A 453430-nucleotide genomic window follows, 5' to 3' on the forward strand; every position below is an offset into this window, starting at 1 on the left:
AAGGCGCCCCCTTCCTGAAGGAAGAGCACTATCCGGTGTTCGATTGCGCCAATCCCTGCGGCAAGGTCGGCAAGCGTTTCCTCTCGGTCGACAGCCACATTCGCATGATGGCCGCCGCCCAGCCGTTCATTTCCGGCGCGATCTCGAAGACGATCAACATGCCGAATGAAGCAACGGTCGACGATTGCAAGTCCGCCTACATGCTCTCGTGGAAGCTGGCGCTCAAGGCAAACGCACTCTATCGCGACGGTTCCAAGCTTTCGCAGCCGCTCAATTCCTCGCTTATCGCCGATGAGGACGAGGATGAGGACGATGCAGTCGAGGCGCTGATCGAGGCACCAACCGCGGCACGCGCCGTGCAGGTTACCGAAAAGATCGTCGAGCGCATCGTCGAGAAATATATCCATGACCGCGAGAAGCTGCCCAACCGGCGCAAGGGCTACACGCAGAAGGCAGTTGTCGGCGGCCACAAGGTCTACCTGCGCACCGGCGAATTCGACGATGGCCGTCTCGGCGAAATCTTCATCGACATGCACAAGGAAGGCGCCGCCTTCCGTGCAATGATGAACAACTTCGCCATCGCCATCTCGCTCGGCCTGCAATATGGCGTGCCGCTCGAGGAATATGTGGAAGCCTTCACTTTCACCAAGTTCGAGCCGGCTGGCATGGTTCAGGGCAATGATGCGATCAAGAACGCAACATCGATCCTCGATTATGTCTTCCGCGAGCTTGCCGTTTCCTATCTCGACCGTCACGACCTCGCCCATGTCGATCAGTCCGACTTCTCGAACACTTCGCTCGGGCGTGGTATTTCCGAAGGCAAGGCGGAACCGGTATCGAAGGGGCTGACGCGCGGCGCTTCGCTGAAAGTGGTCTCGCCGGGCAAGGCGGACCCAAAGGGTTTTAGCAATGCAGGGGGTCAGGGTGCGGTAAGCGCTCCGAAGGCAGCTGCGTCATCAAATGTCACGACCCTTGCCGCCCGCTCCGCCGTCGCCGTCGCTGCCAAACCGGCCATCGCCGCAGTCAGCGAGGAATCCTCGGCCTTCAAGCGCGATTATGAAGAACGCGCCAAGGGCGAGGCCGAGGCCAGCGCCGCTTCCGCGCTCTTCGAGAACGAGGATGCAGAAGCTGCCGCCGAGGAAGCCAAGGCCGAAGCAAAGAAAATTATGTCGGACCGGCGCATCAAGTCGATGATGCAGGGCTATACAGGCGACAACTGCTCGGAGTGCTCGAACTTCACGATGGTGCGCAACGGCACCTGCCTGAAGTGCGACACATGCGGCGCAACCAGCGGCTGTAGCTGATAAGCGCAGCGCGCATTGTCCGGCACAATCAGCTGGACAATGTTGGACAAGCAAATTCATCTCCGGTCGTTTTCACGGCCGGAGATGAAATTTTCAACTGAACAGGTTCGTGCTACTTCAGAAACGTCTCGCTGTGCGCGTGACACTCCCAACCATTTGATCCGCGAATCCAAACCGAGCTATCTGCGGCCCGCATTTTCTGCGATTTGCCATTCATCGTTACATTCTGCTCGACCGTGTAGGCGATAAGCGCGACATCAGGCGACGGCGTCGAAACCTCGACATCTGCGAATTCATAGGATTCCAGGCTCCAGTTGCCGTCCTCGGTCATCTGGCCCATTTTCTTTTTGCCGATGCGCATCACACCTTGGGCGCCGGTTACAAGTGCCGGATCCGCCGACAGTTCCGCGGTGCGGCCGCCGTCTTTCGCCTTCATCGCATCCCAATAGGATTTTTCGAGAGCTACGATGTCATCCTTCGTTGGCATACTGCGAGCGGTCATGGCCTCGTCCTCCGATGGTGTATCATCGAAAAACGCTCAGTGATGCCCCAGGTTCCCGCTACCGTCGCTCTGCGGGTATTCCGCCTTCTCAGGACAAGACCCGCAGCCCTTGCAGATGACGCGGATATCAGCGCTTTTGGTTGTCCTGCCAAACTTGATACAGTTTACCATCGCCCACGGGCGAATGCGCATATGACAGCCCCGCTTGCTGGTCGATTGGTTTCGCCAACTCTTTTGCTATGACGGCCGTAGAGAGGCCGAACGGTTCTGCCTGTTCATTGGAATAAGCGAACTTGATATCGCCAATACCGGCCATTCGCATCGCTGCAAGGCACATGGGACACGGTTGGCCGCTTGCGTAGACCGAGCAGCCGTCCAGACGTGGGGATTGCAATGCAAGCCCGGCAGCCCGCAGGGCCAGAAGCTCGGCATGTGCTGTTGGATCGTTGTCGGCCTGAATCCGGTTGACGCCGCGCGCGATGACCTTGCCGTCCTTGACGACCACGGCCCCGAAAGGACGGCCGCCGCTTTTTACATTGTCCAGTGCAAGGGCGATCGCTTCTTCGAGAAATTGATTGATGTCCGTCATAGTGCGGTAGCGCCTTCCTTCAATTCGCGCCCTTAGCATAGTCGTTCTGCCGTGTGTCGCAACGGCTTGGCCATCTCCTTGCGGCGTTCGCACACTCTGCGCATGGCAAAGGTCTTGTTCGAATTCTCTGGCATTCGCGTTGTTGCTTGTGCGATGCGCATCGTTAAAACGGAAATGTTAGTTGGCTTGGCCCGGATAATGATTACCTTGGCTTGTTCTACTGGAGAATTTTGTGAGTGACGGATTGATCAACAGCGCGCCGAAGCCTGAGGGCGATCCTCAACGACGCCGGCGGCTGCATTTGCTGCTCGCTTCCGTCACTTGCCTGATGCTTGTAATCCTGCTTGCCATTTGCGGCATGTATTGGAAGTTCACGAGCAATCTGCGGCACTTCGAGGTTGCTGAAGCCGACCTCGGCAATCGCCGCCCGGCCAAGGCATCGCCTGATGCACTCAACATCCTGATCGTGGGTTCGGACCAGCAAACCGTTTCCGTCGCCAACCCCGGCGAGCGCAGCGACATCCTCATGCTTGCGCATCTTTCGGCCGATCGCAGCGAGTTGAATGTCGTGAGCTTCCCGCGCGACCTGCTCGTTCCCCTTCCCGCCTGTTCCGGTCGCGAGGGCCTGCCCGGCCAGCGGGCGCACCTCGGCATGATCAACTCATCGTTCATGTTCGGAGGCATCAGCTGCACCTGGAAGACCGTCGAAACCCTGACGGGCATAAAGATCGATCACGTGATCAAGGTTGATTTTAGCGGATTCAGGCGGATTGTGGAGGCCATCGGCGGCGTCGAATACTGTATTTCCGAACCAATCCACGACAAGCTTGCCGGGCTGGACCTCGCTGCGGGATGCCAGACCCTCAATGGCGAAGAAGCGCTAGGCTACGTGCGCGCCCGCTACAGCATAGGCGACGGCACCGATATCGGACGCATTCATCGTCAGCATGAATTCTTTGGTGCCATGGCTCAAAAATTGCTCGGAGCGCAATTGGCGAACCCTGTGCGGCTCTTCAGCTTTATGGATGCCGCGACGAAATCCGTCATCACCGACCCGGGTTTCAGTCCCGGCGTGATGCGGGAACTCGCCTTCGCCGTCCAGCATCTTTCGTCTGAAAATATTCACTTCATCACCATGCCATGGCACTATTCGACGGCATCCCCCGGACGGGTCGAATGGGTCGAAAAGCCTGCAAAGCGGCTTTTCCGCTCGATAGCCGCCGATAAATCCCTGATGGATACTGAGTTCACGCGGGCCAAGATCGGCGAGCCGCAAGATTCCACGACCAAGCCCTGCGGCGCCAGCCGCGTCGACCACTGCGCCGAAATTTCGCAGGCCGATGGCGTTGCTCGTCCATAACATGGAGGCTCAGCGGACGCGATTGCCCGAGCTGTCGATAACGACCTCACCATCCTCCTTGGAAAACGGGCCCTTCTGCGCATCTGGCAGGATCTCAAGCACAATTTCTGAAGGGCGGCTGAGCCGCACGCCTCTTTCGGTCACGACGAAAGGACGTTCGATGAGGATTGGATTGGCCATCATCGCGTCGAGAAGCGCATCGTCGTCCAACGAAGCATTGTCGAGGCCAAACTCGGCATAGGGCGTACCTTTTTGGCGCAAGGCCTGGCGCACGCTAAGACCAGCCCGGCTGATCATTTCCTTCAGGGTTTCCCGGCTCGGCGGCGTCTTGAGATATTCCACGATCACCGGCTCGATCCCTGCATTGCGGATCATGGCGAGGGTATTACGCGAGGTACCGCATTTCGGGTTGTGGTAAATCGTGACGGTCATCACATGGGCTCCCGGCTATTCGAACGTTCGTCGCACGTGGGGTCTTCAAAGCTCAGCGTGTGACCCACCAGAATCGATATTTACGCGGCCTTCGGCTCTACCTCAACGGTCACATGCGACAACTCATGGATATGTGCGAGTTTGGCACGATAGGACGACGGCGCTTTCGGATCGTCGCTCAAAAGCGAAACAATGGCACCGTGATGCCCCGGGCCAAGCTGCCAGACGTGCAGGTCGGTAATCACGTCGCCCTCCTTTTCGATGGCGCCACGTATTTCATCAGGCAGGTCTTCACCCTGAGGGACATAGTCGAGCAACACGCCGCCCGCGTCGCGGATGAGACCCCATGACCATCTGGCGATAACAAGAGCACCGACTATTCCCATGGCCGGATCGAGCCAAAGCCAGCCGTAAATGCTGCCCGCGAGAAGGGCGATGATGGCGAGGACGGACGTCAGCGCATCGGCAAGAACGTGCAGATAGGCGGCACGCAAATTATGATCGTGACCGTGGTGATGATGGTTATCGCCATGGTGACCGTGGTGATGATGGCTATGGTCGTCGCGCAAGAGCCAGGCACAAACAAGGTTGACGGCAAGGCCAAGCACGGCAACGGAGATCGCCTGCGGAAAACTGATCGAGATCGGGTTGGCAAGGCGTAGGAAACTCTCCCAGCCGATCAGCAGTGCAATAAGCGCGAGGATCACAGCGCTGGCAAAACCTGCGAGATCGCCGAATTTTCCCGTGCCGAAGGTGAAACGCGGATTGCTGGCATTCTTCCTTGCATAGAGATAGGCCAACGCCGCGATCAACATCGCGGCAGCATGTGTCGACATATGCCAGCCATCGGCGACAAGCGCCATCGAGCCGAAAACCGTTCCCGCCACGATCTCCGCAACCATCATCGTCGCGGTCAGCGCGATCACAAACCAGGTGCGTCGTTCGTTGCGCTCGTGATCGTCACCCAGAAACACATGAGCATGCGTGCCTTGAGGCAAATGGATCGCGTGATCGTGGCTCATTTCAGATACATCCTTACAACGTCGATGAGATCCGCGGCGCCCTTGGCGCGTTCGCTGTCCGTCTCGGTGCCGGGATCGACGACGTGCATGCGAATATGATCTTCGATGAGTTCACCCATCAGGCCGTTTACCGCCCCGCGCACCGACGCCACCAGGTTCAAAATGTCGCCGCAAGGCATTTCCGCTTCGAGCGCACGCTCGACGGCCTCCATCTGCCCCTTGAGGCGACGGATCCTTGCGAGGAGTTTTGATTTTTCCTTCGTAGTGTGAGACATAATATAGCCCCCTACCCTATATTTGCGTGAATTTCAAGTCCAGGCTGTGGAGACTTTGAGCAAGGCGTTGTCGGCGGACTACAAAATACCAAAAGGCGTCGCATCAGCCATCTAGCGCTGATGCGACGCCCTTGTTAGAACCGCAATAATTGAGAATCAGCCGAACGAATAGCCGGCGCCACGTACGGTGCGGATCGGATCTATGGAACGTCCGATATTGATCGCCTTGCGCAGGCGACCAACGTGGACGTCAACTGTGCGATCATCGACATAGATGTCCGCACCCCAGACATTATCGAGCAACTGGCCGCGCGAAAAGACTCGTCCGGGTGACTGCATGAGGAATTCGAGCAGCCGAAACTCCGTCGGGCCAAGTTTTAGCTCGCGCTCCTTGCGGAAAACGCGGTGCTGTTCGCGGTCGAGCTTGAGATCGCCGAAGCTCAGCACGTGCGAAAGCAGGCTCGGATTGACGCGGCGGAGCATGGACTTGATGCGCGCCAGGAGTTCAGGCGTCGAAAACGGCTTGACCATGTAATCGTCGGCACCGGTCGAAAGGCCGCGAACGCGTTCGCTCTCCTCGCCGCGGGCGGTGAGCATGATGATTGGCAGGATTTCGGTCTCGCGCCGCGCCCGCAGGCGGCGGCAGAGTTCGATGCCAGACAGGCCGGGCAGCATCCAGTCGAGGATCAGAAGATCCGGAACGTTCTCGCGCAGCGCAATTTCCGCTTCGTCGCCACGTGCGATCGTCTCGACAACATAGCCTTCAGCTTCAAGATTGTACCGGAGGAGGACGCTCAGGGCTTCCTCGTCCTCCACAACGGTGATTTTGGGAGCTATTGCCATATCAAGCCTTCAGTTGAATTAGGACTCGGTCGTTTCATCCACGATAATAGTATGCGTCTGGTCTTCCTTGGGACGTTCCGCCGGCAGTTGCGAACCGGTAACAATGTAATAGACTGTCTCGGCAATATTGGTGGCGTGGTCGCCGATGCGCTCGATATTCTTGGCGCAGAACAAAAGATGCGTGCAGGCTGAAATGTTGCGTGGATCTTCCATCATGTAGGTCAGCAATTCGCGGAACAGCGACGTATAGAGCGCGTCGATCTCGTCGTCGCGTTCGCGCACAATGTTCACCTGCTGTACCGAGCGCGTCGCATAGGCGTCGAGCACGTCCTTCAGCTGCGTCAAGGCAAGTTCGGCGATTGTCTGCAAGCCGCGGTAGACCGAGAGCGTCTGGCGGGTATCGGTCACGGCAACGACGCGCTTGGCAATGTTCTTGCCGAGATCGCCGATACGCTCGAGATCGGAGGAAATGCGGATCGTCCCGATGACTTCACGCAGGTCGATCGCCATCGGCTGGCGCTTGCCGATGATGGTGATGGCCTTTTCATCGATCTCACGCTGACCGGCGTCGAGGATCAGATCGTCCGAAATAACGCGCTGCGCCAGCGCATTGTCGGAATTGACCATGGCGGCGACCGCCTGTTCGACCATGCGTTCGGCATGACCACCCATCTCGGCGATCTTGTGCGTCAGGAACTTCAGTTCGTCATCGTAAGAGCGCACAGTGTGCTGCAACTCGGTCATGTGCTTTGTCCTCGTTCCTGCGTCAGCCGAAGCGTCCGGTGATATAGTCCTGGGTGCGCTTCTCGGTGGGGCTTGTGAACATCATTTCCGTATCGCCGACCTCGACAAGATTGCCGAGATGGAACATGGCCGTGCGCTGCGAAACGCGCGCTGCCTGCTGCATCGAGTGGGTGACGATGACGATGGTGTAGTTTTCGCGCAATTCGTCGATCAGTTCCTCCACCTTTGCGGTGGCGATCGGATCAAGCGCCGAGCACGGCTCGTCCATGAGGATCACTTCCGGACTGACGGCGATGGCGCGGGCAATGCACAGGCGCTGCTGCTGGCCGCCGGAAAGACCCGTGCCAGCCTCATGCAGGCGATCCTTCACCTCATCGAAAAGGCTGGCGCGGCGCAGGCTTTTCTCAACGATTTCATCAAGTTCGTGGCGACCCTTCGCGAGCCCGTGAATGCGCGGACCATAGGCGACGTTCTCGAAGATAGACTTCGGGAACGGATTGGGCTTCTGGAACACCATGCCGACGCGGGCGCGAAGTTCAACGACGTCTATCTTAGGATTGTAGATATCCTCGTCATCGAGCGTGATCTTGCCGCCGATTTTACAACCTTCGATGGTGTCGTTCATGCGGTTGAGACTGCGCAGGAACGTCGACTTACCGCAGCCCGAAGGGCCGATCAGCGCCGTGACCATCTTTTCCGGCACGTCGAGGCTGACACCGAACAAGGCCTGTTTGTCGCCATAGTGAACAGTGACATCCTTGCCTTGCATTTTGATTGCGTTGGGCTGGGCGCTCATCTTGTCGTTTACCGCCTTTTCGAGATTTCGTTCCGTCATAAGGTTCATAACTAGGTCCTCTCTCGAACAGTTACCAGCGGCGCTCGAAGCGGCGACGCAGAAGGATGGCCGTGATGTTCATGACCGCGAGGAAGAGAAGCAGCACGATGATAGCACCGGACGTCCGCTCGACGAAGGCGCGCTCCGCTTCGTTGGCCCACATGTAGATTTGCACGGGCAATGCCGTCGAAGGATCGAGCGGCGTTACCGGATTGTTGGCGACGAAAGCCACCATGCCGATCAAAAGCAGCGGCGCGGTCTCGCCGAGGGCATGCGCCAGGCCAATGATGGTGCCGGTCAAAATGCCGGGTGCGGCGAGCGGCAGGACGTGATGGAAAACCATCTGCGTCTTCGATGCGCCAATACCAAGCGCCGCGGCGCGGATGGACGGGGGTACGGCACGCAGCGCGGCGCGCGTCGCGATAATGATTGTCGGCAGCGTCATCAGCGTCAGCACGAGACCGCCGACCAGCGATGCCGAGCGCGGCATATGCAGGAAGTTGATGAAGACTGCGAGGCCGAGCAGACCGAAGACAATCGACGGGACCGCCGCAAGATTGTTGATGTTGACCTCGATAATATCGGTCAGGCGGTTCTTCTTGGCGTATTCCTCAAGGTAGATCGAGGCGGCAACGCCGATGGGCAGCGAGAGGCCGAGCACAATCAGCATCATGTAGAGCGAACCGATGAGGGCGACGCTGAGACCCGAAGTTTCGGGGCGGCTGGACGCGCCATAGGTGAAGAGACCGGTGTTGAATCGCTGGGCCATGGCGCCGTCGGCCTTCAGCTTGTTCATCCATTCGACCTGCTTGTCCGAAACCTTGCGGCGCGACTGGTCGACGCTGAGATCGATCTGGCCCTTGAACGCGGAGTCGATGTCGGCGCCCGTAAGCACCCAGACATTCTGCGTAGTGCCGATGAGATTAGGATTTGCAACGACGAGCTCACGCAACTGGCCGCGCACGCCATCGGAGAAAAGCTTGCCGAGTTCGCGCAAGCCGGGCTTGTCGGTTTGGGCGACCCCCAGCTTTTCCGCCAGCGCATTGCGGGCGAGAACCGGATAATTGGCGGTCAGAAGCACGTTTGGATCGGTGGCACGCTTATTGTCCGGATCGATGATCTTCGGATCGAGATTGATCGCAAGATTGACCTCGGTCTGCCAGAACGCGGTGTAGCCGTTGGAGAACACGGAGAACAGCAGCGCAATGAGGAAGAAGATGCCGATCGCTATCGCTGCGATGCCATAGAGCTTGAACCTGCGTTCGGCAGCGTAGCGGCGCTTTAATCCAATGTCTCGCCGGGCGGGACGTGCCGATGCAGCAGCGGGATTGAGGGCTATGTCGGTCATTCGTACTGCTCCCGATACTTGCGGACGATGTAGAGCGCGAAAATGTTCATGCCAAGCGTGATGAAAAAGAGCGTGAGACCGAGTGCAAAGGCGACGAGGGTTTGCGGCGAATTGAACTCAAGGTCTCCCGTCAGCTGGTTGACGATCTTGACAGTGATTGTCGTCATCGCCTCGAACGGATTGATGTTGAGATTGGCGGCAACGCCGGCTGCGAGCACGACGATCATCGTTTCGCCGATGGCGCGTGATGCCGTCAGGAGCAGCGCGCCGACAATGCCTGGCAGCGCGGCGGGCAGCACGACACGGCGGATCGTTTCCGAACGGGTCGAGCCGAGCCCGAGCGATCCGTCACGCAGCGACTGCGGTACGGCCGTGATGATGTCGTCGGAAAGCGACGAGACGAACGGGATCAGCATGACGCCCATGACGATGCCGGCGGTGAGCACGCTCTGCGCCTGGATGAAGGCATAGCCGCCGGAAAGCGCCGCGCTGAGGTCGCGCAGGAACGGTCCGACGGTGACGAGCGCGAAGAAGCCGTAGACGATGGTCGGGATGCCGGCGAGCACTTCGAGCAGCGGCTTGACGACCGAGCGCACGCCGCGGCTCGCATATTCAGCCATGTAGATGGCCGAGAAGAGGCCGACCGGGACAGCGAAAAGCATGGCGACGAAGGCGATGTAGAGCGTGCCGGCAAGGAGCGGGATCAGTCCGAACTGGCCTTGCGATCCGCCTGAGCCGGCCGCGGCAAAGCGCGGATCCCATACGGTGCCGAAGAAGAAGCTTGCCGGCGAGACCGACTGGAAAAAGGTGAGCGTCTGGAACAACATCGACAGGATAATGCCGACGGTTGTCAGAATGGCGATGGTGGAGGCAGCGAGCAGAGCACCGAGGATGACGCGCTCGACATTGTTGCGCGCCCTCGCCCGAACATGAACGCCGGACAGGCCATAAAGTGCGCCGCCGACCGCCAGAAGGAGGGCCATGATGCCGCCGATATAATTCGCGCGCTGGGTGTTCTTGTTCCACTCAACGGCGATCGGGATCATATAGTCCTGACCGTCGGGCGCGAGCGCCACACCCTTGGCTGAAAGCAGCGGGCGCAACTCGGCGAAGGTCTGCGGCAGATTTGTCACCTCATCGGCTGTCAGTTTCCCGAGACCGCGGGCAATGCCGCTGACCATGCCGAGTTCGAGGCTTTGGCTGGCGATGACGGTGTCAGCCGTGCGGACCGGCAGTTCGGCAATCGCGGAGCGCTCCAGGTAGATATTGGTCGCGCCGGCCCAAATGACCAGGAACAGGATCGCTGGCAACGCGGAAGCCAGGAATACCCACCATGCATGGTAATGCGGCAAGGAGTGCGGCTTTACGCTTCCGTCATTCTTGCTGACAGCGCGCTGGCGCCCAAGGAAGTATCCGATAACGCCGATCGCAAGGACAATGACAAACACCAATGACGTGGACATCAAGCTTTCCCCGATCTGTCCTGTAATTCAGTTTGAATTCGAAACGGGACAGGGGCGGCTCGCGCCGCCCCTGTACCTCAGGAATTTAGTTCTTCATCGTGGTTCCGGCGGCGAACGCGTCGCGCTGGGCCTTACGTTCTGCTTCCGGAGCCGGTACGAGACCGTATTCGGCAAGCGGGCTGTCTTCGCCGATCATCTGATCGCTGAGGAAGAAGTCGACATATTCCTTCAGGCCCGGAATAACACCGAGATGCGCCTTCTTGACGTAGAAGAACAGCGGACGCGAAACCGGATACTTGCCCGAAGCTATCGTCTCGGTGCTCGGCACAACGTCCGAAACCGTCGCGACTTTCAGCTTGTCGGCATTGTTCTCATAAAAAGCGAGGCCGAATACGCCAACGCCGGTCTTGTTGGCGTCGATGCGGGCAAGCGTCTCAGGATAGTCGCCGTCGATATCGATGGCCTTGCCGTCCTTGCGGATCTTGACGCAGGCAGCAGCCGAAGCTTTTTCGTCGAGGCCGAGCTTCTTGATTGCGTCAGCAGCGCCGGAAGCCTTGCAGCCGCCCGTCATCAGCTTCTCTTCGAAAACTTCACGGGTGCCGTGCTTTTCGCCGGGGATATACGCTGCAATGTCCCAATCCGGAAGGTTCGGGTTGACCTGGTTCCATTTGGTGTTCGGATTGTCTACGAGCTTGCCGTCAACAACGATCTGAGCGGCGAGAGCGGTGTAGATGTCCTTCGGGACGATCTTCCAGTCCGGACCCTTGATGTCGGTGGCGAAAACGATGCCGTCATAGCCGATGCGGATTTCTTCAACGTCCTTGACGCCAGCGTCAACACAGGACTTCAGCTCGGTGTCCTTGATCGGGCGCGAAGAGTTGGCAATGTCGATCATGTCTTCGCCGACGCCCTTGCAGAATTCCTTGATGCCTGCGCCAGAACCACCGGATTCAACAACCGGCGTCTTGAAGTTCGGGAAGGTCTCACCGAACGTTTCGGCAACAATCTTGGCATAGGGCAGCACGGTCGAGGAGCCAGAAACCTGAATCTGGTCGCGGGCAGATGCACCCACCGTCGATGCGGCCACCGCAATTGCAAGCACTGCGGCCGTGGAAATTAGCTTGTTCATAGGAGCAGCTCCTGTTGGTTTAATTCGTGTGACGCCTCTAACGTCGGCTGCGGTCTATAGAAGCTTTATTACAGTCATATGACAGCATTGTAACAGTTATGTTGCAGGGGTTGCGGCGGCCCGCATCAACCACCTGAATCGAAAATCACACTGAAACCAAAACCTTATGAGTCTACTGAATTGGGTGTAGATGGGCGCAATCGAATATGATCAATGATTCCAGCAGCTTCTCCCGATAAAATTGCGACAGGTGGCGACAAGCCGGCCAAGTTCCGTGACAACAGGAACTTAGCCAGCTTAACATGCCCCGTCACGCTCGAAAGTATCGCTAAATTCTCCGGGCCCGCAATAAGGCCGTCACAATCGTGTACGCGCCGCTGAGGGCATCAAAAAGAGTGGGCGAACGTTCTAGCCCGATTTCGCGACAGCATTGGCAAATAGCTCGCGAAACACTCGAAGGTCGGAGGGATTGACGTCGGAAATCGCCCAAAACGTCAGGCCGTCCTCATACCATTTGATCAGATTATACCCTTCGCGCACGCTTTCGCTGCCTGCCGCTGGTGCGGATGGCCACACGAACACGTTGATAACATGGGCGTTGCGTCGGTAGACGAGCGCTGCGACGACCTTGCCGTCAATGTAGTCCATCCGGCCGCCGACGAGGGGAAAGCCATGCGCCGAAAGATCGACCACCGGCGGCGAATAATCGACCTTCCCGTTGAACCACGGCTTTACGGTGTGCTGGTCTGAAGTCAGCACGTCGGTCAGATGGCTGACCATCAGGGAGCGGACATGGCTGGCGAGGATTTGATCCTGCAGCGACGTTTGCGTCTGCGGCAGCGAGAAGACCAAGAAGAGGCTCGCCGCCAGGGCGGCAAAGGAAGGAATATAGCTCCAGCGCTTGGTGAATTGCAGCAACCGCGCAGCCCAGTGGTTGGCTTGCGCGCGCGCCCCGCTTTGCTCCTGCGTAATCGCTGCGAGAATTGTCTCGCGAACCTGCGGCGGCATCGCCCACCGAACATTGTCCCGGGACATCATGTGCTTCAGCGATCGGACGTTGTCGAGTTCCCTTGCACAGTTCGCGCAGGTATGGAGATGCTCTTCGAATGCGAGAGCATGGACTGCATCGAGTTCGTCATCGATATAACCGTGCATCATTACAAACCAGTCCGGGCAGGCGTGAGAGGTCTTGCTCATTTTGCTGCCTCCTCATCGCCGTTCTCGTTGCGCCAGCACCGGCCGAATTCCCGTCGTGCCCGGGCGAGCCGCGACATCACGGTTCCAATCGGCACATCGATGATATCGGCGATCTGGCGGTAGGAAAGCTGTTCGAGTTCGCGCAAAACCAGTATTTCCCGCAGGTCGTCGGCGAGCGCGTTGATGATTGAGCGAACCCGCTTCGATTCGGACGCGCGGATAAGCACGTCTTCCGGCGTATCTTCCTCCGACGCTATGTCGGACGCCTCGGCTCCGGCTTCGTCGGAATGCGCATTTTCGGCAAGAGGCGCCTCGAACCGGCGCTTGCGGCCCCGCTCCTGCTGCCACGCAAAGTAGCAGTTCCTGACGATTGCAAATATCCAGGCGCGGGCATCGCCGCCGAGATAGCCGTCGAAATTGCGATAAGCCCGTAAAAAGGCGTCCTGGACGATATCCTGCGCGGCATCGCTATCGCGGCTGAGATAGCGTGCGAAATTATAGGCCGCGTCCAGTTGCGGAAGCATGAGTTGGTTGAAGCGGGCCGAACGGGCCTCGTCCACGACAGGCGTTCTTGCAGCTGCCGACGAAACCATAAGCAGCGTGGTATTCGCCCGTGGCTTAAAACCACGGTCGCCCGCATTCCTGAAATCGAAAAGCCGGGACAGCCATGTGAAGGCCGGATTTTGCGGCAGCAAAGTCGATGTAAGCGCCATGCGCATGCCTCGTACGGTTGTCATTTTACCTACTGAACATCGGGCGGCAAAAGCCGCATTCATCAGGTAGATCGTTCTGCCGCGTGAAATATTCTCCACATCGATGATTTTTTTGAGACGCCCTCGTTTTTGGGACGGGCCGAAAATGCCAGCGTGACCGTCCTCTTGCGGAAAACCAAATATATTCATTTTAATTCAATGACTTGTTGGATTTTTCGGCTTGGTGCGAGAATAAAATCGCCTTCCATTCAGTCTCCTTGTTCAGCGGATCGAACAGTCGATCGGACAAGTTCTCCGCCCGGAATGAACCATTTTACGAGGAGACGAGCACATGTTTGATATTACACGCCGTACAGTCCTTGGAGCGGCCGCCTCGGCCGCCGCCTTCGGCCTCGCGCGCAAATTGGAAGTCACCCTGCCCGCGCGTGCCGAAGCGCAAGTTGAGCCGGCAACCGGCTTCTACAAATACACGGTCGGATCCATTGAAGTGACCGCCATCTATGACGGCATCTGGCGCAAGCCGCACGATCCGGCATTCATCAAGAACGCTTCCGTCGACGAGACGAAGCAAGCACTGGCGAAGGCCGGGCTAACCACCGATTTCATGCCGATACCGCTCACCGTCGTCGTCCTGAAGGTGGGTGACCGCCTGATCATGATGGATGCAGGCTCGGGCGTCGGCCAGTGGCAGGCCAACGCAACGCATCTGCCGGCAAATATGAAAGCGGCGGGCATCGACTATACCAAGATCGATACGTTGATGATTTCGCACTTCCATCCCGACCACGTCTGGGGACTCATGGAAAAGCAAACCAACGCCCCAATCTTCCCCAATGCCGAAATCATCGTCAATGACGCCGAGTATCAGTGGTGGACGGACCCCGGCCGGGTCGACAAGCTGGCCGAGGGCCGCAAAGCAGCAGGACGGCGCATCGCCTCGGTGTTCCCCACCTGGAAGAACTGGAACCGCGTCGAGAATGGAGCCGAGGTAACCCCCGGCATTCAGATGATCGCCGCACCCGGCCACACGCCCGGACATTCGGTCTTCCTCGTCACCTCGGGCAATGAGCAACTGATGGTGTCGGCCGACACGATGTACGTGCCCGCATTGCTGGCGCCGCATCCGGAGTGGCAGGGGAGCTATGATCAGGACGGTCCCATGGCGATCGCTACCCGGCACAAGCTTATCGACCGCGTCATCGCTGACAACATCAAGATCTGCGGGTCGCACTTCCCGTTTCCGGGATCGGGAACATTCGTAAAGGACGGCAACGCCTATGCCTTTACCCCGACCGTTCAAGCCTGACCAAACAAAGGAGCATGAAATTATGATCAAGCACGTACTTATCGGCCTGCTGACATTCGCCGCCACCACGGCTTTCACGCCGCTCGGTTCGATAACGCAGGCCTACGCGGTCGACAACATCGAGCCCGACCCGACGGTTGACCTTACCTCGGTTCGCTCGAAGATCGATGCGAAGGATTATGCCGGCGCTTTGGCCGAGCTTCGCGATCTGGCCGAGACCGACCAGCAGGCTGATGTCTACAACCTCCTCGGGTTCACCTTGCGCAAGACCGGCGACTTCGACACCGCCCTCACCTATTACGACAAGGCGTTGCAACTAGAACCGGATCATAAGGGCGCCCACGAATATCTCGGCGAGCTCTATGTCGAGACCGGCAAGATGGACAAGGCGCAGGAGCAGCTTGCCTCGCTGACCAAGCTGTGTCCCGCTGGTTGCGAAGAACTGGATGATCTGCGCAACTTCATTGCGTCGAAATGAACCAATGCCGCGGGCGGTTACTTGCCGCCCGCGACGTGCGCCGACAGCATTTTTCGATCGCGATATATGCAACCATTCCTTGCAGTAAATGAGCCGGAAGCCGTTGACATAATTGGCGTTCCGTAGCCGTATATCGTTTGGCAGCGCCAAGTCCGGCAAGAACTCGGAACCCTATCGCGCCACCACTAAAACAAATCGGAGTGAACTCGATGACGGGTAGAATGAGCAAGGTCACGCTCTTGAGCAGTGTGATCAGCCTTTGCATGGCAACGGGCGTGATGGCTGCGACGATAAAGGAACTGCAGGGGGCCTGGACTATGGACGGCACCAAATGCGAGGACACCTTCACCAAGAAGGGCAAGTCGACGGTCTTCAAGGACCGAACGGCGTCAACGTCCACCGGGTTGCTGGTTACGGGAAGCAAGGTCGCAGGGCCCAACGCGATCTGCACAACAAAGAGCGTTCGCAAGCAGAAGGACCGGGTTTCGGCCAATCTCAGCTGCGTCGACTCGATGATCCAGAATGACATGACGGTCACGTTCAAGATCGTCGACGCAAAGACATTCCAGCGTTACGATCCGTTCGGCGACAATATGTATGTCACCTACCAGAAGTGCGACATGTGAATAGACAAGGGCTCGCCGCTATAATGCGGCGAGCCCTTTGACGTTTCCTGATCAGAAATGCAAGACGACGCCGAGGATCGGGCCCTGCTGGACAACGTCGAAAACAAAACCGTCATCACTGTAGTCGACCCCGAGGGCACGATAGCCGGCTACGGCCGATACCTTCTCGTTGAACGAATAGCCGATGCCGCCTGCAACGTCCCAATCAAGGTTTGCCTGGCCGCCACCAACCAGGCCCCAGCCTGTTAGATAGATATTGTTGGTAAGCGAATATTTGCCGCGCACGCCGGCAAGCGCATCAACCCATGTAGCACTGTCGCTTCGATCGACGCCGTCAAGTATGCCGCCGTTGAATGAAATCTCAGTCTTGGCGTACCAGAGACGGGCGGCTGCGACGAGATCCAGATTGCCTCGGTCGTTTTGCAGCACCGAATAGCCGCCGCCGAGCAGGCCGGCGAACGTTTCGGAAGACACACCGACGCTATCCGCCAATATTCCTCGCGGCGTCCCCGATGCGTCTGAAATCTTGCTGTAGATCACGTCGCCAAAAATGCTGTACCGGTCGTAGCGCGCTTCCCCGATTGTCATCGCGGCAAAGTCGAGCTCGTCCCAGATATCGCTGAAACTCATATCCGTGTGTACGGGCGGGAGGCCGAAGACGCCAGTATCGCCGGACATTCCCGCAGCCCAGAAGTAGGGACTGACCGCGAAGGTCCAGCCGTCCTTCTCGACCTGGTTCACTTCCGGCGCCATGGCGGAGTAAATATCAGCGGCGCGTACCGGGCTGGCGGCAAGCAGACCCGCAGCCAGTACGGACACAAGTGCGATAGGATTTTTCATGTCATTCCCCCGAGTTCTGCGCAAAGCACTCAATCCTCGACCGGTTCCCATGACTTGTCAGGATTAAATGACCTTATCTCCTTTGCGCGCTTATCGGTAGCCGGGCCAAGGTCTTTTTCGTAGATGGTGCCATGATGGCTCACAACAAATGTCTTGACGCCCGTTTCGTCATAGACCGCCGGCCAGGCGATCAGCGCGTAACCTGCGATCATGTTGCCATTGATGACGAAATCATACTTGCCGCCGGCGATGTTATCGCCCTGTGACCTGAGTATTCTGTAGCGATAGCCGAAATACCCATGATCCGAGGCAGGAGCGCCCTCGATCTTGCTTGCTTCGCCGAAATTGCCGGCAGGGCTCTCCTCGCCGCCTGCCGATGGCCAATAAAGTCCATCCTGCTTGCCTTTGTCGCTAATGAGCTTTTGGGCAAATTCAAGCACGCCATCGCCGTCGTGATCGCTTTGGGCGTAAAGCACCTGCGCGGCGACGTAATTGCGCATGGTCTTGATAGCTTCGAGTTCGTTTTCACCGATTCTCCGCGCCAGGACCTCTTCGAGGCCGGCAAGCGTATCAAACTGCCAACCGGCATCGTGCTTGACCAGCGGAAATGGGAAGGGCCAGTCGAGATTGCCAAGGATGACGGTCTTCGAGCCATCCTCGCGATCCTTGAGTTCGGCACGCTCCTTCGATGCCTTCTGGAGATCGCTCAGCCGATCGTCAAAATCATCGGATTTCTTCGCAGCCGCTGCGTTGAGGCCCAGAACCTTTGCCAAGGCATCCACGTCCTTTGCATCGAGGTCTTTCTTCAAGGCATCGAGCGCTTCGCCCGGTTCCTTGAACGTTTGCGGCTCAGCGCCGACGAAACGCTGCAAGGAGGGTTCCGCCGCAAATGACGGCGCAGAGGGGGCCGCCAGTGCAATGAAGGCGGAGGCAAGCAGTATTTTGAAAGTTGTCCTGTACATATCGAAATCCCTTCAAGGAATGCGCAATTGGTGTTGATGGCGATCAGCGATGGAAACGGCCACCGCCGCCGTGAAAACCACCACCGCCGCCGTGGAAACCACCGCCACCACCGTGGAACCCGCCGCCACCACCGCCTTGGAAGCGGCCACCACCGCCCTGGAAGCCACCGCCGCCGCCCTGGAAGCGCTGTCCGCCGCCACCGCCGCCGAGGCTTAGATTGCCACGTTGCGAGGCAGAACGCGCGTCGCGACCCGGTCCGTAATTGCCGAGGGCGCTCGGCTGCCTTGGGCGATTGTCGACGCGGCCCGCGGCCTTCTGCGCATTGGCACGCACATTGCCCTTGTTCTGACCAATATTCCTGTTCCCGGCCTGATTTTGCAGCTTGCCTGCGAGATCGCCGCCTCCAGCCTGATTCTGGATCTTTCCAGCAAGATTGCCGCTGCCGGCCTGTCCCTGGAGCTTGCCAGCGAGGTTGCCACCCTGCCCCTGCAGCTTGCCGGCCAGATTGCCGCCGCCCTGCTTCAGCTGATTCTGGACGTCGCGCCGCACATCAGAACTCTGCAGCCGCGATCCGACGCCGGCCAGGCCGCCGCCAGCGCCAAGATTCTGCAAGCCGCCGTTTTTGAGATCGAGACGGTTCGCATTGTTTTCGCGCAGATTGTTCGTGATCGAATCGCGATCGAAATTGAACTTGCTGTTGTCGAAATTGAGATTGTTGATGTTGTTCCTGTCGAAATGGAAATCGTCGCGGTTGAAGTTGTTGACGTTGATGTTGACGTCATTACCTCCCCACGAATGCCAGTTATCCCAATCGACGGCCGCACCGAACGCGACCCCGGTCACGAAGCCGGCCCAATACGGCGCGTAAGGATAATAATAGGACGGATAGGGGTCGCCGTAGACAATGGGCGCGGCCGCGACATAGGTAGGGCTCGTCAGGATGACGGGATCATAGGTCGGAACGTAGGTCACTTCCTTCTTGGCCGGGCGGATGATCACATTGTCATTCTTGGTTTCGACGACGACCTTGTCGTTGGACTTGATCGTGCCATTTGCAACCGCCTTGTCACGCAGATCCTGGATGGCGACGAGCACGTCCTTCTGCTGATTGACGACGGCGGTTTCGAGCTGCTGCGTCCAATCAAGGTCGTCGCTCATCATCTTCAGGACCGTCGGATAGTTGAGAAGCGATACCACGCTTCCATCCCATGCAGCGTCCGGCTTTGCGTTCGGCTTGTTCTGTTCGATAAACCGCTCGGCCTGCACGATCTGCAGCGGGTTGAGGCTGGCCGACAATACCAATGCGACAAGATCGTCGGGATAGAGCGCGATCCGCGCAACGAGGATTTGCAGTTCGTCCGCCGTCATCAGTACCGGCGCTTCAGCGGTGGGCGTTGCAGGCGTTGCGGCTGGCGCCGACGCCGGTGCAGGTGCGGCGGCGGTCTGGGCGAAGGCATAATTTAAATCAGGTCCGGAAAATAAAATGAATGCGACTGATGAAATGAGGGCAATCGTCTTGTAGTGCAATGGCATTCCGGAATCTCCTTGGTGGTTCGCTTTCGCGACAGGCAATTTCATTGCTTGCTTATGGTTACGTAAGAATACTCACATCTTTTCGAGCGACAGCACCTGCCCCGTCTGGTCGATCAGGCAGGTCGAGCGCTGACCCTTGGCCTCGAGTATGATCTGGTATTTCCCGCCGTCGAGCGCGCTCGAACTGACCGGCAGCACCGAAGCGTGATCGGCGCCGAACTTTTGCGTCGCGGCGTTGGCACAGGCGACCTGCAGGTCGGCTGGAGCAGTCTGCTGTGTATTTCTCGCCATGTTTTCTGGCGCAGGCGTATTCGATACGCATCCCCCGAGCGAGAAGGCGCCAGCGGCAAGCGCCATCCAGACAAGCGTTTTCGTGTATTCCCGATCAGACTTCCAAAGCATCGTGTCCCCCTGCTCCAGTTGCTTAAACACCTTTGTAAAGTGAAGCGCCCTGCATGAGCACGATCACCTTGGCGCCGACCTGTATCTGTGAGGCAAGATCGACGATATCGTCATTGTTCATCCTGATGCAGCCCGACGAGACGTTAAGTCCGATCGACCATGGTTCAGGCGTGCCGTGGATGCGGTAGATGGTGTCCTGGTCGCCATCATAGAGATAGAGCGCCCTTGCGCCGAGCGGATTGTCGGGACCGCCGGGCATGCCGCCGGCAAACTTGACGGCGTTCGGATCGCGCGCCACCATTTCTGCGGGCGGAATCCAGGTCGGCCACTCGGCAATGCGACCGACGCGGACGATGCCCGCCCAACCAAACCCGTCACGGCCGACACCGATACCGTAACGAACAGCCTGACCGCCGCCTTTGACCAGATAAAGGAAATGCTGGTTGCCGTCGATGATGATCGTTCCAGGCTTTTCGGCCGTGCGGAACGTGACCATCTGCCGTCGGAACGCTTCCGGCACCTGGCCATTGGCGGCGTAGTATTTGCGCGCCTTGCGGCTGTCGTAGGGTATCCAGGTACGCGTCTTCACATCGTAAATCTGGGTCTTCGGAACTTGCGCGAAACCAAGTCCGAACGGAGCGACCAGAACCAGGCTTGCCACCGCCACCCCGGCAACGAGCTTCGCCCTTAAAGGATTACGCAGGTGCATGGTCATTGCCCTCCCCCCTTTACCCACTTCGCGATACGATCCGGGTTCTTTTCCACCCAGGCCTCGGCGTAGTCTTCCGGTGTCTGGCGGTCGACTTCCACCGCATAGCTCATGTCGGTGATTTCCTCGGGCGTGAAATCGATGCTTTCGAGGAACTTGGTCACCTCGGGCTTGCGCGTCGCCAACGCCTTGGCATAGGCGATGTGAAAATGCGCCTTGTCCCATGCGACGGGCGCGTTCGATTTGGCGAGCCAATCGGGATCGTCGGCGGGAAGGACGACGTGCCACTTGGCGGGGTCGAAGGCCGGCTCGTCGAGCTTGACGATATCATGCAGCTTGAAGACGACGTGCGGGCTGTAGCAGGCGAAGACCACGGGCTTGTCCGCAGCCTCGGCCGCATCCACTGACGCCATGCCCATGTCCTCGGGCATTTGCAGAAGCTGCAGGTCCTTGTCGTAACCATAGCTTTTGGCGCGGATTTGCTCGATGGCCGTCGACGACCAGGTTTCGGCGCCGACCCACATCTCGCCCTTGCCATCGCCGTCAGTATCGAGCGCGGCGGTCTTCTTGGCGTCCAAGAGATCGGTCACCGAGTGAATTCCGGTCTTTTCGACCGTCTGCTTGGTCGTGCAAATTCCCTGCCACGCATCGACGCCAGTATCGGCGAGTTGAACCTTGTCGGCATATCTGGTGACGAGAGAATTGAGGTTCGGCAGCCACACTTCGGGATGCACGTCGACCTCGCCCGACGCAAGGCCGGCAAAGGCGATCATCGTACCCATCTCGCGAACCTCGACGTCGAGGCTCAGTTCCTTTTTCAGGGCGCTCTTGATAATGTTGGCCGTTACCTGGCCCGAAGGCCAGTTCGGCATGGCGACTACAAGATCAGCGGCCGCGGCCAGCCCGGACTGCGCCATTGCCAGCAGCAACGTCAACGCTGCGGTCTGTCCCAGCCGTGCCATCCTCATTCGCATCGGCGGTCTCCCCAAGCCACGCTCATCCACAGATTGTAAATGGCTCCCGAACGATCGTTGACTCATGTGCAGCGCTCCCGCTGTTTTCGTTGCGCGCATTAGCCAACATCGCGCCCGTTACCGGAAGTACGTAACAGTTAATTTTTGCCGCATCGCCGTTTCCAGTGTAGGGGTAAACCGTGCCGGCGAGACGATCGTGGCAGATGAATACGAGGATTGGCATGACACGAATTCTGATCGCGGACGACCATGAGATCGTCAGACAGGGCGTCCGCGCGATCCTGTCGAAGCGCGATCGCTGGGAGGTCGTGGCGGAAGCCGGCGACGGTCGCGACGCCGTCGAACAGGCGCGCCTCAGCGAGCCTGACATCGCCATCCTCGACTATGCCCTGCCTTTCATCAACGGCGTGGAAGCGGCGCGCCAGATCAGGCTGCACAGTCCCAAAACCGAAGTCCTCATCTTCACCCAGCATGACAACGAGGCGTTGCTGCGCAGCATCCTGGAGGCCGGCGTTCGCGGCTACCTCCTGAAATCGGACGCAACGCTCTATCTCGTACAGGCCGTCGAGGCCCTGGAACATCGCCAGCCGTTTTTCACCAAAACCGTCTCGGACATCCTGGTCTCGTCCTATCTCGCCAAGGCGGACGCTTCCCCGAGCGTCCTGACGTCGCGCGAAACCGCAGTGGTGAAGCTCATCGCCGAGGGGCACAGCAACAAGGAGACGGCAGCCATCCTCGGTCTCAGTGAAAAGACGGTGGAAAGCCATAGGGCGGCCTCGATGCGCAAACTCGATGCGAAGTCGACCGCCTCGCTGGTGCGCTACGCGATTCGCAATCGGCTGATCGAAGCTTGACCGGATGGCCGTCGCATGAGCTTTAACAAACTGACATTTTCGTCCACTACTAGCTCAAGCCAGCATGTACACAGTGTCGTCGTTCGGCGCGTATCGTTTTGTCTTAGTTCGGAGCAATCCGCCTGTTTGAAAGCCTGACCATGGTTCGTCAATATTCGAAAGCACGCATGTTCCTGTCCGTCCGCACATTTTCCCCTGCCATTATTGTCCTTGGTTTGGCCCTTGCCGGATGCGCAGGGCACCCCAAAGGCGTGATGGCGCCGGTCATGACTACCGGTGCGACCGGTGGCTCGTCTGTCGACATGCTGGTCGTGACAAGCCGTGTGCCCTCGGACGATCCGGCAACGCTCTTTACCGGCGAGCGTAGTCCAAAACCCTACCTCACCGATATTACAGTCTCGATCCCATCCGACAAGATTCGCAAGCCCGGTACCGTACAGTGGCCGAAGCGGCTACCGCCCAATCCGAAGACCGACTTCGCGGTTACCCACGTGAAGGAATTGAATTCGGTTGCCGAAGGACGCGCCTGGTTCCGCAAACATGTCGTCGGCGGCCATGCGCTGGTCTTCGTGCACGGGTTCAACAATCGCTACGAGGACTCCGTCTTCCGCTTTGCCCAGATCGTCCACGACTCCGGCGCACAGGTGACGCCGATCCTCTTCACCTGGCCTTCGCGCGCTAGCGTCTTCGACTACAATTACGACAAGGAAAGCACGAACTATTCGCGCGTTGCCTTCGAGCAAACCTTGCGCACTCTCGCCAACGATCCCGAAGTCAAGGATATCACGGTCATGGCCCACTCTATGGGCACCTGGCTTGCCATGGAGTCGCTGCGCCAAATGGCAATTCGCGACGGACGCGTAGCGCCGAAGATCGACAATGTAATCCTCGCTTCGCCGGATATCGATGTCGATGTGTTCGCGCGGCAATTCACCGAGATGGGAGAGAAACGCCCGAAGTTCACGATTTTCGTTTCGCAGGACGACCGCGCTCTCGCCGCGTCGCGTTTCATCTCCGGCGATGTGCAGCGGCTTGGAGCCATCAATCCGGCGGAGGAGCCCTACCGCTCCAAGCTGGAACACGCTGGCATCACCGTTATCGACCTTACCAAGGTGAAAGCCGGCGATAGCCTCAACCACGGCAAGTTCGCCGAGAGCCCGCAAGTGGTCCAGCTTATCGGCCAGCGCCTCGTGACCGGGCAGACGCTGACGGACTCCAACGTCTCGCTTGGACAGGGCATCACGGCAGTCGTCGCCGGCTCGGTCAGCACCGTCGGCAATATCGCCGCCAAAACCGTTGCAGCGCCGCTGACCGTGATTGAAGAGCCGAAGCGCATGCCGAAGAAGAGCGACGAACTGGGTTCGACCTTGGGCAGCCCGACACCATCGAAGGAACTGAGCTACTAGGGTGATGCGATGACCGAAGATCACAAGGACGGCCAGCAGTTCCTCATTGCGCGTGGGGGGCCGTTCTATGATCTGCAGCTGCAAGCGAAACTCGTCCGTCGCCAAGACCTTAAGCCCGCACTGCGTGCCGCCCTCTTCGTGGCGCTCAGCTGGGGTGTGCCACTGCTCTTGAGCTTGCTCGCGGGCACTGCTTTCGGGCCGCTTGCCGAGCGGCCTTTTCTGCTCGACCCTGGACCTTGGGCCCGCTTTTGCGTTGCCATCGGCCTGCTGGTGCTTGCCGAAACCCAGATCGAAAATAATCTTCGGCAAGGTGTGCGGAACTTCTTTTCGGGCCCATTGCTTCCCGACGCATCCAGGGCCGCAGCCAGCGCTGCGGTTGCCAAGGCGCTTCGGCGGAGGAACGCGCCGGCCGGTGACTTGGTCAGTCTCTTTCTGGCGATCGTCTCCTCGTTCCTCCTCTACCACAACATGCAGGACCAGCCACTGGCTTCCTGGGCGGCGACCGTCGGGCCGGAAGGTCCGACACCGAGTCTCGCGGCCTGGTGGGCGGTTGCCGTCAGCAACACGCTATTCTGGTTCCTCGCTGCCCGCGCATTCTGGCGCCATATCATCTGGTCGATGCTGCTTGCTGATCTTTCGAAGCTGGAAACGCGACTTGTCGCAACGCACCCGGACGGGCACGCCGGCCTCGGTTTCGTCGGCCAATACCCCAACGCCTATGTGCTCTTTACGGTGGCCGTCAGTTGTGTGATCGCAGCATCGGTGACCCACGAGGTGCTGCATGGCAGCTTTACCGTTACTGCAATCGCGCAGGTCATGGGGCTGTGGCTGGCCCTCATTTTTGCCTATTTCGGCATACCGCTCGCCGGCTTCATATCGCTTCTCGCCAACTTCAAGAAGCGCGCACTGCGTGCGGCGAGCGAGCGCGGGACGGACTTCCAGCGGCAGGTCGAGCGCAAGACGTTCGGTAAGAACCTCGTGGCCGATGATGGCAAGGCGATGGCCGACGATGAACTCGGCGATCCCGGCAAATTCTACGACGCCGCCAAGAAGCTTTCACCCATGCTGGTGACGCGCTCGACCCTGGTACCGGTGTCCGCGGCCGCCTTGCTTCCATTCGTGGCCGTCGCGATAACGCAACTGCCGATCAAGGAACTCGTACCGGTGCTGAAGCGCCTGCTGCTTCTCTAGCCGCCTTTGGCTCCGGCATTGACCGCGTCGGCATGCTCGCCGAGGCGCTCGACGAGCATCGAATAGGCAACGTAATATTTGAAGATGTTGCTGACGTACTGCACCGTCTCCCGCCCTATGATATCGGCCGCCGAATTCTCTACGTTACCGAACCAGATGTTCGGATCGAGCCCCATCTGGGTGGCCCTTTTCCGGAACTTGTTGAGGTTGCCCGGGCCGGCATTATAGGCGGCAAATGCCATCAATTGGCGGTCGCGTTCCTTCATGTCCGGCTCGTTGAGGTAGGTATCGATAAGATAGCGCAAATATTTCGACCCGGCTTCGACGTTGCGGTCCTGGTCCTTGTCGATGCCTTTTATGCCGACCGCCTTGTCTCGCGCCGTGGCGGGCAGCAGTTGCATGATTCCGACGGCGCCCCTCGGGCTGCGTTTCGCCTGATCGAGTTTTGATTCCTGATAACCCTGCGCCATCAGCATCAGATAATCGAACGAATAGGTCTTGCCGTGCTTGCGGAATATCTCGACAAGCTGCTTGAACTTTTCCACGTCTTCGCCCGAATAGGCGCGCTGCAGGATCTTGTCGCTCTTGAAATACTTGCTGCGCAACATGTTGCCGAACGCAGTGCCTACCCGGTGGGCGGCGACGAAAGTGTCGAGTTCCTTCTTGAGTTGCGGGCTGTTTTTGCGGATCGCCCAAGCGATCTCGCCGTCCTTGGCGACTGCAATATCCTCATGCACCTTGATGTCGGTGAAAATCGTCGCCCAGATATCCGCCTTGTACTTGTCGACGACCGTGTACTGCAAAATGCCGGCATTGACCATTTCGAGGATGTCTTCGTCCTCCAGATTGTCGTCCATGATCCTGAGCTTGATCGGTTCCTTGCCGCGCGACTTAAGGTCCTCGTTTACCTTCAAAAGATGCTCGTAATAGCTGCTCGTTTCCCGCACTGCGAGTTCCTTGCCGGAGAGACCGTCAAGGTTGACTACCTCTTCGGAGGCCGGCCCTGTTACCAGCACCTCGCTTGCCTTGTCATAGATAGGGATGGTGAAATCGACCTGCTTGAGGCGGACTGGCGTGATCGTCAGGTTGGCCATGATGATGTCACCAAGCCCTTCGTTCAACGCCGGTATCAGCCGGTCGCGTCCCATCGGGATAAAGGCAACGTGAATGCGATCGACTTCGCGCTTCTTGCCGATGTTGAGGGCTGTCTCAAGCTCCAGCCCGAAGTCCACGGCTGTGCCAAGTTCTCGGCCCTTGTCCAGGAAAAAGATCGTCTTGCTGTAAGGAACGAGGACACGGACCAGACGCCGCTGCTTCATTCCGTCAAGATCATCCAGATGGGACTGGACGAGGGATTTTTTTTCCGCCAGCGCCAGGCCTGCAGGGACGCACAAGAGTGCCAGCGCGAGCGCGACAGCACCGACGAACCACCTCTTATTCATTTGTTTTGGGCCTCCCCGCCCAGCAGCGCCGTGTCGTTATGGTTTCCCAGGTTCTATCCCGGATGAGCAACGGCAGTGCGCTGGTGAGATTTCACCGACACCACCACTCCCTGCAAGTACGTAACTGTTAATTGGTTGCAGGAAGCGGCTGGGCCAACGGAAGACCGGCCTTGGCCAGCCCGGCCTCGAGCCCATCGATCATGGCCGGAGCATAGCGGCGCGCAATCATGTCGGCGCGGAACGTCGTCCAGAAGCGGTCGCGATAGCGGGTCACACGGTCCATGGTTTCCCGGACGCCCGAGGCATCACCCAATTGGCCGAAGGCTGCGAGTTCAAGCACATCGGCCAGATAGTTCCCCGAGTGACCCATCTGCTGAACCTTAAGCACGGCCTTGGTGAAATCGCCCTTGCGATAGGCATCAAGCGCCAGGATCAACTCGGCATCATCCTGCGTGCCGTTGATCTGTTCTGCCCTGGAGGCGAGGTTTGCGCCCTCCGTCCAATTGCCGTTGGCGAAGAACATCGCGCCAAGCTTGGCTGGAATGAAGCTATTGTTGGGATTGAGCGCCATCGCCCGATAGCCCGCAACGAAAGCCGCTTCACTCTGTCCGTTGTGATAGAGCGCCAGCATTTGCGCATAGCCGGCGCGGTCCGACATCGGCGCCAATGCAACGGCCTTATTGGCCAGAAGCAGCGCCTGCGCTGCAGTGCCGTTGACGACTTCCGGCGCCGCGGACTCGATCATGGTGACCGCCATGGCGGCATTGGCATCGGGATTGTTCGGCATGGCTTGCAAAGTGGCGGCGAGACAGTCGCGAACGGCGTCCAGTTCGGCGGCATCTTGCCGCTCGAGCGCCACCCCGGTTCTGAGGATACAGCCATTGCCGAGACTGGGCGCTGCGAGTTCTCGCGTATACTCGATATTGTTGATGACGCCTTGCGGGCCGGCGAAGCGGGTGGCGAGATCGGTGACAAGCTCGCGGCGAACCTCCGTGTCCGGCCGGTCGTCCGGGGTAGCACGCTCCACCCCCGACCGCAGGGCTTCGCCGCTCACCGGATCGACGACCTGCCACCAGACTGCGCGACCATTTATGTCCGGATGGTACTTTAGGACGACATGGTAGGGATTCGCAGCACGCCGGGCGCTACGGAACCAGCTAAGCGCTGGAACCGTCGCCTTTACCGGGGAAGGCATTTCTGCCGCCGCCAGCGTCAAAGTCTGAAATTGCGAAAGCGCCGTCATCAGATAGTCGCGGATGAGGCCGGCTTCAGCATCGGTGCCATCGCCTGCCAGCTTCATCTCGACAGCAACGACCGGCTTGTCGGAAAATACACGGCGGTTGGCCGCAACTGCCACGAGAGAAATCGCTGTGATACACACGACGCCTGCTGCAACGGCAAGATGCCGCTTGGTAATGAAGCTATGGGAAGGCTGCGCCGGGGGCAAGACGGGCTGTTCTTCCGCCTCCTCGCATTCCTCCACGACCTCCGCTTGCGGCGGCGCCTTGGTGAATACGGGTATGTAGCGGCCGCGCGGCAGTTCGATGCGTACGCTGCCTTCCTCGGCCCGGCTCTCATAATATTGCGCCAGGGAGGCCCGAAGCCGGGTTGCTTCGATGCGGACGATGGGATCGGTCGTTGGGTCGAAACTCGAGGGCCGGCCAAAGACGTCGACGGCAATCGTATAGGCTTTTACCGAGGCTGCCCGGCCCTCGAACATCTCCTGGGCGACGAACCTGAGGAAATTCCGGTTACGTTCTGTCGAATGGAATTGTGAGTCCGAAAGTAGCCTGTCGAGCTCCGCCCGCGCCTCTTCTTCGGAAATCCTCTCCGAGTCTGGCATGTCGACATTGAAGTCAACTTCCATGTTCGCGCCCCACCCCAGTTTCACTGGATAGTAGAATTGAACGGAACGCTACGCAACGCCATACGGGAAATCCCCCAGGTTGCGATGGAATTGTCCTGACGCAAGACCAGGTTGAGGAGATCAGCCATCGATAGTGGGGAGGCTCTACGTCAGTAGCTTCTGCCGCGCGTGGCGATGCAGATGTCGATGACTTCACTCTCGATGTCAGCGCAGAGCATTTCATATTCAGCAATCAGCTTGAGATCTTTCGAGCCGTTGCGGCGCAAGCGATCAAGCGTGGAGCTGGCCTCGTCGAAGGCATCGCACAAGCTTTGCAATGTCGTATTCCGCGCACTGAGAACCTGCAGCTGCCCACGCATCGCAGGCAGCCTGAGCATCAATTTCCACAGTCCCCTTTGGGCAGACGCGGTCGACATCGCTTCAATTGCATCCCCTGCTCGTTGTTCCGTCGAGCTCCGGTCGGGCCGCAATCAGAAATTATATCCCCAGGCCCCGCTCGGTCATCAATCATAGGATGATGTCTCGCCTTATGGGAGTACGTAACGGTTAACAGGGGGTCCGTTGCCGCAAATCCGCGAGCCCAAAAAACGAAATGTTTTGCCTTGGATGAATTTGCATTGCCCCCTTTTTTGGTCGTTCTACCCCGGCATGGGCGGAAGGCTGTAAACGTTACAGTTACGAACTTGTCATGGAGGATGGAATCTGGCTCACGTTGGCTTTCAATTAAGGGATGAAGTTCATGAGATATTTAAGTTATTCATTAGATGTATTGATTGTGGCCATCAGCGCGATTTCGTTGGGTACGCTAGCTGCATCAGCACAGGAACACGCAGATGTAAATGCTGCAAACAACCCGCTTACGCCCAAGATCACGCTCAATTTTCATGACTACTACGTTCCCGAACTGAGCGGACTGCCGGGCGACCGCTACGCAAACCAGTTCCTGCTGCGCGGTCTCGTGCCTTCGGACCTTTTCGGCGCACCGCAATGATCCGCTTTACCCTGCCAGTTGCGACCGCACCGGAATTTCCGACAGGATATACGACGGGCCTGGGCGACCTGACGCTGATGGACATTTTCCTCGTGCCCGGCAAGGAGATTTCATTCGGCGCCGGCCCGCTCGTCGTCCTCCCGACCGCGACGGACGATGCCCTTGGCGCCGGCAAATGGCAGGCGGGCGCCGCCGGCGTTGTGGTCGCACCGCAAAGCTGGGGCCTGCTCGGCGGTCTCGTCACCTACCAGACGTCATTTGCCGGCGAAAGCGACCGGGATGATGTTTCACTCGCAACGTTCCAGCCTATCGTCAATTTCAATTTGAGCAAGGGTTTCTACCTCAGGTCATCCGCCATCTGGAACTTCGACCTGGAGAGCGGAAACTACTCGGTTCCGGTCGGTTTTGGCGTCGGCAAGGTGTTTCAGGTCAACGACAAGGTGACGATGAACGGCTTCGTCGAGCCGCAATACACCGTCTTTGATCACGGCAGCGGCAACCCCGAGTGGCAGGTTTTCGTAGGCGTCAACTTTCAGTTTGCGCTCGGCAAATAGACGAGATCATTTGGCCGTAACCTGACTGAACGACATGCCGTCGATCTTGCCTTCGTCGAGCCGATAGACGAGGGCTTGCAGGGTCGTCACGCCATTGCTGTTTGGGCCCTGTTCATTCGAGTAACGGATAATCCCGTCATGAATGCTCATGCCGAAAGCCTTTTGCAGATCCGTCTCGTCATCCTTCAAACCTGGTACGGGCAACATCCACGCCGTCAAGGTTTCAGGACCTTGGGAGCAGCCTGACCGCGCAGTCTCGCTCTCCTCAGCCGATACCATCGTCAGGAGCCGTTTCGAACCCGCTGCTTCACCATTGGAAATAAACCAGAGATTCGACGCATGGCCATCGAGCGCAACCTGGTAGCAGAGCCAGCTGACACCATTGGCGCCCGAACCGCGCGTCCTGATCTCGCCGCCAAACGCCTTCTGGATTGCATCGAGCGTCGTTGCTCCGAACGAAATGTCGAGCATGTCCGCCTTGAGCATATTGTTGAAGGGCTTGGGCATTTGATAGGACGTTGATTTGGCTGTGCCACCCGACAGGATCAGCGATGGAAAGCCCGAAAGCCGTACGTCGTCAGCCTTCGCCTGCGCAGCCCATATCCATGGACCGGTGGCGATGATCATTGCACATAGGGTCCTCACGGTGACCGCCTTCATTCACGTCTCCTGCTGCGTTTTCGCGTCTAACGTGCAGACATCATGAGCGCATCTCATCCGAAGACAAAGTACTTAACTGTTACAGAACGCTCTGCGACATGCATATAAAATTTCGTCCCGTTCCCGGTAAAATCAAGCATTGCGTTACAGTTACGTACTTCCTTCGGAAGCCGAAGCCCGAAAGCATGCAGGTCGTCCAAAAGCCCAATCCAGGGCAGAAACACGCGCAGCGGTTGCAGGGGTCTGATAATGCCTCGGCCCAGACACGAGAGTACAATGCTTCAGCACGAAATTTGCCCCCGTCTCCAGGAGGATACTGATGTCAGTTGAATGGAAGATTGATTTAAGCAGGCTTTGGCAAGCTTGCGTTCCGAGCGGAGCCAAGGCGAGAACCTCCCTGCTCGCTGGCGCGGCCATAGCGACAGGGATTGCTTTTGCGCAATGGCCCGGGGTTCAGGCCGCGCAGGCGCAGGACGCTCCCAAACCCAACATCCTCGTCATTTTCGGCGACGATATCGGCCAGACGAATATCAGCGCCTATACCCGCGGCCTCGTCGGTTACCAGACACCGAATATCGACCGCATCGCCAAGGAAGGCATGATGTTCACGGATTACTATGCCGAGAACAGCTGTACTGCCGGACGCTCTTCCTTCATCACCGGCCAGACGCCGTTGCGCACCGGTCTTTCCAAGGTGGGCGCGCCCGGAGCGCCGGTCGGGCTCCAGGACCGCGACATAACAATCGCCCAGGCCCTTAAGCCGCTTGGCTACAACACCGCCCAATTCGGCAAGAACCACCTTGGCGACAAAGATGAATATCTGCCCGTAAAGCACGGTTTCGACGAGTTTTTCGGCAATCTCTATCACCTCAATGCGGAGGAAGAGCCGGAACGACCCTATTGGCCAAAGGACCCCAATGATCCCTTTGTCAAGAATTTCTCGCCGCGCGGCGTGATTAAGGCAACGGCCGATGGCAAGATCGAGGATTCCGGTCCGTTGACGACGAAGCGGATGGAAACGATCGACGACGAGACCACGGGTGCCGCGATCGACTACATCAAGCAGCACAGCAAGGGCGACAAGCCATTCTTCGTCTGGATGAACACAACCCGCATGCACGTATTTACTCATGTGCGGGAAGAGTATCGCGGCAAGAGCGGCATGCCGGGCAATGAATATGCCGACGGCATGTGGGAACACGATCAGGACGTCGGCAAGCTTCTGAAGACACTCGACGACGAAGGCATCGCCAACAACACGATCGTCGTCTACACGACCGACAACGGGCCCAACATGTTCTCATGGCCGGATGCGGCGATGACGCCGTTCCGCAGCGAAAAGGATTCCAACTGGGAGGGTGCATTCCGCGTCCCGGCGATGATCCGTTGGCCAGGCAAGATCAAACCCGATACCGTCAGCAACGACATGTTCTCGGGCCTCGACTGGTTCCCGACCCTGCTCGCCGCTGCTGGCGACACGGATATCAAGGACCGGCTGCTGAAGGGTACCGATATCGGCGGCAAGAACTTCAAGGTGCATCTCGACGGCTACAATCAGCTGCCCTATCTCGAAGGTCAGCAGCCGAAGAGTGCGCGCAACGAGTTCTACTATTTCGACGACGACGGTAAACTCGTCGCCATGCGTTGGGACAACTGGAAAGCGGTGTTCTGCGAGCAGCGCGCGCCAGGCAACCTCAACATCTGGCAGGAGCCCTTTACCTGCCTGCGTCTTCCCAAGATCTTCAACCTGCGCATGGACCCCTATGAGCGCGCCGACATCACTTCAGACCAGTACAATGACTGGCTGGCGAAGAACGCGTATCTGACGGGTATAGCCACGTTGAAAGCTTCGGAGTTCCTTCAAACCTTCGTCGATTATCCGCCGAGCCAGAAGCCGGCAAGCTTCAGTGTCGACCAGGTGGAGGAAGCCGTTCACAAGAAGATCGACGAGGAACTGGCAAAGCAGAACAAGGCGCAATAACGCCCGTTTGATTTCGATAACCGGCTGGCGCCCAGAAGATGCGCCAGCCGAACAATCCATTGCGGAGCGCATCAGATGAGCGTTGATACGCAACTTTCCAACCAGCCTGCCGGTGCCGAACAGTTTGAGGTTTCCATGCCCCAACGATTGACCCTCACGGCGCCGCCTGCCCTTCTGCTTTTCGCCTCGGGCTTTTCAGCTCTGGTCTTTCAGGTCGTCTGGGTACGGCAACTCTCGCTGATCGTTGGTGTCGACGTCTATGCCGTGACGGCTGGCGTTGCAGCGTTCATGGCAGGGTTGGCGCTCGGCAGTCTGTTGCTCGGGCCCGCAATCGATCGCAGCAATTATCCCTTTCGGTTTTATGCGCTGCTCGAGGCGGGTGTCGCCCTTTGCGGCATTGCAGTTACCGTCGCGCTCGCACATTTTGCGCCGTCCTTTGCAATTATCGAGAATTCCGCTGCACCCGTCGCCTGGTTGATCGTTTTCGCTCTCGTCGGTGTTCCCGCTGTCCTCATGGGCGGCACCCTTCCGGCGGTGGTGCGATCGGTAGCCGCGTCGAACCGCGACATCGGCCGCAAGGGCGGACGCCTATATGCGGCAAATACCGCCGGAGCCATTGCCGGCACCCTCGCCGCTGCATTCCTCCTCATCCCCTATCTCGGTGTCTCCGGCACCGCCTATGCTGCGGCGGCGCTGAGCTTTCTTGCAGCTGCCCTTGCGCTGGTCCTTGCGTCGCCTGCTCAAGCGCAAACCATCTCGCCTGCCAATGTGAATTACCGGAATGTTCGTCTTGCCTTGTTTCTGTATTCTGTGGCGGGCGGCATCGCACTCGGCTACGAGGTCATCTGGACCCAATCCATCGTCCAGTTCATGAGCACACGGACATTTGCCTTCGCCATTGTGCTCGCCACCTACCTCATTGGTTTGGCGGCAGGCTCCGCACTTGCCTCGAGATGGGTCGATCGCGTTCGCGACCACTGGAGCATTTTCGGCCTGCTAATCGCCGGCGCGGGCCTCGTCGGTCTTTGCGGCATCGCGTTCCTCGGCAACTGGATCATCATGCTGCAGTCCATGGCCGAGTACTGGCTGCTTCAGCTGACAGGAAACCAGCTTGCGGGAATGTCGGCACGCTTTGCGGTCGCCGCGATCCTCATCGTGCTTCCAACGACGCTTCTGCTTGGCGCCGCCTTTCCCTTTGCGCTTAAGCTCGTGGTTGAAGATGGCCGGACGGGAAGCGGCGTCGGGCTCGTCAGCGGCTGGAACACGCTCGGCAGCATTGTTGGGACGGTCCTTACGGGCTTTGTCCTCGTTCCCACTTTCGGCTTCGTCGGCTCGTTCGGCATCCTCGCTGTCGCTGCCACCGTCATTGGCCTGATCGCCGTGTTTCGCAACGTCGCAGCTGTACGCCTCCACCGCATTGCCATTGCATCGGTCTGCATCCTGACGCTGGCCCTGGCCTTCCTCGTCCCCTCTGATCGCTTCGCCAGTCTGCTGCCCGGTGCACAGGCCGGAAGGCTGGTCTTCTACGAGGAAGGCCTTGGCGCAACCGTCGCGGTCGTCGAACAGGGCCGCGACCGCAAGTTCCGCCGACTCTATATCCAGGGTGTTTCCAATACGGGAGACTCCCTGCCCTCCCTGCGCTACATGCGGCTCCAGGCGCTCCTTCCCCTGATAACCATGCAAAAGCGGCCGCAGGCGGCGATGGTTGTAGGCCTCGGAACCGGCATAACCGCAGGTGCGCTCCTTACCTATGACGGGCTCAACCAGCGCGTCGCGGCTGAACTCCTGCCAGGCGTACAGCGGGCAGCGAACCTGTTCAACGGCAATTTCAATGCTGCCTCCTCGCCCGACCTCGATATCCGGCTGCGGGATGGCAGGCGGGAACTGCTTGGAAGCGAAGAGTCCTACGATCTCGTAACGCTCGAACCGCCGCCTCCCTCGGCCGCAGGGGTCGCCAATCTCTACTCCACCGATTTCTACAGGCTTGCCGCCGCGCGGCTGCGGCCAGGTGGCATGGTCGCGCAATGGCTCCCGTTGCCGACGCAAAACGATGAGGATACGCGCTCGCTCGTTCGAAGCTTCATCGATGTCTTTCCGCACGCATCCCTATGGACAACCGAACTGCATGAAATGCTCCTCGTCGGCTCGTTCGAACCCATGAACCTCGATGTCGCTCAGATGAGTGCGCGGTTCGAACAACCCGGTGTGAGGCAGGCCTTGCGCGAAGTCGGCGTCAATTCACTTCCTGAATTGATGGCCACATTCGTGATGGATCGCAAGGGACTTGAAACCTATGCCGGAGACGCGGCCCCCGTGACCGACGATATGCCTCGCATCGAATATGCGGCGTGGGTGAGACCCGACACCTTTCCGACAGTCCTGCCGAAACTTCTCGCCCTTGCCAGTGAACCGCCTCTGGTCAATGCCGATGCGGCCTTCATCACATCCACGAAGCAGGAACGGGAAATTCTCCACACGTTCTATAATGCCGGCCTAAGCGCCTATCGCGGTGATCGGGACGCATGGCAGCGCAACGCCGGATTCGTCAGCGACCATGCACCCGACAATGCCTACTATGCCTGGTTTTTAGGGGGGAACACACAATGAGCGCACGTGACGACATTCTCGCATTGGGCAAGCGGGTCGGCCAGTCGATCATCGGCCAGGACACGATGGTCGAGCGGTTGCTGCTTGGCCTTATTGCCAATGGCCATCTGCTGGTGGAAGGCTTGCCCGGCCTTGCGAAGACGCGGGCGATCAAGAGTCTGGCGAAAAATCTCGATGCCGAGCTGTCGCGCGTACAGTTCACGCCGGACCTTTTGCCGGCCGACATCACCGGCTCCGAAATCTACTTCAGCGAGGGCGGCAAGGGTGAGTTCAAATTCCAGCAGGGCCCGATCTTCGCCAACCTGATCCTTGCCGACGAGGTGAATCGTGCGCCGGCGAAGGTGCAATCGGCGCTGCTTGAAGCGATGGAGGAACGCCAGGTGACCGTCGGGGGCAAAAGCTATCCCCTGCCTGACCTTTTCATGGTGATGGCGACGCAAAACCCAATTGAGCAGGAAGGGACGTATCCGCTCCCCGAAGCTCAGCTTGACCGCTTTCTCATGCACGTCGAAGTGGGCTACACAGATGAGCAGTCGGAGGCGGCGATCATGCGGCTCGTTCGCAGCGAGGAGACTGCAACCAAGTCCAAACCCGGCAAATCCGACGACAAGCTGGACCCCAAAGCAGTCTTCGATGCCCGGGCCGAAATATCCGCCATCACCGTGTCCAAGCCGGTCGAGGACTACATGGTGGCACTCGTTTTCGCCACACGCTACCCCGACAAGATCGACGCGGACCTCGCCAAATGGCTGCAAGTCGGTGTCAGCCCGCGCGGCGTCATTGGCCTCGACAAGGTTTCACGCGCCTATGCGTGGCTAAAGGGTCGCGACTATGTCACGCCCGACGATGTCAAGGCGATCGTCCATGATGTTTTCAGGCACCGGCTGATCCTGTCCTATGAGGCACATGCCGCGGATATCGGTCCCGACAAAGTCATCGACCGGATTGTCGAACGCGTAGCGGTGGCCTGAGTGCCATGGCGCCCGCTTCCTCGTCCACGCAAGAAATCTCCGACGGCGTTTATGTCTCAGTCGAACAGCTCGCCGCACTCGAATCGACAGCGCGCGACCTGACATTCATCCAGAGGAACGCGGTACAGCAGCCCCTGACCGGGCGCCACAGTTCCAGGATGCGCGGACGCGGACTGACCTTCGAGGAACTGCGCGAATATCTTCCGGGCGATGATATCCGCACCATCGACTGGCGGGTAACGGCGCGCACCAACAAACCCTTCGTGCGCATCTACGGCGAGGAAAAGGAACGTCCTGCCCTCATCGTCGTCGACCAGCGCACCAATATGTTCTTCGGCAGCCGTCGCGTCATGAAATCGGTCACGGCTGCGGAAGCCGCCATGCTGTGCGCCTGGCGCATTCTCGGCTCGGGCGACCGGGTCGGCGGGCAGGTGTTCAACGATAGCGGCACAACGCAGCTGCGGCCGCATCGCAGCCGAGAGTCCGTCATTGCCTTGGGCGACGGCATTGCCGCCATGAACCAGGCGCTGAATGCGCGCACGCCCGGCGAGCGCGCCACAGGACAGCTGGACACGGTGCTGCGGACCGTGGAGAATGTCGCGCATCACGATCACCTAGTGATCATCGTCAGCGATTTTGACGGACATTCGGCAGAAACGCGCGATCTCCTTTTGCGCCTCAGCGTGCGCAATGACGTGCTCGCCATTCTGGTCTATGACCCGTTCCTGCTCGAATTGCCAACCAAAGGCGAGATAGTCATCAGGGGCGGCTCCATGCAAGCAGAACTCACTTTCCAGCAGGCAAAGGCACGCAACGCGATCGGCGATTTTGCCCGAAGCAGAGGGCGCGAATTGTTGGCCTGGCAGCAGGAACTCGGCCTGCCGATGCTGCCGGTATCGACCGCGCTTGAGACGGCGCCACAATTGCGCCGATTGCTGGCGCAGACCGCCTGGCGGCAAAGGAGGCGATGATGGCCGATACGCCGCTCGATCTCGCAACACAACAGGCGTTGAAATCACTGGCTGATATCGCAACCCCCGCCCCCGTTGCGCTGTTCCCGCAGACCTGGGGTTGGGCCTTGGTGGCAATCCTCCTTCTTGCAGCATTGGCAATGGCTTGCTGGCATTGGTTCAAGAGGCGACGAGCCAATCGTTACCGGCGCGAAGCCTTGCAAATTCTCGATCGGCTCGAGAGCGATGGTGATGCGGATACAATCGCCCGGGAGGTGCCCATTCTGGTCAAGCGCGTTGCATTGGCCGTCTGGCCGCGCAATGAGGTTGCCGCGCAAAGCGGCGGGGCGTGGGTCGCGTTCCTGCAAAACGCCCTGCCGGATCGAAGCCTCGGCGCAGATCTTGTCCATATGCTCGACGACCTGGAATATCACCCCACACGGGAGAGCGATCCTTCAGGTAACCCCAAGCAATTGCTCGCAGCCGCACGCCACTGGATCGAGAAGCACCATGTACCAGCTTGATTTCCCGTGGTTGCTGGTGCTGCTGCCATTGCCGGTCCTCGTCTGGTGGCTCCTGCCGCCATATCGCTCGCAATCTGCTTCGGTACGCATTCCATTCTTCGAAGAAGTCACGCAGGCCGCGGGAATAGCCCCATCGACCGGCTCACTGGTTACGCGTAGAACCTGGCCGGAGCTGATCGTGGGAACGATCTGCTGGCTTCTTGTCCTTATCGCTCTCGCCCGTCCGCAATATGTCGAACCGCCGATCGAGAAGACCGAGCCGCAGCGCGACCTGATGCTGGCGATCGACCTTTCGCAGTCGATGGAGACAAAGGACTTTCGCGATCCCGGCGGCAACCTCATCTCGCGGATAGACGCGGTTCGCAGCGTCGTCAGCGACTTCGTCAAGAAGCGCCCCGCTGATCGCATCGGCCTCATCGCCTTTGGCGACGCACCCTACCCGCTCGTCCCCTTCACCATAGATCATCCCACCGTGCAGACCATGATCGCGGAGGCGCTGCCCGGAATTGCCGGGCCGCGGACGGCACTCGGCGATGCCATCGGGCTGGCGATCAAGATGTTCAAGGACACGAGCGCCCCCGAGAAGGTGCTCATCGTTCTTACTGACGGCAACGATACGGCAAGCAAGATGCCGCTGGCCAAGGCGTCGGACATAGCCAGGGACGCAAAGATCACGATACATACGATCGGCATCGGCAATCCCCAAGCCACCGGTGAAGAGAAGCTCGACACTGCCTCACTCGAAAAAATCGCAGCGACGACGGGCGGACGATATTTCTTCGGCCAGGACCAGACCGGGCTTCAGGACATTTATACGACGCTCGACCGCATCACGCCCATGAACCAGAAAACACTATCCTGGCGCCCGCGCATCGAATTGTTCCACTATCCTCTCGGTGCCGCGCTTTTGCTCCTTATCGCCTATCATCTCCTTGCGCTCCTGTTCGCAAGGCTGCGAAACCGCAGCGGCGCTGCGCTTGAACCGGCAGCCAACCGATGATCGCCGATTTCCACTTCCTCCGGCCATGGTGGCTGCTCGCGATCCTCGCAGCGATCGCGATATTGTGGCTGGCATCGCGCCAGTCCGACATGAGGCTGCGCTGGCGCGATATGATTGCGCCGCAATTGCTTGATCATCTCGTCTCCGACGATCCATCCAAGGGGCGGCTGCGGCCCTATCACCTGACGGCAATTCTCATTGCCCTCGCAGCACTCGCCCTTGCCGGCCCGACATGGCAACGCGAACTCCCGCCTTTCGTTCAGGACGAAGCGCCGCTGGTGATCGCTATCGACCTGTCGCAGACGATGGACGCTATCGACGTCACCCCGTCGCGGCTTGAACGGGCGAAGCTCAAGGTTCACGACATCCTTGCCGCGCGGCCCGCAGCGCGAACCGCCATCATTGCCTATGCGGGCTCGGCGCATCTGGTTCTTCCGTTAACCGACGATGCAGCGCTCGTGCGCACCTATGTCGACTCGCTGGCCACGCGGATTATGCCCGTTGCCGGCAAGAATACTGCTGTCGCATTGGCAGCAGCAGAAAAAACGCTTGAAAGTGCTCAAGCGCCCGGAACGATTCTTCTCATGACCGACGGTGTCGATGCGGCCTCCTTCGATCAAGTGGCGCGGTTCGGCGGCAGCAACAACGTCGTGCTCTTTGCGATTGGCACAGCCGAGGGCGGTCCGGTCAAAACCAGCGGTGGAGGTTTCGCCAGTGATGCTGCCGGAGGTCGCCTCTTCGCCAAGCTTGACGTCGACGAATTGAAACGGTTGCAAGGCGCCGGAAACATCAGCGTTGCAACCTTTACGAGCGACGACAGCGACGTGCGCTGGGTCGTGGAGCGGATCAAGACGCATTTCGCGCAGAAGGCCGCCGAAGCCGAAACGCGCTGGCGCGACTTTGGCTGGTGGTTGACCATACCGATCGTGCTGCTTGCCGCGCTGTCGTTCCGGCGGGGCTGGGTCGTGCGCTGGGCCGGCGCGCTTTTCGCCTTCCATCTCATTTTCAGCCCTCACACTTCATGCGCCGCCGATCTGAGCCTTGCCGATATGTGGCTGACGCCGGACCAGCAAGGACGTCTCGCCTATGAGCGTGGCGATTATCCCGCCGCCGCGGCTGCCTTCAGGGACAATGAATGGCACGGCGTCGCACTCTATCGCGCTGGCAAGTTCAGCGAAGCGGTCGATGCCTTCGCGGCAAGGGATACGCCAGAAGCCTGGTACAACCAGGGCAACGCTTTGCTTCACCTCAATCGGCTGGATCAGGCGGTCGCCGCCTACAAGCGCGCGCTGCAACTTCGAACAGATTGGCCCGAGGCCAAGGCCAATCTCGCCATTGCCGAGAAACTCGTGGCGCTGCAAAAGCAGGAGGAAGAGGAACAGCAGCAGGACCCCAATCTCAAACCTGACCAGGTCCAGTTCGACGCCAAGGGCAAGCAGGGCAAAAAGGGGCAGGTCAACGTTTCTGAACAGACTGCCGATCTGTGGATGAAGAATATCGAGGTCAGTCCGGCCGATCTTCTTGCCCGCAAGTTTGCCATCGAGGCACGAGGAGGCAAGCAATGAGATATTTTGGCTGGCTTGTCGCGCTTGCTCTTCTGTTTGCATCGCCGGTTTATGCTGCCGAGCCATTCGCCGAAACGTCGCTGGCGACACAGGGCAAGATCGTGGTCGGCCAGCAGGTGAGCATAGATGTCGACGTCTACGTTCCGAATTTCTTCACATCGCCGCCGCAGTTTCCATTGCTAGACATCCCGAACGCAATTGTCACGCTTCCCGACGAGCGGGCTCAGAACCTGGTCAAATCCGTCAGCGGCGAAGAATATTCCGGCATTCGCCGCACCTATTTCATTATTCCGCAGATCGCCGGCGAATTTACGCTCCCGACAGCAAGCGTACCGCTCGCCTATGCCAAGGTGCCGGGTCAATCCACCCCAGCAACAGTAAATCTTCCCGCAGTCACCTTTGTCGCCGCGGAATTGCCACCCGGAGCGGAAGCATCAGCGTTTTCCGCCGCGCGTGCCCAGCTCAGCGAGACCATCGATGGAGACCCGGCCAATCTCAAGGTCGGCGACACGCTTGTGCGCAGGGTTACGCTCTTTGCGACAGGGACGCGGGCAATGATGTTGCCGCAATTATCGTTCGACGTGCCGGATGGCGTAAAGCTCTATCGCCAGGCCCCGGCACTGGCGGACAATGTCGATGGCAGTGGCCGTGAGCGAGGGAGCAGCCGCACCGAGCGCGTCACCTACGTGATGGATAGGGAGGGGACGTTCACGCTTCCCGCACTGACCGCCACCTGGTTCGACACGGGAAACATGCAGGCGCAGCGGGCCGAACTGAAGCCCCTCGTCCTCGTCGTAAAGGCAAAGCCAGCGACGGCCAACGCTATTGCGCCCGATCTTCCCCAGGCAAAGGAAGCACCAGACCGCCTTTCCATCCGCGCAATACTTGGCATTGCTATCACCGTCCTCGCCGCCCTTGGCCTGGCTTTCCTCCTCCATCGCCTGTGGCCCCGCATGAAACGCTGGGTTGATGCGCGCAAGCAGGCCCGGGCCCAATCCGAGCCCACGCGCTATCGTGAACTCCTGGCAGCGCTCAACTCGGGCGACGCGAAGCGTGCCTATTCGGCGCTCAACCTCTGGACGAAAGCCATGGGATTTCGAAGCGCAACGGATTGGGCTGAGGCAAGCAATGACCGGTCGGTGCAGGACGCTCTGGCAGGATTTGAACGTGATCTCTTCGGCCCACCACATCCACCGACACAAGGCAGTGCGCGAACTCTTGCGTCCGCCATACTGGCCTGGCGTGTGAAGTATCGCCGCCGCGACCGGCGATCCTTTACAGTTACGCCAGCGCTTCCCCCGCTTAATCCGCCGCTCGGTAACTGGCAACGGCCGGCCAGAAACAACAGTATGTAACTGTAACGTACTTCAGTCGCAGCGAATTCGCGGCAATGCTCGCACAAGTTGACATTCGGAGAGGTAGAATGCCCGCCGCAGCCCAAAGAGATGGCTTCAACGAGCAGTTGAAATCGGAGGACGGCCTCATCTGGATCCCCGGACGAACCTTCATGATGGGGTCGAACAAGCACTATCCGGAGGAGTCCCCTGCGCACCCGGTCGAGGTCGACGGATTCTGGATCCAGGCCACCCCGGTCACAAACCGTCAATTCATGGAATTCGTCAAGGCGACCGGCCATATAACCGTTGCCGAAAAGGCCCCGAATCCAAAGGATTATCCCGGTGCGCTGCCACATATGTTGAAGCCGGGCTCGCTGATGTTCGATCCGCCGACCCGCCCGGTCACAAGCCCCGATATTTCCCAGTGGTGGACTTACAAGTTCGGGGCTGACTGGCGTCACCCCTATGGCCGGCGCAGCGACTTGCGCGGCAAACTCGACCATCCCGTCGTGCATGTGGCATGGCAGGATGCCAAGGCCTACGCGGATTGGGCCGGCAAGGACCTGCCGACGGAAGCCGAGTGGGAACTGGCAGCGCGCGGCGGGCTCGACGAAACCGAGTTTGCCTGGGGTGACGAACTGAACCCCGGCGGCCGGCAGATGGCAAATACCTGGCAAGGCATATTTCCACATCACAACCTTCGCTCCCAAGGCGACGACCGGACCTCGCCCGTCCACAGATTCCCACCGAACGGTTATGGCGTTTACGACATGATCGGAAATGTCTGGGAGTGGACGGGCGATTTCTGGTCCACACGTCATGAGGAGCCCGCGGCAAAGGCTTGCTGCATCCCGCTTAACCCGCGCGGCGGTCCGATCGACGCGAGCTATGATCCGCACACGCCGCAAATCCTTATTCCCCGGCGCGTCCTCAAGGGCGGTTCGCATCTTTGCGCACCGAATTATTGCCGGCGGTACCGTCCGGCCGCGCGGCATGCCGAACCCGAGGACACTTCAACCAGTCACGTTGGTTTTCGCTGCGTCAAGCGTTCGGATCAACGCTCGACTACGACCTGACGCTCAAACACCGCAATCGCGCTGATACAATCGTTGGAGGATCTCGATGGTCTGGCTTCATGAGATTTTTCGTCAATCGCCCGAAATTGCCTTGTTCCTGTCGCTTGCGGGCGGCTATGCCATCGGCAAGGTTCAATTCGGCAAATTCCAGCTCGGCGGCGTTGCCGGATCGCTGCTTGTAGCGGTGCTGATCAGCCAGGTCGGCGTCTCCGTCGACAATGGCGTAAAATCCGTGCTGTTCGCGCTGTTCATCTATGCCGTGGGCTTTGAAAGCGGCCCGCAATTCTTCCGCTCGCTCGGCCGTCAATCGCTGCGCGAAATCGCTATGGCCGTCGTGCTTGCTCTCAGCGGGCTGCTGACCGTCATCGTGCTGGCCCGGATGTTTGGGCTCGACAAGGGCCTCGCCGCCGGTATCGCCGCGGGCGGCCTTACGCAATCGGCCATTATCGGTACGGCCTCCGCCGCCATCGGCAAGCTCGGCCTGGCCGCCGATGAAGTGCAGCGCCTGCAAGGCAACGTCGCCGTTGGCTATGCGGTCACCTACATCTTCGGCTCGTTCGGCGCGATCATCGTTTGCGTCAACATTCTGCCGAAGTTCATGGGCCGCAGCATTCGTGACGACGCGATGAAGGCGGAGGCGGAACTCCTTGCCGGCGCGCAGGTCTTCGGGCCGGGCGAAGTGCCCGCCGCGCCCGATCTCGTCGGCCGCATCTATCGGGTGACGTCCGCAGCCGGAAAGACCATTGCCCAGATAGAAGGGCCGACGACGAGGGACGCGCCGATGACCATCGAACGCGTCAAGCGCGCCGGCGCGCTGATTGGCGTCCAGCCTGACCTCAGGCTTGAATCCGGCGATGTAATCCTGGTTGTCGGCCGGCGTGCGGGCGTGGTGTCTTCAGCACAAGGCATCGGTCCCGAGCTTCAATCGTCGGACGGCATGGACCTTGTCATCGTGACCCGCGATATCACGATCAACAGTCCGGCGCTGGTCGGCAAGACGGTCGCGGAAATCAGGGCGGCGACCGCCGATGACCTGCGCCACGGCATCTATGTCACCGGGATCAAGCGCGCCGACAAGCCGCTGCCGCTATTGCCTGACACGCGCATCGAAACCGGCGACGTGGTCAGCCTTTACGGCACTGACCAGGATTTGCAGAGAGTGGCCAAATCCATTGGCACCGTCATCGTCCCCAGCGACAAGACCGATTTCGTCTTCCACGGCTTTGGCATCGTTGCCGGCCTGCTGATCGGCCTCGCCGTAATCCGGATCGGCTCGATTCCTCTGACGCTTGGAAGCGGCGGGGGCGCCCTGCTCTCCGGTCTTCTGTTCGGCTGGTATCGCAGCCGCAACCTTGCCATCGGCAACATGCCGACCGCGGCGTCGACGCTCCTGCGCGACCTTGGTCTAGCAGGCTTCGTTGCGGTGGTCGGACTTCAATCCGGCCTGCAGGCAGTGCAAACCATCGCCACAAGCGGTCTTTCGATTTTTCTCATCGGCGTGGTCGTGACCATCCTGCCGCTGCTGATCACCATGGTCTTTGGCCGTTATGTCCTCAAATATGACAACACGGCGATCTTTGCCGGTGCGCTGTCCGGTTCGCGCAGTGCCAACCCTGCCTTCGGCGAAATCCTCGACAAGGCAGGCAATACGATACCGACGACCCCCTTCGCCATTACCTATGCCCTTGCCAATGTATTCCTGACCCTGCTCGGCCCTTTGGTCGTGGCATTTGCCTGAGGAGAGTTCCATGCCCCGCACAGACTACAGCCAATATGCCAAGCTTAGCCCGTTCGAACTCAAGGATGCGTTGATCCAGGTTGCCTCCAGCAAGGAAAATCGGCTCATTCTCAATGCCGGACGCGGCAACCCGAACTTTCTCGCCACCCTGCCGCGACGCGCCTTTTTCCGCCTCGGGCTCTTTGCGGTTGCCGAAGCTGAACTCTCATTCTCATATATGGAGAACGGTGTCGGGGGCCTGCCGAAAATCGCCGGAATCGAGGGGCGCTTTGCCCGCTATGTCGACGAACATCGCGATCAGCCCGGGGTAGTGTTTCTTGGGCGGGCTTTGAGCTATGTCCGCGACCAGCTCGGGCTCAATGCATCGGACTTTTTGCATGAAGCTGTCGAGGGGATTCTCGGCTGCAATTATCCCGTACCGCCGCGCATGCTTCGCGTCAGCGAGGAAATCGTGAAGCACTATATCGTCAAGGAGATGATCGGCGGCTTCATCAGTTCGGACGACATCGACCTTTTCGCGGTAGAGGGCGGCACCGCGGCCATGACCTATATCTTCAATTCGCTGAAGCAGAACAAGCTGATATCGGCTGGCGACAAGGTAGCGATCGGCATGCCCGCCTTCACGCCCTACATCGAAATTCCCGAGCTTAAGGAATACGACCTGAAGCAGGTTCATATAAACGCCGATCCTACCCAGGAATGGCAATATCCCGATAAGGAGATCGACAAGCTTCTTGATAAGGACATCAAGATCTTCTTCTGCATCAATCCGAGCAATCCCCCCTCGGTGAAGATGGATGATCGCAGCCTCGAACGCATCACGAAGATGGTCGCGGAGAAGCGGCCGGACCTGATGATCCTTACCGATGACGTCTACGGGACCTTCGCGGACGACTTCAAGTCGCTGTTCGCGACCTGCCCCGCCAATACCCTTCTTGTCTATTCCTTCTCTAAATATTTCGGTGCAACGGGATGGCGGCTCGGCGTCATCGCAACGCAGCGCGAAAATATCTTCGACGCCAAGCTCAAGGGGCTCTCCAAGTCCGACCGCAAGGAACTTGACGAGCGCTATTCGACGCTTGTTCCTGACGTATCGAAGCTGAAATTCCTCGACCGGGTGGTTGCGGACAGCCGGGCGGTTGCCCTGAACCACACGGCCGGGCTTTCCACGCCGCAGCAGGTACAGATGGTGCTGTTTTCGCTGTTTGCCCTGATGGACGAGAGCGACGGCTACAAGGCGGAGCTGAAGAAGCTCATCCGCCGCCGTGAGGCTGCGCTCTACCGCGAACTCGGGCTGCCGCCGGAACACGACGTCAATGCCGTCGATTACTATACGCTGCTTGATCTCGAACATATTGCCCGCAAGCTCTATGGAGATGCATTCGCCGACTGGGTGAAGAAAAATGTGGCGCCCACCGAGCTCCTGTTCCGGATTGCCAGCGACACCGGCATTGTACTGCTGCCCGGCAGCGGCTTCGGTACCCTGCATCCTTCGGGGCGCGCCTCGCTCGCCAATCTCAACGAATTCGAATACGCGAATATCGGGCGGTCGTTGCGCAAATTGGCCGACCAGATTTATGCGAACTACAAAGGCAAGAAGAAGGGTTGAGCTAGCCGGTCCTGTATCAGCATCCTCGGGGCCAATCCCGAGAACTGCAATGAGCTGCGATCAACCCCGTACGCGCACGGAGAGCGTGGTTCCCTTCTTGCCGGTGGATATATCGAGCAGTCCGTTGAAGGGTCGCAGCCGCGCCTCCATTCCGGAGAGTCCGACGCCGATCGTATTGCGATTTCTGCGCTCTATGCCGATGCCGTCATCCTTCACGGTCAAAGACAGCATCGGGTATGCATCGCTGCCCTGGCGCACAAGCCTGATCGTGGCGTGCCTTGCGCGTGCATGGCGGTAGATATTTGTCAGCGCCTCCTGGACAATGCGAAATATCGCAAGCTCCACGCCGGCCGGCGGCCGCTTCGTGCCAATTTCGGGCGCCACTCGCAGCTCGATCTCAAGACCGCTCCGCTCCTCGAAACCGACGACGAGCAGTTCGAGCGCATTGGGCAGCCCGGACTCGTCGAGCATCGGCGGGTGAAGCAGGTAGGACAGCGTTCGCAATTCCTCATTGCTTTGCATGATCAATGCGGCGGCGCGGTGCAATGCCCGCGACGTGTCATCGTCAGTCTCCGAAACGCGGGAACGGGCGCTGTCGAGTTCCATTGCCGCGCCGATCAGGTGCTGGCCGGTTGAATCGTGCAGGTCGCGCGCGATCGAACGGCGCTCCTCATCCTGCGAGACAAGCACGCGCTCGCTGACCTCGCGAAGCGACTCGTTGGAATGAAGCAGCGCTATCGAATTTCGCCGTGCCATCCATGCGGTCGCCATGAATGCTGCAAGGGCGGTCGCGAGAACCGCGCCATAGACGAAAACCGATTGCCACCAGCCGTTCAGCAATTTGCCTTCATCGATGGCGTAGCTCACGTAAAACGGAAACGCCTCAACCTTTCGGTATGCCACCAGCCGGTTCGTCTGGTCACTTGCAGACACGCTGTTGACCACCCCTGCGGCCGGATTGGCTCCCACGGCAGACGCGAACCACAAGGGCGCCTGGTTGCCGCCTTGGGCAAAGGGGACATTGACGATGACCCTGCCATCGTTCCGCAGGAGCTGGGCAACATCGGACGGCGAAGCCGCCCCATTGAACAGGTTGGAAAAATACTCGAGCGGCATGGTGATCAATATCAAGCCGTCGAACAAGCCATCCTGCCGGTGCAGGGCCTTGCTCATGGTCAGCGAGAGTTTGCCATGGACCCTGCCTATGAGCGGCTCGCCAATGAATGTCTCGCTCAAGGGATTATCGTGCAGGTAGCGGTAATAATCGCGATCGGTGACGCTGAACGACTTGGCCGGAAAGCCCTCACTATAGGCGACGAGCGAACCTTCCCTGTTGACGAGGGCAATGACGCCAGAATGCTTCAGGAATTGCTTTTGATCGGCGAGAAGGCTTGCCACTTTCGGCGACGCCACGATGTCGCTCCAGGGCATCGGATCGATTTCAGAAGAAATGTTGCGCAAGACCATTTCATTGGCTTCGAGGATCTTGCTGACATAGGCTTCAAGCAGCGCCGTCTTCTGGCGCAACTGAACCGTCGATTCGGTGATCATCCTGTCCCTGCTCTCACCCACGCCGATAATGAAGACGAGAATGATCGCGGCGACGCTGAGGAAGAGGAGAAGTCCGTAAGGCAGCAGCTCCAGCGGACGCGAATGCGAGCGGACGCTGCCGCTCAGCGCTTTGCCGGCGGGCGCCATCAGGCCAAGGCGGCGCAGGAGTGCAGGAAGTCCCGCAAGCGCCCATCGATCACCACTTCTGCGCAGAATGCTCAACACCAGTCCCCAGTCACCACGTCCGCCACAGCGGATCCGCCCTGTTATACTGCAATTCTATCAAGTAAAAAGGAAAGTAATTACGAATGTAATTGCCCATCATTGTTACACATTTTCCCGCCATACGCATCGGGAATTCTCCTGATCGCCATGCGCAATGCCTGGGTCAGGGGATTTCGGGTTGTCAAAAGCAAAGAATGAAATACGCTGGATGCCATGATCGAGATTGCAGGAGCCCCTTTGACCGGACCAAAGCTACGAGCCCTACCCGTGACGATCTTCCGGCGCTATTCGGTGGCGGAGCTTTGGGCAGATGGCGTTGTGCACGTTCTGGGCACCACTCTCGCCATCGTCGGATCGATCATACTCCTGACGATCGTGCTCGGTCAGTCAGCGATCGGCACCTCGGCCGCGACCGCCATCTATGTCGGAACACTCGTGCTTTCGATGGGCCTGTCAGCCACCTACAACATCTGGCCGGAATCGCCGATCAAATACTTGCTGCGCCGTTTCGATCATTCGGCGATCTATCTCCTGATTGCCGGCACTTATACGCCCTTCATGGCGAAGTCGGGCACATGGTGGCTGCTCGCAGGCGTCTGGGCCACGGCCGTCGTCGGTGTCGTCCTTAAGCTGGTAATGCCAGGACGCTTTGATCGCCTCGCCATCGGGCTCTATCTCTTGCTTGGATGGAGCGGGGTTTCCGCTTATCACCAGCTTGAAGGGGCTTTGTCAGCATCAGTGCTGTGGCTGATCCTCGCTGGCGGCATTGTCTATTCCTGCGGAGTCATCTTTCACGTGCTCGAACGCCTGCCGTTTCACAATGCGATATGGCACAGCTTCGTCCTCACCGCGGCTGGCATCCACTTTGCGGCCGTCTATTCCGTCGTCGTCTGAAAAATTCTACTGCGTATCGACCGTCGGCTGATCCTGCCCGCTTGTTGGTGCGGTGAACGGCATCGTGAACACCTGCCCGCCAATTCCGGCCGCAAGATCGGTGGAAAACGACAATGGCATGCAGGCCTGGATCGCTTCGATTGCTGAACCAACGAACTTTTGACGCGCCTTGTCATCGCCATCGACAGCGATGTTCGTCGGCTTCGGCGGCCCAATCAACGTTCCATCACGCTTGAAGCTGAAGCTGAGCGTTACCGTGCCCTTCCAATCCGAGGCTGGCTTCCAGCAAGCGGCAATCGCCTGGCCGACGTCATCCATCGTCTGCAGCGGTTCGGCGGAGGCCTTGATTGTCCATATGGCAGCCGCGGCGAAGAAAATTGCCGCGGCAATGGCCTGCGTTTTCATGACGGTACCTCCAACAACATGCGGCGCAACAGGTGCGGCCGGGCCAAATCATAGCGCAAAAGGCTGCGATAACAACAAGATGTCGGAGAAATTCGAGCCGCACGTGGACGTGCGGCTCGCCTTGACCAATGCGTTAGAGCCCGTTCGCCTTGAGGATCGCAGGTGCGTTTTCCTTGGTGATCGTTTCCGTTCCAAGCACGATCTTCTTCTCGACCTTTTCGCCCGCGAGAACCTTCAAGGCTTGGCGCAGTCCTTCGGCACCCGGCGTCGGATAGAGGAATGTCGCAGCCAGTTCGCCCTTGTTCACCCATTGGACGCCCTCATTGGGCAACCCGTCGACGCCGAGGAAAAGGATATTCTTCTCACGGCCCGCATCCTTGGCGGCAAGGTAGGCACCATAGGCCATTGGGTCGTTGTGGCCGTAGACCATGGTAATATCTTCATGGTTGCGCAGGGCGGTCGCCATGATGTTGTAGGCCTGATCCTGTTTCCAGTCGCCCGATTGCTTGTCGAGCAAATATTTGATGCCGGGTTCCGCATCCGTATATTTGTGGAAGCCGTCGCTGCGATCATGGCTTGCCTGCGTGCCCAGCCCGCCCCAGATTTCGACGACGGTGCCCTTGGCCTTGCCCTTGCCACCGAGGAGTTCCACGGCATGTTTGCCGGCGGCCTCGCCGATCACAACATTGTCGCCTCCGATCCACTGCGTATATTTTTCGGTATCGACGTTGCGGTCGAGAACAATAACGGGAATGCCTGCCTCCATCGCCTTTTCGACGACGCCGGTAAGGCCGGCGGATTCCTTTGGCGAAATCAGGATGGCGTCGACCTCCTGGCGGATGAAGTTTTCAACGTCGGCGACCTGCTTTTCCGTCTTGTCCTGGCCGTCGGCAACCAGAAGCTCGACATTGGCGTGTTTCTTCGCCTCTGCTTCGAGGTCCTTGTTGAACTGGACACGCCACGGCTCGACGGTGGTCACCTGGCTGAAGCCGATGACGTATTTATCCTTGGCTTCAGCCAGGGATACGTGGAAGGCGACTGGAGCGATCAGGGCCGTCGCGAGGGCCCAGGTGGCAAACTGCCTGCGGGTAATCTTCATTCTCTCTCTCCCTTTGTGGTTATGCGTATTATTCGCCGTGCCGGCCTGTCTCCGTCTGCTGGCTGGACACGGATCTCTCGGGTGCGTCGCGCACCTTGAGCTGAGAAAGGAAGAACATCCAACCACTTGAGCGGCGTTCCTGAAGCAGGACCGCGACAATGATGATGATGCCCTTCAAGACGAGCTGGGTATTACTGTCGATATTGTTAAGCTGGAGGATATTGCTGAGGAAACCGAAGATGAGGACGCCAACGAGCGTGCCGATCATCGATCCGCGGCCGCCCATGAGGCTGGTCCCGCCGATGACAACGGCAGCGATCGCATCGAGCTCGAGACCCATGCCGGCATCGGGTTTGCCCTGGCGGTATTGTGCGACGTAGAGGATGCCTGCCAGCGCTGCAAGATAGCCCGAAATCGCGTAGACGGTGATCTTGACGCGCCAGACCGGGACACCGGCAAGCCGGGCCGCTTCCTCATTGCCGCCGATCGCATAGACATAGCGGCCGAACTTCGTAAATCTGAGAATGATCCAGAAGAGCAGTATGACGCCCGCAAAAATGACGCCGGGTACCGGAACGATGCCGAAGATGAGCGCCCGCAGCGCCTCGAAATCCTCGGTGGCATTGCTTCCCGTATAGACCGGCCAAACGGCCGTGTTCTGGCCAGCAGTCAGCCGGGCAATGCCGAGGCCGGCGACCATCATGGCGAGCGTAACGATGAAGGGTTGTAGCCTGCCGCCGACGATCACGACACCGTTGATTGCCCCGAGCATCAGGCCAACAGCGGGCACGACAAGCAGAACAAGCAGGACGCTGGCCTTGCTTCCGGAACTCGACGCGACCAGGGCGGCGACGACAAACGCGGCGGCCAAGGCGGCAACCAGTGCGATCTTGGAGAGTCCGGGAACCGCTCCGGTTTGCGTTGCGCGCCGCTGCACCTTGACAGCAAACGATACGACGCCGAGGACGACAAGGAAGGCCAGAAGAAACACAGCTGGAACACCGAGCAGATAGGCGGAAGACCAGCCCTCATTGGTCAGGAGCATCGCGCAGACCACGGAGCCGAGTGCAAGCACCGACCCGACCGAAAGGTCGATACCGGCGATAAGGATCACAAGCGTCATGCCGACAGCGGTGATGCCGGTCACGGAAATTTGCCGGAAAACGTCGGAAAGGTTGCCGAAGGACAGGAAGATGTTGTGTCCCTTCGATGAGACGGGCGAGGACAGAACGCCGACTGCAAACAGCAATGCGAGGCCCCAATAGAGCTTCGTCGCCTTTACGATCCCCTTCAGCCATTCCATGGTGTTCGATGATGCCATTGCCCGCTCGCCTGTATCGGTCATGCCGCTGCTCCGGTCAGGGCATTGCCCTGCGGCGTTGCAAGCTCCATGACCCGCTCTTCTGAAAATTCCTGGGCGTCGATGACGCCTGTCGCCCTGCCCTCGCACATGACAAGAATGCGATTCGACAGCGAAAGCAGTTCCGGAAGCTCCGAACTTACCATCACGATGGCAACCCCGGATTCCGCCAGTTTTTTGAGAAGGTCGTAAATCTCCTCCTTCGCGCCGACGTCGATGCCACGCGTCGGCTCGTCGAGCAGCACGACCCGCGGTCGCGTCTCCAGCCATTTGCCGAGTACGATCTTCTGCTGGTTGCCGCCGCTGAGTTCATCGATGCCCTGGTCTGGCCCCTGACAGCGCACGCGCATGGCCGAGATGATGCGACCCGCAACCGTGTCTTCGCGGGCCTTGCTGATCCAGCCAAGCGGCGCAAGCCAGGGCAGCGAAGGGAGCACCGCGTTGGAGCGGATGTCGGCGTGAAGCAGCAGACCCGTCCCTTTGCGGTCTTCGGTCAGGAAAGCGATGCCGTTGCCGACGGAACGGCGCGGGTTTAGCGACTGCGCCGCCTGCCTGATACCGCCGCGTTCTATCGTACCCGAACGTTTTCCAATGGCAGCGCCGAAAATGAGTTCCAGCACTTCGGTACGGCCCGATCCCAGGAGCCCGCCTATCCCGAGTATCTCGCCCTCGTGAAGATCGAAGCTTACATCATTGACAACGCTGTGAATTCGGCCGCGCGAGTTCGGTCTTTCGAGTCCGAGATTGCGCACCGAAAGTACAATCGGCCGCTCCGACACAGAAGCTGCAGCAAGCTGCTTCTTTACGTCCCGGCCAACCATCATGCGGATAACATCGCGCTCGCTGATCTCGCCCGAGCGGCGGGTTGCGATGAAATTGCCGTCGCGCAGGACCGTGATCTTGTCGGCAAGTGCAAAGACCTCGCTCATCCGGTGCGAAATGTAGACAATGGCGACGCCTTGCCGGGCAAGATCGCGCACGAAACTCGCAAGCCTTTGCGCCTCGGCCTCGGACAGGGCCGACGTTGGTTCGTCCAGCACCAGCACATCGGCATTGAGCGAAAGGGCGCGTGCTATCTCGACCAATTGCTGCTCGCCCACCCGCAGGTTCTCGATATCGGCGCGCGGGTCGATATCGATACCGAAGCGCGTCAGGATTTCGGCGCTGCGTCTTTCAATCTCGGCATAGTCGATGAAGAGGCCGGCTTTCAGAGGTTCGCGGCCAAGGAAGATGTTCTCCGAGACGCTTAAAGTGGGGATGAGGTTGAGTTCCTGATGGATGATGGCGATGCCGTTGCGCTCCGCCTCCTTCGGCGTTGCAAAATCGACCGGATCGCCGCGAACTTCCATGTGTCCGCCGCTGCGCCGATGCACGCCGCTCAAAATCTTGACAAGTGTCGACTTGCCCGCACCGTTCTCGCCCATGATTGCATGGATTTCTCCAGCATGGATATCGAGGTCAATACGGCGCAGGGCAACCACGTGAGCGAAGGTCTTGCTGATCCCGCGCAGCGACACAATTGGAGGCTGGCTGTCCAAATGCTCCTCCCAAAACATTCTTCCCCGTTGGTATGTAACATGTTAGATGTTGCGACGGGAGTCAATTGCTGGAACCCCGGGTTTCAGCGAACAATGGGGGAGTTTCGACCGTGCAGATTCGCTCTGCGAGCAGGGACTTCAAGCAACAGAAGGTCGTCGCCGTCACACGCAAGGACCAGGTCTATACGATATTACGGCAGGCGATCATTTCATCGCAGCTCGCGCCGGGTGAAGCTATCCGCAAGGAAGTCGTAGCGGCCCAGCTCGGCGTCTCCCGTACCCCCGTCAGTGATGCGATCAACCGTCTGGCCGATGAAGGACTGGTTGAGATTTATCCGCAGACCGGCACGTTCGTCGCGCGCCTGTGGCTCGAGAAAATCGAAACGGCGCAATTCGTCCGTGTCGCACTCGAAACAGCCGCAATACGCCGGACGACGGAGCAGCTGACGCCGGAAACGCTTGAGTGGATGCAGCAGAACCTCGAGCAACAGCGCCACGCCGCGGCCCACCGGGAATTCGAACACTTCTATGAACTCGATGAGGCGTTGCACGACATGATCAGCGATGCGGCTGGATTGGTGGGCCTGCGCGAGATCGCTTCGCGTGAGCGCAGCCAGATCGACCGGGTGCGACGTCTGCTTCTCCATTACGAAGCGCGGATGGCGGAAACGCTCGTCGAACACGAGGCAATCATTGCGGCGATTGCCGACAGGGATGCCGATCGGGCGGCAAAGACCATGGAAACACATATTTCCCAGATGGGCCGCATGTTGCTGCATCTGCGCGACAAGCGACCGGAATTGTTCAAAAGCTAGAAAAGTCCTGCTCAAACAGGACAGGCTCTAGTCGTGCAGCTTGCGGTCGATGGCAGCACCAAGTTCGAAACCACGGAAACGCGCCGTAAATCCTGCCCGCTCCGGCGAACAGGCCATCATTCCGACCGAGGCGTCGGCATCAGAAAACGGGGCAAGGCGGGCCATCTGCCAAGGCGCATCGTTGACAGAGAATTGCACGCGGACCGCTGATCCGTGCCGGGTCAATTGCACCGCAACCTCATCGTCGGGACCTGCGTAGGGCAAAGGAATGACCGACCAGTCCGACTGGCGATTGGTGACGACGACGCTGAAATGCATCTGCCCGTCCGTAAACTCGATGCCTGTCTTGATCCAGTTTGCCGGATCAATCCGCAGCAGCAGCCCGGCCTGATCATAAAGTTCGCGGTAGTCGCCCTTGAACCTGACCCGCACGGTGAAATCGCCTGCTACCGGTGTCAGGTAAGCATGACCGTTGTCTCGCTTGAAACCATAGAATGTCTCTTGCCAGAAATCGGTCTGCAGATCGGTCGTAAGTTGCAGTTCTGCGGCATCGCCGCGATGCACCGCGGGTTCATTCAGCCAGGTAAATTGCCTGCTCATTCGTCTCTCCGCGCGGGTGATCAGGCGAAGACGTGCGCCTGGCCAATCAAACTGATCTGAACATGGCTGCCCACAGGCGGCAAGTCCAGCCGCGCGCTTTTGACCATCAGCGGCGCTCCGTCTTTCCCCAGCGACAGCGCGATCAAGCTAGACGGACCGTTGAAATCGATCCGCATGATGGTCCCCTGGCAAGGTTGCGCGCCGTTGGACAAGGAGAGGACCACCTGTTCCGGACGCAGCATGATCCGCCCCTTGCCGCGATAGGAACTCGATACCTCGACGCGACCGAGCTCGCACTCGGCCCATCCATCGTCAATCTCCGCCGACAGGATGATCGCATCGCCAAAGAACGAGGCGATGCCGGGATCGGACGGCTTCATGTAGAGGTCGCGCGGCGGTCCCGACTGGAGCAACTTCCCTTCGCGCAAGATCGCCACCTGATCGGCAAATGACAGCGCCTCTGCCTGATCATGCGTAACCAGAATGGCCATGATCTTCTCCGCCCGCAGCAACTCGGCAACGGACATGCGGATGGCCTCGCGCAAGCCCGTGTCCAGCGCCGAAAAAGGTTCGTCAAGCAGCATCAGCTTTGGCTGGCGGGCCAAGGCACGCGCCAGGGCGACACGCTGCTGCTGGCCGCCAGAGAGTTGGTGCGGCCGCCGGTCGCCCATTTCCCGCGCGAGTTCTACCATGTCCATCAGCGCCAATATGCGCCGATCGCGATGGGGCGCCTTTCGGTCCAGCCCGAAACCGATATTGTCCGCAACCGTCAAATGGGGAAACAGCGCTCCATCCTGCGCGACAATGCCGATGCTGCGCTTGTACGGCGGTGTGGCGGCCCTGCCCTCGGCCAGCAACTCTCCATCCAGCACAATCTGGCCCGAATCCGGCACTTCGAAGCCGGCGATCAAGCGCAGCAGCGTTGTCTTGCCCGACCCTGACGGTCCAACGATGGCCGTACGGCTGCCGGCAACGACGTCGATGCTAACATTTTCGAGGGCTGTGACCCGCCCATAGCGTTTGGTGACGGTGTTTACTGAAAGAAAAGTCATTGTCCGGTCATTCGCTTGGATTGTGTGTAGAGCAGCAAAGTCATGGGCAGTGACAACAGAACCATCAACAATGCGTATGGCGCAGCGGCAACGTAGTCAATCTCACTGGTCAGCGACCAGAATTGCGTTGCGAGCGTGCGCGTCCCGTTGGGCGACAGCATCAACGTGGCGGTCAGTTCATTGGTTATGCCCAATGCAACGAGCGCCATGCTGGCGGCAAAACCCGGCGCGGCGAGCCGCATGGTGATCTGCGCCACGGCGTTGATCGGCGTGCGCCCCAGCGCCATCGCCGCCTGTTCGAGTTCGACGGGAACCTGGGCGATGCTGGCGCGCAATCCGACGAGGGATCGCGGCAGGAACAGCAAGGCATAAGCAAGGAGCAGCGTTGCCACCGTCTGGTAGAGCGGCAGAGCGACGCGGACCGTAATCGTGACCAATGCCAGGGCCACAACCACGCCGGGAAGCGATCCCACATAGTAATGGCACGACTCAAGAACGCGCTGGATACTGCCGGGCGCGCGGACCGAGAGCCATGCCATCGGCAAGGTCACCGCCGTCGTCAGGGCTGCACCCGCGAGTGCGAACAGGATCGTTTGCCCAAGAGCGTTGCCGATAAGGTCGAGACGCCAGACGCCGGCGCCGCCAAGGATAAGCCAGCGGCCAAGCGTCGTGAACGGAACGCCGATTGCGAGTGCTGCGGTCAGCGCGCAAAGCAACATTCCCGGCACCGCCATCCAACCGAGCGTCCGCTTGACAGGGATGCGGGCCGCGCCAGAGCCGACGCGGGCATAGCGCTCATTGCCGCGAGCGAGGGCTTCGAGGCCCAGCAGGCCGAAGCAGCAGATGACCAGTACGCCAGCCAGCATGTTCGCGGCAGGACCGTTGAAGGCCGATTGGAACTGGTCGACGATCGCCGTGGTGAAGGTATCAAACCGAATCATTACATAGAGGCCGTACTCGGCAAGAAGATGCAGGCCGATCAGCAGCGACCCGCCGCAGATCGCAAGGCGCAATTGCGGCAGCACGGCAAAGAAGAAAACGCGCAACGGACCATTGCCAAGCGAGGCCGCAGCATCCTCGATCGCCGGATCAAGGCGCCTGATTTGCGCCGAAACCGGAAGGTAGAGGAACGGAAAATAGGCGAGAACCGAAACGAGTACGCCGCCGAACAGGCCCTGCAGCCCGGGGACGAGACTGACCCAGGCGTAGCTGTGGACGAAGGCGGGAACGGCGAGCGGCGCAACCGCCAGCCAGGACCAGAAACGGGCGCCGGGAAGGTCCGTCCGCTCGGTAAGCCATGCGAGCGTCACCGACAGAGCGATCGAGATCGGAATGGTGAGGGCGAGCAGCAGAAGCGTATTGATCAACAATTCGCCGACGCGCGGCCGAAAAATCAATGCCGATACGGTTTCCCAACCGGTCTGAACGGCAATCCAGATGACAAACCCGACCGGTAGCAGCGAAAGCGCCGAAACTGCCGCCGCCGCAGCGAAGACCCACATGCGTGGCAGTCCGCGGCGGCGCACCAGGGGAAATGGGGCTTGCACCAACAACGCGCCTGGCTGGTCTGATTGGCTTGGCGGCAATGGAGACATTGCTTTCTTCGTTATGGCGCAGACGCCTGCGCGCCCGCACGGAAATGAAACAGCACCCCGACATTGATGCCGGGGTGCCAGGACGACGCCTTATGAACGTGACTGACGTTTAGAGCAAGCCAGCCGCAGTCATCAAATCCGTCACCTTCTTGCTGTTCAGCTTCGAAGGTTCAACCTTGGGCGCGTTCAGGTCCGCCAGCGGAACGAGAGCGGCATTCGATGCCTCATCCTTGCCCACGGCGTATTCGAACGAATTGCCGTCGCGCAAGACGGCCTGGCCGCCCTTGCCTGTGACCCACTTCAGGAAGGCCTGCGCCTGATCCTTGTTCTTGCTCGATGCGAGAACACCGCCACCGGAAATGCTGACAAACGCGCCGGGATCTTCGTTCTTGAAGAAGTGCAGGGAGACGTTCTTGCTGTTTTCGCCGGTCTTGGCCTGATCGCCGTAATAATAGTAGTGGTAGATAATCGCGCCATCGACTTCGCCGGCGTTCACACCCTTCATGGCAATGCTGTTGCCCTTATACGGCTTGGCGTTTTCCTTCATGGCCTTGAGCCAGTCTTCCGTGACCTTTTCGCCCTTGAGTTCGAGCAAGGCGCTGACAATGGCCTGGAAATCGGCGCCGGCGGGCGCTGCGCCCCAGCGACCCTTCCAGCTTTCATCGGCAAGATCGACCATCGATTTCGGCAGCTTGTCTTCGGTCAGCTTGTTCTTGTCATAGGCAAAGACGGTGGAACGAGCGGCAACGCCGATCCAATTTCCATTGGCCGGCCGGTAGTTGTCCGGGACCTGCGCGAGGATATCGGCGTTGAGCGGTGCAAAGAGCTTCGAATTGTCGACAAGCGCCATGGCCGGCGAATTCTCGGTCAGGAAAACATCCGCCGGTGAAGCTGCGCCTTCCTGTACGATCTGGTTGGCGAACTCCATGTCCTTGCCGTTGCGGATCGTAACCTTGACACCGGTCTCCTTGGTAAATCCATCGGCCCAGGCCTGGGTAAGGCTCTCGTGCTGAGCATTGTAGACGGTGATCCCGTCCTCGGCGCGCGCCGACGCCATCATGGTCGCGCTTGCGACACCGGCAGCAACGATCAGCGTGCCGGCAAATTGCGAAAATGACATCTTCATGGAAAATCCCCCTATCAAAAGCATCCGGACCCCCGGATGTCCGTTCACTCGATAAACAATTATGATAAAACTCGTCAACTTAGACCAGTGACATTTATGTGAGCGAACGACTCATATTTTCGATTCTCATGCGTGCACAAATATGATTGTCCTCATCGTTTCGGGAGTGGGCTGCGTATGTTAGACGGACGCGTTGAATTCACGAATGGAAGTCGCAATGCGTCGCTTTTTACCTGACAATTTCACACTGATGCTGGTCGGGGCCGTGATCCTGGCCTCGTTCTTTCCGATCAGCGGCGTAGCGGCGGATTATTTCGGCACCGCGACCAAGATAGCGATCGGCATGCTGTTCTTTCTGCATGGCGCCCGCCTTTCACGCGATGTGGTCATCGCCGGCTTCCTGCACTGGAAGCTGCACCTGACGATTCTCGCGGCAACCTTCGTCCTCTTTCCGCTGCTTGGTATTTGCGCCGGCATTCTGGTGCCCACGATACTGCCCCCGGCGCTCTATTCCGGCATTCTTTTCCTGTGCGTGCTACCTTCGACGGTGCAATCGTCGATCGCATTCACCTCGATTGCTGGCGGCAACGTGCCGGCCGCCATCTGTTCCGCCTCTGCTTCGAACATTTTCTGCATGTTCCTAACGCCATTTCTGGTCGGCCTGCTCTTTTCGACAGCGGCCGGCCATGGCGGATTTTCGCTTGATGCGCTGCAGTCTATTCTCCTGCAATTGCTCGCGCCCTTTGTTCTCGGGCAGATCCTCCAGCCATTCATCGGCAATTTCATTCGCAGCCAGCGCAAGCTGCTGATGCCGTTCGATCGAGGGTCGATCCTGATGGTGGTCTACCTGGCGTTCAGCGAATCCGTGACCGAGGGCCTGTGGCATACGATCTCGATTCGTGACCTTGCCGTCGTGATCCTGCTCGACATTGCAATCCTTGCCATCGTCCTTGCGGTCACCATGTTCGGCAGCCGCTGGGCCGGATTTTCACGCGAGGACGAGATTGCAATAACTTTCTGCGGCTCGAAGAAGAGCCTTGCCAGCGGCATTCCCATCGCAACGGTCATTTTTGCCGGGCAAAGCATCGGCAGCATAGTCTTGCCGCTGATGCTGTTTCATCAGATCCAGCTGATGGTGTGCGCTGTCATTGCCCAGAAATATGCGGATGCCGGAAAGCGGGCCCGCGCGAAGGAAGCACATCCAGCCGCGCAGACCTGACGGAAAATCCAAGACTATTTGGGCTGGCGCGCCGCGATCGCCTGCATCAGCTTTGCGGCCAGCATATCGTACTTCTCGTCATAGTGGTGGTCGCCCTGAAGTTCGATTTTCTCGACTGATGCAAGCGATGGATCGTTGCACGCCGTATCGTCTTCCTCGGAACCGTAAACGCATAGAACCTTGTCGAGCGGCAGCTTGGCGACCGCAGGCGCAACCTCGTTGTCGCCGCCGAGCCCGAGCCATGCTCCGACCGACACCTGAAACGGCGTCGTCTCTTCCGTACCGATCAGGCCGATCATCCGCACTCGGTCCTGCAATTGCTGGGGCATGGATGGCCATGAGAAGGGGATGGTGTTGGCACCAAATGAATAGCCGAGGAGAACCACCGGCAGCTTGCCAGATGGATCGGCTTTCGCGACGATCCGGCCGATATCCTTGGCGATGTCCTCGGGCTTACGCAGCGTCCAGAAATAGCGAAGCGAATCCACGCCAACGACATGAACGCCTTCCTTGGCAATGATGTCGCCGACCGACTTGTCGATATCGCGCCAGCCGCCATCGCCCGAGAAAAAGACGGCGAGATATTTAGGATCGCCGTTTGTTGCCGGCACGTCGATGATCGGCAGCGACTCGGCCGAGGCGTCTTCCTTGGCGATTTCGACCGCCGCGTCCGCCGCGATCTGCAGCCGCTCGGGACGCGTTGCGCCGAGCTTTTCCTGCGCGAGGAAAAAGCCAGTGCTGGGCGGGCCTTTGGGGTCGGCATCCGGCTTCTCGCGCACGATCGTTGCCGGATTGGGCAGATCGGCATCGTAGGAGTAGCTGAAGCCGTCATTGCCCACGGCCTCATAATCGGCGCCCTCGCACGACGGAAGCTTGGTCTTGAGCCCGACCGAGGGATCGACAACGACCGCTCCCGCCAGGGTTGCCGCCGGCGTATCGGCCACCGACGCATAGGCCATCACGCCGCCCTCGCCGATGCCAACGACTACCGGATGCATATAGGTATCGACAGCGATCATGCGCTGCGCCTCCTTGGCAATGCCTTCGAGGTCGGAGACGAAATAAGTGCAATCGCCGGTATCCTGATCGAGTTCCTTGCGCCACTTCTCAAGATCGACGGTCAAGACCAGAAAGTTGCGGTCGAGCAGGAGCTTGCTCAGCGCTTCGTCGTCGGCAGCCAAGCCACCTTTTTGCGAAACGACGATAGCGATACCCGACGGCTTGCCATCCGGCTGCAGCAACGGCACGTCCGTGAGCCGTTCGGACGAAACAAGAATGCGCTTGCCTCCGCCGCCAAACCCGAACCGCGGAAGGTAGTGAAGTGCTGCAGAAAGACCGATACTGACGATCAGCAATGCAAGAATGACGAGCAGGGTGCGCCTGCGCATGAATTTCATCTTTTAAAGACCTCAAAGGGGCTGCCGCTCACCAGATTCGTCGCATCAATGAGCGAGCGGGGCGTCGCGAGGCCCGGTGGGCAAATCAGGTAATAGGGTGTCCATTTCGGGCCGAACTTATCCTTGAAAGCGCGCAATCCGTCAAACCGATAAAACTCGGCGCCGCGCCGGTAGATGAAGGAGCCGATCCGGTTCCATCGCGAGGCAAGATGGCTGTCGGACAAGCCCGACAATGGCGCCGCGCCGAGATTGAACCAATGATAGCCCTCGTTCTTTGCCGCCATCAGCAGATTGGCAAAAAGCCCGTCCATGACGACGCTGGAGGCATCCGGTACATGGCGCATCAGGTCGACGGCAATTTCTTCCTTGTTGGCGCCGCGCCACATATTGGCGAATGCGACGATCTTGCCCTCCTTGCGCAGGACACCGACGTCGAAATTGGCAAGGTAGGCGTTTTCGAACGATCCAAGCGAAAACCGCTTCTCCGAACCGGATTTCATCTCGAGCCAGGCGTCCGAGACCTCGCGCAGCTCGTCCATGATGTCCGGCGTATTGTCCCTCGCAATGACCTCGAATGTTATGCCTTCTTTTTCGAGGCGGCGCGCCGCGTAGCGCAGCGGCTGGCGCTTCGAGCCCTCAAGCGAGAAGTCTGTCAGGTCGACGCGTGCAACTTCACCAAGCTTCAGCGCCGTCAGGCCCATATCGAGGAAAAGTGGCAGTCTTTCAGGACCTACGCCATAGAACACCGTGCGTGATCCCGTTCGGTCGGCAAGACCGCGGAATGCCCAGGCGAGATCCGATATGACGGTCCCGTCGTTGCCCACGGGCTCGCCCATCGAGACGAGGCTGCCGCCAGAGCGGGCATACATGACGAAACCCCTGCCCTGCGGATCCATCAGGAAGCGCTTGTCACCGAGCAGTGCCAGCGCATCGGAGGCACGCGGCGACGTGGCGACAACCTCGGGGACCTGATCGGGAATGGGCTGGGCCTTGAGCTTGCTGCGGCCAACGCCATTGATGACCGTGTTGATCGTGACGGCCGCAAGAATGGTGAGGACCAGCACCGTCGCCCGCAAGAACCGCGAGGCCTGGGCATCCCAGGCGAACTCCCACCAGAGTTCGTTGGCATATTCGACATGGTGATAGGCAAAGAATCCGAGCCAGATCACCGCAAAAGCAGTGGTCCCGATGCTGGCGAGCCAGCCCCATGTGAGTGTGAAGCGTTCGTTGAGCGGCCTGCGATAGAAGGAATCGCGGAACAGGAGCAGCGTTCCCGCCATCAAGGTCAATATGAGCGCTTCTTCCCAGGCGAGACTCTTCGTAAGCGCGAAGATGGCGCCAAGGCTGAACAGAATGAGGGCGAGAAACCAGGCGCGCCAGAGCCGCCGTGCCAGGCCGCGAGCAACGATGAGCAACGCGAGGCCAACGAAGCTCGCGCCAAGATGCGACATTTCGAGAAATGGCATGGGCAGGATGTCTGCCAACACTTCGAGGCGGGAGTGCAGGCCGGGAATGACCGCCGAAATCAGGAGAACGATGCCGCCAAGGAACGCGATGCCGGCTGAAAGCGGCGGTATCAGCGGCTCGAACATGCGCGCAGCCATCATCGTCGGCGCGGCGAGCAGATGGCGTTTGCGCAAAATCTCCGAAACGACGAACCCGGCGATCGCGATCAGAAAAGGGATAAGCGTATAAATCAGGCGGTAGGCGACCAGCGCGGCGATAGCGTCGGGATTCTGGCCAAGGCCAAGGCCGGCAATAATCGTCGCTTCGAAAGCGCCGATACCGCCTGGTGCATGGCTGACGATGCCGAGCGCGACTGCGACCACGTATACGAGCGCGAAGGCCGGAATGCTTCCAACCGAGCCCGCAGGCAGGAGAACGTAGAGCGTTGCAGCAGCGGCGGCGACATCGACAAGCCCGGCGATGATCTGCAGCAGCGCGCCCTGCGACGACGGGAGGCGCACCGACATGCGGCCGATCCGCAGCGTACGCTCGCGGCGCGAAAGCCAATAGAGGAGCACCGCGACGGCAATAAGAGTTCCCGTGCCAATCACCTGATCGACGATGGGGCCGAACGAGACCACCCAGGGAATGCGTGTCGGGTCGATAACGAGGGCAACGGCGATGAGAATCGTGAATGCGAACCAGATCGCCAGCCACGACGTGCCGATGATGCGACCGATATCGGCGATATCGATCCCCTCGGCGGCATAGACCCTGTAGCGCAACGCTCCGCCGGTCAGAAGCGAGAATCCGAGTGCGTTGGAAATGGCGTAACCGGCGCCGCCCGCCATGGCGGAAATGTGATAGGGAACGCGTTTCGGCGCAATCGTCTCAACTGCAACAACGTCGTAGAGTGCAACGGCGGCAAAGCTGACGATCGTGAAAACAAGCGCGACCAGTAGCGTGCTTGTCGGAATGGCATGCAGCGACCGCTTCACATCATGCAGCGAAATCTCGCTGGAAAAATGGGCGAGGACGAGCAGGCTGACGATGGCCACGCCGATGCCCAGCGCGGCGAACATCGCCGATCTGGCCTTCTTGCCCCACCAGGGAAGGCGAGACTTCGCGCGGGCCTCCAGCCTTTGCATCTGTTTTTCGTGGTCTGCGACAGCCGTCGTCATGGGTTATTCCAAAATCAGAATGGATCTGAAGGAAGCGAATTGCACCGTTTCAAGGTTGGCGCATTAGCCCTGCAATAATGGCGGGATTGAGCCCAGAATAAAGGCTAAATAATCTTTCATCTTCCGGTGGCCCGGATGACGATATGCGATCAGTTATTACAGTCTTACTGGGAGATCAATCTTGGATCATGCCGCGTCGAGCAATAGTTGCCGATGGCTCCCCGGCGCACGCACGCGGCCGACGGCCTTTCGCGGCGGGTTGAGACCCATTCCCTTGGCAATGGCGGTTGCTACCGAGTTGCTGTTCTGGATCAGGAAAGAGTAGCGCAGATCCGATTGCCGGATACGCTCGGCTACATCGATTGCCGCCCGCCAGCGCGCAGCAATCGTCGCGTAGCTGCCCTCCAGGATCATCGTCGTGCGCGAAGTCGGCCGCACGTAAAATTCCGGGAAATAGACGAGATCGCGCTTGGCATAGTCGGTGACGACAGCAGTCAGCGCGCCGCCAATCGCGCAATAGTTGAAACTTCCGTCCGGATTTGCGGCGCCGCCGTTGATTTCGAACAAAGGACGCCCGGCCTCATCCGTCCAGACCACAAAGTTGTGGCTGGCGATCCCGCCGAATCGCGGGATGGGATAGGAGCCAAAGAGAATGCGGTGTTCCATCAAAATCGGCGCTCTGAGATACGAAATAGAAGTTGATGGATCTCAAATACCTCATTTATTTTCAAACACAAGGCCGCGACTCTTCACGGAAATGCGAGGGGAATTCGCTTAGCCGGCACATATTTGCCTAAGCTGCGCCAATAGCGTGGAAATCCCCGCAACGGCCGGAGAGATTGCGCAAAAAATTATTTTCGCCGTCGCTTTCGATCTCGGAAGAAACAAGTTCGGTTCGCTGGCAAAATTGTGTTGGGTTGCAGGCCGTCCTAGACGACCCGAACCTGAATTTCACCGATTCCATCAACGCCGCCATGCATTTCATCGCCGCGTTGCACGGCGCCGACACCGGAGGGCGTACCGGTAAAGATCAGGTCGCCCGGCTGCAGCGTGAAGAGTGTCGACAGGTAAGAAATCGTCTCCGGAACCTTCCAGATCATCTGGTCGAGGTCGCCGCGCTGGCGTTCGGTCCCGTTCACCTTCAACCAGATGGCGCCGGCGACGGGGTGGCCGATCGCCGCCGCCGGCACAATGGGCGAGCATGGCGCAGATGCCTCGAACGCCTTTCCGACCTCCCAGGGGCGGCCGAGCTTCTTGGCCTCGCCTTGCAAATCACGCCGCGTCATGTCGAGCCCGACGGCATAGCCGTAGACATGATCCAGCGCATATTCGACGCTGATGTCGGAGCCGCCCTTGGCAAGCGCCACAACGAGCTCCATTTCGAAATGAACATCGTTGGTCGCTGTGGGATACGGGAAATCCCGCCCCTCGGTCAGGAGGCTATCAGGGTTCTTCTGGAAGAAGAATGGCGGCTCGCGGCTCGGGTCATGTCCCATTTCGATGGCGTGGTCGGCATAGTTGCGTCCCACACAGTATATCCGGTGAACCGGGAAAAGCGTGTCCAGACCGGCCACGGGCAATGCCGGTTGCGGAAGCGGGTCAAAAACAAAACGGGCTTCAAACATCTCTTCGCCTCTTTCGGGTTTTACCGGTTGCGCCTTCTCACTCGGCGCCATGCGTACTATAGAGTCGAGACGCCCGCCTGATGCAACCCGGCATATGCAGCGGCATAATGCCCTTGGCAAGGATATTGCGCCTCCCATGCATCTTCGATTTGACTCGGCCCCAGCGTTTCATGGCGAGGACAGCGATGAAGCGCTGCTTGAGCGGGTGCAGCGCGCAAGCTTCGGCTATTTCTGGGATGGCGCGCATCCCCATAGCGGTCTTGCCCGCGACAGGTCTGGCCGGACAGCCGATCCGAACAATGACCTCGTCTCGATAAGCGGCTCTGGCTTTGCCTTCATGGCGATAATTGTCGCCCTCGAACGCGGCTGGATCAAACGCCGGGATGCGCTTGCCCGTTTCGATGCAATGGTATCGACCCTCGAGCAAGCGAGGCGCTACCAGGGTGTCTATCCGCATTTCATCAACGGCCGCGACGGCTCGACGGTCCCCTTCTCGCGCCTCGATGACGGCGGCGATCTCGTCGAAACATCATTGCTGTTTCAGGGGCTTCTCTGCGTTCGCCAGTACCTCGCCTCGCAACATTCGGGAAGCTTCAACCTGAGGGCCCGGATCGATCGTCTCTGGCGCGCGGTCAACTGGAGAGCGCACGTAAAGCCCGGAACGAATGCGCTTTACTGGCATCACAGCCCGAAACATGGCTGGGCGCGCAATGTGCCGATTCGCGGCTGGAACGAAGCGCTGATTACCTATGTTCTCGCCGCCGCCTCCCCCGACTACGCGATCGAACCCCGGATTTACCACGAGGGATTTGCTGGCAACGGCGCAATCGCCAACGGGCGCGAGTACTATGGAGTAACGCTGCCGCTGGGTCCGGACTATGGCGGCCCCCTATTCTTTGCCCATTACTCCTTTTGCGGCCTCGACCCGCGCGGCCTTAAGGATCGCTACGCCGATTACTGGGAGCAGAACTGCAATCACACGCGCATCAACTATCTGCACAGCGTGGAAAAAACGCAGTCCGACGACTGCTGGGGGCTGACTGCGAGCCACGCGCCCAAGGGTTACGCCGTCAGTTCACCGGTTTCCGACATGGGTTTGATTGCACCGACAGCGGCCCTGAGCAGCCTTCCCTACACGCCTTACGAGTCGATGCGGGCGCTGCGCCATTTCATGACTTTGCCGCAAGGCCGGATGGCCGGGCGTTTCGGGTTCGTCGATGCCTTTGCACCGGCGCGCAACTGGTATGCCCGTACCTATCTTGCGATCAATCAGGGGCCGATCGTCGCCATGATCGAGAACCACCGCAGCGGGCTGCTTTGGGAACTCTTCATGAGCGCGCCGGAAATCAGGGATGGGCTGCGCAAGCTTGGCTTTGTCAGCCCGCACGTGTCAGAGGTGTAGGCCCATTATGGCCGTCAATGCCCTACGAAAGTCGAGGAACGAAAACACGCCTGAGGGATTGTTTTTAGTGGGGCAATTGACCATCTTCCGCTCACCTCGCCGCGCTTCCCGCTGAACAAGGATCAGACATGAAAGTCCATGCCGTTTTCAACCGCGATGGCGGCACCTTTCGCACGATGGACATGGAGGCATTCGCAGCGACGGCAAAGTCCATCTTCGAAAGCCATGGGCATACGTTCGAAAGCGAGATCATCCCGGGCAAGAAGCTAATCAAAGCGCTTGAACGCGTCTGCGCCGAGCCGGGCGACCATGTGCTCATGGCCGGCGGCGGTGACGGTACGATCTCCGCGGCCGCGGATTTCGCATGGAAGTCGCAAATACCCCTCGCCGTCCTACCAGCCGGCACGATGAACCTCTTCGCCCGGGCGCTGAAGATCCCACTCGACCTCAACGCTGCGCTTGAAAGTCTCGCGACCGGATCGATCGAAGCTGTCGATATTTCAACGGCCAATGACGAAAGTTTCGTCCATCAGTTCTCGATCGGCTTCCAGCCGCAGATGATTCAGGTGCGCAACACGCTGGAATATCGCTCGCGCTGGGGCAAGCGGCTCGCCAGCATGCGCGCCTTCGCCAAGGCCATGGGTCGCCCGCCTAAATTCCTCGTTCGCATGGTCGTCGACGGAACCACCATCGAGCGAACCGTTTCGGCGATTTCCGTCGCCAACAACGCCTATGGCCATGGCGTCCTGCCGGTTCCCGAAGTCGTCAACCGCGGCGAGCTCGGCGTTTATATTGCTGGAAAATTGACGCCGGCCGCTCTTCTCAAGCTGGCTTTCACGGTGCTCACCGGCTCGTGGCGCAGCAACCCGGATGTCGATGAAGTTGTGGCCCGAAAAGTCGAGCTTCACTTCCCGCACCTGCGGCGCGGCGCCAAGGCCACGATCGATGGCGAACTGATCCCGTTGCCACGCGACGTCAAGATTGCCGTTCGCGCCGGCGAACTCAAAGTGCTTGCGCCAAAGCTTCCCTGAAATGAAAACAGCGCGGCGATGGCCGCGCTGCTGAAATTATTAAAGGAAAGACCGCTTAGCTGCTGGTTTTCTTGTTCTTTTTTGCCGGCGTCGCAGCGGGCGCTGCCGGCGGGGCCGGGTTCGTTGCCTTGCGTGCCGCGGCCTCGTCGGCTGCAGCCTGGTCGGCGCTCTTCGGCATGGTGTCGACGATAGAGCGGACCTTGCCCTTGTCGGTTACGGTGCACATGGCATCGCGAATATCCGCCTTCAGGCGCACCTGACTTACGCCACCGCCCATCGATTCCGCTTCAACGGCCTTGATGTTGCTTTCGGAGAGGAAGTATTTGACTGCCGCCGCCTGGATGCAGGGTTCGGCCAGCGCTGAATCCACCGGCGGGCGAACTGGCGCGAAAGTGGGGATCATCGGAACCAGTGGAGGCTGGCCGGTCGTGGAGCATGCTGCCAGGGGAATAAGAACCGCCAAAGGGGCAATTCGGCTCAGTATTTCAGGCAGGCGCATGGGTCTCTCCGCAAAGTCTCATCGCAGTATTGGATATAGGCCGGAAACTATTCGCTTTTCGTCATTTGTCTAGTGGCACAACTGCCACAATGGGACTTTATTGCCACAACACCAGGACACTCAGGGTGCGACCGACAGCATCCAGTTTAACGCGCCGCGCCAGTCCGTCATTCGGATAGGCGTGCCGTGGTTGCCGCTTTCAAACCGGGTAAAGCGCACGGGATAGCCTTTGGCGGAAGCCCGGATCTGCTGATAGAAGGCTTCCTGCTTGTCGATGGCAAAGACCGGGTCACGGCTACCGTGGCCGAAGAAGACCGGTATGCGGCGCTTGAACGAAGCGGAGCCGATGAAGTGATCGTCCCAAAGTGATCCTAGGATCAGCAATCCGGAAATATCCTTTGCCGCCTTTGGATCGTCCGCAAGCCGCCAGCATAACATTCCCCCCATCGATCCGCAGGCAACGAACAGTTTCGCTTGCGGCGACTGCGCCTTGAAATGAGCAATCAAGCCAGCAACCTGCGCTGCACCCTTTTCGCCGAAATCGGTGAAATCCGGCGTGAGGTATAGACCGTTGTTCCGGTCCATAAGGTTCTTCAGCCTATTGAAATTGCCGCCGAACGTGAAATCGTTCATCCCCTGCTGCCGATTTCCGCCTTGCCCGTGCAGGTAGATCGTGATGATGGCCGGGCTGTCGAGATTGCCGACTGCCATGACCTTGACCGACCCGCTGTCGGTCGTGACTACGAGATCCTTTTGCGAGCGTTTCGGCTGCAAGGACACATAGTTCGGCTTGACCCGCCGTTCCGGCACCGTGTCGCGGCCATTGATATCCCGCAGTTCATTATAATCCACAACCACATAGTCGCCGCCATCCGCGCTTTTGAGAAAACCGGGATAGGCAAACAGATCGTCCTTGTACGGATCGAGCTGCACGGCGGAAGCGGGCGCGGCGAGGCACAGCAGAGCGAACGCGGCGAAGAGGATGGATTTCAGCAAGGTTGGTCCTAGGGGTTCGGCAGGGCGATCGTGCCGCCGGCGCGATTGAGCATGTCCGGCGTGTCGACATCAATAGCCGCTGCCTCGCCAAGTTCAACATCGATCAGCGGAAAATCGCCTCGCTCGATCAGATGACGGGCTCCGACATCACCGGCAAGCGTGAAGACTTCGTCAAACAATTGGCGTGGCAAAAGCACGGGGTTGCCGCGCTTACCGTCAAAGGTCGCCCGCACGATCGACTGGCCCCCTGCCTCGCTGAAACGCCTGATCATCGTCTCGATGTGCTCGCTCGAAAGCGCCGGCATGTCGGCAAGCAGCATCAGGACGCCGTCCGCCGAAGCGGGCACATGCCGGATCGCGGTTTGCAGCGAGGATGCCAGGCCGCTCGCGTAATCCTTGTTGAGCGCGATGACGACATTCAGGCCTTCGAGCGCCGCGCTGCATTGCTCGGCCATATGGCCGAGAACGGCAATGACCGGATGTCCGCCGGCTTTGATCGCAGTCAGGGTCGAACGCCGGATCAAAGGCATGCCGGCGAAGGTCGCGAGCAGCTTGTTTGATCCGTTCATGCGTGTCGACTGTCCCGCCGCAAGCACCGCGATCGCCACATCGGCGCGCGACGCGGCGGGTCGCGGATCGCGCGGCTGCGGCCGCGATGTTATCTCCATAAGCAAGCCCCCTACGCCCATGCCGATGACATCTTTCTTCGTGACGGGCACATTTGCCATGAGGCGCTCGAGCACCCAGTCGAAGCCATTTTCCTTTGGACTGCGCGCACAGCCCGGCGCACCGATAACCGGCTTGCCGCCGAGTTCGCCAAGCACCAGGAGATTGCCTGGGTCGACCGGCATGCCGACATGATGCACCACGCCCCCGGCCTGCCTGATGGCCGCCGGCACAACGTCGCCGGCATCGACCACAGCTGATGCGCCGAATGCGATGACAATGTCGTTTGATCGATGCAGCTCGCGAATGGCCTCCGCAAGCGCGCTTTCGGAATGGGTGGTCCGCCGCTCGGCAGTCAGTTCACCGTGATTTCCGGCAATGCGCGCTTCGATAACACGGCGGGTCTTGTCGAGTACGCTTGTCTTCACCGACGGCAAGGTCGTCTGGGCCAGGCCGACGCGAGCGCCGGTAAAGGCATGGACGCCAATCGCCGCTCGCCCGCGCGCCAGCATTGCAATGCGATCAATGACTTGCGCCGGAACTGCGAATGGGATGATCTTGATCGTCGCAACCATCTGGCCGAGTTCAACGCGCTCGAATGGTTTCAAGGTTGCAATCGTTGCGGCCGGATCAACCGCGTTGATGGCATTGACGAGATCGGCATCGACAGCAAAAAGCCCGGCTTTTTCGGCGTAGCAGTTGACGCGGCCCGTCGTTGCGGTCCCCAGCCGGACATTGAATACTTCAAGCGATTTGGTGATTTGCTCGGCGGCGGCATTCTCTTCGAGATCGCCGCTTTCCAGCCGCGCTGCAATGACGTGCCTGACGCCTGCTGCCCGTAGCCCCGTGATATCCGCGGCTGTAAGCACATGCCCCTTTTTCAGTTTGAGCCCGCCCGCATGGGTCGAATGGGCGAGTATCGCGCCGAACGCACCGTCGAGTGGCATTTCACCGAATATCATGCGGTTCGGTCCAATTGCTGCAATGGCTGCAGTTCGCGCGCACGGAATGTCTTGACGACCTCGGCGATGATCGCCACGGCGATCTCCGCGGGACTGGCGGCCCCGATATCAAGCCCTATGGGCGCGCTGATCCGGCTGATCTGTTCGTCAGCAAGCCCCAGCAGCTTGAGCCGCTCCACCCGCTTTGCATGTGTTTTGCGGCTGCCGAGCGCGCCGACGTAAAAGCAGCCGGATGTCAACGCCGCCGCGAGCGCCGGATCGTCGATCTTCGGGTCATGTGTCACTGCGGCCACGCCTGTATAGGGGTCGAGCGGGCGGGCTTCCAGCACGTCTTGCGGCCATTCGGCGTGAAGCACGACATCCGGAAAGCGCTCCTGTGTCGCAAAGGCCGTGCGCGGATCGATGATTTCCATGTCATAGCCGGCAACCTTCGCCATGGGCGCCAATGCTTGGCTGATATGCACCGCTCCGATGACAACGAGGCGTGGCGGCGGCAGATGCACATTCAGAAAAAAGGACCGGCCATCCACATCGGCAATTCCGGACCGGCCCGACAGGAATGCAGTTCGAACCGCGGGGCCCAGCGCACCGGCAATAGGATCGCCCTGACGGATCACCCGGTCCCGGCCATCCCCAATATCAGTCAGGAGGATCGCGGCGCGGCGTGCGCGGCGCTCTTCGTTAAGTTTCTTGAGGCAAAAGGGATCCACGATCAGCCCAGCCGCTCCACATAAACCCTGATGCGTCCGCCACAGGAAAGCCCGACCTGCCATGCCGTTTCATCGGCAACCCCGAACTCGAGCATGCGCGGCTGGCCGCTCTCGATCACCTCCATGGCCTCAGCGATAACCGCGCCTTCGACGCAGCCGCCCGATACCGAACCTTCGAAATTGCCGGAGCGATCGATGACCAGATGGCTGCCGACCGGCCTTGGCGCCGACCCCCACGTCTCGATGACGGTCGCGATGGCGACATCCCGGCCATCGGACATCCAATCCTGCGCGGTCATCAGCGGATCAAGTGTTTGTTGATTGGATACCAGCATCGTCATGCCCTCCAGTAGCCTCAATATGGGTGCGATCCCGGCGCATGGGAAGGGGTCGCCCGGGCAAGCCACCGTTTCGGATCATCGTTGCGCTCGTGCGGCCGACCGAGCGCCTTGCACAGATCGTCCAGCGCTTCAAGGTTATGCACTGCGCGAAAGTCATCGACATAGGGAAGCATTGCCCGAACGCCCCGGGCGCGCGGCTCGAAGCCTTCAAAGCGCAGCAAGGGATTGAGCCAGATCAGACGCCGGCACGATTTCGACAGCCGCTCCATCTCCGCTTCGAGTTCGCTTGTATCCTCCCGCTCAAGACCATCGGTAATGAGCAGGACCACGGCGCCCTGGGTCAGGACGCGGCGCGACCATTGCCTGTTGAATTCATGCAATGTCTCACCGATGCGCGTGCCGCCGGACCAGTCTTTTACAACATCGGTGCACCGCGCAATGGCATCGTCAGGATCGCGGTAGCGCAATGGGCGCGTAATGTTGCTGAGACGCGTGCCGAAGACGAAACAATGGACTCGCCGTCGCCTCTCCATGATCGCATGCATGAAATGCAGAAAGATGCGCGTGTACTGGCTCATCGAGCCGGATATATCCGCAAGTACGACGAGCGGCGGGTGCACGACGCGGCGCGATCGAAACTTTGGCAGGATCAGATCGCCTCCCGTGCGCAGACTTGCCCGCATCATGGCCCGCGGGTCGATGCGCCTCCCACGCGGATCGCTGCGGTAGCGCCTGGTTTCGACCTGGTCGAGCGGCAGGGTGAGTTCGCTCATGGCGCGTCGCGCCTCAACGAGCTCAGCGGCGCTCATCTGCGCAAAATCCTTGGCCCGCAAGACTTCCTTGCCGGAAAATGTAAAGCGGGCGTCGATATCGATCTCTGGCGGCCGTTGACCCGGTTCTGGCTGACCATTTCCCCTGAGCAACGCCTCGGCGACCCGCGCTTCGGCAGCCCTTGACCGTTCACGGTCCTGCGCCATCGCGACCGGGGAGAACATTGCCAGCATCTTTTCGATCAGTTCGCGCGAGCGCCAATAAAGGCGGAACGCCTCGTCAAATGTCGCGTGGTCCTCGCGGCGCGTTACGAAAACACTGTGCAGTGTCCAGTAGAAATCATCCCTCGAGCCGATGCCACCGAAGAGCACCGCCTGGATTGCATCCTGGACCGAGGCTGGACCGACGCGCATGCCTGCCTTGCGCAGGGTCCGGGCGAAATAGACGATATTGTCCGCAAGATGACTGCCCGAACCCGCCGCCTGCGGTGATCGTTCGAGCGCCGCCATGTCAGACGGCATTCAAGCTGGCTTGGCGTATCTCCAACTTGACTTCGTCAAGGATGCGGCGCCCCTCGCCGCCGGCGATGCGGGCAATGTCGTCCTGATATTTCAGGAGCACGCCGATCGTATCGGATACGGCTTCAGGATCGAGGGCGAGCTTGTCCATCTCCGTCAGGGCTCCGGCCCAGTCGATGGTCTCGGCTACGCCCGGCAACTTGAAGAGGTCGACTTCGCGCAGCTTTTGGACATAGCGGACGATCTCGTCCGAGAGGCGCTCATTGGCGGCCGGCACCTTGCGGCGGACGATTTCGAGCTCGCGTTCCGCCGAGGGGTAATCCACCCAGTGGTAGAGGCAGCGCCGCTTCAGCGCGTCATGTATTTCACGTGTACGATTGGTGGTTATGATAACAAGCGGCGGCTCATTCGCCCGAATGGTGCCAAGCTCCGGAATTGTCACCTGATAATCCGACAGCACTTCAAGCAGGAAGGCTTCGAACGCCTCGTCCGTGCGGTCGAGTTCATCAATCAGGAAGACCGGCGCTTTGCCCTGCTCGCCCGAAAGCGCCTGCAGCACCGGCCTCCGGATCAGGAACTTTTCGGAAAACACGTTCCGCTCGATCGCATTCTTGTCGATGACGCCGCTCGCCTCGTCGAGCCGGATCTCGATCATCTGCGCCGCATAGTTCCACTCGTAGACCGCCGAGGATACGTCGAGGCCCTCATAGCACTGCAGCCGGATAAGCGGACGGCCGAGGGTCGTCGCCAGCACCTTGGCGATCTCTGTCTTGCCGACTCCCGCCTCGCCTTCAAGAAACAGGGGGCGCTTCATGCGCAAGCTCAGGAACAAGACGGTCGCCAAGGCCCGGTCCGCAACGTACCCGCCGGATTCGAGCAGGGCCAAGGTGGCCTCGATCGATTGCGGCAGGGACGAAACGGCTTGCTTGCCCATGCTGGTCCTAGTCTCCGGCGGAGTGGTACGATCGGTTGAGATAGATCAGGGATTTGGCCGGATCACCCATGTTGAGCGCCGTCACCTTGCCATAGATCACGTAGTGGGTGGCGACCTCGTGCGTGGCGACGATGCGGCAGTCAAAGCTTGCCAATGCATCGACGAGAACGGGCGCACCTGTCTGCAACGTGTGCCAGTGGCCGAGGGAGAACCTGTCCTGCTGCGCAAGATCGCCCCTGCCGGAAAAGGCTTCGGACAGAGCCTGCTGGCCAAGCGAGAGGGTGTTCAGCGCAAAGACCTGGTTTTCGATGAAGAGATGATTGAGTTCATGCTCGCGGTTGAGGCAGACGAGCATCGTTGCAGGATTGTCGGAAACGGAACAGACAGCCGAAACCGTCACGCCACGACGTCCGGCCGGACCATCGGTCGTGATAATATGCACGGCTTCCGCGAAATGGCTCATCGCATTGCGGAACGCGAGCGGCTCGATCTTCTGATCCTTGGCTATAAGCAAATTTTCAATTCCGTATCTGCAGCATCAGTATCGCAACAATCGCCACAACCAAAGAGTGCGGACAAATTTTTGTTCGATCCTATTATTATATAGACCCCAATTGCGCGGAATGAAGGAAACAGTTACCGAAATAATGTAACTGGTTACCATACAACACGAAATGGCCCGCTCTTGATGAATCGCTTGCTACGCGCCGCAACATTCCTTGGCCTTCTGGTCTCGAGTGTCGCACATGCGGAGGACAGGATTGGCGTTATTGCGCCGCTTTCGGGTCCCTTTGCGCGCCTCGGCATGCAAGTGGTCGATGGCAGCACCGTGGCGGTAAACACTGCCGGAAAAGGCCAGGCGATATCGATCACCACCGCCGACGACAAGTGCGACGCAGCCGGTGGCGAGGCCGCTGCGAGGCAGATGGTACAGGCCAACGTCATGATCGTCGTCGGCTTCCTTTGCGCCGACGCATTGGAAGCGGCTTTGCCTATCCTCAACCAGAAGGGCATTCCGGTCATAAGTCCGGGGGTGCGGTCGCGAACACTGACCGAACGGCGAGCCGAGCAACCTTATGCAGTTTTCCGGCTCGCTCCGTCCGAACAGAGCGAGGTAACGGAAACCGGCGATATTCTTGCGCAGCTATGGCATTCCACACCCTTCGCGATCATTGACGATGGCACCATCTTCGGCCGTGAACTTGCCTCCGGCGTGCGCGCGCGGCTTGAGGAGAAGGGCCTGAAGCCGGTTTTTGCCGATACGTATCGCCCTGGCCTCGACAATCAGAACGCACTGGTCGGCCGGCTCAAGCGCGCGGGCGCCACGCAGGTTTTCGTCGGCGGCGAGCGCGACGACGTTGCTGCCATCGGGCGCAGCGCCGTCGCCCTGTCCTACCCGCTCACCATCGTCAGCGGCGAGGCGCTCGGTACTGTCGGCAACGGGAGCGACCTTGCCGCCGGAACCCTGATGATAGCACCGCGCGACGCGGAAAAGCTCGACAGCGCCCGCAACGCGAAAAACGCTGTCGAGCTTGCCGGGAAAGTCCCGGAAGGCTACGTCATACCGGCCTATGCCGCGACCGAGATCGCCTTGCAGGTTCTTGCCGGTGCGCAGGCGCAGCCGGGTTCCCTCAGCGAACTCCTGCACAAGAATGCTTTTGAGACAGCGCTGGGCTCCGTCCAGTTTGACGCCCTGGGCGAGCGGATCGCGGATACTTACTGGGTGCAGAAGTTCGACGGAACGCAATTCGTCCTGGAGGCCAAGTGATGGCCGGCGTCAAGCCAGGTGCGCGCAACCTCATCACCGATGTGGCTGGCCTGCGTGTCGGCAATGCGAGCGACGAAAAGGTAAAGTCCGGCACGACCGTGATCCTCTGCGATACGCCGGCGACCGCCGCCGTGCAGGTTCTCGGCGGCGCCCCGGGAACGCGTGAAACCGACCTTCTCGAACCGCACAACACGGTTGAATCGATCAACGCGCTTGTACTGTCGGGTGGCTCTGCTTTTGGGCTCGACGCAGCCTCGGGCGTTCAGGCGGCGCTGCGCGAAAAGGGTGTCGGCTTCGAGGTCGGCGGTCACCGCATTCCGATCGTTCCGGCTGCGATCCTCTTCGACATGATGAATGGGGGCGACAAGGATTGGGGACGCTTCCCGCCCTATCGCGAACTTGGCTACGCCGCCGTCCAGTCGGCATCGCCCGCATTCGAAATCGGGACCGCCGGAGCTGGTACCGGCGCGACTGTGGCCGGGTTGAAGGGCGGGCTCGGCTCAGCCTCTTCAATGCTGGCGAGCGGCGCGACCATCGGCGCGCTCGTTGCGGTTAACGCGCTTGGGTCGGTAACACTAGGACAAGGTAAGCATTTCTGGGCCGCGCCTTTTGAAATCGGCGCAGAGTTCGGGGGTCATGGCCTGCCCCATCCGCTTCCCGCCAACACCAGTGAAATAAAAACCAAATTCAGCGAAGCAACGGGCTCGAACACCACTATCGGCGTCATCGCGACCGATCTTGTGCTGACCAAGGCGCAGGCCAAGCGACTGGCCATCGCGGCCCATGACGGATTTGCCCGTGCCATCTGGCCTTCCCATACGCCATTTGACGGCGACCTCATATTCGCACTTGCGACCGGCACGAGCGGCCGCATGCCGGAGGTTGGTGAATTCATCGATCTTTGCGCGGCAGCCGCTTCGACCATGTCACGGGCGATTGCCCGCGGCATATACGCCGCGACGCCAGCCGCGAACGATCCCTATCCGGTGTGGAAATCGCTGATCTAGACCGGTTTCGGTTGTGCCACCGGAACGCGCATGGTAACGGCGCGCAAGTTTTAAACTCCGGAGACTGAACATGAGCCGTCCGCTCGTCATTGCCCCATCCATTCTCGCGTCGGATTTTTCCAAGCTCGGCGCGGAAGTAACGAGCGTCCTCGACGCGGGCGCCGATTGGGTGCACATCGATGTCATGGACGGGCACTTCGTTCCGAACATCACCTTTGGCCCGGAGGTGGTCAAGGCCATCCGCCCGTTGACGGACGCGGTTTTCGATACGCACCTGATGATTGCACCCTGCGATCCATATCTTGAAGCCTTCGCCAAGGCCGGCTCCGATATCCTCACCGTTCATGCCGAAGCCGGCCCGCACCTGCACCGTTCGCTGCAAACGATCCGCGCACTTGGCAAGAAGGCTGGCGTTGCGCTGAACCCCGCAACCCCGGAATCGGCTATTGAGTACGTCCTGGACGATATCGATCTCATCCTGGTCATGACGGTGAACCCCGGCTTCGGCGGCCAGAAATTCATCCACGAGACGCTGGAAAAGATACGCAAAATCAAGGCGATGATCGGTGATAGGCCGATCGATCTTGAAGTCGATGGCGGCGTCACCGCCGAAACAGCTGCGCTTGCCGCGGCGGCCGGCGCAAATGCCCTGGTTGCCGGATCCTCAGTATTCAAGGGCGCATCTTACCGCGGTAACATCGATCTCATTCGCAATGCCTGCGTGAACAGCGCGTGAGCCCGTATCGCCGACTTGCCATCGGTTTGCTGCTCGGTCTGTTTCCAGCGGCAACTGCATCATATGCAGGCGATGCGGCGAAGCTTAATATTCTCGGCTTCTCCAAGGATGGCGGCGTTTTCGCCTTCGAGGAATACGGTATTCAGGACGGTTCCGGCTTTCCCTATGCCAACCGGTTCTACATCGATACCGCAAGCGACAAGTTCCTGCCAAAGACGCCGGTGCGCGTCCGCCTCGACGATGAGCATTCTTCGCTCGAAGAGGCGCGCGATAAGGCTGCGCGGGATGCGCAGGGCCTGACATCGCTCACCGACGTTGAGTTGCGGGCAAACATCGGCTTTACCGTAGCTTCGAATCCGGTAACCGAGCTTTCTGCCGATCCCTTTAAGGTAAGGGTGAACCCCCGGCCGATTTTTCCGGCGCTTGATCCAGCCCTCGCCATCACGCTCGAGGAAATCGCCGCGCCAGCAAGCGAGATGTGCCAGAACATGGGCGATATCAAGGGGTTTCGCCTGACACTTGCCGATGACAAGCCCGGCGCTGCGCCGCAGTTGCTCCATGCCGACGAAACGGTACCGACAAGCCGGGGCTGCCCGCTCGGTTACAGCATCGGCGCCGTGCAAACCTACTATCCTCAAGGCGCATCGCCGGTTGTTGCCGTTCTTGTCGCCATTAGGGCGTTCGGCTTCGAAGGTCCCGATCACCGCTGGATGGCCGTGACCACGCGCCGCTAGCTGCGCCGACCACGAAAACCTGCGTTGAGCGATCGGCAAAGGTCTGATAGACCGCACTCAACTTTTAATTCTTCGCCGACAGGAACACATATGATCCCGCGCTATTCGCGGCCGGAAATGGTCGCCATCTGGTCCCCGGAAACTAAATTCCGCATCTGGTTCGAAATCGAGGCGCATGCCTGCGATGCGCTTGCCGAACTCGGCGTCATCCCCAAGGAAGCGGCGAAAACCATCTGGGAAAAGGGCGGCAAGGCAACGTTCGACATCGACCGCATCGACGATATCGAGCGTGAGACCAAGCACGATGTTATCGCGTTCCTGACCCACCTTGCCGAGATTGTCGGTCCGGATGCGCGCTTCGTCCATCAGGGCATGACGTCCTCGGACGTCCTCGACACCTGCTTCAACGTGCAGCTCATGCGCGCAAGCGATATCCTTCTCGCCGACCTTGACAAGCTTCTCGCCGCCCTGAAGACCCGCGCCTTCGAGCACAAGGATACCGTCACCATCGGGCGCAGCCATGGCATCCATGCCGAGCCGACCACCTTCGGCGTGAAGCTCGCCCAGGCCTATGCCGAGTTCGAACGCTGCCGCAGCCGCCTCGTCGCGGCGCGGGCCGAGATCGCCACCTGCGCCATATCCGGTGCCGTGGGGACATTCGCCAATATCGATCCATACGTTGAAGAACATGTGGCCAAGGCATTGGGAATGCAGCCGGAACGAGTTTCGACACAGGTCATTCCGCGCGACCGCCACGCCATGTACTTTGCCACCCTTGGCGTCATCGCTTCATCGATCGAACGGCTGTCCGTTGAAATCCGCCACCTGCAGCGCACCGAAGTCCTAGAAGCCGAAGAGTATTTCTCTCCGGGCCAGAAGGGTTCTTCGGCCATGCCGCACAAGCGCAATCCCGTCCTCACCGAGAACATGACCGGCCTTGCCCGCATGGTCCGCGCCTTCGCCCTGCCGGCGATGGAAAATGTTGCACTTTGGCACGAACGCGACATCTCGCATTCGTCCGTCGAGCGCATGATCGGTCCGGATGCGACGATCACCCTCGACTTCGCACTGGCCCGTCTCACCGGCGTCATCGAGAAGCTTCTCGTCTACCCGGACAACATGCTCAAGAACATGAACAGGTTCCGGGGCCTCATCCACTCGCAGCGCGTGCTGCTCGCCCTCACCCAGGCCGGCGTGTCGCGTGAGGATTCATACCGGCTGGTGCAGCGAAACGCCATGAAGGTGTGGGAACAGGGCAAGGATTTTCTCGAAGAGCTTCTGGCCGATGCGGACGTGCGTGCGGCCCTCCCCGAAGAGACAATCCGCGAGAAGTTCGACCTCGGCTACCATACCAAGCATGTCGATACGATCTTCAAGCGCGTATTCGGAAACTGATGCAGCAAACGCTCGACCTTAAAGGCCGAGCGTTTGCCAAATGGCGATCAGCCGCGTTTGGCGGGAACGATGCGGATCACATTGCCCCAGGGGTCGACGATTTCGCGTTCGTCATTGGCCGTAGCCGAGCTGAATTCCGCCCAGGCAAGCCCCGAGCGGTCATTGTCCCGCCGCCCCGCGCCGCGGCTTTGCCATGAATTTGCCGCGACGTGGTGGTGATAGCCGCCCGTCGACATGAACACGGCGCTGCCGCCGAAGCCCGCCACGGTTTCGAGACCAAGCTCCTTGTGCCACCATGCCTCCGCGTCCTTGGCATTGCCGACGCGCAAATGCAGGTGTCCAACCATTGTGCCGTATGGAGCCGACGACCAGGGCGTCTCGCTGCCGGGTTCCGCAACCAGGCTGCCTACATTGAGCGCCTCTGTGCCCATTGCCACCGACGAACCGTTCCAGGTCCAGCTCTCATGCGGGCGGTCCGCATATATCTCGATGCCGTTGCCCTCGGGATCGGTCAGGTAGATCGCCTCGCTGACAAGATGATCGGAAGCACCGACGATAGGCGTGCGCTTTTCGATGGCGCGCTTGGCCCAGCGGGCAAGATCAGCGCGGGCCGGTAGAAGGAATGCGGTGTGGTAAAGGCCGGCGCTGTGAGGATCGTCCGCGCGCACCGCATCTGCCTGCTCGATCTCAAGCAAGGGCGTTTCCCCCGTTCCGAGAGTGACCGATTGACCTTTGCGCGAAATCTCGCGCAGGCCCACGACCTCCTGGTAATATTTTGCCAGCGTGTCGGCGTCCTTGGCCTTGATGCCGACCTTCGACACGTGGACCGGCGCCGTTGCCGCAAAAGATGTGTTTTCCATTCTCGTCTCCGCGCGGGCAGTTCCCGCTGTTGCGACGAAAGCAATAGACCCACCAACCAGTTCCCGGCGTGTGATCGCCATGCTTTCCTCGAAAAAATCTCGTTCGCAGTAAGGTCGGATTTATCGGCGCTTGATACAAGCCGAAAGCAGCGAACAGCTTGTTCACAGATAATGAACTTAAAAGGCATGATTGTTTACTAACAATGCGAGCCCGGTGAAGGCGCCCTCATTCCTGCCACTTCCCTGAGCGTGCTACACTTTTGGAATGTTGCGATCCCGAAGTGATTCTCCTAAATACGCCGCATGAAAGTCAAAGACGTCGATATTCTCATCGTTCCCGGTTACACCAATTCCGGCCCCGATCACTGGCAGACCCGCTGGGAAGCCAAGCTATCGACGGCGCGCCGCGTCGAGCAGGCGGAGTGGACGAAACCGGTGCGCGAGGACTGGGTGGCCGCGGTCGTCAAGGCGGTCGATGCGGCGACAAAACCCGTGGTGATCGTCGCCCATTCGCTTGGCGTTCCGACGTTCGTCCATGCAATTCCCGAGATCGGCGACAAGGTGAAGGGCGCGTTTCTCGTCACCCCGCCCGACGTTTCGAACCCGAAGATCAGGCCAAAGCACCTGATGACGTTCGGCCCCTACCCGCGCGAACCTTTCACCTTTCCTTCGATTGTCGTTGCCAGCCGCAACGATCACTATTGCGACTATGCGGTCGCCGAGGACCTTGCCGCCGCCTGGGGATCGCTTTTCATCGATGCAGGCGAATCCGGCCACCTCAACGCCGAATCCGGCCATGGCCCCTGGCCGGAAGGCTCGATGGTCTTCGCGCAGTTCCTGTCGCGGCTTTAGGCTTTCTTCAGCCCATCAAGGATGCTTTGCACGCCGAGTGTCAGGTAGCCCGTATCAACGGCAAGCGCCAGGTAAGTATAGCCGAGCGCACTGAAGCGATTGGCCATGTCGGCGTTCGCCGCATAGATCGCGGCGAACTTGCCAGCGGCCTTGGTTTTGGCGGCAATTTTTGTCAGTGGCTCAATGATTGCGTCCGAAGCTGCATTGACCTCGGCGCCCCTGCTCCAGGCGATGGAAAAATCCGACGGGCCGACGAAAATGCCGTCAATGCCTTCGACGCCCAGAATGTCGTCCAATACCTCGTAGGCGGCGATGGTTTCTATCATTGCAAAGGCCAGCGTCGACTCATTGGACTCGCGCAGATACGCGCCGGAGCCGCCCTCCCCATAGCTCGCGGGCCGACCGCGCAATTGTCCCCATGACCGTTCGCCCAGCGGCGGATATTTCATCGAAGCAGCTAAAAGCCGCGCATCCTCGACGCTATTGATCATGGGCGCCACCACGGCATCGACCCCGATGTCGAGCGCGCGGCTGGCCATGTCGAAACGTCCGACCGGGATACGCACCAATGCCGGCTTCTGGTTTGCGCGCAGGACGCCGGTCAGCGCGACGACGCTCGCCGTGTCGTGGGCGCCGTGCTGCATATCGAGAAGCACCGCATCGAGCGGGGTTCGGCACAGGGCTTCCATGACCAGTGGATCGGTCACGCTCGACCAGCCGGAATAGAGTGTCTCCCCAGCCCTCAGGCGCGACGCAAATGACATGTTTCTCATCCTTCTTCGATTTCGCGGCGGAGTATGGGAAACGCCGCCACGGCGGGTCAAGTCACCGCCATGAAAAAAGCCCGGCGCTGTGGCCGGGCTTTTGGGTTCATAAGGCTCGGATCAGGAACCTTCGATCTGGCGGATCGCCTCGACCATCAGTTCTTCCATGGTGCGGCGGATACGATGGTCGGACGTGTCGATACCCGCCGTGTCGAAATCAGCGCGGATCTTGCGGAAGACATCGTCGTCACCAGCTTCCTGGAAATCCGCCTTGATGACTTCCTTTACATAGGCATCCGCTTCGTCACCGCTCTTGCCAAGCTTTTCGGCCGCCCATTGACCGAGGAGCTTGTTGCGGCGGGCCTCCGCCCTGAAACGCAGTTCTGCGTCATGCGCATACTTGTTTTCAAAGGCGTTTTTGCGATCTTCCATTGTCATCCTCAGTTGCTCCCGCAATATGATCGGTTGGTTCAATGCTTAAACTACATCCGGGCCTTGGGCGTTTTTCAGGCAGTTCCCCAATGTTTTCGCTTCTTGGGTTCATATAGCCATTCTGCACGAAATCGAAAGACCGAAATGAACCGCTGGAATCAATTTGTCGTAGATCGTTCATGGAGCACCTATATTCCACAAATCAGCGCACCTTAACAAAGGATCATTGTAGAATGCTTGCTTTTACGATAGTTAGCGCGCCAACATGACGGCGCTGCTAAGAACCGGGGCCGACCGATAACTCCAATACCGAGATTTGCAATGAACCGTCGCCGCCGTGTCTACGAAGGCAAAGCCAAAATCCTTTATGAAGGACCAGAGCCAGGCACACTCGTCCAGCACTTCAAAGACGACACCACCGTGCTGCATCCCAAGAAATCGGAAGTGATCGACGGCAAGGGCGTCCTCAACAACCGCATTTCCGAGTATATCTTCAGCCAGCTCAACCGCATGGGCATCCCGACGCATTTCATCCGCCGGCTCAACATGCGCGAACAGCTGATCAAGGAAGTCGAGATCATTCCGCTCCAGGTCGTCGTGCGCAATATCGCCGCCGGTTCGCTGGCCAAGCGTCTCGGCATCGAGGAAGGCACCGTACTTCCGCGGTCGATCATCGAGTTCTACTACAAGAATGACGAGCTCGACGATCCTATGGTTTCGGAAGAGCACATCACGGCGTTCGGCTGGGCTGCACCCCAGGAAATTGACGACATCATGGCGCTTGCCATCCGCGTCAATGATTTCCTGAGCGGCCTTTTCCTCGGTGTCGGCATCCAGCTCGTCGATTTCAAGATCGAATGCGGCCGTCTCTACGAAGGCGATCTCATGCGGATCGTTCTCGCCGACGAATTCTCGCCGGATTCGGCACGGCTTTGGGACAGCCAGACCGCTGAGAAACTCGACAAGGACCGGTTCCGCCGCGACATGGGCGGGCTTATCGAAGCCTACCAGGAAGTCGCGCGCCGTCTCGGCATCATGAATGAAAACGAGCCGACCCGCCCCGCGGGACCGGTTCTGGTCAAATAAGCACTCATCCAATCAGCTCGGAGAAGACAAGTCGATGAAGGCACGTGTCACTGTAACCCTGAAGAATGGCGTTCTCGATCCGCAGGGCAAGGCAATTGTCGGCGCATTGGGCAGTCTCGGTTTTGATGGCGTTGGTTCCGTGCGCCAGGGCAAGGTGTTCGACGTCGAACTCAACACGTCCGACCGCGCCGCGGCCGAAGCCAATCTCAAGGCGATGTGCGAGAAGCTCCTCGCAAATACGGTGATCGAAGATTATAGTGTGGCGATTGATTGATCACTTTTGAGGATTCGCCATGGACGCTGCCACGACCGAGAAGATCTATTTGGAATTGCTTGAGCTCGACCGTCGCCTGCAGGAACTCGTTGAAGAAATGCAGGGATTGACCTTTGAAATGCGCGAGACCCGCAAAGTGCTCGCCGAGGGACAAGCCCGCAACGACGCGCTGAAGCAAAAGCTGTTTGGCAATCGTTTCCAAAGCGCCGAGATGGTTGCACATGGCTGACGCAACACAGGATTTCGTGCACGAACTTCTGCGTCGTTTTCATCAGCGGGTCGACAAGGCCGACGCCAGCATTCGGGACTTGCGGCACGAAACAAGCGCTATTCGTCTTCTGACCCAGGCCTGTCAAAGCGACATCAACAATGTCTATACCATGCTTCATCAGCATGAGGACCGTCTCGATCGCATCGAAAACCGTCTCGAACTTCGGGAACTCGCGGAAGCACAAGCAAGGTTTGAACCACACCCATGAAATCAGCAGTCGTTCTTCTCCCCGGCCTCAATCGTGACCGCGACATGATCGCGGCCTTGACCGACGTCTCCGGAGTCGCGCCCGAAACGGTGTGGCAGACGGACACCGAGATCCCCGATGTCGACCTTATCGTCATTCCTGGCGGGTTCTCCTATGGCGATTATCTGCGCTGCGGCGCTATCGCGGCGCGTATGCCGGTCATGCAGGCAATTCGCGAGAAGGCGAACAAGGGCGTCATGGTCATGGGCGTTTGCAACGGCTTCCAGATTCTCGTCGAGGCTGGCCTGCTGCCTGGCGCGCTGATGCGCAATGCGTCGCTGAAATTCGTCTGCCGCCAGGTGAAGCTCGAAGTCACCAATGCCAACACCGCATTTACGCGCGGCTATTCGCAGGGCCAGATCATCCGCACCCCCGTCGCCCATCATGATGGCAACTATTTTGCCGACGCGGAAACGCTTGCCCGTCTCGAAGGCAACGGCCAGGTGGTCTTCCGCTACGCCGAGGGCACCAATCCCAACGGCTCGATCAACGATATTGCCGGGGTCGTCAACGAAGCGGGCAATGTGCTCGGTCTCATGCCCCATCCGGAAAACCTTATCGAAGCTGCGCATGGCGGCACTGACGGACGCGCCCTTTTTGCCGGTATCCTCGGAGTGGCTGCCTAAGAACTTCTGAACAAAGTCATCAGCGTCCAGATTCTGAACGAGTTCACGCATGTCGCCCGCCGCAAGCTGCGCATGGATTGGACAGAAACCGAGGAGGCGCTTTCACTTATACGCCGTCTGTGCCCCACCGTCGTGTCACACTCGACCTACCCACGCACGACGCAGCGATCAGGATTGCGCGTCGTTATAATCTTCAGCTCTTCGATTCCCTCGTTGTCGCTTGCGCCATCAACAGCGGCAGTTCGGTGCTCTGGTCCGAAGATATGGGGGATGGAATGACCATAGATCGCCTGACAATCAGCAATCCGTTTGGTCGTCCTTGATATCGCCCGCCATTTCGTTAGGCTCCTGCAGGAGCCCGGCAAATCATAGAAATAGCCGGCTCAATTGGAGGAAAGTTCAATGAAGCTATATTCCCGGCCGCTATCTCCCTATTCCTCCATCATCCGTTGCATTGCCTATTACAAGCAGGCGCCGATCAAGATCGTTGCACCGCCGCCCGGCTCGCCCATCCCGGAGGAATTTCGCGCGATTTCGCCTTTCAATCGTATCCCGGTCCTGATTACCGGCTCTGGCCTTACGGTGATCGAAGCCACCGTCATTGCCGAGTATCTGGAAGAGCATTTTCCCGAACCGCCACTTTTGCCGGCCGACTCGCGCGACCGCGCTATTGTGCGGATGCTGGCGCGCGCGGCGGAGCTCGAGGTGCTCGTGCCCACCATGGAACTCCTTGAACTGCTGTTCATGAAGTCGAAGGACGAGGCGCGCATCAGCAAATTGTTCAAGCAGTTGGAGATCGGTCTTGCGGAAGTAGAAAACCGGCTCGGCCATGGACCTTATGCGCTCGGTGAAGAGATGACGCTCGCCGATGCATGGCTGACGCCGACCCGATTTGTCATGAACCCCTTCCGCCAATTGGCAGACCGGCCCGACCTGCTCGCTCCCTACCCGAGGTTCGACGCGCTGGAGCAACGGATTGTTCAGGATCCGGTGCTATCGCTCGTCTGGTACGAGATGGTGGACGGCCTGAAAATATTCCTCGGGGAGCTCGAAACCGCCTGATCCCCTTTCCCGCATAATCCCGGTGCCGAACAGTGGCTCCGGATAGCTTATGCATAGATGTCCTCTGCGCCCACGCGAAGTGGCGCAGTCGTGGAGAACGCCGCATGAAGACGCCGACGATCGGTATTGCCCTGATGATTTCGCTCGCTGCACTCGCCGGATGCCAATCCAAGAGCAAGCCTGGACCGGGCAGCCTTGCCTTCAATTCTGAGAAGGCCGCGCTGCCAACGATGGAACGCGTTGCGCTTGCCGCCAATGCCTGCTGGTTCAAATCCGGCGATGCAACATTCAAGCCCTACCGTCTCGCCCCCGAACTCGATTCCTATTCGGGAAGGCCGCGCATCCTCGTCGTACCGGCGAGCAATCCCGGAGGACGGCCTTTGCTCGTCGTTCATGCCGAGGGCAACCCTGCAAAGGTCGAGGCGTTTGGTCCGCTGATGATGCATTCTTCCGGCAATCGCATTGCAGCAGACGTTCGCCGCTGGGCCAGCGGGCAGTCGTCCTGCGCAGCGAGCGGTTAGAGTCGCGATCATCGTTAGCGTTGCCCGGGCCTCCCTCTCCACCGTCGTGCACGCCTCCCTATCCACCGTCATCCTCGGGCCCTTGACCCGAGGACCCATTTTTCCTTTCGACGGTCAACAGCTTCCAGGTGGATTCGGGCCAAGGGCTCGTGGATGACGGAAAGGGCGGTGAATATTCGCCACGAGCGTCTCGTGCCGAGAAACCCTATTCTGGCGACAGGCTCTGCACCACCGATCCTCTCGGCGTTGCACGCGCCTCCTCGCCGCCGTCATGCAGGCGCCCCCTCGCCACCGTCATGCAGGCGCCCCCTCTCCACCGTCATGCAGGCGCCCCCTCTCCACCGTCATCCTCGGGCCCTTGACCCGAGGACCCATTTTTCCTTTCGACGGTCAACAGCTTCCAAGTGGATCCTCGGGCCAAGTCCCCGAGGATGACGCAAAGGGGGTAAAATATACCGCGGAAATGGTTTCCAGGCGGATCCTCGGACCTACAGCCCGAAGATAACGTCGGTAGGACTGATAGCGGGGATTATCCCGAGAAGTAGTTACCGAGATCGGCTTCGAAGTGATCGCGCGTTAGGCCGAGGTCCTTAAGCCCGTCTTCGCCGAGGGAGCCAAGCTCAAGCCGCGACCGCCGCCGGTCGATTGCATTTCCCACCCAGCCAAACAGACGGCCGAAACGGTTGCTCTGCGCATGTACTGCCAAGCCTGGATGAACGGGCCTGGCGGGATCGATATAGGTCGTACCCATTACTGCCTCCAAATGTCATCACTTGCGTAATATCTCGTCATAAGCGTTGCGCCGAACAAGAGCGCGCGGCGCCCGCACGTTGCATCAATCCCAGAAGAAGCGCTTCACCTCGCGTCGCGCTTCGGCAGGTGCAATGCCAATGTCTTCGAGTAGTTCGTTGCTCAGCTCGCTAAGATGCATGCGCGTGCGCCGCTTCAACATTGCGCGACCAAACCAATTGACGAGCGCAACAATTGTCACGGTCCGCGAGGGTGTCGATGACCGACGAATTTCGCTCGTGCCAGCGCGATCCGCGCCTATTGTCTCTATTGTGCTCATAATTGGCTCCTTTAAGCCCATCATTGACTCTTATTGTATGATTGTCTCTATGTATTGACTCAATTGGAAGCGCAATATATTAATTGTCACCATGACAAATTGGCTTCCGAATCTTGAACCTGGCAAAGGCCCGCTTTATTTGCAGTTGGCCGAACGTATTGAATCCGACATCGCCGAGGGCGTGCTTGCCCCCGGCACGAAGCTTCCGCCGCAGCGCAACCTTGCCTTCGATATCGGTGTCACGATTGGCACCGTCGGCCGTGCTTACAATCTCATTCGGGAGCGAGGCCTCGTCAGCGGCGAAGTCGGTCGTGGGACATACGTCACCGAGCGCAGGGAGCCGGCACTTGAACAGCCCTCCCCACGCACCGAGACGTTTGGCGGTACGCGCAACCAGGCGGTCGAACCGGGCAGAATACGGCTCGATAGTACGGCCGCCATCGACGTCGGCCAATCGGAAGCGATGGCAGGGTTGCTGGCTGGCATCACCAAGCAATATCCCTCGGAGGTCGCAAGCTATTGCCGCACCCTGCCCGCCTCTTGGCAGGCAGCAGGCAGCCGCTGGCTTTCAGCAGCGGGATGGGCGCCGGAGCCCGCTTCGATTGTTCCGACCCTTGGTGCTCACTCCGCGATTCTCGCAATCATCGCCGCCGTAACGGTTCCCGGCGACCGCATCGCTTTCGAGGAACTTACCTATTGCTCGGCTGCCCGCAGCGCCAACCTCATGGGACGGCGAAGCATCATCATACATGCTGAGAGCGGCTCGCTCACCCCTGGCGATTTCGAACGGCATTGCGCCCAGCAGCACCCGAAGCTCGTCTTCCTGATGCCTTCGTTGCACAATCCAACGGCCGCCACCATGCCGGAAGACGACCGGCGCGCGATTGTCGATATTGCGCGGCGCTACAATGTCTGGCTCATCGAAGACGAGATCTACGGTTCGCTCACCCGCCACGATCATGTCAATCTTGCCGAACTCGCGCCGGAGCGGACATTTCATATCGGCGGGCTGTCGAAATCCGTGGCCGCCGGCATTCGCAGCGGCTGGGTCGCCTGCCCGCCTCACCTCTCGGCCCGCGTCCTCACGGCCCACAAGATGGTCAGCGGCGGCGTTCCCTTCATGATGATGGAGCTCAGCGCCCAACTGGTCAATACCGGCGAAGCTGACAGCATCCGCAACGAGGTATGCGCGGAAGTGAACGCACGCGAGGCTTTGGCGCGCTCCGTCTTCACCGGTATGGAATTCGCGTCGCAGCCGCATTCTCCATTCCTGTGGATGAAACTGCCTGATCCATGGCTGTCCGGCACGTTCAAGAATGCCGCGCTCAATGAGGGCGTCATGATTGACGACGAGGACGAGTTCAAGGCCGGACGAAGCGAAAAGGTATTTCACCGTGTTCGCGTCGGCCTGACCGTCCCGACGACCCGACAGGAGCTCGGCCAGGGTCTGTCGGTGTTGCGCCGCCTGATGGAGTCCGACAACGCGAGCTACGATAGCTATTCGTGAAGTGAGTAGTGAGCGAGTGAGTAGTTAAGCGAGGGCGTCTTTGGGTAGGTAGGTGGACACCTGTCGGTGCGTGCGTGACTGTATAATCCTCGCCCTTCGAATGATGGGTGCTTTCCGCGCATGACGGCGGTGGTGTGGCGGTCATCCCTCTGGGCATAGCCCGAGGATCCCACCTTCAACCCGCCACCAGCCCGGCAAAATCGAAGATCTTGCGGTCGAGCAGATGGCTCGGCCGGGTGTTGGCGAGGGCGCGGATCATCGTTTCCTTGCGGCCCGGCATGCGCCTTTCGATGTCGGCCAGCATGGCCTTCATGGCGTTACGCTGCAGGCCCTCCTGGCTGCCGCATAGATCGCAAGGAATAATCGGAAACTGCATGGCGCCCGCAAACTTTTCCAGATCATCTTCCGCGCAATAACTCAACGGCCGCAGCACCATCAGGTCGCCTTCGTCGTTGAGAAGCTTTGGCGGCATTGCTGCGAGCCGTCCGCCGTGGAAGAGGTTCATGAAGAAGGTTTCGAGAATGTCCTCGCGGTGATGGCCGAGGACGAGCGCAGCGCAACCCTCTTCCCGGGCGACGCGGTAGAGATGTCCGCGACGCAGGCGCGAGCACAGCGAACAATAGGTCTGGTTTTCGGCGATCTTATCCGTGACCACCGAATAAGTGTCCTGATATTCGATGCGGTGCTCGATACCGTTCGCCTTCAGGAAATCCGGCAGGATATGCTTGGGAAAATTCGGCTGTCCCTGGTCGAGATTGCAGGCGAGGAGTTCGACCGGGAGCAGACCGCGCCATTTTAGGTCGAGCAACAAGGCCAGGAGACCATAGGAGTCCTTGCCGCCCGAAAGTCCGATCAGCCAGCGCTCGCCGGGCTTGACCATGGCGAAATCCTCGAGCGACTGGCGCGTTTGGCGCAGGAGCCGCTTGCGCAACTTGTTGAACTCGACGGAGGACGGCACGCCGAGAAACATCGGATGGCAGCCGCTTGCGTCGGTGAGGTCAAGCTCATGGATGGTCATGGAAATATCCCGCTACGATCCGGTTCGTCGCCTTAATTGCATCGCAGGATCGCCGAAGGCAAGTCCTTCATTGTCCGAAGACGGACCAGCCGGTGCGCTGGGCGAGCAATTCGAGCGCGGCCGACCCGAGCAGCGAGTTGCCGTTCTCGTTCAATCCCGGCGACCAGACCGCAATCGAGGCTTTGCCCGGCGCCACGGCAAGAATCCCGCCGCCAACACCGCTCTTGCCCGGCAGGCCGACGCGATAGGCGAAATCGCCGGAGCCGTCATAATGCCCGCACATCAGCATCAGCGCGTTGATGCGCCGCGCCCGGCCCGGTGAAACGACGCTGCCGCCATTGAGCGGATTGCGGCCGGCCGACGCGAGATAAAGTCCGGCATGGGCAAGCTGGCGGCACGACATGGCGATAGCGCAATGGTGGAAATAGACCCCGAGGACATGCTCGACGGGATGATTGAGATTGCCGAAAGCGCGCATGAAATTGGCAAGCGCAATGTTGCGGTAGCCGGTCTGCGTTTCGGAACGCGCAACGTTCTCGTCGATCGCGATGGTTTCATCATCGGCGACGTGGCGAATGAACTGCACGATTTCGCCGATCGCCTCCCGCGGTTGATGCCCGGCAAGAACCACGTCCGCAACCGCGATAGCGCCCGCATTGATAAAGGGATTGCGCGGCTTCCCCTTCTCCTGCTCCAGCTGGACGATGGAGTTGAAGGCATTGCCGGAAGGCTCACGCCCAACCCTCTTCCACAGCCCGTCGCCGATCTTGCCGAGCGCAAGCGTTAGCGTGAAAACCTTGGAAATGCTCTGTATCGAGAAATTGGTTTCGGCATCGCCCGCGACATGGACTTTCCCGTCAACCGTTATCATGGCGATGCCGAACTGTTTCGGGTCCACCGTCGCGAGTTCCGGAATGTAATCGGCAAGTTTGCCCTCACCGATGCGGCCGGAAAGGTCGCTGTAGACACTGTCGACGATAGCCTGAAGGTCGGTCATGGCCGGACTCCGGTTGAAAAAAAAGCCGCCGAGATTTCTCCGGGCGGCTTTTTCTGAAATTCAGAACTGATTAACGCGAATAGAATTCGACGACCAGGTTCGGTTCCATCTGTACAGCGTATGGCACGTCGGAGAAAGCCGGAACGCGGCTGTACTTGGCAACCATCTTGTTGTGATCGACTTCGAGATACTCGGGAACATCGCGTTCAGCGAGCTGAACCGATTCCAGAACGATCACGAGCTGCTTCGACTTTTCGCGAACTTCAATGACGTCGCCAGCCTTGCAGATATAGGACTGGATGTTCGTGCGGCGGCCGTTGACGTTGACGTGGCCGTGGTTGACGAACTGGCGCGCGGCGAAGATCGTCGGAACGAACTTGGCGCGGTAAACGATCGCGTCAAGACGCGACTCGAGCAAACCGATCAGCTGTTCGCCGGTATCGCCCTTGCGGCGTGCAGCTTCCTCATAGGTCTTGCGGAACTGCTTTTCCGAAATGTCGCCGTAGAAACCCTTCAGCTTCTGCTTGGCGCGCAGCTGCACACCGAAGTCGGAAAGCTTGCTCTTGCGGCGCTGGCCATGCTGGCCCGGGCCGTATTCGCGGCGGTTTACCGGGGACTTCGGACGGCCCCAGATGTTTTCGCCAAGACGGCGGTCAATTTTATACTTGGACGATTCGCGCTTGCTCATCGCATTTCCTTTCAACAAATACGAACCGAAGCTCACGCGCCGGTTCAAGGAAACGCGCCCTCCTCTGCCTCCTTTGTGTGAAGACTGACAGAATGATTCACGCACGCATTGCGAAATCACTCACGGGACACGTCAAATGAAACGCAGAGCCGTTGGGCCCTGCGCTGGGGTGGCTTCTAGTGGGAAGGGCCAGGGATGTCAAGCGGGGGCGCGCCTGTTTCAGCGGCTCACATTATTTGAAACCCATGGCCCGGTTGAGGCGTTAGGTTAGACGCTCAACAGGAGTAGAGCCGATAATGACCCTATTCTCGCAGCATTCTCGCAGGTCCGTACTTCTTTTATCCTTCACCGCCCTTATCGCAAGCACAATGATCATCACGACGTCCGACGACGCCGATGCACGGCGCCGGCGTCCGCCCCGTGCGGTCACAACGGCAGCGCCACTGCCTGTCGTACCGCCAATCCCTGAATCCAATCCCCGGGCGGCACAATCGACCGAAGCGCCTAAACCGGAAGAGAAGCCCAAGGAGGAAATCCAGAAAGCGGATCCCGAAACGCCGGTTCCTTCGCAAAAACCTGCTGCAGGGGAAAGCAAGCCCGAACCAGCGTCGAAGCCCGACGTGAAAGCTGGAGAGCAACTGGGGCCCAATCCGCTGCCAAAACCGGAAGAAACCGGCAAAAACACCGAGAAGGGCGATCAGGAAGAGAGTGTTGAAAAAGTCGATCCCTCCATCTCGCCGGACCGTGTCTACCAGAACGCCTGTCCAGCGTTGATGAACGGGGAAGTCGAGGGCTCACTCATACCGCCATTGTCGGAGGGCATCTGCGGCGAACGTTCGCCTTTGAAGATTACGGCGATCGGCAAGGACAATCCGGTGAAATTTGCGGCCGCCATCACCACCAACTGCGCAATGGCCGGTTCGCTGGCGAATTGGATCATCGAGGTGCAGGCGGAAGCCCAGAAGGATTTCGGAGCGGAAATCGAAAGCATCACCACCGGCTCAGACTATCAGTGCCGCAAGGTAAACAACGGGCATAAGGGCCGTGTTTCGGAGCATGCCTTTGCCAATGCCCTCGATATCGTCGCGTTCAAGTTCAAGAATGGGAAAAAGACGGAACTCGGTACAGGCTGGAAGGGATCGCCCGAGGAACAGACATTCTGGCGCGCCTTGCACAAGGCAAGCTGCGAGCGCTTCATGACCGTCATCGGCCCCGACGGTGATGCCGCACACCAGGGCAATCTGCACCTCGATCAGGGCTGTCACGGAAAGAAGTGCGAGGCGCGCATCTGTCAGTAAGAAACGCGCCTCGATCTATCACTCGCTGGTTTTCTTCTTCGGCAGACCCTTGCGCTTGGTTTCGGCAAATTCTTCCAGCTGCTTTTCGCTCATCGAGTCATACATGCTCTTCGAGGCACCCTGGAGTTCGCTCTTCTTGGTTTCTCCGCGCTTTGCCGAAAGCGCAGCACCAGCGGCCTTTTGCTGGGCTTGGGATTTTGCGGGCATCGGATTTCTCCCTGTGGGTGGTTGCACAAGGAAAGAAACGCAAGCGCTATGGCTCGGTTCCACGTTCACATTTCCGCTGACTTGGAAAGTATGAAGGGGGCACGCTGGCCCCCTTCGTTCACCTCTGGCTAATCGGTTAGCTGCGATGCTTTTGCTTCTTGACCGGCTTGGCTCCTTCCACCGGCTCCAGCGACAGACTGCTGACGCCGACAGCAACGTTGAAACCTTGCGTTCCTTCGGTGCTGAACGGCTGCAGGCCGATATTCTTGTTGGATCCGCCGATAAGGGCATTGGCGCCAAGGCCGAGCCCGACGGAAGCACCCGCCGACACGCCGACATACTTGCCGGCAAGCGCATTGGCACCCGGCTTATTGTCCGCTGTCGTCACAACGGTCCAGCTCAGATACGTTTTTTGCGTTATGCCGAGGTCAAGGCCGAGTTTACCGAGGCGGCCCTTGTAGTTTTCAACCGAACCGTCGCGATGCTTGTAGGCACAGTTGATCGCCTTGTTCGACCCGAAAACCAGCCCGACGCCGCCATCGACCTGGCACGACAGGATTCCGATATGGGTTGCTTTCGCTGGTGTTTCGGCTTTCGTCGTCTTGGCAGTTGCTGCGATGGTGCCACCGGTAAGGGCGGTCGCCGCCACAATGAGCGCCGGAATGAATCGTACCATAATTGTCTTTCTCCGTTGATCTTAATGAAATCACTATCGGCACATGACGCGCCTCAATGAACCATTCCCCGGAAAATCCCGAGGGCTGCCTTAAACGTTCACATGATTGGATGGTTCCGGCGGCCGTGCAACCAATTTCGCAATTGGCGCAGCAATTGCCGTGTGTCAGCCTATTGGCGCCGCGTCGAACACCTTGCGCGCGTCCCTGAGATTGTCACGGTTTTTTACCGCCCATTCGCCAAGCGCCCCGATCGGCACCGCAATCGAATGGCCCATCGGCGTCAGCGCGTAGGTAACTTCCGGCGGCGAGGTTGGCTTGACCGTCCGCAACACAAGCCCTTCGCGCTCGAGCGAACGCAACGTTACCGTCAGCATGCGCTGCGAAATACCCTCGATCATTCGCCGCAGCACATTGAAGCGACGCGGTCCTGCCTGGAGATTGATGATTGTTAGCAGGCTCCACGAATCGCCGATAATATCCAGCACCTCGCGCATCGGACATGAACCGCTGCCGTCCGATTCCATTGCCGCCATGGAAGCGAGAAGCGGCGTCTTGCCTTCGGTTTTCGCGTGAATGCTCATGCGCTCGATGTCCTTGCTGTGGCGGGCGGTTACCTGGATGTGCCCTGAAACGGAAAAAGTGCGTTCTTCCCAATTCATGTTTCCTAGCATAGGTAGTTATCAATCGTAACTACAAAACGATGCGTACCCGCATCAAAGGAGCATCCCATGAAAATCGCATTGATTGGCGCCACCGGTTTCGTCGGCACGCAGATCCTGAAAGAGGCTTCGTCGCGCGGTCATGTCGTGACGGCGCTGGTACGCAACGTCGACAAGGTAGAGAAGCGCGATGGCATCAAGGCTGTGGAAGCGGACGCGCTCAACACCGCCGATCTCGCAGCCAAGCTGAAGGGAAACGACATCGTCATATCAGCCTATAATCCCGGCTGGGACAATCCCGATATCAAGGCCGTCCATATCGCTGGCAGCAAATCGATCACCGAAGCGACGAAACAGGCCGGCATCAAGCGACTGATCGTGGTCGGTGGTGCCGGTAGCCTGCGTGCGCCAGACGGTTCCCAGTTCGTCGATGGCGCGGCGTTCCCGGCAGAGTACAAGGAGGGCGCTTTGGGTGCACGCCAGGCACTCGAGGATCTTCGCAGCGAAACCGCACTTGACTGGACCTTTGTCTCGCCGCCCTTCACGCTTGTTCCCGGCGAGCGGACCGGCAAATACCGCCAAGGCAAGGACGAGCCTGTCTTTGGAGCCGACGGCAAGAGCACGATCAGCACCAGCGACCTGGCGGTGGCAATTCTCGACGAGGCTGAAAAGCCGGCGCACGCGCACGAGCGCTTTACCGTCGGCTATTGACCGCACGCGGCGTGCGTGGCGTTGCTTTCAGGCGCCACGCGCCCCGCCAGTATCCTTTTTGTGCCTCGGACACCGTGATGTGCGTTCTTCACAGAACCACTTTCTGTGCTTACCTGTGCGACAAGGTTTGAACGAGGCGTCAAAAATGGAACTTGGTATTTATACATTTGCCGGGATGAGTCCCGACCCTGCAACCGGCGTCGCCATCAGCGCGCACCAGCGCATGCAGAATCTCCTCGAGGAGATGGAACTGGCCGACCAGGTAGGGCTCGACGTCTTTAGCATCGGCGAACATCATCGGCCGGACTTCGTCATCTCGACACCGGCCGTGGCTCTCGCAGCCGGTGCGGCGCGCACCCGGAACATCCGCCTGACGAGTGCCGTCACGGTGCTGAGTTCCGACGACCCGGTGCGGGTATTTCAGGAGTATGCGACGCTCGATCTGATTTCCTCCGGGCGCGCCGAGATCATGGCCGGCCGGGGCTCCTTCATCGAATCCTTTCCGCTCTTCGGTTATGATCTCAATGACTACGATGAACTCTTTGCGGAGAAACTCGACCTTCTGCTCAAGCTGCGGGGCAGCGAGCGTGTAACTTGGAAGGGCAATTTGCGCGCTTCTCTGAACGATCTCGGCGTCTATCCGCGCCCATTGCAAAATCCCCTGCCCGTGTGGATTGCCGTGGGCGGGACGCCGCAATCGGTGATCCGCGCGGGAACGCTCGGTCTCCCGCTTGCCGTCGCTATCATCGGCGGCGAGCCGCATCGTTTTGCGCCGCTGGTCGAACTCTACCGCGAGGCGGGAGCCAAGGCCGGCCATTCCCCGGACAAACTCAAGGTCAGCATCAACTCGCACGGTTATGTTGCCGCGACATCGCAGGCTGCCTCCGACGAGTACTGGCCGTCCTATGAAGTCGTGATGAACAAGATCGGCCGCGAACGCGGCTGGCCGCCGAGCAATCGCGCCCAGTATGAAGCCGGCCGCACCATGCGCGGTGCCTTGCTTGTCGGCTCGCCTCAGGAAGTGATCGACAAGATCATGCTGCAGCATACCTATTTCAGGCATGACCGCTTCATGCTGCAGATCGATCTCGGCAGCCTGCCACACATAAACACCCTGAAGGCTATCGAACTTTACGGGACCGAAGTCGCACCGGTCATCCGCAAGGAGCTTGGCGGCGCGAAGCCATCTTGAGGAGGTTGCATTAGCGATGCTCGATCGACAGCAGCGTATCAACCGCCCATTGCTTTAAACCGGGGTCGTCCATCAGGATAAAAAGGTAGGTCACACCGTCCCTCGCAACGGCGCAGCCCTCGAGCCATTGATCGGTCTTGCCGTCTTCTTGTTTCTTGTAGTTCCATATGCCGTAAAAGCTGAGCTTGTCCTTGACGACTGAAACATCGAGCTTGCCGGTAAACCCCTCCGGCGGGCGGCGGTCATCATGTTCGATGGTCGTCGCGGCCGGCACGACGATGCAGCCGATACTCTTGAACACATTCTGTTTGAAACGATCGTTCCAGCCCAGAATGAAATGTCCGGGCAGCCTTATCCACCAATTATCGTCAAAGGGTTGCGGTCGTGGATAGCGCAGATAGCCCATGCCGGGCGGCCTCGGCCACGTCTTCGACCGGCTCGCAGTCTCAAATGCGGCGACATTCAACTTCTTGTCTGTCTCGAGGCGTGGTTCTTCCCTTGCGATCTTGATGAGTTCCGAGAGCACTTGAATGAAAAGCGCTTCATACTGGTCGATCGGGCCACGCCAGGGGAACGAGCGCCACAACATCGCCTCCGCCAGTCCAAAAGCAGCCCGCGCGGGCAGGCCGAAATCCCACCAGGGAAAAAAGTTGTCAGCCTCGCCCTTGAAGCCAAAGAAATCCACGTCGCGTGGGCCGCGAACTGTCATGATCCGGTCCTTGAAAACATCAAGCGCTTCGCGTGCTGACAGGGAAAGCGACAGCGGGCCGTGCTTGCTGGCGCTGCTGCGCTCAACGACGACTTTCGAGACCGAGTTGAAATAAACGCTCATGTGGGTCTGGAGGACATCGTAATTTCGGTCCATCCAATACTGGGTGTCGTCGCTGAATTCCTCATCCTGCGTGACAACAAGTTTTTCCTGTTCGACCAATTCGTCCAGCAAGGCCACGAGATAATCATGATAACCCGGGCCGGTTGCCACCGTCGCCGCCGAGAAATTAACCCGGGCGCCGTCTTGGTAGAAATGCACATCCTCGTCCGTCGGCAAGATCGAGCAACTTGACCTCGCCTTGCCGTCATCACCCTCGGCAGTGATGACAGCCAGCGGTCCCAAAGTCGGCTCCTTGCGCGCCAACAGGCAAAACTTGCGGGCGAGATCCTTGGCGCTTGGCCGCTGCTTTGAAGATTTGATCTTTTCTTGGCGAGAGAGGACGAGTCCCAGAATAATGCTCACGAAAGCCCTCGGCGATATTGGAAAGCGTTGTATCTGATCGGCAGTCTCGGCGGCGGGGGCGCGGAGCGCTGTGAAAAAACCCGCCGGCACGCAGGTGCTATGAATATTGCAAATGAAGGATCGGCGCGCAGCGACCGATGGAACTGGAAGGTGTCGCGGAGGGTCATGCCGTCCGGCACGGACTATCGCCACCACTTCCACTTTTATCGCCACCATTTTCAGGCAGAGTGAGAATTGAAGAGGGGCCGCCTCATTGGCAGCCCTGTTTATTCGATGATCTGGATTGGCGAATTGTCCACCGGTTTTGGTGGCTCGGTGGTTTTCCCTTTTTTCTTCGGGGCAACGCTCGGCTCTGCAGTCCGCGCCACGGGGGAGCGGGCATCCATGAACGATTGGATTTCGTTGAGACCGACCGTATCGCCATTGCCTCGGCTGATTTCATCAAAGTGGTCGGCGATGAAGCCCCAACCGGCATCCTTTGCCTGTTGTGCGGTCAAGCGGCCCGAGGGGCCGGCCGCCGCCTCGAACTGCCTCTTCAACCGCTGATCGAGTTCCTTCTGAATGTTCTGCGGCGTCATCGGCGTACGCACCGTGCCAGGCGAATCGGGCGGTGGGAAGCCCAGTTTCTCGCCCGCACTCGCAGGCGAGAAGAATAGGATGCTGGCGGCAATTGCCAACATCATCCCCGATAGAAGTTCGACAGATCGCATAAAATACTCCCAGTCCAATGCAATAGATGGGCGCGGTTATGTTTCGCCCAAATGGTATCACCAATGGCAACTCGATAAACGCGAGCCTAGGAGCGCAGTAACGCCTGGTCAATTATTCGAAAGTTCAACACGCCCGTTTTTTCAACGCCGCGCAACATGGCCTATGCTTTAGGCGAAAGTGGCGGAGTTGCCGTCCGAAACCAATTGCAATCCAAGATTGGTGTCGAGACCGAACCCCTGCATCAGGCGGCGCGTGGAGAAATCTGGATTGCCCGATGTGAACATGGCAAAATCGTCGCCGTGTTCGGGTTCTTCGCCGGTACCGTTGACCTTGAGCAATGAAAGACCACGGCGAGCAATGGCCTCGGCGGGATCGAGCCAGTCGACCGGCCATGGAGCGAGCCGGCGAAAGACGTTTGCGAGGAAAGGATAATGGGTGCAGGCGAGGACGACGATGTCCGTCCGCTTGCCGTCCCGTTCGTAGAAGCAGGGGGCAATCTCCTGCCTGATTTCGGCATCGTCGACGAATTCCCCGCGAATATGGGCTTCCGCCAGGCGGGCCAGGCTCTGGCTGCCAACAAGACGCACGTGGCATTGCGAGGCAAACGACTGGATAAGGTCGCGTGTATAGGCGCGCCGAACCGTTCCGGGTGTTGCAAGGACGCTCACGAGGCCCGACGAAGTCCGCTCGGCGGCTGGCTTGATGGCCGGTACCGTTCCGACAAAGGGGACGCCCGGATAGGCTCTGCGCAGATCGTCGAGCACGAGCGTCGATGCCGTATTGCAGGCGATGATTGCGATTTCGGGGTCGAATTTCGCGATCAGTCCACCGAAGAGTTCAACGATGCGCTCGCATAAGGCCGCCTCCTCCCAATCGCCGTAGGGAAAGCCGGCATCATCCGCGATATAGACAAAGCGCCGGTCTGGCATCAGAACCCTCGCCTCGCGCAGAACGGTGAGGCCGCCAATGCCGCTGTCGAAGACAAGGATCGGTCGGTCGGCGACCCGCTCATTCATCGTCAGTCGGCCTTTCATTAGCCGGCTCATCGATCGGCTTTGCCCGCTTGCGCCCTTCCGGCGCTCCGGCGCCGCGCGGCGTATCGGGGCTGAAGAAGTCGAGAGAGACAAGGACGCCGCGCAGGAGCTTCAGCTCCGAATCCGAAAAACCCGGCCGGGTGAGGACGCCGCGCAGGTTATTGACCATGATCTCCTTGCGGGCCATCGGCCGGAAATATCCCCTCGCCTGCAGCGCTTCTTCCAGATGATTGAAGAAGCCCTGCAACTGATCCTTGGGCGCCGGCGCAAGCTCGGGGCCGCGAAAGGCGGTATCGGTATGTTTCTCGAGGCCGGATTTCATCCATTCATAGGACATGAGCAGGACCGCCTGGGCAATGTTGAGCGACGAGAATGCCGGATTGACCGGAAACGTCACCAATTCATCGGCAAGGCTGACTTCGTCATTATTGAGGCCGATGCGCTCGCGCCCGAAAAGAATTCCGGTTCGCTCGCCGCGGTTGAAGCGCTGGCGCAGCACCACGCCCGCTTCCACCGGCCCCCGCACCTGCTTGAACGCATCACGCTCGCGCGCCGTCGTTGCATAGACGAAATTCAGATCCTTGATGGCAGAAGGCAGATCCTCGAAAACCTGCGCCGCATCGATGATGTGGTCCGCCCTGCTCGCCGCGGAGCGCGCCTTCTCGTTGGGAAATTCCTCGCGCGGCTTGACGAGCCGCAGTTCGGCCAGGCCAAAATTGGCCATGGCGCGCGCCACCATGCCGATGTTCTCGGGCAATTGCGGTTCAACGAGAATAATTGCCGGGCCTTCGGCAATAAGCGTGCGTTGTCTATCTGTACCGGCCATCTCTTGTTCCTGCTGATATTGCCGCCGTCATAACGCGCGATCTTTTGATGGGCAATCCTGACTTAAAATAACGGCATGGCTGGTCGGCAGCTTTGCGTTCGGCGATCCCGATGCTATAGGGGCGCGAACCCTCACTGAAAACCGATGCTGACATTCCCACACCCAGCAAAATAGAGGCTGACTATCCATGGCAAAGATCAAGGTTGCAAATCCGGTCGTCGAGCTTGACGGCGACGAGATGACCCGCATCATCTGGCAATATATCAAGGAAAAGCTGATCCATCCTTACCTGGATATCGATCTGAAATATTACGACCTCGGGATCGAGCACCGCGATGCCACCAATGATCAGGTGACGGTCGATGCGGCCAATGCCATCAAGGAGTATGGTGTCGGCGTCAAGTGCGCGACGATCACGCCGGATGAGCAGCGAGTCGAGGAATTCGGCCTGAAGAAGATGTGGAAATCGCCCAACGGCACGATCCGCAACATTCTCGGCGGCGTCATCTTCCGCGAGCCGATCATTGCCAAGAACGTTCCGCGCCTCGTTCCGGGCTGGACGCAGCCGATCATCGTCGGCCGTCATGCCTTCGGCGACCAGTACCGCGCGACCGACTTCAAGTTCCCGGGCAAGGGCAAGCTGACGATCAAATTTGTCGGCGAAGACGGCCAGACGATCGAGCACGAGGTCTATGACGCGCCCGGCGCCGGTGTTGCGATGGCGATGTACAATCTCGACGAATCGATCCGTGATTTCGCCCACGCTTCGTTCAACTATGCCTATAATCGCGGCGTTCCCTGCTATCTGTCGACCAAGAACACCATCCTCAAGGCCTATGACGGCCGCTTCAAGGACATCTTCCAGGAAGTTTACGAGGCAGAATTCAAGGCGAAGTTTGCCGAAAAGAAGATCTTCTACGAGCATCGCCTGATCGACGACATGGTTGCTTCCGCGCTGAAGTGGTCCGGCGGCTATGTCTGGGCCTGCAAGAACTATGACGGCGACGTGCAGTCCGATATCGTCGCGCAGGGCTTCGGCTCGCTCGGCCTGATGACCTCGGTTCTGATGACGCCGGATGGCAAGACGGTGGAAGCGGAAGCTGCCCACGGCACCGTGACCCGCCACTATCGCCAGCACCAGAAGGGTGAAGAAACATCGACCAACTCGATCGCTTCGATCTTTGCCTGGACCCGCGGCCTTGCGCATCGCGCCAAGCTCGATGGCAATGCCGAGCTCGAGCGCTTCAGCCACACGCTGGAGAAGGTCTGCGTCGACACAGTCGAAGCCGGTTACATGACCAAGGACCTCGCGCTCCTGATCGGTCCGGATCAGCCCTGGCTGTCGACCACCGGCTTCCTCGACAAGATCAATGAAAACCTGTCGAAGGCGATGGCTGCCTAAGCCATCTGAAAGCATCAATGCTAAGAGCTCCGGTGAAAACCGGAGCTCTTTTTGTTTGTGCGCTTCGCGAATGAGCGATGCGAAAATGGCGCGCCAAAAAGCGCTGTTTTGGGTATTATGCGTGATGCTATGATCACCCGAGGGGACCGAAGATGAGCAAGCAGCAGTTCTTTTTCCGCCTGATCCCGCCACGGCCGACCTTTGCGGACGACATGGACGATGACGAGCAAGAGCTGATGCGCCAGCACGCAAGCTATGTGCAGGAATGTTTCAACGAGGGCTTTGTCCTTGCCTATGGCCCGGTGCATGAGCCCGACGGCAGCTTCGGGCTCGCTCTTCTTGAGGTAAATGATCATGCGGAAGCGGTCCGCTTCGGCGACAACGACCCGACCGTACTCGCCGGCCTCAACAGCTATACGATAGCGCCCATGCATATCGCGGCTGCACAGGCGCCGCGCGAGGAGTAAGCACGGCGCTAGCTTTCGTTGCCTGAACCCGCTTCCCCGGTCCCGACCGCGTTTTGCCGAGGTGGACTAGCCGCCGCTGCGGCAGAGTTGGAGCGGCAGTAAAGGTCAAAGCGGCAGCAACCGCAGCGAACCTGCTCTTGTGCTCCAGCACCTTCTGAAAGACCGCTGCGGATATTTTGCATACAATCTTTGAACTCTTTCAAACACGATATGCGCGGCAGACATCTCCAAACCGATGAGGGTAACCGCCCCCATACGCACGTCCTTAACAACGCCCGCCGACTGGCATCCGTTTAGTGCGACAAGCACGGCCGTCAACACAAACGCGACACCCCCGTTTCATAGGGACCCGCCTCAAACCATGTGTCAGACGTAAAGCAACGGTCGACCGTCACAACAAATAATAAAACTTCAATACCGGCCAAGATCGGTCGGCGCTTCCGCAATAGTCACTCGAATTTAGTGTCTATACCAAGCCAAAAACTTAATAATCAAAATACTATTCAAGCATTACATCACGCAACGCTTGAAAGAACAAGTACGTTCCAACGCAGTACTATTTCCAATAAGTATAATACGCATAGCGGCGAGTTGGCCCGGTCATACAGCAGCATGACCGGGTACGCGAATCTAGGCGCCGAGCGCCTGGCGGACGGCCGAAATCGCGTCTTCGGCTTTTCCGCCATCCGGGCCCCCGGCCTGGGCCATGTCGGGACGGCCGCCGCCGCCCGCGCCGCCAAGAGCGGCGGATGCAATGCGGACAAGATCGACGGCGCTGTACTTGCCGATCAAATCCTCGGTGACCCCGACAACCGCACTCGCCTTGCCATCTTCGGAGACGCCGACGAAGGTGACGACCCCCGAGCCGACGCTCTTCTTGGCATCATCGGCGAGCGGCTTCAGGTCGCGCGGATTGACGCCGCTCACCACCTTGCCGATGAAGCCTACACCGTTGACCGTCTCCGGCGCGCCGCCTGCGGCTCCGGAAGAACCGCTTCCAAGAGCCAATTGCTTACGGGCTTCGGTAAGCTCGCGTTCGAGCTTGCGGCGTTCATCGACCAGCGCCGTCACCCGGGCCAGCGCATCAGCCGGCGTCGCCTTCAGAACCGACGCGATCGCCTTGACGCGGTCGTCCTGCTCCTCGAGATAGCGCCGCGCAGCTTCTCCGGTCAGCGCCTCGAGGCGGCGCACGCCAGCAGCGACAGCGCCTTCAGAGACCACGCGAATAAGCCCGATATCACCCGTGGCGCGTACATGCGTGCCGCCGCAAAGCTCGGTGGAGTAGCTTTTTCCGGCCTTGTCGCCTCGCACAGCCGTGCCCATGGAGACGACGCGAACCTCATCGCCGTATTTTTCACCGAAGAGCGCCATAGCGCCTTCGGCAATCGCATCGTCGACCGCCATGAGGCGCGTCGATACCGGCGCGTTCTGCAACACGATCTCATTGGCAATGTCTTCGATTGCCGCGAGTTCCTTGTCGGAAATCGGCTTCGGGTGCGAAAAATCGAAACGCAGCCGGTCGGGGGCAACAAGCGAGCCCTTCTGGGCAACATGGGTTCCGAGCGTTTCGCGCAGCGCCTCATGCAACAGGTGGGTTGCCGAATGGTTGGAGCGGATACGGGTGCGGCGCGCCTTGTCGACGATAAGTTCGACCGGGGCACCGACCTTCGCCGTTCCCTTCATCACCTTGCCGATATGGACGAAGACGCCGTCATTCTTCTTCTGCGTATCGCTGATCTCGATGACAAGGCCGTCGCCGGTGATCGTTCCGGTATCGCCCTGCTGTCCGCCGGATTCGCCATAAAAAGGCGTCTGGTTGACAACGACGGCCACAGCATCGCCTTCGCCCGCCGTTTCGACGCTGGCACCGTTCTCAACGAGCGCGGTTATGACGCCTTCAGCCTGCTCGGTCTCATAACCGAGAAATTCAGTGGCACCGACCTTGTCGCGAACCGAGAACCATACGGTCTCGGTCGCCGCATCCCCGGAACCCGCCCAGCTCGCGCGCGCCTCGGCTTTCTGCCTTTCCATGGCCGCATCGAAGGCTTCCGTGTCGACGCCGATGCCGCGCTGGCGCAGCGCATCCTGCGTCAGGTCGAGCGGGAAACCATAGGTGTCGTAAAGCTTGAACGCGGTCTCGCCATCGAGCTTGTCGCCCTCACCGAGGGATTCGGTCGCTTCGCCGAGGAGGCCGAGCCCGCGATCGAGGGTCTTGCGGAAGCGCTTTTCTTCAAGCTTGAGCGTTTCCGAGATCAATGCTTCGGCACGCACGAGTTCGGGATAGGCTTGGCCCATTTCGCGCACCAGCGCCGGCAACAGCCGCCACATCAGAGGCTCGCGTGCGCCAAGGAGCTGCGCATGACGCATGGCGCGGCGCATGATGCGGCGCAGCACATAGCCGCGACCCTCGTTCGACGGCAACACGCCATCAGCGATAAGAAAGCTTGAGGAGCGCAGGTGATCGGCAATAACCCGGTGGCTGGCGCGGAACTTACCCTCGGCCTTTACTCCCGTTGCCTCCTCGGATGCGTGGATCAGCGTCTGGAATAGATCGATGTCGTAATTGTCGTGCTTGCCCTGAAGCACAGCGGCAAGGCGCTCGAGGCCCATGCCGGTATCGATCGATGGGCGCGGCAGATCGATGCGCTGCTCCTTCGTCACCTGCTCGAACTGCATGAAGACGAGGTTCCAGATTTCGATGAAACGGTCGCCATCCTCATCGGCGCTGCCGGGAGGGCCGCCCCAGATTTCAGAACCGTGATCGTAGAAGATTTCCGAGCACGGACCGCATGGACCCGTATCGCCCATCGCCCAGAAATTATCGCTCGTAGCGATGCGGATGATTTTCTCTTCCGGAAGCCCGGCGATCTTCTTCCAGAATCCGGCTGCTGCATCGTCGGTGTGGTAGACGGTGACCGTCAGCTTGTCCTTTGGAAGCCCGAACTCCTTGGTGATCAGGTTCCACGCAAGCGAGATCGCCTCTTCCTTAAAGTAATCGCCAAAGGAAAAATTGCCGAGCATTTCAAAGAAGGTGTGGTGACGCGCCGTATAGCCGACATTGTCGAGGTCATTGTGCTTGCCACCGGCGCGCACGCATTTCTGCGATGTCGTCGCCCGGTTATAGGGACGGTGCTCGATGCCGGTGAAAACATTCTTGAATTGCACCATGCCCGCATTGGTGAACATCAGCGTCGGGTCATTGCGCGGCACGAGCGGGCTCGACGCCACGATCTCATGGCCGTTCTTCTTGAAATAGTTCAGAAATGTCGACCGGATCTCGTTGACGCCACTCATGCTGCTTGCCTTCTGACTTCTTATATCCAAATGGAATTAGCCCCATTCTTAGCGAAGGAGCGGAACGAAACGCTTGTAGCGACAGGGCTGCGTGCTGTCCAGAAAATCCCTATTGCCGCGAGGTGCGACCGGCCAGGGAATTGGCCAAGCCAAAGCGCGACCGGCCAGGGAATTGGCCAAGGCAAAATGATAAGACCCGCAGCCGTCACCGGCCGCGGGTCTCAAATCCTCAGTCAATATCTAGAGGCGGCTCAGCCTTCGGCGGCGTCGGGTTCGTCGTCCTCTACTTCTCCGACATTCTTGTCGAGCATCTGCTCGGCAATGAGACCGGCATTCTGGCGCAACGCCAGTTCGATCTCATTGGCTATTTCCGGATTCTCCTTCAGGAACAGTTTCGCGTTGTCGCGGCCCTGGCCGAGGCGCTGCGAATTATAGGAGAACCATGAACCAGATTTTTCGACAATGCCGGCCTTGACGCCAAGATCGACCAGCTCGCCCGTCTTGGAGACGCCCTCGCCATACATGATGTCGAACTCGACCTGCTTGAAGGGCGGCGCCAGCTTGTTCTTGACGACCTTGACGCGCGTCTGGTTGCCAACGACCTCGTCACGCTCCTTGAGCGATCCGATGCGGCGGATATCGAGGCGAACAGATGCATAGAACTTCAGCGCATTGCCGCCCGTCGTCGTTTCTGGCGAACCGAACATCACACCGATTTTCATACGGATCTGGTTGATGAAGATGACCATGCAATTGGAACGGGAAATCGATGCGGTGAGCTTGCGCAGCGCCTGGCTCATCAGGCGGGCCTGCAGACCCGGCAGGGAATCGCCCATCTCGCCCTCGATTTCCGCCCGGGGCGTCAGCGCCGCAACGGAATCGACGACGAGAACGTCGATGGCGCCGGATCGCACCAGCGTATCGGTAATTTCAAGCGCCTGCTCGCCCGTATCCGGCTGCGAGATCAGAAGGTTCTCAAGATCAACGCCAAGCTTGCGGGCATAGACGGGGTCGAGCGCGTGCTCAGCGTCGACAAAGGCGCAAATGCCGCCCTTCTTCTGGGCTTCGGCGATCGTATGCAGGGCAAGCGTGGTCTTACCTGAGCTTTCAGGCCCGTAAATCTCGACGATGCGGCCTTTCGGCAATCCGCCGACGCCAAGGGCAATATCGAGCGACAGCGAGCCGGTCGGAACCGTTTCGATCTCCACAACCTGCTCGTTGCGGCCAAGCCGCATGATCGAGCCCTTTCCAAAGGCCCTCTCGATCTGGGACAATGCCGCATCCAGCGCTTTCGTTTTATCCACCGAATTACCCTCAACCAACCGCAATGAATTTTGAGCCATGTTACACTACCCCTGTGTTGTGCATGAAGTCCGGATGTCGCTTCTGATGAACTTATTTGTATCTGTTTTGTTCTCATTTTGCAATAGACATAAGTTATTGAAATAAACACATAACTTCAAAATGTTCGTAAAATGTTCTTGTACGGGCAGACATGCTGTCAGGCAAGCTTTCCGCTGTTTCCAGGCGTTGCCGGACAAACCGAAGTTGCGAAAATCGAATCGGCCGGATTATTGCGCCTGTCCGACTGACACTTTAGAGAAGTAGCGCAACGCCAGCCCTTCAATCCGTGGTTTTAAATCGGACAAGCAATCACCCATGACGTCAGGCAACAAACCGCTGCTCTTTGCTGTTGGCGGCGCCCATCTCGACCGGCGCGGCCAAAGCACAGTACCGTTTGTGCCCGGCGCTTCAAACCCCGGTATCATGCGCGAAGAGCCGGGCGGCGGTGTCTTCAATGCGTTAAGGCTGGCGATGCAGCGCGGCATCGCAGCTGAACTCCTGTCCATACGCGGCGGCGACCGTATCGGCGAGACGATTAGCGCAGCGATCGAGTCAGCCGGCATCATCGATAGCTCCGTCGTCTTCATGGACCGGGCGACGCCGAGCTATACGGCAATCCTCGACGAACATGGCGATGTCGTCGCCGCAATCGCCGACATGGCGCTTTATGAAGTCGCGCTCCCCCGGCAACTGCGCCGGCGGAAGGTGCGCGATGCCGTGGCAGCGGCCGACGCCATATTTTGTGATGCCAACCTTCCGGCCGATGCGCTGGAAAGGCTTGCGGGCCTTGCGGAACATCGGCCGATCTATGCCCTGGCGATATCCCCGGCAAAGGCGGTGCGCCTGCGCACGATCCTTGGCAATCTCAACTGCCTTTTCATGAACCGCCGTGAAGCATTGGCCCTGACCGGCCTTGGCCAATCGGCGGAGCTAAAGGAAATCTGCGCAGCGTTGCGCGCGGCGGGCCTTCAAGTCGCCGTCATCAGCAATGGCGCCGGTCCCACCCTCGCCTACCATAACGATCTAGCCTATACACTCGAACCGCCTGGCGTCGACGGGATTGCTGATGTGACCGGCGCAGGTGACGCGCTTGCCGGCGGAACGATTGCCGGGCTGATGCAAGGTGTCGCGTTTCACGAGGCAGTCCGTCAAGGTATGACCGCGTCGATGCTGACATTGAAGACACATTCCGCCAGCCCGATCTTTACCCCCGAGGAATTCGACGCAGCGCTTTCCTTGATACCCGATGCGACCCTGCTGCGTTGATCAAAGGAGCCGACATGACCCTCAATCCCTTTACCGATATTGCCCCCGAGGTCGAGCAGGCACTTGATGCGGGCAAGCCGGTTGTCGCGCTGGAAAGCACAATCATCACTCATGGCATGCCCTATCCCGACAACAGCCGCATGGCCGCGGATGTCGAGGCCATCATTGCGGAAGAAGGCGCTGTTCCAGCGACGATTGCCATTGTCGACGGCCGGCTCAAGATCGGGCTCTCCGCCAATGAACGTGAAGCGCTCGCGCAGGTGAAGGGCGCCATGAAGCTGTCGCGCGCCGACCTTGCCTTCGCGCTCGCCGAAGGACGCACTGGTGGCACGACGGTTGCAGCCACCATGCTTGCCGCGCATCTTGCTGGCATCAAGGTTTTTGCCACGGGCGGCATCGGCGGCGTGCACAAGGGCGCAGAATTGAGTTTCGATATATCGGCCGACCTTGAAGAACTCGGTCGAACCTCGGTCATCGTCGTCTCCGCCGGGGCCAAGGCCATTCTCGATATCGAAAAGACGCTGGAAGTGCTTGAAACCAAGGGCGTTCCTGTCGTCGTCCATGGCGCCGATGTGCTTCCCGCCTTCTGGTCGCGCCAATCGCCGATCAAGGCGCCGCTGCGGCTCGACTCAGCCGAGGCAATCGCCGGGTTTCAGCGGGCACGCGAAGCCATCGGCGTCAACGGCGGCATGCTGATCGCCAATCCCATTCCGGCAGCGGACGAAATTCCAGCGGAGAGAATGGCGGGCTATATCAGCGAGGCGATCGCACGCGCCACGAAAGATGGCGTCACCGGCAAGGCCGTGACGCCATATCTACTTTCCGAAATTCTCGACATCACCAAGGGTGAGAGCCTCAAGGCGAACATCGCACTCGTCGAGAACAATGCGCGCTTTGCCGCGAGGATCGCCGTGGCGCTCGCTATCAGGTAAGCGGCGCGATCTGAATTTCGACGCGGCGATTCTGGGCGCGCCCGGCTTCGGTCGCGTTCGTTGCGACCGGCTGCGAGGGGCCGAAGCCGCGTACGTCGAAGCGGCGGTTGTCGATGCCCTGCTGGGTCAGGTAGTTGGATACGGAAAGCGCCCGGCGCTCAGAGAGAAGCTCGTTATGCTGCAGGCTACCGGTGGAATCCGTATGGCCGGCGACATCGACGATAGTCTGGTTGAATTTGCGCAGGACCACAGCGACGGAACTGAGCGTCGGGTAGAACTCCGGCTTCACCTGATCCTGGTCGGTGTTGAAGGTAATGTTCGACGGCATGTTCAAAATGATCCGGTCGCCATTCCGGGTCACCGAGACGCCGGTCCCTTGAAGCTGCGCGCGCAACTCCGCTTCCTGGCGGTCCATGTAGTTGCCGATCGCGCCGCCACTGAGCGCACCGATGCCTGCACCGATCAGCGCGCCATTTCGACCCGACTTGCCGCTGCCGCCGCCAATGGCAAAACCGGCGAGCGCACCTGCTGCCGTTCCGATCAAGGCGCCGCCGGCGGTGTTCGACATCTTCTGGTCACCCGTATAGGGGTCCGTCGTCGTGCAGCCCGCCAGAAAGGTCGCTGCCAGGCAGCTGATGGCAAATTTCTTCATCATCGAATCAAGTCCCCGTTTGGATGTGGCGCGGACTATACAAGCGATTCGGGCAAAATATGGGAGGCCAAAAATGCGTGATGGACGCACCTATACAGCCATCCTCGCGACTTGGCTGGCGGCCTTTAGACTAAGGTCGAACTGATTTTGTGAAGGCACGGCATGACGGCGCGTGGGGCTTAAAGCCAGGCCGCATCGATACACTAGAAAGCACGATGGCAGCGCCTAAGAAAACGTGCTAGGGTGTACACAATCCAACACATGAGGGAGGCAAGTTTCATGACCACCAGCACTACCATGACGATTCGGGTTCGGCCCGATGTGAAAGAAAAGCTCGACCGGATAGCGGCCGACACGCAACGGAGCAAATCGTTCCTCGCCGGCGAAGCTGTCGCCGCCTATGTTGATCGCGAGCTTGAAATCATCGACGGCATCAAGCGCGGCATGGCCGATGTTGCGGCCGGCCGTGTCGTGCCCCATGAACAGGTGATGGCGGAAGCCCGCCAGATCATCGCGGACGCGAAGCGTAAAAAAGCCTCGTAAGAATGAGGCGGGTCATCTGGTCGGCCGACGCACGGCACGATTACCTCGACATTCTGCAATTCGTGGCCGCTGACAACCCGCTTGCTGTTGAAAGGGTAGCGGATGCGATCGAGCAGGTGGGCAACGGACTTGGCGAGTTTGCGACCGGAAGGCCGGGCCGGGTCACAGGTAGCTATGAAAAGTCCGTTGCCCGCCTGCCCTACATCATAGCCTATGAGATCAAGAGCCACGGCGGGCAAGAGGTTATAGCCGTCTTGCGGGTCATCCACACATCGCGGGATTGGTTGGCCGAGGAATGGCCGGACTAACTTAAGAAGTAGTGACATCTCTCGCTATATGTCGTCAGATTTCAATTCGACTTTTGACTCATTTTCTCAACGTTCTTCAAAAAATTTGACAGCCTTTGCATCCTGAATTCAATTGCGTCCATGAGGACAATCAATGATGCTCGCCACCATTCGAGAATAAAGGCGAGAACCATGACGCAATCACAAGAAGCTCCTGTTGCAATCATCACCGGCGGAGGACGCGGCATGGGCGCCGCCATCGCGCGCGAACTGCATGGCCGCGGCTACCGCCTCGGCCTGATGTCGCCCTCAGGCAGCGCCGTCGAGCTTGCAGGCGAACTTGGCGCGATCGGTCTGAAAGGGTCCGCTGGCGAAGCCAGCGATCTCGAGGCGCTGGTCGCACAAACCGTGGAGGCATACGGCCGTGTCGATGCCGTGGTCAATCACACGGGACATCCGCCGAAGGGCGATCTTCTCGACATCACCGACGATAAATGGGCGATTGGCAACGACCTGATGGTGCTGAGCGTCGTGCGCATGGCGCGGCTGGTGACGCCCTACATGCTCAAGCAAGGCAAGGGGGCCTTCGTGAACATCACGACTTTCGCGGCCTTCGAGCCAAGCCTGGTCTTTCCAGTATCCTGCGCCTATCGCGCCGCGGTAGGCGCCTATACCAAGCTTTATTCGGACCGTTATGCCGCCGATAATATCCGTATGAACGCGTTGCTCCCGGGCTTCATCGACAGTCTGGACCACAAGCCGGAGACTGCCGAAAAGGTCCCGATGAAGCGCGTCGGCACGATGAACGAAATCGCCAAGACGGCCGCTTTCCTGCTATCGGACGATGCTGGCTATATCACCGGGCAGAATATCCGTGTCGATGGCGGGATTACGCGTCACATCTAGGAAAGGCTGACGCCGAACGTCTCACGCAGCTGCCTTTGCCCGTTCGGCGTGACGGTTACGGCCCGCGTCCCGTCCACGCGCCTGATCCAGCCGCGTTCGAAGCAATGGCTGCAGAGAGCCGCGCCGATGGCCCCGGCTAGATGCGGGCGTCTTTCGCTCCAGTCGAGGCAGGGCCGGCAGAGAATACGGCCACGGGCTGCGGTCAAGGCCGCAATGTCGATACCGGCGCGGTCAAGCAGCGCGCGCCCGCTCTCCGTCACCTCGCCGGCGTCGAGGCCGAGCTCGAGGTGACCCGCGTCAACCAGCGCGTCGGTGATTGCGACGCCGAGATGGCCGGCCAGATGATCGTAACACGTTCGCCCTGCCCGCAAGGCTGCGTCGCGCGGCCCTGTTCGAACGGGCTTGGCAGCGACGCCCGGCGCCGCAATGCGCATGATGCTCTCGATCATCTGCGCCACGGCGGGCGATGCCAGGCGGTGGTAGCGATGCCGTCCCTGCTTTTCCACCGCCAGCAATCCGGCGTCGGTCATGCGTGTCAGGTGGCTGCTCGCGGTCTGCGCGGTGATCCCGGCGAGTTGCGCGAGTTCCGATGCCGTCAGCGCGCGTCCGTCCATCAAGCCGTTCAGCATGCTTGCGCGCCCGGGATCTCCCGCCAGCGCTGCAATTTCGGCAAATTTCGCGTTGTTCGACATCGCATCTTCCTTACGCCATCTTGCCCTAATTTGCTTTGCCCCTGACGACAATGCTTCGAAAACGGCCGAAGTATCAAGCCGCCTTCGCGGCCTATGTTGATGGCCGGTTAGAAACGCGATGGAGCGAGAGAAATGGCGATCACCTGCATTATCAAATACGAAATCGATCCCTATCAAAGGGGTGCATTCGAAGAATATGCCCGCAACTGGAATGAGGCGATCCCGCGCTGCGGCGCCGACCTGATCGGTTATTTCGCCCCGCATGAAGGTTCTGCTACCCTGGCCTACGGTATCTACAATATTGAAAGCCTCGCAGCCTACGAGGCCTACCGTGCCAGGCTGCGGGACGATCCGGTCGGCCGTGCGAACTATGCGTTCTCAATGGAGAGGAAATTCATCCGCCGCGAGGATCGCACGTTTCTCACTCACGTTTCCGGATTGAACGGGAAGGAACTGATCCGATGATTGCAGTGATTTTCGAGGTCGAACCGGCAGAGGGCCGCTCCGGGGATTATTTTGATCGGGCAGCGGATCTGCGTCCGCTGCTGGAGACGATGGACGGGTTCATCTCTGTGGAACGTTTTCGCAGCCTTGCCAACGCGAACCGCTACCTTTCCCTTTCCTTCTGGCGCGACGAAGCGTCAGTGGCGGCTTGGCGCCAGACCGAGGAACATCGCCTTGCCCAACGCGACGGCCGTGGTGGGATCTTTGCCGACTATCGGCTGCGGATTGCGTCCGTTGTGCGTGACTACGGCCTCAGAGCCCGTGATGAGGCTCCGTCTGATGCGCGGGCTTACCATCATGCCTAGGCCCGTTGTCCGTGATTGCGCTCGGCGCATGCCGGTCCTGGACCACGCATATAGTGGCGTTCGGGCCGGTAGCTCGGCACAATGAACTCGCGGACGACGCGAAGCGTATCGCGCAGCTGGATAATCATGGTCATCATGTCTGGTCTCTTGCATTTTGGCTGCCGGGCGAACCGGTAGCGATCAATTAGCTAAAATTTAACTCATAAATATGAACAGCTCCTGAATGCCATTGGTTAAAGACCGATAAATTCATCAATTATTAGCCTTAACCACTTGGGCAAAAAGACGTTTTTGCAACGGATATTGCCGCGAGAATGCCCCTTTTAAAGCATTGCGACCGCTTCGGGCTTGTCCCTACGTTCGATCACGCATTGCCGATCAAGATACCCGTCGCGAGCACAAGGCTGCCTCCAAGGACTACCTGGATCGCCGCGCGGAAGAAGGGCGTCTCCATGAAGCGATGCTGGATATAGGCAATGGCCCAAAGCTCAACGAAGACGACGAGGGCAGCGACAGTGGTGGCTGTCCAGAAATCGGGGATCAGGTAAGGCAAGGCATGACCGAGACCGCCGATCGCCGTCATCAACCCATTGGCAAGGCCGCGTTTCAGCGGCGATCCGCGACCGGAGAGCTTGCCGTCATCATGGGCGGCCTCGGTGAACCCCATGGAAATGCCGGCGCCAAGCGAGGCCGAGAGACCGACCAGAAAGGTCTGCCAGGTGTCCTGCGTGGCAAAGGCCGCCGCGAAGATCGGCGCCAGGGTTGAAACGGAACCATCCATCAGACCGGCAAGCCCGGGTTGGATATAGGTCAGTATGAACTGGCGGCGCTCCGTTTGCTTTTCCGCGTCCTGAACCGCGTCGGGCGTATGTCTCAGACCAAGCCGGTGCGCCAGCGATTCATGGGCCTTTTCCGCAATGGCAAGATCGCCAAGCAGCTTGCGGGTCGAGGCATCGCTGACAAGTTTGATCGCCTCGGTATAAAATCTGTAGGCTTGCTCCTCCATTTTCTCGGCCATCTCGCGCACCTTGTCGATGCCAAGCGGACGCATCAGCCAATCGGGCCGGCGCTCGATATAACCGCGCACATGCTCCCGGCGAATGAGCGGGATCTGGTTGCCGAAGCGCTCCTGATGCAGCTCGATCAGCACTTGCCGGTGACGGTTTTCCTCCTCGGCCATGTCTTCAAACACTTTGGCGCTGTCGGGAAAATTCTCGCGCAACCCATCCGCATAGGCGAGGTAAATTCGCGCATCGTCCTCTTCTGACGAAATGGCAAGCGCGAGAATCTCCTGTTCGGTGAGCGATTCGAGCGAATGGCGGCGATGGGAGAAGAACCGGCTGAGCATGACAACATCCTAATTTAGAATAATTCTAAACTATAGTTTCCAGCGTCATTGTTCAAGTCCGCGCGGGCCTTTCAATGGACAGAGAGAAACCACACGGATATGGTCCGTTCGGTCGCAATCACCCAGGACTTAACATGACGCTTGCCGGTTTTGTCGCCTATTCGGGCGCTCTTGCCATCGCCGCGGCCATACCCGGCCCGGGCCTCACCGCACTGATCGCACGGGCGCTCGGTTCCGGCTTTCGCTCCGCGCTGTTCATGTCGATCGGGCTCATTATCGGGGACCTTACCTACCTTACCGCAGTGGTCCTAGGCCTCGCCATGGTGGCGCAGACTTTTGGAACAGTCTTCCTCATCATCAAATGGGCCGGCGTTGCCTACCTCGCCTATCTTGCTTGGGGTCTCTGGTCCGCAGGTATTTCCGCAGAAAAGATCGAGGCGAAGAAAAGCCGCGGCGGGCCGGCTGCAAGCGTTCTTTCGGGACTTACCGTCACGCTCGGCAATCCAAAGACGATGCTGTTCTATATCGCCCTGACGCCGACGCTGGTTGATCTTCACGCTGTCACCCTCGCCGATTATTCGATATTGGCGACGATTACCGTCCTGGTGTTGCTGGTCGTGCTGATTCCTTACCTCGCCCTTGCAGCAAGGGCGCGCGGCCTCCTTGCATCGCCCCGTGCGTTGAAGCGGCTAAACCGGACTGCCGCCGCCTTCATGGCCGGAGCAGCGCTTGCGATCGCCGGGCGCGCTTCCTGACTGGAATGATTTTCCAGTTTTCGCGCGATAATGGCAGGATTTTCCAATGAGGATGCGTCGACCGAACGGCTTCGACTAGGAAATTCCGCCGCTGCCCCATAAGATCGGCCCAACGACGCAATCCAGGATGGGAGTTCATCAATGAGCAACAATGACGCGCGCAAGCCGGGCCGTGGCCGCATCTACAATTCGATCGTGGATACGATTGGCGATACACCCATCATCCGGCTCGACAAGCTCGCCAAGGAAAAGGGCGTGGGCGCCAATCTTCTCGCCAAGCTCGAATTCTTCAACCCCATCGCCAGCGTCAAGGATCGTATCGGCGTCGCGCTCATTGAAGCGCTTGAGGCGCAAGGCAAAGCGACGCCGGGCAAGACGACATTCGTCGAGCCTACATCCGGCAATACCGGCATTGCGCTTGCCTTTGCCGCCGCCGCGAAGGGGTACCGCCTGATCCTGACCATGCCGGAAACCATGTCGGTCGAGCGGCGCAAGATGTTGAAGCTGCTTGGCGCCGAGCTTGTGCTTACCGAAGGTGCCAAGGGGATGAAGGGCGCGATTGCCAAGGCCAATGAGCTCGTCGAAACGACGCCCGATGCGATTATTCCGGGGCAGTTCGACAATCCGGCCAACCCTGAAATCCATCGTCGCACCACCGCCGAAGAAATCTGGAACGATACCGAAGGCAAGGTCGATATCTTCGTCGCCGGCATCGGCACGGGCGGCACGATCACGGGAGTCGGCCAGGTGCTGAAGCAGCGCAAGCCGGAAGTCCGGATTGTTGCGGTCGAGCCAAAGGATTCGCCGGTGCTTTCCGGCGGCAATCCCGGTCCGCACAAGATCCAGGGCATCGGCGCAGGGTTTGCCCCTGCTGTGCTTGACACGCATATCTACGACGAGGTGATCCAGGTCTCCAATGAGGATTCCTTTGCCAATGCGCGTCTCGTGGCCCGGCTTGAGGGCGTCCCGGTCGGTATCTCCTCCGGCGCCGCGCTGACGGCGGCGATCGAGATCGGCAAGCGCCCGGAAAATGCGGGCAAGAACATCGTTGTGATCATCCCGTCTTTCGCCGAACGTTATCTTTCCACGGCGTTGTTCGACGGATTGGAAAGCTAGGATTCGCGCATCCGCGCGACTGTCTACTTTGGCTCATCCCGAGGATCGATTATCCAGCGGGAAACGAGGCAAGGTGGGTCCTCGGGACAAGGATGACGCAGGCGGTGTGCGAATTATGGCCCTAGGCGGCTGGCGGACGTGGCCCAGGGTGACGGTAGTAATTCGAGAATAAGGACGGGGCAGAATGACGTTGGTGCGTGGTTTAAGCCCCGCTGTCGACTGACCAGGAAGGGGGGTCCCCACTTCCCTACTTCCCTACTCGCCCTCCAGCATCTCCTTGACGGCCGTCGCGAGCTGTTTCAATGAGAACGGCTTCGGCAGGAATCCGAACTTTGCATCCTCGGGCAGATTGCGGGCAAAGGCATCCTCGGCATATCCCGACACGAAGATGAATTTTATGTCGCCATATTCCTTGCGCAGTTCGCGCAACAGCGTCGGCCCGTCCATTTCCGGCATCACCACGTCCGACACGATAATATCGACCTTGCCGCCCAGTTCCTTCATTACTTCCAGCGCCTCGACGCCGCTGGAAGCCTCGTGCACCGTATAGCCGCGCGACTGCAGCGCACGCAGCCCGCCCATGCGCACCGCATCCTCGTCCTCGACGAGGAGAACCGTGGCAGAGCCTGAAAGGTCGGTCGCCTTCTCCGCCTTCTTCTCGCGCTTCGGCGCTTCGGCGGCGATCACCTCGCCATCGGCATTGACGGTCGCGGCCTGCTTCTCCTCCACATAGCGCGGCAGGAATATGCGGAAGATCGTGCCCTTGCCGGGTTCGGATTCGCAGTGGATCGAACCGCCGGTCTGCTTGATGATGCCGTAGACCATGGAAAGGCCGAGGCCCGTCCCCTTGCCCACCTCTTTTGTGGTGAAGAACGGCTCGAAGATCTTGGCGATCACCTCCGGCGGCATGCCGGTGCCGCTGTCGGCAACCTCGACCAGCACGTAGTCCCCCGGAATGAGATCACGGTAATTGAGCTCGGCGGATTCGGCCTCGCCGACATTGCGGGTGCGGATGATAAGGTCGCCGCCATCCGGCATCGCATCGCGTGCATTGACCGTCAGGTTGACGACCACCTGCTCGAACTGGCCAAGATCGGCCCGTACCGGCCAAAGGTCTCGGCCGTGCTCGATCTTGAGGTTTACTTGCGTGCCGGCAAGCCGCGTCAGCAGCATGCGCACATCGGCAATCACGTCGGTGAGGTTGAGAACCTCCGGCCGCAGGGTCTGACGGCGCGAGAAAGCGAGAAGCTGGCGCACCAGCGATGCGGCGCGGTTGGCATTCTGCTTGATGTTCATGATGTCGGCGAAGGACGGATCGGACGCGCGGTGATTGGACAGGAGCAGGTCCGACGACATGATGATGGCGGTCAACACATTGTTGAAATCGTGGGCGATGCCGCCGGCAAGCTGGCCTACGGCCTGCATTTTCTGGCTCTGGGCCATTGTGGCCTCGAGTGCCTTTTGTTCCGTCGTCTCGACGACCGAAACGATGGCGGCTTCCTCGGCGCCGTCCTCCGATCCCGCATCGAACACCGGGCTGATGTAGAAACGCAAATGGCGTTCCTCATTGCCTGGAACGACCGTATCGACAGGCGAAATCTCGGCCTGACCGGCAAATGCAGCCGCAAGTGCCCGGTCAAAGGCTTCGCGGTCGCGCTCGTGCACCACAGTCTCCAGCGGGATGCGCCGGTCGATGTCGTCACGGTCGACGATTGGCGCGAACAGACCGAGGAACCGCGCATTGGTACGCAGGATCTTGCCTGTGGCATCGACGGCGGCAATTGCCATCGACGCGGAATTGAAGAAGCGCGTGAACCGCACTTCCGCTGCGCGCAACGCGGCCGAGTTGTCCTCGCCTTCGGCGCGGTTGAGAACGATGGTGCGGCTCGGGCCCCGCCTTCCGTCGCGCTGCACCTGTACGCGGTGATAAAAGCGCACGGCGAGACTCTGGCCGTTGGCCTTGGCAAGGTCGAGGTCAATCACTGTATTGCGGCTGGTGCCGGGCTCGGTCTTGACCGCATTGATCAGCGCCATGCCGTTGCCGGCGACGATCTCGCGAACCATCATCGATCCCGGTGTGAACCGCGTCAGATCGACGCCGAGCCATTCGGCGAGCGTCGCGTTGATGTAGATGATGCGCCCGTCAGGATCGGCCGAGAAGAAACCGGCAGGCGCATGGTCGAGATGGTCGATCGCTTCCTGAATGTCCTGGAAATAGCGTTCCTGCTCGGCGCGCTCGGCCGAAATATCGGCGATCTGCCAGGCATAGACCGGAGCGGTCTGGTCAGGAATGCCGGCGACGGGGCGCGCCTTGATGCGGTACCAGGTCGGGACCGGTTCGCGCGACGGATCGAGAGGACGCGACAGCCTGAGTTCTTCCTGCCCGGAAATCCCGTCGCGCACGGCATTGGCGAGACGGTAGATGGGATCTGAGGCGGCAGCTTCCCCGGAAAGAATATGTTCGATCGGGCGGACATCATTGGAGTTGGTGACACCCGTCAATTGCGCATAGGCGCGGTTTGCGTAGACGATGCGCCCCTTCTGGTCGCAAACGACGGTGCCTTCGGGCAGCGTATCGACAAAGGCGCGTGTCAGTTCGTCGCTCGTGCCACGCGGGGTAAACTGGATTACGTTGATCGCCGAGCCGAAAAGATAGAAAACGCCGGTCATGGCCAGCGTGCCGAGCAGTCCAAGAAGGAACTGTTGCCCCAACTGGTCCCGGTAAATGAAGTAGAGGATCGAAACGCCGACGAGCAGCACACCGAGGATGACGAGGCGCAGACCCGCCTTGTTCGACTTGGTATTCGCAATGATCGGTTCTGGATAAAGATCGCTGTTCGTTTCTTGAGACATGCGTCTCAAACCCCTTTTTACCTCACAATCGCCGCCACAACCCTGGCTGCGCTGTCTCGCTTCGAATCGTTTGGATCATATCTTTTCGGCGCTATAAACCCTATCTTTCAAATGCAGGGCGTTCGTCCACTACTCGTTGGCTGACTGCCGATTCCATATCGCCGCCGGGCGAATGCTTCCGGCTGATGATTTATCCCAGGGTAGACTGACGGCATCAGGGTTGCGGCCAGCATTGGCTCGCACTAGTGTCACGCAAAGTATTGCGTGGAAGCCCATGTCGGGGAACAGGTTTTGGGCTCGCAGACCTTAAAGGAGAGTTCGTCATGAACGCTTGGCTCGCCCCTATCGTCGGTGACACAGCCGCCCCCATTGTCGGTTTTGTCCTGCTGTTCCTCCTGGTGATCCTGCTGTTGCTGATCGTTTTCGCCATCTTGCGGCGCGCAACCGGCGGAACCTTCGTCGCCGGCGGCCGCAACAGGCAGGTGCGCCTCTCCGTCACTGACGCAGCAGCCGTCGACAATCGCCGGCGTCTCGTGCTCGTTCGGCGCGACGATGTGGAACATCTCATCCTGATCGGCGGCCCGAGCGACGTGGTCATCGAGCAGAATATCCGCCAGTTCGCAAAGCAGCCCTCGCGCAACGAAACAATAGCACCGCCCGTTTCCGCGCCCGCAGCCGAGGCGAAGCGACCAGTCGCGGTGGAAGAACCGCAGCCGGAGCCGATTGCTCCGATCGCCGCCCCGGAACCGGTCGCGCCCGTCGCGGCACCCGCCCCGTCACGTCCTGCGCAAACCGCCCAGGCCGCGCCGCAAATCCCTTTGCGCCCTGCACCGCCCCAACAGCGTCCGGTCGCGCCGCAGCGGGATTTGCGTCTCGCCGAACCACCAAAGCATGCGCCGGCCGCCGTTCCCGTTCCTCCGCTGCCCGCAGCAGCTGGAGCCGCACGCGTCGCAACGGTTGCGACGGCAGTAGAGGCCCCTTCCTTCGCCGCACCAGCCGTCGAGACGCCAGCCGTTAGTGAGCCTGCGGCCGAAAACGGCGTCTGGCCTCGCGTCATGCGGCAGGCATCCGCCCCGCAACCGCCAGCACCGAAGATGGAATCGCCTTCGCCCGCACCCGTAAGCGAGCGCCCTTCGGAACCGCGCACGACCACCGCCGCAGCTTTTCCCTTTGCCGTGCGCAATGAACCCGCCTCGGCTGCGCCTGCACCTTCGACCTATAAGGAACCGACGCTCGAAAACGTCGGCCCTGCCGAGACGGTGGAGCCCGACGTGACCCTCGGCGAGATCGACTTCTCCGAGGCCTTCGAGGCGGATCTTGAAAGCGAGCTCAACATTGCACCCGGCAAGGACGAGGCGCCCAGGAAAGCCGACAATATCGAGGACGAGATGGAGCGTCTCCTTGGCGAACTCTCCAAGCCGGAAAAACGATAGACCGTATAAAAACGAAAGGCCCGGAAAACCGGGCCTCAGACTGCTGACAAACCCCTGGTCACGACCGGGGGTTTGTGATTCAGTGGGCCATGTTGAAGAAACCTGCTCCCGAACAGACGGCGCTCGAGATGGTGACGCTCGACAGCCTGGTGCCGAAAGACCACCTGCTTCGCAAGATCGATGCGGTGATCGACTTTTCCTTCATTCACGACCGGGTTGCCGGCTTGTACTGCGCCGACAACGGCCGTCCGCCGCTCGACCCGACCTTGATGTTCAAGGCGTTGTTCATCGGCTACCTGTTCGGTATCCGCTCGGAGCGGCAATAGGTGCGCGAGATCGAGGTGAACGTCGCCTATCGCTGGTTTTTGCGCATGAAGCTGACCGATGCGGTTTTCGATGCCTCGACGCTGTCGCAGAACCGCCGCCGCCGCTTCAACGATACATCCGTTGCCCAGGACATCTTCGACGCGATCGTCGAACAGGCCATCGCCAGGGGCCTTGTGGACGGCACGGTGCTCTACACGGATTCGACCCACCTGAAGGCCAATGCCAACAAGGGCAAGTATGATGTTGAGATGCTGCACAAGTCGCGGGCCGATTACTGGGCCGATCTCGACCGGGCCATCGAAGCGGAGCGGACAGCCCACGGCCAGAGGCCGTTGAAGGAGAAGGCGCGTGCGCCCGGGACCAGGCAAACCAAGGTCTCGCGCACCGATCCCGACAGCGGCTACATGGTGCGCGACGGCAAGCCGAAGGGCTTCTTCTATCTCGATCATCGCACGGTGGATGGCCGCCATGCGATCATCACCGACACCCATGTGACGCCCGCCAACGTCCATGACAGCATTGTCTATCTCAAGCGGCTGGACCGGCAGCGGCACCGCTTCGACCTGAACGTCGGCGCCGTCGGTCTGGATGCCGGTTATGCGACGGCCGGCATCGCCAGGGGGCTGGAGGAACGCGCGATCCTTGGCGTGACGGGTTACCGCAATCCGACCCCGCCCAAAGACGGCATGATGCGCAAGTCGACGTTCGTCTACGAGCCTGATGCCGATGGCTATCGGTGCCCTGAGGGTCAGTTGCTCTCTTATGCCACCACTGACCGCAACGGTACAGGCACTATCGCTCGGACCCGGCAATCTGCCAAAGCTGCCCGTTTCTGGCCTCTTGCACGTCAAATGCCAAGGCAGAGCGAACGATCACCCGTCATGTCTGGCAGGATGCACGCGACAGGACCGACGGCCATCGCAAGACGCTCTGGGGCAAGGCGATCTACAAACGGCGAAAGGAGACGGTGGAGCGCTCGTTTGCCGACGCCAAGCAACTGCATGGCCACCGCTATGCCCGCTTTCGCGGCCTGATCAAGGTCAGATGGCAATGTCTGCTGGCGGCCAGTGCCCAGAATATCAAGAAGATCGCAATGGCACTGGCGAAAGCGCCCAAACCGGCCTGGGCGTGAGGCCCATCAGGTCAATACCGACAACACCGCACCGCCCCTCAAAACACCGACAGAAAAGCGCATCACCACAAAACAAAAAAACCGCCGGAAAAATTGGCGGGTTCGTCAGCAGTCTGAAGGCCCGGAAAACCGGGCCTTTCTCTGGTGCTTTGATTTTCTCCGCTCAGTCGTCGCGGTAAACTTTCTCGCGTCGTTCGTGACGTTCCTGAGCTTCGATAGAAAGCGTTGCGATCGGCCGTGCATCAAGACGCTTCAGGCTGATCGGATCCCCGGTCTCCTCGCAAAAGCCGTAGGTTCCGTCGTCGATACGCTGCAAAGCGGCGTCGATCTTCGAGATGAGTTTGCGCTGGCGGTCACGGGCGCGCAACTCGATGGCGCGGTCAGTTTCGGACGAGGCGCGATCGGCTATGTCCGGCAGGTTGGCGTTTTCCTGCTGCAGGATCTCAAGCGTTTCGCGCGCCTCCCGCAGAATGTCGTTTTTCCAGTTGATGAGTTTTTCACGAAAATAGGATTTCTGCCGATCACTCATGAAGGGCTCGTCATCCGTGGGCTTATAGTCAAGATCGATCAGTTCATTCATCTTTGAATCACCCTGCACCTATGAGACGCGAGGAGGCCTATATAGGTCGTGTCACATGGGCACACAACTACAAAAAGACATGTAAATCGCAGAAACAAATGGCAGGAATTTGCTCAATTTATTGGCAAAATTGGCAGGATGTTCGAATTTTCTGCACCGAAATGATTGGTTTTCGGGGCCAAACGCGGCCTTTTATAGCTCTTACACTCTACTGGGAGTTGTAGCTTGCACTCCCAAAACGCATGCAGCACAGAATTTCCGCAGGCGCCTTTTGCACAATTATTTGATTATTTTGACATTTGCGCCACAGCTGAATCCAGCAATTGCGTCTTTCGAAGAAGCGTGCAACCACTTCTAAAGGGCATCTTAGCGCTGGGAAATCGATAGATGAGTCAGGTCTTTTTGTTGCGGCATGCAAAAGCGCTCTGGCCCTCGGCCGGTCAGAAGGACTTTGACCGTGCACTCGATATTGCCGGCATCGAAGCTGCCAAGGTCGTCGGCGAGGAGTTCAAGAGGTCTGGATTTCGGCCCGAAATCGTCCTGTGTTCACCTGCAATCCGGGCCCGGCAAACCCTTGAATATATCGGTCTCGAACTACCGTTTATCCTTGAAGACGCCGAAAAGCTCTACTCGGGCGGCGCCGATGGCTACCTTTTGAGCGTGCGCATGGCCGGCCTCGAACACGAAACCGCCAATTCCGTCATGCTTGTCGGCCACAATCCCATGATGGAGGAGCTTGCGATCGCGCTCATAGACCAGGCAAAATCACCGGCACACCCTGACCTCGTATCGGGTTTCCCCACCGCTGGCCTCGCCGTCATCAGTTTCGAAGCCCCTCTCGCCGAAATTAACCCGGGAACCGGTATGCTTCAGGCGTTCTTCTCACCCGCCGAACATCACCTCTAAGACGTCAATTCCTTGCCATCGACCGGGCTTCGTCCCATATGGCTGAAACTGTGACCGCGCCATGGGACGATAGAATTGGGTACACTGACGACATTTACCGACGAAGCCAAAATTGCGCTCGATACATTGGCCGACCGGACCAGTGCGCTCGTTTCGCCGTCGCTCCGCCTCGGCGTAACCGGCCTTTCGCGTGCCGGGAAGACAGTCTTCATCACCGCCCTCGTCCACAATCTGATCCATGGCGGCCGGTTGCCGCTGTTCGAAGCGCAGAAATCCGGACGCATCGCGCGCGCCTATCTGGAGCAGCAGCCGGATGATGCCGTGCCGCGCTTCCAATATGAAGAACACTTGAAGGCGCTGATCGACGACCGCATATGGCCGGAATCGACGCGAGCCATTTCTGAACTCCGTTTGACGATCGAATTTGAATCCGCCTCGATGTGGAATCGCATGTTTTCGGGCGGCAAGCTCTCCGTCGATATCGTCGACTACCCGGGCGAGTGGCTGCTCGACCTGCCGCTTCTCGGTAAATCCTACAGCGAGTTTTCGAGGGATTCCTTTGAGTTGGCTCAACTCGCCAGCCACCGCGATGTCGCGACCGACTGGCTTCAGGAGGCAGCCGGCGCCGAGGCCGATGGCCCGGCCGACGAAATGCTGGCGCAGAAGCTGGCGAAAAGCTTCACCGCCTATCTAAAGGCCGGCAAGGCGGACGAACGGGCGCTTTCGACCCTGCCGCCCGGCCGTTTCCTGATGCCGGGCGATCTCGACGGTTCGCCTGCACTTACCTTCGCGCCGCTTCCCGGCCTTTCCGATGGCAAGCATCGACCCGGGACACTCGCCGCCATGATGGAGCGCCGCTACGAGGCCTACAAGACCCATGTCGTCAAGCCGTTCTTCCGCGAGCATATCGCCCGCCTCGACCGCCAGATCGTTCTCGTCGATGCCATGCAGGCCATGAATGCCGGTGCGGCCGCGGTCGCGGATCTCGAAAGGGCGTTGACGGAAATTCTCTCATGCTTTCGCCCTGGCAGCACAAACTTCCTGACAGGACTGGTGCAGCGGCGCATCAGCCGCATCCTGGTTGCCGCAACCAAGGCCGACCATCTCCACCATGAAAGCCACGACCGGCTTCAGGCCATCGTGCGCCGCCTCGTCGACCGCGCGGTGAGCCGGGCCGATTTTTCGGGTGCAAGCGTCGATGTGCTCGCCATGGCCGCCGTTCGCACGACGCGCGAGGCAACCGTGACCCAAGGCAGGGAGGTATTGCCCGTGATCGTCGGTACGCCCTTGAAGGGCGAGACGATCAATGACGAGACATTCGACGGCAAGACTGAAACTGCCATATTTCCCGGTGACTTGCCGGCAAAACCGGATTCGATCTTTGAAGTTCCGGACCGCCCCACCGACGATCCGGCCATTCGCTTCGTTCGCTTCCGGCCCCCCAAGCTTGAACGCACCGCCGAGGGTATAACACTATCACTGCCGCATATCCGGCTCGATCGCGCCCTACAGTTCCTCATCGGAGATCGCCTCGCATGACGGACCAGAACTCGCGCAAGCCCGCAGCCTTTCGCCTCGACCCAGCACCTGCAGCGGAAACGCGGCACGCTGCCAGCGCGCCGAAATCACAGGTGCGCCGCCCGACAGCGATCAAGGATGTTGCGGTGATCACACCGGCCGTCGATGTTTTCGACGCCGATGACGCCGTTGCCAATGAACTCGACGCGCTGACGCCTCCGCCTGCCCTTGCCCGCAAGTCGCGCTTTTCTTTCGCATCGCTCTTCACCGGCGCACTCGGCATCCTGGTATCGCTTGCTCTGGGGTTATGGGCCGACAATCTTATCCGCACCTTGTTTGAACGAGCGCCCTGGCTCGGCTGGCTGGCGCTTGCCGTTGCTTTCCTTGCAGCCTTTGCGCTTGTGGGAATCGTGCTGCGCGAGGGGCTCGCCCTGCGCCGGCTGGCGTCCGTGCAACATTTGCGCGAAGAGGCAGCGAGAGCTTCCGAGGGCAATGACAGCCGCGCAGCAAAGGCCGTCGTCGGCAAGCTCGTCGCGATCGCCGAGACATTGCCGCCCACGGCCAAGGGCCGCGCGCTGCTCCACGATCTGCGCGACGAGGTCATCGATGGTCGCGACCTGATCCGCCTTAGCGAAACCGAGTTGCTGCGCCCGCTCGACCGGCAGGCACGCGACATGATCCTTGCTGCTGCCAAGCGCGTCTCCATCGTCACCGCGGTCAGTCCGCGCGCTCTGGTCGATATCGGCTACGTCGTGTTCGAATCCGCGAGGTTAATCCGGCGCCTGTCGGAACTTTATGGCGGCAGGCCCGGCACGCTCGGCTTTCTGCGACTGACGCGCAATGTGATCGCGCATCTTGCCGTCACCGGTACCGTTGCCATGGGCGATTCGATCATCCAGCAATTGGTCGGCCATGGGCTTGCCGCTAAACTTTCCGCACGCCTCGGCGAAGGTGTGATCAACGGCCTGATGACGGCGCGCATCGGCATTTCTGCGATGGATCTGGTGCGGCCATTTCCCTTCAATGCCGAACGGCGCCCGAATATCGGCGATTTCATCGGAGATTTGGCCCGTATCGGCGGAACGAAAAAGGAATAGTGCCGCGTTCGCCAATTATTGGTTGCAATCTTCGTCGCGACACGTTTTCTGTGGGCGGCAACTTTCCGTTAACCATTCCGGACCATGATCGCCCCACGTACCTATTCCAATGATTTGTGTTGAGTCCCGCCGATGAAGAGAAGCGCAACAGCCGCTGCCCTGTCCCTGTTCGCCTGCGCGCTTCTCGCGCCGCCGGCGCATGCAAGGGACAACGATGCCGAGTTCTTCCGCACGGTCGAGGGTCAATGGACCGGACCGGGCGAGATCGTCGCCGGTAAATACAAGGGCACGAAATTCACCTGCACCCTTGACGGAACAACGCCGGCAGAGAAGCCGGGCATGACGCTCGACGGCAGCTGCCGCGTCGGCATCTTCAACCAGCCGATGAAGGCGACGGTCATCCGCTCCGGCAATAGCTATAAGGGCACCTTCCTTGACGGCTCCGCCGGCAAAGGCCTCGATATCACCGGCGGCAATGTCGCCGGCGACCGCGTCGTCCTTTCGATCAGCCGAAAGCAGCTCACCGGCGCGATGCAGGCAAAATTCACCAGCGACAACACGATGAACGTGACGATATCCGTTCGCCTTGAAGACCAGCTTATCCCCGTTGTCGGGGTTTCCTTGAAGCGCGTCGATTCGGTGGCTGTCGGAAGTATCGCAAAGAACTGAACCTTCGGCCCCCTTTCGCGTACCCAGAACCTCCCCTTCTCCATCACCTCGCGTTTGCCGCGGGCTGACCCAGGATCAATGGTGGCGCCTCAAATCCCTTCGCGCCACCAGCCGGAATCGCCCAGCGCTTCCTCCACCCCGGCCTTGTCGCAACGGGCTAGCCAATGCGACATCGGCTTGCCAGCAACCACCAGACCCGGGGCGATATCGGCGAGCGGGACGAGCACGAAGGCCCGCTCGGTCATGCGCGGATGCGGCAGAACCAGGGTCGGACTCGCGAAAGTCTCGAATCCGGCATAGGCAAGCACGTCAATATCGATGATGCGCGGTCCCCAGCGCTCGATGCGTTCGCGCTTCATCTCTTTCTCGATGTCGAGGCAGGTCGCAAGCAGCGCCTCTGGCTCCAGCGCGGTCAAAACCTCGGCGCAGGCATTATGGAACGAGGCCTGGTCGGTCTTGCCCCAGGGCGGCGTTTTGTAAACCGGCGAAACAGCGACGACATCCGTATCCTCGCGTCCATCAAGCGCACGCAGCGCCTGCGCCATGGCCGCCACAGGGTCGCCGATATTGCCGCCGAGGCCAAGCCAGGCCTTGTGCATGGGTTGCTTCATTGGCGTTCCCGCCGGGCAGCAAGCATTGCATCGGCGAGTGCAAGGGCGCTACGGTTCATTGCAACGTTGTGCACGCGGAAAATATCGGCGCCGGCGAGACGAAGCATAGCCGAGGATGCCGCCGTCGCAACGTCGCGCTGCTCCCCATCGCCGCCCGACGTTGCGCCGAGGAAGCGCTTGCGCGACGTTCCGGCAAGGAACGGATAGCCGAATGCCGCAAGTTCGGCGAACCGGTCCATAAGCGCGATGTTTTCCGCAGTGTCCTTGGCAAAGCCGAAACCGGGATCAAGGACGATCTGCTCGCGGGCAACGCCGGCAAGCTTGGCGATTTCGAGCGAGCGATTGAGAAACGCGAACTGGTCGACGATGACGTCCGGATCGCGCTCGCGTTCGCGCCCTGTATGCATGATGACGAGCCCCGCGCCCGTCTCGGCGGCAAGGTCGGCGATGGCAGGCTCCCGCTGGACTCCCCACACATCGTTGACAATATGGGCGCCGGCGCGAACGGCGAGCCGCGCGGTCTCTTCGCGATAGGTATCGACGGAGATGATGACGTCGCTCTCCTTCACGAGGGCCTCGATGACCGGCAGAACCCGCGACTGTTCCACGTGAGGTTCTACTCGCGTTGCGCCCGGGCGGGTCGATTCGCCGCCGACATCGATGATATCGGCGCCTTCGGCAATCATCTGCCGGGCTCCGGCCAGCGCCTGGTCCAGGGAATAGTGCTGGCCGCCATCGGAAAAGGAATCCGGCGTAACGTTGAGGACGCCCATGATCAGCGCGCGGTTCCCAAGCGTTAGCGTGCGGCCATGCCCGAGCTTCCAATTCCAATCCATCGCCTTACTCCCTTCACATTCCCCTGTTTTTGAACAGAACGCGCACGGCGTCAATTCATCCGCAATGTTTTTGACGATAGGGTCTGGATCGGGCAGACTTGGCCGGAACACAGGAACAGATCATGCGTATTTTTGCTAAAGCTGCAGCGTTTGCCACAGCGATCGTCCTTGCAGCACAGCCTGCCAACGCAGCGACCGTCCTGCGCAGCTATGAATACTTCAACCTTAACGGCAAGACGGCGGCGGATCTCGACCGCGAGCTATACCGCCGCGGACCGGTCCTGCAGAAAACCGGGCAGCGCCATCCGGGGATGACCAAGATGCGCTTCGAAAGCCGCATCAAGTACGGCTCCAATGGCAAGACCTGTCGTGTGGTCGATGCGACGATCATCGTCCACGCGCATGTCTACCTGCCCCGCTGGGCGCAGCGGCGCACCGCGCCGGCCGATCTTGCGATGATCTGGGACACACTGTCAGCCGATATCAAGCGGCACGAGGAAAGCCACATCTCCATTGCCCGCACCGCGGCAGGCAATATGGAACGCCAGATCGAAGCGCTACCCTGGCGCAGCGACTGCGCAACATTGAAGAACGATATCAGCACGCTGACCGCGAAACTTATGAAGCAGCACGACCTTGCCCAGGTGCAGTTCGACAAGGTCGAGGCCCTCAATTTCGAGGACCGCTTCGGGCGGCTATTGAGCTACCGCCTGATCCGCGAGTTCGGCAAGACGCCGTAACCGGGCCTAGTTGGCGACGCCGAGTTTCTTTTGCAGACTTGTCGAAGACGTCGTGTACTGGAAGACGATCCGCTCGCCCGGGCTGACAATGTGCTTTGCCGCCTGTGTCATCAGGGCGGCTTCGTGGAAGCCGGAAAGGATGAGCTTCAGCTTGCCCGGATACCAGTTGATATCGCCGATGGCGAAGATGCCCGGTTCCGACGTTTCGAAGTTCTCTACATTCACCGGAATGAGATTCTCATGCAGATTAAGCCCCCAATCGGCAATCGGTCCGAGTTTCATCGTCAGTCCGAAGAACGGCAGCATGCGCGTGACCGGAATATCGATTTCGCCTTCGCTGCCCTTGATCGTCGCATGACTGAGTTGCCCGTCCTCGCCCTTGAGCCCTGATACCTGCCCAAGCTCAAAGCGGACGCTGCCGCTTTCGACGAGTTCGAACATCTTCTTGACGCTGTCGGGCGCTGCGCGAAATTCCGCGCGGCGATGCACGACGGTCAGGCTGCGCGCGATCGGCTGCAGGTTGAGCGCCCAGTCGAGCGCGGAGTCGCCGCCGCCGACGATGAGGATATCCTGGTCGCGGAACTCCTCCATCCGGCGCACCGAATAGAACACGCTCTTGCCCTCATAGGCTTCGATGCCGGGAACTGGCGGGCGCTTGGGCTGGAATGAGCCACCACCGGCCGCGATCACGACCACCTTGGCCTCGAAGACCTCGCCCTCGTCGGTTTCGACATGAAAACCGCCGTCGGCCTGACGCTCCAGCTTCGTAACCATCCGGTTGAAATGGAATTGCGGCGAGAAGGGCTTGATCTGCTCCATGAGCTTTTCGGTGAGATCATGGCCGCTGATGATAGGCCAGGCCGGGATGTCATAGATCGGCTTTTCCGGATAGAGCTCGGCGCACTGGCCGCCCGGACGATCGAGAATGTCGATGAGGTGGCATTTCAGGTCATAAAGGCCAAGCTCGAACACCGCGAAAAGACCGACGGGGCCGGCGCCAATGATGACAATATCGGTTTTGATAACTTCGCTCATCGAAAATTCCTTATGCCAGAAGGTCTGTATGCCGTGCAGACGAAATTGGGATCTTGGCTGGTGCATACGGGACGCACGGGCTGCACAGCGCGTAGCGACTGCATTCACCAAGGTCAAGTGAGTGCATCCTCGCCCACCCGTAAAATGGCGCGCCGATCGGCGATTTTAATCCATCGATGAGAAAATATCAGGCCTGCCGCTCGGGAACATGCACCACGAGACCGTCGAGATCGTCGGATACGCGGATCTGGCAGGACAGGCGCGAATTGGGACGCACGTCATAGGCGAAGTCGAGCATGTCTTCTTCCATGGCTTCCGGTTCGCCCGCAACGGCCGTCCACTCTTCATCGACATAGACGTGGCACGTGGCGCAGGCACAGGCGCCACCGCATTCCGCATCGATGCCCGGCACCGCATTGCGGATCGCATTCTCCATCACGGTCGAGCCGTTTTCTGCGTCCGTTTCGAACCGTGCGCCATCAAAAGTGACAAACGTGATTTTCGCCATAGCATGCCCCAAGCAGGAAATTTTATCGCTGACATAGGGATTTGGGGCGGGAAGTCAATTGCACTCCCTGACGCAGCCCGAGCACGCGCGGCACCGGGCTACGTTATGTCGGAAGCTACGCCTCAACGGGTAATGGCAGCGATATAGTCGCGCACGTCGTCGATGATGGGCCGCAGTTCCTTGAGCTTGCTCAGGTCGGCCGGCGCATATTCGATGGCTTCAGCCACGTCGGCAACGCCGAAAGCGCCGATGATGCGGGCCGAACCCTTGAGCGACTTTGCAAGCCGCGCACGCTCGTCAGGTGTCGCATGGGCGAGCCGGTCGACAATGCTGCTGGTCTGGCGGGAAAAGAGGCCGAGAATTTCAGTTTCGAGCGTGCGGTCGCCGAAAGTCTCGCGGGTCAGGTGAACGAGGTCGATCGGTCGTTTGCGCGAAGGGAGCGATTGCTCTCCGCCCGGCAATGCGAATGCCATCGATGCCGCCTGTTGTGCCATTGCTACTCTCCAGAACACGTTTACGAATGAACGAACAAGTTTCATCAAATTGCGCTGATTCAAGGTTAAAACTTGGCAATCGCCGGGCGTTTTAAGGATTATGGTGAACGTTCGGTAAATTTTGATGTTTTGCTGAAATTTGGGCCGCTCTAGTTCTTCGGCTTGATGCGGCTGCCCGCGCCTAGTCTTATAGATATGCGATTGAAGATGCGCATCCCGCCTCGGACTATGCCAGAAGCGGGATGCGGGATTTTAATATGCGCTACTTGCGGGCAACGGTTGAGAGCGGTGCTTCCCGGCTGAACCGCCACCTTGCCGCTTTCCTTGGGGAAGCTGAGCTTCAACTCCTTCAGCCCGGTCATATCAATGCCGCCGAACGCCTTGAGCGGGATTGCAACCATGTTGAGCAACGAAGCCATTTTTCGATCGGCGAACGGCGCATCGCGGGGATCGTCGGTCATCGGCAGCCCGTTTTCCATTTTGCGCGGGACATTATAGAGGGCGTCGGTAAAAGCGCTTGCTGCAACGGTGGCTGCCTTGCCGCTTTTGTCGGTCAGCGTCACGTTGACTTCCTGTCCTGTAGGTCGCACGACAGCAATACGGAATGTCAGCGTATCGTACGACTTGGCGGAAAGACCCTTCAGATCCGTGGCAATCGAAGCATGGGACTTGCTCCAGGCAAGCTCGAGATGATCGGCAATTGAAAGGAATCCCTGTGGGCGAATCCCGTCACCATAATCAAAATGCTCCAAGCGGCCTGGTTTACAGTCCGATACTCCTGTGCTGCCCAGCCCCATCGTGCAGAAGGCTGCGTCATCAAAACCGCTCAAGCTGTAGCTGCCGCCAAGTTCGTTGCGCTCCATACTGTCGCTGCGCTCGAAACGCTGGATGAGCTTGCGCTTGTCAGCGCCCTTCTGCACGCTCAGGGCAACCCATTCATCGCACGGACCGTCGGTGGAGGGGCAGGCGGCGTTCGGCAGGCGAGCGGCCGCGTTCCAGTAGGCGGCAAATTTCTGTTCGCCGCCGACATGATAACGCATGAAGGAACTGATCAGGAAGTTGCCGCTGCGGCGCTGATCGTCCTGGCTCAAACGAATCCCATCCTGCCTGGCTGCCCCGCAATATTTTGTCGGAGCGGCGCCAAAGTCGTCTTCTAGCCATATGGTATTGTAGTAATCATGGTTGGCGCCCTTGACCATGATCTGATAGCGCGGCGCCATATCGCTTATCGGGCCGAAGCGATTGTGATCATAGGCAACCGCTCCTTGAAGATTGCTCATATCGCCATCGCAACCGGGCAGCAGGACGGCTAGCGGCACATTGTTGATACCGAGATTGCCATCGAAATCAGTCGGGGCCAGCATGAAGGCGGCCTTGAAGTCATAGGGCTTTACCGTCTCGCGCCCGGCGGCATAGAAAATATTGTATTCCTTGACGGCCGCCGCGAATTTGTCGTCGTCAATCCTGGCCGGCTCTGCCGCGACCGCTGGGCTTCTTGGAGTGGCCGGTATAGCCTCGGTTGCCGGTATGACCGCTTCAAGCAGGCCACGATATTCCCATACAAAGAGACGAGGATCGGCGATCAATGCGGTGCGCAGATCAGCCTCGGTCAGCCCGAGGCGTGTCTGGTTGAATTTGATGGCGTAGGAGACACCCTGTCCGTCGCGGGAATGGCCCATGAGGCCGATACGGCCGAAATCAAACTTGTTTTTCAGCACGTCGAGTGGACCTGGCTGATTGTCTGCGCCGATCTGGCCCGATGCATCGATCTGGCGCAGCCGATCGAGCGTGCCCAATATGAGCTGCGCACGCGACTGGCTGGAGCCGTCTCCATCAATCGCACTGCCGAAATTGATCCAGTTGGCGTCGATCGAAGCCACGACATAACCGTGCGCAGCCAGATCCTGAGCGATATAATCATAACCTTTATAGCTCGGATCCGCGTTTGAATAGTTCCCATGCAGCAACATGATGAGCGGAAAGCGTCCTGCCGTTGCGGTTGAATTCAGCGGCGTGGGATAGCGGATGGAGCCCTTGATGGGGGTGATGAAAACTCGATCGTCGCTGGAAGTGGCGGGGTTATAATCAGTATCCTCGCTTTCAAGGCCGGCTGTCGACGCCACCAGATTGCCGAGATCATATTCAAGGGCGGGCGAAGGTTTAAATGTTGCGCCGCCGATAGTGTCGGGGGCGATTTCGGTGAATCGCACCACTTTTTCTTCCGCAGCGGGCATTACGATTTGTGTGTCGGTGGGCCCGGTGAGCGGAACTGTCTCGCCGCCACCCAATTGCGGATCGTGTGGCTCCGTTCCCGGAACGGGGGTGACCGTTCCTACAACAGGTCCTTCCGTCGGGCTGGGATTTGCAGGCGCCGTTTCCTTCAAATCGCTCGGTGTTTCGAATGTCGAAGCCACCGCTGCGGGTTCGACCGTTGGCGCCGCCGTGACCCGCCCTTCCGTATCACTTTGATCGCACGCCGATAAAAATATCATCATCATGCCAGCCATGCATGTTTTTTGTGCAATATGCTTTGTTCTATAAATCATCCAGTTTCACCCAATATGTGGCGTTTGCGCTTAAAAATGACTCAAAACACGTAGTTTGCCGATAAAGCATCCGGCAGCAGACTCTTTTCCGTGTATCCATAGTCAGCAATTTTCGTGCCAGAACGGGGCGCGCCGTTTTTAATTGGGACGAACGCTTGCAACGATAAATCAACCCCTGTTGCGCCTTCTTGAAGCCATCTAAACAAAGGCAGGGCACAGAGAGGCGGGCTGGCTTTGGCGATAGCACCTAAATTTTTACCGACGCCGCCTCCCGTTAACCTTGTGTTTAAACTTTTAAGCATTTGCCGAATCCGTTGTTTCTTTCCAATCCATGTGTCAGTACGATAAAGTAGCGGCGTAATGAGTATGGCGCGGGGGACTTCGCATGTGGTCAACCGCCCAATATTGTGAGGTAAACATGGCCACAGCCCCTAGAAGCAAAGCAGCCAAGACCGAAGACGAACTCGGCCAAGCTCTTGAAAAGGCGCTAGAAATCGATTTCGACGAATCGACGCTCGGCATGGATATGGATCTGTCGCCGATCGACGATGATCTTTTGTCCTTGAGCGACCTCGAAGCCCAGATTTCGCAGGCGGCGCAGGAATTGGCGGCTGAAAAGCACAATTTGACGCCGGATGCCGAACCTGTGCTGGTGGCTGAAACCAAACCTGCCCCTGCTCCCGTTGCCCCTGCCGCAAATGTTGCACCGCTTCCTGCACCAAAGCCGCAGATCAAGGCCGCGAACCCCATTCCCGCAGCGCCGCCGGCCCCGCCCAAGGCGCCTGCCGTGCCGTCGCAGACTTTCAAGCCGGCAAACGACGACCTGTTGCAAAAGGCAACAGCTGCCCGCGCCTCGACGCCCGCCGCACAGATGCCGCGCTCTTATGCGCTGCCAACCACAATCGTCAGCGTATTGTGGGCTGCAGGCGTGCTCGCCGTAGGCAATGCGTTCTTCCCGGGGCTGCGCTCGATCCGCTCATTGTCCGACTTTGCCGCTGCTCCATATGCAATCGGCCTTGCCGTCGCGATCATAGTGCCGATCATGCTGTTCTGGGCCTTTGCTCTCATGGTGCGCCGCGCGCAGGAAATGCAGTATGCAGCGCGCTCGATGGCAGAAGCCGCCATGCGCCTGTCAGAGCCGGAAATGCTCTCATCCGATCGCGTCGCGTCACTCGGTCAGGCTGTACGCCGCGAAGTTGCCGCGATGAGCGAAGGCGTCGAGCGCACCTTGGCACGCGCCGTCGAACTTGAGACGCTGGTCCAGACCGAGGTCAACCAGCTCGAACGCGTCTATACGGATAATGAATATCGCATCCGCACCCTCGTCGACCGTCTCGGCGGCGAACGCGAATCCGTTATTGGCCATGCCGAGCGCGTACGTGCCTCGATTTCGAGCGCGCACGAACAGCTCAAGGAAGAGTTGTCGCTCGCCGGCGACGCGCTGCGCGACAATATCGCCAATGCTTCGACAAACCTCACAATGTCGATCAGCCAGTCCGGCGAAGGCCTTATCGATCGGCTTACCCAGAGCGGCCAGGCGATCACCGAGTCCATCGTTTCACGCTCCGACGATATCTCGCACAAGATCAGCACATCCGGCGAAGCCTTTGCGAATCTTCTGGAAATGCGCATCGCTGCCCTTTCGGAGCAGACCGACGCGGTAAGCCTCAAGCTCGCCGACACCCTGGATGGGCGGACCAGCAGCATGTTGTCGCTGCTCGGCGACGCAACGCAGACGCTGGTCGGCGAATTCGACAATCGCCTTGCCGGTCTCGACGCGACCATCAACGAACGCGGCCGCTCGCTGTTGGCTGAGTTCGAAACCCGCGCCCAGTCGCTCGATACGAGCACCGAACGCCTCAATTCCGCGCTCGAGGCGCGTGCCCGCCAGATCAACGAACAGTTGATCGAGCGCACGCGCGACATCGCCAAGACCTTCACGGATGGGCGCGCCTCCATCGACGGCATCGTCGACGAAACCAAGGCGAAGATCGGCAACGACCTGTCGAGCCTTTCGGAATCGGTCGGCAGCCTGCTCTCGACCAATGCAAATGCCTTTGCGGACCGCCTCGCGGAAAATCGCGAAGCGCTCGCTGCCACGCTTTCGGGCGAAACCGAACGCGCAGCTTCGATCATCCGCGAACAGGCGGGCCAGATCGGCGACCACACGTCCAATCTACGTTCGATCCTCGAAACGAGCACCGCCGCCATCGGCCAGATCATCGACAGTCACGCTGGCTCCCTCGAAGAGCGCACCTCCGGCCTGCGCGCGGCCCTCGACGACAATGACGCCCGTATCGGCGCAACGCTCGAACAGCACGCCAAGGCGATCGAGGACCGCACGTCTGGCATGCATGCCGCCTTCTCGGATACGGATGCCAAGATCCGGGAGACCCTCGAAGAACACGCACGCACCATCGACCTGCGCAGTTCAACCATCGAGGCCGCGATCAACGCCAACGATTCCCGTATCGGCCAGACGCTCGACGCCCATGCCAAGATCATCGACGATCGCACATCCGGCATGCGCGCTGCCTTCGTCGACACGCATTCGAAGATCGCGCAGACCCTCGACCATCACGCCAAGAGCCTCGATGAGCGCAACCGGGAAATCCAGATCGCCCTATCGAGCAGCGATATCAAGCTCGGCGACACGCTGGCAGCGCATACCCAAGCGATCGATGCACGCAATGCCGAGATCCAGACCACCCTGCTCAATAGCGGTGCACGCATCGACGATACGCTCGGCGGCTTCATCGACTCTGTCGACGATCGCACCAATCGTATCGAATCTGCCCTCGTCAACAGCGATGCGCGGATCAGCGATGTGCTCAATACCCATGCGAGCGCGATCGAGGACCGCACGTCCGGTATCGAGCAGGCTCTGAGCCATAGCGACGAGCGCATCAACCGCACGCTTGCCTCCCACGCCTCGTCCCTCGATGCCCGCGCCGCGGACATCCAGGCCGCGCTGGACAGCACGCATTCGCGCATTGGCGATACGCTTGCCAATCATGCCAGCGATATCGAAGAGCGTACCGTCCGTATCCGTTCGGTGCTCGACGGCAGCAACAATGCCATCGGCAACACCCTCTCCTCGCACATCGCCTCGCTCGAAGAACGCGCATCGGATATCCGCTCGCTGCTCGACAGCAGCAACAATTCCATCGGCGATACGCTTGCCTCGCATATCGGCGCTCTCGAGGCGCGCACCTCCGATATCCGCTCGGTGCTCGACAACAGCAACAACGCAATCGGCAACACGCTCTCGTCGCATATCGGCGCCCTCGAGGCACGTACGGCCGATATCCGTTCCGTGCTCGACGGCAGCAACGGCCAGATCAACGAAACGCTTGCCTCGCATGTCGGCGCGCTTGAAGAGCGGGCGGCGGCGATCCGCGCGCTTCTCGCCGACAGCGACTCGCGCATCGGCGATACGTTGAATGCCCATGCAGGCATGCTCGATGACCGCATCGCCTCAATCCGGGCAGCCATGGAACAGGGCAATTCGCTGCTCGGCCAGACCCTGGACGACAAGGCGAGCACGATCAGTGACCGCACGGTTGCGCTGCAGGCTGTCTTGCAGGACAGCGCGGACGTTCTCGCCAAGGCCTTCGAAACGCACGGCGGAACCATCGACGAGCGCACCAACACCATGGAGAACGCACTTTCCATGGGTGTGGAGAACGTTCGCAAGTCGCTCGAACAGAGTGCCTCGGTCGTGGCACGCACGCTGCGTGACAAGATCACCGACGCCGCTGCATCGCTCACCGGCGAGGCCCAGAAGGCTGGAGAGGCTCTCGACGGTCATGGCGAGGCCTTCAGCCAGCGCATGAATGAGAGCCTTGCAGAAACCGAGCGTCGTCTTGGGGAGCGGGCCCGCGAAGCTGCGGCCAATCTCGAAGCTCTGGAAGCCCGCTTCTCGGCAGCAACGGATTCGACCGCATCGAAGCTCGCCGAAAGCACCCGCGAACTTAACGAGGTTCTCGCCGCCCGTTCGCAGGAGATCCTCGGCATCCTCGACAATACGGCTCAGCCGCTCGTCGACAGCCTTGCCGACAATGGCCGCACCCTTGCCTCGCAGCTTGTCGAAGCGACAACTGCGGCAACGGAACGCCTGCGCGTCGAGAATGCCGCGCTTATCAATGCGATCGCCAGCCGCACGGCCGAAACGATCACGGCGGTACAGGCCGCCAAGGCCGGCCTTACCGACGACGTAAGCAACCTCATCGACCGTCTCTCCGCTTCCAACGCGAAGCTTGGCGAACTCATCGACATGGCTACCAAGAACCTGGGCGATATCGACGGCCGCTTGCTCGACACGACCACGGCCTTTGCCGAAAACGCGACCAAGGCCGCCGAGTCCTTCCAGACGTCGACACGCCTTATCGACGGCAATCTCGGCAAGCTCTCGAACCTCTCGGAGTCGACGCTCACCGACATCGCCTCGATCGCCAAGCGCTTTGACGAACATGGCAAGATGCTGAACTCGGCTTCCGACTTGATCAATGCGTCGCAGTCAAACCTCGCCTCGACCTTCGACGAGCGCCAGGACGCATTGCAGAAGCTTGCCGCCGGCCTCATCTCCAAGTCGGAAAGCATCGAGAAGACCATGCGTTCGTTTGAAACGCTCGTCTCCTCGGCCTTCGACCGGGCCGAAGGCCGCGCCTCGCAGACCACCGAGCAAATCCGCAATTCGATTTCCGAAGTGGTGGAACAGGCATCGCAGAAGTTTGCGACCGCAACGGACGAAATCCGCCGCTCCTCCGCGGCAATCCGCGCGGAACTCGAAGAGACCCGCTCCGAACTGCAGCGCGGCGTCATGGATATGCCGGAAGAGGCAAAGCAATCGACCGCCCAGATGCGCAAGGCCGTTTCCGAACAGATCAACGCGCTCAAGGAACTCTCTGAAATCGTTCAGAAGTCGGGTCGCCTGACCGATGTTGGTGAAGGCCGCGCCGCACGCACGGCCACCGCCGGCCGGACAACGGCAACCGTCGCCCCGCAGCCGCAGCGCACGCCTCCGGCACCCGCGGCACAGCCGGCGCCTGCCCCTGCCGCACCGCCTCTGCGCGGCAGCCTCGACGCGCGCGCTGCTGCTCCCCGCCCTGCCGGCAATGGCTGGGTTTCGGATCTCCTTCGCCGCGCTTCGAGCGATGAAGGCCCGTCCGAGCCAAAGGCCAAGGCAACGGAGACGCGTTCCCCCGGCCAGGTTGTGGAATCGCTGAACTCGTTGTCCATCGATATTACGCGCGCCATCGACCACGAAGCGTCCGTGGAACTCTGGCAGCGTTACCGTGCTGGCGAGCGCAACGTCTTTACCCGCCGCCTCTATACGCTGAAGGGCCAGCAGACCTTTGACGAGATCAAGCGCAAGTATCAGGCCGACAGCGAGTTCCGCCGTGCCGTTGATCGTTACATGGATGATTTCGAGCGCCTGCTCGAAGATGTCAGCCGCAACGACCGCGACAATGTCACAACGCAGAATTACCTGACGTCCGATACCGGCAAGGTCTATACGATGCTGGCGCATGCGAGTAACCGCCTGCGCTAAGGTGGGGATAACGTGCAAGTGAAAAAACGCGGCTCTCGGGCCGCGTTTTTTATTGGAGCGTCCGATCTTTATTGTGCAATTTCTGCACTACTGAACCAAGCTTTTCGCGCAAGGCATCGGCGTCGCCCGAGAGCCTTCGGTTCGCATCGGAAAACCGCCCCACCCGCTCCCGCTCGCTATCGAGACTGTGCTGCAGGTCGGCAACCTTCCGTTCAAAGCCGGCAATCAGTTCGCGGCTTTCGGCGTGTATTTCGGTCTTGCCGGCGGTACGGCCCGCGAAGAACGAGCAGGTTATCGCCGTCGATCCCGCAACCGCCAGAAATACCATCTGCGTTACGGATAGATGCCTGACAATTTGCAGAAACGATTGCTGGCGATACATCGGCAATCCAACTTAAAAACAACTGCTGGGCAAATGCATTCGTAAGTTCGAAAAATTAAATGACCGACAGCGTCCATGAGACAACATCGGACGTCACATTATCAAAGGCGCGGTCGAGGGCAGAGATATAGGCATCGTTGCCCGGTCCGCTGACGGGCGAGGACGACCGGAAAACCCGTGATGCGCGCACAGTGCCATTCTTGTCGTTCAGGATTCTGATGGCGATTTCCACCACGGCATTGTTGCCGCGCTCGACATCGATATCGAAGGTGCGCACTTCGCTGAGCACCTGATAGTCGATAGCAAGTCCGTCGCCCGGGCGGCCGACGCCGCCTAGACGGTGCGTGCTTTCAAAAGCCTGGACAAAGCGCGACTGGACGATGCTCGGCAGCCGGTCTGCCCATTGCGCGCCCTTCAAATAGGAAATCGAATGCGGGCCTGAGCGCACGACGACATTCTCGCCATCAAGCGCTTTCAGCGCCGATGGCGCAGCGATGAGAATTTGCCTGCCTTGCTTGCGCGAGGCCGATACGGCAGGCGACGGGCTGGAGAGATCAAACGTGTCAAGTTTCTTGCTGCTGGCGCAGCCAGAAACGGACAAGGCAATAAGTAACGCGGGAACGGTCCTGAAACTCACCAATGCCCCCCAACGAAGCAAAACGAACTGTAAATATCTATTAACCTTCATGCTTTGCGAATCGACCAAAGTCAACGGCGTGTGCGTCCGTCATACTCAGGAACGCTGCCGCTACCGCCGAAAATGACCCGCTGCGGATTTTTCTCAAGATCGGTGATCGCGCGCTCGATGCGCTGCACCGACTGGCGGCTCTCATTGACGAGGGACTGAACGTCACGCAGGCCCTGACCCGAAAAGCGGTTGATATTGTCGGTGATCGGTCCAAGCCGGGCATTCAAATTATCGGCAACCGCGCGATATGACTTCATCGTCTCACGCGCCTCGCGGACCACGCTGCCGTCCTGATCGGACAATTGCGTGTCGAGCTTGGCAAGCACGCCATCGACGCGCGTCGAAGCAGTGTTGAGCTTGGCCATCATCTCGCGCGCTTCCTTGACGACCGCCTGCACATCCTCGGCGCTCTGGCTGAACTTGTCGATGACCTCGGAATTCTTGGCGAGCGCATCTGTGAACTTCTTGGTGTTGTTGACCGTGTCGACCAGCGGTCCCTTGACCTCGGTGATGAAGCTTTCGATCGAACTGACCGCCCCGTCTACGCGCTCGAGAATGGTTTGCGCCTTTTGCAGAAGGTTGTTGACCACGGAGGGGTCGGCGTCCATGCGGGCAATCTGCTCGTCCTTGGCCGCTTCCTCGAGGAGGTTCGGCTCGTTGAGCTTGCCGCCCTTGAGTTCGATGAAGGCCTGGCCGGTCAAGCCGGCAAAGCCGAGCGTCGCCTGCGTGGACCGTGTTATCGGCGTCGTCGCATTGACTTCCGTCTGCGCAATCACGGCGTCGGGATTATTGTCGTCGATCGAGAGCTTCTTGACCGTGCCGACCTTGATGCCGTTGAACAGCACCTGGCTGCCTTCGGAAAGACCTGTAACCGAGCCGAGAATACGGATTTCGAGGGTCGCTGTCTCGCTGCGATCGCCATAGCGCGCAATCCAGTATACGAACGCGAACGCAAGGGCGCAGATCACAAGCGTGAAAACACCGACCAGAACATAGTTGGCTTTCGTTTCCATGCGTTAGCTTACCTGACCCTTTTGCCCTTGCTCAGATACCGCCGCCGCTCGGACGCCTTCTGATCTGCGCTTTGTCTTGCCGTCATTGACGATCTGGCGCGCACGCTTGCCGCGGAAATATTCCTGAACCCACGGATCGTCAAACGCCAACATGTCTTCGATGGTTCCTTCGACAAGAACCTTCTTCTTTCCCAATACAGCGATTCGGTCGCACACCGCGAACAGGCTGTCGAGATCGTGGGTCACCATGTAGACGGTGAGACCCATCGTATCGCGCAGGTTGGCGATGAGTTCGTCGAAATCGGCAGCGCCGATGGGATCAAGGCCGGACGTCGGTTCGTCGAGGAAGACGATCTCGGGGTCGAGCGACAGCGCCCGCGCCAGCGCCGCGCGCTTGATCATGCCGCCGGAGAGTTCGGACGGAAATTTCTCGGCTGTATCGGGCTTCAACCCGACGAGTTCGATCTTGAGCCGCGCGAGTTCGTCCATCAGCCTTTCGGGAATATCGAGATATTCGCGCATGGGCACCTGGATGTTTTCAAGCACAGTCAAGGACGAGAACAACGCGCCATGCTGGAACAGGACGCCCATGCGCATGTCGACGCTGAGTTTCTCCTGATCATTCGCGCTGTCGATGTCGTGGCCGAAAATGCTGATCGTGCCCGATTGCTTCTGGTTGAGCCCCAGGATCGTGCGCATGAGCACGGACTTGCCCGTGCCGGACGCGCCGACGAAGCCGAGAATTTCGCCGCGATAGACATCGAGTGAGAGATTATCGAGCACTTTGGACCGACCAAAGGAAACGCTCACATCCTTGACCGACAGGATGATGTCTCGTTCTTCGGTGTTGCCGTTTTCCTGCTGCGCTGTCGGCGTCATTGGGTCTTCTTAAATCTCCGGCTTTAAAAATTGATCGATGCGTAGAATACGGCAAAAATGCCATCGACCACGATCACGACGAAAATGGATTTAACAACAGATGCGGTCACGCGCTGGCCAAGCGACTCGGCGCTGCCACCGACTTTCATGCCCTCGACCGAGGCCATGACGCCGATGATCATGGCCATGAACGGCGCCTTGATCAAGCCCGCAAGATAGCTCGAAATATCAATGGCATCGCGCAGACGCTGAATAAAGGCATCTGGCGGAATTCCCGAATAGGCCCAGGTAATGGTCATGGCGCCGGCAAGCGCGGCAAAATCAGCGATGATGGTCAAAAGCGGCAGCGAAATGACCAGCGCGACCAAGCGGGGAAATACCAGCACGCCGACCGGGTTGAGGCCGATGACCGTCAGCGCATCGGTCTCCTCGCGCATTTTCATCGAACCGATTTCGGCAGTGATCGCGCTGCCGGAGCGGCCGGCGATCATGATCGCGGTCAGAAGCACGCCGATCTCGCGCAAAACCAGGATGCCGACGAGATCGACGACGAAAATCTCCGCGCCGAAATAGCGGAGCTGGAATGCACCCTGCTGCGCGATGATCGCCCCGATGATCGTCGACATCAGCACGACCACCGGAATGGCCCCAATGCCCATGCTGTCGATCTGGTGCACGATCGCCGCCGGGCGAATGCTGCCCCGGCGACTGCCCTTCATTTGCGCGCCGCGAACGGTAGCGCCGAGTATGTGCATCGATTTGACGAAGTCGTCGCCAAACGCATACACGTTGCGTCCGATTGCGGCAAAGAAACGCACCGTGAGGGATACATGCTCGGGCGGCGGCGAATCATCAGGCGTGGTCGCAACTTCGCCGACGGCATCGAAGAGCGCGCCCCAGCTTTCCGATTGACCCTCGATCTTGACGTCCTTGCCGGCCTCCTGCAGCGTCGTACGCAGGCGCTCGATCAGCCACGTTCCTGCCGTATCGAGGAGCTCAATGCCGGAAAGGTCGATCACAAGCTTGGAAATGCTGGTATCGCGCTCGATTTCGCGCATGCGCTCGTCGACACGCCTGACATTGCGGGTTGTCCACGCACCCGATAGCGCAACAGTCGCGCCGTCGCCTTCCTTCTGGAATTCGACGTGGGGCGGCGCGGCGGTAGAAGCACTTGAATTGTTTGCTCTATCGGTCAACATCACACACACATATCGAGTCTCTCGACCGATGTCACTTGAACAATAGTTTCGGATAGGGCCCAAACAATGGCGCTGGAAATTTCGATTTCGGTTGAACGCTGGCCCATTGCCGGAACCTTCACGATCTCGCGTGGATCGAAGACCGAGGCAGCCGTGGTCATCTGCACATTGACCGACGGCCCATTCATTGGAAGAGGCGAATGCGTGCCCTATGCGCGCTATGGCGAGAGCCTCGAATCGGTGTGCGCCGAGATCGAAGCCCTGCGCGGCGCACTGATAAACGGCGCGACACGCGATGACCTGCCGGCCCTGCTCAAGGCCGGTGCCGCCCGCAACGCGGTCGATTGCGCATTGTGGGACCTCGAAGCCAAGCGCAGCGGAACCTCCGTTGTGGCCCTTGCCGGTCTCGCTCCTCTCCAGGAACTAACGACGGCGGTTACGGTGTCGTTCGGCGAAGCCGAAGCGATGGCAGCCTCGGCCAGGAATTTCGCCGACAGGCCCGTGATCAAGGTCAAAGTCGGGGGCGATAACGATGCGGCGCGCATTGCGGCGGTGGCGGCGGCAGCGCCGGCAAGCCGCATTATCCTCGACGCCAACGAGGGCTGGACCGATGCAAATATCATCGAAAACATGCTGGCGGCGGCGAAGGCCGGCGCCGTGCTGATCGAGCAACCGCTGCCCGCTGGAAAGGATGCGATCCTTTCCAGGATACCGCACCCTGTTCCGATCTGCGCCGATGAAAGTGCGCACGGCACCGACGATCTTCCGGCCCTGATCGGCCGTTATGACAGCATCAACATCAAGCTCGACAAGACCGGCGGCCTGACGGAAGCGCTGCACATGCAAAGAACCGCCCGCGCGCTTGGATTTGGCGTCATGGTCGGCTGCATGGTCGGAACCTCGCTCGCGATGGCTCCGGCGATGCTGGTCGCCCAGGACGCGGATTTTGTCGATCTGGACGGTCCGTTGATTCTCAAGGAGGATCGAGCGCCGGGCCTGGTGTTCGAGGGCAGCCGGGTTTTCCCGCCGAGCCGCGATCTCTGGGGCTAATTTTGCCTCTGTTCCAGCCGCAGCGACACGCCCGCAAGCACAAGACCGCAGGCGGCCAGCGCAACCATCACATAGAAGCCGTAAATTTCCGTCCTGGCATAGAGCGGCCCCGAAACCATCGTGGCGATGGCCAGCGAGGTTCCGATGAAGAATGTCGAAAGGCCTTGGGCGGTGCCGCCGCGTTCCTCGGGGATCGTCAGCGCAATCATCTTCTGCATGCCGAGAAATGAGAGCGCGAATGAGAAAGCGTGGAGGCTCTGGATGAGAAAGAAGCCCGCGACACCCAATCCCGAAGGGGCGACCAGCGGAAACGCGGCCCATCGAAAAATGGCAAAGGCCGAGCCGATCATCAGCACCCGCGCAGGGTGAAGCTTTCCGAACAAGCGTCGAAACATCGTGAACATGATCACTTCGGCAACAACCGAGATCGACCATAATGCGCCGATCACCGTTTCGTCAATTCCGATCGACTTCCAGTAGATCGCAGAGAAACTGTAGCCATAAGCATGGCTCGCCTGCGTGATACCGGTTGCGATCAAGAAGGTGACGAAGGCGGGACGCCGCAGCGCCCTGCCCGCATCGGCAATATCGACATCCGAAAGCGGCGAGAGCCGGCGCGGCTTGCCGATGCGCGGGACGACGAAGCTCATGGCGCATGCGGCAATGAGTGTGGCCAGCAGAGCCGAGGGGATGATCCACTCGCCGAAATACTGGATGAAGACGCCGCCGGCGAAGGAGGCAAGCAGAAAGGAAATCGATCCCCAAACCCGCATTTTCGCAAAATCCGCTCCATAACGGCGCACGCCGGAGAGCGCAATCGTATCGGCGAGCGGCACTTGCGATGTCCATGGCGGCGCCAGCATCAGCGATACGATCAATATGCCGGCAAAGCCGAAGGGAACGAAATAGAAGGCGGCGACGATGACCGCAATAACAGTTGCTGTCGTCAGGATATGCGCCCGGTCGTTGGACCGGTCGGCGAGCATTGAAACAAGCGGCGCGGCGATGACGCGCACGAAAAGCGGCATGGAAAGGACGATCGAAATCTCGGTCGGTGTCAGCGCCCGGTATTCGAGCCACAAGGGAAAATACGGCAGGTGCAGGCCGCTCGAGGCGAAGATGGCGAAATAAGCGAGAGCCACCCGCAGCTCGAAGCGAGGCGGCTTGTCGAGACCCGGATCCGCAGAGGCGGTGATCATTGCAGGACTTTCGGAAGAACGAAGACGGCTGGGGAGAATCGCAATCATGATCCGCCCGCGCCACGCACCTATCACGAAATACTGCACCCGCCTAGAAATGCTCGCGATAATTGTGGGAGTTCTATAGGTCCGACGGTTGCCGCGCCGGGACCGCGCGCTTGCGGCCTATCCATCTGGCGACTGCTTCGCGCGAAGGAACGATCTCCGTCAGGGCGCTTTCGAAGATATCGGCGCAAGCTTCCCAGCTGAAGCTCCTGAGCCGATCATCGGGATCGACCTTGCCCATCGCCAGCGCGCCAAGCGCGGCTTCGTTGAGATCATCGGAAAGGACGCCGGCGCCCGAGACGCCAATTACATCCTTCGGACCTGGGACTGGATAGCCAGCCACGGGCACGCCACAGGCGATCGCTTCGAGCAGCACGAGCCCGAACGTGTCAGTGCGGCTCGGGAAGACGAACACGTCCGAACCCGCGTAGTAGCGCGCCAGTTCCTCACCCTCCTTCTTGCCGGCAAAAACCGCATCCGGATATTTGCGTTTGAGCTCCGGCAAACTCGGCCCGTCACCGACGACGAGTTTCGTTCCTGGCAGTTCGAGCGTCAGAAAGGCTTCGAGGTTCTTCTCCGGCGCGACCCGCCCGACGCACAGGAAGATCGGCCGGTTAAGTTTGAGATCGACCTCCGGCTGCGGACGGAAGAGCTTGCGATCGACGCCGCGGGTCCAGACCTTCAGCGTCTTGAAACCGCGCGCGGAAAGTTCGTCGTTGATCGATTGCGTCGGCACCAGACAGGTTTCCGCGGCATTGTGAAAGCGGCGCAGGAAGGCATAGGTCCAGGCCAGCGGCACCGGCAGGCGCTCGCGCAGATATTCGGGAAAGCGCGTGTGGAAGCTGGTCGTGAACCGCCAACTATTCCTGAGGCAGGCACGTCGCGCCATGATGCCCAGTGGACCTTCCGTCGCGATATGGACGAAAGCCGGCTGCAGCGCCTCGATGCGCGCTTTCACGGCATGCGGCAGCGTCAGCGCCAGGCGAATTTCCGGGTAGGTCGGGCACGGAGCCGAACGGTAGTCGGCCGGCGAGATGATCGTGACCTCGAAGCCGCGCGCCTCCATTTGCTCGCGCAACTTCGTCAGGGTACGTACGACCCCATTGACCTGGGGATGCCAGGCGTCCGAAACGATAACGAGCCGTTTGGGCTGCACGCTTGGCTCAGGCCGCATTCGCCGCCTTGGGGCGCTTGTCATCGAGGCGGATGACCGGTGCAAATCCTGCCTGTTCACCGATCAGGTGCGTCCACGACAGGAGTTCCATGCGGCCGTCAAAATGCTCGACGATGGCCGTGCAGCTCTCCACCCAGTCGCCGGTATTGATATATTCGATACCGTCGATCTGCTCGATGGTTGCGTGGTGAATGTGCCCGCAGATGACACCGTCGGCGCCGATGCGGCGCGCTTCATCGGAAACGACGGTCTGGAACGAGCCGATGAAATTGACCGCCTTCTTGACCCGGAATTTCGCCCAGGCCGAGAACGACCAGTAGCGCAGGCCGAGCATGCGCCGCACCTTGTTCATGATGGTGTTGATCGCGAGGGCCGCGTCATAGGCCCAGTCGCCGAGATAGGCGATGTGGCGGGCGTTGCGCACCACTACATCGAACTGGTCGCCATGAATGACGAGGAACTTTCGTCCATCCGCGGTCTCGTGCATCGTCCGGTCCATGACCTCGATGCCACCGAAATGGGTGCCCTGGAAATCGCGCAGGAACTCGTCATGGTTGCCGGCGATGTAGAGGATGCGCGCGCCCTTGCGGCTCTTGCGCAGCAGCTTTTGCACGATATCATTGTGCTCCTGCGGCCAGTGCCAGCTGCGGCGCAGGCGCCAGCCATCGACGATATCGCCGACGAGATAGATCGTATCGGCATCATGATACTTCAGGAAATCCAGAAGAAAACTGGCTTTCGCACCTTTCGAACCGAGATGGACATCGGAAAGAAAAAGTGTGCGGAATTTGCGGGCCTCGTTCTCGACCATGATGCTGATCTCCGTTCAGCGCTGACGCAGGGCGTCCGGTTGCGCTGACACAAACCCGATTCATGTCACAATCATATGACGGTGCGGAAAACTGCATGTTTTCGGATGATAAACACTTGTAACAAAATGGACTTCATTTATGCGTCTGGATGTTATTCAAGCATGCTAGAAATGCCTGAACTGATGATTTGTGAACGCGCCGCACCAATTTTCCGGAAGGACCCGCTCCATGGCCAACGACAAAACGCCCAGCAGCTCTGACCTCGATGAAAGCGCGCTGTTCTACCACCGCTTTCCTCAGCCGGGTAAGCTGGAAATCCAGGCCACCAAGACGCTCGGCAACCAGCGCGATCTCGCGCTCGCCTATTCCCCCGGCGTTGCCGCTCCATGTCTTGCCATTCACGAAGACCCGGCGACCGCCGCTGACTATACGAGCCGCGCCAACCTCGTCGCCGTGGTTTCCAACGGAACGGCGGTGCTTGGCCTTGGCAATATCGGCCCCCTCGCCTCCAAGCCGGTCATGGAAGGCAAGGCGGTGCTCTTCAAGAAGTTTGCCAATATCGACGTCTTCGACATCGAGATCGACGCCAAGGAAATCACCCGCATTGTCGACGTCGTCTCCGCGCTCGAACCGACCTTCGGCGGCATCAATCTCGAAGACATCAAGGCGCCGGAATGTTTTGAGGTCGAGGAACAGCTGCGCGCCAAGATGAACATCCCCGTCTTCCATGACGACCAGCACGGCACCGCCATCATCGTCGCCGCTGCAATCCTCAACGGCATGGAGCTTGCCGGCAAGGACCTTTCCAAGATCAAGATCGTTGCCTCGGGCGCCGGCGCTGCCGCCCTCGCCTGCCTCAATCTTCTCGTGAAGCTTGGTGCGGACCGCAAGAACATCTGGGTCTGCGACATTGACGGCGTTGTTTACGAGGGCCGCAATACGCTGATGGACCGCTGGAAATCGGTCTATGTGCAAAAGACCGATGCGCGCGTCCTAGCCGATGTCATCGGCGGGGCCGACGTCTTCCTCGGCCTTTCTGCTGCAGGCGTGCTCAAGCCAGAGCTTCTCAAGCAGATGGCGCCGAACCCGCTGATCATGGCGCTCGCCAATCCGACACCGGAGATCATGCCGGAGGAGGCCCGCGCCGCGCGAGCCGACGCGATGATCTGCACCGGCCGCTCCGATTTCCCCAACCAGGTCAACAACGTCCTTTGCTTCCCCTATATCTTCCGCGGCGCGCTCGATTGCGGCGCGAGAGCGATCAACGAAGAGATGAAGATGGCCGCCGTCCAGGCCATCGCGGCGCTCGCCCGCGAAGAACCATCCGACGTTGCTGCCCGCGCCTATTCGGGCGAGACGCCGACCTTCGGACCGAATTACCTCATTCCCTCGCCCTTCGACCCCCGCCTCATCTTGCGCATCGCCCCGGCCGTCGCCAAGGCAGCCATGGATACCGGCGTCGCCGAGCGTCCGATCGACGACTTCGATGCTTATCTTGACCGCTTGAACCGCTTCGTCTTCCGGTCCGGACTGATCATGAAGCCGATCTTCACGAAGGCGAAAACGGCCGAGAAGAAGCGCGTGATCTATGCCGATGGCGAGGACGAACGCGTCCTGCGCGCCGCACAGGTCGTGCTCGAGGAAGGGATTGCGCTGCCGACGCTGATCGGACGCCCGCAGGTGATCGAGACGCGCCTCAAGCGCTACGGCCTGAAGATCAAGGTCGGCAAGGACTTCGATATCATCAACCCCGAGGACGATCCGCGCTACCGCGATTACGTCGATCTTCTGGTCAAGCTCACCGGGCGGCGCGGCACCACCCCGGAAGTGGCGCGCACCATGGTTCGCGCCAGCAGCACCGTCATTGCGGCGCTCGCCATCGTGCGCGGCGAGGCCGACGCCATGATCTGCGGGCTTGAAGGACGTTTCGAGCGGCATTTGCGCAATGTCGACCAGATCATCGGCAAGCTTGAAGGCATCCGCAATTTCTCGGCGCTCAGCCTGCTTATTTCGCAGCGCGGCGTTCTCTTCCTCACCGACACCTATGTGAGCATCGATCCGACCGCCGAGGAGATCGCCGAAAAGACCGTGCTCGCGGCGAGCGAAATCAGCCGCTTCGGCATCGAGCCAAAGGCGGCCTTGCTGTCGCATTCGAATTTCGGCTCGCGCGATTCCGAAAGCGCCGCAAAGATGCGCCATGCATCCGAACTGCTCCGTGCCAAGGCACCGCATCTCGAGCAGGACGGCGAAATGCATGGCGATTCGGCGCTGTCGCAGGTGCTTCGCGAACGCGTGCTGCCGCATTCGCGGCTGAACGGCGAGGCCAATCTCCTCGTCTTCCCCAATCTCGATGCTGCGAACATCACGCTCAATGTGGTCAAGAGCGTTACCGACGCGCTCCATGTCGGGCCGATCCTGCTCGGCGCTGCCAAGCCGGCCCATATCCTGACGCCTTCCGTGACATCGCGCGGCATCGTCAACATGACTGCACTTGCCGTGGTGGAGGCATCACAGCGCGTTGATTGAGACAGGGACCGTCTTATTGCTGCCGCATGGCCGTGGATGGTTCAGGCGCATTCGCACCCGTCGAATGCCCCTGAACTTTCCGGACCGCCTCATGCATCGGACACTCCAATCTGCCATCATCGCCGCTGCCGCAATTCTCGCGACGGCCCCGCTTGCTTATGCCAATTCCGACAATTGTGTCCGGATGCAGGAACGTCTCGACCAATTGAACAGCAATGCCGATGTCGACGACTACGAGTTGCAACTGCGCCGCGACCGCGTGGTGGCTGCGCTCGATGCCAATGACTGCCCCATCATTGACTCGCCCATTCACGATGAGCCGCGTTACGACATGCCGCTGCGCGATCAACCGGTACCGGATTATCCGGTGCACGAGGCACCCCAGCGCGATTACCCGCTGCGTGACACGCCACGGCGTGCGACTGCCGCGCCTTCCTATGAGATTTATGGAACCGAGCCGGAACCTGTCGAGCCGGAAATGAGCACGGCCCCCGTCTTCGGCGGACGTTACCAGACCCTCTGCGTGCGCAGTTGCGACGGCTATTATTTCCCGATCTCCTACGATACGGGTGCGGAAAATTTCGCGCGCGATCAGGCGCAATGCCAGTCTCAATGTACCGGTGCGAAACTGTTTTATCGGCCGACCGAGAACCAGGACCCCGCCGCGATGATTTCGCTGCGCGGCGATGCCTACCGGAGCACGCCGAACGCCTTCAAATTCCGCAAGGTCGGCGCCAATGGAACGCCGCAATGCAGCTGTCAAAAGACGGCCGGCGACTTCAAGGCACTCGGCGATCCGAGGAAAGTGGCAGCGCCAACGCCCAAACCTGCTATAGCCGAGCCGGCCAAGCCGGCCGTACCACGGGTCGAGACCGCGACGCCTGCCGAGGCTGCAAAGCCATCAGCCCAACCGCAAGAGACGAAGACCGAGCCTGCCGTTACCGCCGGCGAGCCCGCGACGCAGGCCTCCTCGATTATTCAGCTCGGGGAACCAGAGGCGAAAAAAACCGAGGTGGAGAAACCGAAGCCGCTCACCGAAGACAAGCCGATCGATCCCAACCGCAAGGTCAGGGTCGTCGGGCCAACGTTCCTTCCCGACCAAAAAGGGGCAGCAGATCCGCAAGTTCCGGACCAGAAGTCAGCCCGGTAAGCGCGATGCGCAGCGGCATGAACAGGCCCTTGCCCTTGCGCCCGCTTTGATCCTTGACCGCATCGGTCCACTGTTTCCAGGTCTCGCGGCTCCAGGGCTCGGCCGGCAGCAGGTCGAAGGCGGCGCGCACGAAATCAATATCCTCCGCGGCCACAGCCACATCCGTTGCGGGCCCCTCGTTCACGATCGTCCACCAGGCGGCGGCATCTGAAACCTTCGAAAGGTTGCCGCGCACGGCGAGCCAGAAGGCTCCCGCCCGGTCGCCCTTAATGCCAAGCGCTGCGAGCCGTTCACTGACTTCCTCGAAAGGCATCGCATGGATCAGGGCACGGTTGAGCGCATCGAGATCGGCAGGATCGAATTTCGAAGCGGATTTCGATGTCGCAGCCGGATCGAAAATCGCGGCCAGCGAAGCCATGTCCGGTAGGGCCGTAACATTTTCCGATGTGCCGATCAGCACGGCAAGGCTTGCCACCGCCATCGGCTCGTAGCCATCGCGGCGCAGGCTGCCGATCGACAATGCCCCGGTGCGCTTGGAAATACCTTCGCCAGATGCCGTAGTCAGGAGATTGATATGGCCGAGCGCCGGAACCTTCGCGCCCAGCGCCTCGATAATCGAGATCTGGACGCCGCTATTGGTGATGTGGTCATTGCCGCGGATGATATGGGTAATGTCCATGTCGATATCGTCGACCACTGAAGTGAAGGTATAAAGATAGGTCCCGTCTTCTCGCACCAGGACCGGATCGGACAGCGAGGAGAGATCGACGGTTTCGCGGCCGCGCACCAGATCGTCCCAATGAACCTCGGTGCGTGCTATCGCAAACGGATCGTCCTTGAAATTCGGCAGCAGAAAACGCCAGTGCGGCCGGCGACCCTCGGCCTCGAGCTTCTCCCGATCGGCAGCGGTCAGCTTTAACGCCTCGCGGCCATAGATCGGCGGCAGCCGGCGCGCCAGCCGCAGCTTGCGCTTGCGCTCGAGTTCCTCGGCGGTCTCGTAGCACGGATAAAGGACGCCTGCTGCCGTGAGCTTTTCGGCAGCAGCGTCATAGAGCGGGATGCGCTTCGACTGATATTCGATGCGCACTGGCTCGATGCCGAGCCATTCAAGATCGGCGATCGTTGCCTCGGCATATTCCGTCTTCGAACGCAAGGTATCCGTATCGTCGAAGCGCAGGATGAATTGCCCCTTGTTCTGCAGCGCGAACAGCCAGTTGAACAAGGCTATGCGTGTGTTGCCGATATGGATGAAGCCGGTAGGAGACGGTGCAAAACGGACGATGGTGGTCATTGGTGGGGCATATCGGATGGCGCCTGCAATGGCAATATGGGCCGCGATTGCGCGCGGCCCATATTTCTTTAGTCGTCGTTGAGGACGAGGCCCTTCGTCAACTCCAGCGCCTGCCGTTCAAACAGACTGCGGTAGATCCCGCCCCCGAGCCGGATCAGCGCCTCATGGTTCCCCTCCTCGACGATCTTGCCGTGGTCGAAGACCAGCAGCCGGTCAAGCGAGCGCACCGTGGAAAGACGATGCGCAATCACGAGCGTCGTCCGTCCTTGCATCAGCCGCTCCATCGCCTGCTGGATCAGCACTTCGGATTCTGAATCGAGGCTCGATGTCGCCTCGTCCAGAATGAGGATCGGTGCATCCGCAAGGAACGCCCTGGCGATCGCCACACGTTGCCGCTCACCGCCCGAAAGCTTGACACCACGTTCGCCGACGAGCGTGCTGTAGCCCTTGGGCAACGCCGAGATGAACTCGTGCGCGCTTGCCTGCCGCGCCGCTTCCTCGATCTCCTCCTGTGAGGCGCCGGGACGGGCATAGGCGATGTTCTCCGCCAGCGTCCGGTGAAACAGGATCGGCTCCTGCTGCACGATGGCGATCTGCTGGCGCAGCGACGCCTGCCGCACCTCGGCGATATCCTGACCGTCGATCAGAATCCGGCCCGCCTTCACGTCGTGCAGCCGCTGGATCAGCTTGACGAATGTCGTCTTGCCTGACCCGGAATGACCGACGAGTCCCACCCGCTCGCCCGCCCGGATCGTCACCGAGAACCGGTCATAGAGCGGCAGGCGGTGCGCACCGTAGAGGAAGGTGACGTTGTCGAATTCAATCCTGCCTTCGGTGATGACAATCGGCTTTGCACCTGGACGATCCTCGATGCCGAGGCGTTGACTCTGAATATCAACCAGTTCCTCCATGTCGTTGATCGAGCGCTGCAAGTTGCGGATGTGCATCCCGACTTCGCGCAAATATCCCTGCAGGATGAAGAACGACGTCAGCACGAAAGTGATGTCACCGGCGCTGGCATTTCCGTCTGCCCAGAGGATAAGCGCAAAACCGATCACCGCCGCCCGCAGAAAGAGCAGCATCGTGCCTTGTGTCGTCCCGTTCCACGTCCCCCTGATCCAGGTGCGCGCCGTCCGGTCCTTCCACTTGTCCAGAACCTTGACGAGACGCGCATCCTCGCGGCTTTCCGCGCCAAAGCCCTTAACCACCATGTTGCAGCTGACGGCGTCCGCAAGCGAACCGCCGAGCTTCGTATCCCAGCGATTGGCAAGGCTTGCCATCGGCGCGACGAAGCCGAGCGACATCATCACCGTGACAGTGACGAAAACCAGCGAACCTATGCCGATAATGACGCCCATCAGCGGCCAGTACCAGGCCATCAGGATCGTCGATCCTGCGAGCATGATGATCGATGGGAACAAGGCCAGCAGCAGCGTATCGTTAAGCAGGTCGAGCGCCCACATGCCGCGCGTTACCTTGCGCACGGTCGATCCGGCAAAGCTGTTCGCGTGCCAGTCGGTCGAGAAACGCTGGATGCGAAAGAATGCGCCGGAAGCGATGTCGGTCATCATCTTCAAGGTCAGGTGCGTCACGGCAACGAAGGTGACGTGCCTGAGAATGATCGCCCCGAGCGACAGGGCAAGCAGCGCCCCGAACGCCGCCATTGCGGCATTCCAGACAATTTCCTCACGGGCGTGCCCATTGACGACGGCATCGACGAGGCGGCCAGAATAGAGCGGCGTCAATACGTCGGCAAGGGTCGAAAGCATGACCGCCCCGGCGATAATGCCCACGCGCACCGGCTGTTTTTGCCAGTGGTGCCAGGTGAATCCGAGAACGGCGCGGAATGCTCCCCCGCGCAGGTTGAAACGCAAAAAATTCATGACAATGTCCGGCGCCCAATTGCACCGGCCTCACAGATAATCAGGAACGAGCTTGCCGTGTAGTGGATAGGAATCAGTACGGCAGAAGTGATTTGGCGACTTGCCCGAATACGGGAAAGGCCAATGTCGGCGATGGGTTACCTTGACATGTGAAGGTAATTGAAAAGCCTCGTGGGCTTTTCCGCATCACGTGTCAGGAACGAACGCCGCCCCGCGGGGACATATGGAAAACTGTCATTCGAAAACCTCCCGGTCTTCATTGCCGGACTTGGGCTTATAGGTGAATCGCTTTCGCGCGCCAAGCACCAATTTTTTCAACTTCGCGTGTTTGCGACATAGGTGAGGCGCGCTTGCAACAGTTGCCTCGACTATCGGCCCTGTCGGTCGAGTGAGTTCACATCATCGTGGTTGCCGACCAATTCGAGCAGATAATATTCCTCGTCGATCTTTGACATCGCCACGCGCAACCGTATGTCGGCCCTGATGGTATAGTATTTCGACCCTGTGCGGCGTTTGAAATCCAATTCTGTGTGCTGCGGATGCATCACAAACAACCGCAATGCCTCCCGTACCAACTGCCGTTGGTCGTTCGAGAGTTTAGACAGGGATTTTTTGAATCGGTTGGTATAGTCCAGCTGAATCATTAATGCTTCAAAATGCGATCAAACCAATTATCAAAATCTTCGATTGAACTCAGTACATCACCAACCGGGCGGTTGTCCGGGTGATACTCCTCGGGAATGAGCCCGACGCTTTCTTTAAAATGCTGGAGGATCTCGGTATGCTTTTCGATCGCCGCCAGAGCCCGGGCAAGGCCAGTGCTCACGACTTCACTTTCGTGAGCAGATGGAGAAATTTCTTGCAGCCTCGTTTGGGCCGACCTTAAATCGACCAGCCGATCATCCAAATTCCTGAAAACTTCGGGCAGGGCATCCTCAGCGAAATAGGAAATCGCAGGCTCGATCTGATCGTCGGGGATTTGGTCGAAGGCCGCTCGGATCTTCTCGAGTGCTGCCAGAAACGACTTTTGCCATACGGATACCTGGCGCTCATATCGCTGCACGGCCGCATTGAACTCAATCATCACGTCAGGCGTGTACGTAGGCGATTGGACAGCAAATTGAGGAGATGTCGGCAGCTCCGCAATCACGCCGGCAAATTCCTGTCTAAATGCCATCAGCCCCATCGTTCACTCCTTCGATCCCAATATGGGTAATCCCCGGGCAATTGTCACGCTGATTTGACGCGCGCCTCAGCGATCCCGAAATCGATTGGTGATCGGATAGCGGCGGTCGCGGCCGAAATTCTTCCTGGTGACCTTCACACCCGGAGCCGATTGCCGGCGCTTGTATTCGGCGATGTAGAGAAGGTGCTCGATCCGCTCGACTGTCGCCCGATCGTGACCGCGCTCCACGATTTCATCGACGCTCATCTCGTTCTCGACCAGCGATTCCAGAATATCGTCGAGAACGGGATAGGGCGGCAGCGAGTCCTGGTCGGTCTGGTTTTCACGCAGTTCGGCCGACGGCGCCTTGCTGATGATGTTGACCGGAATGACCTCGCCCGATGGCCCGAGGCCACCGGCGGGAACGTTCTTGTTGCGCCACTCTGACATGGCGTAGACCTGCATCTTGTAGAGGTCCTTGATTGGATTATAGCCGCCGTTCATGTCGCCATAGAGCGTGGCATAGCCGACCGACATCTCCGACTTGTTGCCCGTCGTCACCACCATCGAGCCGAACTTGTTGGAGATCGCCATCAGGATTGTACCGCGGGCGCGGCTTTGCAGGTTTTCCTCGGTGATCCCTTCCTTGGTGCCTGCGAAAATCGGGCCCAGCGCCTTGAGAAAACCCTCCACCGGCTCGAAGATCGGCACGATGTCGTAGCGGCAGCCGAGCATGCGGGCACAATCCTCGGCATCCTTCAGCGAATCCTTCGACGTATAGGCATAAGGCATCATCACCGCGCGCAAGCGTTCTTCGCCCAGGGCATCGACGGCAAGCGCGGCGCAGATCGCCGAATCGATGCCGCCGGAAAGCCCGAGCACGACATCCTTGAAGCCGTTCTTGTTGACGTAGTCGCGCAGGCCGAGCATGCAGGCGCGGTAATTGGCCTCTTCGCCTTCTGGGATGCGCGACATTGGACCTTCGCCGCACGACCAGCCGTCCGCGCCCCGCTTCCAGGTCGTCACCATCAGTTGCTCTTCGAACTGCGACATCTGGAAGGCCAGATTCTTGTCGGAATTGAAGGCAAAGGAGGCGCCGTCGAAAATGAGATCATCCTGGCCGCCGAGCTGATTGGCGAAGATAAGGGGCAACCCCGTCTCGATCACCTGGCGCAGCGCCACCTGATAGCGAACGTCGACCTTGCCGCGATAATAGGGCGAGCCATTGGGAACGCAGAGTATCTCCGCGCCGCTCTCCGCCAGCGTTTCGCAGACACCGAGATCACCCCAGATATCCTCGCAGATCGGAACGCCGATCCGCACGCCGCGGAAGTTCACCGGCCCCGGCATCGGACCGGCCTGGAACACGCGCTTCTCGTCGAACTCGCCATAATTCGGCAGGTCCACCTTGAAACGCTCGGCGATGACCCTGCCCTCATCCAGCACCATGACGGCATTGTGCAGGCCCGATGGTCGTTTCAACGGAATCCCCATAATCACACCCGGACCGCCATCCGCCGTATCGGCGGCAAATTCGTTCACCGCCTTCTCGCAGGCATCAATGAACGAACGCTTCAGAACAAGGTCTTCCGGCGGATAGCCTGAGATAAATAGCTCGGTGAAGAGGATCAGATCGGCGCTCTGCCGCGCTGCATCGGCCCGCGCCTCACGGGCTTTGGCAAGATTCCCTTTGATATCGCCGAGCACGGGGTTGAGCTGAGCGATAGCGATGCGGAGAACGTCAGTATTTTTGCTCATAGTGAACATATATCGTTTCGTTGCAGGCAAGACAAGGCGAGCGCGCTCTTCCTAGGCAAAAAACACGCTCCAGAGCGTATAGAGCCAGACGGCGGCCACAAGGATAACCGAGATGAGCACGGCGAGCGATCCACAATCCTTGGCGATCTGGATCTCCCTGTGAAAATCAAGCGAAACGGCATCGCAGGCAGCCTCGATGCCGGTATTGAGCACCTCGATCAGGATCAGGAACAGCACCGATCCGGTCAATAGCAGAAAGGCAAGTCCCGAAGGCGCAATGAAGGCGGCAACCGGTATCGAGATGAAGAAGAGAGCGAGTTCCTGTTGAACCGCCTTTTCATGCATGGCCAAATGTTTCAAAGCCCGCATGGAATTGATGAATGCCAGTACCAGCCGATGCATGCCCACCCTCATTTGTCTGCACAAGCTTTAGAGCGAGTTCGGCTAAGGTCAATCCCCGGGCGTTTCATTGACGGCTACGACAACGCCCCCGCCGCTCTTCTCGTATTGGGGCAGATGATCCTCGATGGCATAGTAATCGCCCTTATCGGCGACGAAGATATGGCATGCGCCTCGCAGACTGGTTGGCTCCTCGAATGCGCCGGCCATGACGGAAATATGATCGAGATCGCGATGCTTCCAGAACAGCGCCGAACCGCAATTCCTGCAAAAGCCCCGCCGCGCGAAAGCGCTCGCCTCGTACCAGCTGACGTTCTCTTCGCCCGAAATGCTGATCGCATCGTTCTCAACATTGGTCGCAGCATAAAAATGTCCGGACTGCTTGCGGCATTGCGAGCAATGGCAATAGACGACCCCGCGCAGTTCCCCCCTCGCCTCAAAATGGACCCTGCCGCAAAGGCACGATCCTTTATGCGTTTCCCTCATGCCCATACCTCCCGATGATTGGCGGATTCCAGTTATTTTTTCGGCTCGGGCTTCTTTGAGCGGGCAGCCGCCACAGCAAGTACGAAGGCGCCGAACACCGCCGACAAGAGCGAGCCAAGGAGCACGCCGAGCTTCGTCTCGTCCTGCAGCAGCGGCGACTTGTCATAGGCGAGAAGGCCGATGAACAGGCTCATGGTGAAGCCGATGCCGCACAGGATCGCGACGCCATAGATCTGCACCCATGTCGCTCCAGGCGGGCGTTCGGCAAGACGAAGCTTGATCGCCAACCAGGCAAAGGCGAAGACGCCAAGCTGCTTGCCGATGAAGAGGCCAGCCGCAACGCCGATCGGCACGGGATCGGCAAGGTTTGACAGCGATACACCGCTGAACGAGACACCGGCATTGGCGAAACCGAAGATCGGCACGATGATGAAGCCTACCCAGGGCTGGATGGCATGTTCGAGTTCGACCAGCGGCGAATCAGCCTCGCCGCGCTTGCCTTTCATCGGAATTGTCAGCGCGAGGAGAACACCGGCGATCGTTGCGTGGATGCCGGACTTGAACACCAGAATCCAGAGGATGACGCCGAGAACGAGATAGGCCCAGAGCCGCACCATGCCGAGATAATTCATGGCGACGAGAATGGCGAATACCGCCGCCATGCCGGCGAGCGCCGGAACATTCAGGCCTTCGGAGTAGAACAGCGCGATGATGATGACCGCACCGAGATCATCGATGATGGCAAGGGCGGTCAGGAAAACCTTGAGCGAGAGCGGCACGCGCGCGCCGAGCAGCGAGAGAACGCCTAGCGAAAAGGCGATATCCGTCGCCGAAGGAATTGCCCAGCCGCGAATGGTGGCGCCCTCATTGAAGAACAGAAAGATCAGCGCGGGGACCATCATCCCGCCGACTGCCGCAAAGCCTGGCAAAGCGCGCCGCGACCAGGTGGACAATTGTCCGCTGATCATTTCGCGCTTTATTTCAAGCCCGACAAGCAGGAAGAAAATCGCCATCAGGGCGTCATTGATCCAATGGAGGATGCTGAGCCCGCCGACGTAAGTCTTGAGAAAACCGAAATAATCTTCGCTGAGCGGTGAATTGGCGATGATCAGGGCAAGAGCCGCAACCGCCATCAAAATGATGCCGCCAGCAGCCTCATTCTCCATGAACGAACGGAACGACGCAGTCAGGCGGATTCGGCGCGTGGGTTTTATGTCCATGCAAACTTGATAGAATCCTGAAACGGAAAACTCCAGTCCCGAAATCCGCCTTTCCCGCGTTGGTTGCGTGGCGGGCTATTGCGCCAGCCCGATCTGCTTCATGAAACTCAAATTGTCCCAGAAGAGATATTCCTCGTCCATCACGCCGGCAGGCGTCCAATGGCCAAGCGTCGCCATCGTCAGCTTGAACGGCTTGCCGGTGGGCGCGATGGACTTTCCATCGGGTGTCGGCATCGGTTTGGTGAACGTGCCTTCCATCACTCCAATCACGCCGGTCCATTGCCCTTGGCCGAACCGCACCGGGTGCACATTGATATGCGTATCCGGCGCATAGACGAATATCGCCTTCAATTCCTCGACGTGATCGTGAAGCCCCTTCGTCGTGTGACCATCGGGATAGTGGACGAGAATATCGGCAGCGTGGCTTTCACCCAGACGATCCCATTTCTGGTTCGTATAGACATCGAAGTCGAGCGTATCGAATGTTTTCAGATTGGTGTCCGTCGTCTTCTCGGCATTCTGATATTTGGCGAGTTCTTCCATGAGGGCGGGAAGAGCCTTCTCCGCAGCCTTTGCGGGATCTTCTGCATGTGCTTGAGCTGGCAGTCCGATCGTCAATGCAGCGAAGGCAACAACAATATAGTTGTTCATGGCTGAATTCCTTTTCTGGAAATATTTGGAATGGAAATCGTCAGTATTGGCCAGGCCAAAATCGCCAGCCTGCCGTGACGTACGTTATATAAACAAAGGGCGGCCATAAAGACCGCCCTTTGGGAATAGTGGCAGACAGTGCGTCGCTCAGGCGTTGACTGCCAGCTTCTGCGGGTGGCTGTCGCGCTCCTTCTTCAGAAGCTCGGCGACGAGGAATGCCAGCTCCAATGCCTGGTCGGCATTGAGACGCGGATCGCAGTGCGTGTGATAACGATCCGAGAGGTCGTCCGCCGATATGGCGCGGGCGCCGCCAGTGCACTCCGTGACGTTCTTTCCGGTCATCTCGATATGGATGCCGCCGGGATAGGTCCCTTCGGCATGATGAACTGCAAAAAAGCTCTCGACCTCCTTGAGGATACGGTCAAAGGGCCGCGTCTTGTAGCCATTGGCGGTGATCGTGTTGCCATGCATCGGATCGCAGGACCAGACCACGTTGCGGCCTTCCTTTTGTACCGCGCGGATCAGCTTGGGCAGATGGTCGCCGACCTTGTCATGGCCGAACCGGGCGATGAGGGTAAGGCGCCCTGCTTCGTTGGCCGGATTGAGCAGGTCGATCAGGCGGATCAGGTCATCTGGCTCAAGCGTCGGGCCGCATTTCAGGCCGAGCGGATTCTTGATGCCCCGGCAGTACTCCACATGCGCGTGATCTGCCTGACGCGTGCGATCGCCGATCCAGATCATGTGGCCGGACGTGCCGTACCAGTCGCCGGAGGTCGAATCGACGCGGGTCAGCGCTTCCTCATAGCCGAGCAGCAAGGCCTCATGGCTGGTGTAGAAATCCGTCTCGCGCAGTTGGGCGTTGGTTTCCGAGGTGATCCCGACGGCGCGCATGAAGTCCATCGTATCGGCAATGCGGCGGGCCAGCTTGCCATAACGCTCGCCCTGCGGGCTGTCGGAAACAAAGCCGAGCATCCACTGGTTGACGTTTTCGAGATTGGCATAGCCGCCCTGCGCGAAAGCGCGCAGCAGGTTCAGCGTAGCGGCAGACTGGCGATAAGCCATCTCCTGACGCGCCGGGTCCGGGATACGGGCCTGCTCGGTGAATTCGGTGCCGTTGATGATATCGCCGCGGTAAACGGGCAGCTCAATGCCATCCTTCGTCTCCGTGTCGGCCGAGCGCGGCTTGGCGAACTGGCCGGCGATACGGCCGATCTTCACCACCGGCTGCGACGCGCCGAAGGTCAGGACAACGGCCATCTGCAGGAAGACGCGGAAGAAGTCGCGAATATTGTCGGCGCCATGCTCGGCAAAGCTTTCGGCGCAATCGCCGCCCTGGAGCAAAAATCCCTCGCCGCGCGAGACTGCGGCCAGCTGCTTTTTCAGCTTGCGCGCTTCACCTGCAAAAACGAGCGGCGGATAGGTACGAAGACGGGCCTCGACATCGCTCAAAGCCTGAGCGTCCGGATAAAAAGGCATCTGCTTTACCGGTTTGCCTCTCCAGGAAGTCGGTGTCCAGTTCTTCGTCATTATTGCACCCTGTTATGACCTTCAATATCGGTTGTAATTGATTGTGTTTTCCCGGGCTTTGCCGGAGGCGCTCATATAGTCCAATTGCTGCAGATATACCAGTCCCGTCGGCAACAGGGGACAATATCAAGCGAACATGCCCATGGACACGCAGGGCGCCCCTCTCAGGAACCGACATTTGAGCGTTCGGAGGGTCGTTATAGCGTCTGCCATAACGTGTTGATTATGGCCTATGGGCAAAGTGAAGACGCGATCTATTACACGATGAAGCGGTTCCTGCAATCTCTACTCAAGTTCCTCGACAGTGTATTCTCGGGGGATGGTGGACGTCGCAGTGAACCACTCCGACGCGCAGGTTCTTTGCTGATGAAAATCAAAGGCAGCGCGATCTACAAAAAGCTCCTCCACCCGCCACACCAGAGCATCATCGGTCTGCAACACATCAAAAGAGATGCAGCCTGGCTCGGCCCTGGTAAGTCGAAGGTGGTCGGGAAGATAATCGATGACAAGCGCAACATCGTGCATCGATGCGCATCGCAGGAAGCCAGAAAGTCTAACCGCGCCTGTTCTGTTATCCATAATATTCCATCCATTTACGGCATCGATTTCATCGTGCTGCTGCCCTTAGCCCGCCGGTTTCAGGGTCAAACAGGTCTTGAGTGTACCAACGTCAGCGTACCGTTTGATTTTCGCTTTTACATCAATGAGTGCGGCGTGGCTCTAGAGCCGAGAGACATTAGTTTTTAAGTTCGCGTGTTGCCAGTTGCGAAAATCACCATTGTCGGCAGCGCCGTTTTGATTTACGTTAACGTCAAGGTAAGATCTGGGAGGATCGATGAAGGATATACGTTTTCTGGCGGCGGACGGCTTTCCGCTGCACGGTCATCTGTATGAAGGCGGCGGCGAAGGGCCGGCCGTCCTGATTTCGTCTGCAGCCGCCGTCCCTGACGCAATCTACCGGCATTTTGCCGCCCATCTCATCGATCTCGGCGCATCCAAGGTTCTTACCTACGACTACCGCGGCGTCGCCCGCTCCGAGGCTCCCAGCCACTGGAAATCCCGCCTCAACCTCAAGGATTGGGGCGTTCTCGACTTTCCGGCCGCTGTTGATGAACTCAGGCGCCTCTCGGGATCGCGCCCCATGGTCGGTATCGGCCATTCCTATGGCGGCGTCGCCCTCGGTCTCAGCAATCGTTCTGCGAGCTTCGAGCGTTATGCACTGCTGGCGTCGTTGTCCGGGTACTATCGCAATACGGCGCAGCCCTGCGCCATGTACGCCAAGATGAACCTTGTCGGAGTGCCGCTTACAATTCCCTTCGGCAAATTGCCCAAATGGGGCGGGCTCGGTGAAGCCGTGCCGGGCACGATATTCCGTGACTGGGCCCGCTGGTGCCGCAATCCGAATTTCCTGTTCTCCGACCCTGCGGTTCCTGAAGCGCAAAACTTCCAGAAGGTGACGATCCCTCTCCTCTCGGTTGGCATCACCGACGATGTCTGGGGAACGCCGCGCGCGGTCGAAAGCCTGCTGCGCCGCTTCGACAATGCATCCGTTCTGCACGAGATGTGGTATTCCCCGGCAAGTTCGGACGGCGCGCCGATCGGTCATCTCGGTTTCTTCCGCAAACACCAGGCCAATAAGTTGTGGCCGGCCGTGACGGATTGGCTGCTTAACGCCAAGGTTCCGGATGGGGCGGCGTTGCGGCCGGAAATGCGCGCCGCCTAGGCCTGCCTTTTGACGCGAGCCGCCGCAGCCCGAGTGCGGTCAATCGACACGTTTCCCATCGACCACGCGGTAGCTCGGCCTGTACATCGTCACCAGTTCTTCGGAAGCTGTCGGATGCACCGCCATCGTCCTGTCGAAATCATCCTTGGTGCAGCCGGCCTTGATCGGAATGGCGAGGAGCTGCGCCATTTCACCGGCGTCCGGCCCGAGTATGTGCGCGCCGATGACCCGGCGTGTCGCTGCATCGACGATCAGCTTGGTCAGCATCTTGTCCTTGGCGCCGGATAGCGTGTTGCGCATCGGGCGGAACAGGGCTCGATAGACTTCGAGCTCCTTGTATTCCCTTGCAGCGTCCGCCTCGCAAAGCCCGACCGTGCCGATCTCCGGCTGCGAGAAGACCGCCGTCGCAATGTATTTGTGGTCGGGTTTGGTCGGATTGTTCTTGAATGCCGTCTCGAGGAAGCACATCGCCTCGTGGATGGCGACCGGCGTAAGCTGCACGCGGTTGGTCACGTCGCCCACGGCCCAGATATTGTCTTTGGTCGTGCGCGAATAGGCATCGACCTTGATCGCGCCAAGTTCGTCGACCTCGACACCGGCTGCTTCAAGGCCAAGCGACTTTGTGTTCGGCACGCGCCCGATGGCGAGCATCACCTGGTCGGCTTCGATGCTGTCGCCCGAGCCGAGCTGCACGGCGAGCCTTCCGTCACCCGAACGCCTGACCTCCTTGATCATCTCGACGCAGCGAATGCGAATACCCTTCTCGGTCATCGACGCATGCAGCAATTGCCGCAAATCATGGTCGAAGCGCGAAAGGATTTCCTTGCCGCGGTAGATGAGGGTCGTTTCAACGCCGAGGCCATGGAAAATATTCGCAAACTCCACGGCAATATAGCCGCCGCCTTCGATGACGATGGCTTTCGGCAGTTCGGCAAGATGGAACGCCTCGTTGGAACTGATGCAAAGATCATGTCCCGGCAACGCCGCATGCGGATTGGGATGACCGCCCGTCGCCACGAGAATTTGATCCGCTGTCACCCGCTTGCCGGTCTTGAGGATCTCGATCGTGTGGTCATCGATGAGCACTGCCCGGCTGTCATGGATCTCGACGTGGGAATTGTCGAGCCCCAGCCGGTAAAGGCCTTCGAGGCGGGCAATTTCGCGGTCCTTATTGGCAATGAGCGTCGGCCAGTCGAAGCTCGCCTCCCCGACGCTCCAGCCATAGCCGGCCGACGCCTCGAAATGTTCCGGAAATTGTGACGCGTAGACGAAGAGCTTTTTCGGCACGCAGCCGCGGATGACGCAGGTGCCGCCCATCCGGTATTCTTCGGCAAGGCCGACTTTTTTGCCCATGGCGCCCGCAAGCCTACCGGCGCGCACGCCGCCCGATCCGCCTCCGATAACGAAGAGGTCATAGTCAAAGCCTGTCATGGCAAGGCACTCCGAATCTGCTGAGGTTCATTGCATATGGGTTCTATCGCGGTGTCTTGAAAGAACAAAGCCCGGCGCTGGGGCCGGGCTCTGTGGAAAGTTTCAAACGGGGCGACGCCGTTACTGCTTCGGCTTTGCCGGCGTCTCGGCCTTGGCAGGCGCCGGCGCATTGGCTGGCGCCATCGTCGCAGCGGTTGCCGCAATCTTCTCGGCGACAGCCTGCGCGAGGTCGCGAGCGACACCGCGCTGCCAGATCGAGGCGGCCTTGTTCACCTCACGCGTCACGATCGGCCCTTCCGAAAGGAGCTTGAGGCCGGCCGGGGACGTGTAGAAACCGGTGATGGCGTTAAGTTCCTCTTCAGTGAAGGAAACCGCATAGGCACGGGCGGCTTCGTTCTCAAGGTCGGCACGGCGCGCTGCGAGCTTGATCGCCTGCTCGTCGACGGCAGAGCTGATCACCGATTCGAGATTGGGATCTTTCTGGATAAGCTCAGCCTTGAGACCGCGGGCAGCATCGGGAAGGATCGAGTCGAACATGTCAGTCGCCTTGATGGCGGCCACCGCTGCACGGGCAGCTGCGAGATGCGAAGGGGTGATTTCCTGCGCTTGTGCCGAGCAGAGACCGCCCAGCACGATCGCAACAGACAAGGGTGCAATCAAGCGGCGAAAGCCAGATGCAAGGTTCATGAGTTTATCGCTCCGTTTTCGTTGTCAGTGTGCGGATGCCGTCAGCGCCAGCCAGAATGGCCACGCGCGCCAGATCCAGAAAAAGTCCATGCTCCACCACGCCGGGAATGGCGTGCAAAGCGAGTGATAAGGCTCTTGTATCCGGAATGCGGCCAAAAGATGCATCCAGGATCAAATGCCCGCCGTCTGTAACAAATGGTTCGGCTCCCGTCATCCTCAATGTAAGCGGCCCCGACAGATCGAGTGACGAGGCAGCGCGCTCGATGGCAATCTTCGTCGCCGCTAGCCCGAAACGATTAACCTCGACAGGCAGAGGAAACGCGCCGAGTGCTTCGACAAGCTTGGTTTCGTCGGCAATAACCACCATCCGCTTGGAGGCGGCAGCAACGATCTTCTCACGCAGCAGGGCCCCGCCGCCGCCCTTGATGAGGGTCAGCTCGGGATCAACCTCGTCCGCGCCGTCTATCGTCAGGTCAAGTTCCGGCGTCTCTTCGAGCGTCGTGAGCCTGACGCCAAGTTCGCGGCAAAGCGCGGCCGTGCGCTCCGACGTCGGCACGCCAATGACATCAAGACCGTCCTTGACCCGCACCGCGAGCAGCCGCACGAATTCGTCCGCGGTCGAGCCCGTGCCGATGCCGAGCCGCATGCCGTCCTCGACATAGGTCAGCGCCTCGGCCGCGGCCTTGATCTTCAATGTTTTGGCATCCATCGGTGGTGCGCCTTCTTGTAGCTTTGACTTGATATGGCTTTGCCTTGACACTGGGCTCCCTAACACGTCAGACGATCGGGTCAAGGCTCATTGCCGGATTTATCCCGGCCTGATTATCGTACATGCATGCATCAGGGCACCGAACACACAATTTATCGCAACCTTCGCTCCGAACCGCGAATGCCACAGGAAAAAATATGCCTCAGCCAATCGTTGTTTTCGACCTAGACGGAACCCTGGTGGATACGGCCCCTGATCTACTCGACAGCCTCAATCATTGCCTTGAGGCCAAGGATATGGAGAAAATCGATCCGGTCGCGCTGCGCCGCTATGTCGGCCATGGCGGCCGCGTCATGATCGAGCGCGCCTTCGAGGCGCAGCAGAAGCATTTAAGCACGGAAGAACTCGACCGGCTGGTCGACATCTTCATCGAACACTACGGCATGCACATGCCGGGTCGCTCGGCGCTTTATGAAGGCGCAGAACAGGCGATGGAGCAGTTGGCCGAAGCCGGCTATCTCCTCGCCGTCTGCACCAACAAGTTCGAGGGGTTGTCGGTCAAGCTTCTGGACGGGCTTGGCCAGACCTCCCGCTTCGGCGCTATTTGCGGCGGGGATTCATTCGCCTTCCGCAAGCCCGATCCGCGCCATCTCATCGAAACCATCCGCAAGGCGGGCGGTGATCCGGAGCGCGCCGTCATGATAGGCGACAGCCGCACGGACATCGATACGGCCAAGGCGGCAGGCATTCCTGTCGTTGCCGTCGACTTCGGTTATTCGGACTTGCCGGTTTCTGCTTATGATCCGAGCCGTATCATTTCGCATTTTCGCGAATTGAAGGTGGAACTCGCAAATGAGTTGATCGGGTCGGTGGATGCATGAGGCAAGCAGCCTGCCGGAACAAATGAAGACCGGGCACGTTTAAGTTTCCGAGATAAAAGGCCGTTTTGGCCGAAATCTGCGTATTTCTTACTTCTATGAAACGTGTGCGAGGCACTGCGTCTCGCAAGGAGGAGAAATTGAAGAAACTGACCTCAGTACTTTCTGCCTTGGCAATGGTTGGGGGCATGGCGACGGCCACAAGCGTTCCTGCTTACTCTGCGCCGCTTGCGCCAGTGGCGATTGAAACCGGCAACGCCAACATCGATCAGGTCCAGTACCGGCGCCATTGGCGCGGCGGTGGCTGGAACGGCAACCGCGGATGGTATGGTGACCGCGGCTGGGGCGGACGCCCGTATTGGCGCGGTGGCGGCGGCTATTGGGGAGGCTATCGCGGCTACAATTACTATCGTCCAGGCTACAGATACTACAACGGGGCATGGTTTCCGCTTGCAGCCTTTGGCACCGGCCTCATCATAGGCAATGCTCTCAGCGCGCCGCCTGTCTATCGCTACGGTGGACCTGTCTATAGGACTGGCGGATCTCACGTGCGGTGGTGCTATGACCGCTACCGCTCATATCGCGCCTACGACAATAGTTTTCAGCCCTATTCCGGGCCGCGCCGCCAGTGCGTTTCGCCTTACTGAACAAATGAATCGGGTTGATTTATCAGGGCCCGGGACCAAAATCCCGGGCTTTCTTTCGGTTATCCATATCTCTAGCCCATGCATTAGACGAAAGTTGTCTTGCGCTTGCCTCTGCCGTGATGCAGATGCCTAATTTTTAATCCGGCCGCCCGGCCACAGCCTTAAACGATGGATTGTGCTTGCTTTTTTCGATGAACCCGCTTGAATGTCCCTTATATGAAGGGGATTTTGAGTGAAGGCATTTGACGAGATGATCAAAACAGGCGGCGACGTTCGACCGCCCTATGAACAACTGAAATGCTGGCTCGACACCCAGAACCCCGAGCGGTTGGCACAAAAAGCCCTTGATGCTGAAAACGTTTTCCGCAAAACGGGTATCACTTTCGCCGTCTACGGCGATGAAGAGGCAGCCGAGCGCATCATACCCTTCGATATCATCCCGCGCATCATCACCGGCAATGAATGGCGTCGCCTGTCACAAGGCATCGAACAGCGTGTGATGGCGCTCAACGCCTTCCTCGACGATATTTATCATCGCCAGGAGATTATCCGTGCCGGACGCATCCCGCGCGAACTCTTCACGCACAACGATGCCTACCTTCCGGAAATGGTCGGATTTCGTCCGCCCGGCAACGTCTACACGCACATTATCGGCGTCGACATCGTCAGGACACAGGAGAACCAGTTCTACGTTCTCGAAGACAATGCCCGCACGCCTTCGGGCGTTTCCTATATGCTGGAAAACCGCGAAACCATGATGCAGTTGTTCCCGGAGCTCTTCCAGCAGATCAAGGTTCGCCCCGTCGAGACCTACCCAAAGCTGCTCAGGCAATCGCTGGCCGCAGTAGCGCCGCCCGGATGCAAGGGCCCGCCCACGATCGCAGTCCTCACTCCTGGTATTTTTAATTCAGCCTATTTCGAACATGCGTTCCTAGCCGATCAGATGGGCGTTGAGCTCGTCGAAGGCAGCGATCTCAAGGTAGAAGACGGCAAGGTGGTCATGCGGACCACCGAAGGCAATCGCGCCATCGACGTGCTTTACCGGCGCGTGGACGATTCCTTCCTCGATCCCCTCACCTTCCGCAGGGATTCCGCGCTTGGCGTGCCCGGCATCATGGATGTGTACCGCTCGGGAAACATCACGATCGCCAACGCGCCCGGGACCGGAATCGCCGACGACAAGGCGCTCTATTCTTATATGCCGGAGATCGTCGAGTTCTATACGGGTCGCAAGGCAATTCTCGAAAACGTGCCGACGCATCGCTGCTCCGAGCCCGACACCCTTAAATATGTACTCGAAAATCTTGCCGATCTCGTCGTCAAGGAAGTGCATGGCTCGGGCGGTTACGGCATGCTGGTCGGTCCGGCTTCCACGAAGAAGGAACGTGAGGTCTTCGCCGCCAAGCTCAGCGCCAATCCGAAGAACTACATCGCCCAGCCGACGCTGGCGCTTTCGACGACGCCGATCATGACCGAAAAGGGCCTCGCCCCGCGCCACGTGGATTTGCGCCCCTTCGTCCTGGTCTCCGACCGCATAAGGATCACGCCGGGAGGCTTGACCCGCGTCGCGCTCAAGGAAGGTTCGCTCGTCGTCAACTCCAGCCAGGGCGGCGGAACGAAAGACACATGGGTGCTCGACGACTAGCATTTTGATCAAGAGCCGCCGAAGACGGTTCCACAAGAACGAGGGATGATACTGGAAAATGCTGCTCGGCCGAACCGCAAATGGTCTTTACTGGATGTTCCGCTATATCGAGCGGGCGGAAAACATGGCTCGGCTGATCGACGCCGGTTTGCGCATGGCCCTGACCAAGACCTCCGATGCCCCTGAAGAATGGTCCTCCGTACTGATGAGCGCCGGCGTGAAGATCGGCTATGACAGCAAGTACGCCGAATACAATGCCGGCCTCGTGTCCGACTTCCTGCTGCGTGACCTCAACAATCCCTCGAGCGTGATGTCTTGCGTGGAGACGGCCCGGCTTAACGCTCGCATGGTGCGCACCGCCCTGACGCGCGAAGCCTGGGAGAGCGTCAACGAGACGTGGATGATCCTGAAATCCACGCTCGCCAACCCGATACCGGAAACCGACCTGCCGCGCGTCCTCGACCAGATCAAGCGCGAGACAGCGATCATCCGCGGCGCGTTTCATGGGACGATGCTGCGCAACGAAATCTTCAATTTCGCCCGTATTGGAACGTTCATAGAGCGCGGCGACAACACCGCCCGCATCCTTGACGTCAAATATTACGTGCTCCTGCCTTCGATCTCCTATGTCGGCACGACCCTTGACAATTTTCAGTGGGAATCGATCCTGCGCTCGGTCTCGGCGCACCGTTCCTACCGCTGGGTCTATGACGTCGAATACAACCCCGTGAACATTGCCGATTACCTGATCCTCAACTCGCGCATGCCGCGCTCGCTCAACTTCTGCTATTCAAACATCGTCGACAATCTGAGATTTCTGGCCAATGACTACGGCCGCCGCCACGCCTGCCACGACATGGCGGAAGGCATCATGACGCTGTTGCAGGACAATGATATCCGGACCATATTCGACAGCGGCCTGCACGAGTTCCTGAGCGACCTCATCTATCAAACGAACAGCTTGAGCACGAAAATTGCTGAAGCCTACAACTTCGATTGAAGATCATGCTTCTCAACATCCAGCACATTTCCAGCTATCATTATGACGCTCCCGTACACTATTCGGTTTTACGGCTGCGTATGCACCCCCAAAGCGGACCGGGCCAGAAAGTCATCGACTGGTCTGTGCAAGTGGAGGGAGCGACACAAGAGGCAAATTACCGCGACGGTTACGGCAACCGCACCATGCTGATCCGCCTGCAGCGCGATACAGAACGCCTCGTCATCCGTGCCATGGGCCAGGTCGAGACCGAGGATAAAGCTGGCGTGCTCGGCAAGGTCTATAACTTCATGCCGATCTGGCTCTACGAACGCGATACCGCGCTGACCAAGGCCGGAGATGCGATCCGCGCTCTCGCCGCGGATCTCGACAGCAGCCTCGAGCGGCTGCCTCTCATGCATCAACTCATGGGTCTGCTGAACCAACGGGTTGCCTACACGCCGGGTTCGACGACGATCACGACGACGGCAGAAGAAGCGCTGCTTAACGGCAAGGGCGTGTGCCAGGATCATACGCACATCTTTCTTGCGACGGCGCGCCTGCTCGGCATCCCCGCCCGCTACGTCTCTGGCTACCTGATGCTCAATCACACGATTGAACAGACGGCGAGCCACGCTTGGGCGGAGGTGCATATCGACGGGCTTGGCTGGGTCGGTTTCGACGCCGCCAACGATCTGTGCCCGAATGAGACCTATGTGCGCATCGCCTGCGGGCTGGATTATCGCGAGGCGGCGCCGATTTCAGGTATACGCATGGGACCCGGCATTGAATCACTTGCCGTCGAGGTTAATGTGGAGCAGTAATCGGCTCTGGCTTTTAGAATCTGGGATTGATTATGACCTATTGCGTGGGGCTCAAACTAGACCGCGGCCTCGTGTTCATGTCCGACACGAGAACCAATGCGGGTGTCGACAATATTTCGACATTCAAGAAAATGTACACCTGGGCCAAGACTGGCGATCGGGTCATCACCTTGCTATCGGCCGGCAATCTTGCCACCACGCAGGCCGTCATCAGCATTCTCAACGAACGCACCAAGATGCCGTCCGAACGGGCGCCCAGCATCTATGACATGCCGTCAATGTTCCAGACCGCCCGCCTTGTCGGCGATACGATCCGCCACGTCATCGACGAGGTGGGCGCCAGTGGGCAGCGCGCCGATTCCTTCGGCGCCTCGATTATCCTCGGCGGCCAGATCAAGGGCGGCGATCCGCGCCTGTTTCTCATCTACCCCGAAGGAAACTTCATCGAATCGACGCCGGATACGCCATTTTTCCAGATCGGCGAGCACAAATACGGCAAGCCGATCATCGTCCGCTCCTATGATCCGGCCATGACCTTCGAGGAAGCGACCAAGCTGCTTTTGGTCTCTTTCGATTCGACGCTGAAATCCAATCTTTCCGTTGGCCTGCCGCTCGATCTGCAATTCTACCAGGCCGACAGTTTCAGGCTTGGTTTCGAACGACGCGTGGAACGTCACGATCCCTATTATGAAATGATTTCAGATGGCTGGTCGCAGGCCTTGAAGCTTGCGCTGCAAAGCCTGCCGCCCTTCGAAATCGAGCCCAGGTGACATTAGGTCAGAGCTTCGCCGTCTGCGCGGTGACCGGACTTGACTCACGCACCGCCCGCGTCTTGTCGATCGCCTTCTGCAGATAGGCGTCGCGCTCATAGACATCGTCGTAGAACTTGATTTCGCCCGTTGCCGCATCCGGCCAGGCGGTGAAGTACGAGACATAGACCGGCAGCGGGTTGGCTACCTTTACGCTGCGCTCGTTCTTGCCGAAATACGGCGTCAGGTCCGCGACCGACATGCCGAGCACGGCTGCTGCCATGTCGCGCGGGTGCTCGAGACGGATGCAGCCATGGCTGAGCGCGCGCATGTCCCGCTTGAAATAGGACTTCGCCGGCGTATCGTGCATGTAGATATCGTGGCTGTTGGGGAACAGGATCTTGAGTTCGCCGAGAGCATTGTCGAGGCTCGGCTTCTGGCGAATGCCGACGCCGCCACCGTTGGCGGCAACCTGCGACCAGTTCACCGCACTTGACGGAATGACGCGTCCCGACTTGTCGTAGACCTCGTAGCCGCTGCTTTCGAGATAGGACGGATTGTTGAGGATTTTCGGCATCATCTCGTTGAGGATGATCGAGCGCGGCACGCCCCAGGAAGGATTGAAAACAACAGTTTCGATGGTGTCGTTGAAGAAGTAGGTCTGGTTGGTCGGCGATCCGACGACGATATTCATCGCCAGCTTCTCGGTGCCGCCATCGAAATACTGGGCGCGAAAGGCCGGCTGATTGACGAATACATAACGGTGGCCGAAATCATGCGGCAGCCAGCGCAACCTCTCCATGGAATAGACGATGCGGTCGCGCTTCGAAGTGTTCGATTCAGCCTGAAGCGCTCCGATCGTGCTGGTGCCGATCACGCCATCCGGCTTGCGTCCCTGATCACGCTGGAAATCCTTGATGGCCTCGACGAGGCTCTCGTCGTAGACGCTGGCATTCTCGTGGGCATCGAGGACGGCCTCGTGCGTGAGAAGATAAGATTTCGGCGCCTTCGCCTTGATCAACGTCACCACATTGCGCAATTCCGGATTGTCGTCGCCCGGACGGATCTTGGTGCCGGGTGCGACGCGGACGGTCGGCTCCGACGCATCGCCAAGCGCGGCGAGGCTCTGTTTCAGTTCGGCGTACCATTTGCTCTGTGGTGCAAAGCCGGCGAGCACCACGGCCGGATCGCTGGCGGTGGCAAGCTGATTCATCACGTCGCGGGGTTGCACGCGGTCGACAGCAAAATCATGAAATCCGCTGAGGCGGTTCGGATTGATGCGGCCCTCGCCCTGATCCATCGCATAGCGAAGTGCGCGCGCCGACAGCGTCAGCTCGAAATCCGCGAGTTCTTTCAGCCGGGCCGGGATATCGCTGCGGTCATAGTCGTCTGAGGGCATCTTGACGGCATAGTCGGCCGGATCGAGCCCCTCTTCGCCCGCCTTGGCAAACAGCGCCATGACGGCCTTTGCCTTGGGGCTGACATCATAGGAAGCGGTCCAGATCGGCTGCTGCTTGGCGGCATAATAGGAGACGACAGCATCGGCAATGTTCTTTTCCGCCAGGACATTCGCTTCCTTGAAGTGGTCGAGCTTTAGCCCGAAACGCTCCATCTGCGGTGGCGACACAATGCCGTGATCGGCGGACGCCGTCAGTTGCGGATCAACCTTAGAGAAGTCGATCTGAGTTACCTGCTCCGGCTTATAATCGTAATTTGTCGGGGCCGTAACAGTCACGCGCTTGATCGGTACGGATGGGCGCCTTGCCTCGCCTGGCGCCTCGCCCGGGCGAAGCGCGCGCGGCTGGACGACTGGCTGCGACTCGACGCGGCGCTGGCCGAACAACAGCTCCATCAGATTGTTTGCGGCAGATGCGGGCGACAGCGGAATGGCTGTTGCCGAAAGCATCGCAGCCAAAAAGATCGCACGTTTTTTGGAATAGGAATTCATGATGTCCGCCCGGATGGTACTTGCCCACGGGTTTATCATGGGCCGGCCTCTGATTTGGTGTTCGGCCAGTTTCATCGCATCCTATTTAGAATCTTTTAACAATGCCCATCGATCGTTTGATTATTCTTGGACGGCACAATTTTGCCCCGTGTGCCGATTTCGACACAGGCGATTTTTCACGGTGGCGAAGCAGAAATAACCCGCGCGACACGGCGTATGGTGGTGTCAGTGCGGGCGAATTGCCGGCTCGCGGCTCAAGCCCTTTTCAGCAAGTTCGTCTAGATAGGACTGCCAGCGGTCGTCCTTGTTGCGCCCGAGTTCGATCAGGTAATCCCAGCTGAACAGACCTGTGTCATGCATGTCATCGAAAATGATTCGTACGGCATAATTGCCGACGGGCTCCATTTTCATGATCGCGACATTGATCTTGCCGGGCACCGTAACGCGCTGCTCAGCCGAGTGCCCCTGCACTTCGGCCGACGGCGAAGCAACCCGCAGAAATTCGGCGGAAAGAATGTAAGTCTCGCCATTGTCGAAGCTGACCGTCAGCGACCGGCGGTCCTTGGCAACACGCAATTCTTTCGGCCAGGCACTCGTCATGGTGTATAATCCTCAACATTCGCCACCCTTGTGTAGCATGCGCAAGGCGGCCTGCAAGTCGGCGTATAGTTTTCCTTGAAACAGCATGCTAGCGGCGATGACTGGACAAGCAAGCGGCCGCACCTTATCTCTCCTTCAGGAGGAAGCTCGTGGATCACGTATCACTGCTCGAAAGACCCGGCATTCAGGCACCAATGGTCGACCCATTCGGTCGAACGATCAGCTATTTGCGGGTTTCGGTGACGGACCGCTGCGATTTTCGCTGCACTTATTGCATGTCCGAGCACATGACATTCCTGCCGAAGCGGGATCTGCTGACGCTCGAGGAACTCGATCGCTTGTGCACGGCCTTCATCGAGCGTGGCGTCAGGAAGCTGCGGCTGACCGGCGGCGAGCCGCTTGTCCGCAAGAACATCATGCATTTGATCGGCGAACTGTCGCGCCACCTTCGCTCCGGCGCGCTCGAAGAATTGACCTTGACGACGAACGGCTCGCAGCTGGCGCGCTTTGCCGCCGAGCTCGCCGATCACGGCGTCAGGCGCATCAACGTATCGCTCGATACACTCCATCCGGACAAGTTTCGTCAAATCACCCGCTGGGGCGATTTGGGCCGCGTCATGGAGGGTATCGATGCGGCACAGGCTGCCGGCATCAAAATCAAGCTGAACGCGGTTGCACTCAAAGGTTTCAACGATCACGAAATACCTGAGATGATCCGCTGGGCCCATGGCCGCGGCATGGATCTGACATTGATCGAGACGATGCCTATGGGCGAGATCGATCTCGACCGAACGGACCAATATCTGCCACTGTCGCTGGTGCGTTCGAAACTTGCCGAAGAATTCACGCTGCATGACATCGCCTACAAGACCGGCGGTCCGGCGCGCTATGCGCAGGTCGAGGAAACCGGCGGCCGCATAGGCTTCATCACGCCGATGACCCACAATTTCTGCGAGAGCTGCAATCGTGTCCGCCTCACCTGTACCGGCACGCTCTATATGTGCCTCGGTCAGGAAGATGCGGCAGATTTGCGTGCGCCGCTGCGGGCATCCGAAGGCAACGGCCTTCTCAACGATGTCATCGACGAGGCCATCGGCCGCAAGCCCAAGGGTCACGACTTCATCATCGATCGCCGCCACAACCGCCCTGCGGTCTCCCGCCATATGAGCGTTACCGGCGGCTGATAATTCCGAATGCGCGGACTGATATAGGCTGATATATCAATCCTTGCGATTCCGGAGGAGGATCGCTGCAATTTCGGATAAAAGTCTTGGCATTATCTCCCAATCTGCGCGGCGCGATTTACATGGCCATCGGCATGGCCAGCTTCACCTTCAACGACGCGACGGTGAAATATGTCGGCGAACACATGAATATGGGCCAGGTCATGCTGGTGCGCGGCTCGATCGCCACCGTGCTCATCCTGGCGCTCGCATGGCACAAGGGCATGCTCATTCCGCTGCGCGAGGCGCTGCACAGGATGACCATTGTCAGGGTGATCGGCGAAGTCGTTGGAACCGTCAGCTTCCTCGTCGCGCTCGTTCACGTTCCGCTGGCGCTGACCTCCGCAATCCTGCAGGCGCTGCCGCTTGCCGTTACCATGGGCGCGGCGATTTTCTTCGGCGAGCCGGTGGGCTGGCGCCGCTGGGTCGCCATCGCTGTCGGTTTCTGTGGGGTGCTGATCATTGTGCGTCCAGGCGGCGAAGGCGTCAGCCCCTATATCCTGCTCATCGTCGTCACAGTCATTTTCGCGGCGCTGCGCGACCTTGCCACGCGCAAGGTGCCGAAGACCATCCCGGTGCTCATGATTTCGGCGCTGACATCCATCGGCGTATCGCTTGCTGGCGTTGCCATGATCGGGCCGCTCGGCGGCTGGAAGCCGATGTCATTGATGAATACGATGCTGCTGACGCTTGCGGCCTGCTGTGTCATCGTCGCCTATCATTTTCTCATCCTAGCCATGCGTGAAGGCGAGATCTCGTTCATCGCCCCGTTTCGATATACCAGCCTGCTCTGGGCGATCCTCCTCGGCTTCCTGTTCTTTGACGACCTGCCCGATGTCCCGATGATTGTCGGCTCGCTCATTGTCATTGGCAGCGGACTCTATACGCTCTACCGTGAGCAGATCGTCGGCCGAATGAAACCAGTCGAAATTGCGGCGGCTGCGGCAAGAACATCGCCAGATGGAGTTTAGCGGTGCGCATTGCAGGCATCATTCTCGCCGGGGGCCAGTCGCGCCGCATGGATGGGCGGGATAAGGCCATGCTGCCATTCGGCGATCGCCGGCTCATCGACCACGTTCATCAGCGCTTGTCACGCCAGGTCGAAACGATCGCCCTCAACAGCAACGCCGATGCCGGGGGCTTCGCCAACCTCAACGTTCCGGTGATTGCCGACGACATTCACGGGTTCGCCGGCCCTCTCGCCGGCATCCATGCGGGCATGGAATGGGCGGCAGCACAGCCGCTCCCGTTCTCGCATATACTTTCGGTCGCGACGGATACGCCTTTCTTCCCCGAGGAGCTCTTGGCCGGGATCAGTCAGACGATCCTTGATGCAGACGGCCACATAGGCATTGCAGCCTCGGGCGGCCGGGTTCACCCTACCTTTGGCCTTTGGCCGGTGTCGCTGCGATCCGATCTAAAGCACTGGCTCGACGATCCTGCCAATCGCAGGGTTACCACTTGGCTGCAACGGCATCCGCACCGGGTTGTGGAATTTCCGCTCGTCAAGGCGCGGACAGGCGATCCATTCGACCCGTTCTTCAATATCAATACGCCAGCAGATATCGCGGATGCGCGACAGCATTGGAAGACAGCGGAATGAACCCTAGCGATCACCGCATTTTCGGCATTACCGGCTGGAAGAATTCCGGCAAGACGACGTTGGCGGTCAAGCTCGTCAGCGAACTTGCCAGGCGCGGCTGGAAAGTGTCGACGGTAAAACATGCTCACCATGATTTCGATATCGACAAGGAGGGCACCGACTCGTGGCGCCACCGGAAAGCGGGCGCCGGAGAGGTCGCTATCGTTTCCGACCGGCGCTGGGCGCTGATGCATGAATTGTCGGAAGAAGCGGAACCCACCCTCGCTGAAATCATCGCCCGCTTCGCCCCCTGCGATCTTGTCCTTGTTGAAGGGTACAAGCGTGAGCACCACAAGAAAATCGAAGCGAGAAGGCTCGATGCCCGATCGACGGATCCCTTGTCGACCGACGACCCGACCATCGTGGCAATTGCCAGCGATCATGCGATCAGCGGCGAGACGATCCCCGTTTTTGATCTCGATGACATTGCCGGCCTTGCCGATATGATCGAACGCGAAATGCAACTTTCGCGCGATCCGAGTTAGAAAATGCCGTTTCAACCGAAACGCGCGCAACAAAAGTATCAGATGCCAATTTTAATGCGATTGGGCTCGCCGGATTTGCGCGCCAGCGAACGATTCCCGGTTGCAATTCTTCAAAAACTAGTGGGAATATCGCGCCAGGAGCAGTAACAGCTGCGACTTGCCCGGAAGGCTGTTCAAAAAGAAACAGGGGAACAGCCGGGCCATAATAGAGAGGTTCAAATATATGCGTATCACCAAGCGTCTGGCACTTGCGTTTTCCGCTGCAGCCATTGCTTTCACAATGGGTGCGGCCCACGCAGAGGACGCCCTGAAACTGACGATTGCTTCCGAAGGCGCTTATCCGCCCTTCAACAACCTCACCCCAGATGGCAAGCTCGTAGGCTTCGACATCGATATCGGCAATGCGCTGTGCGAAGAGATGAAGGCGCAGTGCACCTGGGTATCACAGGATTGGGACGGCATGATCCCGGCTCTGCAGGCCGGCAAGTTCGACGCGATCATCGCGTCCATGTCGATCACGCCCGAACGCCTTCAGAAGGTAGATTTCTCCAAGAAGTACTACAATACGCCCCCCGGCATTGCAGTTCCGAAGGATTCCGACGTCAAGGACATCACTCCGGAAGCACTGAAGGGCAAGACCCTCGGCGTTCAGGCTTCGACCAGCCATTCGAACTATGCGCAGTCCAAATATGCCGGTTCGGAAGTGAAGATGTATCCGACTGCCGATGAGTACAAGCTCGACATTTCCAACGGCCGTGTCGATGCGGTCATGGATGACGTGGTCGTTCTCGGCCAGTGGCTCGATAGCGATGCGGGCGCATGCTGCAAGCTCCTTGGCACGGTCACGCCTGACCCGGCGATCCACGGCCCAGGTGCCGGCGTAACCGTCAAGAAGGGCAACACCGCCCTCGCCGACAAGTTCACTGCCGCGATCGCAGCCATTCGCGCGAATGGCAAGTACAAGGAAATCAACGACAAGTACTTCAAGATCGACGTCTACGGCGGCGAGAACTGAGCCGTTTGATCTGACCTAAAAGGGTGAATGGCGGTCAGCCGCCATTCGCCGATCTTTCAAGAATGACGGGCAGGCCGGACTAAAGGGCCTTGGGGAATTGCCCGCGAAAAAGAAAGTCGCCTATGGAAGGCTCAATAGCATTACTCGGTTTTGGCGAGGGCGGATGGGGCCCGAGCATTGCCAGCGGTGTCCTCGTGACGGTAAGTTTGGCGCTGGCGACACTGCCCGTGGGGCTGGTGATCGGTTTCTTTGTTGCGCTTGGCAAGCAATCGCCCGAACCGTCGGTCAGGCTTGCCTCCAACATGTACACGACAATATTCCGCGGCCTGCCCGAATTGCTCACGCTGTTCGTCGTCTATTTCGGTGCGCAGATCGGTATCCAGAAACTCGCGGTGCTTGTCGGCTATACCGGTACCGTTGAAATCAATTCGTTTATCGCCGGCATGTTCGCGCTTGGCGTGGTGTTTTCGTCCTACGCCAGCGAGGTGTTCCTCTCGTCGTTCCGGGCAATCCCGAAAGGCCAATATGAGGGCGGCTATGCCATCGGCCTTTCAAACGGCCAGACGATGCGCAAGGTCATCCTGCCGCAGTTGATCCGTATCGCGCTGCCTGGCCTTGCCAACCTCTGGATGATCCTTCTCAAGGATACAGCACTCGTTTCCGCAATCGGCCTTGCCGACATACTGCGCCAGACCGGCGTTGCGGCTCGGGTAACCAAGCATGCTTTCCTGTTCTTCGGCACAGCCTGCATGATCTATCTTGTCCTCGCTGTCGTCTCTTCCTTCTTCATCGACGGCATTGAGCGCTGGGCTGCCAAGAGCGGGGTGAAGCGATGACCCAGACCTTTATCAACGCGCCGGCGCCGACAACGATGCGCCCGCCTGCCCCACCCCGGCGCTGGACGAAACCACGTATCATCGGTAACGGGCTGGTGGCGCTGTGGGCCGCTCTGATCCTCGGCCTTGTATTTTACCTCTATACGGCCTGGGATCCGGAGGTCATCGGGAAATATGCGCCGAGCTACTGGGCCGGTCTGAAAACAACGATCGGCCTTGTCACGGCGTCGATCATCCTTGGCGCGATTCTGTCGGTACCGGTTGTCCTAGGCCGGTTGAGCAAAAACCGCATTATCGCGTCGATTGCCTATGGCTATGTTTATTTCTTCCGTGGCACGCCGCTGATAGCGCAGGTGTTTTTGATCTATTACGGCCTCGGTTCATTCAAGCCGTTTCTGGAGGCGATCGGCCTCTGGGTCTTCCTGCGTGAGGCCTGGTACTGCGCTTTGCTCGCCTTCTCGCTGAACACTGCAGCCTACCAGGCGGAAATCCTGCGCGGCGCCATCAGAAGCGTCCCACTTGGCCAATGGGAAGGTGCCGCATCACTCGGCGTCTCGAAGTTCGTCACCTTCCGCAAGGTGATCCTGCCGCAAGCACTGATCGTCGCCTTGCGTCCCTATGGCAATGAAGTGATCCTGATGATCAAGGGCTCGGCTATCGTCGCGCTGATCACGGTCTACGACCTGATGGGCTATACCCGCCTTGCCTATTCCCGCACCTTCGACTTTCAGGCCTATCTCTGGGCAGCCATCATCTATCTTATTTTGGTGGAAATCCTGCGCCACGTATGGGATTGGATGGAGCGACGCATCACGCGCCATCTCATCCGATAAACTCCCCTGCAGAAGTGATTTCCGGCCATGTTGAAGATTTGGGGTCGCATAAACTCGACCAATGTCAAGAAAGCGCTATGGGCCGCCGAAGAAGTCGGCGTCGCCTATGAGAACATCCCCGCCGGCGGCGCCTACGGAATAGTCGCCGATCCCGAATATCGGGCAAAGAACCCCAACAGCCTCGTTCCGACGCTTGAGGATGACGACCTGGTGCTTTGGGAAAGCAATAGCATCGTTCGCTATCTTGCCGCCAAGTACGGTCAATCGTCGCTCTTAACGGCCGATCCAGCGGCAAGGGCGCTTGCCGAGCGCTGGATGGACTGGCAGATATCGACGCTGGCCGGACCATTCCGGCCCGTTTTCTGGAACACGGTTCGCCTGCGGCCCGAGGAACAGGATCACGCGGCAAAAGCCAAGGGCGTTGAAGAGTGCTCACGGCTCTTCGCCATTGTCGACGCAGCGCTGGCGCGCAGCCCCTACCTGTCAGGCGAGACGCTCGGCGTCGGCGATATTCCGCTCGGTTGCGTTGCCTATGCCTGGTTCGAAATGCCGATCGAAAGGCCCGACCATCCCAACCTTGCCGCCTGGTATGAACGGCTGAAACAGCGCCCGGCCTATCAGAAGTCCGTGATGACGCCTCTGACTTGAACCGTTCTCACTTCCCCGGCTTCAGGCTCCAAACACCCAGCAAACCATCCTGATAGGCGGTCTCGTCGGTCGGGATGGTAATTGCTCCGGTGTTTGCCCATGTCTCGGCAAAGTCGCGATAGTTTGACGAGAACACGTTACCTGACTGACCTGTCGTCTGGATGTACGTCGAGCGGTCAAGATCGGCTAGATCGAACAATCCACGGTAACTCGTGCCGTGGGTCACCCGGTAGGGATTGCTCTCGTCGGTGTAGGCAGACTTGCCGCGGTCGAGCGTGAAGGCCCCGCCGGAAGCTGGGACGGTCACATTGAATATCCGGTCGAGCGGGCTGACCTGCGAAAACGGCCGATGCGCCCCATAGGCATAATGCAGCGCGCCATAGGTCCACGCCCTGCGATCCGATCCAAGCCGCGTTTCGAGATCCTTGAGCGCATCCTTGAGCGACAGCGCCAGAATATCGCCGCAGCTTTCCTTCTCCGGGGTCCGCCGGTCATCGCACCAGTCGCGTGCCGCCCCTGGTCCAAGCCAGCGCAGCATGGCGGTGACATGGGCCTGCCAATAGGAGGGCAGCGCATCGCCGAGATCGTCCTCGAGAATCCGCTTGATCGCAATGCGCAGCCAGGCATTGAAGAGCAACGGTTCTATTTTGGCGCGATCCTCGACGAAGTCCCAACCCTTGAGCCTTGCCAAAGCATCCTGATCAACGTCGCTGCGGCCTTCCAGGGCCTTTAGCATCACCGGCAGGAGCACTGCAAAGCCATCGCTGCGGGCGTCGCCCTGCACCTTGCGATTGCTCTCCAGCGTTTGTCCGTCTGCGCCATACACTAGGGTCTTGATGCGATTGAGTCGCCAGGGCTCATCCCAGTCGAAGGTGAGGAAATGCGGATAGCTCGAATCGACGATCTTGGTGTTGGCGGTGGCGAGCACATTATCGGCTGGACTGTCGACGCGTGGCAGTTCGCCATAGGGAATGAAGCCCTTCCAATCGTAGGTAGCATCCCAGCCCGGCGATGGAGTTCGCCCCATGATCTGGTTGGCGGGATCGCGCACCGGCACCCTTCCGGGCGCAATCATCCCGATATTGCCGTCGACATCGGCGATAACGATCGATTGCATCGGTGTGATGAAATCCTGCATGCCATTCTGGAAGTCGCTGACCGTTGCAAAATCCCACAGCTTGAAGCCCGCCGCGATCGTCTTGTCGTCGCCCGATAGCGCGGTCCATGACAGGGCCGCGACCGTGCCTTCCGGCATGTAATGGTCGAGGCCGCGATAATCGGCGGGGAGGACGGGGCCGTGGCGCGTCGCGAGGCGGTCGAAGCTGACGCTCTCTCCGCCCTTTACCTTGATGTCGACCCGTCTCTTGTCGAAGGCCTGAAAACCTTGCGGTGTCTGGTACTCGTCCGGATTGGCTGGATTGATCCTTTCAACGAAGAGGTCCTGTACGTCGGCGCCGGCATTGGTGAAACCCCATGCCAGCTTGTCATTACGCCCAAGGAGGACAAGCGGCGCGCCGGGCAATGTAACGCCGACGAGATTCTTCACCGTGCCGTCGCCCGCCTTCACCTGCAGATGAGCGAGATACCAGATGGCGGGCGCGCTCAAGCCAAGATGCGGATCATTGGCGAGAATCGGCTTGCCGGTCTCGGTGCGTGCACCGCCAACGACCCAGTTGTTCGATGCTCCAGTGGAGACGACGTCGTTGAGCGCGGCGTAGCGGCGTTCGGCTTCCGATGCTCCGGCTTTCAACGTTCCGGTTTGAAGGCCGAGTATCTGCCGCACATCCGGGAGCGGCGGCGGCGTATCGCCCTCGACCGGCGGCTCGAGATCGGTGATCTCCGCATCGCTCATCCCGAGCCGGGCGAATTTCAGGCGCAGGACTTCGTCATCGATATTGGCGCCGAGCGACACCGACATCAGCTTCAGGATTACGATGACGTCCGCAGCCGTCCATTTCTCCGGCTTGTGACCAAGGATTACGAATTCCGGTGAGTATTTGGAGCCGAACGTCGGCGGCGCGCTATCGATAAACGCATTGATTCCGTGCACATAGGCGTCGATCTTGCCACGATCCGCCGCGTCCAGAGATGCGACCGAGCTTTTAGCCGATTCGTAAAGACCAATCGACCGGATGAAGCGATCAGTGAAAATGGTCTTGTCGCCGAATATCTCGGAAAGCCGGCCCTGCCCCGCCATGCGGTTCATTTCCATCTGCCACATGCGCTCCTGGGCATGGACGAAACCGAGCGCCATCAGCACATCCTCGACCGAGCTGCCGCTTATGTGCGGAACGGCATTCCTGTCGCGGGTAACGCTGACGGGCGCTGACAGGCCCGCAAGTGTCGCTTCGCCTGCGGCCGGCGTAACCGAGCGGGCAAACCAGACATAGGCGAGGACTGAAGCAAGCAATGCTATGGGGATGAGCGAGAAGACAATCCACAATAGGCCTTTGATGATACGCCGCATTGTCCTAACGTCCCCCGAAGCACACTTACACAACGACCTATCTGACAGAGGAATTTACGCAATGGCAACAGTCGCTTTTATTGGCCTCGGCGTCATGGGCTACCCGATGGCCGGTCACCTGAAATCACGCGGCGGCCATGATGTTACTGTCTTCAACCGCAACAATGCGAAGGCGGAGAAATGGGCCGACGCATTTGGCGGCAGTCACGCGCCGACGCCTGCGGCAGCCGCAGAAGGCAAGGATTTCGTCTTCTCCTGCGTCGGTAATGATGACGATTTGCGCTCCGTGACAATCGGCGAAAACGGCGCCTTTCATGGGATGAAGCAGGGCGCAATCTTTATCGACAATACGACGGCCTCAGCTGAAGTCGCCCGTGAACTCGATGCGGAAGCGCGCAAGCGAGGCTTCCACTTTCTCGATGCGCCGGTTTCGGGCGGACAGGCAGGCGCGGAAAACGGTGCTCTGACGGTGATGGTCGGCGGCGAAGCGGACGCCTTCGAGCAGGCAAAGCCGGTCATTGAATCATTTGCAAAGATGGTCGGCCTCATGGGTTCTGCCGGTGCGGGGCAACTCACCAAGATGATCAACCAAATCTGCATCGCCGGCCTCGTCCAGGGCCTCGCCGAGGGAATTCACTTCGGCAAGAAGGCCGGTCTCGACATCGAAAAGGTGATCGAGGTCATTTCCAAGGGCGCGGCCGGATCCTGGCAGATGGAAAACCGCCACAAGACCATGAATGCCGGCACGTATGATTTCGGCTTCGCCGTGGACTGGATGCGCAAGGATCTTGGCATCTGCCTGGCGGAAGCCGAACGCAACAAGGCCAAGCTGCCGGTTACTGCGCTGGTCGACCAGTTCTACAAGGACGTGCAGGAAATCGGAGGCAGCCGCTGGGATACGTCATCGCTCCTGGCGCGGCTCGAGAAATAGGCGAGAACCCGGCCTGAACTCAGGCCGGCTCCTTCTCGATGCTCATATAGTCGAGCGGCAATTCCGTCGTGTATTTGATCTGCTCCATGGCGAAAGCCGAGGAAACGTCGCGAATGTCGATCTTGGTGATCAGGCGCTTATAAACGGCGTCATAGGCGGCAATATCCGGCACGACCACGCGCAGGAGATAATCGACGTCGCCGCTCATGCGATAAAATTCAACGACTTCGGGGAAGTCCTGCACCACCTCCGAAAAGCGTTTCAGCCACTCGTTCGAGTGCGAGCCGGTCCGAATCGAGACGAAAACAGTCACCCGCGTATTGACGCGCACGGGATCGAGGATGGCGACGCGGCGCTGGATCACGCCGTCTTCCTCGAGCTTCTGGATGCGCCGCCAGCACGGCGTCGTCGAAAGCCCCACCTTCTTGGCGACATCCGCCACCGCGAGCGTTGCGTCTTCCTGCAAAAGGCGAAGGATCTTCCGGTCGAGTCTGTCCATTGCGTGTTCCCCTTACTGCGCGCTGCCCGCTGGCCGCACAAACAACGCAGTATTGTTTGAATTTGCGCACAAACCGTTCGGTTTTGGCTCATGCTCTGGAATGAGATACTTTATGGTCTGATAATCATCGAGCGTACAAGAAAATTATTCCAATCTTTGCAATTCTCAAAAAAATTTCGTGCATATATTCACTAAGTTAGAATCCTGACCTTCTCCCGCAGCGCCGGAAGAACGTTATCTGCGAACCATGGGTTTTTCTTCAGCCACCCGCTATTGCGCCAGGATGGATGCGGCAGCGGCAAAATTGCCGGACTGGTGCTTGCGACGAAGTAATCCTGCCAGTTCAGAACCGTCGCCGTCATGCCGCGCCGGCGCCGGTCACGAAGGTGATAGGCCTGAGCATATTGGCCGATCGTCAAGATCAGTTCGAGTTGCGGCATCGAGCGGAAAACGCGCTCGTGCCAGGTTTCCCTGCACTCGCGCCTTGGCGGCAGGTCGCTGCCATGCGCATCATAGCCGGGAAAGCAAAAGCCCATCGGCACGATGGCGAATTTGCCGGGATCATAGAAAGTCGTCCGGTCGACACCCAGCCACTCGCGCAGCCGGTCACCCGAAGGGTCATTGAACGGGATTCCAGAATTGTGCACGCGAATGCCGGGCGCCTGCCCGCAAATGGCAATGCGCGCCGTGGATGAAAGAATGCAGACCGGGTTTGGCTCATGCGGCAGCGCCGGGCCGTAGCGCGGAGCATCCCGGCAAATCCGGCACGTCTTGATCTCGGCCGAAAGCGCGCCAAGGTCTACGGCGGACATTGTCACGCCTTGGCGCTTGGCCGGCCGGATACCGCAACATGCCAACGGCGCAAATGCTCCAACTCCTCTGGTATCTGCAACTTGGCCGGCTTCAGGAAGTCTGTTGCAACGAGCAAGGTGATGTCGGCAATGGAGAATCGGCTCCCGGCAATGAACTCGTTCCGTCCCAGTTGGTCATCCATGATCTTCATATATTGCAAGGCCTTGGGCCGGTTTGCTTCGCCCCACGCGGGAACCTGTGGCACCTCCCATTCGATCATGGCGGGGTGGGTATGGCGGAAGGCGGCGGTGATCGCCGCCATGAGATAGAGCTCGACACGCCGGTTCCACATTTCCACCATGGCCTTGCCAAGTGCGCCGACGCCGAAGAGCGGAGGCTCCGGGTGCATCTCCTCGAAATAGCGGGAAATCGCCACTGACTCGGTCAGGATCGTGCCGTCATCGAGTTCGAGGATCGGCAGGCGCTGCAGCGGATTGAGCGCTGTGATCCTGGCGGACTTGTGCTCCATCGCTCCCATATCGATTGGAACCAGCGGCACCTCGATGCCCTTCTCGGCAAGGAAAATCCGCAATCGGCGCGGGTTGGGCGCTCGCCCTCCATCATAGAGTTTCACCACAGTCCTCCCAATAGCCGGCCGAGCCAGGCAAAAAGCTGATCGACGGGACCTGGCAAGGATTTCGGCGCTTGTTCGTTGGCAGCCGCCTCATGTTCCCTGCGCCAATCCTGCGGAGTCTCGAATTCAATGGCCCATAGACCCCGCCTCGCCCGTATCGCGCTCGCTTCAACGTCATGATAATCGCCATAAGCGACTGCCTGTCCAGCCTCGACCATAGCGCGATTGAGATTGATGCCACCTGAATAACAGGTGGCGAGCGTCCGGTCGTATTTGTCTTTCCCGGATGCCTCGCAGCGGACATCCCGTCCACCGACGAAGCCTATCAGCGCCTGACGCGAAGCATGCCCGCAGCCCGTCGCAGCCTGCCCATTCCCGCAATCCTGCGCAAGCTCCGGCGCATCGATCCCCTTGAGACGGATGCGATTGCCGGCAATCGAGACTGTGTCGCCATCGATGACGTATGCCCGTCCGGCTAACAATTCCGCAGGCGGACGCACGTTCAGCCGCGCCGCAAGCAGTGCCACAAGCGCGAAGAAGACAATCATCAGCGCGAAATCGAACGCACGGCGCCAAGGCGGGCGCTGCGCCCGGGCAGGCAGCGGCCATCGGCGGCGATACCTGCGATAGCTGCTCATTGGCGAACCGTAAGAGTTTTCGGCATCTGGCGCTCGTGCCTGGCTTCAATCATTCGAATCGCAGCAATGGGTTTGATTCTCTATTAATCATTTCTGAATAGGGTTGCGATGCAATGCTGCCGACAAGTGCAGATTTGGGCCATCTGGAACGAGGCATATGGCATCGCTCGACGCAATCTCAGCAGACAAGAACATTGTTGACCGGCGCAAGCTGCCGCGCAACAAGGACCTGTCGGCCGTCATGCGCGGTGCGCGTGACCAGTTGATGGAACGCGCCGGCGGCAACCATCTCGAGCGCGAATTGCTCTTCATGCACACGCGCGCCCTGATCGTGAACACGGCAACCTTCCCGCTCCTGATCGTCATGATCGCCGGTGTCGGCGTCTTCTCGGGTTTTGGCGGCAGCATCATCGTCTGGGCCCTGGTCACCATGGGCCTTTACATGCTTCTCGGCTTGCTGGCGCGCAGGCTGGCAAAGCGCGGCATCGCCAATCGCCACGTCCACAAATGGCAGATGATTTTTCTCGGCGGTCACTTCATGACCAGCATTGGCTGGGCCTATTTCGCCGTTCTCGATTGCGCGCCATGCGGCATCAGCTACTACCCGGTCGTCAAGGCCGTGGTGATCATCCTCGCAATGGCGATAACGGCCATCGTCACCTCCGCCTTGCGCGCCGCGATCCTTGCCGCTTTCACGCTGCCTGTCGTTGCCTATACGCTGCTTGCGGCCAAGCAACTCGGCAGTCCGCTATCGGCCATCATGGTGGTCATGCTGTTTGCCGGCCTCATCTTCTTCTACCTCGTAGCGCTCCGGCTTAACCAGTCCGTCGCCATAACGCTGGCTCTCCAGGCGGAAAAGGACGCGCTGATCGCTGAACTTGAAACAGCCAATGCCATGTCCGACGAAGGGCGCAGGCGCGCCGAAGAAGCCAACCTTGCGAAATCACGCTTCCTCGCCTCGATGAGCCACGAACTGCGCACGCCGCTCAATGCCATTCTCGGTTTTTCCGAAGTGATGGCCAAGGAAGTGCTTGGGCCGATCGAGAACGGCACCTACCGCGAATATGCAAGCGACATTCATGCATCCGGTGAGCATCTCCTCAATTTGATCAACGAGATTCTCGATCTGAGCCGCATCGAGGCTGGCCGGTACACGATCAACGAGGAGCCTTTGCTTCTCGCCGATATCGCCAATGAATGCATCCACATGATGAAGCTCAAGGCGCGCAACAAGGATATCACTATCGTTCCGCAGTTCGAGAAGGGCATGCTGCGCATCAAGGCCGACGAACGTTCGATCCGCCAGATCGTGCTCAATCTCATGGCCAATGCGATCAAGTTCACCCCGACCGGCGGGCGCGTCCACATCAAGGTTGGCTGGACAGCGGGCGGCGGTCAATATCTGACGATCCGCGACAATGGTCCGGGCATTCCGCCGGAGGAAATTCCCGTCGTCCTCTCGACGTTCGGTCAGGGCTCGATCGCCATCAAGAATGCCGAACAGGGAACCGGCCTCGGCCTTCCGATCGTCCAGGCCCTCGTCAACCTGCACGATGGCCAGTTCCACCTGTTCTCGAAACTGCGGGAGGGCACCGAGGCCCTTGCAACATTCCCGCGCAGCCGTGTCATTGCTGACGAGGCCAGGCACAGGGGCCACCCGCAGCGAAAAGCTGCTTAGAATACTCCACTTCAATTTATTGTCATTTGCCCTGGCGTGAGAGCGTCTGCATTGCTGGCGTTAACGCAACGAAATCAACGGGTAACCAATGAACGCCAACGGCAATGACCGCCCTCTCATCATCCCGGCGCTCGGCCGCATCTACCAGTCGCTCGGTGACCTTTCCGAGACGATCCTGCGTGTCGTCGCCGGTGCGGCGCTTATCGTCCACGGATCGGGCAAGATCGCCAATCCTCTCGGCGCAGTCGGCATGGTCGAGGGGCTCGGCTTCTACCCCGGCGTCTTCTGGTCGCCTCTCCTGGCTGCCACAGAGTTCTTCGGGGGCATTCTGCTCGTGCTCGGGCTACTGACGCGCCCCGCCGCCTTCGCAACGACGATCGTTCTTCTCGTCACCATCTACTACCACTGGATCGTGCAGGGACAGGGTTGGGGCGGCTCGGAAAAGTCGATCCTCTGGACGGCTATCCTGTTTTTCTTCGTCATTCGAGGCGCAAGCCGTCACTCGCTCGACGCGAGGATTGGCAAGGAATTCTAAAAAACGAAGGCCCGCTTGCGCGGGCCTATGTCAATCGCGGTTGCTGACGCCCGCCTGGTCGAAGGTCGCCATGCCGGAGTGGCAAAGCGCTGCGGCCTTGACGATGCCGGCGGCAAGCGCCGCGCCGGTGCCTTCGCCGAGCCGCATCCCGAGGTCGAGCAGCGGCTTCTTGCCGAGTTGTTCGAGAACCTTGCGATGGCCCGGCTCCGCCGAGACATGCCCGAAAAGGCAATGATCGATCGCCTGCGGATTGGCGCGGTGGAGGATCGCAGCGGCGGCAGTCGCAACATAGCCGTCGATGATAACGGGGATTTTCTCGACGCGCGCTGCGAGGATGGCGCCGACCATGGCAGCAATCTCGCGCCCGCCGAGCCGGCGCAGGAGTTCGAGCGGATCCTTGAGATGTGAGGCATGCAAGGCAACTGCCGTGCGGACAGCTTCGATCTTGCGACGCAGGCCCTCACCATCGGCGCCCGTGCCCGGGCCGACCCATTCTTCAGCCGTGCCGCCATAGAGGCCATGGAAGATCGCGGCGGCAATGGTCGTATTGCCAATGCCCATCTCACCGATGCAAAGAAGATCGGTGCCGCCGGCAATCGACTCCATGCCGAACGCCATCGTCGCCGCGCAGGTCTTCTCATCCATTGCCGCTTCCTCGGTGATGTCCGCGGTCGGATATTCGAGTGCGAGGTCGAAGACCTTCAGGCCGAGATCGTAGGCGATGCAAATCTGGTTGATTGCAGCGCCGCCCGCGGCAAAATTCTCGACCATCTGTGCGGTGACCGACGACGGATATGGCGAAACCCCCTTGGCGGTGACGCCATGATTACCGGCAAAGACCGCGACCAGCGGACGCGTGACCTGCGGGCGCGAACGGCCGGTCCATGCTGCGAGCCACTCAACGATCTCTTCCATGCGGCCAAGCGCGCCAGGCGGTTTCGTCAGCGTCGCATCGCGTTTGCGCACGGCCGCGACGGCGGCTTCGTCGGGTCCGGGCAATGTCTCGATCAGCGTGCGAAAATCGTCAAACGGCAGGCCAGTGGTCATGATGGTCCCTTGCGGTCAAGTCTTCATGGCAAATTAGAAGTCCACGTCCTATAAGCGCTGGATCGAAAAAGGCAAAGGTCAACACGCGCCACAGAGTGTCGCGGCTTCCATATTGAGAGGTGTGCGGCATGGATTTGCTCAACGAGACGATGCGGGCGCTCGCTTTCCTGTCGCGACTGCCGGTTTCGTCGCGCTGGTTCCGCGATTATGACGGCGCGCTGGCAAGTTCGGTGCGCGGCTTTCCCCTCGCCGGGATGATCATCGCCCTGCCCGCGGCGCTTGTGTTGTTGGTGACATGGTCGCTGTCGGCCTTTGCAAGCGCGCTGCTCGTCACCGCTGTCTTGGTCGTGACGACAGGCGCTTTGCATGAAGACGGCCTCGCCGACGTGGCCGACGGCTTTTATGGCGGAAACTCGCCGCAGCGCCGGCTGGAAATTATGAAGGATTCGGCAATCGGCTCCTATGGCACCCTCGCCCTTATCTTCAGTGTGCTCCTGCGTACTGCATTGCTTGCAACGGTCATCGGCGAAGTCGGATCTTTGCAGGCGCTCGCCGTTCTTATTGGAACCGAGGCCGCGAGCCGCGCTGCACTTGCAAAGTTCTGGCAGAGCCTGCCCTCGGCCCGTTCTGGCGGCGTTGCCGACCAGGCTGGCGTTCCGACCACAAATGCCGCCAATTCCGCCCTCGCCATAGGCGGCTTCGTGCTTGCGGTAGGCTATGGCTTTGCAGCCGGCGTGCTCGCAGTCATCGCCGCCGGCGCCTTGGCCACCCTTGCGTATTTCGGCTTTGCCGCTCTCTGCCGCGCAAAGATCGGCGGCCAGACCGGCGATACACTGGGAGCCCTGCAGCAGTTCGTCTCTATTTCCCTGCTGCTTGGGCTTGTCATTGTCCTCTGATAATACCAATTGTTGAAACATGAGCATCATCGAGTCACCGTGCATCCTCGTTTGCGCCATCGACATGAAGACCGGGTACTGCTTCGGTTGCGGTCGCACGCGCGAGGAAATCGGGGCATGGTCGACCTCTTCGCCGGAAGTCCGGCGCGCGATCATGGCGGTCCTGCCGTCCCGCCTCGAAACTGTCGAGCGGCGTCCCCGCCGCGAAACCCGCCGCAGCCGCATGGCGCGCGAGCGCGAAGAGGAGGCCTGACCAGCATGGGCCGGCTATTCTGGATTATCATTGCACTGGTCGGCGCAGCCTTGCTCCTTCTGATGGCCAACAGTGACGCCGGCTCGACCTTCGGCATGGCCAATGACGATTTTGCCCGCTTTGCCTATATGGGCATCTGGGGCATCGTGCTCGCCTCTGCGCTTCTCGGCTCAGGTATCCGGCTCGGCCATTTCCTGCGCAGCATGGCAATCTGGATCGTTATCATCCTCGCCCTCGTTGCCGGTTATCAATATCGCTATGAATTGCAGGATGTCGGCCATCGCATCACGGCCGGCCTTATTCCGGGCAGCCCGATCTCCAACCGTGATGCCGATGGTTTGATCACCGTGACGCTGGCGAAATCGGAAAGCGGTCATTTCGAGGTGCGCGGCGAGGTCAACGGCGCGACGGTGCCGTTCATGGTCGATACCGGCGCTTCCTCCATCGTCCTTTCGGCCGGGGATGCACGCCGTGCCGGCCTCGATCCTGACAAGCTCGCCTATGCCACGTCCGTGCTGACCGCAAACGGCATGGCGAAGACCGCCAACGTCACCCTGGACGAGGTCAAGATCGGCGCTATCGAGCGGCGCAACGTCCGCGCCATGGTGATTCAGGACGGCCGCATGGACGGCAGCCTGCTCGGGATGAACTTTCTCAACTCACTCAGCGGCTTTTCGATGCGCGGCGACCGGCTGGTACTTTCGGATTAGTCTCACTGCCGTCCGCAAGTACACTGGTGAATTCTGAAGGACGAGTGGGTCCTGAGAAAAGAGCCCGATGACGACGGCGATCGCCTCCTCCCGGTCACGCCGCCTCGGCGGCAGCGTTGCCGATGCCCTCATAGGCGCGGCGGATCACCGAGCTGTCGGCATCAACGCGATTGGCCTCCGTGGAAAGCATTTGACGCCACCGGCGCGCGCCGGGAGCGCCATGGAACATACCGACCATGTGCCGTGTGACGTGCGAGAGCCGTCCACCACGGGCAATATGCGTATCGGAATAGGCGCACATGTGGTCGATGATGCCTTCGATCGTCGGCGAAACCGTCGGCTCGCCATAGATCCTGCGGTCGACATCGAGGAGAAGCAGCGGATCCTGATAGGCCGCGCGCCCGACCATCACACCATCAACGTGCTGCAGGTGCCGTTCAGCCTCTGCGAGCGACTGGATACCGCCATTGATGCCAATGAATTTCGCAGGATTGTCCTGCTTCAGGCGATAGACGCGGTCGTAGTCGAGCGGTGGAATCTCGCGATTTTCCTTTGGCGAAAGGCCCTTGAGCCAGGCTTTGCGCGCATGCACCCACAAGGCATCCGCCCCTGCCGCAAAGACACGGCCCGTCAGATCGTCGAGGGCGGCTTGCGTGTCCTGGTCATCGACGCCGATCCGGCACTTGACGGTCACTGGTATCGCCACTGCCTGTTTCATCGCGTCGATGCAAGCCGCGACGATCTCAGGCGTTTGCATCAGGCAGGCGCCGAACGCACCCGACTGCACGCGGTCCGACGGGCAACCGACATTGAGGTTGATTTCCTTGTAGCCCATGGCCTCGCCGATGGCTGCCGCCTGCGCCAGCTTCGACGGGTCCGATCCGCCAAGCTGCAGCGCAACAGGATGCTCCTCGGCGTCGAAACCGAGGATTTTTTCGCGCTTGCCGTGGATGGCAGCATCAGCGACGACCATTTCGGTATAGAGCAGCGCGCGGCGCGTGAACTGGCGATGCAGCATTCTGCAATGCCGATCGGTCCAGTCGATCATCGGGGCCACGGCGAAGATATTTTCTCCGCTGGCATAGAGGTTTGCCATCAAATTCATCCAGGTCGTTAAGTTGAGCGCACGCCTTTTAGGGCCTTGCGCCTTCGCGGCTCTTTACCACGCCCTGCAGCGCAAGGTCCATCACCGGCTATTTAGCGCAGGATCAGCGCTGGACAAGGCTCAAACCGTATCCAATGCGCTGATTGCCGTCATGATGCGGTCCTGATCGGCGGTGGAAAGCGGCAAGATGGGCAGCGGCGGCTTTGTGGTCGCAAGCCCCATGGCATTTGCCGCGGCATGAACCACCCGATAGCTCGAAAGCTCCTTGAACAAGGCAAAGAGGGGCGCGAATAGGCCATCTATGCGCTCGACCTCGGCGACATTACCGACCTTTGCGGCACGCGCCAGTTTCAGCGATGGTACCGGCAGCAGCCCGGCAACCACGCTGTACCACGCGGCCCCGCCGGCAAGCAGCGCCCCCGGCGCATTCCAGTCGCCGCTATAGCCAATGGCAAACCCGACAGGGAGTTGGGCCTCAAGCGCTTGGTGCACCGCTCGCATCTCCGGTAAAGGCTGCGCGGGATTTTTCACTGCCACGATATTCGGTACCGCGGCCATGCGTGCGAGCAGGGCATTGCTGATCGTAAAATGCGTGGTGCCCGGATTGTTGTAGACGCACAGGGGAAGATCGGTGGCGCCGGCGACGCCACTATAATGCTGAAGCACTTCGTCATCGGTCAGCGGGGTATAGGAGACCGGGGCGAGAAGAAGGCCGTCTGCACCCGCACGCTTGGCGTCGCGCGCGAGATCCTCGGCGTCGCCCGTCCTCAAGGCGCCGGCGCTGACGATCACGGGCACCCGCCCGCCGAGACATTCCCTCGCCGCCTCGATCGTCCGGCGTCTTTCAGCACGCGAAAGGTACATGTAGGAACCGGTACTGCCGAGAAGGCCGACAGAATCGACGCCGGCGCGCTCCAGCCGCTCCAGCAGCCTGCAAAGCGATTCGACGTTAACGTGCCCGCTCTCATCTGCAGGCGTAATCGGAAATGCGGACAGACCATGGAACAGCAAAGTTTTTCCCTCGGTTGAATCAACCTGAATTCGTTAAGACTGATCGTCTTAATACATCGATATACAATGAACATGTATGAAAACCAGGCGGATTTAGCCGTTAATGCACTCCGGGACATCCAATTCAGAGACTAAAGTCTAATTTTGCCTAATTCTTTATCGTGTTACGCAAAGCCCTATTGTTTGGGCAATTGCGCCCCGACGAAACCAAGTCATTACCCCGCGTGTCAAAACCGCAACAGCGATTTCCGAACCGGCGGTTCGATTGCATATCGATTTTGCGTGATCAAACGAACAGGAATATCCCTGCTGCGGGGACACGAGCTTTGGTATCAACTTGATCGGAGAACCGATAATGCGAATAAAGAGCTTCCTCCTTGGTTCCGCTGCAGCGCTGGTTGCAGTTTCAGGAGCACGCGCCGCCGACGCGGTTGTCGTGGCGGAACCCGAACCCGTCGAATATGTGCGGGTTTGCGATGCTTATGGCACGGGCTTCTTCTATATTCCGGGAACGGAAACCTGCCTCAAGGTAAGCGGCTATGTCCGCTATGACGCACAGGGGGGTGACGACGTCTATAATGGCGGCCCGCTCGGCACCTGGGCCAAGCACACGCGCGCCGAGGTTCGCTTCGACGCCCGTTCCGAGACAGAACTCGGCACCTTGCGTTCCTACATCCAGTCGCGCTTCGACTTTACCGATGGTTCGGATGACGGCGCCAGCCTCCCGCAGGCGTTCATCGAGCTCGGCGGCTTTCGTGTCGGCGTTGCCGATGAAATCTTCGGCGCTTGGAACGGCTACGCCGGCGATATCATCAATGACGACGTGATCAACTACAACAGCTGGCAGAGCAACCAGGTGAGCTACACGTTCACAGGGGCAGACGGTTTCTCGGCCATCGTCGCCGCTGAACAGGGCTCGGTGCACGACGATTATCCCGACTACGTCATCGACAACTACATGCCGCATGTCATGGCCGGCGCCAAGTACGAGCAGGGTTGGGGAACGCTGTCCGGTATCGTCGGCTACGATTCCAACGTCGAGGCCTTTGCCGCCAAGGCGCGCCTCGATGTTAACCTCACCGATACGTTCAAGGTCTGGGGCATGGGGGCCTACCAGTCCGACTACGACTCCACGCGCGAGGAACGCAACTTCCTGACGCCGTGGCAGGGCGACTGGGCCGCCTGGGCCGGTTTTGCTGCAAAGCTTTCCGACAAGGCGACGGTCAACGGTCAGGGTGCGTACGCATCTGAGGGGACCTACGCCTTTGCCCTCAATGTTGCCTACGAACTTGTACCTGGTTTCACGATCACGCCGGAAATCAACTACACCAAGTTCGAGGACTTCCGTCAGGGCGACGGCACACTCGTCAACGACGATGCCCTCGGTGGCATCGTCCGCTTCCAGCGGAATTTCTGATCGCCTGACACAAAAAATCCGGAGGCAAACGCCTCCGGATACCTCTACGACAAAGCTGCAATCAAATCTGGTCCGAAACCGCAGCGACTGCTGCCGATTTTCGCAAAAGCGCCACGAGTTCATCGCCCGCGTCGGCGACCGGACCTGAATTGTCGATCATAACGGCATTTTCCGGATCGCATGGATTGGGCGCGGCCCGCATCAAGCGACGCTCGATCTCCTCGGCGCTTTCGCGCCCGCGCGCCGCAAGGCGGTGCGCCAGAACCTCAGGCGAAGCCGTAATATGGACCACCAGGAAATTGGCGTAGGCCGATTTCAGATCGGGGAGAATGCCGCGCGATACATTGGCGATCGCGACCCCGCCCCGTTCGATCTCGTGATCGACTGATTTCGGCAAGCCGTAGTAAAGCCCATGGGCGAACCAGTCGTGGCAGAACGCTCCTTCGCGCTTGGCCGTCAAAAACGCGTCCTCGCTCAGTGTATCGTGGTCCTCCGCATCGACCGCCGAAGGCCGGGTGACCACGCGGCGGACGAAATGGAATCCCGGCTCATTGGCGAGCGCAGCGCGGGCATAGTCGATAATCGTATCCTTGCCGGCCCCGCTCGGCCCGACAACCGCAACGAAGGCGCCGTTGCGCAAAGGCGCGGGCCCCACTTCGAGTGCGCGTTCGATCATTGCGGCGGCCATCATACGACCCGGCGGCCTTCGCGCCAGACAGTGCGGACCACGGGAATGTGCTCATCGACGCGAACGCGCACGAGGTCGGCGCGCTTGCCGATCTCGATGACGCCGCGGTCGTCAAAACCAACCGCCTCAGCCGGGTTCTTGGTGACGAGGCGCACCGAATCCGGCAGCGATATGCTGTCCGCGGTCTCGCTCAGCATGAAGGTCGACTGGATCAGGCTGAACGGAATGTAGTCGGACGACAAAATGTCGAGATAACCGTGCTCCACGAGTTCGCGCGCCGAGACGTTGCCGGAATGCGAGCCGCCGCGCACGACATTGGGCGCACCCATCAGGACGGCAAGGCCGGCGCGCTTGGACGCAGCCGCCGCCTGGAGCGTCGTTGGAAACTCGGCAACGTGGATGCCCTGCTCGATGGCCTCGTCCACGTGCGCTTGCGTCGCATCGTCGTGGCTGGCGAGAACGATGCCACGCGCGCGGCATTTTTCTGCCAGCGCCTCGCGCTGCGGGCCCGAATACTGCGCGGACTCGCCCATGCGTTTCTCGCAATACAACTCGAAATCGCGGTCGCTGAGCTTCAGCTTGCGCTGGTAATAATAGGCGTAGGTTTCGAGATCGACGAACTGGCGCTGCCCCGGCGCATGGTCCATCAACGATGCGAGCCGCACACGGCTGTCATTCTCGAACAGTTGAAAACTTTCAAGGCAATCCGGCGCCGATACTTCACAGCGCAGATGCAGATAGTGATCGGCTCTCAACCGGCCCTCATGAACGCTGTTCTCTATTGCGTCGCCGAGCTTGCGCATTTCCGGCGCCGAAAGGTCCGCATCCTCATCCATGCCGACGCGCAGCGCATCGAGAACAGTCGTAATGCCGGAGGTGGCGATCTGCGCATCGTGGGCAAGGACAGCCGCGATCGGGTTCCAGCGTACCCGCGGGCGCGGGAGATAATGCCCCTCGAGGTGATCGGTATGGAGTTCCACCAGGCCGGGTATGAGATAGTCGCCGCCGAAATCCTCGCCGCCGGATGCCGTTCCTTCCGCAATGTCGGCTATCTTGCCGTCACGCACCAGGACGGAACCGGTGATGACTTCGTTTTCGAGGACGATTTTCGCATTATTCAAGATCAGTTCGGCGGACATTTCAGGCAGACTTTCTACGGTTCGTTCCAGCAAGCGGGTGCAGTGAGTTGATTTCAAAAGGAGATCCGGGTTGGGCCTCGGTAAATAGAGCAAGATTGTTGATCTCGACCGGCTCTTCGAGAACCGGCTCGAGGAATTCACCGAGGATGCGCTCAATTCTTGGCTGGTCGGCCTCCGGTACCGGACCGGTCAGGGTCATGTGAAAACGGAACTCCTCGAACACGTAGGGATAGCCCCACTGTTCGAGATTGCGTTGCTCTGATACCGAAAGCGCATCGGGATTGCGCCGCTTGATCTCCTGCTCGCTTGGAGCGGCGCGGAAGCGATCGAAGGCGACGACAATATCGTTTGCCAACTGGTTGAGGCGGTCAAGCGGCTCGCTCGGAACAAGCGCGAAGAAACCGCCAAGGCAGCGAATTTCAAGTTTTGGAATTTCGACCGGATCGACCGAGGAGGCAAAATGCATCATGGCGGAAAGCAGTTCGCGCTCTTCAAGCCCCTCCGCCAGACGGAAAGGCGCTTTCAGCGTCGCATGGAAACCGTAGCGGCGTGGCGAGTCGGTAAGCTGCGCGAAGTCCGCCGGATCGAGCCCGCGAATATGCGGGACCTTCACCGCTTGCCCGCTGAAGGCATTGCGGCCGAGCCAATTCGCCGCGACTTTGAGAAGCGGGTCGCTGGCCGGCGGCGTGAAGTAGATCGCATAGCGCATGTCAGTGTGATTCCCTAAAAACAGTCTCGCGTTACACTCCAATTATGACAAGCTTTGTATCACTTGGGATCTGCGGATCGACAATCTAGTGCTGCTTTCCAGTCAGGCGCGAGCGCAGTGCGTTGGAAATATTGTCGAAGATGAAGATGACGATGAGAATGAGCACGACCATATAGGCGACATTATGCCAGTTGGTGTTGGTGCGCATCGCCTCCCACAGCTTGAGGCCGATGCCGCCCGCACCGACGGCGCCGATGATCGTCGCCGAGCGCGTGTTCGATTCCCAGAAGTAGAGCGCCTGGCTGGCGAATACCGGCAGGACCTGCGGCACGACGCCATAGCGTTGCACGTTCACCGGCGATGCACCCACGGATTTGACACCCTCGCGCTGCTTGTCATCGATGTTTTCCAGCGTCTCCGAATAGACCTTGCCGAGCGTGCCCGTATCGGTGAAGAAGATCGCGGCGATACCGGCAAGCGGCCCCGGACCGAAGGCGCGGGTGAAGAAAAGTGCCCAGATCAGCATGTCCACCGAGCGCAGGAAATCGAAGAAGCGCTTGGTAATCTGGTTGGCGAAGAAATTCGGCATGATGTTGCGAGCCGCAACAAACGCGAGCGGAAACGCGATGATCGTTGCAAGCAAGGTGCCGATGAAGGCCATGACGATTGTCTGCAGGAGCTTGGTCCAAACGTCGCCATGCTGCCACGATGAATTGTACCAGATGTTATCGAAGGCAAGCGCTGCATTCGACATCTCAGGCTTGATGCGCTCGCCGCTGGTGATCATCGACATCACTTCGCCGAACGACTTGCCCCAGAATGGCGAGGCGGTATCGAAGACGAAATTGGCCCATCCGAGGAAGCGCCGGCTCACCACGACACGCTCGGGAATGATATCCGCCTGCCCGGCAAAGCCGAAATTCACCGTAACCTGGTCCTCCTTCAGCTGTGCCCATTTCGGCAAGGTCCCTTGCGGCTTGGCGCCGTTCGGTTCGAGCAGGATCGTCAGGCTTTCGCTTCCCCGCGTCGCAATCACACGCTGGGCGTTGATATCGAGCGACTTGCTGGAGCCGAAGCGGATCGACACGTCATTGCCGTTCTTGATCACCCAATCCGGATTGGGATTGTTGCCAAGCTCGGAAAAACGCGGATAGGAAACTGTTGTCGCCTCCGGGCTCATCTTGACGGTCGCCCTGACCGCGTAGGAGACCCAGTCGCGCGCATAAATTTCGGCGCGCTGCCACTGCCCGCTCGCGAGCACGGTGCCGATCGAAAAGAACCACCAGCAGTAGACGACGTAAAGAACGATGCCGGCAGCGATGAACAGCGGCAGGAAGCGCTTCCACACGGGCGGGTTGAAGACCTCCGGGTGACGGCTTTCGTAATCGGCAATGGCGGCAGCGGACAGGGCGGTCATGACTGTTTGCCTCCAAAGGCGAAGGCCTGCTTGCCGACGAGACGGCGGCGCAGCCAGGCGGAAAACTGATCGACGGCGATGATCGTCACCAGCAGCAGAAGGACGATGGCAAGCGTCTTTGCCTGGTGGCCGCGGCCGATCGACAGGCGCAGTTCCTCGCCGATGCCGCCGCCGCCGACCGCGCCGATGATCGTCGAGGCACGCACATTGATTTCAAGGCGAAGCAGCGCATAGGACATGAAATTGGGCATCACTTGCGGCACGATGCCGAAACCGACCCGTTCGAACCAGTTGGCGCCGGCGGCGCGCAAACCCTCATCCGGTTTCATGTCGGCATTCTCGACGACTTCGAAGAAAAGCTTGCCGAGCGCGCCGATCGTATGGATGGCCACGGCGAACATGGCGGGTATGGCGCCGAGCGAGAGGATTGCGGCGAAGAAGCCGGCGATAACGATCTCTGGGAACGCGCGCAGGATCTCCATCGTCCGGCGCACGACGCCGCGGATGAGCCGGTTCTTGACGAGGTTCTTGGCGGCAAGGAAGCAGAGCAGGAAGCCGAAGATGAAGCCGACAAGCGTCGAAAGGATCGCGATATTGAGGGTCTGCAGCATCTTGTAGAAATATTCCGGGAAGTAGAACCCGCCGAACAGATAGACCCGGCCTTCCGGATAATCGTATTTAAGGCTGCCGTCGTAATATGGTGACGGCAGATCGAACAAGGCCCGCCACACTTCCCAGCCGTCGCGCGGAACGAGATCGCCCGCAAACTCGAAGAAGTGCGGCAGACGGTCGAAGAACTTGCCGGCGTTTGAGTCGTTGGCGAACCACAGGGACCCGGCGACCGCCACGAGCAGACCAATGCCGATCAGCCATGAATAGGCACGCCGGCGCGTCGCAAGCTCCAGCCAGTGGCGTTCTATCTCGATACCGTCGGGCGACAGGGTGGTGGTCGTAGCCTGGCTCATCAACCGATCCTTAGTGAGCACAAAAATTCACGGCCAGAACCTTGAGGGAACTGGCCGTGATCGTTGGATGGCTATCAGCCGCCGATCTGCGCCTTGCGGGCGTCGATGATCGGCTGGTAGAACTGCGCGTTAACTTCCGTGTAGCCCTTGCGGTCGCCACCGGTCGAAGAAGCCGCGGCGAAGCAGGCCGGATCGGTCTTCGGAAGGTTCATCAGATATTCCTTGTACTTGGCGATCGTGTCCTTGTTCATTGATGAACGAACAACGGTCGGACCGTTCGGAATAAGCGGCGACTTCCACAGTTCGACAAAATCCTTCATGTCGATCAGGCCCTTGTCGACCATCTTGCGCAGATTGCCGGAAGAGTATCCCTCTTCGAACTTGCCTACGCCCGAGCCAAAGGTCGTGCCGGCGTCGAACTTGCCGTCCTTGACGGCGAGAACGAGGTTTTCATGACCGCCGCCGAAGCCGGTTTCACCGAAGTAATCCTTGACCGAAGCGTTGATGTCCTTCGGCAGCGAGGTAACGGGGATGAGGTAGCCAGAGGTGGAATCCGGATCGGCAAAGCCGAGCTTCTTGCCCTTCATGTCGGCAAGAGTCTTGATGCCGCTGTCCTTGCGGGCAATCATGATCGAATAATAGCCGGTCGAACCGTCGGTCTGGACGTCGGTCAGGATCGGTTCGACTGCCTTCGGATTGGTCAGATAGATCTTGGCATATCCGGATGCACCGAGTTCAGCAGCATCGAGCGTGCCGCCGAGGAGACCCTGAATGACGCCGTCATAGTCGGTTGCCGGGAAGAGCTTGACTTCCTTGACACCGAGGACCTTGGGCAACTGGTCGACCACGCACTGGTAGTTGCGCAGGCGGTCTGCTTCGTTTTCGCCGCCGATCAGACCGATGCGGAATGTTTCGAGGTTTTCGGCACGCGCCATCGAACCGGCCAGCATGGCGCCGATTGCGATTGCACTAAGAAGGGCTTTCTTGAACATGGTTCTCTCCTGTCAAACGTCGATATGAGTTTGCGATCAGTTTCATTAGTGGCCCGTATCGTGGGCGAGCCGATCTCGGTGCGCTCAACGCGCGGCCAGAACGGCCTCCAGCTCTGAAATCGGCTTGGGTGTGCCGCGGCTGATACTTGTGGAAGTGATTGCCTCCGAAAAAGCATCCTTCATGCCGTCTGCGCCGTAGATGCGGCGCGCGGCAAGTTCGGTGAGATCGTCGGGTCCGCCGTCAAAGACAACCTTGCCTCCCTGCATGCCGATGATACGCTGGCAGAAATGGCGGGCCGTATCGAGTGTGTGCAGATTGGTGATGACCGTCAGGCCCTCGCGCTCATTGATGTCGCGCAACGACTCCATCACCACCTGAGCATTGCGCGGGTCGAGCGAGGCGATCGGCTCGTCGGCAAGAACAACTTTGGGATTCTGCATCAGCGCGCGGGCTATCGCGACGCGCTGCTGCTGACCCCCGGAGAGCGTTCCGGCCCGCTGCAGCGCGGTCTTCGCGATGTCGAGGCGCTCCAGCGCCGCAATCGCCATCGCACGCTCCTCGCGCGAAAACATGCCGAGCAGGCTCTTGATCGTCGAGCGATGATTGAGGCGACCGAGCAAAACATTGGTCAGAACGTCGAGGCGCGGCACCAGATTGAACTGCTGGAAGATCATGGCGCAATCGCGCTGCCAGTTGCGCAAGGCGGCGCCCTTCAACTGCGCAACATTGGTGCCTTCAAAGAGGATCGCACCTTCCGAGGGATCAACGAGACGGTTGATCATACGAAGCAACGTCGACTTGCCGGCGCCGGAACGGCCGATGATGCCTACCATCTGACCCTGGGGAATCTCCAGGCTGACATCGTCGATGGCAGTGAACTTGCCAAAGCGGCGCGTCACGTTTTCAATCTTCAGCATAAGCAGGTCCCTATTGGCGCTGCACTGTCCTAGGACACGGATGTGAACGTGCGATGTCGTTTTTGTTGCAGCCGAATGACAACTTGATGTCAGTCCGTTAACCCTATCGCTCGTTCGATTTAGACCGCGTGTTTCTCAAGGAACGCCTCGATGGAGAGCGAGCGAAAATCATCGAGCGCAGAGCGCAACTTAGCGTGGTCCCAATCCCACCAGGCAACGACCTGCAGTTGTTCAGCCGTTTTTCGGTCGAAACGATCACGAATTTTGTGTGCCGGAACGCCGCCAACGATCGTGTAGGGGTCCACGTCCTTCGTGACCACCGCCCCTGCCCCGATTACCGCGCCGTCGCCAACGGTGACGCCCGGCAGCACGGTCGCGCCATGGCCGATCCAGACATCATGGCCGATCGTGACCGTATTGGTGCGCCGCCAGTCGAAAAATTGCTCGTCAACCGTGCCATCGTCCCAATAGTCGCCCGAACGATAGGTGAAATGGTGCAGCGTCGGCCGCCACGTCGGATGGTTGGGAGCGTTGAGGCGAACGCTCGAAGCTATATTGGCGAATTTGCCGACCTTGGCGCACCAGGCAGATCCGTCCTGCATGATGTAGGACTAGTCGCCGAAGCTCGATTCGCTGAGGCGGCAGCGCTCGGCAACTTCCGTATAGCGGCCGAACGCGCAGGCTTCGACGCTCGCCGTCGGATGGATCAGTGGCGTTTCCGAGAGTTCGTCATGCCGCAACTCCGCCTGCGGTCGAAAAGGCCGTGACATCGATGATCCGGTCGGCAACGGCCTCGCGCACGTCCTCGTCGTGAAAGATGCCGAGCATGGCGACGCCCGCGGCCTTCTTGGCCTCGATCATAGACACAACGACGCTGCGGTTCCTGGCGTCGAGCGATGCTGTCGGCTCGTCGAGCAGCAGGACCGGATGATCGGTAATGAAGCCGCGCGCAATGTTGACGCGCTGCTGCTCGCCGCCGGAGAAGGTGGCGGGCGGCAGCGCCCACAGCCGTTCGGGGAGATTGAGTCCCGAGAGCAGCACCGCCGCCTTTTCGCGGGCTTCGCCGCGCTTGACGCCGCGAGCAACGAGCGGCTCGGCGACAACGTCAAGCGCCGAAACGCGTGGCACGGTGCGCAGGAACTGGCTGACATAGCCGACCATTTCGCGGCGGATACCGAGCATGGTTCGCGGATCGGCCGAGGCAATATCCACAAGGCGGTCGCGGTAGGGAACGATGATCTGGCCCTGATCCACGGCATAATTGCCGTAGATCATTTTCAGGATCGAACTCTTCCCGGCGCCGGAAGGGCCGCCAAGAACGGCGCACTCGCCGGCCTTGATCGAGAATGACACGTTGGTGACCACCGGCAAGCGGATGCCGTCACGCAGGTGCATGGTGAAACTCTTGGCGACATCGGAGACAACGAGAGGCGTTGGCATGATCTTCTCCTAGACCTGCAGGATGGATGAAACGAGAAGCTGGGTGTAAGGCGCTTGCGGATCGTCGAGGACCCGATCGGTGAGGCCGGTTTCGACGATATGGCCGTCCTTCATCACCATCATGCGGTGCGAAAGCAGCCGCGCGACGGCAAGATCATGGGTGACGACGATTGCCGCAAGGCCAAGGTCGCTGACGAGGCCCCGCAAAAGGTCGAGCAACCTCGCCTGCACCGACACGTCCAGTCCACCGGTCGGCTCGTCCATGAAGATCAGGCGCGGGTTGGTTACGAGGTTGCGCGCGATCTGCAGGCGCTGGCGCATACCGCCGGAGAAGGCGCGCGGCTCGTCATCGATGCGGTCGGCGGCGATTTCCACCCGCCCGAGCCAATCGGTCGCCGTCGAGCGGATGCGGCCATAGTGCCGGTCGCCGACCGCCATCAGCCGCTCGCCGACATTGGCGCCGGCCGAGACGGTCATGCGCAAGCCATCGGCCGGGTTCTGGTGCACGAATCCCCAGTCGGTGCGCATTAACAACCGCCGCTCGGCTTCGCTGAGGCGGTAAAGATCGCGGAACTGGCCCTCCCTCATGCGGTATTCGACAGAACCTGCCGAAGGCGCAAGCCGGGTCGCCAGACAGTTCAGAAGCGTGGTCTTGCCGGAACCGGATTCGCCGACGATGGCCAGCACTTCGCCCGGCCACAGTTCGAACGAGACATTCTGGCAGCCGATCCGGCTTCCATAGAATTTCGAGACTGCATTGACTTTGAGAAGTGGTGTATCGCTCATTCTGCTGCCTCCGCCGGATTGGCCGAAAGATGGCCGCAATGGCCATGCGCCTGCCGGTCTTCACAAAAATCCGTATCCGAGCACACGAACATGCTGCCGCCCTTGTCGTCGAGGATCACCTCGTCGAGGTAGGTACCCCTGGCGCCGCACAGCGCGCAGGGCTCGGAAAAGCTCTGGATTTCAAATGGATGATCTTCGAAGTCGAGGCTGACGACTTCCGTGTAGGGCGGAACCGCATAGATGCGCTTTTCGCGTCCTGCACCGAATAGTTGCAGCGCCGGCGAGCGATGCATCTTCGGATTGTCGAACTTCGGCGTCGGCGACGGGTCCATGACATAGCGCCCTTCGACCTTTACCGGGTAGGCATAGGTCGTCGCTATGTGGCCGTGGCGGGCGATGTCCTCGTAGAGCTTCACATGCATCAGGCCGTATTCTTCGAGCGCATGCATTTTCCGGGTTTCCGTCTCGCGCGGCTCGAGGAAGCGCAGGGGCTCAGGAATCGGCACCTGATAAACGAGGATTTGGCCCGCGGTGAGCGGTGTTTCCGGAATGCGGTGCCGCGTCTGGATGATCGTTGCTTCCGTTGTGCTGGTCGTGACACGGACATTTGCGGTCTTCTGGAAAAAGGCGCGGATCGATACGGCGTTGGTGGTGTCGTCGGCGCCCTGGTCGATAACCTTCAGCCTGTCATCGGGTCCGATGACTGCCGCGGTCACCTGCACGCCGCCCGTGCCCCAGCCGTAGGGCATCGGCATTTCGCGCGAGGCGAAAGGCACCTGGTAGCCCGGAATGGCAATGGCCTTCAGGATGGCGCGGCGGATCATCCGCTTCGTCTGCTCGTCGAGATAGGCAAAGTTGTATGTTGCGAGTTCGGTCATTCTGCTGTCTCCTGGACGTCGCGGCGTTCGTGTTCGGCCCGCATCCGGCGCACCAGGTCGAGTTCGGCCTGGAAATCCACGTAATGCGGCAGCTTCAAATGCTCGACAAAGCCGGTCGACTGGACATTATCGCTGTGGGAAATGACGAATTCCTCGTCCTGGGCGGCGGCGGTAACATCCTCGCCGAGCTCCCTCGCCCGCAATGCGCGATCGCAGAGCGACATCGACATCGCCTTGCGCTCGCTCTGGCCGAACACCAGGCCATAGCCGCGGGTGAACTGCGGCGGCTGCTTGGCCGAACCCTTGAACTGGTTGACCATCTGGCATTCGGTCAGGCGGATGCGCCCGAGGGTCAGCGGGAAATCGAGTTCCGCGACTTCAAGTTCGACCTCGACTTCGCCGATGCGGATTTCGCCAACGAAGGGATGGCTGCGGGCATAGCCCCGCTGTGTGGAATAGGCGAGACCGAGCAGAAAACCCTCGTCGCCGCGGGCAAGCGCTTGTAGGCGCAGATCGCGCTCAAGCGGAAAGGCGAGCGGCTCGCGGGTCAGATCGCCAGGCGCTGTCCCTTCCGGCAACTCGCCATCCGTCTCGATCATGCCGTGATGGCCGAGAATGTCGGTGACGCGCGGTGCAGGCTCGTGCGTTTCCTCCACCCGCTCCTCCGGCGCTTCGACCGCGGCATCGGCGGCGAGCTCGGGATCGAGCAGGCGGTGCGTATAATCGAATGTCGGCCCGAGCAACTGTCCACCCGGCAGGTCCTTGAACGTTGCGGAGATGCGCCGTTCTATCGCCATTGCCGCGGTTTCGACGGGGAGCGTATAGCCAAAACGCGGCAGCGTCGTGCGATAGGCGCGGACGAGGAAGATTGCCTCGATCATGTCGCCCCGCGCCTGCTTGATGGCGAGGGCCGCAAGTTCGAGATCGTAAAGCGATCCCTCGGCCATGACGCGGTCGACGCCGAGTGCCAGTTGTTCGACGATCTGGTCGAGCCGTATCGACGGCACGGAGCGATCACCCCTGCGCTTGTCGGCAAGAAGCTTGTGGGCATTGCGGATGGCGGTTTCGCCGCCTTTGACTGCAACATACATGGACTTACGCCTCCTTCTTCGCAACGCGTGTCGTGCGCGGCAGGGCGGCGAGCGCTTCCCGTCCGGCGAAGATCAGATCGATGCCGCGCGGAAAGGCGGCGCGATTGCCCGTCCATTGATCGATGAACATTTTCGGCAGCTGGCTCGGCGCGAAGTCCTGCGTATCCTTGATACCGGGTCCACGGAGGGTGAGGACGTTCTCGCCCTCAAATCCATCGAGCTGCAAGATCACCGTCGTCGACCGGTCGGGATATTCCGACGTTCCCTTGGCAAAGGCTTCGAAGGACGGCATTGCGGCGACGTCTTTCACCAGCGCGAATTGCGCAGCCGCCGGATCGGAGACGAGTTCGAGACCGGTATGAAATTTCAGCCAGCCGATGGCTTCCTTCGAGGCGCTGATCGACTTGTCGCACCAGACCGTGGCATCGTGGTCGAACAGCGTGGCGGCGATCGCCGCCATTACCGGCGTCAACGGGGCCGGCGCTGCGACGAGTTCCGGCACGTCAAAGACGCGGCCGGGATTGGCCATGGCATCCATCAGCGCCCGGAAAATCTGCTGCGCTCCCATGACCGGATTGGCGAAGCCGCCCTCAAAAACCTGAGTATTCGTGCTCATCAGTCTTCCCCTCGCACCATTGTGAAGAAATCGACCTTGGTCGCTGCCGTCTCGGCGCGCTTGGTCCTGAGTTCCTCGTCGAGCCGCTGCGCGATTGGCGCAAGGACGGTCTTTTCGACCACGTCGCGCTTGGCATCGTCTTGCCAAAGCGCATCAAAGACGGCGGCAAGGCGGACCTTTTCGCCCTGGCGACCGAGCGCATAAGCGTGGCCGACGGCGCCGCTGCCGAGCCGCACGGTCGCGCGGGTCACAGTCGCTTCCCCGAGATTGAACGGAGCTCCCGACCCGCCGATGCGTCCGCGAACCATGACGAGGCCCGTTTCGGGCCCGCGCAAGGTCTCGACTTCCGGCTTGTCGGTCCAGACGGACCAGAAGCGGGTCATCTCATCGGCGGTCGCCTGGGCGAGCAAGGCCATGGCGGCCTTGCGCCCGGCATCGGCGGTCGCCGACATTTCCTGAAAATCTCTGGTCATTGACACCTCGCTCAAACTTGTCTATTCGTCTATACAACTAGACAATAAATCCATCTATAGGGATGGTCAATGACAGGAGCATGACAAAGCGTGACTTCAGCGCGATTCATTACGCGAAACAGCGGTGTCGCCATCTGGCGGCAGATTGCCGACCAGATCCGCGGCGACATCACGGCGGGGAGAATGGCGAGTGGCGCACGCATGCCGCCCGAAATCGAACTGGCCGCGCGATTTTCCGTCAATCGCCACACCATCCGAAGCGCAATTGCCGCGCTTACGAAGGAAGGCGTGCTGCGCGCCGAGCAGGGGCGAGGCACATTTGTCGCCAACAGCCGCAAGCTGATCTACCGCATCGGCGAGCGCACGCGGTTCTCGCAGATCCTCGCAACGCAGGTGCGCGAGACCAAGGGCGTATTGCTCTCTTACCGCACCGAAGCGGCGACGCCCGAAATTGCCGCGGCGCTTGGCATGCCGGCAGGAGACGTCGTTCGTATCGACACGCTGCACACGGCGGATGGCAACCCTGTCACCTGCTCGACGGCCTGGTTCGATGCCGCGCGCGTGCCGAACGCCGCCGAGGACTACCGTTCATCCGGATCGATAACATTTGCGCTAAAGGCTGCGGGAATAGACGATTATCTGCGCAAGTCGACGATTATCGCGGCAAGACATGCCGATGCCGACGACCTGCGCCACCTGCAACTGTCGCCGGGGGCGATCGTGCTCGTTGCGACTGCGATCAATGTCGATATGGATGGCCGTCCGGTCGAATATGCCAAGACCCGCTTCGCCGCCGACCGCATGGAAATTGCGATCGACAACAAGGCGCTTTGATCTACCACATGGTCTTGGCTGCACGCTGCGGCCATTCGCGGTCATAGGCCTCGCCGCCGACACGGTCTTCGCTGAGAGCGGCGAGCACCTGGCCGGGGGTCGGAAACTCTTTCGGCGAGCGATGATTCTTCGAATTCCAAAGTTCGGAGCGGATCAAGGCGCGGGCGCACTGGAAATAGGCCTCCTCCACCTCGACGACCATCACCGATCGCGGCGCTTTTTCTTCTACGGCGAAGCTGTCGAGCAACGTCCTGTCCGTATCGAGGAAGGCGCGGCCATTGACGCGGAACGTCGTGTTGACCCCCGGGATCAGGAAGAGCAGCGCGACGCGCGGGTCGCGGACGATATTGCGCAGCGAGTCGACCCGGTTGTTGCCTCGGCGGTCGGGGATCATCAAGGTACGATCGTCATGGATGCGGACAAATCCCGCCAGATCGCCGCGCGGCGAGCAATCGAGCCCCTCCGGGCCGGATGTCGCCAGGGCCACGAACGGCGAGCCTTCGATGAGGCGGCGATACTCCGGCGTGATTCGGTCGGTGACCTTCGCCGTCGATGCCTCGGCAACACCGCTGTAGATCGCCTCGAGTTGTTCGATCGACGTGATGCGCGACATTCGATTCTCCGTGCAAATATGGCGCGGCTACCATTGCATTATTAAGCAAATATGACAGCCCCTGCCCCCGGAACTTTCCCATGACAGCGGCCGTCCACTCGTATATCAGTCGCAACCGACCGGAATTGCGGAGGAATTCATGAACGGATTTGCGGCTATCGGCGAGTGCATGATCGAACTCTCGGGCGCCAATGGCGACCAGTGGCGCATGGGCTTTGCCGGCGATACGCTGAACACCACCTGGTATGTTCGGGCCCTCGCCGATCCAGACCTCGCCGTCGACTACGTGACTGCCTTTGGCGACGATCCCTTTTCCGTCAGGCAAAAGGCATTCTTGCGCGACAATGGGATAAACACGGCCCACAGCCCGACGATTGTCGGCGCCCGGCCCGGGCTTTACGCAATTACCCTGACCGGTGCCGAGCGGTCCTTCACCTATTGGCGTAATGACGCCGCTGCGCGGCAGTTGGCCGATGACGCTGATGCGCTCGCCAGGAGTCTTGAAGGCCGCCGTATCATCTATTTCTCCGGCATCACCATGGGCATTTTGAGCCCAAAGAGCCGCCAGACTGTGCTCAACGCCGTCAGCAATGCGCGGCGTCACGGTTCGCTCATCGTATTCGATGCCAACTATCGTCCGCGTCTGTGGGAAAATGCCGAGACGGCGAAGCAGGTATTGAGCAACGCGTTCCATGTCAGCGATATCGCCTTGCCGACATTCCCGGATGAAAACGCGCTCTTCGGCGACGTCACGCCGGCCGATACGGCTGCCCGCCTTGCGAGCTATGGCGTCAAGGAAATCGTCGTCAAGGATGGAACGGAACCGGCGCTGGTCGTTTCGGGAGGAGTCAGCACCAACGTACAGGCCGCCAAAGCCAATGCCATCGACACGACCGGCGCTGGCGACAGCTTCAATGGCGGCTATATTGCTGCCCGCCTCGCCGACCTCGATCCGGTTGCGGCCGCAAAACGGGCGCATAAGGTGGCGGCGCGCGTCGTCGAATTTCACGGCGCGCTTGCCCCGATGGGCGAAGCGCGCAAGGCCTTTGATGCTTAAGCCTGCTTTGCCTTGTTGAAGCTGTACTTGGTCATCTGGCTGTAGGTCTCCTGCGGCCGAAGGATTGCCTGCGGGAAATACGGGAAATGGGTTGAGTCCGGCCAGACCTGCGCCTCAAAACAGATGCCCGCATAATTATCGTAGGTGTTTCCTGTCAGCCCGATCGGTGGACGCCCGCCCAGCGTATTGCCGGCATAGAACTGCACGCCGGGTTCCGTGGTCAGAACGTTCATCTCGACGCCCGACTTCGCGCCCTTGGCCGATGCGACCCGCCGCAGGGGCTGGCGCTGGCTCGACAGGCAGAAATTATTGTCATAGACCACCTGGGCGCCACGTTCTTCGCGGCGGATCGACCGGTAATCCCGAAAATCATGCGTCGTGCCCGCCACCGGGAGAACCCGCCCGTCGGGAATGAGATCGGCATCGACCGGCAGATAGGCCGCCGCATCGATGCGCACTTGATGGTCAAGCGCATCGGTTGCACCGCCATCATCGAGATTGAAGTAGCTGTGATGGGCAAGATTGCAGATGGTGGGTTTGTCGGTCACGGCATCCATTCGGATTGCGAGTGTGCCCTTTGATTCCAGCATATAGGTGCAGGTGATGTTGAGATTGCCGGGAAATCCCATTTCGCCATCACCAAGCTGGATGGTCAGCGTCACATAATCCGAGCCGACGGCGACGACGTCCCAGTTACGCTTGCCGGCACCCCGGCTTCCACCGTGAATATTGTGCCGATCGTGAAAATTCCGCTCCAGCGCATAGGTCTCGCCGTCGATCGTGAGTTCGCCGCCACGAATGCGGTTGATCGAACGGCCGACCGTCGCGCCGAGATAGGGCGAGTGTGCCGGATAGTCGGCGAAGTCCTGGTAGCCCAGGACCAGCGGCGGTTCGTGGCCCTTGAGGCGCAGGTCCTGGATGACTGCGCCCCAGGTCAGAACCTTGGCGGTCAGCCCCCCGCCGGAGATCGTGATGCGGTGGACTGCTTCGCCCTCAGGCGTGTGGCCGAATAACTCAGTGTTCATTTAGAGGCCGAGACCTCCGACGCAGACATATTTCGTATCGAGATAGTCTTCAATGCCCTGATGTCCGCCCTCCTTGCCGAGCCCCGATTCCTTGACGCCGCCAAAGGGTGCCTCGACCGTGGTGATCATGCCTTCGTTGACGCCCACCATGCCGTATTTGAGCCCCTCGGAAACGCGGAACACGCGGCCAAGGTCCCGCGTATAGAAATAGCTCGCAAGGCCGAACTCGGTGTTGTTCGCAAGGTCGATCGCTTCCTGCTCGGTCTCGAATTTGTAGACCGGCGCCACGGGGCCGAAAATCTCTTCCTTGGTGAAAAGCATGTCTTCCTTGGCGTCGCTTATGATCGTCGGCTCGTAGAAGCTGCCGCCGAGCGCATGGCGCTTGCCGCCGGTCACGACCTTGCCGCCCTTCTGCTTGGCATCGGCGACGAATTCCTCAACCTTGGCGACTGCCTTCTCGTCGATCAGCGGACCCTGTTCTGTACCGGTTTCGAGACCGTCGCCGACCTTGAGTTTCTGGGTCGCCGCAGCGAACTTCTCAATGAACGTGTCGTAGATACCCGATTGAACCAGGAAGCGGTTTGTACACACGCAGGTCTGGCCGGAATTGCGGAATTTCGCGATCATCGCACCCTGGACGGCGCGATCGACATCCGCATCGTCGAACACGATGAAGGGGGCATTGCCGCCAAGCTCCATGGACACCTTCTTTACGGTGTCCGCCGCCTGCTTGATCAGGATCTTGCCGATCTCGGTCGAGCCGGTGAAAGTGATCTTGCGCACGAGGGGATTGCTGGTGATTTCGCCGCCGATCTCAGAGGCAGAACCGGTGAGGATGTTGACGACGCCCTTCGGAATGCCGGCCTCCTCGCAAAGCGCACCCCATACAAGCCCGGAATAGGGTGTCTGCGTGGCTGGCTTGACGACCGCCGTGCAGCCTGCAGCGAGCGCCGGACCGATCTTGCGTGCTAGCATCGAGGACGGGAAATTCCACGGCGTGATGGCGCCGATGACGCCAACTGGCTCCTTCGTCACGAGGATGCGGCGATCGGCCCAGGGCGATGGAACGATATCGCCATAGGTCCGCCGCGCCTCTTCGGCGTACCAGAGAATATAGGCCGCCGACATGCCGACCTCGCCCCTGGACTCGAACAGCGACTTCCCCTGCTCCAATGTGAGGAGTTCGGCCAGGGCGTCCTGGTTGTCGAGGATGGCGTCGTGCAGCTTGCGCATCATCTTGGCGCGCTCGAGCACCGATGTCTTGCGCCAAGTCTTGAAGGCCTCGGCGGCAGCGTCGATGGCGCGCCGCGTTTCGGCCTTGCCGGAATTCGGAACCGTGCCAATCTTCAGGCCGGTTGCAGGGTTGATGACGTCGATCGTCTTGCCGGAATCGGCGCCCACCCACTCACCATTGATCAGGTTTGCCTGCTTCATGAACGGGCTGGATTTCTGCAACATCATATTTCTCCCTGTGTTCGAAGGGTTATTGTTGTCCGTGAGTTCCGTGAAGGATAACCCTGCATCGCCTTTGGCAATGTGCGTCTCGTGAAGACGATGCGGCTACCCTGCTCCTTTTTGCCAAAAGCTGCAACTGCCTTGCCTAGCCGAAAATATGCGTGACGACGGAAACCCAGAACGCGAGCGTGAGGGCCGACAGCGCCGTTGCCATGACCATGGAATTCGAGGCGAGCGCCTGCCCGGTGCCGAAGCGCGTCGCAATCAGATAGGAGTTGACGCCGGCAGGGAGCGCGGCAGCGGTGACGGCAATCTTGGCGGTAAAGGGCGGCAGGCCAATCAGCAAAGCCGCAGCAAGGACAACAGCCGGCATCAAAAGGAGCTTGATTGACGACATGACAAGCGAAGCGGCGATGTGGCCCGACACACCGAATTTCTTGAGCCCCATGCCCATAGCGAAAAGCGCGACCGGGCCGGCGACGCTTGCCAACGTCTGAATAAGCGAATCAGCAACGACGGGCATGCGCAGGCCAGTCAGCCGCCATAGCCAGCCGGCGAGGATACCGATGACGAAGGGGTTGCGCAGCAGGCTTTTGAAGAATGAGGCGACCACCGCGGACAAATGAGTCTCGCCATCGAACACCCCGTCGCGGCGCAGGGCAAACTCGTGCAGGGTAATGGATGCGGCCATCATGATCGGCATGTGAACGGCGACGATCAGCGACAGGATGGCGAACCCCCCTTGGCCAAAGACACCGAGCATCAGCGGCATGCCCAGGAACACGAGATTGGAAAAGGCGCCCGAAACCCCGGCGACGACGCCGGCGCGATTGTCACGGCCGAACAGCACCTTGATTGCCAGATCCGATGCAATCCAGGCAACGACCACACCAATGAAGTAGCTGATCCACAATTGCCATGGGGCAGCCCCATGGAAATCGGCCGTCACCATGGTGCGGAACAAGAGAAGCGGCGCAGCGACGACAAAGACGAAGTCCGACAATCCGTCGCCCACCCGCTCATCAAGCAGCTTGAACTGGGCTGCAGCATAGGCGATGGCGATCACACCGAAGACGACAAGGATTGTTTCAACGAGACCCATTACATTCCGCAATAGGCGGGCGCGCCATGCCGCGCAAGCAGTTCCAGGACTTCACTTTATTTTTCTTCGCCAAATCACCATTTCGCCTGATAAGGAGGCCAGATGTCGAGGCTGCTTATCCATCCCTTACGTGTCCATATGCTCGCGTTGGCGTTGAGCGCGCTCGCATTTCTTTCTACCGCCGAAGCGACGGATGCGGCATGGGCGCGCGTCCAGCGGGGTGGATATACGATCCTCATGCAGGGCGCCGACGTTTCGGGAACGCTAAGTCCAACCGTCGATCACTCCGTCGACTGCTCGGCGACGCAGACGCTTTCTGATCGCGGCCGCCAGCTTGCGCAGAAATTGGGCGCGCGGTTTGCGGCGCGCGGCGTGCGCATCGATCGCATCCTGACCAGTTCCACCTGCAATGCGCGTGAGACTGCGCGCCTGTCGTTCGGCTCCATTCCCGCCGAGATTTTCAAGCCGCTCGATCCGCTCCCCGCCGATGACGCCGCCAAGGCCGCTGAACTCGAAAAGATCCGCGTTCTGATCACAGGCTTCAAGGGGTCCGGAAATCTGGTAATGCTGACCGATCGCGCCAATATAACGGCTCTGACGGGCGTAACTCCGCGGCCCACGGAAGCCGTAGTGGTTATCGCCAATGAAGAGGGTGAAGCTGTTCATGTGGCTGGACGAATTATATTCGACTAGACGGCGCACAACCTTGGGTCTTTCCATAGACCTTGAAAAACGTTAGATACCGGCTCATCAGACATCAGTGCCTTCGAGGGGCACCGGAAGAAAAAAGGAAAATCAATTGTCCGAAACATTCGACAAGGTTGCCGATATCATTGCCGAAACCAGTGAGATCGATCGCGACTCCATTACGCCGGAAAGCCATACGATTGACGATCTCGGCATCGATAGCCTTGATTTCCTTGATATTGTTTTTGCAATCGACAAGGCCTTCGGTATCAAGATCCCGCTCGAACAGTGGACGCAGGAAGTCAATGACGGCAAGGTCCCGACCGAAGAATACTTCGTGTTGAAGAACCTGTGCGCCAAGATCGACGAACTCGTCGCCGCCAAAAAGGCCTGATTTCCGAGCAACGATTCGGACCGAGTCAACTTCCACCTAACGGGGTGCACCGCGTGGACGGTGTTGCGAGACAATGCAGAACAACACCGTCGTCATCACTGGGATTGGACTGATCTCATCGCTGGGCGAAGGCGCCGATGCCCATTGGCAGGCGTTCAGCGGCAAGGCTGAACCGCGCACCGACAGTGAAACCTTCCAGCCATATACGGTCCACCCGCTCGGCGAGGTTGACTGGAACAATCAGATACCGAAGCGCGGCGACCAGCGGCAGATGGAAACCTGGCAGCGCATCGGCACCTATACCGCCGGCCTCGCGCTGCAGGATGCGGGCATCAAGGATGACGAGGCGCTTTGCGCCACCATGGATATGGTCGTTGGTGCCGGCGGCGGCGAACGCGATGTTGCGGTTGATCTGCAGATCCTTGCCGAAGCGCGCGTGCGCAATGACCTCGGCACGATGCTCAACGAAAAACTATCGACGGAACTGCGCCCGACGCTGTTCCTCGCCCAGCTTTCCAATCTCCTTGCCGGCAATATTTCGATCGTCCACAAGGTCACCGGTTCCTCGCGCACTTTCATGGGTGAAGAGGGCTCCGGCATTTCTGCGATAGATACAACAGTTGCGCGTATCCGTTCGGGCCAGAGCACCCACGCTCTCGTCGGCGGCGCATATAACGCTGAACACCCGGACATGCTGCTCGGTTATGAGCTGAACAACATGCTGCTGCAGAATGGCTGGGCGCCGCTGTGGCAACGTGAAGACGCGGCCGGCGGCGGCATCGTTACCGGTTCGGGCGGCGCATTCCTGGTCCTCGAAAGCGAGGAACACGCGAAGAAGCGCGGCGCCCGCGCATATGCGGCGATCGACGGCGTTTACAGCACGCAGATCCGCCGCAGCCGCGACGACCTGAAAGAAACGATCGCCAAGCTTCTCGGCGCGGCAACGGCCGACTCGCCGGCTGACGTCATCATTTCCGGGGCATCCGGCGCCAAGCGCATCACCGCTGCCGAGAAGGCGGCGCTCGACGCATTCTCGAGTTCGTCCATACGCGGTATCGCCGGCAAGCTCGGTCATTTCCGCGAGGCGCAGTTCCCCCTGGTCGTTGGCCTTGCCGCGCTCAGCATCTATCACGGCACCGCTTTTCCCCCCATCGATCCCGACAATGAAAAGGCCGGCCCCGAGCGTGTCGACACGGCGCTGGCTACCTCGATCGGCGGCTCGCGCGGCGAAGGCGTTGCCCGTCTCGTCAAAGTTTAAGGATATGCCGCATGTCCAAATATACTGATCATCAGGGCCGCCCGCTTGTTGCGATTACCGGCCTCGGCGTTGTTTCCTCGCTCGGTCAGGGCAAGGAGGAAAACTGGGCAGCGCTGACATCCGGTACGTCCGGCATCCACAGGATCACCCGTTTTCCCGTCGATGGACTGCGCACGCAGATCGCCGGCACCGTTGATTTCCTCGAAGAAAGCAACAAGGGCGCTGTCGCGCTGTCGCAGAATCTCGGTTCTCTCGCCGGCGAGGAAGCGATCAAACAGGCCGGCCTCTCCGTCGATGATTTCGGCGGTCCACTGTTTCTGGCAGCGCCACCGGTCGAACTCGACTGGCGCAACCGCTTCGCGCTCGATGCGCTGGTCCGCAATGAAGGCGAGCCGGGCTACGATCTCCTTCTCGCGGCCTGCCGCCGCGCGCCGCAGGTCGACATGTTCAATACTGTTGAGTTCGGCTACATCGCCGAACAGCTCGCCGAGAAGTTCGGAACGCGCGGCCTGCCGGTGACGCTGTCGACGGCCTGCGCGTCTGGCGCGACAGCGATCCAGCTCGGCGTCGAGGCGATCCGCCGCGGCGAAAGCGACAAGGTGCTGTCAATCGGCACCGATGGTTCGGTTTCCGCTGAAGCACTGATCCGCTTCTCGCTGCTCTCTGCCCTCTCCACCCAGAACGAGCCCGCTCACAAGGCTGCAAAACCATTCTCCAAGGATCGCGATGGCTTCGTCATGGCCGAGGGTTCCGGGGCGATGGTGATGGAATCGCTGGAAGCAGCCGTCGCCCGCGGCGCCAACATTCTCGGGATCATGCGCGGCTGCGGCGAAAAGGCCGACGACTTCCACCGCACCCGTTCGAAGCCGGATGGATCGCCCGCCATCGGAGCGGTCCGTGCAGCGCTCGACGATGCCGGCATCGCAGAGGATGCGATCGACTATATCAACGCCCACGGCACCTCCACGCCGGAGAATGACAAGATGGAATATCTCGCCCTGTCGACCGTGTTCGGGGAGCGCATCTCGAAGCTGCCGACGTCGTCCAACAAGTCGATGATCGGCCACACATTGACGGCGGCCGGTGCCATCGAGGCGGTATTCTCGATGCTGACGATCCAGACCGGCACTATCCCGCCGACGATCAACTACGACAATCCCGATCCGGCCATCGATCTCGACGTGGTGCCCAATGTGAAGCGTGAGGCGAACGTTTCATCGGTGCTTTCCAGCTCATTCGGGTTCGGTGGACAAAATACCTGTCTTGTCATGACCGCAGAACCGAACTAATCCGTGGCCTGAACAAGGAAACGGATATGCGTGCACTACAGCTGATCGACGACCGCAAGCTCGAATTGGTCGATATTGCCCCTCCGCCCCCGCCTGGAGTCGGCGAGGTCACGGTGAATATCAGGGCCGTTGCGCTCAATCACATTGACGTCTGGGGCTGGCGCGGCATGGCCTTCGCCAAGCGCAAGATGCCGCTGACGATCGGCGCGGAAGCATCCGGCGTTGTCGATGCGATCGGCCCCGGCGTCAGTTCGGTGCTGCCCGGCCAGCTTGTCTCGATTTACGGTGCGCAGACCTGCGGTCTTTGCCGGCCCTGCCGCGAAGGCCGCGACAATCTCTGCGAACACGTATCCGGGGTCCATGGCTTTCACCTTGACGGCTTTGCCCAGGAAAAAGTCAACCTGCCGGCGCGCCTCCTCGTCCCGGCGCCTCCCGGCATCGACGAGATCGGCGCTGCGGTCGCGCCCGTTACCTTCGGTACGGTCGAGCACATGCTCTTTGACAACGCCAAGCTCGAGCCCGGCGAGACGATCCTCGTGCACGCCGGAGGGTCGGGCATTGGCTCGGCCGCGATCCAGCTTGCCAAGAAGATCGGCTGCACGGTCATCACGACTGTCGGTTCCGACAACAAGATCGAGAAGGCGAAGGCGCTGGGCGCCGACCACGTCATCAACTACCGCGAAGATCGCTTCGAAGGTGTCGTGCGCAAGCTGACGAAGAAGAAGGGCGTGGACGTTGTCTTTGAACATGTCGGCGCGGACACCTGGGCGGGTTCCATGCTGTCGCTGCGACGCGGCGGGCGTCTTGTCACGTGCGGCTCGACATCCGGCGTATCGACGAACATGAACCTGATGATGCTGTTCCAGCAGCAGTTGAAGCTGCTCGGCTCCTTCGGCTGCCGCATGGAGAACATGGCGGATGCGATGCAGAAGATGGCGCGCGGCCTCGTTCATCCGGTCATCGATACGCAAGTCGGTTTCGATGAAATCGACACGGCGTTGAAACGGATGGAAGGCCGGGACGTTTTCGGCAAGATCATCCTGCGCATCAACTGATTTCCGATGAAGCTCAATACGAAACTTGCTCTGTTCCGGTGGAGCCAGAGGCTCAAGTCGTTTAACTACTGGCTGACGGCGAATGTCGTCTTCGGCATTTTGTGGCTGTTGCGCCGCCTGCCCGCACGGGCAGCAATGGATTTCATGGACGCCGCGGCGCGTAAGATCGGTCCGCTGATGGGACGCCATCGCGTCGCCATGAACAACCTGCGCAAGGCCTATCCGGAAAAGTCCGAGCAAGAACTGCAGGATATCGCGCGCGACATGTGGGGCAACATGGCGCGCCTCACAGCCGAATATGTCTTCCTCGACGCCATCTTCGACTACGATCCGCACAGCGACAAGACCGGGATCATTGAAGTGCATGGCCGGGAAATCTTCGAGCGCCTGCTCGGGGAAAATGACCGGCCACACATATTCTTCACCGGGCATACGGGCAATTTCGAACTCTTGCCGATCTGCGCCGCGACATTCGACTTGAATGTCACAGCGCTGTTTCGCCCGCCGAACAATCCCTATGTCGCCAAGCGCATCCTGGGCGCCCGCCGCACCAATATGGGGCACCTCGTTCCATCGAAGGCCGGGGCGGCATGGTCGCTCGCGACTGTTCTTAATGCCAACGGCAATGTCGGCATGCTGGTCGACCAGAAATTCCGCCGCGGCATCCCCTCGACCTTCTTCAACCGCCCCTGCAAGACCAACCCGCTTCTGGCCAAGCTCGCGCGTCAATATGATTGCGATGTCTATCCGGCCCGTTGCATCCGCCTGCCCGGCGGCCGCTTCCGCCTCGAGCTCGAGGAAAAGATGGAACTGCCGCGCGATGAAAAGGGTGCGGTAGACCTTTCCGCCACCGTGCAAGCTTTGAATGACAAGGTTGAAAGCTGGGTGCGCGAATATCCCGGCCAGTGGATGTGGTTCCACAAGCGCTGGAACTGATCACCTAGTAATAGTTCATCACCGCATGCCGGGCCTCGGCGAAGAAGAGCCATCGCTCGGTAAAAAGGCCGAGAAGATGCGCGAGGACGCCTACGGCAAGGACGAATTGTGCCAAGAGGCCGCCGCCAATCGCCATGGCAGCAAGCAAGGCAACGACCGGCAGCACGATGCCGCTTAGAAACGCTATCATCCAGAGCTTGGCCGCATGCTTGCGGGCAACGCGAAAGCCCATTTCGCGTGTCAAGTAATTCTCCAGCGCGTGCGGACGCTCGAACAACCGCACCTTGCCGATATGTCCGAGCCCGGTTGCCGTCTCCGGCGTCGACAGGGGTACGAGCGTCATTGCCCGCTTGCGCCAGATCATCTTGGCGACAAGGGCAAGCAGAATGAATAACAGCGCCAGAAGCTCGAGACCGAGCGCGCCTCCGGCAAAACTCGCCGCAAGCAGAAACCCGCCGGCCAGCGAAAACAGCAGGAAGCAAAGCGGCGTCAGCGGGGTATTCCAGTTGCCGACGGTCTTGAGCGACGCGTAGATCATCGATGTGCAATAGACGGTGATCAGCGCGCCCGCGACGGTGATCAGGCCAAGCATCACATCGTGGCGATCATGGAAGACAGCCAGTGCGGCGCTCAAGGTCAGCGGCACGAAGGTTGCGATCGCCATCACCCCCTCGCGCGACAGCCAGCTCGATTGCCATTGGCTGACCGCCCTCCACGCGCGCTGGGGATTGCCGAGATGGAGAAGCGACGAGGACAACCCGATGCCGATCTGCCCAATCGAAACGACATAGGTGATCTTCGTCGAGAGCGAGGCGGGATCGAGAAAGCCAAGCCCGAGGACGACTGCAAGACCGTAGCCAAGGCCGGACAGGGTCGTGAAGACGATGATCGAATAGGCTGGATGCATTTATTGCGGCCTCGACATTGCGGGGACGCGGAGGTGTTGAGCTTCACCCCCCTCTGTCCTGCCGGACATCTCCCACACAAGGGGGGAGATCGGATGGCCGCAAGCCTGTGTTCCAATTGGTACGGCGGTAGTTAGGCAAACCCGTGAAGCAGGCTGATCTCCCCCCTTGTGGGGGAGATGCCCGGCAGGACAGAGGGAGGTGAGTGGATCATCGGTCAATTTCTTTCGAATGCAGGGCGCCGCCTTTCCCACCCCCTTGCGGGGAGGGTGGCTGCGCAGCAGCCGGGAGGGGCCTTCTTGATAGGAAACAAATCGCTTCGCGGTCGTAACGACCCCGCCCCGGACTTTCGGTCCGACCCTCCCCACAAGGGGGAGGGAAGCACGGAATCCGCCGAGCCCAAGGCTTTGTTGATTTGGGAGACGGTCCGCTGCCGATCGATCTCCCCCCTTGTGGGGGAGATGTCCGACAGGACAGAGGGGGGTATCGTAGGAATGCAACCCTGACATGCTAACTCACATCCGATCGAGCGCTCTGTCGAGCCAGGCAAAGAAACCGGTCGCACCTTCGCTGTTCTCGGCAAGCGGCACCAATGGCGCACTCTCGCTCAGTGCCTTTCGCGGGCGCGGCGGCAAGTATTTGTTGGTCGGCCGGGTCCCCTGCTCCGGCATCAGATCGAAACCACCGCGCTCCGCCACCATGATCGACACCTCGGATGCCGGATCGCCGAGATCGCCGAAGTGGCGCGCGTTGGCGGGACATGTGCGAACGCAGGATGGTATCCGGTCCTCCTGCTGAAACGTCTCGTTGTAGATGCGATCGACGCACAGAGTGCATTTCTTCATGACGCCGGCGGCGAGATCCATCTCGCGTGCGCCATAGGCGCAGGCCCAGGCGCAGAGCCCGCAGCCGATGCATTTGTCCTCGTCGACAAGCACAATCCCATCTTCGGCGCGCTTGTAGGAAGCGCCGGTCGGGCAGACCGTAACGCAGGGCGCATCCTCGCAATGCAGGCAGGATTTCGGAAAATGAACGATGCGCGCATCGCCTGCTTCCCCGATGACTTCACCACCCTCCGGCACCACTTCGAAACTGTGAATGCGGTTGAGAAACGTGCCCGACACGTCGTCGCCGTAAGGATGCTGGTCCGAGAGTGCATTGCCGTAGCCGCCCGTGTTCCATTCCTTGCAGCTGATGACACAGGCATGGCAGCCGACGCAGACATCGAGATCGATGACAAGGCCGAGCTTCGTGGAGGTGCGGTTTTGCGGCAGGCTGGTCATTTGCGCGCCCACTCCTCACCGTAGCGAATCTCATCTGCGCCAAGCTTCTGGCTGCCGGGCCGTTCAATCGCACCAAATTGCGGCTCGCTCATCGCATCGCCTTCCTCGGCCTTTTCGATGCGGACGCGCAAATCATACCAGGCCGCCTGTCCGGTGATCGGGTCGGAATTCGACCAGCGCATGCCGTCGGCCTTGGGCGGCAGGAGTTCATGGATAAGGTGGTTGAGCAGGAAGCCCTTCGTCGCCTCCGGCGCATCGGGCGCGAGTGCCCAAGCCCCCTTGCGCTTGCCGATGGCGTTCCATGTCCACATGGTGCGCCCGTTTACCGCCTCTGTTCGCGCAATCTCGCATTTGATGCGGCCATGATGCGAGATTACCCACGCCCAATCGCCGTCCTTGAGCCCAAGCTCGTCGCAAATCCCGCCCGGAACATAGAGCGGGTTGCGCGTATGGATTTGCCGGAGCCAGGCATTTTGCGACCCCCAGGAATGGTACATCGCCATCGGTCGCTGCGTCAGCGCGTGATAGGGAAAGGCGTTCGAGTCGATGCCCTGTTCCTCGAACGGCCGGTACCAGTCCGGCAGCGGATCGAAGCAATCGATGAGGCGCTGCCTGTACGCTTGCGGCGCAACCGGCTGGCGCACGCCCTCGGCGGACAGACGGAACTTCTGCAGCGTCTCGACATAAAGCTGGATCGTGACCGGCTGCGGGGCGTCGAAGAAGCCCATGTCGATGGCAAATTGCTGGTAGGCCGCGTTATGATGCTTGAAGTAGAGCGCTTCCTCCGGAATGTGCTTCACCCAGAAGGCGCCGTGTTCGATATATTGCTTGAGCTGATCCTTGTTTGGCGCGCCCCTGCCCTCATCCTCGCCAGCCTCGCCGCGAAAGCCGGAAAGCGGTCCGATGCCGGGCTTGCGCTGGTGATTGACGATGTAATCGGCGTAATCCTTGTAGAGCGCTTTGCCATCCGCATCGACGAAGCCCGGCAATTTCAGGCGCGCACCAAGATCGATCAGCACCGACTGGAAGCCGCGCACGTCGCGGTCGGGTTTCAGGACCGGCCACCGGATTGCGTCGCAAGCCGCTTCCGGCTCCGAGATCGGACGATCGAGCAGCGAAATACAGTCATGGCGTTCGAGATACGTCGTATCCGGCAGAACAAGATCGGCATAGGCCACCATTTCTGACGAATAGGCGTCGGAATAGATTATCTTGGGTATCCTGTACTCGCCTGTCGCAGGATCGCGCTCCTCGAGCATCCTGATCGTGCCGCGCGTGTTCATCGACGAGTTCCAGGCCATGTTGGCCATGTAGAGAAAGAGCACGTCGACGGGATAAGGGTCGCCCGCCGAGGCATTGGCGATCACCATATGCATCATGCCATGGGCCGAAAGCGGCGCCTCCCATGAAAAGGCCTTGTCGATCCGTTGCGGCTTGCCGTCTGCGTCGACCAGTAGGTCCTCCGGCCCCAGCGGATAACCGAGATGGGGTCCTGCCAGCGGTTGGCCCGGCCTCACATGCTCAGATTTACCGTGCGGGCGAGGATGAGCCGTGGCGGGCTTCGGATATGGCGGCTTGTAGCGATAACCGCCGGGGCAGTCGATCGAGCCGATGATGGTCTGCAGCACGTGCAGCGCACGGGCAGACTGGAACCCGTTGGAATGGGCGGAGATTCCGCGCATGGCGTGAAAGCTGACCGGGCGTCCGATCATCACCTCGTGCTGCTCGCCCTTCATGTCCGTCCACGGCTGCGCAATGACGATCTCTTCCTCGAAGGCGACCCGCGCGATCTCGGAGGCAAGGCCGCGAATGGTCTTTGCGTCGATCCCGGTTTCGGCCGCCACTGCCTCCGGCGCATATTTCGGATCGAGATATTTTTCAGCCATCAGGCGAAGGACACTGCGCACGTTGCGATTGTCGGCAGTCATGAAATCCGCGTTGAGATCGGCGACATGTCCGGGCTCGTCAAATCGAACGAGTGCCCCGGTGGCGCGGTCGCGCACCAGCGCCTTGCCGAGATCATCACGCAGGAAGAGCCCATGATCCTCATGACCCGGATCGTCGATCACCAGCCAGGGGGCGTTGGTGTAGCGGCGCAGATAGTCGAGATCGATGCGGCCGGTGCGAAAGAGTTCATGGATAATGGACAGGATCAGCAGGCCATCGGTGCCAGGCCGGATGCCGATCCAGTTGTCGGCGATGGCGGAATAGCCGGTGCGGACGGGATTGACCGAAACAAAGCGCGCGCCTCGCTTTTTCAGCTTGGAAATGCCTATCTTGATCGGGTTGGAATCGTGATCCTCGGCAACGCCGAAGAGAACGAAAAGCTTGGTCTTGTCCCAATCCGGTGCACCGAATTCCCAGAACGCACCGCCTATCGTATAGATGCCGGCGGCCGCCATGTTGACCGAGCAGAAGCCGCCATGGGCCGCATAATTCGGCGTGCCGAAATTCTGCGCCCAGTAGCTGGTCAAGGCCTGCGACTGGTCGCGCCCGGTAAAGAAAGCCAGCTTCTGCGGCGCAGTTTCTCGTACCGGTTGCAGCCAATCGACGGCGAGCGACAGCGCCTCGTCCCAGCTGATTTCCCTGAATTGGCCGGAGCCGCGCGGCCCGGTGCGCAGGAGCGGCGCCCGCAGGCGCGCAGGCGAATAGTGCTGCATGATACCGGCAGAGCCCTTGGCACAGAGCACACCCTTGTTGATGGGATGATCGCGATTGCCCTCGATATAGCGGACCTTGCCATCCTTCAGATGGACATCGATGCCGCAGCGACATGCGCACATGTAGCAGGTGGTCTTGCGAACTTCATCACCAACCGGCTCCGACAGGGCAAGGTCTGGTTCTGAATTCATCTCTTGAGTCGCCCCGCTGTTTGCATACCCGATTGTTTCACAATGCGTAGTGAAAACAATCCTGTAACAGTCGATCAGTTGCAGTTTGGCGAAGCGTTTCAGCCTCGACTGCGAGAGCCTGCCCGACTCGGAGGCATCTTAGCGGTTTTGCAGCGGCGTATTGTAGGGAAAGCGGCACATGGCTTTATTTGTGCAGACAAATCGCAACCGTGGCGCGAATCAGGACCGATCGGCACGCCGCCGCTTATACATGGTCCAGGCATCGCGGATCTCCCGCAACGGCATCTGGGGATCAACGATCCTGGCCAGCGGCACAATGTCCGCGAGCGACCCAGCCTTGGGCCGCTCCACGCATATCAAATCGATGAGCCGTTCGCGCCGATCGAAAAGCGGCGTCATTCCCAAAGGCCCATCGTGTCGGCGGTCCAGGCGCCCTGGCGAACCATGCGGCGCCTCGCCTTGAGGAAAAGCACTGCTGCCAGCGCCGCGATCAAGAGGCCGGCGCCTACGTTCCAGACCATCGAGATACCGACGGCTATAAGGATGACGAGAACCGGGATGAGGCGGCGAAACCAGGTTTCGACGACGGCGTCGCGGTCGGCCTTGAGCCGGCGCTCGCGCATCAGTTCAGTCTTTTCGTGCCTGGTCATCACGACACCTTCAAACATGACGGCACAAGGGTCATAACCTGCGGCTTCGGGGTCGAAAGCCTCGTCAATACGTCGTTGGCGGCGATATTCCGCCAGAGTCCAGCGTGTCATTTTACGAGTTCTACAGCCGAATGGGGCATCGGCACGTCAGCATGGGATGGCGCAAGCAGCGCCAGCGCAAGGATAAGGCCAATAACGCAGAGGACACCAATAGCACAGGAGCCGCGGCGCTCGTCGGAGCTGCCTTCGTGCTCTTGTTCCATGCGTGCATATTCAGTCTCTGCTACTCGTTCTTCGCGGAGCATCGTCGTGGTCCTGTTTGGTGAAAAAGTTGCCGTTACATTGCGGCGATTGACCAGATGGCCCTTGTCGAGTTCAAGTTCAATCGGGTGCGACAAAACTGTACAAATGCGCAATTTACTTGCTGCGAAAGACCACTTTGTAACGCTTACTTACGTTTGCCGGGCATCCGTCAAAGAAAGTGCAAAGTAGTGCAATGCATTCGTGAACCTGTTGCAATGGCGCCTTGGCGCAGCACTTGCCTCTTGCCAAATCAGCGGGTCCCCTGATTTGATGCGCGCATGGACGAAAAGCTGCGCCGGGCCATTGATAGACGCCGTGACGACCTGGTCGCGCTGACGCGTGATCTCATCCGCTTTCCGACGATCAATCCGCCCGGCGAAGCCTACACGCCCTGCGCCGAATATCTGGCGAAGCGCCTGCAAAAATCCGGATTCGAAACGCAACTGATTCGGGGCGTCGGCACGCCGGGTGATACTGACCGCTATCCGCGCACCAATGTTATCGCCCGCTTCGACGGCCGCACCCATGGCCAGACCGTGCATTTCAACTCGCATATCGATGTCGTCGATACCGGTGAGGGCTGGACGGTCGACCCGTTCGAGGCCGTGGTTAAGGACGGCAAGATTTATGGTCGCGGCGCCTGCGACATGAAAGGCGGACTGGCGGCATCGGTCATTGCCGCCGAAGCCTTTCTCGAGGTCTATCCGGATTTCGCCGGCGCAATCGAGATTTCCGGCACCGTCGACGAAGAGTCGGGCGGATTTGGCGGCGTCGCTTTTCTTGCGAGCAAAGGCTTTTTCTCGAAGCCGCGTGTCGACCACGTCATCATTCCCGAACCGCTGAACAAAGACCGTATCTGTCTCGGACATCGCGGGGTGTGGTGGGCCGAAATCGAGACCAAGGGCGAAATCGCCCACGGTTCGATGCCGTTCCTCGGCGACTGCGCGATCCGGCATATGAGCGCGGTGCTCGACGCCTTCGAGAATGAGTTGTTCCCGGCACTCGACAGGAAGCAAACCCGGATGCCGGTCGTACCGGAAGGCGCGCGACGCTCGACCATGAACATCAACGCCATCCATGGCGGCCAAACCGACGACTATTCCGGCCTGCCCTCGCCCAACGTGCCAGATTCCTGCCGGCTGACGATCGATCGCCGCTTCCTGCTTGAGGAAGATATTGCCGAAGTGAAACGCGAGGTCACCTCGATCCTCGACCGGTTGCAATGGGAACGGCCGAAATTTCACTACGAGATTCGGGACATCATGGAGGTACAGCCTACCATGACCGAGCGCGACGCGCCGGTGGTGACAGCAGTGGCGGAGGGCATCCGGTCCGTATTCGGACGCGAGCCCGCCTATGTGATTTCGCCCGGCACCTATGACCAGAAGCATATAGCCCGCATCGGGCTCCTGCACGATTGCATCGCCTATGGGCCCGGCATTCTCGATCTTGCACACCGGCCGGACGAATATGTGGGCATCGACGACATGCTCGAATCCGCTAATGTCATGGCGCTTGGGCTCAAGATTCTCTTGTCCGGATCGGTCTGACCTGTTGGGAGTGGTTGAATGAACAATTTCGCAAAATCGGCACTGGTGGGCGCGGCCCTGGCGCTGCTCACCTCGAGCGCAGCCTTTGCTGCGCGCGCCGATCTCGTGCTCGGCATCGTCCTCGAGCCGCCGCATATCGATCCGACAGCAGGCGCGGCTGCTGCCATCGACGAAATCGTCTACGCCAATATCTTCGAAGGGTTGACCCGTATCGGGCCGAAGGGCGAAGTGTTGCCGGCGCTGGCGGAAAGCTGGACGCTTTCCGACGACGGCAAGACATATACGTTCAAGCTACACAAGGACGTGAAATTCCACGACGGCACCAGCTTCGACGCGGAAGACGTGAAATTCTCGCTGGACAGGGCACGCGGCGGCGACTCCACCAATGCGCAAAAGGGCCTGTTTGCAGCAATCGATACAGTCGAGGTTGTCGATCCGTTGACGGTCAAGGTCACGCTGAAGCAGCCGAGCGGCGATTTCCTCTATAATATGGGCTGGGGTGACGCCGTCATCGTCGCGCCGGAAAGCGCCCAAACCAACAAGGAAAAGCCGATCGGCACCGGGCCATTCAAATTCGATAGTTGGGCCAAGGGATCGCAGATTGTTATATCGAAGAATGCGGCCTATTGGGGCAAGCCAGCCCTGCTCGACAAGGCGACATTTCGCATCATCCCCGATCCTGCCGCCGCGACCGCGGCGCTGCTGGCGGGCGATGTCCAGGCCTTTCCGGTGTTCCCGAGCTATGAAACCATCGCGCAGTTCGAGGCCGATCCACGTTTCAAGGTCGTCATCGGCACCACCGAGGGCGAAACCATCCTCGGCATGAACAACAAGAAGCCGCCTTTCGACAATTTGAAAGTGCGTCAGGCCATCGCCCATGCGATCGACCGCAAGGCGCTCATCGACGGTGCGATGTTCGGGCTCGGAACCCCCATCGGTTCGTTCTTTCCGCCGCACCACCCTGCCTATATCGACCTGACATCGCAAACCGCTTTCGACCCTGAATTGTCGAAGAAGCTTCTTGCGGAGGCCGGTCACCCCGATGGGTTCAAAACCACGCTGAAGCTGCCACCGCCGACCTATGCGCGGCGCGGCGGGGAGATTATCGCGGCTGAACTGCGCGACGTCGGAATCCAGGCTGAAATCGTGCCGCTCGAATGGGCGCAATGGCTCGATCAGGTGTTCAAGAACAAGGATTACGACATGACCATCGTGTCGCACACCGAGCCGAACGATCTGAATATTTTTGCCCGCGACGACTATTACTTCAACTACGACAATCCGGCTTTCAAGGATCTCATCAAGCAGATCGAGGCGACGTCCGACGACGCCAAGCGAACGGAGCTTTACCAAGAGGCGCAGAAGATACTCGCGACCGATGTTCCCGCGGCTTTTCTTTTTCAGCTGCCCAAGACCGGCGTCTGGGATGCCAAGATCGAGGGCCTTTGGGAAAACGGCCCGATCCAGGCCAACGACCTGACCGCTGTGAAATGGGCGGATTGAGTTTGCACCTGACGGAGGGGGGTGTGATCGATCGCCACCCGCGCTCCTTATGCTGAACTACGCCGTAAAGCGCATTCTGATTGGCCTAGCGACAGTTCTCGCCGCGTCGATCGTCGTCTTCGCCATGCTGGAAATCGTTCCGGGCGACCCCGCGCGGCTCATGCTCGGCATGAATGCGACAGAAGATGCGGTTCACGCCCTGCAAGAGCAGATGGGTCTCAACCAGCCGCTTCTAGCGCGCTACTTCCATTGGCTGGGCGGCCTCCTGACAGGCGACCTCGGCCGGTCCTATACCTATTCGGTCCCGGTGGTCGATCTCATTGTCGAGCGCGTCGCAGTATCCCTGCCGCTCGCCCTCATCTCGCTCGTGCTCTCGACGGCAATCGCATTGCCCGTCGCCCTCTATTCAGCCTCGCGGCGCGGGACAGTTGCAGATACCGCCAGCATGGGCGTCGCCCAGATTGGCGTCGCCATACCGAACTTCTGGTTTGCCCTCCTCCTCGTTTATGTTTTTGCCGTGACACTGCGGCTTCTGCCTGCGGGCGGTTTTCCCGGCTGGAATGCCGGCATCTGGCAGGCATTGAAGGCGCTCATATTGCCATCCATTGCACTCGCATTGCCGCAGGCGGCGATCCTCGCGCGCGTCGCCCGCTCCGCCCTTCTCGATGTGCTTGGCGAAGACTACATCCGCACGGCGCGGGCCAAGGGCCTCAGCAGACCCGGCGTTCTCTACCGCCATGCGCTGCGCAATGCACTCATCCCGATCCTGACCATTGTCGGGCTGCAATTCGCCTTTCTGCTCGCCGGAACAATCATCATCGAGAACGTCTTCTACCTTCCCGGATTAGGGCGGCTGGTGTTTCAGGCCATTACCCAGCGCGACCTCATCGTCGTTGAAGGCGTTGTGATGTTGCTGGTCGCGACGGTCATCCTCATCAACCTCGTCGTCGATCTTTCCTATGCCATCGTCGATCCGCGTCTGCGGAACCGCCCATGACCGCCTCCCCATGGCCTGAAGGGATGTCCAAGGCGATCGGCAACCGGTCGTTCGTCGTAGGTCTGACGATCACCGGCATCGTCGCCATAATGGCCGTCCTCTCCTTCGTATGGACTCCCTACGCCGTAGGGACGCTCGACATTGCCGGCAAGTTGAAGCCGCCCTCCTGGAGCCACTGGCTCGGCACCGACCATTATGGCCGCGACATCCTGTCTATGATCATGGTCGGCAGCCGCAACTCGATTGCGGTCGCCTTCGTCTCGGTTGCGATCGGCCTCGCGATCGGCGTGCCGCTTGGGCTTTGGGCCGCAGCGCGAGGCGGCTGGATCGACGAACTGCTCATGCGGCTCAACGACCTGGTGTTTGCTTTTCCCGCACTGCTTTCAGCGGTGATGATAACCGCGGTCTTCGGACCCGGCGCGATCAACGCCATTATCGCCATCGGCATATTCAACATCCCGGTCTTCGCCCGCGTCGCCCGCGGTGCGGCGCTGTCGCTTTGGCCGCGCGAATTTATTCTCGGCGCGCGTGCCTGCGGCAAGGGCGCGGCGCGCATTACGATCGAGCATGTCCTGCCCAACATCGCCAATCTCCTTGTGGTCCAGGCGACGATACAGTTCTCGCTGGGCATTCTCGCCGAGGCCGGGCTCTCCTATGTCGGCCTCGGTTCGCAACCGCCGATGCCAAGCTGGGGTCGCATGCTGTTCGAGGCCCAGACCATGATCGGCCTTGCGCCGCACATGGCGCTGTTTCCGGGTCTTGCCATCGTCATTACGGTGCTTGGCCTCAACCTCCTTGGTGACGGGCTGCGCGATGTACTCGATCCGCGGTTGCGGCGGGAGCGCTGATGGCTCCCCTCCTGAACATCAAGGATCTGCGGCTGACGATTGGTGGCGTCCCTGTGCTGAACGGCATCGACCTCGCTATCGAACCTGGAGAAATCCGCGCGCTGGTCGGCGAATCCGGCTCCGGCAAGTCGATGACCGCGCTTAGCGTCATGAAGCTTCTGCCCAATGGCGCCCGCGCCGGGGGCCAAATCCGCTTCAACGGCACCGACATTCTCGCTGCGAGCGAGACCGAAATGTGCCGCTTGCGCGGTGATGACATCGGCATGGTTTTCCAGGAACCCATGACGGCGCTCAACCCGATGAAGACGATTGGAGAACAGGTCGCCGAAGGCATCAGATTGCATACAGGCGCGAGCCGTGCCGTGGCGGAAGAGCGAACGCGCGCCATCCTTGACCGCGTCGGCCTGCCGGTTGCGAAATTTCCGCTCGGCCGTTATCCGCACGAGCTTTCTGGCGGTCAGCGCCAACGCGTGGTCATTGCCATCGCCTGCGCGCTGAAGCCGAAGCTGCTGATCGCCGACGAACCGACAACTGCACTGGACGTCGTGCTGCAGGCACAGATTCTGCAGCTGTTGCAGGACCTCGTCCGGGACGAGAAAATGGGGCTGCTCCTCATCAGCCACGACCTGGCGGTCGTCGCCGATGTCGCCGATAGCGTCACCATTCTCCGGCACGGCGAAGTCATGGATCGCGGCGAGACCACGCAAATCCTGACGGAACAGGCCCATCCCTATACGCGCCAACTGGCGCAAGCCTCGATGCACGTGCCGGATCGGTCGCGTCCCCGCATCGCGCAAGACGACGGACCGCTGCTTTCAGTCCGTAATGTCGCGCGCATCTACCCCGGCACGCGCACGGGGTTGCTCGCAAGAAGCGAGCCGACGATTGCGGTCGACGATGTAAGTTTCGAACTCGAGCCCGGCCAATCCATGGCCCTTGTTGGGCGCTCCGGTTGCGGCAAGTCCACGCTGGCACGCATGGTCCTGGCCTTGGACAAGCCGACGCACGGCGATATCGCCCTGTCAGGACGGCGGATCGACAATCTCGGCGAAGCAGCGCTGCGCCCGGCGCGGCGGCACATGCAGGTCGTGTTTCAGGATCCTTACGGGTCGTTTAACCCACGTCACAAAGCCGGGCGGCTGGTGGCCGAACCCCTCTTTCTCTTCGATACACCACTCTCGCAGAGCGAGACACGTGAACGGATCGACACCGCACTCGAACGCGTCGGGATCGCGCCGAAAGATCGCGACAAGTACCCACATGAATTCTCTGGCGGCCAGCGGCAGCGCCTCGCCATCGCCCGCGCCATCATCACCGAGCCGAAGCTGGTGGTGGCGGACGAACCGGTTTCGGCCCTCGACGTTTCTATCCGCGCCCAGATCCTCGACCTTTTCGCCGATTTGAACGGCCGCCTCGGCATCGCCTATCTGTTCATTACCCACGATCTCGCCGTGGCACGCGCGATAACGGATAGTGTCATGGTGATGGCTGATGGCAGGATCGTGGAACGAGGTCGGACGGACGAGGTGCTGCGCCATCCGCAGTCCGACGCCGGGCGGGCATTGGTGGATGCCTCCCCCGATTTGCACAGGTCGCTGGCCCGCCGCATTGGCGAACAGGGATAACGCCGGCAGGCCGGGTCGACGTTTCGCGATGAGCCGCTAAAGCAGCAAACCGAAAAGGAAAAGCACCAGGACGACGCCGGTCAACGCGGCGGTCGCAACGCCGAAAATATCCAGCGCATCTTCGATATTGTCGGCGCCGGCATCGCGGCGGCCGGCCCCATTGAGCATGGGCTCATTGGCGACTTCGCCGCCATAGACCCGGGGCCCCGCCAGTGCGACCTCGATCGCCCCGGCCATCGCCGCCTCGGGCCAGCCGGCATTGGGCGAGCGGTGGAGGCGCGCGTCCCGCATCATGACGTTGAAGGAGCGCAGTGCCGCGTCGTAACCATGGACGATCCAGGCCGCCCCCGAAATCAGCAGGCCCGTCAGCCTTGCCGGAATCCAGTTGGCAACATCGTCGAGCTTTGCGGCAAACCGCCCGAAATCGCGATGGCGGTCATTGAGATGGCCGATCATGGAATCGGCGGTATTGAGCATTTTATAAGCCAGCAGGCCGGGGAGCCCGAGCAGCGCGAACCAGAAAGCCGGCGCGACGATGCCGTCCGACGTGTTCTCGGCGAGACTTTCGATCGCCGCGCGGCTGACGGCGGCATCGTCAAGCGTTTCAGGATCGCGGCCGACGATCATGGAAACGGCGCGCCGGGCACCGACGATGCCTTCCTCACGCAGCGCAACGGCGACCCGGCTCACATGATCGGCAAGGCTCTTCTGGGCAAGGAACACGGCGACGATAAGCGCTTCGATCAGTTCGCCAAAGGGCGGGATTGTCCGCAGTGCAAGGTGGATCACCAGACCCGCGACAGCGGCAATTACCAGCAGACCGAGCGTGACGACAAAACCGTCGCGCCGGCGCTCCTCATCGGATTTCGAAGACGTGTTGAATCGCTTGTCCGCAAATTCGATGGCCTTCCCGAAGAGCACGATCGGGTGCGGCACGCGCTCCCAGAGCCATTCCGGATCGCCAAAGTAGCGGTCTGCAAGGAGTGCAAGAAACAAGATCAAAAGATTGATTTCCATAAGTGAATCGATCCTGTTGAATCAAAATGTCAGCCGCCGACTCGCGCGAGCGCCGCATCAAGACGCTGCCGCAGCTTGTACGCCGCTTTGTCATCCAATGGCAGACCAAAACGCAACCATTGTGGCGCATAGAGAAATTTTCTTGTGAGGACATGTTCATGGCACATCGCTTCGTGCAGCCGCTGTGCCTGTCTGAACTCGACCAGCGAGAACAACATCGTTCCACCAAATTCCGCAAGGCCCGCATCGCCAAGCACGTCGGAAAGCAACCGCCGGCGCAGGCGCAGCCGATCCGTATAGGCATTGAGCAATTGGCGATTTGAAAAGGCGTGGGTTGCAATCGCAAGCGCCGGCCCCGATGCCGCCCACGGGCCTAGGCGGCGCGTCAAAGCGCCCGCGACGTCGCCATTGGTCAGCGCAAACCCGAGCCGCAAGCCACCGAGGCCGAAAAACTTGCCGAAGGATTTGAGCACGACCAAACCAGCCATGCCGGCATGCCGGGCAACGCTCGTTTCGGGATGCGGATCGGCAAAGGCTTCGTCGACGATCAGAAACCCGCCCTTTGAATCCAGGCGACGTGCGAGTTCGAGCAGGACATCGGCGGCGATCACCCGGCCGTCAGGATTGTTGGGGTTGACGATCACGGCGACACTCGCCGATTGCGGAACGTCCTCGACATTGCGGCAATCCGAAATCATCCAGCCTGCATCGAGAAACGAAACCTGATGTTCCTGATAGGTCGGGCCGAGAATCGCAACCTCGCCTTTGCCGGCAATATCGGGGAGCAGCTGTATAAGCGCCTGCGTACCCGGCGCCGCGACGATCTGCGCTGCCGTTCCCGCGCCGTAATAATCCCTTGCTGCGGCAAGCGTGGCCGCGAGCAGCTTCTCGTCGGGAAGCCTGTTCCAGATCTCAGGCGCAATGGCAGGCAACGCGAATATCTCTGGATTGATCCCGGTCGACAGGTCGATCCAGTCTTCACGCGCGCCGCCAAAACGCTCGATGGCGCGGTCGAGTGCGCCTCCATGTTCGATCCGCATCGACCTACCCTGCCAAATCAATGATATGCATATAAGAACCGCTCACCGAACTTACGCGCAAGCCAGCTTCGCCAAGGTCTTCGCCTAGCGCATCGCTGACGCGGAAAAGCCGCGGCGCATCGCCTTCGTGCACGATGCTCGCATAGTGGAATTCATGCGCAGTCAAGGACGCAGCAAAAGGCGATGCCGCCAGAGGCGTCAGGCGGCGATAACCGAGGTGGAGCTTGCGCCTGGCGAAGCTCGTCTCGACCGGCAAAAGGCCAAGCATCCTGTGGGCGACGCCCTCGGCGTCCTCTATACTGGTCCCAAGCACCATGTAGCCGCCGCACTCGCCATAGATCGGCATCCCGCTCAACGCCGCCTCGCACATTCCGGCGGTGAAAGCGGACGCCGAAGCAAGCTTGCCGGCGTGCAACTCGGGATAGCCGCCGGGCAGATAGACCGCATCACACCCAGTTGGCGGCGCTTCGTCGGCAAGTGGCGAAAAGAAGTGGATTTCAGCGCCGCGACGTCGCCAGCCGTCGAGCAGATGCAGGTAGGAGAAAGCAAAGGCGTTGTCGTAGGCGACCGCGATGCGCTGACCGAGCGGCGGAACGCGCGCGACATTGGCCATGGAGGCGCTCGGACCATAGCTTCCCGCGATCTGCTCAAGACGCTTAAGGTCGACGCTCTTGCCGATAAGCGCAGCGGCATAGTCGATAAAGGCGTCAAGGTCAGCATGTTCGCCTGCCTGCACCAGTCCGAGATGCCGTTCCGGAAGCTGCAGGCGCGGGTCACGCGGCAGGACGCCGATTACGGGAATGCCAACCGGTTCGAGCGCCGACCGCAACATCGCCTCGTGACGCGCACTGCCGACGCGGTTGAGGATCAGCCCCGCTATCATCACGTTGCGGCGGAAATTACGAAAGCCGCTGACAAGCGCCGCAATCGAGTGTGACTGCCGCGCGCAATCGACAACGAGGATGACCGGCAGCGACAAATGCATTGCAAGATCGGCGGCAGAGCCGCGCCCGTCGATCGCCCCGTCGAAGAGGCCCATCATGCCCTCGACGACAAGCAATTTGGCGCCTTCCGTATGGCGCGCGGCCAAGGCGCTGATCAGATCGGGCCGCATGGCCCAGGGATCGAGATTGAGGCAAGGCGCGCCGCTTGCCACCGCATGATAGGCAGGATCGATATAGTCCGGCCCGGCTTTTGCCGGAGCGATCCCGACACCGAGATCGCGAAGTGCACGCAGGAGACCGAGCGTAACGGTGGTCTTGCCGCTCCCGGACGCCGGCGCGGCAATAAGCAAGCCTCTCATCCCGCATCCTTTTCCCGGCGGGTCCCAAGCGGATCCTGGGTCAGGACCCGGCCCTCGATCGCGCCGAGCCAGTCGAGCGCCGCACGAAGGCGCACCACTTCACCCACGACGACAATTGCCGGGGGGCGAAGGCCGGCTCGTTCGACTTCGGCCTGCGCATATTCGAGCGTCGTTTCCAGAACCTGCTGTTCGCCTGTCGTCGCGTTGCAGACGAAGGCGATCGGCTCGCTCGTCTTGCGTCCGGCGGCTATCAGCCGCGAGGCAATCAGACCGATATGCTTCATCGCCATGTACATGACGATGACAGAGGAACCCTTTGAAATACTGGTCCAATCCATCGAATCTGGCACGAGTCCGGTCGCGTCATGACCGGTGAGGAATGTGACGCTCTGGTTGGTCTCCCGGTGGGTGACCGGAATGCCCGCATAGGCAAGGCCGCCAATGCCCGCGGTTATGCCGGGGACAATGCGGAAGGGCACCCCATGTTCGACGAGGGTCAGCGCCTCTTCACCGCCGCGCCCGAAGACGAAAGGGTCTCCTCCCTTCAGCCGCAGCACCCTCTTGCCCGCATTGGCAAGCTCAACGAGGCGGAGCGAAATATCGCGCTGTTGCGGGGACGGCTTGCCGCCGCGCTTGCCGGCATATTCGAGCGTCGCGCCGGCATGGGCATAGGAAAGGCAGTCTTCATTGACGAGGGCGTCATAGACGATCACGTCTGCCTGCTCGAGCGCATTGACCGCGTGCAGGGTCAAGAGACCCGGATCGCCGGGGCCCGCTCCGACGAGCCACACGTGCCCGGGCTCGAATTTCGGCAGCCTAGATTTCATTGTGCCCATCGCTTACTCCAGTCTTTTGCGCATAGCACAATTTTTCCGAGAGCAAGCATGAACTTATCGGAAAAATCATGCAACGGGCGATGGAGCCCGCTATAAGGAGCCCATGAACGACGAACCCGATGCCGGGCTGCGCAAACCGGACGAGACCAAGGAACGGCCATTGCGGCGCGGATGGACCACGGGCGCCTGCGCCACGGCGGCCACGAAGGCAGCGCTGATCGCCTTGATCACCGGCGAGTTCCCCGATCCAGTCGCCATCATTCTTCCGAAGGGCGAGGTGCCGCACTTCCAACTCGCGATCGAATCGATCGGCGACGGCTACGCCATGGCCGGCATTGTAAAGGACGCGGGTGATGATCCTGATGTCACGCATGGTGCGACGATAATCTCCACCGTCTTCCCGGCTCCGCCCGGAAGCGGCATCCAGTTTGTCGCCGGCGAAGGCGTGGGCACGGTCACCCTGCCCGGCCTTCCGATTCCGCCCGGCGAGGCCGCGATCAATCCGGTTCCGCGGGAGATGATGACGAAAATCTGCGAGGAGATTTGTGCCCAATACGAATTGCCCACAGACCTCGTGATTACCATTTCGGTGCCGGAGGGCGAGGACCTCGCCAAGAAGACCTGGAATCCTCGCCTCGGCATCGTCGGCGGCATTTCGATCCTCGGCACCACCGGGGTCGTTCACCCCTTCTCGTGCTCGTCATGGATCCACTCGATCCATCGCGGCATCGACGTCTCGCGTGCGGCTGGCCTTACCCATGTGCTCGCGGCAACTGGTTCCACCTCCGAAGATGCGGCGCAGGCAATTTACCACCTGCCCGAAACAGCGCTGCTCGACATGGGGGATTTTGCCGGCGGCTTGCTCAAATATCTGCGCGTCCACCCCATCGACCGGCTGACGATTGCCGGCGGTTTTGCCAAGCTTACGAAACTTGCGCAGGGGGCGCTTGATCTTCACTCCGCCCGCAGCCAGGTCAGCATGGAATTTCTCGCCGATGAGGCGACCAGGCTCGGCTTGAATCCTGACATGAGGCAGCGGATTCTCGATGCAAATACCGCGCAGGAAGTGCTTGAATTGACTCAAGAACTTGGTATCGACCTCGCCGCACCCATTGCGGTGAAGGCCAGGGAAACTGCCATCGCCGCCCTCAAGGGGGCCCCGGTAGATGTCGAAGTCATCGTGACGGACCGCAAGGGAGCAATCCTTGCCCGCGTCTGATCGGCCGATCCTCATTCTTGGGGGAACGGCTGAAGCCTCCAAACTTGCAACCCGCCTCATGGAGAGCGGCTACCGCGTCATATCTTCGCTCGCCGGACGCACGAAGGACCCGGCGAGGCCCGAGGGCGAAGTGCGGATCGGCGGATTTGGCGGTGTGGCGGGCCTTTGCGACTATATCGCCCGCCAGCACGTCGCCCTCCTCATAGACGCCACGCATCCCTTTGCGACGCAGATTTCGGACAACGCGATCGCAGCCGCCGCTGCGACGGATGTGCCTTTCGTGCGATTGGAGAGGCCAGCCTGGCTGCAACGGCCGGGCGACGCGTGGACGACCGCCATGACGCTCGAAGAGGCGGTAGCGGCGATCCCAACCCGGGCACGCGTGCTGCTTGCGCTCGGCCGGCAGCACATCGCGCCGTTTGCGCGCCGCGGTGACGTGCATTTCGTCGTCAGGATGATCGATCCGCCGGAAGTGCCCCTCGGCCTCATCGACTACGAACTGGAGTTGTCCAAACCCGGCAGTCTTGAGGAGGAAACAGCCATCCTTAAAGCAAAACGGTTGTCGCACATCGTGTGCCGCAATTCCGGCGGCACGGCATCCTACGCGAAGATAAGGGCCGCACGCGAACTCGGCTTGCCAGTGATCATGATCGAGCGACCGCATCGCCCGGGCGCCAATACGGTCCCGGACATCGACGGCGTTATCGAGTTCGTCGAGGCAAATCTCTCATTCTGAGCGCTGGCGCAAGCTGTGGCTGTGGCCCTTGTTGTAGAGGGCTGAGTCGCGAAATGCATCGGCCGCGAGGCCGCGACCGACAAAGATCATCGCGGAACGGGTGAGACCGGAGGCAGCGATCTTGCCGCCGATATCGTCAAGGTTCCCGTGAATGAACTGCTCGTCCGGCCAGCCCACCCGATAAGCAACAATGACCGGGCAATCTGCGCCATAAAGCGGCGTCAATTCGGTCTCGATACGCTGGAGGTTGCGGATCGACAGATGGATCACGAGCGTCGCGCCGGATTTGCCAAGCGTCTGCAGATCCTCCCCCTCCGGCATGGCCGAAGATTTCATCGACGTGCGCGTGAGGATGATCGTCTGGCAAACCTCCGGTACGGTCAGCTCTTTCTTGAGCGCGGCGGCGGCTGCGGCAAATGCCGGCACGCCCGGCGTGACATCATAATCGATGCCGAGCGCATCGAGCCGGCGCATCTGCTCGGCCACCGCCCCGTAAATCGACGGATCGCCGGAGTGGACGCGCGCAACATCCTTGCCATCCGCATGGGCTTTCTCGAACTCGGCGACGATCTCATCGAGCGTGAGCGAAGACGTGTCGACCACCTTCGCCCCGGATGGCGCCTCCGCCACCATTTCCGGCGGCACGAGCGATCCCGCATAAAGACAGACCGGGCAGGACTGGATGAGTTTCAGCCCGCGAACTGTGATAAGGTCTGGCGCCCCTGGTCCGGCGCCGATGAAATGAACTGTCATGATGAACCTGTCGCCTAATTCTTCGCCGCAAGCGCTGCGGTGGCATGCGCCGATTTGGTCTTGCCGACCAGCAATATGCTATCCGGACCGGCGCCGACAAGCGCCGCTGCCTCTGCCACTCCATGACAGCCCATGAGCGCAAATACCCTTTCGGATGGGTTGAGGAGGCGCGGCGTCTGTTCCTCTAGCAATTGCGCACCGAAACATTCGAGCCGGAGACCTAGTCCGTGTGCCGCCAAGACGAGGGCCGGCTCGCCTGCGCGCTGGTCGATCGAATAGACACCCTTCAGATCCTTTGCGGCAATCCCTGCCTGCTCCAGCACCTTCCTCGCCAGTGCCGAAACTTCCTCGGGTGCACAGCCCCGTTCGCACCCGAGGCCAAGCGCGTAGCCCCGCGACGTCATCCGCGGTTCTTGTGCAGTTCTTCCGGGGTAACGCCAAGCAGCCCGGCCGTCGTGCGGATCAGGTTTGCTTCCTTCGGGTCAAGATCGTTGTCGGCGTTGGCGATCGTAAGAAGATGGCGCAAGAGTTGCACCTTGCGCTCGAATGGCACGTCCGAAAATGCCAGCACCGCCTGCTTGCTCGTCGTTTCGTAACCAAAATCCTTGAGATATTCCGCGACCTCGGCGAATTCATCGCGCGGTATGCCGAAATCGGTCTCGGCAATGCCGAGGATCGCCGCATATTCGGTTTTGTCGGTCTTGCCGTCGGCCAGCGCGACGTGCAACAGCAGCAACAGTTCGGCGGTCAGCACCGGGTCGTCGGCGACCTTCTGTACCGCGCTTTTCGCCCCAAAAAATTCACTGATCCGGTCAAAAATACTTTCGCTCATCGTATCCCCGCGTTCTGTCGCAAAACGATTGCAGTGCAGCGCGCCGAATTCAAGTGCCGAAACAACACACTGTCGGCCGATTCGAACACGGTTGCGCGACCCGGCGTGAAAATTGCTCGCCAACGAAGCAGATCCGTCTATGGTCCCGCCGCGTCGCAGCGAGAATCCAGATGTCCGCCTTCTTCGAAAACATACCCATCCTTCTGATCATTGCCGCCTTTGCCGCAGGCTTCATCGACTCGATCGCCGGCGGCGGCGGGTTGATCACCGTGCCTGCGCTGCTCCTTGCAGGCTTTTCGCCGGTAGAATCGCTCGGCACCAACAAGTTGCAATCGCTGTTCGGATCGGCATCGGCAACGATTGCCTATGCGCAGAAGGGTTTTGTGCATCCGAGCAAGCAACTCCCCTCGGCATTGATGTCGGCGATCGGCGGCGTGGCGGGTGCACTTCTCGCCGGGTTCCTGCCGGGCGACGTATTGCGCGCTTTCCTGCCTATCCTGCTGGTCGCCATCGCCATCTATTTCGCCGTAAAGCCGAACATGGGGGACGTCGATCGTGCCCAGCGCATCACGCCTTTCATGTTCGGCATAGCCGTCGTGCCGCTCATCGGCTTCTATGACGGCCTGTTCGGTCCGGGGACGGGATCGTTTTTCATGTTGAGCTTTGTTTCTCTGGCCGGCTTCGGGATTTTGAAGGCGACGGCCAATACCAAGCTTCTCAACTTCGCCTCCAATCTCGGCGGCTTCGTCACCTTCGCCTTCCTTGGAGTGATCAACTGGAAAGTCGGATTGCTGATGGGCATTGCCCAGTTTGCCGGTGCCCGCGTCGGCGCGGGCCTGGCCATGCAGATCGGCGCAAGGATCATCAAGCCCTTGCTTATCATCGTGTGCTTGGCGCTCGCCGCAAAACTCTTGCTCGATGCTGACAATCCGCTGCGCGTCTGGCTCACGAACGGCTGAGATTGGTCGGACGTTCCTCGGGAGTTCGCGGCCTTCGTGCAACGAATGAAAATAGTTCACGACCGGTGTCGATTTCCGGCAAACTCATTCGTCACGAAGGGAAGCGAAAGAATTCGCCCAGGCAAGGAAACGAATGCGATGACAATCACTATCACAGCGTTTGAACGATCGCCCGATGGCGGCAAGGGATTGGCGCGCGATACGCGCGTTCGTTGGGCGCTCGAAGAGGTGGGGCAACCCTATGAGGTTCGTCTCGTTTCCTTCGCCGAGATGAAGAAGCCCGCCCATCTGGCCCTTCATCCCTTCGGCCAGATCCCAACCTATGAGGAAGGCCCACTGTCGCTGTTCGAGACTGGCTCGATCATCTTGCATCTTGCTGATCAGCATGAAAGCCTTCTACCGAAGGAAAAGAATGCCCGCGCGCGTGCCATCACGTGGATGTTTGCCGCACTTAACACCGTCGAGCCGCCGATCCTCGAATTGACGACGGCAAGAATATTCGAAAGTGACAGACCCTGGAGCGCCGAGCGCCTGCCATTGGTAAAGGACCGTGTCCGCGCTCCACTGCACAAGCTCTCCGCTCACCTGGGCGCCGACGAGTGGCTTGATGACAGGTTCAGCGCGGGTGATCTGTTGATGGTTTCAGTTCTGCTGCGACTGAGAATTTCGGGCATTCTGGACGAATATGAAAACCTCGCCGCCTATGTGGCTCGCGGGGAAGCCCGGCCCGCCTATAGACGCGCTTTTGCCGCGCAATATGCGATCAACGCACCATCGGCCTGACATACCAACTCATGGAATTGAGCCAACAGCTACGGCCTAGAACTCGATGCCCTTCTGCGCCTTGATGCCGGAGCGGAAAGGATGCTTGATCATCTCCATCTCGGTAACGAGATCGGCGAACTCGATAAGCTCGTCCTTGGCGTTCCGTCCGGTAATGATCACGTGTTTCATGTGGGGCTTCTGCTTCAGGACGTCGATGATCTCTTCGACGGGAAGATAGTCGTAGCGCAGCGCGATGTTGAGTTCGTCACACAGGACGAGTTCGGTCTCGTCATCGAGGATCATTGTCTTGGCCTGCTCCCAGGCATTGCGCGCCATGGCGATATCGCGGGCGCGATCCTGGGTTTCCCAGGTGAAGCCTTCGCCCATGGCCGAGATCGTCACCTGGTCTGGAAATTTCTCCAGAACCCAGCGCTCTCCCGTATCCCAGGAGCCTTTGACGAACTGGACGACGCCGATCTTCATGCCATGACCGAGTGCGCGGAAGACGACGCCGAAACCTGCGGTCGATTTGCCCTTGCCCTTCCCCGTATTGACGATGACGAGGCCCTTCTCGTCCGTCTTGGTGGCGAGAATCTTGTCGCGCACCGCTTTCTTCTTGCGCATCTTGTCCGCGTGGCGCTCGTTGATTTCCTCTTCGGTCATGTTCAGAAGTTTCTGTGATTTTTCAGACATTTGGCGTTTCCTTCAGATTCTTTTTATCAGGCCGCGAGCCGGCTCAGCTCAAAGCGTGCCGAATTGGAACGCGGCGTCCAGAAACCGCGTTCGACCGCTTCTTCGAGTTTCTCGGCCATCTCGCGCAAGGCATGCGGGTTCTTTTCATTGAGGAAGGCGCGCACATTGTCATCGACCAGGAATGCCTGGTACACGGCCTCGAAGTGGTGATTGCCGACAGCGCCGGTCGTGGCGGCAAAAGCGAAAAGATAGTCTACCGTCGCCGCCATCTCGAATGCGCCCTTGTAGCCATGGCGCATTACGCCGCTGATCCATTTCGGGTTGGTGACACGGCCGCGCACTGTCCGGGCGATTTCCTCGTCCAGCGTGCGGATGATCGGCTTTTCAGGACGCGAATGGTCATTATGGTAGATCGTCGGCTGCGCGCCCGAAAGGCGCTCGACCGCCGCCGACATGCCGCCCTCGAACTGATAATAGTCGTCAGAATCGAGAAGGTCGTGCTCGCGGTTATCCTGGTTTTGCACCACGGCCTCGACCGAACGCAAGCGCTCTTCGAGCAGTCCGCGTTCGGAGCGTCCCTCCTCGCCCGCGCCATAGGCATAACCGCCCCAGACAAGCCATGCCTCAGCGAGGTCATCGCGCCTGTCCCAGTGCTTTTCGTCGATCAGGGTTTGCAAACCCGCCCCGTAGGCGCCGGGCTTCGAACCGAAGACGCGAAATCCGGCACGCTGCCGGGCCGTCTTCTCATCGATTCCCTCGCCAAGCATCCGTTCGCGTTCGCTGCGCATGCGCGCCGCGATCGGATTGTCCGCAGCGTCCTCGTCAAGTCCGCCAACCGCCCGCACTGCGGTGTCGAACAGCGCGATCTGATCGGGAAACGCATCGCGGAAGAAACCGGAAATGCGCAAGGTGACATCGACGCGCGGGCGGCCGAGCGTTGCAACAGGCACTATTTCGTAGCCGGTGACCCGGCGCGATGCCATGTCCCAAACTGGCTTGACGCCGATCAGGGCCAGGGCCTGCGCAATATCGTCGCCGCCGGTGCGCATGTTGGAGGTGCCCCAGGCCGTCAGACCAAACGATGTCGGCCACTCGCCATGGTCCTGCGTATAACGGCGGATAAGGAGATCGGCCGACTTCTGCCCAAGTTCCCACGCGGCCGGTGTCGGCACGGCGCGGCTGTCGATCGAAAAGAAATTGCGGCCCGTGGGCAATACGTCCGGCCGGCCCCGCGTCGGCGCGCCGGAGGGTCCCGGCGCGACAAACCGGCCATCAAGTGCCCGGAACAGGCCGTCCATTTCGGCCTCGCCGCAGTCCGCCACGGCCGGCCCGAGTGTCGCCCGTATGCCCTCAAGCACGGCGTTAGTCGCAGCCCAATCGGGTGGACACGGCGTCTCCTCGGCAACAAGCCGTGCGGCGAGCAACTCGATGCGTTCCACCGTATCACCGGCGATACGCCAATTGGCGTCCGATTGCAGCGCCAGACATTCCGGTCGCGGTCCGTGCCAGACCGCTGCCATATCGCAATCCAGCGGGTCAAAGCCGTCGAGCCCGAGATCGCGGGCGATCGCGCGCTGCAGGCTTTGGTCTGCGCCGATGCCGGAGCCGCGCGGCACGCGGGCGAGCGCGACTACGAGATCCGTCAAAAGCCGCCCCTGCGGCGATTGCCCGAATATATGGAGGCCGTCGCGAATCTGCATTTCCTTGAGATCGCAGAGATAGGCATCGAGCTTCTGCAGCGCGAGGTCGTCGGCATCGTGGTCATGGATACCGGCATCGTGGTCGAGCCCGATATCGCGCACCAGATCGAGGATCTGCACCTTGAGCCGCACCAACCGGCGCGGATCGACGCCGGACGCTTCATAATATTCATCGACAAGCGCTTCTAGATCCTTGAGCGGCCCATAACTCTCGGCGCGCGTCAGCGGCGGCGTCAGATGGTCGATGATGACGGCCGAGGACCGGCGCTTCGCCTGCGTGCCCTCGCCCGGGTCGTTGACGATGAACGGGTAGATGTGCGGGATCGGCCCAAGCACCGCTTCCGGGTAACAGGTTTCGGAAAGTGCCAGCGATTTGCCGGGCAGCCATTCAAGGTTGCCGTGCTTGCCGACATGGACGATCGCATGCGCTCCATAGACTTCGCGCAGATAGGCGTAAAAAGCGAGATAGCCGTGCGGCGGAACGAGATCAGGAGAGTGATAGCTATCCTTAGGATCGATATTGTAGCCGCGCGCCGGCTGGATCCCGACGAGGGTTTCGCCAAAGCGGGCAAGCGGCAGCGCGAATGCTTGTCTTCCCTCAAGGAAAAACGGATCGGCTTCAGGCTTGCCCCAGCGTTCGGTAGCGGCTCGCTGAATCGGGATCGGAAGGGATGCCAGGAAACGATTGTAATGATTCAGAGAAATGGTTTCGCGAATCTCGCGGCCGTCGCTCGCCGCATTGGTCGGCCCGGCCATCAGGTGTTTTATAAGTGCATCGCCATCCGCCGGAATGTCCGCGACCGCATAGCCTTGCTTCATCATCTCGGTAAGTACACCCCAGGTCCCGGCTGGCGTATCGAGGCCGACGCCATTGCCGAGCCGTCCATCGCGATTGGGATAGTTGGCCATCACCAGCGCCACACGCCTCTCCCCCGCCGCCGCGCGCCTGAGCGCCGACCAGTTCGCCGTAAGTTCAGCCACGAATCCGATGCGGTCCGGCATGGGCTCATGCGTGACGATATTGGCTTCGACAGCCTCATCGAACGTCCGTGCCGACTTGAACGAGACGGCGCGGGTGAGAACCCGCCCGTCCACTTCCGGCAACGCGACATTCATGGCGAGATCGCGGGCAGACAAACCTTGATCCGAAGCGCGCCACTGCTCGGCGCTCGATCCTGAAAAAATTACCTGTAGAACGACCGCGCCATCATGTTCGAGCACGGTGGGCTTGCGCGCAACGCCGGGCGCCGAAACGGCAAATCCCGTGGCATTGAGAACAACGACGGGTGCCGCCTCACCGAATATGCTTTCAAGCGTCGCCACGGAAACCGGGTCTTTCAGGCTCGATACAAACACGGGCAAGGGATTGAGACCCTTGAGCCTCAAGGCATCGACCAGCGCCTCGACCGGTTGGGTCTGTCCGCTCTGCACCAGCGCGCGGTAAAAGCAGATGGCAACGATCGATGCGTCCGCCTGCCAATGCGACCGCAACAGGTCGAGCGATGGCGCCGGCTCGCCGGGCCACCACACGCCCGCCTTCAGCAGTGGCGCCGCCTCCTGCGGTTTCTCGGCTCCATCGACAATCGCGCCGCAATAGTCGAGAAAACGGCTCGCGTTTTGCGCGCCGCCCTCAAGCAGATAGTGCCAGAGCGCGTCTCGATCTTGCCGCAGCACCGTCGAAAAGCGATCAAGGCCGGGATCGGGTTTGTCGTCGCCCGGAAGAACCGCCAGCCGCACCTTGTGATTGATCGCGCAGGCGTGGAGCGCTTCGAGACCATAAGGCCAGTAGCTCTCGCCGCCGATGATGCGCACGACAATCAGTTTGGCGTGACGCGCGGTGCGTTCGACATAAGCATCGACCGACATCGGATGCGCCAGCGCCATCATGTTGGCGAGGCGCAAGGAGAGCCCTTCGCCATTGTGGCGATGGGCCGAGGCAAGGCTGGCCAGCTCCGTGTCGGCCGCCGAAAGAAAAAGCACATCTCCCGGCGTCTGGCCGAGATCGATTGCCTCGGTGCCTTCGGCTATCGTGCCTTTCTGGGCAAGCAGGAGATGCATCAGTCTTCCTTATCAGGCAGCCGCCGCGTTCATCGCCGATTCGATGGCTACCGCGTCGATATCGTGAAGGCCGATGACGACGAGCCGTGTCTGCCGCTCCTCGCCCGGATGCCAGCTGCGATCGAAATAATGCTCGATGCGCGAGCCTACCGCCTGGACAACGAGGCGCATCGGCTTGCCCGGAACATCGACGAAGCCCTTGAGGCGCAGAACGTCATGATCGGCGATCACGCCTTTCAGCTTCTCGACAAAAGACTTCGGCTCGGAAACCGGCCCGAGGCCAACGACGAAGCTCTCGAATTCGTCATGGCTGTGTTCCTCGCCGGCTTCATGCTCCATCTCATGATGCGACTTGCGGTTGGCAATATCCTGCTCGGTACCGACGCCAAGGCCAAGCAGCAGTTGGTTGCTGATCCTGCCGAAGCTTGCGGGGATCATGTTGAGGGCACGCACCGAACGGCTTTGTACGTCGCCCTTCACCCCGTCGAGTTCATCGCCGCTGATGAGATCGGTCTTGTTGAGAATGATGAGGTCCGCTGCACGGATCTGGTCCTCGAAGAGTTCTTCGAGCGGGCTCTCATGGTCGAGCGATTCGTCCTGCGACCGCTGCGCGTCGACCTTGTCGTGATCGTCGGCAAAGCGACCTTCCGAAACTGCGGCGGCATCGATCACGGTCACGACGCCGTCGACAGTCACCTGCGTCTTGATTTCCGGCCAGTTGAATGCCGCCACCAGCGGTTGCGGGAGCGCAAGGCCCGAAGTTTCGATGACGATATGATCAGGACGATCGGGACGATCGAGCAGTTTCGTCATGGTCGGGATGAAATCATCAGCCACGGTGCAGCAGATGCAGCCATTGTTGAGTTCGATCACATCCTCGTCGCGACAAGCCTCGATACCGCAGCCCTTGAGCAACCCGCCATCGACACCGAGATCGCCGAATTCATTGATGATCAGCGCAATGCGCTTGCCATCGGCATTCTCGAGCAGATTGCGGATCATCGTCGTCTTGCCCGAACCAAGGAAGCCGGTGATGACCGTTGCCGGAATCTTCTGACCCTGCATGTTGTTATCCCTTCATTTTGAGCGGCAGACCTGCTGCCACGAAATAGACTGTTGCCGCGGCGCCAGCCACAGCTTGATGGAGACGACCGGCATGATCGCGAAAGTCGCGTGCCATGCGGTTCTCCGGAACGATGCCGAGGCCAACCTCGTTGGAGACGCAAACGACCGCACCTTTGAGATGCGGCAGAGCTGCGGCAAACCTTGCCGTTTCCGCCATGACATCACGCTCGGCCATCATGAGGTTGGTGACCCAAAGTGTCAGGCAGTCGACAAGAACCGCTGTGCCCACGGCCGCATGCACTTCCAGCGCGGAAACCAGATCGAGCGGTTCTTCGACCGTCGTCCACAATACGCCGCGCCGCGCCTTGTGGTGGTCGATGCGAGCGGACATCTCATCGTCCCACGCCCTGCCCGTCGCAAGATAGATCGCCTCCTTGCCGGATGACTCGATCAGTCCTTCGGCAAAGGAGGATTTACCGGAGCGCGCGCCGCCGAGCACAAAGGTGACCCCGCGCTCCAGCACGGCCATCAGGCCTCAAGCTCCGAGGCCGCGTAGCTCTGGATGGCAAAGCCGAGCGCAGTGCCGAGCACCACCCAGAAGAAGAGATTGGTCGCGAGCGTCGATACCGCGAACTCGGATGCCAGTGTCGGCGGCACGGCGGAAGTAAGATCGTCCGCTTCCGGAGCGCCATAGATATGCGGCGCAACAATGAGCACGAGGCCGAGTACCCTCGCCCAGATTTCCTCACGCAGAACGATGAAGTAGACGCCGCCCGCAGTCAGCAGCACCGTGATGAGCCACCAGGCTTGCCGTGTCGCGAGATCGGCGGCGGGCATGGCTGGCAGTTCCGGGGCAAGACTGAACGATGGCGCGAGGTTGAAGATGAAGAACCCGGCCAGGCCCCAATAAATGCCGTTCTGCACGGTGATCTTACGTCCAAGAAACAGGGCGGCCGCGCCCGTGATCAGAGCGAAACCCGCTCCGGCGACAAGATTGATCAGCAAGGTGTTACCAAAGCGGCCGAACGGCAGGGCCGGGCTTACCTCTTCCTCTTCGTGAGTGTGCGGCGCCACGGCAGGTGCTGTCTCGCCGGCGGCGGCAGGCGCTGCGGCATGCTCGTGCTCGTGGCCGCCTGCGGCGTTCTCATATTCTTCCGCGTGCAGGATAAGTGGCACGCTGCGCACATACATGGCTGGCGTCAACAGAATACCAGCAAACAGACCGGCCACGATCGTAGCCAGAAGATATTTAACCAACATCGATATCTCTCCGAATTCCCATATCAAGACACCGGGCTGTCGAAACGACACCCGGACCAGATAAACCCTCAGTTTTCAATGCTTAAGCGGTGGCGGCCGAATCATTACATCCAGCCGGGCTCCAACCTCAGTGGCAGGGGAATCCGTAGGAATGGCGGGTATCGTGCGCCGTATCGTGCAGCGTTTCGGAATGGGAAAGTCCCACGCCATAAACGATGAACACGCCGAGCAGCATTGAAACCACCGCCGTCGTCAGACGCGATGCAAGCGGGAGAGATATCGTAGTCGAAGTACGTGCAGCCATAACAACCTCCGTGCAGGGCCAGAAGGGACATTCCCCTTCGGTCTTGGGCACCATTGCCCTATGACTGGCAGGTCTCCTGGCTCGCGGGTCGCAGGATCAATGCCGCCTTCCCGGTTTCCCAGTGGCTGCCCTCGGCTTGCGCCTCAGGCCTTGGCATGAATCCTCGCCGCTCTACAGTCGCGGGGTCGGCTGCGGTAGGGTCGCCCTGATGGGTACGGCCGTCGCATTCCCTTTTGATCCCATGGCCTTTGGCCGAACGGGAACCAATCATGGGTTGAACGTTATTCACCAAGCACCGAGAATGTCAAACGAAACCGCGCGACGTTTTTCGCTTTAGTATGGTCAAGGGACAACTTCGAGATCGGTGTTCCTGTATTCGTCATCCGTCGCCAGGATTGGCACCCAATAATGTTTCGCACAGGTCTACATACTCAACGTGCGATCAACGCCTTGAGATCGAGGACTTCAGCCAGTTGGTCGGCTATCGAATCGAGCGCGGCATCGACGCCCGCCCTGTAGTCGAAGGCATTGGCGTTGATTCCCAGCGAACGCAGCAAGGCGGAGCGATAGGCATCGGTGCCGAACAGCCCGTGCATATAGGTCCCAAAGACCTTACCGTCGGCAGAAATCGCGCCATCCTCGACGCCGTTGATCATCGCCGTCGGGCGGCTGCAATCCGGGCCGGTCGTCTTGCCAAGATGGATTTCATAGCCGCTCAGCGGCACGTCGTATTGCAGCGAATGAGCCGCAACATTGCGAACGGTCTTTTCCGGCTCCATCACCGTTTCGATATCGAGATGCCCGAGGCCCTCGCTTTCCGTCGCTGCACCTTCGATGCCCTCAGGGTCGCGCACCGTGCGCCCGAGCATCTGATATCCACCGCATATGCCCATGATCGAGCCGCCGCGACGCCGGTGAAGGTTGAGGTCCTTGTCCCAGCCGTTTTCCCGGAAGCGTATAAGATCACCGATCGTCGATTTCGACCCGGGGATGATGACGAGACCGGCATCGACGGGCAGTTGCTCCCCGCTTCGGACAAACACGACATCGACATCAGCCTCGGCCATCAGCGGATCGAGGTCGTCGAAATTGGCAATGCGGTCAAGCACTGGCACCGCGACTTTCAGCGCGCGGCCGTTCCCCTTTACCAATCGCTCCAGCACGACGGAATCTTCCGCGGGAAGCCGGGTAGCATCCTTCAGCCATGGCACGACGCCAAATGAAGGCCAACCGGTGAACCGGGTGATTGCTTCCAACCCCTCGTCGAAGAGCGAGACGTCGCCGCGAAACTTATTGATGATATAGCCGATGATCGCGGCGCGATCCTCCGGCGGCAGGATCGCATGGGTGCCGACAATCGATGCGATGACGCCGCCGCGGTCGATATCGCCGACGAGAACGACCGGCACATTGGCGCGGGTTGCAAAGCCCATATTGGCGATATCGCCAGCCCGCAGATTGATTTCGGCAGGCGAGCCCGCGCCCTCGACGATGACGAGATCGGCACCATCGCAAACGATGTCAAAGGACTGCATCACGGCATCGAGCAGTTGCCCCTTGAGCTTCTGGTAGTCCCGGCCCTTCGCCTGGCCCCAGACCTTGCCTTGCACGATGATCTGGCTGCCGGTTTCCGACTGCGGCTTCAGGAGTACGGGATTCATATGGATGGAGGACGGCACACCGCAGGCCAGCGCCTGCAGCCATTGCGCGCGACCTATCTCGCCGCCGTCATCGCTGACCGCCGCATTGTTCGACATGTTCTGCGGCTTGAACGGCCGGACAACCAGCCCGCGCTTGTGCGCAAGCCGGCACAGACCCGCCACCAGGACGGATTTCCCAACATCTGAACCGGTTCCCTGCAACATGATTGCGCGCGTCATGGGCTTTGAGTAGCGGATATGTCTTTCTCTTCCTAGTCCTGCCTTGGACGTTGCGCCCCGGGAAGCTTGGGATAGAGTGGCAGGCAATAAGAAATGCAGGGAGGGTGCCATGGACGGTAGCGTTGATTCGACCGCTGGCCAGTTCGAACTCAATGAGGATCAACTGGCGATCCAGGACATGGCGCGTGCCTTCGCCGCCGACCGCGTCGCGCCGAACGCGCTGGCGTGGGATCGCGACAAGCACTTTCCCGCCGATGTCATCCGCGAGACTGGACCGCTCGGCATGGGCGGCATCTACGTGCGCGAGGATGTCGGCGGTTCAGGCCTGAAACGGCTCGATGCCGTGCTGATCTTCGAAGCGCTCGCTGCCGCCTGTCCGGCGTTCTCGGCATTCATCTCCATCCACAACATGGGCGCGTGGATGATCGACACGTTCGGCAGCGAGGAGCAACGTCAACGCTTCGTGCCGCGCCTGACATCGATGGAGTGGCTTGCAAGCTATTGCCTGACCGAGCCGAACTCCGGTTCCGATGCCGCCGCCCTGAAGACCCGCGCGGTGCGTGAGGGCGATCACTACATCCTCAACGGCGCCAAGCAGTTCATTTCGGGCGCCGGCGATTCCGACCTTTACGTGACGATGGTGCGCACCGGCGAGGACGGACCGAAGGGCATCTCTGCGCTGGTCGTGCCTAAAGATGCGCCCGGCCTTTCATTTGGCGCCAATGAATACAAGATGGGCTGGAACGCCCAATCCACCCGCCAGGTCATCTTCGAGAACTGCCGTATCCCAGTTGCCGACCGGCTCGGCGAGGAAGGTGACGGCTTCCGCATTGCCATGGGCGGGCTCGACGGCGGGCGGCTCAACATTGCGGCATGCTCGCTTGGCGGCGCGCAATCGGCCCTCGACAAGGCGCTGGTCTATGCGAGTGAGCGCAAGGCGTTCGGCAAGGCGATCAATCAGTTCCAGGCGCTTCAGTTCAAGCTTGCCGATATGGAGACAGAGCTTTCGGCTGCCCGCATGCTGCTCTACACAGCGGCATCGAAGCTTGACCGCAAAGCCCATGACGCTTCCAAATGGTCCGCCATGGCCAAGCGCTTCGTCACCGACAAGGGGTTCGATATCGCCAACGACGCTCTGCAGATCCATGGCGGCTATGGCTACCTGCACGACTATGGCGTGGAGAAACTGGTACGTGACTTGCGGGTGCACCAGATCTTGGAAGGCACGAATGAAATCATGCGAGTTATCATCGCGCGGCACATGACGGGCCGTTGAAATTTCAAATTGAGGGAGAAGTGCGATGACGACTGTCGCTTTTATCGGCCTTGGACATATGGGCAATCCGATGGCCGCCAATCTCGTCAAGGCCGGCCATAAGGTATTCGGGTTCGATCTCGTGCCCGAAAACCTCGATACCGCGCGAGGCAACGGCGTAACGATTGCAGATAATGCCGAGGCCGCCGTCGCTGGGGCCGATGTCGTCATCACGATGCTCCCGGCCGGCAAGCATGTGCTTTCGGTCTACGAGGCGGTTGCCAAGGGAGCACGAAGCGGCGCGCTTTTCATCGATTCATCGACGATCGACGTCGACTCCGCCCGCAAGGCGCATGCAATCGCCGCGGAGAACGGACTGCTGTCCGTCGATGCACCTGTCTCAGGCGGCATTGGCGGCGCGGCAGCGGGCACCCTCACCTTCATGGTGGGCGGTTCCGATGAAGCCTTCGTCAAAGCCGAACCGATCTTGAAACCGATGGCCGGACGGATCGTTCATTGCGGCGAAGCGGGCAACGGCCAGGCGGCCAAAATCTGCAACAACATGATCCTCGGCATTTCGATGATCGGTGTCAGCGAAGCTTTCACTCTGGCCGAAAAGCTTGGGCTTTCGCACAAGGCGCTGTTCGACGTCGCCTCCACATCTTCCGGCCAATGCTGGTCGCTGACGACCTATTGCCCGGTACCGGGACCGGTGCCGACCTCTCCGGCCAACAATGGCTATAAGCCGGGCTTTGCCGCCGCGCTCATGCTCAAGGACCTTAAATTGTCGCAGGAGGCGGCGACAAGTGTTGGCGCAGCGACGCCGCTCGGCGCCCATGCCGAGGCGCTTTATGCCGAGTTTGGGGAAGCGGGCAATGAAGGATCGGATTTCTCCGGCATTATCAATTATCTGCGCGACGCCAAGCGCGAAGGCTGACCACAATCCTGGCGGAAAAGTCGCAAATTTAGATTTGCTTAAGTTCTCGATAACCTCGCGGTAACGATGTCCGGCTAAAACTTTACGGGCGAGCAGGGTCAAACCTGTTCCCCGCTCCGGATCAGGTACCGCGTACCGGAGCTGTAATTTTCTGCCCGCGTTGAGTTCGGCAGAACTGCCATGCGTAACTTGGCAAAAACCGCGCTGTTCCCTCGTGAACGGGGCGGTTTTTTTGTATCCTTAGAAAATTCAGAGCAAAGAAAAACCGCCACCTCAAAGGCAGCGGTTCACATGCCGTCTCGTTGATCGATTAGCCGGCCGAACGGGTCCAGATGAAGGACAATGCGGAGCCGATACCGCTCTTTGCATTGCTGGACGGAGCGTTGCGCTTTTCGGTTGCATTCCACGAAATGTGCACGCGGTTATTGCGATTGAAAATGTAGAGCATTTTGGCGACCTCGAAAGGAAATGAGTTGTTGCCGCTCAAATGCGCTTTTTGCTCAAAGTTTGATCACGAAATTTCGCCATGGCATGTCGCATTTACAGCAGGAACCCTTGCATTTTTGCATGGTCACCATGCCGGAAGCGCATACCTCGCCCTTACAGAAAGGTAAGTTTTATAAAATCACTCTCGAAAATTAAGCGTGACGCTAACGGAAAAGCTGTTTAGCTTCCCGGAACAAGTCGTTTGTAGTTCGCCTGCAACGTCTTTCGGCCCGGCCGCAATGCCGCTGCGGCAGCCTTATTGGCGGCTTCGGAAACGAGGCTTGCGGGCGACCTGCCGCGCATGACGTCAAACCAGAACGTCGCTGCGGAGTTCATGAGCGAAATCTGCGCGGAAACGACACCATCCACGGACGCTGCGACTTTTTCTGAAACGGCGCGGTGCGTTTCTGCGCCGCGACCCTTCTCGCTCATCGCCTCCAACATCATCATTGGCACGCGCATGGCAATTACCATGGATGCCAGTTGCAGGTCACGGGTTTGGCGTCCGGTCTTCAGCGCAGATTTCATCGGGAGTTCCTTTTCTTTGGCAGGCCCATTGCAAACCTTCGGCGGGCAAAATGGTTTCATGCCGTGCGGAAAATATCGGTGGGTGCCGGATCCGGGCAGTCAAATCCGCAGATCGTGCAGGCAGATCGTCTAAAGCGTTGATCTTTCGTCTAAACCCTTGTTACGATACCTGATGGAGCCATGTGCCGTTTGGTGTCGCATCCTTTATCCCGGCGTCGCTATATCGACAGGGCTTGTCGCGATACACCGCATTAATTCGATGATTCCATTGCATTCTGACAGGATAAGAATGCCAAATGGCACATAAGCGAACGACTAGGTAAGGCAGTACCAAGTTAGAATTCGTTACCGGGTGAACTGTCAAAGAGTGGGAGATAAAGAACATGAAGAAGCTGCTTGCTTCAACTTTTCTGATTGCCGCTGGGTTTTTCGGCTACTCCGCGTCGGCTTCGGCTGCGGAATGCGGCACCGTTACTATTGCCAACATGAACTGGCAATCGGCCGAGGCACTTGCCAATCTCGATAAGATCATCCTGAGCGAAGGCTATGGATGCGACGCCGAGCTCGTAGCCGGCGATACTGTCCCAACCTTCACGTCGATGATCGAAAAGGGTCAGCCGGACATCGCCCCCGAGGGCTGGCTCAATGCCGTCCGCGAGCCGCTTGAAAAGGCGGTCAAGGAAAACAAACTCGTCTACGCTGCACCGGCGATCACCGAAGGCGGCACGGAAAGCTGGTGGATCCCCAAATATTTCGCGGATGCCCACCCCGATATCAAGACCATCGCCGATGCCATGAAGCATCCAGAACTGTTCCCTGCTCCGGAAGATCCGAAGAAGGGCGCCGTCTTCAACTGCCCGTCAGGCTGGGCTTGCCAGATCACGACGACGAACTTCTACAAGGCTTTTGAGGGCGACAAGCACGGCTTCACCCTTGTCGATACGGGTTCGGCTGCGGGCCTCGATGGCTCGATCGCCAAGGCCTATGAGCGCAAGGAACCCTGGCTCGGCTATTATTGGGGTCCGACCGCCATTCTCGGCAAGTATCCGATGGTCAAGCTCGACAACGGCGTGGCATGGGATGAAAAGGAATGGAACCGCTGCAACGCCATCGCGGATTGCCCGGATCCAAAGCCGAATGGCTGGCCGAAGGCTGATATCTACACCATCGTCACCAAGAAGTTTGCCGACAGCGCCGGTGATGCCTTCGAATACCTGAAGAAGCGCCAGATCTCGACCGAGGAAGCCAACAAGCTTCTTGCCTGGATGGTCGACAACCAGGCGACGGGCGAAGATGGCGCCAAGTACTATCTGAAAAACAACGAGGCGACCTGGTCCAAGTGGGTCTCTCCGGAAGCCGCCGAGAAGATCAAGGCTGCCGTACAATAATAATGTTTTGCGGCAGGGCACTGGTCCTGCCGCAATCCATTACCTCGCTGGAACAGGCTGAACGTATAATCGTCCAGCGCTTCGGTCATTAGAGAGAACGAGCCTCGATGGCCCAATGAAGGGGATACCAACATGGATTGGTTCTATTCATTCCCGAACATGAATGATGACACGCTGCGCAACCTCAAGAAGGCCATGGACGAAGGCTTCAAGGCCTTCACCCGCGAATATGGCGACATCATCGAATCGTTCTTTCAGCCGCTGCAGTATTTCCTCATTGAAGCCGAGCGCTTCATGACGACGACGCCGTGGCCGATCATGCTGCTGTTGATCGGAGGCATCGCCTGGATTGCCAGCCGTAACTGGAAGATCGTTGCCGGCACCATCATCACGCTCCTCCTCATCGGTTATTTCGACATGTGGAGCGATGCGATGAAGACCATCGCCATGATCTTCGTCGGCACCGTCGTTTCGATCTTCGTCGGCATTCCGATCGGCATCATCATGGCCCGGTCAGACAGTTTCCAGCGCGTGGTCAATCCCATTCTCGACGTGATGCAGACGATGCCGAGCTTCGTCTACCTTATCCCCGTGGTCATGCTTCTCGGCATCGGCAAGGTGCCGGGCCTCATAGCGGTGGTGATCTACGCCATCCCGCCAATGATCCGCCTCACCAATCTCGGTATCCGGCTCGTCGACAAGGACGTCCTCGAAGCCGCAGATGCGTTCGGTTCATCGAGTTGGCAACGCCTTAAGAACGTGCAGATTCCCCTTGCCCTCCCGACAATCATGGCCGGTATCAACCAGACGATCATGATGGCTCTGGCAATGGTGGTTATTGCTTCGATGATCGGCGTCCAGGGCCTTGGGCAGCCGGTGCTGCGCTCCGTCAACGGGCAGTTCTTCTCACTCGGGCTTTTCAACGGCCTTGCCATTGTCGGCATCGCCATCATTTTCGACCGCGTTAGTCAGGCCTATGGCAAGCGTCTTCAGAAGCATCAGGAGGTGGTCCATGGCTGATCGTTCGGTCCAGGGTGCAGGCATCAAAATCAAGAATCTCTACAAGATTTTTGGACAGAGACCCGTCAGTTACGTCGAAGCCGTCAAGAAGGGCATGTCCAAGACCGAGCTCAACGAACAGCATGGGCACGTACTCGGCCTCAGGGACATCAACATCGACATGCCGGCGGGCTGCATACAAGTTGTCATGGGGCTTTCAGGGTCGGGTAAATCGACCCTTATCCGCCACATCAACCGGCTTATCGACCCGACTTCCGGCGAGGTGATCATCGACGGCGCCGATGTCTGCAAGATGAACCAGAACGATCTGCGCGAATTTCGTCGCCACAAGACCGCGATGGTATTCCAGAAGTTCGCGCTGCTTCCTCACCGCACCGTCCTCGACAATACGGTCTATGGCCTCGAAATCCAGGGGCTTCCCCGCGACAAGCAGGAAGCACAGGCGCGTCGCTGGATCGAGCGTGTCGGCCTCAAGGGATTTGAGGGCCACTACCCCAACCAGTTGTCGGGCGGCATGCAGCAGCGTGTGGGTCTTGCCCGTGCGCTGACCAACGACGCACCGATCCTCCTGATGGACGAAGCCTTCTCGGCGCTCGATCCGCTCATTCGTATGGACATGCAGTCGGTGCTCCTCGACCTGCAGAAGGAAATTCGCAAGACCATCGTCTTCATCACTCACGATCTCGATGAGGCGCTGCGCCTCGGCGATCGTATCGCCATCCTGCGCGACGGTGAAGTGGTGCAGCAGGGCACCGGCCAGGACATCGTGCTGCAGCCCGCGGACGAATACATTTCCAACTTCGTCAAGGAAGTGAATCGCGGCCGGGTCATCATGGTCGATACGATCGCAACGCCAGCGGGCGCTCCGGCCACGAGCGGCGGGGTCACCGTGCGCACCGGCACGATCCTCGAGGAAGCCGCCAAGACGATGACCGACGCCAACCAGCAATATGCGACGATAATCGATGACAATGGCAAGCCGACCGGCGTCATCAGCATGAACAACCTGATCCAGGCGATGGTTACGCCAATCAGCCACCTGACGTCGAAGGCCGCTGCGGAGTAGGCATTTTGTAGTTGCTATATGTGGGGTCGTTTCACCCCCCTTTGCCCGGCAGGACAGAGGGGGGTGCAAAAACTCCAAGAACCGCCCTTGATTTGCCCAACTCTGGCCCCAGCGACCCACCCCACACCATGTCGCTTCCTTTGCGCTCAGCGTCGCTCACGCCGCGCACGCACAATGCCGCTCTGGCGATAGTGGCAACAGCGCACGCAAGACGTGCAAGCGAAGGGCATGGGCAATGAGCGAACCGGCAATCGAGATCGAAACCAACACGTCAGCGCGGGATCACGGACGACGGGGCGGACGAGCGCGGCCGCGCAGCACCGAGAGTGGAGCCTTCGACCAGCCGCCGTTTCGCCAGCTGAAAATTCCGTTCACGCCGACCAAGATCGTCTCGGACGACGAACTTGAATCGATCCACGACGCGTCGCTGCGGGTCCTGCAGGAAATCGGCGTCGAGGTTCTGCATGACGGCGCCCGCGAAATCATGAAGAGCGCCGGTGCTGACGTTCGCCCCGGATCGATGCGGGTTCGCTTCGACAAGGACATGATTCTTGAATATGTCGGCCATGCGCCATCCGAATTTACGCTGCATGCCCGCAACCCGGCCCACAATGTCCGCTTTGGCGGCAATAATCTCATCTTCGCGCAGATGGGTTCGGCGCCGAACTGCTCGGATACCGACAATGGTCGGCGCTCCGGCAACCAGGCCGACTTCCGTAATTTCATCAAGCTCGCCCAGATGCACAATATCATCAACACGACCGGCGGTTATCCGGTCGAGCCGATCGATATTCACCCGTCCGTGCGGCATCTCGAATGCATCCGCGACCTTGCGACGCTCAGCGACAAGGCGTTCCACATCTATTCGCTCGGCAAGGAGCGCAATCAGGACGGCATCGAGATCGCCCGCCTCGCGCGCGGTGTCAGCCACGAACAGCTTCAGCAGGAGCCTTCCTGCTATACGATCATCAATACCAATTCCCCGCTCAAGCTCGACATACCAATGATGGAAGGCATCATCCAGATGTCGAGCAATGGCCAGATCGTCATCGTAACGCCCTTTACCCTCGCCGGCGCCATGGCTCCGGTGACGATTGCCGGCGCCCTCGTGCAGCAGAACGCGGAAGCGCTTGCCGGCATCTCGTTCACGCAGATGGTGAAGAAAGGCGCGCCCGTCGGCTATGGCGGCTTTACGTCCAATGTCGACATGAAGTCGGGTGCACCGGCCTTCGGGACGCCCGAATACATGAAGGCGCAATTGGTCGGCGGCCAGCTTGCCCGCCGCTACCGAATTCCCTATCGCACCTCCAATGTCTGCGCCGCCAACACCGTGGACGCGCAAGCCGCCTACGAATCGGTCTTCTCACTCTGGGGCGCCATCCAGGGCGGTGGCAACTTCATGCTGCATTCCGCCGGCTGGCTCGAAGGCGGCCTTTGCTGCTCCTATGAGAAGATGATCCTCGATTTCGACCTCCTGCAGATGGTGGCCGAGTTCTTGACCCCGCTCGATCTTTCCGAAGACGCGCTCGGCATCGATGCCATGCGCGACGTCGGCCCCGGCGGTCATTTCTTCGGCACCGCTCATACACAGTCGCGCTACAAGACCGCCTTCTACGCACCGATCATCTCCGACTGGCGCAATTATGAAACCTGGCAGGAGGCTGGCTCGCCGATTGCGATTGAGAAGGCCAACCGCATCTGGAAGGAGCGCCTTGCAACCTACCAGAAACCCGAAATCGACCCCGCGGTCGAAGAGGCCATCAACGCCTTCGTGGCCCGCCGCAAATCCGAAGGCGGCGCGCCCACGGATTTCTGATCGCTTGAATCGAAGTCTCAACGCATTGAATCACTTTTCCACATACGAGGCATAAGAGTATGAAATCGCACGTTAAAGCAGTTGTCATCGGCGGTGGCGTCGTTGGGTGTTCGGTGCTTTACCACCTTGCGCGCGCCGGCTGGACCGATGTGATGCTGATCGAACGCTCGGAGCTGACGTCCGGCTCTTCCTGGCACGCCGCCGGCGGTTTCCATACGCTCAATGGCGATCCCAACGTTGCGAAGCTCCAGGCCTATACGGTCAGTCTCTACAAGGAAATCGAGGAGCTTTCCGGACAATCGTGCGGCCTGCATTTGACAGGCGGCGTCATGATGGCGGATTCGCCGGAGCGCATGGATTTCCTGCGGCTCGCCCATGCGCGCGGTCGCTATCTCGGCATGGACACGGAGCTGATCACGCCATCGGAGGCCAAGGCCATGTTCCCGCTCATGGACGAGACGAATTTCGTCGGCGCCATGTGGGACCCGGTCGAGGGCCATCTCGACCCTTCCGGAACCACCCATGCCTATGCCAAGGCCGCGCGCAAGCTCGGTGCTGAAATCACCCTGCGTAACCGCGTCGTCGAACTCACGCAGGATAGCGACGGCACATGGAACGTCGTCACCGAACAGGGCACCGTGAAGGCCGAACATGTCGTCAACTGCGGCGGTCTCTGGGCCCGCGAAGTTGGGCGCATGGTCGGGCTCGAACTGCCGGTCCTTGCGATGGAGCACATGTACCTTCTCACCGAGGATGTTCCGGAGGTTATGGAATTCAATAAGTCCACGGGCCGCGAACTCATCGGCGTCATGGATTTCAAGGGCGAGATCTATACCCGCCAGGAGCGGAACGGCATCCTGCTCGGCACCTATGAGAAGGCCGCAAAGCCCTGGTCTCCGGTCAACACGCCATGGGATTTCGGCCACGAGCTTCTGGCGCCCGATCTCGACCGCATCGCCCCTTCCCTCGAAGTCGGCTTCAAGCATTTCCCCGGCATCGAAAAAGCGGGTATCAAGCAGATCATCAACGGCCCCTTCACCTTTGCGCCGGATGGCAATCCTCTGGTCGGCCCAGTACCCGGCCTTACCAATTACTGGACAGCGTGCGCCGTCATGGCCGGTTTCAGCCAGGGCGGCGGCGTCGGGCTCGCGCTCTCCAACTGGATGGTTCATGGCGAACCCGGCTTCGACGTCTGGGGCATGGACGTGGCGCGTTTCGGCGAATGGGCGACGCTGCGCTACACCAACGCCAAGGTGCGCGAGAACTATTCGCGGCGCTTCTCGATCCGCTTCCCCAACGAGGAACTGCCCGCAGCGCGGCCGCAACAAACCACGCCGCTCTACGACACGATGCTGGCGCAGAATGCCGTCATGGGCGATTCCTGGGGCCTTGAGACCCCGCTCTGGTTCGCGCCGAAGGGCACTGAAGCGCGCGACATCGTCTCCTATCATCGCTCCAACGATTTCGAGCATATCGGTAACGAGGTAAGGGCGACACGCGCTGGCGCCGGCGTCACCGAGATTGCCAACTTCGCCAAGTATGAAGTAACCGGCAGCGGCGCCGAAGCATTTTTGTCGCGCCTGATGACGAATACGATGCCGAAAGTTGGACGGCTCGTCCTGACGCCCATGCTCAACGAAGAGGGCAAGCTCATCGGCGACTTCACCATCGCCAAGGCGGCCGATGACCGCTTCCTGATCTGGGGTTCGTCTGCCGCCCAGCGCTATCACATGCGCTGGTTCCAGAAGCAGCAGCCGAAGGATGGCTCAGTGCATATCCATCGCTTCGACCAGACACTGGTCGGTCTTGCGATTGCCGGGCCGAAGTCGCGCGACCTCCTTGCCAAGCTCGTCGACGAAGACGTGTCGAATGCCGCCTTCCGGTTCATGGATTTCCGCGAAGTGGCCGTTGGCGGCGCGCCGTGCAAGGTTAACCGCATTTCCTATACGGGTGACCTTGGCTACGAGATCTGGATGGAACCCGCCTATCAGCGCCGCGTCTACACGGCGATCAAGGACGAGGGGGCGGCGTTCGGCATTGTCGATTTCGGCATGCGAGCCCTCCTTTCCATGCGGCTCGAAAAGAACTTCCCCACGTGGTTCCGCGAGCTTCGCCCCATCTATGGCGGCTATGAGGGATCGATGGATCGCTTCATCAAGCTGTCGAAGAACGATTTCATCGGCCGCGAACATGCCGCCAGGGAAAAGGCTGAGTTTGACGCCGGCACCAGCACGAAGCTGCGCCGGGTTTCCTTCCTCATCGATGTTCCGCACGGCGAAGGCGCCGCCGACGTGATGGGCGACGAGCCGATCTGGGCCAAGGTCTCCAAGGACTACGGTACGGTCCAGGCAGGCCATGGCGTCGGCGCTCCCCGCTTCGATGCGTCCGGTGCTGTGGTCTCGGACGCGAGTGACAAGGGCGCCGTACAGGGCGACTGGCGCGTTGTCGGCTGGGTCACGTCCGGTGGCTACGCCCATTTCGTCCAGCATTCGATGGCGCAGGGTTACGTGCCGGCGGAACTCGCATCAAACGAATCCAATGGCCTGTTCGAGGTAGAGATTCTCGGTGTGCGGCGCCCCGCCCGCATCAATCTCGAGCCGCCGTTCGATCCCTCAGGCGAAAAGATGCGCGGGTAGCGGCAGTGCGGAAATAAACGGCAGGCCCTTGCGCCTGCCGGTCCAGCCGACAACGGCAAGGGTGGCTGCTGCCGCGTCGAAGCGTTGGCTTCTTGCCCAGGATTTGCAGTCGATGGCGGCTACGTCCGCTCTGCCGGACGCCACAGCAGCCACCGAGGCGCGGTGTCCGCCGGTCTGAAGTTCGCCGGCAAATATCGCAAGTGATTCACCCGACGCCACCAGGTCGCGTTGCAGCGCCAGGTAGCCCGACATCGAATCGTGGCTGTTGAAGGCGAAGCATTTGCCGCGAAGCAGTTCCAACGGCAGTATGGGCTTGCCGTTTTCCGGCGCAGCGACTGCCGCCCGCCCCTCGCCGCGCCGCATGACGAGCGCACTCGAGTAAAGCGCGCCGTCCCCACCCTCAATGCCCGAATAGTCATCCTGCCCGGCAAGGTGAACGTGGGATTGAATCCCGAGTTCCATCGGCCCCCAGCATGTCTGTGTGATCAGCAATGCCGGATGGAGCCACAAGGTCGGCAGGTCGAGTTCGTCGGGAGGCAGCGTAGCTGGGTCAGGCGCAATCAAATTGCCTGCCCGGTCTCTGATGCCGCCTGGAACCGCCGGAAGGTCGCCATTGCGGGAAACGAGCTTTTCCGGCGCGTCATAGCCATTGTCAAGCAGCACGCCGCGCATTCTTTGCCATTGCGCACGAAGCTCCGATTGCATTTCCGGCCAGTCATACATCGGCAACGCCGCAATCAACGTCATGCGCAGCTACTCTTTGGGAGGCTCGGCTGGAATGGGAACGGTCGAACCGCCCTGCAGACTGATGCCATGTGCCCGAGGCCGGAAAGCGCGGCCGGGAGCCAGTTCGCGGCGCAGCACCGGGTGAACAACATCCTGCTTCTGTCTGAATGCATAGGCACGCAGAATCTCGAAGTAATTGCGGAAGACATAGCCGCCATTCATCCTCAGCCATTCATCACGCTGTTCGCTGTAAAGCCCCGGCAGATCGTACCAAGGTACAGTCGGACGCTTATGATGGACGAAGTGAAGATTGTTGTTAAGGAAGATCAACGCCAAGGGCGATTTTTCGACGATAACCGTCCGCCCGTCCGGGCGTTCCGACCACTGGTGTTCGCAATAGCTGCGGATCGAGATGATCGCCAAGCCCAGATAGACGGACGTCAACGCGTAGAGCCAAACGGGAATTCCGAAGATAAACCAAACGATCGCGAGCATCGGGACGAGGCCAAGGCCATGTAGCACCCATGCCGTTTGCGTTTTCTTGTCGCCGCCCCTTACGAGTTTGATCTCGGTGATGGCGAAACCGACCACCATGAGAAACGGGCCGATGACAACGCGGCCGACCAGCGAATTGTTGAAGTTGAGCAACGCTTTCACAAAGCCCGGCAGTTTTTCCCAGTCACCGAGCGCACGGTAGTAGCTTTCGGGATCATCGTAGGGATCGGTCAAGCGCTCGTCCGCATGGTGCTTGAGATGCAGATGCTTGTAGCGGCGATAGGGAAAGACAAGGCCGAGCGGCAGCGAAACGAGGAGTTCGTTGATCATGCCACTGCGCGTCGGATGACCGTGAAGGGCTTCATGCTGCAAGGATGAATGGAACGCGACAGCAAGCCCCATGAGGGCCAGCGCGACGATCGGCAGGCTCGGATAGAGATAATATCCCCCTACGAACCACATTCCATAGCATGCTGTGAGAAGCGCAATGGTTGGCCACTCAATGCCGGGGTGTTTTCGCGGGTGTTGAGATCGGGAGGCGGGTATTTCGGTATGTCTTTCTGATTCCATGATTTTCATGGTCTCATTGTCAGGAACTGTCAGCAATGCGATTATTGTGAGAAAGTGTTGATTTTGGTCACCAAATGACGCACTTGTTGTATATAATAAACAATCGGGTGTTTTCATGGACAAGCGCGACCTTGCGCGGCTTTTTCAGGAGCGGATCAAGAGCCTGCTTACCCGCAGCGGAGAAAACCAATCCGCATTCGCGGCTTCCGTTGGCATAGACCGCTCTGCGCTCTCCCAGTTGCTCTCCGGGCAATCGACCCGCCTGCCCCGCGTGGAAACGCTGCTCAACATCGCCGAACGGCATTCCGTATCGCTTGACTGGCTGCTTGGCCTCAGCCAGGACGAAGGTATTACCGGCGAACTGCGTCCTAGTCTTGAAATCGAAGAAGGGTTCGACAACCAGACCTTGCTGGTCAAATGGCATGCGGAGGCCACAGGCACGAAGATACGTTATGTGCCAGCCCGTATCCCCGATCTTCTGCGCACGCAAGCGGTGATCGCCTATGAAACCCTGATGGTCCATCGCGATCCAGCCATACAGATGAGCGAGACAGCGTTCCGCCTCGACTATAACCGCCAGCCCGGTACGGACATGGAAGTATGCATGCCGTTCCAGACCTTGCATGATTTCGCGGCAGGCTGCAGCCTTTGGGGTGACCTGCCGCGCAAGGTCCGTGTCGAGCAACTTGAACATATGGCGTCGCTGGTGGACGAACTCTATCCCTCGTTTCGCCTCTATCTCTACGATGGGCGCGAGCGCTATTCGGTGCCCTATACGGTATTCGGACCCTACCGCGCCGCCATCTTCGTCGGCGAGATGTACCTCGTGCTCTATACGACCGAGGCGGTGCTCACCATGCAGCGACACTTTGACGGGCTGATCCGCGTCGCCAAGGTCAACGCTCACGAGGTTGCGACCTATATTTCATCGCTCAAGGTCACCTAGCGCTTTGCGGTTTGCGACCGCTCGCGAGCGCCGATGTCGCAAAGAAGCATTGACCACATATAAAGACTTCCTTATATGGTTATCTAACTTGTTTTAAGAGACGTTCCCATGACCATTCACAATCCGCTTGCCGACCTTATTGCCGAAAAGGGTGTTCTCCTTGCCGATGGCGCGACAGGCACGAACCTGTTTGCATCTGGCCTGGAAGCAGGTGAGGCTCCGGAGCTCTGGAACGAAGCCAAGCCTGAAAAGATCACTGCCCTGCACCAGGGCTTTGTCGATGCCGGCGCCGATATCATCCTTACCAATTCCTTCGGCGGGACACGGCATCGCCTGAAACTGCATCATGCCCAGGACCGCGTCTTCGAACTCAACAAGAAGGCGGCCGAACTGGCGCGCGAAGTCGCAGACAATGCCGGCCGCAAGGTCATTGTCGCGGGCTCGGTCGGTCCGACCGGCGAACTGCTCGTCCCGCTTGGCGCGCTCACCGAGGAAGATGCCGTTGCAGCCTTTACCGAGCAACTGGAAGGCCTCAAGGCCGGCGGCGTCGATGTCGCCTGGATCGAGACAATGTCGGCGCCGGGCGAAATTCGCGCCGCTGCCGAAGCTGCGGTCAAGGTCGGATTGCCTTATGTCTATACCGGCTCTTTCGACACGGCCGGCAAGACGATGATGGGCCTGCCGCCCAAGGAAATCCACGGCGTTGCCGAAGGCCTGGAAGCAAAGCCCGTTGCAGTTGGCGCCAATTGCGGCGTCGGCGCATCCGATATCCTTGCCTCGCTTCTCGATATGAGCGAAGCAAATCCTGAAGCGACGATCGTCATCAAGGGCAATTGCGGCATCCCCGAATTCCGCGGCTCGGAAATCTTCTATTCGGGCACGCCCGATCTGATGGCAAACTATGCTCGCCTCGCAATTGACGGCGGCGCCAAGATTGTCGGCGGCTGCTGCGGAACCTCGTTCGAGCATCTCGCCGCCATGCGCAAGGCGCTCGACAGCCACACCAGTGGTCCGCGCCCGACTGTCGATACGATCATCGAGACTATTGGACCGATGCGCAACAAGCTCGCTGCCCATGCGGACGATACGCCGAAGCGTGAGCGTCGCGGACGCCGCGGATAATCAACGGACTTTGAAGAAAAAACCGGCAGCGGAGGCTGCCGGTTTTTTGTTGGCTTTTACAGGTGTCAGAGATCTTCGATCTCACGACGGACCCTCTTGAGGATTTCGCGCAGCTGCTCGGCCTTTTCCGCGTTAAGCGAACCACTGCGCAGCTTTGAATGGAGCGCAAAGCGCAAGGCGTGCATCTCCTCGCCGAGTGCCGCTCCGCGTATTTCGCCGGAAGCGTCGTCGAGCTGCGCGTTGATCTTGTCGAGTTCGGGGCGGTTCTCTTCGAGATAAGCCAGGCCCTGGTCGGTTATCGTATACAGTCGCTTGTTGCCGTTGGTGCTGGAGGTAACGAGATCGGCCTCCTCCATCATCTGCAGCATCGGATAGATCGCACCCGGGCTTGGGCTATAAGCGCCCTGGAACCGCGCCTCGAGCGCCTTGATGACGTCGTAGCCGTGACGCGGCTCTTCTGCGATCAGGCCAAGAACGACGAGACGCAGTGCGCCCGGATCGAACATGCGCGGACCGCGTCCGCCAAAGGGGCCGCCACGATGCCGGCCGAAAGGCCCGCCGCGACCGCGACCGCCGAAACGTCCGCCGCCTTCGTGAGAGCCTGCCATCCTGTCCATCCGCGACCAGTGATCGCCGTCATGGCCGTGATTGTGTCTGCAATGATTATGCATGGGAATTTCTCCTAGTTAGCACTTCAATGCGTTATATCTAACAAACGATATATCTTTATTCAAGTCAAAGATATATCTTTTGACAGTAAATGTGGTCAAAGCCTTGAAAAGAAGAAGAAATTTCTGATCGAGATAATGCTTACGAACGCGCGAAGGCGGTTATATGGAAGCGCTGCTGATCGCCAAGGTAGGCGTAATGCCGTCCGACCGGGCACGCGAGCCGGGCAAGACAGCCGCCTTCCATGCAGGTCTGGCCTGGCTCCGTTGCGAGATAATCGCGGCAGCGTGCCACGGCATAAGTTTCGCCGTCAAAGGCATCGACGGGACATGCGCTGAGACACGGTTTTGAAGCACATGCGTCGCATGGATGCCCGTTCTCACGGAGCGGCGCAAAAGCGATGGATTGCGGAAACAGGAGTGCGCCGCGAAATGCCTGCCAGAGACCATATTGCGGGTGGATCAACAGGCCGAGCGGTGACGGCCGCAACCCTTCCGCGCGCATCGCCCATTGCTGGAACGGCAGATAAGGTCGGTCCGAGGGGAAGACGGCATACCCGCCAAATTCGCTGGCAATCGCGTTAAGGACCTGCTTCGACCAGCTATCGAGCGGACTGGCTACCCCCGGATTGTCCCGACGCCAGGCGGTGAAAGCTTGCCAGATCGACGAGCCGAAATGACCGACAAGAACGACGCTTCGGGCTCGCGTGCCATCAGGCAGGACCGGGATGTCATCTGCTGCGCCGAATACGAAGCCGCCGCGTGGAACAAGCCCGTGAGGTTCCAGCGCGGCGGTGATCGTGTCAAGCATCGGCGTCACCGCCCCTTGCCAAAAATGTAAAGCTCATCCCTCGCCAGAACCCTTGATTGCGGAGGCCCAGACTTCCTTATGGATCAGATTGGCCACTTTAGCCCGGCCGTCCTCGGGCTTCTTTCAAGTGAAAGCGTCGGGCATCGATGCCTTCTTCTTGGCGATGTACTCGTTCAGCGATTCATCGATTGCCGGATCGAGATACGGGGCCTCATAGGTATCGAGCCAGCGCCGGGCGAGTTCGTTGGCGCGCTGATCGGCGCGCTTTTCGCCCTCGGCCAGCCACTGCTCGTAAGAGTTGTTGTCGGCGATGTTCGAGCGGTAGAAGGCCGTCTGGAAATTCGCCTGCGTATGGTCGCAGCCGAGATAGTGGCTTCCGGGTCCAACCTGACGGATGGCGTCCATCGCCTGGCCGTTCTCCGAAAGATCGACGCCGGCCGCAAACTTCTGCGCCATGCCCAGCTGGTCGATATCCATCATGAACTTCTCATAGGACGATACCAGACCGCCTTCGAGCCAGCCGGCCGAGTGGAGGACGAAGTTCGTGCCGGCAAGCAACGTCGAATTCAGCGTATTGGCGCTTTCATAGGCGGCCTGCGCGTCCGAAACCTTGGAAGCGCAAAGCGAGCCGCCTGTACGGAATGGCAGGCCAAGGCGGCGTGCAAGCTGTGCGGCGCCGTAGGAGACCAGCGACGGCTCCGGAGTGCCGAAGGTCGGCGCGCCCGACTGCATGGAAATCGACGAAGCGAACGTGCCGAAAATGACCGGCGCGCCCGGCCGGATGAGCTGCGTCAGGGCCGCGCCGGCCAGCACTTCGGCCAGGATCTGGGTAAGCGTGCCGGCAACAGTCACCGGGCTCATCGCACCGGCAAGAATGAACGGCGTAACGATGCACGCCTGGTTGTTGCGAGCATAGACCTTCAGGGCACCGAGCATCGTCTCGTCGAACACCATCGGCGAGTTCGCATTGATCAGGCTGGTCAGAACCGTGTTTTCGTCGAGATAGTTCTCGCCGAATACGAGCTTGCACATGGCGATCGTATCTTCGGCGCGCTCGGGCGCAGTCACCGAGCCCATGAACGGCTTGTCGGAATATTTGATATGGGCATAGATCATATCGAGATGGCGCTTGTTGACCGGCACGTCGACCGGTTCGCACACCGTGCCGCCCGAATGATGGATCGACGGCGCCATATAGGCGAGTTTCACGAAATTATTGAAATCCTCGATCGTCGCATAGCGGCGATTGCCGTCGAGGTCGCGCACGAAAGGCGGACCGTAGACGGGTGCAAATACCGTCGCGTCGCCGCCGATCTGGACCGAACGCTCGGGATTGCGCGCGTGCTGCGTGTAGATCGAGGGCGCAGTCTTTAAAAGCGACCGCGGCAGCCCTTTGGGAAAATGGACGCGCTCGCCCTTGATGTCGGCGCCAGCTTCCTTCCACAGCGCCAGAGCTTCCGCGTCGTCGCGAAATTCGATGCCGGTCTCTTCAAGCACCGTATCGGCATTGGCCTCGATCAGCGCCAGTCCTTCTTCATCGAGCACTTCGTAGGTGCGAATCTTGCGCGTGATATAGGTCAGCGACTTGCCGGGACCACCGCCGGAACGTGCCGCACGACGGGCGGCGGCGCCACCACTGGCGCCACGACTGCGGCGTCCGCCGCCGGTGTCGGTTTCCGCGGGTGCATCGACGGGTGTTTCCTCAATCATTGTCTTTCTCCAGGCGCACGAAGCGCAGACTTCCAATCAATCAGACCAAATCCTAACCGTCATGCCTGCGGGGGCGTTTCCGTGTGCGGCACGTGATGGCGCATCGGAGACAAACATCCGGTCGTTTTCGTCATTTACAAGGTCGCTTTTAAGCAATGCGTTTTCAGCAACTTGCCCGATATGTTAAACGAATGCCAGCGGGCGACAAAGCACCCATATTATCCAGTGTCGCTCTGTGCTACGGACCTGTGCATAACGCTTGAAAGGAAGCAGACCCATGGCCGATGATGAAATCATTCTTTCGGAGCTTTCGGACGATGAACTCGTCGAGCAAATGCATGACGATCTGTATGACGGGTTGAAGGAAGAGATCGAGGAAGGCACGAATATTCTGCTCGAGCGCGGCTGGGCACCTTACAGGGTCCTCACCGAGGCGCTCGTCGAAGGCATGCGCATCGTCGGTGAGGATTTCCGCGACGGCATCCTGTTCGTCCCCGAAGTCCTGCTCTCGGCCAATGCGATGAAAGCCGGCATGTTCATTCTGCGCCCGCTCCTGGCAGCGACCGGAGCGCCAAAACAGGGCAAGCTCGTCATCGGTACCGTCAAGGGCGACATTCACGACATCGGCAAGAACCTCGTCGGCATGATGATGGAAGGCGCCGGCTTTGACGTGATCGACCTTGGGATCAACAATCCTGTCGAGAACTACCTCGCCGCCATCGAAGAGCATCAGCCAGACATTCTCGGCATGTCGGCGCTGCTGACGACCACCATGCCCTATATGAAGGTCGTCATTGACACGATGAAGGAAAAGGGTATTCGCGACGACTATGTCGTTCTCGTCGGCGGCGCGCCGCTCAATGAGGAATTCGGCAAGGCTGTCGGCGCTGACGCCTATTGCCGCGATGCGGCCGTCGCGGTTGAAACAGCCAAATCCTACATGAAGCGCAAGCACAACCAGCTTTCGGCCTGACGCATATGAAAACGGCCGCGTCAGACGCGGCCGTTTTCAGAACATCTATAAAGAATAGACTACTAAGTAATAAAATTAATCCGAATCAACAGATTAGTTGGCAGCCTTGGCGACGCGATGGCCGGCGTTCTGCGTAGCATTAACGGTGTTGGCCGCATCGGCGCCCACGCCGCGTATGGTATTTGCGCAACCTGCAAGTGCAACAACTGCAAGTACAGCGGCAATCGGAACGATATGTGATAGTTTCATGGATTGTGTCTCCCGTTCTGCTAAAATGAAATTCAACGGTCGGATAACGCGATAGAGCATCATCGGTTCCATGACTCTTCAACAAAAGTCAACGAAATCAACACAGACCGTGCGCGTCATCGCCTGCGGCATGATTGCGCGTGAAATTCTTGCCATCCAGGAGCAATTCGGCCTCCACCATATCGACTTGAAATGCCTGCCGGCGATCTATCACCATTACCCGGACAAGATTGCTCCTGCTGTGGATCGCGCCATAGTCAAGGCCAAGGCGGCGGGCATTTCCCGTATTTTCGTTGGCTATGCGGATTGCGGCACCGGAGGCCTGCTCGACCGTGTGTGTGAGAAGCATGGCGTCGAGCGGATCGAAGGTCCGCACTGTTTTTCCTTCTACGCCGGCAATGCAGCCTTCGGAGCGCAGTGGGAAGATGACATGACATCGTTCTTCATGACCGATTTCCTCGCAAGACATTTCGAGGCCTTCATGGTGAAGCCGCTCGGCCTCGACCGTCACCCCGAACTGCGCGACATGTATTTCAGCAATTACACCAAGATGATCTACATGGCGCAAACCGATGATCCGGCGCTCAGCCGCAAGGCCGAGGCCGCCGCAGCTTTTCTGGGTCTTGACTATGAGCGCCGCCTCACCGGCTATGGCGATCTCATCCCGGCCCTGACCGCAGCCGCAACCCTTTAGACACGCACCGCAAACCCCACGCCTCCAAGGAGCCCTCATGACCTGCCGCGCCGCCCTCGCCGCGATCTTCTGCCTGTTGTTGCCTGCCAGTGCGCTTGCAGATGGCGAGATCACACGGCTGATCACCAAATCGGACCAGGCGCGGCTCGATAAATATGAAGCGACGCGAACCGCCGCTGTCGATGCGGCGAGGAAGGGCGGCACTTCAGGCGATGTGGCGCAGCTCGATGGGGTTCTCGCCAAGCCGACGCTCGCCTTCAATGAAGGCTTCGATATGGTGGGCAATTGGCAATGCCGCACCATCAAGCTTGGCAAGCAACCGCCGCTGACCATCTATGGTTGGTTCAAATGCCGCGTTACTGATGACGGATCCGGCTGGATGCTCGAGAAAACCAGCGGTTCGCAGCGCACCAAGGGCCGCTTCTACACAGAGAGCGACAAGCGCCTGACCTATCTCGGCGCCGGCTATGTTGCAGGCGAAAAGCCAAAACGCTATGGCGCCGGGCCCGATACCGATCAGGTCGGCTACGCCTATCGCACGGGCAAAAACGAGTTCCGAATCGAGTTTCCAGCCCCCGCCCTCGAATCCCTCATGGACATCATCGAACTCAGGCGCTGAGACACTTTCGTCATTGCAATGTCACCATTGCCGCGCCATATGCGTCGAAACTTGAACCTACGACAATAAGATGGCAGCCATCGACGCTAACAACGAAATAAAGCCGCACAAGCCTGATTTGCATGCGGCCGATAACGATCCCCGCTCCCTGTCCCAGGTCTTCGAGGACCTGGCGCGGTCGGCAACGGAGCCGGTTTCGTTCGCCGAACTGGAAGACGCCTTCACCGATCGCAGCTTCGCCGCGCTCCTCACCTTCTTCGCCATCTTGAACCTGCTGCCGCTGCCCCCTGGAACCGGCGTCATCACTGGTATCCCGCTGGTTCTTCTTTCCGTGCAGATGGTCATGGGCCGCGAATCCGTGTGGCTACCTTCATTCATGCGCGACAAGACCATTTCGCCCGAGCGTTTCCGGCTTGTTTCCGACAAGGTCGTTCCCTGGCTGCAGTGGCTGGAGCGCTTTATCCGGCCACGCAACTGGCCGTTCGGCCGTCGTCAGGGCGATCGCTGGCTTGGCGTATTCACCACCATTCTCGGCATGTCGGTCGTTATTCCCATGCCGTTGTCGAACTGGCTGCCGGCGCTGGCCACCGTCATCATCGGCATTGCGCTGTGTGAGCGCGACGGCAGGCTGATGGTTGCCGGCCTCGCCCTTGGCCTCATCTCGATGAGCATTGTGTTCGGCGTCGCCTTTGCTGCGGCAAGCGCAGTCAGCTACGCCGCGACGTTCTGGCCCTTCTGATTTGCCTGTCGCAAAAGCGCAAATGAATGACGTCGCATTTGAGTGGTCGCGCGTCGTGAGATAGCAAGCTTAACCCCTGATATTCCGGCAAAAGGGTCGTTATCGGAGGTTGAATTGCATGGCTGATCTTATTGTCGTTTATTGGCGGGACATTCCCGCTCAAGTGACCGTCAAGAAAGGCCGCCAGGCAGCCAAGCGCGAGCTTTCCCTTCGATTTACCGAGGCTATCGACATGTGCGCGATGCGCATAGGCGCCAGGGATTCCGACGCCTATCTCGCGGAGTGGCGTCGCGGCACCCCGGTGCCGGTGAGTGATGATCTTGACGGCGAGGCTGACGCAGCCCTTGCCCGCATTGAAAATGAATATGATCGGGAACGCCTTGTGGCGCTTGTAAAGGCAGGTGGACATGACAATTCATGAATTGAAAGCGAAGCCAATGACAAAGATCGCAGCATCCATCGAAGTGGCGGCACGCCAGGCTATCGAATCGCAGGACCTGCCTGGTCTGTTTCCAGCCGGTACCCGCGTCTACATTACCGACATGGGCACCGACAGCGTCGATACGCTGACGGCCGCGGCCAAGCGCGTTCATGATCTCGGCTACAAGCCGGTACCGCACTTCGCCTCGCGGCGCTTGTCAACGAAGGCTGCGCTTGAAACGCGCATCCGCCGCGCTGCCGAAGAAGCAGGCGTGACCGACATATTGGTTATCGGCGGCGGGCTGGAGCGCCAGGCGGGCGAATTCTCCTCGACCATGCAGGTGCTCGAAACCGGCTTCTTCGACAGATACGGCATCAACGAAATGGGCGTTGCCGGCCATCCTGAGGGCAGCCCTGAGTTTTCCGAAGCGGTCGCCCTCCAGGCGCTTCGTCTCAAGAAAAACTTCGGCGAGCGCACCGGCGCTAAGCTGCGCGTCGTCACCCAGTTCGGATTCGATGCCGAGCGCTTCATCCGCTACGCCGAATCGCTGCGCGAGCATGGCATCGACCTACCGGTCCATCTCGGTGTTGCCGGTCCCGCCAAGATCACCACGCTCATTAAATACGCGGCCATGTGCGGCGTCGGCAATTCGATCAGCTTCCTGAAGAAGAACGCGCTCTCCTTGACCGCTCTCGCCACGAGCCATTCGCCGGAAGGCGTTGTCGGCCCGATCGAGCAGCATGTCATTGCCAATCCGATGTCGGCGATCAAGCAGATCCACCTCTTCCCGTTTGGCGGCCTGAAAAAGACCTCCGAGTGGCTTGTCGAACGTGGCTCCTGGAACGTAAACAACGCGCAGTACTCTTCCGCAAACGCAGCCGCAAACTGAGGTTCCCTGCATGACCCGTACGATCGTTGCCTCGGCGACCAAAGAAATCATCATCGGATTTGACCAGCCTTTCTGCGTGATCGGCGAGCGGATCAATCCGACCGGCCGCAAGAAACTCGCTGCCGAAATGGTCGCAGGCAACTTCGACACGGTGATCAAGGACGCACTGGAGCAGGTTGCGGCCGGCGCCACGATGCTCGACGTCAATGCCGGCGTAACTGCCGTCGATCCTAATGCCACGGAGCCTGGCCTGCTCGTGCAGACGCTGGAGATCGTCCAGGGCCTCGTCGACGTGCCGCTCTCCATCGACAGCTCTGTAACGGCCGCCATCGAGGCGGCTCTGAAGGTCGCCAAGGGCCGTCCGCTCGTCAATTCGGTGACAGGCGAAGAAGAAAAGCTTGAGGCGATCCTCCCGCTCATCAAGAAGTACAACGTGCCGGTTGTCGCCATCTCGAATGACGAGACCGGCATTTCGATGGATCCAGACGTGCGCTTTGCCGTTGCCAAGAAGATCGTCGAACGCGCTGCCGATTTCGGCATTCCGGCGCATGATATCGTTGTTGATCCGCTGGTGATGCCGATCGGTGCGCTCGGCGATGCGGGACGCCAGGTATTTGCGCTGTTGCGCCGCCTGCGCGAGGAGCTCAAGGTCAACACGACCTGCGGCCTTTCCAACATTTCCTTCGGCCTGCCGCATCGCCATGGCATCAATGCCGGCTTCATCCCGATGGTGATCGGTGCAGGCATGACCTCCGCGATCATGAACCCATGCCGCCCGCAGGAAATGGAGGCAGTGCACGCCGCCAACGTCCTCAACGGCACGGATCCGAATTGCACCTACTGGATCAAGAAGTATCGCGACCATCAGCCGGCAGCGGCCGGAGCTGCGCCCGCAGCCACACCCTCGGTTCCTGCCGATGGCGCCGGTGGCGGTCGCCGCCGTGGCGGACGCGAGGCGCGGCGCGGCGCCGCAGGCTGAGCATTTGCCTCAGCCGGACAGCCCGGTCTAACAAGGCGGTGGGTGGCAAATGCTGCCCCTCGCCCCGCAAGTTTTGGAGCATCGATCTTGAACGCACCCGTCAAAGCACCTGAGACATCGGCAAAGGAAGCGCTGGTTCTCTTTATGCCGTCGGGAAAGCGCGGACGATTTGCCGTTGGAACGCCAATACTCGAAGCGGCCCGCACCCTCGGCGTGTATGTCGAGAGCGTCTGCGGCGGCCGTGGCATTTGCGGACGTTGCCAGGTCGAAGTTCAGGAAGGCCGTTTCGCCAAGCATGGCATTACGTCATCCAATGACCACATCTCGGAATTCGGCCCCAAGGAGCAGCGCTATGCCGAAAAGCGCGACCTCAAGGAAGGCCGCCGCCTTTCCTGCTCCGCCACGATCCTCGGCGATCTCGTCGTCGATGTTCCCCAGGACGTGCAGGTCAATGCGCAGGTCGTGCGCAAGGCCGCCGATACGCGCATCATCGAGCGCAACCCTGCGATCCACATGTGCTATGTCGAGGTCGAAGAGCCGGACATGCACAAGCCGCTCGGCGATCTCGATCGCCTGAAGGCTGCGCTGGAAAAGGAATGGGGCATTCGCAACCTTCAGGTGGATACGCACATCCTGCCGAACGTGCAGAAGATCCTGCGCAAGGGCAATTGGGGCGTCACTGCCGCCATCTACCACGACGAGGAAAACTCGCGTCCCGCCATGGTCGGCCTCTGGCCGGGTCTCAAGAACGAGGCCTACGGCATCGCCTGCGATATCGGCTCGACGACGATCGCCATGCATCTTTCGTCGCTGCTTTCGGTGCGCACCATTGCTTCGGCAGGCGCGTCCAATCCGCAGATCAGATTCGGCGAAGATCTGATGAGCCGCGTATCCTACGTCATGATGAACCCCGACGGACGTGAAGCGATGACTGCGGCCGTGCGCGAGGCGATCAACGGGCTGATCGACAAGGTTTGCGCCGAAGGCGAGGTCGCGCGCGAGGATATTCTCGATGCGGTGTTCGTCGGAAATCCGATCATGCACCACCTCTTTCTCGGGATCGACCCGACGGAACTTGGCGGCGCGCCGTTCGCGCTCGCCGTATCCGGCGCCGTGCATCTGAAGGCGTCGGATATCGGCCTGCCGATGAATGCCGGAACCCGCGTCTATATGCTGCCTTGCATTGCCGGCCATGTCGGCGCCGACGCTGCGGCCGCAACGCTTGCTGAAGGTCCGCACCGCCAGGACGAAATGATGCTGCTCGTCGATGTCGGCACCAACGCCGAAATCGTGCTCGGCAACAAGCATCGCACGGTCGCGGCCTCTTCGCCCACCGGGCCGGCCTTCGAAGGCGCGGAAATTTCCGGTGGCCAGCGTGCAGCCCCGGGCGCTATCGAACGCGTGCGCATCGATCCGTTGACACTCGAGCCGCGCTTCCGCGTCATCGGCACCGAACAATGGTCCGACGAACCGGGCTTCGACGAAGCGGTTCAGACAAGCGGCATTACCGGAATTTGCGGCTCGGCAATCATTGAGGTCATTGCCGAAATGTACCTCTCGGGCATCATTTCCGAGGATGGCGTCGTTGACGGCAGCCTCGCCGCCCGTTCGCCGCGTGTCAGGGCCAATGGCCGGACATTCTCATATCTCCTGCACGAAGGCTCGCCGACGATTACGATCACGCAGAACGATGTGCGCGCCATCCAGCTTGCCAAGGCCGCGCTCTATGCCGGCGTCAAGCTCCTGATGGACAAGCTTGGCATCGACCATGTCGACCAGATCAGCTTTGCCGGCGCCTTCGGCTCGTTCATCGATCCGAAATATGCAATGGTGCTCGGCCTTATCCCCGATTGCGATCTCGACAAGGTCAAGGCGGTCGGCAATGCCGCAGGCACCGGCGCGCGCATGGCGCTCCTCAACCGCAATTATCGGCGCGAGATCGAGGATACAGTGACTCGGATCGAAAAGATCGAGACCGCCCTCGAGCCGAAGTTCCAGGAGCATTTCGTCCACGCCATGGCGATGCCGAACAAGATTGATCCCTTCCCGAAACTCTCCCACGCCGTGACCTTGCCCGCGCGCAAGAATGTCAGCGAGGACGGGGTTGCCGGAGATGCCACGCCGCGCCGCCGCTCGCGCGAGGATCGCGCGGCAAGGCGCAACCGCGAATAGGCTTCGGCCGCTTTGTCCTTGTCGCGGTTTTCCGCTATCAAGCATCAATGATGTTTGATTCCGGATACGATTTTCCATGATAGCCTGCTTCGATATTGGCGGATCTGCGATCAAGGGTGCGATCGCCTATTCGCCCGAGGATATAAGACCGGTGCCCAAGGTGGCGACGCCGCTCCATGATTTCGACGCGTTTGCGGGCGTAATCCAAAAGATTGCCGCGGATGGCGGCGCGGATCCGCAAAGCCTCATCGCCATTTCCATTGCCGGGGTGGTCGATGCGGATACGGGCAGGATCACCTGCGCTAATATTCCTTGCGTTCACCAGCGCAGGCTCGAAGCCGACCTGAGCGAGAAACTGCAGCGGCGCGTGCTCATTGCCAATGATGCCGACTGTTTCGCGCTGTCGGAGGCTGTCGTCGGCGCCGGGCGCGGTCACCGCGTCGTCTTCGGCATCATCCTCGGCACCGGCGTCGGCGGCGGCATCGTCATCGACGGCAAGATCCATGAGGGCGCGGGCGGTTTTGCCGGGGAATGGGGCCATGGCCCCGTCGCGGCGACCCTCGCCGGCAATCCGCCGGTCGCCATACCGCGTTTTCCCTGCGGCTGCGGCCAGATCGGCTGCGTCGATGCCATCGGCGCGGCGCGGGGCATGGAAAAGCTCCATGCGCATCTTCATGGCGTGAACCTGCCGAGCACCGATATCATCGCGGCCTGGGATAGGGGCGACGCGGCAGCGGAGCGCACAATCGATTGCTATATCGATATCGTCAGCGGTCCTCTGGCGATGACCCTCAATGTCGTCGGCGCTTCGATCGTCCCGGTCGGCGGCGGACTTGCCAATTCGGTAAACCTGATCCGCCGGCTCGATGAAGCGGTGCGCGCGCGAATCCTGCGGAAGACTGACAAGCCGCTGGTAATCCCGGGCGAATTGAAAATTGAGCCCGGCCTGATCGGTGCTGGGGTCCTGGGATTGATGGAAGCTGCCAAATGAGTGTTCTTCTCGAAATATGCGTCGACAGCCCCGAGGGACTTGCGGCGGCTATCGCTGGAGGCGCAGACCGTATCGAACTTTGTTCGGCGCTCGAAGTCGGCGGCCTTACGCCAACCCCCGGGCTGATCGGACAGGCCGCGGTTGCACCGATACCGATCTATGCGATGATCCGCCCGCGGCCCGGGCACTTTGTCTATGGGGAAGCCGACATCGACGCCATGTTGCGCGAGATCGATGCCATGCGCAGCGCCGGTCTCGCCGGCGTCGTCTTCGGCGCCAACCATGCGGATGGGACACTGGACCATACGACGCTCGAACGGCTGATCCGGCAATGCGATGGGTTCGGCGTCACCTTGCACCGCGCCTTCGACCTTGTCCCCGATCTCGATGAAGCGGTGGAAACAGTGATTGAACTCGGCTTCGAGCGCATATTGACGTCCGGCCGCGCCCTGACCGGGATTGAGGGCATCGACGATCTGGAACGAACGTTTGCTCGCGCCGACGGCCGGATCAAGGTCATGCCCGGCTCGGGTGTCAACATCGGCAATGTCGAGACGTTGCTCAAGCGTATACCGTTCACTGAGATTCACTCGTCCGGGTCTGTCGATGCGCCGCCATTGAGCGAAGGGGCGCGGCGCCTCGGTTTCGAGACGCCGACGCAGAAAATGACGAGCGTCGAGCGCGTGCGCGCCTTGAAGGAATTCTGCCTGCGGGCGTAAAAGCCTTGACTCAGAGCCTGCCGGTCCGCTCGTACCCTTCGAAATAAACCCTGAGATGCTGGGCGACCGCCTTCACATGGGCGCCCGCATTCTTGGCGACCAGCATTCCAAGCTTCGATTCGCCGAGCCGCGGCAGGCCATGCTCGGATCCGAGTTGCACCATATTATCGTCCAACAGGAACTTCGAGAACGGGGCAACGGCGAGATCGGCGAGAATGGCGGCGCGCTGGCCCATCGTGTGCGCACTCATATAGGCCACACGATAGTCGCGGCCCGCGCTTTCGAGCGCGCTGATCGCATTGGCGCGCCATATGCACCCCTCTTCCCACATGGAAAGCGGCAACGGATTACGCTCATGCGCGGTGCCGCACTTGGCACCGGCCCAGATGATCTCCTCGGTCATGAGGATTTCGATCTCATCGACCTTGGCCAGCGTTTCGTTGACATTGACCAACGTTACGTCGAGGCGCTGCTCATCGAGCCGCTTGCGCAGACCGTTGCTCTGATCGATGACAACATCCACCGTGACATCGGGATGGGTTTCGGCGAATCGCTTCAACACGAAGGGAAGAACCCGCTCGCCGATATCGTCTGGCGCGCCGAGGCGCACCACGCCCGACACGGTGGGCGCAATGAACTTTGCCACCGTCTCGCGATTGAGCGCCAGCATACGCCGCGCATAGCCGAGCAGGACCTCGCCGCTCGGCGTCAATTTTACTGAACGCGCATCGCGTTCGAGCAATACGTGACCAAGCGTTTCCTCAAGCTTCTTGATCTGCATCGAAACGGCTGAGGGCGTGCGGAACACCGCATTCGCCGCACTCGAAAAACTACCCGTCTCCGCAATCATCGCGAACGTGCGCAAGACGTCGAGATCCAGGATCGGGATGGGATGATGCATTGGTGCTGACATATCGCCAAATCCTCCATCAATTTTTCTTAAGCATAGTGTTCCGTAATTTCGTTTGATTGAACATCAACTTGGGCAGATAGTCAAGATCATAGAAACGGACGGCGTTGAAATTGCCACCGTATCCCTAGAGAGGAGAAGACAATGTCTACCTGTGACGAACTCTATCATCGCAATGCAAGCGTGGCCGAGCGTCTCGCCTCATTTGCAACCGATCAGTTGCACCGCTGGGCTGAAGGCATGAACTGTGCTCGCCAGCTCATTGCTCGCCGTCGCCGGCTGCGCGAAACGGAATTGGCGCTTGATTCGCTCCCCGATAGCATCCGTTGCGACATTGGCTGGCCGGACCTCTATGAACGACAGATCAGGGACTACAACGAAATCAAGCCTACCCGGCGCTAAGATTATGAGACTAGCCTTGTAAGGGGAGCGGATAACGGCGTATCCGCTCCCTTTTATCATATGTGATCCCTGCGCTTTTGCGACACAGGGCAAGACCCTTCCATTTAGAATAATTCTATGTTTCTATCTGCAAAAAAGCTCAAAAGACCACAGCAGTAATCTGAAGCCACTGCTTCAGTTGCGACATGGCCTTGAAGCCAATAGCGGGAACACAGAATCAAATGGATCATGTTGGTCTGACCAAGCGGTCTTTCGTATTTTTCCTCGTACCGAACTTTTCGATGATCGCATTTGCGACAGCGATCGAGCCGCTGCGCATTGCCAATAGAATGCTTGGATACGAAGCCTATCGCTGGCGCCTTGCTTCCGTGGATGGAAAGCCGGTGACGGCATCGAACGGCGTCGAATGCGCCGCATCCGCCTCCCTGGAAGACGAACGTCGCTACCTCACCGGCGGAGATCGACCGTCCATGGTCTTTGTCTGCTCGGGCGTCCACGTCGAGAAATTCCAGAACAAATCCGTGTTCGCGTGGCTCCGCGAAGAGTTCAACCGCGGCGTCGCGGTAGGCGGGCTTTGCACCGGCGCACACATCCTGGCGGCGGCCGGTCTGCTTTCGGGCAAGCGCTGCGCCATCCACTGGGAAAACCTCCCGGGCTTTGCCGAAGCATTCCCCAAGGCAGATGTCTACGCCGATCTCTTTGAGGTTGACGGCAACATCTATACCTGCGCCGGCGGCACCGCGGCGCTCGACATGATGCTCAAGCTCATCGGTGATGATTTCGGCGACAATATCGTCAACCGCGTCTGCGAGCAGGCCCTCACCGACCGTGTTCGCAGCCCGCACGACCGCCAGCGCCTGCCGCTGCGGGCGCGCCTCGGCGTTCAGAACTCAAAAGTGCTGACGATTATTGAACTCATGGAAGCGCGCCTCTCCGAACCCCTGTCGCTGATCGAGATCGCCGATCATGTCGGCCTGTCGCGCCGGCAGATCGAGCGCCTCTTCCGCCAGGAAATGGGTCGATCCCCTGCCCGCTACTATCTTGAAATCCGCCTCGACCGCGCGCGCCACCTGCTGATCCAGTCGTCAATGCCAATTGTCGAGGTCGCCGTTGCCTGCGGTTTCGTCTCCGCTTCGCATTTCTCCAAATGCTACCGCGAACTCTACGGCCGCTCGCCGCAACAGGAGCGCGCGGACCGCAAGCAATTGATGGCCGCCTGATTTACCGGGATTCCCAATCCTGCATGCGACGCTGCCATATGCGCTCGCCGGAAAGGCAATCATACATGGGCTTGTCCTCAGCGAGTATGACGGGCAGTTTCCCCGCATCCCGCCAATCGGCCTTCTGAACTGCCGGCGTCTTGCCAGCGAGTTCCAGCACCAGCTTGCGCCGGACCGCCTCCGGGAACTGATCCCATGAATTGACGGGGATCATGAAGGCGCCGGGACCGCCGATCACGCAGTTGCTGTAATAGATATCGAGATCGGCAACGGCCCAGTCTGAATAGAAATCGCCCCGCGTCATCAGCGGCAACCCATTGACGACGATGCCCTTGGCCACCGCCTCATTGCGTGCATCGGCTACCGGACGGCCATTATTGTTGGCGCCGTCGCCGGAAATATCGATGACCTTGCGCATGCCCTTGAAGCCGTTATTGTCGAACAGCGAACTGCCGAAATCGATGGCGCCGGAAATCGATGTGCGGCTTTGGGTCGAAGGTATCGGCTGATCCAGCGCATCCGCCAGTTTCTGCGATGCTTCCGCACTGTCGACCAGTGTCCAGGGAATGATGATCCGCTGGACGGTCGAGCCGGCCCATTCGACATAGGTGATCGCGACGCGTCCGTTCACCCCTTCGCGAATGGCATCAATAACTTCCTTGCGCCGAAACGCAGCGATATAGCCCTCGCGCTGAATCTTCTGCTCGAAAGGCTCCATTGAGCGCGAAGCATCGACGGCAAGAACAAGTTCGACGTCCACATCGAGATCGGCGGCAAGCGCGCGCGTTTCAAAGCTGGCGATCAGTGCCGCCAGTGACAGAAAACTGCAGAGAGCTTTCCTTCGCGATGACATGAAGCAAAGTGTAGCGCAAAACGTTGCAACGCAAAGCAACTTCCAGTGCGTTCACATTCTGTTGAACAACCACAGGTTCAAACGCAGAAACGGCGCCTCCACGGCGCCGTCCAGCATTTCAGTTTGGCTATTGCGAAGACGCTACGCCTTTAGCCGTTCGTTCTCGGTGTCGAACGGCGATTCTGGAATGACGGTGACCTTGTGCATCTTGTCGAGGATCTTGATCTCGAGCTGTGTGCCAAGCGCCGAATATTCCGGCTTGACCATGGCAAGCGCAATGCTCTTGCCGAGGCGCCAGCCATAGCCGCCATGGGTGGCGCGGCCGACGAGTTCGCCTTTCACATAGATCGGTTCGCTGCCGCGGGCATCAACGTCAGAGACGCCCGGCACATGCACTTCAAGCGTGACAAAATTCCATTTCAAGCCGACTTCGCGAGCCTTCACCACCGCGTCGCGGCCAATGAACTCGTCCTTGTTCGGGTGCACGAAACGATCAAGACCGCTTTCGAAGGCATTGTATTCGATCGACAATTCGCGCGGGATCAGACGGTACGACTTCTCGACGGCCATAGCCGTCATCGCGCGGATGCCGAACGGCTTGATACCGAATTCGGCACCGGCCTCGAGCAGGAGATCGTAGAGCGTATTCTGTTGCTCGATCGGATGGTGCAGTTCCCAGCCAAGCTCGCCAACGAAGTTGACGCGCAGCGCATGTGCTGTTGCCGTTCCGACGCTGATCTCCTTGCCCGAAAGCCAGGGGAAAGCTTCGTTGGAAAGATCGGCGCGGGTGAGCTTTTCCAGAACCTGCCGGCTCTTCGGACCCGCAAGCACGAGGACCCCGTACATCTGGGTAATCGGGCGCAGCGTCACCGAGCCATCGTCGGGCAGCAGCTTGTGCAGATAATCGTGGTCGTGGTTTTCATAGGCGCCGGCCGAGACAAGGTAGAACTTGCCGGGCGCCCATTCATAAACGGTGAACTCTGAACGCACGCCGCCGCGCGTTGTCAGAAGATGGCAAAGGGCAATTCGGCCCTGCTTCTTGGGGATGCGATTGGCAAGGATTGAGTCGAGCCAGGCGCGCGCACCGGGTCCGGTAACTTCCATCTTGGCGAAGGCCGACATGTCGAGCAGGCCGACATTGTTGGTGACATTCTTGATCTCGTTGCCGACATGCTCGAAATAGTTGGAGCGGCGGAACGACCAGAGTTCCTTCACCTTGCCTTCGGCATCCGGCTTCGGATGGTTCTGGTTCATGAGAACATCGGGCTTTTCAAGCTTGGCGACGTCGAGCCCATAACCCTCAGGCGCAAACCAGTTGGCCCGTTCCCAGCCATAGACGGTTCCGAATACGGCGCCGAGCTTCTTCTGGCGGTCGTAGGACGGCGAACGCTTGAGCGGCCGCGCAGCACCGCGTTCTTCGTCCGGGTAGTGCACCGAAAAGACCTCGGCATAGGCTTCCTCGTTCTTCTCCTTGAGATAGCCTTCGGTCGCATAGGGACCGAAGCGGCGCGGATCGACGCCCATCATGTCGATTGAGGGTTCGCCCTCGACGATCCATTCGGCCAACTGCCAGCCGGCGCCGCCTGCGGCTGTCACGCCGAAGGAGTGACCTTCGTTGAGCCAGAAATTCTTCAGGCGCGGCGCAGGTCCAATGATCGGGGAGCCGTCAGGCGTATAGGCGATCGCGCCGTTATAGACCTTTTTGATGCCGACCTCGGCAAAGGCAGGAACGCGAGCAATCGCGGTTTCGATGTGCGGTTCGAGCCGGTCGAGATCCTCTTGGAAGAGTTCGTACTCGCTCTCGTCCGACGGACCATCGACATAACAGACCGGCGCGCCTTTCTCGTAAGGTCCGAGCAGCAGGCCGCCATTTTCCTCGCGCATATACCAGGACGAATCGCTCTCGCGCAGCACGCCCATTTCCGGCAGGCCCTTGGCCTTGCGCTCCAGGATCGCCGGATGCGGCTCGGTGACGATGTACTGGTGTTCCACCGGAATGACCGGAACATCGAGCCCGACCATCTTGCCGGTCTTGCGGGCGAAGTTGCCGGTTGCCGATACGACGTGTTCGGCGGTGATGTCACCCTTGTCCGTCTTCACCAGCCACTGGCCGGAGGGCAGTTGCTCGATGCCGAGCACGGTCGTGTAGCGATAGATGGTTGCGCCACGATCGCGCGCGCCCTTGGCCAGCGCCTGCGTAAGGTCCGCCGGCTGGATGTAGCCATCGTCCGGATGCTGGATCGCGCCGAGAATGCCGTCGATTTCGGCGAGCGGCCAAATTTCCTTGACCTGCTGCGGCGTCAGAACCTTGACCGGGACGCCGATCGTCTCGGCGACGCCTGCATAATACATGTACTCGTCCCAGCGGTCCTTGGTGCGGGCGAGACGAATATTGGAGCAGTTGGTGAAGCCGACATTCATGCCGGTTTCCTTCTGCAATTCCTGATAGAATTTGACCGAGTACTTATGGATCTGGCCGACCGAGTAGCTCATGTTGAACAGCGGCAGCAATCCGGCCGCATGCCAGGTTGAGCCCGAGGTGAGTTCCTTGCGCTCGATCAGGACAACGTCGCTCCAGCCTTTCTTGGCAAGGTGATAGAGCGTCGAGACGCCCACCACACCACCGCCGATAACGACAACACGCGCCTCAGTCTTCATTGCACTTTATCCTTTGATATCGATCGATGGGCGAAAAGCTTGCGCCGGTTTTTTGCACTATGCCGCCCAGCATGTCCATCGCTAAGGCCTGTTTGCGACATGGCGAAAACACGCCGCGACGCGTGGCAAACAGTCAAGGACTTGCTAGGTCATCCGGTCGCTGAAAAACCAATGGCCGGCTGAAAATCAATCCAGCCAGCCACCGTTCCTTCAAGCTTTTCGTCAGGCTATTTGATCGAGATCTTGCCGCCGGTCATTTCGACGGTCTCGCCACCAGTCAGTGCCTCGCGGTCGCCGTTCGGAAAGGTGACGAAGCAACCGCCGCTGCAGAACTCCACAGTCTCACCGGCGCCAACCTGCAACTGGGTCTTGGTCGAACCTTCGGTCACGACAAGCGTCTGCGCATTCGTGTCATTGTTCTTTACGCTCGCCGCATAAGCTGATCCGATCGAAATCGCACTCGCCGCAACGGCAATCACAAACTTCTTCATTCCATACCCGGTGGCAGCCACCGCCCCTGTTGCAGGGCCCCGCCAGGCCCTTTGTCACCCACATTTATAACGGCATCAACGTGAACGGCAACTGAACACTGGACCCCGGGCGCACGCGACTATTGTTTGAACTTCTTGCCATCTGCCGCAAGTTCGTCGCGCACGCGTTTGGTCAGGAGTTCGACGATCGAATCCGCATCCTCCAAATGCAGGTTCACGTCGCGCTGCGGATAGGGAATTTCAATTCCTTCTTCTGAGAAGCGATCGATGATGGCAAATCGGACATCATTTTGAACCGAGCCGGAATTGGACAGATCGGCAAGGTGAACCCTTACTTCGAATTGCATGGTCGAATCGAGAATTGCCGAGAACGCCACGAAGGGTTCCGGGTTCTTGAGCACCAGAGGATGGCTGCGGGCGATCTCCATCAACAGGTCATGAACGCGACGAGGATCGACCTTGTGAGAAACGCCGATGGCAATATCAACGCGCCCAAGCTTGTTGCGATGCGTCCAATTGCCGACGCTACCATTTATGAACGACGAGTTCGGAATGATGAGCGACTGGCGCTGGAAGGTTTCGACCTCCGTTGCGCGCACGCTGATCTTCTTGACGATGCCGCCGACGCCGCCGGTCTCGATCCAGTCGCCGACCTTGAACGGCCGTTCGGCGAGAAGAATGAGGCCCGAGACGAAGTTCGATACGATTGCCTGCATGCCGAAACCGATGCCGAGCGAGAGACCACCGGCAACGAGCGCAAGGCTGGAGAGGTTTATGCCCGCCGCGGAGACGCCGATGACGGCAGCAACGCCCAGGCCGAGATAACCGACTGCGGTTCTGATCGAGTTGCGCACGCCTGAATCGAGCTTGCCACGCGCCATGACGCGCGTGTCGAGCCAGCCCTGGAACCAGCGTGTGAAGAAATAGAACAGCGCGAACAGAAGGACGCCGGTGGCGATCGCGATCAGCGAAATGTTGAACGAGCCAATCTGGAAGCCGGTGGCGATCGTCAGGAACCATGCCGACATCTCGCTCCACTGGAAGCCCCAGAGCAGCAAGATGACCGGGATGCCGAGGATGACGACAAAGACGTTGATGACGATGCTGGCAACGAGACCGAGCTGGTCCATCGTCGTCTCGTCAAGCCCGAACCGCTTCTGTATTGCCTGGCCGAGCTTGGTGCCGGCCAGCGCATTTTCGTCCGACACCGCCCGCGCCGTCAGGAAGCCGAGATACATCGTCACCAGCACGGCGCCGTTGATGATGATCTGCTGCGAAACGAAGCGGGCAAGCCCGATATAGCCGAAGAACGCCGCGATGATAGGAACGAGGCCAATCGTAAAAAGGAATATCCGCATGGCGCGCGGCCAAGGTTTGGTCGCCCCGCTCTCGGCGTCCTCGAGCGGCTTCAGGAAGGCCATTGCAATGATCAGCAGGCCGACAAGGACTGTGGCGAAGAGGCTCTTGGCAACAGTCAGCGACAGCGCCGATGCGGCGATCTGGTTGATCGTATCGGCAATGTAATCAAGTCCGGTGATCGTCGCCGTCGCCGTGATCAGCACCATGAGAATACGGCCGGGCCGCGGTGCGACCCGCACCAGCCGCCAGTTCGGCGCCCCGGGACAGATTACCGCCTGCGCCAGCGCATGCACAAAGAAGACGATGCCGATCACGCAGAAGAGCATGTAGATCAGCGACGCAATGTCCGGCCGCATCACATTGAAATAGCCCAGGAAAAGGTAAGTCGTCGCCAGGAACACGATCACGGTGAGCGAGCGCATCAGCGTCGACCAGAATGCCACCGCGAGGCGGCTGAGATAGGACGGCGCCTCGATGCCCGGGTCGCGGAAATAGAGGTGGCCGATCGTACGCCGGCCGCCGATCAGCAGTACCAATGCGGCAATACCGGCAAAGAAGGTGGCAGCCAGCATCGATTGCCATTTGAAAGTGACAACAAACCTCCACCAGGACGAGACGAGCCGGTTCATCGTCTGAAGTTCCTGGCCATAGGCGGTGACGATCTCGCTGCCGAGCGAATAGTTGATATCGACCCGCTGCGACAAAGTGTTGGTGAAGAGCTCGCGCCGCGCCTCGCCAATGGCATCGATCATCCGGTTGACCTGGATCAGGAGATCCTCGGTCTCGCCGAGAACCGCATTGATTTCCGCCTTCTCCGTCGTCAGCCGTATACGCTCGTCGGTGACGATCTGGGCCTCAGGCGGTTGGCCCTGCGGCGGAGGAGGTCCGAGCTGATCGAGACGAGCGTTGATTTCGGTGATGCGCGGGCGAAACGACACGCCGATGTCGAGGAGTTTCTTCGATGTGCCTTCAAGGTTGAGGCGAAGGTCGGCGAGCGTGGCGTCCGTATCGGCCTTCAGCTTCTGCTGGTCGTAGTTCGAGATTTGCTTCTTCACGGCATCGATCGCAGGGCGCTGTTCGGCGACAACTGCCGACTCGACGTCCGGTACGGCGTCCGGCGCTTGCTGCGCGCTTGCATATGGAACCACGGCTGCCAGAAGCATTACCGCGACAATCATCGATACGAACTGCCGGATCATGCGGAAAATCACGATTTCATATCCACCTGTGAACTGTCTTCGTTGCGCATAAGCATACGGATCTCGGCACAATCAAGGCTGTTGTTGATTTCATTGCCTGGATGGTCGGCGCAGCGACAGTGCCCGCCGCAATCGTGGTGATCGAGCTTTGCTTCGGACAGTAGCATAATCTGGGGAATACCATGAAGAGCCGGATCACAATTCGATCGTGCATTTTGCCCGAATACAACCGGGCTCGTCTTGACCCGTCCCTTGAGTTTCTGCTGGATTGGGCTTCCCGATACCAACGCCGCCATCAACGTCCAAACGATTCGCCTTCGAGACAATGAGATCATGATCATCAAATGCCCCTATTGCGGACCGCGCGACGTCATCGAATTTACCTATCAGGGCGATGCGACGCGAAAGCGCCCGGAGCCCTTGTCCAACGATCCGGACGTCTGGAACGCCTATGTCTACGACCGCAGCAATCCATCGGGATTGCACCGTGAGTTCTGGCTGCACAGCGGCGGCTGCCGGCAGCATCTGGTCGTCACTCGCGATATGACCACCCATGCCATTTCATCCGTGGCTTTTGCGCGCGACATTGCGAGCGGTGGACAGGCATGACGAGTTCAAGGCTTCCCAGGGGTGGGCGCGTCGAGCGCTCGAAATCGGTTCGCTTCACCTTCGACGGCAAGGCTTACAGCGGTCATCCCGGCGACACGCTCGCTTCGGCGCTGCTTGCGAGCGGCATCACCCTTTTTGGCCGGTCGTTCAAGTATCACCGGCCGCGGGGCGTGTTTGCCGCGGGAAGCGACGAGCCGAATGCGCTTGTCACCGTGCTTTCCGGCGACGTCCGCGAACCGAACGTGCGCGCAACCGAGCTTGAGATCCATGACGGGCTGGTAACCCAAAGCCAGAACCGCTTTCCCTCGCTCGACCATGATTTCATGGCCATCAACCAGCTGGCCGGACCGCTGTTTTCCGCCGGATTTTACTACAAAACGTTCATGGGCCCGGCCATCGGCCCGCTGCGTGGCACGCGGTTCTGGATGTTCTGCGAAAAATTCATTCGCCGCGCAGCCGGCCTCGGCAAGGCCGGCACCGCGCCCGATCCGGATCGCTACGAACGCATGAACGCCTGGTGCGACGTGCTCGTCGTCGGCAGTGGTCCTGCTGGCCTCATTGCGGCGGAAGCAGCGGCCGGCACTGGCGCGCGCGTTATCATTGCCGAAGAAAGGCCGCTTCCGGGAGGTTCGCTGCTCGCCTCGGCCGAGACGATCGACGGCCGCGACCCGTCGGTTTGGGCACGTGAAAAGGCGGCGGCTCTGGCAGCCATGCCGAATGTACGCTTTCTGACCCGGACGTCGGTTTGGGGCTATTACGACGGCAATGTGCTGACTGCCATCGAACACGTCTCCGACTTCAAGCCCAACCGCACCAAGGGACAGCCCCGCCAGCGCCACTGGATCATTCGTACCGGCAAGACCATTCTTGCAACCGGCGCCTTCGAGCGGCCCATGGTCTTTCCAGGCAATGACTGTCCAGGCGTCATGCTCGCCGACGCAGTGCGCCGCTTTGCTTTGGAATATGGTGTCGCCGCCGGCAGCAACGTCACGCTCTTCACCAACAATGACAGCGCCTACGAAGCCGCGCGGGCGCTTTCCCTTGCGGGCGTCAACATCGTCGCCATCGTCGATGTTCGCGCCGATGTGTCGGGTGCCTGCCGCGATATCGCCACTGCGGCAAACGCCGAGCTTCTGACCGGCCATGCCGTGACTGGAACCCACGCCGGCAAGACGTTGAGTTCGATCACGGTCCAGCATTTCAATGCCGAAACATGCCGGGTCTCAGGTGCGCCCCGCGAAATCCGCACCGACTGTCTTGGCGTTTCCGGCGGCTGGTCACCGGCCATTCACCTTGCGAGCCAGGCCGGCGGCAAGCCGGAATGGGACGAGGACCTGCAGGCATTCCTGCCGCCCGAACCGAACCAGAACTGGGTGGTGACGGGTGCTGCCGCCGGTTACATGGATACGATCAGCGTGCTCTCCGATGCGGCGACCAAGGGTTCGGCCAAGAGCCGGCTGATCTTGCCGCCGGTCGAAGCGCCCATGCTCGACGCCTCGCCTGCGCCTGTGTTCCAGATCGAGCCTTCGGCAAAATCGCAAAAGGCATTCGTCGACTTCCAGCATGATGTGACCGCCGACGATGTTCGCCTCGCCTATCGGGAAGGCTTCCATTCTGTCGAGCATCTCAAGCGCTATACGACCCTCGGCATGGCGACGGATCAGGGCAAAACTTCGAATGTCCCCGGCCTCGCGATCATGGCGGATGCCCGCGGCATCTCGATACCCGAAGCTGGCACGACGCGCTTCCGCCCACCATTCACGCCTGTGTCGTTTGGCGCTCTCGCCGGCGAACGCTACGGCGACCTGCGTCCGCATCGGCTGACCCCGATGCATGACTGGCACCTCGCCAACGGCGCCAAGATGTACGAGGCCGGTCTTTGGCACCGTCCGATGATCTACGGCAGCCATGGCGAAACGGTCGAGCAGGCCTATGTGCGCGAGGCGCGCGCCGTGCGCCAGAGCGTCGGCATTGTCGATGTTTCGACACTTGGCAAGATAGATATTCAAGGACCGGATGCGGCGGAGCTTCTCGACCGCGTCTACACCAACATGTTCTCGACCCTGCCGGTCGGCAAGGCGCGCTACGGCCTGATGTTGCGCGAGGACGGGCTTGCCTTCGATGACGGCACCACCTGGCGCCTCGGCGAGACGCAGTTCCTGATGACGACCACGACCGCGAATGCCGGCCCGGTGATGCAGCATCTGGAATATTACCTCGACTGCATCTGGCCGGAACTGCGCGTCCATCTGACCTCGGTCACCGACGTATGGGCGGGTACGGCCGTTGCCGGACCAAAGGCACGCGCGCTGCTGGAAGCCTGCGTTACCGGCACAAAGGTCGACAATGACACTCTGCCGTTCATGGGCATCGTCCATAGCAAGATCGAGGGCGTACCAGTCATGGTCTGCCGCCTCTCGTTCTCGGGCGAACTCGCCTATGAAGTCTATTGCGGTTCGGGCTACGGGACGAGGGTCTGGGAAGCCCTGCTCACGGCCGGTAAACCGTTCGACGTCATGCCCTACGGCCTTGAGGCGCTTGGAACGCTGCGCATCGAGAAGGGACACGTGACCGGCGCCGAGATCGACGGACGCGCCAGCGCCCATGATCTTCACCTCGACTGGATGCTGTCGAAGAAAAAGCCATTCATCGGCTCCGCCATGCTTGGCCGCGAGGGGCTCAAGGACGAGAACCGGCTTTCGCTCGTCGGCCTCGTCTCGCTCGACAATCAGGCGATTACCGGCGGCAGCCACATCGTCACCGATGCAAGGCCGCGCGAGCCCGCCGACAGCTTTGGCCATGTCACCGCTGCCTGCTATTCGCCGGCGCTCGGCAAATATATCGCGCTGGCGCTGGTCAAGCACGGAACGTCGATGATCGGCAACCGCGCCTTCGCCACCGACCTTTTGCGCGGCAGGCACTGCCCGGTCGAGATCGTCAGCCACCATATGTATGATCCAGAAGGGAGCCGCATGCATGGCTGAGCTTCAATCGCCAATCGGCTCTGCCTACGTGACGGGCGATCATGGCAATGCCGCCGGCGGGGTCGGCGTGACGATCCGCGAGCGGATCGGACTTTCGATTATCCAGATCACCGCCTGGAGCGACACCATTCCAGAAGTGCTGACCGCCATAGGCAGCGCGACGGGGCTCGTCTTGCAGAACAAGCCGGGGCTCGGCCGCGTTGCCGGTGAGAAGTCAGTGTTCGGCTTTGCGCCCGGACGCTATTTTGTCGTCGCCGCAACGCCCGAACTTGAGCTGCGCCTGCGGTCCGTCATTTCCGCCGACCTTGCGACGATCATCGACCTCACGCACGGGCGGACGGTTATCCGGGTCAGTGGCCCTGATGCCGAATGGGTGCTGTCCAAGCTCTTCGCCATCGATTTTTCGGAGCACGCCTTTCCTATCGCCTATGGGCGGGCGACCCTGCATCACGACATCCACGCCAATATCCAGCATATCGACGACGAGACCTTCGACCTTTATGTCTTCCGCACCTTTGCGCGGTCGTTCTGGAAAACGCTCGGCCATGCGGCAGAAGAAGTTGGGTACAAGGTCGAATGATCGCTATTTGAAGGCGAACACATCCGCGTCAGGATCACCAGTGCCGGTGATCTGTCCGCGAATGATCTGCGCGGCGACCATCGAGAACGTAATTCCGTTGCCGCCATAGCCGAGAACGGCATAACAGCGGTTCATGCCGGGTACCGGCCCGATTGATGGCAGACCCGTCTCGCTCGCACCAAAGCTTCCGGTCCATGCATAGTCTGCCTCGGCGCTAACGTCGGGGAACAACTTCTTGAGCTTGGCAAGGATAGCTTTCGTTTTCGCCGGCAGCTTGCCGTCGCGTTTGTCCTCGTCCTCGAACTCCTCATCCTCGCCGCCGACGATAATGCGCCCGTCCGCCGTCGTGCGCATATAGAGGTAAGGGTCGGAGGCTTCCCAGATCAGGCAGCGTTGCGGCCACGGCGTCTGCTTTTGCGGAACCGTCGCAACGGCCCAGGTCGAGATGATCGAATGCCCCTTTTGCGGCACCTGCTTTGGTATTTCGTACCCGGTCGCGAAGATCAGGTGCTTGCAACGGATCGTCTGTCCGGTCGCAGTCATGGCCCGAACCCCGCGGTCGGCCGGTTCGACAGCCACGATGTCGGCGGGCGCGAAGACCTTCGCGCCGCGCCCTATCGCCGTTTTCAAATAGCCTGCTGCAAGCTTGCGCGGATTTGCCTCTATATTGTCGAAGCTCATCAATGCCGCTTCGCGGTTGATATAGAACACCGTCTTCAGTTCTTCGCGGCCAAGCAACTGCGTTTCAAAACCGGCGCGGCGTCGCGCGGCAAGCTCCTTTTCCAGACCGTTCTTGTCGAGGAGATCGCCTGCGAGATAAAGCGAATCGCGATTTTCCATTTCGCAATTGATCTGCAGTCGCCGCGTCCGCTCGCGCAGGGCATCGACGGCAAGCTTCGATCGGCGCCACGCACGCTCGGCATCATTGATACCGATCTTGCGCGCGAGTTGATGCAGAGGCGTGTCAACTTCAAATTGCAAAAGGGCCGTGCTCGCCGGCGTGGACCCCGTAACCGGTTTGCGCCTGTCGAAGACGCAGACACTGAAACCAGCCTCCGTAAGGCTTTCGGCCATCAGCGCGCCGCTGATGCCCGCCCCGATGATCGCAACATCCGTTCGGATATCTTCGACCAGAAGTTGCGTTTCGATACGGGGTGCCCGTCGGGCGAGCCAGATCGGCTGGCCGGTTCGCAAATCGCGATGTTGTGTGATCATAAGGCTTTCGCAGGTGCGAGGAAGTGACTGCTGCCAAACGGTGCGAATGCTGTTGCGGTTCCCTACAGCGTCGATTTGGCCGGTCGGCCCGCGACATAGACCTCGACGATGGACCGGTCATCGCCCATGGTCTGGAGAAGGAAGAGTTCCTCGACCAGCGTCTCGACCGTTTCCATGCGAAGCCGCATGGCCGGCGTGGCGCCCGCATCGAGAACGATGCAATCCGCCTCTGCCCCCACTTTTAGCGAACCGATGAGATCTTCCAGCGACAGCGCCCGGGCATTGCCAAGCGTCGCTTGATAGAAGGAGCGCAGCGGATGGTAACGCTGCCCCTGAATATTGAGGATCTTGTAGCCTTCATCGAGCGTGCGCAGCATGGAGTAGGATGTCCCGCCGCCGATATCCGTCGCAATGGCGTTGCGGACGGAGGGCTCCGAAGCGCGCAGCCGGGCAAGATCGAACAAACCGCTGCCGATGAAGAGATTTGACGTTGGGCAGAAAACCGCAACGGAACGGCTCTCCGCAATGGCGCGGATTTCGGCGTCCGTCAGGTGAATGCAATGCCCAAGAAGCGTTTTCGGCCCCAGCAGCCCATAGTGTTCGTAGACGTGCGTATAGTCGCGGCTCCACGGGAAGAGTTCGGCGACGAAGGCGATTTCGGCAGTATTTTCGCATAGATGCGTCTGAATGTGCAGATCCGGATGTTCGCTGGCAAGCGCGCCGCTCATCTCCAGTTGCTCCGGCGTCGATGTCGGCGCAAAGCGTGGCGTGATGGCGTAGTGCTGCCGGCCCTTGCCATGCCATTCGGCGATGAGCGCCGCGCTATCGTCATAGCCCGACTGAGCCGTATCAAGGAGACCCGGCGGCGCATTGCGGTCCATCATCACCTTGCCCGCCACCATCCGCGTATTGCGCCGGTGCGATTCGGCGAAAAAGGCCTGGACCGATGCCTTGTGCACCGAACAATAGGCGGCCGCGGTCGTGGTTCCGTGGCGGATCAGTTCATCGAAAAATGCCGAGGCGATGCGTTCCGGGTGGCCCTGGTTCGAGAATTTCTGTTCCTCGACGAAGGTGTACTTGTTGAGCCACTCGAGCAACGCACCCGCATAGGAGCCGACCACCTGCATCTGCGGAAAATGGATATGGGTGTCGATGAACCCAGGCATAATCAGGTGCGGGCGATGATCGATGACCTCGAGGTTACGGCCCTCGCCCGCCCGCAGCGCCGAAAACTCGTCCATTGCTGCAATCATGCCGTCACGCAGCAAGAGGCCGCCATCCTCGATGTAGGTGAAGGCGTCGGCGCTCGCCTCGCCTCCCATCGGCTCATCATGGAAGGTCAAAAGGCGGCCGCGTAGCAGAACTTCGGTCATTGCACCGGCTTTCCAGCGGTCGCGCTGCGATACCAGGCGACGAGCAAGGCGCGTTCGGCGTCGGTCACCTGCGTGACATTGCCCGGCGGCATCGCATGACTGGCGCCGGCCTGGATATAGATCTCGCTGGCATGCGCGGCGATAAGGCCATCCGTGTCGAGCCTGACGCCCTTCGGCGGCAGCATGATACCCTCCCACGACGGCTCGGCGGAATGGCACATCGAGCAGCGGCCCAACACCGTGTCGCGCACCTGTTCGAAATGTGCCCCGGTCAGGAATGGTTCGGCTGCCCGCGAAACCTTTGCTTCCCCGGTCAAAATCCTGGGGACTGTCGAGAGCCAGATGATGACAATGAACAGTATGGCGCTCGCAAGCCAGGTCCAGTGCGGATTGCCCGTTCCGGCGTGGCGCGAATTGAAATAGTGGCGGATCAGAACGCCGATGATGAACACGAGCGACGCGATGATCCAGTTGAACGCCGTGGACGTTGCCAGCGGATAGTGGTTAGACAACATCAGGAAAATGACGGGTAAAGTCAGGTAGTTATTATGTGTCGAGCGTTGTTTTGCCTGCTTGCCGAGCTTGGGATCGGGCGATTTTCCGGCGATGAGGTCGGCGACGACCTTCTTCTGGTTGGGGATTATCAGCAGAAACACATTCGCCGACATGATGGTCGCCGTGAATGCACCGAGATGCAGGAAGGCGGCGCGGCCCGTGAAGAGATGCGTGTAGCCCCAGGCCATGAAGACGATGACACCATAGAGGATGAGCATAAGCGCCGTGTCGTTCGCCGCGAGCGGTGATTTGCAGAGGAGGTCGTAGATCAGCCAGCCGATCGAGATCGAGGCGAGTGAAATGAGGATCGCGACCCACGTCGAGACATCGAGCACGTTGCGGTCGATGAGATAAAGGTCGGCGCCGGCATAGTAGACGATGCAAAGCAGCGCAAAGCCGGAGAGCCAGGTCGCATAGGATTCCCACTTGAACCAGATAAGGTGCTCGGGCATGTGCGCCGGCGCCACCATATATTTCTGAATGTGGTAGAAGCCGCCGCCGTGCACCTGCCACTCCTCGCCGTTGACGCCTGCAGGCAGAGCGGCGTGGCGGCGCAGGCCGAGATCGAGCGCGATGAAATAGAAGGACGATCCGATCCAGGCGATTGCGGTGATGACATGCAGCCAGCGTGCGGCGAAGCTCAGCCATTCCCAGAAAATGAGATAATCCATCGACGCCCCACGAGATTGCCGCGCTACAATGCGGTCGTTCGCGGGTCGATGCAACTATTTCGAATCGTGAAAGATAATGCCGAGCGTGTGACGCTTGCCGCTGCGCAGGCGGCTGACACCGTGGCGCATATTGACCCGGTAATAACCTCGCGAACCCTTGACCGGACGATTGCTTACCGGAAAGATCACGGCATCGCCTTGCCTGAGCGGCACAACTTCGACGCGTGACTGCATGCGGGGCCGCTGCTCGGTCAGAACGAATTCGCCGCCGCTGAAATCCTCGCCCGGACGCGACAGGAGAAAGGCGGCCTGGAGCGGGAAAACATGCTCGCCATAGATATCCTGGTGCAGGCAATTGTAGTCGCCTTCCTTGTATTCGAGCAGAAGCGGCGTCGGCCGGTTCTGGCCGGCTGCATGGCAGCGTTCTATGAACGCGGCGTGCTCGTCCGGATAGCGCACATCGATGCTCATCAATTCATTCAAACGATTGGCGATCCCGGCCAGCGGCCCGTAAAGCGATTGGCGAAGATCGTTCACCAGCGGCGGCAGCGGATAGCTGAAATATTTGTATTCGCCGCGCCCGAAGCCATGTTTGGCCATGACGATCCGCTTGCGGAACTGGTCGTCGTCCCCATAACCCGCTGCCAGCTGTTCGCACGCCTGTCGCGACAGCACCTCTTTCAAGATCGCATAGCCGATATTGTCGAGACTTGTCGCAATGTCGTTCCACCGTGTGGTGGCAAGTGGCGTAACGCTGTCAGTCATGTCATGGCCTCCATGCAATTTTCTGTCGGGCTTAGAGTGCGCTTACCTTGACTGGGTTCCACCCGTTTCCTGCGCGGCAGTGCTTTTTTCTTGGCCGAGCCGGCCAAACACGTCGATTTTAAGTGACTCAGCCGACAAGACTTCATAATACAGGAACCAACGAGGCGCTTTGCGCCGCGGGAGATTGATATTGGGTAGCGGCATGGACAAGCATGGAAATAGCAGGACAGGAAAGCGCAGCGCTGCTCCGCTCCTGATCTCTGTTTTCTGGCTTGTCTCCACGATCGGCGCGGCCCTTGGCGCTTCTTATATGTCGGGGCCGGACCGCAATCTGGCTGAACGGGCGATCGGCGCGGCCAAGTCGCACGAAACACGTGTCGCCCACGAAACCGACAACCACTCGACTCCGGTCGAGCGGCCCATGCGCGTCATCGCACTCGAAGCGCTGCATCTGAAAATCAAGAGCGGGCTCGGCGCCGACAGTGGTCCCCAGGATGCGTTGCTTCCGGATGGATCGCGGCTTACGCTCGCCGACCAGACGGGTTTCCGGATTTTTGCGCCGAGCGCCACATTGCTTCTCGGCCACGATCCGCTATTCAGCGCCCGCGCGCCGCCGCGCGCCCTTGGCTGATATCACCATTTCCGGCAGGAAATGACGAACAACTTCGGCGCTCGCCAGGCAGACGCGTAAGCAGTTCCCGGCAGCGCCCCCATCTCATAACGGAAAACGACCATGCGTACTTCGAGGTGGGTCCTCTGGACCTATATTTTCATCATTCTGGCGGGTATTACGCTCGCGCTACCCAATCTTTTCACCAAGGCACAGCTTGATGCGATGCCGGGCTGGTTCCCCAAGAAGCAGGTTGCGCTCGGCCTCGACCTGCGCGGCGGTTCCTATCTCGTTCTCGAAGTTGATGCCGCGGCCCTGAAGAAGGACCGTATCCGCTCGATTCTCGATGACGCGCGCGGCCATCTGCGCACGGCGAAGATCCAGCCGCAGTCGGTGCGTGTTGCCGGCGATTCCGTTATCGTGACGCTTTCCGATCCGTCGCAGCGCGATGCCGCGGTTGCTGCCTTGCGCGAATTGTCCTCGCAGGTTGCCCAAGTCGGTTTCGCCGCCCCTGTCAGCGATATCGACATCACCTCGACCGACAATCAGATCCGCCTGACGCTCACCGAGGCCGGCATGAAGGACAAGCTCGACAATGCCTTGCAGCAGAGTCTTGAAATCGTCCGCCGCCGCGTCGACCAGGTCGGTGTCGCCGAACCATCGATCCAGCGTGTCGGTTCCGACCGTATCGTGGTCCAGCTGCCCGGCCTCCAGGATCCGAGCCAGCTGCGTGCCCTGCTCGGCAGCACGGCCAAAATGACGTTCCATATGGTCGCCGACCATGATGCCGGCACCAACCCGCCTCCCGGCGTCTCGATCCTTCCCGACGCCAAGACTCCCGGCGTCACATTCCCGGTCGAGGATCGCGTTGCGATCAGCGGCGAACGGTTGACCGACGCCCGCGCCGCCTTCGACCAGCAGACCAACCAGCCGATCATCACGTTCCGCTTCGATAATGTCGGCGCACGTCAGTTCGCGGACATCACCAGCCAGAATGTCGGACGGCCGTTCGCCATCGTGCTCGACGGCAAGGTTTTGACCGCACCGGTCATCCAGGTGCCGATCACCGGCGGCTCAGGCCAGATCACCGGCAATTTCACCGTACAGGATACGGTGACGACGGCCGCGCTGCTGCGCGCCGGCGCGCTGCCGGCTCCGCTTACCGTCATCGAAGAGCGGACGGTCGGTCCTGATCTTGGCGGTGACGTCATCAAGATGGGCCTTTTGACCGGTTTCATCGGCTTCGCCCTCGTCGTTGCCTTTATCTTCATCCTCTATAGCGGCTGGGGTCTCATCGCGAACCTTGCCCTTGCTCTCAACGTTGCCCTGACCTTCGGCATATTGAGCTTGCTCGGAGCGACGCTGACACTGCCGGGCATCGCCGCCATCATCCTCGGCATCGGCTTTGCGGTCGACGCGAATATTCTCATCAATGAACGTATCCGGGAAGAAGCGCGCAAGGGTATCGGCGCGATGGCCGCGGTCGATCGTGGTTTCAGGCTCGCCTATTCGACCATTGTCGACGCCAACGCCACGCACCTTATCGCGACGTTCCTGCTGTTCCTTTTCGGCACCGGCCCGGTACGCGGCTTCGCGATCACCATGATCATCGGCGCTCTCGTCTCGATGTTCACCGCCGTGACCGTCGTTCGCATCATCATGATGGCGATCGTGCGTCGCCGCAAGATGAAGACGATCCGCATCGAGCACCTGTTCAAGCTCGTTCCGGAGAACACGAACATCTCGTTCATGAATGCCCGCTTCTTCGGTATCGGCGTGTCGATCTTCCTGTCGATCGCATCGGTGATCCTGTTCATCCATCCGGGCCTCAACTACGGCATCGACTTCAAGGGCGGTATCCAGGTGGATGTGACGACATCGCAGCCGGCGGATCTGGCCACCATGCGCTCGACGCTCGAAGGTCTCGGCCTTGGCGAAGTCGCCCTGCAGCAGGGCGGCGGCGACAATCGCGTTCTCATCCGCGTCCAGCGTCAGGAAGGCGGCGAAGAGGCGCAGACCGTTGCTGTCACCAAGGTCAAGGATGCCGTGCAAAAGCTTGACCCCGCCGTCAAGTTCGAAAGCTCGGAAGTCGTCGGGCCTAAGGTCAGCGGCGAGCTTGCGCGGTCCGGCATCCTTGCCGTCGTCCTCGCCAGCCTTGCCATGCTGTTCTACATCTGGTGGCGGTTCGAGTGGCACTTCGCGCTGGGCGCCATTGCAACCCTCATTCTCGATACCACCAAGACCGTCGGCTTCTTTGCGCTGATGGGCCTCGACTTCAACCTGACCGCCATCGCCGCACTGCTGACGATCATCGGCTACTCGGTCAACGACAAGGTTGTGGTCTATGACCGGATGCGCGAGAACCTGCGCATCCACAAGAAAATGCCGCTGCGCCAGATCATCGACCTCAGTATCAACCAGACGCTGGCGCGCTGTATCTACACCTCGTTGACCGTCTTCCTCGCCATGCTTCCCATGGCGATCTGGGGCGGCAAGGCGGTCGAGAACTTTGCGCTGCCGATGCTCTTCGGCGTCATTATCGCGACAAGTTCCTCGCTCTTTATCGCAGCACCCATCCTGCTCTTGCTCGGAACCTGGTGGGAGAAGAACCACCAGCACCGCATCGGTGAAAAGCCGGTCGCGCAAAGTTGATGCCGCGCGACCAGCACAAAGCCTAAATATTTGCGGCACATGGAAAAAATGCCTTTCATGTGCCGCAGAATTGACGAAAGCGGTTTGCAAGACTTCCCCGGTACGCAATACTGCTGCGACAGGACGCTGTTTGCAGGTTCATCAAATTTCATTTTTCAACGATCCCACGGAGGAGATGCCGACATATGCCTCATGAAACGCCGCTGATTGCGACAATCGTCATTGGTCTGGTTCTGGCCTTTATTTTTGGTGCGATTGCCAATCGGTTGCGAGTTCCTCCCCTTGTCGGATATCTCCTCGCCGGCGTGCTCGCCGGCTCCCATACCCCCGGTTTCGTCGCCGACCAGAAGCTCGCGGCGGAACTTGCCGAAATCGGCGTCATCCTGCTGATGTTCGGCGTCGGCCTGCATTTTTCCCTGAAAGACCTTCTCTCGGTCCGCGCCATTGCTATTCCGGGCGCAGTCGTACAGATCGTCGCGGCTACAATCCTCGGCGCCGGTCTCGCCTGGATCCTTGGCTGGGGTCTGCAGGCAGGCCTCGTCTTCGGTCTGGCCCTGTCCGTAGCAAGTACCGTCGTATTGCTTCGCGCCATGCAAGAGCGCCGCCTTATCGAGACCGAGCGCGGCCGCATCGCCGTCGGCTGGCTGATTGTAGAAGACCTTGCCATGGTCCTCGCGCTCGTCCTGCTACCGGCAATTGCCGGTGCGCTCAATAGCGGCGGTGACGGCGAGCAGGCCATGCGCGCGCTCAGCGATCCGATCGTCAACTATTTCAACCTCGGCGTCCTCGGCGTCATCCTTTTGACCCTCGGCAAGGTAGCCGCCTTTGTGGCCGTCATGCTCATCGTCGGCCGACGCGTCATTCCCTGGACGCTGCACGCCATTGCGCATACGGGCTCCCGCGAACTGTTCCGCCTCGCCGTACTCGCCATCGCGCTTGGCGTCGCCTTCGGTGCGGCAAAGCTCTTCGGCGTATCGCTGGCGCTTGGCGCCTTCTTTGCCGGCATGATCATGAGCGAATCCGAGCTCAGCCACCGCGCTGCCGAAGAATCGCTGCCGCTGCGCGATGCTTTCGCGGTACTGTTCTTCGTTTCGGTTGGCATGCTGTTCGATCCGATGACAATCGTCCAGGATCCGCTGCCGCTACTGGCAACGCTGGCGATCATCGTCATCGGCAAGTCGCTCGCTGCTTTCTTCATCGTGCGCGCCTTCGGTTATCCGTCCGGCACGGCGCTCATTATTTCCGCAAGTCTGGCGCAGATTGGTGAATTCTCCTTCATTCTCGCCGAGCTTGGCGTCGATCTTGGCATGCTGCCGCAGGAGGGACGCGACCTCATCCTTGGCGGCGCCATCCTGTCGATCCTCGTCAATCCGCTGGTATTTGCCGCGGTGACATATCTCAAACCCCGGCTGGAAAAGCGGGCGGCAGCAACCGAGCCTGTTGCGGATCCGGCCGAACCTTCCGCTGTCGAGGCAGAGGCCGTGGAGGAAGTGCAACCCACTACGCTGACGGATCATGCGGTGCTCGTCGGCTACGGCCGGGTGGGCAGTCTCGTTGGCGAGGCGCTCAAGGAACGAGGCAAGCCGTTCCTCGTTATTGAAGATGCCGACAAGACCGTCGCCAGGTTGCGGGATGACAATATCGAGACCATCGTCGGCAACGCCGCCAATGGCGACGTACTCGCGGCGGCCAATCTGGTTGGAGCCCGGCAGTTGATTCTGGCGATACCAAATGCTTTCGAGGCCGGACAGGTCGTCGTCAAGGCACGCGCTGCGAACCCGACGATCAACATTCTGGCGCGCGCCCATTCGGACGCCGAAGTGCAGCACTTGCAGGACCTCGGCGCCGATACGGTGATCATGGGCGAACGCGAGATCGCGCGCGGTCTGGTTTCCCAGATTCTCGGTCTCGATGAGCCGTTGCCCGCACCATTGACTGAATAAAGACAACAATAAAAGCGACCGGCATGAGTGGGCAGGACCGAGTATGAAGCTGAAGGATTATGTATGGCCGGTTGTCGGACTGGCTGCCGTCGGGATTTCCGTATGGCTCCTCTATAAGGAGTTGCGGAGCATCTCGCTGGATGACGTAATCGACAGCATATACGCAATTCCTCCGCATCGCTGGGTCCTCGCCGCGCTGTCCTCGCTTGCCGCCTACGCGGCCCTCGCCGGCTACGACCGCGTGGCGCTCCTGCATCTTCGCCGCAAGATTTCGTGGCTCTTTATCGCGCTATGTTCCTTCACAACCTATGCGCTGTCTCACAATATCGGCGCGTCGGTGCTTTCAGGAGCCGTCGTTCGCTATCGCGCCTATTCCTCGCAAGGGATGAGCGGGTCTGAAATCGCATTGCTGATTGCCTTCTGCTCCTTCACTTTCATGCTCGGCATACTGACGCTCAGTGCTTTCGTGCTTTTGATCGAGCCGGAAATACTTCAGCGGTTCAACGCGGATTTGCCGATTTCCGTGGGCTATGTCCTCGGTTACGGCTCGCTGGCCATCGTCCTCCTTTATGTCTTTGGCAGCTGGCTGCAATTCAAACCCTTGCGGATTCGCCAGTTCACGCTCGAATATCCGCGTCTCTCGGTTGTCGCGCAGCAGCTGATCGTCGGACCGCTGGAGCTCATTGGCGCTGCGGCTATCATCTATTTCACGCTGCCCGCCGAAGGAAATCCCGGGTTTCTGATCATCCTCGGCATTTTTCTCGTGTCGTTTTCAGCAGCCCTCATCTCCCATGCGCCTGGCGGTCTCGGCGTCCTTGAACTCGTATTCCTGACCGGCTTGCCCGACATGAACCATGCCGACGTTCTCGCCGCGCTTATCATCTTCCGTCTGTTCTATCTCCTGATCCCGTTTGCCCTGTCGCTGCTCGTAGTGCTCTATTTCGAACGCTCCCAGCTTCTCATCCGCTGGTACAAGAAAGACGGAGAAACGTAAGCGGCGCTTTCCACACAAGCGCGGTTTTGCAGGGCCAGATTTTCCCATTATGCCGGCTCTTTAGTGGGCTGTTTCTTCAAGAATTGCCGCGGCAACCTTATTTTTGGGCCACATCAGAGTTCCTTCAGGCGATTTTGCATCAAGGGAGTTGTGGCACCGATGACGACATTGATCATTCCGGGATATCGCGGATCCGAAAGCGGCCATTGGCAAAGGCAATGGCTTGCCGAGGATGATACCGCCCATCTCGTCGAGCAGGACGATTGGGAAAACCCGGTACTGTCACAGTGGCTGCACGTGCTGGAAGCAAAGCTTGCCGAAACCCCGGATGCGGTTCTCGTTGCGCACAGCCTCGGCTGCGTTCTCGTCTCTCACCTCGCAAGCCGGCCCTCGGCGGCTCACATTGCGGGAGCCGTACTCGTTGCGCCCGCCGACGCTGAGCGCATGGCATCGCAGGATTTGAAGTTTGCGAGTTTCGCGCCCCTGCCCCGCTACAATCTCGGTTTCCCGTCGATCGTCGTTGCCAGCCGCAATGACCCCTACATGTCCTTCAAGAAGGCGGAAGCCCTTGCCGGCGTCTGGGGTTCGGGTTTTGTCGACCTGCAATATGCCGGCCATATCAATGTAGAAGCTGGGTTCGGCACGTGGCCCGACGGCCATGTCCTTGCCAACTCTCTGCGACGCCCGCAGCGAGACTACCGGCCACAGCGCGCCGCCTGAGCCTGGCTTGCTCAGCCGGCTCTTTGCTTGCGTTCGAGCACGTACTTCAACACTAGCGTCACGATTGCGATCAACGCCAATGTCGATGAAGCGGCAAAGGCGCCGGTAACGTTGTAATCGTTGAACAGCAATTCGATCTGCAGCGGCAATGTATTGGTCTGACCGCGAATGGCGCCGGACACGACGGATACCGCACCGAACTCGCCCATGACGCGGGCATTGCACAGCACCGCGCCATAGAGCAGCGCCCATTTGATGTTCGGCAGCGTCACATAGCGGAACGTCTGCAATCCGGTGGCGCCCAGCGTGATGGCTGCCTCTTCGTCTTCGCTGCCCTGCGCCTGCATCAGCGGAATGAGTTCACGGGCGACGAAAGGGCTGGTCACGAACAGGCTGACGAGAAAGATCGCCGGCACGGTGAACATGATCTTGATGTCGTAACTTTCGAGTAGCGGCCCGAGCAGTCCCTGGCTGCCGTAGAGAAACAGATATGTCACGCCGGCAACGATCGGCGAGACCGAAAATGGAATCTCGATAAGGCTGATCAGAAGCTGGCGACCCGGGAAGCGATACCGTGTCACCAGCCACGCGGCGCAGATGCCGAACACCATGTTGATAGGCACGACCACGATCGCGGTAAGCACCGTCAGCCAGATTGCATGCAGCGTCGCCGGCTGCGTGATCTGCGAGAAATAGACGCCCATACCTTCGCGGAACGCATAGGTGAAGATCACCAGCATCGGGACGCCGATGAAAAGCGCCGAAAGGATGAACGCGGCGCCGATGAGAACGCGATGGACTGCGCTCGCCGCTGGCTTGCCGCGCCGGGGTGAAGAATAGGCCGTGACGGCCGGCGCGGGCAGCGCGGATTCAGTTGCGTTCTGCATATCTCAAATGCCAGGACTGGATCGAGTTGGTTATGACGAGCATGAGAAAGGCGGTGACCAGCATCACTGTCGCCAGCGCTGCGGCGGCCGGATAGTCATATTCATCGAGCCGGATGAAAACGAGCAACGACATCACCTCGGTTTCAAAAGGCAGGTTGCCGGAGATGAAGACGATCGCCCCGAACTCGCCGAGGCTGCGCGCGAAGGACAGACTACAACCCGCTATAAATGCGGGCAAAATTGCCGGCCAGATGACCCTTGTGAATATTTGCCAATTGGAGGCGCCGAGGGATCTCGCCGCCTCTTCGACGTCACTGGCAAGATCTTCCAGCACCGGCTGCACCGTACGGATGACGAAGGGGATGCTGGTGAACATCATGGCGAGCGCGATGCCGAGAGGCGCATAGGCGACCTTGATACCGAGCGGCTCGAGATAGCGCCCAAACCAGCCATTGGCCGAAAATACGGTGACCAGGGCAAGACCTGCGACCGCAGTCGGCAGCGCGAAAGGCAAATCGACAATGGCATCGAGCAACCGGCGACCCGGAAACTCATAACGCACCAGCACCCAGGCGAGCAGCATGCCGAACATCGCATTGAGAAGGGTTGCCAGCGCAGCCGTCGATACCGTGATGCGATAGGTGGCAAGCGCTCTTTCCGAGGTGACGATCGTCCAGAAGTCCGCAAAGCCGAGATTGGCCGACTTGTAGAGCATGGCAACAAGCGGCAGCGCTACGATCACCACGAAATAGAGCAAGGTCACACCAAGGGTGAGACCGAAGCCTGGCAGAATTCCGCGCGAAGAAGACCTTGAAAACAATGACATTCCAGCTTTCTAGCCTGTGCATGTCCGAATGCAAGTCGTGGTTAAAAATAGAATGGCGCAGCATCGCCGCTGCGCCATATGCCATGCTGGCCGGTCCGGTTAACGCTTGGTGAACACCTTGTCGAGAATGCCGCCTTCGGAGAAATGCTCCTTCGAAAGCTTGTCCCAGCCGCCGAAGACATCTTCCACCGTCAGGAGCCGTGTTTCCGGAAACTGCGCGGCATATTTCGCCTTCACCGATGCGTCGTTCACACGGTTGAAGTTTTGGGCAAGGATGTCCTGGCCCTTGGGTGTGTAAAGGAACTTCAGATAATCCTCGGCAATGGCACGCGAGCCGCGCTTGTCGACCACCTTGTCGACGACGGTCACCGGGAATTCGGCAAGGAGGCTGACCGGCGGCACCACGGCTTCGTACTTGTCCTCGCCAAGCTGTTTGCGCGTTCCGAGCACTTCCGCCTCGAATGTAATCAGCACATCGCCAATGCCGCGCTCGGCAAAGGTCGTCGTTGCCGCGCGGCCGCCCGTGTCGAAAACCGGCACATTGGCGAACAGCTTCTTGACGAACTCCTGCGCTTTCGCTTCATCCTTGTTGTTGGCTTCGAGCGCATAGGCGTAGGCAGCCAGATAGGTATAACGCGCATTGCCCGATGTCTTGGGGTTGGGAAACACGACCTTGACGTCGTCGCGCACAAGATCATCCCAGTTCTTGATGTTCTTGGGATTTCCCGCCCGAACGAGGAAGGCGGGAAGCGAGTAATAGGGCGAGGAATTATTCGGCAGGCGGGACTGCCAGTCGGCAGGAATGAAGTTGCCCTTGTCGTGCAGGACCTGAACGTCGGTGACCTGGTTGAAGGTCACGACATCGGCGTCGAGCCCTTCAAGGATCGAGCGCGCCTGCTTGGACGAACCGGCATGCGACTGGTTGACGGTGATGTCCTTGCCCTTCTCGCTCTTGTAGGCAGCGGAAAACGCCTTGTCGATCTGCTCGTAGAGTTCGCGCGAAATATCGTAGGAAACGTTGAGGATTTCGCTCGGCTCGTCAGCCGCTTTCACCGCATTAAGGCTGAGGCCGAGCGCCACAGCCGTCAAAACCAATAGTCTTTTCATGGAAAACTCCCGCACAGGCCGGGAGCGAACGCACCGGCAATGATGACCATTGCCACACTGGTTCAAGATGGGCAATTTTTGCCAGAATGGCCGGAGCGGGCCCGACGCGGAAGGACTTTTGTTCTATTGTTAATGCAATAAATGAAACCAAATTCTACAACTATTGTGGCGCGGAGCAACTGCCTGCAGCGCGTCGCTCCGACCGCCGGATATGCCCGCGATTACCAGAAACCGCGATGCTGCCAGCACCAGAGAAAGTCTTCTTCCGTCCAATTGCGATGGCGCTTGGCGGACGCTTCATCGCAGTCGCGCTTCTTGGAGTCGCCGGTATCCAGCTCCAGCGTTTCTGCTGTAAATACGTCGCGCCACAAGCGTTCGGCCCGATTGAAAATGCTCGATACTTCACTGTACATCGCGACCTCCGAGAATGGTTTCGGTTGCAGAGTGCAGTTGCCTTTTGGGGTCAACCGATAGCTGATGATGACGGCTTGAAATCATTTGTCAATAATCTCTACCGGTTCAATCGTGTATCAATCGTGTGAAGCTGTCTTCGGCAAAGAGGCAAATATCTTAATGAATTCTTATTTTTCAGCGCCTTACACGCCATTTTTAAGCCATTCCTCCGCCGCAAAAAAACTTAAGATTTTTAACACTTCTACACTGGAAAATGGTATGCGACGGACTATGACTGCAGCTGAAACGGTGGTCAGGCAGAGAAAATGATATCGCAAAAAGCCAAATACGCACTGCGGGCTCTTGTCGTGCTCGCCAGGGCGGATGCTGAGAAAGCGCTCTTTATCTCCGACATCGCCGAAGAACAGAACATCCCAAAGAAGTTCCTCGAGCAGATTCTTCTCGATCTGAAGCGTCAGGGCATCGTCATGAGCCGTCGCGGCAAGATGGGCGGGTATCTGCTACTGAAATCCGCGGAGGACATCACATTCGGCGAAGTGCTGAGGCTCATCGACGGACCGATTGCGCCACTCCCCTGCCTCAGCAAGATCGCCTATCGCCGCTGCGAGGATTGCGCCAGCGAAGCGACCTGCGAGATTCGCCATGTCTTCAACGAGGTGGCCAATGTGACGCGGGGCGTCCTCGACAAGACAACCATTGCCGATTGCCTCGTCTACGGCGAAAACCACAACGTCGCAGCCTTGCTCGATAGCTGACTGGCCGAGGCGTTTGCTAGCCAAAAACTGCCTTGCCGATCACCGGCGTTGACGGCACGGCAACATCGCGCGGCTCGAGCATGCCGGCGCGAAATGCGGCGTAGCCGGCCTCCGTCGCCTTGGCGAAGGCGCCGGCCATCGCCACCGGATCACCTGCCTTCGCCACGGCCGTGTTGAGCAGAATCGCATCAAAGCCGAGTTCCATCACGGTCGCCGCATGCGACGGACGGCCGAGGCCGGCATCGACAATCAACGGGACCTCCGGAAAATGACCGCGCAGCGAGCGCAGCGCATGCAGGTTCAGCGGGCCTTGCGCCGAGCCGATCGGAGCGCACCACGGCATCAGCACCTCGCAGCCGGCATCGATCAGCCTCCCGGCGACGACAAGGTCGTCGGTCGTATAGGGAAAGACCTTGAATCCCTCGTTGCTGAGGATACCCGCGGCCTCGACCAGGGCGAAAACATCCGGTTGCAGCGTGTCGTGGTTGCCGATGACTTCGAGCTTGATCCAATCCGTGGCGAAGAGATCACGCGCCATTTGCGCCGTCAGCACCGCTTCCTTCGCCGAATGGCAGCCGGCCGTATTCGGCAGCACGCGCACGCCGGACGAGCGGATCAACGACCAGAACCTTTCACCGGAACTGCCACCCGCCGTTTCGCGGCGCAAGGAAACCGTGACGACCCCGGTGCCTGAGGCCTTAATGGCGTCGAGCAGAATTGCCGGCGATGGGTATTGCGCGGTTCCGAGCAGCAAATGTGAATGAAGTTCGGTGCCGTAAAGCGTAAGCATGGTCAGCCTCCCTGCTGCGGCGTCAGAATTTCGACGCGGTCCCCCTCCCGGAGCGCGCAGTCCGCGCGCTCGGCCGAGCGGACGAGTTCGCCATTCAGCGCTGTCGCCAGCCATTCACCCTCGAACTCCAGCTCGCTCAGCAGCGCGTTGAGGAATTGCGCCCCGACCTCACGCGTTTCACCATTGACGATGAGTTTCATTGCGCCTTGTTCCTTTCATCGAAAATCATGTCCGCAGCCTGCCGCGCCATGGCGGGAGCAAGCAGGAAACCGTGGCGGAAAAGTCCATTGATGCTGATTGCATTGCCGTTGCGGACGACGCGCGGCAGGTTGTCGGCATAGGCCGGCCGGATACCGGTTCCAGTCTCCACGATCTCAGCCTCGCCAAAGGCTGGATGGAGGCTATAGGCAGCATTCAGCAGTTCCATCATCGAGCGCGCCGTAATCGGCCCGGTCGCATCGCTTTCGATCATCGTTGCGCCGACCATGAAGGTCTGTCCTGCCCTTGGCACAATGTAGACGGGAAAGCGTGGATGAATGAGCCGTATCGGCCGTGACAGGGCAACATCCGGCGTGCGCAACAGCAGCATTTCGCCGCGCACGCCGCGAATGTTCTCGTCCTGCGTCGCGCGTCCGACACATTCTATGGTCCAATCGAAGTCCGACGGGGCCGACAGATCGGTTTCGAAACAGACACCGCAGGCGGCAAGCTTTGCCGCAAGAACGACCAGCGCGTGGCGAGGATCGAGATGCGCTTCGCTGGGAAAGTGAAGCCCCTTGCGAAAGCGGCCGGAAAGGTCGGGCTCAAGCGCCGCAATCTCTCCTTCATCGATCATTTCGAAGCCGGACGTGCGCGCCCCAAAACGGTCGAGTTCCTTATGGTCGCGTGCCGGGGCGAGGACCAGCGTGCCGTTCCGGGTCACGCTGCCGGGCAGTGCCTCCTCCCACCAATCGGCTGCCCCTCGTCCAAGCTCGACGACAGCCTGCTCGGCGCTTTCCCTTTCGCAATAGGGCGCGAGCATGCCGCCGGCATACCAGGATGCGGCCCTTAGGCCTCCGGGCGCAGGATCGACCACGGTCACCTCGATACCGCGCACCATCAGTTCATGCGCAACCGCCAGGCCGGCAACGCCAGCGCCTTTGACAAGCACCGCCATGAATCAGCCGCCATTTTCCAGCGGCATATAGAGATCGCCGCCCTCGCGGAATTTCGCCGCCATCGCCGCCATGCCTTCCTTCTGCGCCTCCGCCCTGATGTCGTGCGAAATGCGCATCGAGCAGAATTTCGGCCCGCACATCGAGCAGAAATGCGCCACTTTGTGCGCTTCTTTCGGAAGTGTCTCATCGTGGTAGAGGCGCGCGGTTTCGGGATCGAGCGACAGGTTGAACTGGTCTTCCCAGCGGAACTCGAAACGCGCCCGCGACAGCGCGTCGTCGCGTAGTTTCGCCGCCGGATGACCCTTGGCAAGGTCGGCCGCATGGGCGGCGATCTTGTAGGTGATGACGCCGACCTTGACGTCGTCCCGATTGGGCAGGCCGAGATGCTCCTTGGGTGTGACGTAGCAGAGCATTGCTGTGCCGAACCAGCCGATCATTGCTGCGCCGATGCCGGAGGTGATGTGATCGTAGCCGGGTGCGATGTCTGTCGTAAGCGGTCCGAGCGTATAAAATGGAGCCTCGCCGCAAACGGCGAGCTGCTTGTCCATGTTCTCCTTGATCTTGTGCATCGGCACGTGGCCGGGCCCTTCGATCATCACCTGGCAATCCTTGGCCCAGGCGATCCGGGTGAGTTCGCCGAGCGTCTCGAGCTCGGCAAATTGCGCCGCATCGTTGGCATCGGCGATCGAGCCAGGCCGCAGCCCGTCACCCAGGGAGAAGGAAACATCATAGGCGCGGCAAATATCGCAGATTTCCGCGAAATGCTCGTAAAGGAAGTTTTCCCTGTGGTGATGCAGGCACCACTTCGCCATGATCGAGCCGCCGCGCGAGACAATGCCGGTCACCCGGTTGACGGTGAGCGGGATGTAATGAAGCCGCACCCCGGCATGGATGGTGAAATAGTCGACGCCCTGTTCCGCCTGTTCGATCAGCGTATCGCGGAAAATCTCCCAGCTCAGATCCTCGGCGATACCGCCCACCTTTTCCAGCGCCTGATAGAGCGGAACCGTGCCGATCGGCACTGGCGCGTTGCGGATGATCCACTCGCGGATATTGTGAATATTGCGCCCGGTCGAAAGGTCCATGACCGTATCCGCGCCCCAGCGCGTCGCCCAGACCATTTTCTCGACCTCCTCGGCCATCGAAGAGGTGACAGCGGAATTGCCGATATTGGCATTGATCTTGACGAGGAAATTGCGGCCGATGATCATCGGCTCGAGTTCGGGGTGGTTGATATTGGCAGGGATGATCGCCCTGCCCCGCGCGATCTCGTCGCGCACGAATTCGGGCGTCACATAGTCCGGTATTGCCGCTCCGAAGGATTCGCCGTCGCGTACCAACGCGCTCCTCGCCGCCTCGCGGCCAAGGTTTTCGCGAATGGCGACAAACTCCATCTCCGGCGTAACGATCCCTGCCCGCGCATAGGCGAGTTGGGTAACCGCACGGCCGTCCCTGGACCTGCGTGGCCTGCTGAGGCCGGAGAAAGCCGGCGTCAGACGCTCACCGGTCGCAAAGCCATTATCGGCGGGGAGAACGTGGCGGCCGTCATAAACAATCGTGTCGCCCCTCGCCTCAAGCCAGGCCTCCCGCATGCGTGGCAGGCCCTGCGCAATATCGATCGTCACGAGCGGATCGCTATAGGGGCCGGACGCATCATAGACGGTGATATTGGGCTCGCCCGCCGTCGGATGCACGGCAATTTCGCGCATCGGTACGCGCAAATCAGCGTATATGCGCCCGGCCTTGTAGACCTTGGTCGATGCCGGGAGCGCGCCGGTCGAAACGATTGGAGTAATTGCGGTCATCATCAGGTTCCTTTGCTCCGCGAACGCTCAAAAACGCCCGCCAGTTCAAATTGCCCGCACGCCATTATGGCCATGCAGGCGCGAAACCCAGTTCTGTGCCGGAAGGATGAAAGGCTTGTGCGAACTACAACAGGAGATCCCTGGCCCGCGCAGACTTTTGCACCGTCCCTACGCCAGTATGAACTGGATCAGGTTCAACGGGTCACTGCGCTTGCCGATGGCCAGCAGTATCTCAGCCCCTTGTCGGGACCCCCCTGGTGAATGTCTCTAAGAGACCCGCCTGCAACGCTGTTGTCAAGCGGGTCAATACGTCAGGTCAGGTGCGCAGCGGCTTCAGGGCCTCTGCCCACTTGGCAAGCTCCGCCAGCATTGTTGCCGCGCTGCCCGTCATCGATTCGGTGGGCTGGAAGACGCCCTCATCATCGATGAACTGCTGATACGAATGCACTGCAACGCCATCGGGAATCGGCATCATGCGCAAGCCCGCAACCAGCCCTTTTACCGACTCGACCGAGCGCATGCCGCCGGATACGCCGCCATAGCTGACAAATCCGGCCGGTTTGTAATTCCACTCCTTCGACAGGTAAATCAAAGCGTTGATGAGCGATGGCGGAGCGAAATAATCATACTCCGGCGTAACGAAAACGGTTGCGTCTGCCGCATCGACGAGGCTGCTCCAACGCTTGGTATGAGCCTTTTCATATTTCTGCATGCGGGGATGATGCGGTTCATCAAGGAGAGGCAGGTTTATCTCGGCAAGGTCGATCAGCGCGGTTTCGAACCGGGCATCCAAGCTGGCAAATTCATGAAACCACTTTGCGACTGCCGGACCGCCACGACCGGGGCGTGTGCTGGCAATGATAATGTTGAGCTTGAGCGCCATATGCTTGTCTCCATGATGCATGACTGAATGCCCGCATGAATAGGCAGGCTATTAGGCCGCGCAAGGAGGCACTTTCTGGAAACCGCCCAAGGGATGATCCCGGCCGACCATTCAGGGCCAGGAAAAACGAAACCCGCCCCGGCAAGGCCGTGCGGGTTTTCTCGCTATAAAAATGACCGGACGGGCGGTCACCGACTATCGGTTGAAGTCGCCACCGCTATTGCCATTCGGACGCGGCGGGCGTTCCTTCTTCTTCGGTCCTGGCAGGAGACCTTCGCGCTGTGCCTGCTTGCGCGCTGCCTTGCGGGCGCGGCTGACGGCTTCAGCTTTTTCACGGACACGGCGCTCGGACGGCTTTTCGAATGCCTGGCGCGCCTTCATTTCGCGGAAGAGACCCTCCCGCTGCATCTTTTTCTTCAGGACCCGGAGGGCCTGTTCAACATTGTTGTCTCGAACGAGTACTTGCAATCGTTTTCCTTACCCATGCTTGCCTCGTCTTGCGCAATAGCAATTGGCTACAATCAGACAAGCGTTTGAAGAATTGCCCCTGTGGCAATCCGGAGAAGCGCGGACTTTATGCATTTCCGCGCCAAAAATCCAGCCTGCCCGAGCAATTTACTCGGGCTTTGCTGCAAAGAAACCGCCTTTTACGGCAGGATGGTGACAACCGCTTCAAGAATAACGCACTTTGACGTGCGCCAAACCGAATCAGAGAGCGGCGGTGACGATGATCTCGACCTTGTATTCGGGCGTTGCGAGCTTGGCTTCGCCGGTCGCGCGCGCGGGCGTATTGGCCGGATCGACCCAGCTATCCCACACGGCGTTCATCTCGCTGAAGTCCTTCATGTCGTCGAGCCAGATAATGGCCTGGAGCAGCTTCGACTTGTCGGTGCCGGCTTCCTTGAGCAGGCGATCGACGGCCGCAAGCACATCCTTGGTCTGCTCGGTAACACTCTTGCCCGGGCCACCGACCTGGCCGGCGAGATATACCGTGTTGCCATGGATAACGGCCTGGCTCATGCGTGGACCAACTTCAATACGACGGATGCTCATGGGAAGTCTCCTCTAGCGTTTGCCGGCAGGTTGAGCCTGCCTCGCGTGCATGAAAAAAGGGCCATGCGGCCCTTTTTTCGAAAGAATGGTGGGCACAGTAGGGATCGAACCTACGACCCGCTGATTAAGAGTCAGCTGCTCTACCAACTGAGCTATGTGCCCGTCAGCCGCTGTGACGACCGAAAGTGAGGGCTCTATAACGGGGCATTTCCTGCCTGTCCAGCCCTTCTTGAAAACTTTATGACGGCCGCGCACAGGAACAGCGCAAGGCAGCATATCAAGCAAAAAGACGGCCCTCCGCGATCTTGACCGCCGAACCGCCAATACGCGCGCCGAGGAGCTTCTCCTCGGCAATATCTAGTTCCAGTTGCAGGCGCGACGGCCTGCCCATCTCGTAGCCTTGTTCGATCGAGAGCCGCAGCACTCCGTCGAGCGGCCTGTCGAAGGCGTGGATGGCGCCGGCAAAGGCAGCCGTCGCCGAGCCTGTCGCAGGATCCTCGTAGGTGCCGTCATCGCTGACGAACATGCGCGAATGAAAATGGCTATCGTGCAGGATAGTTTCGCGGCAATAGCAGTAGACCGGCAACTGGCGATGCCCGATGGTCGGGGCAACATCCTTCATAGCCGTCTGGTTGATACGGATGCGGCCAGCCGATTCGAGACCATGGACCGGGACCATCATGAATGGCACGCCCGCGTCCCAGATGCTCGGCACATGATTTTCGAAGCCGATCTCCCGCGGTTCGAGCCGCAGCGCGTTGGCAATTGCGATCCTGTCGTAATTGTAGGGTATCTGCACGGGAAGCTTCGGCAGGTCGAACTCCGCAAAAGCACCGCTCGCGGTAAGGCGGACGCCGCAGCGCACCGGGCCAACCTGCTCCTCAAGAATGATCAGCGCGTCCTGATCCTCCTCGACGGCGCCAAAGCGTCGTTGCGCCAGCGAAATCGCCGTGCCCACGGTCGGATGACCGGCAAACGGCATCTCATAGTCCGGTGTGAAGATACGCGCCCAGGCCGTATGTGCCGGGTTCCTGGCCGCAAGCACGAACACCGTTTCGGAAAGGTTGAACTCCCGCGCAATCTTCTGCATCGCCTCGCTGTCGAGTCCATCGGTATCGTGGACGATAGCCAAGGGATTTCCCGCCAGTACCTTGTCCGTAAAGACGTCGTAGACTTCGTAGCTCCGACCAGCCATTTGCGTTCTCCCCGCGTGAATGCGCAGAAATTAGTGGATGGTCCCGCCCATTCAAGCCAAAGCTTGTGACGGTTACATTCTGGGCGGGTCCGAGGCCTGAAAGCTTACGCTCTTGCGGCGCAAGCTCAAGACCGGTCGAAGTGCCAGTCTGCAAAGGCGCGGAATGTCGGCGGCGTCGCCTCGCGCATTGCACCGGCGCCGGAAATCGCAACGATATCATCGAGTTCCGGATCGTTTTCCGAGGCAATGTGCGCGCGGATGCGATCGAGAATGGTCGCGGCGGTCAGATCGAAAAAGTGGCGGCGGAACAGCGCAATGCTGCGGTTCACGGTTACGAGATAAATGGCATTGTCCCTGCTTGCCGCCCGCGAAAGATCAATGCCGGTTTCCTCTTCGACTTCACGCATCATATTGCCGTCAATATCGATATGGTCGCCGACGACATCGTCCTCGTCGAAGGATCCGGCTGGAAAATAGATGCGGCCCGCGGCCGACGTCGAAGGCGCCATACGGCCGGCGATCAACCTGTTGTCGCTGGAAACGATGACGCCCACGCCAAAAATGTGCCAGGGCTTTTCGACAGACGCATTGCCCTTCCAGTGCATCATCGTTGCAAAGCGCGTGCGGTGATATCGTGCGCGGAAATCGCCACCCGCAACTGACGCCTCCTCCGCCATGAAGAAAGGACCATTGAACAAGGCCGGGTTGTCGGCGGTCGCGCGCGACCAGTTTGCCGCAATATCCGCGCTGTTCTGCAATTCATAGGCAAGGGGTGCGCCGTCGATGCGCACGGTCGCGCTCTTCAGCGGAATGACCGCACCTTCCGGAATATCCAGCATCGTTCAAACCATATCGAGAGTAACTGCCACCGGGCAATGATCACTGGCCTTGGGCCGGTCCCAGCCAGTGCGTGGAAAGCGATCGACCTCTTGGCCGGGCGGAAAGATTGTCCGGTGCGGCTGGCCGTTGCGGATGATGTCGGGGAGAACCTTGCCGTTGGAACGGGCAAGCTCCGGCGAGGCCAGGATATAGTCGAGCTGGCAAAGATGCCGTTCCTGCGGGCCGCGCGTATGATAAAGCGTCCAGCGGTCCATGATCGGCCGCCTCTCCACCAGGTTTTCGCAGAAGCCGCCTTCGAGCAGGACATCGACACAGCTGGCCGGGTCGTTGACCGGAGCAAACGTATAGCCGCTCATGGAATCGCCGCCGATCACCACCCGCTCGCGATAATCGTTGAAATCGCCGCAGATCAACCAGTGCTTGTCCGCCGGGCCGCCGCTTGCCGCAAACTTGTCACTGATGATGCGCCGCACGGCCTTCGCCTCTGCAAGACGCACCGGCATGGTCGAGGTTCGCCCGTCGAGACCATTGCGCGGCGATCCCATCGACTTGAAATGGCAGACGAAGAGGCTGAGCGGCTTGCCGGCGATGCGCACATCGATCTCCAGGCAGTCGCGCTTGAAAATGCGCTCATTGGCGGTGATCCCGACGAGGCCGAGCTGCGGATCGTAAAGCCCGAAATCGTCATAGGTCACATGCGCGTGGCTGGTCATGGAAACGAATTCTATCGGTTCGCCATAGCGGGTCTGGTCGCGCAGGAGCACGGCGACATCGATGCCGCGGCTGTCATTGCCTTCGACCATGTATTTGTGGCGGTAGCCCTCGCCCACCATCTTGAACAGGTAGCCGAACTCGAAAGCATTCAGTGCGCCGATATTGTCGACCTCCTGCAGGCACAATATGTCGGCATGGGTTTCGGCAATCGCCAGCGCCGTCAATTGGCGCGTATCGTCCGCATGGGCAATGGCGCGGGCCTGTTCGAGCTGCCTGAACTGCGCCTCGTCCTGAATCTGAAAGAGCTGGAGCGAACGATCCATGTTGAGATTGTTGCGGAAGCCGGAAAAATCGAACCGGCTCATCAGGTTCTCGACATTGAAGGTAGCGATGCGGACGGGCATGCGGAGGGGTCCAGGTTGAAACCATTCGGTACAAAGCAACGTTGCTTTTTAGGAAACCTAATCGGGTTCGGCGATGACCACCAGTGGCTATCGTGGCGCTTCGCTCCTATATTGTTATGCGAATGGAAAGACCGGACAAATGAAAAACCTCGCAATTGCCCTTGCCATCTGCCTCGCCGCGCCGATCTCGATGAGCGTCGCATCAGCACAGGAAGTGCAGACCTATCGCCCGGCGCCGCGTGGCCTCGACGTCATCCCGCGCCAGCCGATCATCCTCAAGAATGGTTCGCCTGCGAATATTGCCTCGCCTGATTGTACCGGTTCGTCGCGCTGCTACGATTTTCGCGTTCGCCGTCCGGTCGGGCCGTCCGGACCGAGCCAGGTCGAACGGTGCCGCGCGCGCTACCAGTCGTACCGCCCTTCCGACAACACGTTCCAGCCATATAACGCACCGCGGCGGCAATGCGATTTGTAGTTGCAGAGGGTGATACCCCTCTTATTATACTTTAGCTATACGACTATACTCTTGTGATTATTCTGTCACATGTGCTTTCATTCGCACATTTCTCCCTTGACGGAAGCAATGGTTGAATTTCTACTGGAGCTATCGTTGCATGCTTAATTTCTGATTATTCAATAATAAGAATGGGAACTATTTAATGTCTTTTCATGCGCTCGGTGCGGCCTTTTCCGCACGTCGGAACATCATCTTTCGCAAATGTTTGACTAGCACCGCTCTCATCGCAGTGGTGCTCACCGCCACATGCTCCGGCAGCTTTGCCCAGCAGACGGGGAAGTATTTCAACGCCGACGGGACCAAGACCGACGATTTCGACGCTGCCGTCCAGAGTTGGGCTGACGATCGCGAATTTAACGCCAGATGGACTGCCGATCCGGGGGGCACACCTGAAGACAAGAAGCTCCATCCGGAGGTTGGGGTGAAAAAAAGCGATTTGCCTCAAGCCACGCATCTAGCGGCGTTGAAGGCCCAGTATGCCTATGCGCGGGGGATCACGGGCAAAGGCATAAAGATCGGCATGGTGGATTCCGGCTTTCTGGCCATCCATCCCGATCTCAGCGCCGTCATCCCCGTCCTGACGGAGGGGGTTTATGCTGCGAACGGCTCGCTCTCAACAGGCCCATTCCAGGCAGGGACTCCGTTCTCAGTACCGGGCGTCTACGACAAGAATATCAACGACAATCACGGAACTCATGTCGGCGGCGAGATCGCTGCACAGCGCAACGGCAAGGGCATGATGGGCATCGCGTTCGATAGCACGCTATATGTCAGCAACAGTGGCGGCAACGACGGCAGTTCCTATTACGGTCCGAACGCCGACTACAATTACTTCAAAGCCGCCTACGGCAATCTCGGCGCACAGGGCGTGAGAATCATCAACAGTAGCTGGGGCAATCCACCTGCGATTGATAATTACGACAGCAAGGAAGGGCTATTTGCCTCTTACGGGAGACTGTCCGCCCAGAAATCCTGGCTTGACGGCGCCGCCGAAGTCGCCCAGCAATACGGTTTGATTCAAGTCTGGGCTTCAGGCAATGCCGGCGCCGCCAACCCGTCGATCCGCGCCGCCCTGCCCTATTTCCGTCCTGAACTCGAGCCCTATTGGCTCGCCGTGAGCGGCACTTCCTTCAAGAATGGAGAACAGGGGCAAAGCGGCAACAAGTGCGGCCTCGCGAAATACTTTTGCATCAGCACCCCGATATCGGCCTACAGCACGACTTTCTCCCCCTACGCTGGTGTCCCGGTCTTCGGGGGCTCCTCCGGCACCTCGATGTCGGCGCCAACTGCCGCCGCCTCGCTCGCGCTGGTGATGCAGCGATATTCCTACATGACCAACGCACAGGCGCGCGACGTGCTGTTGACCACGGCGCAGCATCTCGGCGACGGCCCGGTCGACCAGCCCAACGAGGTCTATGGCTGGGGCACGCCCGATCTCGACAAGGCGATGAAAGGCCCCGGTCAGTTTCTTGGCCGCTTCAACGCCAACCTGCCGGGCGGTACCGGCGACGTGTGGAACAACGATATCTCCGACGCGGCACTGAAGCAGCGCGAGCTCGAGGAAAAGGCCGAACTCGCAACCGCGCTTCGTGCCTGGCCGGAGCGCAAGAAGGCACTCGGCTATCCTGATGGCCTCCCCGCCGACATCGAGAGCAAGACGGCGACGGCTTTTTTGCCAGAAGTCACAACGGCCAAGGACTTACTCAAGGCCGCAATCAGCGCCAATGTCAAAGACAACTACACCGCCGCCAAATTGGCAGCCGCCTTGGCCTCTCTCAAAGAGCATCCAGTAGGGGCTCAGCTCCTCTCCATCTACGACAAGGCGAATCCGAATTGGGCGTCAAATCACTACCCTTGGTACCAAACCTTCAGCGCACCGACGGACTTCGAGCAATTCATCGCTGCCTATCCCAGTGACGCCAGTTTGGCCGCCGCAGCAGCCTCCGAGAAATTCTCGATGCTTCGCTCCGAATTCGCCGTCAACGAAGCCCGCATCTCCGCGATTTCCGGAAAGGTCTATGACGGCGGCCTGACCAAATCCGGTGCAGGCAGCCTGTGGCTGACCGGGAAAAACACCTACTCCGGCGCGACGATTGTCGATGGCGGCCTGCTTGGCATCAGCAAGGAAGGCTCGATTACATCGGCCTCGATCGTCAATAATACCGGCATGCTAAGCGTCGATGGCACGGCGGCCGGCGTCACGATCAATGCCGGCGGCACGCTCGGCGGCGCTGGCACGATCGCCAGCCTCGCCGCCCACAGCGGCGGCACCGTCTCCCCGGGCAACTCGATCGGTACGCTCAGCGTCGCCGGCGATGCGACCTTCGACAAGGGCAGCAATTTCGATGTCGAGATCAGCGCCGATGGCGCCAATGCCGATCTTCTTGCCGTCAGCGGCAAGACGACGCTCCTTGGCGGCGTCGTTTCGGTGCGGCTCGAAGGCAGCCCCGCGCTGCTCAACGAAGCGGAAATGACTGATCTTCTCGGCAAATCGCATGTGATCCTGACCTCCGGTGGCGGTATCACCGGCGATTTCGAGGCGGCCAAACCCGAATACAAATATCTTTCCGCCGTCACCGGTTCCGATAGCGCCTATGACCGTACTGTCCGGTTTGTCGAGAAGCCGAAGCCCGAAATCACCCCGGATGTGCTGGTGCCGACAGTGCAGCCCACGGTTTCCGAGGCGATAACGCTCAATCATCATATCGATGTCGGCTTCGACGCGGTCACCACAAACCAGAAGGCGGTAGCGGGTGCGATCAACGCCATGGACAAAGGGGACCCACTTTATAACCTTGTCCTGTTCACGGCGGCGAACGAAATCCCCGATTACGACGCCCTGTCCGGCGAAGTGCATGCAACACTTTCCGGCGTTCTTGCCAAGGATGCCGACTTTATCAGCAATGCCGCGACAAGCCGCGTGCGCACCGCCTTCGGTGGTGTCAGCACCAAGGATCAGGCCGTGGCCGCACCCCTGGCCTATGGGCCGGGCGAAAAGCGCGGGAGCAGCGAGGCGATTGCTGCGGCAATGCCAGGTCCTGCAACGACGGCGCTATGGGCCGAAGCCTATGGCAGTTGGGCCGATGCTGACGGCAATGGCAATGCCGATGGCTATAGCCGCAACATTGGCGGCTTCGTGACCGGGCTTGACGGCATCGTCGCCGACAGCTGGCGGCTTGGCGTTCTTGCCGGCTATGGCAATACCTCGCTCAATGCGGCCTCCGGCTCGGCGGATGTCGACAGCTACCAGATCGGGCTCTACGGCGGAACGCAATGGGACCGGCTCGGTCTGCGATTGGGTACAGCCTTTGCCCAGAACGAGATTGAGACCAGTCGTGACGCCCGTTTCATGGGACTTTCGAACGAGCACGACGCCGATTATGACGCGCAAACCTTCGTCGCCTTTGGCGAACTCGGTTATCGTCTTGATACTGCCCATGCATCGTTCGAGCCTTTTGCCGGGGCAAGCTACGTGCATGTGACTGGCGGCGATTTTGCCGAGGATGGCGACATCAGCGGCCTTTCCGGCGGGGCCGACGCCACCGACATCGGCACGACGACGCTGGGTATCCGCGCCGCCCGTGCTTTTGAATTGACCGGAACCACGGTTCTGACCGCCCGCGGCATGCTCGGCTGGAACCATGTTGTCGGCAACCTGACCCCGGAGGCAAGCCTTGCCTTTGCATCCGGGCAGGCGTTCAGCGTCGAGGGCCTGCCGATCGCCAAGGACACCGGCATCGTCGAAGCCGGCTTTGATGTCGGCATCGGAGAGAACACCACGCTTGGCTTGAGCTATGTCGGGCAGTTCTCGAAGGCGGCGAGCGACAATGCCGTCAAGGCCGATTTGACCGTCAGGTTCTGATCCACACATGTAGCAAGACAAGAAAGGCCGGCGGATCGCTCCGCCGGCCTTCCTGCTTCAGACGATAATGTCTTAGTTCTTGGCCTTGTCGACCAGCTTGTTCTTGCCGATCCACGGCATCATGCCGCGCAGCTTTTCGCCGACTTCCTCGATCTGGTGGGCGTCGTTCATGCGGCGGATGCCCTTGAAGCGCGATGCGCCGGCCTTGTATTCCTGCATCCAGTCGGACGTGAACTTGCCGGTCTGGATATCCTTCAGAACGCGCTTCATCTCGGCCTTGGTCTCGGCGGTGATGATGCGCGGACCCGAGACATATTCGCCCCATTCGGCCGTATTCGAGATCGAATAGTTCATGTTGGCAATGCCGCCCTCATAGATGAGGTCGACGATCAGCTTCACTTCGTGCAAGCACTCGAAATAGGCCATTTCCGGCGCATAGCCAGCCTCGACCAGCGTTTCAAAGCCGGCGCGGATCAGTTCGACCAGACCGCCGCACAGGACTACCTGCTCGCCGAAGAGGTCGGTTTCGCACTCTTCGCGGAAATTGGTCTCGATGACACCCGAACGCCCGCCGCCAACGCCGCAAGCATAGGAAAGCGCGAGATCATGCGCATTGCCGGAAGCATCCTGATGGATGGCGATGAGGCAGGGAACGCCGCCGCCCTTCTGGTATTCGCCGCGTACCGTGTGGCCCGGGCCCTTCGGGGCGATCATGACGACGTCGACGCTCTTCTTCGGCTCGATAAGGCCGAAATGAACGTTGAGGCCGTGCGCGAAGGCGATCGCAGCGCCATCGCGGATGTTGTCGGCGATATGTTCCTTGTAGATGTCGGCCTGGAGCTCGTCCGGCGTTGCCATCATCATCAGATCGGCCCATTTTGCAGCCTCGGCAACGCTGACGACCTGGAAGCCGTCAGCCTCGGCCTTCTTGGCGGTGGCGGAGCCGGGGCGAAGCGCAATGCGCACGTCCTTGGCGCCGGAGTCCTTGAGGTTCAGCGCATGGGCGCGGCCCTGCGAACCATAGCCAATAATGGCAACCTTCTTCGACTTGATGAGGTTGATGTCCGCATCGCGGTCATAATATACGCGCATCGATCTATTCCTTCCCTTGGTTAGGATTGGTGGCCGTTCCGGGCCTGGTTGGTGTTAATTCCGTAGAGAGCCAGAAACTGCTGTGTCGCTCGCCTTGCGTCACGGTCGATCGCCGTCTCGTTCAATCCGAGCCGGTCGCCGAGCAGCAACCGGATTTGCACATCCCGGACGACAAGTCCGAAGAAAGTGCGAAACGCCTCGTCCGTTTCCTGAAATTCCAAAAGGCCGGTCTCCCGCCCAAGCTGCAGCAGGGGCTTCAAGCGCCGCGCCATGGCGAATGGGCCGTTTTCGAGCACGATCGCGCCAAGATCGTGCTTGTCGCTACCGGCATGGCCAACGGCGACCCGGTTGAGCGCGACCGAAATATTGCCCGACAACACACGCAGCCAATCGGCAGCGAAGCCTTCGAGCCCCGCGGTCAGCGAGGCAAGGTTGAATGCCTCGGGATCGACCGGCACGCCCCTCACCTTCAGGGCCTGCCATTGCACCGTTGCGGTCAAAAGACCGTCGCGGTCGCCGAACCACTTGTAGAGGCTTTCCTTCGAGCAACTGGCACGACGCGCGACGCTTGTCATCGTCAGCGTGTCGCCCGCCTCAACGAGAAGCGCGAGCGCCGCATCGAGCACGTCCTTCTGACGCTCGGTCAATCCGCTTTCGCTGACATCGACTGTGGGGTGCACGCGTTAACTCCCTGCCGTACCGTACCGTACGTTACGGCGGGTTTCTAATACGATGCAGGGTATTTGGCAAGCGCGATGGCGCAATTATTTTTCGATAAAGAATGTATCGGCGAGGCGTTGGCGGCCGGGGTGACCCCGGCCGGACTCCGCCTCGATCATGTCCTAGACTAAACAGGTTCTAAATATTCACCTGCGTACCGATCTCGACGACGCGCCCGGTCGGGATCTGGAAATACTCCGTCGCGTCGCTTGCGGTGCGAGCAAGGGCAATAAAAAGCCGATCCTGCCAGCGCGGCATTTCGGACCGCGCCGAAGCTTTCAGCGAGCGCCGCGACAGGAAGAAGGACGTCGTCATGATGTCGAACTTCCAGCCCTGCTTGCGGCAGATGGCGAGGGTGCGGGGAATATTGGGACGCTCCATGTAGCCGAAGGTCAGCGTCACCCGCATGAACAGGTCGTTGATCGGCTCGATCCGCACGCGCTCGCTCTTCTTTACCAGCGGCGTCGGCGCGGTGATGACGGTGAGGATGACATTGTTCTGATGCAAGACCTTGTAGTGCTTGAGGCTGTGCATCAGTGCCGTCGGCGTGCTCTTTGGATCGCCGGTGAGGAAGACGGCCGTACCGGGAACCAGCGTCGGCGGGTTTTCGGCCATCTTGCGCGAGATCAGATCAAGCGGCACTTCGCCCTTGCGGGTCTTTTCGAAAAGTTGGCGGCTGCCGCGCACCCAGGTGAACATGACGAGGATGATCAGGAAGGCGACGACGAGCGAAGCCCAGCCACCATCGACGACCTTGATCAGATTGGCGCTGACGAAGGTCAGATCGATGATAAGGAAGGAAAGCGTCAGGCAGATTGCGACCCAAAGACGCCACTTCCAGATGCGGAGCATGACGATGAAAAGCAGGGTCGTCGTGACCAGCATGTTGCCGGTGACGGCAATGCCATAGGCCGATGCAAGATTGGACGAGCGCTCGAAGCCCAGAACCAGCAAGATGACGACGAGGCCGAGGAGTACATTGACCCGTGGCAAATAGACCTGGCCAGACTGTTTCTCCGAGGTGTGCTCGATATTCAGACGCGGCAGGAGATTGAGTTGCACGGCCTGGCGCGACAGAGAATAGGCACCCGAGATGACCGCCTGGCTGGCGATGACCGTCGCCATCGTGGCGAGAATGACCATGGGCAGAAGCGCCCAGTTCGGAAACATTTCGAAGAACGGATTCTTGGCCGCATCGCCATGCGCGAGAATGAAGGCGCCCTGACCGAAATAGTTCAAGAGCAAGCACGGAAAAACGACCCACATCCACGCCGTGGCTATGGGTTTGCGACCGAAATGCCCGAGGTCGGCGTAAAGCGCCTCCGCACCGGTGACGGCCAGAAATACCGTACCGATGGTTGGGAAGGCGGTAGCCGGATTGTCGATGATGTATTCGAAGGCATAGACCGGATTGGCTGCGGCAAAGACGCTCAGATCATCGGCGAGATGCCAAAGACCGAAGAAGCCGAGGGCAAGGAACCAGAGCAAGGTAATCGGACCGAAAACGGTCGCGACACGCGCCGTACCGAAGCGCTGGATGGAAAACAGCGTCAGCAGAATGACCAGCGTGATCGGGACGATGAACGGCTCCAACGTGGGCGTGACGATCTCAAGGCCTTCCACCGCCGAAAGCACGGAAATCGCCGGCGTGATCACCGCATCGCCGTAAAACAGCGACGCGCCGATAATCCCGAGGGCCAGAATAAGTTGCGGGCGAGTCTTGAAGCTCGCCCGTGCCAAGGCCATCAAGGAAAGAATGCCGCCTTCGCCGTCATTGTCGGCGCGCAGCACGAAAAGCACATATTTTATGGTGACAATGACCGTGAGGGCCCAGAAGATCATCGAGACGACGCCGAGCACGTCAGTCCGGCTCAGGCTTCCATCAAGGGAAGCAGCATGAAGCGCCTCGCGGAAAGCATAGATCGGGCTCGTGCCGATATCACCATAGACGACGCCGAGTGCCCCAAGCACAAGTACCGGAAACGTCTCTTTGTGGTGATGCATATCCGGGTCATGGGTGACGGGATCTTTGTAGTAGTTCTCGTCAGCCAATTGCTGGTCACTCATGCAATTTTTTCCTCGCTCTGACAGCGTGGGCGGACGAGTTAGCCGTGTTGCATCGCAATATCAATCGCCATTTCTTCATAGCTCTAGACTCACGGTATGCAAAAACGCATGGCAAATCAAATCGCGCACCCTTATCAAGGGGCTAAGCTCGTAGCGCATCGAGGAATCTTTCCACAGAGCGCGACATTCCGTGGGTCAAAGCGTCGGCGGTCAGGCCATGACCTATTGAAACTTCAACCAGATTTGGCACTTTCTTGACCAGAGGCGGCAGGTTGGCGACGGTCAGGTCGTGTCCCGCATTGACCGCTATTCCCGCCTTCGCAGCTGCCGCGGCGGTGACTTCCAGCTTCGAAAGCTCTTCGGCCGCACGGCGCGGATCGTCGAAGGCGCCGCCATAGGGACCAGTGTAGAGTTCGACGCGGTCAGCCCCCAGTGCCTGCGCGCCGGCCGGCGCTTCCGGATCGGGATCGATGAACAGGGAAACGCGCGCGCCGCGCTCTTTCAGCCCGGCGATGATCGGGCGCAGATAATCTGCCTTCGCGACGACATCCCAACCGTGATCTGAGGTCGATTGCGATGGATCGTCGGGAACGAGGGTCACTTGTTCCGGCTCGTTCCTGGCGACGAGTTCGAGAAACTCCGCCGTCGGATAGCCTTCTATGTTGAATTCCGCATCGGGAAACTCATCGTCGATGAGCGCACGAATCTCGGGCAGATCCGAGAAACGTATATGGCGCTCGTCCGGTCGGGGGTGAACCGTCAGGCCGGACGCTCCGGCCGCCAGCGCTATGCGCCCGAGGCCGGTCACGCTCGGCCACGGCAGGTCGCGGCGGTTGCGCAGCATCGCAATAGCGTTGAGGTTGACGGAAAGTGTTGCAGTCATCGTCGAATTTCCACGCAGGAACGTCTCACACAGTTCTATCTGAGAAATACGACATAAGACATTGGTAATTCGTTCAAGGCCCGATCGAAATTTGAACGATCCATGTCACGGACGCATGGTCGGCCCTACCGGACAACCGTCAACCGCTCGGCAGCGCGGGTGATGGCCGTATAGAGCCAGCGCTCGCGGGTATCGCGGAATGCAAAGCTTTCGTCGAAGAGCACGACATCGTCCCATTGCGAACCCTGCGCCTTGTGGGTCGTCAGCGCATAGCCATAGTCGAAGTCGTCGAAGCGCTTTTTCGTCTGCCATGGAATTTCGGCGTCGGGGTCATCGAACTGCGCCTTAAGGAGCTTGATCTTGGCAACGCCCCTGCCCGGTTCCTCGTCTTCGGGTGAAACGAGAAGGTTGATGCCCGGCTTCACGGTCTCGCGCGACGAGGTCATAACCTTCCACAGCGAGCCATTGAGCAATCCCTTGGCCGGGTCGTTGCGCAGGCAAACCAGTTTGTCGCCAGCCTGCGGAAAGGCGGCGGAAAAGCCCTTGAGTTCGCGCAGGCGCTGGTTGTAGCGGCGGCGCGTGCGGTTCGTTCCGACCAGCACCTGGTCGGCGCCAAGCACGAGGTCCTGGGTCACGTCGGTCTTGGAGATGACCTTGGCCGCGCCATAGTCGCCATAGCCGAATTCGCGACCCTCGCGCACGTCGAGTGCGAGCCGGATGATGGGATTATCCCGCGCCTGCCGGTGAATCTCGCTCAAGAGAAAATCCGGCTCGTGCTCGGTGAAGAAGCCGCCGCCGGAGATCGGCGGCAACTGCCCGGGATCGCCGAGAACAAGAATGGGCGTGCCGAAACTCAGCAGATCCTTGCCAAGCTGTTCATCAACCATCGAGCATTCGTCGACGACGATGAGCTTGGCCTTGGCGACGGGGCTTTGCCGGTTCAACGAAAAAGTCGGCGCGATACTGGTCTTACCCGTCGTCTGGTCTTCGACAGCCTCTTCGCCGCGCGGCCGGTAAATCAGCGAATGCAACGTCCGTGCATTGGCCGCGCCTTTCGAGCGCAGCACCTGCGCCGCTTTACCGGTAAAGGCTGCAAACTGGACGTCGCCATCGATATGTTCGGCGAAATAGCGGGCGAGCGTTGTCTTGCCGGTGCCGGCATAGCCGAACAGGCGAAAGATCGGCCGTCGCCCTTCCTTCAGCCATGTCGAAACCGCTCGTAGCGCTTCGTCCTGTTGCGGAGATAATTGCATGGGTCTGACTGACAGGATTCGCCGCCAAAGGGCAAGGAAAATGCCGCGGTATCGGCTTATACTATAGATTATCGGGATTTCCCGCCCGGATCTGCCCCTCGCCGACCCGACCGAATTTCTGGTCGGTCATGCGAAACCGGTCGCCCTTCACCTGGAGGCGCCAGCAGATCTTGTCCGCTTCACCTTCATAGGTAACGCACAGATTGTCCTTCTCCAGCGTCCACTCGCCCGCATAGGACATGCCGTTGCTGACGACCTGCTCCGGCTTGCAGCATTCGATCATCTTGCCGCGCGACTTTCCGTCGGAGGCAAGGAATTCACTGAAATTGAACGGCGGCTCGGCCTTCACTTCGCCCGTCAGCGTCGCCCCAGTGATAAGCTTGCGCAAATCGTCTTCGCTGGACGTTGGCCAATTGTCTTCCTGCGCCATGGCGGCGCCCCCAAGAACAAGCATTGCGCACGCAAGAAGGAGAAACGCCTTCCGGCGCAGGTTCAGGGAAATCATCATTTCAGGATCGATCCGGGTCGTTTTCAAGTCTGATGGGCTCGCCGTGCGGCGTCGCGTGGGCGGCGCGTTGCCAGGATGCGGCAAGCGCTTCTACTTCGCTTCTTGCCGCAACATTCTTCGTGACGACAAGGGTTTCCAGGGCCTCAAGCCAGCAATGATAGTAATCGCTGGCGTCCTCCAGCGCGCCAGGGCGCTTCAATTCAGCCGAGAGCGCATGCGCCCATTCATCCCAGGTAAACAGGCCCCTGTCGTGCAAGGCAACAACCATGGCAAATGCCTCGGCCTGCCATGGCTCGACAAAGGCAGGACTGCCGCCCTGCGACGGCAGACCCTTGGAGTGCGTGATCAGGTCACGCAGGCTCAAGATAGCTCTCCCAGGCATCGATGCTGACTGTCAGCGTCGGGTCGGCCCCGTCACCCCAAATCTCAGCAGCGGGAAAGGTCACTGTATAAACGAATTGCGGATTCTCGCCCTTGCCGTGGGCGTTGGTGTCCGGAAAGACGAAGCCCTCCCGCACAGCCTCGACGATTCCTGCCTTGCCGCGGGCGTAGCGCGGCAGCCGCGTATGCGTCTGCGGATTGAAATTATGTGTTCGCACCCTGTCACCCGCCGAAAAGCGCGGCGGCGCAGTCATCGGCCGGTCGCAGGGTCCACCCTTCGCCAGGGCCGCGGCGACGTTTTCCGCCTTGAGGACGCGTTTCGGCTCCGTGCCCTTGCCTGTGGCATGACCCTTGCCAAGTTCCTCGGGCGATACGAAACCATGACGCTGCAGCAATCGCTCGAGCGCCTTGATCCAGATTTCATAATAGGTGGACGAATAATAATCCGCAGGGTGCAGGCTTTCGCGCGTGTGCCGGCTTTCATCGATGTTCCAATGCCCCATTGCCCCGGCGGCTATGGTCAGGCCGAGCGCACGCTTTTCCCACTCCGCATGAAACAGCGGCTCGTCCTTTTCCGGCGCAACCGGGCCGAATCCCATTTGCCCACCGAGATCCTGCGGGCCGTTCATGCCGCCTCCGGGGTCAGTGCCAGCCCGGTGCCGATCATCGAATCCCGTGTGACGAGTTCGGCGAGCTGTTCCTCGCTGAAACCCTCGGTACCCGCCGGACGCAGGGGGACAACGAGGTAGCGCAGCTCGGCAGTCGAATCCCAAACGCGGATCTTTGTCGTCTCGGGGAGAACGAGATCGAACTCCGCAAGCACGCCGCGCGGATCGATCACTGCCCGCGAGCGATAGGGCGGCGCCTTGTACCATACTGGCGGCAAGCCGAGCACCGACCACGGATAACAGGAGCACAAGGTGCAGACCACAAGGTTATGCGTATCGGAGGTATTGAACACCGCTTGCATATGTTCGCCCTGGCGCCCGGTATAGCCGAGCGAGGAAATCGCTTCGGTGGCGTCGCGTTGCAGCCAACCGGAAAATTCCGGGTCGGACCAGGCCTTGGCAACCACCCTTGCGCCATTGCGCGGGCCGACTTTCGTTTCGTAGGTATCAACAATCGCATCGATGGCCTTCGGATCGACGAGCCCCTTCTCTGTCAGGATCGTCTCGAGCGCCCGCACGCGCGCGGCCATGGGATCGAGTTCGTTGTCGTGGTGATGCTCGGGGTGATCGTGTGCCATGGAAAAATCTTAAGACCTTTTCCTGCCCCGGTGCAAGCTCACTTCAGCATTGGCCAGAGGCTCGCAATGAGGAGAAGCGCCATCGTGATGTTGAACCATTTAAGCCGGACGGGATCGGCGAGCCATCCCCGCATCATCTGGCCGAACGCTGCCCAGCTCGACACCGAAGGGACGTTGACGATGGCAAAAGCGATACCGACGATGAGAACCGTCAGCAGATAGGCATCCGACGAGGTGTAGGTCGCCATGGCGGTAACGGCCATGACCCAGGCTTTAGGGTTGATCCATTGGAACGCAGCGGCTTCGAAAAACGTCATCGGCCGTGCATTGCTGTCGACCGTGCCAAGCGACCGCGATGTCGCGATCTTGTAGGCAAGGTAGACGAGGTAGGCCCCGCCGGCGAACTTGAGGGCAGTGTATACCAGCGGAAAATTGTGGATGAGCGCGCCGAGGCCCAGCCCTACCGCGATAAGCAGGGTGAAGAACCCGCTGCCGATCCCGAACATGTGCGGAATCGTTCGCCTGAAACCGAAATTCACACCCGATGTCAGCAGCATCAGATTGTTCGGACCGGGGGTTATGGAGGTGACAAAGGCAAAGACGAGCAGCGTCAGGAAAATTTCGAGCGTCATGATCTAACCATGTATAAATGGAGTATAAATGAATGGCCCAAACTATATGGCCGCTCGATATCCGGCTCAACGCGTATCTTGTCAGGGATACAATTGCGCATCCCTGACCTCTGGCGCCATTCCATTGGAGATTACATGCCCTGTGCGCCGCGATTCATCGCAGCCACACCCGTGCGGCAGATCTCGACAAGGCCGATCGGCTTCATGATGGCGATGAACTGGTCAAGCTTCGAGCCTTTGCCGGTTATCTCAAAAATGAAGTGCTCGACAGTGGCGTCCACGACCTTGGCGTGAAATGCTTCCGCGAGGCGCAGCGCCTCATTGCGGTTGTCGCCGAAACCGGCAACCTTGACCAGGGCGAGTTCGCGCTGGATCGGCTTTTCATTGCCAAGCTCGCCTGCACGTACCGACAGGTCGACGACACGATGCACCGGCACGATGCGCTCGAGCTGGTGGCGAATCTGGTCGAGCACATGCGGCGTGCCGCGCGTCACGATGGTGATGCGCGACAGGTGCTGCTCGTGCTCCGTCTCCGAAACCGTAAGGCTCTCAATGTTGTAGCCCCGTCCGGAGAAGAGGCCGATCACCCGGGCAAGGACGCCCGGCTCATTGTCGACGAGTACCGATAGGACCGTCGTTACCGGTAGTTCGGTCTCCTTGGCGATGAAGTAGGCCGAGCCGGAGGCAAGGTTTTGCGCGTTCATGATATTTCTTTCTCCGGTTCGGTTAAACGAGCTGCCTGCCCTTGGCATCGATGGCATTGGCGACCGCTTCGTCCGTTGCTTCATCGGGCAGCAGCATTTCATTGTGCGCCTTGCCGGACGGGATCATCGGGAAGCAGTTGGCAAGATTGGCGACGCGGCAATCGAAGAGGACCGGCTTCTTGACGTCGAGCATTTCCTGGATCGCATCGTCGAGGTCGCCCGGCTTCTCGCAGCGTATCCCGTGCCCGCCATAGGCCTCCGCCAGCTTGACGAAATCGGGCAAGGCTTCCGTATAGGAATGCGACAGGCGGTTGCCGTGCAGCAGTTGCTGCCATTGACGCACCATGCCCATGTACTGGTTGTTGAGGATAAAGATCTTGATCGGCGCATTGTACTGCACCGCCGCGCTCATCTCCTGCATCGTCATCTGCACCGAAGCATCGCCGGCAATATCGATGACCAGCGAATTCGGATGCGCGATCTGCACGCCGAGCGCTGCCGGCAGGCCATAACCCATCGTCCCAAGCCCGCCGGACGTCATCCAGCGGTTGGGTTTTTCGAAGCCGTAAAACTGCGCCGCCCACATCTGGTGCTGGCCGACCTCGGTCGTGATGTAGGTGTCGTGATCCTTCGTCAGCGCGTAGAGACGCTCCAGCGCATGTTGCGGCATGATCACGTCCTTGTTTCGCGTATAGGACAGCGATTTGCGCGCGCGCCACTTGTCGATCTGTGACCACCATTCGCCGATCGCCTTCTTGTCCGGCTGGACCGACGAGGCGCGCATCAGGCGCACCATGTCTTCAAGGACGTTGGCGACATCGCCGATGATCGGAATATCGACGCGAACGGACTTGTTGATCGAAGACGGATCGATATCGATATGAATCTTCTTCGAGTTCGGCGAAAAGGCATTGAGCCTGCCGGTGATGCGGTCGTCGAAACGCGCGCCGATATTCAGCATGACATCGCAATCGTGCATGACCATGTTGGCTTCGTAGGTGCCATGCATGCCGAGCATGCCGAGCCAGTTCTTGCCCGATGCCGGATAGGCGCCAAGGCCCATCAGCGTCGATGTGATCGGGAAATTGCTGATCTCCACGAGTTCGCGCAAAAGCCTGCTGGCTTCATCGCCGGAGTTGACGACGCCGCCGCCCGAATAGATGACCGGACGCTTCGCGGAGGCGAGCAGCGCAACCGCCTGCTTGATCGCCTCGATATCGCCCTGGACCTTAGGGTTGTAGCTGGTGCGCGGCGCGGTTTCCGGCGGCGTATACATGCCGGTCGCGAACTGGACGTCCTTCGGAATGTCGACGAGAACCGGACCGGGCCGCCCGGTCTTGGCGACGTGGAAGGCTTCGTGCAGTACGCGCGCCAGATCGTTGACGTCCTTGATCAGCCAATTGTGCTTGGTGCAGGGGCGCGTGATGCCGACCGTATCGCATTCCTGGAACGCGTCGGAGCCGATCAGGCTGGTTGGAACCTGGCCGCTGATGCAGACAAGCGGGATCGAGTCCATCAGCGCATCCTGCAGCGGCGTCACCGCATTCGTCGCGCCGGGACCCGAGGTTACCAGCATGACGCCGACCGTGCCCGTCGAGCGGGCGTAACCTTCGGCCGCATGGCCCGCGCCCTGCTCATGACGCACGAGGATGTGATTGATCTTGTCCTGCTGGAAGAGCTCGTCATAGATCGGAAGGACAGCACCGCCCGGATAACCGAAAATATCCTTGACGCCCTGGTCGATAAGCGCCTGGACGACCATTTCGGCGCCGGTCATTTCGCGTCGTTTCGATGCGTGGCTGTCACTATCCTGTTTTTCTGCGGTCATCGGTCTCTTCCCGTTCGATCCTGTGGCTCTCGGCCCTTCAGAAGATGATTTCGTTTAACTGAGATGCTGGTAATAAAAAAGGCCCCCGAAGGAGCCTGTGTTTCGCGCATGGGAGCTTTCGCCGGGTGCTTACAACACCCTGCCCATGCGCGATCCCACGACGATAAGAACTGTTTTCATGGTCGCGGACGATAATTTGGCATTTTCCATCCGTCAACGGCAAAAATGCAGGGATTTGGCAAATGAATCGCGATTGAGGCAAGGCGCCTGCGCAAATCGTTCAAATGCAAACTACCGGGCTAACATAATCTCAATGCGTCTCAGCTTAGGGTTGTTGTGAACGATATCAGTATTCCTCCTCGCCCAGGATTGAACGCCGCCAATGAGTTCAGAAGCTTTGCCTTCCCAGCAGCCCCGTCCCTTCCTTCGCAATCGAACCGACGGTCATGTCATCGAGTGCAACGGCGAAAAGGCGATCATCCATGCAAAGTCCGGACCATCCGTCTCTGCGTCGGAGGACTACTGGACGGTAGGCCAGCTCATCTCGATACAGGTCGCTCACAGCCGCGTTGTCGGCCTTGTCTACAAGGTCGATCTTCCCAACGCCCAATGGGAACCTGGCGAAGACCAGATCATTCACGTCCACATCGAACTCGTCGGGCAGGTCGATACGCTCAGCGACGGGACGCTGCGGTTCTCCTCCGGCATCGCCACCTATCCCTATATGGGAGCGGTGGGGCACCGTATTCGCTCGGAAGACCTCGCCGCAATCTATAACGCTACGATGACCAACACCGTGTCGGTCGGTCACCTGTCGCAAAATGCCGATATTCCCGCCCTGATCTCCATCGACAGCCTCGTATCGCGCCATTTTGCCGTCCTCGGCAGCACCGGCGTCGGCAAGTCTAGTGCGGTCTCGCTGCTCCTGCGCAAGATTATCGCCCAGCGTCCCGATCTGCGCGTCCTGATCCTCGATCCGCACAATGAATTTTCAAGTGCGTTTCCCGAGCACGCCATTTCGATCGATTACACCACATTCGACCTGCCGTACTGGCTGTTCCGGCTGGAGGAATTCGCCGAGGCAGTCTTCCGCGGGCGCCCATCGGTTGCAGCGGAAGTCGATATATTGCGTGATCTGATCCCGCTCGCCAAGGAGCGCTTTGCCAGCGCGGAAGGAACTACCAGCGCATCGCTCCTCAAAAAGGACCGCGATTATTCTTCCATGACGGCCGATACGCCCTCGCCGTACCGGATCACCGACCTGATAAAGCTTATTGATGAGCGTATCGGCCAGCTCGAAGGCAAGCCGGACCGGCCGACGATGAAAGCGCTGAAGCAGCGCTTGCAGGCGCTTGTCGCCGATCCGCGCTACCGCTTCATGTTCTCGGCGCCGACGACCATGGACACGATGCGCCAGACGATCGGCCACATATTCCGCATACCGAAGAACGACCGGCCGATCTGCGTTTTCCAATTGGCCGGCCTGCCATCCGAAGTCGTGAACTCCGTTGCGTCGGTACTATGCCGCCTGGCGTTTGACCTTGCACTTTCGAGCGACGGGCGCGTGCAGACCCTTGTCGTGTGCGAAGAAGCACACCGCTATATTCCTGCCGATCCAAATGGCGGTTTCTGGCCGACGCGCCAGGCCGTTGCCCGCATTGCCAAGGAGGGACGCAAATACGGCGTCTATCTTGCCGTCATCACGCAGCGCCCGGGCGAACTCGACCCGACGATCCTGTCTCAGTGCAGCACGGTCTTCGCCATGCGGCTCGGCAATGAGCGCGACCAGGAAATCATTCGCGGCGCCATTACAGGCGCGTCGCAGAGTACGATCGGGTTTCTTTCGTCCATCGCCAATCGCGAGGCCATAGCCTTTGGGGAAGCTGTTCCGACCCCGATGCGCATGATGTTCGAGACGATTGCGCCGGATCAATTGCCTGCCGCGCACATGGCAAGGACCCAGCAATCGTCCCGGCTTGGCGATACACATGTTTCGCTCGACATGATCCTGACGCGCATGCGCCAGCTCAATGCCGCGGAAAACAACAGTGGCGACGACAGCGACTTCGACGATCTGGATGGGATAATGGCTCACGCGACGCCGCAATCGTTTGCAGCGCCACGTCCTCAACCACCAGTCGCGACAGATCCCGTGCGCGCGCAATGGCGGACGCTCGATGCGGCGATGCGCAATGACGAGCAAGCCAAGCCGCAGCAGGAAAGTAGCGAACGTTTCCGGGCCAGCGATCTCATCCGCACCTTCCGCACCGACAAGCCCTGATCAAGGATAGGCCAGGCGCTCCCAATCGTCGCCGAGCTGGTTGCGAAACCACGTCATTTGCCGCTTGGCATATTGGCGCGTGGCGACAATGGCGCGATTGGCCGCTTCCTCGGCGCTCGACCTGCCTTCAATGACTTCCGCTATCTCCTTGACACCGATCGCCCGCATCGCAGGCAATTCGTTTGGCAGTTGCAGGGCCAGCAGTTGGGAGACCTCCTCGATCGCGCCCGATGTCATCATGGTTTGAAAGCGCATGGCAATGCGCTCGCCGAGCCACGCCCGGTCCGGATCGATGACGATCTTGCGCGTCGTCCGGGGATCGATCAGCGGGCGTCCGGTCTCCTTTTGCCAATCCACGATAGAACGGCCCGATGCATCGATAACCTCCAGCGCACGCACAATCCTTTGGCTGTCCGAGGGCCGCAAGATCGATGCAGCCAGTGGGTCCTTCCCGGCAAGGATCGCATGCAATTTGTTGGCTCCGTGCTCCGCGTCATGACGCCGCCAGTGCGCTCTGATTTCTGCGGGAATATCCGGCATGGCCGAGAGCCCGCCCAAAAGCGCCCGGAAATAAAGTCCTGTGCCGCCCACAAATACGACAGGCTTGTCTGACAGTTCCGCACGCCCCAGCAGCGCTTCGACATCTGCAAGCCAGCGGCCGGTCGAATAGGAAAATGCAGGCGGAACATGGCCGTAGAGATAATGTGGCGCGATCTCGAGGTCGTGGGCACTCGGCCGCGCGGTCAGAAGGTTCAATATGTCGTAGACCTGCATTGAGTCGGTGTTGACGATCACCCCGCCCGCTTCCCTTGCCAAACGAAGCGCAAGCGCCGACTTGCCGCTTGCCGTCGGTCCAGCTATCAGGATCGCCTGTCTTGTCACATCAACCGCCCGATCGGAAATTGTCCCATGCCTTTGATGGCCACCCTCATCGCAAATCCCGCCATGGCGGGCCTTTCGCCTTCGCTCGGGATTAAAGCCTCGGCGGCGGTCAATGCAACAGGTGTTTATTGGCTGGCCGATGGAATCGCCTGCGATATTGCGCTGAAAGATGGCACCGACCCGACTGAGGCCCATGCGCTGCTTGCGGATGCGCTCGGCGGCAGCCCCATCGATATCATCGTGCAGGACCAGGATGTACGGCGCAAGAAGATCCTGATTGCTGACATGGACTCCACCATGATCCAGCAGGAATGCATCGACGAACTCGCCGAGGAAGCAGGCCTGCGCGACAAGGTTGCGGCCATCACGGCAAGGGCAATGAACGGGGAGATCGCCTTCGAGCCAGCCTTGCGCGAACGTGTTTTGCTCTTGAAGGGCCTCCCCTACAGTGTCATCGACAAGGTCATTGCCAGCCGCATCACGCTGATGCCGGGCGGTCCTGAACTGGTGCGGACGATGAAGAAATTCGGCGCCTATACCGCCCTCGTTTCCGGCGGCTTCACGGTGTTCACCCAGCGCATAGCCGATATGATCGGCTTTCACGAAAACAGCGCCAATACATTGCTTGACGACGGAAAGATGCTGACCGGCGAAGTCCGGGAGCCCATTCTTGGCCGCGAGGCGAAGGTCGCCGCCTTGAAATCGATCTGCGACCGTTTCAACCTGTCGCCAAGTGAAGCGATTGCCGTGGGCGACGGAGCCAATGACCTCGGCATGCTGCAGCTTGCCGGAACCGGCGTGGCGCTTCACGCCAAGCCTGTCGTTGCCGAGCAGGCACGCGTTCGCATCGACCACGGTGACCTGACAGCCCTGCTTTACGTGCAAGGTTACCGCAAGACAGATTTCGTAATTTGAGGCGGCGGGCTAGCCCGCCGCGCTCCATCAATCCATCTGCAGTGTAACGAACCGCAACTCGCCGGTTTTTGAAGCCAGCATGAGCAGCGCGTTCTTGCGGCCCTCGTCGCGCAGCTTTTCGATGCGTGCCGCGACGTCCTCAGGCGTCGAAACCGTTTCCTGCGCGATATCGACTATGACGTCGCCGGCTTCGATACGCTTGTTGGCGGCAATCGAGTCTTTCTGCACTTCGGTGACGAGAACACCCTGCACTTCCTTGGCGATGCCGAACGACTTCCGGCTGTCATCGTCGAGCGACCCGAGGGTCATGCCGAGGACATCGACGCCGTGCAGGGCATTGTTGTCCTCGCCCTGACTGGATTGATCATCCTTCTTGGCCTGCTGATCGGTATCTTCGAGCCTGCCGAGCTTGACCTTGACGGTCTGCTCCTTGCCCTTGCGGATGACGACGACATCGACTTCCTTGCCAACCGGGCTCTCCGCGACCACGCGCGGCAGGTCCTTGACATTGTTGACCTCCCTGCCGTCGAAACGCGTGATCACGTCGCCGGCAAGAATCGAACCATCGGCGACGGGGCCGCCATCGATGATTCCGGCGACGAGCGCGCCCTTGCTCGACGGCATACCGAGGCTTTCGGCAATCTCGTCGGTAACCGGCTGAATGCGCACGCCAAGCCAGCCACGGCGGGTTTCACCGAACTCGCGCAACTGGGCGATGACGCCGGAGGCAAGCTCTGCCGGAATGGCAAAGCCGATGCCGATAGACCCGCCGGTCGGCGAAATGATCGCAGTGTTGATGCCGATCACCTCACCGTACATGTCAAACAGCGGGCCACCGGAATTGCCCCGGTTGATGGCCGCATCCGTCTGAATGAAGTTGTCATAGGGTCCGGAATTGATATCGCGATTGCGCGCCGAGACAATGCCGAGCGTAACCGTGCCACCGAGGCCGAACGGATTGCCGATGGCCATAACCCAGTCGCCGATCCGCGTCTTGGCGGAATCGCCGAACTTGACAGCAACGAGCTTGTGCTTCTCCGGATCGACCTTCAGCACGGCAAGATCAGTCTTCGTATCCTTGCCGACGAGTTCTGCCTTGAGCTTCGAGCCGTCGTTGAAATTGACTTCAATCTCGTCGGCGTCGGCGATCACGTGGTTGTTGGTGACGACGATGCCTTGCGCCGCATCGACCACAAAGCCGGAGCCAAGCGACTGGACCTGATGCGAGGGATTGTTCTGTCCGGGCTTCTGCTTGCCGAAATACTCATCGAAGAATTCCTGGAAGGGCGAGCCTTCCGGAACCTTCGGCATGGGTACCGGACCTGACTCGCCATCCTGACCCTTGACGGTCTGGGAGGTCGAAATGTTGACCACGGCGTCAAGAAGCCCTTCGGCAAGATCAGCGACGGAAGCTGGACCTTGAGCCCGCGGCTGCAGGCTGTTCGGTACCGGCGCCGCCTGCGCCTGCGCAAATGCGTGATTGACCGACAAGGGAGTAGTGCCCGCTGCAACCAATGCAATCAGCGCCGCTGCTGCCGTGGTGGAACGGAAGAAGGTGCGACCAGTGTTTAGAACCATGCGTTCGGTCCCCTATCGGTTAACGTGGAAATAATACAACAGAACGGTGAGAGTAGACAAAAATATGGCCGCCGACACAAAGGTTTGATGAACGGCGGCCTTGACCACTTATCTGCGTGCAAGCCAGACGATGGCAACACCGATCGCCACCGCCGCCACGCCGGCGATCCGCAGGAACCCGTCAGGCTGCTCGCTGACGTCGCGTGCGACGCGCTTGGCTACCACGGGAAAACAGCCGTAGAGCACGCCCTCGAACACGAGGAACAGCCCTACGGCATCGAGAAAGTCTACCATGAGAGCCTGCCCCTATTGCGGGGCAGGCGCAGGAGCGGCCGGCGCCGGCGAGGTGGCGCCGCTCACCGGAGGAAGGTTTCCATTCGAGTTCTGGAAATAGCGGAAGAACTCGGAATTGGGCGAAAGCACCATCGTCGTTCCAGTATTGTCGAGAGCGGTGCCATAGGCCGTCATCGACCGGTAGAACGAGAAGAAATCCGGATCCTTGGAGAACACTTCGGCAAAGACGCGGCTGCGCTCACCTTCGCCCTCGCCTCGCATGATTTCCGATTCCTTGCGGGCTTCGGCGATGATCTCGACCACCTGGCGGTCGGCGATCGCCTTGATTCGCTGGGCTGCTTCACGGCCGCGGGCGCGCAGGCGTTCGGCTTCCGCAAGGCGCTCCGCCTTCATCCGGTCGAAGGTCTGCTGCGAGACTTCCTGGGTGAGATCAGTCCGTCGTATACGTACGTCGGTGATCTTAAGGCCAAGCGATTCCGCATCGGGACGCAGCTGTTCACGTACCTCATGCATCATGCCGGCGCGCTCATCAGACAGCGCAGCCTCGAAACCGCGCAAACCATAGACACCACGCAACGAGGCATCGAGACGGGTACGCAGGCGGGCTTCCGCCAGTGTAACGTCACCCGACACGGTCTGCCGGAACTTACGCGGGTCGGTGATCTGGTAAACGAGGAAGGCATCGACTTCGTAGAACTTGCCGCCGGAGACCTGCACGCGGATATTGTCGAGTTCGAAGCTCAGGAGACGATCTTCGATCATCTGGACATTGTCGGCCTCGAGGAAGCCGAACGGCAATTTGAAATAGATGCCAGGATCGGATTTCACATCGACGATCTGGCCGAAGCGCAGAACGATGGCTTGCTGACCGGCGCGAACGACGAAGATCGACGAATAGACCAGCAAGGCGACTAGTGCGATGAGGCCGACGATGATGGGGAGGCGGTTCTGGGTCATTGCTTCGCCCCCTCGGCTGCCGGACGCTGCTGCTGCTTGGTCAGTTCCGTCAGAGGCAGATAAGGAACGACGCCCTGGCCGCTCTGATCGACAATCACTTTATTGGAGTCCTTCAGGACACGCTCCATTGTTTCGAGGAAAAGACGCTTGCGGGTAACCTCCGGCGCCTTCACATATTGATCGTAGACAGAGGTAAAGCGCTGCGCCTCACCCTGAGCTTCCTGCACGATACGGTTCTTGTAGGCGGCCGCATCTTCGCGGATCTGTGCGCCCTCACCGCGGGCCTGACCGAGTTTCTGGTTGGAATACTGGTTCGATTCTTCGACAAAACGGTCTTCGTCCTGCTCGGCGCGCTGTACTTCGTCGAAGGCATCCGCAACCTCGCGCGGCGGTGCCGCATCCTCGATCGATACGGCATTGATCTGCATGCCAGCGCCATAATCGTCGAGCGTCTTCTGGATAATACCGCGCACGTCGTTGGCAATGCCCGCACGATTGTCACGGAAAATGTCCTGCGCCGGACTGCGGCCGACGATCTCGCGCATGGCGCTCTCGGACACCTGCTGCACCAGATTCTCCGGGTTTTCGACATGGAAGAGATAGGCGACAGGATCGGAAACGCGGTAGAGCACGGAGAACTGGACGTCGACGATATTCTGGTCGCCCGATAGCATCAGGCCTTCCTTGGCGCCGCGTGCGCCCTGACCGCCGATGTTCTTCTGTTTTTCGACGATCTCGACCTTTTCATAGGATTCGATCGGCCAGAAATGGAAATGCAGGCCAGGTTCGGCGATATCGGGCTTCGGCTTGCCGAAGCGCAGTTCAACGGCGCGCTCATCCGGCTGCACCGTATAGACCGACTGGAAAAGCCAGAAAGCAACGAGAACGAGGGCTGCAATCCCCCAAAAAGCAGGGCTGCCGCCGGAACCCCCAGGCAGAGCCTGACGCAAACGATCCTGACCGCGACGGAGTATGTCTTCGAGGTCCGGCGGATTACCGCCACCGCCCCCTTGCGGCTTCTGGCCCCATGGACCCCCACCACCACTATTGTTACCGCCGCCACCCCATGGGCCGCCGCCGCCGTTCTGATTACTCCAGGGCATTCCTACCTCATATTTTGAAGGAAAACGCCAACCCCTTGGCTTCCTCCCACTGTCACGATGTCCCGTTTATAGGGATGGCAGGGCACGCTTTCAACGCGCGCGGCCGGATTTCGCGCGAATTTGGTAAAAAGCCGAACGATTATGGTTCCTTATCACGATATTTTCATATCGCGCGCAGTTTATACGCGCACTCAGCGGCGCTCGTAGACGGCAAACCGCGTCGGATAATTGTCCTTCTCGCCAGCCGGGAATTCCTCGCTGGAAACCTCGGCCCAGATCTTGGGATCGATCGGCGGAAAGTGCACGTCGCCATCGATGTCAGCGAGCACCCAGGTCACGTAGAGCCGGTCGACGCGGTTCAAGGTCTGGCGAAAGATTTCGCCCCCACCAATGATGCAGATCTCGTCGACCTTGTCGGCAGAGGCATGACTGCCGGCCACGACCAGCGCTTCATCGACGGAGCGAACCGCAATGACGCCATCGACTCCGAAGGCAGCGTCGCGCGTTACGACGATATTGGTGCGTCCGGGCAACGGGCGGCCGAGCGAATCCCAGGTCTTGCGGCCCATGATGATAGGCTTGCCCATTGTCGTCGCCTTGAAGCGCTTCAGATCCGAGGACAGCCGCCAAGGCAGGCCGTTCTCTCGTCCGATGACGCCGTTTTCGGCAATTGCAACCACGAAACTGATCATGCTGACATCGTCCGTTCTTAATGAGCACCCGCGACGAAAAAACCTAAACGGCGATCGGCGCCTTTATGCTGGATTCGGCGACGTAATCTATCAGACGGAAATCGTCATATTTGAAGGCAAAGAGGTCCGTTACCGCCGGATTGATGTGCATCTTCGGCAGGGGACCGGGCGTTCGGCCAAGCTGCAACCTGGCCTGTTCGAAATGGTTCGAATAGAGATGCGCATCGCCAAGCGTGTGGACAAAATCGCCGGGCTTCAGGCCTGTTACCTGCGCCACCATCATCGTCAGCAGCGCGTAGGAGGCGATGTTGAAGGGTACGCCCAGGAAAATATCGGCCGAGCGCTGGTAGAGCTGGCAGGAAAGCTTTCCATCCGAAACGTAAAACTGGAACAGGCAATGGCATGGCGGCAGGGCCATCTCGTCGACAAGCGCCGGATTCCACGCCGAAACAATCAGGCGCCGCGAATGCGGGTTGGTCTTTATCGCCTCGACCACATTGGCAATCTGGTCGATGTGCCGCCCATCGGCGGCCGGCCAGGAACGCCACTGGTAGCCGTATACCGGCCCAAGGTCGCCGTTCTCATCGGCCCACTCATCCCAGATGGTGACACCGTGCTCATTCAAATAGGCGATGTTGGTATCGCCCTCGAGAAACCACAGCAACTCATGGATAATGGACTTGAGGTGGAGCTTCTTCGTCGTCAGCAGCGGGAAGCCTGCCGAAAGATCAAACCGCATCTGGTAGCCGAACACGGAACGTGTCCCGGTACCGGTCCGGTCGCCGCGGTCGACGCCTGTGTCCAGGACATGCTGGAGAAGATCGAGATAAGTGCGCATGCCTCCTTCTTAGCAGATTCGACCGGCGAAAAACCATCGCTTTCGCCAATCCACAGTATCCCGGCTTCAGAGCGCATGAGGGCATAAGCCTCGCGTATGAGCATCAAGCTCTGATCGCTTCGATCTGTCTGAAGTCGTTCGACATTTGCCTTTTGATGACCCGCCATTTTGAATTTGATTGAATAGCAAGAGCGCATGTGATTACCCATGGCAGCTAACATCGCGGTGAAGTGGGCCGGCTGCTACCCCAAGTGTCGGATGCGGCATCCGGCGATGTCTTTGCCGGTTTTCTCCACAGGACGGATCCCAGCCGTCGCAATTTCGAGAGCAAATGAGGTCCATGAAAATTATCGTCGTCGGCGCCGGCATTATCGGCGCATCAATTGCCCGCTCGCTGGCGAAAGCCGGCGCTGAAGTCACCGTGCTCGCCGAGCACGCGGGCGGCGTTGCGACCACTGCTTCTTTTGCCTGGATCAACGCGAGCTGGGGCAATCCGGAACCCTATTTCCGGCTGCGACGTAGCGCGATGGCTGAGTGGCGGCAGCTTGCATCGCAATTGCCGGACATGCCGCTGCGCTGGTGCGGCAGCCTGTGCTGGGACCTCGCGCCTGATGAATTGCATGCCTATCTGACCGAGCACGGACGCTGGGGCTACGATATCAGGCACGTTGGCCGTGCTGAGGCTTCCAATCTGGAGCCAAACCTCGCAGAACATCCGGACTTCGCGGTTGCCGTTGCGGAGGAAGGCGCAGTCGAGCCGGTCGACGCCGCGCGCATACTGTTTGCTGATGCGCGAGCCCACGGCGCAACGTTGATCGACAATGTGACCGTCACCGCCCTGCGCGAGGAAGGTGGGCGTATTACCGGCGTCCGGACCTCTTCCGGTGAAATGACGGCCGACATGGTGGTGCTCGCCGCCGGAGCCGCTGTTACCAAGCTTGCGGCGTCTGTCGGCGTTACAGTGCCGCTTGAGACGCCGCCCGGTTTGATTGTTCATTCCAAGCCAACACGGCAGCGTTTGAATGGATTGGTGATTGCGCCCGAAGTCCACATGCGCCAGACGGCGGCCGGGCGTATCATTGCCGGCAGCGATTTCGCGGGAAGCGAGCCCGGCGTTGATCCTGGCCAAACCGCGGAAGCTCTCTTCGCCAAGGTCAAGGCAATGTTTCGGGATGCGGACGATCTTGCCCTTGAGTTTCACACGATAGGATATCGCCCGACGCCTGCGGACGGATTTCCCGTCATTGGCCGGCCAGAAGGTTGCGACGGCCTTTACATTGCCGTCATGCATTCAGGTGTCACCCTCGCCCCCTTGGTAGGAACCATGGTCGGCGGCGAAATCATGACGCAGGCTGTAGATGAACGCCTCGCGCCTTATAGGCTGGAGCGATTTGAAGTCGCCGGCCGCGCGGCCTCCTGACGCAAAATCCCCGGCGCACGGCCAGGGATTTCACATCGATCAGGAAAGCGTGGATCAGAGGCTTCCGAGGGCGCCGAGTGCTTTCGCCGTCAAATAGTAGAAGGTGACACGGCTCTTGGTGTTGTCAGCCTTCATGGCGGCACAAACCGACTCGATGGCGGCTTCTGCCTTGGCGGTGTCGGTGAGGCCAAGTTTCTTTTCTACCCAGTTGGTACGTACCCGCTTAAGTTCATCAGGGTCCGTGCAGGATACCAGCGACGAGTCGCGGTTGCGCAGGGCAATGCCGAGGTGCTTGACGATCTTGGCAACAGTCGCCTCATCGGCAGCTGCGTCGTAATGGCGTACATCCTTCAAATAGTCAGTCATGGAAATTCCCCTGCTTGCTGGGTGCAATGCCCCGCATTGCAGCCTCCCTGAAACCTGAAGACGCCTCGCGACTGGCCGACGCATGAGGCGGTGACTCTGTATACGAGTCGAAACATTCCCCAGCAACGATTTGAAGTCAATGCACTCTTTCAATTCAACAAATCAGGCCCTATATAAGTCGTGCCGGCTTCGGTCGGCTATGGTGATAAACGGACGATGCAATAAGCCCATTGGACCCGGGGGCAGTACCCGGCGCCTCCACCACAATGCAGCCGAGGCGCTGCCTTGTGGCGGGGGCGACACAGGATCGACAAGGGTGTAAAGATCGCTCTTTTGCCCGGCATTGTACCACCGTTATCGGGCTAACTCAGTAGTTGCAAACGACAACTATGCGGAAGCACGTCTCGCCGCTTAATGCGGTGCGATAGCTTCAAATCAAGTCCTAGGGGTTCGCACTTCTAGGCGGGGTTCGGAGGCACCTGGCAACAGAAGCCTCCACTTCCCTCTCTGCTTCTTTTTAACAAAATTCGCCTCGGACCTCGCCCGATGGACGTCTGCATTTGTCGACGACCGCTTGACCGCCGTTAACGCAAGGTGTATTAAACTCACAAGTTAAATAACCATTCGGTTCCGTTAAGATGACGCCTGATCGACTCGACACAATATTTTCAGCGCTCGCTGACCCAACGCGCCGTGCAATCCTGGCACGCTTGTCGCTTGGAACGACCTCGGTCACTGAACTCGCGCAGCCGTTCGACATGTCAGGACCTGCAATTACCAAACATCTGAAGGTGCTTGAACGGGCGGGCCTTGTGATCCGAAGCCGTGAAGCGCAGTGGCGACCCTGCAGCCTCGATGCCAAGCCTTTGAAGGAAGCGACCGACTGGCTCGAACGCTACCGCCAGTTCTGGGAAAGCAGCTTCGACCGACTGGAAGACTATCTGCACGAAGTACAAAACAACGGAGAGCAAGATGGCTGATACCAATAGGGCCCACGTGACGAATGACACTGCGGGACGCATCCTTACCATCACACGACTGTTCAATGCGCCGCCTGCCATCGTCTTCACGGCCTTCGCCAACCCGAAACGGATGATGCAGTGGCTCGGTCCGCGTGATTATCCGGCAACCCAGGTGGAAGCGGACTTTCGCGTTGGCGGCAAGTGGCGCGCGTGCCTCGATTCGGCAGCGACGGGGAAAAAACTCTGGCACGGCGGCGTCTACCAGCAGATTGTACCCAATCGAACACTGGCCTTCACCTTTGCCTGGGACCAGGAGGACGGTAAGCCTGGAAACGAGACCCTTGTCCACATCACCTTTGAAGATCAGGCGGCGAAGACGCTGATGACATTCCGCCAGAGCGTTTTCGAGACGGCGGAAAGTTGCGACGGCCATGTCACCGGCTGGAACAGCGCCTTCGACCGCCTCGAAGCTCTGCTCGCACGCGAATAATTCGGACTGCAAATCGGGGTGGCGATGGTTCGTCGCCGCCCTTATGATAGCGATGGCATTCGATTCGGTGCACCCTCCCCGCGCTAGCCCATGCGCACTCCCCAAATTCCCAAATTTCAATCGGCCCGGAACTTACAGTCTGTGCCTGACGTCAACGCGTGACGGGCCACGGTCTTTCCGCAACCGTCGAGCCGGAGCATTTTATGCAGCAACACATCCAGAACAATTTCATCATTCTCACCGGCGGTCCGGGCTCGGGCAAGACGAGCCTGATCTCAGCCCTTGGCCAGCGCGGATACGCAACCTCGACCGAGGCCGGGCGCGCAATCATCCGCCATAATCAGATAGTGGATGGCCCTGCCGTGCCATGGAAGGACCCCGCCATCTTCGCGGAACTGATGCTGTCGTGGGAGATGCGATCCTACGATAGCGCAGCCGACAACGCCGACCTCGTCTTCTTCGATCGCGGCGTGCCCGACATTGTCGGCTATCTGGAGCTTAGCGGCCTTGAAGTTCCCGCACATGTCCGCAAGGCAGCAGGGATATTCCGCTACAACCCGACGGTTTTCATTCTGCCGCCGTGGTCGGAGATATTCACACAGGATACAGAGCGCAAACAAACGCTTGAAGAGGCCGAGCGGACCTTTCACGCAATGGTTTCGGCCTACAGCGATTGCGGCTATGCGCTCGTCGAGGTTCCACGCGTGCCGATTTCGGAGCGGGTCGCCTTCCTTATCGAAACCATAGGCGCCGTCACCTGACGACAAAGGCTCCCGGAACGCGCGTTCCGGGAGCCTTCGCATGCTTCTGACGGAGGATCAGAATTATTCGGCAGCGGCTCCCGCCTCAACGACGCGGCGCCTGCCGATTGTTGCCTGGGTAAGAACGAAAGCGCCAACCGCACAAAGAGCGATGCCTATGGCCATCGGCAGGGCCGTGCCGTCGAAAAACACGCCGGCAATGACCATCGCTATCGCCGAGGTGACGAAATGCAGCGTACCCATCAGCGCCGACGCCGTACCGGCGATTTCGCCGTGGTCCTCGAGCGCCAGAACCGAGGTTGTCGGGATGACGAGGCCGAGGAAGCCGTATCCAACAAAGAGGAACGCCGCCATCACCGGCAGTTGATTGATACCAAGGCTCATGACCACGACCATCGCCGCCATGGTGAGCGCGAACGCCGTGACCGCCATGCGCATGACGCGGACGAGGCCAAAGCGGTCGCCGAGCCAGCCGGTCAATTGCGATACAGCAAAGAACGACACGGCATTGTCGAGAACGCTATGCTGTATTGGGTTGGCGTCAGCCCATAGTGATCGATCAGCACGAATGGCGAGTTCGCGAGATAGACAAGGAAACTGGAAATGCCGAGGCCGCCGATAAAGGTGAGCGTCAGGAAATTCCGGTCGCCAAGAAGCAGGCGGTAGGCCGACATGGCGCTGCCAAGGCCGCTTTCGGCACGCGCCTCGGATGGGCGCGTTTCCTTGAGCTGAGTCGATAGCAGGATAAGGCCGATGAAGGCGGCGATCATCACCGCCCAGAAAACACCGCGCCAACCGTAAAATTCGATGACGGCACTGCCCGTCAGCGGCGCCAGGATCGGCGAAATGCTAAAGACCAGCATCAGCAGCGACATCAGGCGGGCCGCCTGGACGCCCGTGTGCATGTCACGGACGATCGCCCGCGGAATGACCATCCCGGCGGCGCCGCCAATTCCCTGCAGGAAGCGGAAGGCGACGAGCGTCTCGATATCCTGCGCAAGGGCGCAGCCGATGCTGGCGACGGCAAAGAGGCCGATGCCTATGTAGAGGGGCGCCTTGCGGCCCCACATGTCGGACAAGGGACCGTACAGCAACTGGAAAATTGCAAAGGAAATGAAGAATGCCAGTAGGCTCAGCTGTACGGCGCTGTTTTCTGCCCCGAGTTCCCTGCCGATCGATGGCATGGCCGGCAAGTACGTGTCGATGGCAAATGGGCCGATCGCAGTGAGAAGACCGAGGATGAGAGCGTTGCGAAAGAAGGATGTCGTCATGATGCCAAATCTTTCAAAAGCTGCGGCGCAGAAACCGGATTGTTTCCGCGGTGCCTTGCGATCAGGATGAGGTTTGACGGAGCGCACAGTCTTGGGAGGAAGTACACGTACCGCGTTAATTGGCGTGTCAACAATTTTGGACACGAGTGTCAAATTAGACACCATTGTCTAAAACGTCAAGACGCCTTATCTTTCATTCATGACAAATCGTGACGTTGCCCTGAAATCCGCGGGGCCCACCATGCGTGGCCAATGTGCCAAACGCCTTTCCATCCTTGACGCCGCTGCCAACGTGTTTTGCCGCGAAGGCTTTTCCGGAGCGAGTATCGACGAAATTGCCGTCGAGGCCAACGTTTCCCGCCAGACCATCTACAACCACTACCGCGAGAAGGAAACGCTGTTTACCGCCGTCGTCGCCGACGTCATGGACCGGGCCAATGCCGCGCTCTTTTCGGTCCTTGCGACCTTTCCCGAGAAAAGTGACAATCTGGAGAACGAACTGACCGGGTTTGCAATACGTTTGACCCAGAATTGCCTTTGCAATCAGGACGGGCGCTTTTTGCGCAAGCTTGTCCAAAGCGAGGGCGAACGTTATCCGCATCTGTTCGAGGCCTGGCGCCAGCATGGGCCGGGCAAGATTACCATGGCCCTCGCCGCGCTGTTCGCCCGCCTCAACCACAAAGCTATCCTCGACATCGACGATGTCGATGTCGCCGCGCGCCAGTTTCTTGCGCTCGTCAACGCCGACCTGCAGATGGTAACGCTGTTCGGAGAAACGCCGAGCCAGGAACAGATGGAGAGCGCGTCGCGCAACGCGGTCCGCACGTTCCTTCGCGCCTATGCCCCCCAGGGCAACGATTCGAACCGCCCGAGCCCGGCGCTTTCCGTTGTCGGCTGATCATTATTGGCGCGCCATTTTCCCTCTCCGCTCACTGCGCTTAACGATCCGCCCAGCCCATCACGTTAAATTTAAGCGCAGTGCTGACAAGCGGTCGCAATTCCTTTAGCCATGCGCCATAATGGTCGAAATTCGGTCACCCTTTCGCTTGACAGGCAGGGGTGAATCCATGGGATAAGAATGCATGCCACAAGATATGATCCGCTACGATATACTTGCCCAGGAAGCGCTTCGGGGCGTCATCCGCAAAGTGCTCGGCGAAGTTGCCAAGGCAGGTCTCCCGGGCAATCATCATTTCTTCGTCACCTTCCTGACTGGCGCGCCCGGCGTGCGAATCTCGACCCGGCTGCACGAGAAATATCCCGAGCAGATGACGATCGTGTTGCAGCATCAGTTCTGGGACATGCAGGTGACCGACACGCAGTTCGAGGTTGGCCTCTCCTTCGGCGACGTGCCGGAGCGCCTCGTCGTGCCGTTCTCGGCCATTCGCGGCTTTTATGATCCTTCGGTCAATTTCGAACTCGAATTCGACGTCGAGATTGCCGAAACGGTCGGGGACAATGATCAGGGCGTCACCAGCATCGCGCCTGCCCAGCCCGAAAAGCCCAAGGTCGCAACGCCGAGCGCCAAGCCGAAGCCGCCCGTCAAGGCAGCGAAGAAGCCTGCAAAGGCAGGCGGTGAAGCTGCTGAGGAAAACGGCGAGAAATCATCGGCTTCCGTCGTATCGCTGGACTCCTTCCGCAAGAAAAAATAGCTGTGGGCGAGATCGTCAACCTTCGCCTGGTCAAGAAGCGCAGGGCCAAGGACGCAAAGGACAAGCACGCCGCCGAGAACCGCATCCGGTACGGTCGCACCAAGGTTGAAAAGCAATTCGAGCGCGATGAGACCAACAAGGCCGCGCGCTTTCTCGACGTCAATAGGCTGGAAAAGCCCGACGCCGCCGACCCGGCTGACGTGCCTACGGACAAGACGTGAGCGCCGTCCGCAAGCGCTCGGTTTCCATTCATGGCCACCGCACGAGCTTTTCGCTCGAAGACGCTTTCTACGACCTTCTGCTCGACATCGCCAAAGCCCGCAATCTGACCATCGCCGGCCTCATTGCCGAAGTGGATGAGACCCGCGACCGCAATTCCAATCTTTCGTCGGCGTTAAGGCTTCATGTTCTCGGTTGGGTGAGAAACGCCGGCAACAATCGTCCGTAAATAGCTGTTGCGACTCTGCAAAAAAATATAGGCGCGGTGTCGGCCCGGCCCATGCTCGTTCGTCCTCGGAGCGGTTGAATTCAAATCGAAAGGAAGGATAGATGCCAGCCAACCAGAAGATTACGCCATGCCTTTGGTTCGACGGAAATGCTGAGGACGCGATTGAGTTCTATTTGTCGGTTTTCAAGGATTCGAAGGTTCTTGAAATTACCCACTGGGGCAAGAGCGACCCAGAAAAGGAAGGCAAGGTCTTGATCGCCAAGTTCCAGTTGGCAGGCGAGGAATATCTCGCCCTTAATGGCGGCCCGCAGTTCAGATTCACCGAGGCTGTCTCACTCACCGTCGACTGCGCCAACCAGGAAGAAATCGATTACTACTGGGAAAAACTGACAGCCGATGGCGGCGAACCCGGACCATGCGGCTGGCTAAAGGACAAGTTTGGCCTGTCATGGCAGATCGTTCCATCGCTGATCATGGAAATGCTGCAGGACAAGGACGTGGACCGGTCGACGCGCGTCATGAATGCATTGATGGATATGCACAAGCTTGAAATCGCCGAGCTGCAACGGGCCTATGACGCCGGATAGGCAGCGCTCATCGACGGAATTCTCCCCGACCTAAAATTTTGGTTCGAGCGTCTTCAAAAACTCGTCGACGGACTGCTTGTTTATCGTACCCGATCCCTGTGACGGGGCCACAGCTGCGCCGCCCTGCCCTTGCGCGGGCGGCGTTTGGCCCTGTTCAAGGGCCTTCTGGGCCGCAGCTTCGTCCGCAGCTCTCTTTGCTGCAGCCGCCCGCTCCTCGGCGGCGCGTTTTTCCGCCTCGGCGCGTTCAGCCGCTTCCTTTGCCTCTTGTTCAGCCTTCAACCGCGCCTCTTCGGCAAGACGCTGCCTTTCGTCCGCACGCGCCTGGAAGAGTTGAGCCTCGCGGCGCAGCCGCTGCTTTTCGACAAGCGCCGCCTGCATGGCGTCGACCCGCTGTTGCTCGCGCTCAAGCGCCCGCTGCGTCAGAAATTGCTCCAATGGCTGCTGGTTGAGCGTCACCTTCGGTGCTGCCCAAGGTCCATAGAGGCTGAACTCGACGACGGGATCGGCCCCGGCCACGATCGACTTTCCGGGATCGAAAACGAAACGTCCCTGCGACGCGACGGTGAGATCCGGAAAGTTGACCCTAAGATCGGCGCCAAGCGTCGCTCCCTCGCTCGCCAACTGGAACGTCGACGTGCGCGCCATGCCGCCGGCGATGGTGAAGGCGAACTCGGCAGCGCCCGCCTTGAACTCGCCAGTGTTGAGATATTTGCCGATCGTGGCGTCGATCATTGCCGGGGTAACCGGCCCGTCGGCCGCATCCGTATCCGTCACAATCGGCGTCAATGCCGCTGGATTGAGAGCATTGATCGCAAGATCGGCGACAGAAATGACACCGGAACCCGCCACCGATTGCATCATCTCGGCCACTGACGTGCCGGTTGCATTGACCGATGCCGAAATTTTTGTCTTGCCGCGAAGCGGCACGAAGGGGATTACGTCCTCATCGGGCTTGTAAAGCGTATCGAGCGCCGTACCGTCCAGGGTGAACTGACCTGTTGCCAGTCCCGTTCCGCTGGTATTGCGCAGTTCGAACATGCCGTTGAAATTGCCGCCGAGAATATCCCCCTTCGCGTCATCGAAGCGTAGCGATCCGTCTTTCAGCGCCGTGTTTGCCTGAAATTTGCCGATCGTCCCGAGGAAACCGGCATCCGCCTCGTTTGCATTAAGCTTCAGCTTGACATTCAGGGGAAATAGCTGTGTGCCCGAAAACGTCGTCGTCGGCCATGGCCCGAGTGCCTCCGCTTGGAGCGCGCTGGTCCCGAGCATGAAGTCACCGAGAGTCGCAAGATCGAGATGCGCCAAATTCAAATCGCCTTGAACGTCGGGGACCTGGTTGGCGATTTCTATTCCGAGCCGTCCGCCGACCTTGGTACCGCTCACCTGGCCCGCAAGATCGGGAAGGTTAAGCCTGCCCTTGCCCAGTTGAAAGCTGCTGGCAAGATCCACGGGCATGCCATCGCCAAAGCCTGGAAGCGTGTAGCCTGCCGTCGCGATATAGGGTTCGAGGTCCGCTGCCTTGATCGAGGCCCTACCTTCGCCACTGAGAATATCGCCGATATTGCGAAACACGCCATCGACGAGCGCCTGTCCGTCCGATGCTTTAAGCGAAAGTTGCGTCTGCAGCCCGTCCTTCTCGTTGCCCTTCAAGGCAAGATCCGCTTCAAGCCCGCCAGCAAGCCCAAGAGGCAGCGCCGGCAGGCCGATGAACGCCATCAGGGCTTCCGCCTGTTCGCTGCGCGAATCCATGGTGAGTTCGAGGCTTCGCAAACCCTCGCTGTTCTTCGAGGTCGTACCTGAAAGCGTGACGTCCATCCCGCCGGTCTTGCCGGCCGCGCTTAAGGAGAACTCGTTGGCACCGCTTTTTCCCTGCAGGCTATTGGCGAGAACGTTAAGCTTGGTTTCCTCGAAAAGGCCGGGATAGCTTACCGCATGCTGGCTGAGCGACGTTATGAATGGGAAGTCGGGAAACCTTCGCGCCATAGCCGTCACGAAGGGAGCAAGGTTGTCGGAAAGCACGGTCGAATCGATTGAGCCGGATGGTTCCGCCTTGAAGGGTTCGAGCTTGCCGGTTGCGGTAATGGTTGCCCCGGCGACATTGCCGATCGTCAGGCGATCAATATCGAAGACGCCGTCGCGCAGGCGGAATGAGGTGTCGAGCGTTTCTGCGACAAGGCCGCCATGGGTGACGGGTCCAGCTTTGAGATGCACATCGAGGTCCTGTCCGCGCAATTGCGGTGAGCCATCGTCCGAAGGCTGGTTATTATTGCCGAAGATGGCGGCGAATGCTTCAAGCGCATCCGCGTCAAGCGCGCCGCCCTCGAGCACCAATTGCGTCAGCGGCAGGGATTCGCCCTTGGCGCTTCGCAGAAGCGAACCCTTCAGCGAGGCCCCGCCAAGGGCAACCTCGAGATTGTCGATCTTCTGCAGGTCATCGCGCAGGCTTACATCGCCGGAAAAGCCCGCGCCAGGCAGACGCCGGATGGCTTCGTCGACCGAATTGGTCAGCCATGCTGCGAGCCCGGAGGGCTGCCGAGAAGCGACGAGCAACCGGCCGTCGAAGCCGAAATCATCGCCGACCCTTAAGGTACCCTTTGCCTCGAATTGCGTGCGTCCCGGCAGTTCGGCCCGCAACTGGTTGATCGTCCAGCCGGCTGCGGATGGCGCAGCGTCGATGGTGACGGAGCGGATGGTCGTATCGCCCGCAACGATCGCGGGCAGTTTGAGGTCGATCCTGCCCGGCACTGTTGGAATTGGCAGCTGGTCCATGAGGCGGCGGAACACCGCCAGACGCTCGGCCGCCGTTATCGGGGTCGGCGTTGCGCCTTTCGCCGGCTGAGCCTGCTCCGCGAAGGTGACCTGCTGGCCATCTGCCGTCACTTCGAAGTGGGGGGTCTTGCCATAATCGAACAGGGCGGTGCCATTGACCACATAAGGATCGTCCACGGGCCCCTGCTCCATGCGGAACTCGGGGATTGTCACCTTGGCGTGGTCGGCCTCGAAGCGGCCTGTCACCCGCAGGCTGGACAATAGCGGCTTTGCTTTTTTCTGCTCGACTTTGGCGCCCGTAGCCGCAGCGACTTCATCGGCCGAGCGGATGGCGATACTGCCGGTATATTTGAGGCCGCTGTTCTGAAGCGAAACGAGACCGTCGGTTTCGAACGAGGCCGGAACATTGTCAGGAGTGAAGCGGGTGCGCAGGTTCATCGTACCATCCGGTTTGACCGCGCCTGTCGATGCAGTAACGGCGGTCTTCTTGCCGTTGAAGAACAGCGTGCCATCGAAGCTCCAGGGTCCGGACAGATCGTTCGCTGCAAGCGTGGCATCCAGATTGGTAACCGTACGCGTGGTTCCCGTCGAAGCATCGCGGATGATGATCGATCCGTCCGTGATGCGCATGTCTTCAAGCCGTACCTGCGCGGAATGAAACGGCGTACGCGGACGGATCGCCCAGTCGAACGCCCCGTCCTTGTCGATCCGAACGGTGGCCCGCGGATTCTCGATGCGCATGTCGAAAATCAGGATTTCGCCGCGTATAAAGGGCGCAAGCTCGGCATCCATTGAGAACTTGTCGATCGTCATGACGGGCTCGGTGCCGGGATCGCCGACCCGCACATCGGAGAATGTTACCGAAGGAAACGGCAGGAGACGCGCGCTCGCGCTGCCCGCAACCGTAACGGGCCGGCCCAGAAGCGCCGACGCCTCCCGCTCGAACGACGAACGATAACCGGCCCAGTCGACGAAATAAGGCACGATCAGTGCTGCAGTCAGCACCAGGACGAGGAGTCCACCAATGAAAACAAAAAGGCGTGCCAGGTTCCTGCTCCGATCACTCTATCTTGGGCGCTATAGCAGAAGATTGCGCACGCGGGCGTGACGAGCGCCTCGCTCGCACGCAATCCTCAGAAAAAGGTTCAGCGCCCCGAATCAACTTGCAAGCTCAAAGCCGTAAGATCTTGCCGGGATTCATGATATTGCCCGGATCGATGGCGCGCTTAATCGTTTCCATGACATCGACCGCACCGCCAAGCTCGGCTCTCAGGAACTTGATCTTGCCCTGCCCTATGCCGTGCTCGCCGGTGCAGGTACCATCCATTGCGATGGCCCGCAAATTGAGGCGCTCGACGAAGGCTTCGACCTTTTGTATCTCCTCGGGGTTCTTTTCATCGAACAGCACGAGCACATGGAAGTTGCCGTCTCCCGCATGGCCGACGATCGGCGCGATGAGGCCGCTGCTCTCGATATCGGTTTCCGTCTCCACAATGCATTCCGCCAATCGCGAGATCGGCACGCAGACATCCGTTGACAGCGACTGCTTGCCCGGAGCGAGCGTCATGCAGGCAAAGTACGAGTTGTGCCGCGCCGACCAGAGTTTCTCCCGCTCCTCAACATTGGCGGTCCATTTGAATGCGCCGCCGCCATTGGCCGCAGCGATTTCGCCGAAGAGCTCCGCCTGTTCCGCCACCCCGGTTTCACTGCCGTGAAACTCCAGGAACAGGTAGGGCGCCGGTTCGTAGTCGAGCTTTGAATAGGCGATCATTGCCTGCATTTCGAGCTGGTTGACGAGTTCGATACGCGCCACGGGAATGCCCATCTGGATGGTTTCGATCACCGTGTTGCAGGCGCTCTCGAGATCGGGAAACGCACAGATACCGCCAGAAATCGCCTGCGGAATGCCGTAGAGCTTGAGCGTCAGTTCGACAATGATGCCGAGCGTGCCTTCGGAACCTATGAGAAGCCGCGTCAGGTCATAGCCCGCGGATGTCTTCTTCACCCGTTTCGACGTGGTGATGAGACGACCGTCGGGCATCACGGCTTTCACAGCCAGAACGTTCTCGCGCATTGTGCCGTAGCGCACTGCATTCGTTCCCGAGGCGCGCGTCGCCGCCATTCCGCCGAGGCTCGCATTGGCGCCGGGATCGATCGGGAAGAACAGCCCGGTATCGCGCAGATATTCGTTAAGCTCCTTGCGCGTAACCCCAGGTTCGACAACGACATTCAGGTCTTCGCTATAGACTTTCAGAATGCGGTTCATGCGCGACAGATCGATCGATATGCCGCCGGCCGGCGCGTTCACATGGCCTTCGAGGGAAGTGCCTGTTCCAAACGCGATGACCGGTACCTGCCACTCTCCGCAAAGGCGCACGACCTCCTGCACGTCCTCGACGGATTCGGCGAAAACGACGAGATCGGGAGCCTGGTTCGGAACGTAGCTCGTGGTGTGGGCATGCTGTTCGCGAATGGATTTGCCGGTTTGGGCATTATCGCCGAAGCGCTTCTTGAGAATCGATACGACAGTTGCAATTCCGTTCTCGTTGCGCAGCAATGCCTCTGCGTCTGCCAGTGCCATTTCAGTCTCCACCCTTCCGCGCATCGTTTACGGCCGAAACGGCCACAAGCTCATGCATGCGCGTTCGCACACTCTTTTTGACCACCACCCGCGCACAAGCGAGGGCTGGGCACAACAATCGAGGATTCATCGATTATCACCGCATTTTCGGGGAATGCACGTGACTTGTCCAGTTGTAACTCAGTGTGAAAGTTGCCGGCCCAGCGCGTCGCAACGCCGCGCGTCAGTCTTCTTCGTCGTCATCGTCGTCCGGATGCCAATCGGTCACCGCGACGAAGCGTTCCTGCTGGCCGGTCTTCTCGAAGACACTGCCGACCGGAGCGTCCAGCAAGGGAATAATGCTCGGATCGTAATTGGCGATCGTATTGACGTCAAAGATGCCGCTGTTCTCCGGATCTTCCATGTAGTCGTCGCTCTCAAAGCCGGAAAGGAAGCGCCAGCCACTGTCGAACTCGTTGTCGGGGTCTTCGCGGTACATGAAACGCACCGGAAAACCATCGATCGTTATCGTGTCCGTAGCGATGCAGCCACCATAATTGCGAATCAATGGCCGTATCTGGTCTTCACTGAGTCGATAGCTCTTTTCCATGGCCAATTTTAATTGATCGTCATGGATTTGGCTAGTTTACGGAAGCGATCGGCATATTTGGCCTTCTCACTGTCGCGAACGATCAGGATGGCACGGACGTATCGACTGGCCTCGAAACGGGCGATTTGAGCGACATAGAGAGGATCCCCGCTCGCCGCATCCTTGGCGCTGCCGTCGATTTCGACCCATTCGGCGCCGTCGGCTTCGGAACTCGATTCATTGTCGGAACTGACATCCTTGATGCCGGTCAGCGACGCAAACGCTTGCCTGGCAAAGTCCATGCGCGTGGACGGCTCGGGCGCCGTATTGAGATTTGAGGCAATGATTACCATCGGCTGTATGGAGTTGGTCGCAACGTCATTTGCTCCTTCGGTCAAAAGAAACGTCGCGCCGGCGATGACGCGCACAGGACGAAAGCCCGCCATGTCGGTCAGCTTGAAGGGGAGCGATGCGATCTGTTCATCGAGGCTCGGCGGCGGGCGAACGACGATGCTGCGCAGCGCCTGATCGACATCGGCATCGGACAGGCCGCCTTCGACGCCATCGGGAATCTGCACCGTGACCATGGCTGTCGTCGACTGTGCACCGACGAGCACGATCCATTTGCGATATTTTATGCCGGCCGCCATCTGGCTCCCGCGCATGAGCTTGGAGACGACCGCGCCCTGAACCGGCCAGTTTTCAGGCTGGCCCACAGTTTCGATGCCCGTCTCGCGCAGGCCCTCGGGATTGAATTTGGCCGCCAGTGCCGCATAGGCGTCGGCGGGCATTTCGGTGACGACGACGGAGGTGCCCTTGGCTGCGTCTTCGAAACCGCTGAAATTGGTGGAAAGCACCAGCCCGGGCGGCGGGACGAGCCCTATGCTCGATCCGCCCGGAAATACGACATCATCAGCGCGGCTTGCCCCAATGCCGGCGAGCAGCAACATCAGAAAGCTTAGGGCAATTGTGACCAGGCGCATTGGCGGTTCCTTGCGTGAACGTCATCCAGAAGTAGTGCTCCGCGACGGTTCCCGCAAGCTGTTGGCCTCGTTCGCTGTTTCGCGCTAGCTCAGGTTCTTCTTGAAGAAGCCGATTGTCCGGCCCCAGGCAAGCTCGGCGGCCTTCTTGTCGTAACGCGCCTCCGAGGTATCATTGTTGAAAGCGTGATTGGCGCCATCATAGACAAAGATTTCGAAGGTCTTGCCGTTCGCCTCGAGCGCCTTCTTGTAGGCGTCGATGCCCGCATTGATGCGCGTATCGAGCCCAGCATATTGCAGGAGGAGCGGCGCCTTGATCTTCTGCACGTCTTCAGCCTTGGGCTGGCGCCCGTAATAGGCGACGCCTGCGCCAAGATCGGGCGCATTGACGGCAAGGTCATTGACAAGCCCGCCGCCCCAGCAGAAGCCGACGACCCCGACCTTGCCGTTGGTGGCCTTATCGTTCTTCAGATATTCGATGGTCGCGACACCTTCGGCAATCGCCATGCTGGCATCGAGCGCCCCGATCATGTCGCGGGCCTTGTCCTCATCCGGCGGCGTTCCTCCCGAAACGGACAACAGGTCAGGCGCGAGCGCAACAAAGCCTTCGAGCGCCACGCGCCGCGCGACATCGCGGATATGATCGTTCAAGCCACGATTTTCATGAATGACGACAACGCCGGGAAGCTTGCCGGACGCATCGGCAGGGCTTGCCCTATAGCCCTTGATCTCGCCTTTGGATCCGGGAAACACGACATCCTTCGTGAGCAGGCGCTTGTCGTCGGCAGCGACGATGGCCGCTCTCGCGGAATTTGCCGCCAGCAGCGGGGCGATCATGGCTGCAGCAGCACCCGAGCCGGCAAGCTTGGTCAATTTGTCCATGAAAGAGCGCCGGTCAAGCGTCAGGTGCGTATACTCGTCATAGGCATCGACCATGGCCTGCGTGATTTTCGGAGTAGCGTTAGGATCGTTCATGACAGCCTCACCCTTGTTGGGGGGCGAGGCGCCGACCTTTCACATCAGCGCTTGCAGCGGTGTGAAAGGATGCCGGTTGAGAGGGCAACGCCAAGCCCGGTTATCAATGCTGCCGCAATCTCCCAGACGCCGACCGGTTCGTCAAGGAAGATGGCGCCGCCAAGCGCGGCAAGAACCGGCGTGAGGGCGCTGAAGGCCGCTGCCTGGCTGCCGCCCAGCACACGCACAGCGATCCCATAGGCGAGCATGGCGGCGAGGCCCGACAGGATGCCCTGGCTGAGAAACTGCAACGCGATCTCCGCCAGGGGAACGCTGGTGATGGCCGTACCGAAGACAAGCGCGAGGCCAATGTGGATGATGAAAGACCAGACCGCAATCAACGCGCCGCCTTCAAGCGCCGTGAGGCCGGAGCGCTTGAACGCATGCGTATAGCCGGCCCACAGGAGAGCTCCCAGCGGCAGAAAGGTAAAGCTGATCCACCCGATCGCGTGGCTGCCGAGCGCGATGGTGAGAAGTATCGCAAGACCGGCCACGATTGCGGCAAGGCCGAGCCAGCGGGTGAAATCCGGCCGCTCGCCGAAGACGACCACGCCGATCAGTGCGGCAGCAAGCGGCATCGATCCGCCGAGCAATACGCCCACCGCCGAAGCAGGCGTGGAATGGATGGCAAAGGTGGTGATCTGGAAGAAGAGTGCCCCTGCCCCGCAGACCATGATGGCGACAAGCTTGACTGGCACGCCGCGCGGAATGAGCCCGGTTCTGAGCCAGACCGGCGTAAGGACCAGCGCCGGAACACCATAGCGGATCAAGCCGAGATCGATGGTGCCAAGGTGTGTTGCGCTGCTGTGCCGGGTGGCGATGATCCACGTCGCCCAGATAAGGATGGTAATCAATGCGCCGGCGTAACCGGCTCCCAGTGAATTGGACTTCTTCATTTCGGGGGCAAGAGCAACCATCGGAATGTCCTTTCGTTTCGTCCGAAACATCGTTCGGTTGAGAGAACAATAGGGCAAACGGTCGAAGCATGTCCTTGCAAGTTGATGCCGCTCTACTTATGCTTTCAGCAACTTTCGGGAAATTCAAACCCTGTAAGAGGTCATTTATGCCAAATATGGATAATTTCGATATCGGCATTCTTGAGGCGTTGCAGGAGGATGCGCGTGCAACCAATGTGGAGATCGCCGAGAAGGTGAACCTCTCCCCGTCCCCCTGCCTGCGCCGCATCCGCAACCTCGAAAAATCTGGCGTGATCCGCGGCTACCGCGCCGACATCGACCGCAAGGCCGTAGGCCTCGGCTTGACGGTTTTCGTGGAAATAAAGGTCGGGCACCACAGCCGCGAAAACTCGGAAGCGCAGCAGGCCGCGCTCCTGGCGATGCCTGAGGTTGCGGCCGCTTTCCTCATTTCAGGCACGGCAGATTTTCTGGCCGAAGTGGTGGTCGAAGACCTCAGCGCCTATGAACGATTCCTCACCGACAAGTTGCTCCTTCTGCCCGGCGTCGCCGATATACGCTCCAACTTCGCCATTCGGACGGTAAAGACCGGCGCGCCGCTGAAATTGCCGCAGCGATGATGCTCACTTCGGCAATGCATAGGCCATGACGTAATCGCCGGGCTTGGTTCCGACCGAACCGTGACCGCCGGCGACGATGACGACATATTGCTTGCCGTCGGCGAGCGCATAGGTCATCGGCGTCGACTGACCGCCGGCTGGCAACCGCGTCTCCCACAATTGCTTGCCGCTCGTGAGATCGTAGGCCCTGAGATAATCATCGACAGCCGCGCCGAGGAAGGCGACGCCGCCTGCCGTGATCATCGGTCCGCCGATGCCCGGCACCCCGACCTTGAAGGGCAAGGGCAGCGGCGAAGAATCGCGGACAGTGCCGTTGCGGCGCTTATAGGCGATTTTGCCGGTGCGCAGATCCGCGCCGGCGACATAGCCCCACGGCGGCGCCTGGCAAGGCAAGCCAAGCGGCGAGACGAACGGCCCCATATAGACCGCATAGGGGGCGCCTTCATTGCGGTTGAGGCCCTGCTCGCTGCCTTTCGTACCCGCGCCGGGCGGCGGCACTTCGGCACGTGGCACCAGCCGCGAGGTGAAGGCGAGATAGGTCGGCATGCCGAACATCACCTGGCGCGCCGGATCAACCGCGACACTGCCCCAGTTGAACACACCGAAATTGCCCGGATAGATCAGCGAGCCTTGCAGCGAGGGCGGCGTATAGCGCCCGTCATAGCGCAGGCGAAGAAACTCGACGCGGCAGGCGAGTTGGTCGAACATCGACACGCCCCACATGTCCTTGCCTGTCAGACGCTGCGGCATAAAGGTAAGGTCCGAAACCGGCTGCGTCGGTGACGTGGAATCGCCTTCTATGGCGCCCGTTGGCGCCGGCACCTCGTTGACCGGTATGATCGGTTCGCCCGTGCGCCGGTTAAGAACATAGATGTCGCCCTGCTTGGTGGGGCCGACCAGGGCTGGCACCGAGCCCGTAGCCGTATTGATGTCGACAAGCACCGGCTGGGCCGGAATGTCCATGTCCCAGAGGTCGTGATGCACGGTCTGGCGCACCCAGCGCAACTGTCCGGAGTTCAGATCGAGGGCAACGATGGATGAGGAGAATTTCTCGACATTCTCGCTGCGCCCGGCTCCCAGCTGATCGGGCGTCTGGTTGCCGAGCGGCACGAAGAGGAGGCCAAGCTTCTCATCGACGCTGGATACCGACCAGCTGTTCGGTGAGTTATGCGTATAAGTCTGTCCTTCGGGCAACGGCGCCGTTATGTCCGGATTGCCGGAATCCCAGTTCCAGATCAGGGCGCCGGTATTGATGTCGAAGGCGCGGATGACCCCGGATTGTTCGTGGACCGAGTAATTGTCATTGACGGCGCCGCCAACAATGATCTTGCCAGCCGCTATGACCGGCGGCGATGTCGAGTAGTAATAGCCGGCGGGATTGTAAGGCATGCCCTTTTCAAGATGGACTGTGCCTTTGTCGCCGAAGGATGGGCAGATTTGGCCATTGGCCGCATCGAGGGCAATCAGACGGGCGTCAGATGTCGGCAGATACACGCGCTCGGCGCAGGGTTGCCCCGCCGTCACATTCGGATCGGCATAATAGGAGACGCCGCGACACGTCTGATGCTGGCGATCCGGGTTGAGACCGACATTCGGATCGAACTTCCATTTCTCCTTGCCCGTCGCCGCATCGATAGCGATCGCCCAATTGTGCGGCGTGCACAGGTAGAGCGTATCGTGGACCTTGAGCGGCGTGACCTGATAGGTGGTTTCCCCAACGTCCTGCGGCAGCTTCACATCGCCGGTCTGATATTGCCAGGCGAGCTGCAGGTTGCCGACATTCTCGGTCGTGATTTGCTTCAGCGGCGAATAGCGCTGGCCGTAGGGCGTGCGGCCATATTGGTGCCATTCATTGTCCGGCACATTGCCGCCAAGGTCAGGCGTGGCAACGATGACTTCCTTGCTGAGTTCGCCCACGATCTCAAGCGGATCGCCTGTCATCGCGTAGCCAGCAACGCCGAGCCCGACGATTGCCGCAATGCCCAATGGCAGTGCCGGCAGAAAATCAGAGGGCGACCTCCCCTCCTCCTCGTTGAGCTCACGCCGGATCCATGGGGTCAGCAACCAGAGCGCGAAAAGCATGATCACGCCGCCGCGCGGCGCGAGCTGCCACCAGTCGAACCCGATCTCCCAGATCGCCCAGGCCAATGTGCCTATGACCAGAACAGCGTAGATGATGAGGGCGGAACTGCGCTTGCGAAAAAGCTGGATCGACGTGGCAAGGAAGAGGATGCCAGCGATGAGATAGTACCAGCTGCCGCCGAGAATAATGAGCCAGATCCCGCCGACGCCAAGCACCGCTGCAAAGATGAAGAAGATGAGCGCCGTCAGAGTGATTGCCATGGTGGGGGTCCTTTCCAGGCTCAATCAAGTTCGGTTCGGTGGCCTTGGCATGCGGCTGCGAATGCGCCGGCGGCTGCCAGAGTCGGCTCTGGTCAAAATGGGTAAGCCTTTAAATTGCTTGAAGCAATATCGACTAAGGAACAATGCAACCGGAGATATACACCGCTCAAGCCCTCTCAGCGCGCGCCCGTTCTCTTTTTGTATCGCTTTTATCTGGTTTTTCGATCCCGAATCATTACATTGGGTTCAAATGGCCGGATTGCCTGACGATATTCCATTCTTCGATGAACCTGAGGCGCCGCGGCGTCCATCGGGCATAGCTGCGCGCGCCATGCAGGCGCGCGGCGCACCGCCTTACCTCAATGGCCTTAATCCCGAGCAACGCCTTGCCGTGGAGACGACGGAGGGACCGGTCCTCGTCCTCGCCGGTGCCGGCACGGGCAAGACCCGCGTTCTGACCTCCCGCATCGCGCATATCCTTTCACTTGGTAAAGCCTATCCGAGCCAGATACTCGCCGTGACCTTCACAAACAAGGCCGCGCGCGAGATGAAAGAGCGCATCGGGGTCCTTGTCGGCGGCGCCGTCGAAGGCATGCCCTGGCTTGGCACGTTTCACTCGATCGGTGTCAAGCTACTGCGCCGGCACGCCGAACTTGTCGGGCTCAAATCCGATTTCACCATTCTCGATACGGACGATGTGATCCGCCTCATCAAGCAGATCATCCAGGCCGAGGGAATTGACGACAAGCGCTGGCCGGCCAAGCAATTCGCGCTGATGATCGACAGCTGGAAAAACAAGGGCCTCGGTCCGGCCGAAATACCGGAAGGCGATGCGCGGTCATTTGCCAACGGCAAGGGGCGCGAACTCTATACGGCCTATCAAAACCGCTTGAAGACGCTCAATGCCTGCGATTTCGGCGATCTTTTATGTCATCCGATCCGCATGTTCCGCGCCAACCCGGATGTTCTGAAGGAATATCACGCAAAGTTCCGCTACATTCTGGTCGACGAGTATCAGGACACCAACACCGCCCAATATATGTGGCTGCGCCTGATTTCGCAGGGGTCGAAGAATGTCTGTTGCGTCGGCGACGACGACCAGTCCATTTATGGCTGGCGCGGCGCGGAGGTGGACAATATCCTGCGCTTCGAGAAGGATTTCCCCGGCGCCAAGGTCATCCGCCTCGAGCGCAACTATCGCTCGACCGCACATATTCTCGGTGCTGCCTCCTACCTCATCTCGCACAATGAAGGCCGGCTCGGCAAAACGCTCTTCACCGATGCGGCAAACCCAGACGATGCCAAGGTGAATGTCCACGCCGCCTGGGATTCCGAAGAGGAAGCCCGTGCTGTCGGCGAAGAAATCGAGCAGGCGCAGCGTCGCGGGCACAATCTCAACGACATGGCGATCCTCGTGCGCGCCTCCCACCAGATGCGCGAATTCGAAGACCGCTTCGTCACGCTCGGACTGAACTACCGGGTTGTAGGCGGACCGCGTTTTTACGAACGCCTTGAGATACGCGATGCCCTCGCCTATCTGCGTGTCGTGGCGCAGACTTCCGACGATCTTGCCCTGGAGCGCATCGTCAACACGCCGAAGCGCGGGCTTGGCGAGGCAGCGATCCGCCAATTGCATGATTATGCCCGCGCTCGCGACATCAGCATGTTCGATGCCGCCGTCGACCTTGTCGAAACCGAAGAGCTGAAGCCGAAGCCGCGTTCAGCGTTGCGCGAAGTCATCGAGAACTTCAAGCGCTGGCAGGCGCTCATCGACAATACGCCGCATACGGAACTCGCCGAGCAAATCCTCGACGAATCCGGTTATACCGCGATGTGGCAGGCGGATCGGTCGGCCGAAGCGCCTGGCCGGTTGGAAAACCTCAAGGAACTGATTCGCTCGATGGAGGAATACGAGTCGCTGCGCTCGTTCCTCGAACATGTCGCGCTGGTCATGGATGCCGAGCGGAACGAGAACCTTGACTCCGTCAACATCATGACGCTGCATTCGGCCAAGGGACTGGAGTTCGAGACGGTATTTCTCCCCGGTTGGGAGGAAGGTCTCTTTCCGAACCAGCGGGCGCTTGACGAAGGCGGAAGGTCCGGCCTCGAAGAGGAGCGCCGCCTCGCCTATGTCGGGCTGACCCGCGCCAAGAAGAACCTTCACATCTGGTTCGTCTCCAACCGGCGCATCCATGGTCTGTGGCAATCGACTATTCCCTCGCGCTTCCTCGAAGAACTGCCGGAAGCGCATGTGGACGTTGTCGCGGGTGGCGATTCCTATGGAGGCTATGGCGGACGCGGCGGTTATGGCCAGTCGCGTTTCGACCGCGCCGACCCGTTCGAGAACAGCTATTCGACCCCAGGCTGGCAGCGGGCGCAGCAGCATCGCTCTGATGCCACGCGCAACAATTGGGGCTCACGCTCGGGCGCGAAGGTGGAGCGGATCGGCTATGGCGAGACGGATTCGGGCTTCGGCGCCGGACGCGGCTCGGTCAAGGGCCGCACCATAGATGGGGAACTCGTGGCAAAATCCGTCAGCGAAACGCCCTCCAACTTCGACGTGGGCGACCGCGTCTTCCATATCAAATTCGGCAACGGCAACGTCTCCTCGATCGAAGGCAACAAGCTGACGATCGATTTCGACAAGGCCGGCCAGAAGCGCGTGCTCGACAGTTTCGTTCAGGCGATTTGACTGGCTGGATTAAACCAGCCAATCGCCGTGAACCCAACCCGAAAAGTCTGGCTTTCCTGAAGCCTCGAGCACCGAAACGTAGCGCCATTTGCCGCTGGCTTCGTGCACCAAGACCTTCGTACCATCGGGCAGCATATTATGAACCAGCGGGAACGACGCCCCGGCACCGGAGCGGATGTTGAGCCCGCTCGGGCAATGCACGACCATCACCGCATCGCCATCTTCGGCCTCGCCTTTCACCTTGGCCTTGAACGTCGCCATGTCCCAGGCCGGGCCGGGATCGGACTTGCGGCCGGGCGCGATATCGTCGTGGCCGAGAATATCCTCGATGGCATATTCGGCGCAGATCGCCTGGACCGCCGCGATCACGGTCTCGAGCTGCGCCGTAGTGAAAACCTCCCACCCGCAATCGGGCGCGCCGAACTTGTGCCTTGCTTCGATAACCTTTTGACCTTCGACCGGCGCACCCGTCCACGATACCCAGCCGGCGCCGCTCTTCTTCAAAGGTCCCCAGTTCTCGATCTCGATGCCGATCGCAGAATTGTTAAGACCGGAATATTGCCGGCCGCCCTTGCCGGTCCAGCGGCTTTGACCCGCGTGCCATGCGACCTTGTCGAAGGGCACGCACTGACAGATGGAGCCATCGCGCGGTACGACGAGGTGAGCCGCGACGTTGGCGGACTTTTGCGAAAAATATCGGGCGATATCGGCGTCCGGCCCACTTGCCGTATAGTGAATGGCGATGAATTTCGGGGCCAGCGCGCCGCCGACATTGGGAGAAGCAACGAACGGAAGCTGGGAACCAATCGGAGCAAGCCTATGATTTTTAATCGTGAACTTCATGACCAGTTTCCTTGATGTAGAACTGGTCCTAACCTATACGTTATAAGAATAAATTCCTATTAGACGAACGGGCTACTATTTTTCGCCATCGCAGGCCACAGACCTCTATTAGGGCTTGCCCTTGGTCCAGGTCACATTGCCGGCAAAAAGCGGGATGGTCGAGATCGAGGTCTTGGCCGAGCCGTCCTGAACCTGCGTCGCGTGCGCCAGATAGATCAGCGAATTGTTGGGTTTGTCGTAGATGCGGGTGATGACGAGCTTCTTCCAGATAAGGCTGGTGCGCTCGGAGAATACGCGTTCCCCGCCTTCGCCAAGTTCGATATCGCCAATGGTCACCGGGCCCGTCTGCTGGCACGAAATCGACGCATTGGACGGGTCTTCGAACCAGTTGCCCTTTTGCAGCCGATCGATAACCCCGCGGGAGAAAGAAGCAAGGTGGCAGGTCACGCCCTCCACTTTCGGATCATGGACCGCATCGATGACGATATCATTGCCGAACCAGTCGACGCCCACCTTGCCGACCTCCTCGGCTGTTGCCGGCTGGAATGCCGCGGCGCCAAAAAGCATGAGTGCAATCAATGTCTTCTTCATTCAAATCTCCGGAGGTTCAAAAACGTTCGCCAGAGACAGTTGGCGATTTAAGGCGGCGATTGCAAGCCATTATGAGCCGGGGCGATGCCCTTCCCACTTTGCCAGGAAGTCTTCGATGGAAAGCGACTGGATGTCGGGAATTGCCTCGAAGATGCTGTCGAGCGGCCAGTCCCACCACGCAAGTTCGAGGAGGCGTGTCGCGATAGCCTGCGGGAAACGCGGCCGTATCATCCTTGCCGGGCTGCCGGCTACGATCATATAGGGCTCGACACTGCGCGTGACCACGGCATTGGCGCCGATGACGGCGCCGTGCCCGATCTCGACAGCGGGCATGATCACCGCGCCGTGGCCAATCCAGACATCGTGGCCGATGCGGACCCGCTTCGCCTGTCTGCGGGCGCGAAACCCGTTATCGATGCCCTGGAAGCGGAAATATTCATTCGGGCGATAGCTGACCTTGTGCATCGTCAGCCGCTCCATGGGATGTTCGAGCGCGTTGATGCGAACATTGGCGGCGATCGAACAGAAGCGCCCGATGTCGGCGTAGATACCCTCGCTGTGCCGTTCCAGATAGGAGAAATCGCCGACCGTCACGTCGCGCAGGATCACTCTTTCACCGACTTCCGCATATTTGCCGAGCTTGACGCCCTTGAGCTGCGCGGTCGGATGGATTCGCGGCTGCTCGTTCATAAGACGGGGATCGTTGGTCTCAGCCATGGCATTTTCTCGAAACTGATTGGCGGGCATCGGGCCCACGGCATTTCTTTTGCATAAACCGCGGGCAAATCCTATATTCGCGTCATGAAAACATCGCCGTCGGTCAGCACGCCCAGATTGATGCTCTACGCAGCGCTCGCGCTTGGCGCGTCAGTCGCAACGGGACTGACCTTTGCCGCATGGTTTAACAATAGCGATTCGATCTTTCTGTCTCTCATTAATGCGGGTCTTGCCTGGTGCATGTAGCCGCCACGCCGTCCCGGAGCCTTCATCCATGAATAGACGCCTGCTGCCTCTTCTTATCGCGGCGACCTTGCTTGTTGTGGCCGCGGCCGGATGGGTCACTTTTGAGGCGTCGCGCAAGAGCGCAGGCGGGGCGCAAGGCGCGTTCGGTTCAGCGTTTCGACTGACGACGATGAATGGCGAGCCGATCACCGAAGCAGCTTTCCGGCAAAAGCCCTCGGCAATCTTCTTCGGCTTCACCCACTGCCCGGAAATATGCCCGACGACCTTGTTCGAACTTGACGGCTGGCTGAAAAAACTCGGACCCGAGGCGGACGGCGTCAACGCCTATTTCGTGACGGTCGATCCGGAACGGGATGACGCGGCAACGCTGAAAGCCTATGTCGGCAATGTTTCCGATCGCATCGTCGGCGTCACCGGCGAGCCCGATAAGCTTGCTGCCATGCTCAAGGGCTACAGCGTCTACGCCCGCAAGGTTCCCGTGGAGGGTGGTGACGGCTATACCATGGACCACACTGCGTCGATCTATCTGCTCGACAGCAAGGGCGGCTTCTTCGGCACCATTGCCTATGGCGAAAATCCTGATACGGCTGTCGAGAAATTGCAACGCCTCGCCAAGAGCTGAAAGTTCCCTGATGACCACGCAGACCCGTCTTTTCCTCACCGCCGGCAAGATCGAGGCCGGCCGCGTCTTCGCCATGCTGGAGCGCGCATTCGAAGAGGACGGCCTGCCAATATCTTCCTCGGAAATCGATGAAGATCGCGAAATCTTCGAAGTATCGGTCTACACGTTCGAGCCCGACGAGATAGAGGCGCGCATGCGCGACGCACTCGGCAGCGATATGTTCGGCCTTGAGCTCCATCGCGAACAGGTGCCGGATATCGATTGGGTGGCGCATTCGCTCGAAGGACTGAAACCTGTGCGCGCCGGACGCTTCTTCGTCCATGGCTCGCATGATCGAGCCAAGCGGCGGATCAACGATCTCGCTATCGAGATCGACGCCGGCCAAGCTTTCGGTACCGGCCACCACGGCACGACGTCCGGCTGTCTCGACATGATCGGCGAAGTGATCCGCAGGGATCATCCGCAAAACGCGCTTGATCTCGGCACAGGCAGTGCAGTCCTTGCCATCGGCATCGCCAAGCTCGCACCGATCCCGGTGCTCGCGACCGATATCGATCCTGTTGCGGTGGCGGTCGCCCGCGAAAATGTCGTCAAGAACGGTGTCGCCGCTCGCGTCAAAACCGAAACGGCGACCGGGTTCCACCATCCGGCAATGCGTCTTGCGGCGCCATTCGATCTGATCGTTGCCAATATCCTGGCGCGACCGCTGATGCAGTTAGCGCCCGAAATGCGCAGGCACCTTGCCTATGGCGGCTCGCTGATCCTTTCCGGAATACTGGAGTCACAGCGCGAAAAGGTTTTGGCCGCCTATCGTATCCAGGGGCTATTCCACCAGAAGACGCTGCACCGCGAAGGCTGGGTCACGCTGCACCTCAAGTCCCGGGCAACCTACTGAAGCGTCAAACGGAATAGATCCTGTGCCGGTATCTTTCGCGCGGCGCGTCGATGGCGCGCACGGCAAAGCGGCTCATTTGGGCCGTGCGACAGGAAACCAGGTTTTCAAGGGCTGTCTTGAAAAATCCGCGGATCTTCTGGGCCATGTCTCATCTCCGTGATTATGGTGGCAGACCGATCCTCCCGCTTCGAATCTAGCTGATTTTGCCCGCCTCCCGCCAGCGCGGTTCACGCATGGCAGTGATGCACCTCACACATGCGCCCCGCAATAATTCTGCAATCTACCTGTGCGGCTGCTGATTCCCCCGGCAAAATTCGCTCTGCGCATCGCCTCTTCCATTGCGTGAGCGCGGTCGTGGCGATAGGTTTGGCCTCCAACAAAAGAGGTCAGATTAATCATGTTCCAGTCGTTTGAGGTCGTCAGCAATCCAGCTACCGGCGGCCCCCGCGTTGCAAAACTGCGCGCCGAACTCGAATCCCTTGGTCTCGACGGATTTCTGGTACCGCGCGCCGACGAGCATCAGGGCGAATACGTGCCCGCCCGCGCGCGCCGGCTCGCATGGCTGACCGGCTTCACCGGATCGGCCGGCGTCGCCTTGATCATGAAGGACAAGGCCTATCTCTTTGTCGATGGCCGCTACACATTGCAGGCGGCCGAACAGACCGATCCGAACGTTTTCACCGTGGAAAGCCTGGTCGATACGCCGCCGCCGGTATGGTTGCGCAACGCCGAACGGAAATTCACGATCGGCTTCGACCCCTGGCTTCATACGATAAGCGAAACCAAGGCGCTGCGCGAGGCGCTCGAGAAAAATGGCGGCTCGCTCGTTGCGGTGAAGGATAATCTCGTTGATTTGATCTGGGACGACCAGCCTTCGGCGCCGCTTGAACAGGTCACGATCCAGCCCGAAAAATATGCGGGCAAGCTTGCCAGCGAGAAACTACACGAGATGGCCGAGACGGTCGCCAAGGCCAAGGCCGATGCGACTATCCTCACCGATCCGTCATCGATCGCCTGGGCTTTCAACATTCGCGGCAACGATGTCAGCAATACGCCGCTCCCCCTCGCCTTTGCCCTCATCCCGGCAAGCGGGGAGCCGCTTCTCTTCATCGACAAGCGCAAGCTGCCGATCGAGACCGAAGCATACCTCACCCAGCTTTCGACGCTGCGCGCGCCGTCGACCCTCGAAGGCGACGTTGCTGCCTTTGCCGCTGGAGGCAAGACGGTGATGCTCGACCCGGCGCTTGCAGCAGAAAAACTGCGCCTGATCATCGAGCAGGCAGGCGGCAAGGTGGCCGATGGTCTTGATCCCGCACGCCTGCCACGCGCGGTGAAGAATGCTGTGGAACTTCAGGGCGCCCGCAAATCGCATGAGCGCGACGGCGTCGCCATGGTGTCATTCCTGTCGTGGATCGACGCGCAGGCACCCGGCACGATCGACGAGATCAAGGCGGCGACCAGGCTTGAAGAAACGCGGCGCAAGGTGGCCGAAGGTTTCCAGATGCCGCTCGAAAACCTGTCCTTCGACAGCATTTCCGGCGCCGGTCCGAACGGCGCTTTCGCCCACTACCGCGTCAGCACCCAGTCGAACCGAGTGCTCCAGGACGGCGAACTTTATCTGATCGATAGCGGCGGCCAATACCGCGACGGCACCACCGATATCACTCGCACCTTGCCGGTCGGCACGCCGACCGAGGATATGAAGCGCAAGTTCACCCTTGTGCTCAAGGGCATGATCGCCATTTCCACGGCGCGCTTTCCGAAGGGGACACGCGGCATGGATATCGACGTTCTCGCCCGTATTGCCTTGTGGAAGCAGGGTTACGACTATGGCCATGGCACCGGCCACGGCGTCGGCTCGTTCCTCTCCGTTCATGAGGGGCCGCAGAGCATCTCGAAGCGCGGTGTCCATGAGCTGCTTCCGGGCATGATCCTTTCGAACGAGCCCGGCTATTACAAGCCCGGCGGCTACGGTATCCGTACCGAGAACCTGCTGATCGTCACCGAGCCTTCGGTGCCGGAGGGCGGCGACTTGCCGATGATGGGTTTCGAGACGATCACCCTGTGCCCGATTGACAAGCGCCTCATCGACACCGATCTTCTCGTGCGCGATGAACTCGTCTGGCTTGATGATTATCACGCCCGCGTGCGCGAAACCCTGCTGCCGCATGTCAGCGGCGAGGAACGCGAGTGGCTGATCGCGGCGACGGAACCCTTCAGCCACGAACCGAAGGGCTGAGATCGGCTCAGGAAAACTGGCGCAGCAGGATGATCATTGCTGCGCCGGCAAGAAACATCGTCAGAGCATTGAAGCGCAGCGAAACCAGCCCGGCGAAGACGAGCGCAACCAGCCCGCGCCAATCGGCGGTTGCGATGGCAGGCGCGACAAGCGTCGTCAATACCGCCGCGGGAACGGCATTGAGGGCAACCTCGACGCGCGGGTGAATGCGCTCAAAGCGCGAGAGTACGAGGTGCCCGCCGATACGGGTCAGGAATGTCAGGATCGCGCCGGCAACCGTAATCCAGAAGATCGACGACATCTCAGTCCTTCCCTTGCGCTTTTTCAGGTTTGGCGACGATGACGGCGACGAGGATGCCGGCAAGTGCGCCAATACTCACATGCCAAGGCGAGCCGATGGTCTTGTAGGCGATGATCGATACGACGCCACTGGCGATGACGATGGGCCCCCAATTATCGCGCTTGCGGAACCCCATGACGAGACCGAGAAAATAGATCGGCAGCAGCATGTCGATGCCAAGCGCATGCGGATCTGAAATGAGATTGCCGAAGAGGCCGCCGATCCAGGCCTCCAGCACCCACATGACATAGATCGGCGTCGCAACCCCGAGGTACCAGATAAAGGTTACAGGCTTGCCGGATTCAGCCCGCTTCTCGGTTTCCGCATATTGCGGATCGGTGAGCAGGAAATAGCTCAATAGGCCCTGCAGCGGCTTGAAATGGCCGATACGCCGTCCGACGGCTGCCGAATAGAGCACGTGCCGGAAATTGACCGCAAAGATCGAAAATACAATCAGCCAGGCAGGGACATTATGGCCAAAGAGTTCGATGCCGACCATCTGGCTGGCGCCGCCGAAAATCGAGGCGCTCATGAACACCGCTTCGCCGACAGTAAAACCGTTGTCGATGGCAAGGGCGCCGAACAGCAGCCCGAACGGCGCCGACGCGACCATGATCGGCAGGCCCTTTACAAAGCCTTCCCAAAACTGCGTGCGGGAACTCGTCTCGCCGGTGGCCGTCCGCTGATATATTTGTTCGTCCATCGCCGTGCTCTAGGCTATACGCGCGAGTGTGTCACGCGAGATTTGTTGATGGATAAGATCAATGTTGCTGCAGTGAACCCTGTCCGGTGCCCCTGCTGATACGTTTACAATGTAGCAACTTCAGTCACGAGCGTGCCCTCGATGGATCGACCCCAGTCGATCAGCGGTCTGGATCGCAAGGCGAAATCAAACAGATCATCGGCAAGCTCCGGCGCGGTAATCGCCCCCGGGTCAATCGCATGGCGCACGACGAAACTCCGGTTGCGCAGCGCTTCGATCAGATCCGCATCCGTCACGTCGTCAAAGCCGCGCGGCGTTCGCTTCAACCGGTCGCTATCGCGCAATTCAAGGCCGTTCCTGCGCAGGGCCTCGACCATCGCACGGTATTTCTCCGGCTTCGTGACAATCGATTTGCGCATGGCGGTGAGGAGTTCGCCCTTCGGCTGCCACCAGGCCACCGCCGCATAGCAGCCGCGATAATCTTCGAGCCCGACGCAAACGTAAAAGCATCCGGTTTCGGTCCATTTACTGCCGTCCGGAGAAAGCAATGCCGAAAGATGCCGGTTATAGGGGCTCTTGTCCTTGGCGAAGCGCGTGTCGCGCTTTATCCGAAACTGCGACTTCTTGCGATCACCTTTAAACGGGAGGCCCGCCTTTTCGAAGCGGGCGATCAGGTCTTCGACGAGATCGCCGAGCGGTTCGTAGAGATGGGCCTCGAAAAGCTCCTTGTTTTCGAGAAACCACTCCCGATTCTGATGGAAATCCAGCGCTTTGAGGAAGGGCAAGGCCTTGTCGCCGAAGCCCTTGAACAGCGGCTCGCTCATGCCCCCACCAACGTAAACCACGAATCCTCGTCAATGACTTCGATGCCGAGCGTTTGCGCCTGCGCGAGCTTCGAGCCGGCGCCGGGCCCAGCAACGACAAGATCGGTTTTCTTGGAGACGGACCCTGCGGTCTTCGCACCGTAGCGTTCGGCCATCGCCTTTGCCTCATCACGCGACATGCGCTCGAGCGACCCTGTGAAGACGATCGTCTTGCCCGCCACGGGCGAGTCGTTGACTGTCTTTACTTCCTCGTCGAGCGGTGTCACTTCGGCAAGAAGCGCCGCAAGCGCCTCGCGATTATGTTCCTCCGCGTAAAAACCGACGAGCGCCTCGGCGACGATGCTGCCGATACCTTCAACGTCGTTGAGTTCGCGCCAGGCATCGTTGCCCTTGTCGGATCTGTCCTTCGGCATCTCGGCCGCCATGGCTGTCTCGGCCAGCCGAGCGTACGAGCGAAAGGCTTTCGCCAGCCGCTTCGCATTGACTTCGCCGACATGGCGTATGCCAAGGCCGTAGATGAAGCGGCTCAATGACACTTCCCGCCTGTCGTCGATGGCGTCATAGAGCTTTTTGACCGACAGGGTGCCAAAGCCGTCGATATTTTCCAGCTTTGCCAACGACTTGGCTTGCCGCTTCTTCAACGTGAAGATGTCGGCTGGCGTACCGATATGAAGCGCGGGATCGTCCGATTTGAAGAAAAACTCGACCTGCTTTTCGCCAAGTCCCTCAATGTCGAACGCGTTGCGCGAGACGAAATGCCGTATCCGCTCCACGGCCTGGGCGGGGCAGATCAGCCCGCCGGTGCAGCGACGCACCGCCTCGCCTTCCTCGCGCACGGCATGGGAGCCGCAAGCCGGGCATGTGTCGGGAAAGACGTAAGGAGCCGATCCGCGCGGCTTGTCGGCCACGATATCGACGATCTGCGGAATGACGTCACCGGCGCGTTGCACGACGACCGTATCGCCGATGCGCAAGTCGCGACCTTCCCTGATCGGCTGCCCATTCTGACCAATACCCTTGATGTAATCTTCATTGTGCAGGGTGACGTTGGTGACGACAACGCCGCCTACCGTGACCGGTTCCAGCCGCGCAACCGGCGTCAGCGCACCCGTGCGGCCGACCTGAATATCGATGCCGCGCAGTATGGTCATCGCCCGTTCCGCCGGGAACTTGTGGGCGATGGCCCAGCGCGGGCTGCGCGAAACGAAGCCGAGACGCTGCTGCAGGGCAAGCTCGTCGACCTTGTAGACCACCCCGTCGATGTCGTAGCCGAGAAGCGCGCGCTGTTCCTCGATCTCGTGGTAGTGCTTGACCAGCCCCTCCACCGTCTCGAAGCGCTTCATCAGCGGGTTGACGCGGAAACCATAGTCCTTGAAGGCCCCAACCATCCCCATTTGGGTCTTCGCCGGCATCTCGCTGATTTCGCCCCAGGCGTAGGCAAAGAACTGCAGCGGGCGCGACGCCGTGATCGTGGCATCAAGCTGGCGCAGCGATCCTGCCGCGGCATTGCGCGGGTTGGCAAAGATTTGCTTGCCTTCCTTGGCCTGGCGTTCATTGAGTGCGGCAAAATCCGCATGGCTCATATAAACCTCGCCGCGCACCTCGAGCACCTCTGGCGGCTTGCCGCTGAGGACGTTCGGAATGCTCGCAACGGTACGGGCATTGAGCGTGACATTCTCGCCGGTCGCTCCGTCGCCGCGCGTCGCCGCCGTCACGAGCCGCCCGAGTTCATAGCGCAGGGACAGCGACAGGCCATCGATCTTCGGCTCGGCAGTGATGGCTACCGGGGCATCCGCGCCAAGCTTGAGGAAGCGGCGGATACGGCCGACAAAATCCGCAACGTCGCTGTCGGAAAAAGCGTTGTCCAACGACAGCATCGGAATGGCATGCGTAACCTTGCCGAACTTTTCCGAGACGCTGGCGCCGACCTTGTTGGAGGGCGAGTCTTCGCGCTTCAGGTGCGGGAAGCGCTGCTCGATGGCAAGGTTGCGTCGGCGCAGGGCGTCATACTCGGCATCCGAGATGATCGGCGCATCCTCCGTGTTATAGCGATAGTCGTGCTGGGCGATCTCCGCTGCCAGCCGGCCAAGTTCCTCGGCCGCTTCCGGCTCAGTCAGTTTTTCTACGGGGGTGTCTGCCATGGCCTGTCCGACGCTGAATATACGGATTCGGACGGGAGATTAGCCTAACATATAGCGAAAAGCATCGTGCAATCTGCGCGTTTGCAGAGCAGCCGCCACCTCCTGCCACAACTCAGGAAATGGCGGCGGCGTTCTCGCGCAAAAGTCGTACCGCCGCGGCGCGGGCCTCGTCGGTGACGCTGGCGCCAGCAAGCATGCGGGCGATTTCCTCCTGCCGGTCGTTCGTTTCCATCGCCCGGATGGATGTCGCAACCCGGTCATTTCCGGCTGCCGCTTTCGCAATGAGAAAGTGTGTCTGCGCCCTCGCGGCCACCTGCGGCGCGTGCGTTACCGAAAGCACCTGCACCTGACCGGCAAGGCGCCGCAGCCGTTGACCGATTGCATCGGCGACAGCGCCGCCGACGCCCGTGTCGATTTCGTCAAAGACGAGGGTCGGGGCCGAACCACGATCGGCGAGAGCCACCTTGAGCGCAAGCAGAAAGCGCGAAAGTTCGCCGCCGGACGCAACCTTCATCATGGGCCCGGCACGCGTGCCGGGGTTTGTCCGCACCCAGTATTCGATCGTGTCGATGCCATCGGCGCTGCGGATTGCCGGGTCCGTCTTGATTTCAACGATGAACTCGGCGCGCTCGAGCTTGAGCGCCGGCAGTTCGGCCATCACCGCCTGCTTGAGATGATCAGCGGTTTCGCGGCGATCGGCCGAAAGCAAAGCCGCTGCACGATCATAGGCATCGCGCGCTGCAGTTGCCTCAAGTTCTAGCGCGGCAAGCCGCTCGGCGCCCGCGTCGATGTCGGTGAGATCGGCATCCATCCTATCGCGCAGCGCGGCAAGATCGTCGACCGGGACGGAATACTTACGGGCAGCCGCACGCAGAGCAAAAAGTCGCTCCTCCGTCTGTTCGAGGACGCGCGGGTCAAAATCGATGGCACGAATTGCATGTTCGACGCCATTTTGCGCTTCGGCGAGTGCATTGAGCGCTTCATCGATCGCCTTGACGACCGGTTCGAGCAGTTGCGGCGCTTCGGGAACCTTGCGTTCGAGCCGGCGCACCAGGCTCGCCAGCGACGGCACTGGCGACCCGTTGCCCGAAAGCACCTCATTGGCATCGTTGACATCGCCCGCAATCTTTTCGGATCGCATCATATCCGTCCGCTTGATCGCCAGCGTCTCTTCTTCTTGCGGCTCAGGATCGAGCTTGGCGAGTTCTTCGACGGAGGCGCGCAAATAGTCGGCCTCGCGCGCGGCGGCCTCCACCTTGGCCCGGTGGCGTACGAGCGAATGCTCCGCGTCGCGCCATGCCTTGTACAGGTCGCGAACTTGCGCCGCCTTGACTTCCAGCGCCCCGAAGGCGTCGAGCAGCGTGCGATGAATGTCGATATCGACAAGAGCCCGATCATCGTGCTGTCCGTGAATTTCGACAAGCCGTTTCCCGAGCTCGCGCAGCAGGGTCACGCTTGCCGCCTGATCATTGATGAACACGCGGCTGCGGCCGTCAGCGGTCTGAACACGGCGCAGGATGATGTCGCCGTCGTCATCGATATCGTTGTCGCGCAGCAAGGCACGGGCCGGATGACCGCCTCTCACATCGAATACCGCCGTTACCTGGCCTTGGTCGGCACCATGGCGAACGAGCGAGGCGTCGCCGCGCGCTCCGAGAGCCAGCGACAGCGCGTCGAGAAGAATGGATTTGCCGGCACCGGTCTCGCCGGTCAGCACCGACAGGCCATCGCGAAACTCGATGTCGAGACGTTCAATCAGAACAATATCGCGGATCGACAAATGCGAAAGCATGGATCGCTCAGGTTAGGGTCAGACGCCGTCTTTGCCACCAGTAATAGCCGCTGCGGCCTTGGAAAGCCACGATCCAGCGCTTTCACGCGGCTGCAATCCACCGCTTTGCAAGAGCTTGTAGCTGTCCTTGTACCACTGGCTGTCCGGATAGTTCTGGCCGAGCACAGCGGCCGCCGCCTGCGCTTCGTTGGTTACGCCCAAGGCATAATAAGCCTCGGTTAGCCGCGCCAAAGCTTCTTCAACGTGGCGGGTGTTCGAATATTGCTCGACAACGCCGCGGAAGCGCTTGATGGCGGCGACATAATCCTTCCGCTCCAGATAGTAGCGGCCCACCTGCATTTCCTTGCCGGCGAGCTGGTCGCGGCCGAAGCGTATCTTCGCACGCGAGTCTTCAACATATTCGGAATCCGGGAAACGCTCGACCACCTCGTTGAAGGCGGCGATCGAACGGCGCGTCATGCTCTGTTCGCGCGTCACGTCCGGGATCTGGCGATAGTAGGCAAGGCCGGTGATGTAATAGGCGTAAGCCGCTTCCGGCTGGTTCGGATAGAGCGCGATGTAGCGCTTGGTCATGTTGACCGCTTCGTCATACTTGCCGGCGCGGTAATTGGCGAAGGCGCCCATGACCAGCGACTTGCGCGCAAATTCCGAATAGGGATGCTGGCGGTCGACCGCGTCGAACTTCTTGGCGGCCTCGTCGAGACGGCCAGAATTCAGATTGGCGAGCGCCTGATTGTAAAGAACGTCGGCGGGCTCGATCGTGTCGACATAGGCGTTGAGATCGATATCGTCATCCTTGGATGCACAACCTGTAATTGCCAATGCGCCGGCGATCGGAACAAGGAGAAGGGTCAGTCTGGCCTTGCCGCCAAACCGCTTATTCATCGACATTCTGCAGTTCGCCATGCTCTCTCCGGCCCCACACATAATTCAAGAGCATCACTCGCAAACCTGTTGGCCACGCTTGCGACTCATGCTCAAACAAAGTCAATCTTACCGTCGGTTGGGCGTTCATAAACCACAAGCCGAAAGAATCAGCAATCTTATTGCCATCCAATCGTCCAATTTTGTGGCGGAGCTCAAAAAGGTGGCGGAATAAGCAGGAAAGATTACTTCGAAACCGGATAATATGCTTCAAATCATAAGGTTGAGGCAGTTGTTGAATGCAGGTTCCGCAAAGCCTTGAAGCTCGGTAATTTCACCGCTCCGCCATCTTATGAATGCCTAAGGCGATTCTGCAGGCGCTTTTGGCCCACGTACTCACGATCTTGGGCTGTCCGGCGCAATGGAGGTTCTTGTGGCAAGAAACAAGAGAAGCGCCAGCACCGCGACGCCGCCATGCACCCAATAGGCCAGGGCGTAACCGCCGATTTGAGTGAGCCAGCCGGCGACCGCATTGCTGAGTGAAGCGCCGATGCCCTGCACTGTCATGACTGCGGCAAGGCCGACATTGAAGCGTCCGGTTCCCGACAGAATCCGTTCCGCCGCGATCGGCGTCGCAATGCCGATCAGACCTGCGCCAACGCCGTCAAGGATCTGGACAGGGAAGATCGATACAAAACTTGTCAGCGTTCCGGCAATCGCGCCCCGTATGGGCAACGCAGCAAGCGCGATAATGAACACGGAGGCGAGGCCAAAGCGCCTGATCAACATTGGCGCGGCGAGCGCGGCAACGATCATCGCCAGCTGCGCGACCCCTATCGTAATCGCCGTCGTCCGAAACGGCGTCCCAAGCTGGACCGAAAAATTCTGCGCTACTAACCGGGTGATGGGTGCATTGCCAAAATGAAAGATCAGCAGCGTCACGGCAAGAAAGATCAAGCCCTTATTGTCGAAGAGCACGGCAAAGCCGGACGGGCCGTTGTCATTATCGCGTTCAGGAACAAGGCCGCGCGCGACGTCATTGTCGATTTCATCCGGGTCGATTGCCAGTACGGCAACGATGCTGGCGACGGCGGTGATCAGCATGAGAACGACCACGCCAATTTCGCCGAACATAAGGATGGCCCCGAATGTTCCGGCCATGGAAACGACATTTCCGGCGTGGTTCCAGAATTCGTTGCTGGCCACCTGTCCTGGAAACTTCTTCTCGCCCACGAGGCCAAGCGTGAGGCCCATGAGCGCCGGGCCGATAATCGCGCCGACAATAGCGGTCGCAGACTGGCCACCGAACACCGACAGGTTATCGGGGCTGACAAGTGTCCAAAGCGCGCCGGCATTGACCAGCACGACAGGCACAATGATCAGCAGTCGCTTATGCCGCGACGCGTCCACCATGGCTCCAAACAAGGGCGTCGCGACCATTCCGAGTATGCCGCCAATCATCGCTATGAAGCCGAGCGTTACCGGCGTCCATCCGCGCGTTGCCGGAAACCCGTCAAGAAACGGACCAAGCCCATCGCGCGCATCGGCCAAGAAGAAGTTCAGCATGGCAAGTGCAATGAGCGAACGGCTGGCTAGCGATGTCTTCAGTTCCGAATTCACGACCGGCTCCACGAGGTCGGTCGCGCTGGACCTGCGGATGCCGACAGCGTTACTCGTTGCATGGACATACGGCCGTTAAAAGCCCTACTAAAGTCTAATCGGATTGTGCCCCTTCCGGAAAGGAAACGTGCCCGACATCGAACCCCTCACCTGGTCTGCCTGAATTTCTCTCGCCCCATAGCTGAAAGCGCACGCGCGTCCAGGTCGTCGGCTCGAAAGCAGAAATCGACGCCAACGCGCCGTTCTGCTCGACATCCTCGAACACTTCGGCGCTCTCGCGCCTGCGCAAATCCGCAAGCGGTGCATAGGCCGGCGTTTCGCGAAGTTGGCGCGTTGCTGCGACTGCTTCCCGGACGTTCCGCGCGATCTGCGCCTCCCAGACGAACCAGGTCCGGACTGCGGGCCAGCCGAACGACTGTGTCAGGTTGGCGAAACCATCTCCGCAGATAAAGTCCATCATGCCGGATTCATCGTCCCAGACGTAGAAGGGCGCGTAGAGATTTTCGGTACTTCTGCTGCCTTTACGCGCTGTCAGGTAAGCTTTGAACTTAAGGCCGGGCAGGTTATCGAGAAGCGGCCCCTTTTCGGCGATCCGTCTGTCGATGATCGACATGTCGTAGTCGGCGGGCAGCGTGAAGCTATATTGCATGGCGATCATGTCCGGGCCTCCTCGACGGCAGCGCCATCCAGCATCTGGGTTTCGCCATTGCTGAACGACCACTCGTCCCGGCTCGATGTGCTGACGATGATCATGACGTCCTCGGGTCTTACCCCCGGGGACTCTGCAAGCAATGCCACGAGCCGCTTGTAGAACGCTCTCTTGGTCGCCGTGTCCCGTGGCTTGCCGGTAGTGATGGTAAAGACGACAAAATCGTCGGAGCGCGGCCCGCCGAAATAGGTGCGATCGAATATGAGTTCGCCGGGGCGCAACTGGTGGATCGCCTGGAACCGATCTGCCGCCGGCACGTCGAATGTTTCCACCATTGCCTGATGCAGGCTGTCGGAAAGCCCCTTCAAATACTCCGGCGACTTTCCCCCTAGTAGTGTGATCCGAGTGAATGGCATCGTTATCGTCCTTTGATTCTTGCGCAACTTTGCTTGACGCAGCGACTATACGCGCTCATCATAATCCTTAAAATTGGAATAATGTGGACAATTCATCCTAAAATATAGGATAGTTAAAATGCGGCAGATCACACTGGATCTCGAGGTGCTGAGGACATTCGTCGCTGGCGTCGAGCTTGGCAGCTTCGCAAAGGCTGCTGAGAAGCTTGGGCGGTCGACCTCTGCGGTCAGTTCGCAATTGAGAAAATTGGAGCAGCAGGCCGGCACGGATATCTTCGTCAAGCAAGGTCGCGGTCTTGCGTTGACGGATGCCGGAGAAACCATGCTGGCTTATGCGCGCCGCCTGCTCGATCTCAATGACGAGGCTATTGTAGCGATCCACGGCAGCGAACTCGAAGGCTGGGTGCGGCTTGGCCTGCAGGAGGATTTCGGCGAGACCATTTTGCCACAGGTACTGGGCCAGTTTGCACGCGCCCATCCAAAGGTCCGCATCGAAGCCCGTGTTGCGCGCAACGCCGAATTGATCGATCGGGTCACCTCCGGGAAGCTCGACCTCGCGCTCGCCTGGAGCGACGGGGCGGTTACGCCCTATTGCGAGCGCATTGCCGAGGTGCCGATGTGCTGGGTAGGTCCGGCCAACGCGTCAATTGAACAGTTGGCGGTTGCTGACGATCCTCTGCCCTTGGCATGCCTCGAAGCGCCTTGCCTGCTGCGCACTGCCGCCACCAACGCCCTTGATCATGCCGGCATCGCCTGGCGCCTCGCCTTTACCAGCCCCAGCCTTGCCGGCCTGTGGGCCGCAACGGCGGCAGGACTGGGCGTAACTGTTCGAACACCGGTTGGACTGCCCGCCAGCGTCCAGCCTCTGGCGCCGGCCGAAAGCGGCCTTCCCGGGCTTCCGTCGCTCAGTCTCCTCCTGCATCGCTCGCAAGCACATGCCGAACCGGCAACCCTTCGCCTCGCCGCCATCATGACCGAGGCAGTACGCAGCGCTGTTGCTGTCGACCCGTAGGAGCAGACCCCAGGGTAAGAATAGCGTTCCAGCGGCCGTGCTAGTGTTAGTCTGCCATCCGGCGACCGAATCCGATGAGCAATAGAAACGCTGTTTCTACGTGGCGACGCCGGCGCAGCCGGTTTCAATCATCGGACTACAGGACCCAGGGCGCGAATACCGGCGCGTTGACCGCGACAAGCGTCGCCCCGCGCGATTGGCTGCGCTTTCCGGCCATTTCCACGATCTCGAAAGCCGAATGATCCGACAGAAGCCCGCGCAGCATAGCCGCATTGAGCCGGTGCCCGCCCCGATAGGAACGGAAACAACCGATAAACGGCGCACCCGCAAGCGCAAGGTCGCCGATGGCATCGAGCGTCTTGTGACGCACGAATTCATCCTTGTAGCGCAGTCCGCCCGGATTGATCACCGAATTGTCGTCGCCGATGACGAGCGAGTTGTCGAGCGAGGAACCGAGCGCCAGCCCGGCGGCCCAGAGCTTTTCGACATCGCGCATGAACCCGAAGGTGCGCGCCCGTGCGATCTCCTTGCGGAAGGTCCTCTCGTCCATATCGGCGGCAAATTTCTGGCGGCCGATAACCGGCGTCTCGAAATCGATCTCAACCTCGTAGCGCGTGCCGTCATGGGGCCGAAACTCGGCCCAGGAAGCGCCCGACTCGATCCGCGTCGGCTTGAGAATGCGGATGAAACGGCGCTTGGCCGCCTGGCGCACAAATCCGGCCTCTTCGAAGGCATCGAGAAAGGCGAGCGACGTTCCGTCGAGGATCGGCACTTCCGGCCCATCGATTTCGATTGTCATGTTGTCGATGCCCGCGCCGGCGATTGCAGCCATGACATGCTCGACAGTGCTGATGGTGAGACCGGCGCCATTCGTCAGTGTCGTCGAAAGATCGGTCGTCCCGACTTGCGACACCAGCGCCTTGATCGGGTGTGTATCGCCCTTGCCGTCCCCCCGGTGGAACACGATGCCGGTATCTGGATCGGCGGGCAGGAAGGTTAGGCTGACGGGGGCGCCGCTATGAACGCCCGCTCCGGAAAGCGTGATGCGTCCTGCAATCGTCGTCTGGAAATCGCGCATTGAACCCCTTGCCTGTGAACTTGCCGGATCGATATCCGGTCTGGACTTCTGATTGACGCGCGGCGTTGCCGCGGAATCAACCACCCTGTCATATTGCAGCGCAAGATACAGATGGCGCCTTGCGAAGCAAAATCACGGTTTCGGGACATTTGTAACGAAACCGCCATGCGTGCAGCTAAGTCGTTTTCATGCCAATTCAATGGTTTTAAAGAGAAATTCCGCCACGGTTTGAGTGGCGGAATTCATATTCGTTAATAATCCGTGATCAGATCAGTTGGCCTGCCGGCGCAGGAAGGCCGGGATTTCCAACTGGTCGTCTTCGGAAGCCTGACGCGACTGCGGCTGGACGCGGCCCTGATCGTCGAGCTGTCCGCGGCGTGGCGCGTAGATCGACGCATCCTGCGACAGCGGGCGGCGCGGCTCGGCCGGGCGCATTGCCGGTTCGCGCGGCTGTGCCGGCTCGAGGCGTGCGGTCTCGTCTTCGCGGCGGGTCAGGCCAGCGGTCAGGCGCTTGAGAAGACCCATCGGTCCGCGGTCTTCCTGCGGCTCGTAAGCGGCCTGCTCGCGGCCATGATCGCGCGACGCCATATCCCGTGCGCTGAGTTCAGCCTGAACGACAGGCGGGAAATCGGCGACGTTGGGCATGCGTGGCGCAGCAGGCTGCAAGGGCGCGGCCTGCATTTGCGGCTGCGGTGCCGGCTGATGCACGGGTTGAACCGGTGCGGCAGCGATCGGTGCATCGAAGACTTCCGGTGCAGGAGCCTGGAAGATCCGGCTTTGCGGACGGAACTCCTGCTCGATTGGCTGCGGTGCGCGCTGCGGAACGTCGTGTTCGGCGGCGCGGATCACATCGGCGACCGGATCGGCGGTGCGGGCGGCCGGCTGCTGGACAACCGGACGGGTCACGGTCTCGACCCTTGCCGCCGGCTGCGGCGCGGGCTTCGCCACAGGCTTCATGGGCTGGCGAAATTCGATCGGCGCAGGCGCCGATTCCCCGACCTGCTTGTCGATGCCGGTAGCGACGACCGAAACGCGGATGATGCCTTCGAGGCTTTCATCGAACGTGGCGCCGAGGATGATGTTGGCATCCTGGTCGACTTCTTCGCGGATACGCGTTGCCGCCTCGTCCACCTCGAACAGCGTCATGTCACGGCCGCCGGTGATCGAGATCAGGAGGCCCTTGGCGCCGCGCATCGAGGTTTCGTCGAGGAGCGGGTTGGCGATCGCAGCCTCCGCGGCGGCCATTGCGCGGCCATCGCCCGAAGCTTCGCCGGTGCCCATCATTGCCTTGCCCATCTCACGCATCACCGAGCGAACGTCGGCGAAATCGAGATTGATGAGGCCTTCCTTGACCATGAGGTCGGTAATGCAGGCAACGCCCGAATAGAGGACCTGATCGGCCATCGCGAAAGCGTCGGCAAAGGTCGTCTTGTCATTGGCGATGCGGAAGAGGTTCTGGTTCGGAATGACGATGAGCGTATCGACATTCTTCTGCAGGTCGGCAATGCCCATGTCGGCGGTGCGCATGCGGCGCTGACCTTCGAAATGGAACGGCTTGGTGACGACGCCGACGGTGAGGATGCCTTTTTCGCGCGCCGCACGGGCAACGACCGGTGCAGCGCCCGTACCCGTACCGCCGCCCATACCGGCGGTGACGAAGCACATATGTGTGCCCGACAGATGATCAATGATCTCGTCGATGCACTCTTCGGCGGCTGCGCGGCCGACTTCCGGCTGCGATCCAGCGCCGAGGCCTTCGGTAACGGCAGCGCCCAGCTGAATGAGGCGTTCCGCCTTCGATTGCGACAGCGCCTGTGCGTCGGTATTGGCCACAACAAACTCAACACCGCGCAAGCCGGCATTGATCATGTTATTGACCGCGTTGCCACCGCCACCGCCAACACCGAACACGGTGATGCGGGGCTTAAGCTCGGTAATATCCGGCTTTTGCAGATTGATGCTCATGTGTCTCGTTCCTTTTCGTCCTTACCGCCTCGCCGCTGCGGCATTTTCTTTTGGGTTTCCCCGATTGATCAAAAACTCTCTCTCAGCCACTGGCCGATACGCTGAAAACGCCCACCTGTACCTGTCATCAGCGATGATGAACCGGCCTTTACAGAACGCTCCTCGATGCCTGCTACCTGCGGATAGATCAAAAGACCGACCGCTGCGGAGAAGGCCGGACCCTTGGCTGCTTCGGGAAGCCCCGTAACGCCGAGAGGACGACCTATGCGCACATTGCGAGCCAGGATGCGGCGGGCGACTTCCGGCAGCCCTGCCAACTGACTGGCTCCACCTGTAAGTACGACGCGCTTGCCGACGATCTGCCCATAACCTGACTGATTGAGACGGTCGCGCGCAAGCTCCAGCGTCTCCTCGACGCGGGCGCGGATGATGCGCGTGAGCACGGCACGCGGATATTGATTGGGGACATCCCGAGCATCGTTGCCGAGCGGCGACACGCTGATGAGATCGCGATCGTCGGCCGCGCTCGGCAGGGCCGAACCATGCATGACCTTCAGCCTTTCGGCATCGTCCATATGCGCGGAGAGGCCGCGTGCGACGTCCATCGTCACGTGGTTGCCGCCGATGGCGATGGCATCGGCATGAATGAACTTGCCCTCGGAGAAGACGGAGATGGTGGTCGTGCCGCCGCCCATGTCGATGCAGGCGGCACCCATCTCGGCTTCGTCGTCGACCAGGGCAGAAAGGCCGCTGGCATAGGGTGTTGCGATCATCGCCTCGACCGAGAGATGGCAGCGATTGACACAAAGCTCGAGGTTGCGCAGCGGAGCGGCATCAGCCGTCAGCACATGCATATCGACACCGAGCGTATCGCCGATCATGCCGAGCGGATCGCGAATACCGCGCTCGCCATCGAGACCGTAGGCGACCGGCAGGGAGTGTACGAGATGCCGTTCGGTGGCAAGCGCCTGCTTGGCGCCGGCGGCAAGAACGCGGCGGATGTCGGCCTGGTCGACTTCATGACCACCAAGATTGATGCTGGCGGAGAACGTCTCGCTCTTGAGCCGGCCCGACGAAATATTGACGATCATCGAGTCGACCGTGAGGCCTGCCATGCGCTCCGCCGCATCGACGGCAAGGCGGATCGCCTGTTCGGCCGCATCGAGATTGACGATGACACCGGACTTGATGCCACGCGACTTCTGGTGACCGATGCCAAGCACTTCAATGCGATGGGTTCGGCCAGGCAGAAGCGCGCTTTCCTCGCGCGGACGCAACCGCGCAATAATGCAGCAGACCTTGCTCGATCCGATGTCGAGAACCGTCAAGGAGCGCGTCCGCTTGGCGGATGGCGCTCCATTCGAGGTGCTCTTTCCGTTCAGAATACTCATACACGCTTCTCCGAACGCTTTGGCGCCTTGTCCCGCGCCTTCAAATACTCAACACGCTGCATCATCGCGTCGGGCGTCAGCCGCACAACCACGCGGTCTGTCAAACGCATGTCCACCGAAGCGATGTCGCGCGACAGGATGCCGGACTTGTTGTCCATTTCGACGATGTCGGCGAGAGCCTGCTTGATCTGCCCCTCGGGCAGCATCACCGTCACGCCATTCTTCAGGAACAGGTCCCAGCGACGATCGCCAACGCGCGCATAGGCTTTTGCCTCAGCTGCGATCTGCGGGTACGCCGCCATCTGCGCAAACAGCAGCTTCGCCTGCTTTTCAGCACCGGCGCCGATAACCAGCGGCAGCGAGGCGCTGCGTCCGCCCGTATAGGGGACGATCACGCGGCCATCCGCATCGATCACCGAAAGCTCGGAGCCGTTTTGCCAGACCGCCAGCGCGGTGCGCTCGTGGATCGAGATCTGGATGGTGTTGGGATAGACCTTGAAAACATCGACGGATTCGACCCAGGGCAGCGTCGCAACCGCCTTTTGCGCATCCGCTGCGCTCAGTCCGACCAGCGAGGTCTCCCCGTCGAGCCCGAGCGCACCGAGGACATCGATCTCCGAGGTTTCGCTATTTCCAACCACCTTCACGTCTTCGATGGCAAAGCCGAAGGTCGAAGTCGTTACTTTCACGACCTCCGGGGCATGCCCGCCGAGGATCGCACCATAGGCGCCGGTCAAGGCAAAGAAGGCAACCGCGCCGATGGTGCCAACATGATTGGGGATCGTGAGCTCGCCCTCGACGAGGCGCGAGAAGACGCGGACCGGCTTGCGCAGGAATTTCGGCAGGACGACGCGGAAGCGGCCAAAACCCGCCGTGCGGTCCGAACCGACCGTCACTGCAGCGCGCGGATGCGCATTTTTAGCCTTCAACGCAAACACGATGCGTCCTCCACCATCCAACTCAACAATTCACCGAAGGTATGCCCCGCAGCTTTGGCGATATCCGGTACAAGGGATGTTGGCGTCATGCCGGGCTGGGTGTTCACTTCCAGCCAGATAAGCTCGCCATCTTCGGAAAAACGGTCGTCATAACGGAAGTCCGACCGGCTAATTCCTTTACATCCAATTGCCTGATGCGCCTTGAGTGCCAGTGTTTGTACTTTTTGGTAAATTTTTAGTGAAATTTTAGCCGGCACTACATGATTTGATCCGCCGGCAACGTATTTTGAATCATAATCGTAGAACTGGTGGCCAACGGGGATGATTTCGCACACGCCGATGGCGACATCGCCCATGACAGCGCAGGTCAATTCGCGGCCGTGAATGTAGCGCTCGACCATGACCGTATCGCCATATTTCCAGTCCGGCGATGTGATGACCTGCGGCGGATGCGATTGATCCTCCTTGACGATAACGACGCCAAAGCTCGAACCTTCGTTGACCGGCTTAACGACATAGGGTGGCTTCATCGGATGCGCCGACGTGAAGTCAAACCGGTTCATCACCTTCGCTTCCGCGACAGGCACGCCTGCCGCCCTGGCAACGATTTTCGCCTGCTGCTTGTCCATAGCAAGCGCCGAGGCCAACACGCCAGAATGGGTATAGGGAATTTCAAGAAATTCGAGGATGCCCTGGATCGTACCGTCCTCGCCGAAGGGGCCGTGAAGGGCATTGAAGGCGACGTCGGGCCGAAGATCGTTCAGGACGCTGGCGATGTTGCGGTCGACGTCGACGCGGGTGACGGAATAGCCTTCGGCCTCCAAAGCATCGGCGCAGGAATTGCCGGACGAAAGGCTCACCGGACGCTCCGATGAAAAGCCGCCCATCAGCACTGCAACATGCTTTTTCGCCATCAAGGCATCCCCTCGAATTTCCCCATCAACGCGAAAAAAGACATGAGTCCGGGCACGTCCGGCGGCCGGGACCGCAGACACCCAAGGCTGGCAAAAAAAGCAGCCGACTCAAATCAGTTAACGCTTGTCCCTAAAGAATCAGAGAGTTGATTCGCTGACAAGCCCTCAATGATTCAACAATGAAATTCGGCGTAAAAAAATGCGGGTACTCAGGCAGCGCGTGCGGCGGCTTCGATGGCTTCCGCCACCCACTCATTGAGGCTCTTGTTTTCAGATGCCGCGGCCAAAACGGCAGCCTCGTGGATTTCCGCAGGGAGCCTGACATTGAAACGTCCCGAGTACTCACGGAACGGGGCGATACCCTTTTCCGCGCACATATCGAGGTAGACCTTTAGCGACCGGCGGCCTTCCTCCATCAACCCTTCAACACTATCCGCATAGAAATCGGCCCCTCCGGACAGACCGAGAAACTCGCCCCGGATCATCTCGATATCCGGGTCGTAGGAAACGACTGCCTTGTGGCCTTCAATCTGGATAACGTTCTTCATGGCCTTATACCGTGGCTCTCCAACCATTTTCGAATGCTTGCAATGGCGCCCTTGTCGGTATCCGGTGAAGGATGCGGACGGTGGAATACCCTGATTTCACCGAACAAAAAGACGCCAAAACGCGACCCTTCGCGCTCCGTGATTTCAGCGCCCAAACCCAGCAATAGAGCCTCGACATCCGACCAGCGAATGGAGCCGCTGGCCGGCCGCGCAAATATTTGCTGCAGGGTCACGCGATGGCGACGCTTTAGATTTAGTACCATATTTAAGTACCGCTGAAAATTGATTTTTTGGCAAAGGATTGTAAAAGCTAATTAAAAAAACGTCGGTCCTACAACAACTGCCCCATGAATTCCTGCACATCCTGGCCGGTACGGAACCGGCCCAACCGCTTGATCTCCCAATGGAGACGGATGCCGGAATTCTTCAGGACATTGGCGCGGATCGTCTCGCCCAGGGTCTCGAGATCGTGTCCGCTCGCGGTGCCGGTGTTGATCATGAAATTGCAGTGCATGGGCGACATCTGGGCGCCGCCGATCATCAATCCGCGTCCGCCGGCCTTGTCTATTTCCTTCCAGGCCGATGAACCTTCCGGGTTCTTGAAGGTCGAGCCGCCGGTTTTTTCGCGTATCGGCTGGACGGTCTCGCGATGGTGCTGAACCGCGTCCATCGCCGCCTGAATCTCAGCCCTGTCGCCGGGCGTGCCTTCGAATAGCGCCGAGGTGAAGATCAGATCGCTCGCCGCACCCGAATGGCGGTAGGCGTAGCCCATGTCGGCATTGGAAAGCACATGAAGCTCGCCCTTGCGGTCGAGCGCACGCACCTCGACGACGCGTTCGCGCGTTTCGACGCCGTTCGCACCCGCATTCATGCGCAAGGCTCCACCGATACCGCCGGGGATGCCATGGTAGAAATGAAAGCCGGCAATTCCGGCTTCAAGCGCTGCGGCAGCAACGCGCTTGTCTGGCGTTGCTGCGCCTGCGCGCAATTGCACGTCACCGGCCCGCTCGACCTCGCCAAACCCTTTGGCGGAGAGGCGAACGACGAACCCAGGGATACCGCCATCGCGCACCAGAAGGTTGGAACCGATGCCGACCGTGAGGATAGGATACTCAGCAGGTACTGCTTTCAAGAATTCGGCAAGATCTTCTTCATCCGCTGGCTGGAACATGACCTCGGCCGGCCCCCCCGCGCGAAACCAGGTGACTTTCTCCATGCCCATATTGGGCGTCAAGCGGCCACGCAGCTTCGAAAATCGATCGCCCAGCTTCTTCAGCAGGGCCTCGCCGTCAACCAGTGAGTACATATTATCCTTCCAACGGTTCTAGCGCCGCACATCCCGCTGGCGGCGCAACCGCCAAATCTAGATCGCCGCCAGTTCCTTTGGCAAGGCATAGGCCCATTGCGTGATATTGCCGGCACCCAAAAAAATGACGAAATCGTCAGGCTTGGCAATCTGGGCAATCAGCGGCGCGATTTCCTGGGGCCCGCTGATATAGCGCGCGTCTCTGTGAGCGGCGGTGCGGATGCGCGAAACCAGAGCTTCGGAATTGACGCCCTCGATCGGATCCTCGCCCGCCGTATAGACCGGCGCCACGATAACCGTATCGGCATCGTTGAAGCAGGCGGCAAAGTCGTCAAAAAGGCTGGCGAGCCGGGTAAAGCGATGCGGCTGCATGATGGCGATGACCCTGCCCTTGGCGGAATCGCGCGCCGCCCGCAGCACGGCCTTTATCTCGACCGGGTGATGGCCGTAGTCGTCGAAAATCTCGACGCCCTGCCACGAGCCCGTATGGGTGAACCGACGCTTGACGCCGCCGAACGATGCGAGCCCCTTCTTGATGTCCTCGGCCGAAATGCCGAGCTCATTGGCGACGGCGATCGCAGCCGTGGCGTTCGACACATTGTGCCGGCCGGGCATTGGCAGATGCAGACCTTCGATCACCGTTGTATCGCCGGTCTTGCGCTTGGCGATCTGGACATCGAATGTAGAGCTTGCGCCATTGACGGCAAGATTGACGAAGCGCACATCGGCCTGCGGATTTTCACCATAGGTGATGACCCGGCGGTCCTCGATGCGCGAGACCAGGGACTGCACCTCCGGATGGTCGAGGCACATGACGCCGAAGCCATAGAACGGCACGTTCTCGACGAACTGGCGGAAAGCCTCCCGCACGCGGTCGAAGGTCCCGTAATGATCGAGATGCTCCGGATCGATATTGGTCACGACTGCAATGTCGGCGGGAAGCTTCAGAAACGTGCCGTCGCTTTCGTCCGCCTCGACGACCATCCAGTCGCCCTCACCCATGCGTGCATTCGTACCGTAGGCGTTAATGATGCCGCCATTGATCACAGTCGGATCGAGATTGCCGGCGTCGAGCAGCGTTGCAACCATCGAGGTGGTCGTGGTCTTGCCATGTGTGCCGCCAATGGCAACCGCCTGACGGAAACGCATCAATTCGGCGAGCATTTCAGCGCGGCGAACGACGGGCAGCAGCTTTTCGCGCGCCGCGACGAGTTCCGGGTTGGATTTTCGGATCGCCGTCGAGACGACCACCACTTCTGCGTCGCCGAGATTGTCGGCCGCGTGACCGACGAAGACCTCGATGCCTTTCTCGCGCAGACGCTGCACATTGGCGCTGTCGGACTGGTCCGATCCCTGCACCTTGTAGCCGAGATTATGCAGGACCTCGGCAATGCCGCTCATGCCGATACCGCCGATACCGATGAAATGAACGAGACCTATGTTGAGCGGCATCTTCATGGACGCACTCCTTTTTTGAATTTTTCGACGCTTTGGCCGGTTGCAATAGCCTCTGCGAGGTCTGCAAGCAACCTTGTCGCCTCCGGCTTGCCGGTGCTTCGGGCTTTCTCTGCGGTCATTGCCAGCCGGTCGGGCTCGTTCATGGCATTGGCAAGGATCGAGGCGATGCGTTCCGGCGAGAGTTCCGACTGCTTGATCACTTCCGCGCCGCCGGCCGCCGCGAGCGCCGCGGCATTGGCCGCCTGGTCATGGTCGAGCGCATGCGGAAACGGCACGAGTACCGCCGGCCGTCCAATGGCTGCGATCTCCGAAACCGTCGACGCCCCCGACCGCGAGAGGACGAAATGCGCCTCGGCGATGCGGTGGGGCATATCCTTGAAGAAGGGAGCGACCTCCGCCCTGATGCCGAGCGCATCGTAGGCGGCGCGAACCTTCGCTTCGTCTTCGGGGCGGGCTTGCTGCGTCACCACCAGACGCGCCCGGTTCTCGCGCGACAGCAGTTCGATCGCCGCGGGGACCGCCGCCGAGAAATATTGCGCGCCCTGACTGCCGCCAAAGACGAGGAAACGGAACGGCCCCGATACCTGCGCTGGCTCATAGGTTTTCCCGACCTCGGCCAGAACCTCGGGGCGCACGGGATTGCCCGTCAACACCGTCTTCTGCGCGAATGGGCCGCCATTGTCGGGCAGGAAGCCACCGGCAATTGCGGTCACGCGCGCCGCAAGCGCCTTGTTGGCGCGGCCCATGACCGCATTCTGCTCGTGAATGAGCGTCGGAATATGCAGCGATGTTGCCGCATAGAGCGGAGGCAGCGTCGGGTAGCCGCCAAAGCCGGCGACGAGCTTCGGCTTCATCGCCCGAAACAGCTTGCGTGAATCGAGATTGCCCTGCCACAGGGACCAGAAAGTCCTGGCGAGCGAAAAGGGATTGCGCCCACCAATGGTGGCCGAACGTACGACGTGAATTGCTTTTGCCGGAAATGCACCGGTAAACCGCTCCGCCCGGTCGTCCGTGGCAAGATGAACTTCCCAATCGCGGGCGATCAACTCATGCGCGAGCGCCTGAGCCGGGAAAAGATGACCGCCGGTTCCGCCGGCGGCAAGAAAGATAATCCCCTTTGCCATGACCCCTCAGCGTGCGCCGGCCATGGAAGGCATGTTCGCGCTGCCGAGCGTGGCCGACCGCCGCGCTTCAGGCCTGCGCCGCGTCAGAGCAAGCAGCAGCCCGGTGGATATGGCAACCGAGATAAGCGACGAGCCGCCATAGGAAATGAATGGCAGGGTCATGCCCTTGGCCGGCATCAGGTGGAGATTGACGGAGATATTGATAATCGACTGGAAGCCGAAGAGAATGACGAGACCCGACACTGCAAGGCGGGTAAAGTCATCCCGCTCCTTGAGTGCGATCGTCAGGCCGCGAATGACGATGAAGGCGAAGATCGCCACAATGAGCAGGCACAAGGCAATGCCGTACTCTTCAGCTGTCACCGAGAAGATGAAGTCCGTATGGCTGTCAGGGATGATGCGCTTGATCGTGCCTTCACCTGGTCCCTGCCCGAACCAGCCGCCGCGTATGATCGCCTCGCGGCCAGCATCGACCTGGAACGTGTCGCCTTCACCGGTCAAAAATCGGTCGATACGACCGGCGACGTGCGGAAACACCGTATAGGCGCCGAAGAACCCGACCATGCCGAGCACGCCGAGGCTGATGATCCAAAGCCACGGGACCCCTGCCATGAAGAACATGGCGCCCCAGGTGCCTGCCGTAAGGATCGTTTGTCCAAGATCGGGCTGCGCCACCAGAAGCGCGGCCACCACGCCGAAGAGCATCATGGAGAAGAGATTGCCGGGAATATCCTTGTGGCGCTCGTTCTCGGCGAAGAGCCAGGCACAGACGATGACGAACGCCGGCTTCATGAATTCCGACGGCTGGATCGAAACGCCGGCAAGCGAAACCCAGCGCCGCGCGCCCTTGACCTCGATGCCGAAGAACAGCGCCCCTACCATCGCGACGAGTGAAACGCCGAGCAAGATGATGGCGAAGCGGCGGATGGTGCGCGGCGCCATGAACGATACGGCGAACATCACGACAACTGCCGGCACCATGAACATCGACTGGTGCTTGACGAAGTAGAAGCTCTCAAGGCCGATGCGTTCGGCAACGGCGGGGCTTGCGGCAAAAGACAGAAGAATCCCGAGGCCCATCAGCGCCAGGCAGGCCGCCAGCAGAAATCGGTCTATTGTCCACCACCAGTCGGCGACGGGACCACGGTCAATACGACTAACCATCTATGCCTCCAACTGGTGATGCGCCCGCAAGCGCGAGAACGGCGGAGCGAAATGCCTCGCCGCGTTTTTCGAAGTTCTGAAACTGGTCGAAGCTGGCGCAGGCCGGCGAAAGCAGCACGACAGGTTCGCCGGAGCTGTCGCTTGCGGCATCGCGGGCCGCATGTTCGACGGCAGCTGCGATCGTGCCGGAAATCTCGAAGGGCGCTGCATCGCCGAGCGTCGCGGCAAATTGCGGAGCGGCTTCTCCAATAAGATAGGCCTTGGCAATGCGCGGAAAGAAGCCCGCTAGCGAGGCAATGCCGCCCTCCTTGGGCAGGCCGCCGGCGATCCAGTAGATGCGTGGAAACGACGACAGTGCCGGCGCCGCCGCGTCGGCATTGGTGGCCTTGGAATCGTTTACGAACAGGGTATTGCCGAGCTTGGCCACCTGCTCCATGCGGTGCGCAAGACCCGGGAAGGTGCGCAGGCCCGCATTGATCTCTTCTATCGACAGCCCGACTGAGAGGCAGGCAGCAAGCGCGGCAAGCGCATTCTGCGCATTGTGCTCGCCCCTGAGCGAACCGATGCCGGCAAGAGTGGCGACTACCGACGCATCGCCGTTCCTGGCGCGGACGAGATCGGAGCCCTTGGCGAAATAGCCGTTCTCGATGGGCATGCGCTTGGAGATGCGAATCACATGCTTGCCGGTCCGCTCCAGCCGCTGCGCTATCGCCGCGCAGTAGCTGTCATCGACACCGACAATCGCCGTTTCGCTTCCTGCCACCAGACGTTCCTTGATCTCGGCGTAGTGCTGCATCGTGCCGTGCCGGTCGAGGTGATCCGGGGTCAGATTGAGGAGTATGCCTGCCGTCGGATTGAGGGATGGCGCAAGGTCGATCTGGTAGGACGAGCATTCGACGACATAAAAGCGATTATCCGCCGGCGGCTCCAGCGTCATGACCGCCGTGCCGATGTTGCCGCCAAGTTGTACGTCCCGGCCCGAAGCCTTGATGATATGGGCGATGAGGGCAGTTGTCGTCGACTTGCCGTTGGTGCCGGTGATGGCGATAAACGGGCTTTTCTTGCCGGCGCGATTGCGCTCGCGCACGAAAAGCTCGACGTCGCCGATGATCTCAACGCCGGCTGCTTTCGCAAGATCGACGCTCCAGTGCGGGCGCGGATGTGTCAGCGGTACGCCGGGCGACAGGACGAAGGAGGAAAACTGCTTCCAGTCGACGTTCCGAAGATCGCCGGTTTCGATGCCGGCGCCTTGCGCCTTCCTGACGCTTTCCGGGTTGTCGTCCCATGCAACAATTTTGGCTCCGCCCGCAGCGATCGCCTGCGCGGTCGCAATGCCCGATCCACCGAGCCCGAAGAGCGCGATGGTCTTGTCCTTCATGGAATGGGCGGGGATCATGCGGCCTACCGGAGCTTGAGCGTCGAAAGGCCGATCAGCGCGAGAATGACGGCGATGATCCAGAAGCGGATCACGACCTGGCTCTCGGTCCAGCCCTTCTTTTCGAAATGATGGTGGATCGGCGCCATCAAGAAAACGCGCTTGCCGGTCATCTTGAACGACGCCACCTGGATGATCACGGACATGGCTTCCATGACGAAGACGCCGCCGATGATGGCAAGAACGATCTCGTGCTTGGTTGCGACGGCAACAGCCCCGATGAGACCGCCAAGCGCCAGCGAGCCGGTGTCGCCCATGAAGATGGCGGCGGGGGGCGCGTTGAACCAGAGGAACCCAAGGCCCGCGCCGATGACGGAGCCAAGGACGACGGCGAGCTCGCCGGTGCCGGGCACGAAGTGAATTTGCAGATAGTCGGCGAAAATCGCGTTACCGGAAAGGTACGCAATGACGCCGAACGAAGCTGCTGCGATCATCACCGGGACGGTTGCAAGACCATCGAGACCATCGGTAAAGTTGACCGCGTTGCCCGCGCCGACCATCACAAAGGCAGCAAACGGGATGAAGAAGATGCCGAGATTGATGATGAACTGCTTGGCAAAGGGGAAGGTCAGCGACGACGAAAAAGGTTCCTGTCCCGCCCACATGATACCGAGACCGGCGAGGCCCGCGATCAGGAACTCGATGCCGAGACGCCCACGGGCCGAAAACCCCTTGAACGATTGTTTGCTGACCTTGAGGTAATCGTCGTAAAAGCCGATGGCGCCGAAGCACAGCGCGACGAGCAAAACAATCCACACATAGACATTCGACCAGTTGGCCCAGAGCAGCGACGACAGGAGAATCCCGGTCATGATCATGAGGCCGCCCATGGTTGGCGTGCCGGCCTTCTTGAAGTGCGTCTGCGGGCCGTCGGCGCGGATCGGCTGGCCGCGGCCCTGCCTGATGCGCAGCGAGTCGATGATGCGGGGTCCGAACAGAAAAACGATGAGCGCCGAGGTAATCAGCGCACCGCCGGTCCGAAACGTAATATAGCGGAACACGTTCAGCGCCTGGATATGTTCCGCCAGACCGGCGAGATAATAAAGCATGTGGCTAGAGCCCTTTCCCCATCCCCGCAGCTTACTCGGCTGGACCGGCAGGCTCGATGGAATTGTATTTCTGCAAGAGCGTTTTCACGATCTGGGAGAATCCAGTCCCCTTGGATGACTTGATCATGATCACGTCACCAGCCCGGATCGTCTTCAGCAATTGCGGTTGCAGTTCCTCTACGCTCTGCCTGTATTCGGCATGAAATTCAACCGGCATGGCCGCCTTGAGCGCCGCCATTTCAGGACCGCCGAGAAAAACCATGTTGATATGGTTGTCGGCAATCACTGAAGCGAGTTCCGCATGAAGTTTCGGCGCCTGCTTGCCGAGTTCGAGCATGTCGCCGAGCACCGCGATGCGCCGCCCGCGTCCGGTCGGCGTTGCCGCCGCAAGCAGTTCTATCGCGGCGCGCATGGAGGCCGGGTTGGCATTGTAGCTCTCGTCGATCAGCGTGAACGTACCCTTTGCCACTTCCAGCGTATGGCGCGCGCCGCGCCCGCTTTCCGGGCGCAGCGAGGCAAGAGCAAGCGTCGCCTTGGCCATGTCTGCACCGGCCAGATGCGCCGCGCCGAGGACGCCAAGAACGTTCTGCACAATATGTCGGCCGGGCGCTCCGATCTTGACCACGGCTTCTTCGCCGGCGAGCCGCGCTGTCATGCAGGAACAATCGCCAAGGAGTTTCAATTTGATCAGTCTGTAATCTGCCCGGGCGTTCTCACCAAAGGTCTTGATGTGCTCGACACCCGCATCCTTCGCCATTTTCTCGAGCGGTTTGAAATGCTTGTCGTCACGGTTGAGAAGGGCGTAGCCGCCGGGAACGACGCCTTCGAAAATCTCCGCCTTGGCGGCGGCGATTTCCTGAAGATTCTTGAAATGACCGAGGTGCGCCGCCGCAATGAGCGTGATCAGCGCGACGTGGGGGCGCACCATCTTGACCAGCGGGCGGATTTCGTCGGGATGGTTCATGCCGATCTCGAACACACCGTAATCGGTATCGGCCGGCATGCGGGCAAGCGTCAGCGGTACACCCCAGTGGTTGTTGAAGGACGCCGCCGAGGCATGAACCTTCCCGCTGGTGGCAAGCACATGCCGCAGCGCTTCCTTGGTCGTAGTCTTTCCAACCGAACCGGTCACCGCGATAATCTGCGCATTAGAGCGCGCGCGTGAAGCAATGCCGAGCCGGGTCATGGCCGCGAGCACGTCATCGACGACGATCATTGGCGCCTTCAATTTGCCGAGCGCCGGCAGTTTCGCTTCCGCAACGACAAGCAGCGCCGCGCCCGCAGCGACCGCTGCGGTGGCGAAATCGTGTCCGTCGAGCGCGTCACCCTTGATGGCGAAGAATGCCTCGCCCTGCTTCAGGCTACGGGTATCGATGGAAATGCCGGTGATGCCCTCTGGCAACTTGCCGACGGGCCGCCCGTTCATCGCTTCGGTCATGGCATCGGAGGTCCAGAGCAGGCTCATGCGCCGCTCTCCCGTGCCAGACGGTCTTTCAGCGCCGAGCCGACTTCTGCATGATCGGAGAACGGCAGAACGACATCGCCGACTGTCTGGCCTTCTTCATGGCCCTTGCCGGCCACGATCAGCGTGTCGCCGGATTTCATCATCGAAACCGCATGGCGGATCGCTTCGCGGCGGTCGGGGATTTCTATGGCGCCCGGCGCTGCCGCAAGGATTTCGGCGCGAATGGTGGCGGGCACTTCTGAACGCGGATTGTCGTCGGTGACGATGACCACGTCGGCGAGGCGCGTCGCGATCTCGCCCATCATCGGGCGCTTGCCTTTGTCGCGGTCGCCGCCGCAGCCAAAGACGACGATGACGCGGCCGGTCGTGAACGGACGCACCGACGCGAGGACGTTTTCCAACGCGTCGGGCTTGTGGGCGTAATCGACATAGGCGGGCGCACCCTCCTCTGTCGCACCGACGAGGTCGAGCCGCCCCGGCGCGCCCTTTAGGCGCTCGAGGCCGCGCACGGCCGCTGCGGGCGGAACGCCGGTGGCAATAGCAAGGCCCGCCGCGACAAGGCCGTTCGCCACCTGGAAGTCGCCGGCGAGCGGCAGGGTAATCTCGAAGATTTCCCCGGCGATGTGCATCTCGACGTGTTGGCGGAAGCGCTCGTGCTCGACGCGTTTCAAGGTGATGAAATCGCCTTTGCGGCCGACGGTGAGCACCTTGCAGCCAGCGTCAGTCGCAGCAGCGATCGTCGGCTTGGAAAAGGCGTCATCGGCAAAAATGACCGCCGGCGCACCCTTCGGCAGCAGTTCCGTGAAGAGCCGCAGCTTGGCGGCGTGATATTCCTCGACCGTCGCATGGTAGTCCATGTGGTCGCGGCCGAGATTGGTGAAGGCGCCGGCCGAGAGACGCACGCCGTCGAGGCGGCGCTGGTCGAGACCATGCGAGGATGCCTCCATGGCGGCATGGGTAACGCCCTCATCGACGAGCTCGCTGAGCAGCTTGTGGAGTTCGACCGGGTCGGGCGTCGTCAGCGAACCATAATCGTCGCGCTTGGGCGATACGACACCGGTGGTGCCGATGCTGGCGGAGGCAAAGCCCGCCTGCGCCCAGATCTGGCGGGTGAAGGATGCGACCGACGTTTTGCCGCTCGTGCCGGTGATCGCCACCATCACATCCGGTTGAAGCTTGTAAAAGCTTGCCGCAGCAAGCGCGAGGGTGCGGCGTGGATCGTCGACATAAACGATCGGAACGGCAATCTTGCCAAGCTTCGCACCCTTGGAGGTAACAATGATCGCGGCCCCGCGAGACGCCGCGTCCGCCGCGTAGGTGGCGCCATCGGCTTTGGAGCCTTTCAGCGCGGCAAACAGGAAACCGCGTTCCACTTTGCGCGAATCCGACGTCAATCCCGTTATCGTCTTATCGCCGAGTTCGGAGATAGCGATTTCAGGAATTCCGTTCAGATCTTTAAGTTGCATGGCCGCAGTGGAACCCATTTTCAAAAACTTTTCATCTCATAAGGTCAAGAATCATCGATTCTGCTCGCAAAACGCATCGTTTTGAGTCGTTTCTGGGGCATTCGCGAGCGAAGCTGTGGCTATTCATCGAACGACACCATCGTTGGCGCTGCCATGTTCTCTTCCTTGAAATCCGGCTTGACGCCGAGGAACGATGCCGAACGGCGAATAATGTCCGCAACCATCGGCGCCGCGTTCAAGCCGGCAGTTGCCGCAACCTTGCCCTCTTCGGGCTTCGGCTCGTCGATGATGGTCAACACCACATATTCGGGCTTGTCGATCGGGAACGCGGCCACAAACGCATTGAACCTGACATCGCTCGAATAGCGGCCGTTGACGACTTTTTCCGCCGTTCCGGTTTTGCCGCCGACGCGATAGCCCGGAACATTCGCCCGCGCGCCTGAACCGCCGGAGCCCTTCTCGCTGTTCAGGCGATAGAGATAGCGCATGTCCTCGCTCGTCTTCTCGCTGACGACCTGCTTGGCAACCTTGGTGGCTTCCTCCTCCGTGCGCGGCAGGAATGTCGGCTCTATCAGTTTGCCGCCGTTCATCAGGGCTGCGGCGCCAACGGCTGTCTGCAGCGGGGTTGTCGCCATGCCGTGACCGAACGCGATGGTGATCGAGTGAACCTTCTTCCAGACTTTCGGTTCCATCGGGCGCGCTACTTCGGGCAACTCCGTCTGCATGCGGTCGAGCAGACCGAGACGATGCAGAAACGCCCTGTGCCCCTCGATGCCGACGACGTCGGCTTCCTTTGCCGAACCGATGTTCGACGAATAAATGAAGACTTCAGGCAAGGTCAGCACGCGATGCTTGCCGTGAAAGTCGCGAATGGTCTGGTGGCCGATCGTGATCGGACGGCTGGCGTCGAAGGTGCTGTTGATATTGACCTTGCCGGAATCGAGCGCCATCGCGGTCGTGAAGCTCTTGATCGTCGAGCCCATTTCGAAGGTGCCGGCGGACATGCGGTTGAGCCTGTCCTTGTCGAGCGCGTTGAACGGGTTGTTCGGATCGAAATCCGGAGCAGAGGCCATCGCCAGGACTTCGCCCGTATGAACATTAAGGACAACCGCGCCCGCGGCAATGGCGCGGTAGCGTTGCATCGCATTGACGACGACATCGCGGACGACGTGCTGGACGCGAAGATCGATCGACAGCTTCACCGGCTCGAGCGAACGGCTGTCCGCAAGCCCGACATCGCGCAGGTCCGAAAGACCCTGCTCGTCGATGTATTTCTCCATACCGGCAATGCCCTGATTGTCGATATTGACGAGGCCGAGAATATGCGAAGCGGTCGGCCCCCCCGGGTAGAAGCGTGATTTCTCGGTCCTGAAGCCAATGCCGGGGATGCCGAGCGCCATGATCTGGCTCTTCTGCTGGGGCGTCAAACCGCGCTTCAGCCAGGCGAAGCCCGCATTGCTCTTCAGGCGATTATAGGTCTGCTCGAAGTTCAAATCCGGCAGCACGGTCGATAGAAGTTCGATCGCCTCGTCGGGATCGATGATCTTGCGCGGCTCGGCGTAGAGGGACGCGGTCTTGATGTCGGTCGCCAGTACCTCGCCATTGCGATCGAGAATATCGGGACGCGAGGCCAGCACGGCGCCAGTCGGTCCATTATAACCGGTCGTATCTTCCTGCATGCCGTAATAGATCAGGCGGCCGCTGATAATGCCGTATATTCCCATGAAGCCGGCAATGGCCATGACAACGCGATTGCGCGCACGGTTGCCGGATTTCTTCTTTTTCGCGTCAAGCGCGAAGGCCGGCGAAGCGCCCGTTTCGAGAAGGTTCTTTTTCCGTTTGATCCACAGCGCTGCCATCATCAATGCCCCTTCGGCTTTGCGCCTGGAACGGCTGCGCTGCTTTTCTTGACGCTGCCGGTCAGCGTCGCGTCCGTCTTTATCGTATTGCCCGCATTCGCCTCGGTGATGATGTTGGCGACATCATCAAGCCCGTCCGATGCCGGCTTTGGCTGCGGCAGTTCGTCGATGTTGACGATCTGCTGCGCTTCCATCTGCTGCAGGTCGAGCTGGCCCTGGAACGTCTCCACCAGCTTCTGCAGGCGATTGGGCTGGGTGAGCAGGCTCCAGTCGGCCTTGAGCAGGTCGATCGTATCGCGCTCATCGGCAATCATGCGTTCGAGCTTGCTGACCTGCGCCATCTGCTTTTCCGCATCGTGCTTTATCTTGTAGGTCACGGCGGCCGCCGCGATCATCAGTCCTATCAATATGATATCGAAGGTGCGCAGCACGGATCAGTTCCTCGCCTTATCTTGGAATGGGGGCAGGTTGGGCAGGCCGTAAATGGAATGGTCCTCGGCAAGCGGTGGATTGGTTGTGCGGACTCCGCCACGCAGCTTTGCGGACCGGGCGCGCGGATTGCGCTCGGCCTCGGCCTCACTCGGCGCAACAATGCCCTTGCCGATCGGCGTGAAGCTTGCCAGCCGCTGTTCGACCTGCGGCAGATGCCTCGATCCGCCGCCGCTTGCCGAACGATCGGCGAAGAATCGCTTGACTATACGGTCTTCCAGCGAATGAAACGTGACAACGACAAGACGCCCGCCCGGCTTCAGCACTCTTTCGGCCGCGTGGAGCGCGCGCACGAGCTCGCCCAGCTCGTCATTGAGGAAGATGCGCAGCGCCTGGAACACGCGCGTCGCCGGATGGATCGGCACCTTCGGATTGCGCCCGACCAGCGCTTCGATCGCGTTGGCGAGATCGCGTGTGCGGATGAACGGCTCGCTCGCGCGGCGCTTTTCGATCATGCGCGCAATACGTCCGGCATGGCGCTCCTCGCCGAGGAAATTGAAGATGCGCGCAAGGTCGCCCGCTTTCAGGCGATTGACGACATCGGCGGCGCTTGGTCCGGAACTTGACATGCGCATGTCGAGCGGCCCGTCCTTTTGGAAGGAAAAACCGCGCTCCGCTTCGTCGATCTGCATGGAGGAGACGCCGATATCGAGAACGACACCATCGGGCGCGCCGCCCAGCAAGGCAACCTGATCGAGCGTCGAGAACGTGCCCTGGACAAGCGTGAGACGCCCGGCAAATTCCTTCTCCATGGCGCGGCCTACCTCGATCGCGGAGGGATCGCGATCGATTGCCGTAACCGACGCGCCTGTTTCGAGAATGCGGCGCGTATAGCCGCCCGCGCCGAACGTGCCGTCGATGATCAATTCGCCGGTCTGCGGCTGCAACGCCGTGATGACTTCCTCGAGCAGGACGGGAATGTGCCGGTCGTCGGATGCCGTCATCGACTGCCCCCGTTCAGCGTCTCGAGTTGACGCTTTTCCGCGAGGCGTTCCCGCACCGTTGTCCGATGCGCTTCGAAACGATCCGGATGCCACATCTGAAAGTGGGTGTTGGCGCCCGCAAAGGTCACATCCGACGAGACGCCCGTATGCTCCCGGATGAAATCCGTGATCGTAATCCGCCCCTCCCCGTCGAGCTTCAGAAAGCCGCCGTCGGCGTGCAGGTAAAAGGACATGTCGTCCGCCGTCTCCGCGAAAGGATCCTCGTTCTCCAAACGCTTGTCGAACCGGCTCAGGAGCTCCGGCCCGCCCACATCGAGGGCAGGCAGATGCAGAGAACGCAGCGCATAGAGCTCTGCGTGACCGGCCTTCTGGATAATCGAACGGAAGTGCGCCGGCACCGAGACCCGCCCCTTGGCGTCGATCCTGTTCGTTATATTTCCGAGGAACCGGTTCAAGACGTAACACCGCCGTTTCCGCCCCGTCCGCATTTCTCGGGGTGCCAATGGTTGTAACTTCCGATGGTTCGGACAAGGCATCGGCATGGTCAGCCCATGGCCAGCCCTGGCATGCGTGTTCGTAATGCGGGGGACACCGTGTCGAATGAACGCTACTGATGAAATCAATCGGTATCATGGGGCACTATGGGCGTCAATGGGACCAGCGGACACGGATAGGGAATGAGCCGTCAATTCGGCGCACTACCGGCGATTCTGAAATTTATCGCTCATTAAGCTTAATGAAGCGTTAGGAAAGGCCACATTCACGCGTTCGCACCACTGTGAAGCCGCTCGCCAAGCGGCATCACAGTGATCGATCATCCCATGGAAATTGAAGTGCCAGCTGGCCTGTAAGCCGGGTTCTGTATGGCCGGGCTCGCGCCCGACGCGGCAGCCATTCATCTTGGACGGACGTTGCCGCCCGCCTCCTGCAACCCACCCGGACGACTGACCCGGAAACTGATCGCCAGGCTTGCGCCCGGCACGCCGTCCCTATTCGGTTTTGCTCCCGGTGGGGTTTGCCGTGCCGCCCCTGTTACCAGTTGCGCGGTGGGCTCTTACCCCACCCTTTCACCCTTACCCCGCCAGTATTTTGGCTCGGACCAGCGTTGCGTGGTCGCAGCCGAAATACAGGCGGGGCGGTTTCCTTTCTGTGGCACTTTCCCTGGGGTCGCCCCCGCCGGACGTTATCCGGCACCGTGTTCCCTGGAGCCCGGACTTTCCTCACATGCCGCCTTTCGGCTTTTGACATGCGCGGCTGCCCAGCCAGCTGGCGACGCGTATAAAGGCGTTTCGCGCGAAAAACGCAAACGAAAAAAGGCCGGGCGTCCGGCCCGGCCTTTCAAATCATGCGGTGATTACACCCAAAGCCTAGTTGGATGCCATCTCCAGCTTCACCTTGGCGCAGTAATTGGCCGAAACCGGGTTCATGCGCGTCGCGCCATGACCGGCATTGTAGCGCAGGATCGTCCCGCAGGTGGTGCCGTTGCCGAGCTTATGGGCACCGGCAAGATACTTCATCCCCCAGCGGATATTTTCCTCCGGGTTGTAGAGCGCCTGGCGCGTACCGGTATAGCCGAGGCCACGGGCCGTCTCATACTTGATCTGCATCAAGCCGATTTCGCCGGCGCTGCCGGTCATGTTCGGCTGGTAATTGCTTTCAACGCGAATGACGGCATTGGCAAGCGCGACCGGTACGCCATAGGAGGCGGCGTAGGAATTGATGATCGTCGAATACTTGGTCCCGCCGATCGCCGAAGCGCCGGCAGACGCGATGCTCCCCGTCGTCATCGTATCGACGCTGGCAATGGTCTCGTTGACGACAGTGGTCTTGATGCGGGCCTTGGCCTGAACGACGGGCCGCTTGTGCGAGGCGGATTTCTTGCTGACGCGCTGCTGCTTGGCAGCTGCCTTTTTCGTTGCCGGCGCCTTGGCGACGCGTTTACCCTTTTCCTTCGACTGGGTGATTTTTGCGGCCGGAGCTGCCTTGGCCTTTGCCTGGGCTTCCCGTTCACGCTTCAACTTGATGTAATCAGCGATACTGTTCGGCTCTGCCGGGCTGCTGAGTGCTGAATTTGAGCCATAGAAGGCCATCGCCCCGAAAAGGGCGAGAATCATACCAAATTTTTTGTTCATCGTTTTCCGTCTAGAAGCTTGGGCGACACGAATGTGCACACCGGGATCGTTCCGTGCCAAAAATCAAAAGGGCAGAGCCGGAACACTGGCCAAGGATTTGACGGTCCAATGCAGCCGAATATTGATCGGCCAAATAACAAAATGTAACCCATTGATATATATAGGTTGCATTGCACAAAACGAGCCGGAAAAGTTTTTTTGGTTCAAACGCTTACGCAGAGAGAGCAGGCAGCGAATAAAGTAGTCGATGCAGGGTCTCGATAGTTGACATGTCGGCGACTCCATCGACTTTTTCGGCGCGAAAATGGCGCTGGAACGCTAAAATGCCCAATTGTGTCGCGTTTCCGAAGACCCCGTCGATGGGGACGCCATAGCCGTAAAGTGCCAGCATGGACTGCAAAGCCTCGACCGGCTGGCCCTGATCGCCGAGCGTGAAGAAACGCCCGCCTCTGATCGGCGACGCTTTCACCCAGTGACCGACGCCGGCATCGTAAAGGACAGGCCAGGGAAACTTCTCGCCGGGATCGATCTTGCGCGCCGGAGCGATGTCGGAATGGGCAAGCACCGCCTCGGGCCGGATGCCATGGCGGGATACGATGCCCTTGCAAAGGTCTATGACGGCATCGATCTGGACGGGTTCGAAATCGGGAAAGCCGAGAAGCGGACCGCCGTTCACGATCTCGATACCCACCGAGCAGGAGTTGATGTCTGTCTCGCCCTTCCAGAAGCTCTGGCCTGCATGCCACGCCCGTTCGCTCTCGGGCACCATCTGCACGATCCGCCCATCCTCGTGGACGACGTAGTGAGCGGAGACTTCGCTTTGGGGATTGGCGAGCCAGTTCTGTGCGGCCTCGCCGGTCTCCATGCCCGTATAGTGCAATATGAGATATGACGGTCGCTTGCCATCCTTGCGCGGCCCGAAATTGGGCGAGGCATGGACGTCGGCGGAAAGGTGGTCCGGCTTAAACCCGCTCATACGCCTTCAGGTCTTTTTCAACCCGGTCCCAGGCGGCATTGATCGCTGCGATGCGCTGGTTGGCGATGGCGATGAATTCTTCCGGCACGCCGCGAGCGATCAGAACGTCCGGGTGGTTCTCACGCACCAGCGCGCGGTACTGCTTGCGGGCCTCTTCGAAACTGACGCCGTGCGAAAGGCCAAGGACCCGGTAAGGGTCCGTCTGCCCTAGACCGACATGGCGCGCGAGTATCCGGTCGAACTGTTCTTCGTCGAGCTGAAAGATTTCAGCCACGGTTCCGAGGAAAACGAGTTCCTTGTCATGCAGGGCGCCGTCAGCCTTGGCGATGTGAAAGAGCCCATCCAGAATGTCTTCGAGCATCTTGCAATTGGGCTTGCCGGTCCCACAAAGCCCGGACAATTGCGTCGCATAGGCCTCATAGCCGGCTACGTCCTGCTTTGCGAGATTGTAAAGGCTTGTAACCTGCTCCTGATACTGCGGCGGGACGTGGAATATCTCGTGAAACGCGTTCACCTCGGCCTGCGTCACGATACCGTCAGCCTTCGCCATCTTCGCCGAAAGCGCAATCATGGCAATGGAGAAAGCCACGCGCCGGCGCGTCTCCGGATCGCCCTCAAACGTGGTTCGGACGGCTTCGATGATGCTCGAGAATGCATCGATCGCAGTGCTGGTAATGAAATCGCTGATGCGGCGCCAAATCGACATGACTTCGTTTTATTCAAATTCATTCGCAAATGCGAGAGCCATATCAATGTCGCGGCGGTGGACGCGTTGCCGCATGGCGCGCACCACGTTCGGCCGGACGGCGGAGCGCCCGGCCGAACGGCAAGCGCTATTGCATGCCGAGCGCGTCCTTGATGGCCTTCTCTGCCTCGTCCGCAGCGACCTTGGCCTGGTCGTCGGTCTGGCCAGCCGATTTGGCAGCGTCTTCCGCAGCCTTGCGCGCCGTCGCTACCGCTGACTGCTTCTGCTCAGGCGTCATCGTCGCTGCCTGCTCTTTCAGCTTGTTCAAGGTGTCTTGAGCATTCATCGGCGTTGCGGGTGTCGCGGCAGGGGCTGCGGGAGCCGCGGGCGTCTCGGTTGCCGCCGGGGCAGCAGGCGCAGGCGCTGGTGCCGGGGCGGGAGCCGGAGCTGGCTCTTCGGTTTTAGCCGGAGCCTGTTCCGATTTCTGTTCGCTCTCGCCGCAACCGGCAAGCACAAGAAGTGAGGCTGTCGCCATCGCCACAAAAAGTCTGTTCTTCATCGTTTCCTCTCCATCGCTAAAACTGGCCCCTCGCCTTAGCTTAAAACGAATTGGCGGCTGGCGGCGGTTTGTTTGCGCATTCAGTTAATTTTCCCGTGGATATCAACGGTTTCGCGCGAATCTTAACGTAGAATCTTCCATGATTGCGCTTGTTGCCGTTTGGCTTATTCTCACTTGGGGCATGTGCGAGGTTTTTTCCGCGCCGCCGAATCACCTGAAGACGGAGGCTGCCCGTGAAGGACAGATGGGATTTCTGGATCGATCGCGGTGGCACGTTCACCGATGTGATTGCGCGCGATCCGGCTGGGCAGCTTCATGCCCATAAGCTCCTCTCCGAGAATCCCGAAGCCTATAAGGACGCCGCCATCCAGGGCATTCGCGAACTCCTCGGCGTCGAGCCGGGCGATCACATTCCGTCCGAACGCATCGGCGAGGTGAAGATGGGGACGACGGTCGCGACCAATGCGCTGCTTGAGCGCATGGGCGACCGGACCTTGCTCGTCATAACACGCGGTTTCCGCGATGCCCTGAGGATTGCCTACCAGGCGCGGCCCGACATCTTTGCGAAGGAAATCATTCTTCCCGAACAGCTCTACGAGCGCGTCGTCGAGATCGATGAGCGCGTGCGAACGGACGGCACAGTGGAAGTTGCGCCGGATGCCGCGCAGATACGCGACTTGTTGAGCGAGGCCAAGGCGGAAGGGATCAATGCCGTCGCCATCGTCTTCATGCATGCCTGGAACTATCCGGCACACGAACAGCTTGCAGCCCGGGTGGCGCGGGACCTCGGGTTCGGACAGGTGTCGGTCAGCCATGAAGTTTCGCCGCTCGCCAAGCTCGTCGGGCGTGGCGACACCACCGTTGTCGACGCCTATCTGTCTCCAATCCTGCGCCGCTACGTTGATCGGGTTGCCGGTGAGCTTGGCGCGGGCGACGGGGCGGAACAGGGGCCGCGCCTCTCCTTCATGATGTCGTCAGGCGGGCTGACGGCAGCCGATCTTTTTCAGGGCAAGGACGCCATTTTGTCCGGTCCTGCGGGCGGCGTCGTCGGCATGGTCGAGACGGCACGGCTTGCGGGGTTCGGCCGGGTGATCGGCTTCGACATGGGCGGGACCAGCACGGATGTCGCCCACTACGATGGGGATTATGAGCGCGCCTTCGATACGGAAGTCGCTGGAGTGCGCATCCGCGCGCCGATGATGCGCATTCATACGGTCGCCGCAGGCGGCGGTTCCATTTTGCACTACAGCGCGGGGCGCTTCCAGGCCGGTCCCGATTCGGCCGGTGCTAATCCAGGCCCCGCCTGCTACCGGCGCGGTGGGCCGCTTGCGGTTACGGACGCCAATGTCATGCTCGGCAAGCTGCGGCCCGAATATTTTCCGGCGATCTTCGGCCCCGGCCAAGACAAGCGGCTCGATGCTGAGATCGTTGCGAGAAAATTTGCGAAGCTTGCGGCAGATATCGGCGACGGCAAGACGCCGGAAGAGGTTGCCGAAGGTTTCGTGACGATCGCAGTCGAGAATATGGCGAATGCGATCAAGAAGATATCGGTGCAGCGCGGATACGACGTCACCGGCTATCTCCTGAATTGCTTCGGCGGCGCGGGCGGGCAACATGCCTGCCTTGTTGCCGACGCGCTCGGCATGGAAGCGGTGCTTATCCATCCCTTCTCCGGCCTGCTCTCAGCCTACGGTATCGGCCTTTCCTCGATATTCGCGTCACGGCAACAGGCGCTGGTCAAACCGCTTTCTTCTGAAAACCTTAAGGAAATTCGCGAACTCGTTGCGCGCCTGTCGGCTGCCGTAACGACCGAACTTGCAGGCCAGAGTGTTCCGGCCGAGGCAATTGCGGCGCGTCCCATCGTGCATCTGCGCTATGACGGAACCGATACGACGATCCCCATCGATTTCAGCGCCTTTGCAATTGATGGAGCGCGCGCTGCCTTCGAAGCTGCTCACAAGGCCCAGTTCGGCTTCATATACGACAATAAGGGCATCGTGGTCGAAGCTGTCGGCGTCGAGGGCATGGATTCCCGCGAGCAGACGCAAGTCGAAAAGAAGCAGGCTCGGGTTGCGGAAGAACCGCAGCACGAAAACACGTGCCGGATTTTTTCCGGCGGTGCGTTTCACGACGCTCCGGCGTTCCGGCGGGAAAGCCTCGCGCCCGGGCATGAGATCAAGGGTCCGGCCCTGATCATCGAGCCGCATCAGACCATTGTCGTCGAGCCCGGCTGGCGCGCGCAGATCACGGACTTGAACCATGTCCTCATGCGCCGGGCCGAAAAGAAGCTTCGCACGGCCGCGCTCGGCACCGAAGCCGATCCGATCATGCTCGAGGTTTTCAATAATCTCTTCATGTCGATCGCCGAACAGATGGGCGTGACGCTGCAGAACACCGCCTATTCGGTCAACATCAAGGAACGTCTCGATTTTTCCTGCGCCGTGTTCGACGGCAGCGGCGCCCTCGTCGCCAACGCACCGCACATGCCCGTGCATCTCGGCTCCATGGACCGCTCGGTCGAGACGATCATCAAGCTCAATGCCGGCGATATCCATCCGGGCGATGTCTTTGCCCTCAATGCTCCGTATAATGGCGGCACGCACCTCCCGGATATCACTGTGGTGACACCGGTCTTCGACGATGCGGGAAAAAACATTCTCTTCTACGCCGCCTCACGTGGCCATCATGCCGATATTGGCGGTTCCGCGCCGGGATCGATGACGCCGCTCGCGACGACCGTCGATGAAGAAGGTGTTCTCATCGACAATTTCCGTCTCGTCGAGCGTGGCCGCTTTCGTGAACGGGAATTGACTGCGCTTCTCACCGATCACCCTTTCCCTGTGCGCAATGTCCATCAGAACATCGCCGACCTGAAGGCGCAGATCGCGGCCAACGAAAAAGGCGTTGCTGAGCTTAAGAAGATGATAGGCCAGTTCGGGCTCGGCGTGGTCGAAGCCTATATGGGCCATGTCCAGGACAATGCGGCGGAGAGTGTGCGGGCCGTGCTCGACCGGCTGCCGGAGCAATCCGAATACAGCTACGAGACCGACACCGGCCAGACGATTGCGGTGAAGATTACCGTCGATCGCAACGAGCGCCGGGCAAAGGTGGATTTTACCGGCACGTCACCGGTCATGAAAAACAACTTCAATGCGCCGGAGCCTGTGGCGCGCGCAGCAGTGCTCTACGTATTCCGTGTCATGGTCGAAGGCACGATACCGATGAATGCCGGCTGTCTGCGTCCTATCGACATCATCATCCCAGATGGGTCGATGCTGAAGCCCACCTACCCGGCGGCCGTCGTTGCCGGCAATGTTGAAACATCGCAGCATGTCACCAACGCCCTGTTTGGCGCCTTGGGCGCGATGGCGAATTCGCAAGGGACGATGAATAATCTGACCTTCGGCAACGATCGCTATCAATATTACGAGACGATCTGCTCGGGATCGCCCGCAGGCCATTTCAACGACGGCACCGGCTTTGCCGGAACCGCCGCCGTCCATACACACATGACCAATTCACGCCTCACGGATCCCGAAATCCTCGAAATGCGCTTCCCGGTCCTGCTCGAGGATTTTCATATCCGCGATGGTTCCGGCGGCACCGGGACGTTCCCGGGCGGCAACGGCACGCAGCGGACGATCCGTTTCCTCGAACGGATGGATTGCGCCATCCTGTCGTCGCATCGCAGCCGGCCGCCCGAAGGCCTCGACGGCGGGGGCGATGGCGAGACAGGCAAGACGCAAGTGCGTCGCAACAATAGAACAACCGAAACGCTCAAAGCTTGCGACCAGACCGTTCTCGACTCCGGTGAAGCTGTAATACTCACGACGCCCACCCCCGGCGGTTATGGAAAGAATGATGGTTGAACCGATGCAGATTGCAGTCAGGCGCCTCACCCGCGACGATGCGGAGCGTTTCCAGGCCCTGCGGCTGCATTGCCTGCAGACTGCACCCGAAGCATTTGGTTCGAGCTATGAGGAAGAGTGCGGCCGCGACATCGCCGAAATACGCTCGATGCTGGAGGCGCAGCCCAATGCGGTGTTTGGCGCCTTCGCCGGCGACCAGCTCGTTGGCCTTGCCGGCTTTGCCGTCAGTCCCAAAGCCAAGAAGCGTCATGTAGGCCTGCTATGGGGTGTCTTCGTCGATCCCGCCTGGCGAGGTCATGACTTGGGCAGACGATTGACTGCGGCCGAGTTCACCTTTGCAAAAAGCTTTCACTCAAGGAACACGTCGACGACGCCGCGCTGGCATCGCGAAAGCCAAGCGCGCTCGACACCGGCGGTCCAGATGCCCAGATACCTGAGAATCCGGTCTCCTGAACGATACTCGCCAAGATACTATGAGGGGGACGTTTCCTTGACCGCGACCCCTAGCGAACGCAGGGCGTTCCAGTAACCTGGATAGGTTTTCGCCACGCAGCCGGAATCAAGGATGTTGATGCCTGGCAGTTTGAGGCCGGCCAGCGCGAAGCTCATCGCGATGCGGTGGTCAGAATGGGTATCGATGTCGACCTCGGAAAAGCTTGACTGCAAACCCGGGTCCGAGGCGACAAGCAGATCGTCTCCCTCCTCAATGCCGAGGCCTGGGCGAATTGCGTTGAGCCCCGCAGCTAGCGCCGACACGCGGTCGCATTCCTTGACGCGCAGATTGGATAGCCCGCTGAATCGCACCGGTGTTTCGTTGAACGCCGCCAAGACCGCGATCGTAGGTATCGCGTCTTGCATCTGCGCGCCGTTGATGACAGCCGGCAACCGCGGAAACTGTCGGATGGTGGCCATTGCTCTGGCATCGGGTTGGGTGAATGCCTCCACCGGCATGCCTAGGTCAATTGAACCATTCGTGATCGCTTCCGCCGCCCACAGATAAGTAGCTGCAGACGCATCAGGTTCGACTATGAAATCGGTGGCGATATAGCCGGTCGGCTGGACGCGCCAACTTGCATCTGATGTCTGCTCCACCATTGCGCCGAACTTCTCCATTGCCGCAAGTGTCAGATCGACATAGCCGCGCGCCCCGATAGCGGGGCCAGATAGTATGATGTCGATCGGCCCCTCGCCAAACGGCGCGATCATCAGCACAGCTGAGACATATTGGCTCGATAGCGCGCCATCGATTTCGATCCGGCTGGTTTTCAGGCGGCCAGTGCCGCGCACGGTCACTGGCGGATAGCCAGCTTGGCTGAAGATGTCGATGCCCGCAGCGCGCAGCGCTACAACGAGCGGTTCGATCGGTCGGAGGCGCATATAATCGTCGCCATCGACGATGACCGTTCCGTCCACGACCGCCGCCGCTGCCGTGATAAAGCGGGTAGCGGTGCCGGCATTCCCTAGAAATAGCGGAACCGCAGGTGAAGAAAGGCGGCCGCTGCTGGTCAATGTAAAACTGGTTTCGTCAGGCTCGCTGACCATCACGCCCATGTCGCGCATAGCCGCGGACATATAGCGTGTGTCGTCGCTCTTCAGCGCGCCGCGGATAAGGCTATTGCCAGGCGCCATTGCCGCCAGCAGCAGAGCCCTGTTTGTGATCGACTTCGAGCCAGGAGGAGTAATCTGGCCGATCAGCCTGCGACCGGGCGGAGTAATCGTGGCAACTCATTCTACGTCACTTCCGGATACAATGCGGGCCGACCGGGCAGCCACGAATCGGTGAATTTGCATATAATTTCTTTAGGCCAGTCGGCACGCACCGACAAGCGCGATCCTGATGTCTACGTGCCCTGTTAGGCGTCATAGGCGCCTGGATTTGCGCTGAAACTGGCTTGGCGCAGCGGCGTCAACGAAACGTCGATAAAACACGGAAATGACGGCACTTGTTAAATTGCCTTTGACCGGCTGTCACACTTCCTAGCCGTGCAAGCTCAATTACTTGCCCGCTTAAATTGAATCAACTTGGCAAGTCGCTATAAGGGCGTGCGTCACCCATTTGTTACATCGGGATGCTAGGCGGGCAGGAATTTCCAATAAAGGGGATTCGATTAGATGCCGCTTGCTAGACAATCCAACGCACTGTCCCCGCGCAACGAGAAACTCAACAAGGCGGTCCGGCAAAACAGGCTCCTTTCGAAGGCCGGCCTTTCGGAACGCCTCTTCGCCTATGTCTTCAAGGGGCTGGTCTATCCGCAAATCTGGGAAGACCCGGAAGTGGACATGGAGGCACTGCAGATTCTGCCTGGCCACCGGATTGTCACCATCGCCTCTGGCGGCTGCAACGCCATGTCCTATCTGACGGCCGATCCGGCCAGCGTCGAAGCCGTCGACCTCAACACCGCGCATGTCGCCTTCAACCGCCTCAAGCTTGCAGCAGTTGCCCGCCTGCCCAATTACGACGCCTTCTACCGCTTCTATGGCACGGCTGACGACAGGGCCAACCTTGCTGCCTATGAGCGTTTCATCCAGCCGCATCTCGACGCGACGAGCCGCGCCTATTGGGAAAAGCGCATGCTTTCCGGCCGGCGTCGGATCACCATCTTCTCGCGCGACCTCTATCGGCACGGGCTGCTCGGGCTCTTCATCGGCATGGGGCATCGAATTGCCGGGCTGTACGGCATCGACCCGCGCGATCTGCTCAAGGCATCCACCATGGAGGAGCAGCGCGCCTATTTCGATACGGCCCTCGCCCCGCTCTTCGACAAGCGCATGATCCGCTGGGCGACGAAGCGGAAGTCGTCGCTGTTCGGACTAGGCATTCCTCCGCAGCAATATGATGCGCTCGCCACCGCCGGTGACGGCAATATGGCGCAGGTGCTACGCGGCAGGCTGGAAAAGCTCGCTTGCGGCTTTCCGCTCTCGGAAAACTATTTTGCCTGGCAGGCCTTTGGCCGCGGCTACAGCGACAATGCCGAGACCGGCCCGCTGCCGCCCTACCTTTCCCGCAGCAATTTTGCCACCGTGCGCGACCGCGCCAGCCGGATGAACGTCGTCAATGCCTCCTTCACCGAATTCCTCGCGGCAAAACCCGACGCCTCGGTAGATCGCTTCATTCTTCTGGATGCGCAGGACTGGATGAACGACACCCAGCTCAATGAATTATGGGCGGAGATTACCCGCACTGCCGCGCCGGGCGCACGCGTCATTTTCCGCACGGCCGCCGAGCCTACGATCCTGCCTGGCCGCATCGCCGATACGTTGCTTAATAGCTGGGACTATCAGGAAGAACTCTCCCGCGCACTGCACGAGCGCGATCGCTCGTCGATCTATGGCGGCTTTCATCTCTACCTTCTTAAGGACCGCGCCTGATGTTTGCCAAGATTGAACACGGCCCGCTGATGGACCGGGTGTACCGGCATCAGCGTCACTTCTATGACGCTACCCGCAAATACTACCTGCTTGGCCGCGACCCGATGCTTGCCGGGCTCACCCCGCCAACGAGTGGCAGCATCCTGGAGATCGGCTGCGGTACGGGCCGCAACCTCGTGCTTGCCGGGCGGGCTTATCCTAAGACCTCGCTCTACGGCATTGATATTTCCAATGAAATGCTGGCAACGGCACGCAAGAAGATAGCTGCTGCAGGAATTGGTGATCGCGCGACGCTCGCCTACGCCGACGCGGCAAAGTTCGAACCTGAAGCGATCCTCGGGCGGCGCGAGTTCGACCGGATTTTCATCTCCTATGCCGTGTCGATGATCCCGCAATGGCAGGCAGTAATGCGCGAAGCGATCAACCATCTCACGCCGGGTGGCGCGCTGCATGTTGTCGATTTCGGCGATCTGCGCGATCTGCCTGCATTCGCGCGGCGCGGGCTTTATAAATGGCTCGAATGGTACCACGTGACGCCTCGCAACGACCTGTTCGATGTTGCAGGCGAGATTGCCCTGGCCGCCAATGCGCAGGCCGAAATCCATAGGCTTTATCGCGGCTTTGCCTGGATTTCAGTAATCCGCCGTCACGCCTGACCTACTGGCAAAGGTCGGCTTTGGGGCCGGCTGAACCTGGGCCCGCGAGGCAAAAGAGCATCGACATTTCCGCGGCCGAACGCCCGCTTTGCGGGTTCTCTTCGCCGCTATCGCCGCTTGTCGGTCGCTTCAACTCGCAATCATCGCGCAGCAGGCACATGACCGGGATCCGTGCCATGGCAACGGCAGCCCTCTGCATGCCGGCGGGACCGGAGAAATCTCCGGCATTGCGCACGCGGTACCACTGGTGGACCCGCGAAATGCGAAAGAAGGCGCGCGGATTTGGCAGGACTGCGAGCCGCGAGCGCAAATCATTGTCGGCGAAGAGATCGACGACCTGGCCGTCATAGGGCTCGGCCAGACGTCGATTGTTGGAGACGAAGGTCGAATCGAAGGTAACCGCCGCAGTGCACGGGAACGCTGCCGCAAGGTGGCGCGCAAGTCCACCGCCAAGCCCATGCCCGACGACGATATATTCGACCGGCAGGCCCGCCGATCCGCTTTGCGCCTCACGGCGGATACGCGAAAACTCCTTGCGCACAGTCCTGTATTGATCCCACGGATTGATCATCTGGGTAAACAAGGTGTTCTCGCTGATCAGATCCGGCAGGTTGAACGCACTGTCCTTGCCTCTGATGACGAGCATTACCGAAAGCCGCACCGGGCTGCGCTTGTAGAAAAGCTCAGCGTAGAACCCACCCGGCCGGATGATCGGCCCGCCCTGCGGAGCCCAGCCGAATATTTCTGGTTTGAGATTGAAACGGTCTCGGTTCGATGGCGCGTAGACGTTGGAAGCGAAAGCGGCATAAATGCCGAAATAGTCGGAAATCAGCTCGTTGTCGTAATCGGGGTACCCTCTATAGTTGCGCCAGAAACTCGGTATTGCCGGACGAACGCAACTGCCGGACTGGCTGACGGATATCGCCAGATCATCCCTGTTGATGGTAACCCACGACGCGAAAAAGGCATTGGCCAGCGCAACCAGCGCGACAAGAAAAACCAGCAAACCAAGTTTTCTCATCGTCCCGCCCCTCGCACCAAACGCTGTTTGCAACGAGTAACACGGCTTAAGATTCGATGCAGCATGCAAAAATATGCAATGGGAACAGCATCGACAAGGCGCGCTCATGCTCATCATCTGTTAAGCATAATCGCGCATCTCTAGTGCATGAGCACTGATCCCGCCACGATTCGATGATGGACCGTAAATATATGAAACGACTTGCAGCAGGTTTGCTGACTGTTCTTCTGACCGGCTGCACGACCGTCGACTATGATTTTTCCGACGCCAAGCAGACAAGGCCTGTCCAGCAGATCGCCGCGCCGACCGGCAACGTAAAGGCGCCGCGCTTCGGCGACCGCGATCCGCATGACTGGACCGGGAAGACGCCCTGGCACTATCCGATCCACGGGACGGACATATCGAAATATCAATCTACGGTTGATTGGCAGATCGTCCGGGCCAATGGCATTTCCTTCGCCTTCATCAAGGCGACCGAAGGCGGCGACCGGGTGGATGACCGCTTCGCCCAGAATTGGGCCGCGACGCGCGCAGCCGGCGTTCCGCGCGGCGCCTATCACTTCTATTATTTCTGCCGCACGGCCAAGGACCAGGCCAAGTGGTATATCCAGCACGTCCCGAAGGACCCAAGCGCCTTGCCGCCGGTCCTCGACATGGAATGGAATGCGGCCTCGCCAACCTGCAAGCTCCGGCCCAATGCCGCGATCGTGCGCAGCGAGATGAAGACCTTCATGGATATCGTCGAACGCTACTACGGCAAGCGTCCGATCATTTATACGACGGTCGATTTCTTTGACGACAATGACCTGCGCCAATTCGTGGGCTATCCTTTCTGGTTGCGCTCGGTAGCCGGACATCCCGACGAGAAATACGGATCGCACCCCTGGACCTTCTGGCAGTATACCGGCACCGGCTCCATCCCCGGAATGCGCGGCGATGCGGACATCAATGTCTTTGCCGGAAGCGAAAAATCCTGGAAAGAGTGGCTGGTGCGCAACAAGGTGCAATAAAGGGCAAGGCCCCCGCCCTGTTTCGCGATTCTTTGACTTCACCTCAACTGCATATTCGTGCATTAGCAGGGCATCTGCGCGCTTGGGCGTGCCCGTTAGAACGAGATTTCCCTGATGAACAGACTTTCGACTGCCCTTGCCGCTGCCGGCCTTCTTCTGACATCGAGCGCGTCCTATGCTCTGGATCAGGTAGCGCCTGCGCAGACACCGGCTGAAAAGCCTGCTTGCGGCGGCGAACTCGAACCCTGGTTCAACGGCCTTATTGCCGAAGCCCGCAGTGCCGGCGTCGGGGAACGTGGGCTGAACGAGCTGTTGAAGGCTTCGCTCGATGACAAGGTCCTGGAGCGCGATCGCGCACAGGGTGTCTTCAGCCAGACATTCCTGACCTTCTCCTCGCGCATGGTCTCCGATTACCGGTTGAAGCAGGGCGCAGCCAACCTCAAGAAATATGCCTCGACCTTCGCCGAAGCCGAGCAGGAATATGGCGTGCCCGGTCCGGTCATCGCCGCATTCTGGGGTCTCGAGACGGATTTCGGGGCAGTCCAGGGCGATTTCGACACACTGAATGCACTGCTTACGCTCTCATTCGATTGCCGCAGGCCCGAGCTCTTCCGGCCGCAATTGATTGCGCTGTTGAAGCTCTTCGACAACGGCGTCGTCGATGCCAAGACGACCGGCGCCTGGGCCGGCGAAATCGGGCAGATGCAAATGCTCCCCACCGACTATCTGGAACGCGGCGTCGATGGCGACGACGACGGCAAGGTCGATCTGAAGCATAGTGCGCCGGACGCGATCATGACCGCGGCCCGCGTCCTGCGCGATCTCGGCTGGAAGCGCGGTGAACCCTGGCTCGAAGAGGTCAAGCTTACCAAGGATCTGCCCTGGGAAAACGCCATCCGCACCAACCGGCTGCCGCATTCCAAATGGTCGGAGTGGGGCGTGACCGGCATGAATGGTCCTCTCGGGCCGGATGATGGCGATGCTTCCCTTTTGCTGCCGATGGGCCGCAAGGGACCAGCATTCCTTTCCTATTCCAATTTCGACGTGTTCGTCGAATGGAACAAATCCATCATCTACGCGACCACGGCGGCCTATTTCGCCACGCGCCTGGCGGGAGCCGGACCGCTGCAGGCGACGACACCTGAAGTCGGGCTCAACCCCGACCAGATGAAGGAACTGCAGAACAAGCTTGCGGCGCGCGGCCACGACATGGGGCCGAAGATCGACGGCGTCTTTGGCATCCTGACGCGCGATGCGGTGAGAGATGAGCAGATCCGCCTCGGCATGCCCGCGGATTCCTGGCCGACGCCGGAATTGCTCGGCAAGCTCTAAAAACGAAGCGCTATTGCGGCGGAGCCATCGTTTCGAGGGATGCGAAGCCTTCCGGCTCGCTGCCTTCATCGAAAGCCGTACCGACTTCGACAAACGTGTCCGGATAAAATCCGTTGAAGCGCGTGCGAAGCGATAGGGAATAGGCGCCGATATGGCCGATCTCGATCCAGTCGCCCGTTTCGACGGTTGCCGGCAACCAGAATGGCCGCGACAGGATATCGACGGAATCGCACGTAGCACCGCAGACGCGGAACGGTACGATCTCCTCCACATCCCCGTGCCGCAGCTTCTTGGCAGGATCGGGGATGAAGCGCGCCGGCAGCGTGATCTTGCCCGTCCATGAATCCGACAGCGATGCCCAGATACCGTCATTGATATAGAGGCGCCTGCCCTTGCGCAGGAGCACCCGCACGATGAGCGAGAAGGCGCGAGCGACAATGACACGGCCGGGTTCGGCCACAAGCGGCAGATCGCCAAAGCCGTATTCCTTGATGTCGCCGCGCAGGCGCGACATCAGTTGCCCGAGCGAGGGCATTTCCACATGCTTGCGCTTCGGATCGTTGCCATATTCGGCCGGAAAGCCGCCGCCAATATCTAGCCCCGCGAGTGGTACGCCGGCGCGATTGCGCACCCAGTCGGCGGAGCGCAACGCATTCTCATAGGTATCGGGATCCTCGATCTGGCTGCCGACGTGAAAACACAAGCCGACCTTGTAGCCAATTTTGTCCGAGCGCTGCAGGAGTTCGATGGCATGTGCCGGCGCCGCGCCGAACTTCTTCGAGAGTTCATAGGCGGCATGGCCCTTGGTTTGCAGACGAACATAAAGCGTAATACTGGCCGGATCGATATCGAGCGCGCGGACGATGCGCGTGATCTTGGCGATCTCGTCCTCATGATCGACGGCAAGGACGCGGATGCCATAGGTTTCGAGAGCAAGGCGAATGTCAGATTGCGCCTTGATCGGATGCATGTAGAGCATCTGCGCATTCGGGGCGACCTTGCGAACGGCCGCGAATTCGCCGGGGGAAGCCACATCGAATGTGCTGACGCCATTGCGCGCCAGCGTATCGAGAACGAGATCTTCGCCATTTGTCTTCACCGCATAGGCTGTCTCGCCCGGGAACATTTTCATGAACCGGTCCGCATCCTTGATGAGGACATGGGGACGAAAGCAGTAGACGGGTTGATCGGGCCGTAAGGTAAGCGCTGCTTCACGGGCCGAGGCGAATCGTTGCATCTTGTCGTTCTGCGTCATACGAAACTCTTAGCAAGCGAACGTGACGGACGAAAGTCGCTTCTTGTCCGGCAGGAATCGGGTGGCCTTGATCCTGTTTTGCCGTGAATGTGGAACGCCGGGCAGGCTTCTGGAGGAATTGAAACCTTGTCATCCCAAACCATCGCACCAAGACCCCTTGCCATGACAGGCTTCGCCTGGGCGCAATTGTTTCTTCTCGGCGCTATCTGGGGCGGCTCGTTTTTCTTCGCCCGCATCGCAGTTCAGGTCGTCCCGCCGCTTACCCTTGTGCTCTTTCGCGTCGCCATAGCCGCCCTTGCTCTTCATCTCTATTTGCTTGCACGCGGCATCAATTTCTGGAGCTACCGGCAACACGCGCTCAAATTTGCCGGGCTCGGCCTGCTGATGAACGTCATACCGTTTTCATTGTTGTTCATCGGCCAGACGGCCCTTGGCGCTGGAGTGGAGGCCATCCTCAACGCAACGACTCCGATCTGGACTGTCGTTGTTGCCGCATTTCTGACCGTCGATGAAAAGGTCACCGTCAACAAGATAGCCGGCATCCTGCTCGGCATTGCCGGCATCGTTACTCTCATTGGTCCAGGGGCGCTGACCGGGTTGGGCGGACCGCTATGGGCGGAAATGCTGGTGATCGCGGCAACGCTGTCCTACGCCTTTGCCGGCATCCTCGCCAAGCGCTTCAAAGGCGTCCCGCCAACCGTCACCTCCACTGGCCAGATGACCGCGGCGACGTTGATCATGATACCTATTGTCCTGTTCTGGGACGGCGTCCCGCAGGTCGCTACGATCGATGGCGGAGTTTGGGCCGCGATCCTCGGCCTTGGTCTCCTGTCCACTGCCTGTGCCTATATCCTTTATTTTTCCATCGTGCAGACGGCAGGCGCGACGAACGCTTCGCTCGTGACGCTGATCGTCCCCGTCAGCGCCATCCTGCTTGGAACAATTTTTCTTGGCGAACGGCTGGCCGCGCATGATTTTCTCGGGATGGGGCTCATCGCGCTCGGCCTGTTGACTATCGACGGCCGCCTGATAACCGCAATGCGAAAACGGTAAAAAACCTAAAGTTTTCAATAAAGCGACATATCCACGAACGGCCAATTATGGCTCAATTGTGGCTGAAACGGGCCTCGGCGCCCTTTAGTGGCAAAAATGCTGCAGTGCAAATATATGCCTCATTTCGGAACATTTTATCGTGATCTCGAAATTTTTTTGCCCTGTCAAATGTGTTTCATTTCAGAAACTTAGGTTTATCAGGCAAAAATTTTCTCTCCCCGGCGTCATGAGACCGTAATATTTGGGCTTTTTCTGTGGCAAATTTGCGCTATGCTAAATCGGTTAACTGCAGGAGACAAACGATGGGACTAACTCGATCGATGAATGTCCTTATGATCTGTGCAGCGTTCGCATTTATCGGTGCAATGGTCGTAGGACTCATCCCCTGAGTAAATATAAGAGCGCTACGTAGATGGTCTCTGACCGTTAAGTAGGTGAAACATGGAGCGGCCCGATCATGGCAGTCGGGCCGTTTCCCATTTCAGAGGCGGGTCTTATGCCGCGGCCCCGGCCAAATTGGCCTCAACGACATTGCTGCCCGGCCGAATTCCGATGAGATGGCAGATGGCAAAAGCAAGGTCGGCCCGGTTCATCGTATAGAAGTGGAAATCCTGCGCACCCCTTTCGACGAGGTCGAGCACCTGTTCGGCGGCGACTGCCGAAGCGACGAGCTGGTGCGTCTGCGGGTCGTTCTCGAGACCCTCGAAGCGCTCGGCCAGCCAGTTGGGAATGTGCGTGCCCGCCTTCGAGCAGAAATTCGTCACCTGCGTGAAATTGTGGATCGGCAGGATGCCCGGAAGGATCGGAATATAGATACCGGCACGGCGAACCTTTTCGACATAGCGCTCATAGAGATCGTTCTCGAAGAAGAACTGAGTGATCGCCCGTGTCGCGCCATTGTCGACCTTGCGCTTGAGCATGTCGATGTCGGTGGCGAAGTCCGGGCTTTCCGGATGCTTTTCCGGATAGGCCGAAACCGAGATATCGAAATCGGCAAAGGCTTTCAGCCCGGCAACGAGATCAGCGCCGTTCTCATAGCCGCCGGGTGTCGGCTTGTAGTGCGAACCGACGCCGCTTGCCGGATCGCCCCGCAGAGCAACGAAGCGCTTGACGCCCATGGCGGCAAACTCGCGCACCACCGTATCGACTTCCTCCTTCGTCGCATCGACGCAGGTAAGATGCGCAGCGGCATTGACGTCTGTTTCGGTCAGGATGCGGTTGATCGTGCGGGCGGTCCGCTCGCGCGTCGACCCGCCGGCACCGTAGGTCACCGAGACGAATTCGGGATTGAGCGGCGCAAGGCGCGTCACCGTCTCCCAAAGCCGTTCCTCCATGACTTCCGTCTTCGGCGGGAAGAACTCGAAGGACACACGGATATTGTGACCGATATCGGGGCGGCGCGATTGGCGAAAGAAACTCATCAGACACTCTCCGTGACGCGGGAGGTTAAATCGGGATCTGCAATCAGCAGGCGCGGGTCGCGTGCCAGCCACAGTTTGACGGTTAGTTTGTTCTTGTCTTTCGGTTCAAGTTCCGTGCTCTCTTCGAGCATCAAACCGGCTTCCGTAAGCCATTCGCGCATCTGCGCATCGCTGAAGCCGAGACGCATATGGGCATGGTTGTCGCGCAGGAACTCAAGTTCGTGCGGAGCAAAATCGACGATGAGCATGCGCCCGCCTGCCCGCAATGCACGTGCCGCTTCGCGGATTGCTTCGGCGGGGTTATCGAGGAAGTGCAGAACCTGGTGGACGGTAACAAGATCGAAGGATTCGCGATCCACCGGCAGGGAATAGACATCGCCATGGCGTACCTGCGCATTGGTAATCCCGTCGCGATCGAGATTGGAGCGAGCAACCGTCAGCATATCGCGGTTTATGTCGATGCCGACGCCGCGAATATAGAGTGGCGAAAAGAGTTCAAGCAGGCGGCCCGTCCCCGTGCCGACATCGAGCATCGCCTGAAACGGCTTGCGGCCGACGATCTTGAGGAGCGCTGCTTCCACCGCGCCATCCGGCGCGTGCAACGACCGGATCATATCCCAGCTCGTTGCATTGGCGCTGAAATAGGCGGCTGCGCGTTCGCGCCGCTGCAACTTCACTGAGGAAAGCCGCTCGAGGTCGCGTTCAAGCAAAGGATCGGAAAAGTCGAGGCGGTCGAGCAGCGACCGGGCGATGTCACCGACGATCAGCGAGTCGGCCAGGCGGAAATAGGCCCAGGAACCCTCCTGGTAGCGATTGATGAGGCTGGCCTCGAACAGCAGCTTCAAATGCCGCGACACGCGCGGCTGCGACTGACCAAGAATGGAGGTAAGATCGGAAACGGTCAGGTCGCCCCGTGACAGGAGCGCGAGGATGCGCAGGCGGCTCGGCTCGGCCGCCGCTTTCAGCGTATCGACCATCAGGTCCAGGTTGAGATCACGCTTGTCCATGCTTCCAATCCTCAAAAGACATAAAGATATGTTTATGTGACAAACGCCACATAAGCAAGTTGTTTTTGCCGTTGACGACATTTTTTGCCGCGCCTGAAATAGGACGAGAATCGGCTAGGATAGCGGCATGAGCATCGGAACGAACCGCCAGCGCGCCATCAACAAGGCTTTGACACTTCTGCTACCGGCCGTACCCTATTCGGATTCCGAGCCGATCCGCGCCGCCGCAAATGCCCCGCATATGAAGACGCTGCCGCCGCAGATTGCGGTGTGGCTGGCGACGGTCGCGCATGTCCGGCACCAGCACACGGATTACGATGAGCTTCGTGACGACGGTTACGACAAGGAGTCGGCGCGTTTCTTCGTTCTGGAAGCGATCAACCGGAAACTGACGGAGTGGCGGGCGACACGCCTGCTTGATCCGGATGAGGATGATCCGAGCTGAGCGTTTCTGGATCATCGCATCCACTCCACCGGTCCCGGAATATGAGTTCATCGAGCGGCAGTCGCTTGCGCCATCCGCGCTGCTCAAGCTCCGGCGCCTGGTAGAGCTCATCCACGTAGCCGACGCAGAGATAGGCGACGATCTCGACATGCGCGGGAATGCCGAGAATTCGGCGCATGTCGGCATCGTGGTAAATACTGACCCAGCCGACACCGATGCCCTCGGCGCGCGCTGCAAGCCAGAGATTCTGCACTGCGCAGACGGTACTGTAGAGGTCCATCTGACGGTTATGGGTGCGGCCAAGGACGACGCGCCCGCCACGGGTGCGATCGCAGGTGATGCAGATGTTGAGCGGCGCCTTGAGAATGCCTTCGAGTTTCAGCGCAGCATAAAGCGCCTGGCGATCGTCAGTGAACATTGCCCTCGCTTCCTCATTGGCGCGGGTGAAGGCCTGGTGCACCTCCTGCTTGCGCTCGGGATCGCTGATCAGGATGAAATTCCAGGGCTGCATAAAGCCGACCGAAGGCGCATGGTGGGCCGCATCGAGCAGGCGCATGAGCACCTCGTCGGGTATGGGCTTGGGAAGAAACTGGTCGCGCACATCGCGGCGCGTATGGATGGCTTTGTAGACCGCCGCGCGTTCATCTTTGGAAAAACTGTCGGCGGCAGTCGGACCATGGCATTTATCGTGCATTGTTTGCTCCCAACAACGCTTGAAACTCTCGCCGCCGTCCACGCGGTTCGAGCTATGAGGTCCGGCCGGTCTTCTGACTGAGGTTCAACTGAGCCGCGCGCCTTCCGGAAGTTCCGTGGCAAATGCGCGTCCATCCCCCTTACAGCGTTGGGCACGTGCCGGATTTTCACCGGCTTCCCGATTCTCCCGCAACGCTTGCCGCAGGCACCGGACCTGCCTGATCATTCGCCACAATTCCCGGGCGCGCGCAAGCCTCAGGGGCGATAAATCCATTGTTCGGGAATGCGCACATCCACCTTTTCGCCATTGCCGATCGTTCCAGGCTTTTCGACCCAGGCGACGATGCCGCGCATCCGCCGCGAGACCCGAACGAAATCGAGCGCAGTCGCGGTATGATCGGCCGTTCCCGCATGTTCGCCGATCGAGCGCCCGGCGATCTTGCAGGGCGCGTTCTGGCCGTCGACCTTCAGCGTGACACCGCCCTCGAAAAATATCAGCGTCCGCGGCGGGAGCATCGAAAGCGACGGGATCCCGTCGATCAGCATGTTGCCGCCGATCCACTCGGCCCTGAGTTCCGCAAGCCCCATGCCGGCTGCAACTTGTACGAGTTCGTCCGGCGCAAGAATCGAGAGTTGCCGTTCGTTGCGCATTTCCGTGCCGCGCGGATACCAAGGCTCGCGACCGCCGGATTTCCGCGTCGGGCCGGCATGGAAATCACCGACAATTCCGTTGAAAGTGACTTTGAGTTCCGCTGACGGCGCCGTGACGAAATCGCCGGCGCGTGCCTCGAACAGGCCGCTGACACGCCCACTGAGCTTGCGCGCGGGCAATATCTCGGGGCCGTTTGAAAAAAGGTCGTTCATAAACGCTCCTGAAAATATGCGCCGTGAAAGCCGCCGCATTTTATGAAAATCTGCGGGCAACACCAGCGAATATCCCTGATGAATCTGTCAAAAAGAGTCATGAGAATTCGGTGAACTATTGCGGCTCGGCAATACCTTGCGCCTATGGCATGCTACAACCCACTGGAAAGGCGAATCGTCTCCGATTGACAATCGTTATGTGTTCTGCTTTCGTTCTTTTCTCACCGGAGGTTTGTCGTGAACGCTGAAGTTATGGACGCAGCCATAGATTTGGCGAAACGAACCGCAGGAAAGCGTTATCACACCGTCCTTGCCGATCCGCCGTGGCGCTTCACCAATCGCACCGGAAAGGTCGCTCCGGAGCACAAGCGCCTGTCCCGCTACGGCACGATGACGACCGACGATATCTGCGCCCTGCCGATCGCGGACCTGACGGCGCAACCTGCGCATCTCTACCTGTGGGTGCCGAATGCGCTGCTGCCGGAGGGGCTGCGGGTCATGCAATCCTGGGGATTCGAGTACAAGTCGAACATAATCTGGCACAAGGTGCGCAAGGATGGTGGCTCTGACGGGCGCGGCGTCGGCTTCTATTTCCGCAACGTCACCGAAGTCTTGCTCTTCGGGGTTCGCGGTAAGAACGCCCGCACACTGGCGCCAGGCCGCAGCCAGGTGAACTATCTTTCGTCGCGCAAACGCGAACACTCGCGCAAGCCCGACGAGCAGTACGATCTGATCGAAAGCTGCTCGAAGGGTCCTTATCTCGAACTTTTTGCGCGCGGGACGCGGCCAAACTGGACCTATTGGGGCAATCAGGCCGACGAAGACTACAAGCCGACCTGGAAGACCTACGCCTATAATTCCGCGGCGGAAGCCGCGGAATGATCGAACGTCACCACCGATGAAGGTATGCCGATAAGGACAAGCGGGCACGGGTTGCCGACGCCGCGCAAGACGCGGTCGCGCAGCTTGCGCCAATGGGTCGTCGCCTCGCCGAACTTGTCGCCGACAAATGCATCGACCCATGCTTGCCGGAAGTCGCCGGTACGCTCGGCCCTTGTCAGGATCATTTCGCGCTGACGCCGCGTCGGAACGTAATTGAAGCTGTCGAGCTGGCCGAGTTCGTCGACAGCCCTCTCATCTGCAAAGCGGCGCAGGATCGTCCGCATATCGTTCTGAAGGCTCTCGCCGCGGGTAATGAGCCCGCCGACGGAGACGGCGCCCTCGGCATGCAGGCGCTTGAAGCTTTCAAGGTCGCGGTCGAAGAACGGATCCTTGTTGTTCCACTCGATTTCGAGCGCGAACACCGAGCTTTGCGGCCCGAATGCCTTCACGTGGTCGATTTCATGAGAGAGGGAGGCGACCTCCCTTTCCTCATCGAATTCGGACCAGCGCACGGTCTTGCGGACGCGGATATTGCGCTTGCTCCAGCCCCGTTCGGCGAGACCACGGCGCAGGCGCTGCGTCAGCCGCGCCTCGCCTCCCCCGCCCGCGACAATTTCGGTGACGGGGATCGTCAGATCGAGCAGCACCGTTTCGAGGTCGTTCTCCGCGCCGGCCATGTCCATGGTGACGATGGCTTCGGCGTGGTGAAGCGCCAGGATATCAAAACCGCGTTCCTTCAGCCGCTCGAACATGCGGCCTTACCGCGTCAAGCGCTTGTAGGTCGGACGCTTCGGATTGACGCTGTCCGGGCCGAGGCGGCGGATCTTGTCGTTCTCATATTCCTCGAAGTTTCCTTCAAACCATTCGACGTGGCTGTCACCTTCGAAGGCAAGGATATGCGTAGCAAGGCGGTCGAGGAACATGCGATCGTGGCTGATGATCACGGCGCAGCCCGCATACTTCTCAAGTGCATCCTCGAGCGCCGAAAGCGTTTCGGTGTCGAGGTCGTTGGTCGGCTCGTCGAGAAGCAGGACATTGCCGCCCGACTGCAGCATTTTGGCAAGGTGCACGCGATTGCGCTGACCGCCCGATAGATTGCCGACTTTCTGCTGCTGGTCGCCACCCTTGAAATTGAAGGCAGAGACATAGGCACGCGAATTCATCTCGTGCTTGCCAAGCTTGATGATGTCGTTGCCGCCCGAAATCTCTTCCCAGACGTTCTTGTCGCCCTTGAGGTGATCGCGGCTCTGATCGACATAGCCGAGATGGACTGTGTCGCCGATGCGGATCGATCCGGAGTCCGGCTTCTCCTGGCCAGTGATCATCTTGAACAGCGTCGTCTTGCCGGCGCCGTTCGGACCTATGACGCCGACGATGCCACCCGGAGGCAGCTTGAAGGTAAGGTCCTCGATCAGGACCCGGTCGCCGAAAGACTTGGTGAGGTTCTCGGCTTCGATCACCACCTGCCCAAGGCGCTCGCCTGCTGGAATGATGATCTGGGCGTCGCCCGGACGCTGGTCATTGGCCGCATCGACCAGTTCGTCATAGGCCTTGATACGGGCCTTGGACTTGGCCTGGCGTGCCTTCGGGCTTGCGGCGATCCACTCGCGCTCGCGCTCAAGTGCCTTCTGGCGCGAAGCCTCTTCGCGGCCTTCCTGCTGCATGCGCTTCGATTTGGATTCGAGATAGGCCGAGTAGTTGCCCTCGTATGGGATGCCGCGGCCGCGATCGAGTTCGAGGATCCAGCCGGTCACATTGTCGAGGAAGTAGCGATCGTGGGTGATGAGGAGGACGGCGCCGGGATATTCCCGCAGGTGCTTTTCAAGCCATGCAGTCGTTTCGGCATCGAGATGGTTGGTCGGTTCGTCGAGAAGCAACAGGTCAGGTTGCGACAGCAAAAGCCGGCACAGCGCGACGCGGCGGCGTTCACCGCCGGATAGCTTGGTGACATCGGCGTCGCCAGGCGGGCAGCGCAAGGCTTCCATCGCCATCTCGACCTGCGATTCCAGATCCCAGAGGTTCTTGGCGTCGATGATATCCTGGAGCTTCGCGCCTTCATCGGCGGTCTCGTCGGAATAGTTCATCATTAGTTCGTTATAGCGGTCGAGGATTGCCTTCTTGTCGGCGACACCCTCCATCACATTGCCCATGACGTCCTTGCTGGCGTCGAGGGCAGGCTCCTGGGCGAGATAGCCAACGGTTGCTCCATCAGCAAGCCAGGCTTCCCCGGTGAACTCCTTGTCCGTTCCCGCCATGATCTTGAGGATCGTCGACTTGCCGGCGCCGTTCGGGCCGAGAATGCCGATCTTAGCGTCGGGATAGAAGGAGAGATGAATATTCTCGAGAACTTTCTTGGTGCCATAGGCCTTATTGAGACCGGCCATATGATAAATGAATTGGCGTGCCATAACGCGCGTCACTCCGATGTTCGTATTCGTGTGAATGAAGTTGCGCCGTATTTAGGGGAAAGGCGCTCCGGTGGCAATGCGCGGGCGTTTTATTTCGCGGCCCCGCCCGCACCCAACACTGGTTTCAGATAAAACCTGTCCCAAAATGAGCGAAACCGGGCGCGGATATTTCCGTCACCCGGTTTCCCCTCTGGTGCCGCATTCGGGGAGCGTCCTCTTCTCCCTTGAACGGCCATGTAACTGGCAAGATGGGCAGCTCGATCATCTGCAACAGCGACGAAAGGTCAGAACCCGTTTCTTTCGGAGTGAAGTTCTGCGGCATGTTTTTATCGATTGCAAGTGGTTTTGCAAAAGAAAGTTGCACAAAGATTTATCTGTTTATTTAATAGGCAGCACCGCGATAATTTGGGCGATATTGATATGGACTTATTCCGCATTGACTAATCGCGCGCCACCCTTTCAATTGCGGGCGGGAGGCTGCGAATGGCATTTAAAGAGGTTGAGACAATACGCACTGCGACGGGGGCCGCGCTTGCCGTTCGGGTCTCGCAGGCAGAAGCGGAGCCATGCGGCATTGTCCAGATTTGCCACGGCGTCAGCGAGCACTCCCTGCGCTATGCCCGTTTTGCGCAGTTTCTAAGCGAAAGGGGCTTTCACGTTTATGCCCATGACCATCGCGGCCATGGCCTGACCAAAGCGCCGGGAGCCCCGGCAGGACGCTTTGCCCAACAAGCCGGGCGCCAGCACGTGCTCGACGATGTCGACGTCGTCAACCACCTCGCCCGTAACCGGAATCCCGGACTGCCACTCATCCTTTTCGGCCATTCGATGGGCGGGCTGGTTGCGCTCAACTATATCCTGAAGCACCCCGAGAATGTCAGCGGGGCCGCAATCTGGAACGCCAACTTTTCAACGGCGTCGCTCAATCGCCTTGCGCTCGGTATTTTACGGGCAGAACGGATGCTCCTCGGTTCCGATGTCCCGAGCATGATCCTGCCAAAGCTTACCTTTCGCGACTGGGGCCGCAGGGTCAAGAATGCCCGCACGGCTTCCGACTGGCTATCGCGCGATCCCGACGAGGTGGATGCTTATCTCGCCGATCCGCTTTCGGGCTGGGACCCGACGGTCAGCATGTGGCGCGACATTTTCGATTTCATGAACGCCGGTACCAACGATGCTCTTCTCGCCACGTTGCGCCGCAACTTGCCATTCAATCTTGTCGGCGGCGCCGAGGATCCGGCCACGGCGAAAGGCAAGTCGGTCAAGGAGCTCGAAGAGCGTCTCCTGCGCCTCGGTTTCACCGACGTCGAAAGCTGGATCTATCAAGACACGCGCCATGAGGGCCTCAACGAAATCAATCGTGACGAGATCATGCAGGATTTTGCGTCCTGGGCGCTGCGCGTCGCCCAACATCCAACGAAAGAACTGGTACAAAACTGATCATGCCTGATGCACCCCTCAAAGGTATCCGTGTCATCGAACTTGCCCGCGTACTGGCGGGACCCTGGGCCGGACAAATCCTCGCGGATCTCGGCGCCGATGTGATCAAGGTGGAAAACCCTGCCGGCGGCGATGAGACGCGCGGCTGGGGACCACCCTTTATCACCAGCAGCGAAGGGGAGAACCTCTCCGCCGCCTATTTCCACGCCTGCAATCGCGGCAAGCGTTCGATTACCGCCGATTTCGCGACGCCGGAGGGACAGGAGACCGTGCGCGCGCTTTGCCAGACGGCAGATGTCGTCCTTGAGAATTTCAAAGTGGGTGGGCTGCGCAAATACGGGCTCGACTATGAAAGTCTCAGCGCCGACAACCCCAAGCTGGTCTTCTGTTCGATCACCGGCTTTGGGCAAACCGGTCCCTACGCGGCGCAGGCTGGCTATGATTTCATCATCCAGGGCATGTCCGGGCTGATGTCAGTCACCGGCGAGCCGGACCGCGAACCGCAGAAAGTAGGTCTTGCCGTCGCCGACGTCTTCACCGGACTTTATTCGGTGATCGCCATTCAAGCCGCGCTGGCGCATGTCGCCAGGACCGGCGAAGGCCAGACGATCGACATGGCGCTGTTTGACGTCCAGTCGGCCGTCATGGCCAACCAGGCCATGAACTATCTTGCGACCGGCAAGAGCCCGCACCGGATGGGAAATGCCCATCCGAATATTTCGCCCTACGAAGTGGTGCCGACATCGGATGGGCATATGATCCTTGCCGTCGGCAATGACGGCCAATTTGCCCGCTTCTGCTCGATCGTCGGCCTCGATGCGCTGGCAAGCGATCCGCGGTTTCTGACCAACCGCGCCCGCCTCGAACACCGGGCGGAGTTGACCGCATTGATACGCGCCGAAACGGCAAAGCGCAGCCGGGCGGAACTGCTCGAGGCCTGCGCCGGCAATGCCGTCCCCGCCGGCCCCATCAACGGCATTGGCGAAATGTTCGACGACCCGCAGATCGTCGCGCGGCGGTTGCGCCTTGACCTTGAAGACAGCCACGGCAGCACTATCCCTTCCGTGCGCACGCCTATCGTCATGTCCAAGACCCCTCTGCAGTACGAGCGTCCCTCGCCCCGCCTCGGCGAACACAGCGCCGACATATTGAACGAATTGAAGGATATTACCGATGAAAACCGGCGGTGAACTGATCGTTGAAGCTCTGGTCGCCAATGGCGCCGAGCGGCTCTTCTGTGTTCCGGGCGAGAGCTATCTTGCGGTGCTCGACGCGCTCTACGACACCAATATCGGCGTGACGGTGTGCCGGGCCGAGGGCGGCGCGGCGATGATGGCGGATGCTTGGGGCAAGCTCACGGGCAAGCCCGGCGTCTGCTTCGTCACCCGTGGTCCAGGTGCAACCAACGCATCACCCGGCATCCACATCGCCATGCAGGATTCGACGCCGCTCATCCTCTTCATCGGCCAAGTACAGCGCGACGCCCGTGAACGTGAGGCTTTTCAGGAGGTCGAATACCGCCGCTTTTTTGCTGACACGGCAAAATGGGTTGCCGAGATCGACGATGCCCGCCGTATCCCCGAGTTTGTCACCCGCGCCTTCGCCGTCGCGACTTCCGGCCGTCCGGGGCCGGTCGTACTTGCGCTGCCCGAAGATATGCTCACCGACAAGGTGGAAGCCGTCGCGGCGCAAGGCTGGCAGCCGGTTGAAACCGGTCCGTCCGCTGCCGTCATCGAGAAACTCGCCGATCTTTTGCAAGGCGCGCGGAAGCCATTCATGATCCTTGGCGGCTCGCGCTGGAGCGAACAAGCGGTTCATTCAATCACGCGCTTTGCCGAAAAATGGCAGCTTCCGGTTGGTTGCTCGTTTCGTCGCCAGATGCTGTTTGATCATCTCCATCCCAATTATGCCGGCGATGTCGGGATCGGCATCAATCCGGCGCTGGGCGCGCGGGTCAAGGAGGCCGACGTTCTGCTCCTCGTCGGCAGCCGTTTCGGTGAAATGCCGTCCTCAGGCTATACGCTGATGGACAGTCCCTACCCCAAACAGACGCTGATCCACGTTCATCCGGATGCGGAGGAACTCGGACGAGTATATCGCCCAACCCTTGCCATAAATGCCGCGGCCGATGCCTTCGCGGCCGTGGTGGAGCACCTTGCGCCACCATCGCACATCAACTGGCCGGGCGAGGCGGAAACGGCGCACCAATCCTATCTCGCCTGGTCGACGCCGCCGCAGACAGGCCCGGGCAAGGTTGCGATGGGGCCGATCATGACCTACCTCGAAAGCGTACTTCCGGAAGATGCGATCATGACCAACGGCGCGGGCAACTACGCCACCTGGCTGCATCGCTTTCATCGTTTCCGCCGCTTCGGCACGCAAGCTGCCCCGACTTCCGGCTCGATGGGATACGGTTTGCCGGCCGCTGTCGCCGCCAAGCAGCTTCACCCGGACCGCATGGTGGTGTGTTTTGCCGGCGACGGATGTTTCCTGATGAACGGCCAGGATTTCGCGACAGCGGTGAAGTATGAACTGCCGATCATTGTTCTCGTCATCAACAACAGCATTTACGGCACGATCCGCATGCACCAGGAGCGCGAATATCCGGGGCGCGTCTCGGCGACCGAACTCACCAATCCCGATTTCGCGATGCTTGCCCGTGCCTTTGGCAGCCATGGCGAGACTGTCGAAACGACGGATGCTTTCGAAGCGGCATGGCAACGGGCAGTTGCCAGCGGCAAGCCCGCCATCATCGAAATCCGCCTCGATCCGGAAGCAATCACGCCGACAAGGACACTGTCAGACATTCGCGATAAGCGGTGATCAGCCCGCGCGATGCGTTAATTGAGGTATGGCAAGCCGGTGCGTTCAATGTTATGGAGCGCGCCTGATGAGACAATACGAAAGCGTCTGACTTGAGCAATCCGGCAATCACCATCGTTATTCCCTGCCGCAACGAGGCCGCCAACCTAGCCTTTCTCCTCGATGAAGTGGATGCCGCCATGGATGGCCGCAGCTACGAGGTCATCGTCGTGGATGACGGCTCGACGGATACCACCGGCGACGTGCTCGCCGGCCGCATCATGGCGGGCAAGCCGCTGCGCCATGTGCGCCATGACAAATCCGCCGGCCAGAGCGCCGCGGTTCGTTCAGGCGTCTTCGCCGCCAAGGGCAATGTCGTCGTGACCATGGATGGCGACGGCCAGAACAACCCTGCCTACCTGCCGCAGCTTGCCGATGCTCTTCTTGAAGCCGGTCCAAGGACAGGCATCGCTGCGGGCCAGCGCCTGAAGCGAACCGACACCAAGCTCAAGCAGTTCGCCTCGAAATATGCCAATCGCCTGCGCGGTGCGATCCTCAAGGACAATACGCGCGATTCCGGTTGCGGCCTCAAAGCGCTGCACACGCAGATCTTTCGCGAACTGCCCTTCTTCGACGGCTGGCACCGCTATCTGCCCGCCCTCGTCATTCGCGAAGGCTATGGCGTCGTCCATGTCGACGTTGTCGATCGCGAACGGCGGCACGGCAAGTCCAACTACGGCATTCTCGACCGCGGCCTGCGCGGCATTCTCGATCTATATGGTGTCTGGTGGCTGAGAAAACGCCGCAAGACCGTCCCAACTATCACGGAGATCAGCCATGGCTGACGCTATAACAAATTGGCTGCACTCGGTATTCGTCGCGCAGTTCGATGCCTGGGTCGTGCTCGGCTTCTTTGCGCAGGCGTGCTTTACCATGCGCTTCGTCCTGCAATGGCTGGCATCGGAACGGGCAAAGCGCAGCGTCGTGCCCGTCACGTTCTGGTTCTTCTCGCTGTTCGGCGGCGCCCTGCTGTTCGTCTATGCCATCGTGCGCAAGGACCCCGTCTTCATCGCCGGACAAGGCCTCGGACTTGTCGTTTACGTTCGCAATCTCTGGCTGATCGCCAATGAGAAGAAAGCGATGACGCAAGACTCGTGAGCGCATTGGCGAGCCACATAGAGACAACGCCTGCCGCCACAACGCCGCGGCGGTTACGCCTGAGCCACTATCTGCTGCTGGTCTTCATCTGCATCGTTTCGTTCGTGCCGGGCATCGCCTCGATCCCCCCGCTCGACCGCGACGAGTCGCGCTATATCCAGGCCACCCACCAGATGGCGGAAAGCGGCGACTATGTCGATATCCGCTTTCAGGATGCCTCGCGCTACAAAAAGCCGATCGGCATCTACTGGCTGCAAAGCGCTGCCTTGAAGCTGACCGGCTTTGACGACAAGGCGCCCGCCTGGGCCTACCGCCTCGTCTCGGTGGCTGGCGCGACCGTAGCCGTGCTGGCAACCGCAACGCTCGGCGCTTTCCTCTTCGGGCAGAGCGCCGGTCTTCTCGCCGGGATTGCCCTCGCCTCGATCGTCATGCTCGGCTTCGAAGCGCGCGTCGCCAAGACGGACGCGACGGTGCTCGCAACGGTCGTCATTGCACAGGCGGCGCTCGCCTTCATGTGGATGGCGAGCCGCAGGCAAGCGGCCGAGACCTGGGCGCCCGCGCTCACCTTCTGGGTGGCGACGGCTGTCGGCGTACTGATCAAGGGACCCATTACGCCTTTCGTCAGCCTGCTCACAATGGCGTCGCTCAGCCTCTACTACCGCGAATGGCGCTGGCTGAAGCGGCTGAAGCCCATTGCCGGCATCATCATCCTGCTTGCGATCGTCCTGCCCTGGCTGATCATGATCACCATGAAAAGCGGCGGCGCCTTCTTCAACGAATCGGTTAACAAGGATTTCCTTTCCAAGGTGGGTGACGCGCAGGAAAGCCATGGCGCACCGCCTGGCTATTTCGCCTTGATCTTCGTTTTCTTCATCTGGCCGTTCGGCGTGCTGGCGGTCCGCGGCGGCCTGCAGGCGCTCGGGCGCTTGCGCGAGGATCCGCGCCTCGCCTTTCTAGTCGCCTGGTACGTGCCGTTCTGGCTGGTGACGGAATTGATCCCCACCAAACTGCCGCACTATGTCCTGCCCGCCTACCCCGCGCTCCTCCTGATTATGGCCTGGGCCATCGACACCGGGGTCGCATCGGGGCCCTATCAGGGCAAATGGCAGATCTGGATCGAACGGCTGACCCTGCTCGGCCTTGCCGCCGCCACGCTGGCGCTTATGGGCGCAGGCCTCGTCCTGCCTTACGTGATGACCGGCTCCTTCTCGCTTCCCGGCATCATCGCCTTCTTTACAGCGTTCGCCGCAGGGCTCTTCGCCAGCGGTCTCATCCTGAATCACAACTTGAAGGGTGCACTGCAAGCTTCTGCAACCTTTGCTATAATTACCCTCGGATTGCTCACATGGGGCGTCGTTCCTGCCCTGCCGCCAATGTGGCTGAGCCCGGCCATCGCCGATGCCTACAAGGCAGCAAAGCCCTGCCCGGACAGCGTGCTGGCCTCTGCGAGCTATGCCGAACCCAGCCTCGTCTTCCTTGCCGGCACGAATACAGTACTGACCGACGGCGCCGGAGCCGCCCAGCATATTCTTGCCGATCCGAAATGCGCGATCGCAGCAGTCGATGAAGGACAGCGCAACGGCTTCATCGCCAGCCTGCCGGAGGGCGAGAAATCCGTCGCCGCCATCGCCACTGTCTCCGGCATCAACTACAGCAAGGGCCGCCGGACCACGGTGACGTTGTATAGGGCTGCGCCCTAGCCACAACCCTTATCTGGGGATCGCTTAGCCATGTCCCAAAGCCTGCGACTAGAGTCGAATTGATTTTCTGGCCCGGTTTATAGGAACCTATTCCCCGGTTCGCGGAGGGGGAATAAGACCATGACCACAATACGCGATGTACGAAATGCCGTGCGCCCGCTCATCGAGCGCCGCGACGACCTTTTCTCGATGGGGCGCTTTGTTTTCATCAAGCCCGTGCGGCACATCTTGCGCGGTGTCCACTTCGAAAGCCGCCGTGACCCGAAAATATTCGGATCGCGTTTGTCCGTTCAGTCGCTGGTGCCGGCACTCCCGGAGTTCGGGCTGGGCTGGGGGGAGCGATTTTATCCTACTGACCAGGAAGGACGAGTGCTCGGCAGTGGTTGGGACGCTGGCGATCCTGAAATGGTCTCGCAAATGCTCGATACGGCCGAAGAGGTACTGGCGCAATTGCATGCTATCGACACCTTCGACGACTATCATTCATATCTTTCGGGCCTTCAGGTTCCGTGGATAGCGTCGCCAACAATAGAACTCAGCGAAGTCATGAACCACGCAATGAAGGGTGAATTCGCCTCTGCCTGCGAAAAGCTCGAAAGCAGTGATCGCTCGCTCAAACATTTGAACACGCTAACCCCACGTTTCCATAAGGCGCTTCAGGCCGAAGACCGCGCCGAGGTCGCACAAATCCTGCATGACTGGGAGGCCGCGACGGTCAAAACGTACAAGATCGGCAAGTTCTGGGAGAGAACACCGTTTCCGCTAGAGCTTAGGTAGGTCCAAAAGCCTACGACTAGAGTCGAATTGATTTCCTTGATGCGTTTGTAGGAATATATTCCTATATTAACGGGGTTTCTTTAAATGCATCGGTCGCCGCGAAACAATTCCAAAGACCTGGATTTACAATGGCAGTTACACGCGAATGGCGTTCTCTTAAAAGCCGCAAGGCTCGCCTCTCAGGACGGGCGTCATGACGCTCTTTGCCAACGGGTCGCAACAGAACAACGCGTTCTCCGTGCAGAGCTTCTGGAGTACCAGCACCTCTGTCGCAAGTACGACCCCGACCAGCCCCGCGCTCCCGCCGGGACTTCCGGGGGCGGGCAATGGGTAAGCGAGGGCGGAAGTGGATCCGCCGTGGCGGACAAGCAACCTCCGAAAGATCAAGAAACTACGACCTTTCAGGGTATTGCGGCCACCGCCTCGAGCGCAGTTCACGAAGCACAAAAGATCGGAGGCAAAATCGGCCGCGAACTTCCGATTCGCAAACTTCCCTTGATCGGTTCTGCGGTGACACTGCTGTCGGCTTTAAAAGAGCCCGCCATCGAGTATCCGGTTGAAGAAGCACTTCGGCTATACAATGCGATTGTCGCTGCCGGCGATCCGCACACCATTGCGATAGTATCGGCGCGTGCACGTCAATACGTTAAGGGAGAGTCGCAAGGACGGCTTTGGGCAAGTGTGCTCCAAGCCGACATGGAGACGGTTAAGCAATATTGCCCGCGATATCTGGACGTTCAGAATATCGCCAATGATGTAGCAGCCACTATGGGTCCTATTGCTCAATATGGATCGCAACAGAACTATGGAAATCAGTTTCACCTGCTGGCTGCGGGCGAAGTTCGAAAACGTTGGAACGGCCAGTTGTTGGCAGAACTCTTCATGATGGCGCCGCTAGCGGGAGCAGCCGACGGATACTACAAAGAGGGCATTCATTCCCATGAACCAGGATCTCTAGGTCTGGACGTATACGAACTTGTGGATGATGAAACAGCTTGTATCTATGACTTCAAGACTGGTGCCCGCAGGTTGCGAACGAGACGGATGAATGATTTTTCTTATTCAAGCGCCAAAACCTTTCCGAAAGTAAAGCGGTTCTTCGTCATTGAGATCAGGCCTTCCGTTGGACCCTTCAGTTAGGAACGACCATGACAACAATTCGCGATGTACGAAATGCCGTGCGCCCGCTGATCGAGCGTCGTGACGACCTTTTCTCGATGGGGCGCTTTGTCTTCATCAAGCCCGTGCGGCATATCCTGCGCGGTGTCCACTTCGAGAGGCGGCTTGACCCGAAAATATTCGGATCGCGCTTGTCCGTTCGGTTACTCGTCCCTGCAACCGCGGAGGTCCGGCAGGGCTGGGGGGACCAATTCTTTCCTACGGATCACCAAGGACAAGTGCTCGATAGCGGTTGGGACGCCGGGGTTCCGGAGATAGTCGCGCAAATGCTCGATACGACCGAAGAGATGCTGGCGCAATTATATGCTATCGAAACGCTCGACGACTATCATTCATATCTTTCGGGCCCTTTATTCCCTTGGGTCGCATCGCCCTCAATTGAGCTCAGCGCAATCATGAATCACGCAATGAAGGGTGAATTCGCCTCTGCCTGTGAGAAGCTCGAAAGCAGTGACCGCTGGCTCGATCACGTAAATGGTCTAACCCCGCGTTTCTATAAGGCGCTTCAGGCCGAAGACCGCGTCGAGGTCGCACAAATCCTGCATGACTGGGAAGCAGCGACGGTCAAAACGTACAAGATCGGCAAGTTCTGGGAGAGAACACCGTTTCCGCTGGAGCTTCAAGGCTGAAACCTTAAGTGGCTCAACTTGGTCTGCCGATCAGCGGCCGGCCCACGGAATGGTACTCGAGTCCGGTGCCATCGAGGTCCTGCCCGCTATAGACGTTGCGCAGGTCAAACAGGATGTTCCCATCCATCAGGCTTGCGACCCGCTTCAGGTCGAGGGCCCGGTACACGTTCCATTCGGTGAGAAGCAGCGTAATCCCCGCCCCTTCCACGGCCTCATAGGCCGACTTGCACCAGTTGACGCCGCTCAGCACCTGTTCGGCGGCGGTGCGCGCCTCTGGATCATGCGCCCGAACTGTCAGCCCCGCTTTCTGCAAAAGCGGAATGATATCGAGTGCCGGAGACTCGCGAATATCGTCGGTATTCGGCTTGAAGGCGATGCCGAGGACCGCGACGCTCTTCACGCCATGCTTCTGCGCGGCCTCTATCACCCGCTCCGCCATAGAGCGCTTGCGCTGCTCATTGATCGAGACCACCTGCTCGATCAGCGTTTGTGGCGCGTCAAGCTTGCGGCCCGTGGCGGCATAGGCACGCGTATCCTTCGGGAAGCAGGAACCGCCGAAGCCCGGGCCGGCATGCAGGAATTTCGAGCCGATGCGATTGTCCATACCGATGGCCCGGGCGACGTCCTGAACATTGCCGCCCGCCTTCTCGCAAAGGTCGGCGACCTCGTTGATGAAGGTCACCTTCATGGCAAGGAAAGCGTTCGCGGCATATTTGATGATCTCGGCATTTTCGAGCGTCGTAACGATCATCGGCGTCTCACGCAGGTAAAGCGGGCGGTAGACCCGCCTCATAGCGATCGCACCCGCCTCATCATGCACGCCGACGACCACACGGTCCGGCCGAAGGAAGTCTTCTACAGCAGAGCCTTCGCGCAGGAATTCAGGGTTCGATACCATCGAGAACGCAACGCCCGGCCTTGCCTTGGCGATGCGCGCCCGCACATCGGCATTGGTGCCGACGACGACGGTCGACTTGATGACGATCACGGCATCGGGTTTCATCGCAGCCGCGATCTCGTCCGCGGCCGCATGGATATATTGAAGGTCAGCCTCGCCATCGCCGCGCCGCGACGGCGTGCCCACGGCGATGAAGATGACATCCGCATCGGCAACAGTTGTCGCAAGATCAGTGGTGAATACGAGACGTCCGTCCTTGGCATTACGGTCGAGCAGATCGTCGAGCCCCGGTTCGAAGATCGTGACTTCGCCGGCCTGCAGGCGCTCGATGATCGCGGGGTTCTTGTCGACGCAGGTCACCTGGAAGCCGAATTCGGCAAAGCAAACACCCGATACCAGACCGACATATCCGGTCCCGATCATCGCAATCTTCATTGAAAGGCTCCAATCAGCATAACTCTGGCGCAGACATTTCGCATATTAGCGCTGCGCTGCCAATCGCCTGTGACGCTGCCGGCCCAGGCGATTGCAAATGGCAGGCATCAATCCATTTTGACCGGCTTGCGCTCAGGACCCTTGCGCTCGGCCGAAGCTGCCCAGAGATTGATATTGGCGTCGTTGGCGTAGCTGTCGATTTCCGCGAGCTCCGCATCGCTGAACTCGAGATTGTCCAGCGCCTTGACGCAATCGACGACCTGCTGCGGCTTGCTCGCCCCGATCAGCGCCGTGGTAATACGTCCCTTGCGCAGAACCCACGCCAGCGCCATCTGCGCCAGCGTCTGCCCGCGCTTTGAAGCAATGGCGTTGAGCGCGCTTATGTTCTTGAGATTGCGGTCACTCAAAAATTCCGGATTGAGGGATTTGCCCTGCGCAGCGCGGCTCTCCTCAGGAACGCCCTTCAGATATTTGTCGGTCAGCATGCCCTGCGCCAGCGGCGAAAAGACGATGGACCCGATGCCAAGTTCTTCGAGCGTGTCGATCAGGCCGTCATCTTCGATCCAGCGGTTGATCATCGAATAGCTCGGCTGGTGGATGAGGCACGGCGTGCCAAGCTCTTCGAGGATGGCCTCCGCCTCGCGCGTGCGCTTCGAATTGTACGAGGAAAGACCGACATATTGCGCGCGCCCGGACCGGACAATGTGATCGAGCGCCATCATCGTTTCTTCGAGCGGCGTATCCGGATCGAAACGGTGCGAATAGAAGATATCGACATAGTCGAGACCGAGGCGCTTGAGGCTCTGGTCGCAGCTCGCGATGATGTATTTGCGGCTGCCCCACTCGCCGTAGGGACCGGGCCACATATTGTAGCCGGCCTTCGAGGAAATGATCAGCTCGTCCCGGTATCCCTTGAAATCGGTTCGCAAGATTTCGCCGAACGCTTCCTCAGCCGAGCCCGGAGGCGGTCCGTAATTATTGGCGAGGTCGAAATGGGTGATGCCGAGATCGAAGGCTTGACGGCAGATCGCCTGCTTAAGCTGATGCGGGGTGTCGTTGCCGAAATTGTGCCACAGGCCGAGCGAAATGGCCGGCAGCCGCAGACCGCTCTTGCCGCAGCGATTATATTTCATCGTGTCGTAGCGCTTGGTATCCGGTGTCCAGCCCATCGTCGTCGTCCTGCCCTGAAGTATTGCAACTCGCGCGTGATTCCGCGCGAGCCGGACTATGGCGCAATACCCCATCGATGTCATGGCCGGATTTGGTGCCCCTACCGCCCAAAGCGCAATTTTCGGGCTACGGCCCGGCCCGGAGTCTCAGCCCTTGATGGCCTGCCCGTCATTGTCGAAACGATAGGTGCGGCCCGGCATCGGCGTCGCAAACAACGTGCTATCGACCTCATACTGGTGCTCGCCGAAGAGGCGTACCGTCAGTGGACCGAAATCGGTCTGAAGGTAGATGATCGTATCGGCGCCGAGATGCTCGACATGGATGACCGAGCCTTTCCATTCGCCGGATGTCTTGCTGACATCGATATGTTCGGGCCTTACGCCGATTGTCCTGGCGCCGCTCTGTCCAAGTTTGGTGGCATCGATAAGGTTCATCTGGGGCGAACCTATGAAGCCGGCAACGAAAATCGTCTGCGGCGCATTGTAGAGTTCCATCGGCGAGCCGACCTGCTCGATCCTGCCCTTGTTGAGGACCACGATCTTGTCGGCAAGGGTCATCGCCTCAACCTGATCATGCGTCACATAGATCATGGTCGCCTTGAGCTGGCGATGCAGGCGCGCGATTTCGAGGCGCGTGTTCACCCGGAGCGCCGCATCAAGGTTGGAAAGCGGCTCATCGAAGAGGAACAGCTCCGGCTCGCGAACGATCGCGCGGCCGATGGCGACGCGCTGGCGCTGACCGCCCGAAAGCTCTGCCGGGCGCCGCTCCAGATAATCGTCGAGGGAAAGCATCGATGACGCGATCTTGGTGCGTTCCTTGATCTCTTCGGCCGGCTTGCCTGCCTGCTTCAGCCCGAGACCCATATTGTCCCGTACCGAAAGGTGCGGATAGAGCGCATAGGTCTGGAACACCATGGCGATGCCGCGCTTGGCGGGCGGCGTGTTGTTGACCTTCTTGCCGTCGATCAGAATATCGCCGGAGGTCGCGTCTTCGAGGCCGGCGATGACCCGCAGCAAGGTGGACTTGCCGCAGCCCGAGGGGCCGACAAATATGACGAACTCACCGTCCGCAACCTCAAGGTCGATGCCCTTAAGGACGTCGACCTGGCCGAACGACTTGCGGATATTCTCAATCTTCAAAGAACCCAATGTCTTGTTCCCGTTCGTTGATTCTAAATTATAGCTTTACCGGCCTGCCGGTCCGCACGCTTTCATCCGCAGCAAGGCAGACGCTCAGCGAGCGCACGGCGTCACGCATGTGCCGGTCGAGGTCGAGATTTTCGCGGATTGCTTTCAGCACGAAGGCCTGCTCGAGATCGCAGAGTTCCTGGTGCCCGGGTTCCCCGGCCATGTTCAGAAGCTCGTCGGGCGCGGCAAAGCGGCCGTCCTTGCCGGTCTTTGCCGAATGCAGCTTGATGGTCGAAGTCTTCGTATGCGAGTCGATATCGTCGGACTTGGCGTTCTGGTCCATGACGATCGAAACACAGCCATTCGGCGATATCACATCCTTCACGAAGAAGGCCGTCTCCGACATCATCGGACCCCACCCGGCCTCGTACCAGCCCACCGACCTGTCATCAAACAGCACTTGCAGATGGCCGTAATTATACATTCCGGCATCGATCTCATCGGAGAGCCGCACGCCCATGCCGCGCACCTCCGTCGGCGTTGCATCGGTAATCTGCAGCATCACGTCGAGATAGTGCACGCCGCAATCGACGATGGGCGACGTCGTCTTCATCAGCGACTTATGGGTTTCCCACGTCGTGCCCGACGATTGCTGGTTGAGGTTCATGCGAAAAACGTAGGGCCCGCCAAGCTTGCGTGCCTCGCCGATCAATCGCATCCATGACGGATGGTGGCGCAGGATATAACCGATCACCAGCTTGCGGCCGTATTGCTTCGCCGCTGCTACGACCCGTTCCGCGTCAGCTACCGTTGTCGCGAGCGGCTTTTCGACAAAGACGTCAGCCCCTGCCGCCATGGCCGCAACCGCATAGTCGGCATGGCTGTCGGAATAGGTATTGATCGATACGAGATCCGGCTTGAGGTCGGCTAGAGCAGTCTCGAAGGACGGATGGATCGTGTAGGAAGCGAGTTCCTCCGGCAACGGGACGACAGACCGGTTTACCAGGCCGACGATCTCGAAGCCGGGATTGTTGTGATAGGCGAGCGCATGGCTGCGGCCCATATTGCCGAGGCCGGCAACGAGCACACGAATTGGCTTTTCTGTCGTCATTTGACGGCTCCCGACGTGATGCCGCGGATCAGCTGCCGCGAGAAGATGAGATAGAGGACCAGCACCGGCACGATCGCCAGCGTAAGGGCGGCAAGAACAGCGTTCCAGTTGGTCACGAACTGGCCGATGAACACCTGCGATCCAAGCGTGACTGTCTTCGTCGCATCGCTTGGCGCCAGGATGAGCGGGAACCAGAGATCGTTCCAGATCGGAATCATCGTGAAGACGGCCACCGTTGCCATTGCGGGCTTAACCAGCGGCAACACCAGACGAAAGAAGATCGAATACTCCGAAAGACCATCGATACGGCCGGCATTCTTCAGATCGTCGGAGACGGTCCGCATGAACTCGTTGAGGATGAACACTGCAAGCGGCAGGCCCTGGGCTGTATAGACAAGTATGAGCGCTGTCAGCGTGTTGACGAGGCCCGCCGCGACCATGCCCTGCAGGATCGCGACCGTTCCAAGGCGGATTGGGATCATGATTCCGAGTGCAAGGTAGAGGCCCATGAGCGTATTGCCCTTGAAGCGATACTCGGAGAGGGCGAAAGCCGCCATCGCGCCAAAGAGCAGCACGAAGAAGATCGATACGGCTGTGACGATGAAGCTGTTCTGGAAATAGAGGACGAAGTCGCCCTGGGTCAACACCGTATTATAACCGATGAGACTGAACGTTGACGGTGTCGGGATCGCAAGCGGGTCGCGGAAGATCGAGGCCCGGTCCTTGAAGGAGTTGATGACGACAAGGAACACCGGAAACAGCGCGATAAGCGTATAGGCTCCGAGTGCGAGATGGACGAGGCCCGTGCGAAGCGGCGATGCGGTTGGTTTTGCCATTTTGGTGCCTCACTTAGAACTGGTACCGGCGCATGCGCCGCTGGATGGCAAAGAGGTAGAGGCAAACGCCCGTGAGGATGATGAGGAACATCACTGTCGCAATCGTCGCGCCCATGGACTTGTCACCGATCTGCAGCTGGAAGCCGAAGAAGGTGCGGTAAAGCAAAGTGCCCAGAATATCCGTCGAACCGTCAGGACCCGCCAGCGCGCCCTGAACCGTGTAAACGAGATCGAACGCATTGAAATTGCCGACAAAGGTCAGGATCGAAATGATGCCGATCGACGGCAGGATCAACGGCAGCTTGATCTTCCAGAACTGGCTCCAGCCTGTAACGCCATCGCATTCCGCAGCTTCGAGAACTTCATCGGGAATATTCAGCATCGCCGCGTATATCAGCATCATCGGTATGCCGACATATTGCCAGACGGAGATCAGCGAGACGGCGATAAGCGCCGTGCCGGGCTTGCCGAGCCAGGGCGAGAAGATCGACTTCAAACCGACGAGATCGAGGAGAAATGGCGATACGCCCCAGATCGGCGACAGGATTAGCTTCCAGATAAAACCGACGATGACGAAGGAGAGCAGCGTCGGCAGGAACATTGCCGTTCGGTAGAAAGCGCCAAAACGCAGCTTCGGCACCGAGAGCAGTGCCGCAAGGGCGACGCCGATCGGATTTTGCACGATCATGTGGATCAGGAAGAAGACGAAATTGTTGCGCAGCGCGTTCCAGAAGCTCGCAGCCCAGCGTGGGTCGCCGAAGAGCACATTGAAATTGCCGAGACCGACGAAAACGCTCTGACCATCTTTCACATTGAAGAGCGACAGCCGCAGCGTCTCGATGAGCGGCAGGATCATGATGGCGGTATAGACGAGCGCCGCCGGCGCCAGGAACACCAGAATGTGCCAGCGCCGCGGCCGCCTGTCGGCGCCCCGATCAACGATTGCTTGTTCGACTGTGCTCATTAAATCAGAGTCCCCTGATATTCTTGGTCACGACTTTTGCGGCGCATGACGGCCGTTCAAACGGATGATAGCGCAAGAAACGCCCGATGTTCCGATAAAGAAATAGCCGGAGCCTCCTTCACGGACGCTCCGGCTACCGTTTGTTTTACTTGGCCGGCTTGTACCAGCTGTCGAGACCGTCCTGCAGCTTCTTGGCGGCAGCTTCCGGCGTATCGGTGCCGTTGATCACGTTGGCCGATTCAACCCAGGTTTCGTTTTCGAGGTTCGGCGTGCCGCGCGACAGGATCTGATAGGTCGAGCGGATCGTCGGCTTGCACTTCTCGCGCCAGGATACGAACTCCTGCGCCAGCGGGTCCTGCATCTTCACCGCTGTCGAGTTCAGGCTGAAGAAGCCCGGCAGCGCATTGGCGTAGATTTCAGCGAATTCCGGCGAAGCGACCCATTCGAGGAACTTCTTGGATTCTTCAGGATGTGCGCTCTTGGCGTTGAGGCCGACACCGATATCGTTGTGGTCGGAGATGTAGCAAGCATCGCCGGCGTTCTTAACCGGCGGCGGGAATGCCCCCATCTTGAACTGGGCCTGCGTGTTGAACAGGCCGATCTCCCATGAGCCGGCCGGATAGATCGCAGCGCGGCCGAGCGTGAAGAGGTTCTGGCTGTCCGGATAGGTCTGGGCTTCGAAACCGTCGCCGAGATAATCCTTCCACTTGGCAAGTACCTTGTAGGGCTCGACCCAATCCGCATCGGTCAGCTTTTCCTCGCCCTTGATCAGTTTGGCGCGGCCTTCTTCACCCTTCCAGTAGGTCGGTCCGATGTTCTGGTAGCCCATGGTCGCAGCTTCCCAGAGGTCCTTGGTGCCCATGGCCATTGGGATATACGTGCCGTCAGCCTTGATCTTGTCGAGCGCGGCGAAGAACTCTGCCTCGGTGGTCGGGATCGCAATGCCGAGCTTGTCGAATGCATCCTTGTTGTAGATAAAACCATGGATAACCGAAGCCATCGGCACGCAGAAAGCGTCCTTGCCGTCATCGGTGGTCCATGCGGCCTTGGCGACATCCGAGAAGTTCTTCATGCCCGAGAGGTCGTTGAGGCTGGCAAGGTTGCCGCGCTTGAACTGCTCGAGCGACTTGTCGAACGGACGGCAGGTGATGATGTCGCCGGCGCTGCCCGCATCGAAGCGTGCGCCGAGAGCCGCGTCATATTCCGTCGGCGGCGTCGGCGCGAACTTGACCTTGATGCCGGGGTTCTTGGCTTCAAATGCCGGGATCAGTTTCTCCTGCCAGATGGCAAGATCGTCGGTGCGCCAGCTTTCGATCGTCAGCGTGGTGTCTGCGGCGTGGGCAAAACCGGCCGTAGCCAGGATGCTCGTCGCCATAAGCAGTGATTTTAAAGTCGTGCTTCCCATTTTAGTCTCCTGTTGCACCCCTTGCGAGCTGTGCCGTTAACGAGAGCCGAAGCTCTCCTTGAGGTCTTTACGACCAATTTCCGAAAGCGACGGGCGAAGCCTCTGTTGATTGCTTTCGAGAATTTCCAATGCTTTTTGCGGACCTTCCGCACCGGCGGCGAGCAGAATTGCCGCCTTGACGGAGCCGCCGCTCGCTTCGAGCAGCCTGACCGCGTCGCCGCGTTCGCATCCCCCCACCGCAGCGACGATTGCCGCTGCGCGGTCGCGCAGCTTGTGATTGTCGGCGGTAAGATTGACCATGTAGCCGTCATGGACATGGCCGAGATGGATCGCCATCAGGGTCGACAGTAGGTTGAGCGCAATCTTCTGTGCCGTGCCTGCGCCCATGCGCGTCGATCCGGCAACCATTTCCGGCGGGGTCTCCAGCGTGATCGCAATATCGGCCTTGTCGAACAGCGGGACGGCCGGATTGTTGGCAATGGCGATGACCGTCATCCCGCGTTGTTTGCCAGCTTCGATGGCAGCGAGCGCGTAGGGCGTGGTACCGCTCGCCGAGACTGCAATGAGGCAATCGCCCGCGCCAAGTCCGGCGGCGGCGATATCCGCGGTCGCCTGGCTGGTATCGTCCTCATAGGAACCGGCAAGACGACCAAGGCTGGCAATGCCGCCGGCAATAAGGATGACGATGCGTTCAGGGGATATCCCGTAGGTCCCGGGGATTTCGAGTGCATCCGCGAGCGCCATCAGGCCGGAACTGCCGGCGGCGGCATATGCCAGACGACCACCCGATGCGAGTGTATGAGCGGCCAGAGTGGCGGCTTCGGCAATGGAGCCAAGCGCTTGCGATACCGAGGCGGCCGCCTCGATTTGCGCTTCATGCAGCAATTCCAGAACATCTTCCGGCGAACGTTCGTCCAGCCCGAATGCCCTCTCATTGCGCTCCTCTGTGCGGGAAACTGCCACCACTCTCTCCTCGTTGTGATAAATAATGCCAAAAAAATACCACTTGTCCAGCAAATCTTAAAAATTTTCTGTTCAGTCAAGTTTTTCGAGGTTTTTGTTCAATTCATTCAATGATATATGGGAAATGTACAAAATGCACGAATTAACACTTGGCTATTGGTATTTTATTGGTATTCTACTCGTGGAGGACGGTGAAACGTGAATTATCTCGTGGGAATCGATGGTGGTGGAACGAGCTGCAGGGCGGCGCTGGCCGATGCGGGCGGCCGGATTCTGGCCACGGGCAAAAGTGGTTCCGCCAATATCATGACCGACATGAACACCGCCCGGCTTAATATACTCGGCGCAACCGAAGCTGCCTTCACGGCCGCCGGAGTGTCCACGTCACTTGTCGCTTCTGCGTCTGCTGTCCTGGGGCTCGCCGGTGCAAATGTCGGCGGCAATGGCGCTCAGCTCCAGGCAATGCTCCCCTTCAAGAACGCGCTGGTCTATTCCGACGGTGTCATTGCACTGCAGGGTGCGCTCGGCGATGCGGATGGGACGGTGGTCATTGTCGGCACCGGCTCGGTCTATGTCACCCGATCGGGAGAAGAGATACGTTTTGCTGGCGGATGGGGCTTCAAGGTCAGCGATCTTGGCGGTGGCGCGCGCCTCGGGCGCGACCTGCTGGAAGAGACATTGCTCGCCTATGACGGGTTTCACCCCTCCTCGGCGTTGACCGACGCAGTCATGCGCCGCTTCGGCGGCAATCCGCACCAGATCGTCCAGTTCGCCCATTCTGCAAGTCCGGGCGATTTCGGTACATTTGCACCGATGCTGTTCGAATATGCTTCGCTGGACGATCCGGTTGCAGTCGCGCTGATCGGGCGCTCAGTCCGGAACATCGAAGAAGGTCTTGATGCAGTGATGCCATCGGACGACAGCCGCCTTTCCCTCCTCGGCGGGCTTGGCTCGCTCTACGGCCCACTGCTTTCACCACGTTACAAGGCCCGGCTGCAGGAGCCGCTCAATGATCCCCTGACGGGCGCGGTCCAGCTCGCCGTGCATCACTTTTCCGGCGCAGGCGTGGAGCATATGCATGGCTGACGGTCTGATTGACATTCTTCCTTCGCTCAACGAGCAGGCAAGCGGCGGCCCACTTTATGTAAAGCTGCAGCGCCTTATCGAGAACGCTGTTCGCGACGGCATGCTACGGCCCGGCGACGCCTTGCCGCCGGAGCGCGAACTCGCGGCGATGGCCGAGATTTCACGCGTGACGGTGCGCAAGGCCGTGCAGGGCCTCGTCAACAGCGGCCTGCTCGTGCAGCGGCATGGCTCGGGCACCTTCGTCGCACCGCGCTCGGCCCGTGTCGAGCAATCGCTGTCGCACCTTACCTCGTTCACAGAGGACATGGCCCGGCGCGGCATGGTGGTGCGCTCCACCTGGCTTGATCGCGGTATCTATGCGCCCTCGCCCGAGGAGATGGTCACGCTCGGACTTTCCTCGGGGGAAAAGGTAGCGCGGATCAGCCGTCTGCGCGTCGCCAACGACACGCCCATGGCCATCGAACGCGCTGCACTGTCCATCAACGTGCTGCCAAATCCCGAGTTGGTCACAGTCTCGCTCTATGCGGTGCTGGCCGAAGGGGGCAACCGCCCGGTGCGCGCCATCCAGCGCATTTCTGCGGCCATCTTGAAGGAAAATGATGCTACATTGCTCCAGGTTCCGGCCGGCTCCGCCAGCCTGAATATAGAGCGCATATCCTATCTGGAATCGGGCAAGGTCATCGAGTTCACCCGATCAATCTACCGTGCGGATGCCTATGAATTTGTGGCCGAGCTGAAGCTTGGCGACTCTTCCGAAATATCAGGAGCAGTGCTTTGACGACCAAAACGACCACCCTCATGCGGGAGGAAATCCTTTCCATTCCCGCGGTGACAGAACGGTTCCTCAAAAGTTCCCGCGAAACCCTTGCCGCTGCCGGCGCGAAGCTGCGCGAGAAGAACCCGCCATTCCTCGCCTCGATTGCTCGCGGCTCGTCGGACCATGTCTGTTCGTTTCTCAAATATTCGAGCGAGTTGACCGCCGGGGTTCCCGTCGCTTCGCTCGGGCCATCCGTCGCCTCGATCTATGGCGTGACGCTGAAGCTCGCCAAAGCAGCGACGCTCTCTATATCGCAATCGGGCAAGAGCCCGGACATCGTCAGCATGACTCGCGCGGCAAGCGAGAGCGGCGCGCTTACCATCGCAATCACCAACGTCATCAATTCCGACCTTGCCAATGCGAGCGATTTCCCCATCGATATTCTCGCAGGTCCCGAGCGCAGCGTGGCGGCGACCAAGTCCTTCGTCAGTTCCGCCGTCGCCGGTCTGGCGCTCATAGGCCATTGGACCGAGGACAAGAAGCTGCTGACCGCTATCCATGCCCTGCCCGACGCGCTGGCCAAAGCCGTCGAATGTGATTGGTCGCCCTTTGCCGGTGCACTCAAGGACGAAAACTCGCTGTTCGTGCTTGGTCGCGGGCCTTCCCTTGCAATCTCCAATGAGGTGGCATTGAAGTTCAAGGAGACGAGCGGGGTCCACGCCGAGTCATACAGCGGCGCGGAAGTGATGCACGGGCCGAAGGCCATTGTCGGCAAGGGCTTCCCCGTGGTGGTTCTGGCGGCGCGTGATGCTGCCGAAGATTCGCTTGTTGAAGCAGCCGACCGCCTCGCCGAGCAAGGCGCGGCGGTGTTCCTCACCTCGTCAAAGCCATCGAAGGCAACTGCGTTGCCCTTCGTCGCTACATCGCACCCGCTCACCGACCCGCTCGCCCTGCTCGTTTCGTTCTACGCCTTCGTGGAAGGATTTGCCCGCAGCCGCGGCCTCAATCCCGACGAACCGCCGCATCTGCGCAAGGTGACGGAAACGATATGAGCACCGCCTACGCATTGACGGGCGCCGAGATCTTCGACGGCGCGAACTGGCATAGCGACGCGGCGCTCGTCATCGACAAGGGCGTTGTCTCGAGCATTTCCGACGCCGCCCTGCCGGACGATATCCGCCGTGTCGAACTCGACGGCGGCAAGCTGGTGCCCGGGTTTATCGATATCCAGGTCAATGGCGGCGGCGGCGTCCTTCTCAACGACGGTCCGAGTGTTGACGTCATCCGGACGATCTGCGATGCGCATTTCGCCTTCGGGACGACCGCCCTGCTGCCGACGCTGATTACCGACACGCCCGAAATCACCGCGGCGGCGCTGAATGCCGGCAAGGCTGCCGCGCTTGACAAGGTGACGGGCTTCATCGGACTTCATATCGAAGGGCCCCACCTTTCGGTATCCCACAAAGGGACGCACGACCCGAAGCTCATCCGGCCCATGGAGGATGCCGATCTTGTCGCGCTTATCGAGGCAGCACAGCAATTGCCTGTGCTCCTGACCACAGTAGCGCCTGAGACGGTTCCCGCCGACAAGATCAAGGCTTTGACCGACGCCGGCGTCATTGTCAGCCTCGGCCATAGCGGCGCGTCCTACGAAGTCGCCCTCGCCGCCACGGAAGCCGGCGCGACCATGGCGACACATTTGTTCAACGCCATGAGCCAGCTTGGCCATCGCAGCCCCGGAGTCGTCGGTGCTGTGTTGCAGTCGGGCGAGCTTTCCGCCGGTCTTATCGCCGACGGGTTCCACGTCGACAAGGCATCGATGGCAATTGCCATCAGAGCCAAGCAAGGGCCGTCGCGCATTTTCCTCGTCACCGACGCCATGTCGACCATCGGCACCGACATCACCTCGTTCACACTGAACGGGCGCCGGATAACCCGCGCCGGCGGACGTCTGACACTCGACGACGGAACGCTTGCGGGCGCCGACCTCGACATGATCTCATCGGTGCGTTTTGTGCACAACGAGCTTGGTCTGCCACTGGAAGAAGCCTTGCGGATGGCCTCGCTCTATCCGGCGGAGAGCCTGCGCATCGACCACCATTACGGTCGCCTTCTGCCCGGTTACATCGCCAACATCGTGCATCTTGACGATCGGCTCGACGTCAATCAGGTATGGATCGACGGCGATCTGCATTACGCGCGTTGACGCGGCTCGCCGATTGGTCATACTTGAGTTCTTCACGAGACATTGGAGATGAATATGGCCAAGGACGCGTTGATCGTCGTTGATGTTCAGAATGATTTTTGCCCGGGCGGCGCCCTCGCCGTTGAAGGTGGCCACGAGATCATTCCGATCATCAACAAGCTGATCATGCGCTTCGACCATGTCATCCTGACGCAGGACTGGCATCCCGGCGGTCACTCGAGTTTCGCTTCGACCCATCCGGGGAAGGCACCTTTCGAGACGGTCCCGATGTTTTACGGCAATCAGACGCTGTGGCCCGATCACTGCATCCAGGGCAGCGTCGGGGCCGAATTTCATGCCGAGCTGGAATGGACCAAGGCCGAACTCGTCATCCGCAAGGGTTTCCGCCATCATATCGACAGCTACTCGGCCTTTTACGAGAACGATCGCCAGACCCCAACTGGCCTCGCCGGCTATTTGCGTGACCGGGGGATCACCAATGTGACCTTTGCCGGACTTGCCACGGACTACTGCGTGGCCTATTCCGCGCTCGACGCCGTGGAGCACGGCTTTGCCGCCGATGTTCTGCTCGATGCTTGCCGCGGCATCAATCTCGGCGGTTCGCTGGCCGCCATGCTCGGTGAAATGCGCAAGGCCGGCGTCACCCTCGTCTGACCATAGCCGGCAAATAAAATCATCGGCAGACGCGCCCCGATCCCGGGACCGCCCCGCAGCCTCGACTATCGCCAGCGAATGAACAGCTGCGCATTTTTTCCACAGGCGGAACCGGACAAGGCACATTACTGTTGTCTGTCTGTCACATAATGGAGATACTGGCATCAAGCGCACTATAGATGACGCCTTCGTCCATGGGAGATTGAGATGACCTATCGTATTACCTCGTTGAGCCTTGCATTTGGCCTTGTCCTTGCCTCCTCCACCGCATCCTTCGCCGTTACCGAAATCAGCTGGTGGCATGCAATGACCGGCGCCAACAATGAAGTTGTCGAGACGCTGGCTAAGGAATTCAACGCGAGCCAGGGCGACTACAAAGTTGTTCCAGTTTTCAAGGGAACCTACCCTGAAGCATTGAATGCCGGCATCGCCGCATTCCGGGCCAAGCAGGCCCCCGACATTCTTCAAGTATTTGACGCCGGTACTGGCGTGATGATGGGCGCGGAAGGCGCGGTCAAGCCGGTTGCCGACATTCTTTCGATGGGTGGCTCGAAGTTCGACAAGACCCTCTATCTGCCGGGCATCGTCGCCTATTATTCCAAGCCTGACGGCACCATGCTGTCCTTCCCCTACAACAGCTCCTCGCCCATCCTTTACTACAACAAGGACGCCTTCAAGAAGGCTGGCCTCGATGAGAACAATCCGCCAAAAACCTGGACGGAAGTGTGGGACGCCGCCAAGAAGATCAAGTCCAGCGGTGCAGCATCGTGCGGGTTCACCTCGACCTGGCTCACCTGGATCCAGACCGAAAATTACGCGGCCTGGAATAATCTGCAGTGGGGCACCAACGAAAACGGCATCGCTGCCACCGATGTCGAGTTGAAGATAAACGCGCCGACCTTCGTCAAGCACTTCCAGGAGATTGCCGACCTCGCCAAGGATGGCACCTTCCGTTATGGCGGTCGTACCTCGGAGGCAAAACAGCTGTTCACCTCAGGCGAATGCGCCATCTTCACTGAATCGTCAGGCGGCCTTGGCGACGTCGTAAAATCCGGCCTCAATTTCGGCACCGGCCAGCTTCCCTACGAGGCAGGTGCGCAAGGTGCACCGCAGAACACGATTCCGGGCGGCGCCTCGCTTTGGGTCTTCGCCGGCAAGTCGGACGAGCAGTACAAGGGCGTAGCCGCTTTCTTCAATTTCCTGTCGAAGACTGATATCCAGGCTCGCCTGCATCAGGTCTCGGGTTATCTGCCGGTGACGATGGCGGCCTATGAGGCAACCAAGAAATCCGGTTTCTACGATAAAAACCCGGCGCGCGAGATCCCGATCAAGCAGATGCTGGGCAAGGCTCCTACGGAAAATTCCAAGGGCGTGCGCCTCGTCAACCTGCCGCAGGTACGCGATATCGAGAATGAAGAGTTCGAGAACATGCTAGCCGGCAAACAGACGGCGCAGCAGGCGCTCGACAATGCCGTCAAGCGCGGCAATGCAGCGATCAAGCAGGCGCTCGGCCAATAAGCCCTTCCGTCTGAAACCCGGCCGCAAGCCCTTGCGGCCGGGATTTCCTTTAATGTGAGGCATTCATGGCATCGTCCAACAACGTGACGTTTCCCAACAAGCTGCTGCCCTATTTACTGCTGGCGCCCCAGCTTGCCATCACGCTCATCTTTTTCTACTGGCCGGCATCGCAGGCGATCTATCAGTCCGTCCTGCGCGAAGACCCCTTCGGCCTGTCGACACAATTTGTCGGCCTTGGCAATTTCAGGCGGGTCATCAGCGATCCCAACTATCTGAATTCGCTGCAGGTCACGATCGTCTTTTCGGTCGCCACGACGCTGATCGCCATGACGATCGCGTTGCTTCTCGCCGTCATGGCCGACAAGGTCATCCGCGGCAAGAACATCTACCGCACGCTGCTCATCTGGCCCTACGCCGTTGCGCCCGCCATCGCCGGCATGTTGTGGCTGTTCCTTTTTAATCCATCGATGGGGACGCTCGCCTATCTCGCCCGCTCCGCCGGCTATAACTGGGACCCGCTGCTAAACGGCAACCAGGCGATGGTACTGGTTGTTTCCGCCGCCGCATGGAAGCAGATCAGCTACAATTTCTTGTTCTTCGTTGCCGGGCTGCAATCTATTCCAAAATCGCTTATCGAGGCTGCCGCCATCGACGGGGCCGGCGAAAACAAGCGGTTCTGGACCATCGTCTTTCCGCTCCTTGCGCCAACGACGTTCTTTCTTCTCGTCGTCAACACGGTCTACGCCTTCTTCGACACGTTCGGCATCATTCACGCCGTGACCGGCGGCGGTCCGGGCAAGGCAACCGAGACGCTCGTCTACAAGGTTTACAATGACGGCTTCGTCAATCTCATCCTCGGCGATTCAGCGGCGCAGTCGGTGATCCTCATGATCATCGTGATCGCCTTGACGGCAATCCAGTTCCGCTATGTCGAACGCAAAGTCCATTACGGCTGAGGTGACAATGATCCAGAACAACCCCATCGGCCGCCTGATTGCACACTTCGTTCTCATCCTTGGGATCGTCGTCGTCGCTTTCCCGATCTATTATACATTCGTCGCCTCGACGCAGACGCTGCAGGAAATTATCCGGCCACCGCTTTCGCTGCTGCCTGGCGGCCATTTCTGGGAGAATTATTCTTCGGCGCTGTTCGGCGGGGTCGGGCGCATCGGCGGTGTCGGCGTTGACCGGCTCCTCTGGAACACGGTTGTCATGGCGCTTGGCATCGCCATCGGCAAGATCATCATCTCGCTTCTTTCGGCATATGCCATCGTGTTCTTCCGCTTCCCCGGCCGCATGTTCTTCTTCTGGCTGATCTTCATCACACTGATGCTGCCGGTCGAAGTACGCATCCTGCCGACCTACAAGGTCATGGTCGATCTTGGCCTCATCGATACCTATACGGGCCTTACTTTGCCGCTCATGGCCTCGGCGACCGCGACGCTCCTGTTTCGCCAGTTCTTCATGACCATTCCGGGCGAACTCGTCGAGGCGGCGCGCGTTGATGGCGCCGGCCCTTGGCGATTCTTCAAGGACATTCTGCTGCCGCTGTCGAAAACCAACATTGCGGCGCTGTTCGTCATTCTTTTCATCTACGGCTGGACGCAGTACCTCTGGCCGCTGCTCATGACAAATCGCAACGACATGTCGACCATCGTCGTCGGTCTTCGCAAGATGATCTCCTTCGCCGACGCCGACACCGAATGGCATCTGGTGATGGTTACCTGCATTCTCGCCATTCTCCCCCCGATCCTCGTCGTCGTCCTGATGCAACGCTGGTTCGTGCGCGGATTGGTCGAAACGGAGAAATGAAATGGCAAGCGTGGAATTGACCAACATCCGCAAGGTATATGGCGGCGGCGTCGAGGCGGTGAAGGGCATCAATATCGCCATCGACGACGGCGCGCTCTGCGTGCTCGTCGGGCCGTCAGGCTGCGGGAAATCGACCTTGCTCCGGATGATCGCGGGTCTCGAAACGATCACCGAAGGCGTGCTCAAGATTGAAAATTCCGTGGTCAACGACCTTGGCCCGGCGGAACGCGACATCGCCATGGTGTTCCAGAACTACGCGCTTTATCCGCACATGAAGGTCTACGACAATATGGCCTACGGCCTGCGCAATCGCGGCATGCCGAAGGGTGAGATCGACAAGCGCGTGCGGGAAGCAGCGCAGACGCTCGAACTCGGGCATCTGCTTGAGCGCCGCCCGCGCGAACTTTCAGGTGGTCAGCGCCAGCGCGTCGCCATGGGCCGCGCGATTGTCCGCAATCCGAAAGTGTTCCTGTTCGACGAGCCGCTTTCCAACCTAGACGCGAAGCTGCGCGGCCAGATGCGCGTCGAGATCAAGAACCTGCAGCGGCAACTCGGCGTGACCAGCGTCTATGTCACCCATGACCAGCTCGAAGCGATGACGCTCGCCGATATTCTCGTCGTGATGAATGGCGGTGTCGTTGAGCAGATCGGTGCGCCGCTCGACATCTATGAAAAGCCGGCGAGCACCTTCGTTGCGAGCTTTATCGGTGCGCCGCCGATGAACCTTGTTCATGTTACAGCGAACAGCGCCGGTCTTCTCCTGAAGGATGGCACCCACATCGGCGCTGAGGGCCTCGCAATTCCAGCTGAGGGAGCGCAGAT

General features: G+C 59.8%; 434 protein-coding genes, 1 tRNA gene, 2 other RNA genes, 5 pseudogenes and 3 riboswitches (2 of these 445 only partly in view). Of the genes and pseudogenes, 182 read left to right on the forward strand and 260 right to left on the reverse strand.

The window, feature by feature from the left end; genetic code table 11:
* Positions 1-1304, forward strand: the end of a protein-coding gene (locus HQ945_RS09070; protein WP_113280675.1) for a vitamin B12-dependent ribonucleotide reductase. It extends 2494 nt beyond the left edge of the window; the window shows 1304 of its 3798 coding nt (coding positions 2495-3798); its start codon lies beyond the left edge, outside the window; the stop codon is at positions 1302-1304.
* 112 nt (positions 1305-1416) lie between these two features.
* Here HQ945_RS09070 and HQ945_RS09075 read toward each other — a convergent pair whose 3' ends face one another.
* Together HQ945_RS09075 and HQ945_RS09080 are read right to left on the reverse strand one after the other, a co-directional pair.
* Positions 1417-1806, reverse strand: a complete 390-nt coding sequence (locus HQ945_RS09075; protein WP_081815864.1) for a nuclear transport factor 2 family protein — start codon at positions 1804-1806, stop codon at positions 1417-1419.
* Positions 1807-1933: 127 nt separating this feature from the next.
* Positions 1934-2395: a nucleoside deaminase gene (locus HQ945_RS09080; protein ID WP_036814326.1), complete on the reverse strand. Its 462-nt coding sequence runs from the start codon at positions 2393-2395 to the stop codon at positions 1934-1936.
* A gap of 232 nt (positions 2396-2627) precedes the next feature.
* Between HQ945_RS09080 and HQ945_RS09085 the strand changes: the two genes are divergently transcribed.
* Complete coding sequence (locus HQ945_RS09085; RefSeq protein WP_162737182.1) at positions 2628-3755, forward strand: LCP family glycopolymer transferase; 1128 nt, start codon at positions 2628-2630, stop codon at positions 3753-3755.
* A gap of 9 nt (positions 3756-3764) precedes the next feature.
* Here the strand turns inward: HQ945_RS09085 and arsC are convergent, their stop codons facing one another.
* From arsC to HQ945_RS09140, 11 genes are all read right to left on the reverse strand, one after another.
* Positions 3765-4187 carry an arsenate reductase (glutaredoxin) gene (gene arsC, locus HQ945_RS09090; protein ID WP_027231561.1) on the reverse strand — a complete coding sequence of 141 codons (423 nt, stop codon included), beginning with the start codon at positions 4185-4187 and terminating at the stop codon, positions 3765-3767.
* A gap of 80 nt (positions 4188-4267) precedes the next feature.
* Positions 4268-5209: a CDF family Co(II)/Ni(II) efflux transporter DmeF gene (dmeF, locus tag HQ945_RS09095; RefSeq protein ID WP_091921813.1), complete on the reverse strand. Its 942-nt coding sequence runs from the start codon at positions 5207-5209 to the stop codon at positions 4268-4270.
* Positions 5206-5484, reverse strand: coding sequence for a metal/formaldehyde-sensitive transcriptional repressor (locus HQ945_RS09100; RefSeq protein WP_113280673.1), 279 nt, complete (start codon positions 5482-5484; stop codon positions 5206-5208). The genes dmeF and HQ945_RS09100 overlap by 4 nt, the downstream gene beginning before the upstream one ends.
* Positions 5485-5640: 156 nt before the next feature.
* Positions 5641-6327 (reverse strand): phosphate regulon transcriptional regulator PhoB, encoded by a 687-nt coding sequence (gene phoB / locus HQ945_RS09105; RefSeq protein WP_027231564.1) that lies wholly within the window; start codon positions 6325-6327, stop codon positions 5641-5643.
* Between the two features lie 18 nt (positions 6328-6345).
* The gene (phoU, locus tag HQ945_RS09110; RefSeq protein ID WP_027231565.1) at positions 6346-7071 is read right to left on the reverse strand and encodes a phosphate signaling complex protein PhoU; all 726 of its coding nucleotides are present in this window, start codon (positions 7069-7071) and stop codon (positions 6346-6348) included.
* Positions 7072-7093: 22 nt separating this feature from the next.
* Complete coding sequence (pstB, locus tag HQ945_RS09115) at positions 7094-7867, reverse strand: phosphate ABC transporter ATP-binding protein PstB (protein WP_027231566.1); 774 nt, start codon at positions 7865-7867, stop codon at positions 7094-7096.
* A 70-nt stretch (positions 7868-7937) separates the two neighbouring features.
* Positions 7938-9254: a phosphate ABC transporter permease PstA gene (pstA, locus tag HQ945_RS09120; RefSeq protein ID WP_091945724.1), complete on the reverse strand. Its 1317-nt coding sequence runs from the start codon at positions 9252-9254 to the stop codon at positions 7938-7940.
* Positions 9251-10717, reverse strand: a complete 1467-nt coding sequence (gene pstC, locus HQ945_RS09125; RefSeq protein WP_091921821.1) for a phosphate ABC transporter permease subunit PstC — start codon at positions 10715-10717, stop codon at positions 9251-9253. The genes pstA and pstC overlap by 4 nt, the downstream gene beginning before the upstream one ends.
* An 85-nt stretch (positions 10718-10802) precedes the next feature.
* Positions 10803-11846 (reverse strand): PstS family phosphate ABC transporter substrate-binding protein, encoded by a 1044-nt coding sequence (locus HQ945_RS09130; RefSeq protein ID WP_113280672.1) that lies wholly within the window; start codon positions 11844-11846, stop codon positions 10803-10805.
* 408 nt (positions 11847-12254) lie between these two features.
* The gene (locus HQ945_RS09135) at positions 12255-13043 is read right to left on the reverse strand and encodes an anti-sigma factor family protein (protein ID WP_174208024.1); all 789 of its coding nucleotides are present in this window, start codon (positions 13041-13043) and stop codon (positions 12255-12257) included.
* A complete protein-coding gene (locus tag HQ945_RS09140) occupies positions 13040-13780 on the reverse strand; it encodes a sigma-70 family RNA polymerase sigma factor (RefSeq protein WP_174208025.1) in 741 nt (246 codons plus the stop codon). Before HQ945_RS09140 ends, HQ945_RS09135 begins: the two co-directional genes overlap by 4 nt.
* A 307-nt stretch (positions 13781-14087) precedes the next feature.
* On the opposite strand from HQ945_RS09140, the gene HQ945_RS09145 reads away from it, so the two are divergent.
* The 3 genes from HQ945_RS09145 (at position 14088) to HQ945_RS09155 (ending at position 16166) form a co-directional block, all read left to right on the forward strand.
* Positions 14088-15062, forward strand: coding sequence for an MBL fold metallo-hydrolase (locus tag HQ945_RS09145; protein ID WP_174208026.1), 975 nt, complete (start codon positions 14088-14090; stop codon positions 15060-15062).
* A 22-nt stretch (positions 15063-15084) separates the two neighbouring features.
* The gene (locus HQ945_RS09150; RefSeq protein WP_174208027.1) at positions 15085-15540 is read left to right on the forward strand and encodes a tetratricopeptide repeat protein; all 456 of its coding nucleotides are present in this window, start codon (positions 15085-15087) and stop codon (positions 15538-15540) included.
* 209 nt (positions 15541-15749) lie between these two features.
* Entirely contained in the window at positions 15750-16166 is a 417-nt protein-coding gene (locus tag HQ945_RS09155; RefSeq protein ID WP_174208028.1) for a hypothetical protein, read from the forward strand.
* A 51-nt stretch (positions 16167-16217) separates the two neighbouring features.
* On the opposite strand, the gene HQ945_RS09160 is transcribed toward HQ945_RS09155, so the two are convergent.
* From HQ945_RS09160 to HQ945_RS09190, 6 genes are all read right to left on the reverse strand, one after another.
* Positions 16218-17006 (reverse strand): hypothetical protein, encoded by a 789-nt coding sequence (locus HQ945_RS09160; RefSeq protein ID WP_091921833.1) that lies wholly within the window; start codon positions 17004-17006, stop codon positions 16218-16220.
* A gap of 29 nt (positions 17007-17035) precedes the next feature.
* Positions 17036-17968: a DUF2950 domain-containing protein gene (locus HQ945_RS09165; protein ID WP_027231575.1), complete on the reverse strand. Its 933-nt coding sequence runs from the start codon at positions 17966-17968 to the stop codon at positions 17036-17038.
* A gap of 43 nt (positions 17969-18011) precedes the next feature.
* Positions 18012-19502 (reverse strand): DUF3300 domain-containing protein, encoded by a 1491-nt coding sequence (locus tag HQ945_RS22685; protein ID WP_175584991.1) that lies wholly within the window; start codon positions 19500-19502, stop codon positions 18012-18014.
* 72 nt (positions 19503-19574) lie between these two features.
* Positions 19575-19904 (reverse strand): hypothetical protein, encoded by a 330-nt coding sequence (locus HQ945_RS09180; protein WP_027231577.1) that lies wholly within the window; start codon positions 19902-19904, stop codon positions 19575-19577.
* Positions 19905-19926: 22 nt separating this feature from the next.
* Positions 19927-20619, reverse strand: coding sequence for a L,D-transpeptidase (locus HQ945_RS09185; RefSeq protein WP_174208029.1), 693 nt, complete (start codon positions 20617-20619; stop codon positions 19927-19929).
* A complete protein-coding gene (locus HQ945_RS09190; RefSeq protein ID WP_425500649.1) occupies positions 20616-21581 on the reverse strand; it encodes an ABC transporter substrate-binding protein in 966 nt (321 codons plus the stop codon). The genes HQ945_RS09185 and HQ945_RS09190 overlap by 4 nt, the downstream gene beginning before the upstream one ends.
* Before the next feature lie 227 nt (positions 21582-21808).
* On the opposite strand from HQ945_RS09190, the gene HQ945_RS09195 reads away from it, so the two are divergent.
* The 3 genes from HQ945_RS09195 to HQ945_RS09205 all read left to right on the forward strand — a co-directional run bounded on the left by HQ945_RS09195 (position 21809) and on the right by HQ945_RS09205 (position 25038).
* A complete protein-coding gene (locus HQ945_RS09195) occupies positions 21809-22441 on the forward strand; it encodes a response regulator (protein ID WP_027231580.1) in 633 nt (210 codons plus the stop codon).
* Between the two features lie 167 nt (positions 22442-22608).
* The gene (locus tag HQ945_RS09200) at positions 22609-23847 is read left to right on the forward strand and encodes an alpha/beta hydrolase (RefSeq protein ID WP_228018193.1); all 1239 of its coding nucleotides are present in this window, start codon (positions 22609-22611) and stop codon (positions 23845-23847) included.
* 9 nt (positions 23848-23856) lie between these two features.
* Entirely contained in the window at positions 23857-25038 is a 1182-nt protein-coding gene (locus HQ945_RS09205; protein WP_113280667.1) for a hypothetical protein, read from the forward strand.
* On the opposite strand, the gene HQ945_RS09210 is transcribed toward HQ945_RS09205, so the two are convergent.
* The 3 genes from HQ945_RS09210 to HQ945_RS09220 form a co-directional block, all read right to left on the reverse strand.
* Complete coding sequence (locus HQ945_RS09210; protein ID WP_113280666.1) at positions 25035-26480, reverse strand: MltF family protein; 1446 nt, start codon at positions 26478-26480, stop codon at positions 25035-25037. The two genes, HQ945_RS09205 and HQ945_RS09210, sit on opposite strands and share 4 nt — an antisense overlap.
* Positions 26481-26607: 127 nt before the next feature.
* Complete coding sequence (locus tag HQ945_RS09215) at positions 26608-28347, reverse strand: tetratricopeptide repeat protein (protein ID WP_113280665.1); 1740 nt, start codon at positions 28345-28347, stop codon at positions 26608-26610.
* Between the two features lie 149 nt (positions 28348-28496).
* A complete protein-coding gene (locus tag HQ945_RS09220; RefSeq protein ID WP_228019418.1) occupies positions 28497-28724 on the reverse strand; it encodes a hypothetical protein in 228 nt (75 codons plus the stop codon).
* A 362-nt stretch (positions 28725-29086) separates the two neighbouring features.
* Here HQ945_RS09220 and HQ945_RS23130 point away from each other — a divergent pair, with 362 nt between their 5' ends.
* The gene (locus tag HQ945_RS23130) at positions 29087-29338 is read left to right on the forward strand and encodes a hypothetical protein (RefSeq protein ID WP_343051199.1); all 252 of its coding nucleotides are present in this window, start codon (positions 29087-29089) and stop codon (positions 29336-29338) included.
* Positions 29335-29892, forward strand: a complete 558-nt coding sequence (locus tag HQ945_RS09225; RefSeq protein WP_343051200.1) for a hypothetical protein — start codon at positions 29335-29337, stop codon at positions 29890-29892. Before HQ945_RS23130 ends, HQ945_RS09225 begins: the two co-directional genes overlap by 4 nt.
* Positions 29893-29898: 6 nt before the next feature.
* On the opposite strand, the gene HQ945_RS09230 is transcribed toward HQ945_RS09225, so the two are convergent.
* A complete protein-coding gene (locus tag HQ945_RS09230; RefSeq protein WP_155810873.1) occupies positions 29899-30552 on the reverse strand; it encodes a hypothetical protein in 654 nt (217 codons plus the stop codon).
* Between the two features lie 319 nt (positions 30553-30871).
* On the opposite strand from HQ945_RS09230, the gene HQ945_RS09235 reads away from it, so the two are divergent.
* From HQ945_RS09235 to HQ945_RS09285, 11 genes are all read left to right on the forward strand, one after another.
* Positions 30872-32533 (forward strand): arylsulfatase, encoded by a 1662-nt coding sequence (locus HQ945_RS09235; RefSeq protein WP_081815869.1) that lies wholly within the window; start codon positions 30872-30874, stop codon positions 32531-32533.
* A gap of 75 nt (positions 32534-32608) precedes the next feature.
* Entirely contained in the window at positions 32609-35140 is a 2532-nt protein-coding gene (locus HQ945_RS09240) for a fused MFS/spermidine synthase (protein WP_246272629.1), read from the forward strand.
* The gene (locus HQ945_RS09245) at positions 35137-36111 is read left to right on the forward strand and encodes an AAA family ATPase (protein WP_113280663.1); all 975 of its coding nucleotides are present in this window, start codon (positions 35137-35139) and stop codon (positions 36109-36111) included. The genes HQ945_RS09240 and HQ945_RS09245 overlap by 4 nt, the downstream gene beginning before the upstream one ends.
* Positions 36112-36116: 5 nt before the next feature.
* Positions 36117-37082, forward strand: a complete 966-nt coding sequence (locus tag HQ945_RS09250) for a DUF58 domain-containing protein (RefSeq protein ID WP_174208030.1) — start codon at positions 36117-36119, stop codon at positions 37080-37082.
* Entirely contained in the window at positions 37082-37585 is a 504-nt protein-coding gene (locus tag HQ945_RS09255; RefSeq protein WP_174208031.1) for a DUF4381 domain-containing protein, read from the forward strand. The genes HQ945_RS09250 and HQ945_RS09255 overlap by 1 nt, the downstream gene beginning before the upstream one ends.
* The gene (locus HQ945_RS09260) at positions 37572-38585 is read left to right on the forward strand and encodes a VWA domain-containing protein (protein ID WP_174208032.1); all 1014 of its coding nucleotides are present in this window, start codon (positions 37572-37574) and stop codon (positions 38583-38585) included. Before HQ945_RS09255 ends, HQ945_RS09260 begins: the two co-directional genes overlap by 14 nt.
* A complete protein-coding gene (locus tag HQ945_RS09265) occupies positions 38582-40150 on the forward strand; it encodes a VWA domain-containing protein (protein WP_174208033.1) in 1569 nt (522 codons plus the stop codon). Before HQ945_RS09260 ends, HQ945_RS09265 begins: the two co-directional genes overlap by 4 nt.
* Positions 40147-41505, forward strand: a complete 1359-nt coding sequence (locus HQ945_RS09270) for a BatD family protein (RefSeq protein ID WP_174208034.1) — start codon at positions 40147-40149, stop codon at positions 41503-41505. The genes HQ945_RS09265 and HQ945_RS09270 overlap by 4 nt, the downstream gene beginning before the upstream one ends.
* A 68-nt stretch (positions 41506-41573) precedes the next feature.
* Complete coding sequence (locus HQ945_RS09275; RefSeq protein WP_113280657.1) at positions 41574-42563, forward strand: formylglycine-generating enzyme family protein; 990 nt, start codon at positions 41574-41576, stop codon at positions 42561-42563.
* A 46-nt stretch (positions 42564-42609) separates the two neighbouring features.
* Positions 42610-44301: an aspartate-alanine antiporter gene (aspT, locus tag HQ945_RS09280; RefSeq protein WP_113280656.1), complete on the forward strand. Its 1692-nt coding sequence runs from the start codon at positions 42610-42612 to the stop codon at positions 44299-44301.
* A gap of 10 nt (positions 44302-44311) precedes the next feature.
* A complete protein-coding gene (locus HQ945_RS09285) occupies positions 44312-45910 on the forward strand; it encodes a bifunctional aspartate transaminase/aspartate 4-decarboxylase (RefSeq protein WP_174208035.1) in 1599 nt (532 codons plus the stop codon).
* A 60-nt stretch (positions 45911-45970) separates the two neighbouring features.
* Here the strand turns inward: HQ945_RS09285 and HQ945_RS09290 are convergent, their stop codons facing one another.
* On the reverse strand, positions 45971-47683 hold the full coding sequence (locus HQ945_RS09290) for a cache domain-containing sensor histidine kinase (protein WP_174208036.1): 1713 nt from the start codon (positions 47681-47683) through the stop codon (positions 45971-45973).
* A 240-nt stretch (positions 47684-47923) separates the two neighbouring features.
* Here HQ945_RS09290 and trhA point away from each other — a divergent pair, with 240 nt between their 5' ends.
* Positions 47924-48580, forward strand: a complete 657-nt coding sequence (gene trhA, locus HQ945_RS09295) for a PAQR family membrane homeostasis protein TrhA (RefSeq protein WP_246272630.1) — start codon at positions 47924-47926, stop codon at positions 48578-48580.
* Positions 48581-48586: 6 nt separating this feature from the next.
* On the opposite strand, the gene HQ945_RS09300 is transcribed toward trhA, so the two are convergent.
* From HQ945_RS09300 to HQ945_RS09315, 4 genes are all read right to left on the reverse strand, one after another.
* Positions 48587-48985: a hypothetical protein gene (locus HQ945_RS09300; protein WP_051614931.1), complete on the reverse strand. Its 399-nt coding sequence runs from the start codon at positions 48983-48985 to the stop codon at positions 48587-48589.
* Positions 48986-49118: 133 nt separating this feature from the next.
* Entirely contained in the window at positions 49119-50084 is a 966-nt protein-coding gene (locus tag HQ945_RS09305) for a substrate-binding domain-containing protein (RefSeq protein ID WP_036814345.1), read from the reverse strand.
* A 28-nt stretch (positions 50085-50112) separates the two neighbouring features.
* Complete coding sequence (locus HQ945_RS09310; protein WP_113280770.1) at positions 50113-51387, reverse strand: ABC transporter permease; 1275 nt, start codon at positions 51385-51387, stop codon at positions 50113-50115.
* A gap of 38 nt (positions 51388-51425) precedes the next feature.
* The gene (locus tag HQ945_RS09315) at positions 51426-52982 is read right to left on the reverse strand and encodes a sugar ABC transporter ATP-binding protein (RefSeq protein ID WP_113280769.1); all 1557 of its coding nucleotides are present in this window, start codon (positions 52980-52982) and stop codon (positions 51426-51428) included.
* Between the two features lie 110 nt (positions 52983-53092).
* On the opposite strand from HQ945_RS09315, the gene HQ945_RS09320 reads away from it, so the two are divergent.
* A complete protein-coding gene (locus HQ945_RS09320) occupies positions 53093-53797 on the forward strand; it encodes an FCD domain-containing protein (RefSeq protein WP_162737179.1) in 705 nt (234 codons plus the stop codon).
* 27 nt (positions 53798-53824) lie between these two features.
* Here HQ945_RS09320 and HQ945_RS09325 read toward each other — a convergent pair whose 3' ends face one another.
* The 4 genes from HQ945_RS09325 to HQ945_RS09340 form a co-directional block, all read right to left on the reverse strand.
* Positions 53825-54397: a DUF1349 domain-containing protein gene (locus HQ945_RS09325; protein WP_113280652.1), complete on the reverse strand. Its 573-nt coding sequence runs from the start codon at positions 54395-54397 to the stop codon at positions 53825-53827.
* Between the two features lie 20 nt (positions 54398-54417).
* Positions 54418-55449 (reverse strand): ABC transporter ATP-binding protein, encoded by a 1032-nt coding sequence (locus HQ945_RS09330; protein ID WP_113280651.1) that lies wholly within the window; start codon positions 55447-55449, stop codon positions 54418-54420.
* On the reverse strand, positions 55446-56951 hold the full coding sequence (locus HQ945_RS09335; protein WP_246272631.1) for an ABC transporter permease: 1506 nt from the start codon (positions 56949-56951) through the stop codon (positions 55446-55448). Before HQ945_RS09335 ends, HQ945_RS09330 begins: the two co-directional genes overlap by 4 nt.
* Positions 56952-57153: 202 nt before the next feature.
* Entirely contained in the window at positions 57154-58170 is a 1017-nt protein-coding gene (locus HQ945_RS09340; RefSeq protein WP_113280649.1) for an iron ABC transporter substrate-binding protein, read from the reverse strand.
* 217 nt (positions 58171-58387) lie between these two features.
* Here HQ945_RS09340 and HQ945_RS09345 point away from each other — a divergent pair, with 217 nt between their 5' ends.
* Positions 58388-59389, forward strand: a complete 1002-nt coding sequence (locus HQ945_RS09345) for a bile acid:sodium symporter family protein (RefSeq protein ID WP_113280768.1) — start codon at positions 58388-58390, stop codon at positions 59387-59389.
* Positions 59390-59403: 14 nt separating this feature from the next.
* Here HQ945_RS09345 and HQ945_RS09350 read toward each other — a convergent pair whose 3' ends face one another.
* The 4 genes from HQ945_RS09350 to HQ945_RS09365 form a co-directional block, all read right to left on the reverse strand.
* Entirely contained in the window at positions 59404-60777 is a 1374-nt protein-coding gene (locus tag HQ945_RS09350) for a virulence factor family protein (protein WP_246272632.1), read from the reverse strand.
* A 5-nt stretch (positions 60778-60782) separates the two neighbouring features.
* On the reverse strand, positions 60783-63413 hold the full coding sequence (gene mprF, locus HQ945_RS09355; RefSeq protein ID WP_174208038.1) for a bifunctional lysylphosphatidylglycerol flippase/synthetase MprF: 2631 nt from the start codon (positions 63411-63413) through the stop codon (positions 60783-60785).
* Between the two features lie 186 nt (positions 63414-63599).
* Positions 63600-64079: a hypothetical protein gene (locus HQ945_RS09360; RefSeq protein ID WP_174208039.1), complete on the reverse strand. Its 480-nt coding sequence runs from the start codon at positions 64077-64079 to the stop codon at positions 63600-63602.
* Between the two features lie 263 nt (positions 64080-64342).
* Positions 64343-65038 carry a fumarylacetoacetate hydrolase family protein gene (locus HQ945_RS09365; protein ID WP_113280645.1) on the reverse strand — a complete coding sequence of 232 codons (696 nt, stop codon included), beginning with the start codon at positions 65036-65038 and terminating at the stop codon, positions 64343-64345.
* 136 nt (positions 65039-65174) lie between these two features.
* Here HQ945_RS09365 and HQ945_RS09370 point away from each other — a divergent pair, with 136 nt between their 5' ends.
* Together HQ945_RS09370 and HQ945_RS09375 are read left to right on the forward strand one after the other, a co-directional pair.
* Positions 65175-66440 carry a glucoamylase family protein gene (locus tag HQ945_RS09370; protein WP_174208040.1) on the forward strand — a complete coding sequence of 422 codons (1266 nt, stop codon included), beginning with the start codon at positions 65175-65177 and terminating at the stop codon, positions 66438-66440.
* Positions 66441-66568: 128 nt separating this feature from the next.
* Positions 66569-67471, forward strand: a complete 903-nt coding sequence (locus HQ945_RS09375) for a diacylglycerol/lipid kinase family protein (RefSeq protein WP_027231610.1) — start codon at positions 66569-66571, stop codon at positions 67469-67471.
* A gap of 55 nt (positions 67472-67526) precedes the next feature.
* On the opposite strand, the gene HQ945_RS09380 is transcribed toward HQ945_RS09375, so the two are convergent.
* The 8 genes from HQ945_RS09380 to HQ945_RS09415 all read right to left on the reverse strand — a co-directional run bounded on the left by HQ945_RS09380 (position 67527) and on the right by HQ945_RS09415 (position 74331).
* On the reverse strand, positions 67527-67970 hold the full coding sequence (locus tag HQ945_RS09380; RefSeq protein ID WP_246272633.1) for a hypothetical protein: 444 nt from the start codon (positions 67968-67970) through the stop codon (positions 67527-67529).
* Positions 67971-68090: 120 nt separating this feature from the next.
* Positions 68091-68966 (reverse strand): alpha/beta hydrolase, encoded by an 876-nt coding sequence (locus HQ945_RS09385; protein WP_174208041.1) that lies wholly within the window; start codon positions 68964-68966, stop codon positions 68091-68093.
* Between the two features lie 8 nt (positions 68967-68974).
* The gene (locus HQ945_RS09390; protein ID WP_113280643.1) at positions 68975-70594 is read right to left on the reverse strand and encodes an NTP transferase domain-containing protein; all 1620 of its coding nucleotides are present in this window, start codon (positions 70592-70594) and stop codon (positions 68975-68977) included.
* A complete protein-coding gene (locus HQ945_RS09395; RefSeq protein ID WP_174208042.1) occupies positions 70591-71304 on the reverse strand; it encodes an XdhC family protein in 714 nt (237 codons plus the stop codon). The genes HQ945_RS09390 and HQ945_RS09395 overlap by 4 nt, the downstream gene beginning before the upstream one ends.
* A gap of 2 nt (positions 71305-71306) precedes the next feature.
* Positions 71307-71639: an XdhC family protein gene (locus HQ945_RS09400; RefSeq protein ID WP_174208043.1), complete on the reverse strand. Its 333-nt coding sequence runs from the start codon at positions 71637-71639 to the stop codon at positions 71307-71309.
* Positions 71640-71659: 20 nt separating this feature from the next.
* On the reverse strand, positions 71660-72937 hold the full coding sequence (locus tag HQ945_RS09405) for a vWA domain-containing protein (protein ID WP_246272634.1): 1278 nt from the start codon (positions 72935-72937) through the stop codon (positions 71660-71662).
* Positions 72927-73868, reverse strand: coding sequence for an AAA family ATPase (locus tag HQ945_RS09410; RefSeq protein WP_027231615.1), 942 nt, complete (start codon positions 73866-73868; stop codon positions 72927-72929). The genes HQ945_RS09405 and HQ945_RS09410 overlap by 11 nt, the downstream gene beginning before the upstream one ends.
* A gap of 7 nt (positions 73869-73875) precedes the next feature.
* Positions 73876-74331, reverse strand: coding sequence for a flavin reductase (locus HQ945_RS09415; RefSeq protein WP_051615011.1), 456 nt, complete (start codon positions 74329-74331; stop codon positions 73876-73878).
* Positions 74332-74556: 225 nt separating this feature from the next.
* On the opposite strand from HQ945_RS09415, the gene HQ945_RS09420 reads away from it, so the two are divergent.
* From HQ945_RS09420 to purB, 5 genes are all read left to right on the forward strand, one after another.
* Positions 74557-75636: a branched-chain amino acid ABC transporter substrate-binding protein gene (locus tag HQ945_RS09420; RefSeq protein WP_153669089.1), complete on the forward strand. Its 1080-nt coding sequence runs from the start codon at positions 74557-74559 to the stop codon at positions 75634-75636.
* Positions 75636-76643, forward strand: coding sequence for a P1 family peptidase (locus tag HQ945_RS09425; RefSeq protein ID WP_174208044.1), 1008 nt, complete (start codon positions 75636-75638; stop codon positions 76641-76643). The genes HQ945_RS09420 and HQ945_RS09425 overlap by 1 nt, the downstream gene beginning before the upstream one ends.
* 70 nt (positions 76644-76713) lie before the next feature.
* Entirely contained in the window at positions 76714-77379 is a 666-nt protein-coding gene (gene rpe / locus HQ945_RS09430; protein WP_027231619.1) for a ribulose-phosphate 3-epimerase, read from the forward strand.
* A complete protein-coding gene (locus HQ945_RS09435; protein ID WP_174208045.1) occupies positions 77376-78113 on the forward strand; it encodes a DUF2259 domain-containing protein in 738 nt (245 codons plus the stop codon). Before rpe ends, HQ945_RS09435 begins: the two co-directional genes overlap by 4 nt.
* A 90-nt stretch (positions 78114-78203) precedes the next feature.
* Positions 78204-79508: an adenylosuccinate lyase gene (purB, locus tag HQ945_RS09440; protein WP_174208046.1), complete on the forward strand. Its 1305-nt coding sequence runs from the start codon at positions 78204-78206 to the stop codon at positions 79506-79508.
* Between the two features lie 47 nt (positions 79509-79555).
* Here the strand turns inward: purB and HQ945_RS09445 are convergent, their stop codons facing one another.
* Complete coding sequence (locus HQ945_RS09445) at positions 79556-80449, reverse strand: VOC family protein (RefSeq protein ID WP_174208047.1); 894 nt, start codon at positions 80447-80449, stop codon at positions 79556-79558.
* 222 nt (positions 80450-80671) lie between these two features.
* Between HQ945_RS09445 and HQ945_RS09450 the strand changes: the two genes are divergently transcribed.
* The gene (locus HQ945_RS09450; protein ID WP_027231623.1) at positions 80672-81220 is read left to right on the forward strand and encodes an RBBP9/YdeN family alpha/beta hydrolase; all 549 of its coding nucleotides are present in this window, start codon (positions 80672-80674) and stop codon (positions 81218-81220) included.
* Here HQ945_RS09450 and HQ945_RS09455 read toward each other — a convergent pair.
* Positions 81217-81984 carry an HpcH/HpaI aldolase family protein gene (locus tag HQ945_RS09455; RefSeq protein ID WP_027231624.1) on the reverse strand — a complete coding sequence of 256 codons (768 nt, stop codon included), beginning with the start codon at positions 81982-81984 and terminating at the stop codon, positions 81217-81219. The genes HQ945_RS09450 and HQ945_RS09455 overlap by 4 nt on opposite strands.
* A 120-nt stretch (positions 81985-82104) precedes the next feature.
* A complete protein-coding gene (locus HQ945_RS09460) occupies positions 82105-82422 on the reverse strand; it encodes a DUF1476 domain-containing protein (protein WP_027231625.1) in 318 nt (105 codons plus the stop codon).
* A gap of 315 nt (positions 82423-82737) precedes the next feature.
* Between HQ945_RS09460 and purC the strand changes: the two genes are divergently transcribed.
* The 7 genes from purC (at position 82738) to HQ945_RS09495 (ending at position 86503) form a co-directional block, all read left to right on the forward strand.
* Positions 82738-83502, forward strand: a complete 765-nt coding sequence (purC, locus tag HQ945_RS09465; RefSeq protein ID WP_027231626.1) for a phosphoribosylaminoimidazolesuccinocarboxamide synthase — start codon at positions 82738-82740, stop codon at positions 83500-83502.
* 34 nt (positions 83503-83536) lie between these two features.
* On the forward strand, positions 83537-83776 hold the full coding sequence (purS, locus tag HQ945_RS09470; protein ID WP_027231627.1) for a phosphoribosylformylglycinamidine synthase subunit PurS: 240 nt from the start codon (positions 83537-83539) through the stop codon (positions 83774-83776).
* Between the two features lie 19 nt (positions 83777-83795).
* A complete protein-coding gene (locus HQ945_RS09475) occupies positions 83796-84005 on the forward strand; it encodes a hypothetical protein (protein ID WP_113280634.1) in 210 nt (69 codons plus the stop codon).
* A complete protein-coding gene (locus tag HQ945_RS09480; protein ID WP_113280633.1) occupies positions 83998-84255 on the forward strand; it encodes a hypothetical protein in 258 nt (85 codons plus the stop codon). Before HQ945_RS09475 ends, HQ945_RS09480 begins: the two co-directional genes overlap by 8 nt.
* On the forward strand, positions 84252-84920 hold the full coding sequence (purQ, locus tag HQ945_RS09485; RefSeq protein ID WP_113280632.1) for a phosphoribosylformylglycinamidine synthase subunit PurQ: 669 nt from the start codon (positions 84252-84254) through the stop codon (positions 84918-84920). Before HQ945_RS09480 ends, purQ begins: the two co-directional genes overlap by 4 nt.
* 402 nt (positions 84921-85322) lie before the next feature.
* Positions 85323-85982 (forward strand): glutathione S-transferase family protein, encoded by a 660-nt coding sequence (locus HQ945_RS09490; protein ID WP_113280631.1) that lies wholly within the window; start codon positions 85323-85325, stop codon positions 85980-85982.
* Positions 85983-86086: 104 nt separating this feature from the next.
* A complete protein-coding gene (locus HQ945_RS09495) occupies positions 86087-86503 on the forward strand; it encodes a hypothetical protein (protein ID WP_027231631.1) in 417 nt (138 codons plus the stop codon).
* Positions 86504-87032: 529 nt separating this feature from the next.
* On the opposite strand, the gene HQ945_RS09500 is transcribed toward HQ945_RS09495, so the two are convergent.
* Together HQ945_RS09500 and HQ945_RS09505 are read right to left on the reverse strand one after the other, a co-directional pair.
* Positions 87033-87254, reverse strand: a complete 222-nt coding sequence (locus tag HQ945_RS09500) for a DUF1127 domain-containing protein (RefSeq protein WP_113280630.1) — start codon at positions 87252-87254, stop codon at positions 87033-87035.
* A gap of 84 nt (positions 87255-87338) precedes the next feature.
* Positions 87339-87572, reverse strand: a complete 234-nt coding sequence (locus tag HQ945_RS09505; RefSeq protein ID WP_113280629.1) for a DUF1127 domain-containing protein — start codon at positions 87570-87572, stop codon at positions 87339-87341.
* Between the two features lie 91 nt (positions 87573-87663).
* Here HQ945_RS09505 and HQ945_RS09510 point away from each other — a divergent pair, with 91 nt between their 5' ends.
* Positions 87664-89079, forward strand: a complete 1416-nt coding sequence (locus HQ945_RS09510) for an aminotransferase-like domain-containing protein (protein WP_113280628.1) — start codon at positions 87664-87666, stop codon at positions 89077-89079.
* Between the two features lie 175 nt (positions 89080-89254).
* Here the strand turns inward: HQ945_RS09510 and ttcA are convergent, their stop codons facing one another.
* From ttcA to rpsD, 3 genes are all read right to left on the reverse strand, one after another.
* On the reverse strand, positions 89255-90097 hold the full coding sequence (ttcA, locus tag HQ945_RS09515) for a tRNA 2-thiocytidine(32) synthetase TtcA (protein WP_091945570.1): 843 nt from the start codon (positions 90095-90097) through the stop codon (positions 89255-89257).
* 67 nt (positions 90098-90164) lie between these two features.
* Positions 90165-91094 (reverse strand): glutaminase, encoded by a 930-nt coding sequence (locus HQ945_RS09520; RefSeq protein WP_027231635.1) that lies wholly within the window; start codon positions 91092-91094, stop codon positions 90165-90167.
* 70 nt (positions 91095-91164) lie between these two features.
* A complete protein-coding gene (rpsD, locus tag HQ945_RS09525; RefSeq protein WP_027231636.1) occupies positions 91165-91782 on the reverse strand; it encodes a 30S ribosomal protein S4 in 618 nt (205 codons plus the stop codon).
* A 368-nt stretch (positions 91783-92150) separates the two neighbouring features.
* Here rpsD and HQ945_RS09530 point away from each other — a divergent pair, with 368 nt between their 5' ends.
* Positions 92151-93080 (forward strand): extensin-like domain-containing protein, encoded by a 930-nt coding sequence (locus HQ945_RS09530; protein ID WP_245273474.1) that lies wholly within the window; start codon positions 92151-92153, stop codon positions 93078-93080.
* Between the two features lie 18 nt (positions 93081-93098).
* Here the strand turns inward: HQ945_RS09530 and HQ945_RS09535 are convergent, their stop codons facing one another.
* From HQ945_RS09535 to HQ945_RS09545, 3 genes are all read right to left on the reverse strand, one after another.
* Positions 93099-93287: a DUF3008 family protein gene (locus tag HQ945_RS09535; RefSeq protein ID WP_027231638.1), complete on the reverse strand. Its 189-nt coding sequence runs from the start codon at positions 93285-93287 to the stop codon at positions 93099-93101.
* A gap of 136 nt (positions 93288-93423) precedes the next feature.
* A complete protein-coding gene (locus HQ945_RS09540; RefSeq protein ID WP_113280627.1) occupies positions 93424-93963 on the reverse strand; it encodes a DUF992 domain-containing protein in 540 nt (179 codons plus the stop codon).
* 165 nt (positions 93964-94128) lie between these two features.
* Positions 94129-94545 (reverse strand): winged helix-turn-helix transcriptional regulator, encoded by a 417-nt coding sequence (locus HQ945_RS09545; RefSeq protein ID WP_036814544.1) that lies wholly within the window; start codon positions 94543-94545, stop codon positions 94129-94131.
* Between the two features lie 147 nt (positions 94546-94692).
* Here HQ945_RS09545 and HQ945_RS09550 point away from each other — a divergent pair, with 147 nt between their 5' ends.
* Complete coding sequence (locus HQ945_RS09550) at positions 94693-95334, forward strand: NAD(P)-dependent oxidoreductase (protein WP_174208048.1); 642 nt, start codon at positions 94693-94695, stop codon at positions 95332-95334.
* A 145-nt stretch (positions 95335-95479) separates the two neighbouring features.
* Positions 95480-96526, forward strand: coding sequence for an LLM class flavin-dependent oxidoreductase (locus HQ945_RS09555; RefSeq protein WP_174208049.1), 1047 nt, complete (start codon positions 95480-95482; stop codon positions 96524-96526).
* 10 nt (positions 96527-96536) lie between these two features.
* Here HQ945_RS09555 and HQ945_RS09560 read toward each other — a convergent pair whose 3' ends face one another.
* From HQ945_RS09560 to HQ945_RS09575, 4 genes are all read right to left on the reverse strand, one after another.
* On the reverse strand, positions 96537-97760 hold the full coding sequence (locus HQ945_RS09560; protein WP_174208050.1) for a hypothetical protein: 1224 nt from the start codon (positions 97758-97760) through the stop codon (positions 96537-96539).
* Between the two features lie 266 nt (positions 97761-98026).
* The gene (locus HQ945_RS09565; RefSeq protein ID WP_162737176.1) at positions 98027-98470 is read right to left on the reverse strand and encodes a hypothetical protein; all 444 of its coding nucleotides are present in this window, start codon (positions 98468-98470) and stop codon (positions 98027-98029) included.
* Positions 98471-98638: 168 nt separating this feature from the next.
* Positions 98639-99505, reverse strand: a complete 867-nt coding sequence (gene murI / locus HQ945_RS09570) for a glutamate racemase (RefSeq protein WP_246272636.1) — start codon at positions 99503-99505, stop codon at positions 98639-98641.
* Positions 99480-100331, reverse strand: coding sequence for an RNA methyltransferase (locus HQ945_RS09575; protein WP_174208051.1), 852 nt, complete (start codon positions 100329-100331; stop codon positions 99480-99482). Before HQ945_RS09575 ends, murI begins: the two co-directional genes overlap by 26 nt.
* Before the next feature lie 187 nt (positions 100332-100518).
* Here HQ945_RS09575 and HQ945_RS09580 point away from each other — a divergent pair, with 187 nt between their 5' ends.
* Together HQ945_RS09580 and HQ945_RS09585 are read left to right on the forward strand one after the other, a co-directional pair.
* A complete protein-coding gene (locus HQ945_RS09580; RefSeq protein WP_174208052.1) occupies positions 100519-101733 on the forward strand; it encodes an NADP-dependent isocitrate dehydrogenase in 1215 nt (404 codons plus the stop codon).
* 152 nt (positions 101734-101885) lie between these two features.
* Complete coding sequence (locus tag HQ945_RS09585; protein ID WP_027231647.1) at positions 101886-102200, forward strand: YciI family protein; 315 nt, start codon at positions 101886-101888, stop codon at positions 102198-102200.
* Between the two features lie 630 nt (positions 102201-102830).
* Here HQ945_RS09585 and alaS read toward each other — a convergent pair.
* Both alaS and recA read right to left on the reverse strand, forming a co-directional pair.
* Positions 102831-105494 carry an alanine--tRNA ligase gene (gene alaS / locus HQ945_RS09590; protein WP_113280621.1) on the reverse strand — a complete coding sequence of 888 codons (2664 nt, stop codon included), beginning with the start codon at positions 105492-105494 and terminating at the stop codon, positions 102831-102833.
* A gap of 251 nt (positions 105495-105745) precedes the next feature.
* A complete protein-coding gene (gene recA, locus HQ945_RS09595; protein WP_027231649.1) occupies positions 105746-106837 on the reverse strand; it encodes a recombinase RecA in 1092 nt (363 codons plus the stop codon).
* Positions 106838-107153: 316 nt separating this feature from the next.
* Between recA and HQ945_RS09600 the strand changes: the two genes are divergently transcribed.
* Positions 107154-108104: a carbohydrate kinase family protein gene (locus HQ945_RS09600; RefSeq protein WP_027231650.1), complete on the forward strand. Its 951-nt coding sequence runs from the start codon at positions 107154-107156 to the stop codon at positions 108102-108104.
* Positions 108105-108118: 14 nt separating this feature from the next.
* Complete coding sequence (locus HQ945_RS09605; RefSeq protein ID WP_027231651.1) at positions 108119-109036, forward strand: pseudouridine-5'-phosphate glycosidase; 918 nt, start codon at positions 108119-108121, stop codon at positions 109034-109036.
* On the opposite strand, the gene HQ945_RS09610 is transcribed toward HQ945_RS09605, so the two are convergent.
* Positions 109029-109691: a YiaD family glycine zipper/OmpA-like lipoprotein gene (locus tag HQ945_RS09610; RefSeq protein ID WP_091945527.1), complete on the reverse strand. Its 663-nt coding sequence runs from the start codon at positions 109689-109691 to the stop codon at positions 109029-109031. The genes HQ945_RS09605 and HQ945_RS09610 overlap by 8 nt on opposite strands.
* A gap of 276 nt (positions 109692-109967) precedes the next feature.
* Here HQ945_RS09610 and HQ945_RS09615 point away from each other — a divergent pair, with 276 nt between their 5' ends.
* From HQ945_RS09615 to HQ945_RS09625, 3 genes are all read left to right on the forward strand, one after another.
* On the forward strand, positions 109968-110231 hold the full coding sequence (locus HQ945_RS09615) for a CopG family ribbon-helix-helix protein (protein WP_027231653.1): 264 nt from the start codon (positions 109968-109970) through the stop codon (positions 110229-110231).
* A gap of 2 nt (positions 110232-110233) precedes the next feature.
* A complete protein-coding gene (locus tag HQ945_RS09620) occupies positions 110234-110539 on the forward strand; it encodes a type II toxin-antitoxin system RelE/ParE family toxin (RefSeq protein WP_113280620.1) in 306 nt (101 codons plus the stop codon).
* A 171-nt stretch (positions 110540-110710) separates the two neighbouring features.
* Complete coding sequence (locus tag HQ945_RS09625; protein WP_113280619.1) at positions 110711-111424, forward strand: SDR family oxidoreductase; 714 nt, start codon at positions 110711-110713, stop codon at positions 111422-111424.
* Here the strand turns inward: HQ945_RS09625 and HQ945_RS09630 are convergent.
* Entirely contained in the window at positions 111421-112116 is a 696-nt protein-coding gene (locus HQ945_RS09630) for an ArsR/SmtB family transcription factor (RefSeq protein WP_027231656.1), read from the reverse strand. The genes HQ945_RS09625 and HQ945_RS09630 overlap by 4 nt on opposite strands.
* A gap of 132 nt (positions 112117-112248) precedes the next feature.
* Here HQ945_RS09630 and HQ945_RS09635 point away from each other — a divergent pair, with 132 nt between their 5' ends.
* The gene (locus HQ945_RS09635) at positions 112249-112581 is read left to right on the forward strand and encodes an NIPSNAP family protein (RefSeq protein ID WP_174208053.1); all 333 of its coding nucleotides are present in this window, start codon (positions 112249-112251) and stop codon (positions 112579-112581) included.
* On the forward strand, positions 112578-112925 hold the full coding sequence (locus tag HQ945_RS09640) for an antibiotic biosynthesis monooxygenase family protein (protein ID WP_091921944.1): 348 nt from the start codon (positions 112578-112580) through the stop codon (positions 112923-112925). Before HQ945_RS09635 ends, HQ945_RS09640 begins: the two co-directional genes overlap by 4 nt.
* Here the strand turns inward: HQ945_RS09640 and HQ945_RS09645 are convergent.
* A complete protein-coding gene (locus HQ945_RS09645; RefSeq protein ID WP_153669021.1) occupies positions 112922-113062 on the reverse strand; it encodes a hypothetical protein in 141 nt (46 codons plus the stop codon). The genes HQ945_RS09640 and HQ945_RS09645 overlap by 4 nt on opposite strands.
* 227 nt (positions 113063-113289) lie before the next feature.
* Positions 113290-114273, reverse strand: coding sequence for an iron exporter MbfA (gene mbfA / locus HQ945_RS09650; RefSeq protein WP_113280617.1), 984 nt, complete (start codon positions 114271-114273; stop codon positions 113290-113292).
* Between the two features lie 134 nt (positions 114274-114407).
* Between mbfA and HQ945_RS09655 the strand changes: the two genes are divergently transcribed.
* Positions 114408-115028 (forward strand): LysE family translocator, encoded by a 621-nt coding sequence (locus HQ945_RS09655; RefSeq protein WP_027231660.1) that lies wholly within the window; start codon positions 114408-114410, stop codon positions 115026-115028.
* 141 nt (positions 115029-115169) lie between these two features.
* Positions 115170-116144: a cysteine synthase A gene (cysK, locus tag HQ945_RS09660; RefSeq protein ID WP_113280616.1), complete on the forward strand. Its 975-nt coding sequence runs from the start codon at positions 115170-115172 to the stop codon at positions 116142-116144.
* Positions 116145-116399: 255 nt separating this feature from the next.
* Here the strand turns inward: cysK and cckA are convergent, their stop codons facing one another.
* Positions 116400-118997 carry a cell cycle histidine kinase CckA gene (gene cckA / locus HQ945_RS09665; RefSeq protein ID WP_113280615.1) on the reverse strand — a complete coding sequence of 866 codons (2598 nt, stop codon included), beginning with the start codon at positions 118995-118997 and terminating at the stop codon, positions 116400-116402.
* Positions 118998-119320: 323 nt separating this feature from the next.
* Between cckA and HQ945_RS09670 the strand changes: the two genes are divergently transcribed.
* Together HQ945_RS09670 and HQ945_RS09675 are read left to right on the forward strand one after the other, a co-directional pair.
* Positions 119321-120430, forward strand: a complete 1110-nt coding sequence (locus HQ945_RS09670; RefSeq protein ID WP_174208054.1) for a flagellar biosynthetic protein FliO — start codon at positions 119321-119323, stop codon at positions 120428-120430.
* A gap of 89 nt (positions 120431-120519) precedes the next feature.
* A pseudogene (locus HQ945_RS09675) lies at positions 120520-121889 on the forward strand (IS1182 family transposase).
* A gap of 163 nt (positions 121890-122052) precedes the next feature.
* On the opposite strand, the gene dksA reads toward HQ945_RS09675, so the two are convergent.
* Positions 122053-122469: an RNA polymerase-binding protein DksA gene (gene dksA, locus HQ945_RS09680; protein ID WP_027231664.1), complete on the reverse strand. Its 417-nt coding sequence runs from the start codon at positions 122467-122469 to the stop codon at positions 122053-122055.
* A gap of 387 nt (positions 122470-122856) precedes the next feature.
* On the opposite strand from dksA, the gene HQ945_RS09685 reads away from it, so the two are divergent.
* The 4 genes from HQ945_RS09685 to HQ945_RS09700 all read left to right on the forward strand — a co-directional run bounded on the left by HQ945_RS09685 (position 122857) and on the right by HQ945_RS09700 (position 126659).
* Entirely contained in the window at positions 122857-123375 is a 519-nt protein-coding gene (locus HQ945_RS09685) for a SixA phosphatase family protein (protein WP_113280613.1), read from the forward strand.
* A gap of 75 nt (positions 123376-123450) precedes the next feature.
* Positions 123451-124914 (forward strand): YcjX family GTP-binding protein, encoded by a 1464-nt coding sequence (locus tag HQ945_RS09690; RefSeq protein WP_113280612.1) that lies wholly within the window; start codon positions 123451-123453, stop codon positions 124912-124914.
* Positions 124911-125990 (forward strand): YcjF family protein, encoded by a 1080-nt coding sequence (locus HQ945_RS09695; protein ID WP_113280611.1) that lies wholly within the window; start codon positions 124911-124913, stop codon positions 125988-125990. The genes HQ945_RS09690 and HQ945_RS09695 overlap by 4 nt, the downstream gene beginning before the upstream one ends.
* A 132-nt stretch (positions 125991-126122) precedes the next feature.
* The gene (locus HQ945_RS09700) at positions 126123-126659 is read left to right on the forward strand and encodes a hypothetical protein (RefSeq protein ID WP_091921960.1); all 537 of its coding nucleotides are present in this window, start codon (positions 126123-126125) and stop codon (positions 126657-126659) included.
* A gap of 89 nt (positions 126660-126748) precedes the next feature.
* Here HQ945_RS09700 and folK read toward each other — a convergent pair whose 3' ends face one another.
* Together folK and folP are read right to left on the reverse strand one after the other, a co-directional pair.
* Entirely contained in the window at positions 126749-127270 is a 522-nt protein-coding gene (gene folK, locus HQ945_RS09705) for a 2-amino-4-hydroxy-6-hydroxymethyldihydropteridine diphosphokinase (RefSeq protein ID WP_246272637.1), read from the reverse strand.
* Positions 127267-128106 carry a dihydropteroate synthase gene (gene folP, locus HQ945_RS09710; protein WP_113280610.1) on the reverse strand — a complete coding sequence of 280 codons (840 nt, stop codon included), beginning with the start codon at positions 128104-128106 and terminating at the stop codon, positions 127267-127269. The genes folK and folP overlap by 4 nt, the downstream gene beginning before the upstream one ends.
* A 122-nt stretch (positions 128107-128228) precedes the next feature.
* On the opposite strand from folP, the gene HQ945_RS09715 reads away from it, so the two are divergent.
* Positions 128229-128846, forward strand: a complete 618-nt coding sequence (locus tag HQ945_RS09715; protein ID WP_027231671.1) for a DUF922 domain-containing Zn-dependent protease — start codon at positions 128229-128231, stop codon at positions 128844-128846.
* A gap of 6 nt (positions 128847-128852) precedes the next feature.
* Here the strand turns inward: HQ945_RS09715 and HQ945_RS09720 are convergent, their stop codons facing one another.
* The 5 genes from HQ945_RS09720 to HQ945_RS09740 form a co-directional block, all read right to left on the reverse strand.
* Positions 128853-129881, reverse strand: coding sequence for an NAD(P)/FAD-dependent oxidoreductase (locus HQ945_RS09720; RefSeq protein ID WP_027231672.1), 1029 nt, complete (start codon positions 129879-129881; stop codon positions 128853-128855).
* A gap of 187 nt (positions 129882-130068) precedes the next feature.
* Positions 130069-130389 (reverse strand): 2Fe-2S iron-sulfur cluster-binding protein, encoded by a 321-nt coding sequence (locus HQ945_RS09725; RefSeq protein ID WP_113280609.1) that lies wholly within the window; start codon positions 130387-130389, stop codon positions 130069-130071.
* A gap of 122 nt (positions 130390-130511) precedes the next feature.
* Positions 130512-130883: an Hpt domain-containing protein gene (locus HQ945_RS09730; RefSeq protein ID WP_091921969.1), complete on the reverse strand. Its 372-nt coding sequence runs from the start codon at positions 130881-130883 to the stop codon at positions 130512-130514.
* A 149-nt stretch (positions 130884-131032) separates the two neighbouring features.
* Positions 131033-133381, reverse strand: a complete 2349-nt coding sequence (locus HQ945_RS09735) for an alpha/beta hydrolase (RefSeq protein ID WP_174208055.1) — start codon at positions 133379-133381, stop codon at positions 131033-131035.
* A gap of 89 nt (positions 133382-133470) precedes the next feature.
* Positions 133471-133731, reverse strand: a complete 261-nt coding sequence (locus HQ945_RS09740) for a hypothetical protein (RefSeq protein ID WP_162737173.1) — start codon at positions 133729-133731, stop codon at positions 133471-133473.
* A gap of 116 nt (positions 133732-133847) precedes the next feature.
* Between HQ945_RS09740 and HQ945_RS09745 the strand changes: the two genes are divergently transcribed.
* A complete protein-coding gene (locus HQ945_RS09745; protein WP_174208056.1) occupies positions 133848-138983 on the forward strand; it encodes an apolipoprotein A-IV repeat region-like domain-containing protein in 5136 nt (1711 codons plus the stop codon).
* Positions 138984-139032: 49 nt separating this feature from the next.
* Here the strand turns inward: HQ945_RS09745 and HQ945_RS09750 are convergent, their stop codons facing one another.
* From HQ945_RS09750 to HQ945_RS09770, 5 genes are all read right to left on the reverse strand, one after another.
* Positions 139033-139365 (reverse strand): hypothetical protein, encoded by a 333-nt coding sequence (locus tag HQ945_RS09750; protein WP_155810877.1) that lies wholly within the window; start codon positions 139363-139365, stop codon positions 139033-139035.
* 55 nt (positions 139366-139420) lie between these two features.
* Positions 139421-140005 carry an ABC-type transport auxiliary lipoprotein family protein gene (locus HQ945_RS09755; RefSeq protein ID WP_027231676.1) on the reverse strand — a complete coding sequence of 195 codons (585 nt, stop codon included), beginning with the start codon at positions 140003-140005 and terminating at the stop codon, positions 139421-139423.
* 68 nt (positions 140006-140073) lie between these two features.
* Positions 140074-141066, reverse strand: a complete 993-nt coding sequence (locus HQ945_RS09760; RefSeq protein ID WP_027231677.1) for an MlaD family protein — start codon at positions 141064-141066, stop codon at positions 140074-140076.
* A 3-nt stretch (positions 141067-141069) separates the two neighbouring features.
* The gene (locus HQ945_RS09765) at positions 141070-141945 is read right to left on the reverse strand and encodes an ABC transporter ATP-binding protein (RefSeq protein WP_051614949.1); all 876 of its coding nucleotides are present in this window, start codon (positions 141943-141945) and stop codon (positions 141070-141072) included.
* A gap of 23 nt (positions 141946-141968) precedes the next feature.
* Positions 141969-143144, reverse strand: a complete 1176-nt coding sequence (locus HQ945_RS09770; RefSeq protein ID WP_027231678.1) for an ABC transporter permease — start codon at positions 143142-143144, stop codon at positions 141969-141971.
* 66 nt (positions 143145-143210) lie between these two features.
* Between HQ945_RS09770 and dgcA the strand changes: the two genes are divergently transcribed.
* Positions 143211-144194 (forward strand): N-acetyl-D-Glu racemase DgcA, encoded by a 984-nt coding sequence (gene dgcA / locus HQ945_RS09775; RefSeq protein WP_113280604.1) that lies wholly within the window; start codon positions 143211-143213, stop codon positions 144192-144194.
* Here dgcA and HQ945_RS09780 read toward each other — a convergent pair.
* From HQ945_RS09780 to HQ945_RS09790, 3 genes are all read right to left on the reverse strand, one after another.
* Positions 144191-145393, reverse strand: coding sequence for an MFS transporter (locus tag HQ945_RS09780; RefSeq protein ID WP_174208057.1), 1203 nt, complete (start codon positions 145391-145393; stop codon positions 144191-144193). The two genes, dgcA and HQ945_RS09780, sit on opposite strands and share 4 nt — an antisense overlap.
* 121 nt (positions 145394-145514) lie before the next feature.
* The gene (locus HQ945_RS09785) at positions 145515-146612 is read right to left on the reverse strand and encodes a glycosyltransferase family 4 protein (protein ID WP_113280602.1); all 1098 of its coding nucleotides are present in this window, start codon (positions 146610-146612) and stop codon (positions 145515-145517) included.
* Positions 146602-147423: a UDP-2,3-diacylglucosamine diphosphatase gene (locus tag HQ945_RS09790; RefSeq protein ID WP_027231681.1), complete on the reverse strand. Its 822-nt coding sequence runs from the start codon at positions 147421-147423 to the stop codon at positions 146602-146604. The genes HQ945_RS09785 and HQ945_RS09790 overlap by 11 nt, the downstream gene beginning before the upstream one ends.
* A gap of 229 nt (positions 147424-147652) precedes the next feature.
* Between HQ945_RS09790 and HQ945_RS09795 the strand changes: the two genes are divergently transcribed.
* The gene (locus tag HQ945_RS09795) at positions 147653-149950 is read left to right on the forward strand and encodes an NADP-dependent malic enzyme (protein WP_113280601.1); all 2298 of its coding nucleotides are present in this window, start codon (positions 147653-147655) and stop codon (positions 149948-149950) included.
* 91 nt (positions 149951-150041) lie between these two features.
* Positions 150042-151100 (forward strand): DUF2865 domain-containing protein, encoded by a 1059-nt coding sequence (locus tag HQ945_RS09800; protein ID WP_162737170.1) that lies wholly within the window; start codon positions 150042-150044, stop codon positions 151098-151100.
* Here the strand turns inward: HQ945_RS09800 and gltX are convergent.
* The 11 genes from gltX to HQ945_RS09855 all read right to left on the reverse strand — a co-directional run bounded on the left by gltX (position 151018) and on the right by HQ945_RS09855 (position 162059).
* Positions 151018-152391 carry a glutamate--tRNA ligase gene (gltX, locus tag HQ945_RS09805; protein ID WP_113280599.1) on the reverse strand — a complete coding sequence of 458 codons (1374 nt, stop codon included), beginning with the start codon at positions 152389-152391 and terminating at the stop codon, positions 151018-151020. The genes HQ945_RS09800 and gltX overlap by 83 nt on opposite strands.
* 68 nt (positions 152392-152459) lie before the next feature.
* Positions 152460-154274, reverse strand: coding sequence for an ABC transporter ATP-binding protein (locus HQ945_RS09810; RefSeq protein WP_113280598.1), 1815 nt, complete (start codon positions 154272-154274; stop codon positions 152460-152462).
* 368 nt (positions 154275-154642) lie between these two features.
* Positions 154643-154918, reverse strand: coding sequence for a hypothetical protein (locus HQ945_RS09815; protein ID WP_113280597.1), 276 nt, complete (start codon positions 154916-154918; stop codon positions 154643-154645).
* Positions 154918-155460, reverse strand: coding sequence for a hypothetical protein (locus HQ945_RS09820; protein ID WP_113280596.1), 543 nt, complete (start codon positions 155458-155460; stop codon positions 154918-154920). Before HQ945_RS09820 ends, HQ945_RS09815 begins: the two co-directional genes overlap by 1 nt.
* 66 nt (positions 155461-155526) lie before the next feature.
* On the reverse strand, positions 155527-157197 hold the full coding sequence (locus tag HQ945_RS09825) for an NAD+ synthase (protein ID WP_091922433.1): 1671 nt from the start codon (positions 157195-157197) through the stop codon (positions 155527-155529).
* 51 nt (positions 157198-157248) lie between these two features.
* Positions 157249-157599, reverse strand: coding sequence for a diacylglycerol kinase (locus HQ945_RS09830; RefSeq protein ID WP_091921996.1), 351 nt, complete (start codon positions 157597-157599; stop codon positions 157249-157251).
* A 48-nt stretch (positions 157600-157647) separates the two neighbouring features.
* Positions 157648-158082 carry a GFA family protein gene (locus HQ945_RS09835; protein ID WP_091922434.1) on the reverse strand — a complete coding sequence of 145 codons (435 nt, stop codon included), beginning with the start codon at positions 158080-158082 and terminating at the stop codon, positions 157648-157650.
* A 32-nt stretch (positions 158083-158114) separates the two neighbouring features.
* Positions 158115-159302: a Na+/H+ antiporter NhaA gene (nhaA, locus tag HQ945_RS09840; RefSeq protein ID WP_027231689.1), complete on the reverse strand. Its 1188-nt coding sequence runs from the start codon at positions 159300-159302 to the stop codon at positions 158115-158117.
* A 75-nt stretch (positions 159303-159377) separates the two neighbouring features.
* Positions 159378-159953, reverse strand: a complete 576-nt coding sequence (locus HQ945_RS09845; protein ID WP_027231690.1) for an ester cyclase — start codon at positions 159951-159953, stop codon at positions 159378-159380.
* A gap of 147 nt (positions 159954-160100) precedes the next feature.
* On the reverse strand, positions 160101-161480 hold the full coding sequence (locus HQ945_RS09850; RefSeq protein ID WP_027231691.1) for a class II 3-deoxy-7-phosphoheptulonate synthase: 1380 nt from the start codon (positions 161478-161480) through the stop codon (positions 160101-160103).
* Positions 161481-161765: 285 nt separating this feature from the next.
* Positions 161766-162059 (reverse strand): putative quinol monooxygenase, encoded by a 294-nt coding sequence (locus HQ945_RS09855; protein ID WP_113280595.1) that lies wholly within the window; start codon positions 162057-162059, stop codon positions 161766-161768.
* A gap of 256 nt (positions 162060-162315) precedes the next feature.
* On the opposite strand from HQ945_RS09855, the gene HQ945_RS09860 reads away from it, so the two are divergent.
* Positions 162316-163203, forward strand: a complete 888-nt coding sequence (locus tag HQ945_RS09860; protein ID WP_113280594.1) for an alpha/beta hydrolase family protein — start codon at positions 162316-162318, stop codon at positions 163201-163203.
* A 39-nt stretch (positions 163204-163242) separates the two neighbouring features.
* On the opposite strand, the gene gor is transcribed toward HQ945_RS09860, so the two are convergent.
* The 3 genes from gor to rpiA all read right to left on the reverse strand — a co-directional run bounded on the left by gor (position 163243) and on the right by rpiA (position 166030).
* On the reverse strand, positions 163243-164634 hold the full coding sequence (gene gor / locus HQ945_RS09865; RefSeq protein WP_113280593.1) for a glutathione-disulfide reductase: 1392 nt from the start codon (positions 164632-164634) through the stop codon (positions 163243-163245).
* 120 nt (positions 164635-164754) lie between these two features.
* Complete coding sequence (locus HQ945_RS09870; protein ID WP_091922006.1) at positions 164755-165321, reverse strand: DUF2059 domain-containing protein; 567 nt, start codon at positions 165319-165321, stop codon at positions 164755-164757.
* Between the two features lie 4 nt (positions 165322-165325).
* Positions 165326-166030 carry a ribose-5-phosphate isomerase RpiA gene (rpiA, locus tag HQ945_RS09875; RefSeq protein ID WP_113280592.1) on the reverse strand — a complete coding sequence of 235 codons (705 nt, stop codon included), beginning with the start codon at positions 166028-166030 and terminating at the stop codon, positions 165326-165328.
* Positions 166031-166227: 197 nt separating this feature from the next.
* On the opposite strand from rpiA, the gene HQ945_RS09880 reads away from it, so the two are divergent.
* The 6 genes from HQ945_RS09880 to HQ945_RS09905 all read left to right on the forward strand — a co-directional run bounded on the left by HQ945_RS09880 (position 166228) and on the right by HQ945_RS09905 (position 171773).
* Entirely contained in the window at positions 166228-166911 is a 684-nt protein-coding gene (locus HQ945_RS09880) for an HAD family hydrolase (protein ID WP_113280591.1), read from the forward strand.
* A 95-nt stretch (positions 166912-167006) separates the two neighbouring features.
* Entirely contained in the window at positions 167007-167555 is a 549-nt protein-coding gene (locus HQ945_RS09885; RefSeq protein WP_174208058.1) for a BA14K family protein, read from the forward strand.
* A 232-nt stretch (positions 167556-167787) separates the two neighbouring features.
* A complete protein-coding gene (locus tag HQ945_RS09890) occupies positions 167788-169200 on the forward strand; it encodes a circularly permuted type 2 ATP-grasp protein (protein ID WP_113280589.1) in 1413 nt (470 codons plus the stop codon).
* A gap of 58 nt (positions 169201-169258) precedes the next feature.
* Positions 169259-170200, forward strand: a complete 942-nt coding sequence (locus HQ945_RS09895) for an alpha-E domain-containing protein (RefSeq protein WP_027231700.1) — start codon at positions 169259-169261, stop codon at positions 170198-170200.
* A 5-nt stretch (positions 170201-170205) separates the two neighbouring features.
* The gene (locus HQ945_RS09900; RefSeq protein ID WP_091946566.1) at positions 170206-171003 is read left to right on the forward strand and encodes a transglutaminase family protein; all 798 of its coding nucleotides are present in this window, start codon (positions 170206-170208) and stop codon (positions 171001-171003) included.
* Between the two features lie 32 nt (positions 171004-171035).
* Complete coding sequence (locus HQ945_RS09905; RefSeq protein ID WP_113280764.1) at positions 171036-171773, forward strand: proteasome-type protease; 738 nt, start codon at positions 171036-171038, stop codon at positions 171771-171773.
* 7 nt (positions 171774-171780) lie between these two features.
* Here HQ945_RS09905 and HQ945_RS09910 read toward each other — a convergent pair whose 3' ends face one another.
* Both HQ945_RS09910 and HQ945_RS09915 read right to left on the reverse strand, forming a co-directional pair.
* The gene (locus HQ945_RS09910; RefSeq protein WP_174208059.1) at positions 171781-173700 is read right to left on the reverse strand and encodes a L,D-transpeptidase family protein; all 1920 of its coding nucleotides are present in this window, start codon (positions 173698-173700) and stop codon (positions 171781-171783) included.
* A gap of 225 nt (positions 173701-173925) precedes the next feature.
* Complete coding sequence (locus HQ945_RS09915; protein WP_027231704.1) at positions 173926-174300, reverse strand: gamma-butyrobetaine hydroxylase family protein; 375 nt, start codon at positions 174298-174300, stop codon at positions 173926-173928.
* Positions 174301-174494: 194 nt separating this feature from the next.
* Between HQ945_RS09915 and moaA the strand changes: the two genes are divergently transcribed.
* From moaA to HQ945_RS09955, 8 genes are all read left to right on the forward strand, one after another.
* Positions 174495-175484, forward strand: a complete 990-nt coding sequence (gene moaA, locus HQ945_RS09920; RefSeq protein ID WP_113280763.1) for a GTP 3',8-cyclase MoaA — start codon at positions 174495-174497, stop codon at positions 175482-175484.
* Positions 175485-175570: 86 nt separating this feature from the next.
* Positions 175571-176494 (forward strand): DMT family transporter, encoded by a 924-nt coding sequence (locus HQ945_RS09925; protein ID WP_162737169.1) that lies wholly within the window; start codon positions 175571-175573, stop codon positions 176492-176494.
* A 2-nt stretch (positions 176495-176496) separates the two neighbouring features.
* Positions 176497-177126 (forward strand): molybdenum cofactor guanylyltransferase MobA, encoded by a 630-nt coding sequence (mobA, locus tag HQ945_RS09930; protein WP_343051205.1) that lies wholly within the window; start codon positions 176497-176499, stop codon positions 177124-177126.
* Positions 177123-177650 carry a molybdopterin-guanine dinucleotide biosynthesis protein B gene (gene mobB / locus HQ945_RS09935; RefSeq protein ID WP_027231708.1) on the forward strand — a complete coding sequence of 176 codons (528 nt, stop codon included), beginning with the start codon at positions 177123-177125 and terminating at the stop codon, positions 177648-177650. The genes mobA and mobB overlap by 4 nt, the downstream gene beginning before the upstream one ends.
* A 223-nt stretch (positions 177651-177873) precedes the next feature.
* The gene (locus tag HQ945_RS09940; protein WP_027231709.1) at positions 177874-178665 is read left to right on the forward strand and encodes a transporter substrate-binding domain-containing protein; all 792 of its coding nucleotides are present in this window, start codon (positions 177874-177876) and stop codon (positions 178663-178665) included.
* A 122-nt stretch (positions 178666-178787) separates the two neighbouring features.
* Positions 178788-179501: an ABC transporter permease gene (locus HQ945_RS09945; RefSeq protein WP_027231710.1), complete on the forward strand. Its 714-nt coding sequence runs from the start codon at positions 178788-178790 to the stop codon at positions 179499-179501.
* Complete coding sequence (locus HQ945_RS09950) at positions 179498-180334, forward strand: ABC transporter permease (RefSeq protein ID WP_113280587.1); 837 nt, start codon at positions 179498-179500, stop codon at positions 180332-180334. Before HQ945_RS09945 ends, HQ945_RS09950 begins: the two co-directional genes overlap by 4 nt.
* A gap of 27 nt (positions 180335-180361) precedes the next feature.
* Positions 180362-180982 carry a glutathione S-transferase family protein gene (locus HQ945_RS09955; RefSeq protein ID WP_027231712.1) on the forward strand — a complete coding sequence of 207 codons (621 nt, stop codon included), beginning with the start codon at positions 180362-180364 and terminating at the stop codon, positions 180980-180982.
* A 7-nt stretch (positions 180983-180989) separates the two neighbouring features.
* Here HQ945_RS09955 and HQ945_RS09960 read toward each other — a convergent pair whose 3' ends face one another.
* On the reverse strand, positions 180990-183449 hold the full coding sequence (locus HQ945_RS09960; RefSeq protein WP_174208060.1) for a penicillin acylase family protein: 2460 nt from the start codon (positions 183447-183449) through the stop codon (positions 180990-180992).
* 61 nt (positions 183450-183510) lie between these two features.
* On the opposite strand from HQ945_RS09960, the gene HQ945_RS09965 reads away from it, so the two are divergent.
* A complete protein-coding gene (locus HQ945_RS09965) occupies positions 183511-184380 on the forward strand; it encodes an NAD(P)-dependent oxidoreductase (protein ID WP_027231713.1) in 870 nt (289 codons plus the stop codon).
* Positions 184381-184399: 19 nt separating this feature from the next.
* Here HQ945_RS09965 and HQ945_RS09970 read toward each other — a convergent pair whose 3' ends face one another.
* From HQ945_RS09970 to HQ945_RS09985, 4 genes are all read right to left on the reverse strand, one after another.
* A complete protein-coding gene (locus HQ945_RS09970; protein ID WP_027231714.1) occupies positions 184400-184879 on the reverse strand; it encodes an Lrp/AsnC family transcriptional regulator in 480 nt (159 codons plus the stop codon).
* Positions 184880-185070: 191 nt separating this feature from the next.
* Complete coding sequence (locus HQ945_RS09975; protein ID WP_091922026.1) at positions 185071-185691, reverse strand: uracil-DNA glycosylase family protein; 621 nt, start codon at positions 185689-185691, stop codon at positions 185071-185073.
* A gap of 2 nt (positions 185692-185693) precedes the next feature.
* Positions 185694-186305 (reverse strand): glutathione S-transferase, encoded by a 612-nt coding sequence (locus tag HQ945_RS09980; RefSeq protein WP_091922028.1) that lies wholly within the window; start codon positions 186303-186305, stop codon positions 185694-185696.
* Positions 186302-186943, reverse strand: a complete 642-nt coding sequence (locus HQ945_RS09985) for a thermonuclease family protein (protein WP_113280585.1) — start codon at positions 186941-186943, stop codon at positions 186302-186304. Before HQ945_RS09985 ends, HQ945_RS09980 begins: the two co-directional genes overlap by 4 nt.
* 157 nt (positions 186944-187100) lie before the next feature.
* Between HQ945_RS09985 and HQ945_RS09990 the strand changes: the two genes are divergently transcribed.
* Positions 187101-188621 carry a sensor histidine kinase gene (locus HQ945_RS09990; protein WP_113280584.1) on the forward strand — a complete coding sequence of 507 codons (1521 nt, stop codon included), beginning with the start codon at positions 187101-187103 and terminating at the stop codon, positions 188619-188621.
* A gap of 88 nt (positions 188622-188709) precedes the next feature.
* Complete coding sequence (locus tag HQ945_RS09995; protein WP_027231719.1) at positions 188710-189156, forward strand: DoxX family protein; 447 nt, start codon at positions 188710-188712, stop codon at positions 189154-189156.
* 30 nt (positions 189157-189186) lie between these two features.
* On the opposite strand, the gene cobT is transcribed toward HQ945_RS09995, so the two are convergent.
* On the reverse strand, positions 189187-190206 hold the full coding sequence (gene cobT / locus HQ945_RS10000) for a nicotinate-nucleotide--dimethylbenzimidazole phosphoribosyltransferase (protein ID WP_027231720.1): 1020 nt from the start codon (positions 190204-190206) through the stop codon (positions 189187-189189).
* Between the two features lie 125 nt (positions 190207-190331).
* On the opposite strand from cobT, the gene cobS reads away from it, so the two are divergent.
* From cobS to HQ945_RS10015, 3 genes are read left to right on the forward strand one after another with little or no spacing between them, the layout of a single operon-like run.
* Positions 190332-191099 carry an adenosylcobinamide-GDP ribazoletransferase gene (cobS, locus tag HQ945_RS10005; protein ID WP_174208061.1) on the forward strand — a complete coding sequence of 256 codons (768 nt, stop codon included), beginning with the start codon at positions 190332-190334 and terminating at the stop codon, positions 191097-191099.
* A 19-nt stretch (positions 191100-191118) separates the two neighbouring features.
* A complete protein-coding gene (locus HQ945_RS10010) occupies positions 191119-191352 on the forward strand; it encodes a DUF1289 domain-containing protein (protein ID WP_113280582.1) in 234 nt (77 codons plus the stop codon).
* Between the two features lie 5 nt (positions 191353-191357).
* Complete coding sequence (locus tag HQ945_RS10015; protein WP_174208062.1) at positions 191358-192062, forward strand: TIGR02281 family clan AA aspartic protease; 705 nt, start codon at positions 191358-191360, stop codon at positions 192060-192062.
* A gap of 94 nt (positions 192063-192156) precedes the next feature.
* On the opposite strand, the gene dusA is transcribed toward HQ945_RS10015, so the two are convergent.
* Both dusA and HQ945_RS10025 read right to left on the reverse strand, forming a co-directional pair.
* A complete protein-coding gene (gene dusA, locus HQ945_RS10020) occupies positions 192157-193158 on the reverse strand; it encodes a tRNA dihydrouridine(20/20a) synthase DusA (protein WP_246272638.1) in 1002 nt (333 codons plus the stop codon).
* A 129-nt stretch (positions 193159-193287) separates the two neighbouring features.
* On the reverse strand, positions 193288-194178 hold the full coding sequence (locus tag HQ945_RS10025; protein ID WP_113280580.1) for a dihydrodipicolinate synthase family protein: 891 nt from the start codon (positions 194176-194178) through the stop codon (positions 193288-193290).
* Positions 194179-194533: 355 nt separating this feature from the next.
* Between HQ945_RS10025 and HQ945_RS10030 the strand changes: the two genes are divergently transcribed.
* Positions 194534-195595 (forward strand): porin, encoded by a 1062-nt coding sequence (locus tag HQ945_RS10030; protein WP_174208063.1) that lies wholly within the window; start codon positions 194534-194536, stop codon positions 195593-195595.
* Positions 195596-195656: 61 nt separating this feature from the next.
* Here HQ945_RS10030 and phnN read toward each other — a convergent pair whose 3' ends face one another.
* The 15 genes from phnN to phnG form a co-directional block, all read right to left on the reverse strand.
* Complete coding sequence (gene phnN, locus HQ945_RS10035; protein WP_343051206.1) at positions 195657-196271, reverse strand: phosphonate metabolism protein/1,5-bisphosphokinase (PRPP-forming) PhnN; 615 nt, start codon at positions 196269-196271, stop codon at positions 195657-195659.
* 11 nt (positions 196272-196282) lie between these two features.
* A complete protein-coding gene (locus HQ945_RS10040; protein ID WP_113280578.1) occupies positions 196283-197422 on the reverse strand; it encodes an alpha-D-ribose 1-methylphosphonate 5-triphosphate diphosphatase in 1140 nt (379 codons plus the stop codon).
* A 1-nt stretch (position 197423) separates the two neighbouring features.
* Positions 197424-198131, reverse strand: coding sequence for a DUF1045 domain-containing protein (locus HQ945_RS10045; RefSeq protein ID WP_113280577.1), 708 nt, complete (start codon positions 198129-198131; stop codon positions 197424-197426).
* Between the two features lie 85 nt (positions 198132-198216).
* Positions 198217-199548: a phosphonate ABC transporter, permease protein PhnE gene (gene phnE, locus HQ945_RS10050; RefSeq protein WP_113280576.1), complete on the reverse strand. Its 1332-nt coding sequence runs from the start codon at positions 199546-199548 to the stop codon at positions 198217-198219.
* Positions 199545-200513 carry a phosphonate ABC transporter, permease protein PhnE gene (gene phnE / locus HQ945_RS10055; RefSeq protein ID WP_091922052.1) on the reverse strand — a complete coding sequence of 323 codons (969 nt, stop codon included), beginning with the start codon at positions 200511-200513 and terminating at the stop codon, positions 199545-199547. The genes phnE (HQ945_RS10050) and phnE (HQ945_RS10055) overlap by 4 nt, the downstream gene beginning before the upstream one ends.
* A gap of 74 nt (positions 200514-200587) precedes the next feature.
* Positions 200588-201505: a phosphonate ABC transporter substrate-binding protein gene (phnD, locus tag HQ945_RS10060; RefSeq protein ID WP_027231732.1), complete on the reverse strand. Its 918-nt coding sequence runs from the start codon at positions 201503-201505 to the stop codon at positions 200588-200590.
* An 84-nt stretch (positions 201506-201589) separates the two neighbouring features.
* Positions 201590-202423, reverse strand: coding sequence for a phosphonate ABC transporter ATP-binding protein (gene phnC / locus HQ945_RS10065; protein WP_091945371.1), 834 nt, complete (start codon positions 202421-202423; stop codon positions 201590-201592).
* 119 nt (positions 202424-202542) lie between these two features.
* Complete coding sequence (locus tag HQ945_RS10070) at positions 202543-203025, reverse strand: DapH/DapD/GlmU-related protein (protein WP_174208064.1); 483 nt, start codon at positions 203023-203025, stop codon at positions 202543-202545.
* A gap of 9 nt (positions 203026-203034) precedes the next feature.
* A complete protein-coding gene (locus HQ945_RS23190; RefSeq protein WP_425500637.1) occupies positions 203035-203163 on the reverse strand; it encodes a hypothetical protein in 129 nt (42 codons plus the stop codon).
* Entirely contained in the window at positions 203153-203863 is a 711-nt protein-coding gene (gene phnL, locus HQ945_RS10075) for a phosphonate C-P lyase system protein PhnL (protein ID WP_113280573.1), read from the reverse strand. Before phnL ends, HQ945_RS23190 begins: the two co-directional genes overlap by 11 nt.
* A 9-nt stretch (positions 203864-203872) precedes the next feature.
* Positions 203873-204649, reverse strand: coding sequence for a phosphonate C-P lyase system protein PhnK (gene phnK / locus HQ945_RS10080; RefSeq protein WP_113280572.1), 777 nt, complete (start codon positions 204647-204649; stop codon positions 203873-203875).
* Complete coding sequence (locus HQ945_RS10085) at positions 204646-205527, reverse strand: alpha-D-ribose 1-methylphosphonate 5-phosphate C-P-lyase PhnJ (protein ID WP_113280571.1); 882 nt, start codon at positions 205525-205527, stop codon at positions 204646-204648. The genes phnK and HQ945_RS10085 overlap by 4 nt, the downstream gene beginning before the upstream one ends.
* A complete protein-coding gene (locus tag HQ945_RS10090) occupies positions 205524-206618 on the reverse strand; it encodes a carbon-phosphorus lyase complex subunit (protein WP_113280570.1) in 1095 nt (364 codons plus the stop codon). Before HQ945_RS10090 ends, HQ945_RS10085 begins: the two co-directional genes overlap by 4 nt.
* A 4-nt stretch (positions 206619-206622) precedes the next feature.
* Entirely contained in the window at positions 206623-207234 is a 612-nt protein-coding gene (gene phnH, locus HQ945_RS10095; RefSeq protein WP_113280569.1) for a phosphonate C-P lyase system protein PhnH, read from the reverse strand.
* Positions 207234-207707, reverse strand: coding sequence for a phosphonate C-P lyase system protein PhnG (phnG, locus tag HQ945_RS10100; RefSeq protein ID WP_113280568.1), 474 nt, complete (start codon positions 207705-207707; stop codon positions 207234-207236). The genes phnH and phnG overlap by 1 nt, the downstream gene beginning before the upstream one ends.
* Before the next feature lie 90 nt (positions 207708-207797).
* On the opposite strand from phnG, the gene phnF reads away from it, so the two are divergent.
* A complete protein-coding gene (gene phnF, locus HQ945_RS10105) occupies positions 207798-208541 on the forward strand; it encodes a phosphonate metabolism transcriptional regulator PhnF (protein ID WP_027231741.1) in 744 nt (247 codons plus the stop codon).
* A gap of 1 nt (position 208542) precedes the next feature.
* Here the strand turns inward: phnF and HQ945_RS10110 are convergent, their stop codons facing one another.
* Positions 208543-209154 (reverse strand): pyridoxamine 5'-phosphate oxidase family protein, encoded by a 612-nt coding sequence (locus tag HQ945_RS10110; RefSeq protein ID WP_113280567.1) that lies wholly within the window; start codon positions 209152-209154, stop codon positions 208543-208545.
* Positions 209155-209293: 139 nt separating this feature from the next.
* On the opposite strand from HQ945_RS10110, the gene HQ945_RS10115 reads away from it, so the two are divergent.
* Positions 209294-210211 (forward strand): sugar kinase, encoded by a 918-nt coding sequence (locus HQ945_RS10115; RefSeq protein ID WP_113280566.1) that lies wholly within the window; start codon positions 209294-209296, stop codon positions 210209-210211.
* Here HQ945_RS10115 and HQ945_RS10120 read toward each other — a convergent pair.
* The 3 genes from HQ945_RS10120 to HQ945_RS10130 all read right to left on the reverse strand — a co-directional run bounded on the left by HQ945_RS10120 (position 210208) and on the right by HQ945_RS10130 (position 213793).
* The gene (locus HQ945_RS10120; protein ID WP_091922077.1) at positions 210208-211236 is read right to left on the reverse strand and encodes an aldose epimerase family protein; all 1029 of its coding nucleotides are present in this window, start codon (positions 211234-211236) and stop codon (positions 210208-210210) included. The two genes, HQ945_RS10115 and HQ945_RS10120, sit on opposite strands and share 4 nt — an antisense overlap.
* Positions 211237-212694: an NAD-dependent succinate-semialdehyde dehydrogenase gene (locus HQ945_RS10125; RefSeq protein WP_091922079.1), complete on the reverse strand. Its 1458-nt coding sequence runs from the start codon at positions 212692-212694 to the stop codon at positions 211237-211239.
* A 142-nt stretch (positions 212695-212836) separates the two neighbouring features.
* Entirely contained in the window at positions 212837-213793 is a 957-nt protein-coding gene (locus HQ945_RS10130) for an AEC family transporter (protein ID WP_174208065.1), read from the reverse strand.
* 102 nt (positions 213794-213895) lie between these two features.
* On the opposite strand from HQ945_RS10130, the gene HQ945_RS10135 reads away from it, so the two are divergent.
* The 6 genes from HQ945_RS10135 (at position 213896) to HQ945_RS10160 (ending at position 219412) form a co-directional block, all read left to right on the forward strand.
* Positions 213896-214486 (forward strand): histidine phosphatase family protein, encoded by a 591-nt coding sequence (locus HQ945_RS10135; RefSeq protein WP_113280564.1) that lies wholly within the window; start codon positions 213896-213898, stop codon positions 214484-214486.
* A gap of 106 nt (positions 214487-214592) precedes the next feature.
* On the forward strand, positions 214593-214874 hold the full coding sequence (locus HQ945_RS10140; RefSeq protein WP_027231748.1) for an acyl carrier protein: 282 nt from the start codon (positions 214593-214595) through the stop codon (positions 214872-214874).
* 73 nt (positions 214875-214947) lie between these two features.
* Positions 214948-216132 (forward strand): beta-ketoacyl-ACP synthase, encoded by a 1185-nt coding sequence (locus HQ945_RS10145; protein ID WP_027231749.1) that lies wholly within the window; start codon positions 214948-214950, stop codon positions 216130-216132.
* 11 nt (positions 216133-216143) lie between these two features.
* Complete coding sequence (locus HQ945_RS10150) at positions 216144-217421, forward strand: beta-ketoacyl-ACP synthase (RefSeq protein WP_113280563.1); 1278 nt, start codon at positions 216144-216146, stop codon at positions 217419-217421.
* Positions 217422-217447: 26 nt separating this feature from the next.
* Positions 217448-218476, forward strand: coding sequence for a zinc-binding dehydrogenase (locus HQ945_RS10155; protein WP_113280562.1), 1029 nt, complete (start codon positions 217448-217450; stop codon positions 218474-218476).
* Positions 218477-218482: 6 nt separating this feature from the next.
* The gene (locus HQ945_RS10160; RefSeq protein ID WP_113280561.1) at positions 218483-219412 is read left to right on the forward strand and encodes a lipid A biosynthesis lauroyl acyltransferase; all 930 of its coding nucleotides are present in this window, start codon (positions 218483-218485) and stop codon (positions 219410-219412) included.
* Between the two features lie 4 nt (positions 219413-219416).
* On the opposite strand, the gene HQ945_RS10165 is transcribed toward HQ945_RS10160, so the two are convergent.
* From HQ945_RS10165 to HQ945_RS10190, 6 genes are all read right to left on the reverse strand, one after another.
* The gene (locus tag HQ945_RS10165; RefSeq protein WP_113280560.1) at positions 219417-220319 is read right to left on the reverse strand and encodes a dimethyl sulfoxide reductase anchor subunit family protein; all 903 of its coding nucleotides are present in this window, start codon (positions 220317-220319) and stop codon (positions 219417-219419) included.
* A gap of 513 nt (positions 220320-220832) precedes the next feature.
* Positions 220833-221600: a 4Fe-4S dicluster domain-containing protein gene (locus HQ945_RS10170; protein ID WP_113281472.1), complete on the reverse strand. Its 768-nt coding sequence runs from the start codon at positions 221598-221600 to the stop codon at positions 220833-220835.
* Positions 221597-224452, reverse strand: a complete 2856-nt coding sequence (locus tag HQ945_RS10175) for a molybdopterin oxidoreductase family protein (protein WP_174208066.1) — start codon at positions 224450-224452, stop codon at positions 221597-221599. Before HQ945_RS10175 ends, HQ945_RS10170 begins: the two co-directional genes overlap by 4 nt.
* A gap of 219 nt (positions 224453-224671) precedes the next feature.
* Positions 224672-224851 carry a hypothetical protein gene (locus tag HQ945_RS10180; protein ID WP_027231756.1) on the reverse strand — a complete coding sequence of 60 codons (180 nt, stop codon included), beginning with the start codon at positions 224849-224851 and terminating at the stop codon, positions 224672-224674.
* Complete coding sequence (locus tag HQ945_RS10185; protein ID WP_027231757.1) at positions 224848-225213, reverse strand: hypothetical protein; 366 nt, start codon at positions 225211-225213, stop codon at positions 224848-224850. The genes HQ945_RS10180 and HQ945_RS10185 overlap by 4 nt, the downstream gene beginning before the upstream one ends.
* Positions 225210-225518, reverse strand: a complete 309-nt coding sequence (locus tag HQ945_RS10190; RefSeq protein ID WP_162737248.1) for a hypothetical protein — start codon at positions 225516-225518, stop codon at positions 225210-225212. Before HQ945_RS10190 ends, HQ945_RS10185 begins: the two co-directional genes overlap by 4 nt.
* 165 nt (positions 225519-225683) lie before the next feature.
* Here HQ945_RS10190 and HQ945_RS10195 point away from each other — a divergent pair, with 165 nt between their 5' ends.
* The 5 genes from HQ945_RS10195 to HQ945_RS10215 are packed head-to-tail and all read left to right on the forward strand — an operon-like array spanning position 225684 to position 231928.
* Positions 225684-226955, forward strand: a complete 1272-nt coding sequence (locus HQ945_RS10195) for an acetylornithine deacetylase/succinyl-diaminopimelate desuccinylase family protein (protein ID WP_113281471.1) — start codon at positions 225684-225686, stop codon at positions 226953-226955.
* A gap of 18 nt (positions 226956-226973) precedes the next feature.
* Positions 226974-228458: an ABC transporter substrate-binding protein gene (locus HQ945_RS10200; RefSeq protein ID WP_113281470.1), complete on the forward strand. Its 1485-nt coding sequence runs from the start codon at positions 226974-226976 to the stop codon at positions 228456-228458.
* Positions 228459-228507: 49 nt separating this feature from the next.
* Positions 228508-229455, forward strand: a complete 948-nt coding sequence (locus tag HQ945_RS10205; protein WP_113281469.1) for an ABC transporter permease — start codon at positions 228508-228510, stop codon at positions 229453-229455.
* The gene (locus HQ945_RS10210) at positions 229452-230303 is read left to right on the forward strand and encodes an ABC transporter permease (RefSeq protein WP_207719709.1); all 852 of its coding nucleotides are present in this window, start codon (positions 229452-229454) and stop codon (positions 230301-230303) included. The genes HQ945_RS10205 and HQ945_RS10210 overlap by 4 nt, the downstream gene beginning before the upstream one ends.
* Positions 230303-231928, forward strand: coding sequence for an ABC transporter ATP-binding protein (locus HQ945_RS10215; protein WP_113280344.1), 1626 nt, complete (start codon positions 230303-230305; stop codon positions 231926-231928). The genes HQ945_RS10210 and HQ945_RS10215 overlap by 1 nt, the downstream gene beginning before the upstream one ends.
* Before the next feature lie 36 nt (positions 231929-231964).
* Here the strand turns inward: HQ945_RS10215 and cbiB are convergent, their stop codons facing one another.
* The 4 genes from cbiB to cobA are packed head-to-tail and all read right to left on the reverse strand — an operon-like array spanning position 231965 to position 236124.
* A complete protein-coding gene (cbiB, locus tag HQ945_RS10220; protein WP_113280343.1) occupies positions 231965-232945 on the reverse strand; it encodes an adenosylcobinamide-phosphate synthase CbiB in 981 nt (326 codons plus the stop codon).
* A 29-nt stretch (positions 232946-232974) separates the two neighbouring features.
* The gene (gene cobD, locus HQ945_RS10225) at positions 232975-233985 is read right to left on the reverse strand and encodes a threonine-phosphate decarboxylase CobD (protein ID WP_113280342.1); all 1011 of its coding nucleotides are present in this window, start codon (positions 233983-233985) and stop codon (positions 232975-232977) included.
* A gap of 4 nt (positions 233986-233989) precedes the next feature.
* Positions 233990-235288 (reverse strand): cobyrinic acid a,c-diamide synthase CobB, encoded by a 1299-nt coding sequence (locus HQ945_RS10230; protein ID WP_113280341.1) that lies wholly within the window; start codon positions 235286-235288, stop codon positions 233990-233992.
* Complete coding sequence (gene cobA / locus HQ945_RS10235; RefSeq protein ID WP_113280340.1) at positions 235285-236124, reverse strand: uroporphyrinogen-III C-methyltransferase; 840 nt, start codon at positions 236122-236124, stop codon at positions 235285-235287. The genes HQ945_RS10230 and cobA overlap by 4 nt, the downstream gene beginning before the upstream one ends.
* 103 nt (positions 236125-236227) lie before the next feature.
* Here cobA and HQ945_RS10240 point away from each other — a divergent pair, with 103 nt between their 5' ends.
* Both HQ945_RS10240 and HQ945_RS10245 read left to right on the forward strand, forming a co-directional pair.
* Entirely contained in the window at positions 236228-237343 is a 1116-nt protein-coding gene (locus tag HQ945_RS10240) for a cobalt-precorrin-5B (C(1))-methyltransferase (protein WP_113280339.1), read from the forward strand.
* Positions 237330-238079 (forward strand): cobalt-precorrin-6A reductase, encoded by a 750-nt coding sequence (locus tag HQ945_RS10245; RefSeq protein WP_113280338.1) that lies wholly within the window; start codon positions 237330-237332, stop codon positions 238077-238079. Before HQ945_RS10240 ends, HQ945_RS10245 begins: the two co-directional genes overlap by 14 nt.
* Here the strand turns inward: HQ945_RS10245 and cobM are convergent.
* From cobM to HQ945_RS10260, 3 genes are read right to left on the reverse strand one after another with little or no spacing between them, the layout of a single operon-like run.
* Positions 238071-238832, reverse strand: coding sequence for a precorrin-4 C(11)-methyltransferase (cobM, locus tag HQ945_RS10250; RefSeq protein WP_113280337.1), 762 nt, complete (start codon positions 238830-238832; stop codon positions 238071-238073). The two genes, HQ945_RS10245 and cobM, sit on opposite strands and share 9 nt — an antisense overlap.
* Positions 238833-238846: 14 nt before the next feature.
* A complete protein-coding gene (locus HQ945_RS10255) occupies positions 238847-239236 on the reverse strand; it encodes a cobalamin biosynthesis protein (RefSeq protein ID WP_113280336.1) in 390 nt (129 codons plus the stop codon).
* Complete coding sequence (locus HQ945_RS10260) at positions 239233-239664, reverse strand: tellurite resistance TerB family protein (RefSeq protein WP_027231771.1); 432 nt, start codon at positions 239662-239664, stop codon at positions 239233-239235. Before HQ945_RS10260 ends, HQ945_RS10255 begins: the two co-directional genes overlap by 4 nt.
* A 170-nt stretch (positions 239665-239834) precedes the next feature.
* Here HQ945_RS10260 and HQ945_RS10265 point away from each other — a divergent pair, with 170 nt between their 5' ends.
* Together HQ945_RS10265 and HQ945_RS10270 are read left to right on the forward strand one after the other, a co-directional pair.
* Complete coding sequence (locus HQ945_RS10265) at positions 239835-240623, forward strand: TSUP family transporter (protein ID WP_113280335.1); 789 nt, start codon at positions 239835-239837, stop codon at positions 240621-240623.
* Between the two features lie 138 nt (positions 240624-240761).
* On the forward strand, positions 240762-241406 hold the full coding sequence (locus tag HQ945_RS10270) for a glutathione S-transferase family protein (protein WP_174208067.1): 645 nt from the start codon (positions 240762-240764) through the stop codon (positions 241404-241406).
* Positions 241407-241442: 36 nt separating this feature from the next.
* Here HQ945_RS10270 and cobO read toward each other — a convergent pair whose 3' ends face one another.
* From cobO to HQ945_RS10305, 7 genes are all read right to left on the reverse strand, one after another.
* Positions 241443-242081 (reverse strand): cob(I)yrinic acid a,c-diamide adenosyltransferase, encoded by a 639-nt coding sequence (gene cobO, locus HQ945_RS10275; protein ID WP_027231774.1) that lies wholly within the window; start codon positions 242079-242081, stop codon positions 241443-241445.
* 26 nt (positions 242082-242107) lie between these two features.
* Positions 242108-245839 (reverse strand): cobaltochelatase subunit CobN, encoded by a 3732-nt coding sequence (cobN, locus tag HQ945_RS10280; protein ID WP_174208068.1) that lies wholly within the window; start codon positions 245837-245839, stop codon positions 242108-242110.
* Between the two features lie 12 nt (positions 245840-245851).
* Positions 245852-246904 (reverse strand): cobalamin biosynthesis protein CobW, encoded by a 1053-nt coding sequence (gene cobW, locus HQ945_RS10285; protein WP_091922135.1) that lies wholly within the window; start codon positions 246902-246904, stop codon positions 245852-245854.
* 4 nt (positions 246905-246908) lie between these two features.
* Complete coding sequence (gene cobU / locus HQ945_RS10290) at positions 246909-247433, reverse strand: bifunctional adenosylcobinamide kinase/adenosylcobinamide-phosphate guanylyltransferase (protein WP_113280333.1); 525 nt, start codon at positions 247431-247433, stop codon at positions 246909-246911.
* Positions 247433-248164 carry a CbtA family protein gene (locus HQ945_RS10295; protein WP_091922138.1) on the reverse strand — a complete coding sequence of 244 codons (732 nt, stop codon included), beginning with the start codon at positions 248162-248164 and terminating at the stop codon, positions 247433-247435. Before HQ945_RS10295 ends, cobU begins: the two co-directional genes overlap by 1 nt.
* A 127-nt stretch (positions 248165-248291) precedes the next feature.
* Entirely contained in the window at positions 248292-248468 is a 177-nt protein-coding gene (locus HQ945_RS10300; protein WP_027231779.1) for a CbtB domain-containing protein, read from the reverse strand.
* 49 nt (positions 248469-248517) lie between these two features.
* Positions 248518-248751, reverse strand: a riboswitch (cobalamin riboswitch).
* A 148-nt stretch (positions 248752-248899) separates the two neighbouring features.
* Positions 248900-250348: a cobyric acid synthase gene (locus HQ945_RS10305; RefSeq protein ID WP_113280332.1), complete on the reverse strand. Its 1449-nt coding sequence runs from the start codon at positions 250346-250348 to the stop codon at positions 248900-248902.
* A 109-nt stretch (positions 250349-250457) separates the two neighbouring features.
* Between HQ945_RS10305 and HQ945_RS10310 the strand changes: the two genes are divergently transcribed.
* A complete protein-coding gene (locus HQ945_RS10310) occupies positions 250458-251624 on the forward strand; it encodes an isobutyryl-CoA dehydrogenase (RefSeq protein ID WP_113280331.1) in 1167 nt (388 codons plus the stop codon).
* Positions 251625-251649: 25 nt separating this feature from the next.
* The gene (gene mmsB, locus HQ945_RS10315) at positions 251650-252540 is read left to right on the forward strand and encodes a 3-hydroxyisobutyrate dehydrogenase (RefSeq protein ID WP_113280330.1); all 891 of its coding nucleotides are present in this window, start codon (positions 251650-251652) and stop codon (positions 252538-252540) included.
* Positions 252541-252850: 310 nt separating this feature from the next.
* On the opposite strand, the gene HQ945_RS10320 is transcribed toward mmsB, so the two are convergent.
* The gene (locus HQ945_RS10320) at positions 252851-252988 is read right to left on the reverse strand and encodes a hypothetical protein (RefSeq protein WP_155810881.1); all 138 of its coding nucleotides are present in this window, start codon (positions 252986-252988) and stop codon (positions 252851-252853) included.
* A gap of 218 nt (positions 252989-253206) precedes the next feature.
* A complete protein-coding gene (locus HQ945_RS10325; RefSeq protein WP_113280329.1) occupies positions 253207-253554 on the reverse strand; it encodes a hypothetical protein in 348 nt (115 codons plus the stop codon).
* Between the two features lie 383 nt (positions 253555-253937).
* Here HQ945_RS10325 and HQ945_RS10330 point away from each other — a divergent pair, with 383 nt between their 5' ends.
* From HQ945_RS10330 to HQ945_RS10350, 5 genes are all read left to right on the forward strand, one after another.
* Positions 253938-254942 carry an ABC transporter substrate-binding protein gene (locus tag HQ945_RS10330; protein ID WP_027231784.1) on the forward strand — a complete coding sequence of 335 codons (1005 nt, stop codon included), beginning with the start codon at positions 253938-253940 and terminating at the stop codon, positions 254940-254942.
* 132 nt (positions 254943-255074) lie between these two features.
* Positions 255075-255962, forward strand: coding sequence for an ABC transporter permease (locus HQ945_RS10335; RefSeq protein WP_027231785.1), 888 nt, complete (start codon positions 255075-255077; stop codon positions 255960-255962).
* Positions 255955-257028, forward strand: a complete 1074-nt coding sequence (locus HQ945_RS10340) for a quaternary amine ABC transporter ATP-binding protein (protein WP_091922145.1) — start codon at positions 255955-255957, stop codon at positions 257026-257028. Before HQ945_RS10335 ends, HQ945_RS10340 begins: the two co-directional genes overlap by 8 nt.
* A gap of 235 nt (positions 257029-257263) precedes the next feature.
* A complete protein-coding gene (locus HQ945_RS10345; protein ID WP_113280328.1) occupies positions 257264-258844 on the forward strand; it encodes a trimethylamine methyltransferase family protein in 1581 nt (526 codons plus the stop codon).
* A gap of 59 nt (positions 258845-258903) precedes the next feature.
* On the forward strand, positions 258904-261480 hold the full coding sequence (locus HQ945_RS10350; protein ID WP_113280327.1) for a GcvT family protein: 2577 nt from the start codon (positions 258904-258906) through the stop codon (positions 261478-261480).
* Here HQ945_RS10350 and HQ945_RS10355 read toward each other — a convergent pair.
* On the reverse strand, positions 261457-262227 hold the full coding sequence (locus HQ945_RS10355) for a PhnD/SsuA/transferrin family substrate-binding protein (RefSeq protein WP_113280326.1): 771 nt from the start codon (positions 262225-262227) through the stop codon (positions 261457-261459). The two genes, HQ945_RS10350 and HQ945_RS10355, sit on opposite strands and share 24 nt — an antisense overlap.
* Positions 262228-262233: 6 nt before the next feature.
* The gene (locus tag HQ945_RS10360) at positions 262234-263163 is read right to left on the reverse strand and encodes a fatty acid desaturase (RefSeq protein WP_425500638.1); all 930 of its coding nucleotides are present in this window, start codon (positions 263161-263163) and stop codon (positions 262234-262236) included.
* Positions 263164-263386: 223 nt separating this feature from the next.
* On the opposite strand from HQ945_RS10360, the gene HQ945_RS10365 reads away from it, so the two are divergent.
* Together HQ945_RS10365 and bmt are read left to right on the forward strand one after the other, a co-directional pair.
* Positions 263387-264217, forward strand: coding sequence for a helix-turn-helix domain-containing protein (locus HQ945_RS10365; RefSeq protein ID WP_027231791.1), 831 nt, complete (start codon positions 263387-263389; stop codon positions 264215-264217).
* Positions 264218-264325: 108 nt separating this feature from the next.
* The gene (gene bmt / locus HQ945_RS10370) at positions 264326-265339 is read left to right on the forward strand and encodes a betaine--homocysteine S-methyltransferase (RefSeq protein WP_113280325.1); all 1014 of its coding nucleotides are present in this window, start codon (positions 264326-264328) and stop codon (positions 265337-265339) included.
* A 65-nt stretch (positions 265340-265404) separates the two neighbouring features.
* On the opposite strand, the gene HQ945_RS10375 is transcribed toward bmt, so the two are convergent.
* The 3 genes from HQ945_RS10375 to HQ945_RS10385 form a co-directional block, all read right to left on the reverse strand.
* A complete protein-coding gene (locus HQ945_RS10375; RefSeq protein ID WP_246272639.1) occupies positions 265405-266010 on the reverse strand; it encodes a PadR family transcriptional regulator in 606 nt (201 codons plus the stop codon).
* Positions 266011-266149: 139 nt separating this feature from the next.
* Positions 266150-266818: a 4Fe-4S dicluster domain-containing protein gene (locus HQ945_RS10380; RefSeq protein ID WP_113280347.1), complete on the reverse strand. Its 669-nt coding sequence runs from the start codon at positions 266816-266818 to the stop codon at positions 266150-266152.
* Between the two features lie 123 nt (positions 266819-266941).
* Positions 266942-268528 carry a trimethylamine methyltransferase family protein gene (locus tag HQ945_RS10385; protein ID WP_091922158.1) on the reverse strand — a complete coding sequence of 529 codons (1587 nt, stop codon included), beginning with the start codon at positions 268526-268528 and terminating at the stop codon, positions 266942-266944.
* A 277-nt stretch (positions 268529-268805) separates the two neighbouring features.
* On the opposite strand from HQ945_RS10385, the gene HQ945_RS10390 reads away from it, so the two are divergent.
* On the forward strand, positions 268806-269501 hold the full coding sequence (locus tag HQ945_RS10390; protein ID WP_027231796.1) for a corrinoid protein: 696 nt from the start codon (positions 268806-268808) through the stop codon (positions 269499-269501).
* A gap of 93 nt (positions 269502-269594) precedes the next feature.
* On the opposite strand, the gene HQ945_RS10395 is transcribed toward HQ945_RS10390, so the two are convergent.
* Positions 269595-269750, reverse strand: coding sequence for an entericidin domain-containing protein (locus HQ945_RS10395; RefSeq protein ID WP_091922446.1), 156 nt, complete (start codon positions 269748-269750; stop codon positions 269595-269597).
* A 70-nt stretch (positions 269751-269820) separates the two neighbouring features.
* On the opposite strand from HQ945_RS10395, the gene HQ945_RS10400 reads away from it, so the two are divergent.
* The 9 genes from HQ945_RS10400 to HQ945_RS10440 all read left to right on the forward strand — a co-directional run bounded on the left by HQ945_RS10400 (position 269821) and on the right by HQ945_RS10440 (position 277973).
* Positions 269821-270444, forward strand: coding sequence for a DUF1638 domain-containing protein (locus HQ945_RS10400; protein ID WP_091922160.1), 624 nt, complete (start codon positions 269821-269823; stop codon positions 270442-270444).
* 37 nt (positions 270445-270481) lie between these two features.
* Positions 270482-271063, forward strand: coding sequence for a DUF4893 domain-containing protein (locus HQ945_RS10405; protein WP_091922162.1), 582 nt, complete (start codon positions 270482-270484; stop codon positions 271061-271063).
* Between the two features lie 70 nt (positions 271064-271133).
* Positions 271134-271802: an exopolysaccharide biosynthesis protein gene (locus HQ945_RS10410; RefSeq protein WP_091922164.1), complete on the forward strand. Its 669-nt coding sequence runs from the start codon at positions 271134-271136 to the stop codon at positions 271800-271802.
* Between the two features lie 118 nt (positions 271803-271920).
* Positions 271921-272223: a virulence factor gene (locus HQ945_RS10415; RefSeq protein ID WP_091922166.1), complete on the forward strand. Its 303-nt coding sequence runs from the start codon at positions 271921-271923 to the stop codon at positions 272221-272223.
* Between the two features lie 16 nt (positions 272224-272239).
* The gene (locus HQ945_RS10420) at positions 272240-273112 is read left to right on the forward strand and encodes a methylenetetrahydrofolate reductase (RefSeq protein WP_091922167.1); all 873 of its coding nucleotides are present in this window, start codon (positions 272240-272242) and stop codon (positions 273110-273112) included.
* 10 nt (positions 273113-273122) lie between these two features.
* Positions 273123-274091: a methyltetrahydrofolate cobalamin methyltransferase gene (locus tag HQ945_RS10425; protein WP_091922168.1), complete on the forward strand. Its 969-nt coding sequence runs from the start codon at positions 273123-273125 to the stop codon at positions 274089-274091.
* 144 nt (positions 274092-274235) lie between these two features.
* Entirely contained in the window at positions 274236-276263 is a 2028-nt protein-coding gene (locus HQ945_RS10430; protein ID WP_113280346.1) for an ASKHA domain-containing protein, read from the forward strand.
* 76 nt (positions 276264-276339) lie between these two features.
* The gene (locus tag HQ945_RS10435; RefSeq protein ID WP_113280323.1) at positions 276340-277254 is read left to right on the forward strand and encodes an ROK family protein; all 915 of its coding nucleotides are present in this window, start codon (positions 276340-276342) and stop codon (positions 277252-277254) included.
* Entirely contained in the window at positions 277251-277973 is a 723-nt protein-coding gene (locus HQ945_RS10440) for a copper homeostasis protein CutC (RefSeq protein ID WP_113280322.1), read from the forward strand. Before HQ945_RS10435 ends, HQ945_RS10440 begins: the two co-directional genes overlap by 4 nt.
* Positions 277974-277983: 10 nt before the next feature.
* Here the strand turns inward: HQ945_RS10440 and HQ945_RS10445 are convergent, their stop codons facing one another.
* Positions 277984-278886 (reverse strand): LysR family transcriptional regulator, encoded by a 903-nt coding sequence (locus HQ945_RS10445; RefSeq protein WP_091922172.1) that lies wholly within the window; start codon positions 278884-278886, stop codon positions 277984-277986.
* 141 nt (positions 278887-279027) lie between these two features.
* Between HQ945_RS10445 and HQ945_RS10450 the strand changes: the two genes are divergently transcribed.
* A complete protein-coding gene (locus tag HQ945_RS10450) occupies positions 279028-279285 on the forward strand; it encodes a hypothetical protein (protein WP_113280320.1) in 258 nt (85 codons plus the stop codon).
* 221 nt (positions 279286-279506) lie between these two features.
* Positions 279507-280505: a GlxA family transcriptional regulator gene (locus tag HQ945_RS10455; protein WP_113280319.1), complete on the forward strand. Its 999-nt coding sequence runs from the start codon at positions 279507-279509 to the stop codon at positions 280503-280505.
* Between the two features lies 1 nt (position 280506).
* On the opposite strand, the gene HQ945_RS10460 is transcribed toward HQ945_RS10455, so the two are convergent.
* The 5 genes from HQ945_RS10460 to HQ945_RS10480 form a co-directional block, all read right to left on the reverse strand.
* Positions 280507-281358 carry a DUF1194 domain-containing protein gene (locus HQ945_RS10460; RefSeq protein WP_091922176.1) on the reverse strand — a complete coding sequence of 284 codons (852 nt, stop codon included), beginning with the start codon at positions 281356-281358 and terminating at the stop codon, positions 280507-280509.
* 141 nt (positions 281359-281499) lie between these two features.
* Complete coding sequence (locus HQ945_RS10465; RefSeq protein ID WP_174208069.1) at positions 281500-284016, reverse strand: GcvT family protein; 2517 nt, start codon at positions 284014-284016, stop codon at positions 281500-281502.
* Positions 284017-284243: 227 nt separating this feature from the next.
* On the reverse strand, positions 284244-284507 hold the full coding sequence (locus HQ945_RS10470; RefSeq protein ID WP_091922180.1) for a hypothetical protein: 264 nt from the start codon (positions 284505-284507) through the stop codon (positions 284244-284246).
* Positions 284508-284626: 119 nt separating this feature from the next.
* Complete coding sequence (locus HQ945_RS10475) at positions 284627-287077, reverse strand: mechanosensitive ion channel domain-containing protein (protein ID WP_425500639.1); 2451 nt, start codon at positions 287075-287077, stop codon at positions 284627-284629.
* Positions 287074-287406, reverse strand: coding sequence for a hypothetical protein (locus tag HQ945_RS10480; RefSeq protein ID WP_162737154.1), 333 nt, complete (start codon positions 287404-287406; stop codon positions 287074-287076). Before HQ945_RS10480 ends, HQ945_RS10475 begins: the two co-directional genes overlap by 4 nt.
* Between HQ945_RS10480 and HQ945_RS10485 the strand changes: the two genes are divergently transcribed.
* Genes HQ945_RS10485 through HQ945_RS10495 form a run of 3 tightly spaced genes read left to right on the forward strand, consistent with a single transcriptional unit; the run spans position 287399 to position 291238 of the window.
* A complete protein-coding gene (locus HQ945_RS10485; RefSeq protein ID WP_091946545.1) occupies positions 287399-287674 on the forward strand; it encodes a sarcosine oxidase subunit delta in 276 nt (91 codons plus the stop codon). The genes HQ945_RS10480 and HQ945_RS10485 overlap by 8 nt on opposite strands.
* Positions 287671-290658, forward strand: a complete 2988-nt coding sequence (locus HQ945_RS10490) for a sarcosine oxidase subunit alpha family protein (RefSeq protein WP_174208070.1) — start codon at positions 287671-287673, stop codon at positions 290656-290658. The genes HQ945_RS10485 and HQ945_RS10490 overlap by 4 nt, the downstream gene beginning before the upstream one ends.
* On the forward strand, positions 290651-291238 hold the full coding sequence (locus HQ945_RS10495) for a sarcosine oxidase subunit gamma (RefSeq protein WP_113280315.1): 588 nt from the start codon (positions 290651-290653) through the stop codon (positions 291236-291238). Before HQ945_RS10490 ends, HQ945_RS10495 begins: the two co-directional genes overlap by 8 nt.
* Before the next feature lie 3 nt (positions 291239-291241).
* Here HQ945_RS10495 and HQ945_RS10500 read toward each other — a convergent pair whose 3' ends face one another.
* From HQ945_RS10500 to HQ945_RS10515, 4 genes are all read right to left on the reverse strand, one after another.
* Entirely contained in the window at positions 291242-292453 is a 1212-nt protein-coding gene (locus tag HQ945_RS10500) for an NAD(P)/FAD-dependent oxidoreductase (RefSeq protein WP_113280314.1), read from the reverse strand.
* 62 nt (positions 292454-292515) lie between these two features.
* A complete protein-coding gene (guaD, locus tag HQ945_RS10505) occupies positions 292516-293826 on the reverse strand; it encodes a guanine deaminase (protein ID WP_113280313.1) in 1311 nt (436 codons plus the stop codon).
* Positions 293823-295052, reverse strand: coding sequence for a urate hydroxylase PuuD (locus tag HQ945_RS10510; protein WP_174208071.1), 1230 nt, complete (start codon positions 295050-295052; stop codon positions 293823-293825). The genes guaD and HQ945_RS10510 overlap by 4 nt, the downstream gene beginning before the upstream one ends.
* 54 nt (positions 295053-295106) lie before the next feature.
* The gene (locus HQ945_RS10515; RefSeq protein WP_113280311.1) at positions 295107-295817 is read right to left on the reverse strand and encodes a 2OG-Fe(II) oxygenase; all 711 of its coding nucleotides are present in this window, start codon (positions 295815-295817) and stop codon (positions 295107-295109) included.
* Between the two features lie 202 nt (positions 295818-296019).
* Between HQ945_RS10515 and HQ945_RS10520 the strand changes: the two genes are divergently transcribed.
* The 5 genes from HQ945_RS10520 (at position 296020) to HQ945_RS10540 (ending at position 302736) form a co-directional block, all read left to right on the forward strand.
* Positions 296020-296448: a hypothetical protein gene (locus HQ945_RS10520; protein WP_113280310.1), complete on the forward strand. Its 429-nt coding sequence runs from the start codon at positions 296020-296022 to the stop codon at positions 296446-296448.
* 102 nt (positions 296449-296550) lie between these two features.
* Positions 296551-299079, forward strand: coding sequence for a protein translocase subunit SecD (gene secD, locus HQ945_RS10525; RefSeq protein ID WP_091945179.1), 2529 nt, complete (start codon positions 296551-296553; stop codon positions 299077-299079).
* Positions 299080-299264: 185 nt separating this feature from the next.
* Positions 299265-301022, forward strand: a complete 1758-nt coding sequence (gene ybaL / locus HQ945_RS10530; RefSeq protein WP_113280309.1) for a YbaL family putative K(+) efflux transporter — start codon at positions 299265-299267, stop codon at positions 301020-301022.
* Positions 301023-301065: 43 nt separating this feature from the next.
* Positions 301066-302016 carry a lysylphosphatidylglycerol synthase domain-containing protein gene (locus HQ945_RS10535; protein ID WP_113280308.1) on the forward strand — a complete coding sequence of 317 codons (951 nt, stop codon included), beginning with the start codon at positions 301066-301068 and terminating at the stop codon, positions 302014-302016.
* Between the two features lie 159 nt (positions 302017-302175).
* Complete coding sequence (locus tag HQ945_RS10540) at positions 302176-302736, forward strand: alpha/beta hydrolase (RefSeq protein ID WP_027231824.1); 561 nt, start codon at positions 302176-302178, stop codon at positions 302734-302736.
* A gap of 11 nt (positions 302737-302747) precedes the next feature.
* Here HQ945_RS10540 and cysW read toward each other — a convergent pair whose 3' ends face one another.
* The 4 genes from cysW to HQ945_RS10560 all read right to left on the reverse strand — a co-directional run bounded on the left by cysW (position 302748) and on the right by HQ945_RS10560 (position 305969).
* Positions 302748-303476, reverse strand: coding sequence for a sulfate ABC transporter permease subunit CysW (gene cysW / locus HQ945_RS10545; RefSeq protein WP_425500650.1), 729 nt, complete (start codon positions 303474-303476; stop codon positions 302748-302750).
* Between the two features lie 130 nt (positions 303477-303606).
* Positions 303607-304449, reverse strand: a complete 843-nt coding sequence (gene cysT / locus HQ945_RS10550) for a sulfate ABC transporter permease subunit CysT (protein WP_174208072.1) — start codon at positions 304447-304449, stop codon at positions 303607-303609.
* Between the two features lie 99 nt (positions 304450-304548).
* Positions 304549-305556: a sulfate ABC transporter substrate-binding protein gene (locus tag HQ945_RS10555; protein ID WP_027231827.1), complete on the reverse strand. Its 1008-nt coding sequence runs from the start codon at positions 305554-305556 to the stop codon at positions 304549-304551.
* 221 nt (positions 305557-305777) lie between these two features.
* The gene (locus HQ945_RS10560; protein ID WP_027231828.1) at positions 305778-305969 is read right to left on the reverse strand and encodes a hypothetical protein; all 192 of its coding nucleotides are present in this window, start codon (positions 305967-305969) and stop codon (positions 305778-305780) included.
* A 306-nt stretch (positions 305970-306275) separates the two neighbouring features.
* Here HQ945_RS10560 and HQ945_RS10565 point away from each other — a divergent pair, with 306 nt between their 5' ends.
* Positions 306276-306725, forward strand: coding sequence for an RrF2 family transcriptional regulator (locus HQ945_RS10565; RefSeq protein ID WP_027231829.1), 450 nt, complete (start codon positions 306276-306278; stop codon positions 306723-306725).
* A gap of 16 nt (positions 306726-306741) precedes the next feature.
* Here HQ945_RS10565 and HQ945_RS10570 read toward each other — a convergent pair whose 3' ends face one another.
* The 11 genes from HQ945_RS10570 to HQ945_RS10620 form a co-directional block, all read right to left on the reverse strand.
* Positions 306742-307515, reverse strand: a complete 774-nt coding sequence (locus HQ945_RS10570) for a thiazole synthase (protein ID WP_027231830.1) — start codon at positions 307513-307515, stop codon at positions 306742-306744.
* Positions 307516-307517: 2 nt separating this feature from the next.
* A complete protein-coding gene (gene thiS / locus HQ945_RS10575; protein WP_027231831.1) occupies positions 307518-307715 on the reverse strand; it encodes a sulfur carrier protein ThiS in 198 nt (65 codons plus the stop codon).
* A complete protein-coding gene (gene thiO / locus HQ945_RS10580; RefSeq protein ID WP_027231832.1) occupies positions 307712-308671 on the reverse strand; it encodes a glycine oxidase ThiO in 960 nt (319 codons plus the stop codon). The genes thiS and thiO overlap by 4 nt, the downstream gene beginning before the upstream one ends.
* Positions 308672-308674: 3 nt before the next feature.
* Positions 308675-310477, reverse strand: a complete 1803-nt coding sequence (thiC, locus tag HQ945_RS10585) for a phosphomethylpyrimidine synthase ThiC (protein ID WP_113280345.1) — start codon at positions 310475-310477, stop codon at positions 308675-308677.
* Positions 310478-310624: 147 nt separating this feature from the next.
* A riboswitch (TPP riboswitch) is annotated at positions 310625-310743 on the reverse strand.
* 50 nt (positions 310744-310793) lie between these two features.
* The gene (locus HQ945_RS10590; protein ID WP_113280307.1) at positions 310794-311360 is read right to left on the reverse strand and encodes an NADPH-dependent FMN reductase; all 567 of its coding nucleotides are present in this window, start codon (positions 311358-311360) and stop codon (positions 310794-310796) included.
* A gap of 195 nt (positions 311361-311555) precedes the next feature.
* Positions 311556-311828: a 30S ribosomal protein S21 gene (gene rpsU, locus HQ945_RS10595; protein ID WP_027231835.1), complete on the reverse strand. Its 273-nt coding sequence runs from the start codon at positions 311826-311828 to the stop codon at positions 311556-311558.
* Positions 311829-312068: 240 nt separating this feature from the next.
* Positions 312069-312413 carry a RidA family protein gene (locus tag HQ945_RS10600; RefSeq protein ID WP_027231836.1) on the reverse strand — a complete coding sequence of 115 codons (345 nt, stop codon included), beginning with the start codon at positions 312411-312413 and terminating at the stop codon, positions 312069-312071.
* A gap of 86 nt (positions 312414-312499) precedes the next feature.
* Positions 312500-312575: transfer RNA gene (locus HQ945_RS10605), tRNA-Lys, on the reverse strand.
* A gap of 115 nt (positions 312576-312690) precedes the next feature.
* On the reverse strand, positions 312691-313608 hold the full coding sequence (locus HQ945_RS10610) for a PhzF family phenazine biosynthesis protein (protein WP_113280306.1): 918 nt from the start codon (positions 313606-313608) through the stop codon (positions 312691-312693).
* A gap of 125 nt (positions 313609-313733) precedes the next feature.
* Positions 313734-314447, reverse strand: coding sequence for an NUDIX hydrolase (locus HQ945_RS10615; protein ID WP_091922205.1), 714 nt, complete (start codon positions 314445-314447; stop codon positions 313734-313736).
* Positions 314448-314450: 3 nt separating this feature from the next.
* A complete protein-coding gene (locus HQ945_RS10620; RefSeq protein WP_113280305.1) occupies positions 314451-315566 on the reverse strand; it encodes an endonuclease/exonuclease/phosphatase family protein in 1116 nt (371 codons plus the stop codon).
* A 352-nt stretch (positions 315567-315918) separates the two neighbouring features.
* On the opposite strand from HQ945_RS10620, the pseudogene HQ945_RS22870 reads away from it, so the two are divergent.
* Both HQ945_RS22870 and HQ945_RS10630 read left to right on the forward strand, forming a co-directional pair.
* Positions 315919-316041 (forward strand): annotated as a pseudogene (locus tag HQ945_RS22870) (BA14K family protein); the annotation flags it as partial.
* A 184-nt stretch (positions 316042-316225) separates the two neighbouring features.
* Positions 316226-319945, forward strand: coding sequence for an autotransporter domain-containing protein (locus HQ945_RS10630; protein ID WP_174208073.1), 3720 nt, complete (start codon positions 316226-316228; stop codon positions 319943-319945).
* A gap of 72 nt (positions 319946-320017) precedes the next feature.
* Here the strand turns inward: HQ945_RS10630 and ilvC are convergent, their stop codons facing one another.
* The 12 genes from ilvC to HQ945_RS10690 form a co-directional block, all read right to left on the reverse strand.
* Positions 320018-321037, reverse strand: coding sequence for a ketol-acid reductoisomerase (gene ilvC, locus HQ945_RS10635; protein WP_027231841.1), 1020 nt, complete (start codon positions 321035-321037; stop codon positions 320018-320020).
* Positions 321038-321057: 20 nt separating this feature from the next.
* A complete protein-coding gene (locus tag HQ945_RS10640; RefSeq protein WP_036814419.1) occupies positions 321058-321717 on the reverse strand; it encodes a TetR/AcrR family transcriptional regulator in 660 nt (219 codons plus the stop codon).
* Positions 321718-321895: 178 nt separating this feature from the next.
* Positions 321896-323761, reverse strand: a complete 1866-nt coding sequence (locus HQ945_RS10645; protein WP_228019398.1) for a potassium transporter Kup — start codon at positions 323759-323761, stop codon at positions 321896-321898.
* A 205-nt stretch (positions 323762-323966) separates the two neighbouring features.
* Positions 323967-324707, reverse strand: a complete 741-nt coding sequence (locus HQ945_RS10650; protein WP_113280303.1) for a pyridoxine 5'-phosphate synthase — start codon at positions 324705-324707, stop codon at positions 323967-323969.
* Between the two features lie 125 nt (positions 324708-324832).
* Positions 324833-325960 carry an ATP-dependent DNA helicase gene (locus HQ945_RS10655; RefSeq protein ID WP_027231844.1) on the reverse strand — a complete coding sequence of 376 codons (1128 nt, stop codon included), beginning with the start codon at positions 325958-325960 and terminating at the stop codon, positions 324833-324835.
* 61 nt (positions 325961-326021) lie between these two features.
* Positions 326022-326468 (reverse strand): hypothetical protein, encoded by a 447-nt coding sequence (locus HQ945_RS10660; protein WP_036814422.1) that lies wholly within the window; start codon positions 326466-326468, stop codon positions 326022-326024.
* Between the two features lies 1 nt (position 326469).
* On the reverse strand, positions 326470-326832 hold the full coding sequence (locus HQ945_RS10665; protein ID WP_281358735.1) for a nitrile hydratase accessory protein: 363 nt from the start codon (positions 326830-326832) through the stop codon (positions 326470-326472).
* A complete protein-coding gene (nthB, locus tag HQ945_RS10670) occupies positions 326819-327478 on the reverse strand; it encodes a nitrile hydratase subunit beta (RefSeq protein ID WP_027231847.1) in 660 nt (219 codons plus the stop codon). The genes HQ945_RS10665 and nthB overlap by 14 nt, the downstream gene beginning before the upstream one ends.
* Positions 327475-328095 (reverse strand): nitrile hydratase subunit alpha, encoded by a 621-nt coding sequence (gene nthA / locus HQ945_RS10675; protein WP_113280301.1) that lies wholly within the window; start codon positions 328093-328095, stop codon positions 327475-327477. The genes nthB and nthA overlap by 4 nt, the downstream gene beginning before the upstream one ends.
* A gap of 38 nt (positions 328096-328133) precedes the next feature.
* Positions 328134-328727 carry a LysE family translocator gene (locus HQ945_RS10680; protein WP_027231849.1) on the reverse strand — a complete coding sequence of 198 codons (594 nt, stop codon included), beginning with the start codon at positions 328725-328727 and terminating at the stop codon, positions 328134-328136.
* Between the two features lie 131 nt (positions 328728-328858).
* A complete protein-coding gene (ilvN, locus tag HQ945_RS10685; RefSeq protein WP_027231850.1) occupies positions 328859-329431 on the reverse strand; it encodes an acetolactate synthase small subunit in 573 nt (190 codons plus the stop codon).
* A 22-nt stretch (positions 329432-329453) separates the two neighbouring features.
* Entirely contained in the window at positions 329454-331259 is a 1806-nt protein-coding gene (locus HQ945_RS10690) for an acetolactate synthase 3 large subunit (protein WP_113280300.1), read from the reverse strand.
* Between the two features lie 382 nt (positions 331260-331641).
* Here HQ945_RS10690 and HQ945_RS10695 point away from each other — a divergent pair, with 382 nt between their 5' ends.
* On the forward strand, positions 331642-333540 hold the full coding sequence (locus HQ945_RS10695) for an ATP-binding protein (RefSeq protein WP_113280299.1): 1899 nt from the start codon (positions 331642-331644) through the stop codon (positions 333538-333540).
* Here the strand turns inward: HQ945_RS10695 and miaA are convergent, their stop codons facing one another.
* The gene (miaA, locus tag HQ945_RS10700) at positions 333541-334443 is read right to left on the reverse strand and encodes a tRNA (adenosine(37)-N6)-dimethylallyltransferase MiaA (RefSeq protein ID WP_425500651.1); all 903 of its coding nucleotides are present in this window, start codon (positions 334441-334443) and stop codon (positions 333541-333543) included.
* A gap of 6 nt (positions 334444-334449) precedes the next feature.
* Here miaA and serB point away from each other — a divergent pair, with 6 nt between their 5' ends.
* Entirely contained in the window at positions 334450-335337 is an 888-nt protein-coding gene (serB, locus tag HQ945_RS10705) for a phosphoserine phosphatase SerB (RefSeq protein WP_113280297.1), read from the forward strand.
* A gap of 27 nt (positions 335338-335364) precedes the next feature.
* On the opposite strand, the pseudogene HQ945_RS10710 reads toward serB, so the two are convergent.
* The 6 genes and pseudogenes from HQ945_RS10710 to HQ945_RS10735 all read right to left on the reverse strand — a co-directional run.
* Positions 335365-336762 (reverse strand): annotated as a pseudogene (locus HQ945_RS10710) (DegQ family serine endoprotease); the annotation flags it as partial.
* A gap of 261 nt (positions 336763-337023) precedes the next feature.
* Complete coding sequence (locus tag HQ945_RS10715; protein ID WP_113280295.1) at positions 337024-337209, reverse strand: DUF2065 domain-containing protein; 186 nt, start codon at positions 337207-337209, stop codon at positions 337024-337026.
* Between the two features lie 12 nt (positions 337210-337221).
* On the reverse strand, positions 337222-338166 hold the full coding sequence (hflC, locus tag HQ945_RS10720) for a protease modulator HflC (RefSeq protein WP_113280294.1): 945 nt from the start codon (positions 338164-338166) through the stop codon (positions 337222-337224).
* Positions 338163-339269, reverse strand: a complete 1107-nt coding sequence (gene hflK / locus HQ945_RS10725; protein WP_027231857.1) for an FtsH protease activity modulator HflK — start codon at positions 339267-339269, stop codon at positions 338163-338165. The genes hflC and hflK overlap by 4 nt, the downstream gene beginning before the upstream one ends.
* 191 nt (positions 339270-339460) lie before the next feature.
* Positions 339461-339961, reverse strand: a complete 501-nt coding sequence (locus tag HQ945_RS10730; RefSeq protein ID WP_091922233.1) for a dihydrofolate reductase — start codon at positions 339959-339961, stop codon at positions 339461-339463.
* A gap of 43 nt (positions 339962-340004) precedes the next feature.
* Positions 340005-340799: a thymidylate synthase gene (locus HQ945_RS10735; RefSeq protein ID WP_027231859.1), complete on the reverse strand. Its 795-nt coding sequence runs from the start codon at positions 340797-340799 to the stop codon at positions 340005-340007.
* A 191-nt stretch (positions 340800-340990) separates the two neighbouring features.
* On the opposite strand from HQ945_RS10735, the pseudogene HQ945_RS23135 reads away from it, so the two are divergent.
* Both HQ945_RS23135 and HQ945_RS10740 read left to right on the forward strand, forming a co-directional pair.
* A pseudogene (locus tag HQ945_RS23135) lies at positions 340991-341134 on the forward strand (DinB family protein); the annotation flags it as partial.
* A gap of 5 nt (positions 341135-341139) precedes the next feature.
* Positions 341140-342219 carry an NAD(P)/FAD-dependent oxidoreductase gene (locus HQ945_RS10740; protein ID WP_425500640.1) on the forward strand — a complete coding sequence of 360 codons (1080 nt, stop codon included), beginning with the start codon at positions 341140-341142 and terminating at the stop codon, positions 342217-342219.
* Between the two features lie 54 nt (positions 342220-342273).
* On the opposite strand, the gene HQ945_RS10745 is transcribed toward HQ945_RS10740, so the two are convergent.
* Complete coding sequence (locus HQ945_RS10745) at positions 342274-342585, reverse strand: DUF2853 family protein (RefSeq protein ID WP_027231861.1); 312 nt, start codon at positions 342583-342585, stop codon at positions 342274-342276.
* A gap of 143 nt (positions 342586-342728) precedes the next feature.
* Between HQ945_RS10745 and ssrA the strand changes: the two genes are divergently transcribed.
* The 4 genes from ssrA (at position 342729) to HQ945_RS10760 (ending at position 344798) form a co-directional block, all read left to right on the forward strand.
* Positions 342729-343085, forward strand: a transfer-messenger RNA (tmRNA) gene (ssrA, locus tag HQ945_RS22690).
* 138 nt (positions 343086-343223) lie between these two features.
* Positions 343224-343565: an ArsR/SmtB family transcription factor gene (locus HQ945_RS10750; RefSeq protein ID WP_027231862.1), complete on the forward strand. Its 342-nt coding sequence runs from the start codon at positions 343224-343226 to the stop codon at positions 343563-343565.
* Positions 343558-344037, forward strand: coding sequence for an SRPBCC family protein (locus HQ945_RS10755; protein WP_091922237.1), 480 nt, complete (start codon positions 343558-343560; stop codon positions 344035-344037). The genes HQ945_RS10750 and HQ945_RS10755 overlap by 8 nt, the downstream gene beginning before the upstream one ends.
* A 203-nt stretch (positions 344038-344240) precedes the next feature.
* Entirely contained in the window at positions 344241-344798 is a 558-nt protein-coding gene (locus tag HQ945_RS10760) for an AAA family ATPase (RefSeq protein ID WP_113282229.1), read from the forward strand.
* Positions 344799-344861: 63 nt separating this feature from the next.
* On the opposite strand, the pseudogene HQ945_RS10765 reads toward HQ945_RS10760, so the two are convergent.
* A pseudogene (locus HQ945_RS10765) lies at positions 344862-346069 on the reverse strand (multidrug effflux MFS transporter).
* Positions 346070-346310: 241 nt separating this feature from the next.
* On the opposite strand from HQ945_RS10765, the gene HQ945_RS10770 reads away from it, so the two are divergent.
* From HQ945_RS10770 to HQ945_RS10790, 5 genes are all read left to right on the forward strand, one after another.
* Entirely contained in the window at positions 346311-346967 is a 657-nt protein-coding gene (locus tag HQ945_RS10770) for a TetR/AcrR family transcriptional regulator (RefSeq protein ID WP_246272640.1), read from the forward strand.
* A gap of 184 nt (positions 346968-347151) precedes the next feature.
* On the forward strand, positions 347152-347721 hold the full coding sequence (locus HQ945_RS10775) for an SspB family protein (RefSeq protein WP_027231866.1): 570 nt from the start codon (positions 347152-347154) through the stop codon (positions 347719-347721).
* Between the two features lie 2 nt (positions 347722-347723).
* The gene (locus tag HQ945_RS10780) at positions 347724-347942 is read left to right on the forward strand and encodes a DUF4169 family protein (RefSeq protein WP_036814435.1); all 219 of its coding nucleotides are present in this window, start codon (positions 347724-347726) and stop codon (positions 347940-347942) included.
* The gene (locus HQ945_RS10785) at positions 347939-348169 is read left to right on the forward strand and encodes a ribbon-helix-helix domain-containing protein (protein ID WP_027231867.1); all 231 of its coding nucleotides are present in this window, start codon (positions 347939-347941) and stop codon (positions 348167-348169) included. The genes HQ945_RS10780 and HQ945_RS10785 overlap by 4 nt, the downstream gene beginning before the upstream one ends.
* Positions 348170-348270: 101 nt before the next feature.
* Positions 348271-348756: a VOC family protein gene (locus tag HQ945_RS10790; protein ID WP_027231868.1), complete on the forward strand. Its 486-nt coding sequence runs from the start codon at positions 348271-348273 to the stop codon at positions 348754-348756.
* A 30-nt stretch (positions 348757-348786) separates the two neighbouring features.
* Here the strand turns inward: HQ945_RS10790 and HQ945_RS10795 are convergent, their stop codons facing one another.
* The 6 genes from HQ945_RS10795 to HQ945_RS10820 all read right to left on the reverse strand — a co-directional run bounded on the left by HQ945_RS10795 (position 348787) and on the right by HQ945_RS10820 (position 357585).
* Positions 348787-352572, reverse strand: coding sequence for an AsmA family protein (locus HQ945_RS10795; protein ID WP_281358743.1), 3786 nt, complete (start codon positions 352570-352572; stop codon positions 348787-348789).
* 124 nt (positions 352573-352696) lie between these two features.
* Positions 352697-354106: an FAD-binding oxidoreductase gene (locus tag HQ945_RS10800; protein WP_027231870.1), complete on the reverse strand. Its 1410-nt coding sequence runs from the start codon at positions 354104-354106 to the stop codon at positions 352697-352699.
* Between the two features lie 223 nt (positions 354107-354329).
* Positions 354330-354695 carry a DUF2185 domain-containing protein gene (locus tag HQ945_RS10805; protein WP_027231871.1) on the reverse strand — a complete coding sequence of 122 codons (366 nt, stop codon included), beginning with the start codon at positions 354693-354695 and terminating at the stop codon, positions 354330-354332.
* Between the two features lie 8 nt (positions 354696-354703).
* Positions 354704-355657: a hypothetical protein gene (locus HQ945_RS10810; RefSeq protein WP_113282225.1), complete on the reverse strand. Its 954-nt coding sequence runs from the start codon at positions 355655-355657 to the stop codon at positions 354704-354706.
* 84 nt (positions 355658-355741) lie between these two features.
* A complete protein-coding gene (locus HQ945_RS10815) occupies positions 355742-356629 on the reverse strand; it encodes a dienelactone hydrolase family protein (RefSeq protein WP_113282224.1) in 888 nt (295 codons plus the stop codon).
* A 44-nt stretch (positions 356630-356673) separates the two neighbouring features.
* Positions 356674-357585 (reverse strand): DMT family transporter, encoded by a 912-nt coding sequence (locus tag HQ945_RS10820; protein ID WP_113282223.1) that lies wholly within the window; start codon positions 357583-357585, stop codon positions 356674-356676.
* A 146-nt stretch (positions 357586-357731) separates the two neighbouring features.
* Here HQ945_RS10820 and HQ945_RS10825 point away from each other — a divergent pair, with 146 nt between their 5' ends.
* A complete protein-coding gene (locus HQ945_RS10825) occupies positions 357732-358202 on the forward strand; it encodes an Lrp/AsnC family transcriptional regulator (RefSeq protein WP_091945076.1) in 471 nt (156 codons plus the stop codon).
* Positions 358203-358205: 3 nt separating this feature from the next.
* Here the strand turns inward: HQ945_RS10825 and HQ945_RS10830 are convergent, their stop codons facing one another.
* Positions 358206-360545, reverse strand: a complete 2340-nt coding sequence (locus tag HQ945_RS10830; protein WP_113282222.1) for a glucose/quinate/shikimate family membrane-bound PQQ-dependent dehydrogenase — start codon at positions 360543-360545, stop codon at positions 358206-358208.
* A gap of 250 nt (positions 360546-360795) precedes the next feature.
* Between HQ945_RS10830 and HQ945_RS10835 the strand changes: the two genes are divergently transcribed.
* The gene (locus HQ945_RS10835; protein ID WP_091922254.1) at positions 360796-363237 is read left to right on the forward strand and encodes an ATP-dependent helicase; all 2442 of its coding nucleotides are present in this window, start codon (positions 360796-360798) and stop codon (positions 363235-363237) included.
* Positions 363238-363246: 9 nt separating this feature from the next.
* Here HQ945_RS10835 and HQ945_RS10840 read toward each other — a convergent pair whose 3' ends face one another.
* From HQ945_RS10840 to HQ945_RS10850, 3 genes are all read right to left on the reverse strand, one after another.
* A complete protein-coding gene (locus tag HQ945_RS10840; RefSeq protein WP_174208075.1) occupies positions 363247-364080 on the reverse strand; it encodes an N-acetylmuramoyl-L-alanine amidase in 834 nt (277 codons plus the stop codon).
* A gap of 108 nt (positions 364081-364188) precedes the next feature.
* Positions 364189-364671, reverse strand: coding sequence for a CreA family protein (locus tag HQ945_RS10845; protein WP_091922258.1), 483 nt, complete (start codon positions 364669-364671; stop codon positions 364189-364191).
* 69 nt (positions 364672-364740) lie between these two features.
* Positions 364741-365388: a DapH/DapD/GlmU-related protein gene (locus HQ945_RS10850; RefSeq protein ID WP_091922260.1), complete on the reverse strand. Its 648-nt coding sequence runs from the start codon at positions 365386-365388 to the stop codon at positions 364741-364743.
* Positions 365389-365662: 274 nt separating this feature from the next.
* Here HQ945_RS10850 and HQ945_RS10855 point away from each other — a divergent pair, with 274 nt between their 5' ends.
* Entirely contained in the window at positions 365663-366256 is a 594-nt protein-coding gene (locus tag HQ945_RS10855) for an SCO family protein (protein WP_036814441.1), read from the forward strand.
* A gap of 10 nt (positions 366257-366266) precedes the next feature.
* A complete protein-coding gene (locus HQ945_RS10860; RefSeq protein WP_027231882.1) occupies positions 366267-367151 on the forward strand; it encodes a 50S ribosomal protein L11 methyltransferase in 885 nt (294 codons plus the stop codon).
* Between the two features lie 4 nt (positions 367152-367155).
* On the opposite strand, the gene HQ945_RS10865 is transcribed toward HQ945_RS10860, so the two are convergent.
* Positions 367156-367296 (reverse strand): hypothetical protein, encoded by a 141-nt coding sequence (locus HQ945_RS10865; protein ID WP_162737299.1) that lies wholly within the window; start codon positions 367294-367296, stop codon positions 367156-367158.
* A gap of 249 nt (positions 367297-367545) precedes the next feature.
* Here HQ945_RS10865 and HQ945_RS10870 point away from each other — a divergent pair, with 249 nt between their 5' ends.
* On the forward strand, positions 367546-369390 hold the full coding sequence (locus HQ945_RS10870) for a M24 family metallopeptidase (protein WP_174208166.1): 1845 nt from the start codon (positions 367546-367548) through the stop codon (positions 369388-369390).
* 7 nt (positions 369391-369397) lie between these two features.
* Here the strand turns inward: HQ945_RS10870 and HQ945_RS10875 are convergent, their stop codons facing one another.
* From HQ945_RS10875 to HQ945_RS10915, 9 genes are all read right to left on the reverse strand, one after another.
* Complete coding sequence (locus HQ945_RS10875) at positions 369398-369691, reverse strand: AzlD family protein (RefSeq protein ID WP_027231884.1); 294 nt, start codon at positions 369689-369691, stop codon at positions 369398-369400.
* A gap of 1 nt (position 369692) precedes the next feature.
* The gene (locus HQ945_RS10880; protein ID WP_091922268.1) at positions 369693-370433 is read right to left on the reverse strand and encodes an AzlC family ABC transporter permease; all 741 of its coding nucleotides are present in this window, start codon (positions 370431-370433) and stop codon (positions 369693-369695) included.
* Between the two features lie 104 nt (positions 370434-370537).
* Positions 370538-371257 (reverse strand): DUF2461 domain-containing protein, encoded by a 720-nt coding sequence (locus HQ945_RS10885; protein WP_113282219.1) that lies wholly within the window; start codon positions 371255-371257, stop codon positions 370538-370540.
* Positions 371254-373398, reverse strand: coding sequence for an NAD-dependent DNA ligase LigA (gene ligA, locus HQ945_RS10890; RefSeq protein WP_113282218.1), 2145 nt, complete (start codon positions 373396-373398; stop codon positions 371254-371256). The genes HQ945_RS10885 and ligA overlap by 4 nt, the downstream gene beginning before the upstream one ends.
* 112 nt (positions 373399-373510) lie before the next feature.
* Entirely contained in the window at positions 373511-375190 is a 1680-nt protein-coding gene (gene recN, locus HQ945_RS10895) for a DNA repair protein RecN (RefSeq protein WP_113282217.1), read from the reverse strand.
* An 18-nt stretch (positions 375191-375208) separates the two neighbouring features.
* Positions 375209-376075 (reverse strand): outer membrane protein assembly factor BamD, encoded by an 867-nt coding sequence (locus tag HQ945_RS10900; protein ID WP_091946539.1) that lies wholly within the window; start codon positions 376073-376075, stop codon positions 375209-375211.
* 375 nt (positions 376076-376450) lie between these two features.
* Positions 376451-377620, reverse strand: coding sequence for an MFS transporter (locus HQ945_RS10905; protein ID WP_174208167.1), 1170 nt, complete (start codon positions 377618-377620; stop codon positions 376451-376453).
* A gap of 148 nt (positions 377621-377768) precedes the next feature.
* Positions 377769-378332: a DUF4865 family protein gene (locus tag HQ945_RS10910; protein ID WP_113282216.1), complete on the reverse strand. Its 564-nt coding sequence runs from the start codon at positions 378330-378332 to the stop codon at positions 377769-377771.
* Positions 378329-378739, reverse strand: coding sequence for a tautomerase family protein (locus tag HQ945_RS10915; RefSeq protein WP_113282215.1), 411 nt, complete (start codon positions 378737-378739; stop codon positions 378329-378331). The genes HQ945_RS10910 and HQ945_RS10915 overlap by 4 nt, the downstream gene beginning before the upstream one ends.
* Before the next feature lie 118 nt (positions 378740-378857).
* On the opposite strand from HQ945_RS10915, the gene HQ945_RS10920 reads away from it, so the two are divergent.
* Entirely contained in the window at positions 378858-379751 is an 894-nt protein-coding gene (locus HQ945_RS10920) for a LysR substrate-binding domain-containing protein (RefSeq protein WP_113282214.1), read from the forward strand.
* A 136-nt stretch (positions 379752-379887) separates the two neighbouring features.
* On the opposite strand, the gene lpxC is transcribed toward HQ945_RS10920, so the two are convergent.
* The 24 genes from lpxC to HQ945_RS11040 all read right to left on the reverse strand — a co-directional run bounded on the left by lpxC (position 379888) and on the right by HQ945_RS11040 (position 404696).
* Positions 379888-380829, reverse strand: a complete 942-nt coding sequence (gene lpxC / locus HQ945_RS10925) for a UDP-3-O-acyl-N-acetylglucosamine deacetylase (RefSeq protein WP_113282230.1) — start codon at positions 380827-380829, stop codon at positions 379888-379890.
* Between the two features lie 270 nt (positions 380830-381099).
* Positions 381100-382794: a cell division protein FtsZ gene (gene ftsZ, locus HQ945_RS10930; protein ID WP_113282213.1), complete on the reverse strand. Its 1695-nt coding sequence runs from the start codon at positions 382792-382794 to the stop codon at positions 381100-381102.
* A 68-nt stretch (positions 382795-382862) separates the two neighbouring features.
* Positions 382863-384185 carry a cell division protein FtsA gene (gene ftsA, locus HQ945_RS10935; RefSeq protein ID WP_027231896.1) on the reverse strand — a complete coding sequence of 441 codons (1323 nt, stop codon included), beginning with the start codon at positions 384183-384185 and terminating at the stop codon, positions 382863-382865.
* Positions 384182-385123, reverse strand: coding sequence for a cell division protein FtsQ/DivIB (locus HQ945_RS10940; protein WP_091945040.1), 942 nt, complete (start codon positions 385121-385123; stop codon positions 384182-384184). The genes ftsA and HQ945_RS10940 overlap by 4 nt, the downstream gene beginning before the upstream one ends.
* Positions 385111-386037: a D-alanine--D-alanine ligase gene (locus HQ945_RS10945; RefSeq protein WP_027231898.1), complete on the reverse strand. Its 927-nt coding sequence runs from the start codon at positions 386035-386037 to the stop codon at positions 385111-385113. Before HQ945_RS10945 ends, HQ945_RS10940 begins: the two co-directional genes overlap by 13 nt.
* A gap of 209 nt (positions 386038-386246) precedes the next feature.
* Entirely contained in the window at positions 386247-386585 is a 339-nt protein-coding gene (locus HQ945_RS10950) for a type II toxin-antitoxin system HicB family antitoxin (RefSeq protein WP_027231899.1), read from the reverse strand.
* On the reverse strand, positions 386582-386848 hold the full coding sequence (locus HQ945_RS10955) for a type II toxin-antitoxin system HicA family toxin (RefSeq protein ID WP_113282212.1): 267 nt from the start codon (positions 386846-386848) through the stop codon (positions 386582-386584). The genes HQ945_RS10950 and HQ945_RS10955 overlap by 4 nt, the downstream gene beginning before the upstream one ends.
* A gap of 68 nt (positions 386849-386916) precedes the next feature.
* Positions 386917-387891 (reverse strand): UDP-N-acetylmuramate dehydrogenase, encoded by a 975-nt coding sequence (murB, locus tag HQ945_RS10960; protein WP_091945028.1) that lies wholly within the window; start codon positions 387889-387891, stop codon positions 386917-386919.
* A gap of 57 nt (positions 387892-387948) precedes the next feature.
* The gene (gene murC / locus HQ945_RS10965; RefSeq protein ID WP_091922292.1) at positions 387949-389349 is read right to left on the reverse strand and encodes a UDP-N-acetylmuramate--L-alanine ligase; all 1401 of its coding nucleotides are present in this window, start codon (positions 389347-389349) and stop codon (positions 387949-387951) included.
* The gene (gene murG / locus HQ945_RS10970) at positions 389346-390473 is read right to left on the reverse strand and encodes an undecaprenyldiphospho-muramoylpentapeptide beta-N-acetylglucosaminyltransferase (protein WP_174208076.1); all 1128 of its coding nucleotides are present in this window, start codon (positions 390471-390473) and stop codon (positions 389346-389348) included. The genes murC and murG overlap by 4 nt, the downstream gene beginning before the upstream one ends.
* Positions 390474-390479: 6 nt before the next feature.
* Positions 390480-391637 carry a putative lipid II flippase FtsW gene (gene ftsW / locus HQ945_RS10975; protein ID WP_027231904.1) on the reverse strand — a complete coding sequence of 386 codons (1158 nt, stop codon included), beginning with the start codon at positions 391635-391637 and terminating at the stop codon, positions 390480-390482.
* On the reverse strand, positions 391630-393033 hold the full coding sequence (gene murD, locus HQ945_RS10980; protein WP_174208077.1) for a UDP-N-acetylmuramoyl-L-alanine--D-glutamate ligase: 1404 nt from the start codon (positions 393031-393033) through the stop codon (positions 391630-391632). The genes ftsW and murD overlap by 8 nt, the downstream gene beginning before the upstream one ends.
* 5 nt (positions 393034-393038) lie before the next feature.
* Entirely contained in the window at positions 393039-394121 is a 1083-nt protein-coding gene (mraY, locus tag HQ945_RS10985) for a phospho-N-acetylmuramoyl-pentapeptide-transferase (RefSeq protein WP_027231906.1), read from the reverse strand.
* A gap of 31 nt (positions 394122-394152) precedes the next feature.
* The gene (locus tag HQ945_RS10990) at positions 394153-395586 is read right to left on the reverse strand and encodes a UDP-N-acetylmuramoylalanyl-D-glutamyl-2,6-diaminopimelate--D-alanyl-D-alanine ligase (protein WP_174208078.1); all 1434 of its coding nucleotides are present in this window, start codon (positions 395584-395586) and stop codon (positions 394153-394155) included.
* The gene (locus tag HQ945_RS10995) at positions 395583-397052 is read right to left on the reverse strand and encodes a UDP-N-acetylmuramoyl-L-alanyl-D-glutamate--2,6-diaminopimelate ligase (protein ID WP_174208079.1); all 1470 of its coding nucleotides are present in this window, start codon (positions 397050-397052) and stop codon (positions 395583-395585) included. Before HQ945_RS10995 ends, HQ945_RS10990 begins: the two co-directional genes overlap by 4 nt.
* 119 nt (positions 397053-397171) lie before the next feature.
* On the reverse strand, positions 397172-398911 hold the full coding sequence (locus HQ945_RS11000) for a peptidoglycan D,D-transpeptidase FtsI family protein (RefSeq protein ID WP_027231909.1): 1740 nt from the start codon (positions 398909-398911) through the stop codon (positions 397172-397174).
* A 2-nt stretch (positions 398912-398913) separates the two neighbouring features.
* Complete coding sequence (gene ftsL, locus HQ945_RS11005) at positions 398914-399342, reverse strand: cell division protein FtsL (protein ID WP_027231910.1); 429 nt, start codon at positions 399340-399342, stop codon at positions 398914-398916.
* 3 nt (positions 399343-399345) lie between these two features.
* Positions 399346-400344 (reverse strand): 16S rRNA (cytosine(1402)-N(4))-methyltransferase RsmH, encoded by a 999-nt coding sequence (gene rsmH, locus HQ945_RS11010; RefSeq protein ID WP_174208080.1) that lies wholly within the window; start codon positions 400342-400344, stop codon positions 399346-399348.
* Positions 400341-400799 (reverse strand): division/cell wall cluster transcriptional repressor MraZ, encoded by a 459-nt coding sequence (mraZ, locus tag HQ945_RS11015; protein ID WP_174208081.1) that lies wholly within the window; start codon positions 400797-400799, stop codon positions 400341-400343. The genes rsmH and mraZ overlap by 4 nt, the downstream gene beginning before the upstream one ends.
* Before the next feature lie 377 nt (positions 400800-401176).
* An RNA gene (rnpB, locus tag HQ945_RS11020) (RNase P RNA component class A) lies at positions 401177-401614 on the reverse strand.
* 97 nt (positions 401615-401711) lie between these two features.
* Positions 401712-402476 (reverse strand): lytic transglycosylase domain-containing protein, encoded by a 765-nt coding sequence (locus HQ945_RS11025; protein WP_113282207.1) that lies wholly within the window; start codon positions 402474-402476, stop codon positions 401712-401714.
* A 211-nt stretch (positions 402477-402687) separates the two neighbouring features.
* Positions 402688-403452 carry a peptidoglycan recognition protein family protein gene (locus HQ945_RS11030; RefSeq protein WP_091922307.1) on the reverse strand — a complete coding sequence of 255 codons (765 nt, stop codon included), beginning with the start codon at positions 403450-403452 and terminating at the stop codon, positions 402688-402690.
* Positions 403439-404158, reverse strand: a complete 720-nt coding sequence (locus HQ945_RS11035) for a J domain-containing protein (RefSeq protein ID WP_113282206.1) — start codon at positions 404156-404158, stop codon at positions 403439-403441. Before HQ945_RS11035 ends, HQ945_RS11030 begins: the two co-directional genes overlap by 14 nt.
* Positions 404159-404285: 127 nt before the next feature.
* Positions 404286-404696, reverse strand: a complete 411-nt coding sequence (locus HQ945_RS11040; RefSeq protein ID WP_113282205.1) for a hypothetical protein — start codon at positions 404694-404696, stop codon at positions 404286-404288.
* 233 nt (positions 404697-404929) lie between these two features.
* Here HQ945_RS11040 and HQ945_RS11045 point away from each other — a divergent pair, with 233 nt between their 5' ends.
* Together HQ945_RS11045 and HQ945_RS11050 are read left to right on the forward strand one after the other, a co-directional pair.
* Positions 404930-408565, forward strand: a complete 3636-nt coding sequence (locus HQ945_RS11045) for a hydantoinase B/oxoprolinase family protein (protein ID WP_174208082.1) — start codon at positions 404930-404932, stop codon at positions 408563-408565.
* Positions 408558-409094, forward strand: coding sequence for a GNAT family N-acetyltransferase (locus tag HQ945_RS11050; RefSeq protein ID WP_162737298.1), 537 nt, complete (start codon positions 408558-408560; stop codon positions 409092-409094). The genes HQ945_RS11045 and HQ945_RS11050 overlap by 8 nt, the downstream gene beginning before the upstream one ends.
* Here the strand turns inward: HQ945_RS11050 and aroA are convergent.
* Positions 409037-410281, reverse strand: coding sequence for a 3-phosphoshikimate 1-carboxyvinyltransferase (gene aroA, locus HQ945_RS11055; RefSeq protein WP_113282202.1), 1245 nt, complete (start codon positions 410279-410281; stop codon positions 409037-409039). The genes HQ945_RS11050 and aroA overlap by 58 nt on opposite strands.
* A 396-nt stretch (positions 410282-410677) precedes the next feature.
* Here aroA and HQ945_RS11060 point away from each other — a divergent pair, with 396 nt between their 5' ends.
* Together HQ945_RS11060 and HQ945_RS11065 are read left to right on the forward strand one after the other, a co-directional pair.
* On the forward strand, positions 410678-411934 hold the full coding sequence (locus HQ945_RS11060; protein ID WP_113282201.1) for a BtaA family protein: 1257 nt from the start codon (positions 410678-410680) through the stop codon (positions 411932-411934).
* Complete coding sequence (locus tag HQ945_RS11065) at positions 411934-412590, forward strand: class I SAM-dependent methyltransferase (RefSeq protein ID WP_174208083.1); 657 nt, start codon at positions 411934-411936, stop codon at positions 412588-412590. Before HQ945_RS11060 ends, HQ945_RS11065 begins: the two co-directional genes overlap by 1 nt.
* A 1-nt stretch (position 412591) precedes the next feature.
* Here the strand turns inward: HQ945_RS11065 and HQ945_RS11070 are convergent, their stop codons facing one another.
* Entirely contained in the window at positions 412592-413611 is a 1020-nt protein-coding gene (locus tag HQ945_RS11070) for a hypothetical protein (protein ID WP_162737297.1), read from the reverse strand.
* A gap of 191 nt (positions 413612-413802) precedes the next feature.
* Here HQ945_RS11070 and HQ945_RS11075 point away from each other — a divergent pair, with 191 nt between their 5' ends.
* Positions 413803-414621, forward strand: a complete 819-nt coding sequence (locus HQ945_RS11075; protein ID WP_113282389.1) for a glycoside hydrolase family 25 protein — start codon at positions 413803-413805, stop codon at positions 414619-414621.
* A gap of 114 nt (positions 414622-414735) precedes the next feature.
* Positions 414736-415953 carry a lytic murein transglycosylase gene (locus HQ945_RS11080; RefSeq protein ID WP_091923636.1) on the forward strand — a complete coding sequence of 406 codons (1218 nt, stop codon included), beginning with the start codon at positions 414736-414738 and terminating at the stop codon, positions 415951-415953.
* A 10-nt stretch (positions 415954-415963) separates the two neighbouring features.
* Here HQ945_RS11080 and HQ945_RS11085 read toward each other — a convergent pair whose 3' ends face one another.
* Positions 415964-417190, reverse strand: a complete 1227-nt coding sequence (locus HQ945_RS11085; protein WP_113282390.1) for an alanine racemase — start codon at positions 417188-417190, stop codon at positions 415964-415966.
* Positions 417191-417370: 180 nt separating this feature from the next.
* On the opposite strand from HQ945_RS11085, the gene HQ945_RS11090 reads away from it, so the two are divergent.
* A complete protein-coding gene (locus HQ945_RS11090) occupies positions 417371-418261 on the forward strand; it encodes a DMT family transporter (protein ID WP_113282355.1) in 891 nt (296 codons plus the stop codon).
* Positions 418262-418755: 494 nt separating this feature from the next.
* Here HQ945_RS11090 and metF read toward each other — a convergent pair whose 3' ends face one another.
* Both metF and HQ945_RS11100 read right to left on the reverse strand, forming a co-directional pair.
* Positions 418756-419682: a methylenetetrahydrofolate reductase [NAD(P)H] gene (metF, locus tag HQ945_RS11095; RefSeq protein WP_091944972.1), complete on the reverse strand. Its 927-nt coding sequence runs from the start codon at positions 419680-419682 to the stop codon at positions 418756-418758.
* Positions 419682-420689, reverse strand: a complete 1008-nt coding sequence (locus tag HQ945_RS11100; protein ID WP_027231927.1) for an ArsR/SmtB family transcription factor — start codon at positions 420687-420689, stop codon at positions 419682-419684. The genes metF and HQ945_RS11100 overlap by 1 nt, the downstream gene beginning before the upstream one ends.
* Before the next feature lie 127 nt (positions 420690-420816).
* Here HQ945_RS11100 and HQ945_RS11105 point away from each other — a divergent pair, with 127 nt between their 5' ends.
* Complete coding sequence (locus tag HQ945_RS11105) at positions 420817-421134, forward strand: DUF2293 domain-containing protein (protein ID WP_113282356.1); 318 nt, start codon at positions 420817-420819, stop codon at positions 421132-421134.
* Here HQ945_RS11105 and bluB read toward each other — a convergent pair.
* Together bluB and HQ945_RS11115 are read right to left on the reverse strand one after the other, a co-directional pair.
* Positions 421067-421828, reverse strand: a complete 762-nt coding sequence (bluB, locus tag HQ945_RS11110) for a 5,6-dimethylbenzimidazole synthase (RefSeq protein WP_113282357.1) — start codon at positions 421826-421828, stop codon at positions 421067-421069. The genes HQ945_RS11105 and bluB overlap by 68 nt on opposite strands.
* 46 nt (positions 421829-421874) lie before the next feature.
* Positions 421875-422055: riboswitch (cobalamin riboswitch) on the reverse strand.
* Between the two features lie 27 nt (positions 422056-422082).
* Positions 422083-422691, reverse strand: a complete 609-nt coding sequence (locus HQ945_RS11115) for an MOSC domain-containing protein (protein ID WP_113282358.1) — start codon at positions 422689-422691, stop codon at positions 422083-422085.
* Between the two features lie 237 nt (positions 422692-422928).
* Between HQ945_RS11115 and HQ945_RS11120 the strand changes: the two genes are divergently transcribed.
* Positions 422929-423573 (forward strand): MT-A70 family methyltransferase, encoded by a 645-nt coding sequence (locus HQ945_RS11120; RefSeq protein ID WP_228017962.1) that lies wholly within the window; start codon positions 422929-422931, stop codon positions 423571-423573.
* Here HQ945_RS11120 and HQ945_RS11125 read toward each other — a convergent pair.
* Positions 423543-424325, reverse strand: a complete 783-nt coding sequence (locus HQ945_RS11125) for a BglII/BstYI family type II restriction endonuclease (protein WP_113282359.1) — start codon at positions 424323-424325, stop codon at positions 423543-423545. The two genes, HQ945_RS11120 and HQ945_RS11125, sit on opposite strands and share 31 nt — an antisense overlap.
* Positions 424326-424331: 6 nt before the next feature.
* Entirely contained in the window at positions 424332-425981 is a 1650-nt protein-coding gene (gene ettA / locus HQ945_RS11130) for an energy-dependent translational throttle protein EttA (protein WP_091944963.1), read from the reverse strand.
* A 483-nt stretch (positions 425982-426464) separates the two neighbouring features.
* Between ettA and HQ945_RS11135 the strand changes: the two genes are divergently transcribed.
* The 9 genes from HQ945_RS11135 to HQ945_RS11175 all read left to right on the forward strand — a co-directional run bounded on the left by HQ945_RS11135 (position 426465) and on the right by HQ945_RS11175 (position 435666).
* Entirely contained in the window at positions 426465-427421 is a 957-nt protein-coding gene (locus HQ945_RS11135) for an alpha/beta hydrolase (RefSeq protein ID WP_113282360.1), read from the forward strand.
* 2 nt (positions 427422-427423) lie between these two features.
* Positions 427424-428611 (forward strand): CaiB/BaiF CoA transferase family protein, encoded by a 1188-nt coding sequence (locus HQ945_RS11140; protein WP_113282361.1) that lies wholly within the window; start codon positions 427424-427426, stop codon positions 428609-428611.
* Complete coding sequence (locus HQ945_RS11145) at positions 428595-430244, forward strand: thiamine pyrophosphate-binding protein (protein WP_113282362.1); 1650 nt, start codon at positions 428595-428597, stop codon at positions 430242-430244. The genes HQ945_RS11140 and HQ945_RS11145 overlap by 17 nt, the downstream gene beginning before the upstream one ends.
* A gap of 92 nt (positions 430245-430336) precedes the next feature.
* Entirely contained in the window at positions 430337-431068 is a 732-nt protein-coding gene (locus HQ945_RS11150; RefSeq protein ID WP_027231937.1) for a glycosyltransferase family 2 protein, read from the forward strand.
* Positions 431061-431381 carry a lipid-A-disaccharide synthase N-terminal domain-containing protein gene (locus tag HQ945_RS11155; RefSeq protein ID WP_027231938.1) on the forward strand — a complete coding sequence of 107 codons (321 nt, stop codon included), beginning with the start codon at positions 431061-431063 and terminating at the stop codon, positions 431379-431381. The genes HQ945_RS11150 and HQ945_RS11155 overlap by 8 nt, the downstream gene beginning before the upstream one ends.
* Complete coding sequence (locus HQ945_RS11160; protein WP_343051215.1) at positions 431378-433081, forward strand: ArnT family glycosyltransferase; 1704 nt, start codon at positions 431378-431380, stop codon at positions 433079-433081. The genes HQ945_RS11155 and HQ945_RS11160 overlap by 4 nt, the downstream gene beginning before the upstream one ends.
* Before the next feature lie 120 nt (positions 433082-433201).
* The gene (locus HQ945_RS11165) at positions 433202-433858 is read left to right on the forward strand and encodes a hypothetical protein (protein WP_113282363.1); all 657 of its coding nucleotides are present in this window, start codon (positions 433202-433204) and stop codon (positions 433856-433858) included.
* Between the two features lie 357 nt (positions 433859-434215).
* A complete protein-coding gene (locus tag HQ945_RS11170) occupies positions 434216-434998 on the forward strand; it encodes a hypothetical protein (protein ID WP_162737316.1) in 783 nt (260 codons plus the stop codon).
* Positions 434999-435006: 8 nt separating this feature from the next.
* On the forward strand, positions 435007-435666 hold the full coding sequence (locus HQ945_RS11175; protein ID WP_027231942.1) for a hypothetical protein: 660 nt from the start codon (positions 435007-435009) through the stop codon (positions 435664-435666).
* Positions 435667-435679: 13 nt separating this feature from the next.
* Here HQ945_RS11175 and HQ945_RS11180 read toward each other — a convergent pair whose 3' ends face one another.
* The 8 genes from HQ945_RS11180 to HQ945_RS11215 form a co-directional block, all read right to left on the reverse strand.
* Positions 435680-436999 (reverse strand): UDP-glucose dehydrogenase family protein, encoded by a 1320-nt coding sequence (locus HQ945_RS11180; protein WP_027231943.1) that lies wholly within the window; start codon positions 436997-436999, stop codon positions 435680-435682.
* A gap of 107 nt (positions 437000-437106) precedes the next feature.
* Positions 437107-438168 (reverse strand): L-glyceraldehyde 3-phosphate reductase, encoded by a 1062-nt coding sequence (gene mgrA / locus HQ945_RS11185; protein ID WP_027231944.1) that lies wholly within the window; start codon positions 438166-438168, stop codon positions 437107-437109.
* A gap of 147 nt (positions 438169-438315) precedes the next feature.
* Complete coding sequence (locus tag HQ945_RS11190; protein WP_027231945.1) at positions 438316-439317, reverse strand: ABC transporter ATP-binding protein; 1002 nt, start codon at positions 439315-439317, stop codon at positions 438316-438318.
* Positions 439318-439345: 28 nt separating this feature from the next.
* Positions 439346-440407 (reverse strand): Gfo/Idh/MocA family protein, encoded by a 1062-nt coding sequence (locus HQ945_RS11195; protein WP_113282365.1) that lies wholly within the window; start codon positions 440405-440407, stop codon positions 439346-439348.
* A complete protein-coding gene (locus HQ945_RS11200) occupies positions 440404-441243 on the reverse strand; it encodes a carbohydrate ABC transporter permease (RefSeq protein WP_027231947.1) in 840 nt (279 codons plus the stop codon). The genes HQ945_RS11195 and HQ945_RS11200 overlap by 4 nt, the downstream gene beginning before the upstream one ends.
* 13 nt (positions 441244-441256) lie before the next feature.
* Positions 441257-442207, reverse strand: coding sequence for a carbohydrate ABC transporter permease (locus HQ945_RS11205; RefSeq protein WP_113282366.1), 951 nt, complete (start codon positions 442205-442207; stop codon positions 441257-441259).
* A 145-nt stretch (positions 442208-442352) separates the two neighbouring features.
* On the reverse strand, positions 442353-443612 hold the full coding sequence (locus tag HQ945_RS11210) for an ABC transporter substrate-binding protein (protein ID WP_027231949.1): 1260 nt from the start codon (positions 443610-443612) through the stop codon (positions 442353-442355).
* A gap of 36 nt (positions 443613-443648) precedes the next feature.
* Complete coding sequence (locus tag HQ945_RS11215; RefSeq protein WP_113282367.1) at positions 443649-444575, reverse strand: N-acetylmuramic acid 6-phosphate etherase; 927 nt, start codon at positions 444573-444575, stop codon at positions 443649-443651.
* A 198-nt stretch (positions 444576-444773) separates the two neighbouring features.
* On the opposite strand from HQ945_RS11215, the gene HQ945_RS11220 reads away from it, so the two are divergent.
* From HQ945_RS11220 to HQ945_RS11260, 9 genes are all read left to right on the forward strand, one after another.
* Positions 444774-445661 (forward strand): glucosamine kinase nucleotide-binding domain-containing protein, encoded by an 888-nt coding sequence (locus tag HQ945_RS11220; RefSeq protein ID WP_113282368.1) that lies wholly within the window; start codon positions 444774-444776, stop codon positions 445659-445661.
* Entirely contained in the window at positions 445654-446439 is a 786-nt protein-coding gene (locus tag HQ945_RS11225) for a GntR family transcriptional regulator (protein ID WP_027231952.1), read from the forward strand. The genes HQ945_RS11220 and HQ945_RS11225 overlap by 8 nt, the downstream gene beginning before the upstream one ends.
* 20 nt (positions 446440-446459) lie before the next feature.
* Positions 446460-447470, forward strand: a complete 1011-nt coding sequence (locus tag HQ945_RS11230; RefSeq protein ID WP_174208168.1) for an SIS domain-containing protein — start codon at positions 446460-446462, stop codon at positions 447468-447470.
* A complete protein-coding gene (gene nagA / locus HQ945_RS11235) occupies positions 447467-448624 on the forward strand; it encodes an N-acetylglucosamine-6-phosphate deacetylase (protein ID WP_113282369.1) in 1158 nt (385 codons plus the stop codon). Before HQ945_RS11230 ends, nagA begins: the two co-directional genes overlap by 4 nt.
* A 54-nt stretch (positions 448625-448678) precedes the next feature.
* On the forward strand, positions 448679-449278 hold the full coding sequence (pncA, locus tag HQ945_RS11240) for a bifunctional nicotinamidase/pyrazinamidase (RefSeq protein ID WP_027231955.1): 600 nt from the start codon (positions 448679-448681) through the stop codon (positions 449276-449278).
* A 207-nt stretch (positions 449279-449485) separates the two neighbouring features.
* Positions 449486-450796 carry a sn-glycerol-3-phosphate ABC transporter substrate-binding protein UgpB gene (ugpB, locus tag HQ945_RS11245; protein WP_027231956.1) on the forward strand — a complete coding sequence of 437 codons (1311 nt, stop codon included), beginning with the start codon at positions 449486-449488 and terminating at the stop codon, positions 450794-450796.
* A gap of 65 nt (positions 450797-450861) precedes the next feature.
* A complete protein-coding gene (ugpA, locus tag HQ945_RS11250; protein WP_027231957.1) occupies positions 450862-451752 on the forward strand; it encodes a sn-glycerol-3-phosphate ABC transporter permease UgpA in 891 nt (296 codons plus the stop codon).
* A gap of 7 nt (positions 451753-451759) precedes the next feature.
* Positions 451760-452608 (forward strand): sn-glycerol-3-phosphate ABC transporter permease UgpE, encoded by an 849-nt coding sequence (gene ugpE, locus HQ945_RS11255; RefSeq protein WP_091944929.1) that lies wholly within the window; start codon positions 451760-451762, stop codon positions 452606-452608.
* Position 452609: 1 nt separating this feature from the next.
* On the forward strand, positions 452610-453430 hold the 5' portion of the coding sequence (locus HQ945_RS11260) for a sn-glycerol-3-phosphate import ATP-binding protein UgpC (RefSeq protein ID WP_174208084.1). 250 nt of this gene lie beyond the right edge of the window; the window shows 821 of its 1071 coding nt (coding positions 1-821); its start codon is at positions 452610-452612; its stop codon lies off the right edge, out of view.

It is taken from the genome of Phyllobacterium pellucidum (assembly GCF_013327855.1).
Taxonomy (GTDB): domain Bacteria; phylum Pseudomonadota; class Alphaproteobacteria; order Rhizobiales; family Rhizobiaceae; genus Phyllobacterium; species Phyllobacterium pellucidum.

What these genes read in the sequence shown, in the direction of transcription:
- HQ945_RS09075 (WP_081815864.1), bottom strand. Translation starts at nt 1,806, where the DNA reads ATGACCGCTCGCAGTATGCCAACGAAGGATGACATCGTAGCTCTCGAA.
- HQ945_RS09080 (WP_036814326.1), bottom strand. Translation starts at nt 2,395, where the DNA reads ATGACGGACATCAATCAATTTCTCGAAGAAGCGATCGCCCTTGCACTG.
- arsC (WP_027231561.1), bottom strand. Translation starts at nt 4,187, where the DNA reads ATGACCGTCACGATTTACCACAACCCGAAATGCGGTACCTCGCGTAAT.
- dmeF (WP_091921813.1), bottom strand. Translation starts at nt 5,209, where the DNA reads ATGAGCCACGATCACGCGATCCATTTGCCTCAAGGCACGCATGCTCAT.
- HQ945_RS09100 (WP_113280673.1), bottom strand. Translation starts at nt 5,484, where the DNA reads ATGTCTCACACTACGAAGGAAAAATCAAAACTCCTCGCAAGGATCCGT.
- phoB (WP_027231564.1), bottom strand. Translation starts at nt 6,327, where the DNA reads ATGGCAATAGCTCCCAAAATCACCGTTGTGGAGGACGAGGAAGCCCTG.
- phoU (WP_027231565.1), bottom strand. Translation starts at nt 7,071, where the DNA reads ATGACCGAGTTGCAGCACACTGTGCGCTCTTACGATGACGAACTGAAG.
- pstB (WP_027231566.1), bottom strand. Translation starts at nt 7,867, where the DNA reads ATGAGCGCCCAGCCCAACGCAATCAAAATGCAAGGCAAGGATGTCACT.
- pstA (WP_091945724.1), bottom strand. Translation starts at nt 9,254, where the DNA reads ATGACCGACATAGCCCTCAATCCCGCTGCTGCATCGGCACGTCCCGCC.
- pstC (WP_091921821.1), bottom strand. Translation starts at nt 10,717, where the DNA reads ATGTCCACGTCATTGGTGTTTGTCATTGTCCTTGCGATCGGCGTTATC.
- HQ945_RS09130 (WP_113280672.1), bottom strand. Translation starts at nt 11,846, where the DNA reads ATGAACAAGCTAATTTCCACGGCCGCAGTGCTTGCAATTGCGGTGGCC.
- HQ945_RS09135 (WP_174208024.1), bottom strand. Translation starts at nt 13,043, where the DNA reads ATGAGCAAGACCTCTCACGCCTGCCCGGACTGGTTTGTAATGATGCAC.
- HQ945_RS09140 (WP_174208025.1), bottom strand. Translation starts at nt 13,780, where the DNA reads ATGACAACCGTACGAGGCATGCGCATGGCGCTTACATCGACTTTGCTG.
- HQ945_RS09145 (WP_174208026.1), top strand. Translation starts at nt 14,088, where the DNA reads ATGTTTGATATTACACGCCGTACAGTCCTTGGAGCGGCCGCCTCGGCC.
- HQ945_RS09150 (WP_174208027.1), top strand. Translation starts at nt 15,085, where the DNA reads ATGATCAAGCACGTACTTATCGGCCTGCTGACATTCGCCGCCACCACG.
- HQ945_RS09155 (WP_174208028.1), top strand. Translation starts at nt 15,750, where the DNA reads ATGACGGGTAGAATGAGCAAGGTCACGCTCTTGAGCAGTGTGATCAGC.
- HQ945_RS09160 (WP_091921833.1), bottom strand. Translation starts at nt 17,006, where the DNA reads ATGAAAAATCCTATCGCACTTGTGTCCGTACTGGCTGCGGGTCTGCTT.
- HQ945_RS09165 (WP_027231575.1), bottom strand. Translation starts at nt 17,968, where the DNA reads ATGTACAGGACAACTTTCAAAATACTGCTTGCCTCCGCCTTCATTGCA.
- HQ945_RS22685 (WP_175584991.1), bottom strand. Translation starts at nt 19,502, where the DNA reads ATGCCATTGCACTACAAGACGATTGCCCTCATTTCATCAGTCGCATTC.
- HQ945_RS09180 (WP_027231577.1), bottom strand. Translation starts at nt 19,904, where the DNA reads ATGCTTTGGAAGTCTGATCGGGAATACACGAAAACGCTTGTCTGGATG.
- HQ945_RS09185 (WP_174208029.1), bottom strand. Translation starts at nt 20,619, where the DNA reads ATGACCATGCACCTGCGTAATCCTTTAAGGGCGAAGCTCGTTGCCGGG.
- HQ945_RS09190 (WP_425500649.1), bottom strand. Translation starts at nt 21,581, where the DNA reads ATGAGGATGGCACGGCTGGGACAGACCGCAGCGTTGACGTTGCTGCTG.
- HQ945_RS09195 (WP_027231580.1), top strand. Translation starts at nt 21,809, where the DNA reads ATGACACGAATTCTGATCGCGGACGACCATGAGATCGTCAGACAGGGC.
- HQ945_RS09200 (WP_228018193.1), top strand. Translation starts at nt 22,609, where the DNA reads ATGTTCCTGTCCGTCCGCACATTTTCCCCTGCCATTATTGTCCTTGGT.
- HQ945_RS09205 (WP_113280667.1), top strand. Translation starts at nt 23,857, where the DNA reads ATGACCGAAGATCACAAGGACGGCCAGCAGTTCCTCATTGCGCGTGGG.
- HQ945_RS09210 (WP_113280666.1), bottom strand. Translation starts at nt 26,480, where the DNA reads ATGAATAAGAGGTGGTTCGTCGGTGCTGTCGCGCTCGCGCTGGCACTC.
- HQ945_RS09215 (WP_113280665.1), bottom strand. Translation starts at nt 28,347, where the DNA reads ATGGAAGTTGACTTCAATGTCGACATGCCAGACTCGGAGAGGATTTCC.
- HQ945_RS09220 (WP_228019418.1), bottom strand. Translation starts at nt 28,724, where the DNA reads ATGCTCAGGCTGCCTGCGATGCGTGGGCAGCTGCAGGTTCTCAGTGCG.
- HQ945_RS23130 (WP_343051199.1), top strand. Translation starts at nt 29,087, where the DNA reads ATGAGATATTTAAGTTATTCATTAGATGTATTGATTGTGGCCATCAGC.
- HQ945_RS09225 (WP_343051200.1), top strand. Translation starts at nt 29,335, where the DNA reads ATGATCCGCTTTACCCTGCCAGTTGCGACCGCACCGGAATTTCCGACA.
- HQ945_RS09230 (WP_155810873.1), bottom strand. Translation starts at nt 30,552, where the DNA reads ATGAAGGCGGTCACCGTGAGGACCCTATGTGCAATGATCATCGCCACC.
- HQ945_RS09235 (WP_081815869.1), top strand. Translation starts at nt 30,872, where the DNA reads ATGTCAGTTGAATGGAAGATTGATTTAAGCAGGCTTTGGCAAGCTTGC.
- HQ945_RS09240 (WP_246272629.1), top strand. Translation starts at nt 32,609, where the DNA reads ATGAGCGTTGATACGCAACTTTCCAACCAGCCTGCCGGTGCCGAACAG.
- HQ945_RS09245 (WP_113280663.1), top strand. Translation starts at nt 35,137, where the DNA reads ATGAGCGCACGTGACGACATTCTCGCATTGGGCAAGCGGGTCGGCCAG.
- HQ945_RS09250 (WP_174208030.1), top strand. Translation starts at nt 36,117, where the DNA reads ATGGCGCCCGCTTCCTCGTCCACGCAAGAAATCTCCGACGGCGTTTAT.
- HQ945_RS09255 (WP_174208031.1), top strand. Translation starts at nt 37,082, where the DNA reads ATGGCCGATACGCCGCTCGATCTCGCAACACAACAGGCGTTGAAATCA.
- HQ945_RS09260 (WP_174208032.1), top strand. Translation starts at nt 37,572, where the DNA reads ATGTACCAGCTTGATTTCCCGTGGTTGCTGGTGCTGCTGCCATTGCCG.
- HQ945_RS09265 (WP_174208033.1), top strand. Translation starts at nt 38,582, where the DNA reads ATGATCGCCGATTTCCACTTCCTCCGGCCATGGTGGCTGCTCGCGATC.
- HQ945_RS09270 (WP_174208034.1), top strand. Translation starts at nt 40,147, where the DNA reads ATGAGATATTTTGGCTGGCTTGTCGCGCTTGCTCTTCTGTTTGCATCG.
- HQ945_RS09275 (WP_113280657.1), top strand. Translation starts at nt 41,574, where the DNA reads ATGCCCGCCGCAGCCCAAAGAGATGGCTTCAACGAGCAGTTGAAATCG.
- aspT (WP_113280656.1), top strand. Translation starts at nt 42,610, where the DNA reads ATGGTCTGGCTTCATGAGATTTTTCGTCAATCGCCCGAAATTGCCTTG.
- HQ945_RS09285 (WP_174208035.1), top strand. Translation starts at nt 44,312, where the DNA reads ATGCCCCGCACAGACTACAGCCAATATGCCAAGCTTAGCCCGTTCGAA.
- HQ945_RS09300 (WP_051614931.1), bottom strand. Translation starts at nt 48,985, where the DNA reads ATGAAAACGCAGGCCATTGCCGCGGCAATTTTCTTCGCCGCGGCTGCC.
- HQ945_RS09305 (WP_036814345.1), bottom strand. Translation starts at nt 50,084, where the DNA reads ATGAAGATTACCCGCAGGCAGTTTGCCACCTGGGCCCTCGCGACGGCC.
- HQ945_RS09310 (WP_113280770.1), bottom strand. Translation starts at nt 51,387, where the DNA reads ATGGAATGGCTGAAGGGGATCGTAAAGGCGACGAAGCTCTATTGGGGC.
- HQ945_RS09325 (WP_113280652.1), bottom strand. Translation starts at nt 54,397, where the DNA reads ATGAGCAGGCAATTTACCTGGCTGAATGAACCCGCGGTGCATCGCGGC.
- HQ945_RS09330 (WP_113280651.1), bottom strand. Translation starts at nt 55,449, where the DNA reads ATGACTTTTCTTTCAGTAAACACCGTCACCAAACGCTATGGGCGGGTC.
- HQ945_RS09335 (WP_246272631.1), bottom strand. Translation starts at nt 56,951, where the DNA reads ATGTGGGTCTTCGCTGCGGCGGCGGCAGTTTCGGCGCTTTCGCTGCTA.
- HQ945_RS09340 (WP_113280649.1), bottom strand. Translation starts at nt 58,170, where the DNA reads ATGAAGATGTCATTTTCGCAATTTGCCGGCACGCTGATCGTTGCTGCC.
- HQ945_RS09345 (WP_113280768.1), top strand. Translation starts at nt 58,388, where the DNA reads ATGCGTCGCTTTTTACCTGACAATTTCACACTGATGCTGGTCGGGGCC.
- HQ945_RS09350 (WP_246272632.1), bottom strand. Translation starts at nt 60,777, where the DNA reads ATGCGCAGGCGCACCCTGCTCGTCATTCTTGCATTGCTGATCGTCAGT.
- mprF (WP_174208038.1), bottom strand. Translation starts at nt 63,413, where the DNA reads ATGACGACGGCTGTCGCAGACCACGAAAAACAGATGCAAAGGCTGGAG.
- HQ945_RS09360 (WP_174208039.1), bottom strand. Translation starts at nt 64,079, where the DNA reads ATGGAACACCGCATTCTCTTTGGCTCCTATCCCATCCCGCGATTCGGC.
- HQ945_RS09365 (WP_113280645.1), bottom strand. Translation starts at nt 65,038, where the DNA reads ATGTTTGAAGCCCGTTTTGTTTTTGACCCGCTTCCGCAACCGGCATTG.
- HQ945_RS09370 (WP_174208040.1), top strand. Translation starts at nt 65,175, where the DNA reads ATGCATCTTCGATTTGACTCGGCCCCAGCGTTTCATGGCGAGGACAGC.
- HQ945_RS09375 (WP_027231610.1), top strand. Translation starts at nt 66,569, where the DNA reads ATGAAAGTCCATGCCGTTTTCAACCGCGATGGCGGCACCTTTCGCACG.
- HQ945_RS09380 (WP_246272633.1), bottom strand. Translation starts at nt 67,970, where the DNA reads ATGCGCCTGCCTGAAATACTGAGCCGAATTGCCCCTTTGGCGGTTCTT.
- HQ945_RS09390 (WP_113280643.1), bottom strand. Translation starts at nt 70,594, where the DNA reads ATGATATTCGGTGAAATGCCACTCGACGGTGCGTTCGGCGCGATACTC.
- HQ945_RS09400 (WP_174208043.1), bottom strand. Translation starts at nt 71,639, where the DNA reads ATGCTGGTATCCAATCAACAAACACTTGATCCGCTGATGACCGCGCAG.
- HQ945_RS09405 (WP_246272634.1), bottom strand. Translation starts at nt 72,937, where the DNA reads ATGCCGTCTGACATGGCGGCGCTCGAACGATCACCGCAGGCGGCGGGT.
- HQ945_RS09410 (WP_027231615.1), bottom strand. Translation starts at nt 73,868, where the DNA reads ATGGGCAAGCAAGCCGTTTCGTCCCTGCCGCAATCGATCGAGGCCACC.
- HQ945_RS09415 (WP_051615011.1), bottom strand. Translation starts at nt 74,331, where the DNA reads ATGAGCCATTTCGCGGAAGCCGTGCATATTATCACGACCGATGGTCCG.
- HQ945_RS09420 (WP_153669089.1), top strand. Translation starts at nt 74,557, where the DNA reads ATGAATCGCTTGCTACGCGCCGCAACATTCCTTGGCCTTCTGGTCTCG.
- HQ945_RS09425 (WP_174208044.1), top strand. Translation starts at nt 75,636, where the DNA reads ATGGCCGGCGTCAAGCCAGGTGCGCGCAACCTCATCACCGATGTGGCT.
- rpe (WP_027231619.1), top strand. Translation starts at nt 76,714, where the DNA reads ATGAGCCGTCCGCTCGTCATTGCCCCATCCATTCTCGCGTCGGATTTT.
- purB (WP_174208046.1), top strand. Translation starts at nt 78,204, where the DNA reads ATGATCCCGCGCTATTCGCGGCCGGAAATGGTCGCCATCTGGTCCCCG.
- HQ945_RS09445 (WP_174208047.1), bottom strand. Translation starts at nt 80,449, where the DNA reads ATGGCGATCACACGCCGGGAACTGGTTGGTGGGTCTATTGCTTTCGTC.
- HQ945_RS09450 (WP_027231623.1), top strand. Translation starts at nt 80,672, where the DNA reads ATGAAAGTCAAAGACGTCGATATTCTCATCGTTCCCGGTTACACCAAT.
- HQ945_RS09455 (WP_027231624.1), bottom strand. Translation starts at nt 81,984, where the DNA reads ATGTCATTTGCGTCGCGCCTGAGGGCTGGGGAGACACTCTATTCCGGC.
- HQ945_RS09460 (WP_027231625.1), bottom strand. Translation starts at nt 82,422, where the DNA reads ATGACAATGGAAGATCGCAAAAACGCCTTTGAAAACAAGTATGCGCAT.
- purC (WP_027231626.1), top strand. Translation starts at nt 82,738, where the DNA reads ATGAACCGTCGCCGCCGTGTCTACGAAGGCAAAGCCAAAATCCTTTAT.
- purS (WP_027231627.1), top strand. Translation starts at nt 83,537, where the DNA reads ATGAAGGCACGTGTCACTGTAACCCTGAAGAATGGCGTTCTCGATCCG.
- HQ945_RS09475 (WP_113280634.1), top strand. Translation starts at nt 83,796, where the DNA reads ATGGACGCTGCCACGACCGAGAAGATCTATTTGGAATTGCTTGAGCTC.
- HQ945_RS09480 (WP_113280633.1), top strand. Translation starts at nt 83,998, where the DNA reads ATGGCTGACGCAACACAGGATTTCGTGCACGAACTTCTGCGTCGTTTT.
- purQ (WP_113280632.1), top strand. Translation starts at nt 84,252, where the DNA reads ATGAAATCAGCAGTCGTTCTTCTCCCCGGCCTCAATCGTGACCGCGAC.
- HQ945_RS09490 (WP_113280631.1), top strand. Translation starts at nt 85,323, where the DNA reads ATGAAGCTATATTCCCGGCCGCTATCTCCCTATTCCTCCATCATCCGT.
- HQ945_RS09495 (WP_027231631.1), top strand. Translation starts at nt 86,087, where the DNA reads ATGAAGACGCCGACGATCGGTATTGCCCTGATGATTTCGCTCGCTGCA.
- HQ945_RS09500 (WP_113280630.1), bottom strand. Translation starts at nt 87,254, where the DNA reads ATGGGTACGACCTATATCGATCCCGCCAGGCCCGTTCATCCAGGCTTG.
- HQ945_RS09505 (WP_113280629.1), bottom strand. Translation starts at nt 87,572, where the DNA reads ATGAGCACAATAGAGACAATAGGCGCGGATCGCGCTGGCACGAGCGAA.
- HQ945_RS09510 (WP_113280628.1), top strand. Translation starts at nt 87,664, where the DNA reads ATGACAAATTGGCTTCCGAATCTTGAACCTGGCAAAGGCCCGCTTTAT.
- ttcA (WP_091945570.1), bottom strand. Translation starts at nt 90,097, where the DNA reads ATGACCATCCATGAGCTTGACCTCACCGACGCAAGCGGCTGCCATCCG.
- HQ945_RS09520 (WP_027231635.1), bottom strand. Translation starts at nt 91,094, where the DNA reads ATGACCGACCTTCAGGCTATCGTCGACAGTGTCTACAGCGACCTTTCC.
- rpsD (WP_027231636.1), bottom strand. Translation starts at nt 91,782, where the DNA reads ATGAGCAAGCGCGAATCGTCCAAGTATAAAATTGACCGCCGTCTTGGC.
- HQ945_RS09530 (WP_245273474.1), top strand. Translation starts at nt 92,151, where the DNA reads ATGATCATCACGACGTCCGACGACGCCGATGCACGGCGCCGGCGTCCG.
- HQ945_RS09535 (WP_027231638.1), bottom strand. Translation starts at nt 93,287, where the DNA reads ATGCCCGCAAAATCCCAAGCCCAGCAAAAGGCCGCTGGTGCTGCGCTT.
- HQ945_RS09540 (WP_113280627.1), bottom strand. Translation starts at nt 93,963, where the DNA reads ATGGTACGATTCATTCCGGCGCTCATTGTGGCGGCGACCGCCCTTACC.
- HQ945_RS09545 (WP_036814544.1), bottom strand. Translation starts at nt 94,545, where the DNA reads ATGAGCATTCACGCGAAAACCGAAGGCAAGACGCCGCTTCTCGCTTCC.
- HQ945_RS09550 (WP_174208048.1), top strand. Translation starts at nt 94,693, where the DNA reads ATGAAAATCGCATTGATTGGCGCCACCGGTTTCGTCGGCACGCAGATC.
- HQ945_RS09555 (WP_174208049.1), top strand. Translation starts at nt 95,480, where the DNA reads ATGGAACTTGGTATTTATACATTTGCCGGGATGAGTCCCGACCCTGCA.
- HQ945_RS09565 (WP_162737176.1), bottom strand. Translation starts at nt 98,470, where the DNA reads ATGCGATCTGTCGAACTTCTATCGGGGATGATGTTGGCAATTGCCGCC.
- murI (WP_246272636.1), bottom strand. Translation starts at nt 99,505, where the DNA reads ATGAAAGGCCGACTGACGATGAATGAGCGGGTCGCCGACCGACCGATC.
- HQ945_RS09575 (WP_174208051.1), bottom strand. Translation starts at nt 100,331, where the DNA reads ATGGCCGGTACAGATAGACAACGCACGCTTATTGCCGAAGGCCCGGCA.
- HQ945_RS09580 (WP_174208052.1), top strand. Translation starts at nt 100,519, where the DNA reads ATGGCAAAGATCAAGGTTGCAAATCCGGTCGTCGAGCTTGACGGCGAC.
- HQ945_RS09585 (WP_027231647.1), top strand. Translation starts at nt 101,886, where the DNA reads ATGAGCAAGCAGCAGTTCTTTTTCCGCCTGATCCCGCCACGGCCGACC.
- alaS (WP_113280621.1), bottom strand. Translation starts at nt 105,494, where the DNA reads ATGAGTGGCGTCAACGAGATCCGGTCGACATTTCTGAACTATTTCAAG.
- recA (WP_027231649.1), bottom strand. Translation starts at nt 106,837, where the DNA reads ATGGCTCAAAATTCATTGCGGTTGGTTGAGGGTAATTCGGTGGATAAA.
- HQ945_RS09600 (WP_027231650.1), top strand. Translation starts at nt 107,154, where the DNA reads ATGACGTCAGGCAACAAACCGCTGCTCTTTGCTGTTGGCGGCGCCCAT.
- HQ945_RS09605 (WP_027231651.1), top strand. Translation starts at nt 108,119, where the DNA reads ATGACCCTCAATCCCTTTACCGATATTGCCCCCGAGGTCGAGCAGGCA.
- HQ945_RS09610 (WP_091945527.1), bottom strand. Translation starts at nt 109,691, where the DNA reads ATGATGAAGAAATTTGCCATCAGCTGCCTGGCAGCGACCTTTCTGGCG.
- HQ945_RS09615 (WP_027231653.1), top strand. Translation starts at nt 109,968, where the DNA reads ATGACCACCAGCACTACCATGACGATTCGGGTTCGGCCCGATGTGAAA.
- HQ945_RS09620 (WP_113280620.1), top strand. Translation starts at nt 110,234, where the DNA reads ATGAGGCGGGTCATCTGGTCGGCCGACGCACGGCACGATTACCTCGAC.
- HQ945_RS09625 (WP_113280619.1), top strand. Translation starts at nt 110,711, where the DNA reads ATGACGCAATCACAAGAAGCTCCTGTTGCAATCATCACCGGCGGAGGA.
- HQ945_RS09630 (WP_027231656.1), bottom strand. Translation starts at nt 112,116, where the DNA reads ATGTCGAACAACGCGAAATTTGCCGAAATTGCAGCGCTGGCGGGAGAT.
- HQ945_RS09635 (WP_174208053.1), top strand. Translation starts at nt 112,249, where the DNA reads ATGGCGATCACCTGCATTATCAAATACGAAATCGATCCCTATCAAAGG.
- HQ945_RS09640 (WP_091921944.1), top strand. Translation starts at nt 112,578, where the DNA reads ATGATTGCAGTGATTTTCGAGGTCGAACCGGCAGAGGGCCGCTCCGGG.
- HQ945_RS09645 (WP_153669021.1), bottom strand. Translation starts at nt 113,062, where the DNA reads ATGATGACCATGATTATCCAGCTGCGCGATACGCTTCGCGTCGTCCGC.
- mbfA (WP_113280617.1), bottom strand. Translation starts at nt 114,273, where the DNA reads ATGCTCAGCCGGTTCTTCTCCCATCGCCGCCATTCGCTCGAATCGCTC.
- HQ945_RS09655 (WP_027231660.1), top strand. Translation starts at nt 114,408, where the DNA reads ATGACGCTTGCCGGTTTTGTCGCCTATTCGGGCGCTCTTGCCATCGCC.
- cysK (WP_113280616.1), top strand. Translation starts at nt 115,170, where the DNA reads ATGAGCAACAATGACGCGCGCAAGCCGGGCCGTGGCCGCATCTACAAT.
- cckA (WP_113280615.1), bottom strand. Translation starts at nt 118,997, where the DNA reads ATGTCTCAAGAAACGAACAGCGATCTTTATCCAGAACCGATCATTGCG.
- HQ945_RS09670 (WP_174208054.1), top strand. Translation starts at nt 119,321, where the DNA reads ATGAACGCTTGGCTCGCCCCTATCGTCGGTGACACAGCCGCCCCCATT.
- dksA (WP_027231664.1), bottom strand. Translation starts at nt 122,469, where the DNA reads ATGAATGAACTGATCGATCTTGACTATAAGCCCACGGATGACGAGCCC.
- HQ945_RS09685 (WP_113280613.1), top strand. Translation starts at nt 122,857, where the DNA reads ATGAGTCAGGTCTTTTTGTTGCGGCATGCAAAAGCGCTCTGGCCCTCG.
- HQ945_RS09695 (WP_113280611.1), top strand. Translation starts at nt 124,911, where the DNA reads ATGACGGACCAGAACTCGCGCAAGCCCGCAGCCTTTCGCCTCGACCCA.
- HQ945_RS09700 (WP_091921960.1), top strand. Translation starts at nt 126,123, where the DNA reads ATGAAGAGAAGCGCAACAGCCGCTGCCCTGTCCCTGTTCGCCTGCGCG.
- folK (WP_246272637.1), bottom strand. Translation starts at nt 127,270, where the DNA reads ATGAAGCAACCCATGCACAAGGCCTGGCTTGGCCTCGGCGGCAATATC.
- folP (WP_113280610.1), bottom strand. Translation starts at nt 128,106, where the DNA reads ATGGATTGGAATTGGAAGCTCGGGCATGGCCGCACGCTAACGCTTGGG.
- HQ945_RS09715 (WP_027231671.1), top strand. Translation starts at nt 128,229, where the DNA reads ATGCGTATTTTTGCTAAAGCTGCAGCGTTTGCCACAGCGATCGTCCTT.
- HQ945_RS09720 (WP_027231672.1), bottom strand. Translation starts at nt 129,881, where the DNA reads ATGAGCGAAGTTATCAAAACCGATATTGTCATCATTGGCGCCGGCCCC.
- HQ945_RS09725 (WP_113280609.1), bottom strand. Translation starts at nt 130,389, where the DNA reads ATGGCGAAAATCACGTTTGTCACTTTTGATGGCGCACGGTTCGAAACG.
- HQ945_RS09730 (WP_091921969.1), bottom strand. Translation starts at nt 130,883, where the DNA reads ATGGCACAACAGGCGGCATCGATGGCATTCGCATTGCCGGGCGGAGAG.
- HQ945_RS09735 (WP_174208055.1), bottom strand. Translation starts at nt 133,381, where the DNA reads ATGATGATGATATTTTTATCGGCGTGCGATCAAAGTGATACGGAAGGG.
- HQ945_RS09740 (WP_162737173.1), bottom strand. Translation starts at nt 133,731, where the DNA reads ATGCTTAAAAGTTTAAACACAAGGTTAACGGGAGGCGGCGTCGGTAAA.
- HQ945_RS09745 (WP_174208056.1), top strand. Translation starts at nt 133,848, where the DNA reads ATGGCCACAGCCCCTAGAAGCAAAGCAGCCAAGACCGAAGACGAACTC.
- HQ945_RS09750 (WP_155810877.1), bottom strand. Translation starts at nt 139,365, where the DNA reads ATGTATCGCCAGCAATCGTTTCTGCAAATTGTCAGGCATCTATCCGTA.
- HQ945_RS09760 (WP_027231677.1), bottom strand. Translation starts at nt 141,066, where the DNA reads ATGGAAACGAAAGCCAACTATGTTCTGGTCGGTGTTTTCACGCTTGTG.
- HQ945_RS09765 (WP_051614949.1), bottom strand. Translation starts at nt 141,945, where the DNA reads ATGACGCCGACAGCGCAGCAGGAAAACGGCAACACCGAAGAACGAGAC.
- HQ945_RS09770 (WP_027231678.1), bottom strand. Translation starts at nt 143,144, where the DNA reads ATGTTGACCGATAGAGCAAACAATTCAAGTGCTTCTACCGCCGCGCCG.
- dgcA (WP_113280604.1), top strand. Translation starts at nt 143,211, where the DNA reads ATGGCGCTGGAAATTTCGATTTCGGTTGAACGCTGGCCCATTGCCGGA.
- HQ945_RS09780 (WP_174208057.1), bottom strand. Translation starts at nt 145,393, where the DNA reads ATGATCACCGCCTCTGCGGATCCGGGTCTCGACAAGCCGCCTCGCTTC.
- HQ945_RS09785 (WP_113280602.1), bottom strand. Translation starts at nt 146,612, where the DNA reads ATGCGGCCTGAGCCAAGCGTGCAGCCCAAACGGCTCGTTATCGTTTCG.
- HQ945_RS09790 (WP_027231681.1), bottom strand. Translation starts at nt 147,423, where the DNA reads ATGGTCGAGAACGAGGCCCGCAAATTCCGCACACTTTTTCTTTCCGAT.
- HQ945_RS09795 (WP_113280601.1), top strand. Translation starts at nt 147,653, where the DNA reads ATGGCCAACGACAAAACGCCCAGCAGCTCTGACCTCGATGAAAGCGCG.
- HQ945_RS09800 (WP_162737170.1), top strand. Translation starts at nt 150,042, where the DNA reads ATGCATCGGACACTCCAATCTGCCATCATCGCCGCTGCCGCAATTCTC.
- gltX (WP_113280599.1), bottom strand. Translation starts at nt 152,391, where the DNA reads ATGACCACCATCGTCCGTTTTGCACCGTCTCCTACCGGCTTCATCCAT.
- HQ945_RS09810 (WP_113280598.1), bottom strand. Translation starts at nt 154,274, where the DNA reads ATGAATTTTTTGCGTTTCAACCTGCGCGGGGGAGCATTCCGCGCCGTT.
- HQ945_RS09815 (WP_113280597.1), bottom strand. Translation starts at nt 154,918, where the DNA reads ATGATTCAGCTGGACTATACCAACCGATTCAAAAAATCCCTGTCTAAA.
- HQ945_RS09820 (WP_113280596.1), bottom strand. Translation starts at nt 155,460, where the DNA reads ATGGGGCTGATGGCATTTAGACAGGAATTTGCCGGCGTGATTGCGGAG.
- HQ945_RS09825 (WP_091922433.1), bottom strand. Translation starts at nt 157,197, where the DNA reads ATGAGCAAAAATACTGACGTTCTCCGCATCGCTATCGCTCAGCTCAAC.
- HQ945_RS09830 (WP_091921996.1), bottom strand. Translation starts at nt 157,599, where the DNA reads ATGCATCGGCTGGTACTGGCATTCATCAATTCCATGCGGGCTTTGAAA.
- HQ945_RS09835 (WP_091922434.1), bottom strand. Translation starts at nt 158,082, where the DNA reads ATGAGGGAAACGCATAAAGGATCGTGCCTTTGCGGCAGGGTCCATTTT.
- nhaA (WP_027231689.1), bottom strand. Translation starts at nt 159,302, where the DNA reads ATGGACATAAAACCCACGCGCCGAATCCGCCTGACTGCGTCGTTCCGT.
- HQ945_RS09845 (WP_027231690.1), bottom strand. Translation starts at nt 159,953, where the DNA reads ATGAACAACTATATTGTTGTTGCCTTCGCTGCATTGACGATCGGACTG.
- HQ945_RS09850 (WP_027231691.1), bottom strand. Translation starts at nt 161,480, where the DNA reads ATGACGAAGAACTGGACACCGACTTCCTGGAGAGGCAAACCGGTAAAG.
- HQ945_RS09855 (WP_113280595.1), bottom strand. Translation starts at nt 162,059, where the DNA reads ATGGATAACAGAACAGGCGCGGTTAGACTTTCTGGCTTCCTGCGATGC.
- HQ945_RS09860 (WP_113280594.1), top strand. Translation starts at nt 162,316, where the DNA reads ATGAAGGATATACGTTTTCTGGCGGCGGACGGCTTTCCGCTGCACGGT.
- gor (WP_113280593.1), bottom strand. Translation starts at nt 164,634, where the DNA reads ATGACAGGCTTTGACTATGACCTCTTCGTTATCGGAGGCGGATCGGGC.
- HQ945_RS09870 (WP_091922006.1), bottom strand. Translation starts at nt 165,321, where the DNA reads ATGAACCTTGCATCTGGCTTTCGCCGCTTGATTGCACCCTTGTCTGTT.
- rpiA (WP_113280592.1), bottom strand. Translation starts at nt 166,030, where the DNA reads ATGGATGCCAAAACATTGAAGATCAAGGCCGCGGCCGAGGCGCTGACC.
- HQ945_RS09880 (WP_113280591.1), top strand. Translation starts at nt 166,228, where the DNA reads ATGCCTCAGCCAATCGTTGTTTTCGACCTAGACGGAACCCTGGTGGAT.
- HQ945_RS09885 (WP_174208058.1), top strand. Translation starts at nt 167,007, where the DNA reads ATGAAACGTGTGCGAGGCACTGCGTCTCGCAAGGAGGAGAAATTGAAG.
- HQ945_RS09895 (WP_027231700.1), top strand. Translation starts at nt 169,259, where the DNA reads ATGCTGCTCGGCCGAACCGCAAATGGTCTTTACTGGATGTTCCGCTAT.
- HQ945_RS09900 (WP_091946566.1), top strand. Translation starts at nt 170,206, where the DNA reads ATGCTTCTCAACATCCAGCACATTTCCAGCTATCATTATGACGCTCCC.
- HQ945_RS09905 (WP_113280764.1), top strand. Translation starts at nt 171,036, where the DNA reads ATGACCTATTGCGTGGGGCTCAAACTAGACCGCGGCCTCGTGTTCATG.
- HQ945_RS09910 (WP_174208059.1), bottom strand. Translation starts at nt 173,700, where the DNA reads ATGAATTCCTATTCCAAAAAACGTGCGATCTTTTTGGCTGCGATGCTT.
- HQ945_RS09915 (WP_027231704.1), bottom strand. Translation starts at nt 174,300, where the DNA reads ATGACGAGTGCCTGGCCGAAAGAATTGCGTGTTGCCAAGGACCGCCGG.
- moaA (WP_113280763.1), top strand. Translation starts at nt 174,495, where the DNA reads ATGGTCGACCCATTCGGTCGAACGATCAGCTATTTGCGGGTTTCGGTG.
- mobB (WP_027231708.1), top strand. Translation starts at nt 177,123, where the DNA reads ATGAACCCTAGCGATCACCGCATTTTCGGCATTACCGGCTGGAAGAAT.
- HQ945_RS09940 (WP_027231709.1), top strand. Translation starts at nt 177,874, where the DNA reads ATGCGTATCACCAAGCGTCTGGCACTTGCGTTTTCCGCTGCAGCCATT.
- HQ945_RS09945 (WP_027231710.1), top strand. Translation starts at nt 178,788, where the DNA reads ATGGAAGGCTCAATAGCATTACTCGGTTTTGGCGAGGGCGGATGGGGC.
- HQ945_RS09950 (WP_113280587.1), top strand. Translation starts at nt 179,498, where the DNA reads ATGACCCAGACCTTTATCAACGCGCCGGCGCCGACAACGATGCGCCCG.
- HQ945_RS09955 (WP_027231712.1), top strand. Translation starts at nt 180,362, where the DNA reads ATGTTGAAGATTTGGGGTCGCATAAACTCGACCAATGTCAAGAAAGCG.
- HQ945_RS09960 (WP_174208060.1), bottom strand. Translation starts at nt 183,449, where the DNA reads ATGCGGCGTATCATCAAAGGCCTATTGTGGATTGTCTTCTCGCTCATC.
- HQ945_RS09965 (WP_027231713.1), top strand. Translation starts at nt 183,511, where the DNA reads ATGGCAACAGTCGCTTTTATTGGCCTCGGCGTCATGGGCTACCCGATG.
- HQ945_RS09970 (WP_027231714.1), bottom strand. Translation starts at nt 184,879, where the DNA reads ATGGACAGACTCGACCGGAAGATCCTTCGCCTTTTGCAGGAAGACGCA.
- HQ945_RS09975 (WP_091922026.1), bottom strand. Translation starts at nt 185,691, where the DNA reads ATGTCCGCCGTAGACCTTGGCGCGCTTTCGGCCGAGATCAAGACGTGC.
- HQ945_RS09985 (WP_113280585.1), bottom strand. Translation starts at nt 186,943, where the DNA reads ATGAGCAGCTATCGCAGGTATCGCCGCCGATGGCCGCTGCCTGCCCGG.
- HQ945_RS09990 (WP_113280584.1), top strand. Translation starts at nt 187,101, where the DNA reads ATGGCATCGCTCGACGCAATCTCAGCAGACAAGAACATTGTTGACCGG.
- HQ945_RS09995 (WP_027231719.1), top strand. Translation starts at nt 188,710, where the DNA reads ATGAACGCCAACGGCAATGACCGCCCTCTCATCATCCCGGCGCTCGGC.
- cobS (WP_174208061.1), top strand. Translation starts at nt 190,332, where the DNA reads ATGGATTTGCTCAACGAGACGATGCGGGCGCTCGCTTTCCTGTCGCGA.
- HQ945_RS10010 (WP_113280582.1), top strand. Translation starts at nt 191,119, where the DNA reads ATGAGCATCATCGAGTCACCGTGCATCCTCGTTTGCGCCATCGACATG.
- HQ945_RS10015 (WP_174208062.1), top strand. Translation starts at nt 191,358, where the DNA reads ATGGGCCGGCTATTCTGGATTATCATTGCACTGGTCGGCGCAGCCTTG.
- dusA (WP_246272638.1), bottom strand. Translation starts at nt 193,158, where the DNA reads ATGGCAAACCTCTATGCCAGCGGAGAAAATATCTTCGCCGTGGCCCCG.
- HQ945_RS10030 (WP_174208063.1), top strand. Translation starts at nt 194,534, where the DNA reads ATGCGAATAAAGAGCTTCCTCCTTGGTTCCGCTGCAGCGCTGGTTGCA.
- phnN (WP_343051206.1), bottom strand. Translation starts at nt 196,271, where the DNA reads ATGATCGAACGCGCACTCGAAGTGGGGCCCGCGCCTTTGCGCAACGGC.
- HQ945_RS10040 (WP_113280578.1), bottom strand. Translation starts at nt 197,422, where the DNA reads ATGTCCGCCGAACTGATCTTGAATAATGCGAAAATCGTCCTCGAAAAC.
- HQ945_RS10045 (WP_113280577.1), bottom strand. Translation starts at nt 198,131, where the DNA reads ATGCGCTATGCGATCTACTTCACGCCGCCGGCCAGCGACCCGCTTCTC.
- phnE (WP_113280576.1), bottom strand. Translation starts at nt 199,548, where the DNA reads ATGACCGCCCTGTCCGCTGCCGCCATTGCCGATTACGAAAGCCGTCAC.
- phnE (WP_091922052.1), bottom strand. Translation starts at nt 200,513, where the DNA reads ATGAGCCAGGCTACGACCACCACCCTGTCGCCCGACGGTATCGAGATA.
- phnD (WP_027231732.1), bottom strand. Translation starts at nt 201,505, where the DNA reads ATGTTCAAGAAAGCCCTTCTTAGTGCAATCGCAATCGGCGCCATGCTG.
- phnC (WP_091945371.1), bottom strand. Translation starts at nt 202,423, where the DNA reads ATGCTGAAGATTGAAAACGTGACGCGCCGCTTTGGCAAGTTCACTGCC.
- HQ945_RS10070 (WP_174208064.1), bottom strand. Translation starts at nt 203,025, where the DNA reads ATGCAGGACGGATCTGCCTGGTGCGCCAAGGTCGGCAAATTCGCCAAT.
- phnL (WP_113280573.1), bottom strand. Translation starts at nt 203,863, where the DNA reads ATGCCAACGCCTCTCGTTGTCTCCGATGTCGCCAAGAGTTTCACCATG.
- phnK (WP_113280572.1), bottom strand. Translation starts at nt 204,649, where the DNA reads ATGAGCGATACACCACTTCTCAAAGTCAATGCAGTCTCGAAATTCTAT.
- HQ945_RS10085 (WP_113280571.1), bottom strand. Translation starts at nt 205,527, where the DNA reads ATGACCGAACTCGCAACATACAACTTTGCCTATCTCGACGAGCAGACG.
- HQ945_RS10090 (WP_113280570.1), bottom strand. Translation starts at nt 206,618, where the DNA reads ATGTATGTTGCAGTCAAAGGCGGCGAAACCGCCATCCGCAATGCCCAC.
- phnH (WP_113280569.1), bottom strand. Translation starts at nt 207,234, where the DNA reads ATGAGCACGAATACTCAGGTTTTTGAGGGCGGCTTCGCCAATCCGGTC.
- phnG (WP_113280568.1), bottom strand. Translation starts at nt 207,707, where the DNA reads ATGACCAGAGATTTTCAGGAAATGTCGGCGACCGCCGATGCCGGGCGC.
- HQ945_RS10110 (WP_113280567.1), bottom strand. Translation starts at nt 209,154, where the DNA reads ATGTCGCGCATCACGTCGATCGAACAACTCGAGGCGATCTACAGCGGT.
- HQ945_RS10115 (WP_113280566.1), top strand. Translation starts at nt 209,294, where the DNA reads ATGAACGGATTTGCGGCTATCGGCGAGTGCATGATCGAACTCTCGGGC.
- HQ945_RS10120 (WP_091922077.1), bottom strand. Translation starts at nt 211,236, where the DNA reads ATGAACACTGAGTTATTCGGCCACACGCCTGAGGGCGAAGCAGTCCAC.
- HQ945_RS10125 (WP_091922079.1), bottom strand. Translation starts at nt 212,694, where the DNA reads ATGTTGCAGAAATCCAGCCCGTTCATGAAGCAGGCAAACCTGATCAAT.
- HQ945_RS10130 (WP_174208065.1), bottom strand. Translation starts at nt 213,793, where the DNA reads ATGGGTCTCGTTGAAACAATCCTTGTCGTCTTCGGTGTGATCGCCATC.
- HQ945_RS10135 (WP_113280564.1), top strand. Translation starts at nt 213,896, where the DNA reads ATGTCGAGGCTGCTTATCCATCCCTTACGTGTCCATATGCTCGCGTTG.
- HQ945_RS10145 (WP_027231749.1), top strand. Translation starts at nt 214,948, where the DNA reads ATGCAGAACAACACCGTCGTCATCACTGGGATTGGACTGATCTCATCG.
- HQ945_RS10150 (WP_113280563.1), top strand. Translation starts at nt 216,144, where the DNA reads ATGTCCAAATATACTGATCATCAGGGCCGCCCGCTTGTTGCGATTACC.
- HQ945_RS10155 (WP_113280562.1), top strand. Translation starts at nt 217,448, where the DNA reads ATGCGTGCACTACAGCTGATCGACGACCGCAAGCTCGAATTGGTCGAT.
- HQ945_RS10160 (WP_113280561.1), top strand. Translation starts at nt 218,483, where the DNA reads ATGAAGCTCAATACGAAACTTGCTCTGTTCCGGTGGAGCCAGAGGCTC.
- HQ945_RS10165 (WP_113280560.1), bottom strand. Translation starts at nt 220,319, where the DNA reads ATGCATCCAGCCTATTCGATCATCGTCTTCACGACCCTGTCCGGCCTT.
- HQ945_RS10170 (WP_113281472.1), bottom strand. Translation starts at nt 221,600, where the DNA reads ATGACCAGCCTGCCGCAAAACCGCACCTCCACGAAGCTCGGCCTTGTC.
- HQ945_RS10175 (WP_174208066.1), bottom strand. Translation starts at nt 224,452, where the DNA reads ATGAATTCAGAACCAGACCTTGCCCTGTCGGAGCCGGTTGGTGATGAA.
- HQ945_RS10180 (WP_027231756.1), bottom strand. Translation starts at nt 224,851, where the DNA reads ATGACGCCGCTTTTCGATCGGCGCGAACGGCTCATCGATTTGATATGC.
- HQ945_RS10185 (WP_027231757.1), bottom strand. Translation starts at nt 225,213, where the DNA reads ATGACACGCTGGACTCTGGCGGAATATCGCCGCCAACGACGTATTGAC.
- HQ945_RS10195 (WP_113281471.1), top strand. Translation starts at nt 225,684, where the DNA reads ATGGACGAAAAGCTGCGCCGGGCCATTGATAGACGCCGTGACGACCTG.
- HQ945_RS10200 (WP_113281470.1), top strand. Translation starts at nt 226,974, where the DNA reads ATGAACAATTTCGCAAAATCGGCACTGGTGGGCGCGGCCCTGGCGCTG.
- HQ945_RS10205 (WP_113281469.1), top strand. Translation starts at nt 228,508, where the DNA reads ATGCTGAACTACGCCGTAAAGCGCATTCTGATTGGCCTAGCGACAGTT.
- HQ945_RS10210 (WP_207719709.1), top strand. Translation starts at nt 229,452, where the DNA reads ATGACCGCCTCCCCATGGCCTGAAGGGATGTCCAAGGCGATCGGCAAC.
- HQ945_RS10215 (WP_113280344.1), top strand. Translation starts at nt 230,303, where the DNA reads ATGGCTCCCCTCCTGAACATCAAGGATCTGCGGCTGACGATTGGTGGC.
- cbiB (WP_113280343.1), bottom strand. Translation starts at nt 232,945, where the DNA reads ATGGAAATCAATCTTTTGATCTTGTTTCTTGCACTCCTTGCAGACCGC.
- cobD (WP_113280342.1), bottom strand. Translation starts at nt 233,985, where the DNA reads ATGCGGATCGAACATGGAGGCGCACTCGACCGCGCCATCGAGCGTTTT.
- HQ945_RS10230 (WP_113280341.1), bottom strand. Translation starts at nt 235,288, where the DNA reads ATGAGAGGCTTGCTTATTGCCGCGCCGGCGTCCGGGAGCGGCAAGACC.
- cobA (WP_113280340.1), bottom strand. Translation starts at nt 236,124, where the DNA reads ATGGGCACAATGAAATCTAGGCTGCCGAAATTCGAGCCCGGGCACGTG.
- HQ945_RS10240 (WP_113280339.1), top strand. Translation starts at nt 236,228, where the DNA reads ATGAACGACGAACCCGATGCCGGGCTGCGCAAACCGGACGAGACCAAG.
- cobM (WP_113280337.1), bottom strand. Translation starts at nt 238,832, where the DNA reads ATGACAGTTCATTTCATCGGCGCCGGACCAGGGGCGCCAGACCTTATC.
- HQ945_RS10255 (WP_113280336.1), bottom strand. Translation starts at nt 239,236, where the DNA reads ATGACGTCGCGGGGCTACGCGCTTGGCCTCGGGTGCGAACGGGGCTGT.
- HQ945_RS10260 (WP_027231771.1), bottom strand. Translation starts at nt 239,664, where the DNA reads ATGAGCGAAAGTATTTTTGACCGGATCAGTGAATTTTTTGGGGCGAAA.
- HQ945_RS10265 (WP_113280335.1), top strand. Translation starts at nt 239,835, where the DNA reads ATGTCCGCCTTCTTCGAAAACATACCCATCCTTCTGATCATTGCCGCC.
- HQ945_RS10270 (WP_174208067.1), top strand. Translation starts at nt 240,762, where the DNA reads ATGACAATCACTATCACAGCGTTTGAACGATCGCCCGATGGCGGCAAG.
- cobO (WP_027231774.1), bottom strand. Translation starts at nt 242,081, where the DNA reads ATGTCTGAAAAATCACAGAAACTTCTGAACATGACCGAAGAGGAAATC.
- cobN (WP_174208068.1), bottom strand. Translation starts at nt 245,839, where the DNA reads ATGCATCTCCTGCTTGCCCAGAAAGGCACGATAGCCGAAGGCACCGAG.
- cobW (WP_091922135.1), bottom strand. Translation starts at nt 246,904, where the DNA reads ATGCAGGGTCAGAAGATTCCGGCAACGGTCATCACCGGCTTCCTTGGT.
- cobU (WP_113280333.1), bottom strand. Translation starts at nt 247,433, where the DNA reads ATGGCCGTGCTGGAGCGCGGGGTCACCTTTGTGCTCGGCGGCGCGCGC.
- HQ945_RS10295 (WP_091922138.1), bottom strand. Translation starts at nt 248,164, where the DNA reads ATGTTGGTTAAATATCTTCTGGCTACGATCGTGGCCGGTCTGTTTGCT.
- HQ945_RS10300 (WP_027231779.1), bottom strand. Translation starts at nt 248,468, where the DNA reads ATGGCTGCACGTACTTCGACTACGATATCTCTCCCGCTTGCATCGCGT.
- HQ945_RS10305 (WP_113280332.1), bottom strand. Translation starts at nt 250,348, where the DNA reads ATGACGCGCGCAATCATGTTGCAGGGAACCGGTTCAGATGTTGGGAAA.
- HQ945_RS10310 (WP_113280331.1), top strand. Translation starts at nt 250,458, where the DNA reads ATGGACGGTAGCGTTGATTCGACCGCTGGCCAGTTCGAACTCAATGAG.
- mmsB (WP_113280330.1), top strand. Translation starts at nt 251,650, where the DNA reads ATGACGACTGTCGCTTTTATCGGCCTTGGACATATGGGCAATCCGATG.
- HQ945_RS10320 (WP_155810881.1), bottom strand. Translation starts at nt 252,988, where the DNA reads ATGCTCTACATTTTCAATCGCAATAACCGCGTGCACATTTCGTGGAAT.
- HQ945_RS10325 (WP_113280329.1), bottom strand. Translation starts at nt 253,554, where the DNA reads ATGAAATCTGCGCTGAAGACCGGACGCCAAACCCGTGACCTGCAACTG.
- HQ945_RS10330 (WP_027231784.1), top strand. Translation starts at nt 253,938, where the DNA reads ATGAAGAAGCTGCTTGCTTCAACTTTTCTGATTGCCGCTGGGTTTTTC.
- HQ945_RS10335 (WP_027231785.1), top strand. Translation starts at nt 255,075, where the DNA reads ATGGATTGGTTCTATTCATTCCCGAACATGAATGATGACACGCTGCGC.
- HQ945_RS10340 (WP_091922145.1), top strand. Translation starts at nt 255,955, where the DNA reads ATGGCTGATCGTTCGGTCCAGGGTGCAGGCATCAAAATCAAGAATCTC.
- HQ945_RS10345 (WP_113280328.1), top strand. Translation starts at nt 257,264, where the DNA reads ATGAGCGAACCGGCAATCGAGATCGAAACCAACACGTCAGCGCGGGAT.
- HQ945_RS10350 (WP_113280327.1), top strand. Translation starts at nt 258,904, where the DNA reads ATGAAATCGCACGTTAAAGCAGTTGTCATCGGCGGTGGCGTCGTTGGG.
- HQ945_RS10355 (WP_113280326.1), bottom strand. Translation starts at nt 262,227, where the DNA reads ATGACGTTGATTGCGGCGTTGCCGATGTATGACTGGCCGGAAATGCAA.
- HQ945_RS10360 (WP_425500638.1), bottom strand. Translation starts at nt 263,163, where the DNA reads ATGTGGTTCGTAGGGGGATATTATCTCTATCCGAGCCTGCCGATCGTC.
- HQ945_RS10365 (WP_027231791.1), top strand. Translation starts at nt 263,387, where the DNA reads ATGGACAAGCGCGACCTTGCGCGGCTTTTTCAGGAGCGGATCAAGAGC.
- bmt (WP_113280325.1), top strand. Translation starts at nt 264,326, where the DNA reads ATGACCATTCACAATCCGCTTGCCGACCTTATTGCCGAAAAGGGTGTT.
- HQ945_RS10375 (WP_246272639.1), bottom strand. Translation starts at nt 266,010, where the DNA reads ATGCATAATCATTGCAGACACAATCACGGCCATGACGGCGATCACTGG.
- HQ945_RS10380 (WP_113280347.1), bottom strand. Translation starts at nt 266,818, where the DNA reads ATGCTTGACACGATCACCGCCGCGCTGGAACCTCACGGGCTTGTTCCA.
- HQ945_RS10385 (WP_091922158.1), bottom strand. Translation starts at nt 268,528, where the DNA reads ATGATTGAGGAAACACCCGTCGATGCACCCGCGGAAACCGACACCGGC.
- HQ945_RS10390 (WP_027231796.1), top strand. Translation starts at nt 268,806, where the DNA reads ATGGCCGATGATGAAATCATTCTTTCGGAGCTTTCGGACGATGAACTC.
- HQ945_RS10395 (WP_091922446.1), bottom strand. Translation starts at nt 269,750, where the DNA reads ATGAAACTATCACATATCGTTCCGATTGCCGCTGTACTTGCAGTTGTT.
- HQ945_RS10400 (WP_091922160.1), top strand. Translation starts at nt 269,821, where the DNA reads ATGACTCTTCAACAAAAGTCAACGAAATCAACACAGACCGTGCGCGTC.
- HQ945_RS10405 (WP_091922162.1), top strand. Translation starts at nt 270,482, where the DNA reads ATGACCTGCCGCGCCGCCCTCGCCGCGATCTTCTGCCTGTTGTTGCCT.
- HQ945_RS10410 (WP_091922164.1), top strand. Translation starts at nt 271,134, where the DNA reads ATGGCAGCCATCGACGCTAACAACGAAATAAAGCCGCACAAGCCTGAT.
- HQ945_RS10415 (WP_091922166.1), top strand. Translation starts at nt 271,921, where the DNA reads ATGGCTGATCTTATTGTCGTTTATTGGCGGGACATTCCCGCTCAAGTG.
- HQ945_RS10420 (WP_091922167.1), top strand. Translation starts at nt 272,240, where the DNA reads ATGACAAAGATCGCAGCATCCATCGAAGTGGCGGCACGCCAGGCTATC.
- HQ945_RS10425 (WP_091922168.1), top strand. Translation starts at nt 273,123, where the DNA reads ATGACCCGTACGATCGTTGCCTCGGCGACCAAAGAAATCATCATCGGA.
- HQ945_RS10430 (WP_113280346.1), top strand. Translation starts at nt 274,236, where the DNA reads ATGCCGTCGGGAAAGCGCGGACGATTTGCCGTTGGAACGCCAATACTC.
- HQ945_RS10435 (WP_113280323.1), top strand. Translation starts at nt 276,340, where the DNA reads ATGATAGCCTGCTTCGATATTGGCGGATCTGCGATCAAGGGTGCGATC.
- HQ945_RS10440 (WP_113280322.1), top strand. Translation starts at nt 277,251, where the DNA reads ATGAGTGTTCTTCTCGAAATATGCGTCGACAGCCCCGAGGGACTTGCG.
- HQ945_RS10445 (WP_091922172.1), bottom strand. Translation starts at nt 278,886, where the DNA reads ATGTCAGCACCAATGCATCATCCCATCCCGATCCTGGATCTCGACGTC.
- HQ945_RS10450 (WP_113280320.1), top strand. Translation starts at nt 279,028, where the DNA reads ATGTCTACCTGTGACGAACTCTATCATCGCAATGCAAGCGTGGCCGAG.
- HQ945_RS10455 (WP_113280319.1), top strand. Translation starts at nt 279,507, where the DNA reads ATGGATCATGTTGGTCTGACCAAGCGGTCTTTCGTATTTTTCCTCGTA.
- HQ945_RS10460 (WP_091922176.1), bottom strand. Translation starts at nt 281,358, where the DNA reads ATGTCATCGCGAAGGAAAGCTCTCTGCAGTTTTCTGTCACTGGCGGCA.
- HQ945_RS10465 (WP_174208069.1), bottom strand. Translation starts at nt 284,016, where the DNA reads ATGAAGACTGAGGCGCGTGTTGTCGTTATCGGCGGTGGTGTGGTGGGC.
- HQ945_RS10470 (WP_091922180.1), bottom strand. Translation starts at nt 284,507, where the DNA reads ATGAAGAAGTTTGTGATTGCCGTTGCGGCGAGTGCGATTTCGATCGGA.
- HQ945_RS10485 (WP_091946545.1), top strand. Translation starts at nt 287,399, where the DNA reads ATGATCATCAAATGCCCCTATTGCGGACCGCGCGACGTCATCGAATTT.
- HQ945_RS10480 (WP_162737154.1), bottom strand. Translation starts at nt 287,406, where the DNA reads ATGATCATGATCTCATTGTCTCGAAGGCGAATCGTTTGGACGTTGATG.
- HQ945_RS10490 (WP_174208070.1), top strand. Translation starts at nt 287,671, where the DNA reads ATGACGAGTTCAAGGCTTCCCAGGGGTGGGCGCGTCGAGCGCTCGAAA.
- HQ945_RS10495 (WP_113280315.1), top strand. Translation starts at nt 290,651, where the DNA reads ATGGCTGAGCTTCAATCGCCAATCGGCTCTGCCTACGTGACGGGCGAT.
- HQ945_RS10500 (WP_113280314.1), bottom strand. Translation starts at nt 292,453, where the DNA reads ATGATCACACAACATCGCGATTTGCGAACCGGCCAGCCGATCTGGCTC.
- guaD (WP_113280313.1), bottom strand. Translation starts at nt 293,826, where the DNA reads ATGACCGAAGTTCTGCTACGCGGCCGCCTTTTGACCTTCCATGATGAG.
- HQ945_RS10510 (WP_174208071.1), bottom strand. Translation starts at nt 295,052, where the DNA reads ATGGATTATCTCATTTTCTGGGAATGGCTGAGCTTCGCCGCACGCTGG.
- HQ945_RS10515 (WP_113280311.1), bottom strand. Translation starts at nt 295,817, where the DNA reads ATGACTGACAGCGTTACGCCACTTGCCACCACACGGTGGAACGACATT.
- HQ945_RS10520 (WP_113280310.1), top strand. Translation starts at nt 296,020, where the DNA reads ATGGACAAGCATGGAAATAGCAGGACAGGAAAGCGCAGCGCTGCTCCG.
- secD (WP_091945179.1), top strand. Translation starts at nt 296,551, where the DNA reads ATGCGTACTTCGAGGTGGGTCCTCTGGACCTATATTTTCATCATTCTG.
- ybaL (WP_113280309.1), top strand. Translation starts at nt 299,265, where the DNA reads ATGCCTCATGAAACGCCGCTGATTGCGACAATCGTCATTGGTCTGGTT.
- HQ945_RS10535 (WP_113280308.1), top strand. Translation starts at nt 301,066, where the DNA reads ATGAAGCTGAAGGATTATGTATGGCCGGTTGTCGGACTGGCTGCCGTC.
- HQ945_RS10540 (WP_027231824.1), top strand. Translation starts at nt 302,176, where the DNA reads ATGACGACATTGATCATTCCGGGATATCGCGGATCCGAAAGCGGCCAT.
- cysW (WP_425500650.1), bottom strand. Translation starts at nt 303,476, where the DNA reads ATGCTGGTGATCTTCACCTATGCGTTCCGCGAAGGTATGGGCGTCTAT.
- cysT (WP_174208072.1), bottom strand. Translation starts at nt 304,449, where the DNA reads ATGTCATTGTTTTCAAGGTCTTCTTCGCGCGGAATTCTGCCAGGCTTC.
- HQ945_RS10555 (WP_027231827.1), bottom strand. Translation starts at nt 305,556, where the DNA reads ATGAAAAGACTATTGGTTTTGACGGCTGTGGCGCTCGGCCTCAGCCTT.
- HQ945_RS10560 (WP_027231828.1), bottom strand. Translation starts at nt 305,969, where the DNA reads ATGTACAGTGAAGTATCGAGCATTTTCAATCGGGCCGAACGCTTGTGG.
- HQ945_RS10565 (WP_027231829.1), top strand. Translation starts at nt 306,276, where the DNA reads ATGATATCGCAAAAAGCCAAATACGCACTGCGGGCTCTTGTCGTGCTC.
- HQ945_RS10570 (WP_027231830.1), bottom strand. Translation starts at nt 307,515, where the DNA reads ATGCTTACGCTTTACGGCACCGAACTTCATTCACATTTGCTGCTCGGA.
- thiS (WP_027231831.1), bottom strand. Translation starts at nt 307,715, where the DNA reads ATGAAACTCATCGTCAATGGTGAAACGCGTGAGGTCGGGGCGCAATTC.
- thiO (WP_027231832.1), bottom strand. Translation starts at nt 308,671, where the DNA reads ATGGCGGTGCTTGTCAAAGGCGCTGGCGTTGCCGGCCTGGCGGTTGCG.
- thiC (WP_113280345.1), bottom strand. Translation starts at nt 310,477, where the DNA reads ATGACCGCAATTACTCCAATCGTTTCGACCGGCGCGCTCCCGGCATCG.
- HQ945_RS10590 (WP_113280307.1), bottom strand. Translation starts at nt 311,360, where the DNA reads ATGGCGCTCAAGCTCAACATTATCATTGCCAGCACACGCCCCGGTCGT.
- HQ945_RS10600 (WP_027231836.1), bottom strand. Translation starts at nt 312,413, where the DNA reads ATGAGCATCCGTCGTATTGAAGTTGGTCCACGCATGAGCCAGGCCGTT.
- HQ945_RS10610 (WP_113280306.1), bottom strand. Translation starts at nt 313,608, where the DNA reads ATGGCTGGTCGGAGCTACGAAGTCTACGACGTCTTTACGGACAAGGTA.
- HQ945_RS10615 (WP_091922205.1), bottom strand. Translation starts at nt 314,447, where the DNA reads ATGCTGGATATTCCGGAAGGTGCGGTCATTCCGCTGAAGAGCGCGACC.
- HQ945_RS10620 (WP_113280305.1), bottom strand. Translation starts at nt 315,566, where the DNA reads ATGCCCGTCCGCATCGCTACCTTCAATGTCGAGAACCTGATGAGCCGG.
- HQ945_RS10630 (WP_174208073.1), top strand. Translation starts at nt 316,226, where the DNA reads ATGTCTTTTCATGCGCTCGGTGCGGCCTTTTCCGCACGTCGGAACATC.
- ilvC (WP_027231841.1), bottom strand. Translation starts at nt 321,037, where the DNA reads ATGCGCGTATATTATGACCGCGATGCGGACATCAACCTCATCAAGTCG.
- HQ945_RS10645 (WP_228019398.1), bottom strand. Translation starts at nt 323,761, where the DNA reads ATGCATCACCACAAAGAGACGTTTCCGGTACTTGTGCTTGGGGCACTC.
- HQ945_RS10650 (WP_113280303.1), bottom strand. Translation starts at nt 324,707, where the DNA reads ATGACTGCAACACTTTCCGTCAACCTCAACGCTATTGCGATGCTGCGC.
- HQ945_RS10655 (WP_027231844.1), bottom strand. Translation starts at nt 325,960, where the DNA reads ATGCAATTATCTCCGCAACAGGACGAAGCGCTACGAGCGGTTTCGACA.
- HQ945_RS10660 (WP_036814422.1), bottom strand. Translation starts at nt 326,468, where the DNA reads ATGATGATTTCCCTGAACCTGCGCCGGAAGGCGTTTCTCCTTCTTGCG.
- nthB (WP_027231847.1), bottom strand. Translation starts at nt 327,478, where the DNA reads ATGAACGGCCCGCAGGATCTCGGTGGGCAAATGGGATTCGGCCCGGTT.
- nthA (WP_113280301.1), bottom strand. Translation starts at nt 328,095, where the DNA reads ATGGCACACGATCACCCCGAGCATCACCACGACAACGAACTCGATCCC.
- HQ945_RS10680 (WP_027231849.1), bottom strand. Translation starts at nt 328,727, where the DNA reads ATGACGCTCGAAATTTTCCTGACGCTGCTCGTCTTTGCCTTTGTCACC.
- ilvN (WP_027231850.1), bottom strand. Translation starts at nt 329,431, where the DNA reads ATGAACGCGCAAAACCTTGCCTCCGGCTCGGCCTACTTCATCGCCAAG.
- HQ945_RS10690 (WP_113280300.1), bottom strand. Translation starts at nt 331,259, where the DNA reads ATGACCGCAGAAAAACAGGATAGTGACAGCCACGCATCGAAACGACGC.
- HQ945_RS10695 (WP_113280299.1), top strand. Translation starts at nt 331,642, where the DNA reads ATGAGTTCAGAAGCTTTGCCTTCCCAGCAGCCCCGTCCCTTCCTTCGC.
- serB (WP_113280297.1), top strand. Translation starts at nt 334,450, where the DNA reads ATGCCTTTGATGGCCACCCTCATCGCAAATCCCGCCATGGCGGGCCTT.
- HQ945_RS10715 (WP_113280295.1), bottom strand. Translation starts at nt 337,209, where the DNA reads ATGGTAGACTTTCTCGATGCCGTAGGGCTGTTCCTCGTGTTCGAGGGC.
- hflC (WP_113280294.1), bottom strand. Translation starts at nt 338,166, where the DNA reads ATGACCCAGAACCGCCTCCCCATCATCGTCGGCCTCATCGCACTAGTC.
- hflK (WP_027231857.1), bottom strand. Translation starts at nt 339,269, where the DNA reads ATGCCCTGGAGTAATCAGAACGGCGGCGGCGGCCCATGGGGTGGCGGC.
- HQ945_RS10730 (WP_091922233.1), bottom strand. Translation starts at nt 339,961, where the DNA reads ATGATCAGTTTCGTGGTTGCAATTGCCGAAAACGGCGTCATCGGACGA.
- HQ945_RS10735 (WP_027231859.1), bottom strand. Translation starts at nt 340,799, where the DNA reads ATGCGCACTTATCTCGATCTTCTCCAGCATGTCCTGGACACAGGCGTC.
- HQ945_RS10740 (WP_425500640.1), top strand. Translation starts at nt 341,140, where the DNA reads ATGAAAATTATCGTCGTCGGCGCCGGCATTATCGGCGCATCAATTGCC.
- HQ945_RS10745 (WP_027231861.1), bottom strand. Translation starts at nt 342,585, where the DNA reads ATGACTGACTATTTGAAGGATGTACGCCATTACGACGCAGCTGCCGAT.
- HQ945_RS10750 (WP_027231862.1), top strand. Translation starts at nt 343,224, where the DNA reads ATGACGCCTGATCGACTCGACACAATATTTTCAGCGCTCGCTGACCCA.
- HQ945_RS10755 (WP_091922237.1), top strand. Translation starts at nt 343,558, where the DNA reads ATGGCTGATACCAATAGGGCCCACGTGACGAATGACACTGCGGGACGC.
- HQ945_RS10760 (WP_113282229.1), top strand. Translation starts at nt 344,241, where the DNA reads ATGCAGCAACACATCCAGAACAATTTCATCATTCTCACCGGCGGTCCG.
- HQ945_RS10770 (WP_246272640.1), top strand. Translation starts at nt 346,311, where the DNA reads ATGCGTGGCCAATGTGCCAAACGCCTTTCCATCCTTGACGCCGCTGCC.
- HQ945_RS10775 (WP_027231866.1), top strand. Translation starts at nt 347,152, where the DNA reads ATGCCACAAGATATGATCCGCTACGATATACTTGCCCAGGAAGCGCTT.
- HQ945_RS10790 (WP_027231868.1), top strand. Translation starts at nt 348,271, where the DNA reads ATGCCAGCCAACCAGAAGATTACGCCATGCCTTTGGTTCGACGGAAAT.
- HQ945_RS10800 (WP_027231870.1), bottom strand. Translation starts at nt 354,106, where the DNA reads ATGGCACTGGCAGACGCAGAGGCATTGCTGCGCAACGAGAACGGAATT.
- HQ945_RS10805 (WP_027231871.1), bottom strand. Translation starts at nt 354,695, where the DNA reads ATGGAAAAGAGCTATCGACTCAGTGAAGACCAGATACGGCCATTGATT.
- HQ945_RS10810 (WP_113282225.1), bottom strand. Translation starts at nt 355,657, where the DNA reads ATGCGCCTGGTCACAATTGCCCTAAGCTTTCTGATGTTGCTGCTCGCC.
- HQ945_RS10815 (WP_113282224.1), bottom strand. Translation starts at nt 356,629, where the DNA reads ATGAACGATCCTAACGCTACTCCGAAAATCACGCAGGCCATGGTCGAT.
- HQ945_RS10820 (WP_113282223.1), bottom strand. Translation starts at nt 357,585, where the DNA reads ATGGTTGCTCTTGCCCCCGAAATGAAGAAGTCCAATTCACTGGGAGCC.
- HQ945_RS10825 (WP_091945076.1), top strand. Translation starts at nt 357,732, where the DNA reads ATGCCAAATATGGATAATTTCGATATCGGCATTCTTGAGGCGTTGCAG.
- HQ945_RS10830 (WP_113282222.1), bottom strand. Translation starts at nt 360,545, where the DNA reads ATGGCAATCACTCTGACGGCGCTCATCTTCTTCATCTTTGCAGCGGTG.
- HQ945_RS10835 (WP_091922254.1), top strand. Translation starts at nt 360,796, where the DNA reads ATGGCCGGATTGCCTGACGATATTCCATTCTTCGATGAACCTGAGGCG.
- HQ945_RS10840 (WP_174208075.1), bottom strand. Translation starts at nt 364,080, where the DNA reads ATGAAGTTCACGATTAAAAATCATAGGCTTGCTCCGATTGGTTCCCAG.
- HQ945_RS10845 (WP_091922258.1), bottom strand. Translation starts at nt 364,671, where the DNA reads ATGAAGAAGACATTGATTGCACTCATGCTTTTTGGCGCCGCGGCATTC.
- HQ945_RS10850 (WP_091922260.1), bottom strand. Translation starts at nt 365,388, where the DNA reads ATGGCTGAGACCAACGATCCCCGTCTTATGAACGAGCAGCCGCGAATC.
- HQ945_RS10855 (WP_036814441.1), top strand. Translation starts at nt 365,663, where the DNA reads ATGAATAGACGCCTGCTGCCTCTTCTTATCGCGGCGACCTTGCTTGTT.
- HQ945_RS10860 (WP_027231882.1), top strand. Translation starts at nt 366,267, where the DNA reads ATGACCACGCAGACCCGTCTTTTCCTCACCGCCGGCAAGATCGAGGCC.
- HQ945_RS10865 (WP_162737299.1), bottom strand. Translation starts at nt 367,296, where the DNA reads ATGGCCCAGAAGATCCGCGGATTTTTCAAGACAGCCCTTGAAAACCTG.
- HQ945_RS10875 (WP_027231884.1), bottom strand. Translation starts at nt 369,691, where the DNA reads ATGTCGTCGATCTTCTGGATTACGGTTGCCGGCGCGATCCTGACATTC.
- HQ945_RS10880 (WP_091922268.1), bottom strand. Translation starts at nt 370,433, where the DNA reads ATGGACGAACAAATATATCAGCGGACGGCCACCGGCGAGACGAGTTCC.
- HQ945_RS10885 (WP_113282219.1), bottom strand. Translation starts at nt 371,257, where the DNA reads ATGAGCGAGCCGCTGTTCAAGGGCTTCGGCGACAAGGCCTTGCCCTTC.
- ligA (WP_113282218.1), bottom strand. Translation starts at nt 373,398, where the DNA reads ATGGCAGACACCCCCGTAGAAAAACTGACTGAGCCGGAAGCGGCCGAG.
- recN (WP_113282217.1), bottom strand. Translation starts at nt 375,190, where the DNA reads ATGCTTTCGCATTTGTCGATCCGCGATATTGTTCTGATTGAACGTCTC.
- HQ945_RS10900 (WP_091946539.1), bottom strand. Translation starts at nt 376,075, where the DNA reads ATGAATAAGCGGTTTGGCGGCAAGGCCAGACTGACCCTTCTCCTTGTT.
- HQ945_RS10905 (WP_174208167.1), bottom strand. Translation starts at nt 377,620, where the DNA reads ATGCTGAACTTCTTCTTGGCCGATGCGCGCGATGGGCTTGGTCCGTTT.
- HQ945_RS10910 (WP_113282216.1), bottom strand. Translation starts at nt 378,332, where the DNA reads ATGATCGCCATGCAATATAGCTTCACGCTGCCCGCCGACTACGACATG.
- HQ945_RS10915 (WP_113282215.1), bottom strand. Translation starts at nt 378,739, where the DNA reads ATGCCATTCACTCGGATCACACTACTAGGGGGAAAGTCGCCGGAGTAT.
- HQ945_RS10920 (WP_113282214.1), top strand. Translation starts at nt 378,858, where the DNA reads ATGCGGCAGATCACACTGGATCTCGAGGTGCTGAGGACATTCGTCGCT.
- lpxC (WP_113282230.1), bottom strand. Translation starts at nt 380,829, where the DNA reads ATGCGCGATTTCCAGACGACGATTGCAGGACGCATCACGCTTTCCGGA.
- ftsZ (WP_113282213.1), bottom strand. Translation starts at nt 382,794, where the DNA reads ATGAGCATCAATCTGCAAAAGCCGGATATTACCGAGCTTAAGCCCCGC.
- ftsA (WP_027231896.1), bottom strand. Translation starts at nt 384,185, where the DNA reads ATGAGTATTCTGAACGGAAAGAGCACCTCGAATGGAGCGCCATCCGCC.
- HQ945_RS10945 (WP_027231898.1), bottom strand. Translation starts at nt 386,037, where the DNA reads ATGGCGAAAAAGCATGTTGCAGTGCTGATGGGCGGCTTTTCATCGGAG.
- HQ945_RS10950 (WP_027231899.1), bottom strand. Translation starts at nt 386,585, where the DNA reads ATGAAGAACGTTATCCAGATTGAAGGCCACAAGGCAGTCGTTTCCTAC.
- HQ945_RS10955 (WP_113282212.1), bottom strand. Translation starts at nt 386,848, where the DNA reads ATGGTACTAAATCTAAAGCGTCGCCATCGCGTGACCCTGCAGCAAATA.
- murB (WP_091945028.1), bottom strand. Translation starts at nt 387,891, where the DNA reads ATGTACTCACTGGTTGACGGCGAGGCCCTGCTGAAGAAGCTGGGCGAT.
- murC (WP_091922292.1), bottom strand. Translation starts at nt 389,349, where the DNA reads ATGAAGATGCCGCTCAACATAGGTCTCGTTCATTTCATCGGTATCGGC.
- murG (WP_174208076.1), bottom strand. Translation starts at nt 390,473, where the DNA reads ATGGCAAAGGGGATTATCTTTCTTGCCGCCGGCGGAACCGGCGGTCAT.
- ftsW (WP_027231904.1), bottom strand. Translation starts at nt 391,637, where the DNA reads ATGGTTAGTCGTATTGACCGTGGTCCCGTCGCCGACTGGTGGTGGACA.
- murD (WP_174208077.1), bottom strand. Translation starts at nt 393,033, where the DNA reads ATGATCCCCGCCCATTCCATGAAGGACAAGACCATCGCGCTCTTCGGG.
- mraY (WP_027231906.1), bottom strand. Translation starts at nt 394,121, where the DNA reads ATGCTTTATTATCTCGCCGGTCTGGCGGAACATATCCAGGCGCTGAAC.
- HQ945_RS10990 (WP_174208078.1), bottom strand. Translation starts at nt 395,586, where the DNA reads ATGAGCCTGCTCTGGACCTCCGATGCCATGACCGAAGCGATGAACGGG.
- HQ945_RS10995 (WP_174208079.1), bottom strand. Translation starts at nt 397,052, where the DNA reads ATGCAACTTAAAGATCTGAACGGAATTCCTGAAATCGCTATCTCCGAA.
- HQ945_RS11000 (WP_027231909.1), bottom strand. Translation starts at nt 398,911, where the DNA reads ATGGCAGCGCTGTGGATCAAACGGAAAAAGAACCTTCTCGAAACGGGC.
- rsmH (WP_174208080.1), bottom strand. Translation starts at nt 400,344, where the DNA reads ATGACGGCATCCGACGACCGGCACATTCCCGTCCTGCTCGAGGAAGTC.
- HQ945_RS11025 (WP_113282207.1), bottom strand. Translation starts at nt 402,476, where the DNA reads ATGAACAAAAAATTTGGTATGATTCTCGCCCTTTTCGGGGCGATGGCC.
- HQ945_RS11030 (WP_091922307.1), bottom strand. Translation starts at nt 403,452, where the DNA reads ATGAGCGGGTTTAAGCCGGACCACCTTTCCGCCGACGTCCATGCCTCG.
- HQ945_RS11035 (WP_113282206.1), bottom strand. Translation starts at nt 404,158, where the DNA reads ATGTCGATTTGGCGCCGCATCAGCGATTTCATTACCAGCACTGCGATC.
- HQ945_RS11040 (WP_113282205.1), bottom strand. Translation starts at nt 404,696, where the DNA reads ATGAAGAACAGACTTTTTGTGGCGATGGCGACAGCCTCACTTCTTGTG.
- HQ945_RS11050 (WP_162737298.1), top strand. Translation starts at nt 408,558, where the DNA reads ATGGTTGAACCGATGCAGATTGCAGTCAGGCGCCTCACCCGCGACGAT.
- HQ945_RS11060 (WP_113282201.1), top strand. Translation starts at nt 410,678, where the DNA reads ATGCCGCTTGCTAGACAATCCAACGCACTGTCCCCGCGCAACGAGAAA.
- HQ945_RS11065 (WP_174208083.1), top strand. Translation starts at nt 411,934, where the DNA reads ATGTTTGCCAAGATTGAACACGGCCCGCTGATGGACCGGGTGTACCGG.
- HQ945_RS11070 (WP_162737297.1), bottom strand. Translation starts at nt 413,611, where the DNA reads ATGAGAAAACTTGGTTTGCTGGTTTTTCTTGTCGCGCTGGTTGCGCTG.
- HQ945_RS11075 (WP_113282389.1), top strand. Translation starts at nt 413,803, where the DNA reads ATGAAACGACTTGCAGCAGGTTTGCTGACTGTTCTTCTGACCGGCTGC.
- HQ945_RS11080 (WP_091923636.1), top strand. Translation starts at nt 414,736, where the DNA reads ATGAACAGACTTTCGACTGCCCTTGCCGCTGCCGGCCTTCTTCTGACA.
- HQ945_RS11085 (WP_113282390.1), bottom strand. Translation starts at nt 417,190, where the DNA reads ATGCAACGATTCGCCTCGGCCCGTGAAGCAGCGCTTACCTTACGGCCC.
- HQ945_RS11090 (WP_113282355.1), top strand. Translation starts at nt 417,371, where the DNA reads ATGACAGGCTTCGCCTGGGCGCAATTGTTTCTTCTCGGCGCTATCTGG.
- metF (WP_091944972.1), bottom strand. Translation starts at nt 419,682, where the DNA reads ATGAGTTTCTTTCGCCAATCGCGCCGCCCCGATATCGGTCACAATATC.
- HQ945_RS11100 (WP_027231927.1), bottom strand. Translation starts at nt 420,689, where the DNA reads ATGGACAAGCGTGATCTCAACCTGGACCTGATGGTCGATACGCTGAAA.
- HQ945_RS11105 (WP_113282356.1), top strand. Translation starts at nt 420,817, where the DNA reads ATGAGCATCGGAACGAACCGCCAGCGCGCCATCAACAAGGCTTTGACA.
- bluB (WP_113282357.1), bottom strand. Translation starts at nt 421,828, where the DNA reads ATGCACGATAAATGCCATGGTCCGACTGCCGCCGACAGTTTTTCCAAA.
- HQ945_RS11115 (WP_113282358.1), bottom strand. Translation starts at nt 422,691, where the DNA reads ATGAACGACCTTTTTTCAAACGGCCCCGAGATATTGCCCGCGCGCAAG.
- HQ945_RS11125 (WP_113282359.1), bottom strand. Translation starts at nt 424,325, where the DNA reads ATGTTCGAGCGGCTGAAGGAACGCGGTTTTGATATCCTGGCGCTTCAC.
- ettA (WP_091944963.1), bottom strand. Translation starts at nt 425,981, where the DNA reads ATGGCACGCCAATTCATTTATCATATGGCCGGTCTCAATAAGGCCTAT.
- HQ945_RS11135 (WP_113282360.1), top strand. Translation starts at nt 426,465, where the DNA reads ATGGCATTTAAAGAGGTTGAGACAATACGCACTGCGACGGGGGCCGCG.
- HQ945_RS11140 (WP_113282361.1), top strand. Translation starts at nt 427,424, where the DNA reads ATGCCTGATGCACCCCTCAAAGGTATCCGTGTCATCGAACTTGCCCGC.
- HQ945_RS11145 (WP_113282362.1), top strand. Translation starts at nt 428,595, where the DNA reads ATGAAAACCGGCGGTGAACTGATCGTTGAAGCTCTGGTCGCCAATGGC.
- HQ945_RS11155 (WP_027231938.1), top strand. Translation starts at nt 431,061, where the DNA reads ATGGCTGACGCTATAACAAATTGGCTGCACTCGGTATTCGTCGCGCAG.
- HQ945_RS11165 (WP_113282363.1), top strand. Translation starts at nt 433,202, where the DNA reads ATGACCACAATACGCGATGTACGAAATGCCGTGCGCCCGCTCATCGAG.
- HQ945_RS11175 (WP_027231942.1), top strand. Translation starts at nt 435,007, where the DNA reads ATGACAACAATTCGCGATGTACGAAATGCCGTGCGCCCGCTGATCGAG.
- HQ945_RS11180 (WP_027231943.1), bottom strand. Translation starts at nt 436,999, where the DNA reads ATGAAGATTGCGATGATCGGGACCGGATATGTCGGTCTGGTATCGGGT.
- mgrA (WP_027231944.1), bottom strand. Translation starts at nt 438,168, where the DNA reads ATGGGCTGGACACCGGATACCAAGCGCTACGACACGATGAAATATAAT.
- HQ945_RS11195 (WP_113282365.1), bottom strand. Translation starts at nt 440,407, where the DNA reads ATGACGACAGAAAAGCCAATTCGTGTGCTCGTTGCCGGCCTCGGCAAT.
- HQ945_RS11200 (WP_027231947.1), bottom strand. Translation starts at nt 441,243, where the DNA reads ATGGCAAAACCAACCGCATCGCCGCTTCGCACGGGCCTCGTCCATCTC.
- HQ945_RS11205 (WP_113282366.1), bottom strand. Translation starts at nt 442,207, where the DNA reads ATGAGCACAGTCGAACAAGCAATCGTTGATCGGGGCGCCGACAGGCGG.
- HQ945_RS11210 (WP_027231949.1), bottom strand. Translation starts at nt 443,612, where the DNA reads ATGGGAAGCACGACTTTAAAATCACTGCTTATGGCGACGAGCATCCTG.
- HQ945_RS11225 (WP_027231952.1), top strand. Translation starts at nt 445,654, where the DNA reads ATGGCTGACGGTCTGATTGACATTCTTCCTTCGCTCAACGAGCAGGCA.
- HQ945_RS11230 (WP_174208168.1), top strand. Translation starts at nt 446,460, where the DNA reads ATGCGGGAGGAAATCCTTTCCATTCCCGCGGTGACAGAACGGTTCCTC.
- nagA (WP_113282369.1), top strand. Translation starts at nt 447,467, where the DNA reads ATGAGCACCGCCTACGCATTGACGGGCGCCGAGATCTTCGACGGCGCG.
- pncA (WP_027231955.1), top strand. Translation starts at nt 448,679, where the DNA reads ATGGCCAAGGACGCGTTGATCGTCGTTGATGTTCAGAATGATTTTTGC.
- ugpB (WP_027231956.1), top strand. Translation starts at nt 449,486, where the DNA reads ATGACCTATCGTATTACCTCGTTGAGCCTTGCATTTGGCCTTGTCCTT.
- ugpA (WP_027231957.1), top strand. Translation starts at nt 450,862, where the DNA reads ATGGCATCGTCCAACAACGTGACGTTTCCCAACAAGCTGCTGCCCTAT.
- ugpE (WP_091944929.1), top strand. Translation starts at nt 451,760, where the DNA reads ATGATCCAGAACAACCCCATCGGCCGCCTGATTGCACACTTCGTTCTC.